408 protein-coding genes, 5 tRNA genes, 3 rRNA genes, 3 pseudogenes, 2 riboswitches and 1 other annotated feature (2 of these 422 running past the window's edge) are annotated in these 454,290 nt (G+C 70.9%); of the genes and pseudogenes, 224 read left to right on the top strand and 195 right to left on the bottom strand.

All coding sequences use genetic code 11. The annotated features are described in order from the left end of the window. Window positions 1-343 carry the end of an endonuclease/exonuclease/phosphatase family protein gene (locus OHB01_RS08025; protein WP_328855167.1) on the top strand. The gene continues 560 nt to the left of window position 1, outside the view, so 343 of the gene's 903 nt are visible here — the last part of the coding sequence; the start codon falls outside the window, past its left edge; the stop codon is at window positions 341-343. Here the strand turns inward: OHB01_RS08025 and OHB01_RS08020 are convergent. Continuing rightward, the gene (locus OHB01_RS08020; RefSeq protein WP_142649442.1) at window positions 249-779 is read right to left on the bottom strand and encodes a gamma carbonic anhydrase family protein; all 531 of its coding nucleotides are present in this window, start codon (window positions 777-779) and stop codon (window positions 249-251) included. The two genes, OHB01_RS08025 and OHB01_RS08020, sit on opposite strands and share 95 nt — an antisense overlap. Window positions 780-933: 154 nt before the next feature. Here OHB01_RS08020 and OHB01_RS08015 point away from each other — a divergent pair, with 154 nt between their 5' ends. After that, entirely contained in the window at window positions 934-2,115 is a 1,182-nt protein-coding gene (locus tag OHB01_RS08015; protein ID WP_328855166.1) for a hypothetical protein, read from the top strand. Window positions 2,116-2,216: 101 nt separating this feature from the next. Here the strand turns inward: OHB01_RS08015 and OHB01_RS08010 are convergent, their stop codons facing one another. Then, window positions 2,217-2,429: a hypothetical protein gene (locus OHB01_RS08010; protein ID WP_328855165.1), complete on the bottom strand. Its 213-nt coding sequence runs from the start codon at window positions 2,427-2,429 to the stop codon at window positions 2,217-2,219. Between the two features lie 124 nt (window positions 2,430-2,553). Continuing rightward, window positions 2,554-3,309 carry a GntR family transcriptional regulator gene (locus OHB01_RS08005; protein WP_142649441.1) on the bottom strand — a complete coding sequence of 252 codons (756 nt, stop codon included), beginning with the start codon at window positions 3,307-3,309 and terminating at the stop codon, window positions 2,554-2,556. Window positions 3,310-3,571: 262 nt separating this feature from the next. Here OHB01_RS08005 and kynU point away from each other — a divergent pair, with 262 nt between their 5' ends. Further along, window positions 3,572-4,810 (top strand): kynureninase, encoded by a 1,239-nt coding sequence (gene kynU / locus OHB01_RS08000; protein WP_142649440.1) that lies wholly within the window; start codon window positions 3,572-3,574, stop codon window positions 4,808-4,810. A 9-nt stretch (window positions 4,811-4,819) separates the two neighbouring features. Here the strand turns inward: kynU and OHB01_RS07995 are convergent, their stop codons facing one another. Next, a complete protein-coding gene (locus tag OHB01_RS07995) occupies window positions 4,820-5,239 on the bottom strand; it encodes a ClpX C4-type zinc finger protein (RefSeq protein ID WP_168066194.1) in 420 nt (139 codons plus the stop codon). 71 nt (window positions 5,240-5,310) lie between these two features. On the opposite strand from OHB01_RS07995, the gene OHB01_RS07990 reads away from it, so the two are divergent. Next, entirely contained in the window at window positions 5,311-5,745 is a 435-nt protein-coding gene (locus OHB01_RS07990) for a TIGR03668 family PPOX class F420-dependent oxidoreductase (RefSeq protein ID WP_328855164.1), read from the top strand. A 14-nt stretch (window positions 5,746-5,759) separates the two neighbouring features. On the opposite strand, the gene OHB01_RS07985 is transcribed toward OHB01_RS07990, so the two are convergent. Then, window positions 5,760-6,536, bottom strand: coding sequence for an isocitrate lyase/PEP mutase family protein (locus OHB01_RS07985; protein ID WP_142649437.1), 777 nt, complete (start codon window positions 6,534-6,536; stop codon window positions 5,760-5,762). A gap of 163 nt (window positions 6,537-6,699) precedes the next feature. On the opposite strand from OHB01_RS07985, the gene OHB01_RS07980 reads away from it, so the two are divergent. Then, window positions 6,700-7,347: a DsbA family protein gene (locus OHB01_RS07980; RefSeq protein WP_142649436.1), complete on the top strand. Its 648-nt coding sequence runs from the start codon at window positions 6,700-6,702 to the stop codon at window positions 7,345-7,347. 7 nt (window positions 7,348-7,354) lie between these two features. Here OHB01_RS07980 and OHB01_RS07975 read toward each other — a convergent pair whose 3' ends face one another. Next, window positions 7,355-8,293 carry a LysR family transcriptional regulator gene (locus OHB01_RS07975; protein WP_142649435.1) on the bottom strand — a complete coding sequence of 313 codons (939 nt, stop codon included), beginning with the start codon at window positions 8,291-8,293 and terminating at the stop codon, window positions 7,355-7,357. Between the two features lie 109 nt (window positions 8,294-8,402). On the opposite strand from OHB01_RS07975, the gene OHB01_RS07970 reads away from it, so the two are divergent. From OHB01_RS07970 to OHB01_RS07960, 3 genes are read left to right on the top strand one after another with little or no spacing between them, the layout of a single operon-like run. Then, a complete protein-coding gene (locus OHB01_RS07970; RefSeq protein ID WP_142649434.1) occupies window positions 8,403-10,421 on the top strand; it encodes an FAD/NAD(P)-binding protein in 2,019 nt (672 codons plus the stop codon). Continuing rightward, window positions 10,421-11,800 carry a 3-carboxy-cis,cis-muconate cycloisomerase gene (gene pcaB / locus OHB01_RS07965; protein WP_142649433.1) on the top strand — a complete coding sequence of 460 codons (1,380 nt, stop codon included), beginning with the start codon at window positions 10,421-10,423 and terminating at the stop codon, window positions 11,798-11,800. The genes OHB01_RS07970 and pcaB overlap by 1 nt, the downstream gene beginning before the upstream one ends. A 9-nt stretch (window positions 11,801-11,809) precedes the next feature. Further along, on the top strand, window positions 11,810-12,886 hold the full coding sequence (locus tag OHB01_RS07960) for a nitronate monooxygenase (RefSeq protein ID WP_261985735.1): 1,077 nt from the start codon (window positions 11,810-11,812) through the stop codon (window positions 12,884-12,886). A 9-nt stretch (window positions 12,887-12,895) separates the two neighbouring features. On the opposite strand, the gene OHB01_RS07955 is transcribed toward OHB01_RS07960, so the two are convergent. Continuing rightward, window positions 12,896-13,831, bottom strand: coding sequence for an NADP-dependent oxidoreductase (locus tag OHB01_RS07955; RefSeq protein WP_328855163.1), 936 nt, complete (start codon window positions 13,829-13,831; stop codon window positions 12,896-12,898). 81 nt (window positions 13,832-13,912) lie between these two features. Here OHB01_RS07955 and OHB01_RS07950 point away from each other — a divergent pair, with 81 nt between their 5' ends. Continuing rightward, a complete protein-coding gene (locus tag OHB01_RS07950) occupies window positions 13,913-14,482 on the top strand; it encodes a TetR/AcrR family transcriptional regulator (RefSeq protein ID WP_147943036.1) in 570 nt (189 codons plus the stop codon). Window positions 14,483-14,518: 36 nt separating this feature from the next. Here the strand turns inward: OHB01_RS07950 and OHB01_RS07945 are convergent, their stop codons facing one another. Beyond that, window positions 14,519-14,671 carry a hypothetical protein gene (locus tag OHB01_RS07945; RefSeq protein WP_187280607.1) on the bottom strand — a complete coding sequence of 51 codons (153 nt, stop codon included), beginning with the start codon at window positions 14,669-14,671 and terminating at the stop codon, window positions 14,519-14,521. 184 nt (window positions 14,672-14,855) lie between these two features. On the opposite strand from OHB01_RS07945, the gene OHB01_RS07940 reads away from it, so the two are divergent. Next, window positions 14,856-16,040 (top strand): ROK family protein, encoded by a 1,185-nt coding sequence (locus tag OHB01_RS07940; protein ID WP_142649430.1) that lies wholly within the window; start codon window positions 14,856-14,858, stop codon window positions 16,038-16,040. Between the two features lie 439 nt (window positions 16,041-16,479). Beyond that, window positions 16,480-19,527 carry a discoidin domain-containing protein gene (locus tag OHB01_RS07935; RefSeq protein WP_328855162.1) on the top strand — a complete coding sequence of 1,016 codons (3,048 nt, stop codon included), beginning with the start codon at window positions 16,480-16,482 and terminating at the stop codon, window positions 19,525-19,527. Window positions 19,528-19,620: 93 nt separating this feature from the next. On the opposite strand, the gene OHB01_RS07930 is transcribed toward OHB01_RS07935, so the two are convergent. After that, entirely contained in the window at window positions 19,621-20,901 is a 1,281-nt protein-coding gene (locus OHB01_RS07930) for an ATP-grasp domain-containing protein (protein WP_328855161.1), read from the bottom strand. 350 nt (window positions 20,902-21,251) lie between these two features. Here OHB01_RS07930 and OHB01_RS07925 point away from each other — a divergent pair, with 350 nt between their 5' ends. The 12 genes from OHB01_RS07925 to OHB01_RS07870 all read left to right on the top strand — a co-directional run bounded on the left by OHB01_RS07925 (window position 21,252) and on the right by OHB01_RS07870 (window position 37,735). Beyond that, complete coding sequence (locus tag OHB01_RS07925; RefSeq protein WP_142621117.1) at window positions 21,252-21,560, top strand: chorismate mutase family protein; 309 nt, start codon at window positions 21,252-21,254, stop codon at window positions 21,558-21,560. 55 nt (window positions 21,561-21,615) lie between these two features. Further along, a complete protein-coding gene (pabB, locus tag OHB01_RS07920; protein WP_142649428.1) occupies window positions 21,616-23,691 on the top strand; it encodes an aminodeoxychorismate synthase component I in 2,076 nt (691 codons plus the stop codon). 2 nt (window positions 23,692-23,693) lie between these two features. After that, window positions 23,694-24,785 (top strand): prephenate dehydrogenase/arogenate dehydrogenase family protein, encoded by a 1,092-nt coding sequence (locus tag OHB01_RS07915; protein ID WP_328855160.1) that lies wholly within the window; start codon window positions 23,694-23,696, stop codon window positions 24,783-24,785. A 5-nt stretch (window positions 24,786-24,790) separates the two neighbouring features. Beyond that, window positions 24,791-26,482, top strand: coding sequence for a class I adenylate-forming enzyme family protein (locus tag OHB01_RS07910; protein WP_142649426.1), 1,692 nt, complete (start codon window positions 24,791-24,793; stop codon window positions 26,480-26,482). A gap of 188 nt (window positions 26,483-26,670) precedes the next feature. Further along, window positions 26,671-27,753, top strand: coding sequence for a 3-deoxy-7-phosphoheptulonate synthase (gene aroF, locus OHB01_RS07905; protein ID WP_142649425.1), 1,083 nt, complete (start codon window positions 26,671-26,673; stop codon window positions 27,751-27,753). A 120-nt stretch (window positions 27,754-27,873) separates the two neighbouring features. Then, a complete protein-coding gene (locus OHB01_RS07900) occupies window positions 27,874-29,964 on the top strand; it encodes a molybdopterin oxidoreductase family protein (RefSeq protein ID WP_240971704.1) in 2,091 nt (696 codons plus the stop codon). Continuing rightward, complete coding sequence (locus tag OHB01_RS07895; protein ID WP_142649423.1) at window positions 29,961-31,439, top strand: FAD-dependent oxidoreductase; 1,479 nt, start codon at window positions 29,961-29,963, stop codon at window positions 31,437-31,439. The genes OHB01_RS07900 and OHB01_RS07895 overlap by 4 nt, the downstream gene beginning before the upstream one ends. Window positions 31,440-31,472: 33 nt before the next feature. Then, the gene (locus OHB01_RS07890; protein ID WP_147943041.1) at window positions 31,473-32,966 is read left to right on the top strand and encodes an MFS transporter; all 1,494 of its coding nucleotides are present in this window, start codon (window positions 31,473-31,475) and stop codon (window positions 32,964-32,966) included. Window positions 32,967-33,271: 305 nt separating this feature from the next. Then, window positions 33,272-34,492 carry an ATP-grasp domain-containing protein gene (locus tag OHB01_RS07885; protein WP_142649421.1) on the top strand — a complete coding sequence of 407 codons (1,221 nt, stop codon included), beginning with the start codon at window positions 33,272-33,274 and terminating at the stop codon, window positions 34,490-34,492. After that, entirely contained in the window at window positions 34,489-35,781 is a 1,293-nt protein-coding gene (locus OHB01_RS07880) for an MFS transporter (protein WP_328855159.1), read from the top strand. The genes OHB01_RS07885 and OHB01_RS07880 overlap by 4 nt, the downstream gene beginning before the upstream one ends. Before the next feature lie 13 nt (window positions 35,782-35,794). Continuing rightward, window positions 35,795-36,589: a cupin domain-containing protein gene (locus OHB01_RS07875; RefSeq protein WP_328708962.1), complete on the top strand. Its 795-nt coding sequence runs from the start codon at window positions 35,795-35,797 to the stop codon at window positions 36,587-36,589. 183 nt (window positions 36,590-36,772) lie between these two features. Further along, entirely contained in the window at window positions 36,773-37,735 is a 963-nt protein-coding gene (locus tag OHB01_RS07870; RefSeq protein WP_142649420.1) for an aldo/keto reductase, read from the top strand. A 123-nt stretch (window positions 37,736-37,858) separates the two neighbouring features. On the opposite strand, the gene OHB01_RS07865 is transcribed toward OHB01_RS07870, so the two are convergent. Genes OHB01_RS07865 through OHB01_RS07855 form a run of 3 tightly spaced genes read right to left on the bottom strand, consistent with a single transcriptional unit; the run spans window position 37,859 to window position 40,584 of the window. Next, window positions 37,859-38,551 (bottom strand): response regulator transcription factor, encoded by a 693-nt coding sequence (locus tag OHB01_RS07865; protein ID WP_328855158.1) that lies wholly within the window; start codon window positions 38,549-38,551, stop codon window positions 37,859-37,861. 14 nt (window positions 38,552-38,565) lie between these two features. Further along, window positions 38,566-39,654 (bottom strand): sensor histidine kinase, encoded by a 1,089-nt coding sequence (locus tag OHB01_RS07860; RefSeq protein WP_168066190.1) that lies wholly within the window; start codon window positions 39,652-39,654, stop codon window positions 38,566-38,568. 42 nt (window positions 39,655-39,696) lie between these two features. Next, on the bottom strand, window positions 39,697-40,584 hold the full coding sequence (locus OHB01_RS07855) for a UbiA family prenyltransferase (RefSeq protein ID WP_168066188.1): 888 nt from the start codon (window positions 40,582-40,584) through the stop codon (window positions 39,697-39,699). 357 nt (window positions 40,585-40,941) lie between these two features. Between OHB01_RS07855 and leuA the strand changes: the two genes are divergently transcribed. The 4 genes from leuA to OHB01_RS07835 all read left to right on the top strand — a co-directional run bounded on the left by leuA (window position 40,942) and on the right by OHB01_RS07835 (window position 47,756). Beyond that, window positions 40,942-42,675 carry a 2-isopropylmalate synthase gene (leuA, locus tag OHB01_RS07850; protein ID WP_187280609.1) on the top strand — a complete coding sequence of 578 codons (1,734 nt, stop codon included), beginning with the start codon at window positions 40,942-40,944 and terminating at the stop codon, window positions 42,673-42,675. 102 nt (window positions 42,676-42,777) lie between these two features. Continuing rightward, the gene (locus tag OHB01_RS07845) at window positions 42,778-45,576 is read left to right on the top strand and encodes a helix-turn-helix transcriptional regulator (protein ID WP_328708963.1); all 2,799 of its coding nucleotides are present in this window, start codon (window positions 42,778-42,780) and stop codon (window positions 45,574-45,576) included. 71 nt (window positions 45,577-45,647) lie between these two features. Further along, a complete protein-coding gene (locus OHB01_RS07840; protein WP_328855157.1) occupies window positions 45,648-46,970 on the top strand; it encodes an APC family permease in 1,323 nt (440 codons plus the stop codon). Window positions 46,971-47,078: 108 nt separating this feature from the next. Then, entirely contained in the window at window positions 47,079-47,756 is a 678-nt protein-coding gene (locus OHB01_RS07835) for a phosphatase PAP2 family protein (protein ID WP_142649413.1), read from the top strand. Here the strand turns inward: OHB01_RS07835 and OHB01_RS39860 are convergent. The 3 genes and pseudogenes from OHB01_RS39860 to OHB01_RS07825 all read right to left on the bottom strand — a co-directional run. Beyond that, window positions 47,686-48,480, bottom strand: a pseudogene (locus OHB01_RS39860) (tyrosine-type recombinase/integrase); the annotation flags it as partial. The gene OHB01_RS07835 and the pseudogene OHB01_RS39860 overlap by 71 nt on opposite strands. 117 nt (window positions 48,481-48,597) lie before the next feature. Continuing rightward, window positions 48,598-49,866 (bottom strand): annotated as a pseudogene (locus OHB01_RS39855) (RNA polymerase sigma factor); the annotation flags it as partial. Between the two features lie 103 nt (window positions 49,867-49,969). After that, on the bottom strand, window positions 49,970-50,344 hold the full coding sequence (locus OHB01_RS07825; RefSeq protein WP_142649412.1) for a YciI family protein: 375 nt from the start codon (window positions 50,342-50,344) through the stop codon (window positions 49,970-49,972). A 356-nt stretch (window positions 50,345-50,700) separates the two neighbouring features. On the opposite strand from OHB01_RS07825, the gene OHB01_RS07820 reads away from it, so the two are divergent. Together OHB01_RS07820 and OHB01_RS07815 are read left to right on the top strand one after the other, a co-directional pair. Next, window positions 50,701-51,516 carry a DUF998 domain-containing protein gene (locus tag OHB01_RS07820; RefSeq protein WP_142649411.1) on the top strand — a complete coding sequence of 272 codons (816 nt, stop codon included), beginning with the start codon at window positions 50,701-50,703 and terminating at the stop codon, window positions 51,514-51,516. A 426-nt stretch (window positions 51,517-51,942) separates the two neighbouring features. Next, window positions 51,943-52,674: a dienelactone hydrolase family protein gene (locus tag OHB01_RS07815; RefSeq protein ID WP_147943048.1), complete on the top strand. Its 732-nt coding sequence runs from the start codon at window positions 51,943-51,945 to the stop codon at window positions 52,672-52,674. A 109-nt stretch (window positions 52,675-52,783) separates the two neighbouring features. Here the strand turns inward: OHB01_RS07815 and OHB01_RS07810 are convergent, their stop codons facing one another. From OHB01_RS07810 to OHB01_RS07790, 5 genes are all read right to left on the bottom strand, one after another. Then, the gene (locus OHB01_RS07810; RefSeq protein ID WP_328855156.1) at window positions 52,784-54,133 is read right to left on the bottom strand and encodes a HAMP domain-containing sensor histidine kinase; all 1,350 of its coding nucleotides are present in this window, start codon (window positions 54,131-54,133) and stop codon (window positions 52,784-52,786) included. Continuing rightward, the gene (locus OHB01_RS07805; protein WP_142649408.1) at window positions 54,130-54,801 is read right to left on the bottom strand and encodes a response regulator transcription factor; all 672 of its coding nucleotides are present in this window, start codon (window positions 54,799-54,801) and stop codon (window positions 54,130-54,132) included. The genes OHB01_RS07810 and OHB01_RS07805 overlap by 4 nt, the downstream gene beginning before the upstream one ends. Window positions 54,802-54,852: 51 nt before the next feature. Beyond that, a complete protein-coding gene (locus OHB01_RS07800) occupies window positions 54,853-55,467 on the bottom strand; it encodes a hypothetical protein (protein ID WP_168066186.1) in 615 nt (204 codons plus the stop codon). 340 nt (window positions 55,468-55,807) lie between these two features. Beyond that, entirely contained in the window at window positions 55,808-56,389 is a 582-nt protein-coding gene (locus tag OHB01_RS07795; protein WP_328855155.1) for a sensor histidine kinase, read from the bottom strand. 380 nt (window positions 56,390-56,769) lie between these two features. Beyond that, a complete protein-coding gene (locus OHB01_RS07790; RefSeq protein ID WP_142649405.1) occupies window positions 56,770-57,219 on the bottom strand; it encodes a MarR family winged helix-turn-helix transcriptional regulator in 450 nt (149 codons plus the stop codon). Window positions 57,220-57,350: 131 nt separating this feature from the next. Between OHB01_RS07790 and OHB01_RS07785 the strand changes: the two genes are divergently transcribed. Both OHB01_RS07785 and OHB01_RS07780 read left to right on the top strand, forming a co-directional pair. Further along, on the top strand, window positions 57,351-57,530 hold the full coding sequence (locus OHB01_RS07785) for a hypothetical protein (RefSeq protein ID WP_142649404.1): 180 nt from the start codon (window positions 57,351-57,353) through the stop codon (window positions 57,528-57,530). 11 nt (window positions 57,531-57,541) lie between these two features. Then, window positions 57,542-58,189, top strand: a complete 648-nt coding sequence (locus tag OHB01_RS07780; protein ID WP_142649403.1) for a nitroreductase family protein — start codon at window positions 57,542-57,544, stop codon at window positions 58,187-58,189. A gap of 105 nt (window positions 58,190-58,294) precedes the next feature. On the opposite strand, the gene OHB01_RS07775 is transcribed toward OHB01_RS07780, so the two are convergent. From OHB01_RS07775 to OHB01_RS07765, 3 genes are all read right to left on the bottom strand, one after another. Next, a complete protein-coding gene (locus tag OHB01_RS07775; RefSeq protein ID WP_142649402.1) occupies window positions 58,295-58,585 on the bottom strand; it encodes a hypothetical protein in 291 nt (96 codons plus the stop codon). A gap of 195 nt (window positions 58,586-58,780) precedes the next feature. After that, complete coding sequence (locus tag OHB01_RS07770; protein WP_328855154.1) at window positions 58,781-60,307, bottom strand: peptidoglycan recognition family protein; 1,527 nt, start codon at window positions 60,305-60,307, stop codon at window positions 58,781-58,783. A gap of 5 nt (window positions 60,308-60,312) precedes the next feature. Beyond that, entirely contained in the window at window positions 60,313-61,212 is a 900-nt protein-coding gene (locus tag OHB01_RS07765) for a M23 family metallopeptidase (protein ID WP_328855153.1), read from the bottom strand. 100 nt (window positions 61,213-61,312) lie between these two features. On the opposite strand from OHB01_RS07765, the gene OHB01_RS07760 reads away from it, so the two are divergent. From OHB01_RS07760 to OHB01_RS07740, 5 genes are all read left to right on the top strand, one after another. Next, window positions 61,313-64,219 carry an AfsR/SARP family transcriptional regulator gene (locus tag OHB01_RS07760; protein ID WP_328855152.1) on the top strand — a complete coding sequence of 969 codons (2,907 nt, stop codon included), beginning with the start codon at window positions 61,313-61,315 and terminating at the stop codon, window positions 64,217-64,219. Between the two features lie 29 nt (window positions 64,220-64,248). Then, window positions 64,249-67,416 carry a formate dehydrogenase gene (gene fdh / locus OHB01_RS07755; protein WP_328708970.1) on the top strand — a complete coding sequence of 1,056 codons (3,168 nt, stop codon included), beginning with the start codon at window positions 64,249-64,251 and terminating at the stop codon, window positions 67,414-67,416. Continuing rightward, window positions 67,409-68,158: a 4Fe-4S dicluster domain-containing protein gene (locus OHB01_RS07750; RefSeq protein WP_328855151.1), complete on the top strand. Its 750-nt coding sequence runs from the start codon at window positions 67,409-67,411 to the stop codon at window positions 68,156-68,158. The genes fdh and OHB01_RS07750 overlap by 8 nt, the downstream gene beginning before the upstream one ends. Window positions 68,159-68,276: 118 nt before the next feature. Next, complete coding sequence (nrfD, locus tag OHB01_RS07745; RefSeq protein WP_328855150.1) at window positions 68,277-69,212, top strand: NrfD/PsrC family molybdoenzyme membrane anchor subunit; 936 nt, start codon at window positions 68,277-68,279, stop codon at window positions 69,210-69,212. Window positions 69,213-69,386: 174 nt separating this feature from the next. Next, entirely contained in the window at window positions 69,387-70,139 is a 753-nt protein-coding gene (locus OHB01_RS07740) for an alpha/beta hydrolase (RefSeq protein ID WP_142649396.1), read from the top strand. A 197-nt stretch (window positions 70,140-70,336) separates the two neighbouring features. On the opposite strand, the gene OHB01_RS07735 is transcribed toward OHB01_RS07740, so the two are convergent. Continuing rightward, window positions 70,337-70,933 (bottom strand): hypothetical protein, encoded by a 597-nt coding sequence (locus OHB01_RS07735; RefSeq protein ID WP_147943056.1) that lies wholly within the window; start codon window positions 70,931-70,933, stop codon window positions 70,337-70,339. 154 nt (window positions 70,934-71,087) lie between these two features. Here OHB01_RS07735 and OHB01_RS07730 point away from each other — a divergent pair, with 154 nt between their 5' ends. Then, entirely contained in the window at window positions 71,088-71,756 is a 669-nt protein-coding gene (locus OHB01_RS07730; RefSeq protein WP_328855149.1) for a response regulator transcription factor, read from the top strand. A gap of 1 nt (window position 71,757) precedes the next feature. Then, window positions 71,758-73,101, top strand: a complete 1,344-nt coding sequence (locus tag OHB01_RS07725; RefSeq protein WP_147943057.1) for a sensor histidine kinase — start codon at window positions 71,758-71,760, stop codon at window positions 73,099-73,101. Between the two features lie 22 nt (window positions 73,102-73,123). Here OHB01_RS07725 and OHB01_RS07720 read toward each other — a convergent pair whose 3' ends face one another. Further along, window positions 73,124-73,534 (bottom strand): hypothetical protein, encoded by a 411-nt coding sequence (locus OHB01_RS07720; protein ID WP_142649392.1) that lies wholly within the window; start codon window positions 73,532-73,534, stop codon window positions 73,124-73,126. 214 nt (window positions 73,535-73,748) lie between these two features. Between OHB01_RS07720 and OHB01_RS07715 the strand changes: the two genes are divergently transcribed. Together OHB01_RS07715 and OHB01_RS07710 are read left to right on the top strand one after the other, a co-directional pair. Next, window positions 73,749-75,008, top strand: a complete 1,260-nt coding sequence (locus OHB01_RS07715) for a sensor histidine kinase (RefSeq protein ID WP_142649391.1) — start codon at window positions 73,749-73,751, stop codon at window positions 75,006-75,008. After that, window positions 74,993-75,640: a response regulator transcription factor gene (locus OHB01_RS07710; RefSeq protein ID WP_142649390.1), complete on the top strand. Its 648-nt coding sequence runs from the start codon at window positions 74,993-74,995 to the stop codon at window positions 75,638-75,640. The genes OHB01_RS07715 and OHB01_RS07710 overlap by 16 nt, the downstream gene beginning before the upstream one ends. A gap of 9 nt (window positions 75,641-75,649) precedes the next feature. Here OHB01_RS07710 and OHB01_RS07705 read toward each other — a convergent pair whose 3' ends face one another. Continuing rightward, window positions 75,650-76,189 (bottom strand): DUF6886 family protein, encoded by a 540-nt coding sequence (locus tag OHB01_RS07705; RefSeq protein ID WP_142649389.1) that lies wholly within the window; start codon window positions 76,187-76,189, stop codon window positions 75,650-75,652. 47 nt (window positions 76,190-76,236) lie between these two features. Further along, complete coding sequence (gene selD / locus OHB01_RS07700; protein WP_328855148.1) at window positions 76,237-77,250, bottom strand: selenide, water dikinase SelD; 1,014 nt, start codon at window positions 77,248-77,250, stop codon at window positions 76,237-76,239. 92 nt (window positions 77,251-77,342) lie between these two features. Between selD and OHB01_RS07695 the strand changes: the two genes are divergently transcribed. Both OHB01_RS07695 and OHB01_RS07690 read left to right on the top strand, forming a co-directional pair. After that, window positions 77,343-77,436: transfer RNA gene (locus tag OHB01_RS07695), tRNA-Sec, on the top strand. Window positions 77,437-77,542: 106 nt separating this feature from the next. Beyond that, window positions 77,543-78,460, top strand: coding sequence for a hypothetical protein (locus OHB01_RS07690; RefSeq protein ID WP_328855147.1), 918 nt, complete (start codon window positions 77,543-77,545; stop codon window positions 78,458-78,460). 112 nt (window positions 78,461-78,572) lie between these two features. Here the strand turns inward: OHB01_RS07690 and OHB01_RS07685 are convergent, their stop codons facing one another. Further along, window positions 78,573-79,334, bottom strand: a complete 762-nt coding sequence (locus OHB01_RS07685) for an IclR family transcriptional regulator (RefSeq protein ID WP_142649387.1) — start codon at window positions 79,332-79,334, stop codon at window positions 78,573-78,575. Between the two features lie 490 nt (window positions 79,335-79,824). Here OHB01_RS07685 and selA point away from each other — a divergent pair, with 490 nt between their 5' ends. Both selA and selB read left to right on the top strand, forming a co-directional pair. Further along, complete coding sequence (gene selA / locus OHB01_RS07680) at window positions 79,825-81,114, top strand: L-seryl-tRNA(Sec) selenium transferase (RefSeq protein ID WP_142649386.1); 1,290 nt, start codon at window positions 79,825-79,827, stop codon at window positions 81,112-81,114. After that, window positions 81,114-82,940 (top strand): selenocysteine-specific translation elongation factor, encoded by a 1,827-nt coding sequence (gene selB / locus OHB01_RS07675; protein WP_147943059.1) that lies wholly within the window; start codon window positions 81,114-81,116, stop codon window positions 82,938-82,940. Before selA ends, selB begins: the two co-directional genes overlap by 1 nt. 217 nt (window positions 82,941-83,157) lie before the next feature. Here the strand turns inward: selB and OHB01_RS07670 are convergent, their stop codons facing one another. Continuing rightward, on the bottom strand, window positions 83,158-83,565 hold the full coding sequence (locus OHB01_RS07670; protein WP_142649384.1) for a PPOX class F420-dependent oxidoreductase: 408 nt from the start codon (window positions 83,563-83,565) through the stop codon (window positions 83,158-83,160). 70 nt (window positions 83,566-83,635) lie between these two features. Between OHB01_RS07670 and OHB01_RS07665 the strand changes: the two genes are divergently transcribed. Continuing rightward, window positions 83,636-84,253, top strand: a complete 618-nt coding sequence (locus OHB01_RS07665) for a TetR/AcrR family transcriptional regulator (RefSeq protein ID WP_147943060.1) — start codon at window positions 83,636-83,638, stop codon at window positions 84,251-84,253. Between the two features lie 114 nt (window positions 84,254-84,367). Here OHB01_RS07665 and OHB01_RS07660 read toward each other — a convergent pair whose 3' ends face one another. Further along, on the bottom strand, window positions 84,368-85,702 hold the full coding sequence (locus tag OHB01_RS07660) for a deoxyribodipyrimidine photo-lyase (RefSeq protein ID WP_328708974.1): 1,335 nt from the start codon (window positions 85,700-85,702) through the stop codon (window positions 84,368-84,370). Between the two features lie 679 nt (window positions 85,703-86,381). On the opposite strand from OHB01_RS07660, the gene OHB01_RS07655 reads away from it, so the two are divergent. The 3 genes from OHB01_RS07655 to OHB01_RS07645 are packed head-to-tail and all read left to right on the top strand — an operon-like array spanning window position 86,382 to window position 91,035. Beyond that, entirely contained in the window at window positions 86,382-89,261 is a 2,880-nt protein-coding gene (locus OHB01_RS07655; protein WP_328855146.1) for a hypothetical protein, read from the top strand. Between the two features lie 41 nt (window positions 89,262-89,302). Then, window positions 89,303-90,283, top strand: coding sequence for a MinD/ParA family ATP-binding protein (locus tag OHB01_RS07650; RefSeq protein ID WP_142649381.1), 981 nt, complete (start codon window positions 89,303-89,305; stop codon window positions 90,281-90,283). Then, window positions 90,283-91,035 carry a hypothetical protein gene (locus OHB01_RS07645; protein ID WP_142649380.1) on the top strand — a complete coding sequence of 251 codons (753 nt, stop codon included), beginning with the start codon at window positions 90,283-90,285 and terminating at the stop codon, window positions 91,033-91,035. The genes OHB01_RS07650 and OHB01_RS07645 overlap by 1 nt, the downstream gene beginning before the upstream one ends. A 532-nt stretch (window positions 91,036-91,567) precedes the next feature. Here OHB01_RS07645 and OHB01_RS07640 read toward each other — a convergent pair. Then, entirely contained in the window at window positions 91,568-91,735 is a 168-nt protein-coding gene (locus OHB01_RS07640) for a hypothetical protein (RefSeq protein ID WP_168066184.1), read from the bottom strand. Window positions 91,736-92,290: 555 nt separating this feature from the next. Continuing rightward, window positions 92,291-92,650 carry a hypothetical protein gene (locus OHB01_RS07635; RefSeq protein ID WP_328855145.1) on the bottom strand — a complete coding sequence of 120 codons (360 nt, stop codon included), beginning with the start codon at window positions 92,648-92,650 and terminating at the stop codon, window positions 92,291-92,293. 118 nt (window positions 92,651-92,768) lie between these two features. On the opposite strand from OHB01_RS07635, the gene OHB01_RS07630 reads away from it, so the two are divergent. Beyond that, entirely contained in the window at window positions 92,769-93,338 is a 570-nt protein-coding gene (locus OHB01_RS07630) for a hypothetical protein (RefSeq protein WP_142649379.1), read from the top strand. A 55-nt stretch (window positions 93,339-93,393) separates the two neighbouring features. After that, window positions 93,394-93,651 (top strand): CDGSH iron-sulfur domain-containing protein, encoded by a 258-nt coding sequence (locus OHB01_RS07625; RefSeq protein ID WP_328708978.1) that lies wholly within the window; start codon window positions 93,394-93,396, stop codon window positions 93,649-93,651. Here OHB01_RS07625 and OHB01_RS07620 read toward each other — a convergent pair. The 13 genes from OHB01_RS07620 to OHB01_RS07560 all read right to left on the bottom strand — a co-directional run bounded on the left by OHB01_RS07620 (window position 93,600) and on the right by OHB01_RS07560 (window position 102,983). Beyond that, on the bottom strand, window positions 93,600-94,712 hold the full coding sequence (locus OHB01_RS07620; RefSeq protein WP_328855144.1) for a glycosyltransferase family 2 protein: 1,113 nt from the start codon (window positions 94,710-94,712) through the stop codon (window positions 93,600-93,602). The two genes, OHB01_RS07625 and OHB01_RS07620, sit on opposite strands and share 52 nt — an antisense overlap. Then, window positions 94,709-95,716 carry an iron-containing redox enzyme family protein gene (locus OHB01_RS07615; protein WP_147943067.1) on the bottom strand — a complete coding sequence of 336 codons (1,008 nt, stop codon included), beginning with the start codon at window positions 95,714-95,716 and terminating at the stop codon, window positions 94,709-94,711. Before OHB01_RS07615 ends, OHB01_RS07620 begins: the two co-directional genes overlap by 4 nt. Continuing rightward, window positions 95,716-96,453: a class I SAM-dependent methyltransferase gene (locus OHB01_RS07610; protein ID WP_328855143.1), complete on the bottom strand. Its 738-nt coding sequence runs from the start codon at window positions 96,451-96,453 to the stop codon at window positions 95,716-95,718. Before OHB01_RS07610 ends, OHB01_RS07615 begins: the two co-directional genes overlap by 1 nt. 150 nt (window positions 96,454-96,603) lie before the next feature. Further along, window positions 96,604-97,113: a gas vesicle protein K gene (locus OHB01_RS07605; RefSeq protein ID WP_240971701.1), complete on the bottom strand. Its 510-nt coding sequence runs from the start codon at window positions 97,111-97,113 to the stop codon at window positions 96,604-96,606. Then, the gene (locus tag OHB01_RS07600) at window positions 97,100-97,420 is read right to left on the bottom strand and encodes a gas vesicle protein (protein WP_142649375.1); all 321 of its coding nucleotides are present in this window, start codon (window positions 97,418-97,420) and stop codon (window positions 97,100-97,102) included. The genes OHB01_RS07605 and OHB01_RS07600 overlap by 14 nt, the downstream gene beginning before the upstream one ends. Further along, entirely contained in the window at window positions 97,417-98,502 is a 1,086-nt protein-coding gene (locus OHB01_RS07595; RefSeq protein ID WP_328855142.1) for a GvpL/GvpF family gas vesicle protein, read from the bottom strand. The genes OHB01_RS07600 and OHB01_RS07595 overlap by 4 nt, the downstream gene beginning before the upstream one ends. Continuing rightward, window positions 98,495-98,995, bottom strand: coding sequence for a gas vesicle protein (locus OHB01_RS07590; protein ID WP_142649374.1), 501 nt, complete (start codon window positions 98,993-98,995; stop codon window positions 98,495-98,497). The genes OHB01_RS07595 and OHB01_RS07590 overlap by 8 nt, the downstream gene beginning before the upstream one ends. Then, the gene (gene gvpO / locus OHB01_RS07585) at window positions 98,992-99,432 is read right to left on the bottom strand and encodes a gas vesicle protein GvpO (protein WP_328855141.1); all 441 of its coding nucleotides are present in this window, start codon (window positions 99,430-99,432) and stop codon (window positions 98,992-98,994) included. Before gvpO ends, OHB01_RS07590 begins: the two co-directional genes overlap by 4 nt. A gap of 7 nt (window positions 99,433-99,439) precedes the next feature. Continuing rightward, a complete protein-coding gene (locus OHB01_RS07580; RefSeq protein ID WP_142649372.1) occupies window positions 99,440-99,673 on the bottom strand; it encodes a gas vesicle protein GvpG in 234 nt (77 codons plus the stop codon). A gap of 19 nt (window positions 99,674-99,692) precedes the next feature. Then, window positions 99,693-100,484, bottom strand: a complete 792-nt coding sequence (locus OHB01_RS07575) for a GvpL/GvpF family gas vesicle protein (RefSeq protein ID WP_142649371.1) — start codon at window positions 100,482-100,484, stop codon at window positions 99,693-99,695. 1 nt (window position 100,485) lies between these two features. After that, window positions 100,486-100,899, bottom strand: a complete 414-nt coding sequence (gene gvpJ, locus OHB01_RS07570; RefSeq protein ID WP_142649370.1) for a gas vesicle protein GvpJ — start codon at window positions 100,897-100,899, stop codon at window positions 100,486-100,488. A gap of 84 nt (window positions 100,900-100,983) precedes the next feature. Beyond that, window positions 100,984-102,405 carry an SRPBCC family protein gene (locus OHB01_RS07565; protein WP_328855140.1) on the bottom strand — a complete coding sequence of 474 codons (1,422 nt, stop codon included), beginning with the start codon at window positions 102,403-102,405 and terminating at the stop codon, window positions 100,984-100,986. Window positions 102,406-102,410: 5 nt separating this feature from the next. Further along, window positions 102,411-102,983, bottom strand: a complete 573-nt coding sequence (locus OHB01_RS07560) for a hypothetical protein (protein ID WP_142649368.1) — start codon at window positions 102,981-102,983, stop codon at window positions 102,411-102,413. A 332-nt stretch (window positions 102,984-103,315) separates the two neighbouring features. On the opposite strand from OHB01_RS07560, the gene OHB01_RS07555 reads away from it, so the two are divergent. The 6 genes from OHB01_RS07555 to amaP are packed head-to-tail and all read left to right on the top strand — an operon-like array spanning window position 103,316 to window position 105,966. Next, window positions 103,316-103,792, top strand: coding sequence for an Asp23/Gls24 family envelope stress response protein (locus tag OHB01_RS07555; RefSeq protein ID WP_142649367.1), 477 nt, complete (start codon window positions 103,316-103,318; stop codon window positions 103,790-103,792). Beyond that, on the top strand, window positions 103,789-104,232 hold the full coding sequence (locus OHB01_RS07550) for a hypothetical protein (RefSeq protein ID WP_312845760.1): 444 nt from the start codon (window positions 103,789-103,791) through the stop codon (window positions 104,230-104,232). Before OHB01_RS07555 ends, OHB01_RS07550 begins: the two co-directional genes overlap by 4 nt. 2 nt (window positions 104,233-104,234) lie before the next feature. Further along, on the top strand, window positions 104,235-104,420 hold the full coding sequence (locus OHB01_RS07545; RefSeq protein ID WP_142649366.1) for a hypothetical protein: 186 nt from the start codon (window positions 104,235-104,237) through the stop codon (window positions 104,418-104,420). Continuing rightward, window positions 104,417-104,731: an Asp23/Gls24 family envelope stress response protein gene (locus OHB01_RS07540; protein WP_142649365.1), complete on the top strand. Its 315-nt coding sequence runs from the start codon at window positions 104,417-104,419 to the stop codon at window positions 104,729-104,731. The genes OHB01_RS07545 and OHB01_RS07540 overlap by 4 nt, the downstream gene beginning before the upstream one ends. 22 nt (window positions 104,732-104,753) lie before the next feature. After that, window positions 104,754-105,362 (top strand): DUF6286 domain-containing protein, encoded by a 609-nt coding sequence (locus tag OHB01_RS07535; RefSeq protein WP_142649364.1) that lies wholly within the window; start codon window positions 104,754-104,756, stop codon window positions 105,360-105,362. 28 nt (window positions 105,363-105,390) lie between these two features. Beyond that, the gene (amaP, locus tag OHB01_RS07530) at window positions 105,391-105,966 is read left to right on the top strand and encodes an alkaline shock response membrane anchor protein AmaP (protein ID WP_147943070.1); all 576 of its coding nucleotides are present in this window, start codon (window positions 105,391-105,393) and stop codon (window positions 105,964-105,966) included. Window positions 105,967-106,085: 119 nt separating this feature from the next. Here amaP and OHB01_RS07525 read toward each other — a convergent pair whose 3' ends face one another. The 3 genes from OHB01_RS07525 to OHB01_RS07515 are packed head-to-tail and all read right to left on the bottom strand — an operon-like array spanning window position 106,086 to window position 107,427. Beyond that, window positions 106,086-106,583: a GNAT family N-acetyltransferase gene (locus OHB01_RS07525; protein WP_147943071.1), complete on the bottom strand. Its 498-nt coding sequence runs from the start codon at window positions 106,581-106,583 to the stop codon at window positions 106,086-106,088. Window positions 106,584-106,594: 11 nt separating this feature from the next. Next, the gene (locus OHB01_RS07520) at window positions 106,595-107,014 is read right to left on the bottom strand and encodes a DUF1778 domain-containing protein (protein ID WP_328855139.1); all 420 of its coding nucleotides are present in this window, start codon (window positions 107,012-107,014) and stop codon (window positions 106,595-106,597) included. Between the two features lie 53 nt (window positions 107,015-107,067). Continuing rightward, window positions 107,068-107,427: a DUF488 domain-containing protein gene (locus tag OHB01_RS07515; protein ID WP_260617372.1), complete on the bottom strand. Its 360-nt coding sequence runs from the start codon at window positions 107,425-107,427 to the stop codon at window positions 107,068-107,070. Between the two features lie 202 nt (window positions 107,428-107,629). Here OHB01_RS07515 and OHB01_RS07510 point away from each other — a divergent pair, with 202 nt between their 5' ends. Further along, window positions 107,630-108,754: a GH12 family glycosyl hydrolase domain-containing protein gene (locus OHB01_RS07510; protein WP_205830589.1), complete on the top strand. Its 1,125-nt coding sequence runs from the start codon at window positions 107,630-107,632 to the stop codon at window positions 108,752-108,754. A gap of 72 nt (window positions 108,755-108,826) precedes the next feature. Here OHB01_RS07510 and OHB01_RS07505 read toward each other — a convergent pair whose 3' ends face one another. Continuing rightward, window positions 108,827-113,086, bottom strand: coding sequence for a discoidin domain-containing protein (locus OHB01_RS07505; protein WP_328855832.1), 4,260 nt, complete (start codon window positions 113,084-113,086; stop codon window positions 108,827-108,829). A 480-nt stretch (window positions 113,087-113,566) separates the two neighbouring features. Here OHB01_RS07505 and OHB01_RS07500 point away from each other — a divergent pair, with 480 nt between their 5' ends. Further along, the gene (locus tag OHB01_RS07500) at window positions 113,567-114,529 is read left to right on the top strand and encodes an AMIN-like domain-containing (lipo)protein (RefSeq protein WP_142649358.1); all 963 of its coding nucleotides are present in this window, start codon (window positions 113,567-113,569) and stop codon (window positions 114,527-114,529) included. A gap of 57 nt (window positions 114,530-114,586) precedes the next feature. Here the strand turns inward: OHB01_RS07500 and OHB01_RS07495 are convergent, their stop codons facing one another. Both OHB01_RS07495 and OHB01_RS07490 read right to left on the bottom strand, forming a co-directional pair. After that, a complete protein-coding gene (locus OHB01_RS07495) occupies window positions 114,587-115,426 on the bottom strand; it encodes a YwqG family protein (RefSeq protein ID WP_168066178.1) in 840 nt (279 codons plus the stop codon). 126 nt (window positions 115,427-115,552) lie between these two features. Then, window positions 115,553-116,509, bottom strand: coding sequence for an XRE family transcriptional regulator (locus tag OHB01_RS07490; RefSeq protein WP_147943075.1), 957 nt, complete (start codon window positions 116,507-116,509; stop codon window positions 115,553-115,555). Between the two features lie 361 nt (window positions 116,510-116,870). On the opposite strand from OHB01_RS07490, the gene OHB01_RS07485 reads away from it, so the two are divergent. Further along, window positions 116,871-117,353 carry a hypothetical protein gene (locus tag OHB01_RS07485; protein WP_142649355.1) on the top strand — a complete coding sequence of 161 codons (483 nt, stop codon included), beginning with the start codon at window positions 116,871-116,873 and terminating at the stop codon, window positions 117,351-117,353. Between the two features lie 6 nt (window positions 117,354-117,359). Here the strand turns inward: OHB01_RS07485 and OHB01_RS07480 are convergent, their stop codons facing one another. The 4 genes from OHB01_RS07480 to OHB01_RS07465 all read right to left on the bottom strand — a co-directional run bounded on the left by OHB01_RS07480 (window position 117,360) and on the right by OHB01_RS07465 (window position 121,292). Continuing rightward, on the bottom strand, window positions 117,360-117,641 hold the full coding sequence (locus OHB01_RS07480) for a hypothetical protein (RefSeq protein ID WP_142649354.1): 282 nt from the start codon (window positions 117,639-117,641) through the stop codon (window positions 117,360-117,362). 233 nt (window positions 117,642-117,874) lie between these two features. After that, window positions 117,875-119,248 (bottom strand): IS1380 family transposase, encoded by a 1,374-nt coding sequence (locus OHB01_RS07475; protein WP_147945574.1) that lies wholly within the window; start codon window positions 119,246-119,248, stop codon window positions 117,875-117,877. A 97-nt stretch (window positions 119,249-119,345) separates the two neighbouring features. Further along, window positions 119,346-120,971, bottom strand: a complete 1,626-nt coding sequence (locus OHB01_RS07470) for a hypothetical protein (RefSeq protein WP_328855138.1) — start codon at window positions 120,969-120,971, stop codon at window positions 119,346-119,348. A gap of 12 nt (window positions 120,972-120,983) precedes the next feature. Continuing rightward, window positions 120,984-121,292, bottom strand: coding sequence for a hypothetical protein (locus tag OHB01_RS07465; protein WP_142652162.1), 309 nt, complete (start codon window positions 121,290-121,292; stop codon window positions 120,984-120,986). A gap of 362 nt (window positions 121,293-121,654) precedes the next feature. Here OHB01_RS07465 and OHB01_RS07460 point away from each other — a divergent pair, with 362 nt between their 5' ends. Together OHB01_RS07460 and OHB01_RS07455 are read left to right on the top strand one after the other, a co-directional pair. Next, complete coding sequence (locus tag OHB01_RS07460) at window positions 121,655-122,023, top strand: group I truncated hemoglobin (protein WP_147943078.1); 369 nt, start codon at window positions 121,655-121,657, stop codon at window positions 122,021-122,023. A gap of 73 nt (window positions 122,024-122,096) precedes the next feature. Next, window positions 122,097-123,446 (top strand): glycoside hydrolase family 36 protein, encoded by a 1,350-nt coding sequence (locus OHB01_RS07455; RefSeq protein ID WP_142652166.1) that lies wholly within the window; start codon window positions 122,097-122,099, stop codon window positions 123,444-123,446. 22 nt (window positions 123,447-123,468) lie between these two features. Here the strand turns inward: OHB01_RS07455 and OHB01_RS07450 are convergent, their stop codons facing one another. The 3 genes from OHB01_RS07450 to OHB01_RS07440 all read right to left on the bottom strand — a co-directional run bounded on the left by OHB01_RS07450 (window position 123,469) and on the right by OHB01_RS07440 (window position 126,260). Next, window positions 123,469-124,647: a helix-turn-helix domain-containing protein gene (locus tag OHB01_RS07450; protein WP_185949107.1), complete on the bottom strand. Its 1,179-nt coding sequence runs from the start codon at window positions 124,645-124,647 to the stop codon at window positions 123,469-123,471. After that, window positions 124,634-125,449 (bottom strand): hypothetical protein, encoded by an 816-nt coding sequence (locus OHB01_RS07445; protein ID WP_142652168.1) that lies wholly within the window; start codon window positions 125,447-125,449, stop codon window positions 124,634-124,636. The genes OHB01_RS07450 and OHB01_RS07445 overlap by 14 nt, the downstream gene beginning before the upstream one ends. A gap of 532 nt (window positions 125,450-125,981) precedes the next feature. After that, the gene (locus OHB01_RS07440) at window positions 125,982-126,260 is read right to left on the bottom strand and encodes a hypothetical protein (protein ID WP_328855137.1); all 279 of its coding nucleotides are present in this window, start codon (window positions 126,258-126,260) and stop codon (window positions 125,982-125,984) included. Between OHB01_RS07440 and OHB01_RS07435 the strand changes: the two genes are divergently transcribed. From OHB01_RS07435 to OHB01_RS07420, 4 genes are all read left to right on the top strand, one after another. Next, complete coding sequence (locus tag OHB01_RS07435) at window positions 126,246-126,896, top strand: hypothetical protein (RefSeq protein WP_147943082.1); 651 nt, start codon at window positions 126,246-126,248, stop codon at window positions 126,894-126,896. The genes OHB01_RS07440 and OHB01_RS07435 overlap by 15 nt on opposite strands. Beyond that, window positions 126,893-128,116: a S8 family peptidase gene (locus tag OHB01_RS07430; protein WP_142652170.1), complete on the top strand. Its 1,224-nt coding sequence runs from the start codon at window positions 126,893-126,895 to the stop codon at window positions 128,114-128,116. Before OHB01_RS07435 ends, OHB01_RS07430 begins: the two co-directional genes overlap by 4 nt. A gap of 22 nt (window positions 128,117-128,138) precedes the next feature. Then, window positions 128,139-129,071, top strand: a complete 933-nt coding sequence (locus OHB01_RS07425) for a DUF72 domain-containing protein (RefSeq protein ID WP_142652172.1) — start codon at window positions 128,139-128,141, stop codon at window positions 129,069-129,071. Between the two features lie 524 nt (window positions 129,072-129,595). Beyond that, entirely contained in the window at window positions 129,596-130,765 is a 1,170-nt protein-coding gene (locus OHB01_RS07420; protein WP_328855136.1) for an acyltransferase, read from the top strand. Window positions 130,766-131,403: 638 nt separating this feature from the next. Here the strand turns inward: OHB01_RS07420 and OHB01_RS07415 are convergent. From OHB01_RS07415 to tatA, 4 genes are all read right to left on the bottom strand, one after another. Next, on the bottom strand, window positions 131,404-132,300 hold the full coding sequence (locus OHB01_RS07415; RefSeq protein ID WP_328855135.1) for an aldo/keto reductase: 897 nt from the start codon (window positions 132,298-132,300) through the stop codon (window positions 131,404-131,406). Between the two features lie 16 nt (window positions 132,301-132,316). Continuing rightward, on the bottom strand, window positions 132,317-132,997 hold the full coding sequence (locus tag OHB01_RS07410; protein ID WP_328855134.1) for a TetR/AcrR family transcriptional regulator: 681 nt from the start codon (window positions 132,995-132,997) through the stop codon (window positions 132,317-132,319). Between the two features lie 161 nt (window positions 132,998-133,158). Then, window positions 133,159-133,731: a hypothetical protein gene (locus OHB01_RS07405; RefSeq protein ID WP_328855133.1), complete on the bottom strand. Its 573-nt coding sequence runs from the start codon at window positions 133,729-133,731 to the stop codon at window positions 133,159-133,161. A 138-nt stretch (window positions 133,732-133,869) separates the two neighbouring features. Continuing rightward, window positions 133,870-134,157: a Sec-independent protein translocase subunit TatA gene (tatA, locus tag OHB01_RS07400; protein ID WP_142652184.1), complete on the bottom strand. Its 288-nt coding sequence runs from the start codon at window positions 134,155-134,157 to the stop codon at window positions 133,870-133,872. A gap of 599 nt (window positions 134,158-134,756) precedes the next feature. Here tatA and OHB01_RS07395 point away from each other — a divergent pair. Next, the gene (locus OHB01_RS07395) at window positions 134,757-136,565 is read left to right on the top strand and encodes a cellulose binding domain-containing protein (protein ID WP_328708992.1); all 1,809 of its coding nucleotides are present in this window, start codon (window positions 134,757-134,759) and stop codon (window positions 136,563-136,565) included. Window positions 136,566-136,742: 177 nt separating this feature from the next. On the opposite strand, the gene OHB01_RS07390 is transcribed toward OHB01_RS07395, so the two are convergent. Then, on the bottom strand, window positions 136,743-136,922 hold the full coding sequence (locus OHB01_RS07390) for a hypothetical protein (RefSeq protein WP_142652188.1): 180 nt from the start codon (window positions 136,920-136,922) through the stop codon (window positions 136,743-136,745). A gap of 80 nt (window positions 136,923-137,002) precedes the next feature. Here OHB01_RS07390 and OHB01_RS07385 point away from each other — a divergent pair, with 80 nt between their 5' ends. Further along, window positions 137,003-137,470 (top strand): MarR family winged helix-turn-helix transcriptional regulator, encoded by a 468-nt coding sequence (locus OHB01_RS07385; protein ID WP_142652190.1) that lies wholly within the window; start codon window positions 137,003-137,005, stop codon window positions 137,468-137,470. A gap of 265 nt (window positions 137,471-137,735) precedes the next feature. Here the strand turns inward: OHB01_RS07385 and OHB01_RS07380 are convergent, their stop codons facing one another. Continuing rightward, window positions 137,736-138,278 carry an AAA family ATPase gene (locus OHB01_RS07380; RefSeq protein WP_142652192.1) on the bottom strand — a complete coding sequence of 181 codons (543 nt, stop codon included), beginning with the start codon at window positions 138,276-138,278 and terminating at the stop codon, window positions 137,736-137,738. A gap of 783 nt (window positions 138,279-139,061) precedes the next feature. Between OHB01_RS07380 and OHB01_RS07375 the strand changes: the two genes are divergently transcribed. Then, window positions 139,062-139,346, top strand: coding sequence for a hypothetical protein (locus tag OHB01_RS07375; RefSeq protein WP_328855132.1), 285 nt, complete (start codon window positions 139,062-139,064; stop codon window positions 139,344-139,346). Further along, on the top strand, window positions 139,325-142,180 hold the full coding sequence (locus tag OHB01_RS07370; RefSeq protein WP_328855131.1) for a DUF222 domain-containing protein: 2,856 nt from the start codon (window positions 139,325-139,327) through the stop codon (window positions 142,178-142,180). The genes OHB01_RS07375 and OHB01_RS07370 overlap by 22 nt, the downstream gene beginning before the upstream one ends. A 146-nt stretch (window positions 142,181-142,326) precedes the next feature. Here the strand turns inward: OHB01_RS07370 and OHB01_RS39850 are convergent, their stop codons facing one another. From OHB01_RS39850 to OHB01_RS39840, 3 genes are read right to left on the bottom strand one after another with little or no spacing between them, the layout of a single operon-like run. After that, window positions 142,327-142,596 carry a hypothetical protein gene (locus tag OHB01_RS39850; RefSeq protein WP_261986066.1) on the bottom strand — a complete coding sequence of 90 codons (270 nt, stop codon included), beginning with the start codon at window positions 142,594-142,596 and terminating at the stop codon, window positions 142,327-142,329. Further along, window positions 142,593-142,979, bottom strand: coding sequence for a polysaccharide deacetylase family protein (locus OHB01_RS39845; protein ID WP_260617543.1), 387 nt, complete (start codon window positions 142,977-142,979; stop codon window positions 142,593-142,595). The genes OHB01_RS39850 and OHB01_RS39845 overlap by 4 nt, the downstream gene beginning before the upstream one ends. Then, window positions 142,919-143,206, bottom strand: a complete 288-nt coding sequence (locus OHB01_RS39840) for a hypothetical protein (RefSeq protein ID WP_240972190.1) — start codon at window positions 143,204-143,206, stop codon at window positions 142,919-142,921. Before OHB01_RS39840 ends, OHB01_RS39845 begins: the two co-directional genes overlap by 61 nt. A gap of 286 nt (window positions 143,207-143,492) precedes the next feature. Between OHB01_RS39840 and OHB01_RS07360 the strand changes: the two genes are divergently transcribed. Continuing rightward, the gene (locus OHB01_RS07360; RefSeq protein ID WP_240972187.1) at window positions 143,493-145,358 is read left to right on the top strand and encodes an ABC transporter ATP-binding protein; all 1,866 of its coding nucleotides are present in this window, start codon (window positions 143,493-143,495) and stop codon (window positions 145,356-145,358) included. 30 nt (window positions 145,359-145,388) lie between these two features. Here the strand turns inward: OHB01_RS07360 and OHB01_RS07355 are convergent, their stop codons facing one another. Next, complete coding sequence (locus tag OHB01_RS07355) at window positions 145,389-146,405, bottom strand: LacI family DNA-binding transcriptional regulator (protein ID WP_221890030.1); 1,017 nt, start codon at window positions 146,403-146,405, stop codon at window positions 145,389-145,391. 260 nt (window positions 146,406-146,665) lie between these two features. On the opposite strand from OHB01_RS07355, the gene OHB01_RS07350 reads away from it, so the two are divergent. The 6 genes from OHB01_RS07350 to OHB01_RS07325 all read left to right on the top strand — a co-directional run bounded on the left by OHB01_RS07350 (window position 146,666) and on the right by OHB01_RS07325 (window position 156,925). Next, the gene (locus OHB01_RS07350; protein WP_328708996.1) at window positions 146,666-148,630 is read left to right on the top strand and encodes a glycoside hydrolase family 127 protein; all 1,965 of its coding nucleotides are present in this window, start codon (window positions 146,666-146,668) and stop codon (window positions 148,628-148,630) included. A 139-nt stretch (window positions 148,631-148,769) separates the two neighbouring features. Then, a complete protein-coding gene (locus OHB01_RS07345) occupies window positions 148,770-150,500 on the top strand; it encodes a CBM35 domain-containing protein (protein WP_328855130.1) in 1,731 nt (576 codons plus the stop codon). Window positions 150,501-150,559: 59 nt separating this feature from the next. After that, a complete protein-coding gene (locus OHB01_RS07340) occupies window positions 150,560-151,840 on the top strand; it encodes a sugar ABC transporter substrate-binding protein (RefSeq protein ID WP_328855129.1) in 1,281 nt (426 codons plus the stop codon). 63 nt (window positions 151,841-151,903) lie between these two features. Then, window positions 151,904-152,917 carry a sugar ABC transporter permease gene (locus OHB01_RS07335; RefSeq protein WP_328855128.1) on the top strand — a complete coding sequence of 338 codons (1,014 nt, stop codon included), beginning with the start codon at window positions 151,904-151,906 and terminating at the stop codon, window positions 152,915-152,917. After that, complete coding sequence (locus OHB01_RS07330; protein ID WP_328709000.1) at window positions 152,914-153,735, top strand: carbohydrate ABC transporter permease; 822 nt, start codon at window positions 152,914-152,916, stop codon at window positions 153,733-153,735. The genes OHB01_RS07335 and OHB01_RS07330 overlap by 4 nt, the downstream gene beginning before the upstream one ends. Before the next feature lie 133 nt (window positions 153,736-153,868). Next, window positions 153,869-156,925 (top strand): LamG-like jellyroll fold domain-containing protein, encoded by a 3,057-nt coding sequence (locus tag OHB01_RS07325; protein ID WP_147945017.1) that lies wholly within the window; start codon window positions 153,869-153,871, stop codon window positions 156,923-156,925. Window positions 156,926-157,000: 75 nt separating this feature from the next. Here OHB01_RS07325 and sigJ read toward each other — a convergent pair whose 3' ends face one another. The 7 genes from sigJ to OHB01_RS07290 form a co-directional block, all read right to left on the bottom strand. Further along, entirely contained in the window at window positions 157,001-157,888 is an 888-nt protein-coding gene (gene sigJ / locus OHB01_RS07320; protein ID WP_312845797.1) for an RNA polymerase sigma factor SigJ, read from the bottom strand. Window positions 157,889-157,909: 21 nt separating this feature from the next. Then, entirely contained in the window at window positions 157,910-158,785 is an 876-nt protein-coding gene (locus tag OHB01_RS07315) for an NAD(P)H-binding protein (protein ID WP_147945018.1), read from the bottom strand. Between the two features lie 10 nt (window positions 158,786-158,795). Then, a complete protein-coding gene (locus OHB01_RS07310) occupies window positions 158,796-159,680 on the bottom strand; it encodes an NmrA family NAD(P)-binding protein (protein ID WP_328855127.1) in 885 nt (294 codons plus the stop codon). Between the two features lie 117 nt (window positions 159,681-159,797). Further along, window positions 159,798-160,133, bottom strand: coding sequence for a deoxyxylulose-5-phosphate synthase (locus OHB01_RS07305; protein ID WP_142652507.1), 336 nt, complete (start codon window positions 160,131-160,133; stop codon window positions 159,798-159,800). A gap of 216 nt (window positions 160,134-160,349) precedes the next feature. Further along, a complete protein-coding gene (locus OHB01_RS07300; protein ID WP_142652506.1) occupies window positions 160,350-161,303 on the bottom strand; it encodes a hypothetical protein in 954 nt (317 codons plus the stop codon). A 240-nt stretch (window positions 161,304-161,543) separates the two neighbouring features. Continuing rightward, window positions 161,544-162,401 carry a glycoside hydrolase family 43 protein gene (locus OHB01_RS07295; RefSeq protein ID WP_328709006.1) on the bottom strand — a complete coding sequence of 286 codons (858 nt, stop codon included), beginning with the start codon at window positions 162,399-162,401 and terminating at the stop codon, window positions 161,544-161,546. A 104-nt stretch (window positions 162,402-162,505) separates the two neighbouring features. Continuing rightward, window positions 162,506-163,444, bottom strand: coding sequence for an oxidoreductase (locus OHB01_RS07290; protein ID WP_328855126.1), 939 nt, complete (start codon window positions 163,442-163,444; stop codon window positions 162,506-162,508). A gap of 55 nt (window positions 163,445-163,499) precedes the next feature. On the opposite strand from OHB01_RS07290, the gene OHB01_RS07285 reads away from it, so the two are divergent. Continuing rightward, window positions 163,500-163,925, top strand: a complete 426-nt coding sequence (locus tag OHB01_RS07285; protein ID WP_142652504.1) for a MerR family transcriptional regulator — start codon at window positions 163,500-163,502, stop codon at window positions 163,923-163,925. Here OHB01_RS07285 and OHB01_RS07280 read toward each other — a convergent pair. The 3 genes from OHB01_RS07280 to OHB01_RS07270 form a co-directional block, all read right to left on the bottom strand. After that, window positions 163,901-164,830 carry a HAMP domain-containing sensor histidine kinase gene (locus tag OHB01_RS07280; RefSeq protein ID WP_328855125.1) on the bottom strand — a complete coding sequence of 310 codons (930 nt, stop codon included), beginning with the start codon at window positions 164,828-164,830 and terminating at the stop codon, window positions 163,901-163,903. The two genes, OHB01_RS07285 and OHB01_RS07280, sit on opposite strands and share 25 nt — an antisense overlap. A 100-nt stretch (window positions 164,831-164,930) precedes the next feature. Continuing rightward, window positions 164,931-165,671: an AAA family ATPase gene (locus tag OHB01_RS07275; protein WP_328855124.1), complete on the bottom strand. Its 741-nt coding sequence runs from the start codon at window positions 165,669-165,671 to the stop codon at window positions 164,931-164,933. Between the two features lie 169 nt (window positions 165,672-165,840). Then, window positions 165,841-166,206 carry a winged helix-turn-helix transcriptional regulator gene (locus tag OHB01_RS07270; RefSeq protein WP_142652501.1) on the bottom strand — a complete coding sequence of 122 codons (366 nt, stop codon included), beginning with the start codon at window positions 166,204-166,206 and terminating at the stop codon, window positions 165,841-165,843. Between the two features lie 93 nt (window positions 166,207-166,299). Between OHB01_RS07270 and OHB01_RS07265 the strand changes: the two genes are divergently transcribed. After that, on the top strand, window positions 166,300-166,965 hold the full coding sequence (locus OHB01_RS07265; RefSeq protein ID WP_168066613.1) for an NADPH-dependent F420 reductase: 666 nt from the start codon (window positions 166,300-166,302) through the stop codon (window positions 166,963-166,965). A gap of 162 nt (window positions 166,966-167,127) precedes the next feature. Here the strand turns inward: OHB01_RS07265 and OHB01_RS07260 are convergent. Both OHB01_RS07260 and OHB01_RS07255 read right to left on the bottom strand, forming a co-directional pair. Continuing rightward, window positions 167,128-167,199: transfer RNA gene (locus OHB01_RS07260), tRNA-Lys, on the bottom strand. A gap of 129 nt (window positions 167,200-167,328) precedes the next feature. Then, complete coding sequence (locus OHB01_RS07255) at window positions 167,329-168,486, bottom strand: acyl-CoA dehydrogenase family protein (protein ID WP_328855123.1); 1,158 nt, start codon at window positions 168,484-168,486, stop codon at window positions 167,329-167,331. 85 nt (window positions 168,487-168,571) lie between these two features. Here OHB01_RS07255 and OHB01_RS07250 point away from each other — a divergent pair, with 85 nt between their 5' ends. Then, window positions 168,572-169,000 carry a PspC domain-containing protein gene (locus OHB01_RS07250; RefSeq protein WP_168066611.1) on the top strand — a complete coding sequence of 143 codons (429 nt, stop codon included), beginning with the start codon at window positions 168,572-168,574 and terminating at the stop codon, window positions 168,998-169,000. Between the two features lies 1 nt (window position 169,001). On the opposite strand, the gene OHB01_RS07245 is transcribed toward OHB01_RS07250, so the two are convergent. The 3 genes from OHB01_RS07245 to OHB01_RS07235 all read right to left on the bottom strand — a co-directional run bounded on the left by OHB01_RS07245 (window position 169,002) and on the right by OHB01_RS07235 (window position 171,672). Continuing rightward, window positions 169,002-170,294: an MFS transporter gene (locus tag OHB01_RS07245; RefSeq protein ID WP_142652498.1), complete on the bottom strand. Its 1,293-nt coding sequence runs from the start codon at window positions 170,292-170,294 to the stop codon at window positions 169,002-169,004. A 193-nt stretch (window positions 170,295-170,487) separates the two neighbouring features. Further along, window positions 170,488-170,829 (bottom strand): metallopeptidase family protein, encoded by a 342-nt coding sequence (locus OHB01_RS07240; protein WP_142652497.1) that lies wholly within the window; start codon window positions 170,827-170,829, stop codon window positions 170,488-170,490. A 12-nt stretch (window positions 170,830-170,841) separates the two neighbouring features. Then, a complete protein-coding gene (locus tag OHB01_RS07235) occupies window positions 170,842-171,672 on the bottom strand; it encodes an ABC transporter permease (RefSeq protein WP_261986000.1) in 831 nt (276 codons plus the stop codon). A gap of 179 nt (window positions 171,673-171,851) precedes the next feature. On the opposite strand from OHB01_RS07235, the gene OHB01_RS07230 reads away from it, so the two are divergent. Next, window positions 171,852-173,108: an IS110 family transposase gene (locus OHB01_RS07230; protein ID WP_328854055.1), complete on the top strand. Its 1,257-nt coding sequence runs from the start codon at window positions 171,852-171,854 to the stop codon at window positions 173,106-173,108. A gap of 8 nt (window positions 173,109-173,116) precedes the next feature. Here the strand turns inward: OHB01_RS07230 and OHB01_RS07225 are convergent, their stop codons facing one another. Further along, on the bottom strand, window positions 173,117-174,064 hold the full coding sequence (locus OHB01_RS07225; RefSeq protein ID WP_328855122.1) for an ATP-binding cassette domain-containing protein: 948 nt from the start codon (window positions 174,062-174,064) through the stop codon (window positions 173,117-173,119). A gap of 68 nt (window positions 174,065-174,132) precedes the next feature. Here OHB01_RS07225 and OHB01_RS07220 point away from each other — a divergent pair, with 68 nt between their 5' ends. The 8 genes from OHB01_RS07220 (at window position 174,133) to OHB01_RS07185 (ending at window position 177,943) form a co-directional block, all read left to right on the top strand. Next, window positions 174,133-174,756, top strand: coding sequence for a TetR/AcrR family transcriptional regulator C-terminal domain-containing protein (locus OHB01_RS07220; RefSeq protein WP_187280801.1), 624 nt, complete (start codon window positions 174,133-174,135; stop codon window positions 174,754-174,756). Window positions 174,757-174,813: 57 nt separating this feature from the next. Then, window positions 174,814-176,448 (top strand): metallophosphoesterase family protein, encoded by a 1,635-nt coding sequence (locus tag OHB01_RS07215; protein ID WP_142652386.1) that lies wholly within the window; start codon window positions 174,814-174,816, stop codon window positions 176,446-176,448. Further along, window positions 176,449-176,521 (top strand) — tRNA-Glu (locus tag OHB01_RS07210). A 109-nt stretch (window positions 176,522-176,630) separates the two neighbouring features. Next, a tRNA-Asp gene (locus OHB01_RS07205) sits at window positions 176,631-176,705 on the top strand. Between the two features lie 21 nt (window positions 176,706-176,726). Next, window positions 176,727-176,803 (top strand) — tRNA-Phe (locus OHB01_RS07200). Between the two features lie 99 nt (window positions 176,804-176,902). Beyond that, a complete protein-coding gene (locus tag OHB01_RS07195; protein ID WP_260617551.1) occupies window positions 176,903-177,034 on the top strand; it encodes a hypothetical protein in 132 nt (43 codons plus the stop codon). A gap of 315 nt (window positions 177,035-177,349) precedes the next feature. After that, on the top strand, window positions 177,350-177,535 hold the full coding sequence (locus tag OHB01_RS07190) for a hypothetical protein (RefSeq protein WP_142652388.1): 186 nt from the start codon (window positions 177,350-177,352) through the stop codon (window positions 177,533-177,535). Between the two features lie 105 nt (window positions 177,536-177,640). Beyond that, entirely contained in the window at window positions 177,641-177,943 is a 303-nt protein-coding gene (locus tag OHB01_RS07185) for a hypothetical protein (protein ID WP_147945025.1), read from the top strand. 131 nt (window positions 177,944-178,074) lie between these two features. Here OHB01_RS07185 and OHB01_RS07180 read toward each other — a convergent pair whose 3' ends face one another. The 3 genes from OHB01_RS07180 to OHB01_RS07170 form a co-directional block, all read right to left on the bottom strand. Next, complete coding sequence (locus OHB01_RS07180; RefSeq protein WP_328855121.1) at window positions 178,075-179,307, bottom strand: GUN4 domain-containing protein; 1,233 nt, start codon at window positions 179,305-179,307, stop codon at window positions 178,075-178,077. Beyond that, on the bottom strand, window positions 179,304-180,569 hold the full coding sequence (locus tag OHB01_RS07175; RefSeq protein WP_142652394.1) for a helix-turn-helix domain-containing protein: 1,266 nt from the start codon (window positions 180,567-180,569) through the stop codon (window positions 179,304-179,306). The genes OHB01_RS07180 and OHB01_RS07175 overlap by 4 nt, the downstream gene beginning before the upstream one ends. A 142-nt stretch (window positions 180,570-180,711) precedes the next feature. After that, window positions 180,712-180,876 carry a type II toxin-antitoxin system VapB family antitoxin gene (locus OHB01_RS07170; RefSeq protein WP_328855120.1) on the bottom strand — a complete coding sequence of 55 codons (165 nt, stop codon included), beginning with the start codon at window positions 180,874-180,876 and terminating at the stop codon, window positions 180,712-180,714. A 153-nt stretch (window positions 180,877-181,029) separates the two neighbouring features. On the opposite strand from OHB01_RS07170, the gene OHB01_RS07165 reads away from it, so the two are divergent. The 6 genes from OHB01_RS07165 (at window position 181,030) to OHB01_RS07140 (ending at window position 186,568) form a co-directional block, all read left to right on the top strand. Continuing rightward, entirely contained in the window at window positions 181,030-181,569 is a 540-nt protein-coding gene (locus OHB01_RS07165) for a winged helix-turn-helix domain-containing protein (RefSeq protein WP_147945462.1), read from the top strand. Then, window positions 181,479-182,114, top strand: a complete 636-nt coding sequence (locus OHB01_RS07160; RefSeq protein WP_147945461.1) for a transposase — start codon at window positions 181,479-181,481, stop codon at window positions 182,112-182,114. The genes OHB01_RS07165 and OHB01_RS07160 overlap by 91 nt, the downstream gene beginning before the upstream one ends. Before the next feature lie 160 nt (window positions 182,115-182,274). After that, the gene (locus OHB01_RS07155) at window positions 182,275-184,860 is read left to right on the top strand and encodes an ATP-binding protein (RefSeq protein WP_147945027.1); all 2,586 of its coding nucleotides are present in this window, start codon (window positions 182,275-182,277) and stop codon (window positions 184,858-184,860) included. Between the two features lie 73 nt (window positions 184,861-184,933). Beyond that, window positions 184,934-185,527 (top strand): carboxymuconolactone decarboxylase family protein, encoded by a 594-nt coding sequence (locus tag OHB01_RS07150; protein WP_147945028.1) that lies wholly within the window; start codon window positions 184,934-184,936, stop codon window positions 185,525-185,527. 117 nt (window positions 185,528-185,644) lie between these two features. Continuing rightward, window positions 185,645-185,896 carry a hypothetical protein gene (locus OHB01_RS07145; protein ID WP_328855119.1) on the top strand — a complete coding sequence of 84 codons (252 nt, stop codon included), beginning with the start codon at window positions 185,645-185,647 and terminating at the stop codon, window positions 185,894-185,896. 105 nt (window positions 185,897-186,001) lie between these two features. Continuing rightward, window positions 186,002-186,568, top strand: a complete 567-nt coding sequence (locus tag OHB01_RS07140; RefSeq protein WP_142652402.1) for an alpha/beta fold hydrolase — start codon at window positions 186,002-186,004, stop codon at window positions 186,566-186,568. A 147-nt stretch (window positions 186,569-186,715) separates the two neighbouring features. Here OHB01_RS07140 and OHB01_RS07135 read toward each other — a convergent pair whose 3' ends face one another. Continuing rightward, on the bottom strand, window positions 186,716-186,919 hold the full coding sequence (locus OHB01_RS07135) for a cold-shock protein (protein ID WP_142652404.1): 204 nt from the start codon (window positions 186,917-186,919) through the stop codon (window positions 186,716-186,718). A gap of 298 nt (window positions 186,920-187,217) precedes the next feature. Here OHB01_RS07135 and OHB01_RS07130 point away from each other — a divergent pair, with 298 nt between their 5' ends. Continuing rightward, window positions 187,218-188,000, top strand: a complete 783-nt coding sequence (locus OHB01_RS07130) for a hypothetical protein (protein ID WP_328855118.1) — start codon at window positions 187,218-187,220, stop codon at window positions 187,998-188,000. A gap of 48 nt (window positions 188,001-188,048) precedes the next feature. Here the strand turns inward: OHB01_RS07130 and OHB01_RS07125 are convergent, their stop codons facing one another. Next, window positions 188,049-189,155: an endonuclease/exonuclease/phosphatase family protein gene (locus OHB01_RS07125; protein WP_142652408.1), complete on the bottom strand. Its 1,107-nt coding sequence runs from the start codon at window positions 189,153-189,155 to the stop codon at window positions 188,049-188,051. A 488-nt stretch (window positions 189,156-189,643) separates the two neighbouring features. Here OHB01_RS07125 and OHB01_RS07120 point away from each other — a divergent pair, with 488 nt between their 5' ends. Further along, window positions 189,644-190,573 (top strand): SDR family oxidoreductase, encoded by a 930-nt coding sequence (locus OHB01_RS07120; RefSeq protein WP_328709012.1) that lies wholly within the window; start codon window positions 189,644-189,646, stop codon window positions 190,571-190,573. Window positions 190,574-190,611: 38 nt separating this feature from the next. Here the strand turns inward: OHB01_RS07120 and OHB01_RS07115 are convergent, their stop codons facing one another. Beyond that, on the bottom strand, window positions 190,612-191,520 hold the full coding sequence (locus OHB01_RS07115) for an RNA polymerase sigma-70 factor (RefSeq protein ID WP_147945031.1): 909 nt from the start codon (window positions 191,518-191,520) through the stop codon (window positions 190,612-190,614). Between the two features lie 553 nt (window positions 191,521-192,073). On the opposite strand from OHB01_RS07115, the gene OHB01_RS07110 reads away from it, so the two are divergent. Beyond that, window positions 192,074-194,200, top strand: a complete 2,127-nt coding sequence (locus OHB01_RS07110; protein ID WP_328855117.1) for a prolyl oligopeptidase family serine peptidase — start codon at window positions 192,074-192,076, stop codon at window positions 194,198-194,200. Between the two features lie 51 nt (window positions 194,201-194,251). Here OHB01_RS07110 and OHB01_RS07105 read toward each other — a convergent pair whose 3' ends face one another. The 3 genes from OHB01_RS07105 to OHB01_RS07095 form a co-directional block, all read right to left on the bottom strand. After that, the gene (locus tag OHB01_RS07105; RefSeq protein ID WP_142652414.1) at window positions 194,252-195,289 is read right to left on the bottom strand and encodes a WxL protein peptidoglycan domain-containing protein; all 1,038 of its coding nucleotides are present in this window, start codon (window positions 195,287-195,289) and stop codon (window positions 194,252-194,254) included. A gap of 146 nt (window positions 195,290-195,435) precedes the next feature. Continuing rightward, window positions 195,436-197,007 carry a metallophosphoesterase family protein gene (locus OHB01_RS07100; protein ID WP_328855116.1) on the bottom strand — a complete coding sequence of 524 codons (1,572 nt, stop codon included), beginning with the start codon at window positions 197,005-197,007 and terminating at the stop codon, window positions 195,436-195,438. A 116-nt stretch (window positions 197,008-197,123) separates the two neighbouring features. After that, a complete protein-coding gene (locus OHB01_RS07095) occupies window positions 197,124-198,356 on the bottom strand; it encodes a HupE/UreJ family protein (protein WP_142652418.1) in 1,233 nt (410 codons plus the stop codon). 175 nt (window positions 198,357-198,531) lie between these two features. On the opposite strand from OHB01_RS07095, the gene OHB01_RS07090 reads away from it, so the two are divergent. Continuing rightward, window positions 198,532-199,203 (top strand): hypothetical protein, encoded by a 672-nt coding sequence (locus OHB01_RS07090; RefSeq protein ID WP_185949111.1) that lies wholly within the window; start codon window positions 198,532-198,534, stop codon window positions 199,201-199,203. Window positions 199,204-199,712: 509 nt separating this feature from the next. Here OHB01_RS07090 and OHB01_RS07085 read toward each other — a convergent pair. The 4 genes from OHB01_RS07085 to OHB01_RS07070 all read right to left on the bottom strand — a co-directional run bounded on the left by OHB01_RS07085 (window position 199,713) and on the right by OHB01_RS07070 (window position 206,590). After that, the gene (locus OHB01_RS07085) at window positions 199,713-202,433 is read right to left on the bottom strand and encodes a DUF222 domain-containing protein (RefSeq protein WP_328855115.1); all 2,721 of its coding nucleotides are present in this window, start codon (window positions 202,431-202,433) and stop codon (window positions 199,713-199,715) included. Window positions 202,434-203,373: 940 nt separating this feature from the next. Beyond that, entirely contained in the window at window positions 203,374-204,000 is a 627-nt protein-coding gene (locus OHB01_RS07080) for a class I SAM-dependent methyltransferase (protein ID WP_142650594.1), read from the bottom strand. Window positions 204,001-204,328: 328 nt separating this feature from the next. Beyond that, the gene (locus OHB01_RS07075; RefSeq protein ID WP_328855114.1) at window positions 204,329-205,798 is read right to left on the bottom strand and encodes a tetratricopeptide repeat protein; all 1,470 of its coding nucleotides are present in this window, start codon (window positions 205,796-205,798) and stop codon (window positions 204,329-204,331) included. A 159-nt stretch (window positions 205,799-205,957) separates the two neighbouring features. Continuing rightward, window positions 205,958-206,590, bottom strand: coding sequence for an NAD(P)-dependent oxidoreductase (locus OHB01_RS07070; protein WP_147944139.1), 633 nt, complete (start codon window positions 206,588-206,590; stop codon window positions 205,958-205,960). Window positions 206,591-206,642: 52 nt separating this feature from the next. On the opposite strand from OHB01_RS07070, the gene OHB01_RS07065 reads away from it, so the two are divergent. Next, complete coding sequence (locus OHB01_RS07065) at window positions 206,643-207,134, top strand: MarR family winged helix-turn-helix transcriptional regulator (protein WP_142650597.1); 492 nt, start codon at window positions 206,643-206,645, stop codon at window positions 207,132-207,134. Here the strand turns inward: OHB01_RS07065 and OHB01_RS07060 are convergent. Beyond that, window positions 207,131-208,321: an MFS transporter gene (locus OHB01_RS07060; RefSeq protein ID WP_328855113.1), complete on the bottom strand. Its 1,191-nt coding sequence runs from the start codon at window positions 208,319-208,321 to the stop codon at window positions 207,131-207,133. The genes OHB01_RS07065 and OHB01_RS07060 overlap by 4 nt on opposite strands. Window positions 208,322-209,076: 755 nt before the next feature. Here OHB01_RS07060 and OHB01_RS07055 point away from each other — a divergent pair. From OHB01_RS07055 to OHB01_RS07035, 5 genes are all read left to right on the top strand, one after another. After that, window positions 209,077-209,769: a phosphoribosylanthranilate isomerase gene (locus OHB01_RS07055; RefSeq protein WP_142650599.1), complete on the top strand. Its 693-nt coding sequence runs from the start codon at window positions 209,077-209,079 to the stop codon at window positions 209,767-209,769. Further along, window positions 209,766-210,617 (top strand): uracil phosphoribosyltransferase, encoded by an 852-nt coding sequence (gene upp / locus OHB01_RS07050; RefSeq protein ID WP_328855112.1) that lies wholly within the window; start codon window positions 209,766-209,768, stop codon window positions 210,615-210,617. Before OHB01_RS07055 ends, upp begins: the two co-directional genes overlap by 4 nt. A gap of 349 nt (window positions 210,618-210,966) precedes the next feature. Then, window positions 210,967-215,040, top strand: a complete 4,074-nt coding sequence (locus OHB01_RS07045) for an amino acid adenylation domain-containing protein (protein WP_328855111.1) — start codon at window positions 210,967-210,969, stop codon at window positions 215,038-215,040. Window positions 215,041-215,049: 9 nt separating this feature from the next. After that, window positions 215,050-215,991: a pseudouridine-5'-phosphate glycosidase gene (locus OHB01_RS07040; protein ID WP_147944136.1), complete on the top strand. Its 942-nt coding sequence runs from the start codon at window positions 215,050-215,052 to the stop codon at window positions 215,989-215,991. Window positions 215,992-216,388: 397 nt separating this feature from the next. Beyond that, the gene (locus OHB01_RS07035) at window positions 216,389-218,437 is read left to right on the top strand and encodes an adenylyl cyclase (RefSeq protein ID WP_328855110.1); all 2,049 of its coding nucleotides are present in this window, start codon (window positions 216,389-216,391) and stop codon (window positions 218,435-218,437) included. A gap of 119 nt (window positions 218,438-218,556) precedes the next feature. Here OHB01_RS07035 and OHB01_RS07030 read toward each other — a convergent pair whose 3' ends face one another. Beyond that, a complete protein-coding gene (locus OHB01_RS07030; protein WP_142650602.1) occupies window positions 218,557-218,985 on the bottom strand; it encodes an SRPBCC family protein in 429 nt (142 codons plus the stop codon). A gap of 95 nt (window positions 218,986-219,080) precedes the next feature. Next, window positions 219,081-219,752, bottom strand: a complete 672-nt coding sequence (locus OHB01_RS07025; protein WP_142650603.1) for a class F sortase — start codon at window positions 219,750-219,752, stop codon at window positions 219,081-219,083. A gap of 276 nt (window positions 219,753-220,028) precedes the next feature. On the opposite strand from OHB01_RS07025, the gene OHB01_RS07020 reads away from it, so the two are divergent. Both OHB01_RS07020 and OHB01_RS07015 read left to right on the top strand, forming a co-directional pair. Next, window positions 220,029-221,123 (top strand): glycosyltransferase family 2 protein, encoded by a 1,095-nt coding sequence (locus tag OHB01_RS07020; RefSeq protein WP_328855109.1) that lies wholly within the window; start codon window positions 220,029-220,031, stop codon window positions 221,121-221,123. 2 nt (window positions 221,124-221,125) lie between these two features. Continuing rightward, a complete protein-coding gene (locus OHB01_RS07015; protein WP_168066353.1) occupies window positions 221,126-221,290 on the top strand; it encodes a hypothetical protein in 165 nt (54 codons plus the stop codon). A 53-nt stretch (window positions 221,291-221,343) separates the two neighbouring features. Here the strand turns inward: OHB01_RS07015 and OHB01_RS07010 are convergent, their stop codons facing one another. Beyond that, window positions 221,344-222,807: an MFS transporter gene (locus OHB01_RS07010; protein ID WP_328855108.1), complete on the bottom strand. Its 1,464-nt coding sequence runs from the start codon at window positions 222,805-222,807 to the stop codon at window positions 221,344-221,346. Between the two features lie 152 nt (window positions 222,808-222,959). Here OHB01_RS07010 and OHB01_RS07005 point away from each other — a divergent pair, with 152 nt between their 5' ends. Beyond that, entirely contained in the window at window positions 222,960-226,967 is a 4,008-nt protein-coding gene (locus OHB01_RS07005) for a hydantoinase B/oxoprolinase family protein (RefSeq protein WP_328855107.1), read from the top strand. 240 nt (window positions 226,968-227,207) lie between these two features. Here OHB01_RS07005 and OHB01_RS07000 read toward each other — a convergent pair whose 3' ends face one another. After that, entirely contained in the window at window positions 227,208-227,687 is a 480-nt protein-coding gene (locus OHB01_RS07000) for a hypothetical protein (RefSeq protein ID WP_142650606.1), read from the bottom strand. 64 nt (window positions 227,688-227,751) lie between these two features. Between OHB01_RS07000 and OHB01_RS06995 the strand changes: the two genes are divergently transcribed. The 4 genes from OHB01_RS06995 to OHB01_RS06980 all read left to right on the top strand — a co-directional run bounded on the left by OHB01_RS06995 (window position 227,752) and on the right by OHB01_RS06980 (window position 231,389). After that, window positions 227,752-228,807 carry a helix-turn-helix transcriptional regulator gene (locus OHB01_RS06995; protein ID WP_328855106.1) on the top strand — a complete coding sequence of 352 codons (1,056 nt, stop codon included), beginning with the start codon at window positions 227,752-227,754 and terminating at the stop codon, window positions 228,805-228,807. 202 nt (window positions 228,808-229,009) lie between these two features. Next, complete coding sequence (locus OHB01_RS06990) at window positions 229,010-229,585, top strand: hypothetical protein (protein ID WP_328855105.1); 576 nt, start codon at window positions 229,010-229,012, stop codon at window positions 229,583-229,585. Window positions 229,586-229,693: 108 nt separating this feature from the next. Next, complete coding sequence (locus tag OHB01_RS06985; protein WP_142652781.1) at window positions 229,694-230,476, top strand: transposase family protein; 783 nt, start codon at window positions 229,694-229,696, stop codon at window positions 230,474-230,476. Window positions 230,477-230,486: 10 nt separating this feature from the next. Continuing rightward, window positions 230,487-231,389: a hypothetical protein gene (locus OHB01_RS06980; RefSeq protein ID WP_328855104.1), complete on the top strand. Its 903-nt coding sequence runs from the start codon at window positions 230,487-230,489 to the stop codon at window positions 231,387-231,389. An 893-nt stretch (window positions 231,390-232,282) separates the two neighbouring features. Here the strand turns inward: OHB01_RS06980 and OHB01_RS06975 are convergent. The 4 genes from OHB01_RS06975 to OHB01_RS06960 form a co-directional block, all read right to left on the bottom strand. Next, window positions 232,283-233,128 (bottom strand): HD domain-containing protein, encoded by an 846-nt coding sequence (locus tag OHB01_RS06975; RefSeq protein ID WP_147944129.1) that lies wholly within the window; start codon window positions 233,126-233,128, stop codon window positions 232,283-232,285. A gap of 309 nt (window positions 233,129-233,437) precedes the next feature. Beyond that, window positions 233,438-234,838, bottom strand: a complete 1,401-nt coding sequence (gene lpdA / locus OHB01_RS06970) for a dihydrolipoyl dehydrogenase (RefSeq protein WP_328855103.1) — start codon at window positions 234,836-234,838, stop codon at window positions 233,438-233,440. A gap of 84 nt (window positions 234,839-234,922) precedes the next feature. Next, complete coding sequence (locus OHB01_RS06965; RefSeq protein WP_328709030.1) at window positions 234,923-235,270, bottom strand: hypothetical protein; 348 nt, start codon at window positions 235,268-235,270, stop codon at window positions 234,923-234,925. A 4-nt stretch (window positions 235,271-235,274) separates the two neighbouring features. Next, the gene (locus tag OHB01_RS06960; RefSeq protein WP_328855102.1) at window positions 235,275-236,204 is read right to left on the bottom strand and encodes a TIGR03620 family F420-dependent LLM class oxidoreductase; all 930 of its coding nucleotides are present in this window, start codon (window positions 236,202-236,204) and stop codon (window positions 235,275-235,277) included. 384 nt (window positions 236,205-236,588) lie between these two features. Here OHB01_RS06960 and OHB01_RS06955 point away from each other — a divergent pair, with 384 nt between their 5' ends. From OHB01_RS06955 to OHB01_RS06925, 7 genes are all read left to right on the top strand, one after another. Continuing rightward, window positions 236,589-237,158 carry a hypothetical protein gene (locus tag OHB01_RS06955; protein ID WP_142650611.1) on the top strand — a complete coding sequence of 190 codons (570 nt, stop codon included), beginning with the start codon at window positions 236,589-236,591 and terminating at the stop codon, window positions 237,156-237,158. A gap of 576 nt (window positions 237,159-237,734) precedes the next feature. Continuing rightward, on the top strand, window positions 237,735-238,463 hold the full coding sequence (locus OHB01_RS06950; protein WP_187280713.1) for a GAF and ANTAR domain-containing protein: 729 nt from the start codon (window positions 237,735-237,737) through the stop codon (window positions 238,461-238,463). Beyond that, window positions 238,435-238,800 carry an STAS domain-containing protein gene (locus OHB01_RS06945; RefSeq protein ID WP_142650613.1) on the top strand — a complete coding sequence of 122 codons (366 nt, stop codon included), beginning with the start codon at window positions 238,435-238,437 and terminating at the stop codon, window positions 238,798-238,800. The genes OHB01_RS06950 and OHB01_RS06945 overlap by 29 nt, the downstream gene beginning before the upstream one ends. Window positions 238,801-238,865: 65 nt before the next feature. Beyond that, entirely contained in the window at window positions 238,866-239,918 is a 1,053-nt protein-coding gene (locus OHB01_RS06940; RefSeq protein ID WP_328855101.1) for a quinone-dependent dihydroorotate dehydrogenase, read from the top strand. 30 nt (window positions 239,919-239,948) lie between these two features. Continuing rightward, window positions 239,949-240,146, top strand: a complete 198-nt coding sequence (locus OHB01_RS06935) for a heavy-metal-associated domain-containing protein (RefSeq protein WP_142561071.1) — start codon at window positions 239,949-239,951, stop codon at window positions 240,144-240,146. Between the two features lie 155 nt (window positions 240,147-240,301). Next, the gene (locus OHB01_RS06930) at window positions 240,302-240,772 is read left to right on the top strand and encodes a hypothetical protein (RefSeq protein WP_142650615.1); all 471 of its coding nucleotides are present in this window, start codon (window positions 240,302-240,304) and stop codon (window positions 240,770-240,772) included. A 244-nt stretch (window positions 240,773-241,016) separates the two neighbouring features. Next, window positions 241,017-242,099, top strand: coding sequence for a DUF4037 domain-containing protein (locus tag OHB01_RS06925; RefSeq protein ID WP_142650616.1), 1,083 nt, complete (start codon window positions 241,017-241,019; stop codon window positions 242,097-242,099). Window positions 242,100-242,199: 100 nt separating this feature from the next. Here the strand turns inward: OHB01_RS06925 and OHB01_RS06920 are convergent, their stop codons facing one another. The 4 genes from OHB01_RS06920 to OHB01_RS06905 form a co-directional block, all read right to left on the bottom strand. Beyond that, window positions 242,200-243,870, bottom strand: a complete 1,671-nt coding sequence (locus tag OHB01_RS06920) for a beta-N-acetylhexosaminidase (protein ID WP_142650617.1) — start codon at window positions 243,868-243,870, stop codon at window positions 242,200-242,202. Between the two features lie 163 nt (window positions 243,871-244,033). Next, the gene (locus OHB01_RS06915) at window positions 244,034-244,951 is read right to left on the bottom strand and encodes an N-acetylmuramoyl-L-alanine amidase (RefSeq protein ID WP_328855100.1); all 918 of its coding nucleotides are present in this window, start codon (window positions 244,949-244,951) and stop codon (window positions 244,034-244,036) included. A 66-nt stretch (window positions 244,952-245,017) separates the two neighbouring features. Further along, the gene (locus tag OHB01_RS06910) at window positions 245,018-245,284 is read right to left on the bottom strand and encodes a hypothetical protein (RefSeq protein WP_030508794.1); all 267 of its coding nucleotides are present in this window, start codon (window positions 245,282-245,284) and stop codon (window positions 245,018-245,020) included. A 115-nt stretch (window positions 245,285-245,399) separates the two neighbouring features. After that, window positions 245,400-246,503 carry a LacI family DNA-binding transcriptional regulator gene (locus OHB01_RS06905; protein WP_142650619.1) on the bottom strand — a complete coding sequence of 368 codons (1,104 nt, stop codon included), beginning with the start codon at window positions 246,501-246,503 and terminating at the stop codon, window positions 245,400-245,402. 219 nt (window positions 246,504-246,722) lie between these two features. Here OHB01_RS06905 and OHB01_RS06900 point away from each other — a divergent pair, with 219 nt between their 5' ends. Beyond that, the gene (locus tag OHB01_RS06900; RefSeq protein WP_260617446.1) at window positions 246,723-247,445 is read left to right on the top strand and encodes a TetR/AcrR family transcriptional regulator; all 723 of its coding nucleotides are present in this window, start codon (window positions 246,723-246,725) and stop codon (window positions 247,443-247,445) included. Between the two features lie 364 nt (window positions 247,446-247,809). Here OHB01_RS06900 and bldC read toward each other — a convergent pair whose 3' ends face one another. Then, window positions 247,810-248,013: a developmental transcriptional regulator BldC gene (gene bldC / locus OHB01_RS06895; protein WP_013133571.1), complete on the bottom strand. Its 204-nt coding sequence runs from the start codon at window positions 248,011-248,013 to the stop codon at window positions 247,810-247,812. Between the two features lie 420 nt (window positions 248,014-248,433). Beyond that, window positions 248,434-249,300, bottom strand: a complete 867-nt coding sequence (locus tag OHB01_RS06890) for a hypothetical protein (RefSeq protein ID WP_142650620.1) — start codon at window positions 249,298-249,300, stop codon at window positions 248,434-248,436. Window positions 249,301-249,434: 134 nt separating this feature from the next. Here OHB01_RS06890 and OHB01_RS06885 point away from each other — a divergent pair, with 134 nt between their 5' ends. Both OHB01_RS06885 and OHB01_RS06880 read left to right on the top strand, forming a co-directional pair. After that, on the top strand, window positions 249,435-250,553 hold the full coding sequence (locus OHB01_RS06885; RefSeq protein WP_260617447.1) for a Leu/Phe/Val dehydrogenase: 1,119 nt from the start codon (window positions 249,435-249,437) through the stop codon (window positions 250,551-250,553). 151 nt (window positions 250,554-250,704) lie between these two features. Beyond that, window positions 250,705-250,935 (top strand): DUF3073 domain-containing protein, encoded by a 231-nt coding sequence (locus OHB01_RS06880; RefSeq protein ID WP_079315184.1) that lies wholly within the window; start codon window positions 250,705-250,707, stop codon window positions 250,933-250,935. 662 nt (window positions 250,936-251,597) lie between these two features. Here OHB01_RS06880 and purM read toward each other — a convergent pair. Further along, window positions 251,598-252,626: a phosphoribosylformylglycinamidine cyclo-ligase gene (purM, locus tag OHB01_RS06875; RefSeq protein ID WP_142650622.1), complete on the bottom strand. Its 1,029-nt coding sequence runs from the start codon at window positions 252,624-252,626 to the stop codon at window positions 251,598-251,600. Further along, window positions 252,623-254,059: an amidophosphoribosyltransferase gene (purF, locus tag OHB01_RS06870; RefSeq protein ID WP_142650623.1), complete on the bottom strand. Its 1,437-nt coding sequence runs from the start codon at window positions 254,057-254,059 to the stop codon at window positions 252,623-252,625. Before purF ends, purM begins: the two co-directional genes overlap by 4 nt. Before the next feature lie 183 nt (window positions 254,060-254,242). Between purF and OHB01_RS06865 the strand changes: the two genes are divergently transcribed. Then, the gene (locus OHB01_RS06865; RefSeq protein WP_142650624.1) at window positions 254,243-254,845 is read left to right on the top strand and encodes a DUF4190 domain-containing protein; all 603 of its coding nucleotides are present in this window, start codon (window positions 254,243-254,245) and stop codon (window positions 254,843-254,845) included. Window positions 254,846-254,899: 54 nt separating this feature from the next. Here the strand turns inward: OHB01_RS06865 and OHB01_RS06860 are convergent, their stop codons facing one another. Then, window positions 254,900-255,340 (bottom strand): sterol carrier family protein, encoded by a 441-nt coding sequence (locus tag OHB01_RS06860; protein ID WP_328855099.1) that lies wholly within the window; start codon window positions 255,338-255,340, stop codon window positions 254,900-254,902. A 132-nt stretch (window positions 255,341-255,472) separates the two neighbouring features. On the opposite strand from OHB01_RS06860, the gene OHB01_RS06855 reads away from it, so the two are divergent. Then, entirely contained in the window at window positions 255,473-255,859 is a 387-nt protein-coding gene (locus OHB01_RS06855; protein ID WP_142650626.1) for a hypothetical protein, read from the top strand. Between the two features lie 41 nt (window positions 255,860-255,900). Here OHB01_RS06855 and OHB01_RS06850 read toward each other — a convergent pair whose 3' ends face one another. Beyond that, entirely contained in the window at window positions 255,901-257,325 is a 1,425-nt protein-coding gene (locus OHB01_RS06850; protein ID WP_142650627.1) for an MFS transporter, read from the bottom strand. Between the two features lie 109 nt (window positions 257,326-257,434). Here OHB01_RS06850 and OHB01_RS06845 point away from each other — a divergent pair, with 109 nt between their 5' ends. Continuing rightward, the gene (locus OHB01_RS06845) at window positions 257,435-258,130 is read left to right on the top strand and encodes a TetR family transcriptional regulator (RefSeq protein WP_142650628.1); all 696 of its coding nucleotides are present in this window, start codon (window positions 257,435-257,437) and stop codon (window positions 258,128-258,130) included. On the opposite strand, the gene OHB01_RS06840 is transcribed toward OHB01_RS06845, so the two are convergent. Next, a complete protein-coding gene (locus tag OHB01_RS06840) occupies window positions 258,037-259,488 on the bottom strand; it encodes an MFS transporter (RefSeq protein ID WP_328709037.1) in 1,452 nt (483 codons plus the stop codon). The two genes, OHB01_RS06845 and OHB01_RS06840, sit on opposite strands and share 94 nt — an antisense overlap. A gap of 378 nt (window positions 259,489-259,866) precedes the next feature. Here OHB01_RS06840 and OHB01_RS06835 point away from each other — a divergent pair, with 378 nt between their 5' ends. Beyond that, complete coding sequence (locus tag OHB01_RS06835) at window positions 259,867-260,700, top strand: hypothetical protein (protein ID WP_328855098.1); 834 nt, start codon at window positions 259,867-259,869, stop codon at window positions 260,698-260,700. Window positions 260,701-260,860: 160 nt separating this feature from the next. After that, a complete protein-coding gene (locus OHB01_RS06830; protein ID WP_142650630.1) occupies window positions 260,861-261,517 on the top strand; it encodes a class I SAM-dependent methyltransferase in 657 nt (218 codons plus the stop codon). 37 nt (window positions 261,518-261,554) lie between these two features. On the opposite strand, the gene OHB01_RS06825 is transcribed toward OHB01_RS06830, so the two are convergent. Next, window positions 261,555-261,734, bottom strand: coding sequence for a helix-turn-helix domain-containing protein (locus OHB01_RS06825; protein ID WP_328709039.1), 180 nt, complete (start codon window positions 261,732-261,734; stop codon window positions 261,555-261,557). 59 nt (window positions 261,735-261,793) lie between these two features. Continuing rightward, on the bottom strand, window positions 261,794-262,963 hold the full coding sequence (locus OHB01_RS06820) for a helix-turn-helix domain-containing protein (protein WP_328855097.1): 1,170 nt from the start codon (window positions 262,961-262,963) through the stop codon (window positions 261,794-261,796). A gap of 108 nt (window positions 262,964-263,071) precedes the next feature. Here OHB01_RS06820 and OHB01_RS06815 point away from each other — a divergent pair, with 108 nt between their 5' ends. After that, window positions 263,072-265,180, top strand: a complete 2,109-nt coding sequence (locus OHB01_RS06815; RefSeq protein WP_261985878.1) for a M6 family metalloprotease domain-containing protein — start codon at window positions 263,072-263,074, stop codon at window positions 265,178-265,180. 2 nt (window positions 265,181-265,182) lie between these two features. Here the strand turns inward: OHB01_RS06815 and OHB01_RS06810 are convergent, their stop codons facing one another. From OHB01_RS06810 to OHB01_RS06785, 6 genes are all read right to left on the bottom strand, one after another. Beyond that, window positions 265,183-265,416, bottom strand: coding sequence for a hypothetical protein (locus OHB01_RS06810; protein WP_147944118.1), 234 nt, complete (start codon window positions 265,414-265,416; stop codon window positions 265,183-265,185). Between the two features lie 174 nt (window positions 265,417-265,590). Beyond that, entirely contained in the window at window positions 265,591-267,843 is a 2,253-nt protein-coding gene (gene purL / locus OHB01_RS06805) for a phosphoribosylformylglycinamidine synthase subunit PurL (RefSeq protein WP_142650634.1), read from the bottom strand. Further along, window positions 267,844-268,527 (bottom strand): phosphoribosylformylglycinamidine synthase subunit PurQ, encoded by a 684-nt coding sequence (gene purQ, locus OHB01_RS06800; RefSeq protein WP_142650635.1) that lies wholly within the window; start codon window positions 268,525-268,527, stop codon window positions 267,844-267,846. It lies immediately after the preceding gene. Window positions 268,528-268,707: 180 nt separating this feature from the next. Then, a complete protein-coding gene (locus tag OHB01_RS06795; protein ID WP_142621993.1) occupies window positions 268,708-269,157 on the bottom strand; it encodes an ATP-binding protein in 450 nt (149 codons plus the stop codon). Between the two features lie 174 nt (window positions 269,158-269,331). Beyond that, complete coding sequence (gene purS / locus OHB01_RS06790; RefSeq protein WP_142561095.1) at window positions 269,332-269,577, bottom strand: phosphoribosylformylglycinamidine synthase subunit PurS; 246 nt, start codon at window positions 269,575-269,577, stop codon at window positions 269,332-269,334. Window positions 269,578-269,765: 188 nt separating this feature from the next. Continuing rightward, entirely contained in the window at window positions 269,766-271,340 is a 1,575-nt protein-coding gene (locus tag OHB01_RS06785; RefSeq protein WP_168066365.1) for a PucR family transcriptional regulator, read from the bottom strand. A 115-nt stretch (window positions 271,341-271,455) separates the two neighbouring features. Between OHB01_RS06785 and OHB01_RS06780 the strand changes: the two genes are divergently transcribed. The 6 genes from OHB01_RS06780 to OHB01_RS06755 all read left to right on the top strand — a co-directional run bounded on the left by OHB01_RS06780 (window position 271,456) and on the right by OHB01_RS06755 (window position 278,956). After that, the gene (locus OHB01_RS06780) at window positions 271,456-272,772 is read left to right on the top strand and encodes an MFS transporter (protein WP_142650637.1); all 1,317 of its coding nucleotides are present in this window, start codon (window positions 271,456-271,458) and stop codon (window positions 272,770-272,772) included. A 20-nt stretch (window positions 272,773-272,792) separates the two neighbouring features. Further along, window positions 272,793-274,406 (top strand): amidohydrolase, encoded by a 1,614-nt coding sequence (locus tag OHB01_RS06775; RefSeq protein WP_142650638.1) that lies wholly within the window; start codon window positions 272,793-272,795, stop codon window positions 274,404-274,406. Between the two features lie 206 nt (window positions 274,407-274,612). Continuing rightward, entirely contained in the window at window positions 274,613-275,704 is a 1,092-nt protein-coding gene (gene pdhA / locus OHB01_RS06770; protein ID WP_328710947.1) for a pyruvate dehydrogenase (acetyl-transferring) E1 component subunit alpha, read from the top strand. Further along, entirely contained in the window at window positions 275,701-276,675 is a 975-nt protein-coding gene (locus OHB01_RS06765) for an alpha-ketoacid dehydrogenase subunit beta (protein ID WP_142650640.1), read from the top strand. The genes pdhA and OHB01_RS06765 overlap by 4 nt, the downstream gene beginning before the upstream one ends. A gap of 17 nt (window positions 276,676-276,692) precedes the next feature. After that, window positions 276,693-278,123 (top strand): dihydrolipoamide acetyltransferase family protein, encoded by a 1,431-nt coding sequence (locus OHB01_RS06760; RefSeq protein ID WP_142650641.1) that lies wholly within the window; start codon window positions 276,693-276,695, stop codon window positions 278,121-278,123. 539 nt (window positions 278,124-278,662) lie between these two features. After that, window positions 278,663-278,956, top strand: a complete 294-nt coding sequence (locus tag OHB01_RS06755) for a Dabb family protein (RefSeq protein WP_142650642.1) — start codon at window positions 278,663-278,665, stop codon at window positions 278,954-278,956. Window positions 278,957-279,122: 166 nt separating this feature from the next. Here the strand turns inward: OHB01_RS06755 and OHB01_RS06750 are convergent, their stop codons facing one another. Then, the gene (locus tag OHB01_RS06750) at window positions 279,123-279,581 is read right to left on the bottom strand and encodes a MarR family winged helix-turn-helix transcriptional regulator (protein WP_142650643.1); all 459 of its coding nucleotides are present in this window, start codon (window positions 279,579-279,581) and stop codon (window positions 279,123-279,125) included. A 133-nt stretch (window positions 279,582-279,714) separates the two neighbouring features. On the opposite strand from OHB01_RS06750, the gene OHB01_RS06745 reads away from it, so the two are divergent. Both OHB01_RS06745 and OHB01_RS06740 read left to right on the top strand, forming a co-directional pair. Further along, entirely contained in the window at window positions 279,715-280,878 is a 1,164-nt protein-coding gene (locus OHB01_RS06745; protein WP_142650644.1) for an MFS transporter, read from the top strand. A gap of 311 nt (window positions 280,879-281,189) precedes the next feature. After that, window positions 281,190-282,701: a sodium:solute symporter family protein gene (locus tag OHB01_RS06740; protein ID WP_328855096.1), complete on the top strand. Its 1,512-nt coding sequence runs from the start codon at window positions 281,190-281,192 to the stop codon at window positions 282,699-282,701. A gap of 109 nt (window positions 282,702-282,810) precedes the next feature. On the opposite strand, the gene OHB01_RS06735 is transcribed toward OHB01_RS06740, so the two are convergent. Continuing rightward, window positions 282,811-284,634 carry an acyl-CoA dehydrogenase gene (locus OHB01_RS06735; protein ID WP_147944115.1) on the bottom strand — a complete coding sequence of 608 codons (1,824 nt, stop codon included), beginning with the start codon at window positions 284,632-284,634 and terminating at the stop codon, window positions 282,811-282,813. Window positions 284,635-284,782: 148 nt separating this feature from the next. Further along, window positions 284,783-284,854, top strand: a riboswitch (guanidine-III (ykkC-III) riboswitch). Between the two features lie 5 nt (window positions 284,855-284,859). Here OHB01_RS06735 and OHB01_RS06730 point away from each other — a divergent pair. Beyond that, complete coding sequence (locus tag OHB01_RS06730) at window positions 284,860-285,117, top strand: CBU_0592 family membrane protein (RefSeq protein WP_142650647.1); 258 nt, start codon at window positions 284,860-284,862, stop codon at window positions 285,115-285,117. A 41-nt stretch (window positions 285,118-285,158) separates the two neighbouring features. Further along, on the top strand, window positions 285,159-285,536 hold the full coding sequence (locus OHB01_RS06725; RefSeq protein WP_142650648.1) for a VOC family protein: 378 nt from the start codon (window positions 285,159-285,161) through the stop codon (window positions 285,534-285,536). A 3-nt stretch (window positions 285,537-285,539) separates the two neighbouring features. Here the strand turns inward: OHB01_RS06725 and OHB01_RS06720 are convergent, their stop codons facing one another. After that, window positions 285,540-285,989, bottom strand: coding sequence for a hypothetical protein (locus OHB01_RS06720; RefSeq protein WP_147944114.1), 450 nt, complete (start codon window positions 285,987-285,989; stop codon window positions 285,540-285,542). Between the two features lie 86 nt (window positions 285,990-286,075). Between OHB01_RS06720 and OHB01_RS06715 the strand changes: the two genes are divergently transcribed. Further along, window positions 286,076-286,525, top strand: coding sequence for a GNAT family N-acetyltransferase (locus OHB01_RS06715; RefSeq protein ID WP_142650650.1), 450 nt, complete (start codon window positions 286,076-286,078; stop codon window positions 286,523-286,525). Here the strand turns inward: OHB01_RS06715 and OHB01_RS06710 are convergent. Both OHB01_RS06710 and OHB01_RS06705 read right to left on the bottom strand, forming a co-directional pair. Continuing rightward, window positions 286,493-288,544 carry a molybdopterin-containing oxidoreductase family protein gene (locus OHB01_RS06710; protein WP_142650651.1) on the bottom strand — a complete coding sequence of 684 codons (2,052 nt, stop codon included), beginning with the start codon at window positions 288,542-288,544 and terminating at the stop codon, window positions 286,493-286,495. The two genes, OHB01_RS06715 and OHB01_RS06710, sit on opposite strands and share 33 nt — an antisense overlap. A gap of 35 nt (window positions 288,545-288,579) precedes the next feature. Continuing rightward, on the bottom strand, window positions 288,580-289,017 hold the full coding sequence (locus tag OHB01_RS06705; protein WP_142650652.1) for an RpiB/LacA/LacB family sugar-phosphate isomerase: 438 nt from the start codon (window positions 289,015-289,017) through the stop codon (window positions 288,580-288,582). A 49-nt stretch (window positions 289,018-289,066) separates the two neighbouring features. Between OHB01_RS06705 and OHB01_RS06700 the strand changes: the two genes are divergently transcribed. Next, complete coding sequence (locus OHB01_RS06700) at window positions 289,067-291,472, top strand: lysylphosphatidylglycerol synthase transmembrane domain-containing protein (protein WP_328709043.1); 2,406 nt, start codon at window positions 289,067-289,069, stop codon at window positions 291,470-291,472. A gap of 451 nt (window positions 291,473-291,923) precedes the next feature. Here the strand turns inward: OHB01_RS06700 and mgrA are convergent, their stop codons facing one another. Both mgrA and OHB01_RS06690 read right to left on the bottom strand, forming a co-directional pair. Next, the gene (gene mgrA, locus OHB01_RS06695; RefSeq protein ID WP_147944111.1) at window positions 291,924-292,949 is read right to left on the bottom strand and encodes an L-glyceraldehyde 3-phosphate reductase; all 1,026 of its coding nucleotides are present in this window, start codon (window positions 292,947-292,949) and stop codon (window positions 291,924-291,926) included. Then, entirely contained in the window at window positions 292,946-295,003 is a 2,058-nt protein-coding gene (locus tag OHB01_RS06690; RefSeq protein WP_328855095.1) for a S9 family peptidase, read from the bottom strand. Before OHB01_RS06690 ends, mgrA begins: the two co-directional genes overlap by 4 nt. A gap of 683 nt (window positions 295,004-295,686) precedes the next feature. Between OHB01_RS06690 and OHB01_RS06685 the strand changes: the two genes are divergently transcribed. The 5 genes from OHB01_RS06685 (at window position 295,687) to OHB01_RS06665 (ending at window position 303,087) form a co-directional block, all read left to right on the top strand. After that, window positions 295,687-297,207 (top strand): 16S ribosomal RNA (locus OHB01_RS06685). Between the two features lie 454 nt (window positions 297,208-297,661). After that, window positions 297,662-300,766 (top strand): 23S ribosomal RNA (locus OHB01_RS06680). 63 nt (window positions 300,767-300,829) lie between these two features. Further along, window positions 300,830-300,946, top strand: a 5S ribosomal RNA gene (gene rrf, locus OHB01_RS06675). The 16S, 23S and 5S rRNA genes sit together here, the layout of an rRNA operon. A gap of 726 nt (window positions 300,947-301,672) precedes the next feature. Next, a complete protein-coding gene (locus tag OHB01_RS06670; RefSeq protein ID WP_328855094.1) occupies window positions 301,673-302,032 on the top strand; it encodes a hypothetical protein in 360 nt (119 codons plus the stop codon). A 671-nt stretch (window positions 302,033-302,703) separates the two neighbouring features. Beyond that, the gene (locus OHB01_RS06665) at window positions 302,704-303,087 is read left to right on the top strand and encodes a cell division protein SepF (protein ID WP_142625402.1); all 384 of its coding nucleotides are present in this window, start codon (window positions 302,704-302,706) and stop codon (window positions 303,085-303,087) included. 398 nt (window positions 303,088-303,485) lie between these two features. Here the strand turns inward: OHB01_RS06665 and OHB01_RS06660 are convergent, their stop codons facing one another. From OHB01_RS06660 to OHB01_RS06645, 4 genes are all read right to left on the bottom strand, one after another. Next, window positions 303,486-304,799 carry a hypothetical protein gene (locus OHB01_RS06660; protein WP_142650968.1) on the bottom strand — a complete coding sequence of 438 codons (1,314 nt, stop codon included), beginning with the start codon at window positions 304,797-304,799 and terminating at the stop codon, window positions 303,486-303,488. Between the two features lie 406 nt (window positions 304,800-305,205). Next, complete coding sequence (gene argS / locus OHB01_RS06655; protein ID WP_328855093.1) at window positions 305,206-306,927, bottom strand: arginine--tRNA ligase; 1,722 nt, start codon at window positions 306,925-306,927, stop codon at window positions 305,206-305,208. 51 nt (window positions 306,928-306,978) lie between these two features. Further along, window positions 306,979-308,007, bottom strand: a complete 1,029-nt coding sequence (gene plsX / locus OHB01_RS06650) for a phosphate acyltransferase PlsX (protein ID WP_142650900.1) — start codon at window positions 308,005-308,007, stop codon at window positions 306,979-306,981. A 17-nt stretch (window positions 308,008-308,024) separates the two neighbouring features. After that, window positions 308,025-308,594: a DUF1707 SHOCT-like domain-containing protein gene (locus OHB01_RS06645; protein ID WP_147943095.1), complete on the bottom strand. Its 570-nt coding sequence runs from the start codon at window positions 308,592-308,594 to the stop codon at window positions 308,025-308,027. Window positions 308,595-308,982: 388 nt separating this feature from the next. On the opposite strand from OHB01_RS06645, the gene OHB01_RS06640 reads away from it, so the two are divergent. Further along, on the top strand, window positions 308,983-309,951 hold the full coding sequence (locus tag OHB01_RS06640; protein WP_142650902.1) for a hypothetical protein: 969 nt from the start codon (window positions 308,983-308,985) through the stop codon (window positions 309,949-309,951). 370 nt (window positions 309,952-310,321) lie between these two features. On the opposite strand, the gene OHB01_RS06635 is transcribed toward OHB01_RS06640, so the two are convergent. From OHB01_RS06635 to OHB01_RS06620, 4 genes are all read right to left on the bottom strand, one after another. Next, window positions 310,322-310,501 carry a hypothetical protein gene (locus tag OHB01_RS06635; protein ID WP_142650904.1) on the bottom strand — a complete coding sequence of 60 codons (180 nt, stop codon included), beginning with the start codon at window positions 310,499-310,501 and terminating at the stop codon, window positions 310,322-310,324. A gap of 61 nt (window positions 310,502-310,562) precedes the next feature. After that, the gene (locus OHB01_RS06630) at window positions 310,563-311,099 is read right to left on the bottom strand and encodes a YbhB/YbcL family Raf kinase inhibitor-like protein (protein ID WP_142650969.1); all 537 of its coding nucleotides are present in this window, start codon (window positions 311,097-311,099) and stop codon (window positions 310,563-310,565) included. Window positions 311,100-311,118: 19 nt separating this feature from the next. Next, entirely contained in the window at window positions 311,119-311,916 is a 798-nt protein-coding gene (locus OHB01_RS06625) for an ABC transporter ATP-binding protein (protein ID WP_168066413.1), read from the bottom strand. Between the two features lie 22 nt (window positions 311,917-311,938). Further along, window positions 311,939-312,844 (bottom strand): ABC transporter permease, encoded by a 906-nt coding sequence (locus tag OHB01_RS06620; RefSeq protein ID WP_142650906.1) that lies wholly within the window; start codon window positions 312,842-312,844, stop codon window positions 311,939-311,941. A gap of 399 nt (window positions 312,845-313,243) precedes the next feature. On the opposite strand from OHB01_RS06620, the gene OHB01_RS06615 reads away from it, so the two are divergent. The 5 genes from OHB01_RS06615 (at window position 313,244) to OHB01_RS06595 (ending at window position 318,968) form a co-directional block, all read left to right on the top strand. After that, entirely contained in the window at window positions 313,244-314,923 is a 1,680-nt protein-coding gene (locus tag OHB01_RS06615) for a peptide ABC transporter substrate-binding protein (RefSeq protein ID WP_205830929.1), read from the top strand. Window positions 314,924-315,056: 133 nt separating this feature from the next. After that, window positions 315,057-315,983 carry an ABC transporter permease gene (locus OHB01_RS06610; RefSeq protein ID WP_142650908.1) on the top strand — a complete coding sequence of 309 codons (927 nt, stop codon included), beginning with the start codon at window positions 315,057-315,059 and terminating at the stop codon, window positions 315,981-315,983. Continuing rightward, window positions 315,976-316,923, top strand: coding sequence for an ABC transporter permease (locus tag OHB01_RS06605; protein WP_142650909.1), 948 nt, complete (start codon window positions 315,976-315,978; stop codon window positions 316,921-316,923). Before OHB01_RS06610 ends, OHB01_RS06605 begins: the two co-directional genes overlap by 8 nt. Window positions 316,924-316,936: 13 nt before the next feature. Beyond that, window positions 316,937-317,968, top strand: coding sequence for an ABC transporter ATP-binding protein (locus OHB01_RS06600; protein ID WP_185949069.1), 1,032 nt, complete (start codon window positions 316,937-316,939; stop codon window positions 317,966-317,968). Then, the gene (locus OHB01_RS06595; RefSeq protein ID WP_142650910.1) at window positions 317,952-318,968 is read left to right on the top strand and encodes an ABC transporter ATP-binding protein; all 1,017 of its coding nucleotides are present in this window, start codon (window positions 317,952-317,954) and stop codon (window positions 318,966-318,968) included. The genes OHB01_RS06600 and OHB01_RS06595 overlap by 17 nt, the downstream gene beginning before the upstream one ends. A gap of 11 nt (window positions 318,969-318,979) precedes the next feature. On the opposite strand, the gene OHB01_RS06590 is transcribed toward OHB01_RS06595, so the two are convergent. Beyond that, window positions 318,980-319,786, bottom strand: a complete 807-nt coding sequence (locus OHB01_RS06590) for an SAM hydrolase/SAM-dependent halogenase family protein (RefSeq protein ID WP_260617475.1) — start codon at window positions 319,784-319,786, stop codon at window positions 318,980-318,982. A 106-nt stretch (window positions 319,787-319,892) separates the two neighbouring features. On the opposite strand from OHB01_RS06590, the gene OHB01_RS06585 reads away from it, so the two are divergent. The 3 genes from OHB01_RS06585 (at window position 319,893) to OHB01_RS06575 (ending at window position 321,800) form a co-directional block, all read left to right on the top strand. Continuing rightward, complete coding sequence (locus OHB01_RS06585) at window positions 319,893-320,174, top strand: DUF3263 domain-containing protein (protein ID WP_328855092.1); 282 nt, start codon at window positions 319,893-319,895, stop codon at window positions 320,172-320,174. Between the two features lie 86 nt (window positions 320,175-320,260). Further along, window positions 320,261-321,082 (top strand): trehalose-phosphatase, encoded by an 822-nt coding sequence (gene otsB / locus OHB01_RS06580; protein ID WP_328855091.1) that lies wholly within the window; start codon window positions 320,261-320,263, stop codon window positions 321,080-321,082. A gap of 10 nt (window positions 321,083-321,092) precedes the next feature. After that, the gene (locus OHB01_RS06575) at window positions 321,093-321,800 is read left to right on the top strand and encodes a hypothetical protein (protein WP_328855090.1); all 708 of its coding nucleotides are present in this window, start codon (window positions 321,093-321,095) and stop codon (window positions 321,798-321,800) included. Between the two features lie 214 nt (window positions 321,801-322,014). Here OHB01_RS06575 and OHB01_RS06570 read toward each other — a convergent pair whose 3' ends face one another. Further along, on the bottom strand, window positions 322,015-323,196 hold the full coding sequence (locus OHB01_RS06570) for an MFS transporter (RefSeq protein WP_147943099.1): 1,182 nt from the start codon (window positions 323,194-323,196) through the stop codon (window positions 322,015-322,017). A 121-nt stretch (window positions 323,197-323,317) separates the two neighbouring features. Next, a complete protein-coding gene (locus tag OHB01_RS06565; RefSeq protein ID WP_142650916.1) occupies window positions 323,318-324,742 on the bottom strand; it encodes an alpha,alpha-trehalose-phosphate synthase (UDP-forming) in 1,425 nt (474 codons plus the stop codon). Window positions 324,743-324,845: 103 nt separating this feature from the next. Here OHB01_RS06565 and OHB01_RS06560 point away from each other — a divergent pair, with 103 nt between their 5' ends. The 5 genes from OHB01_RS06560 to groL all read left to right on the top strand — a co-directional run bounded on the left by OHB01_RS06560 (window position 324,846) and on the right by groL (window position 329,890). Continuing rightward, a complete protein-coding gene (locus OHB01_RS06560) occupies window positions 324,846-325,397 on the top strand; it encodes an RNA polymerase sigma factor (RefSeq protein ID WP_142650917.1) in 552 nt (183 codons plus the stop codon). Between the two features lie 260 nt (window positions 325,398-325,657). Beyond that, window positions 325,658-325,797: riboswitch (SAM riboswitch) on the top strand. Between the two features lie 14 nt (window positions 325,798-325,811). Further along, window positions 325,812-327,086, top strand: coding sequence for a threonine synthase (thrC, locus tag OHB01_RS06555; protein WP_328855089.1), 1,275 nt, complete (start codon window positions 325,812-325,814; stop codon window positions 327,084-327,086). A gap of 45 nt (window positions 327,087-327,131) precedes the next feature. Continuing rightward, window positions 327,132-327,407 carry a MoaD/ThiS family protein gene (locus OHB01_RS06550; RefSeq protein ID WP_142650919.1) on the top strand — a complete coding sequence of 92 codons (276 nt, stop codon included), beginning with the start codon at window positions 327,132-327,134 and terminating at the stop codon, window positions 327,405-327,407. 256 nt (window positions 327,408-327,663) lie between these two features. Next, window positions 327,664-327,864, top strand: a complete 201-nt coding sequence (locus OHB01_RS06545; RefSeq protein ID WP_079319298.1) for a cold-shock protein — start codon at window positions 327,664-327,666, stop codon at window positions 327,862-327,864. Between the two features lie 403 nt (window positions 327,865-328,267). Then, window positions 328,268-329,890, top strand: coding sequence for a chaperonin GroEL (gene groL / locus OHB01_RS06540; RefSeq protein WP_079319299.1), 1,623 nt, complete (start codon window positions 328,268-328,270; stop codon window positions 329,888-329,890). A gap of 71 nt (window positions 329,891-329,961) precedes the next feature. Here groL and OHB01_RS06535 read toward each other — a convergent pair whose 3' ends face one another. Together OHB01_RS06535 and OHB01_RS06530 are read right to left on the bottom strand one after the other, a co-directional pair. Then, window positions 329,962-330,390, bottom strand: a complete 429-nt coding sequence (locus tag OHB01_RS06535) for a GNAT family N-acetyltransferase (protein WP_147943100.1) — start codon at window positions 330,388-330,390, stop codon at window positions 329,962-329,964. After that, a complete protein-coding gene (locus OHB01_RS06530) occupies window positions 330,387-332,372 on the bottom strand; it encodes a HelD family protein (protein WP_147943101.1) in 1,986 nt (661 codons plus the stop codon). Before OHB01_RS06530 ends, OHB01_RS06535 begins: the two co-directional genes overlap by 4 nt. A gap of 65 nt (window positions 332,373-332,437) precedes the next feature. On the opposite strand from OHB01_RS06530, the gene OHB01_RS06525 reads away from it, so the two are divergent. Then, a complete protein-coding gene (locus OHB01_RS06525) occupies window positions 332,438-332,818 on the top strand; it encodes a hypothetical protein (RefSeq protein WP_142650922.1) in 381 nt (126 codons plus the stop codon). Window positions 332,819-333,744: 926 nt separating this feature from the next. Here the strand turns inward: OHB01_RS06525 and OHB01_RS06520 are convergent. The 3 genes from OHB01_RS06520 to OHB01_RS06510 form a co-directional block, all read right to left on the bottom strand. Beyond that, window positions 333,745-335,400, bottom strand: a complete 1,656-nt coding sequence (locus OHB01_RS06520) for a DNA repair helicase XPB (protein ID WP_142650923.1) — start codon at window positions 335,398-335,400, stop codon at window positions 333,745-333,747. A 72-nt stretch (window positions 335,401-335,472) separates the two neighbouring features. Next, a complete protein-coding gene (locus OHB01_RS06515; RefSeq protein WP_328855088.1) occupies window positions 335,473-335,943 on the bottom strand; it encodes a hypothetical protein in 471 nt (156 codons plus the stop codon). Window positions 335,944-335,990: 47 nt separating this feature from the next. Further along, window positions 335,991-338,360 (bottom strand): helicase C-terminal domain-containing protein, encoded by a 2,370-nt coding sequence (locus OHB01_RS06510; RefSeq protein ID WP_328709048.1) that lies wholly within the window; start codon window positions 338,358-338,360, stop codon window positions 335,991-335,993. 196 nt (window positions 338,361-338,556) lie between these two features. Between OHB01_RS06510 and OHB01_RS06505 the strand changes: the two genes are divergently transcribed. Beyond that, window positions 338,557-338,955, top strand: a complete 399-nt coding sequence (locus OHB01_RS06505) for a cold-shock protein (protein WP_142650926.1) — start codon at window positions 338,557-338,559, stop codon at window positions 338,953-338,955. A 167-nt stretch (window positions 338,956-339,122) separates the two neighbouring features. Here the strand turns inward: OHB01_RS06505 and OHB01_RS06500 are convergent, their stop codons facing one another. Next, window positions 339,123-340,352: an MFS transporter gene (locus OHB01_RS06500; RefSeq protein ID WP_240971978.1), complete on the bottom strand. Its 1,230-nt coding sequence runs from the start codon at window positions 340,350-340,352 to the stop codon at window positions 339,123-339,125. Window positions 340,353-340,489: 137 nt separating this feature from the next. Between OHB01_RS06500 and OHB01_RS06495 the strand changes: the two genes are divergently transcribed. The 3 genes from OHB01_RS06495 to OHB01_RS06485 all read left to right on the top strand — a co-directional run bounded on the left by OHB01_RS06495 (window position 340,490) and on the right by OHB01_RS06485 (window position 344,869). After that, window positions 340,490-341,287: a DUF3027 domain-containing protein gene (locus tag OHB01_RS06495; RefSeq protein ID WP_142650928.1), complete on the top strand. Its 798-nt coding sequence runs from the start codon at window positions 340,490-340,492 to the stop codon at window positions 341,285-341,287. A 2-nt stretch (window positions 341,288-341,289) separates the two neighbouring features. Beyond that, window positions 341,290-344,235: a sacsin N-terminal ATP-binding-like domain-containing protein gene (locus OHB01_RS06490; protein WP_142650929.1), complete on the top strand. Its 2,946-nt coding sequence runs from the start codon at window positions 341,290-341,292 to the stop codon at window positions 344,233-344,235. 133 nt (window positions 344,236-344,368) lie between these two features. After that, window positions 344,369-344,869 (top strand): TetR/AcrR family transcriptional regulator C-terminal domain-containing protein, encoded by a 501-nt coding sequence (locus OHB01_RS06485; RefSeq protein WP_205830930.1) that lies wholly within the window; start codon window positions 344,369-344,371, stop codon window positions 344,867-344,869. A 12-nt stretch (window positions 344,870-344,881) separates the two neighbouring features. Here OHB01_RS06485 and OHB01_RS06480 read toward each other — a convergent pair whose 3' ends face one another. Next, on the bottom strand, window positions 344,882-345,139 hold the full coding sequence (locus OHB01_RS06480; RefSeq protein ID WP_147943107.1) for a DUF2530 domain-containing protein: 258 nt from the start codon (window positions 345,137-345,139) through the stop codon (window positions 344,882-344,884). A 136-nt stretch (window positions 345,140-345,275) separates the two neighbouring features. Here OHB01_RS06480 and OHB01_RS06475 point away from each other — a divergent pair, with 136 nt between their 5' ends. The 6 genes from OHB01_RS06475 to thpR all read left to right on the top strand — a co-directional run bounded on the left by OHB01_RS06475 (window position 345,276) and on the right by thpR (window position 350,278). After that, window positions 345,276-346,739, top strand: coding sequence for an NCS2 family permease (locus OHB01_RS06475; RefSeq protein WP_261985748.1), 1,464 nt, complete (start codon window positions 345,276-345,278; stop codon window positions 346,737-346,739). A gap of 104 nt (window positions 346,740-346,843) precedes the next feature. After that, window positions 346,844-347,326, top strand: coding sequence for a helix-turn-helix transcriptional regulator (locus tag OHB01_RS06470; protein ID WP_260617476.1), 483 nt, complete (start codon window positions 346,844-346,846; stop codon window positions 347,324-347,326). 9 nt (window positions 347,327-347,335) lie between these two features. Continuing rightward, on the top strand, window positions 347,336-347,761 hold the full coding sequence (locus OHB01_RS06465) for a VOC family protein (protein WP_142650933.1): 426 nt from the start codon (window positions 347,336-347,338) through the stop codon (window positions 347,759-347,761). A 282-nt stretch (window positions 347,762-348,043) separates the two neighbouring features. After that, window positions 348,044-348,487 carry a MarR family winged helix-turn-helix transcriptional regulator gene (locus tag OHB01_RS06460; protein WP_142650934.1) on the top strand — a complete coding sequence of 148 codons (444 nt, stop codon included), beginning with the start codon at window positions 348,044-348,046 and terminating at the stop codon, window positions 348,485-348,487. Between the two features lie 5 nt (window positions 348,488-348,492). After that, complete coding sequence (locus OHB01_RS06455; RefSeq protein ID WP_142650935.1) at window positions 348,493-349,746, top strand: MFS transporter; 1,254 nt, start codon at window positions 348,493-348,495, stop codon at window positions 349,744-349,746. Beyond that, the gene (gene thpR, locus OHB01_RS06450) at window positions 349,709-350,278 is read left to right on the top strand and encodes an RNA 2',3'-cyclic phosphodiesterase (RefSeq protein WP_142650936.1); all 570 of its coding nucleotides are present in this window, start codon (window positions 349,709-349,711) and stop codon (window positions 350,276-350,278) included. The genes OHB01_RS06455 and thpR overlap by 38 nt, the downstream gene beginning before the upstream one ends. 122 nt (window positions 350,279-350,400) lie before the next feature. Here thpR and OHB01_RS06445 read toward each other — a convergent pair whose 3' ends face one another. Together OHB01_RS06445 and OHB01_RS06440 are read right to left on the bottom strand one after the other, a co-directional pair. Continuing rightward, a complete protein-coding gene (locus OHB01_RS06445) occupies window positions 350,401-351,369 on the bottom strand; it encodes an aldo/keto reductase (protein WP_147943110.1) in 969 nt (322 codons plus the stop codon). A 50-nt stretch (window positions 351,370-351,419) separates the two neighbouring features. Then, a complete protein-coding gene (locus tag OHB01_RS06440; protein ID WP_147943111.1) occupies window positions 351,420-351,989 on the bottom strand; it encodes a PadR family transcriptional regulator in 570 nt (189 codons plus the stop codon). A 55-nt stretch (window positions 351,990-352,044) separates the two neighbouring features. Between OHB01_RS06440 and OHB01_RS06435 the strand changes: the two genes are divergently transcribed. From OHB01_RS06435 to OHB01_RS06420, 4 genes are all read left to right on the top strand, one after another. After that, window positions 352,045-353,217, top strand: a complete 1,173-nt coding sequence (locus OHB01_RS06435; RefSeq protein WP_328855087.1) for an FAD-dependent oxidoreductase — start codon at window positions 352,045-352,047, stop codon at window positions 353,215-353,217. Between the two features lie 37 nt (window positions 353,218-353,254). Further along, the gene (locus OHB01_RS06430) at window positions 353,255-353,836 is read left to right on the top strand and encodes a TetR/AcrR family transcriptional regulator (RefSeq protein ID WP_328709052.1); all 582 of its coding nucleotides are present in this window, start codon (window positions 353,255-353,257) and stop codon (window positions 353,834-353,836) included. Window positions 353,837-353,907: 71 nt separating this feature from the next. After that, complete coding sequence (locus OHB01_RS06425) at window positions 353,908-355,263, top strand: MFS transporter (protein WP_261985749.1); 1,356 nt, start codon at window positions 353,908-353,910, stop codon at window positions 355,261-355,263. A 72-nt stretch (window positions 355,264-355,335) separates the two neighbouring features. Continuing rightward, window positions 355,336-356,088: an SDR family NAD(P)-dependent oxidoreductase gene (locus tag OHB01_RS06420; RefSeq protein ID WP_142650941.1), complete on the top strand. Its 753-nt coding sequence runs from the start codon at window positions 355,336-355,338 to the stop codon at window positions 356,086-356,088. A gap of 23 nt (window positions 356,089-356,111) precedes the next feature. Here the strand turns inward: OHB01_RS06420 and OHB01_RS06415 are convergent, their stop codons facing one another. Continuing rightward, window positions 356,112-357,086, bottom strand: coding sequence for a YafY family protein (locus tag OHB01_RS06415; protein WP_328855086.1), 975 nt, complete (start codon window positions 357,084-357,086; stop codon window positions 356,112-356,114). Window positions 357,087-357,148: 62 nt separating this feature from the next. Here OHB01_RS06415 and OHB01_RS06410 point away from each other — a divergent pair, with 62 nt between their 5' ends. After that, window positions 357,149-358,294, top strand: a complete 1,146-nt coding sequence (locus OHB01_RS06410) for an epoxide hydrolase family protein (protein ID WP_328855085.1) — start codon at window positions 357,149-357,151, stop codon at window positions 358,292-358,294. Window positions 358,295-358,362: 68 nt separating this feature from the next. Beyond that, on the top strand, window positions 358,363-359,427 hold the full coding sequence (locus tag OHB01_RS06405) for a hypothetical protein (RefSeq protein ID WP_328855084.1): 1,065 nt from the start codon (window positions 358,363-358,365) through the stop codon (window positions 359,425-359,427). 68 nt (window positions 359,428-359,495) lie between these two features. Here OHB01_RS06405 and OHB01_RS06400 read toward each other — a convergent pair whose 3' ends face one another. After that, the gene (locus tag OHB01_RS06400) at window positions 359,496-361,043 is read right to left on the bottom strand and encodes a multicopper oxidase family protein (protein WP_328855083.1); all 1,548 of its coding nucleotides are present in this window, start codon (window positions 361,041-361,043) and stop codon (window positions 359,496-359,498) included. Continuing rightward, entirely contained in the window at window positions 361,040-361,447 is a 408-nt protein-coding gene (locus OHB01_RS06395) for a hypothetical protein (protein WP_328855082.1), read from the bottom strand. Before OHB01_RS06395 ends, OHB01_RS06400 begins: the two co-directional genes overlap by 4 nt. On the opposite strand from OHB01_RS06395, the gene OHB01_RS06390 reads away from it, so the two are divergent. From OHB01_RS06390 to OHB01_RS06380, 3 genes are all read left to right on the top strand, one after another. Further along, the gene (locus OHB01_RS06390; protein ID WP_168066405.1) at window positions 361,446-361,613 is read left to right on the top strand and encodes a hypothetical protein; all 168 of its coding nucleotides are present in this window, start codon (window positions 361,446-361,448) and stop codon (window positions 361,611-361,613) included. The genes OHB01_RS06395 and OHB01_RS06390 overlap by 2 nt on opposite strands. A gap of 82 nt (window positions 361,614-361,695) precedes the next feature. Continuing rightward, window positions 361,696-362,880 carry a sensor histidine kinase gene (locus OHB01_RS06385; RefSeq protein WP_328855081.1) on the top strand — a complete coding sequence of 395 codons (1,185 nt, stop codon included), beginning with the start codon at window positions 361,696-361,698 and terminating at the stop codon, window positions 362,878-362,880. Further along, on the top strand, window positions 362,877-363,539 hold the full coding sequence (locus OHB01_RS06380; protein ID WP_142650947.1) for a response regulator: 663 nt from the start codon (window positions 362,877-362,879) through the stop codon (window positions 363,537-363,539). Before OHB01_RS06385 ends, OHB01_RS06380 begins: the two co-directional genes overlap by 4 nt. Before the next feature lie 125 nt (window positions 363,540-363,664). Here OHB01_RS06380 and OHB01_RS06375 read toward each other — a convergent pair whose 3' ends face one another. After that, on the bottom strand, window positions 363,665-364,099 hold the full coding sequence (locus tag OHB01_RS06375) for a CBS domain-containing protein (protein ID WP_142650948.1): 435 nt from the start codon (window positions 364,097-364,099) through the stop codon (window positions 363,665-363,667). A 63-nt stretch (window positions 364,100-364,162) separates the two neighbouring features. Then, window positions 364,163-364,525: a hypothetical protein gene (locus OHB01_RS06370; protein ID WP_142650949.1), complete on the bottom strand. Its 363-nt coding sequence runs from the start codon at window positions 364,523-364,525 to the stop codon at window positions 364,163-364,165. A gap of 88 nt (window positions 364,526-364,613) precedes the next feature. On the opposite strand from OHB01_RS06370, the gene lhgO reads away from it, so the two are divergent. From lhgO to OHB01_RS06335, 7 genes are all read left to right on the top strand, one after another. After that, complete coding sequence (lhgO, locus tag OHB01_RS06365; protein WP_142650950.1) at window positions 364,614-365,798, top strand: L-2-hydroxyglutarate oxidase; 1,185 nt, start codon at window positions 364,614-364,616, stop codon at window positions 365,796-365,798. Between the two features lie 18 nt (window positions 365,799-365,816). After that, window positions 365,817-366,539 carry a response regulator transcription factor gene (locus OHB01_RS06360; protein ID WP_142650951.1) on the top strand — a complete coding sequence of 241 codons (723 nt, stop codon included), beginning with the start codon at window positions 365,817-365,819 and terminating at the stop codon, window positions 366,537-366,539. A gap of 3 nt (window positions 366,540-366,542) precedes the next feature. Further along, on the top strand, window positions 366,543-367,937 hold the full coding sequence (locus OHB01_RS06355; RefSeq protein WP_328709060.1) for a HAMP domain-containing sensor histidine kinase: 1,395 nt from the start codon (window positions 366,543-366,545) through the stop codon (window positions 367,935-367,937). A gap of 24 nt (window positions 367,938-367,961) precedes the next feature. Further along, window positions 367,962-368,129, top strand: a complete 168-nt coding sequence (locus OHB01_RS06350; RefSeq protein ID WP_168066407.1) for a hypothetical protein — start codon at window positions 367,962-367,964, stop codon at window positions 368,127-368,129. An 86-nt stretch (window positions 368,130-368,215) separates the two neighbouring features. Continuing rightward, window positions 368,216-368,608, top strand: a complete 393-nt coding sequence (locus OHB01_RS06345; protein ID WP_405394726.1) for a type II toxin-antitoxin system RelE/ParE family toxin — start codon at window positions 368,216-368,218, stop codon at window positions 368,606-368,608. Then, on the top strand, window positions 368,605-368,904 hold the full coding sequence (locus OHB01_RS06340) for a helix-turn-helix transcriptional regulator (protein ID WP_328855079.1): 300 nt from the start codon (window positions 368,605-368,607) through the stop codon (window positions 368,902-368,904). Before OHB01_RS06345 ends, OHB01_RS06340 begins: the two co-directional genes overlap by 4 nt. 178 nt (window positions 368,905-369,082) lie before the next feature. Beyond that, the gene (locus OHB01_RS06335) at window positions 369,083-369,241 is read left to right on the top strand and encodes a hypothetical protein (protein WP_187280613.1); all 159 of its coding nucleotides are present in this window, start codon (window positions 369,083-369,085) and stop codon (window positions 369,239-369,241) included. A gap of 148 nt (window positions 369,242-369,389) precedes the next feature. Here OHB01_RS06335 and OHB01_RS06330 read toward each other — a convergent pair whose 3' ends face one another. Further along, complete coding sequence (locus tag OHB01_RS06330; protein ID WP_328855078.1) at window positions 369,390-371,078, bottom strand: efflux RND transporter periplasmic adaptor subunit; 1,689 nt, start codon at window positions 371,076-371,078, stop codon at window positions 369,390-369,392. Window positions 371,079-371,223: 145 nt separating this feature from the next. Between OHB01_RS06330 and OHB01_RS06325 the strand changes: the two genes are divergently transcribed. From OHB01_RS06325 to OHB01_RS06285, 9 genes are read left to right on the top strand one after another with little or no spacing between them, the layout of a single operon-like run. Beyond that, window positions 371,224-372,396 carry an efflux RND transporter periplasmic adaptor subunit gene (locus tag OHB01_RS06325; protein WP_142650955.1) on the top strand — a complete coding sequence of 391 codons (1,173 nt, stop codon included), beginning with the start codon at window positions 371,224-371,226 and terminating at the stop codon, window positions 372,394-372,396. Next, window positions 372,393-373,163, top strand: a complete 771-nt coding sequence (locus tag OHB01_RS06320; RefSeq protein ID WP_142650956.1) for an ABC transporter ATP-binding protein — start codon at window positions 372,393-372,395, stop codon at window positions 373,161-373,163. The genes OHB01_RS06325 and OHB01_RS06320 overlap by 4 nt, the downstream gene beginning before the upstream one ends. Then, window positions 373,160-374,440: an ABC transporter permease gene (locus tag OHB01_RS06315; protein ID WP_142650957.1), complete on the top strand. Its 1,281-nt coding sequence runs from the start codon at window positions 373,160-373,162 to the stop codon at window positions 374,438-374,440. The genes OHB01_RS06320 and OHB01_RS06315 overlap by 4 nt, the downstream gene beginning before the upstream one ends. Window positions 374,441-374,468: 28 nt before the next feature. Then, window positions 374,469-375,092, top strand: a complete 624-nt coding sequence (locus OHB01_RS06310; RefSeq protein WP_142650958.1) for a DUF5666 domain-containing protein — start codon at window positions 374,469-374,471, stop codon at window positions 375,090-375,092. A 28-nt stretch (window positions 375,093-375,120) separates the two neighbouring features. Then, complete coding sequence (locus OHB01_RS06305; protein ID WP_396691088.1) at window positions 375,121-375,807, top strand: response regulator transcription factor; 687 nt, start codon at window positions 375,121-375,123, stop codon at window positions 375,805-375,807. Next, entirely contained in the window at window positions 375,791-377,392 is a 1,602-nt protein-coding gene (locus OHB01_RS06300; protein ID WP_328855077.1) for a HAMP domain-containing sensor histidine kinase, read from the top strand. The genes OHB01_RS06305 and OHB01_RS06300 overlap by 17 nt, the downstream gene beginning before the upstream one ends. A 6-nt stretch (window positions 377,393-377,398) precedes the next feature. After that, entirely contained in the window at window positions 377,399-377,974 is a 576-nt protein-coding gene (locus OHB01_RS06295) for a hypothetical protein (protein WP_328855076.1), read from the top strand. A gap of 48 nt (window positions 377,975-378,022) precedes the next feature. Next, window positions 378,023-379,750, top strand: a complete 1,728-nt coding sequence (locus OHB01_RS06290; RefSeq protein WP_142650962.1) for an ABC transporter — start codon at window positions 378,023-378,025, stop codon at window positions 379,748-379,750. Continuing rightward, complete coding sequence (locus OHB01_RS06285; protein ID WP_328855075.1) at window positions 379,747-381,495, top strand: YfjP family GTPase; 1,749 nt, start codon at window positions 379,747-379,749, stop codon at window positions 381,493-381,495. Before OHB01_RS06290 ends, OHB01_RS06285 begins: the two co-directional genes overlap by 4 nt. A 579-nt stretch (window positions 381,496-382,074) precedes the next feature. On the opposite strand, the gene OHB01_RS06280 is transcribed toward OHB01_RS06285, so the two are convergent. Further along, entirely contained in the window at window positions 382,075-382,464 is a 390-nt protein-coding gene (locus tag OHB01_RS06280; protein ID WP_328855074.1) for a hypothetical protein, read from the bottom strand. Window positions 382,465-382,801: 337 nt separating this feature from the next. Between OHB01_RS06280 and OHB01_RS06275 the strand changes: the two genes are divergently transcribed. After that, the gene (locus OHB01_RS06275; protein WP_328855073.1) at window positions 382,802-384,181 is read left to right on the top strand and encodes an FAD-dependent monooxygenase; all 1,380 of its coding nucleotides are present in this window, start codon (window positions 382,802-382,804) and stop codon (window positions 384,179-384,181) included. 352 nt (window positions 384,182-384,533) lie between these two features. On the opposite strand, the gene OHB01_RS06270 is transcribed toward OHB01_RS06275, so the two are convergent. The 6 genes from OHB01_RS06270 to OHB01_RS06245 all read right to left on the bottom strand — a co-directional run bounded on the left by OHB01_RS06270 (window position 384,534) and on the right by OHB01_RS06245 (window position 390,121). Beyond that, the gene (locus tag OHB01_RS06270) at window positions 384,534-385,628 is read right to left on the bottom strand and encodes an SPFH domain-containing protein (protein ID WP_205830933.1); all 1,095 of its coding nucleotides are present in this window, start codon (window positions 385,626-385,628) and stop codon (window positions 384,534-384,536) included. 2 nt (window positions 385,629-385,630) lie between these two features. Further along, window positions 385,631-386,062 carry an NfeD family protein gene (locus OHB01_RS06265; protein ID WP_142650967.1) on the bottom strand — a complete coding sequence of 144 codons (432 nt, stop codon included), beginning with the start codon at window positions 386,060-386,062 and terminating at the stop codon, window positions 385,631-385,633. Between the two features lie 112 nt (window positions 386,063-386,174). Further along, window positions 386,175-386,606, bottom strand: a complete 432-nt coding sequence (locus tag OHB01_RS06260) for a VOC family protein (protein ID WP_328855072.1) — start codon at window positions 386,604-386,606, stop codon at window positions 386,175-386,177. A gap of 46 nt (window positions 386,607-386,652) precedes the next feature. Then, the gene (locus OHB01_RS06255; protein WP_328855071.1) at window positions 386,653-387,828 is read right to left on the bottom strand and encodes a L,D-transpeptidase; all 1,176 of its coding nucleotides are present in this window, start codon (window positions 387,826-387,828) and stop codon (window positions 386,653-386,655) included. 38 nt (window positions 387,829-387,866) lie between these two features. Next, on the bottom strand, window positions 387,867-388,973 hold the full coding sequence (fahA, locus tag OHB01_RS06250) for a fumarylacetoacetase (RefSeq protein ID WP_260617514.1): 1,107 nt from the start codon (window positions 388,971-388,973) through the stop codon (window positions 387,867-387,869). Then, a complete protein-coding gene (locus OHB01_RS06245) occupies window positions 388,955-390,121 on the bottom strand; it encodes a homogentisate 1,2-dioxygenase (protein WP_147943155.1) in 1,167 nt (388 codons plus the stop codon). The genes fahA and OHB01_RS06245 overlap by 19 nt, the downstream gene beginning before the upstream one ends. Before the next feature lie 92 nt (window positions 390,122-390,213). On the opposite strand from OHB01_RS06245, the gene OHB01_RS06240 reads away from it, so the two are divergent. Then, entirely contained in the window at window positions 390,214-390,936 is a 723-nt protein-coding gene (locus tag OHB01_RS06240; RefSeq protein WP_142651562.1) for a uridine kinase, read from the top strand. Between the two features lie 112 nt (window positions 390,937-391,048). Here the strand turns inward: OHB01_RS06240 and OHB01_RS06235 are convergent, their stop codons facing one another. Further along, window positions 391,049-391,702, bottom strand: a complete 654-nt coding sequence (locus OHB01_RS06235; RefSeq protein WP_240972088.1) for a helix-turn-helix domain-containing protein — start codon at window positions 391,700-391,702, stop codon at window positions 391,049-391,051. A 100-nt stretch (window positions 391,703-391,802) separates the two neighbouring features. Here OHB01_RS06235 and OHB01_RS06230 point away from each other — a divergent pair, with 100 nt between their 5' ends. After that, window positions 391,803-392,927: an NAD(P)/FAD-dependent oxidoreductase gene (locus OHB01_RS06230; RefSeq protein ID WP_142651561.1), complete on the top strand. Its 1,125-nt coding sequence runs from the start codon at window positions 391,803-391,805 to the stop codon at window positions 392,925-392,927. Window positions 392,928-393,086: 159 nt separating this feature from the next. Here the strand turns inward: OHB01_RS06230 and OHB01_RS06225 are convergent, their stop codons facing one another. Then, window positions 393,087-394,244: a PucR family transcriptional regulator gene (locus tag OHB01_RS06225; protein WP_260617513.1), complete on the bottom strand. Its 1,158-nt coding sequence runs from the start codon at window positions 394,242-394,244 to the stop codon at window positions 393,087-393,089. Window positions 394,245-394,388: 144 nt separating this feature from the next. After that, window positions 394,389-394,709 (bottom strand): EF-hand domain-containing protein, encoded by a 321-nt coding sequence (locus OHB01_RS06220; RefSeq protein ID WP_312845788.1) that lies wholly within the window; start codon window positions 394,707-394,709, stop codon window positions 394,389-394,391. Between the two features lie 8 nt (window positions 394,710-394,717). Here OHB01_RS06220 and OHB01_RS06215 point away from each other — a divergent pair, with 8 nt between their 5' ends. Next, on the top strand, window positions 394,718-395,632 hold the full coding sequence (locus OHB01_RS06215; RefSeq protein WP_142651560.1) for an SDR family oxidoreductase: 915 nt from the start codon (window positions 394,718-394,720) through the stop codon (window positions 395,630-395,632). 454 nt (window positions 395,633-396,086) lie between these two features. Here OHB01_RS06215 and OHB01_RS06210 read toward each other — a convergent pair whose 3' ends face one another. After that, entirely contained in the window at window positions 396,087-397,256 is a 1,170-nt protein-coding gene (locus tag OHB01_RS06210; RefSeq protein WP_142651559.1) for a cellulose binding domain-containing protein, read from the bottom strand. 599 nt (window positions 397,257-397,855) lie between these two features. Between OHB01_RS06210 and OHB01_RS06205 the strand changes: the two genes are divergently transcribed. From OHB01_RS06205 to OHB01_RS06155, 11 genes are all read left to right on the top strand, one after another. Then, entirely contained in the window at window positions 397,856-399,226 is a 1,371-nt protein-coding gene (locus OHB01_RS06205; protein ID WP_142651558.1) for a cytochrome P450, read from the top strand. A 14-nt stretch (window positions 399,227-399,240) separates the two neighbouring features. Then, window positions 399,241-400,134: a terpene synthase family protein gene (locus OHB01_RS06200; RefSeq protein WP_142651557.1), complete on the top strand. Its 894-nt coding sequence runs from the start codon at window positions 399,241-399,243 to the stop codon at window positions 400,132-400,134. Beyond that, window positions 400,131-401,717, top strand: a complete 1,587-nt coding sequence (locus OHB01_RS06195) for a prenyltransferase/squalene oxidase repeat-containing protein (protein WP_260617512.1) — start codon at window positions 400,131-400,133, stop codon at window positions 401,715-401,717. The genes OHB01_RS06200 and OHB01_RS06195 overlap by 4 nt, the downstream gene beginning before the upstream one ends. A 242-nt stretch (window positions 401,718-401,959) precedes the next feature. Then, window positions 401,960-404,248 (top strand): sensor histidine kinase, encoded by a 2,289-nt coding sequence (locus OHB01_RS06190; protein WP_260617511.1) that lies wholly within the window; start codon window positions 401,960-401,962, stop codon window positions 404,246-404,248. After that, window positions 404,245-404,679 carry a roadblock/LC7 domain-containing protein gene (locus tag OHB01_RS06185; protein ID WP_142651555.1) on the top strand — a complete coding sequence of 145 codons (435 nt, stop codon included), beginning with the start codon at window positions 404,245-404,247 and terminating at the stop codon, window positions 404,677-404,679. The genes OHB01_RS06190 and OHB01_RS06185 overlap by 4 nt, the downstream gene beginning before the upstream one ends. Then, complete coding sequence (locus OHB01_RS06180; protein ID WP_142651554.1) at window positions 404,676-405,050, top strand: DUF742 domain-containing protein; 375 nt, start codon at window positions 404,676-404,678, stop codon at window positions 405,048-405,050. Before OHB01_RS06185 ends, OHB01_RS06180 begins: the two co-directional genes overlap by 4 nt. Next, window positions 405,031-405,630 carry a GTP-binding protein gene (locus OHB01_RS06175; RefSeq protein ID WP_142651553.1) on the top strand — a complete coding sequence of 200 codons (600 nt, stop codon included), beginning with the start codon at window positions 405,031-405,033 and terminating at the stop codon, window positions 405,628-405,630. Before OHB01_RS06180 ends, OHB01_RS06175 begins: the two co-directional genes overlap by 20 nt. A 361-nt stretch (window positions 405,631-405,991) precedes the next feature. Next, complete coding sequence (locus OHB01_RS06170; RefSeq protein ID WP_142651552.1) at window positions 405,992-407,281, top strand: extracellular solute-binding protein; 1,290 nt, start codon at window positions 405,992-405,994, stop codon at window positions 407,279-407,281. Between the two features lie 7 nt (window positions 407,282-407,288). Beyond that, complete coding sequence (locus OHB01_RS06165; protein WP_142651551.1) at window positions 407,289-408,215, top strand: carbohydrate ABC transporter permease; 927 nt, start codon at window positions 407,289-407,291, stop codon at window positions 408,213-408,215. Next, window positions 408,212-409,069 (top strand): carbohydrate ABC transporter permease, encoded by an 858-nt coding sequence (locus OHB01_RS06160; protein WP_142651550.1) that lies wholly within the window; start codon window positions 408,212-408,214, stop codon window positions 409,067-409,069. The genes OHB01_RS06165 and OHB01_RS06160 overlap by 4 nt, the downstream gene beginning before the upstream one ends. Before the next feature lie 98 nt (window positions 409,070-409,167). Further along, entirely contained in the window at window positions 409,168-410,268 is a 1,101-nt protein-coding gene (locus tag OHB01_RS06155; RefSeq protein WP_142651549.1) for a GNAT family N-acetyltransferase, read from the top strand. A 351-nt stretch (window positions 410,269-410,619) separates the two neighbouring features. On the opposite strand, the gene OHB01_RS06150 is transcribed toward OHB01_RS06155, so the two are convergent. The 9 genes from OHB01_RS06150 to OHB01_RS06110 all read right to left on the bottom strand — a co-directional run bounded on the left by OHB01_RS06150 (window position 410,620) and on the right by OHB01_RS06110 (window position 419,104). Beyond that, window positions 410,620-411,333: an SH3 domain-containing protein gene (locus OHB01_RS06150; RefSeq protein WP_142651548.1), complete on the bottom strand. Its 714-nt coding sequence runs from the start codon at window positions 411,331-411,333 to the stop codon at window positions 410,620-410,622. A 157-nt stretch (window positions 411,334-411,490) separates the two neighbouring features. Continuing rightward, the gene (locus tag OHB01_RS06145) at window positions 411,491-413,674 is read right to left on the bottom strand and encodes a multicopper oxidase family protein (protein ID WP_328855070.1); all 2,184 of its coding nucleotides are present in this window, start codon (window positions 413,672-413,674) and stop codon (window positions 411,491-411,493) included. Beyond that, a complete protein-coding gene (locus OHB01_RS06140; RefSeq protein WP_185949091.1) occupies window positions 413,671-414,126 on the bottom strand; it encodes a DUF6220 domain-containing protein in 456 nt (151 codons plus the stop codon). The genes OHB01_RS06145 and OHB01_RS06140 overlap by 4 nt, the downstream gene beginning before the upstream one ends. A 254-nt stretch (window positions 414,127-414,380) precedes the next feature. Beyond that, window positions 414,381-414,572 carry a hypothetical protein gene (locus OHB01_RS06135; protein ID WP_142651546.1) on the bottom strand — a complete coding sequence of 64 codons (192 nt, stop codon included), beginning with the start codon at window positions 414,570-414,572 and terminating at the stop codon, window positions 414,381-414,383. 154 nt (window positions 414,573-414,726) lie between these two features. After that, window positions 414,727-415,788, bottom strand: coding sequence for a glycosyltransferase family 9 protein (locus OHB01_RS06130; protein ID WP_142651545.1), 1,062 nt, complete (start codon window positions 415,786-415,788; stop codon window positions 414,727-414,729). A 528-nt stretch (window positions 415,789-416,316) separates the two neighbouring features. Further along, a complete protein-coding gene (locus tag OHB01_RS06125; protein WP_185949093.1) occupies window positions 416,317-417,309 on the bottom strand; it encodes a cation diffusion facilitator family transporter in 993 nt (330 codons plus the stop codon). After that, window positions 417,303-417,512, bottom strand: a complete 210-nt coding sequence (locus tag OHB01_RS06120) for a hypothetical protein (RefSeq protein WP_328855895.1) — start codon at window positions 417,510-417,512, stop codon at window positions 417,303-417,305. Before OHB01_RS06120 ends, OHB01_RS06125 begins: the two co-directional genes overlap by 7 nt. Further along, window positions 417,509-417,916, bottom strand: a complete 408-nt coding sequence (locus tag OHB01_RS06115; protein WP_260617510.1) for an ArsR/SmtB family transcription factor — start codon at window positions 417,914-417,916, stop codon at window positions 417,509-417,511. The genes OHB01_RS06120 and OHB01_RS06115 overlap by 4 nt, the downstream gene beginning before the upstream one ends. A gap of 231 nt (window positions 417,917-418,147) precedes the next feature. Continuing rightward, window positions 418,148-419,104 (bottom strand): sensor histidine kinase, encoded by a 957-nt coding sequence (locus tag OHB01_RS06110; RefSeq protein ID WP_168066509.1) that lies wholly within the window; start codon window positions 419,102-419,104, stop codon window positions 418,148-418,150. 824 nt (window positions 419,105-419,928) lie between these two features. On the opposite strand from OHB01_RS06110, the gene OHB01_RS06105 reads away from it, so the two are divergent. Beyond that, a complete protein-coding gene (locus OHB01_RS06105) occupies window positions 419,929-420,687 on the top strand; it encodes a lytic polysaccharide monooxygenase (protein ID WP_142651541.1) in 759 nt (252 codons plus the stop codon). 66 nt (window positions 420,688-420,753) lie between these two features. Here the strand turns inward: OHB01_RS06105 and OHB01_RS06100 are convergent, their stop codons facing one another. Further along, window positions 420,754-421,335: an Ohr family peroxiredoxin gene (locus OHB01_RS06100; protein ID WP_205831077.1), complete on the bottom strand. Its 582-nt coding sequence runs from the start codon at window positions 421,333-421,335 to the stop codon at window positions 420,754-420,756. Between the two features lie 180 nt (window positions 421,336-421,515). On the opposite strand from OHB01_RS06100, the gene OHB01_RS06095 reads away from it, so the two are divergent. Further along, the gene (locus tag OHB01_RS06095) at window positions 421,516-422,469 is read left to right on the top strand and encodes a Gfo/Idh/MocA family protein (RefSeq protein WP_168066507.1); all 954 of its coding nucleotides are present in this window, start codon (window positions 421,516-421,518) and stop codon (window positions 422,467-422,469) included. A 155-nt stretch (window positions 422,470-422,624) separates the two neighbouring features. On the opposite strand, the gene OHB01_RS06090 is transcribed toward OHB01_RS06095, so the two are convergent. Next, window positions 422,625-423,911, bottom strand: coding sequence for a hypothetical protein (locus tag OHB01_RS06090; RefSeq protein ID WP_328855069.1), 1,287 nt, complete (start codon window positions 423,909-423,911; stop codon window positions 422,625-422,627). 50 nt (window positions 423,912-423,961) lie between these two features. Here OHB01_RS06090 and OHB01_RS06085 point away from each other — a divergent pair, with 50 nt between their 5' ends. Further along, window positions 423,962-424,579 carry an HAD family hydrolase gene (locus tag OHB01_RS06085; RefSeq protein ID WP_260617509.1) on the top strand — a complete coding sequence of 206 codons (618 nt, stop codon included), beginning with the start codon at window positions 423,962-423,964 and terminating at the stop codon, window positions 424,577-424,579. Between the two features lie 221 nt (window positions 424,580-424,800). On the opposite strand, the gene OHB01_RS06080 is transcribed toward OHB01_RS06085, so the two are convergent. Both OHB01_RS06080 and OHB01_RS06075 read right to left on the bottom strand, forming a co-directional pair. Next, window positions 424,801-425,475 carry an HAD family hydrolase gene (locus tag OHB01_RS06080; protein ID WP_142651538.1) on the bottom strand — a complete coding sequence of 225 codons (675 nt, stop codon included), beginning with the start codon at window positions 425,473-425,475 and terminating at the stop codon, window positions 424,801-424,803. 223 nt (window positions 425,476-425,698) lie between these two features. Next, window positions 425,699-426,304 (bottom strand): TetR/AcrR family transcriptional regulator, encoded by a 606-nt coding sequence (locus OHB01_RS06075; protein WP_142651537.1) that lies wholly within the window; start codon window positions 426,302-426,304, stop codon window positions 425,699-425,701. Between the two features lie 75 nt (window positions 426,305-426,379). Here OHB01_RS06075 and OHB01_RS06070 point away from each other — a divergent pair, with 75 nt between their 5' ends. Next, window positions 426,380-427,180: a class I SAM-dependent methyltransferase gene (locus OHB01_RS06070; RefSeq protein WP_142651536.1), complete on the top strand. Its 801-nt coding sequence runs from the start codon at window positions 426,380-426,382 to the stop codon at window positions 427,178-427,180. Window positions 427,181-427,200: 20 nt separating this feature from the next. Here OHB01_RS06070 and OHB01_RS06065 read toward each other — a convergent pair whose 3' ends face one another. Continuing rightward, window positions 427,201-428,268 carry a spore photoproduct lyase family protein gene (locus tag OHB01_RS06065; protein WP_328855068.1) on the bottom strand — a complete coding sequence of 356 codons (1,068 nt, stop codon included), beginning with the start codon at window positions 428,266-428,268 and terminating at the stop codon, window positions 427,201-427,203. 38 nt (window positions 428,269-428,306) lie between these two features. Beyond that, complete coding sequence (locus OHB01_RS06060; protein ID WP_147943142.1) at window positions 428,307-428,708, bottom strand: hypothetical protein; 402 nt, start codon at window positions 428,706-428,708, stop codon at window positions 428,307-428,309. 42 nt (window positions 428,709-428,750) lie between these two features. Between OHB01_RS06060 and OHB01_RS06055 the strand changes: the two genes are divergently transcribed. The 7 genes from OHB01_RS06055 to OHB01_RS06025 all read left to right on the top strand — a co-directional run bounded on the left by OHB01_RS06055 (window position 428,751) and on the right by OHB01_RS06025 (window position 435,858). After that, a complete protein-coding gene (locus tag OHB01_RS06055; RefSeq protein ID WP_328855067.1) occupies window positions 428,751-429,239 on the top strand; it encodes a nucleoside deaminase in 489 nt (162 codons plus the stop codon). A 409-nt stretch (window positions 429,240-429,648) separates the two neighbouring features. Further along, on the top strand, window positions 429,649-430,107 hold the full coding sequence (locus OHB01_RS06050) for a histone-like nucleoid-structuring protein Lsr2 (protein ID WP_142651533.1): 459 nt from the start codon (window positions 429,649-429,651) through the stop codon (window positions 430,105-430,107). Between the two features lie 542 nt (window positions 430,108-430,649). After that, window positions 430,650-431,564: a TIGR03619 family F420-dependent LLM class oxidoreductase gene (locus tag OHB01_RS06045; RefSeq protein ID WP_142651532.1), complete on the top strand. Its 915-nt coding sequence runs from the start codon at window positions 430,650-430,652 to the stop codon at window positions 431,562-431,564. 268 nt (window positions 431,565-431,832) lie between these two features. Further along, on the top strand, window positions 431,833-433,821 hold the full coding sequence (locus tag OHB01_RS06040) for a hypothetical protein (protein ID WP_147943145.1): 1,989 nt from the start codon (window positions 431,833-431,835) through the stop codon (window positions 433,819-433,821). Next, on the top strand, window positions 433,821-434,774 hold the full coding sequence (locus OHB01_RS06035; protein ID WP_328855066.1) for an extracellular solute-binding protein: 954 nt from the start codon (window positions 433,821-433,823) through the stop codon (window positions 434,772-434,774). The genes OHB01_RS06040 and OHB01_RS06035 overlap by 1 nt, the downstream gene beginning before the upstream one ends. Then, entirely contained in the window at window positions 434,774-435,337 is a 564-nt protein-coding gene (locus OHB01_RS06030; RefSeq protein ID WP_328855065.1) for a hypothetical protein, read from the top strand. Before OHB01_RS06035 ends, OHB01_RS06030 begins: the two co-directional genes overlap by 1 nt. Window positions 435,338-435,540: 203 nt before the next feature. Continuing rightward, a complete protein-coding gene (locus OHB01_RS06025; protein ID WP_142651529.1) occupies window positions 435,541-435,858 on the top strand; it encodes a hypothetical protein in 318 nt (105 codons plus the stop codon). 232 nt (window positions 435,859-436,090) lie between these two features. On the opposite strand, the gene OHB01_RS06020 is transcribed toward OHB01_RS06025, so the two are convergent. Both OHB01_RS06020 and OHB01_RS06015 read right to left on the bottom strand, forming a co-directional pair. Continuing rightward, window positions 436,091-437,449, bottom strand: coding sequence for an MATE family efflux transporter (locus OHB01_RS06020; RefSeq protein WP_185949089.1), 1,359 nt, complete (start codon window positions 437,447-437,449; stop codon window positions 436,091-436,093). A gap of 172 nt (window positions 437,450-437,621) precedes the next feature. Continuing rightward, window positions 437,622-438,707 carry a hypothetical protein gene (locus OHB01_RS06015; protein WP_142651528.1) on the bottom strand — a complete coding sequence of 362 codons (1,086 nt, stop codon included), beginning with the start codon at window positions 438,705-438,707 and terminating at the stop codon, window positions 437,622-437,624. A gap of 438 nt (window positions 438,708-439,145) precedes the next feature. On the opposite strand from OHB01_RS06015, the gene OHB01_RS06010 reads away from it, so the two are divergent. Next, window positions 439,146-439,790 carry a response regulator transcription factor gene (locus tag OHB01_RS06010; protein ID WP_328855064.1) on the top strand — a complete coding sequence of 215 codons (645 nt, stop codon included), beginning with the start codon at window positions 439,146-439,148 and terminating at the stop codon, window positions 439,788-439,790. A gap of 147 nt (window positions 439,791-439,937) precedes the next feature. On the opposite strand, the gene OHB01_RS06005 is transcribed toward OHB01_RS06010, so the two are convergent. Then, on the bottom strand, window positions 439,938-440,726 hold the full coding sequence (locus OHB01_RS06005; protein ID WP_328855063.1) for an MBL fold metallo-hydrolase: 789 nt from the start codon (window positions 440,724-440,726) through the stop codon (window positions 439,938-439,940). A gap of 144 nt (window positions 440,727-440,870) precedes the next feature. On the opposite strand from OHB01_RS06005, the gene OHB01_RS06000 reads away from it, so the two are divergent. Beyond that, window positions 440,871-441,845, top strand: a complete 975-nt coding sequence (locus OHB01_RS06000; RefSeq protein ID WP_328855062.1) for a GlxA family transcriptional regulator — start codon at window positions 440,871-440,873, stop codon at window positions 441,843-441,845. A 371-nt stretch (window positions 441,846-442,216) separates the two neighbouring features. Here the strand turns inward: OHB01_RS06000 and OHB01_RS05995 are convergent, their stop codons facing one another. Beyond that, on the bottom strand, window positions 442,217-443,086 hold the full coding sequence (locus OHB01_RS05995; protein ID WP_142651524.1) for a class I SAM-dependent methyltransferase: 870 nt from the start codon (window positions 443,084-443,086) through the stop codon (window positions 442,217-442,219). A gap of 601 nt (window positions 443,087-443,687) precedes the next feature. Between OHB01_RS05995 and OHB01_RS05990 the strand changes: the two genes are divergently transcribed. Next, window positions 443,688-445,172 (top strand): non-reducing end alpha-L-arabinofuranosidase family hydrolase, encoded by a 1,485-nt coding sequence (locus tag OHB01_RS05990; protein ID WP_328709081.1) that lies wholly within the window; start codon window positions 443,688-443,690, stop codon window positions 445,170-445,172. A 193-nt stretch (window positions 445,173-445,365) separates the two neighbouring features. Here OHB01_RS05990 and lgt read toward each other — a convergent pair whose 3' ends face one another. From lgt to OHB01_RS05955, 7 genes and pseudogenes are all read right to left on the bottom strand, one after another. Next, a complete protein-coding gene (gene lgt / locus OHB01_RS05985; protein WP_147945522.1) occupies window positions 445,366-446,256 on the bottom strand; it encodes a prolipoprotein diacylglyceryl transferase in 891 nt (296 codons plus the stop codon). A 162-nt stretch (window positions 446,257-446,418) separates the two neighbouring features. After that, the gene (gene prfH, locus OHB01_RS05980; RefSeq protein WP_142652355.1) at window positions 446,419-447,117 is read right to left on the bottom strand and encodes a peptide chain release factor H; all 699 of its coding nucleotides are present in this window, start codon (window positions 447,115-447,117) and stop codon (window positions 446,419-446,421) included. After that, window positions 447,114-448,280, bottom strand: a complete 1,167-nt coding sequence (locus OHB01_RS05975; protein ID WP_147945521.1) for an RNA ligase RtcB family protein — start codon at window positions 448,278-448,280, stop codon at window positions 447,114-447,116. The genes prfH and OHB01_RS05975 overlap by 4 nt, the downstream gene beginning before the upstream one ends. Window positions 448,281-448,752: 472 nt before the next feature. Next, complete coding sequence (locus OHB01_RS05970; protein WP_147945520.1) at window positions 448,753-449,247, bottom strand: hypothetical protein; 495 nt, start codon at window positions 449,245-449,247, stop codon at window positions 448,753-448,755. Then, entirely contained in the window at window positions 449,244-449,774 is a 531-nt protein-coding gene (locus tag OHB01_RS05965; RefSeq protein WP_142652361.1) for a GNAT family N-acetyltransferase, read from the bottom strand. Before OHB01_RS05965 ends, OHB01_RS05970 begins: the two co-directional genes overlap by 4 nt. A 743-nt stretch (window positions 449,775-450,517) precedes the next feature. Next, a pseudogene (locus tag OHB01_RS05960) lies at window positions 450,518-451,645 on the bottom strand (S8 family serine peptidase); the annotation flags it as partial. A 39-nt stretch (window positions 451,646-451,684) separates the two neighbouring features. Then, on the bottom strand, window positions 451,685-452,545 hold the full coding sequence (locus OHB01_RS05955) for an IS3 family transposase (protein WP_328855061.1): 861 nt from the start codon (window positions 452,543-452,545) through the stop codon (window positions 451,685-451,687). A gap of 102 nt (window positions 452,546-452,647) precedes the next feature. On the opposite strand from OHB01_RS05955, the gene OHB01_RS05950 reads away from it, so the two are divergent. Beyond that, window positions 452,648-454,177 (top strand): IS1634 family transposase, encoded by a 1,530-nt coding sequence (locus OHB01_RS05950; protein ID WP_419197557.1) that lies wholly within the window; start codon window positions 452,648-452,650, stop codon window positions 454,175-454,177. A gap of 56 nt (window positions 454,178-454,233) precedes the next feature. Beyond that, window positions 454,234-454,290: a sequence feature (AL1L pseudoknot), on the bottom strand (it continues 57 nt past the right edge of the window).

Raw genomic sequence — 454,290 nt, 5'->3', positions numbered from 1 at the left:
GGACTTCAACCGCGAGCCCGGCCACAACCAGCTCACCGACGTGTACGGCATGGGCCTCGGCCAGGGCGGCTACACCGAGGTCGACGCCGAGCCGTGCGGGGTCGCGCGCCGGGGCGGCGAGCACACCACACGCGGCGGCCGGAAGATCGACTACATCTTCGCGAGCGAGGCCGACTACCGTCCGGGCGGCGCCGAGGTCGTCAGGACCGACCCGGAGCTGTCGGACCACCTGGCGCTGACCGGCACGCTCATCGGGACCGAACCGAGGCCGCGGCGTGACGGCGGGCCTTGGCGAGGTAGTTATCCGGCGTCCGAGCGAAGGAGGCGCGGTCGTCGTCGGTGAGCTCGCGGACGACCTTTCCCGGGACGCCCGCGACCAGCACGCCCGCCGGGATGCGGCGGCCGGGCGGCACGACGGCCCCCGCCGCGATCAGGGACCCGGCCCCGACGACCGCCCCGCCGAGCACGACCGCACCGATGCCCACCAGCGCGCCGGTCTCGACGTGCGCGCCGTGCACCATCGCCCGGTGACCGAGGCTCACCCGGTCTTCCAGGATCGCGGGCTCCCCGGGATCGGCGTGCAGGCAGCACAGGTCCTGGATGTTGACCTCGTCGCCGACCTCGATGCGTTCGTCGTCGCCGCGCAGCACCGAGCCGTACCAGACGTTCGCGCCGCGTCCGAGCCGCACCCTCCCGACGATCACCGCCCCCGGGGCCACCCACGCCTCGGGGTGGATGATCGGTGTGGCGTCGTCGTCCAGGTCGGCGATGTACGGCATGGGCTTATGATTCCACGGGCCCTCGGGCCGGGCCCGGCGTGTGTCCCGGTTTCGCTGACCGCTCGGGGCGTTCAGGTTGCGATGTGCGACGGATAGCAGGAAAGTCGTGTCCTGGCTGCGTTTACCGTCGTTATCTCCAACCCCAGGGTTTCTCATGACGAATCAGACCGACAACTTCCCCGACCTGATGAGTGACGACTCCTTCGAAGTCGTGATGCGCGGCTACAGCCGCAGGCAGGTCCACGACTACATGGTCCGGACCCGCAACCAGATCCGGGACCTGGAGGAACGGCTCGCCCGCACGATCGACCAGGCGGAGCAGACCCGCCTGGAGCTGGCCGACGCGCGGCGGAGGATGGCGGAGTCGCCGCAGAACCCCGACGAGCTGGGGGAGCGGCTGAGCCAGATACTCAAGCTGGCGCAGGAGGAGGCGGCGGCCAACAAGGAGGCGTCCGAGGCGGAGGCCAGGCGAGTACGCGAGAGCTCGATGGCCGAGGCCGAGCGGCTGGTGACGTCGGCCCGTGAGCAGGCCGACGCGATCAGGGCCGCCGCGCAGGAGGAGGCCGAGCGCCGTGTCGCCGACGCCAGCGCCACGTCGGAGCGGCTGCTGGCGCAGGCGGGCGCGGAGGCGGAGCAGACGCTGGGCTCGGCCCGCGCGGAGGCGGAGGAGACGCTGCGCACCGCCCGCGCGGAGGGGGAGCGCCAGCTCACCGCCGCCCGGATGGAGGCGGAGCGGCTGCTCGCCGAGGCGCGCGGGCAGGCCGAGGCCATGCTGGCGGCGGCGCAGCAGCGGGTGAACGCGCTGGACGAGCACACCGGCCGCCGGGTGGCCTACCTCACCGACACCCACGCGGAGGTCGTGCGCCGGCTCAACGAGATCGGCTCGGTGCTCGGCGACCTGATGCACCGCGAGAGCGCGGCGGGACCGCTGATCGACGAGGCCGCCGTGCTGCCGCCCCCGCCGCAGGTGCACGCCATCCCCGCGGGCGCGCCCGACCAGCGACACGACCAGCACCGGCCCGATCAGCCGCACGAGCAGCAGCCGCACGACCAGGCGCACGGGCAGCAGCCGCACGCGCCGGTCGATGACCCGCAGCAGGCCCTGGAGGCCGTGCCGTCCGGGCCCGAGGCACATGACGCCGCCGCCGGTGAGGGGCAGATGGACGGCGACGAGGACGACGCGGTCCTGATCGTGGACGACGGACGCCACGCCAACGGTCACGACGGGCACCACGAGAACGGGCACGGCATGCCGTCGTCGCCCGAGGACACCGACGTCAACCTCGGCCGGGTGCGCCGCGCCACGCCGAACGGCGAGTCGGTCGCCGGTCAGTAAGCGCGACGTGAGCCCGGCCCGGCTGCGGTGACGCGGGTGAGGACTGATAGCGGACTGGTAGCGGAAGCCCCCGCCCCCGATCGGGTCGGGGGCTTCCGCGCTCATGGATCGGCGGCGCGCGCCTCCTGTTCGCGCAGCAGCTCACGCAGCCCGTCGGGCTCGTCGGCGTCGATGGTCATCGCGCATCCCGCCGTCCGCTGCGCGGAGGTGAGCGGGTGGTGCCGGGTCGCCCACCACCGGCCCGCGTCGCTCCGCCAGATCGTCCACTCCGGAAACTCCCGGGCTATCTCGGCGAGGTGTCGGTCCAAGGACATCCGTACACCTTCCCTCGCCTCATGCCCGGGTGCTCTTAGTGCTCTTGACCTCTCCACCTCAAGGTGCGGGACATCTCTAGAGAAATCAATGATCGGTACAGACAGGTCAACGTTGCCTCTTGACCTAGGCGTCGAAGTCGTACTGGAGTACATACGACGCCGCGTCCAGGATCATCTCGTTGACCTCGACGGGCACGCCTCCCTCCGCGAAGGCGACCCGGGTGACGGCGATCACCGGCGTGCCGGCCGGGAGGTTCAGCGACTCGGCCTCCCCGGGCAGCGGCATCCGGGCCCGCACCTCCTCGCTGAAGTGGACGGGAGGCCGGCCGAGCTCGCCAAGCCGGGCGTACACCCCGCCCGGGCCCGTGTCGGGCAGGACGACGGCCGTGCCCTCCACGAGATCGGCGGGAAAGTGGGAGGCCGCGAGCTGCACCGGACGGCCGTCCACCGAGTAGCGGCGGCGGCGCACCCATACCTCGCCGGTGCCGAGCACGCGGGCGACCTGCTCGTTCGCCGGTTCGCGCAGGATCGTCACCTCGTCCACGACGTACGACCGGCCACGGGTGTCGGAGTCCCAGATGGCCAGGCCCTGGGCCCACTGCTCCCGGGAGAGCCGGCGCGACCCGTGGCGGCGGATAGGGCGGAACAGCCGCACGTAGACGCCCGATCCCCGCTTCGGCACGGCGAGCCCTTCGTTGATGAGCACGGCGAGCGCCTGCCGTGCCGTGGCCCGGGCGATGCCGTGCTCCTTCATGAGTGCGTTCTCGCCCGGTAGCCGGTCGCCGTCACCGAGCGCTCCGGACAGGATCTGATCGCGCAGCCGGTCGGCGATGCGGCGATAGATCGGGGACTCGTGATGCACCGACGGGGACTCCGTCACGTTTGATCACCCTCTGTCACCAACGGGGGTTTGGCGTCTCCAGAGAACTTGCCCCGTCTTGTCCACGATCGCACAGAGTCTTGGGTGCGTCTTGTGCTTACTTTTGGCTGATCGTGCCGGTGTGGCGATCTCTGGGGGTTATAGCCGTCCGCATCCATGGAACGGTCCCTTCCGCTATTGCCGGTGCCGGGAACGCTCCGTCATCATGACTACGACAAGATCGGATATTTCGGTACATAATGCGGTGACGAAGGAGTTGCCGATGGTACTCAGCCGGGCCGAATGCCAGGACCTCGACGCCAAGGACCCGCTCCGGGAGTTCCGGGACGAGTTCTCGCTGCCTCCCGGGGTCGTCTACCTGCTGGGCAACTCGCTCGGCGCGCTGCCGAGGCGTACACCGGAGCGGGTGGCGCACACGGTCGAGACCGAGTGGGGGGTGCATCTCGGGGCGAGCTGGAACACGGCCGGCTGGTGGGACATGCCGCAGAGCACCGGCGACCGCATCGCGCCCCTGATCGGAGCGCGTCCCGGCGACGTGCTGGCGGGCGACTCGACCTCGGTGAACATCTTCAAGGTGGTCACGGCCGCCCTTCCGCTGCGGCCCGGCCGCCACGTGATCGTCTCCGACCTCGACAACTTCCCCACGGACCGGTACGTCGTGGAGGGCGCCGCCCGGGCGCTCGGCGCGTACGAGATCCGGGACATCGGCGAGGGCGGCCCTTCGCTGGAGGACGCCCTCGGCGACGACGTGGCGCTCGTGCTGCTGTCGCACGTGGACTACCGGACCGGCGCGGCCAGGGACATGACGGCGGTGACGGAGCTGGTGCGGGCGGCCGGCGCGCTCATGGTCTGGGACCTGTGCCACAGCGCCGGGGCGCTGCCCGTGCGGGTGGGCGAGGCCGACTTCGCCGTCGGCTGCACCTACAAGTACCTCAACGGAGGGCCCGGCGCCCCCGCGTACCTCTACGTCGCGCCGCGTCACCAGGACGCCGTCCAGAACGTGCTGTCGGGGTGGCACGGGCACGCCGCGCCGTTCGACTTCGAACCGCACTATCGCCCCGCGCCCGGTGTGCGGCGTTTCGCCACCGGCAGCCCGCCGATTCTGTCGTACGCCGCGCTGAACGCGTCGCTCGACATCTGGGAGCGGGTGGACCTGGACGAGGTCAGAGCCAAGAGCGTGGCCCTGACCTCGCTGTTCATCGACCTGCTGGACGATCTCGTGGACCCGGGGCTCGGGCTCGCCCTGGCCTCCCCGCGCGACCCGGAGCGGCGGGGAAGCCAGGTCAGCTACCGTCACCCGCAGGGTTATCCCGTGGTGCGCGCGCTCGCGGACCGTGGGGTGGTGGGCGACTACCGCGAGCCGGACTTCGTCCGGTTCGGCTTCGCCCCGCTCTACCTGCGCTATGCCGACGTGCACGACGCGGCGACGACGCTGGCGGAGGTGCTCCGCGAGGAGCTGTGGCGGGACGAGCGCTACGCGCGGCGGCTCACCGTCACCTGACGGGGTGTGTCAGCGGCCGCGGCGGGCCAGCCCGGCGACGATGTTTCCGGCCAGTGCCACGCAGCGGTCGCAGATGCGCCCGCCCTCGCCGTGGACCATGTGGACGCGCGGACCCGGCGGCCTGCGGCAGAAGGAGCAGGCGGCGTCGCGCTTCATGCGGCGGTTGACCAGGTGCCGGTGGGCGAAGGCGGGCGTGAAACGCCTGCGCGAGCTTCGCCTGATGAACCCGAACCGCTCACCGATGGCGGTCCAGGACGCGCCGGCCTCGCGGGCCCGGCACACCGCGAGATCGAGCAGGGCGTCCACCTCGCCACCCGGTTCGCCGGACAGGTCCCGGCACAGGGTGATCGCGGCGGACAGGATTTCCAGAGGGTCTTCGGGGTCGGATGCGCGCGAGCGGGCCCGCTCGAGTAACTCAGATGCCTCCATGGCCGACACCATAGGCCGCCGCATAAAAACGATCAAGCGACGTACGTGTTCACCGTGCGTAGGCTGGCCAGGTGAGAGTGCCCGAGGAGCGGGCCAGGAAGCTGTTCGAGCAGGCCCGGGTGGCCCGCCTCGCGACCGTCGGGGCCGGGGGCGCGCCGCGGCTCGTCCCGGTCACGTTCGCCGTGCTGCCGGACGGCGAGAAGGGCACCGTGGTGACGGCGGTGGACCACAAGCCGAAGACCACCACCGACCTGCGACGGCTGCGCGACATCCGCGGCAATCCCCGCGTCTGCCTGCTGGCCGACCACTACGAGGACGACTGGGAACGGCTGTGGTGGGTGCGCGCCGACGGGCACGCCCGCGTCGTGGAGGGCGGCGACGAACGCGAGCGGGCCGTGGCGTGGCTGGTGCGCAAGTACGCCCAGTATCGCGATCGGCCCCCGGCCGGGCCCGCGATCCTCGTCCGGGTCGAGCGCTGGTCGGGCTGGTCGTACGGCGAGCCGTAGGCGGGCCGGCGTGGTCAGGCGGACGGGAAGGGGTCGTCTCCCCGGGCGATGGCGTCCAGCATGCGGGTAGTGAGCGCCTGGGCCGCCCGGTGGATGCCGGGGCCGAAGCTGATCCTGGCCACGCCGAGGGCGGCGAGGTCGCGGATGGACGGCACGCCCGGCCGCATGAGCACGTTGACCGGGCCGCCGATCTCCCGGGCGAGCGCGCCGATCACCTCGGGATCGCCCGCGAGGATCGGATAGACGCAGTCGGCGCCGGCCGCGAGGTAGCGGCGGCCCCGGTCGATCGCCGCCGCGAGCCTCTCGTCCGGGGTTGCGGAGCCGTGGATGAAGGTGTCCGCGCGGGCGTTGATCACCAGGCCGGTGCCGGCCTCGTCCGCCGCCGCCCGCACGGCGGCCAGGAAGTCCGCCTGCTCGGCGGCGTCGATCAACGCGCCGGTCGCCGGGTCGGAGTCCTCCAGGTTGCAGCCCGCGGCGCCCGCGGCGGCCAGCCGTTCGACGAGCTCGGCGGGCTTCAGGCCGTAGCCGCGCTCCACGTCGGCGGTGACGGGGACGGTCACGACCCGGCTGATGCGGGCCACGGCCGCGAACATCTCGTCGGCGGGAGCGTCGTGCCCGTCCTCGTAGCCCAGGACTGCGGCGACGGCGGCGCTACCGGTGGCGACGGCGGGGAACCCGGCCGCCTCGACGGCGCGTGCCGACGCGGCGTCCCAGGCGTTGGGCAGCACGACAGGGTCGCCGGGCACGTGCAGCGCCCGCAGGGCGGCCGCGTTCTTCTGCAACTCGGTCACGAAACCACCCTAGAGAGCAGGGTGGGCGGGAACGCCACCGGCTGCCCCGAAATAGGGGGAAGCCGGTCGTGCTTTAAGGGGTCGAGACCGGTGTCGTCGCCTTCCCGTCATTGGATACGCTCGCGAAACCGGCCCCCCCACCCCGTTCGTCAGGAGTGTTTTCATGAGCGACATCGACAGCGCCGCCGACCAGGCCGGAGCGGGCAGCCGTCCCCGAGTGGACTTCTACTTCGACCCCGTCTGCCCCTTCGCGTGGGTCACGTCGCGGTGGATTCTGGAGGTCGAGAAGCAGCGCGACATCGACCTGCGGTTCCGGGTGATGAGTCTTTCCGTGCTCAACGAGGGCAAGGAGGACCTGTCCGACTTCTACCGCGAGGCGGTGCCCCGGTGGCGCGGCCCGGTCCGCGTGTGCATCGCCGCCGCGCAGCAGCACGGCGAGGGCGTGCTGCGCGACCTCTACACCGCGATGGGCACCCGCATTCACAACCAGGACAACAAGGACTACGGAGTCGTCGCCAAGGAGGCGCTCGCCGAGGTCGGCCTGCCGGTCGAGCTGGCCGACGCCGCCGGCACCGACGAGTACGACGAGGCACTGCGCCGCATGCACCACGAGGGCATGGACCCGGTCGGCGACGAGGTGGGCACGCCCACGATCCACATCGACGGTGTGGCGTTCTTCGGCCCGGTCATGACCCGCATTCCGCGCGGTGAGGAGGCCGTCCGCATCTTCGACGGCGCCCTGGCCATGGCGAAGTTCCCGTACTTCTACGAGATGAAGCGCAGCCGCACCACCGACCCCGAGTTCGACTGAGCGCTCCTCACCTCGGCGGCTCCTCGTGGGGCCGCCGGGGTGTCGTCTTGCCGGTGTTCCTGAACAGCGAACGCATGGTCGCCAGCGCCGGAGACCTGTCGTCGGACCGCCAGGCCAGGCTGATCGTCCGGTGCAGGCCCGGCGGGGCGAGCCGCCGTACGCTGAGGGGGTTTTCCGCCAGGTCGGCCACGGTCCTCGGCACGAGGGCGAGGCCCATGCCCCCGCTGGCGAGGGCGCAGGACATGCCGTAGTTGCCCGTCTCGTACGCCACGACGGGCGGCGCCAGCCCCTCGCGGCGAAACAGCGCCTCGAGCGCCTCCCGGTTGGCCAGCCCGCGCGAGCCGCTGATCAGCGGTCGCCCGGCGAGCTCGGGCCACGGCAGCGGCTCGGCCGGATCGGTGAGCGCGTGCCCGGGGGCGGCCACCAGCACCAGCTCCTCCACCAGCAGTGCCTCGACGGTGACCCCCGAGGGGAGTGCGGGGTCGGGCTGATGCTCGTAGGTGTGGGTGAGCACGAGATCCGCCTCGCCGGTGGCCAGCGCGGGCAGCCCCGACGGCGGTTCGTACTCCTTCACATTCACCTCCACGGCGGGGTGAGCCCGCCGGAACGCCGCGAGCACCGGTGGTAACAGGTGGATGCCTGCGGTTGTGAAGGTGCCGATCGTGATGTGCCCGCCGGACAGGCCGGCGAGCGCGGACAGGCCGTGGCGGGCCCGTTCGAGCTCGTCGAGCACCCGCCGGGCGTGCTCCACCAGCAGCTCGCCCGCCGCCGTGAGGGTGGCGCCGCGGCGGTGCCGGATCACGAGTGCGGCTCCCGCCTCCCGCTCCAGCTTGGCGATCTGCTGCGACAGCGCGGGCGGCGTGTAACCGAGGCGGGCCGCCGCCCGGGTGATCGAACCGGCTTCGGCGACCGCCACCAGCGCCGCCAGCCGCGTCACGTCATGCATGAAGCAATGCTTAACACCGCCTCGCCAAATGTGACATACCTCACGAAGGCTTCGCTACCGCATCCTCGTCTCACGACCTGATCGGAACTGAGGGGAACCGGAGGAGCGGATGAACACGACGACACGATCGACCCGGCCGTTCGAGGTGTGCGTGATCGGAGCGGGGCCGCGCGGCATGTCGGTGATCGAGCGGCTGTGCGCCAACGCGCGCCGGCTGCCGCCGCGGGCACGCCTCCTGGTGCACGTCGTCGATCCGTACCCGCCGGGGGCAGGCCAGGTGTGGCGCACCGACCAGCCGGGGCAGCTACTGATGAACACCGTCGCCTCGCAGGTCACGCTCTTCACCGACCCCAGCGTCGACATACGGGGGCCGCTGGAGACCGGCCCGAGCCTGTACGAGTGGGCGCGCCACCTGGTGCTCTTCCCGGACGGCGTCGAGGAGCACGTGCTCGCCGAGGCGCGGCGGCTCGGGCCCGACACCTACCCCACCCGCGCCTTCTACGGCCGCTACCTGCGCTGGGTGTTCGAGCGGGTGGTCGCGCGGGCGCCCCGGCAGGTGGAGGTGCGGGTGCACGCCACCCGGGCGACCGCGCTCGACGACGTGCCCGGCACCGGCGCGCAGCGGGTGGTGCTGGAGGACGGCACCGTGCTCGGCTCGCTCGACGCGGTGGTCCTGGCGCAGGGGCACCTGCCGGTCGAGCCCACGGACGCCGAGCGGGAGGCCGCCGCGTACGCCGCCGCCCACGACCTGGTCCACGTGCCGCCCGCAAACCCCGCCGATGTCGACCTCGGCGACGTACGTCCCGGGGAGGCGGTGCTGCTGCGCGGCCTCGGGCTCAACTTCTTCGACCACATGGCGCTGCTGACGATCGGGCGCGGCGGCCGGTTCGAGCGGGGTGAGGAGGGCCGCCTCGTCTATCGGCCCTCCGGCCAGGAGCCCCGCCTGTACGCCGGATCGCGCCGCGGCATTCCGTATCAGTCGCGGGGCGAGAACGAGAAGGGCGTCGAGGGCAGGCACGAGCCGCTGCTGCTCACGCCGGGCAGGATCGCGTCGCTGGCCGCGCGCTCGGCCGCCCGCGGCGGGCTCGACTTCCGCGCCGACCTGTGGCCGCTGATCGCCAAGGAGGTCGAGACCGTCTACTACGCCACGCTGCTGGCGCGGCGGGAGTGCGAGTGCGTGGCCGATCGCTTCCGCGCCGCCTACCTCGCCTTCTCCTGGGGCGACCCCGGGGAGGCCAAGGTGCTCGACGCCTTCGGCATCGGCGAGGCGGTCCGGTGGGACTGGGAGCGCGTCGCCGAGCCCTACCGGGGCATCGGCTTCACCGGGCCCGACGACTGGCGCGAGTGGCTGACCGCCTATCTGCGCACCGACCTGACCCAGGCCCGCGCGGGCAACGTGAGCGGGCCGCTGAAGGCCGCCCTCGACGTGCTGCGCGACCTGCGCAACGAGGTCAGGCAGGTGGTCGACCACGGCGGGCTCACCGGGCGCTCCCACCGCGACGACCTCGACCGGTGGTACACGCCGCTCAACGCGTTCCTGTCCATCGGGCCGCCGGCCGAGCGGGTGGAGCAGATGATCGCGCTCATCGAGGCCGGTGTGCTCACCGTCATCGGTCCCGGCATGCGGGTGCACGCCCGCGACGGCGTCTTCGAGGCCGAGTCGGCCGCCGTGCCGGGCTCCGCCGTACGGGCCAGGGTGCTCGTCGAGGCGCGGCTGCCCGAGATCGACCTGCGGCGCACGGCCGACCCCCTGCTGCGTCACCTGCTGCGGACCGGCCAGTGCCGGGCGTACGTGATCGGCGGGCGGCGCGGCGACACCGGCTACGAGACGGGCGGCCTCGCGGTGACCCGCCGGCCCTACCGGCTGCTCGACGCGGACGGGCGGGCCCACCCGCGGCGGTTCGCGTACGGCGTGCCCACCGAGTCGGTCCACTGGGTGACGGCCGCGGGCGTGCGGCCGGGGGTGAACTCCGTGATCCTCGGCGACTCCGACGCCATCGCCCGCAGCGTGCTCGCGCTGACGCCCGCGCGTGCCCTGCCGGACCGCCGCCGCGTCGCACGCGTGGCCCCCGGACCCCGTACGGCTCTCGCCGCCTCCGCGTGCGCCGCGACCCGGGCGGGTGTGTGATGAACGAGCTGGATATGGGCCTGCTGGCCCCGGTGCGGGTGGGTTCGGCGGCGGAGCGGGCGACCGGCGACGGCGCGTGGCTGCGCGCGATGCTCGACGCGGAGGCCGCCCTGGTCCGCGCGCAGGCCCGGCTCGGGGTCGTCCCCATGGAGGCCGCGGAGACCATCGGCAAGGTGGCGGAGGCGGGCGGCCTCGACCTCGCGGCCCTGGCCCTGCGCGCCCGCGAGGCGGCCAACCCGGTCGTGGCGCTGGTCGAGGACCTGACGGCGGCCGTGGCGGTGGTGGATCCGGCCGCGGCCGAATATGTGCACCGCGGCTCGACAAGCCAGGACATCATGGACACGGCCGCCATGCTGGTGGCCGCGCGGACCCTCGATCTGATCACCGCCGACCTCGATCGTGCCGCGACCGCGCTCGCCGGGCTCGCGGCGCGGCACCGCGACACGCTCATGCCGGGCCGCACGCTGACCCAGCAGGCGGTGCCCACGACCTTCGGCCTGAAGGCGGCCGGGTGGCTGCACGCCGTACGCGAGGCCGCGGCCCGGCTGCGCCGGGTGCGCGCGGAGCTGCCCGCCGAGCTCGGCGGCGCGGCCGGCACGCTGGCGGGCTACGTGGAGTACGCGCGGATCGCGGGGGTGCCCGGCCCGGAGTCGTACCCGGACCGGCTGATCGCGGCGTTCGCGGCCGAGGTGGGGCTGGCCGAGCCGGTGGTCCCCTGGCATGTCCTGCGCATTCCGATCGCCGACCTCGCCGGGGCGCTGGCCCTCGCCGCCGGGGTGCTCGGGAAGATCGCGGTTGACGTGCAGTCGCTGTCGCGCACCGAGGTGGCCGAGGTCGTGGAGCCTGCCGCCCCCGGCCGGGGCGTGTCGTCGGCGATGCCCCACAAGCGCAACCCGGTCCTCGCCACCCTCGTGCGGTCGGCGGCGATCCAGGTGCCCGCGCTCGCCGCGAGCCTCCACCAGTGCCTGCTCGCCGAGGACGAACGGCCCGCCGGCGCCTGGCACGCCGAGTGGCAGCCGCTGCGCGAGTGCCTGCGCCTGGTCGGCGGGGCCGCCGCCGTGACGGCCGAGCTGGCCGAGGGACTGGTCGCGTTCCCCGAGCGCATGCGGGCCAACCTCGCGCTCACCGGCAGCCTGACCGTCACGGAACGGGCGGCGGCCGTGCTCGCGCCGGTGCTGGGGAAGGTCGCCGCCAAGCGGCTGCTCGGGGAGGCGTCCGCGGAGGCCGCCGCGTCCGGGCGTCCGGTGGCCGAGGTGCTGGAGGAGCTCCTGCCCGTGCCCGAAGGGCTCGACCTGGCCCGGTTGTTCGACCCCGCCGACTACACGGGGGCCGCCGGAGCGCTCGTCGACCGCGTTCTAGGCTGCTGTCCAGACGAGTGAGGAGGCACCGTGACCGGTCGCGCCCTTCCCTTCGGGCCGTCGAGCCCGATCATCCAGGCGCCCATGGCGGGCGGCCCGTCCACCCCGGCTCTGGTGGCGGCGGTGTCCGGGGCGGGCGGCCTCGGGTTCCTCGCCGCGGGTTACCGTACGGCGGAGGACGTGCGCCGGGACATCGCGGCGGTGCGCGAGCGGACGGACCGGCCGTTCGGGGTGAACGTCTTCGTCCCCGACTTCGCGGCGCGGCGGGAGCCGGGTGACGACGCGGCGGTGGCCCGCTATCGCGAGGAGCTCGCCCCCGAGGCCGAGCGGTACGGCGTGACGCTGCCGGAGGCCCCCGCCTGGGACGACGACGCGTGGGACGCCAAGATCGACGTGCTGGTGGACGAACGCGTGCCGGTGGCCTCCTTCACCTTCGGCTGCCCGCCGCCCGAGGTGACGGCCCGTCTCCACGACACCGGAGCCGTGATCATGGTCATGGTCAACACCCCGTGGGAGGCGGTCGCGGCGGCCGAGGCCGGCGCCGACGCGGTGGTGGTGCAGGGCCCGGGAGCGGGCGGGCACCAGGCGGCCTTCCTGACCCCGCCGCCGGACTGGCCGAACTCCTGGACGGCACCCGACGACCTGCCGGAACTCGTGCGGCTCGTGCGTGAGACGACCGATGTGCCGCTCGTCGCGGCCGGGGGGATCATGGACGGCGCGGACGTCGCCGCCGCCCTCGCCGCGGGCGCGGTCGCCGCGCAACTGGGCACGGCGTTCCTGCGCACCCCGGAGAGCGGGACGCATCCCGTGCACAGGGCCGCCCTCGCCGACCCCCGCTTCACCCGCACCGCGTTCACCCGGGCATTTTCCGGACGCACGGCACGCGGCCTGGCCAACCGGTTCATGGCCGAGCACGAGGCGTCGGCGCCCCCGTACTACCCCCAGGTGCACCACCTGACGAAGGGCCTGCGCCGGGCGGCGGCCGAGCACGGCGACCCCGAGGCGATGGCGCTGTGGTGCGGCCACGGTTACCGCCGCTGCCGCGACCTCCCCGCCGCCGCCCTCGTGGACACCCTCATGAAGGAACTCGCGACCGCCCGCGCCTGACGGCCGGAGTCACAGCGTGATCACGATCTTGCCGTGGACGTGGCGTCCGGCCTGCAGCGTCACGGCGTCGCGGATCCGCTCGATCGGGAAGGTCGCGGCGATGGGCACGGTGATCGCGCCGGCGAGGATCGCGTCGGTGATCCGCTCCAGGTCGGCAGGGGTGGCCTGCTCGCCCCCGGTCGCGCGTACGCCGCCGGGAGGGTTCGGGCCCGCGGCGATCGTGGAGATCCGCTCGGGTGACACGCCGAGCGCGAGCGCCGCCTCGGCCGTCTCGGTGCCGAACAGGTCCGTCGCGGCGGTCACACCACCGGGAGCCAGCGCCCGCACCCGGTCCGCGAGCCCCGGGCCGTAGGTCACGGGCTCCGCGCCCAGTGATCGCAGGAAGTCGAACGTGCCCTCCGCGGCGGTCCCGATCACCCTTGCGCCGGCGAGCCGCGCGAGCTGTACGGCGAACACGCCGACGCCGCCGGCCGCGCCGCCGACCAGGAGGGTGTCGCCGGATCGCAGGCCGATCGCGTCCAGAGCGGCGACGGCGGTCAGACCGGCCACCGGGAGCGTGGCCGCCACCTCGTCGCCGATGCCGTCCGGCGTGTGGAACAACGCGCCGGGCGCCGGAGCCTTCATCACCAGGAAGTCGGCGGCGGCCCTCGCCATCGCGCCTCCGTAGACACGGTCGCCCACGGCGAAACCGCCGGCCCCTTCGCAGGCCCCTTCGCCGGCCTCGTCGACGACGCCCGCGAAGTCGTAGCCGAAGCCGGACGGCAGGGTGAGACCGAACATCGTGGCCGCCTCGGGGGTCGAGGTGATGATCCAGTCCATCGGGTTCAGGCCGGCGGCCGTCACGCGGACGCGTACCTCGCCCGGACCGGCGTGCGGCTCCGGGACGTCGCGCAGCTCCAGCACCTCGGGACCTCCGAACGTCTCGTAAACGACGGCTCGGCTCATGGGGACCTCCGGACAGCACTGATGGGACTTGGTCCCATCACCATACATGAGTGATGGGACCAAGTCCCGTACACTTGCCTCATGGCCCGCTGGCAGCCCAACGCGTCGGAACGACTGATCCTCGCCGCCCTCGAACTCTTCGAGGAGCGGGGCTACGAGAACACGACCGTCATCGAGATCGCGGAGCGTGCCGGGCTGACGAAGAGCACCTTCTTCCGCCACTTCCCGGACAAGCGGGAAGTGCTCTTCGGCGGAGACACGATGAGCGGCCTGCTCGCCAAGGGCATCGCCGAGGCGCCCGCGACCGCCACGCCGTTGGAGGCGGTGGCGCACGCTCTCGACGTGGTCGGGAAGGAGGTCTTCACCCCCGACCGCCGCGAATTCGCCGCCCGCAGGCTGGCGGTGATCGCCGCCCACCCTGAACTGCAGGAACGCGAGGCGCTGAAGGGCCTCGGCCTCACCGCGTCGATGGCCGACGCGCTCACGCGGCGCGGAGTGCCGGGCCTGACCGCGTCCGTGGCCGCGCAACTGGGCGCGCTGGCCATGAAAATCGCCTACGAGCGCTGGAGCGCCACGACCGGCGGCGACGACTTCGGCGAGCTCGCCCGCCAGACGATCATCGAGCTCCGCGCCGCCGGCACCCTGTGCTGACCGCGTCTTCCTGCTGACGCCGCCCGGTGGCCGCCGTCAGGCGTCGGGCCGCGTGCTCCGCATCTCGTCGCGGAGGCGTTCTCGCGCTGCCGTGACGTCGGTCTCGAACGCCGAGTCCGAGGTCCCTGCGCTGCTCGCCAGAAACGCCTCGACCATGCGGCCGTCCGCGACGGGGTGGGAGCCGATCACCGGAGCGGAGTAGCCGCGGGGCGCATGCGGTGTCAGTTCACGGTCTGGAAGAAGGGTGGGGACGACACCGCGTCGTAATGGACGGGTAATCCGGAGATGGCACGGTGAAGAGGTCGGACAAGGGCGGAGGTGCTTGTTTTCGCCTCTGAACTAAGATGACCGTGTCGCGACGGGGAGGGTGGTCATGGCGAGGCCTCAGCGCAGGACGGTTCGGGATATCCGCAGGGGCAACCGGGCCGTGTTGCTGCGCACGCTCTACTTCTCCGGCCCGACCAGCAGAAACGACCTCACCGCCCGCACCGGGCTGAGCGCCGCCACGGTCAGCACGATGACCGCCGACCTGCTGGGCGAGAACATCGTCATCGAGGCGGGCCAGGTGGAGTCGGACGGCGGCCGGCCCCGCGTGCTGCTGCGGGTCAACCCCGAGTACGGCTTCGCGGTCGGCGTCGACGTGGCGGAGACGCACGTCCGGGTCGGGCTGTTCGACCTGGAGATGACCGAGCGGGCCAAGGTGGACTACATGCTGCGGCCGGCCCGCCACGATCCCGAGCTGATCGCCCGGCACATCCTCGCCGGGGTCGACGTCGTGCTGTCGGACGCCGGGGTGTCCCCGGAGCAGGTGCTCGGCATCGGCGTGGGGGTTCCCGGCATAGTCGAGCCGGGCGCCGACGGCGTCATCCACGCCAAGACCTTCGGCTGGGACGGCGTGCCGCTTGGAGCGCTCCTGCGCCGGGGGACCTCGCTCCCGCTGTACGTGGACAACGGCGCCAAGACGATGGGCCAGGCCGAGCTGTGGTTCGGCTCGGGCCGGGGCGCCTCGGAGGCGGTCATCGTGCTGCTCGGCGTGGGGGTGGGCGCGACCATCGTGGCCGACGGCACCACGTTCCGCGGGGTCAGCAGCAGCGCCGGGGAGTGGGGCCACACCAAGATCGTGGCGAACGGGCGGCCCTGCCGCTGCGGCGGCCGCGGCTGCCTGGAGGCGTACATCGGGATCGAGGCCATCCTCGACCGGGCGGGAGTCACCTCGCGGGGCGACTGGGAGGAGGACCTCGCGGGCGTACTGGCCTCGAATTCTTCGGTGGTCGAGGAGACCGTCACCTATCTGGGCGTGGGCCTGGCCAACCTGGTCAACCTGATCAACCCCGAGAAGATCGTGATAGGCGGCTGGGTGGGGGTCCAGCTCGGCGAGAGCCTGCTGCCCGACATTCGCCGCGCCACCGCCGCCAACTCGCTGGCCGAGCCGTACGCCGCGACGTCGATCGTGCTGGGCCGCCTCGGCCCCGACGCGGTCGCGCTCGGGGCCGCCACGCTCGTGCTGGAGGAGTTCCTGAACGCGCCGCAGGTCGCGCGGATCACCGCCGCCGGCTGACGACACGGCCCGGGCTTCACGGAAGGGCCCTGCACGCGGCCGGGCGCTGGCCGGGCTTCATGCGACCCCGCACGCGGCCGGGCGACGTAGGAAACCCCGCGCGTGGCGGGGGGATGAGGCACGCCTTACGGGACCTCCTTGTGCATGCCGGGACCGAGCCGCGCGCCGAAGTGCCCCGGAGGCGGGCGCCGCGCGAGGGGAAGGGGAGCGGCGGCCGCGGGTGATCCGGCAGTGTTAACGGGCGGGGAATCGGTCGGACTCGTGACGTTGGAGAGCGCTCTCCCGGAGACTAACATCCGCCGGGGCGCCGGAGTCAACCGATAATTCTGGTCGTGAACTAAGCCTTGACATAAGCGATCAGGGGGCGCACGCTCATGCCGCTGGACCTCTCTCATCCCCCGCACCCTCGCCCGAGGGGCTCCGCACCGAGGAGACGTACATGCCTCCATCCTCCCCGCCTCACCCCGCGCACGGACGGCCGCGCAGGCGGCGCGGGCGCTCCGGCCTGGTCGCGGCCGGGCTCGTGGCGCTGGCGACCTTCGCGGCCGTGACCGGCGTCGTCCCCGCCACCTACACCGCCGCGGCGGCGGCCTGCGGCACCACCAACGTCGCGCAGGGCAAGACCGCGTCGGCCTCCTCGACCGAGAACGCCGGGACGCCGGCGTCGGCGGCGTTCGACGGCGATGCCGGCACCCGGTGGTCGAGCGCGTTCAGTGATCCGCAGTGGATCCAGGTGGATCTCGGCAGTTCGCAGCAGATCTGCCGGGTCGTGCTCAACTGGGAGACCGCACGCGCCCAGACGTTCAAGATCCAGGTCTCGGCCGACGGGTCCACTTGGTCGGACGCGACCGCCACGGTCAACGGCGTCGCCGGGACGCAGTCGCTCGACGTGTCGGCGACCGGCCGCTACGTCCGGATGTACGGGCTCACCCGCGCCACGGCGTACGGCTACTCGCTCTGGGAGTTCGCCGTCAACACGGAGACGGGTGGCGGTGGGACCACCTGCGGCACCACCAACGTCGCGCAGGGTAAGACCGCGTCGGCCTCCTCGACCGAGAACGCCGCGTCCCCGGCGTCGGCGGCGTTCGACGGCGATGCCGGCACCCGGTGGTCGAGCGCGTTCAGTGATCCGCAGTGGATCCAGGTGGATCTCGGCAGTTCGCAGCAGATCTGCCGGGTCGTGCTCAACTGGGAGACCGCACGCGCCCAGACGTTCAAGATCCAGGTCTCGGCCGACGGGTCCACTTGGTCGGACGCGACCGCCACGGTCAACGGCGTCGCCGGGACGCAGTCGCTCGACGTGTCGGCGACCGGCCGCTACGTCCGGATGTACGGGCTCACCCGCGCCACGGCGTACGGCTACTCGCTCTGGGAGTTCGCCGTCAACACGGAGACGGGTGGCGGTGGGACCACCTGCGGCACCACCAACGTCGCGCAGGGTAAGACCGCGTCGGCCTCCTCGACCGAGAACGCCGCGTCCCCGGCGTCGGCGGCGTTCGACGGCGATGCCGGCACCCGGTGGTCGAGCGCGTTCAGTGATCCGCAGTGGATCCAGGTGGATCTCGGCAGTTCGCAGCAGATCTGCCGGGTCGTGCTCAACTGGGAGACCGCACGCGCCCAGACGTTCAAGATCCAGGTCTCGGCCGACGGGTCCACTTGGTCGGACGCGACCGCCACGGTCAACGGCGTCGCCGGGACGCAGTCGCTCGACGTGTCGGCGACCGGCCGCTACGTCCGGATGTACGGCCTGACCAGGGCCACGGCGTACGGCTACTCGCTCTGGGAGTTCGCCGTCAACACCACCGGCGGCGGTGACGACGGCGGTCCCGGCCTGCCGGGTGGCGGCGACCTCGGGCCGAACGTGAAGATCTTCGACCCGTCGATGTCGAGCGCGAGCATCCAGAACACGCTCGACACGATCTTCAGTCAGCAGGAGTCGAACCAGTTCGGCAGCGAGCGCTACGCGCTGCTGTTCAAGCCGGGCACCTACAGCGGCCTCAACGCCCAGATCGGCTTCTACACCTCGATCTCCGGCCTCGGCCAGTCGCCCGACGACGTGACGATCAACGGTGACATCACCGTCGACGCCGGATGGTTCAACGGCAACGCCACCCAGAACTTCTGGCGGTCGGCGGAGAACCTGGCCGTCGTGCCGGTCAACGGCACCGACCGCTGGGCCGTGGCCCAGGCCGCGCCGTTCCGGCGGATCCACGTGCGCGGCGGGCTGAACCTCGCCCCCAACGGGTACGGCTGGGCCAGCGGCGGCTACATCGCCGACAGCAAGATCGACGGCACGGTCGGCCCGTACTCCCAGCAGCAGTGGTTCACCCGCGACAGCACCATCGGCGGCTGGACCAACGCGGTGTGGAACATGGTGTTCTCCGGCGTCGTCGGCGCTCCGGCGCAGAGCTTCCCCAACCCGCCCTACACGACGCTGGCGACCAGCCCCGTCACCCGGGAGAAGCCGTACCTGTACGTGGACTCGGGCGGCGCCTACCGCGTGTTCGTCCCGTCGCCGCGGACGAACTCGAGCGGCGTGACCTGGGCGAACGGCCCGACCCCGGGCTCGTCGATCCCGCTGACGCAGTTCTACGTCGCCAAGCCGTCCGACAGCGCCGCCACCCTCAACCAGGCGCTGAGCCAGGGCCTCAACCTGCTGTTCACGCCTGGCGTCTATCACCTCAACCAGACGCTCAACGTGACCAGGGCGAACACGGTGGTGCTCGGGCTCGGCTACGCCACCCTGATCCCGGACAACGGGGTCGTCGCGATGAATGTCGCGGACGTCGACGGCGTGAAGATCGCCGGTCTGCTCTTCGACGCCGGCACGGTCAACTCGCCGGTGCTGCTGCGGATCGGCCCCGACGGCGCCTCGGGGAGCCACGCCGCCAACCCGATCTCGGTGCAGGACGTGTTCTTCCGGATCGGCGGCGCGGGACCCGGCTCGGCCACGACGAGCCTGGTCGTGAACAGCGACAACACGATCATCGACCACATCTGGGCGTGGCGGGCCGACCACGGCGCGGGCGTGGGCTGGAACACCAACCCGGCGGACACCGGCGTGATCGTCAACGGCGACAACGTCATCGCGTACGGCCTGTTCGTCGAGCACTACAAGAAGTACGAGGTGATCTGGAACGGCGAGGGCGGCAGGACGATCTTCTTCCAGAACGAGCTGCCCTACGACCCGCCGAACCAGGCGTCCTGGATGAACGGCTCGACCCGGGGCTACGCCGCCTACAAGGTGGCCGACAACGTGAACACGCACGAGGCCTGGGGCATGGGCAGCTACTGCAACTTCAGCACCGACCCCTCGATCGTCGCCGATCGCGGCTTCGAGGTGCCCGACAAGACGGGTGTGAAGTTCCATGACCTGCTCACGGTGTCGCTGGGCGGCGTCGGAACGATCGCCCACGTCATCAACAACACGGGCGGCGCGGCCCAGGGCACGGCCACCGTCCCGGTCAACGTGGTCAGCTACCCCTGACCCCTGGTGTAGGCGACCCTTGATGTAGGCGACCTGAAAAGCCGGGCGCGGCGGGAGGCGCATCGCCTCCCGCCGCGCTCCGCGCGTCCACGACTACATCCGGACGCCGGCGGTCTCCAGCAGGTGGATCCGTACGGCGTCCCGCACGCGTATCTCCAGCTCGTCCAGCTCGGCCGGGGTGGCGGCGTCGATGAGGAACGTCACCGCGCGGTCGTCGGAGCTGTGCAGCGGCCCGAGCTCGGCGCCGCGGTCCTTGAGCACGAGCACGGCGCGCAGCGTGGGCGGGTCGTCCGGGGCGCCCGGCTCGACCTCGGGCCACAGGCCGCCCTCGCCGACCCAGGCCGGTGAGACGCCCGGCCAGTCCACCGTGACGTCGCCGAGCCGCCCGGGCTCGTGCTCCAGGTAGACCTGGCGGGCGTACCGGCGCGGCGCGGGATAGGCCGCGGGCTCGCCGAGGGCGATGCGGATGATCTCCGGCTCCATCGGGGCGCCGGTCGCGAGCGAGTAGAGGATCGACAGGCCGTCGCCGGGAGTGCGCGCGGCCACCTCCATCAGATAGGGGCGGCCCTCGCCGTCCACCCGCCATTCGGCGTGCGCGATGCCGTCGGCGAAGGCCAGCCGTTCGAGCATGCGCCGGTTGGCGTCGAGGATGATCTGGTTCACGCCGTCCAGCTCGTTCGGCACCGAGTGGGACAGCTCGACGAAGGTGCGGGCGCCCGACTCGGTCGTCTCCTTGCGGGTCACCGAGGCGAACAGGACCCGGCCGTCCTGCACCAGGCTCTCCACGGAGAACTCCTGGCCGGTCACCTTCTCCTCCACCAGCACCGTCTCGTGCGGCAGATACGCGTCGAGCCGGGCGCGCAGCTCGGCGGCGTTGTGCACGGTCTCCACACCCGAGCTGGAGTGCCGGCTCGCGGGCTTGACCACGGCGGGGAACGACACGCCCTCGCCGGTGAACGCGGCGCGCCCGGCCGCGGGGACGACCACCGAGGCCGGGCTGAACTCCGGCAGATACCACCGCTGCAGATACTTGCTGCGGCAGGCGCGGGTGGCCCGCAGGCCGGGAGAGGGCAGCCCGAGAGCGTCGGCGACCAGGCCGGTCGGCTCGACCAGGGTCTCGCCGACCGCGTAGACGCCGGTGATGTCGTAGCGGTCCCGCCATGCCCGTACGCCGGAGATCACGCCGGCCGTGAACGAGTTGTCGGTGTTGACGTCGCCGTCGGTGAAGGCGATCTCCTCGATGACCGAGGCCGGGTGCGCGGGGTCGCGCATCTGGGCCAGGGCCTTCTCCCGCCAGGAGGCCGGCGTGACCACCAGGATCTTGAGCCCCCGGCGGGACAGTTCGCGCAGATAAAGAGGGGCCCGGCAGATCACCAGGAATGATCCGGTAAGTACGAATGCTCGAGGTTTCACTTTCGCCACCGCCGTTTCTCGCACGTGCTCACAGGCACTTCGCGAACGGACATTAGTTCCGCCATTTTCGGACGGTCAATGAAATTTCCCGATCATTCGGGATGACCGGTTTCCCGATAGGGGTGGACCGGGGTCGCCGGCCGCCTCACGCCCGCCCTGCCTCGGGGTTCCGAGAAGTCCGAGGTCGTCCTGGATTGTCCGGCCGCGCTGTGGGGCCGTTAGGGGTTGTGAGAAATGCGCGCCCGACCGAATCCTGAATTCGTTCCGATAGGGCCGGAACATCCGTGAACCCCCGATTGGAGGGCTGTTCAATGGCTGGCAACGGCGCCGGAGAAGACGGTCTGGAGACGCTGCGGGCCTCGCTCGACCGTATCGACGAGTCGCTGCTCGACACACTGCGCAGGCGTATCGAGTGCTGTGTGGAAATCGCGCATTTCAAGCGTGAGCACAACGTCCCGATGATGCAGCCCCACCGCATCGGCATCGTGCAGCGGCGGGCCGCCCGATACGCGCAGGACCACGGAATCGACCCCGACTTCCTGCGCCGCCTCTACGACCTCGTCATCGCGGAGACCTGCAGGGTCGAGGACCTGGTGATCGGCGATGTCGCCGCTCGGTGAGCGCGGCGCCGGCGACTCACCCGGCTATTTCGACACGGCTTGGAGGAACCCCGGCATGAGAACGATCCTGATCGACAATTACGACTCGTTCACCTACAACCTCTACCAGCTCCTGGGTGAGGTGAACGGACAGCCGCCGGTCGTGGTGCGCAACGACGCCGACTGGTCCCAGGTGCCGATCCACGAGTTCGACAGCGTCGTGATCTCCCCGGGTCCCGGCCGGCCCGAGCGGGCCCGCGACTTCGGTGTGAGCGCGCGGGCCATCCGTGAGAGCGGGCTGCCCGTGCTCGGCGTCTGCCTCGGCCACCAGGGCATCTGCCACCTGTTCGGCGGCACCGTCACCCACGCGCCGCAGCCGATGCACGGCCGCGTCTCGCAGGTGCGCCACACCGGGGCCGACATCTTCGCCGGCCTGCCCTCGCCGTTCTCGGTCGTGCGCTACCACTCGCTGGCCGCCACCGACCTGCCGGACGAGCTGGAGGCCGTGGCCTGGACCGACGACGGCGTGGTCATGGGGGTGCGGCACCGCACCGAGCCCATCTGGGGCGTCCAGTTCCACCCCGAGTCGATCAGCAGCGAGCACGGCCGCGAGCTGCTGGCCAACTTCCGCGACCTCGCGCTGGCCCACCGCCGGGCGAGGGAGGAGCGCGCCGCCGCCGCCCGCTCGCCGTACCGGGTGCACGTGCGCAGGCTGCCGCTGCTGCCGGACGCGGAGAGCGCCTACCGGGAGCTGTTCGCGGGCAAGGAGCACGGCTTCTGGCTCGACAGCAGCTCGGTGATCGAGGGGCTGTCGCGGTTCTCGTTCATGGGCGACGGCTCCGGCCCGCTCGCCGAGTACGTCACCTACCGGGTGCCGGAGCGGACGGTCACCGTCAGCCGGGCCGACGGGTCGCGGCAGCGCATCGAGCAGCCGTTCTTCGACTACCTGGACGAGCAGCTGCGTGAGCGCGCCGTGCCGGCGCCGGAGGGCCTGCCGTTCGACTTCAACCTCGGCTACGTCGGCTATCTGGGCTACGAGCTCAAGGCCGAGGCGGGCGGCCAGGCCGCGCACCAGGCCGAGGAGCCCGACGCGGCGCTGCTGTTCGCCGACCGGATGCTCGTGCTCGACGCCGTGGAGAAGGTCTCCTACCTGCTCGCGCTGACGACGAACGAGGAGGGGGACACCGACGGCGGCGCGCTCGCCTGGCTGGACGAGACCGCGGCGCGGCTGTTCTCCCTGCCGCGGCACGAGCCGCCCGAGCCGGTCGCGTTCGCGGGGATCGGCATGACCGACCCGGCGATCGCCGGCGTGGTGGAGATGCGGCACGACAAGCAGGGCTACCTCAGCCGGATCGGCGAGTGCCTGGAGGAGATCTACCACGGCGAGTCCTACGAGATCTGCCTCACCAACGCGGTCACCGTCCGCGCCGAGATCGACCCGCTGCGGACCTACAGCCACCTGCGGAAGATCAGCCCGGTGCCGTACGGCGCGCTGCTCGACTTCCCCGACGTCGCGGTGCTGAGCGCCTCGCCCGAGCGGTTCATGACGATCGGCCCCGACCGGGTCGCCGAGTCCAAGCCGATCAAGGGCACCCGGCCGCGCGGCGCGACGCCCGAGGAGGACGAGGCGCTCCGCCACGACCTGCTCAGCCGGGAGAAGGACCGCGCCGAGAACCTCATGATCGTCGACTTGATCCGCAACGACCTGAACACGGTCTGCGAGGTCGGGTCGGTGCACGTGCCCCGGCTCTTCCACGTCGAGACGTACGCGCCGGTGCACCAGCTCGTCTCCACGATCCGCGGCACGCTGCGGCCGGAGGAGTCGGTGGTGACCTGTGTGCGGGCCGCCTTCCCCGGCGGTTCGATGACCGGCGCCCCGAAGATCCGCACGATGGAGATCATCGACCGCCTGGAGGAGGGCCCGCGCGGCGCCTACTCCGGCGCGCTCGGCTGGTTCTCCCTCGGCGGGGCCACCGACCTCAGCATCATCATCCGCACCCTCGTCGCCACCCGCGACCGGGTCAGCTTCGGGGTCGGCGGCGCGATCGTGGCGCTGTCGGACCCCGAGGAGGAGTTCGAGGAGACGGTCGTCAAGTCCCGCGCCATGATCACCGCGGTGCTGGAGACCGCGGCCCAGACCGTGGGGGCCTGACGATGACCCGCGGGGACCACACGACGACGGATCACGGGGACCGCCGGACGGCGGACCACGGAGACACGGACCTGCTGCGGCGCTGCGTCGTCGTCGGCGGCGCGGGCGCCGTGGGCGGCCTGTTCGCCGGGCACCTGCTGCGGTCCGGCGCCGAGGTGCTCGTCGTCGACCCCGCGCCCGGCGCCGCCACCGGGGAAGGCGCCACCCGGTCCGCGCCGGCCGTGAACGTCGCCTCGCAGGAATCCACGGCAGGGGCTCCCCCGGCCGGTGAGGCGAGGGTCCTGCGGGGCGACATCACGGACATCGGGCCCGAGCTCGCCGAGGAGCTCGGGCGGGCCGACCTGGTCCTGCTCGCGGTGCCCGAGCAGGTGGCGCTGGCGGCGGTGAAGCAGGTGGCCGCCGCGATGCGGCCGGGCGCGCTGCTCGCCGACACGCTCTCGGTCAAGGGCCCGATCGCCGACGAGATCCTGGCCCACGCCGGGAACGTCGAGGCGGCCGGTCTCAACCCGATGTTCGCCCCGTCGCTCGGCTTCGCGGGGCGGCCGGTCGCCGCCGTCGTGGTCCACGACGGCCCGCGCACCCGGGCGCTGCTGCGGCTGGTCGAGAGCTGGGGCGGCCGTGCCGTACGGCTCGGCGCGCACGAGCACGACCGGCTGGCCGCGGCGACACAGGCGCTCACCCACGCGGCGGTGCTGTCGTTCGGGCTGGCGCTGGCCGGCCTCGGCGTCCGCGTCGCCGAACTGGCCGCCGTCGCCCCGCCGCCCCACGCCACGATGCTCGCGCTGCTGGCCCGGATCGCCTCGGGCACCCCGGAGGTCTACTGGGACGTCCAGTCGGCCAACCCGCAGGCCGCCGCCGCCCGCGCGGCGCTGGCCGACGGCGTACGCACCCTCGCCGGCCTCCTCGACGGCCGCGCGGACGGGGAGGCGGAGTTCGCGGCGGCCCTGGGCGGGCTGCGCGACCTCCTCGGCCCCGATCTCGGCTTCTACCGCGACACGTGCGCCGGGATGTTCGGCGCACTCCCCACCTACGAACCCCCTTATCAGCCCGGCCCCACCACGAGCACCTCATCTCCCGTCACTACCGAAAGGTGAGATCGATGACCATCTCCATCTCCCACGAGACCGTCCTCACGACGGAGCAGCGCGCCAGGCTCGCCGCGGACCCCGACCTCGGCGGCGGCAACCTGCTGACGAAGGCCATCGAGGCCAACCCCCACCCGGAGCTCCCGTTCATCCACCTGGGCAGGCCGCTGACCAACACCAAGGGCGAGCAGCAGACCGAGTGGAGCCTGCTGGAGCTGGACGAGCTGGCCCAGAGCTGGTCGGTGTGGTACCTGCGCCAGGGCGTGCGGCCCCGCGACCGCGTGGCCATCTACCTGGAGGACTCCTTCGCCTACTCCCTGCACTTCTACGCGCTGGCCCAGATCGGCGCGGTTGCGGTGCTGGTCAACAGCAAGGCCTCGCGCTACATCGCCACCGAGCTGTGCCGCCAGACCAACCCGGTCGGCATGTACACCGACCTCGCCCACCTGGAGATCCTCGGTGAGGAGTTCCACCTGCTGCCCGGCCTGCGGTGGACGCAGGTGGCCGAGGAGCTGCCCGCGCCCCCGGCGGCGAAGCTGCCGCAGGAGGCCCGCTTCCGCCACGTCGGCGAGGACCCGGTCTCGATCCTGCACTCCTCCGGCACCACCGGGCGGCCCAAGCCGGTCATCCAGACCCACCGCTCGTGCGTGGCCGGGCCGCGGTTCCGTCTCGTGGACCACCACGAGCAGCCGGGCGCCGTCATGATGACCGCGCTGCCGCAGTCGCACCTCGGCTGCATCGCCTACACGACGTACGCCGTGCTCGGCGGCACGCCGATCGTGCCCTGGTTCGACACCAGCGGCCCCGAGCTGGCCAAGGCCGTCGAGAAGTACCGCCCGACGACCGTCATGGCCTTCGGCCACGCGTACGCCGAGCTGGCCGCCGCGGACCTGCCGGCCGGATCGATCGACTCGGTCAACGTCTGGATCTCCATCGGCGACGCGGTCCACGAGAAGCACATCAAGGGCATCCTGGCCAAGCGCGACCCCTCGCTGCCGCCGGCCGCGTTCTTCGACCGTCTCGGCACCACCGAGCTGGGCTGGGGCGTGCTGCTGAAGGTCCGTACGCTCGCCGACGAGCGCAACGACCGCTGCGTGGGCAAGCCGGTCGGCGTCGCCGAGGTCGCGGTGCTGCGCAGGGACGGCACGATCGCCGACGTCAACGAGGTCGGCCTGCTCGGCGCGAAGGGCCCGGCGATCACCGCCGGATACTGGAGCGACTCCGACACGACCTACCGCAGCAAGCTGTCGGGCTACTGGCTGACCGGCGACATGGCCTACCGCGACGAGGCGGGCAACTACTTCCAGGTCGACCGGGCGGTGGACGCGATCGAGACCCCGACCGGCACCGGCTACTCGGTCTTCATGGAGGAGCTGCTGCTCAACGAGCTGCCCGAGGTCCTCGACTGCGCCGTGGTGGCGGGCATCCACCGCGGCCGTACGGTCCCGGTGGCGGTCGTGACGTCCAGCGCCGAGCGGCCGGACGCGCAGCGGCTGCTCAACGAGGCGAACGAGAAGCTGAAGGCCGCCGGTCACCCCGAGCTGACCATGCTGGAGGTCGCGCGCAGCGAGGAGGACTTCCCGGTCGGCGTCACCGGCAAGGTCCTCAAGCGCCGGCTGCGGGAGAAGTACAGCTCGCTGTCCACCTACATCCGTGAGAACAGCGGCAAGACGCTCGGCACGATCCTCAACGACGTCTTCGTCTGATCCCGCCCGCCGCCCCCGATTCCCGCCATCCCCGTGCGGATCAACGGCGATCCGCACCCGATCCGCGCCGCCGGGCCGGACATCCCCCCAGGACCGGCCCGGCGGCGCACACGCGGACACCATCCCGTCGCGACCCCGCACAGACCCGACAGCACGAAGACCCGACCACACGGATGTGGAGGACTCCCATGACCGACGCCGAGCTGTTGCTGGTGTTCGACTCGACGATCGATCCGTCCGGCATCGCCGGGTGGGCCCAGCACTTCGACTCCACCGGCACCACGACCACGACGTACCGGCTGGGCGGGGCGCACGTGATGGTGGCCCAGGGGCCCGGCGCCCTGCTGCCCCTCCCGGCCGACCTGCCCGGGCCCCGGCAGACGACGCGGGCGAGCGGCGGCTTCCGGCTCGGCCGGCGCGAGCTGTTCCCCTCGGGCACGGCCGTGACCATCGGCTCCGCGGTGATCGGGGACGGGGACGTCGCCGTCTTCGCCGGGCCCTGCGCCGTCGAGAACCCCGGGCAGATGATGTCCACGGCCGGGGCCGTCGCCCGGCACGGCGCGGTCGGCCTGCGCGGCGGCGCGTTCAAGCCGCGCACGACGCCCTACTCCTTCCAGGGCCTCAAGTGGGCGGGCCTCGACCTGCTGGTGCGGGCCAGGGAGGAGACCGGCCTGCCGATCCTCACCGAGGTGGTCGATCCCCGGCACGTCGAGCGGATGGCCGAGGTGGTCGACGGCTTCCAGATCGGCACCCGCAACATGCAGAACTTCGAGCTGCTGACCGAGGTGGGCCGCAGCGGCATGCCGGCCGTGCTCAAGCGCGGCTTCGGCTGCACGGTCGACGAGCTGCTCACCGCCGCCGAGTATCTCCTCGCCGAGGGCAACGACCAGGTCGTGCTGTGCGAGCGGGGGATCAGGACGTTCGAGGGGGCCACCCGCTTCACGCTCGACCTGTCGGCGGTCGCGCTGCTCAAGCGGCGCACCCACCTGCCGGTGATGGTCGACCCGAGCCACTCCCTCGGCATCCCCGACCTCATCGAGCCGCTCACGCTGGCCGCCGTCGCGGCGGGCGCGGACGCCCTGCTGATCGACGTGCACGTTCAGCCCGAGCAGGCGTTGTGCGACGGCAAGCAGGCGCTGCTCCCCGAGGACTTCGCCCGGCTGATGGGCCGCCTGGAGATGCTCGCGCTCGGCGTCGGCCGCCGGCTGTCCCCGGCCCCGGCCGCCGACTACTCCGAGATCCACGACGCCCTCACCTCCGACGTCGTCTAGCCGCGTACGAGTGCCGGTCGAGGAGGTGGAGCGATGCGCGCGGCGACGAGCACGCGCCTGGCGGACGCCGACGTCGGCGCCGTTGACACTCACTGTCCGTATTGTGCGTTGCAGTGCGGGATGACTCTCAGCCCGGCGGGCCGCGCCTCGGTGCGGGTGCGGCCCCGCGACCCGTCCGCGGGCGGACTGTGCCAGAAGGGCTGGACCTCCGCGGCCCTGCTCGGCTCGCCGGCCCGGCTCACCACGCCGCTCGTCCGGGACGGCGGCACCCTGCGCCCGGCGAGCTGGGACGAGGCGCTCGGCCTCGTCGCCCGCAGGATCAAGGAGATCTCCGCGGAGCGCGGACCCGACGCCGTCGCGGTCTTCGGCGGCGGCGGACTCACCAACGAGAAGGCCTACCTGCTCGGCAAGTTCGCCCGGGTGGCGCTCGGCACCTCGCAGGTCGACTACAACGGCAGGTTCTGCATGTCGTCGGCGGCGGCCGCGGCGCACCGCGCCTTCGGCCTCGACCGGGGGCTGCCGTTCCCCCTGACCGACCTGGAGGGCGCGGACGCGGTGCTGCTCGCCGGGGCCAACCCGGCCGAGACGATGCCGCCGTTCCTGTCCCACCTGCGCCGCGCCATGGACGCCGGGGGGCTGATCGTGGTCGATCCCCGGCGCACCCCGACGGCCGAGCGTGCGGCGCTGCACCTCGCGCCGGCCCCGGGCACCGACCTCGCGCTGGCGCTCGGCATCCTCCACGCCGCCGTGGCCGGCGGCCGGCTCGACCACGCGTACGTCGCCGAGCGGACGACCGGCTTCGAGGAGACCTGGCGGGTGGCCGCCGCCTGGTGGCCCGAGCGGGTCGAGCGGGTGACCGGCGTCGCCGCCGCCGACCAGCGCAGGGCCGCCGCGATGCTGTCCGAGGCCGCGAGCGCGTACGTGCTGACCGCCAGGGGGGTGGAGCAGCACGCCACGGGCGTGGACACGGCCGGGGCCTGGATCAACCTGGCGCTCGCGCTGGGCCTGCCCGGCCGCCGCGGCTCGGGCTGGGGCTGCCTGACCGGCCAGGGCAACGGCCAGGGCGGGCGCGAGCACGGGCAGAAGGCCGACCAGCTTCCCGGCTACCGGAAGATCGACGATCCGGCGGCCCGCGCGCACGTGGCACGGGTGTGGGGGATCGAGCCGTCCGCGCTGCCCGGCCCGGGGCGCTCGGCGTTCGAGCTGCTCGACGCGCTCGGCACCGGCGGCGGCCCGTCCGCGCTGCTGGTGTTCGGCAGCAACCCGGCCGTGTCGGCGCCGCACTCGGCCCGGGTGGCCGACCGGCTGGCCGCGCTCGACCTGCTCGTGGTCTCCGACATCGTGCTGTCGGAGACGGCCCGGATGGCCGACGTGGTCCTGCCCATCACGCAGTGGGCCGAGGAGGACGGCACGCTGACCAACCTCGAAGGACGCGTGCTGCTGCGCCGCCGCGCGCTGGCCCCGCCGCCCGGGGTGCGCACCGACCTGGAGGTCCTGCACGACCTGGCCGTACTGCTCGGGCAGCCGCCCGAGCGCTTCCCCGCCGACCCCGAGACGGTCTTCACCGAGCTGCGGGCGGCGTCGGAGGGCGGCCCCGCCGACTATTCGGGCGTGACCTGGGACCGGCTGCGCGCAGGGGAGCGGCTCCACTGGCCCGTCCCCCGGCGGCCCGAGCACGGGCAGCCGGAGCGCGACAAGCCGGGGCACGACAAGCCGGAGCACGACAAGCCGGGGCATCCGGGGACGCCGCGGCTGTTCCTGGACCGGTTCGCCCACCCCGACGGGCGGGCCAGGTTCGCCGCGGTGGACCACAAGGGGCCGGCCGAGCCGCCGGACGAGGAGTTCCCCCTGTACGCGATCACCGGGCGGGTGCTCCAGCACTACCAGTCGGGCGCGCAGACCCGGCGTGTGGAGGAGCTGCGCGCGGCCGTGCCCGAGGCGTACGTCGAGGTGCACCCGGACACCGCGCGGCGGGCCGGGCTGAGCGACGGCGCGGCGGCGGCGGTCGTCGGCAGGCGCGGGCGGGTCGTCGTCCCGGTGCGCTGCGTGCCGTCGATGCGGCCCGACGTGGTCTTCCTGCCGTTCCACTTCCCGGGCGCCCAGCGCGCCAACCTCGTGACGAATCCGGCGCTCGATCCCGTCAGCCGGATGCCCGAATTCAAGGTCTGCGCCGTACGGCTGACGCCGGCGGGCGAACGGGAGGCGCAGTGACTACCAGGGTCGTGATCGCCGGCTATGGCATGGCCGGCGCCCGGCTGGCGGAGGAGATCCGCCGCCGTGATCCGGCGGGAGAGCGCGTCGCCATCGTCGCGATCGGCGACGAGCCGCACCCGCCGTACAACCGGGTCCTGCTGTCGAACGTGCTGGCGGGCGCGATGTCCCCGGCGTCGGTGCGGCTGCAGGACGAGGGCTGGGCCGCCGCGCACGGCGTGGAGGTGCATCGGGGCCGCGAGGTCGTCTCGATCGACCGCGAGGGGCGCGGTGTCACGCTCGACGACGGCACACGGATCGGCTACGACGTGCTCGTGCTGGCGACCGGCGCGCGTGCGTGGGTGCCGCCGGTGGAGGGGCTGACCGGCGACGACGGCGGTCTCGCCCCCGGCGTGGCCACGTTCCGCACGCTGGACGACTGCGCCGCGATCACCGCCGGAACCCGCGGCGGCGTGCGGGTGGCCGTGCTCGGCGGCGGCCTGCTCGGCCTGGAGGCGGCGCGCGGCCTGGCCGAGCGCGGCAACGCGGTCACCGTCGTCCATCCGCGCCGCCACCTGATGGAGCGCCAGCTCGACGACGGCGCGGGCGAGGTGCTCGCCCAGGTCCTGCGCGGCCTCGGCGTGCGGGTGCTGGTGAACTCGCGCGCGGCCCGCTATCTGCCCGGCGACGGGCTGAAGCTGGACGACGGACGGCTGGTCGAGGCCGACCTCGTCGTCGTGGCGGCGGGGGTCCGCCCGCAGACCGCGCAGGCGTCGGCGGCCGGGCTCGCCGTCGACGGCGGCGTGCTGGTGGACGACGACCTGCGCACGAACGACCCGCTGATCCACGCCATCGGCGACTGCGCCCGGCATCCCGGCACGGTGCCCGGCCTGGTGCAGCCCGCCTGGGAGCAGGCCGCCGCGCTGGCCGCGCTGCTCACCGGCACGCGCTCGCCCTACCGCGGCACGAAGGTGGTGACCCGGCTCAAGGCGAGCGGGGTGGACCTGGCCTCGCTCGGCGACGTGCACGCCGGGCCGGACGACCCGCGCGCCGAGGTGCTGTGGCTCAGCGAGCCGGCCCGGGGCCGCTACGCCAAGCTCGTCGTCCGCGACGAGCGGGTCGCGGGGGCCATCGCGCTCGGCGTGCCCGACGCAGCCGCCACGATCACCCAGTTCTACGACCGCGGCCTGCCCGTGCCGCCCGACCGGCTCGCGCTGCTGCTCGGCCGGGCCATGCCGTACGGCGAGGGCGGGGCGCCCGGCGGCACGGACGCGGCGGCGCTGCCGGGGACGAGCGTCGTGTGCCGCTGCAACGCGGTCAGCAAGAACACGCTGGTCGCCGCGTGGCGGTCCGGAGCCCGCGACCTGACCGCCCTCGCCTCGGCCACCCGGGCGACCACCGGCTGCGGCACCTGCACCGACACGGTCTGCGGCATCGCCCGCTGGCTCGCCCGGGCCGACAAGGAGGACGCCGCGGGGGTGGCGCATGCCCAATGAGATCCCTACGACCACGCTGACAAGGAGACCCGCATGAGCGAAACGACGGCGGCCGCCCGGCGCGGCCGCGGCTGGATCGAACACTGGAACCCGGAGGACGAGGAGTTCTGGGAGACCACCGGCCGCCGGGTGGCCCGGCGCAACCTGATCTTCTCGGTGTTCACCGAGCACCTGGGCTTCGCTATCTGGGTGCTGTGGTCGGTGGTGGTGCTGAGCCTGCCCGCCGCCGGGCTGCCGATGAGCGTGTCGGAGTCGTTCTGGCTCGTCTCCGTGCCCAACCTGGTCGGCTCGGCGATCCGGATCCCGTACACGTTCGCGGTGCCGCGCCTCGGCGGCCGGTTGTGGACGGTGATATCGGCGGCGCTGCTGCTGGTGCCGTCGGCGCTGCTGGCGTTCGTCGTGCCGAGCGGGTGGCTGGCCGCGCAGGACCACGACACGACGTTCTGGGTCCTGCTCGCCTGCTCCGCCACGGCGGGCGTCGGCGGCGGCAACTTCTCCTCCTCGATGGCGAACATCTCGTTCTTCTATCCGGAGCGGCGCAAGGGCTTCGCGCTCGGCCTCAACGCGGCCGGCGGCAACCTCGGCGTCGCGGTCGTCCAGCTCCTGGTGCCGCTGGTGGTCGTCGCGGGCGTGCCCGTGGCGGCGTCGGGCACACAGGTCCACCTCGCGTACGCCGGGCTCATCTGGATGCCGTTCATCGTGGTCGCCGCGCTCGGCGCCTGGTTGTTCATGGACAGCCTGGCCGAGGCCAAGGCCGACCCCCGGTCGTACGCCGCGGCGCTGCGGCACGGGCAGACCTGGATCGTGTCGCTGCTCTACATCGGCACGTTCGGCTCGTTCATCGGGTTCTCCTTCGCGCTGCCGCTGGTGATCAGGACGACGTTCCCGGAGTTCCTGGCGCAGCATCCGTTCATCCGCGACTACCTCGCCGGGCTGGGCTTCGTCGGGGCGCTGGTCGGCTCCGTCGCCCGGCCCTTCGGGGGCAGGCTGTCCGACCGGTACGGCGGGGCCCGGGTCACGCTGGCCGTCTTCGCCGGGATGGTGGTGGCGACGGTCGCGGCGGCGGGCGGGGTCATCCGCCACGACTTCGGCCTGTTCTTCTGCTCCTACCTGGTGGTCTTCGCCTGCTCCGGGGTGGGCAACGGCTCGACGTACCGGATGATCCCGGTGATCTTCGGCGAGCTGGGGCGCAGGGAGGCGGCCAGGCGCGGCCTCGACCCGGCGGCGACCGCGCCGGACTACAAGCGCAAGGCGGCGGCCGTGATCGGCATCGCCGGGGCGATCGGCGCGTTCGGCGGGTTCCTGATCCAGCAGGTGTTCCGCGTGGCGAGCACCGACGCGGCGAGCGCGATGAAGGGCGTGACCGGCGCCGCGGCGGCTCGTGTCGCACAGGAGCACGCGGGCTGGTCGCTGCCCGCCCTGTGGATCTTCGTCGGTTCCTACGTGCTGCTCGCCGGGCTCACGTGGTGGACCTACCTGCGGCGCGGGCCGAGCCGCGCGCCGAGCTTCGCCTACGCCCGGGTGTGAATTTTCGTAGCACCCCGGCGTAACCAAAGTTGTAGGCCGTCTGCCCCTTACGTCATCCGGCCTGGTCATTAGGGTGCGCGGCCGTTGTGGCGGCCATGGGCGCGTGCCAGCGTGCTGGTCAGAGGGCACGCGAAACGGTTCACCAGGGATGTGGAGGGATTTCGATGGCACGTCGCATTCAAGTCGGCAAGCCGACCAGGAAGCCCCAGTCGAACGCCGCGCCCGACCTGCGCACCCCGTCGGGCCGCCGGCTGCCCTACTGACCGCTGATCACCCGCATCCAGGAGAAAGAAGGGAGGGACCCGGTGAGCGACCTCGTCATGGTCATGCCCTACCGGGCGTTCGTCATCAAGGCCCGTGAGGAGGGGCACCGGATCTGCGCGGTCTGGGATCCCACCCTGCAGACGCCGGACTACCTGGCCGGCATCGCCGACCTGGCCGACGCCTTCGTGCTGACGGACTTCTCCGACCCCGTCGCGTTCGACCGGACCGTACGGCAGGCGGTGCGCGACTTCGACCCCGATTTCGTCTACCACATCGGCGCCGAGGAGAGCATGCTCGCGACCTACCGCATCGCGGAGGACCTCGGCAAGGCGGTCAACCCCGCACGCTCGATCGAACTGCTCAACGACAAGCTCCAGCTCCGGCGGCTGCTCGCCGGGCACGGCCTGTCGCCGGTGCGCTTCGCCCACGCGGCGCGCTGGCAGGACGTGCCCGCCCTGCTCGACGGCTTCGAGCTGCCCGTGGTCGTCAAGCCGACGGAGCTGGCCGGCAGCCGGGGCGTCTACCTGCTGCGCGAGCCCGGCCAGGTCGCCGAGTGGGGCGCGCTGCTCGACTCGTACGGCTACGCCGGCCCGGTGCTGGTGGAGGAGTATCTGCGCGGCCCCGAATTCAGCGTGGAGTCGCTCAGCGACCACGGCCGCCACCAGGTGGTGGGCGTCACCCGCAAGGTGCTCGGCCCGCCGCCGCTGTTCGTGGAGGCCGGGCACGTGCACCCCGCGCCCGCCGGGCCGGACACCGAGGCGATGGCCGAGCTGACGATCGAGATGCTGCGGCTGACCGGATACCAGACCGGCCCGGCCCACACCGAGATCATCTGGACCGCGGCCGGTCCCCGGATCGTCGAGTCACAGGCGCGGCTCGGCGGCGACCAGATCCCGCGCCTGGTGCAGCTCGCCACCGGGCTCGACATCGAGCGGGCCGTGTTCCGGATCCTCGGCGGAAAGGCGCCGGGCACGGTGGAGCGCCGTGCGGTCGCCCACATCTCCTACTTCAGCCTGACCCCCGGCGAGGTCCGCGCCGTCTCCGGCGTGGAGGAGGCCAGGGCGCTCGACTACGTCGACATGCTGGAGTTCCCGTTCCGGCCGGGCGACCGGATCCCGGAGACGGTGGACTGGCGCACCCGCCACGGCTTCGTCGTCGTGACCGGGGAGACCGAGGAGCAGGCCGTCGCGCGGGCGCGGCACGTCCACTCGCTCGTCCGGGTCGAGGCGGGCGAGCCCGTCGGAGCGGGTGTGACGTCGTGAACCTGGCCGCACTCCACCCGGCAGTGCTTCATCCCAACCTGCGCATCCGCATCGCGGTCGGCTTCCTGCAGCGCCTGCTCGACTCGATGGTCATGTCGTTCATGGCCATCTATCTCGCCTTCGAGTACGGCGTGGCGGTCGCGGGCGTGCTGGTCGTGACCGTCATGGTGCTCGGCGTCGTGGGCACGCTGGCGGGCGGGCACATGTCCGACGCCCGCGGGCGGCGGCGCACGCTGCTGCTCGGCGAGACCGGCGTCTGCCTGACGTTCGCGCTCATGGCGGTCGCCGACTCGCCCTCCTGGCACAACCCGGCGATCGTCTACTGCGGCTACCTCGTCAACAAGTTCGCCGCGAGCTTCGCGATGCCGGCGAACGACGCGATGATCCTCGACGTCACGACCCCCGAGAGCCGCAAGCTCGTCTACACGATCAACTACTGGTCGATCAACCTCGCGCTGGCCGTCGGCGCGCTGCTCGGCGGCTTCCTCTACAACGGCCACTTCACGCTGCTGCTGGCCCTGGCGGCCACGGGCACGGTCGCGATCGCCGCGGCGACGTACTTCTTCATCGCGGAGACCAAGCCCGAGGACACCGAGCCGACCGGGCCGGGGGAGAGCGGGCCGCGCGGGTCGATCCTGCGGGACTTCGCCAACGGCTACCGGCTGGTGCTCCAGGACCGGGCCTTCGGCCGGCTGCTGATCGCCGCCACACTGTTCATGTCCATCGAGCTGCAACTGATCAACTACATCGGCGTACGGCTGGCCAGAGATCTGCCGGCGCAGGACCTGCTGTCGATCGGCTCGTGGTCGATCCGCGTGGACGGCGTGGAGATGCTCGGCATCCTCCGCGCGGAGAACACCGTGCTGGTCGTGGCGCTCGCGCTCGTCGCCCACGTCGTGCTGCGCCGGGTGCCCGACCGGGTCCGGCTGTACGCCGGAGCGGGGCTGTTCGCCGCCGGATACATGGTGCTGGCCGTCAGCGACACCGGCTGGGTGCTGCTCGTGGCCGCGCTGGTGCTCACCATCGGCGAACTGATGGACGTGCCGGTGCGGCAGGCGCTGCTCGCCGACATGGTGCCGGCCGCGTCCCGCACCCGCTACATGGCGGTCTACAACCTCAACATCCGGGTGGCCCTGGTGGTCGCGTCGCTGTGCATCACGATCGGCTCGGTCCTTCCCCCGTGGGGCATGGCCGCGATGTACGGCGTCTTCGGCCTGGTGATCATCTGGCAGTACCACGCGATCCTCACCCGCCCCGCCGCCCGTGCCGAACAGCTCGCGCGGGCGTGACCAGGGAGACGCCATGAATCTCACCGTCCGAGAGGCCGTGCAGGAGACCCGGCAGGACGCCCGGCAGGACACCCGGCAGGAGACCGGCGTGGTGCTGCGGGGCGCGGAGCTGGAGTATCGGCGGCACGGCGACTGCTGGGTGAGCCCGGTGGCCGGCCCGCACATCGGCGCGTGGCACTCCACGGTCGAGGCGGTCCGCATCCCCGCGGGCCGCCAGTGGTCGCCGCCCGGCGCGGCGGCGGCCGAGCAGGTCGCGGTCGTGCTGGCCGGCGCGGGCGTCGGCACCGTGGGCTACGAGATCAGCCGGATGCGCGCCGCCTCGGCGTTGTATTCGCCCGTGGGCAGCCCCTACTCCCTGTCGGCCGGCGACCGGGAGATGACCGTCTACGTCTGGAGCGCCGTGCCGTCCTCAGGCGGCACGGGCGCCGCGGGCCCGGCCCGGTTCCGCTCGCTCTGGAACGGCGAGACCTGGCTGACCCCGCCCGTGGCGAGCGTGCTGTTCCGGCCGGGAGCCGGTCGCGCGGGGCTCTGCCTGCGTTGCGGGATCATGCTGCCGGGCGAGACGCTCGGGGTGCGTCAGCACGAGGAGAGCGAGACCGTGTACTTCGTCTTCGAGGGTGAGGGGCAGTTCTACCTGCACGACCGGTGGGTGGAGCTGGGGCCGGGCGACGGCGTCTTCGCGCCGCCGGGCGTCCGGCACGGAGCCCGCAACCCCCACACGGGCCGCCTCGCCAGCCGCTTCGTCGTGTTCGGCGGCTCCGTGGCCGAATTGCCGTCATATCTGCATGATGGTGTGCCGGATTTGTGATGCGGTCGGTCGCAGTGATAGGGAAAACTGGGGGCGGAAAATCCGCCTCGCGCAATATGAGTGGTATCCGGTGCATCATCGACTTTCTCGAATCTCCATTATTTTCAACGGTGTCCACGTGAATGACCAAGCGATATCCAAACCAATCAATCTGTCACCGCGACCCGGCACGCGGGCGGCGTCATGCGACGCGTGAACCTCGGCGGGCAGGGCCTGGTCTCCACGAGCCTCGGGCTCGGCTGCACCGCGCTGACCGGCGCGTACGGCCCGGTCGACCACGATGAGGCGATGCGGGTCGTCATGCGCGCGCTCGACGGCGGCGTGTCGCTGATCGACCTGATCGACGCCGACGGCGAGGCCGAGCGCCTGGTGGGCAAGGCCGTCGCCCACCGGCGCGACGAGGCCCTGATCGCGGCGGCGCCCCATGGCCCCGGATACGGCCGCGCGGCCGGACGGACCGGCGCCGGCCGCTGGGAGGGGCGAGACCACGTGTCCCGCCCCGAGGACCTCGGCCGCGCCTGCGACGCGTCTCTGGCCCGCCTGGGGATGGAGCAGATCGACCTGTTCGTGGTGGACCCCGGCGCCACCGGCGCGCCGATCGAGGAGACGATGGGCGTGGCCGGCCGCCTCCAGGACGCGGGGAAGATCGCGCACATCGGCGTTCGCGGCGTCGACGGAAACCGGTTGCGGCGCGCGCACGCGGCGCGGCCCGTCGCCGCCGTCGCGGTGGAGTACTCCCTGTGGCAGCGCCGGGCGGAGCTGGAGGTGCTGCCGGTGGCGCGCGAGCTGGGGATGGGCGTCGTCGCCGGCCGGCCGCTCGGCCGGGGCTTCCTGACCGGCCGGATCACCTCGCCGGTGCAGCTCGGCCCCGGAGACGTACGCCGCCTCGACCCGCGTTTCTCCCAGGAGAACCTGGAGGCGGAGCTGCAGCGGCTGCGCGACGCCCAGGGGGTGGCGGCCGACATGGACATCGGCATCGGGCGGCTGGCCATCGCCTGGCTGCTGGCGCGCGGCGACGACATCGTTCCGGTGCCGAGCACGCGCGACCTGGTCCATCTGGAGATGAACCTCACCGCGACCGGCATCCTGCTGCCCGAGCCGGTCAAGGCCCGCCTCGCAGGGACGTATCCGCTGCGGGAGGAGTGAGCTCGCCCCTGTCAGCTCACCTCAGGGACAGGTCACCCCCTGCCGGGGCCGCGGCGGGGGCCGTGGCGCAGGGGCTCAGAGGCTCAGGGACTCAGGGGTTCAGAGGCTCAGGGGTTCAAAGACTCAGGGGAACGAGCGCTGTCCCCGTACGGGGGTGTTCGGACGGGGGCGGGGCGCGGGCTGGTCGCGGCGCGGCGAGATGAGCGAGGCGGCGAGCGCCTTGTTGACCGCGTCGATCCGGGAGACCGCGCCGAGCTTGGTGAAGATGTTGTGCAGGTGCCTCTTGATCGTCGCCTCGGTGAGCGTGAGCCGGGTGGCGATCTGGTAGTTGCTCAGCGCCTGGGCGGCGAGTTCGAGGATCTCCCGCTCCCTGTCGGTCAGCACCACCTTCGATCCGCCCCCCTGCACCTGGGCGAAGGAGTCGCGCGAGACGGCGAGCACGAGCCGGTCGGGCTCGTCCCTGACGCTCCTGACGGCCGAGATCAGCTCCTGGCGGTGCACGCTCTTGAGCAGGTAGCCGCGGATGCCCGCCGACAGCAGCCGGCTCAGCAGCTGCGGGCCGTCGTACATGCTGAGGATGATGATCTGCGACTCGGGCGAGATCGCGCGCATGCGGGTCACGGTCTGCGTGGCGTCGTCGCCGGGGATCTCGACGTCGAGGAGGACCACGTCGGGGTGCTCCCGCTCGACCAGGGCCACCGCTCCCTCGGAGTCGCCCGCTTCGCCGACGACCTCGAAGTCCTCCTGGGTCTCCAGGATCTCGCGTAGACCCTCCCTGAACAGCGCGTGGTCGTCGATGATGGCGATGCTGATCATTTTGTCCGATTCGCTCATGTGCCTAGCCCCGAGAAGGGCACGTACAGCTCGACGTGCGTGCCGTGGCCCGGCCTGCTGGTGATGGTGGTCGTCCCTCCGATGATCGCGGCCCGTTCCTGCATCGACATCAGGCCCACCCCGTCGGAGCGGCGGCCTCCTTCGTCGAAGCCCAGTCCGTTGTCCTCCACCGACGCCCGCAGCTCGTGAGGGGCGAAGGCGACCCGGATCAGCACCTTGGTGGGGTTGCCGTGGTTGAGCGCGTTCCTCGTCGCCTCACGCAGGATGAGGAAGGACTCGTCGCGCACCGTGGGGGAGGCCCATGTCTCGTCCCCGCTGACCCGCAGCCGGATGTCCACCTCGTCCATGTCCACGGTCTCGAGGTAGTACAGCAGGGCCTTCTCGAGGCTGTTGAGCGGCTCCTGCGGGTGCAGTTCGCTGGTGACCGCACGCAGGTTCTGCATGGTCTCCAGGATGGCCTGGTGGGCGGTCTCCACTTTGGCGGTCGCCGTCGCCGGCTTGGTCGCCCGGTGCAGATCGTACAGCTCCAGTTGCCGGTGGGCGACGCTGAGGCCGTGCCCGAGCCGGTCGTGCAGCTCCCTGGCGATCCGGCGGCGCTCCTCGACCTGGGCCTCGTGGACCTTGTCGAGCAGAAAGCTGGAGTAGCTGGCCGACGCCTCCCTGATCCGGGTCGTGATGCTGCGTTCCAGCCCGAGGACGACCAGCGTGAGCAGCCGCATCGACTCGGCGTCGCCGGGCATCCGCTCCATCAGGCAGGTCACGACCGCCTGGAACCATACCGACGCCGCGCGGAGCGACTCGTCCGGGTGGACCCCGCTCGCCGCCCTGGTCGCACCCACCTCCCACGCGATCATCTTGTGGGAGTCGCCCACCTTGATGGTGCCGGCCCGCAGCGTCTCCGCCACGTCGTCGAGGATCTGCTCCGCGTTCGCCATCGCCTGCCGCAGCGCGATCGGGTCGCGGCTGATCGGGCTGTCCAGGGCCGCGAGGTTCCGTGCGTACGCTTCCAGAATCTCGGAGCGATGCGCTTCAAGGAATGCCTCGAAGTCCGGGACCGCCGGTCCGAGTTCTCCGTCTCCCGCCAATGGACCCTCCGAGAGGAAGCGGACGAGTGCCTCCATCCTGGACTAAGCCGCACGCCCAGACAATAAGAATTGTGACACCAGTGGGAGAAGGACGGCCAAATGCACGGCGTATTGCGTTGTCATGAACGCCCGGTACGGCAGGCGGCGGCGCATCCGGGACCCCTGGGAAAGCGGAGTAAGCGTCACCACGACGAGCAGTGAGGCGCCGGTGAGCATCGCGACGGGCGCGAAGCCGAGTGGCACTCGCAACAGCAGCGCGACCGCGCAGAAAGCGAGCGCGACAGACGCGGCGACCGCCGACAGCAGCAGCCTGACCGGCCATTCTCCGCGGCTCACCGCGAACGTCACGCGCCCGGCGGAGCGGTCGCCCGCGATGTCGGGCAGGTCCTTCGCCGGCGAGCCGACCAGACCCATCCACAGCGAGGCCGCGACGGCGAACGCGGGCAGCGCGATCGCCTCCCGCCCGGAGGGGCCGGCCCCGCACGAGGTGTAGCCGGCGCAGTAGGAGAGCACACCGGCCACCCCGCCGATCACCGCCGTGGCGCTGGACCACTTCTTCAACTGGAAGGGCGGCGCCGAGTAGAGGTAGCCGAGCACGAGCACCGCCGTGACCAGCCAGATCATCGGCCCGCCGAGCAGCAGCGCGCCGAGCAGGGCGGCCGCGGCGGCGGCCCAGGCGATGACCCGGGCCTGGGCGGGGTCGAGGTCGCCGCGCGCGATCGGCCGGCGCGAGCCGTTGACACGGTCCTCCCGCACGTCCATCACGCCGTTGAACAGGTAGACGAAGAAGATCGCGAACTGCCACACCAGGGCCCCCGCCACGAGGCGGAACGGGTCGGCGGGGGCGAGCCCGGCGTCCAGGGCCGCGCCGGCGGCGAACCGCAGGAAGAAGATCGCCAGAACGGACGGGCGCGCCTCGGTCAGACACATTCCGAGGATTCGGAAAGGCGAAATCGAAATGGCCGGGAATGCTGCTCTGCTGATCGACATGTCCCGGAGTATGTGTCCGATTCAGGGGGTCGTTAAGAGGGCTGCCCGGGAGGTTGTACCGGGACTACAACTTTCGATACCCCTACCGATCGTACGGGTGATCCGGGGCGCACTCTAGTTGCTTCTCTCTTGCCCCTTGACCAGGGCGCTTGTAGCTTCGGCAGCGTACCGGTCAGCGAATCACCGGCAATTTGGACGGGCTTCCGGAAGGAAGTAGACGCGATTCGCGGACAGCTTTCGGATAAACGGTCGGTCGCGAATTCGGTGGCAAGTCGCCGGATGAGAAAGGAATTCCTCATGAGCAGCTCTCCTTCCCGTTACTCGGCCTTCACCCCCGTCCGCCTGGCGGACCGGCGCTGGCCGGACCGGACGATCGAGGCCGCCCCGCGATGGCTGTCCACCGACCTGCGCGACGGCAACCAGTCGCTCGTCAACCCGATGAGCCCGGAGCGCAAGCTCGCGATGTTCGACCTGCTCGTACGGATGGGTTACAAGGAGATCGAGGTCGGGTTCCCGGTCGCGAGCCAGGACGACCACGACTTCGTGCGCATGCTGATCGAGCAGGACCGGATCCCCGACGACGTGCGGATCTCGGTCCTGGTGCAGGCGCGCGACGAGCTGATCCGGCGGACCGTGGAGAGCCTGGCCGGCGCGCCCCGGGCCAACATCCACCTCTACAACGCGACGGCCCCGCTCTTCCGCCGGGTGGTCTTCGGCATGACGCGTGACGAGTGCCGCGACCTCGCCGTCGAGGGCACCCGCCTGATGATGAAGTACGCCGAGGCCACCCTGGGCGACTGCGACCTGGGGTTCCAGTATTCGCCGGAGCTGTTCAACGAGACCGAGCCCGAGTTCGCCCTCGAGGTCTGCGAGGCGGTCATGGACGTCTGGCAGCCGGAGGAGGGCCGGGAGATCATCCTCAACTTCCCGACGACGGTGGAGCGGTCGCTCCCGCACGTCTTCGCCGACCAGATCGAGTGGCTCGACCGCAACCTGTCGCGCCGCGAGCACGTCTGCCTGTCGATCCACCCGCACAACGACCGGGGCACCGGCGTGGCCGCCTCCGAGCTGGCCCTGCTGGCCGGCGCCCAGCGGATCGAGGGCTGCCTGTTCGGCAACGGCGAGCGGGCCGGCAACGTCTGCCTGGTCACGCTCGGCCTGAACATGTACACGCACGGGGTCGACCCCGGCATCGACTTCTCCGACATCACCGAGATCCGGCGCACGGTCGAATACTGCAACGAGATGCAGGTCAGCCCCCGCCACCCGTACGGCGGCGACCTCGTCTACACCGCCTTCTCCGGCTCCCACCAGGACGCCATCAAGAAGGGCTTCGACGCACTGGCCGTGGAGGCCGCCGAGGCCGGCGTCAGCGTCGACGACCTGCCGTGGCGCATGCCGTACCTGCCGATCGACCCCAAGGACGTCGGCCGCACGTACGAGGCCGTGGTGCGCATCAACAGCCAGTCGGGCAAGGGCGGCGTGGCCTACATCCTGAGCGCCTGGCACGGGCTGAACCTGCCCAAGAGCCTGCAGGCGGAGTTCGCCCGCGTCGTGCAGGCCCACGCGGACGGCACGGGCGGCGAGATCACCCCGGCCGTCGTGCGCGACCTGTTCGACCAGGAGTACCTGTCGCGGACCGAGATCACCGTGCCGCTCGGGCTCGGCGGACGGCCGCTGCAGACCACGCTCTACATCGACGGCGCGCGCTTCGACATCGCCGGGTCGCGGGCCGACGCGATCCGCACCCTGGGCGCCCGGCTGGCGGTCTGGAACGTGGACGTGCAGATGGTCCACCGCACCGGCGTGGAGGCCGCGGCCGGCAGCGCGGAGGACCGGGAGGTCGCGGTCTACGCCGAGTGCGTGATCGACGGACGGCAGGTCTGGGGTGTGGGCCTCGACCACGACGTGGTCGCCGCGTCCTTCGCGGCCGTCCGCTCGGCACTGGCCCGCGCGGGCGAATCGAACGCGGAAGGCGCGGCGGAGCGGGCCGGCGAGAGCGTTTCCGCTCGAATGACGCTGGTCGGCTGATCGGCCAAATCTAGACCAAATATAGAAGGTTAACAGCAAGTCACGGCAATTGTGAAACCCGGCCGTGCGGCCGGGAAACGAACGAAATTCGGGAGGCTCATTATGGCCCTGGTTGAGCGGGAAGAGGTGTTGGCCTCCCTTGAGGACATGCTGGCCGACGCCGTCACCGGCAGAGGGAAGATCGCGATCGTCGGCGGGCCCGTCGCGACGGGCAAGACCGCACTGCTCAACACGCTGGTCGAGGACGCGCTGGAGCACGGCGCCCTGCCGCTGACCGCGACCTGCTCGCAGTCGGAGTCGGGACTGGCGCTGGCCGTGCTGTCGCAGATCCTGCACAACGCGCCGCTCACCCCCGAGGAGGAGGAGCGCACCCGCAACCTGCTGCGCGAGGGCGCCCGCTGCGCCATGTCGGCCGACCCGCTCGCCGACTACGTCGACCAGGTGGACGCCCACATCGTGCACGCCCTGTGCATGGTGCTCCTCGAACTCGCCGAGCGGCACCCCCTCATGATCGTGGTGGACGACATCCAGCACGCCGACCGCGCCTCGCAGCTCTGCCTGGCCTACCTCGCCCGCCGGCTGCGCTTCGCCCACATCCTGGCGATCTTCAGCCAGTCGGAGGAGACGTGGAACGCCCCGTCGCTGTTCCAGACCGAGCTGCTGCGCCAGCCGCACTGCCGCCGCCTCCCGCTGTCGGCCCTGTCCCGCGAGGGTGTCGAGATCATGGCCGCCGACATCGTGGGCGACGACGTCGCCCGGCGGTTCGCCGCGGACTGGCACGCGGTCAGCGGCGGCAACCCGCTGCTCGTGGGCGCGCTCATTGAGGACCACCTCGCCGCGGCCGACGCCGGAGGAGCCCCGGCGCCGAGCGAGACGGACGCCGCGATCGACGAGATCGTCACGGGCGACGCCTATCGCCAGGCGGTGCAGTCGTGCCTGCGCCGAGGCCATCCGCTCGCGGCCCGCGTCGCCCGGGGCCTGGCCGTCGCCGGCGACCCCGGCCACCTCGACCGGCTGCTCGACCTCGACGCCGGCGTCGTCGTCCAGGCGCTCAACGCGCTGCACAACGCCGGACTGGTCGGCGCCGACCTCCACCTGCGCCACCCCCAGGCGCGCGCCGCCGTGCTCGCCGACCTCGACCGGCACGAGCGGACCGACCTGCACCGCAGGGCCGCCGAGCTGGCCTACGGCCAGGGCGCCCCGGCCGCCGTGATCGCCGAGCACCTGCTGGCCGCCCAGCACAACGGGGGGCCCTGGGCCGTACCGATCCTGGAGGAGGCGGCCCGGCAGGCGCTCAGCGAGGGACGCGTCGAGCCCGCCGTCGACTACCTGCGCCTGGCCGACGGGGCCTGCACCGACGACCAGCGCCGCGCCACCATCAAGACGACGCTGGTGCGGGCGGAGTGGCGGCTCAACCCCAGCGCCCCCGCCGCCCATCTCGATGAGCTCACCGACGCCATGCACCGCGGCCACCTGCGCGGCTCGGACGCGGTCGTGCTGGCCAAGGCGCTGCTGTGGCACGGCAGGTTCGACGACGCCCGCGACGTGCTCGACCACCTGGGCCGGATCGGCTCGATCATGGACGCGGAGACGGTGGCCGAGATCCGTGCCGCCCGGCCGTGGCTGCGCTGCTCCTACACACCGTTCCTGGCGCACCTCCCGAGGGTCACCGACATGAGCACGCAGGCGCCGCCGTCCGCGCCGGTCATCGGCCGGCTGGAGGCCGCCACCGCGCTCGCGTCGGTGCTCACCAAGGGCCCGCACCCGCAGACGCTCGCCGACGTGGAGCGCATCCTGCGCAGCTCCCGCCTCGACGACATGTCGATGGACGCCGTCGAGTGCGCCCTGCTCGCGCTGATCTATGGTGAGCGGCCCGACCTGGCCGCTCCCTGGTGCGACCTGTTCTTCGAGGAGGCCGCCAGCCGGCGCGCCCCCAGCAGGCAGGCCCGCCTCGCGGCGCTGCGTGCCGAGATCAGCCTGCGGCAGGGCGACCTCGAGGGCGCGGAGGGCCTCGCCCAGACGGCCGTACGGCTCATCCCGCCGACGAGCTGGGGGGTCGCGGTCGGCGCCCCGCTGTCGGTGCTGCTGACGGCCGTGACCGCGATGGGCCGGCTCGACGAGGCCGTGCAGCTCGTGAACCAGCCCGTGCCCGAGGCCATGCTGCAGACCCGATACGGCCTGCACTACCTGAACGCGCGGGGCCGCTACCACCTGGCGACGGGCGACCTCGGCATGGCGCTGCGCGACTTCCAGACGTGCGGCGAGCTGATGGGCTCCTGGAGCCTCGACTCGCCGGGGCTGGTCTCCTGGCGTACGGGCGCGGCCGAGGCACTGATCGGCATGGGCCGCGCGGAGCGGGCCCGGCCGCTGCTGGACGAGCACGTGGCGCGCTGCGCCCCCGGCCCGGTCCGCGCCCGCGGCACCGGCCTGCGGCTGACCGCCGCCGCGAGCGAGCCCCGGCAGCGTCCCCCGCTGCTGCGCCGCGCCGCCGACATGCTCCAGGCGAGCGGCGACCAGTACGAGCTGGCCCGCGCCCTGGCCGACCTCGCCGACGCCTACCAGGCGGTGGGGGAGCTGCGCCGAGCCCGTACGGTCGCCAGGCAGGCGCAGCGGATCGCCGAGGAGTGCGAGGCCATCCCGCTGGTCAACGCGCTCACCCAGGGCAGCCCCGGGCAGCCGGCCGAGCCGCCCCGCACGGAGAGCGGCCCGTCCACGCTCAGCGAGGCCGAGCGCCGGGTGGCCGCGCTCGCCGCGGTCGGATACACCAACCGCGAGATCGCCGACAAGCTCTACATCACGGTCAGCACGGTCGAGCAGCACCTGACCCGGATCTACCGCAAGCTCAACGTCACCCGCCGCTCCGACCTGCCCGCCAGCCTCGAGTTCAGCACCTCCGCCTGAGACCGCTCCACGCCCTCGGCCGGCCGGGAGACCCCCGGCCGGCCACTTCCCTGACTGGAAGGTGAACGCGCATGACTCAGACGAGCGTCACACCTGTCACCCCTGCCGCCACATCGGCCGCAACACCGGCGGGCCGTCTCACTGCGGCCCAGGGCACCGCGATGTACGTCGGCGCGGTGCTCGGCACGGGCGTCATCGCCCTGCCCGCGCTCGCCGCCCAGGCGGCCGGACCGGCGTCGCTGCTGGCCTGGCTCGGCCTGGTCGTGCTGTCGGCCCCGCTGGCCGCGGCGTTCGCCGCGCTCGGCGCGCGCCACCCGGACTCCGGCGGCGTCTCCACCTACGCCCGCCTCGCCTTCGGCGACCGGGCCGCGGTCGTCGTCGGCTGGTGCTTCTACTTCGCGATCCCGCCGAGCGCCGCCGCCGCGGCCCTGTTCGGCGGCGAGTACGTCGCCGCGGCGGTGGGCGGCGGAACCGGCACCGCGACGCTGACCGCGGCGGGCCTGATGGCGGTCGTGACCGTGTCGAACGCCTCCGGCCTGCGGGTGACCGGCCGGGTCCAGCTCGGGCTGGCCGGGCTGCTCGTCGCGTTGCTCGTCGTCGCCGTGGCCCTGTCGCTCCCGCACGCCGACCTGGCCAACCTGCGGCCGTTCGCCCCGAACGGCTGGACGGCCATCGCCCCGGCGGCGGCCCTGCTCGTGTGGAGCTTCGCCGGCTGGGAGGCGATCACGCACCTCGCGGCCGACTTCCGCAGGCCGTCAAGGGACCTGCCCAGGGCCGCCGCGGCGGCCGTCGTGCTCGTCGGCGTCCTGTACCTGTCGGTGGCCTTCGCCACGGTCGCGGTCCTCGGCCCGGCCGCCGGAGGTGCGCGGGCGCCCCTCGGCGACCTGCTGGCCCTCGGCCTCGGCGGCAACGCCCGGCTGCTGGCCGCCGCCGCCGCGCTGCTGCTGACGCTCGGCGCGATGAACGCGTACTGGGCCGGTGCGGCCAAGCTCGGCGCCGCCCTCGGGCGCGACGGCGCCCTGCCCGGCTGGCTGTCCCGCGGCAGCGTCGCGGGGGAGGTGCCCCGGCGCAGCCTCACGGTCGTCGCCGTGCTGTCCTTCCTGGCGCTCGCCGTCGTGTACGCGGCGGGGACGGGCATCCGGCCGCTGGTGCTGATGACCAACGGGTCGTTCGTGGTGGTCTACGCGATCGGCGTGGCGGCCGCGATCCGGCTGCTGCCGCGCGGCCGGGCCAGGGCCGCCGCCCTGCTCGCGCTCGTGGCGGTCGCCCTGCTGGTCGCCGCGTCGGGCGTCTACCTCGTCTGGCCGCTGCTGGTCGGCGGCGCCGCCCTGGCGTACGCGCGGTTCGTCCGCAGGGAGGAGGCCGTACCCGGGGGTGAGCAGCCCGACCATTGACGAAAGTGGAGGGTCACCGGCGACCTTCCGAGAGTGCCCGCCGTGCCGTCCGGTCTCTAGGGTCTAGGGGCCGGACGGCACGGCGGGCAGCGGCACGAAAGGGAACCGGTGGGGAACCAGATCGAGGACGTTCCGGACATCAGCGCGGAGTGGTACCGGGAGATCACGGCGTTCGCCCTGCACACCCCCGGGTGGGTGCGCGACGCGGCGGCGGTCGCGACGGACGCCGTCCCCGTGATCCTCTTCGCGCTCCTCGTCTTCGGCTGGTGGCGGGCGCGGCGCGGGGACGACCGCACGATGGCGCTCGCCCTGCTCGCACCGGTCGCGGTGGTGACGGCCTACCTCGCGAGCGAGGGCGTCAAGAGCGTGCTGCGGCTGCACCGCCCCTGCTGGGACCTCACCGACGTGGTCACGGTGGCGACCTGCCCGCCGTACGGCGACTGGTCGCTGCCGAGCAACCACGCGACGTTCGCCGCGGCGGCGGCCGTCGGGCCGGCCGTCCTGTGGCGCGGCGTTGTGGCGGTGGTGGCGCCGGTGCTCGCGCTGTTGGAGGCGTTCTCCCGGGTCTTCGTCGGCGTGCACTATCCCCACGACGTGGCGGCGGGGCTGCTGCTCGGCGCGCTGGTCGCGCCGGTGGTCCTGCCGGCCCTGCGGAGCCCGGCGACCGCGCTGATCTCCGCGATGCGGCGGCGCCCGGCGCTGGCGGTGCTGGTGGCTACGGGCCGCCCGCCACCCGGACGAACCCGTGCAGGGTGCGGGCGCTGGCGTGGCCGGACAGGGACATGAGCATCGGCGCCGACCAGCCGTCCTCGCCGAGGTGGGCCAGGCGCGAGTGGCGCAGGCGGTGGAGGGTGTAGCCGCCGCCCTCCGGGTCGAGCTCCGCGGTGGCCCGTTTGAACAGATACTCCGCCCGCTCGTACGACAGGCGGCCCCGGCCCGTGTGGGGGCACAGGTCGGCCGCCGCCGGCATGCGGCCCGGCCCCGGCCTGCGGTCGGCGAGGAACAGCGGGCCACGGCGGCGGTCGCCGACGAGGAGGGGAAGGAGCGCGGCCGTGCCGGACTGCCAGCGCAGCCAGTGACCCCTGGCCTTCACCTCGCCGCGCATGCCGGGCAGGTCGAGGTGCTCCACGTTGAGCGAGAGCGCCCATTCCGCCGGGGCCGCGCTCTCGTACAGCAGCAGCCAGAGTGTGCGCTCGCGCAGCGGGAGGTCCTGCCGCTCCCACAGGCTTTCCAGGCGCGACCGGTCGATGGGGCGGGTGCGGCCACGAGGTTCGGGCCGCCGGTCGAGCGGGGCGGCGAGGTCCGCGGCGGCCCAGCCGCGCTCGGCCGCCCACGCGGCGAACGACCGCAGCGCCGCGCGGTGCCGGTTCCAGGTCGCGCCCGCCGCCGTGCCCCACGCCGCGGCGAAGACCTCGGTGATCCGGTCGGACGTCACGTCGCGCAGCGGGACGTCTTCGCCGAGGTGCCGGCACAGCCGCGTCAGAGTCTGGTTGTAGGACCGGACGGTGTCGGCGCTCAGACCTGGCCGGGTGAGGAAGAGCGTCATCGCCCCGCCGAGGGTGACGTCCCCGCCCGCCGTCTGCCGCCCTGCGGCCCTTGCGGACAGTGAATTCGCGGGTTCGGCGTTCTCGGCGCACGTCGCGGCGCGGCGCAGCAGCACCGCCCGTTCGGCGGTGTTGCGGGTGAGGGACGCGGCGCGTTCGAACTCCGCACGGGCTTCGTCGTGCCGGCCGAGCCGGGCCAGCAGGTCCCCGCGTACGGCGGGCAGCAGGTGATAGCCCTTGAGCGCCGGTTCTCCGGTCAGCGTGTCCACCAGCGTGAGACCGGCGCGCGGACCATGGGCCATGGCCAGCGCGACCGCGCGGTTGAGCTGGACCACCGGCGTGGGCAGCACCCTGACGAGGGCCTCGTAGAGCGCCGCGATCTGCGGCCAGTCGGTCTCCTCCGGGGTGGCGGCCCGCGCGTGGCAGGCCGCGATGGCCGCCTGCAGCACGTACGGGCCGAGGGGGCCGCCCGCCTGCCGCGCCCGCAGCAGCGCCGCGAAGCCACGCCGGATGAGCAGCGGGTCCCAGCGCCCCCGGTTCTGCTCGTGCAGCACGACAGGCTCCCCCGACGGGCCGGTGCGCGCGGCGGAGCGCGACTGCTGCAGTTCCATCAGCGCGACCAGGCCGTGCACTTCGGCCTCGTCCGGGGCCAGATCGGCCAGGAGGCGGCCCAGGCGCAGCGCCTCCAGGCACAGGGACGGGCGCATCAGGTCGTCGCCCGCCGTCGCCGAATATCCCTCGTTGAACACGAGATAGATCACTTCGAGCACCGACGACAGCCGGGCCGCCCGCTCGGGCCCCGATGGCACCTCGAAGGGGACGTGCGCGTCGGCGAGCGCCCGCTTGGCCCGCACGATCCGCTGCGCGACGGCGCTCTCGGAGACGAGGAAGGCCCGCGCGATCTCGTCGGTCCGCAGGCCGCCGATCAGCCGCAGCGTGAGCGCGACCCGGGCCTCGGTGGACAGCACCGGGTGACAGGAGACGAACATCAGCCGGAGGACGTCGTCGCCGATCTCCCCGTCGAGAGCGTCCACCACCTCGTCCACGTCGCGTTCACCCTCGTCGGGGCGGGTGGTCAGATCGTGGGCGAGCAACTCCTGCCCGCGGTCGCGCCGCTCCTCCCGGCGCAGGTGGTCGACGGCCCGGCGCTTGGCGACGGCCATGAGCCAGGCGCCCGGGTTGTCCGGGACGCCCGCCTCGGGCCACTGCTCCAGCGCCGTGAGAACGGCGTCCTGCGCCAGCTCCTCCGCCAGGCCGACGTCGCCGATCATCCGTACGAGACCGGCGACGATCCTCGCGGACTCCATCTTCCAGACGGCGTCCACGACGCGATGGGCGTCCAGGGAGGTCACCCGACCGATGACAGCATCGGCCCGTCCGCCGCGCAACCCGGCGCGTACGCCGCCGGAGGCCGGACGCCTGCCTGGTCACGGCCTCGCCGGCGCTCTCCGGGTGTCAGCGGGGGCCGTCCTCGGGGGCGTCTCCGGGGGCGTCTCCGGGGGCGTCTTCGGGGCCGAACACCTGCTGGATCAAGCCCTCGCCGTCACCGACGATCTTCCAGAAGCGGCGGGCCAGCTCCACGGCCTCCTCACGGGAGCGCGCCTCGACCAGGGCGAAGCTGACGATCGCCTCCTTCGCCTCCGTGAAGGGGCCGTCCGTCACGGTGATCTCGCCCCCGGAGGAGACCATCCGCACCCCGCCCGGCTCCAGCCCACCCGTGGCGAGCAGCACGCCGGCCCGGGTCATCTCCTCGATGAAGGCGCCCATCTCGGCCATCATCGCCGCGTCCGGGGTGCGGGAGCCGCCCTTGGTGGTCATCAGAAACCGCATCGTCGTTCTCCTTCTTTCTCTGGTCCTGTGGCCGGCCGGGCCGTTCGCCGGTCCCTGCCGTCACCTCCACGTCGTACGGGCCGGGCCGGAATCGACAGGCTCCGATCCTGGCACGCCGTGACCTGGGCCGACGCCTCGATGTGACAGGGAATGCGCATGTGACAGGGAATGCGCATTCGCGACCGTTATCGCAGGTGGGCGGGGTTGAAGGGCGGCCGGGCGGCGGGAGCGGGCGCGGATGGTCGAATCGCGCCGCCGCCGTTCGACGCGTGAGCGAGGCCGGACACCACCCCGGCCAGGACACCGAAGGCCGGACGAGCCAACCCCCGGCCGGGACACCGAAGAAGGGAACGGCCATGACCGCCACGCAGGACACCGCCCAGCCCACGACCCAGCTCACCTCTCAGCTCACCTCTCGGCCGACGTCTCGGCTCATCGGGCGGCAGGCCGCACGGCGCTCCGCATCGGGCACCCCGGGCTCGTCGGGCGCGGCGGGGGCGACGGGTGCCACGAGCCTGGCGGGCTCCACGGGATCGACGCGTGCGCTGCTCACCTGCGCCGCGCTCACCACGCCCGTCTTCGGGATCGTCTCGCTGACGCAGGCGTTCACCCGCGAGGGGTTCGACCTGCTCCGTCACCCGCTGAGCATGCTCAGCACCGGCGACCTCGGGTGGCTGCAGATCGCCAACTTCTGGATCACCGCCGTCCTGACGGTCGCCGGGGCGATCGGACTGCGCCGGGTCATGCGCGGCACGCCCGGAGGGACGTGGGCGCCCAGGCTGCTGCTCGTCGAGGGCGCCGGGCTCGCGGCGGCCGGGGTCTTCAGCATGGACCCGGGCGACGGCTTCCCCGCGGGCACCCCGCTGGGTGCCCCGGCCGGGATGAGCTGGCACGCGATGCTGCACATGGCGGCCGGCTCGGTGGCCTTCACCTCGCTCATCGCGGCCTGCTTCGTGCTCGGCCGGCACTTCACCCGCGCCGGGCGGGCCCGGCATGCGGTGGCCTCCCGGCTCGCCGGCCTGGCTCTCCTGCTGGGCAACGGGTGGGCCATGTCCGGCGGGCGGGCCGGTTCCCTCACCCTGTGCGTCGGCGTGCTCGTCGCGATGGCCTGGGTCTCGGTGGTCGCCGCCGTCAAGCGCGCGGACCTCACGGGTGACGCCGCACGACGCTGACCACTCCGAGGCGGACCGGCGCAGACCAGTTCCGCGCTGACCGGCCCGGTGGCTGACCAGTTCCGCGCTGACCAGTTCCGCGCTGACCAGTTCCGCGCTGACCAGTTCCGCGCTGACCGGCCCGGTGCTGACCGGCCCGACGCTGACACGCCCCGTGCTGACCAGTCCGGCGCTGAGAGTCCGGCACTGACCCCGGCCACGCGCTGACCCTGGCCACGCGTCGGCCCCGCCGACGCGGAGACCGCGCAGAGCCCCCGGTGATAAACCACTGGGAGCTCTGCGCGTTCTGGTGATACGTTCTGCGTCGCCGTGCATTGCCGCGACCCGAGGAGGTGAGACCGATCAACGCTGTGTCAGGTCGGGGCTCCCTCCGTCGCATGGTCTAGGGAGCGCCCGCAGAAGGCATCCCGAAAGGCGTGTAACGCGTTGCGTTTCATTTCTCGGACGTCGTCGGACGGCGTCACCGAACAGCAGTTCTTCCTCGGCGAGATCCCCGGTGTGCTGTGGACACCGGAAGGCGCCGCCGGGGCTCGTCCCCTGATCCTGATGGGCCACGGCGGCGGGCAGCACAAGAAGGCCCCCGGCGTCGTGGAGCGCGCCCGCCGCTTCGTCGCCGAGGGCGGCTTCGCGGTGGTCGCGGTCGACGCGCCCAACCATGGCGACCGGCCGAAAACAGAGGAGTTCGCCCGGGTCGCGGCCGGATTGCGGGCCGGCATGGCCGCGGGTGAGGACGTCGCCCCGCATCTCGCCACCATGCACACGTTCCTGGCCGGTCACGCCGTGCCGGAATGGCAGGCGGTCGTGACCGTGGCGCAGAAGCTCGACGTCGTCGGCACCGGCCCTGTGGGCTACTTCGGCATGTCGATGGGCTGCGGGCTCGGCGTGCCCTTCGTCGCAGCGGAGCCCCGGGTCCGCGCGGCGGTGCTGGGCCTGCTGGGCGTGGACGGGCTGGCCGAGGACGCCGCCCGGGTCACCGTTCCGGTCCGGTTCCTGCTCCAGTGGGACGACGACAGGGTGCCGCGAGACCGGGCCCTGGCGCTGTTCGACGCTCTGGGGCCGGCCGACAAGACGCTGCACGCCAATCCCGGCGGCCATGGGGAGATCCCCGAGTTCGAGACCGGCAGCTCGCTGCGGTTCTTCGCGCGGCACCTCGGTTAGCGCCTGTACGGCGTTCGGACCTTCAGGCAGGCCCGAGGCTGCGGGTGCCCACGATCTCCGCCGACTGCAAGGAGCCCCGGGCACTCCCTGGGCATCCCCCCGGGGGTGCCTAGGGCTCCGCCTGCTCGGCACACGTCGGCAGGGTCAGCCGCAGTAACGCGCCCCTTTCACACGGCACGGCTTCGGCCGTACCGCCGTGAGCCTCGGCGACCTGCCGGACGATGGCCAGGCCCAGCCCGGAGCCAGGGTGCGCGCGGGCCGCGGGTGATCGGTAGAAGCGGTCGAAGACGAATTCGAGATCGCTGTCGGGAATCCCCGGGCCGGTGTCCGCGACCTCGAGGGTGCCCGCCTTGACGCTGATCTTGATCCGGCCGTCGGGCGGGCTCCACTTCACGGCGTTGTCGACGAGGTTCGCGACGGCGCGTTCCAGGGCGTCGGGGTCTCCGTGGACGAGAGTGGGCGCGCAGGTCAGCTCGAATCCGATCCGCGGGGCCCGGTGCGCCGCCCGGGCCGCGACGCGTTCGGCGACGAGGTCGAGGCGGACGTCTTCCGTGTGGAACGGCGCCTGGCCGTAGCGGGCCAGGTCGATCAGGTCGTTGACCAACGTCTTGAGTTCGCCGGCCTGGCCGAGCGCTTCGGCGGCGAGGAGCGGGGCCTGCGCGTCGGCCAGGTTCTCCGACAGCAGTTCGAGGTTCACCGTCAGGCTCGTCAGCGGTGTGCGCAGTTCGTGCGAGGCGTCGGCCACCAGGCGGCGCTGGGCACCGACCGATTCGTCCAGGGCGGCGGTCATCGCCGCGAACGCCGAGCCGAGCCGGCCGATCTCATCCCGGCCGTCGGCGGGGATCGGGATGGACAGGTCGCCGGTCGTGCGGATCAGCTCGACGGTCTCGGTGAGCTGGTGCACCGGGCGCAGGACGCGACGTGCCGCCAAACGTGAGGCCAGTGCCGCCAGGAGTCCGGCGGCCACCGTCGAGCCGGCGAGCAGCCAGGCGAGTTCGCGTAGCGTGGGCGCGGGATCGGATTCCGGGATGGCCGTGCGTACGAGCGTTCCTGGTGTGTCCGGCAGCCGGGCCGTGTAGACCCGGTAGACGACTCCGTCGTAGGCCGCGTCACGGAAGTAGGCGCCGGAGGTGCCGTCCGCGACGGCGACGTCGCGGGCGGTGAGGTCGACGAACTCCGTCGACGGCCCGATCCGGACCGGGTCCGGCACGATCTGCAGCTGGGTGCTTCCGATCGCCAGCGGAGCAGTCGGGAAGCCCGGCTCTCCGTTGGCGTCCCTGAACTTGGCCTTGATGGCCGCGGCCACGCTCGGTGCCCGGTCGGCGGCCGCGACGAGCGCGCTGTCGATCTGGCCGCGAAGGTTGGCGTTCACGGCCGGATAGAGGACCACCGACACGAGCACCAGGGCGCCCGCGACCACGGAACCGCCGGCGATGGCCAGCCGGGTGCGCAGGTTCATGGTTCCTCGCGCAGGACATACCCCAGGCCGCGCACCGTCTGGATCAATCTGCTGCCGCCGTCCGCTTCGAGCTTGCTTCGCAGGTAGCTGATGTACACCCACAGCGCGTTCGACTCGGGGCCGAAGTCGTAGCCCCAGACGGACTCGAAGATCTGGGTCCGGCTCAGCACCCGGCCGGGGTTGCGCAGGAACAGCTCCAGCAGGGACAACTCCGTCTTGGTCAGATCCAGGCGCCGGCCGGCGCGCTCGGCCCTGCAGCCGCTGACGTCCAGGTCGACGTCGGCGAAGCGCAGCACTTCGGCCCTGGCGCCGCTGCGCCGGAGCAGGGCTCTCAGCCGGGCCCGCAGCTCCTCCAAGGCGAAGGGCTTGGTCAGGTAGTCGTCGGCCCCCGCGTCGAGCCCGGCGACCCGGTCGACGACCAGGTCGCGGGCTGTGAGCATCAGGATCGGCGTGTCGTGCCCGCCCGTGCGCAGCGCCCGGCACACCTCCAGCCCGTTCGGTTCGGGCATGAGGACGTCGAGCACCACCGCGTCCGGGCGGAACACGCCGTGCTCGGCGAGGGCGGACGCCCCATCGGCGGCGGATGACACGTCATAGCCGTCCCGGCGCAACGCATGCTCCAGGGACCGCCGCACAGCCGGGTCGTCGTCCACCACGAGTATCCGCATGGTCGCCCATCCTCACCCTCGATGCCGCAGTTGTGTGAGACGCGGTGGCTGTCAGCCCTGGCTCAGTGACCGCTTCAGGTCGCGTAACGCGGCTTCGAGCCGGTCGGAGCCCACCCCGAGCGAGGCGGCGATGTCACCGAAATCCCTGGACGTCGGGCGGACTCTGTCCGACGCCACCAGAGCGGCCAGAGCGGCCTTGGCCTTGGCTTGACCGACACCGAGCGCCGCGGCCAAAGACGCCGCCGCGGCGTCGGTGGTGAACGGCGAGTCCTGCGAACCATCTTGGGCCTTTGGGCCCGCGCTGTCAGGCTTGCCCTGATTGTCGCCACCGGATGCGGGCTTGGCGACGATCGGTCCCAGAGCATCCCGAACCTGCGAGACCGGCAGTTCCAGGCCGGCCGCGACCGCCGCGACGAAGGCATCCGGCGTGAGGTCGGCCGAGCCGGCCGGCGTCGTCTTGGCCGCGACCAGCGCGGCGTCGAGCCGCTCGGTCGTCACCCCGACCTTCGCCGCGATCGCGGCCAGATCGGCGTCCGCATCCGCCCCGGCCCTCGCGCCTGGCTTGATCGTCGCGTCGTCGGATTTCACCGCGCCGGGTGTCGGGGCCGGACCGGCCGCCGCGGCCGTACCGCTCGCGGCCAGCGTGGTGAGCGTGATCGCGGCCACGACCAGTCGTGTGCGTTTCACCATCGTGATGCCTTTCGTCCACGAAGCGCGCCGGACGATTACCGGCGTCCTGGCGACAACGCAAACATCGCGGCCTCTGGCGTGGTTTCAGCCACCTTTAGAGGTTCCTTAGAAGGGCCGCGTTGTCCCAAGCGAGCGATCGATCGGTCATGTCGCCGACGATAACGCCGCACGGCGAACAGCCACCGGTCTGAACGAGACGGCCACGCGACGCGCGTACGCCGGCGACAGCTGATCGCTGTCCCTGCGGGGTGGGTGGTGGGGGAGCTGGTCGGGAGGGGCTGGACGAGCCCATTGGGAGGGGGCGGCCGGGCCGGGGTCATTCGCGGGGGAGTTCCGCGCTCACGATGGTCGGGCCGCCGGGCGGACTGTCCACCTGGAACCGGCCGTCCAGCGCGGCGACCCTGCGGGCCAGCCCGGACAGGCCGCCACCGCCGGGGTCGGCGCCGCCCCGCCCGTCGTCGCGCACCCGCACGACGATCGTGTCGCCGTCCTCCACGATCTCCACCCGCACCTGCCCCGCCGCCGCATGCTTGGCGGCGTTCGTCATGGCCTCCCGCACGACGAAGTAGACCGCCGTCTCCACCTCGCCGGGCGGGCGGGCGGCGAGGCCGTACGCGACCGTGACGGGTATCCCGGCCCGCTCGGCGACGGCGGACAGGGACTCGCGCAGCCCGAGCGTGTCGAGCTCGGCCGGGTAGACCCGCCAGGCGACCTCGCGCAGCTCGCGCAGGGCCTCCTGCGCCTCCTCGTGGGCCTGATGAAGCAGGTCGTCGAGGAGCTGGGGACTCCGCCCGCGCCGGGCCCGCCCGATCAGCACGGCGAGGGCGACCAGCCGCTGCTGCACGCCGTCGTGCAGGTCGCGTTCGATCCTGCGCCGCTCCTGGCCGACCGCGCTCACGATGCCGGCGCGGGTCCTGGCCGGCTCGTCGATGCTCCATCGCCCACCCGGCGATTCCTCCGATTTCGGTGCTGTTCATGCGGATTGACGCTAGAAGCCGGGTGGTGCGGTCACCATGAGGGGCGCCGCCGGGCTTCCTACGGTGCGCCTCACATCAGGGGTGCCGAAAACCGCAGCTCCGGACGGTCATCCACAGGCTGTGGATATCGGCGTGCCGCTCGGCCGCCGGTCCTCCAGGGAGGCGGCCGGAATGCGCCGGAAGATGATGAGCATCACCTCGCCATGCAGTACGGCGTCGGCCGCTCCACCCTCCGCCGCATCGTTCACGGGCCGGGGAACGATCGGAGACGACCAACGCATCGTTCGCGCCTGCCCCGAGATCAGAGCTGCATGAGCTTGCAGACCAGGGCAGTGAGCTGGGCGCGTTCGCCGGTGGTGAGAGGGGCGAATGCTTCTTCCAGGTAGGAGGAGACGGTGCTCTCGGCCTCGGCGAGGCGTTCGCGGCCCTTGTCGGTGATGGTGACGGCGTAAGAGCGGCGATCGTCGGGGTTGCGTTCGCGGCGGACGAATCCGGACTGCTCCAGGTCGTCGCACACGTTCACCATGACACTGCGGTCGATCCGCAGTTCCTCGCTGAGCGCCTGCTGGGAGCAAGGGCCGACGGCGTCGAGCATCTTCAGCACCAGGTGCTGGCCGACGCCGAGGCCGTGCCGGGTGGCGTGGGCGTCGGCGGCGCGGGCCAGGTACGCCGAGGCGCGGCACATCGCGATGTCCGGGCGTTCGGCCGCCAGCGTCGGGAAGTACGCCGGCCGGGCGGGCTTGGAAGGCATGGGTCTCCTGCATTGTCGACCCGTCCGAGGCTACCAGGGCCATCTGTCAGGCGATTGTTTGACAGCAGATTGTTTGTGAGAATACGGTTTCGTCTTGCTGTAGATCATCTGCTCAAAGACGGAGGGCTCTGGTGATGCGTTCCGACCGCCGGGCGGCGGCGGCCCTGATCCTGCTGTGCGCAGCGGCGTTCCTTACCGCCGGATCCTTCTCGCTGCTCGGCGTGCTCATCGCCTGCCTCGGCCTGCGAGCCGGCGTCGAACCCGCGGCCGGCGAACCGGCGACCACCGCACCGACCTCCACACGCGCATGAGGAGCATGACGATGACCCTCAACCTGACCCCCGACGAACTGCTGTCCACCACCCGGGCCGTCCGCAAGCGGCTCGACTTCGACCGGCCCGTCCCGCGCGAGCTCATCGAGGAATGCATCGACCTGGCCACCCAAGCACCCACCGGACGCAACCGGCAACGCTGGCACTTCATCGTGGTCACCGAGCCGTGCCTGCGCCGCAAGGTGGGCGACATCTTCCGCCGCGCGCTCGCCGTCGCGGAGGGCCAACCACTGAACGAACACGACCTCCGCCGCATGAACCACGCTCCGCGCTCCACCCAGGGCGTGTTCGAGGGGCTACGGCACCTGACCGACAACATCCACCGCGTCCCGGCGTTCGTCATCCCCGCCATCGAAGGACGCACCGATCACGCCTCGGCGGCCGTCCAATCCGGCACATGGGGATCCATCCTGCCCGCGACCTGGAGCTTCATGCTCGCCGCCCGCGCCCGCGGCCTCGGCACCACATGGACCACCGCCCAGGGACCCCTCGAACGCGAGCTCGCCGCCACCCTGGGCGTCCCCTACGACGAGGTCATGCTCGCCGCGTTCATCCCGCTCGCCTACACGATCGGCACCGACTTCAAACCCGCGCGCCGCATCCCACGTGACCAGGTCCTGCACTGGGAAGGATGGTGAACGCCCGGCCACCAGGCCGACCATCTGACCCGAGCCGCAAAGGCCGCGGACCCACTGCCGGTTCGCGAACGTCCGTGTCCCGCCGCGTCGGGGCCGGAGCCAGGTTCAGAGGTCGTCCTTCGGCGTCTGGGACAGCACCCGGTCGGCGGTCGCCGTGACCACCGCCGCGGCGGCCGAGATGTCCCTGACCTGCTCCGCGGGGAGGCCCCGCAGCACCTTTTCCAGCGTTTCCAGGTCGGCCTGGTAGGCCGCCGCCATCGCGGCCTGGGCCTTGGCGGTGCGCCCCGCCTGCTCCACCGCCTTGCCGAGTGCCCGGCCGGCGCGTTCGACGGCCCTGGCCGCCTCGATCGCCGCCTTCTCAAGATTTCTCGCCCACTCGGGCGGCTGGTCGTTCATCGACGTCCTCTGCGTGAGGGTGGTTCCGCGGGCACGGATCGCCCGCGGAGCGGGCTGCATCAGGGCCTTAATGCCCTCCCTGCGGCCTCTACACCCCACAGCCCATGCTTTCGCAGATCTCCGCACCAGCACCGGAGGGCCCCCGCGCAGTGCGGCGCGCGGAGGCCCCGGATCACGAACCGATGCCGGAAAAGGTCAGCCGCAGTGCTCGAAGGGGCTGTCGTAGGTGTTCGAGCCCGCCTTGCCACCCCATTTAACGCACTTGTCCGCCGCTGCCGCCCGTACCGGCCCGGCGTAGTAGCCGAAGTTGCCCGAGTCGGTCACCCGGCTCTTGCCCTGGACCTCCAGGTACGCGGTGGTCGCGGTGGGCGTGCCCAGCGAGGTCTTCTTCAACGTGACGACGCAGTTGTAGCCGTTGCCGGAGTTGTAGAGCAGATAGACGGTGCCCGCCGTGCCGAGGCCGGCCGAGTCGATCACCGAGTAACCGTCGCCGCACACCTGCTCCGGCGTGTACGGGTTCCCGGTGCCGCCGCCGCCCGTGACGTACTGCATGTACGTGGTCCAGTTCCAGTTGGGCCCGGGATCGGTGTGGTCGGTGCCGGGGACCTGGGAGTGCCCCACGATGTGCGACCGGTCGGTGGGGATGCCGTACCGCGCGGCGATGGAGCGCACGAGGGCGGCCGAGGAGCGGTACATCGCGTCGGTGAACCACGACGCGTTGTCGACGTATCCCTCGTGCTCGATGCCGACGGAGTGGTGGTTGTAGTCGGAGTTGCCCGCGTGCCAGGCCCGGTCCTTCTCCCGCACCATCTGGGTGATCGCGCCGTCGGACGACCGTACGACGTAGTGCGCGGACACCTGTGCGGCGGGGTTCTGGAACCAGGAGATCGTCCCGGCGTACGAGCCCTGGGTGACGTGGATGACGATGCGGTCGATGGAGTCGCTCGCCGGCCGGTCGGACACGGCGTAGTTGGCGCTGCTGGCGGCCACCCACGTCGCGCCGGGGTAGTCGACGGCCGCCGCGGCGAGCGTGCGGTTGTTCTCCGGCAGGCCGAGGTCGCGGGCGTTCGCGAGGGCTCCCCGGTCGGGATGCGCCGGACGGGCGGCCACCGTGATCGTCTCGCCCGCCGGCGTCCGCGCGGTGAACCCGGCCGACAGCAGGTCGTAGACGGCGTCGGCGTACAGCCGGGCGACCTCGGGCGTGCTCGCCCCGCCGTAGCGCGCGACGGCGGTGTACCAGCGGTCGGAGTCGGCGCGGGCGGCGGCGTCCAGGCCCAGGGCGTCGGCCCTGGCCCGCAGGACGGCCGCCGCGCCCGCCACGTTGGCCGTGTCATCGGCCTTGAGCGAGGCGACCGGCGCTCCGGTGAGCTTTGCCGCCTCCTCCAGGGTGTGCAGCGTGGGGTTGCTGACCAGGTGCGCCACGCCGTAGCCGCCGCTCGCGCTCGGCCTGCCGCCGTGGCCGTCGAGGTGGGTCTCGGCGTAGGCGAGCGCGACGAGCAGGTCGCGGGGGACGCCGTGGGCCGCCGCCGCCTGCGTGAAGGCGGTGGCGAGCGGGCCCTCGGCGGCCGAGGCAGGCCCGGCCGAGGCAGGCCCGGCTGAGGCGGGTCCGGCTGAGGCAGGCCCGGCCGGGACGAGCCCGGCCAGGCACAGCAGGAGCGTCACGACGCCCGCGGCGGTCAGGGCCGCACATCGGGGCGCGCGGACGATCGGGGATGCGGTCATGGGGATCAGCCGCAGTGCTCGAAGGGGCTGTCGTAGGTGTTCGAGCCCGCCTTGCCGCCCCACTTGACGCAGGTGCCGGCGGCCGAGGCGCGCACCGGTCCGGCGTAGTAGCCGAAGTTGCCCGAGTCGGTCACCCGGCTCTTGCCCTTGACCTCCAGGTAGGCGGTGGTCGCGGTGGGCGTGCCCAGCGAGGTCTTCTTCAACGTGACGACGCAGTTGTAGCCGTTGCCGGAGTTGTAGAGCAGATAGACGGTGCCCGCCGAGCCGAGGCCGGCCGAGTCGATCACCGAGTAGCCGCTGCCGCAGACCTCCTGCGGGGTGTATGGGTTGGTCGATCCGCCGCCGCAGTTCTGCGAGGTCACGGTCTGCGCGGGGTAGCCGAAGGTGACCCCGTTGAACACCGCCTTCTGGATGTTGGCGGGGTAGGTCGTGTCGCTCGTGCGCACCTCGTAGTGCAGGTGCGGGGAGATGTTGTTGCCCGGCTTGCTGGTGTTGCCGACCTCGCCGATCTTCTGACCCTGGTTCACGTGGGCCCCCTCGCCCACCGAGCGCACGCTCAGGTGGGCGTAGTAGGTGAACCAGCCGCCACCGTGGTCGATCTTGATGAGGTTGCCGAAGCCGTTCGTCGAGCCCTGGTGGGCCGAGATGACGACGGTGCCGGCCGCCGCGGCCACGACCGTGTCGCCGTAGTCGGCGTCGGCCGTGCTGCCCCGGTTGAAGTCGATCTCGTACGACTGGTGGGCGCTGCTCGCGCTGGAGTTGCCCGTCCAGGTCTGGCCACAGGGGAACGGCATCTGGAAGTTCGGGCGCGCACCCGCTGCGGAGGCCGCCGGGGCGGTGGCGGTGCCGAACGCGAGGCCCAGGACCAGCGCGAAACCCGCCGTGACAAGCGATTTGAGTCTCATGACCAAAAGAGTCGGAATCTGCCGCACAAAAAACATCAAGAGTTGGGTACAAAGACTGCGCGAGTCATGGCGAACCGGTCCTTCGAGGAGCAACACGGTCATGACAGTCGATCGGCCTATGTTCAGCGTGCTCGGTCCCCTGGAGGTCCGCCTGCCGGGCACGACGCCACGGCTCGGCGGGCCGAAGCCCCGCATGCTCCTGGCCACCCTTCTCCTCCACGCCAACCACACCGTCGGCGGCGACGAGCTCGCCGAGGTGCTGTGGCCGGACCACCGGCCGCGCTCGGCCGCGGCCAACCTCCGCACGTACGCGAGCGCGCTGCGCGCGGAGCTCGGGCCCGCCCCGGCTCGCATCCGGGCCATCGGGTCGGGGTACGCGATCGAGCTGCCGCCACATGAGCTCGACCTGCTGCTGTTCGAGGAGCGGGTGACCGCCGCGCGGGAGCGCCGGGCGCGGGGCCGGCCGGACGAGGCGGCCGGCCTGCTGGCACGGGCGCTGGCGCTGTGGCAGGGCGTCCCGCTGTCCGATCTGCCCGGCAGCCCGCTGTGGGACCGCAGGCTCGGACGGCTCGCGCAGGCACGGCTGCGCGCCGCGGAAGACCTGGTCGAGCTGCTGATGGCGGCCGGAGAGTACGGCGAGGCGGCCGGGGAGCTGCGCGCCCTGCTCGCCGACCATCCTTTCCGCGAGGACCTGTGGGGCAGGCTCATGCTGGCCCTGCACTGGTCGGGACGGCAGGGTGAGGCGCTGCGCGCCTTCGGCACGATCCGCGAACACCTCGTGAGCGAGCTCGGCGTCGGGCCGGGGCCCGAGCTGCGCCGGGCGCACGCTGCAGTGCTCGCCGGGGAGCCGCCCCCACGACCACCCGCCAAGCACGGCCTCATCGTCAAGCCCATCAAGCCCGCCACCCGTTCCGGCGGCGGCGCTCACCCCGTCGTGCCGCGTCAGCTGCCGCCGGACCTGGTGGACTTCACCGGGCGGGCCGCCGAGGTCGCGGCGCTGACCCGGGCGCTCGCCCCGGGCGGGGTCGCCGTCGTCACCGGGCCGCCGGGCGTCGGCAAGACCGCGCTCGCGGTGCGCTGCGCCCACGCCGTCCGCGAGGCGTACCCGCACGGCCAGCTCTTCCTGTCGCTCGGCGGCACCGACCCGCGGGACGGCGCGGCGGGATCACCGGCGGAGCCGGGAGAGCTGCTGGCCGAGGCACTGCGTGCGCTGGACGCGGCGGAGCCGCTGCCGCCCACCGTTCACGAGCGCGCCGCGCTCTACCGCACGCTGCTCGCCGTACGGCCGATGCTGGTCGTGCTCGACGACGCGGCGGGCGCCGCGCAGGTGGGGCCGCTGCTGCCGGGCGGCGGCAGCGCCGTCGTCGTCACCGGCAGACGCCGCATCACCGAACTGCCCGGCGCCGCCCGTATCGACCTGGACGTCCTGCCCCAGGCGGAGGCGCTGGAGCTGCTGACGGCGATCGTCGGCGCGGAGCGGCTGGAGCGGGAGCCGGAGGAGGCCGCCGCCATCGTGCGGGCCTGTGGCCGGCTGCCGCTCGCGATCCGGGTGGCCGGGGCGCGGCTGGCCGCCCGTCCCGGCTGGTCCCCGGCCGTGCTGCGGCGGCGGCTCGACGACGAGACGGTCAGGCTGGCCGAGCTGCGCGCCGGCGATCTGGTGGTGCGGGAGTCCTTCGACCGCAGCTATCGCCTGCTGCCCGACGACGCCGCGCGCACGTTCCGGGCGCTCGGACTGCTCGGCACCCGGCCGCTGCCCGGCTGGGTGGTCGACGCGGTGCTCGACCGGCACCGCAGCGACGCCGTGACCGACGTGCTGGTCGACGCGAACCTGCTGCGCCCGGTGGGCACCGATCCCCTCGGCCAGCCCCGATATCGGCTGCCCGACCTGCTGCGCGTCGACGCCAGGGACAAGGCGGGCGAGCTGGACATGCCGGCGCTGGCGCGCGTGGTCGCGGGCTGGACGGCCGCCGCGGAACACGCCACGGCCCGCCTGCCCACCACGGTCTTCCGCCTGACCTCGCCCGCCGCCCGGCGCTGGCGGCTGCCCGACGACGCCCTGCGCCGGGTCGGCGCCCATCCGGTCTCCTGGTTCGGCGCCGAGCACGAGACCCTGGTCGAGGCCGTACGGCTGGCCGCGGAGGCGGGGCTGACCGGCGCCGCCTGGGGCCTGGCGGCGGCGCTCGTGCCGTACTTCGACCTGCGCTGTCACCTCGGCGCGTGGGAGGAGACCCACCGCGTCGCCCTGGAGGCCGCCCGCGCCGCAGGAGACCGGGCGGGGGAGGCCGCCATGCTGCGCGGGCTCGGCCAGGTGGCCCTCTATCGGGACAGGTACGCCCAGGCGGCCGGCATGTTCCGCCGCTCCCGGCTGCTCTTCCGCATGCTCGGGGACGTCAGGGGCGAGGCCGTGTCGGTCTGCGGGCTGGGCGCGGTCGGCCAGTTCAGGGGCGACCACGTCGCCGCGGCCCGGCACTTCCGCCGGGCCCTCGCGATGTTCGTGTCGCTCGACGACCGCTCCGGTGAGGCGTACGCGCGGCAGGCGCTCGGGCGCGGCTGCCTGAGCGCGGGCGACCTGAACGGCGCCGCCGACTGGCTCGGCGGCGCGCTGCGCATGGCGCGCGAGCTCGGGGACGCCCACCGGGAGGGCTGCGTGTCGCTCCAGATCGGCCGCCTGCACGACCTCGCGGGCGAGACCGGGCGGGCGATGCGCGCCCAGGGCCGGGCGCTGACGATCTTCGAGGGCTATGGCGACCGGCACTGCGCGGCGTACGCGATGCAGGGCCTGGGCGGGCTCCAGGCGGCCAGGGGCGACTGGCGGAACGGCTCGGCCCGGCTGGAAAGCTCGCTGGCGATCTTCCGGCAGCTCGGCGACCGGAGCGGGGAGGCGGCCACGCGGCGGCTGCTCGGCGAGCTGCACCGTTCGTCCGGGCGGCGCGCGCTCGCCCGCGGCTACCTCCACGCGGTCACGTCCCGGCGGGTGGTGGGCGACGCGGCGATATCTCGTGATTAGACCGGCATGAGCGGGGCATCAGAGGCGTCGTGGGTGGTGGATGGCTCTCCCGCTGGCCGGTGATCCGGCAGCTCAAGGGAGAGGACGGCAGAGGGCGGGCGGCGCGCTCGGCGCGTACGGACGCCCTGCGGCCCCGCGTCGAGGACGCCGAGACGGTCGCGCGGTCCGTCTGCCCCTACTGCGCGGTGGGCTGCGGCCAGCTCGTCTACGTCAAGGACGGCAGGGTCACCCAGATCGAGGGCGACCCCGCCTCGCCGATCTCGCGGGGGCGGCTGTGCCCGAAGGGATCGGCCAGCAAGCAGCTCGTCACCCACCCCGGCCGTCAGACGACGGTGCTCTACCGCAGGCCGTACGGCACCGAGTGGGAGCCGCTCGACCTCGAAACCGCGATGGACATGATCGCCGATCGGGTCGTGCGGACCCGGCGCGAGACCTGGCAGCAGACGCACGAGGGGCGGGAGGTCAGGAGGACTCTGGGCATCGCCAGCCTGGGCGGGGCGACGCTCGACAACGAAGAGAACTACCTGATGAAGAAGCTCTACACCGCCCTCGGCGCGATCCAGGTCGAGAACCAGGCGCGCATATGACACTCCTCCACCGTCCCCGGTCTGGGGACCAGCTTCGGGCGTGGCGGCGCGACCCAGCCTCAGCAGGACCTGGCCAACGCCGACTGCATCGTCATCCAGGGCTCCAACATGGCCGAGTGCCATCCGGTGGGCTACCAGTGGGTGATGGAGGCGCGGGCGCGCGGCGCGAAGGTCTTCCACATCGACCCGCGCTTCAGCCGTACGAGTGCGACCGTGGACAGGTATCTGCCGATCCGGGCCGGTACTGACATCGTCCTGCTCGGCGCGCTGATCAACTATGTGCTGTCGAACGGGCTCGACTTCCGCGAGTACGTCCTCGCGTACACGAACGCCGCGACGCTGGTGAACCGGGACTTCCGCGACACCGAGGACCTCGACGGCCTGTTCTCCGGCTTCGACGAGGAGACCGGCAGGTATGACCCGTCGAGCTGGGCGTACGAGGGCGACGTGCCCGAGCAGGAGGAGCCGGTCGAGGGCGACGAGCGCCACGCGGAGGCGGCGGGGTCCGACTCGTACGGCGCGCGCGGCGCGGGCGCGAGCGCGACGCCGCCCCAGGACCCGACGCTGACCGACCCGCGGTGCGTCTACCAGATCGTCAAGCGGCACTACTCCCGCTACACGCCGGAGATGGTCGAGGAGCTGTGCGGCATCCCGCCCGAGCTGTTCCACGAGCTGGCCGAGGCGATCACGGCCAACTCGGGCCGCGAGCGGACCACGGCGTGGGTCTACTCGGTGGGCTGGACGCAGCACTCGGTCGGGGTGCAGTACATCAGGGCCGCCGCGATCCTGCAGCTCCTGCTGGGCAACATGGGCCGGCCGGGCGGCGGCATCATGGCGCTGCGCGGCCACGCGAGCATCCAGGGCTCCACCGACATCCCGACCCTGTTCAACCTGCTGCCGGGCTACATCGCGATGCCGCACGCCCACCGGCACGAGGGCCTCGACCACTACCTGGAACGCGAGGGCGCCGACACCGGCTGGTGGGGCAACCGGCGGGCGTACGTCGTCAGCCTGCTCAAGGCGTGGTGGGGCGACGCGGCGACGGAGGCCAACGACTACTGCTTCGACTACCTGCCGCGCCTCACCGGCGACCACGGCCACTACGCGACCGTGATGGGCCAGATCGACGGCACGGTCAAGGGCTACTTCGTCGTGGGCGAGAACCCGGCGGTCGGCTCGGCCAACGGCAGAGCGCAGCGGCTGGGCCTGGCCAACCTCGAATGGCTGGTGGTCCGCGACCTCGTGCTGGTCGAGACCGCGACGTTCTGGAAGGACGCGCCCGAGATCGAGACGGGCGAGCTGCGCACCGAGGAGATCGGCACCGAGGTCTTCTTCATGCCCGCCGCGAGCCATGTGGAGAAGGAGGGCACGTTCACCAACACCCAGCGGCTGCTGCAGTGGCGCGAGAAGGCCCTCGACCCGCCCGGCGACTGCCGCAGCGACCTGTGGTTCTACTACCACCTCGGCAAGCGGATCAGGCAGCGGCTCGGCGACGACGACATCGACCGGCCGGTCAAGGAGCTGACCTGGGACTACCCGGAGGTCGGCGCGCAGCGCGACCCCGACGCCGCGGCCGTGCTGCGCGAGATCAACGGCCGGGCCGCCGACGGCCGCCTGCTGGCGTCGCTGCGTGAGCTGAAGCCCGACGGCTCGACGAGCTGCGGCTGCTGGATCTACTGCGGGGTGTACGCCGACGGGGTCAACATGGCGGCCCGGCGCACCCCCCACACCGAGCAGGGCCCGGTCGCGCTCGAATGGGGCTGGGCCTGGCCGGCCAACCGGCGCGTCCTCTACAACCGCGCCTCGGCCGACCCCCAGGGCCGCCCGTGGAGCGAACGCAAGAAGTACGTCTACTGGGACGGCGCCAAGTGGACCGGGCCGGACGTGCCCGACTTCGAGGAGGACAAGGCGCCCGACTACGTGCCGCCCGAGGGGGCCAAGGCCGAGCACGCGCTGGCCGGCACCGACCCGTTCATCATGCAGTCGGACGGCAGGGGCTGGCTGTACGTCCCGTCCGGCCTGTCCGACGGGCCGCTGCCCGCCCACTACGAGCCGCACGAGTCGCCCGTGCGCAACGCGCTCTACGGTCAGCAGGCCAACCCGGCCCGCCGCACCATCGACCACCCGGAGAACCCGTACAACCCGGCGCTGTCGCCCCGGTTCCCGTACGTCTACACGACGAGCAGGCTCACCGAGCACCACACGACGGGCGCCATGAGCAGGCCCCTGCCGTACCTGGCGGAGCTCCAGCCGGAGGCGTTCTGCGAGATGTCGCGGGAGATGGCCGAGGAGCTCGGCCTGGACAACGGCGACTGGGCGACGATCGTCACCGCGCGCACCGCGATCGAGCTGCGCGTGCTCGTCACCGGCCGCGTACGGCCCCTGCGGCTCAACGGGAAGGTCGTCCACCAGATCGTCATGCCGTACCACTGGGGATACAGCAGCGGCGGGGTGATCACCGGGGACGTCGTCAACGACCTGCCGTCGATCGTGCTCGACCCGAACGTCTACATCCAGGAGAGCAAGGCCGGCACCTGCGACGTCCTGCCCGGACGCCGCCCGCGCGGCCCGGCGCTGCTCGACCTGATCGAGAGGTATCGCCATGGCTGAGCGGGTGGGGTTCTTCACCGACACGTCCATCTGCATCGGATGCAAGGCCTGCGAGGTGGCCTGCAAGGAGTGGAACGACGTGCCCGACGACGGGTTCGTGTTCCGGGCCACCTCCTACGACAACACCGGCGCGCTCGGCGCGAGCACCTGGCGGCATGTCGCGTTCATCGAGCAGGACGGCCGGTGGCTGATGTCGTCCGACGTGTGCAAGCACTGCACCCACGCCGCCTGCCTCGACGTCTGCCCCACCGGCGCGTTGTTCCGCACCGAGTTCGACACCGTCGTCGTCCAGCCCGACGTCTGCAACGGCTGCGGCTACTGCGTGCCCGCCTGCCCGTACGGCGTGATCGACCGCAGGCAGGACGACGGCCGGGCCTGGAAGTGCACGCTCTGCTACGACCGCCTGCGCGGCGGCATGGAGCCCGCCTGCGCCAAGGCGTGCCCGACGAAGTCCATCCAGTTCGGGCCGCTCGACGAGCTGCGGCAGCGGGCCGAGGAACGGGTCGAACGGCTGCACGCCGAGGGTACGACCGAGGCCCGGCTGTACGGCGCGGACCCGGACAACGGCGTGGGCGGCACGGGTGCCTTCTTCCTCTTGTTGGACGAGCCCGAGACGTACGGCCTGCCGCCCGATCCCGTGGTGACCACCCGCGACCTGCCCGCGATGTGGCGCTGGGCCGGCGGCGCCGCGCTCGCCGTGGCCGCCGGAGTGGCCGTCTCGTTCGTACGGAGAAAGCCGTGACACCGCCTGCGGAGCAGGACAAGACGCTTCATGCGGAGCAGGACAAGACGCTTCGTGTGGAGCAGGCCGTGACACGCGGCGCGGAGCAGGACGTGATCGTTTCTGTGGGGAGGACCTGATGCCGAGGCGGCGCGACGAGATGGTGCCGGACGCCGAGTTCCGGTCCTACTACGGCCAGCCGGTCATCAAGCAGCCCCTCTGGCACGAGCCCCACATGCCGGCGTACCTCTATCTGGGCGGGCTGTCCGGCGCGGCGGGCGTGATGGCGGCGGCCGCCCGCCTCACCGGGCGGGATCGGCTGGGGCTGGCCGCCCGCATGGCCGCCTTCGCCGGGGCGGGCGCCGGAACCGTCTTCCTCGTGGCCGAGCTGGGCAGGCCGATGCGCTTCCTCAACATGCTGCGGGTGTTCAAGCTCACCTCGCCGATGAGCGTCGGCTCGTGGACGCTGGCCGCCCACAGCGGGCTGGCCGGAGTCGCGGCGGGCTCCGCGGTGACCGGCCTGCTGCCCTTCGCGGGCGACGCCGCGTCGGTCGCGAGCGGCCTGAGCGGCGTGGCGATGGCCACCTACACGGCCGTCCTGCTGGCCGACACCGCCGTCCCCGCCTGGCACGAGGGCATGCGCGAGCTGCCGTTCCTGTTCGCCGGGAGCGCGCTCGCCTCGGCGGGCGCGGCCGTCATGCTGACCACGCCCCGGGCGCTGGCGGGGCCCGCCCGCACCGCCGCGGCGGCGGGCGCCATGGCCGAGATCGTCGCCGGCGGGCTGCTGGAGCACCGCCTCGGCCTGGTCGGCGAGCCGTACCGGACGGGCAGGGCGGGCAGGCTCATGCGGGCCTCCCGCGTGCTCACCCTCGGCGGCGGCCTGCTCGCCACGGTCGCCGGGCGGAGCCGGGCCCTCACCGCGCTGTCCGCAGTGGCGATCACGGCCGGAGCGCTGTGCACCCGGTTCGGGGTGCTGGCGGCGGGCCGGGCCTCGGCCAGGGACCCCAAGTACACCGTCGTGCCGCAGCGTGACCGCCTCGACGCGGGCCGCCCCGCCTCTGTCCCCGGCCGCTGAAAATGGTTGGAGAGACGATCGGCGAGCCTGGTAGCGTGCCGGTGACCGTGACCGGCCGAGGAGGTGAGACCCATGAACGCAGGAACGACGTGGGTGCTCCCCCTTCCCGTCACGGCCGGGCGATCGACGTAGGTGTCGCCGGGAGCGCCAAGACTCTCCCGAAAGGCAACACCTGTGCACTCTCTGCGGTTCACCGCCGAGTCGTCCTCGGACGGCGTGATCGAACGTGATTTCACCGTGGGCGACGTCCCCGGAGTCCTCTGGTCGCCGGCTCCCGGCACCGGCCGCGCGCCCCTGGTCCTGATGGGCCACGGCGGCGGCAACCACAAGAAGCATCCGGCGATGGCCGGCCGCGCCCGCCTCCTCGTGACCGTCTGCGGCTTCCACGTCGCCGTCATCGACGCGCCCGGGCACGGCGACCGGCCGCGTACGGCGCACGACGAGCAGGAGATCGCCGAGCTGTTCCGGGCCAGGGCGGCGGGCGAGCCGGAAGGACCGATCGTCGTCCGCTACAACGCCCATTTGGCGGAGCTCGCCGTGCCCGAATGGCGGGCGGCACTGGACGCGCTCCAGGAGCTTCCGGAGATCGGCTCCGACGGGCCGGTCGGCTACTTCGGCATCAACATGGGCACCGCGATCGGCGTACCGCTGGTGGCGGTCGAACCCAGGATCACGGCCGCGGTCTTCGGCCAGCACTGGCCCGACGTCCTGATCGAGAAGGCGAAGCAGATCACCGTACCGATCGAGTTCGACATGCAGTGGGACGACGAGCACATCCCGCGCGAGGCCGCTCTCGCCCTGTTCGACGCCTTCGCCTCGAAGGAGAAGACGCTGCACGGCAACGCGGGCAGGCACAAGGAACTGCCCAGGTTCGAGGCCGACAGCGCGGTCCGCTTCTTCGCCCGGCACCTTCGCCGACCGGCCTGACGTACGGTCGCGGCGTCCGGGAATCCGGGCGCCGCGACCCCGGGCACCGCCCTGTCACGGCTCAGGCGGGAGCGGCTGCTGGACCCTCCATCACGCCGCGGGCGGCCAGGCCGATGAGGTGCCGGAAACGTCCCGTCGGCGAGGTGGGCCGGCGGGACGTTCGGATGGGATGGTCACCGCCTGCGGCGAGTCGTGTGTCAGTTCGGCGTGATGATCACCGGGGTGTCGTCCCCGGCGCGCACGTCGTCCATGCCCTTACCGGGCTTCTTGGGCAGGGGGCACGTGGCGTGCACCGGCTTGCCGTCGACGTAGGTCTTCTCGTCGCTCGTGCCGAACCCGCCGCCCTCGCCCTTCTTGTGCACGATGCAGATGACGCCCTTGCCGGGCAGCGGGAGCTTCTGGCAGCGAGCGCTCTGCTTGTTCTTCGGGATCTCCTTGCCGTCCACGAAGACCCTGCCGATCCTGGTCTTGACCCTTCTGATCGTGTCCCCTCTGAACGTGCCGCCCTTCTTGTGCACCATGCAGACGACGCCCTTGCCGGGCAGCGGGAGCTTCTCGCAGAGGGTCTTCAGCTCACTCTTCGAGACCTCCTTGCCGTTCACGAAGACCCTGCCGTCCTTGTCGACTTTGACGGTGGTCTTGCCCTTCTCCGCGGCCGTCGGCCCACCCTTCACGGCGCAGACGACCCCCGGCTTCGGGGCACCGGTGGAGGTCGCGGACGCGGCCGTGCTGCCGCCGATGCCGAGGCCCACCGTCATGATGACCCCCGCGAGGATCATGCTCCTCTTCCTCATTCTCTGGTCACTCCCTGGATCGGCCTGCCCGTGGGGCCGGCCGTGATCGGTTGACGGAACGCTCAGGAGTTTGGGCTCCCCTACCTGAAGCGACCCTGAAGAGGCAAAGACGATCTTCATGTTTCTCTTAGGTGCGCACCTTCACCCTGTTGAGGTGCGCCTACTTCTGGTGGAAGACGAACGCAGGCTGACCGAGCTGCTCAAAGACGGCCTGACCAAAGAGGGCTTCGCGGTCGATCTCGCTCACGACGGGCGCGAGGGCCTGTGGATGGCGACCGAGCATTCGTACGACGTGATCGTGCTGGATGTGATGCTGCCGCTGCTGCACGGCTACGGAGTCTGCGCGAAGCTGCGGGAGGCCGGAAACTGGACGCCGATCCTCATGCTGACCGCGAAGGACGGGGAGTACGACGAGGCGGAGGCGCTGGACATCGGCGCGGACGATTATCTGACCAAGCCGTTTTCGTACGTCGTATTGCTGGCGCGGCTGAGAGCACTGGCCCGGCGCAAGGTGCGGGAGCGGCCGACGACGCTGACCGTCGGGGACCTCCGGGTCGATCCGGCGGGGCTGAAGTGCAGTCGCGGGGACGTGCAGATCGCGTTGACGCCCAAGGAGTTCGCGATCCTGCACTGCCTGGCGCGGCACGCGGGCGAGGTCATGACCAAGGCCGAGCTGCTCGCCCAGGCATGGGACTTCGCGTACGACGGCGATTCGAACGTCGTCGAGGTCTACATCAGCGCGCTGCGCCGCAAGATCGACAAACCGTTCGGACGGACGACGCTGAAGACCGTGCGGGGCGTGGGCTACCGGCTGGAGGGCTGACATGGGAGTGCGTCTGAGCACGACGCTGACGGCCACCGCGGCGGTGGCGGCGGCGCTCTGCCTGGCCTCGATCGCGCTTTTCACCGCGCTGGACTCGAGCCTGACGGCCTCCACCAAGGAGCTGGCGGCGAACGACGCCAAGAAACAGATGCAAATACTGAAGGCGGAGTCGGGGCCGGGTGGCGTGGTGGACGAAAAGGGAACGGTGCCACCGTTCGAAAAGGGAACGGCGCCACCGCTCGGAAAAGGAGTGGTGCCGCCGGGAGAGAAGGGACCGATGCCGGGCTCGGCCGCCACCGGCGAAGACGACGGCCCGCCCGACGAGGCCGTGCTCGTGGTCAGACGGACGTTCGAGACCGAGGAAGGCCCGGTCACCGTCACCGGAAGAGCCTCCAGGGCACCCGCCCTGGCGGCGATGACCACGCTCAGGAACCTGCTGATCTGGGGGGTGCCGGCGCTCCTCGCGGTGGTCGCGCTGTTCACCTGGATGGCGGTCGGCCGAGTGCTCCGCCCGGTCTCGGCGATCAGGTCGAAGGTCGCCGACATCACCGCGAACGGCCTGCACGAACGCGTGCCGGAGCCGGACACCCGGGACGAGATCGCGGCACTGGCCCGCACCGTCAACGCGACCCTCGACCGGCTGCAGACCTCCGTCGACGCGCAGCGGCAGTTCGTCGCCGACGCCGCACACGAACTGCGCAGCCCACTGGCGATCCTGCGAACCCGGCTGGAGCTGGCCCGGCCCGCCGAAAAGGCGCTGGCGACCGCGGCACTGGACGATGTCGCACGCCTCCAGTCCCTTGCCGCCGACCTCCTCCTGCTGGCCCGGCTCGACGCGGGCGAACCCCTGTCGCGGGCCGAGGAACTCGACCTGGCCCAGGTGGTCGCCGAGGAGGCCGTCCGCAAACGCCCTCGTCCGGACGTCCACGTGCACCTTGACCTCACCCCTGACCTGCTCCTCGACGGCTCCGCCGATCAACTCCGCCGTCTTGTGGCGAACCTCGTCGACAACGCGGTCCGCCACGCCTCCACGTCGGTCCACGTCACCCTCACGTCGTCGGGCGACCACGCGGTCCTCGACGTCGTGGACGACGGCCCCGGCATCCCTCCGGAACACCACACCACCGTCTTCGACCGATTCACCCGCCTGGACCACGCCCGCACCCGGGACACGGGAGGCTCAGGGCTGGGGCTGCCGATCGCCAGGGATATCGCGCGGGCTCACGGGGGGACCCTCCAGGTGGTTCCGCACAGCCCGGGCGCGAGGCTACGTGCGGTCTTCCCGTTGTCCGGACGGCCTGTCGCGTACCCGCCGGGTGACCCCGCCGTGCGGGCCCGCGTGTAGGAGGCACGGACGGCCGGGCCGGTCAGCGGGTCTTGGGGAAGGCGGCGCGGGGGCCGGAGCCGTTGAGGATGAACGCGACCGCGACCAGGGGCAGGACGCTCACGGCCTGCAGCACGGCGTACCACATCGGGCAGATGCCGGGGATCAGGTCGACGCCGATGATCGCGATCGGCATCGTGACGGTGATGACGCGCATACGCTCGAAGCTGCGCCGCGAGCCCTGCGAAGCACGCGCGATCATCCGGTGGAGCATCGGGGCGATGGCGAGCAAGATGGCGGCCCTGGCCCACATGAACGGGGTGCCCGGGTGATCGGCGATCGACATCACGACGACCGTCGCGAGTGTGACGGCGCAGATCACGCCGGAGAGCGTGACGCACTTCCTCGCCAGGTCGAAGGCCTTGTGGGCGTGGGTGTTGTCGATGGTGGTCATGTCTTTTTCCTCCTTGTTGTCGTGATCTCGACGCTAGGGAGGGCATGGGCGGCGCGGTATGCGTCTGGACGTACGGAGGGGTGGGGCCAGACCCACTCCCGGGCCGAGCCGATGGTGACCAGGCTCAGCGCGGTGCACAGTGGAGACACCACGCCGGATCGGCGCATTTCGGGACACATCGGGGACCGGGGTCATGGAGCACGAAGGAACAAGGATGCGACAGCCGCTGTCGTGGGCGGCGAGCGCCGCCGTGGGATTCGTGCGATCGTGCGTCGTGCTGGTCGTGAGCATGCTGGTCCCGGCCGTGTGGGCCGCCGCCGCAGGGCTGTGGATGTGGTGGTGGGGCGGCAACCCGTGGCCGGCGATAGCGCCGGTCCTGTGGGCGTCCGTCGGCACGCTCGCCCTGGCGCGCCCGGTCTGCCGGATGACCCGTTCCCTCGTGGCGAAGTGGACGGGCACCGTCATTCCGCCCGGATATCGGCAGGCCGGGCCGGTGGTGCGCATGTCGACCGGATATTGGTGGAACGGATTCTCCTACGAGCGCACCAGCCGGGACGCGCGCCGGGACCAGCGGATGCGGCTCTGGCGGAGCGATCCCGCCACCTGGCGTGACCTGCGCTTCGCACTGATCGCCCCGTTCACCATGGGGCTGGTCGCGGCCGTCCCACCGGCCGGAGTCGTGGTGGCGGTCGTCGGGTTCGCTCACCCGGCGCCCTCCATGCGCCTCATCGGGGTGCTCGGCGTGGTCGTGGCGGCCTGCGCCGCGCCGTACGCCTGGCGGCCGGTCCGCCCGGTGGCCGTCCGGTTCCTGCGGCCGTCGCCGGCGATGGCGCTGGCCGACCGGGTGGACGAGCTGACGGCCCAGCGCGCGGACACGACGGTCGCGCAGGCCGCCGAGATCCGGCGCATCGAGCGCGACCTGCACGATGGAGCGCAGGCGCGCATGGTCGCGCTCGGGATGTCCCTGGCGACCGTGGAGAAGCTGATGGAGACCGACCCCGACCGGGCCAAGGCGCTGCTGCGGGAGGCGCGAGCGGGGGCCACCGCGTCCCTGGCCGAGCTCCGCGACCTGGTCAGGGGCATCAGCCCGCCGCTGCTGACCGAGCGCGGGCTGGTCGATGCCGTACGCGCTCTCGCCCTGGACAGCCCTCTCGAAACCACCGTCAGCGTCGATCTCGGCCTGCGCCTGGACCCGCCGATCGAGTCCGCCCTCTATTTCGGCGTCGCCGAACTGCTCACCAACGCGGCCAAGCACGCCCGCGCGACCCACGCCGGGATCTCCATCGCCCGCACCGACGAGGGCATCGTCGTCGACGTGGCGGACGACGGCAGGGGCGGTGCCGGGGCGCGGGCGGGGGGCGGGCTCGACGGGCTCCGCCGCCGCCTCGCGACCTTCGACGGCACCCTGGAGATCACCAGCCCGGCGGGCGGTCCGACCCACGTCAGAATGGTCGTGCCATGCGAATCGTTGTAGCCGAAGACCTCTACCTCCTGCGCGACGGGATGGTCCGCCTCCTGGAGGCGTACGGACACCAGGTGGTGGCGACGGCGACCACCGGGCCCGAGACGCTCGACATGCTGCTGACCCAGCGGCCGGACGTCGCGGTCGTCGACGTCCGCATGCCGCCGACCCAGTCGGACGAGGGCCTGCGGGCGGCTCTCGAAGCCCGTCGCCAGGTGCCGGGGCTGCCGATCCTGATCCTTTCCCAGCACGTCGAACAGCTCTACGCCCGTGAACTCCTCGCCGACGGCACGGGCGGCATCGGCTATTTCCTCAAGGAGAGCGTGTTCGACGCCGATCAGTTCGTGGACGCCCTGGAGCGGGTGGCAGGCGGCGGGACCGCCATGGACCCGGCCGTCATCGCCAAGCTGCTGTCCAGCGGGACGTCCAACCGGCGGCTCGAACGGCTCACCGAACGCGAACACGACGTGCTCGGCCTCATGGCGGAGGGGCTGTCGAACCAGGCCATCGGCCAGCGGCTCTTCCTCAGCGAGAGCGCCATCAGCAAGCACACGACGTCGATCTTCGGCAAGCTCGGCATCACCGACGACGGCAACAACAACCGCCGCGTGCTCGCCGTCCTCACCTACCTGAACAACGCCTGACGCGCTCGGCTAAGCCGGGTGGGGGCGGGCGTTGCGGAGGCGGATGCCGCTCCAGCCCAGGGAACTGGTGGTCACCGCGTCCCAGAACGGCCAGAGGTTGTCCAGCACCCTGAGCTGGATGCCGGCCTCCTCGTGCAGCCGCAGCAGGTCGCCGACGGGTTCGGGCGGCCCGAGGGGTGTGACGGGCTCGGTGGCGACCACCGCGCTCGGCACCGGCTCCCCGAACGGGACGAACTTCTCCGCCGGGAAGCGGTAGGCGTACAGGCGGACGCTCAGGAACGCCTCCAGCCAGCCGTACTCGATGGCGTGGACCCGCTCGCCGCAGCCCGGCCCGATGATCCGGTCGCGGTCGTCGCCGGTGGTCGCCGGGGTCGTCCAGGCCATGGCCCGCGGACACTGGCGGGGGAACCAGTAGTCGGGGCAGCGCTCGGCCGTCACCGCCCAGACGTACGCCTCCGGCTGCCGTGCGGTGGCGGCCACGTGCGGGACGAATCGGGTGATCTCGGGGTCCTCGGAAAAATGCAGCACCTCGCCGGGCTCAGGTCGCATGTCACCGGGTCTACCACTTCACCGCCGTTCCGGGCGGGCCAGGGATGTCAGGCGAGCCGGATCGCGGCGTCCCCGGCCGGGACGAGTACGCCGACGACCGGCGCGCCGGGGATCTCGCCGGCGACCAGCAGGCCGCCCGAGGTCTGGGCGTCGGCCAGCAGGAGCAGGTCCTCCTCCCCGAAGCGGCCAGGATCGAGATGGGCGCGGACCCACTCCAGATTGCGGCGGGTGCCGCCGCTGACGTAGCCGTCGTGCACCGCCTGCCGTGCACCCTCCAGGTAGGGCACGGCCGCCACGTCGACCACCGCCGTGACGCCGCTCGCCCTGGCCAGCTTGTAGAGATGGCCGAGCAGACCGAATCCGGTCACGTCGGTCGCGCACCTCGCCCCCGCCTCCAGCGCCGCCCGCGAGGCGTCCCGGTTGAGCGTCGTCATGACCTCGACCGCCTGCGGGAACACCTCTCCGGTCGCCTTGTGCCGCGTGTTGAGCACGCCCACGCCGAGCGGTTTGGTGAGGGAGATCGGCGTCCCCGCCCGTCCCGCGTCGATGCGCAGCAGCCGGTCGGGGTCGGCCAGGCCGGTGACCGCCATGCCGTACTTGGGCTCGGGGTCGTCAATGCTGTGCCCGCCCGCGACGTGGCAGCCCGCCGCCCGCGCCACGTCCAGGCCCCCGCGCAGCACCTCCCTGGCGAGGTCCATGGCCAGCCTCTCCCTGGGCCAGCCCAGCAGGTTCACCGCCACGACCGGCTCGCCGCCCACCGCGTACACGTCGGACAGCGCGTTGGTCGCCGCGATGCGCCCCCAGTCGTACGGGTCGTCCACGACGGGCGTGAAGAAGTCGGCGGTGGCGACGACCGCCCGGCCGCCCTCGATCCTGACCACGGCCGCGTCGTCGCCGTCGTCCAGCCCGATGACCAGTTCGTTCGCGTACGCCGAGGGGTCGGGGGCCACGAGCCCGGCCACGATGCTCTCCAGCTCACCCGGGGGAATCTTGCAGGCGCAGCCGCCTCCGTGTGCCTGCTGGGTCAGCCGGATCCCGGCCCGGTCCGCCGTCTCGGTCATGTCGCACCCGTCCTCGCGTCGTCCGTCCGTCACGCCGCCTGCCGCGGGGCGTCGCCCAGGGTCCCTACCCCGTACCGGTTAGGTTTCTTCCTGGAGGTGTGTGGGCGCCTGGTGGCCCCCGCGGTCTTCAAAACCGACGAGGCCGAGGTCCTCGGCCTGGCGGGTTCGATTCCCGTCCACCTCCGCTCACCGTTCGCCTTCCTCTGCCAAGCCTGTGGCCTGGCCTCGGCCCTGCGGCAGCCGAGCCAAGGCGGCGACTACTCATAGTAATTTGTTGATGACATTCCGTGTCATGCCGTCCCCCCTGCATGACACGCTCAACCTGCTGTTCCGGCACAGGCCGCAGTTCGCCGTCGAGATGCTGCGCGACCACCTCGGCGTCGATGTGCCTGACGGGCTCCCGGTCCAGGTCGCGAGCAACGACCTGAACGACCGCCCGTCCATCGATCTGCGCCCTGACGTCGTGATCACGGTCGGCCCCCGGCACTCTCCCCTTCACGCGATCGTCGTGGAGATCCAGCAGAAGGAGGAGCCGGACAAGTTGCACGCGCTGCCTCGATATGCCGCCGCACTGTGGCTGCAGTTGGCCTGCCCGATCACCGTCCTGATGATCTGCCCGAAGGCCCGTACGGCCAAGTGGGCGTCCGCCCCGATCCGTACCAGCCTGCCCGGCTACACGCTGGCCTGTCAGGTGATCGGCCCGGATCAGATCCCGGCTGTCACCGATCCCGCGGAAGCGGCGGCCCACCCGGAACTGGCCGCGTTGTCGGTGATGGCTCACGGCGAACATCCGCCGGTGATAGAGGCGTTCGTGGCCGCGCTGCGACACCTACCCGATGAACACGCTCCGCAATACTATGAATACGCATACCGACTCGCTACGAAGGCCGCCAGATACGTCATGGAGAGAGTCATGGAAACCACCACTTGGCCGGTCTACAGTCCCTTCGCTCGTCAGCACTACGGGAAGGGTCTCGAAGTCGGCCGTGCGGAAGGCCGTGAAGAGGGCCGCGAGGAAGGCCGGAGAAGGGGCCGGGCAGAGGGTGAGGCGAGGGCGGTGCTGACCGTTCTGGAGGCGCGTGGCATTGCCGTCTCGGATTCCGACCGCGCGTTCATCAGTGCCTGTACGGATGTGGGCCTGCTTGACGAATGGGTGCGGCGTGCCGCCACGGCGACCTCGGCTGCCGACCTGTTCGCCGAGGAGTCCTAGCCGCTACGACCAGCCGCCCCGGCGGGCCGTGACGCGAGTCCACACGAGGCGGCGCACGTACGGCCTCGATGTGGTGCCGGCGGGACGACCTGGGGCAGCGGGCCGTGGACCGTCAGGTGCGGCCGAGGTTGCGGGTGATCTCCCGCGACGCGCGCAGTACGAGTTCGGTGAGCCCGGCCGGCACCGCCGGTCGCACCGCCAGCGCGCTGATGGACGCGACGATCTCGCCTTCCGGGCGCCGGACCGGTGCGGCCACGCAGCAGACCCCGGGCATCACCTCATGGTGATCTACGGCGACCGAACCCGACCGGCGGAGGGCCGCCTGGGCCCGCCGCCATTCGGTGAGCGTGAACCCCGGCGGCGCGGCGTCGCCGTCCGGTCTCTGCGTCAGCAACACCCGGCCCGCGGCGGTCGCCTCGGCAAGCTCGGAGCCCGGCAGGATCGGCGGCACCTCCTTGATCTCTCCCCGCGCCACCGTGATCACCTTGACCCGGTCTCCTTCCAGCGCGGTGAGGAACACGACGGTCGTGGTCAGCGCCGACAGCAGGCGTACGGGTTCGCGGGCGGCGGCCCGCAGCCGCGGGTCGGGCTGCCAGGCGTCGCCCAGGAGGGCGAGCCGCCGCCCCACGAAGTAGCGCTGCCCGTGCTGGTGCACCGCGCCGAGGTCGGCGAGCTGCCGCAGCAGGCGATAGGTGGTCGCCTTCGGCATGCCGGCGTCGCGGGCGAGCTCGGACAGACCGGCTCCCTCCTCGGCCGCCGCCAGCACGTCGAGCAGGTGGAACGCCCCTTCGAGCACGCCGCGCCCGTTCGCCGTACCGGCTCGAATCGCCGGCTTCCGGTGCGGTCCGGCAGCGGCGTGGTCCCGCACGTCCATGGGGCTTCCCTCCCGAGGCGGTCACAAGGAACTCGCGGACGAGCACTCCGCCGTTACCGCCATGGCAGGGAGAAGGGTGTCACCTGCCCGAGGGACGGGGGAGCAGAGCAGGGCCGGAGCGCCAGTCGCCTAGGTAGCTCCCGAGGGTGCGCCCGGCGGCCTGTCGCGGTGTGAGTTCCGCCGGTTCTCGGGCACGGGCATCGCTGCGCCCGGGCTCAGCTCGCACCGCTCGAAGACGGCGGTCGCGCGGCCGAAGACGAGCGACGTCCCCCTCGATGTGGCACGCGCGGTAGTGCTGCCGGGCGAAGGTGTCGAGGCTGCGGGAGTCGGCATACAGCGTGTCCTGGTGGCCGAGGAGACGCTGATGAAGAACCGTCGTGCCCGGCCCGGCTTATGGGCTGTGCCTCGGCGGCGCCAAGCCGCTGGTGAAGAACCGGCGTGCCCGGCCTGGCTCATCGGGCGGCCGGGCACCGCCGCTGTAGTTTGAAGTGTGGATCCACGGAGGCGGGTGCCGCGCACCGACGCCGTGCTGGCCGATCCGCGGCTGGTCGCCGCCGTCGAGCGGCTCGGCCGTACGGCGGTCAAGGACGCGGTCGTGCACGCGCAGCAGCGGGTGCGGCAGGGCGAGATCGAACCGGAGGACGTCGCCGACGTCGCGCTGGCGGCGCTGCCGCGCCACGCCACGAGCCTGCGGCCCGTCGTCAACATGACCGGCGTGCTGCTCCACACGAACCTGGGCCGCGCGCCGCTGTCGCCGGCCGCCGTCGAGGCGGTGACGGTGGCGGCTGGGGCGACCGACGTGGAGTTCGACCTGGAGTCGGGAGCGCGTGCCCGCCGGGGACGCGGCGCGATCGAGGCGCTCGCCCGGGCCGTGCCCGACGCCGAGGGCGTCCACGTGGTCAACAACAACGCCGCCGCCCTCGTGCTGGCCGCCACCGCGCTCGCCGCCGGACGGGAGATCGTGATCAGCAGGGGCGAGCTGGTCGAGATCGGCGACGGATTCCGCATCCCCGACCTGCTCGTGTCCACCGGCGCGCGGCTACGCGAAGTGGGCACGACCAACCGCACCGCCCTGGCCGACTATCGGGACGCGATCGGGCCGCAGACGGGGTTCGTGCTCAAGGTCCACCCGTCGAACTTCCGGGTCGAGGGCTTCACCGGCTCGGTCGAGGTGGCCGAGCTGACCGGGCTGGGCGTGCCGGTGGTCGTCGACATCGGTTCGGGGCTGCTCGACCGTGATCCGCTCCTGCCGGAGGAGCCCGACGCCGCGAGCGTGCTGCGGGTCGGCGCCGACCTCGTCACCGCGAGCGGCGACAAGCTGCTCGGCGGTCCGCAGGCCGGTTTGCTGCTCGGCCGCAGCGACCTGGTCGAACGGCTCAGGCGGCACCCGCTCGCCCGTGCGCTGCGCGTGGACAAGCTGACGCTGGCCGCCCTGGAGGCGACGCTGCGGGGCCCGGAGCCGCCCGTACGGCAGGCTCTCCACGCCGATCCGATCATCCTCGGGGAGCGGGCCGAGGCGCTGGCCAAGGCGCTGTGCCAGGCGGGTGTGGACGCGGCGGCCGTGACCACGGAGGCGACCGTGGGCGGGGGCGGAGCCCCCGGAGTGCGCCTGCCGAGCACGGCGGTGAGCCTGCCGGAACGGCTGGCTGGACCGCTGCGGCGCGGCGAGCCGCCGGTCGTCGGCCGGGTCGAGGGGGGACGCCTGCTGCTCGACCTGCGCGCCGTGCCGCCGGACCTGGACGGCGAGGTCCTCGCGGCCGTCCTCAGGGCGGCCTCCTGATGGCCCCGGGAACGCATGTCGTGGCCACGGCCGGGCACGTCGACCACGGCAAGTCGACGCTGGTGCGGGCGCTGACCGGGATGGAGCCCGACCGGCTGGCGGAGGAGCGGCGCCGTGGGCTCACGATCGAGCTGGGCTACGCCTGGACGACGCTGCCCTCGGGGGAACGGGTGGCGTTCGTCGACGTCCCCGGGCACGAACGCTTCCTCGGCACGATGCTCGCCGGTGTCGGCCCGGTGCCCGCCGTGATGTTCGTCGTCGCCGCCGACGAGGGGTGGATGCCCCAGTCGCAGGAGCATCTGGTCGCGCTGCGCACCCTCGGCGTACGGCATGGCCTGCTCGCCGTCACCCGCGCGGACCTCGCCGACCCCGCGCCCGCCCTGGAGGACGCGCGCGCCCGGCTGGCGGAGGCCGGGCTGGGCGAGGTGGAGGCATTGGCGGTGAGCGGGCGCACCGGTGAGGGCCTCGACGGGCTGCGGGCGGCCCTCGACCGGCTGGTGGCGGCGCTGCCCGCGCCCGATCCGCAGGCCCCCGTACGGCTGTGGATCGACCGGGCGTTCAGCGTGCGCGGCAGCGGCACCGTCGTGACCGGCACGCTGCCCGCCGGCCGCGTCGCGACGGGCGACGAACTGGAGCTGGACGGCGAGCCGGTGCGGGTACGCGCCCTGGAGTCGCTCAAGGAGCACGTCGAGTCGGTCACCGGGGTCGCGCGGGTGGCGCTCAACCTGCGCGGGCGGATCGCGCCGCAACGCGGCCACGCCCTCGTCACGCCCGGCGCCTGGACGGCGACGAGCCTGGCCGACGTACGCGTGACGATGGCGGAAGGCGCACGCGGGCCGCTTCCCGCGCGGCTCACCGCCCACATCGGCTCGGCGGCGGTGCCGTGCGAGGTGCGCCCGCTCGGCGCGGAGGCCGAAAGTGCCGAAAGTGCCGAAAGTGTGGCGGCCCGGCTACGCCTGGCCCGGCCGCTTCCCCTGCACGTGGGCGACGCGCTGCTGCTGCGCGACCCGGGCCGGGGACAGGGCGAGCTGCGGGTGCTCGCGCGGGCGACCGTGCTCGACGTACGCCCTCCGGAGCTGCGCCGCCGGGGCGCGGCCAGGGAACGGGCGAAGGCGCTGGCGGACGCGTCGGCGGACGCCGCGTCGCTCCTGCGTACGCACCTGCTGCTGCGCGACGGCGAGCTGCTCGCGATGGGCTGCCCGCCCACGGGACGGCCGGTGGCCGCCGGCTGGCACGCCGACCCCGATCACTGGGCGGAGCTGTCGGCTCGTCTCCCCGAGGTCGTACGGCGGTACGCCGCCGATCATCCTCTGGAGCCGGGGATGCCGGTGGAGGCCGCCCGCCACGAGCTGGGCCTGCCCGACCGGCGGCTCGTGACGGCGCTCGTACGCCCGCCGCTGACGGTGGCCGACGGGCGGATCACCACGGCGGGCCGCGTCGTGACCGGGACGGCCGGGCTGCCCGCCCCCGTGGCCCGGGCGGTGCGGGCCCTGCTGGACGACCTGGCCACGGCTCCGTTCCAGGCGCCGGACGCCGGGCGGCTGGCGGAGCTGGGACTCGGACCACGCGAGCTCGCCGCCGCCGTACGCGCCGGGGCGCTGCTGCGCGTGGCCGAGGGCATCGTGCTCGCGCCGGGCGCGGACGCGGGCGCGGCGGCGCTGCTGGCCCGGCTGCCGCAGCCGTTCACGGTCAGCCAGGCCAGGAGCGTGCTCGGCACCAGCCGCAGGGTCGCGGTGCCGCTGCTGGAACACCTCGACCGCAAGGGCCTCACTGAACGGGTGGACGAGGTCCACCGCCGCTGCCGTGCCACCGGCCGATCCGAGTAAAAGGCCGCTCACGCCCCCGCGCCGCTCACGCCCCCGCGCCGCTCACGCCCCCGCGCCGCTCACGCCCCCGCGCCGCTCACGCCCCCGCGCCGCTCACGCCTAAGCGCCGTTCACCGCCTCCGCGCGGTTCAGGCATCAGCGTCGTTCACGCCTCCCCGGACCACTCACGGCCTCCGGGCCGTGCACGCCTCCCGGACGCGCACCGCCTGCGCGCCGTTCACGCTTCCGGGAAGTCGCGCTTGCCGGCGGCGGGGTTGCCGGGGTCGATGCCGAAGCTGATGATCCGCCGTGGACGGACGCGGATGATCGGGCCGGGCAGCGGGGCGTTCGAGTCGGCGGCCTCGGTGAGCGCCTCGCCGCGCCCGCGTATCTCCAGGCAGCGCACCTGCCAGGGATCGACGGACGGGATGTCGTCCACGACGAACGCCACCTTGCCGTTGGCCAGCACGTTGCGGAACTTGCGACTGGCCGCCATGTTGTGCCCGGCGATGTCGATCGTCTGGAGCTCGGGGTTGTAGCGGAATCCGACAGGGCTCACCTGGAGCGTCCCGTTCGGCTGGAGCGTGGCCAGGCGCCCGATCCGCTGACTGGAGAGGTATTCGATTTCGCGCTCTGTGAAGATCATGCGCCCCATCCTCTTCAAGTGATTGATTGATTTTTGTCACTCAACCACATGATTGGCTAGGGTGCGACGCATGGCTTCATCAGGGCGGCGCGCACCACAAGAGCGTGGGAAGGCGGCGGAACGGACCCGCGAGCGGATCCTGGCGGCGGCGGTCGAGGAGTTCGGTGCGAAGGGGTACGCCGGAGCCCGGACGGCCGCCATCGCGGCGCGAGCGGGCGTCAACCAGCAGCTCATCTCGTACTACTTCGGCGGAAAACAGGGGCTCGTCGAGGAACTGCGGCGCAGGTGGGCACGCTCGCAGGAGAACGTGACGCCGCCCGGCGCGACGTACGCCGAGAGCGTGGCGGCCCACCTCGACGCGACACTGGACAACCCGGACTGGTCCCGGCTGGTGATCTGGCAGGCGCTGGGCGACGGCTCGTCCCCCGAGAGCGACGACGAATGGGCGACGGCGCAGCGAGACCGGCTGCACCAGGCCGTGGAGCGGACCCGCCGCCGTCAGGAGGAGGGCGAGATCACCGGCGAGCTGGACGCCGAGTTCGTCCTGCTGGTCGCCTACGCGCTGGCCTTCGCGCCTATTGCGCTGCCCCGGATGGTCGAGGGGATCGTCGGCGCCGATCCGCTGTCGAAGGACTATCGCGAATGGGTCGTCGGCCAGCTCGACAGGATGACGAGGAGACAGCCATGACGTGCTCCGCCCATGGCCGTACGGAAGCGCCGGGGACGGGCATGATCATGGTCCGGGCGGGGTCGACTCCCGACGCCGAACTCTGACCGGACGGCGGGACGGGCTCGGCGGCCGTCACGCACTGAGCTCGCCGCCGAGAGGAGTGGAGGGGTAGCCCGGCACCCCGCCGCGCACCTTCCACGGCTCGTGCACCAGGTGGCCGGGCAGCGCGGCGAGTTCGGGGACGTAACGCCGCACGTACTCCCCGTCGGGGTCGAATCTCTTCGCCTGGCGCAGGGGGTTGAGCGTGCGGTAGGGCCGGGTGTCGTTGCCCGTGCCCGCGACCCACTGCCAGTTGCCGGAGTTGTTCGGCATGTCGCCGTCGAGCAGCCACTCGGCGAAGTGCTCCAGCCCGGCCCGCCAGTCGATCCCGAGCCGCTTGGTCAGGTAGGAGCCGGTGACGAGGCGCACCCGGTTGTGCATCCAGCCCTCGGCGCGTAGCTGGCGCATGCCCGCGTCCACGATCGGAACCCCGGTCGCGCCCTCTCGCCAGGCGGCCTCCGCCTCCTCGTCGCGCCGCCAGTCCACGTCCCTCGGCCGGTAGTCGCGCCGGCCCATGTCGGGGAACGCGTCGACGACCTGGTAGTGGAAGTCGCGCCAGCACAGTTGCCTGACGTACTCCTCGCTGCGGGGCCGTTCGCAGGCGCGGGCCACGACCTCGGACGGCGACAGGCAGCCGAAGTGAAGGTAGGCGCTCAGCATCGAGGTGCGCCCCGCCATCAGGTCGCGCGTCTCGGCGTAGGAGGCCAGGCCGTCGTTCACCCACCGTTCCAGCCGCCGCCGCGCCTCGTCCTCCCCGCCCCGCACGATCCCGTACGGCGTGGGGGACGCCCCGGGCAGGACGCCGGGATCGACACCACGTGGCAGGGACAGGCGGTGGGGCGCGCCGAGGACCGGCCGTCTCGCGGTGGCCGACCAGGCCCGCCAGTAGGGGGAGAAGACGCGGTAGTGGCTCCCGCCGCCGGGTCGCAGCGCGCCGGGGGGCACCACGGTCACGCCGGGGAAGAGACGGAACTCCAGCCGGTGGGCCTGGCACTCCTCCGCCAATCGCCGTTCGCGTCGCCGCGCTAGCGGGCTGACGTCCTCGCTCGCCCAGATCGCCGCCGCGCCCGTCTCCCCGGCGGTCCGTACGGCATGGGCGACCGGGTCGCCGTGCCGTACGACGAGGTCTCCGCCGAGCGCGCGCAGGGACGACCGCAGGTCGTGGAGGGACGCGAGGAGGAAGTCGCGGCGGTGCCGGGCCCCGATGGCGGGGTCGAAAACGAACAGCGGAACGACGTGCCGGGCCGCGGCGCACGCTTCGGACAGCGCCGGATGATCGTGAACTCGCAGGTCCCGGTTGAACAGGACGACGACGGCCTCCACGCACGTCTCTTCGTGGTCCCCGGCACCGGTGGTTGCGGGCGTCACGTCAACGAAGGCAGACGCCGCCTGAGTGTCAGTCCGATTCGACACGTGCCGGACGGCCTCCGGCGCGGGAAATCGCGGAGATCGCCGGAGAGTGTTGAAGATCGTGGAAGGTCGTCGAAGATCGTTGGAGATCACGTTTTCGCGACCTCGCGGCGGCCGTTCGAGGGTGATCCGAGGTGGGCGGAGGCTGCTTCACGCAGAGACCGCGCGTGCGCATGCTGTAATGCTGAAAAAGCATGGAACGCTGGTTATTCCCCAGAAATATGAAGGCTATTCATATCGGATGTGGCGATCGGATGACGGGTGAAAGGCCGGCACCGAAACCCGCCCGCCGCCGAATGTCGCTCGTGCCGGAAAGCGGAATGAAGGGGCAGGTCATCCGGGCTGTCGGGGTGGCGGAAGCAATCATGGTCCGCAAGTTCTCCAGACAAGTCGGGAGACGATACGGAGCCGCTACCAGATCCCTTTCGGATGACCATATCGGTGTTATTTGCGGCTTATCCTCAACTCAGGATTTCTCTGGTTCTTTTCCTTCCCAACACATCGCGGTCAGTCTAAGATCTCGTTCTATGTATCGGTATGCATCAAGATTTCCTGTTAGGCAAGTGCCATGCCTAAGTCGCAGGGATGCTCTGGCCGAACATGACGCCGTCGTCGTCCTCACCCCGATCCGGTGCGCATGAGCCCGCCAGTCGGGGATGTGACGCTCGACCCCGGCCAGGGGATGACGTGGGTGGACGAACACGGCGCCCACCTCGTCGACTATGCCTCCGGCCATCTCGCGTCCGGCCCCATGCTCGCGGCGGTGACCGCCGCTCTGGAGTCGTGCGCGGCCCGCGAACGGCCCGGGAACGTTTCAGACCGGGCCTGGCTGCTGTCCGCGCTGCGCCGTGAGGTCGCCACCGGCCCGGGGCGGGGATTCGTGCCCGGGCCCGGGTCCGGCGGACCCGACCACCTCGCGGTGCGGCGCGCGTGGCGCCTGGCCGACCCGCTGGGCGCGGAGACGCTGCTCCTCCTCTACCGTCACGAACTCCCGCTTCGGGATCTCGTGTACGTGCTCGCGCTGCCGCTGAAGGAGGCAGGCAGGCTGATCGCACGCACCCAGGACGTGGTGGAGATCCTCGTGAGCGGGCTGGACGGCCTCGCCCGGGGCCGTCCGATCTGCCCGGACCTCGCTCCGCTGGCCGCCGCCGTCTTCCCGGACGAGCACGGCGAGGCGGCCGACTTCGGCACCGCCCGTACGGCGCTGCTCCGGCACATCGTGACGTGCGTGGTGTGCAAACGGCCCATCAACATCCGATACACCGTTCCGCAGATCCTGTCCCGCCCTCCGGTCGCCGACCTCACGCCCGAGACCAGGCAGCGACTTCTGGACGCCCTGAGCAGGGCCAGCCACAGAGCCAGGCCCGCCCCGCCGCCCGTCCCGGCGCCCCCTTCGGCGTCCGCTCTGCCGACCGCGCCGGTGTTCACTCCGCCGTCCCTTCCGCCGTTCCCGCCACCATCGGCCCCGGCGTCTCCTCCGCCGTCCCATCCGGCGGGCCCTTCGGTGTCCCATCCAGCGTTCGCGCCGCAGTCCTCTTCGCCGTCCGTTCCGGCGTCCGCCCGGGCGTCTTCGTCGCCATCCGTTTCGGAGCGTCCTTCGGCGTCCCATCCGGCGTTCGCACCGCAATCCTCGGCACCGCCGTCCTCTGCGCCGTCTGCTCCAGCGTCCCCTCCGCCTTCTGCTCCGGCGGAGCGGACGGGGCAGCGGCCCCCATCGTCGTTCGGCATGCCGCTGTCCGCTCCCGTGGGCACCGCGCCCGCGCCCGCGCCTGCGCCTGCGGCGGCGTCCACACCCGCTCCCGCCGCGCCTGCGTCGGCATCCCCCATATCGCCGCCGCCCGCGTCGGCGGTCTCCGCGTCGCCGCCAGGCACGCCGGCGGCTCCTGCGGTCCCAGGGGCGACGCCGCCGGGCCCGCCGTCGGTGCCGCCCGGCTCCGGTCTGTCGCCGGTGGGGTCCCGGGAAGAGTCCCGCCCCCCGTCCCGGAAGGACGGGGAGGACCGGGACGACACGAGGCCCGGCCTCCTGCCCTCGCTGCCGGAAGCGCCGCGTCCTGCCGACACTGCCGCGACCGCCGGGGTCGAACTGCCGACCACGCTGGCTCCCGGGGCCATGCCGCAGGCTGCGGCGACTGCCGGGGCCGCGCTGCCGCTCACGCCGGCTCCTGGGGGCGTACTGCCGACTGCGGGGGCTACCAAGGCGGAACCGTCGGCCGCGGGGACTCCAGGGGCCGAGCGGCCGGAGCGCCCGGTGCGGCCCATCTCCCAGGAGGACACCCAGCCGAGCCTGCCGTGGCCGTCAGGAACGTTGAGGTCACGCGCCACGCAACGGCCCAACCCGTTCCCCGGGGTGGCGAGCAGGGCGCACCCGGCCTCCGGAGAGAGCGCCGCGCTGCAGCCGGGGCAGGACACGCCTCTCTACAACGCCCTGCTCTCGCAGATCAGGGCCAGGGAGGCGCTGGCGCATGCCGCCGAGGTGGTCCCTGCCCCCGCTGCCGGCACCGTCCCTGCAATGGCCTCTGTCCACGACACCACCGGTACGGCCGGGGAGGCAGGCTCCGCCCACAGGCCGCCCGCCGGTGCGCAGATCAGGATCGTCGCGGTCCTGGCCCGGGTCGGCTCACTGCTTCGGGCGACCGCCTTACGCATCGTCATCGTCGTCGTCGCGGGGGCGGCGGGGACCGTGACGGGGATCAACCTCTTCGCTCCCGCTCCCCAGTCCCATAAGGGGGCGCTGGAGGCGAACGTCGCGCAGACGTCCGCCGATCCGGCGGGAACGGGGGCGGGCAACCCCGCGGCGAACCCCGCAGCGGACGGCACGGCGAACGGCGCGGCTAACGGCGCGGCTAACGGCGCGGCGGGTGGTACGGCGGACGGTGCGGCGGGTGCCGAGGGCACCACCAGCATGGGCGCGCCCCGGGTCACGGTGACCGCGACGGCCGCGGGGGACACCACGGCCGGGGGCGCCGCGCAGCCCGGCGGACAGGACACGACGGACGGGGACGCCGCACAGAGCGGGGATCAGAGCGACGGAAAGAGCGGGGAAAAGAGTACGGCGAACGGGGGTGCCACAGGCGGGGGCACAGCACAGAGCGGGGGACAAAGCGGGGGACAGAGCGGCGAACAGAGCACGGCGGCAGGGGGCGCCACAGGCGGGGGCGCCGCGCAACCCGGCGGACAGGGCGCCGCTCCGGACACTCCCACACGTCCGGGCGTCTTCCTGATGGGCGCCTGGGGTGTGCAGGCGCCGTCCGTCGTCGCACTCGACGCGTTCGGGAGAGGAACCCTCACTCTCTCGACGACCTCCGGAAAACCCGTGAAATGGCGGATAACGGCTCCTGGCCTGGTGGTCGAGCCGTCCAGTGGAACGCTCAAGCCCGGGCACACCGACGTGCTCACCGTGCGCGCGTTGCGCGTCCGCTACTGGTGCGGGGTCCCCTCGCCCGTGACGGCGCCGCTCGAACTGCACGGCCCGAAGGGCAAGAAAGGCACCGCCACCGTGCGATGGAGCACCTGCTGACCGCCTCTGTTTCCTCCCGTCCTCGGTGAAAGGACCCGCCCATGACCGAGATCCACACTTCGGTGCCCACTCCTGCCGAGCAGTTCCCGGAGAGCGTGCCTCTCACGGCCGAACATCTGCTGACCAACCGCCGCATCGAGCCCACCAGCGGATGGCGGCGGCTCGTCTACCAGCTCTCCGGCGGCCGGATCATCCCCTCGGAGTCGGCGGCGGAGCTGGAACGGCGCACGCTGATCGCCCAGGCCCAGACGCCCGTCGCCAGCGGTCACCACAGGATCGCGGTCATGAGCCTCAAGGGCGGGGTGGGGAAGACCACGACGACGGCGGCGCTGGGCAACACGCTGGCCTCGTTGCGCGGCGACCGGGTGATCGCCATCGACGCCAACCCCGACAGGGGGACGCTCGGCATCAAGGTCAAGTCGGAGACCGCGGCCACGATAAGGACCCTGCTGGCCGAGGCGCCGCACATCGTGCGGTACGCCGACGCCCGCGCGTTCACGTCGCAGTCGTCCGCCCGGCTGGAGGTGCTCGCCTCCGACACCGACCCGGCCGTCAGCGAGGCGTTCAACGCCGAGGACTACCGTACGGTCGCCAACCTGATCGAGCGCTACTACTCGATCTGCATCACCGACTGCGGCACCGGGCTCCTGCACGGCGCCATGGGCGCCACGCTGGAGCTCGCCGACCAGATCGTGCTGGTCACCATGGTCGCGGTGGACGGCGCGAGCTCGGCCGCCGCCACCCTCGACTGGCTCACCGCCCACGGCCACGGCCACCTCGTGAGGAACGCCATCGTCGTGCTGAACGCGGTCGAGCCGAAGTCGCACGTTGACGTCGACCTGCTCGAACGCCACTTCGCCGGACGCTGCCGCACGGTGGTGCGGGTGCCGTTCGACCCGCACCTCAAGGAGGGCGCGGAGGTCGATCTGGCCCGGCTGCGGCCCACCACTCGCGGCGCGTACCTGCGCCTCGCCGCCGCCGCCGGGCAGGCGTTCTCGCAGCGGACGGACCGGAGCAAGTAGTGGGACCGGTCATTCCCGATCCGGCGCTCGACTGGGACCTGGGACCGCCGCGACGGTGGGATCCCCGGCACCTGGTCGTCGCCATCGCGGGTGTCGTCACCGTCATCGCCGTCGCGGTGATCGTCCTGCAGACCCGGCACGCCGACGCGCCGCCCAAGCCCGCGCACGTCGTCGCGCCGACCGTCGCGCTGGCGGTGCCCACCGGTCACGAGGGCGACGGGGGCTATCCCGTCGGCTTCCCGCACACCGAGATCGGGGCGGCGTCCGCTGCGGCCGCCGCCCTGGAGGCCGCCTGGACGCTCGACCTCGGCCAGGCGGAACAGGCGGCCGCGCTGTACGCCCCGCCGGACCAGCGTGAGGCGGCACGCGAGGGTGCTCGCGACGCCGTACGCGGCTGGCGGGAGACCCTCGGCCTTCCCCCCGAAGGCGAACTGCCCGCCGGGGCGGCCCTGCGGACGCAGACGATCGGCGTCCAGTGGAAGGTCCGCTCCGAGGACCAGGTGCAGGTCTCCGTCCTGGTGCAGGTGACGGCGACCACGGGCGCCGGTGCCACCGGCCCCGTCTACTCCAGCCCCTACGCCATGAGCCTGCTGATGGCGTGGAAACCCGATATGCGCGGTGCCGACAAGGGCGACTGGGTGAACATCCCCGACCCGACGCCTCCGTCCGTGCCCGCAGCCGCTCTCCCAGGGACACCCGAGTTCGCCGCGGCGGGCTGGAAGTCCCTCATCGGTCCCCGGCCCACTCCCTAGATCGAGGAAGAGCCTCAATGACCCCCCGAATGTCCTCCCGGCGCGCCACCCTGGTCTCCGGCCTGCTCCTCGCAGCGGTGTCCGCGACCGGTGGCGCCGTCGTCGCGCAGCCCTGGGCGGCCGTGGCCGACCCCGGCCGCGATGCCCCCCCGCCGATAGACGGTGCCGCCCCCCTGGCCGCGCCGACGTCCGACGAGCCCGGCCGCGCTTCGTCGTTCTCGTCGGATTCGTCCTCTTCGCTCGACTCGTCGTCATCGGATCCGGTGTCGGATTCGGCGCCCGGCTCCTCGTCGGGCGGCTCCGGTGGTGCGCGTGCCGGCGTGCATGACGACGTCGCGACCGCCTCGGACGACGCCTCGTCCGGCACACGTACGGAGGTCAGGGCCGGCCCCGGTTCCTCCGCAGGCACGTCCGGCGACTCGTCCGATGCGGCCCGCGGCTTCTCCGACGCCTCCCGCCGCTCCTCGGGCGGTTCCGATGACGTGCCGGGCGCGGAGCAGGACTCGTCCGGCGCGCGTGATTCGTTCAGCGGTCAGGGTGGTTCGTCCCGCGCTCCGGGTGGTTCGTCCGGCCGTTCGAGTGATGCGTCCGGCTCTGCCCGCGACGACTCCGCCCGGACCACCGCGAAGGCACCCGGCCACACCGCGAACGCACCCGACAGCACCACGATCGCGCCGCGCCGCACCGGCGACGAGCCCACCGGCACCTCCACCCGCGACCGGACGGCCCACCAATCGCGTGATCAGGACCGCCGAGTCCCGAGCCGTGCCTCCGGTGACCGTACGGCTCGCGACACCCGTGCCGACAACCGGCAGGGCTCCGGCCGGACCAGCACCGACTGGCCTTCCGGGACCTCACGGCAGGCCGGCACCGACCGTCCTTCCGGCACCTCACGGAACATCGGTGGCAGCCACGCCGGGAACTCCGCCCCGCGGCCTCCGGCCACTCCGTCGCCGTACAGGCCGGGTGGCGCGGCTCCGACGGCGAGTGGCGGTGCCACCGCGGCTCCGGGACAGCCCGGACAGACGGGCCAGCCGGGCCAGCCGGGCCAGAACGGCCAGAGCGGCCAGCCGGGCCAGAACGGCCAGGGAGCGCCTGCACCGACCGCGAGCGGCGGCCCCACCGCGTCGGCGGCGCAGGGTGCCGCGGGGCCGGGTGCTGTGGGGCAGGGTGCTGTGGGGCCGGGTGCTGTGGGGCAGGGTGCTGCGGCGAAGAGCGCGGGTGCGCAGGGTGCTGCGGGGCAGGGTGCCGCGGCTCAGGGCGCCGGTCCCGCCACGCCCGCACCTGCCACGCCCGCACCCGCCGCGAGCGGTGCGAACGCGCCCAAGGCGGGCGACGAGCACGCCGCGCCCACGACCCCGCCCACGACCCCGCCCACGACCCCGCCCACGGCCCCGCCTACGACCCCGCCTACGACCCCGCCCGCGACGCCGCAGGCCAGCCCGCAGGCGCCCGTCCAGGTGAGCGTCTCGCCCAACCCGGGCACGACGGCGAGCACGCAACCGGGCACGCAACCGAGCGCCTCGCCCACAGGCGAACCGACTGCGAAGCCCACGAGCACGCCCACGAACGAACCGACCAGCAAACCGTCCGAGAAGCCGACGGGCAACGCCACATCCAGTCCAAAACCCACGGACACGCAGGCACCGGGCGGCACATCGACGGCCAAGCCGACCCAGCAGCCCCCGACCCAGCAACCTCCGACCCAGCAGCCCCCGGCACCCAGGCCGAGCGTGACCGTCACCTCTACCGGGCTTCCCGCCGCCTCGCCACCCGCCGTCCCACAGGCGGGCGGTGCGGCGACGCCGACGGGGGCGGCCCTTCCGGCCGTGACGCCCACGTCCGCTCCCACGGCCGTGCCGACGTCGCCGGGCAGCCCGGTGTGGGAGATCCCCGCGCCGCTCACCGGCCGGTCGTCGGTGGTGCCCCCAGCCGGTGGACAGCCGCCGACCGCACCGATCGCGATCCCGGGATATCTGCCGCTGCCGCCGCTGGTCGCCCATACGCACGAGCGGTGCGGGGACGACGGCACGGCCGGCTGCTGGAGCCTGGCGCCCTGGCGGAGCCGTACGTCCGGCCACTCCGCGCCGCTCTCGGGTGGCGGGCAGGCGAGCGGCACGGCGACGCCGCGATGGGCCTTCGCCCCGCCGAGCGTGAAGCCGGGCGGGCCCAGCCCGTCGGGCGTCCCGGGCGCGTTCGGCGTGCAGTACGCCGGGTTCGCGCTCGCGGCGGACGGAACGGACGTGGGCCGGGCCGGATGCTGGGCCTTCAGCCCCTCCGCCCACTGCGCGAGATGGGACTGACCATGCGCCGCTGACCAGGTGTTATGCCGTCACCGTTCCGGGCAGGTTGCTCCGCATGGAGCACATGGCGGAGGACCCGGACACGGTGATGGCGGTCCCGGTGACGGCGGTTACGGTGACACCGTGCGAGGACGGCCCGCTGCTGGTGCGCGGGCCGTTCACGTTGATGACACAGGACGGACGGCGTATCGATCCGGGCAGGGCCACGGTGGCGCTGTGCCGCTGCGGCCGGTCCGCGACCAAGCCGTTCTGCGACGGCTCTCACAAGGCGGCCGGGTTCCGCGCGACGAGCGAGCCCGACCCGCCCGCCTGACGACGCACCGGCCGCCGGCCGGCAAGACCCCATCCGGAGGGCGCGGGCTCCTGGAGCGCCCGGCGGCGGAGCCGGCGCGTCGAGTGCGCGGCGACCCGCAGCCGCCGCCCCGCGTATGGCACGCCACCGAGCGCGAACCTCGCGGCGAGGGCCGCCCAGCTGCAGACGGCGCGTTCGAGCACCCAGACCGGCGCGAACAGGCTCGCCGTGGCGGGGAAGACCCGGCGGCCTCCGGCGCGGCGGCGTCCGATCTCCGCCAGGCCGGCCGCCGCGACCGTTCCCGCCGCGACCGTTCCCGCCGCGACCGGCACCATCCGACACCGCCACAGAGCCGCGCCCAGGCAGGGGAGGACGGCGAGGAAGACCGCCATCCGCGCGGGCTGCGCCAGGTCGTCGTACGCCTGCCGGATCCGCTGTGACCAGAACCTGCGGGCGTCGGGCGGCAGGCGCCGCACGTAGAGGTCGAGCGGCCGGGCCTCCCGGCCGCCGTGGGCCCGGACCGTACGGATGAGCTCCAGGTTCTCGAACAGCACGTCGCCGTCGTAGCCGCCCATCTTCTCGAACGTCGAACGGCGTACGCCGAAGGTGCCCGGATAGTCCGCCCCGAGGGCGCGGTTGAGCAGGGTGCGGGCGGTGTCCCAGCGGGCGTGCCAGGGGAGCGGGTGGAAATGGTTCTGCGGACGGACGAGGTCGGCGTCGTCGAGCAGGGCGTCCACCCGGGCGAGCGCGTCCACGTCGTAGCGCACGTCGTCGTCGGCGATGACGACGTGCTCGGCGCGGGCGCGGCGCATGCCGGTGAGGACGCCCGCGACCTTGCCGTTCGCGATCGTCAGGTCATCGTCGGGCCGCACATGCTCGGCGAGGCCGCGCCACAGGTGCGCGTGCCGTTCGAACAGCGGCGACGGTGAACCGTCGATCACTACGATCCGGGCATATCTGGACAGGAAACGCAGGTAACCGGTCAGCTCCGCCAGCCCGGCGTCGTCCTGCCAGCGCAGCGGCAGCACGTAGTCGATCTCGGCGCGGCCTGGTCGACGGGGGCGGCGGCCGGGCGTGGTCATCGCACCGCCGCCTCGGCGTCCGCCTCCCGCAGGGAGGTGCGTCCCTCGTGCCAGCGGTCCAGCAGGTGCTCCGCGAAGAGCCGGTCGAGAGCCAGCGCGCAGGCGGCGCCGTACATGATGTCGCCGGTCAGGCCGGGGTGTTCCGCCGCGAACGCGCCGCACAGGTCGTGCGCGGCGATCTGCTCGTGTACGGCGTCGGCCTGCACGTGCTCGTCGTAGTAGCGGCGCGCGCCGGCGTCGCCGCCCAGCCGCCGCAGGCCCTGGCTGTAGCGGCGGTTGGGAAGCGACGAGGTCATCTCGAACGCCGCGAGATGCCCGAGGAGCGCGCCCCGAGAGTGGCGGTGCAGCCCGAACAGCGACATGACGTTGCTGATCGCGAGCGTCACCCCGGGGACGTGGTCCAGATAGGCGCCATAGGAGTCGTCGAGGCCCAGCCCGCGCATGGTCGCGCGGAACAGCTCGGCGTGCATGCGCTCCGGCCTGCCCCCGCCGTACTCGTCGGACTGGATCTCCACCAGCGCGGCCTTCGGCCGTCCGAGCAGGCGCGGAATGCCCCACGTGTGGGGATCGGCCTCCTTGAGCTGGTAGATCGACCGGTGGACCACGAACTCGCGGAACTGCGCGGTGTCGCCTCTCGTGCGCAGGTACGCCGACAGGGACGGGCCGTTGTCGGCCGCCACCAGCGCGGCCAGTGCTCGGGGCACCTGCCGGGGCGGCGGAGCGGGCGGGCGGGGCACGCGCCGGGCCAGCCACCCCTCGAACCATGCCTCCAGGCGCTCCCGCAGGGCGAGCACCGACGGGTTCCACTCCCAGCGGTCGTCCACGCCGTCGAAGCCCTGGTAGTGCAGCTCGTAACAGACGAACAGCGCGAGATGGGCGTCCTCCTCGCCGAAGCACCGGTCGTCGTACGGGCCGGTGGGCGGCGTTCGGAAGACGTGTGGCGGGCGGGCCAGCTCCGCGAAGAGCCGGTCGGTGAGCGGCCCTCTGGGCACGGGTAACTGCATCAGCTCTCCAGTAGACGGTAGACGGACACGTGGGCACGGCTGTCGTCGGTGAACGGAGCGCCGGACCAGTCGGCCCAGCGGTGCTCCCGCCGCATCCCGGCGAGCCGGGCCATGAGGTCCAGCTCGCACGGCCAGGCATAGCGGTGGTTGGCCGGCAGCAACCGCAGGCCGTCCGGGGTCATCCGCAGTCTCGTGGTGTGCATGAACTGCTCGGCCGGGCTCAGCCGGGCGGCCTCCACGACGACCTCGTCATCGCTGAGTGACAGCAGCCGCAGCGACGTCCGGTCATGGAAGGCCGTGGGGTCCGGCACCCACGCCTCGATCACGAAGCGCCCGCCGGGCCGCAGATGGGCCGCCGCGTTGTGGAAGCACCGCACCTGGGCGTCCTGGGAGGGCAGCGCGAAGACGGTGTTGAAGGCCAGCAGCACGAGCGCGAACCGCCCCTCGGCCCGCACCTCCGAGAAGTCGCCGATGGTCACAGGGATGCGGTCGCCGCCGGGCTTGCCGCGGAGGACCGCCACCATGTCGGGCGACGCGTCGATGCCCGACACGGCCAGGCCGCGGGCGGCGAGGGGAAGCGCCAGCCTGCCGGTGCCGATCCCGAACTCCAGGACGGGCCCTCCCTCGGCCAGCCGGACGACGCGCTCGACCGCCGGACCCGTGGGCAGGTGCTTCACCATCTCGTCGTAGACGTCGGCGATCGCCCGCCCGTACGCGGACGCGTCGAATCCCCCCATACGTTCCCCCAATGCCCCAGTACCGAATGCCCCGGTACCGCGGGGTCTGCGACCGGTTTGTCACGCCCCCCAGTCGCGGGCGGCCATGACATCTCCCCCCCGGCCGGTCTGCTCCGACTACCCCCGTCACCTGGTCGTACACACCCGGGTTCACGGCGAGTCGGTGGGCAGCAGCGTGCCGAGGGGGCCCAGGTCGAGGTTGAGGTCGGACGGCGAGATGTCGAACCGCTCGCACAGCTCGTTCATGGCCTCCTCCAGGCGCATGAGCGTCAGGCCGAGCGTCTCGACCTGCTCGTCGGACAGGTCACCCTGGTCCATCCGCCGGATGGCCTGCCGCTCCACGAGCTGGCGTACGAGCTCGACCAGCGTGAGCACGAGACGGCTCAGGTCGCGCCGCACCGCGTCCGGGTCGGTGTTCAGCCGCCACGGGCCGCCCCGCCCAGGCTCCGCGCCCCGCTCCCAGTGGCCCGGTTCCCGTTGATCCGGCTTGTCGGGCTCGGACTTGTCGGGCTCGGACTTGTCGGGCTCAGGCTGATCCCGCTCCCACCGGGCCGGCTCCCACTGGTCCGCACCGCCGGTATTGGTCTCGGTCTCGACGCCCAGCCGCCACGGCCCCGCCGCCGTGTTCCACGGGGAGCCCCTGGCCTCACCACCGGTCATCCTCACTCACCTCTCTGCCGCCGCGATCGCCCGTCGCCCGCCCGCCCCTCGCGCCGTACGGCTCACCGAGCGGGTCGAACGGCTCGCTGCCGCGTACGGAGCCGAGCAACGCCCGCAGGGAGATGCGGACGAGGTCGATGTCGGCGATCGACAGCACGATGTCGCCGGCGATCACCACGCCGCCGGCGAGCAGCCGGTCGAGCAGATCGACCAGCGCCACGCGCTCGGGCGGCAGGCGGCCCTCGGCCGCGAGGGCGGTGCCCCGCGACCGTTCCGGCAGGTACGACGGGGTCCCTTCGGGCGTCATCGCACGCCTCCGGCCCGGCCGGCCCCGAGGTCGATCGAGGTGAAGGAATAGGGCGCCCACGGGCCGGTCAGCTCGATATCGAGGACCCGGTCGCGATAGCTGTCGAGCACCGCGGCGAACTCCTCCTCGCGGGCCGGATCCACCAGGTAGGCGCCGTTGAGCACCATCGACTCGCTCCGCCCGGACAACTGGGGGTCCTGCGGGCGGTGGCGGCGGCTCGCCACGGCGATCCGTCCCAGCTCGGCGTGCAGGAGCTCCGCTCGCTCGGCCGCCGCGCGCCACAGGTCCTCCCTGCCGCGCAGGCTCTCCTTCTTCCGGCGCAGATAGGCCATGCCGGGGCTGTCGCCACCGGGCGCGGCGGCGGTCGCGGGCGCCGGGGAACGGGGCACCGGGGAAGGGGGCGGCGCGTCCCGGCGCAGGTAGGCCTTGACGCCCCACTCCCGCCGTCCCGCGACATGCGACAGGATCTCCATGAAGTCGTCGTGCCGCAGGTCGAGAAGGTCGCGGACCTGATCTTCGCCGGTGTAGACGGTCACGAGGCGCACCGGGGCGGTCGGCCCGGCCGCAGCCAGGGCCTCGACGACCCGGTGGTGGGCCCGGGCGACTCCCTCCACCCAGTCGAGGTCCTCCAGCGAGCGGCGCAGCGGTTCCTCGCCGAACCGGTCGAGAGGCACATCGCTGACGTGGGCCACGAGCCCGCCGCGAGGCACGGGCCGCACCACGCCCCCCATGACCCCGCGCAGGCCGGCCGGGCGCTCGCGGCTTTCCGCGTGCGCCTCACCGCCCGCGCCGCCCGTGTGCGCCGCGCTGTCCGCGCGCTCTGCGCTCTCCCCACCGCCCGCGCTGCCCGCGTGCGCCGCGCCGCCCGCCCTGTCCACGCCCTCTGCGCGCTCCGCGCTTTCGGTGTGCATCCCGTTTTCCGCGCGCCCGCCGTTCTCCGCGCTGTGCCAGGGCATCCCGCTGTCCCCGGGCGTCCCGATCTCCCCGGGCTTCCCGGCGAGCGTCACCGCGTACAGGTAGACCCCCTGCCCGGGCCCGCCGGGAGGGGCGTGCTCGCTCGTGGCGGGGTGGCCGTCACGCATCGCCGGGCTCCGTTCCGCGGGGGCGGCCGAACCGCCGGTCGCGGGCCTCGGCCTGGCGCTCGCGCGCTTCGGGCCGGCGGTCGCCCCGCCGCTCAGCAGTGCGATCTCCCGTTCGCTCCTGCGCGGGCTCGCCCGGTTCGAGTTCCGTACGCTCCTCCCAGGCGAGCAGGCGCTCCTCGACCGCGCTCAGGCGCTCGCGCAGCCGGCGGTTCTCATCGACCAGCTCCTGGTCCCTGCCGCTGAGCCACGGGTCGCGCTCCCACCAGTCGATGCCGATCTCCCGCGCGGTGTCGACCGAGGCGATGACGAGCCGCAGCTTGATGGTCAGCAGCTCGATCTCCAGCAGGTTCACCTTGATGTCGCCGGCGATCACGATGCCGCGGTCGAGCACGCGTTCCAGGATGTCGCCGAGGTTGGTCGACTCCCGCCCCATGACGGGCGGCGGCCCGTACGACGACTCGCGCAGGACGGGACGCGAGCGGGGATCGGTCATGGCCCACCCCCATAGGCGCCCGTGCCGCGCCGATAGGTCCGGGTGCGCCGGTAGGACATCAGGTCGCCCTCGTCGTCCAGCCGGCACTCGTAGAGCGACAGCATGTCGCCGGTCGACGGGATCCTGCGGTCTTCGACGACCTCGACGTCCACCAGCCAGCCGTCCTCGACGGGTTCGACCGACGTGACCCCCTCGGTCTCCTTGGACGTCAGATCCGCGATGTAGCGCTGGCCGAGCCGTCCGGCGGACACCGCGTTCAGCGTGGCCCGGCGCCGGCGCGGCTCGTCCCTGTCATCGTCCCTGTCATCGAACTCGTCCTCGTTGTCGTCCTCGACCTCGTCGTACGGCCCGTCCTCCTCGACGGGCACGCCGGACGAGGCCCGCCGCCGAAAGGAGGCGGGATCCTCGTCATAACGGGCTCTTCGCCGGGGAGGCATCAGGCGGTCACCTCCTTGGCGGGCCGCTCATGAGCTTGAGGATCTCCTCCACGGCCTGGGCCTCCTCCTCTTCGGAGATCTGACCCGAGCGTCTGGCCTCCTCGATGGCCTCCAGCCGCCGCCGGACCGCGGCCGGATCCCGCAGCTCGTGCTCGACCTGCTGCTGGATCAGCTCGCCCAGCTTGATGACGCCGTGGACCGGGGCGAGCGGCCAGGTGAACAGCAAACCGATCAGTCCCACGGCGGCCTCCTCTCGTGAGTCAGGTGGTGACGAAGTCGTACGGCGCCATCGGCCCGAGCACCCGGACCTCGACCCGGTCGCCCCACTCGGAGCGCAGCTCTCCGACGACGCGTTCGAAGTCGGCCTGGCGGTCGTTCTCCACGAGGAACGCGACGTGCGCGGCGTCCCGTTCGTGGCTGGGGTCGCGGACCACCGCGCCTGCGGTGAAGGGCTCGAAGCGGTCGACGACCGCCTGGGTGTCGGCCTCGCGCTTCGCGGCGATGAGCTGGGTGATCAGCTCGCCGAGCCGGATCCGTTCGTTGCGCGTCACCTCTTCGGGCAACTGCCTGATCCGTTCGCGTAGCTGCCTGGCCTCGGCGTTCTCCGTCAGCACCTCGACCAGCACCGGCTGCTCGGCGTACCTCGCCTTGAGGACGAACTGGGCCCGGCCCTCGATCTGCTTCAGGGCGGCCGCGAACGAGTCGTGATGTGGGGCCAGCAGCTCCTCCACGACCGCTTCCGGCGTGGTCATCACGGCGCCGAACCGCAGGGGGAGCACGGGGACCTCCGCCGCGGCCTCGTCGAGCAGCTGCTCGTGGGCCACCAGGTCCTGGGCGCGGCCGAGGGGACGGTCTACATCGACGTCGCTGACCAGAGCGGCGATCTCACCATGCCTGACGATCGTGACCGGGCGGGGAGGATCACCCACCCCGACGGCGTCCTCGCTGATCTCGACGTCCTCGGGGAGGATGCCGTAGACGTAGCACGCGGTGTTGCGCGGGGGAGCCTCGGCCTGGTCGCCCGCCCCGGACTGCCTGGTGGAGCCCGTCATCTCAGTCCTCCTCCCGTCGGCGCCGGCGGGCACGCGGCGCGGGTTCGTCCACGTAGCTCTCCCTCATGTCCTGCAGCTTCTCTCCGGCCGCCTCCAGCACGCCCTGGACCATGCCCTTGGTCTTGCCGCGGGCGACGCTCTGCGGCGCGCTCGACAGGAGGTCGGGCAGCCCTTGCTTCTGGGACGCCAGGTCGAGGCGGTTCACCGCCTCGGCGAAGCGGAGATAGGTGTCGACGCTCGCGACGACGACGCGTACGTCGATGGTCAGGATCTCGATGCCGACCAGTGAGACCCGCACGTAGGCGTCGATCACGAGGCCCTTGTCCAGGATCGTGTCGATGACGTCCGCCAGGCCCGATCCCGATGATCGGCCCGGCAATCCGCCGCCACCAGCCGGTGGAACGGCTACCGTCATGCGCTTCCCCTCCTCGGTTCTCTGTCGTGTTTCCGATCACTCGCTCCGCCCGGCGTACGAGCGGCCGTCAGGCGTGGTCGCCTCCTATTCCGGGGAACGGCGGCGCCGGATCAGGGGACGGCGGCGCGCCGGCTGCTCCTCGGCCTCGCCCGTCTCTTCGGTCTCGTCCGCGCGGGCCTGCTCGCCCCCGCGGGCCTGCTCGCGCCTCGGGGGCCGTTCGGCGGCACCTCGCTCGGCCTCCGGCCCGCGCCGCCTGGCCGATGGCCTCGCGCCGGGCTCCTCGGGCCCGTCCGCGGGCCCACGGGTGGGTCCTTCGCGTCCGCCCGCCCGGGCGCCCGCGTACGCCGGCCTGCGCGCCCGCTCCGGCTCCTCCTCTTCCTCCTCCTCGTACGGCTCCTCTTCGAACTCTTCGGACTCCTCGGCCTCCTCGCCTTCACCGGCTTCCTCGGGCTGCTCGGCCTCGGGCTCCTCGCCTTCCCTGCCTTCCTCGCGTTCGCGCTCCTCGCGCAGCGCCGTCTCGTGGTCCTTGACGACCTGACTGTCGCGGATCTCGCCCCGCCAGCCCTCGATCTCGTCGGGACGCAGCAGGGCGTTGGTCATGACGTGCCGTCTGAAGTGCTTGAACTCGAGCCGGACGCGGCGGCCCTGGGCCCGCCACAGGTTGCCCACGTGCTCGAAGAAACCCTGCGGGTGATATTCGATGACGAGCAGCACCCGGGTCAGCTCGGGAGCGATCTCGTGGAAGGTCACCGAGCCGTCCGGGAAGCCCTTCGGGCCCTGCGACCGCCAGATGATCCTGCTGTCGGGGACCTGCTCGACGATGGTCGACTCCCACGTGCGGTGGGACCAGAAGACCTGCGCCTTCCACCCGAGCTTCTCCTCGGACTTCTGCTCGACGGTCTCGACCTTCTTCATGAAGCTCGGGAACTCCTCGAACTGCGTCCACTGGTTGTAGACCAGGCGGAGCGGCGCGCCGATGTCGAGCGCCTCGACGATGTTGGTGACCTTGAGCTTCTTGCCCTTGCGGCCCTTGCCTCCGCCGCCCCCGCCGAACAGCCCCTTGATCTTCTCCTTGCCGTACGCCATGAGGGCCGCGCGCACGGGGTGGCCGCCTCCGCCGTCTTCGGTGAGAGCGCTGGCGACGGTGCCGAGCAGGCCGCCTCCGCCCGTCGCGCCGAGCCGGTCGGCCGCCGTTTTGAGCAGGCCCCGGGCGCCTTGTCCGTGGGTGAGGCCGCCGAGCAGCCCGCCGAGCGCCTGCCGCCCGCCGCTCTCCTTGCCGGTGAGCGCGCTGAACAGCCCGGAGCCGCCGTGCTCCACATAGTCGGTGAGACGGCCGGCCAGACCATCGATCTTCTCGGCGACCCGCGACAACGCGCGCTCGGCCACTGCGGTGGCGAGGTTCTGGAACTCCTCGCCGAGCCGTTGCGTGGGCAGCGCTCCCGTGTCCGGCGCATGTGGGGCTCGCGATCGTTGCGTCTGGCTGCGTTCTCGGGTCTGTCCGGCCATCGGTCTCACCTCCTCCGCACCACGGGACGGGTGGGACGGACCCGGGGCCGGCGCCGCTCCTCGGGTTCGGGCTCCGCTGCCTCCTCCTCGTACGGCTCCTCGTCGTACTCCTCTTCCTCCTCATAGGCCTCTTCGGGCTCGGGCTCGGGCTTGCGCTGGGGCGGGCGGCGGCGGGGCGCCCGGCGGCGGGCCTCCTCCGGACGCTCCCTCTCCTCTTCTTCTTCCTCTTCCTCCAGCACCGCGGCCCGGCCCCGGCCCTTGGGCTGCCGGAGGGCCTCGGCGCGTTCGTGCAGCCTGTCGCTCAGGTTGTCGATCTGGCGGCTGGTGGCGCGCATGGCCGCCGCCTTGCCGATGTCCAGCAGGTCGCCGCGTACGCGCTCGGTGATCTTGCCGAGGTCGGGGGCGGCGCCGCCGAGGATCTTGGGGACCTGTTCGAGGAGGGCTCCCGCGGCCCCCTCTCCCTTGAGACGGGCGGCGAGGATGGCCAGCGCGAGCACCATCGCCAGGCGCAGCTTGTGGTGCCGGCCGAGGTAGTAGCCCGCGATCACAGCCAGGGCCACCTTCAGTCCGTCTTTCATGATCGCGCCTCCTACTGGCCGCCCGATGCGCCGTTCCGGCCGTCCGCCCGTCACGCCGTACGGCGCTGCGATCCGACTGAACGGTATGAATGCCCTAGACAGGCACACAAAAACTCGATCCGGTACATACCGGGCAGTTTTCGGCGGACTTGATCTCTGGCTTAGTGCTGTCCGTTACGGTCGTCGCCGGATTCGCCGGTCTTGGTGTGTTAGAGGGATTCCGGTGACCCAAACTCGCCCCACCTCGGACGATTACTGTGCGCAAACCGGGTATTACGGGCGTGTATCGGCGGTAAGCGGTATCTACTGCGCGCGTGAAGCGGGTGAGTCACATGACCGAGACCAGAACGTCGACCGCGACCGTCGAGCCGGCACCCGGGCGGTCCCTCGGGACCATGGGCGGCTCCAGTCTGGTGACGGAGCGGGGCCGCACCACGATCTCCGACGAGGTGGTCGCCAAGATCGCCGGCCTCGCGGCCCGTGAGATCGACGGCGTCCACGACTTCGGCACCGGCACGGCCCGCGCGTTCGGCGCGATCAGGGGCGCGCTCGGCGGCGAGGATGGTGTCACCCGAGGAATGTCGGTGGAGGTCGGCGAGCGGCAGGCCGCCGTGGACATCCACCTCATCGTCGAGTACGGCGTCGCGATCCCCGACCTCGCACAGGCGGTGCGGAGCCACGTGATCCGCGCCGTGGAACGCATGTGCGGGCTGGAGGTCACCGAGGTCAACATCGCGGTCGACGACGTCCACCTGCCGCGGCAGCAGGAGCCGCAGACGCCCGGCGACGGGGAGCCACGGGTCCAATGAACGCCGTGCCGGAGAACGCGGGAGCGGAGCCCGGGCGGGTCACGACGCCCGAGCGGGCCGGGCCCGGCGCTCCGCAGGGCCCGCCCCGGCAGCGGGACGCAGGAGCGGAAACGCCGGAACGCCCGGCCCCGGAACGAGAGGCCCCGGAACGAGAGGTCTCAGCGCGCCGGATCGCGGACCGCGTGCTGTCGTGTCCCGACGTGGCCGGCCTGTCCCGGGGGCCGTTCGGCGTGGTCGCGACGTACCTGCCGGGAGGTCTCGTCCCGGGCGTCGCCGTACGCGACGACGCGATCGAGGTCGACATCGTCGCCCGGTACGGCAGGCCGCTGCCGGAGGTCGCCGACCTGGTGCGTGACGCCATCGGCGACCTGGCGGGCGGCCGGAGGGTGGACGTGACGATCGCCGACGTGGTCACAGACGACGGCGGAAAGAAGGGATGATCATGCAAGGCTATCCGGTCTGGGGCCTCGTGGGGCTGCTGTTCGGCACGGTGCTCGGGGTGGTCGGGGCCTTCGGCGGCCTCGCCGCGTTCATCATCGTGCTGGTCCTCGGCGTCGTCGGGTTCGTCGTCGGCCTGGTGCTCGAAGGCGGCGTACACCTGCCGCAGATGCACCCGAGACGGCAATGAGCGTGCCCACGGAGCACGGGACGACGACGATCTCCGACCGTGCCTTCACGCGGATCGCCGAGAAACTGGCGAGCGAGGACGAGCACGTCGCCGGCCCGCCCCACGTGACGGCGTCGGTGTGCGGGGCGGTCGCGGCGGTGCACTGCGACCTGGCCCTGCGATATCCGGCGCCGGTGCCGCGGCTGGCCGCGAAGATCCGCGAGCACGTACGGCGGCGGCTGCGCGAGCTGACCGGCGTCGCCGTGGAGAACGTGGACATCGAGGTCGTGGAGCTCGTGCCCGAGCAGAGGCGGGGACACAGGCTCGCGTGAAGGGCCGAGCGGGAGGATGGCGATGACCGAAGGCCGACAGGCGCCTGAGAAGGTGCCGCGCTTCGTCCCGATGCGGGGGTTCGGGGCCGGGGGAGCCGGCGGGGCCTTCCGGCCCAGTCGCGGGCTGCCTGCCGCGGTCGCCGCGCTGGCGCTGCTGGCGATCGGGGGTCTCACCACAGTCCATGTGGTCTCCGCGCTGCTGGGGCGGCCCGTCAGGCTCGTGCCGTACGAACAGTGGGCCCGCTGGGCGAGCACGACGGCCTGGAACGACGGCCGCACCCTCGCGGTGGCATCCGCGCTCGCCCTGATCGGCCTGGTGCTGATCCTGATCGCGGTGGTCCCCGGCCGGGGGCGGATGATCGCGCTGCGCACCGGAGACCCCGACCTGGTGGTCGGCCTGCCGCGCCGCGCGCTGGCGCGGGCGCTCGGTGCCAGGGCCGGAAAGGTGGACGGCGTGCGCGCGGCCGGCACCAGGATGCGCGGCTGGCACGCGGACGTGTCGGTCAGGACCGACCTGCGCGACACGAAGGCGCTCGCGGAGCGCGTGCGCGCGGCCGTCGAGGACGAGCTCGCCCGGCTCGCCCCAGCCCATCACATATCCCTGAACGTGCGCGTCCGCGGCCCGTCGTAGGCGAAGTCGTAGGCGAAGGAGACAGGACGTGAAGACGAGATCGGGCAAGGGCAACCGGACCGGCCTGGCGGTGTTCGGCCTGGTCCTGCTGGCGGTGGGCGGCCTCGCGATCGCGCGGGCGCTGGGCGCTTTCGGCGACGCCGCGGCGCGGGAGCCGGTGGTGGACGCCGGGGCCAGGAGCTTCGCGGCGACCACGCCGTGGTTCTGGCCCGTCGTGGCCGCCGTCGCATTCGTGATCGGGCTCATCGGGCTGGCCTGGCTGCTGGCGCTGCTGCGGGTCGACCGGCCGCGGCGGCTGCGCCTGGAGTCGGGCACGACCGGCGTCACCGAGGTCGACGCGCATCCCGCGAGCGAGGCCCTGGCCGAGCAGGTCAGCACTTATCCGGAGGTCCGCCGGGCGCACGCCGTGCTGCGCGGCCCGTCCGACGACCCGCACCTCGACATCGGCGTCTCCGCCGAGGAACCGGCCGACCTCGGGGCACTGGTCACCCGGTTGCACGACGAGGCCGTCCCCGACCTGCGCACCACGCTCGGCCTGCGCCGTCTCCCGGCCATGGTCCGGCTCAACCTGACCGGCGGCCGCCGGACCCGCGCGGTCCACTGAAGCGCGGTCCACTGATCGAGACCGAGCCCTGTTCGTACGCCCGCCGGAGCCGGAGCCGGATGGCTCTGCTGCGCGTGGCCCAGACGGCGCCTCGCTGCGTCAGCCGCTCCCAGGCCGATCTACAGATCGGTCAGGTCGCGCTCGATGTCGCTCAGCTTTCGGAATAACTTCGTCTCGCCCGGAAACCGTCTGAATCCGTACTTCTCGTAGAAGTGCGCAGCCTCGTCGTCGACAGCGTCGACGACGACCAGACGGAACGCCACCTCCTTGGAGGCCCGGACCATCCGGTCAAGGGCGTCGACAAGCAGCCTGCTGCCGAGTCCCTGCCCTTGCAGTCGCCGGTCGAGCGCCAGTCGTGCCAGGATCACCGCAGGCACCTGCTCGGGGCTGTCGCGCCCGATTTTGGGTGGCACCTGCGCCCTTTCGATCGCGTGCCCGGCGATGGAGTAATAGGCCAGAACGTTCGTGTCGTGTTCGCGAGTCCAGGCGAACGTTCGAGCGGTCTTCATCGCCTGCGCGTGCGAGGCGAACTGCTTCAGCCAGGCGCTGAGCTCATCCTTTCCGCAATCGAAGTCTTCCAGGCTGTGTTCCTGGCCGAGAGGCTGCGTGATGTACACGACTTACTTACCTACCGATCCATGATGTCGCGGTTCTTCCGTGCCGCCTCGGTCAACGCACGATTCCGCGCCGGTGGAGCATCGAGCGACGCGAGGATCTCGTCGTAGAAATCCGGTGGAACCACGGTGAGTCGCTCCCGGCGTAGGACCTCCTCCGCCGCGGATCGAGCGGCTTGAAGAACGAAAGCGGTGGTCGTCTCCCGCGAGATGAACGCGGCCTGCTCGATGAGGTCTTTGTCATCTGGGGTGATACGTACTTCCAACCGACTCTTCGCCGGAATCACCCGCTTGCGTCTGGCGCTGGCAATCTTCTGTGCTTTCTTCTCGCTGGTGGGTGAAACTTCGCCTGCGGTGCTGCTGCGTGGTGGCTTCTCATTGTGGTGGCTCTCCCTGTTGCGCAGACTTCGACGCGTGGCGTCGACGCCGACCATGTCCGGTCTCCCGTAGTGCGGCCTTCCCCTGCCGACTACGAGCCGTTCCCGATTCAGCGGCGGGGCTCGGACAGGACCTCGGCGAGGACGGCGGCCTGGCTGTGCTCGACGTCCCTGGTCGCGGTGAGCAGGGTCAGCGGGCCGTTCTCCATGAGCCGGCGCAGCCGGTCGAGGGCGGCCTGGCGCTCGGGAGCGTCCAGCTCGGCGAGGTAGCGGCTGCGGAACTCGCCGAACCTCTCGGGGACGTGGCCGTACCAGGTGCGCAGGGTGCCGGACGGCGCCACGTCCTTGATCCATTCGTCCAGATGAGCGGCCTCCTTGGTGAGGCCGCGCGGCCACACCCGGTCGACCAGCACCCGGGTGCCGTCCCCGGGCGCGGGATCCTCGTACACGCGGCGGACCGTGACGGACACCGCTCCCACCTCCTCCTGCGACTCCTGCCGCCATACTCCCCGGAGAGGGGCGGCGCACGCCGGTGTTCCGCGGGCCGGACAGTTCATGTGACTGAAAGTTTCACTTTCCGTAAGGGCGTTGTCGCTGGTCGGGATTTCGTCCAGATTGTCGACCAAATCGGCCCATGTCGCCCGCCTCGGCCCGGTGCCTATGGTCCGGGGCATGAAGATGCGAATGATCACGGCGGGCCTCGCCTTGCTCGGCTCCGTCGCCGCGTCGCTCGTCGTCGGTCAGGCGGCGCACGCGGACACCACGATCTGCGAGAAGTATGGTGCGACCACCATCCAGGGCGGCAAGTACGTCGTCATCAACAACGTCTGGGGCAGCGACGCCCAGCAGTGCATCAACGTGACGAACAACGGCTTCACGGTGACGCAGGCGGGGCACAACAAGGCGCAGAACGGCGCGCCGGCGGCCTACCCCGCGGTGTACGCGGGCTGCCACTACGCCAACTGCTCCAGCGGCAGCGGCCTGCCCCTGTCGGTGAGCAACAGCCAGTTCAACTCGGTGCAGACCAGCGTCAGCATGAGCTACCCGGGCTCCGGGGTCTACGACGCCGCGTACGACATCTGGTTCGACCCGACGCCGCGTACGGACGGTCAGAACACCGGCGCCGAGCTGATGGTCTGGCTGAACCACACCGGCTCGGTCCAGCCCGTCGGCTCCAGGGTCGGGACGGTCAACATCGCGGGCGGCACCTGGGACGTCTGGTTCGGCAACACCGGCTGGAACGTCGTCTCCTACGTCCGCACCTCCCCGACCAACTCCATCAGCTTCGCCGTGCGGGACTTCTACAACGACATGGTGAACAGGGGATACGCCCAGCGGTCGTGGTATCTGACCAGCGTCCAGGCCGGATTCGAGCCCTGGGTGGGCGGCGCCGGCCTCGCGGTGAACAACTTCTCCTACAGCATCGGCGGCGTGGTCCAGAGCCCCTCGCCCAGCCCGACGCAGGGCGGCAACAACGGCGGCGGCGGTGCCTGCCGGGTCAGCTACAGCAAGAACGAGTGGCAGGGCGGCTTCACCGCCGAAGTGACCGTCACCAACACCTCCTCCAGCGCGGTGAACGGCTGGAACCTCGGCTTCTCCTTCCCGAACAACCAGCAGATCACCGGCTACTGGAACGCCGACATCTCCCAGAGCGGGTCGTCGGTGACCGCGAGGAACCTGTCGTACAACGGGTCGATCCCGCCGGGCGGGACCACCTCGTTCGGCTTCCAGGGCACCTGGAACGGCTCGAACGGCAACCCGACGAACTTCACGTTGAACGGCACCCGCTGCTCGTGACGCGTCGTCGAAAAGCACGTCCCTGAAAAGCAGGCGCCGCCGGAGAGAAGCCTCTCCGGCGGCGCCGTCACGTCAGGGGTTGACGTTGATCGTGAAGGTGGAGGTCGTGTTCTTGATGTCCTGGTAGTTGTCGCTGAGCCTGAGGTTGTCGAAGGTCACCGACCCGACCGCCGGGCCCTGGTCGGGCTCGGGCAGCTCGTTCGCCCACAGGCCGAAGCCCGACTTGGCGTCGAACTCGTCACCGCTCCTGTGCGCTCCGGAGATCGAGATGTTGGTGAAGACGGTGTCCTTGATCGGGTTGACCGGCCGGCCGCCGACGTACTGGGTCTGGAACATGATCCCCGAGTAGGTCGGGTCCACGATGTCCACGTTGCTGACCCGGATGCCCTGGAACACCTTCGAGGCGGAGAACAGCCAGATCGCCGGGAAGGTCTGCTGGCCCCAGAAGTGGCCGCCCGCACGGACGATCGAGATGTTGTCGAACACCGTGGGCGGGCTCGCGCCGAAGCCGTTCATCGGATAGCCGAAGTCGAGCGAGCTGATCGTGATGCCGGAGTAGGTCAGCGTGTCCGCGATGTAGATGTTCCTGAACGTGTTCGCGTACCCGCCGTACACCGCGACGGCGGCCGCACGCCACGGCAGGATCGCGGTCAGGTTCTCGTAGACGTTGTTCTTCTCGTCGGCGCCTCCCGCGTCGATGGCCGAGAACAGCGCGAAGCTGTCGTCGCCGGTCGACCTCGCCTCGTTGTTCGAGACCAGGTTGTCGGTGCTGCCGTTGGTCATGTTGACGCCGTCGGCGAACGTGTCCCGGATCCGCGAGTTCCTGATCGTGATGTTGTCGGTGTTCGCGCCCCAGTACATGCAGACCTGGTGCTCGACCCAGATGTTGTCGATCGTCATGTTGGCGACGTTCGACCAGTCGAACACCTTGCCCGGCCCGTCGATGCGGCTGGTGTAGTTGCCGAAGTAGGCGAACCCGGAGAACGTCGAGCCGTTGGCCGACGCCTCCGCCCGGAAGCCGACGTCGGTGTTCTCCTGCGTGGACGGCGCGTAGAACCGGGTGAACCACGGCCCGGCGCCGACCACCTTGATCGGCTTGCCGTACACCTGGAACTTGCCCGACGTCTGGTAGTCACCGGCCGGCAGGTAGACGCCCACGAGCGTGCCCGTGGTGTCCATCCGCACCCTGTCGAGCGCGTTCTGCACGTCCTGGTGGGTGAACCCGGCCGGCACGGCGTACGTCGCGGGATCGGGGTTGGGGATCGCCGAGACCTGCTCCAGGTTCACGAAGTCGATCGCGTACGAGGAGGTGTTGGCGGCGTCCTTCTGCAGCCGGATCTTGCTGCCCTTCGGGACCGTCGTCCCGAGCAGGATGTTGGCCTCGTCGTAGATGTGCCGGGGGCCGCCCGCGCCCGGCGAGTTGCCCGGGCTCGCCTCGGGACCGTACAGCCAGGCGTACTTCGAGGTCAGGTTGATCGCCTTGAGGAAGCTGCCGTTGACGTAGACGTTCAGCGTGGCGTCGGTGCCGCCGCCGCCCGCCGCGTCGGGGATCGAGAAGCGGGTGACCAGGGTGTTCGTGTCGGCCCTCGTCGTCCACTCCACGTAGCTGCCGGTGGTGGTGAGCCGCACGGCCTTGCGCCCGGACGCCTCGCCGGCCAGGTCGCCGATGGTCCGGTTCGGGCCGACGACCGTCGCCCCGCCGCCGGTCACGCCGTCCTCGGCCTCGTACATGTCGTACGGCATGTTCGCGCCGCGGCCGACGAAGAACGGCAGGCTGGAGGTGTTGTTGGCCTGCTTGACCGGCAGCTCGTTGGCGTCGGCGGCGAGCACGGTCTTCACCGTGTACTTGCCGTTGGCGGCGGTCCACGTGCCCAGAGTCACCGGGCTCGTCGTGGCACCGGCCGCGATCGCGCCGCTGTAGGAGCCGGTCAGCGTCTTGACCACGGTGCCCGAGTCGTTGGCGATCGTGAGCGTGATGCCGTGGGCGCCGCCCGCCGAGGCGACCGTGCCCTGGTTCTTGATCGCCACGGTGAACGTCACCGTGCTGCCGCCCGCCGGATTGCCCGGCGTCCAGCTCACCGGCGAGGCCACCAGGTCGGAGCTGTCCACCGGCTTCACGACCAGCGGGGCGGAGGCGGAGAAGGAGTTGTTGGTCTCGTTCTGCTCGATCACCGCGTTCGACTCGTCGACCTTGGCGCTCAGCGGGTAGCTGCCCGCGTCACGCTGGCCGATGTTCGCCGTCACGGTGGCCGAGGCGCCGGCCGCGAGCGCGCCGACCGAGGCGGTGCCCACCTTGGCGCCGCCCAGGTAGAAGTTCACGTTCGTGGCGCCGGAGCCGAGGGTGCCCGCGTTGCGCACCGTCGCCGACAGCGTGACGGCGTCGGTCTCGACCGGGGACGCGGGGGAGGCGGACAGGGAGGTGATGGTCAGGTCGGGGTTGGGCGCCGGGGTGCCGATCACCTGGAACTCGGCCATCTGCCCGGCCGGGGCCCCGGAGTTGGCGGTGAACCTGAGCTGCACGTCGGCGACCGTGCCGGAGACCGGGATCGTGACCGTGTTGCCCGTGGCCGGGTTGAAGGTGTAGGTCGCGGCGCCGGTCAGGTTGGTGAATCCCGACGCGCTCTGCTCGCGGCCCAGCACCTGGATGGTCTGCGTACGGGTGGACCAGGCGGCGTCGGGGTTGAGCTTCAGCACGACCGAGCTCACGACCGCGTTGGCCCCGAGCTGCACGGTCAGCGTCTGCGGGTAGGAGCCGCCCGCGCCCTCCCAGTAGGTCGTCAGGTCGTTGTCGTTCGCGTTCGCCGCGACGTACGTGAACGTGTAGGAGGAGGCGGTGATCGGCTTGCCGACGGCCATGTTGGAGCCGCCGCCGCCCGAGCCGTTGCGGGTGACGGTGTTGCTGTCGATCGACTCGTTGCCCGCGGCGTCCTTGGCCCGCACGTAGTAGGTCACCGTGGCGGTGGTGGGCTGGGTGTCGGTGTAGGTCGTGACATTTCCGGCGACGCTGCCGCGCAGCACGTTGTTCGCGTAAATGTCGTAGCCGGTGACGCCGACGTTGTCGGTGGAGGCGGTCCAGGTGAGCTTGACCTGCCCCGGGGTGGTCTCGGTGAAGGCGAGGTCGCCGGGAGCGGTGGGCGCCTGGGTGTCGCCGGTCGCGCCCGTGCGGGTGACGGTGTTGCTGTCGGCCGACTCGTTGCCCGCGGCGTCCCTGGCGCGCACGTAGTAGGACACGGTGACGTCGGCCGGCTGGGTGTCGGTGTAGGTCGTGACGTTTCCGGCGACGCTGGTGCGCAGCACGCCGTTGGCGTAAATGTCGTAGCCGGTGACGCCGACGTTGTCGGTCGAGGCCGACCAGGTGAGCCGGATCTGGCCGGTCGCCGGCTCGGTGTAGGCGAGGTTCGAGGGCGCGGTCGGGGCCTGGGTGTCACCGGTGGGCGCCGGGCCGTACACCTCGAACTCCGAGATCTGAGCGGCCGGCCAGGCGGTGTTGGCGGTGACGTTGATCCGGACGTAGCGGACGCTGGCCGTGGAGAAGGTGATGGCGACCGTGTTGCCGCTCGCGGGATCGAAGGCGCGGCCCGCGGAGGCGGAGAGGGTGGAGAAGTTCGTCCCGTCGGTGCCGCCCTGCACGGCGAGCGTCTGGGTGCGGGCCTCCCACGTGGACGGGAGCCTCAGCACCACCCGGTTGACCGCGGCCGAGGCGCCGAGGTCCACCTGCAGCCATTGAGGGAAGGCGTTGTTTGCGCTCTCCCAGTAGGTGGCCTGGTTGCCGTCGTTGGCGTTGCCCGCGCCGTACACGTCGGCGTGCGCGCTCTCCTTCATGGTCTTGCCGAGGGCGAGGTTGCCGGAGGCGGTGGCCGCGCCGTACACCTCGATCTCGGAGAGCTGCGCCGCGGGCCAGCCGGTGTTGGCGGTGACGTTGATCCGGACATACCGGGTCGAGGTCGCGGTGAAGCCGATCGTCACCGCGTTGCCGCTCGCCGGGCTGAACGCGCGGCCCGCGGAGGCGGAGAGGGTGGAGAAGTTCGTGCCGTCGGTGCTGCCCTGCACCGACAGCGTCTGGGTGCGGGCCTCCCACGACGCGGGCAGCTTGAGCACGACCTGGTCGACGCTCGTCGCGCTGCCGAGGTCGACCTGCGCCCATTGGGGGAAGGCGTTGTTGGAGCTTTCCCAGTAGGTGCCCTGGTCGCCGTCGTTGACGTTGCCCGGGACGTACGGGCTGTTGCTGCTGCTCGCGGTCACGGTGCGACCGGCGGCGAGGTTGGGGCCGCCGGCGGCGGAGGCGGGGGAGAGGGGCGCGGCCACGGCGAGCAGGCAGGCCGCTGCCACCACAGCGATCAAGCGCAATAACGGGACATGCGTTTTCGACATTTGCGTTCCTCTGTCCGGGCAGGAACCGACCGGCGGGCTGTCCGATCCGCGCGGTCGTGGGGGGATTTGGAAGTCGGGGCTCGCTATGGTCGCGGCGGCGACCGGTTGCCCACTGCCGTGGCCGACATCACCTCGTGTCCTTTCGCGCGAAAGGTGACGGTGGCGGGGCGCACGGACGCAGTGCTTCCTGCCGGAACTTGCGGAGGACCGCAAAGTCTCGATTCAGAGTTGCAAATTTCTTACATTTGGTTGCCCAGATGTTACATAGACCCCACGATGCAGTCAATGGGTCGGAAAAGCCGGACGGAAGGTGACAGGTCTGTGCCGTCCCCGAGCAGGGCCTACCTGGGGATACTTCAAGTGGACGCCGGTCCGTAGCCGGTCCTGGCGCCCTCCCGCGGGTCCCCCAACTCGCGAAAGGAACCCGGCAGAGGAGCCCTCATGTTTCTGCCCCCCAAGCGCTCGCTCGCGGTGTTGGCCGTGCCGCTGGTGAGCCTGTCGGCGGCCCCCGCCGCCGCGACAGCCGTACCGCAGACCGCTGCCGTTCAAGAGGCCGTGCACGCGGCCGTTCCCGCGGCCGTTCCCGCGGCCGCTTATGCGGCCCCGCGCCTGGCGACCCTGGTCGACGTGCGCGCCGCGCACCAGCCAGGGCTCGACCGGGTCGTCTTCGAGTTCCGCGGACCGCTCCCGGCACGGCGGAGCGCACGCTACGTGCCGCGGCTGATCGCCGACGGCTCGGGCCGTACGGTCCCGGTGGCCGGCGACGCGATCCTGGAGCTGCACTTCGGCGGCGCGACCGGCCACGACACCCATGGACACTCCACCTACGGGCCCTCGCGTGAGACCTTCGCGCTGCCCGCCGTGATCCAGGTCGTCAACGCGGGCGACTTCGAGGCGGAGCTCACGTTCGGCATCGGCCTGTCGCGGAAGTCGTCCTACCGCGTCTACACCCTCACGCGGCCGAACCGCGTGGTCGTGGACATCAAGACGCCCTACCGGACGGTGCCGGTGCGCACCTACTTCCTCGACTCCCGGGCGTACGCGGCGGGGCGGCGGCCGTACACGGCGGCGGTGTCGCGGCCGGTGGTGCCGCCGTCCACCGCGCGCGGCGCCCTCCAACGGCTGTTCGCCGGGCCGACGCAGGCGGAGTACGCCAAGGGGCTGCGGTTCGTCGCCTCGGGAGCCACCGGCGTCCGTTCGGTCGTCATCCGCGACCGGGTCGCCCACGTGCGGCTCACCGGCTCGCTCCGCGGCGGCGGGTCGACGTTCACCGTGGCCGACGAGATCACGCCCACGCTCAAGCGGCTTCCCGGCATCCGCTGGGTGAAGATCTACGACGCCGACGGCCGCACCGAACGCCCGAGGGGGCACTCCGACTCCATCCCGGAGAGCCTCGAACCATGACACCACGAGGGCCGGGCCACCCCCGGCCCTCCTCTCGTGAAGAAGCCCGACGCGGGGTCAGTGCCCTGCGACGTGGAGGTGGACCTTGGAGAAGTCGCAGGCGGCCAGATGGTCCTTGCGGATGCCCCAGATCAGCCACGCGCCGTCGCCCCACCGCATCCCGGTCCTGCTGTCCTCGGCCAGTTGCAGCAGCGTGACCCACTGGCGCGCCTCCTCCTGGAAGGCCGGATCGCCGTAGGAGCCGGTGCCGGCGGCGTGTGCCGCGACGACCTCGATCGGGCCTTGAAGCGCGTCGGAGTATCCGCCCACCTGGTGCGGCGGCCCGTCCCTTCCTCCGTCCTCGAACAGCTGGAGCTGATATTCGAAGAGCTCACAGGTGTCCTCGTCCAGCACGTGTTCCCACACCTTCTCCTCGGCCTCCTGAAGACTGCCGAAGACGTCTACGAGGACGGGGTGATCACGTGAGGGCCAGGTCGGCTCGGTGGCCCCGGTGAGCGGCAGCTCGGGGTACACCTCGACGCGGTCGTCGGGCGCGGGCCGCTCGGCGACGGTCGTTCCGTCCGGCACGTAGATCACCTGGTGCTCGTCCGCGTCGGTCGTGGCGAAGAACAGCAGCGTGCCGGCATCGGGCAGGGCGATGTCCACCTCGTAACGTGCCAGCGCCCCGCAGTCGAGCTCGGCGAGGAACGACAGCGGCCGGTCGCCGTCGGAGACGGACGGCCATGCCATGTCGTCCGGCAACCTCGGGAGCCCTCCGAGCCGCCCGACCATGGTCTCCCCGTCCTCGGCGGCGGAGAGCCGGATGGCGGGCCGTAACAGTCCGATCAGCCGCTCCGCGCTCCCTGGCGGCAACTCCTCACGCGCGAGCTCCGCGAAGTCGATCATCCAGTCCTTCACGCCGCCCATGATGCTTCCCGCGTACGACAAAACCCGCCGCCCCGAGCGACCGGTCACTGCCGCGTGCCGCGACCGGTCCTTCGGAACCGTTCTTCGGCGGCCACGTCCGCTCGGCATCGTGCGGTGTCATCGCCCTTCCGCCCTCAACGCCTCCTCGATGCGCCTCCCGCTCCGCGAGTGGATGGGGAGCAGGCCGGCGGACAGTTCACGTAGGTCCTTGACGGCGTGACGGTTGACGGCCAGGGCGTCGGGCACCGCGTCGAGCGCGACTCGCTCGGCGGCCTCCACGTCACCCGCGAGGGCATGGGCGCGGGCCAGGCAGGTCCCGAACCACGCACGGTCACGCCGGTAGGCCTCGGGCAGGGTCGCCAGCCCGCGGTCGAGGAACCGCACCGCGCGCGTGCCGTCGCCTAGAGCCAGCTCGGCCATTCCCCGTTGCATGTCGAACCAGCCGTCGTCGTAGAAGTACATCCAGGGCGGCTCGTTCTCCGGGTGTTCGCCCGCCGCCCGGATCAGTTCCTCGGCCTCTCCGAGCAGCCGCCGCGCGGGACCCGCCTCGCCCATCTCGGCATGACCTCGGGCCGCCATCTGGGCCGCCATGCCCTGCACGCCGAGGGTCGTGCGCCCGTCGTCCCAGCGCGCGGCCTCCGCCAGCCGTACGCACCGGAGTTGGTCGCCGATGCTCCACGCGAGGTGGGCGCGCATGCTGAGCGTGGTGGCGGCCAGAGCCGCGTCCCCCGCCTCCAACGCCCAGCCGTGCGAGCGGTCATACCAGGCGAGCGCGGCGGCATGGTCGCCGGAGTCCTGGCACATCCAGGCGATGAACTGGGCGTACTGCCCGAGCATCGAGACCACGCGGTCGGCGAGCGGCCCCGGAGCCCCCTGCGCGAGCACGGTGATCGCGTCGAGCTGGGCGCGTACGACCGGTAGCAGCGGGCCGCTCCCCAAGGTGTCCTCGACGCGGCGATGCTCGCTCAGGCAGCGTTCGAGCCACTCGATCGTGGGGGCGTCCACGCGCTGCGGACGTTCGATGGCCTTCGTGATGCGCTCGTACAGGTCCGGGTCGGTCCTGACCTGTGACACACCACAGAGCCGTCGTCCCTGCTCCAGGGTGCGATGGGTTAAGGATCATGCGCAGCGATGCCGGGCGCCTGTGGGCGTCCCGGGAGCGTCCCTTGCCCGCAGTTCAGCGTCTCTCGGCAGGACAGCGCTGCGCGAGGAAAACCGGCCGAATCCGCCGAAAGCGCATGAGTCGGTCGGAAACTGCTGTGACGGCAGGCACGCTACGGGCCGGCCCGATGTCCGAGGCGCACGCCTCGGTGCCGTCCCAAACCTCATGAAGTCCGGGGCGGACGGAGTAACCGGATTATTTGACGGGGTGACGGAAGGCGAGGCGTTGAGTCAATATTGATCCGTCTGTATACCGACGGGTGGAGGTAGGGGCGTGCGCGTTGCGCGGGTGGCGGTGACGTTCTTGCTGGTCGGCGGATTCGTTTCGAGCTGCGGCAACGGTCCGACACTCCAGGCCGCAACCGCCGAGCTACAGAAAGACCTGCACCGCCTAGAGGCCGACGGACTTTTGAAGAATCCTCTCAGCAAGCTCCGAATCGTGGATCGTCCGGACAGGGACCTGCCCTGCGACAAGGATAAGTTCAAGCGGGTGTTACACGCGACGGCGGATTACGAACACATCCCTGAAGACCCCGTGGACAACCACCTCGATCACGCGGAGCGGGTGATGGAGAACACGCTGTCCCAGGAGCTTCACTACAAAATCACCTACGACTTGGCCCAATTGGATTGGCAGGACGCCCGCTTGATAGAGGGCAGGAAGGATGCTTTTGGTTTGACGGTCAAGGTGATAGTGGTGCCGGAAGCGCCAACGTGGCGGCTGGTTGCGGAGACTGATTGCCTCCCCCGCTCATAGGCTCTATCACTTCCAGATACGGTTGAGCTCCTTGGCCTGCTCACTGCTTACGTTGTCCGCCGCATCCTCGGCCTTCCTGTCAAGGGCGTCGTTGCTGTCCATCCACTTTTCGTAAGGGGTCAGCTTCGCCCGCAGGACACTCTCCCAGCTGTTCCCCGTTCGGGCCCCCTCCTGCTTGGCCTCGGCCACTAATTCATCGAAGGTCTTGAGGTGTCCTGTCCTCGCGCTGATGAGCTCAGCGGGTGGTTTGCTCGCGGGGAAGCCGGCGTTATGGAGGAGGTTTGCCATGTCGTATTTCTGGCGCACAGTGAAGTCCGCTCGGGCCCCGGTGAGCGCTTGCACACGGGTTTCGAAGCTAGCCTCGATCTTTCACGTTCATCAGGTCGCTGGCTGAGCGGTTCGGCTGGAGTGTGAAATCGCGGTCGTGGTCAGCCTGGTGGCCCGGCTGTCGCGCCGGGTGGACGGGGTTCCACGGGCCCGCGGGGTGTCCTTCCTGGTCGTCGGGGCGGTTTGGTGCCGGATCAGGTCGGTGCCGGGAGTGCTTGGAGCCGGGTGATGGCGGTGACCAGTTGGCCGGCCCAGGGCCAGGACGCGGCGATGCGCAGGCGTAGGCGGCGTCCGCCGCGGACCAGGCGGGCGGCGACGGCGAACAGGCGAAGCCGCAGCCGTTTGGGCTCATAACGGCGGGCCGGCCCATCCAGGGCGAGCATCTGCATCCAAGCCAGGAGTTCGCAGGCCAGGGCGACGACCTCACACCAGATCTGATTCTGGTCGAAGTCGTGCAGCGGCAGGTTGCGCAGCCCGGTGTCCTTGGCGGCGCGGATGCGGTCTTCGCAGCGGGCGCGGCGGCGGTGGCGTAGCTCCAGGTCGGCGAGCTGACCGCGGCGGGTGTCGGTGACAAAACAGGTGAAGCGGTGCCCGTCGATGTCGGTGAAGCGCAACTGCGCGCCCGGGTGCGGGCGCTCTTTGCGCACAATCAGGCGCATGCCCTTCGGCCAGCCGTCCAGCTTCACCAGGCCGGTCAGCTCGGCCACCCACGCACCCGGCCGTACCTGCCCGCCTGAGTCGTAGGCGGGCGTCCACGCCTGCGCGGGCAGAGCCAGAATCGCGGCCTGGATTTCTTCGGTGAGGGCGAACCCGATGGAGTACGACAGCCGCCGCCCGGGCCGGGACAGCCAGGTGAGGAACTCGCGGGTGCCGCCGCCGGAATCGGCGCGGATCAGTACCTGACGGCGGCGGTGCTTGGGAAGCTGGGCCAGCGCCAGCCGGGTGGCGGTGATGTGGTCGGCGGCGGTGTTGGATCCGGCGTTGCCGGGCCGCAGCATGATCGCCAAGGGTTCCCCGCCCCCGGTCGCTCCGTGGTCGGCGAAGACCGTCATCGGGTGGAACCCGAAGGTCTTCTTCCAGGTCGGCGCGGCCTGTTGCTTGTCAGAGTGGGCGATGACGATGGTCGCGTCGATGTCGAGGGGAATCAGCTGGCCGTCGGTGCCGGGGGCGTGGGGGCCGGCCAGGGCCCAGGCCCGCTGCCGGGCGGTGGCACGGGCGGCGCGGATCGCCTTAAGCGCGCGGACGGGGTCGGCGGCCAGGCGGTCGATCACCCGGGACACGGTCGGGTCGGAGGCGATCGGGCCGAACAGCTCGGGCTGAGCGCGGAGCATCGCGATGTCGGCCAGGCAGTCCCCGCCTAACGCCAGCGTGAGGGCCAGATCGGCGATGACTTTGCCCGGGTCGTGTACCGCCCGGGACGGACGCCACCGTTCCAGCTGCGCCGATAGTTCCCTGCCCAGGCCGGTGACCCGCAACGTCTCCAGCAACAGCAGCCCACCGGCCTGCGAGACGAGTCCCGAGCCGTCGGCGGACACCACGATCTTGCGCTGCAACGCGATAGTCTTCACTTGGAAAGTGCCTTCTGAACTGGTGCGGACAGGACTCTCGACAAGCCCAATCCTCCCAGCTCAAAGGCACTTTTCTCATGTAAACGATCAAGCCCGCTCAAATTCGTCGCGAAAGCCCGAGGCTAGCGGCCCAGCCATCCAGCCATCTGCTCACAACATAGGTCTTGGCCAAGGTCCAAGCGGTCTCCGCAAACGGAACGGGAATCTTATCGATGCCCAGGGCCATCGTGTTCTTGACAACGTCCCGGATCAGGCTGTCCGTAGCGTCCTTCTCGCCGCGAACCTCTAGCGCGGCCTTGAACTCGAGTCCGCCAAGGTCGCCGAACATGGCCGCCGCATCTTGGAAATGCCGGCCTTTGTCCTTGGCATCCAGGCGCGCCGTGTTCGTCAAGACGTCGTAGCGGAAGAGGGCGGCGGTCTTGTCGAAGTCGTCGGTGAGTCGTTCTTCGCCGGCGAATGTCTGGAGGAAACGGTAGGTGTCGCCGGGGCTCAGGTAGAAGGCGGGCGTGACGCCAGGAATCGGGACCCACTTGTCGGGCAGTGTCATGCCCGAGGTGCGGTAGACGGCTTTGTCGAATCGGGCGCCGGAGGCGAGTTCGTGGATGTACGACTTGGCGATTGAGGCCATGGAGTCTCTGGCGGTGTCCGGCAGGTCCTTGCCGAAGGAACCGGTCGCGAGCATGGCGTCCAGAGCGAACGCGGCGGCCTCCGCCGAGTGCTTGCCCGGCTTCTCTGTCGTGGCCTCGCTGCCCGTCTCCATGACCCGGCCGAACGCGTCGGCGACCTCGGCACCTGTCGCATAAGAATTGGCGTAGTCAAGGAACCGCTTCATCTTCTCGACCTGGGTGAGCTTGACCTCGTCGCCGCCCATCTGGGCGAAGGCGGCGCGGGCGGCCTTGCCGTCCCCGGCCAGGACCTCCAGCGCGAGTGCGACCGTGTCGGAGGAGTAGCCGTACGTCTGGGACAGGTTCGGGCTGCCGCCACGCCACTCCTGCCGCGGGTTCTTCAGGAAGTCGTCCAGTGCGAGGGTGCGGGCGGCTGCCACACGGACGTCCGTGGGGGCTTTCGCCCCGGCCAGCAGCGCCAGCCGGTTCCACGCCACACCGCGGTCCGCCGGTTTGCTCACCAGCTCGGCCTTCACCTTCTCCATCGCCGGGATGCCGGGGGCACGCAGCGCGGCGCCCAGGGCGGCGCCGAAGGCGGCGAGGTCCTGTTTGGCAGTCGGGCTGCCGGTGTTCATGAGCAGGTTGGGCAGCGTGTCGCGCACTTTCGCCGGCAGCGTGGCGAAGAACGCCGCGGCGGCGGCGGGATCCTTGGCCAGCGCCGCGATTTCCTTGATGTGCTCGTGGGCGAGTTCGCCCTTGGTCTCTACATCAGTGGCGGCATTGGTGATTATGCCGGTGCCGTACATGAGCCCCAGGTCGCGGCCGGTCGCGAAACTGTCCAGCGCATCGGGCAGCAGGGCGAAGGTGTGGTCGCCGGTGCCGTTCAGCGCCGTGATCAACGTGGCTCGCTCCGAGAGCGTGGGGGCCTGCTTCCTGCCCCAGTCGGCGATGGCGGCGATCTGCGCGAGTGGCGTGGTGCTCACGCCGTTCGCACGGAAGAGCCCCTCGAAGTCGGTGGCGAAGGAGGTGAGCCGGTCGGCCGCCTGGCGCAGGTCGGCCGCCATGGCGTTCATCGCCGCCGGGTCGATGCCGCAGAAGTCGCCGCCTAAGGTCGTCATGGCTACCGGGAGTCAGGGGCGTCCGGTCAGCTGGCGCCGGATGAGCTCGGCCTGGGAACGGGTGACCATCGCCGGATGCCGGTGCAGTTCCTCCTCGATCGCGTTGGTCATCTGCCGTACGAGCTGCGCCAGGCGGTGATGTCGGTCGGCGACCTCGGTCGTCCATTTCGCGGCGGTGGGTCCTGTCCAGACCTTGCCCGACTGCATCGACGCGTAGACGCGCTGGTAGGCCTGCCCGACCTCCTGAGATCGGTTGTGTACCTGTTTGAGGAGTTCCACCAATTGTGCGTGGCGAGGGTTGGGCACCATCTCTTCCGCCACGTCAGCCCCCTGTTGCCGCCCGCTGCTCGCCCCTGAACCGCATTTGATGTCAAAGGTAGACATCGCCCTCAAGCGTCGGCAACCCCGAAATAGCCGTGTATATCGAGAGTGAATTCGCTGACGCTTTCCCGTCGTGAAGGCGAAAAACATCCTCCCGAGTGGACCGTATCTCTGCCCCGCCGCACGTCGCCAGTGGGGACGACCGACTGCTTGGAGCAGCAACCCGCGCCCTGACTGTGATCTTTTCTGGCGTGTCGACCGCGTGAGCGCCCGGCCACGTACGTATTCCCGTCCGGTCATCGTGCCGTAACGAAGCGTGGCGATCGTCGTGGGTGACGAGGTCAACGCGGGAGGAGAGCGCTATGGCGTCCATCTTCGATCGGATCGGCGGTTCGGACGCGGTCGCGGCCGTGGTCGAGGAGTTCTACACGCGGGTCGTCGCCGACCCGATGCTGCAGGGCTACTTCGCGGACGTCGACATGGCCAAGCTCAAGGCGCACCAGCGCAGCTTCGTCGCCGCCGCGCTCGGCGGCCCGCAGGAATACCGGGGCAAGTCCATGGACGAGGCACACGCCGGGCTCGCCATCACGGCCGAGGAGTTCGACCAGGTGGTCGTCCACCTGGCCGGAGCGCTGGAGTCGTGCGGTGTGGACGCCGAGACGATCGGCTCGATCGCCGGGGCCCTCGCACCGCTGAAGGAGCAGGTCGTGCAGAGCGCCGTCGCGGCCTGAACAGGCCCGAAGGCCGTCCGCCGGGTGAGACGGCCCTTGACGCTTAACCGGTTCATGGGTGAACTGGGCCGTGATGGAACCGCGATTCGAGGACGTCGCCGCCCTGGACGTGGACCCGGCAAGTGCCCGGATCTACGCGGAGGGCTGGCAGTCGTGGAGCGTCACCGGTGCCCTTCCCCTGGCCGAGACCCCCTATCGGGTGACCCTCCCCAACTCGCTGGTCATCGACTGCCACTACGGCTCGGCCCCGGACGAGGGCGTGTTCCGGGGCGAGGGGCTGCTGGCCGTCGATCCCGGGGACGGCGGCTCCGTCCACGTCTTCGGCGCCGCGAGTGCCGAGACGGCCGCCTCCCGTGTGCCGGTCATCGAGGCACGGCCGTACGGCGGCCGGGTCGTGATCGCGTCGGATGCCCCCGTGGAGCACACGGAGCATCAGGGCGGGCTGGAGGCGGCGCTGGCCCACTGGGGCACCGGCTTCGCCGAGCAGGCCGGCGTACGCCTGCGTCCGTCGCCCACGGTCTGGTGCTCCTGGTACCAGTACTTCTCCCAGGTCACCCAGGAGGACGTCGCCGAGAACCTCACGGCCATGGACGAGCTGGCGCTTCCCGTCGACGTCGTGCAGATCGACGACGGATATCAGGCCGCGCCGGGCGACTGGCTCACGTCCTCCGGCCGCTTCGACGACCTGCCCGGGCTGATCCGGCGCATCCGCGAGCACGGGCGGCGGGCCGGGATCTGGATCGCCCCCATGATCGTGGCGTGCAAGAGCACCCTCTTCGCCGCGCACCCGGAGTGGCTCGTGACCGATCCCGCCGGCGGCGACCCGGTGTTCGCCGGTGACGTCCTCGGGGACTCCTGCGTCGCGCTCGACCTCACCCACCCCGGCGCGGCCGAATACCTGGCGGACGTGCTGCGCACCATGCGCGGCTGGGGCGTCGACTACTTCAAAATCGACTTCGTGTACGCGGGGGCGCTGGAGGGCCGCCGTCACGAGGACGTGACCGGCGTGGCGGCCTACCGCCACGGCCTGCGGCTCATCCGCGAGGCCATCGGTCCCGAGGCGTACCTGCTGGGGTGCGGCGCGCCGATCCTCCCCTCGGTCGGCATGGTGGACGCGATGCGGGTGGGCCCGGACATCGCGGCGTACTGGCAGAACCCGAGCGCACACCCCTCCGAGCCCAGCCAGGCCAACGCCACCAGGAACACCGTCGCCCGGGCGTGGCAGCACGGCAGGTTCTGGATCAACGACCCCGACTGCCTCATGCTCCGGCCCGAGGTCGAACGGCGGGAGGACTGGGCGCGCACCGTCGAGCGGTACGGCGGCCTGCGGGCCTCCAGCGACCGGCTGCGCGGCCTGGACGAGTGGGGGCTGGAGACCACCCGCCGCCTGCTCACCCCCGCCGAACCCACCCCGCTCGTCTGAGCCGAGCCGCGGACGCGTCGTGTCAGGGGACGAGTCTGAGCTGGGGGCGATTGGCGGGCATGCCGATCAGTTCGCGTACGCGTGCCACGGGCCAGGCGAGCTCCCGGGCCAGCGCGGGCACGGTCAGCCTGGTCTCGGCCGCCGCCATCTCGAACGCCCTGCTGAGCAGGACCGGCTGCTCGCCGGGGTAGCCCGACACCGGCTCGGTGGCGAAGCCCGGCTGGTCGCGCAGCGCCGCGAGCCGCTGGTAGGCGCGTCCGGCCGCGGAGTCGGACAGCAGGCCGACCTCCCGGCACCGATACAGCAGAGAGTCGACCGACACGCCCCAGACGCGGCGCAGCTCCGCCAGCCGCCGCAGGTCGGCGCGGGCGGGCAGGCTGGGCAGGATGCTGTCGCGCGGCGTGAGGAACTCCGCGGCGAAGGAGTCGGCCTCGCGCTCCTGCTGGCTGTCCCCGGCCGCCGCGTCCCCGTGCAGCACCAGGTGCCCCAGCTCGTGCGCGGCGGTGAAGCGGTGCCGATAGACGTCGTCGAAGCGGTTGGGCGTCAGGACGACGATGGGCCGGGGCAGGCTGGAGGTGGAGAAGGCGTCCACCGTGACCGCGTCCTCGTCGGCCTGGGGAAAGACGACGACGATCCCCCGTGACTCCATGTGCCGCACCAGGTGGCTGATCGGCCCGGTGCCGAGCCCCCAGTGGGCCCGCAGCGCGCGGGCCGCGCCCATGGGATCGCGAGGCAGGGCGCTGCCCGAATGCACCTCGCCCCCGGCGAAGCCCGGCAGGTCGACGTAGGGGAGCCGCACCCGTTTCTCCAGCGCGTACGTCAGCTCCCAGACCTGTTCGACGAAGGCCACGGCCTTCGCACGCTGGTAGGCCCGGGTGGAACGCAGGCTGCGGAAGTGCGCCATCGAGCCGTCCAGCTTGCCGTGCGGGCGGCCCGGCAGGAAGAAGGCCGCGGGCACGGCGAGCACCTCGGCGAGGAGCGGGACCAGATCGGGACGCGGCCGGGTGACCCCTGCCTCATACTGGCCGACCGCGGCGGGGGACACCCCGATGCGCTCGGCCACCTCCTTCTTCGTCAGCGCCGCCAGGCGTCGCGCCTGGGTGAGGCGGGTGCCGTCGAAGGCGTCCGCCACGGCCTGCGGGCTGGGCGCAGCGGGGGGAGCGGTGTCCTCGACCAGGCGCAGCCGGTCATCGTCCTTCATCGGCGGCGGCGTCCGGTGCGTACGGCGCCTCGCTCATCGGAGGCACGGCGGTCGCGCGCTCGCGGAGCGGGCGCGGGTTCAGGGCCGGAGCCGGCATCGCGCCCCGGGCGAACGCGGACGCCTCGCCGACGGAGGCCGCCACCCCGGGCAGCTCGGCCGCGGGCGCCTGGCCGGGGAGCGGAATCGGCTCGCAGTAGTGCCAGCGCAGGTTGCCGGTGCGGTCGAGCAGCTCGGCCTCGCCCCACCACACATCGAGCAGACCGGCCCTGGCGTTGCAGGCGTACGCGATGAGCACGAGGCGGGTGCCCTCGGGCAGCCGGGTGAGCGCGCGGGCTGCCGGAGTCACGGGCTCCGGCAGGGCGGCCTCGACGCCGCCGAGCGTGAGCTGCTCGGCCCAGGGCCGCGGGCCGAACCGGGTGAACAGCGCCTGCACCAGCCCGGACGGCCTGCCGTCGCCGATCCTGGCGTTGACCACGCTGACCGAACGGTCCTTGGCGTAGCGGAAGGGGAACAGCAGGTTGCCGCCGAGCACGACGAGCTCGTGCTGGGAGCCCGGCGGCTTGACGGTGACGACGCCGGGCATGTCCGCGAACGCGTCGGCCAGGGCCTCGAACTTGCGGGACATGAGCGTGAAGCCGAACGGGTGGAGGAGCTCGGTCCGCGCCGTCTTCTGGGCGTCCTGGGCGTTCTCCAGCGCGATCGCCAGCGCCTCGGTCACCCCCTGGCGGATCTGCTCGGCGCGCGGGCCGAACGTCTCCACAGCCCAGGTCGACAGCATCGCCACCTCCGGTGTGCTCCGCACGTGCTGCTTTTTTCAGTGACCGCCATACGCCGGGGACACTTTATTTTCCAACATCATAGTCCCGCGAACGCTTCATGAGTCACCCAGGTCACAGCTCTTCTGGCCGAGAAAGCACCCCGGGCGCGGCCGGAGAGATGGCTATAGTGCCAAATGTCGTGATCGGGGAGGGGAGCGTGGCCGGCGAATGCGCCCGCCGTGCTCCCCTGCCGTACGGCGGGCCGCCGGGAGCGTGTCCGCGTACGGCACGCACAACGGGAGAGCAATGGCACACCCCCCACCTTCCGGTCCATATCCGGGCCGGTCTCCCGTCGATCCCTACGGCGCCGGGCCGTATGGTCCGGGGCAGCAAGGCCCGGGGCAGCATGGTCTGGGGCCGTATGGTCCGGGGCAGCAAGGCCCGGGGCAGCAAGGCCCGGGGCAGCCGCCCGCAGGGCCGCACCAGCCTTGGCCGGGCTATCCGCCGCAGAACCCGCCGCTGCAGAACCAACCGCCCTTCAACCAGCCGCAGCCGAACCAACCGCCGCCCGGTCAATCACCGCAAGGGTGGCCACCGGGCGCGTACCCCCAGCCCGCCGGGCAGCCGTGGCCGCAGCAATCCCCCCAGCAGCCGGCCCAGCAGCCGGCCCAGCCGGGTCAATGGCCCGCACCCGGTGGTCCGTACGAGCAGGGCGGGCCGTACGAGCCGGAAGACGACGGCAGGCCGCGGCGGCGAGCCGGGCGGGTCTTCGGCGGGGTCGTGGCCGGGGGTTTCGGCCTGATGCTCCTGCTCGGCGGGGGCGCCGTCGTGGCGCAGGCCGTGTCGAACAGCCACCAGGAGATCCGCAACAAGGAATACGCGCACAACCTGTGGCGCAACGAGCCCGCCGAGACGCTGTTCCCCGCGGCGCTCGGCCGGCAGGATCCGAAGAAGAAAGAGAACGACCCGAAGATCGAGCGCGGCTGGACCAGGGTCGCGATCTCCCCGGACACCTCCTGCGCGAAGGCGCTGTCCGGGGCCGTGGCGAAGGAGGCCGCCCAGCGCGGCTGCGTCGCGGCCCTGCGCGCCACGTACGTGGACGACACGGGCGGCACCGCCGCGACCATCGCCATCGTCATGTTCGGCGACCCGAAGGTCGCCCTCGATCTGGGCGATCTCGTGCACGACAAGGCGGACGCCGACCGGCCCGACCATGCCGTGCACGCCCTCGCCGCCCCGGGGATCACCTGGAACGACGCCGTACGGGCGGGCAGTGGGGGCTACAACGTGCTGGACATCTACACGCCGTGCGCGGTGGTCGCCTCTGCGGGACCGGTGGACGGCAGGAAGGCGGGCCGGCTCCCGCAGCCCTGGGGCAGGCAGAGCTACGACCAGCGCATGGACCGTGAGCCGTGGAGCGCGACGGCCGAAGGGCTGGCCAAGTCCCTCGCCTGGCGGCTGGCGGACCTGACCAACAGGGGGGGAGCATGACCGGGCGCGGGCTCCGCGCCGCCCTGCCCGCCGTTCTGCCCGCCGTCGTCGCGGCGGTCGTGGCGGCGGTCGTGGCGGTGGCGGGTACGGCGGTTCCGGCGCGGGCGGACGCGCCGAGGGACTGGGAGGTCGCGGCCCTGCGGCTCCCCGAGGCGCAGCGTACGGCCCAGGGGGACGGCGTTCTGGTCGCCGTGCTCGACACCGGTGTGGTGGCCAGGCATCCCGCGCTGGGCGGCCGGGTGACGACCGGCCCCGACCTCATCGGGGGCGGCGCCCGGCCGGGCCAGTCCTACTGGGGCGAGCACGGCACCGCGATGGCGTCCGACGTGCTCAAGGTGGCGCCGAAGGCCCGCATCCTGTCCGTACGAGTCCTGTGGGACTGGGAGGACCCCGCGCGGAAGCGGGCGCTGAAGATGACGAGGGACGCACAGAGCGAGAAGGCCGCGCATGCCCTGGCCAACGGCATCAGATATGCCGTCGGCAAGGGGGCGAAGGTCATCTCGATGTCGCTCGGCACCGACGAGTGGGACATCTTCAACGGTTACGAGGAGGACACGGCCGCCGCGGTGGACTACGCGGTGAGCAAGGGCGTCACGATCCTGGCCAGCTCCGGCAACGGCGGCTCGACCAACCCGCTGGAGAAGGACGCCAACAACAAGGTGTCCTACCCGGCCGCCTATCCCGGGGTCATCGGGGTGGGGGCGCTGGGGCCCGACGGCCGCCGGACGGACTTCTCCCAGGTGCACACCTACACCACGGTCGCGGCCCCGGGCATCGACATCTACAGCGCCAGGAACACCGGCGGCTATCAGTCGGTCGACGGCACCTCCCCGGCCTGCGCCCTCACCGCCGGAGTGGTCGCGCTGGCGCTGTCGCGCAATCCGAAGCTCACACCGGGGCAGATCCGTTCCATCCTCACCAGGACCGCCCGGCATCCGGCGGGCGGGTACGACACGTTCGTGGGCTTCGGCCAAGTCGACGCGGCCGCCGTGGTCGCGGCGGCCGGCTCTCCGGGGAAGTCCGCGATCAAGGCCGTGCCGTACAAGGGGAAGAAATACTTCGGGAACGGCCCCACCGACGCGCCCATGACCCACCCGCCCATCGACAGCGAGTATCTGGTCATCGGCGGAGGCGCGGGAGCGGCCGGGCTGCTGCTGCTGTTCGTCGCCTTCGTCCTCTTCCGCCGCCCCAAGGCCCGAACCCTGCCGCCCGGGACCTGAGCACCGCTCCTTATGGTGAGGTATGGGGGAGATCCTGGTCGGCACGGCGTCCTGGACCGACAAGACGCTGCTGGAGTCGGGCTGGTATCCGCCCGACGTCACGACGCCGGAGGAGCGCCTGCGCTACTACGCGCGCATGTTCCCGCTGGTGGAGGTCGACTCCACCTATTACGCGCCGCCCGCCGAGGCCACCGTACGGCTGTGGGCCGAGCGCACGCCCCCGGAGTTCGTCTTCGACGTCAAGGCGTTCTCGCTGCTCACGCGGCATCCGACCCGGCCGGCCGCGCTGCCGAAGGACCTGCGTCCGAGCGAAGGCGGCAAGAACCTGTACGCCCGCGACCTCGACCCGAAGGTGGTGGACCAGGTCTGGGAGCGGTTCGTCAGCGCTCTGCTGCCGCTGCGCGAGGCGGGCAAGCTCGGGGCGGTGCTCTTCCAGTTTCCCCGGTGGTTCCCGATCGGCCGGGCCAACAAGCACTACATCCTGGAGTGCAAACGGCGCTGCGAGCCGCTGCGCATCTCGGTCGAGTTCCGCAACCACACGTGGATGAGCGAGGACAACCAGGCCGAGACCCTCGACTTCCTCCGTTCGTACGCCATCCCGTACGTGTGCGTGGACATGCCGCAGGGTTATCCGGACTCGATCCCGCCGGTCGTCGCGGCCACGTCCGACCTGGGGGTCGTGCGGTTCCACGGGCACAGCGACAAGTGGACCAGTCATGACGTCCACGAGCGCTTCGGCTACCGCTACTCCCTCGACGAGCTCGAACAGTGGGCGCTGCGGCTGCGCGAGCTCGGCGGCCAGACGTCCACGACCCACGTGCTGATGAACAACTGCTACCGCGACTACGCGCAGACCAACGCCCGCCAGCTCGCCGCCGTGCTCGCGCGTTTGCCAGACTGCGACGTACGCCCCCGGCCGGACGGCGACCGGACACTCGAGGAAGGGACCCGATGACGGACCTGCCCAAGATCAGCGCGCCGGCCACGCGAGCGCTCGCGAACGCCGGCTACACCGATCACCCGGCCGGCTCTGGAGAAGCTCGCGCGGGCGACCGAGGCCGAGCTCCTCGCGCTGCACGGCATGGGACCGAAGGCGATGTCCGTGCTCCGCCGGGCCCTGGAGGAGCACGGTCTGTCCTTCCGCGATCGGCCGACCGCGTAGTAGGAGTCCACCGCCGCCTGGTCGTGTTCCCCACTTCACCGTCGGGGCGCTCACTCCCGCCGGGGTCGTGCCGAAGGCGCGCGATGAACGCTTCCCTGGTCGCGCCTGGTCGCTTCGCTCTCGCGCGTTCCTCAGTCCAGATCGCTCGGCTCGTTCGTTGTGTAATTGGGGCCGGCGCGGTCGTCGGCGGTGGCGGGGTCGGTCAGGCCGGGACCGGTGAGCACCATGCGGGGCCCAACCCCGGTGACGTGCGCCTGACGGAGTTCGTGCGCCAGGTGGTGTGCTGCCGACGGCGTATTTCGCCTAAAGTCACCTGAATGGCAGCAAACCCCTCTCGGCTGGCGTGGCTGGACGCCTTACGCGGGATCGCCGCTCCGGCCGTGGCGCTGCACCACTCGGCCTGGACCTTCATCCCGGCCGTGTGGGCGGAGGTGGACCGCCGGGTCGACGTCGGCACCTGGGGCGTCTTCGTGTTCTTCCTGGTCAGCGGCTACATCATCCCTGCCTCGCTGGAACGGCGGGGCGACCTGCGGGCCTTCTGGACCGGGCGGGCGTTCCGGCTCGTCCCGCTGCTGCTCGCCGCCCTCGCCCTCGCGCTGCTCCTCGCGTACGCCGGGCTGTTCGAGTCCTCGCCCGGTTTCGACAGCCGGCCGCCGCCGCTCGTCGCGCTGGCGAACCTCACGATGCTGCAGGAGCTTCTCGGCGTCCCCTCGGTGATCAACGTGATGTGGACGCTCTCCTACGAGATGGCGTTCTACCTGATGACGGCCGGGCTGTTCGCCGTACGGCAGGCGCACAGGTCGGCGCCGATCGCCATGGTCCTGGCGGTGGCGGCCGTGCCGCTCGGCCTGCTCATGCCCCGCGCCACGATCAACGGCGGCGCGGACCTGGTCGCCGCGCTCATGGGCGTCGCGGTGATCCTGGTCATCGTCGTGACCGTGACCGCGAACGGCCGCCTCAGGACGGCGGCCGCGGTGATCGGCGGCCTGCTCGGCCTGGCGCTGGTGATCCTCGGCAGCCGGATCGGGGCAGGGCAGGGCCTGGTCATCGCGGCGACGATGTTCGCCGGGACCGCCGTGTGGCGCGCCGAGCAGGGCGCGCTCCGGCCGCTCTGGGCCGTCGCCGCCCTGCTGATGGTCATCGTGAGCGGCGTCCTGGTGGCGCGTGAGCCCGCCTGGGCCGCGGCGGTGCTGCTGGCGGCGGCCGTCTTCGTGCTCGCGTTCCGGTTGCGGCACCGGCCGTTCCCCCGGTGGCTCGCCCACCTCGGCGTGATCAGCTTTTCTCTCTATCTGCTGCACCCGCTCCTGCTGCGCGTCGTCCCGAACCTCCCGGTGTTCTTCCTCGTCCTGCTGGTGCTCGGCCAGGTGGCGTACCGGTTCGTGGAGGCCCCGGGCCAGGGCCTCGGCCGCCGCCTGAACAGGAAGATCCGCGCCGCCGGGCCCGAAGCCGTGAGGGGCGAGCACGCGCACTCGCCGGGTGGTGCGTGACTCGCGCTCAGCCGGGTGGTGCGTGACTCGCACTCAGCCGGGTGGTGCGTGACTCGCGCTCAGAGGAAGGCGGCGACCAGGGCGACGATCAGCGCGAGCAGCTTCGGGCGTTGGGCGCGGTCCCTGACGTGCTTGTCGCCGAACCGGCCCGATCGAACGCCCAGGAGAAGCACCCCGAGAGGAATCCCTCCGGCACACTGCCGCGGTCAGCGCGCCCCAGGCGACACCGGTCCAGCCATCGCTGATCGCACCCATCACCAGCGGTAGTCCTATGACGATGTGCGCGGGCGCGAACACCTCGGTCAGTCCGCGGGCGAGACGGTTCTCTCCCTGTCGAGTCTCTCCCTGACGACTCTCTCCCGGGCGACCTGCCTGTACGCCGCCGCGACCTGCCGAAGCCACTGCGTCTCCCTTCCGATGTCACCGGACGGAACCGCGCACATTGCCGATGATCTAGGGGAAGCTTGGTCGGGCATCTTCTCACCCCTGTCCACCTTGTACGCGAAGCGGGGTGAGGCACCGTACGCGAGGCGGGGTGAGGCACTGTACGCGAGGTGGCGTGAGCACCGTACGCGAAGCGGCCTGAGGCGCCGCGCCGTACGCGAGGCGGCGGAGGAGCGGAAACGCGAGTCCTTCGGTCAGGTGGCGTCGGCGAGCGCGTCCAGGCGGGCCATCTCCTCGTCCATGAGACGCAGCGCGGCGGCGGCGACGTTCTCGGCCAGGTGATCGGGGTTGCCGGTGCCCGGGATGGCCAGCACGTGCGGCCCCTGCTGGAGCGTCCAGGCCAGCCGCACCTGCGCGGGGGTCGCGCCGTGCGCGCGGGCGACGGCCAGCACCTCCTCCAGGTCCGTGCCGCTCGTCCCCTTCTCCCGGCCGTCGCCCGCGATCGCGAAGAACGGCACGAAGGCGACGCCCTGCTCGCCGCAGGTGCGCAGTTGCCCTCGGCTGCGGGTGAAGCCGATGCCGTACCGGTTCTGCACGCTCACCACCGGTGCGATTGCCTGGGCCTGCGCGAGGTGCTCGGGCCGGACGTTGGAGATCCCCAGGTGCCGGATGAGACCGGCCTCGCGCAGCTCCGCGAGTGCCCCGAAGTGTTCGGCGATCGAGTCGAGCCCCGCCTGGCGCAAATAGACCAGGTCGAGGTGGTCACGGCCGAGCTGGCGCAGGTTCTCCTCGACCTGGCCGCGCAGCTGGTCGGGCCGGGCGAGCGGCAGCCACTCGCCGGACGGGTCCCGCCCCGGGCCCACCTTCGTGGCGATGACCAGGTCGTCCGGGTACGGCGCGAGCGCCCGGTTGATCAGCTCGTTGGCCGAGCGCAGCCGCGAGAAGTAGAACGCCGCCGTGTCGATGTGGTTCACACCGAGCTCGACGGCGCGCCGCAGCACCGCGATCGACCGTTCGCGGTCGCTCGGCGTGCCGAGGTCGAAGGCGGCGCTGCCCGTCAGGCGCATCGCCCCGAACCCCATCCGGTTGACCGTGAGGTCGCCGAGCCGCCAGGTCCCCGCGTCCGACGCGCTGATCGTGGTTGTGTTCATCGTTCAAGGATGCCCGTTAAAGGCCCATGCCGTCGGCGAGGGCGTCCATGACCGCGTCGAGGAGGGCGACGCCGCCGTGCCCCACGCCGGCGAACTGCCCCTGGACCTCCAGGCTCACCACGCCCTGGAGCTGGGCCCAGGCCATCACGGTGCCGGTGAGTGCGGTCGCCGCGTCCCCCTCGGGGGCGAACGCGCGCACCCACTCGGCGACCGCCGGGGTCCCCTGCATCCATTTCCCCATCTGCTCCCGCAGCGGTTCCGCCCCCGGCCGGCAGCGCCCCTCGGCGAACACCGGCAGGAAGGGCCCGAGCACGTTCCGGGCCCGCAGCACGCTTTCCGGGGGTGCCTCGTGGCCGGGCGAGGGCGTCCCCGCCAGCAACTGGAACAGGCGTGGATTGGCCACGGCCCATTCGCGGAAGGCCCGGGCCAGCGCGTGCAGCCGCTCCCGGGGCGCGCCCTGCCCGACAGCGGCCCGTACGGCCGCGGCGACGTCGTCGAAGCCCATCAGGATCAGCTCGGTGAGCAGCTCGTCGCGGCTGCGGAAGTACTTGTACAGCGCCGGTCCCGTCACGCCGAGCTTTTTCGCCACCGCGTTCAGGCTCAGCGCCGCCGTCCCGCCCTCGCCGATCTGCACGAGAGCGATCTGCTTGATCTCCGAACGGACCTGCTCCCGGTAGCGCTGCCGCGGCGTTGACATCCCCTCATTATGGTGAGTACCTCTCATCAGCGCCTCCCGGCTCATCACCGGATGTCCCGTACGCGAAAAATGTCCCGTACGTGAAAAAGGGCCGGACTCCCGGGGAAGAGGAAGTCCGGCCCAACGCGGATCCGTGCCGGCTGACCCGGCCGTTCCAGCGGTCAGGGGGTGTAGATCTCCTGCACCTTGACGATCACGCCGCGATAGACGGTGATGAGCGCCGGACGATGCGCGTGCTTCATCCGGGAGATCAGCTCGCTCCGGGAGCACCTCTTCGACCCCAGGCCGCCGTGCTTCACCGTCACCGTGGTGCCCTTGCACCCGGTGGCGCTGTAGAACACCACGTTCTTGGCCACACGAGAGGCGTAGGCCGTCACATCACCCTCGGGCGGGCCCTCGAACCGCCCCTCCGTGTGGCCGGTCTTGTCCTTCACCCACCTGATCGGCTCGTACTCCGCCACCCCGGACCGGTAATACGTGACCCAGCCCCGCAGGACGCCGTCGTGCCGGGGCGAGATGTGCTTCGTGAAGTCATGGTGCGGGTCGGTCTGGAACGACGTGCCGTACGGCTTGGGCGCGGCGAACTTCGGCGCGGCGGACTTGGGCGCGGCGGACTTGGGCGCGGCGGACTTGGGCACGGCGGCGGCGTCGGCCGGGAGCGCCGCGGCGCAGGTCAACGCGGCCGCCGCCGCGGCGGCGGGGAGGACAAAGCGGAGCGAGAGGGCGTGCTGCATGTCCTGTTGGAGTCCGGATCCGGCGGAAAGGTTCGTCCGATCGGCCGGATTTCCGTACACGCCCATGCGCAGGCCTCGCGACGGCCGTTCATCGGTCGCCCGTCGGCCGTCTGGCGGGTGTGGAGTGCGGGCGACGCCTCAGCGGGCCTCGGGCTCGTCCGGCCGCGCGGCTTCCGCGGCGGCCCTGAGCCGGGCGTTCTCCTCTTCGAGCGCGCGCAGCCGCGCTTCGGCGTCCGGGACGGCGGGTGCCGTACGGGCCTGGGTGACGGCGGTGTCGGCCTCGTCGCCGAGCCTGCTGGTCTCGTTCTTGAAGATCCGCAGCGACTGCCCGAGGGCCTTGGCGGTGTCCGGCAGCTTCTTCGCACCGAAGAGCAGCACGAGCACCACCAACACGATCATCCAGTGAACAGGGCTCAGCGAACCCATGGCTCTCCTCTGGTCGTCGTTTTGCCTGCTCACAGGCTATGCCATCGGACGAGAGGCCGGCCGCGCGGGCTGCCGGCGAGACGGCGGCCGGTCGAAGGGCGGGGTGTCGGCGTCGTCAGGCCGTCCGGACGTCGTCCGGTCGTCCGGCGGCCCACCACCTGCGGGCCGGACTGCCGGCCGACGCACAGGGGGAGCGGGGCGGAGAGCGAGGGCGTCCCGCGCCTCGGCGCCGCATGCGGCGATTCCCGGCGTCGGCAGTTGCTTTCCGGGCCCGGAGTGATGAAACTTTCGTGTCTATTTCGGAAAAGTCCTCCCGAGAGTAACGGTAATCATGCCGCGAACGGCACCGTTCTTATCCGCCACGAAGTGGCTGTCGCCCCATCCGATTTGGGCCTTGCAGCGCTGCAACATTTCGGTGTTTCTTCGAAAAAATTCAGCTCACGCTCGTGTCAGCGGTCCTTGCCGGGCCGGTGACAGGTCCGGGATCCTCAGAAGGAAGGACGCACTGTCGTGAAACGCCTCAAGGTCTCGGCAGCAGCAGTGGCACAGGCTGCCGCAGTCCCCATCGATGCCGGCCGGCCCTCCCGCGGGGGCTGCCGATGATCGGCGACATCTTTTCGAGCGGCGTGCGCCGCGGCCTGTTTTCCGGCGGCGTGGGTCGCGGCCTGTTTTCCGGCGGCACGGGCGTGCGTCGCGGGCTCGTCGTGGCCGCCGTCGCCGCGCTTTCGCTGGGTCTCGCGGTGGTCGAGATCCCCGGTGGCGACGCCGGTGCAGGCGCGCTCGCGCCCTGGTCGGCGCAGGCGGCCAATGCCGCCGCCGGCGTCGAGGACGAGGGTGCCGACTGCCCGGTGCCCGACCTGGGACAGCCGGTGTCCAACTCCAGGCTTCCCGATCCCTTCAAGAAGATCAACGGGCAGCGCATCACGTCCAAGTCGGACTGGCGATGCCGCCGCGAGGAGATCAAGAAGCAGGCCGAGCGCTACATCTACGGTGAGAAGCCCGGCAAGCCGGCCGGCGTCACGGGCACGGTTTCGCGGACCAGCATCACCGTGAACGTGTCCGCCAACGGCAGGAGCTCCAGCTTCTCCGCGTCGGTGGACGCGCCGAGCGGCAACGGGCCGTTCCCGGCCGTCATCGTGTACGGCGGCTTCGGCGCGGACACCGCCACCATCAAGGCGAGCGGTGCCGCGGTGATCAGCTACGACCCGTTCTCGGTCGGCAGGGAAGGCACTCCGCGCAACAACAAGCAGGGCGCCTTCTACAGCATCTACGGCTCCTCCAGCAGCACCGGCCTGCTCGCCGCCTGGGCGTGGGGCGTCAGCCGCATCATCGACGTCATCGAGCAGTCGGGCGGGAGCATCCTCAAGGCGGACGCGACCGGCGTCACCGGCTGCTCGCGCTACGGCAAGGGCGCCTTCGTGGCCGGCGTGTTCGACCAGCGCATCGCCCTGACGATGCCGATCGAGTCGGGCAGCGCCGGTGTTCCCATCCTGCGCGGCATCGCCCAGGAGAGCGGTGCGCAGCCGCTGAGCAGCGCCTACTCCGAGCAGCCGTGGCTGGGTGACGCGTTCGGCTCCTTCACCGGCAACCCGAACGGGCTCCCGGTCGACACGCACGAGATGGTGGGCATGATCGCTCCGCGTGGTCTGTTCATCATGGAGAACCCGCACGTCGACTGGCTGGGCGCCCAGTCGGGCAGCGTGGCCGCGCTGGCCGGAGCCGAGATCTACAAGGCGCTCGGCGCGGGTGACAACATCAGCTACTGGTCGGACGTCCAGGACGGCACGCACTGCGCCAGCCGGTCCGAGTGGCGCACCCCGCTGCAGCAGAACATCCAGAAGTTCCTGCTGAAGACGGGCAACGCCCCCGGCGTGTTCCGGATCTCCTCCAGGAAGTCCGGCAACCTCTCGCAGTGGAAGGACTGGACGACCCCGACCCTGTCGGATTCCAACCCGTCCCCGAGTCCGTCCCCGAGCCCGTCCCCGAGTCCGTCCCCGTCCCCGTCTCCGAGTCCCAGCCCGACCCGCTCGCCCAGCCCCAGCCCGTCCCCCAGCGGGAACACCAGCCCGAGCCCGTCTCCCAGCCCGAGCCCCTCGCCGTCCGGCGGAGTGAGCGGCGCGTGCTCGGCGACGATCCAGGTGGTCAACTCCTGGTCCGGCGGCTGGCAGGGCGAGGTCACGGTGCGCGCGGGGAACTCCCCGATCAACGGCTGGACCGTGAACTGGACCTGGCCCGGCGGGCAGACCATCACCCAGATCTGGGGAGGCGTACGCTCGGGCTCCGGCTCGACCGTGGCGGTGCGCAACGAGTCGTGGAACGGCTCGGTCGCGGCCAACGGGAGTACGACCTTCGGCTTCCTCGGCAGCGGGACCGCGGCGACCCCGACGGCCACCTGCACCAGCCCGTGATCCACGGGTGATCCGACGTACGGCAGGACACTCGGCCGGACGCTGACGATCAGGGCCCGCTGCGACCACGCCGCGGGCCCTCCTGTGTGTACGGGCCGGGGCTCGGTCTCCGCCAGTGTCATCAGCGCCCGAAGATCACTACCCGAGGATCAGTGTCCGAGGATCAGTGTCCGAGGATCAGTGTCCGAGGAGCATGACGACGCCGACGATGACGAAATGGATGAGCACCGCGAGCACCAGGACGCTGGCGAATATCCACTTGGCGGGGCCGTGCTCGAAGTGCTTGCTGTCCTTCATGGGCGGCCGCTTGGCGACGCGGTCGGCGATGCGCTCTTCCAGACTCTTCCTACGGGCCATGACACTTCCTGTGTTCTCGGCGCTGCTTAGTGCACTAACAGTTAGTGTACTAATCGCCTAGCATGGCCATGGAGGTGCACATGAGTGACATTGGCGACATCGTCGACCCGTTGGCCCTGGAGAACCAGGTCTGCTTCGCCCTGGCGGTCGCCTCGCGGTCGGTCATCGGTCTCTATCGGCCCCTGCTCGAACCGATGGGCCTGACCCACCCGCAATATCTGGTGATGCTGGCCCTCTGGCAGCACGCGCCGTTGTCGGTGAAGGACCTCAGCCGGATGCTGGCCCTGGAGCCGGCCACGCTGTCGCCGCTGCTCAAGCGCCTTGAGGCGGCAGGCTACGTCGAGCGCCGCCGTGCCAGTGACGACGAGCGTTCCCTGGCGATCGTGCTGACCGACGAGGGACGCGCGCTGCGCCGGCAGGCCGAGAAGGTCCCGGTGGCGATCGTCGAGCGGCTGGGGATGGAGCTGACCGAGCTGCAGAGCCTGCACCAGGCGCTGACCCGGGTGATCGCCGCGGCCAACGGCGCCCACCTCGCCGAACTGCCCTGATCACCCACTGACCGCCCGCCGATCGGGCCGCTGATCACCGCTGATCGGCCCACCGCACCATCAGCAGGTCGCACAGCTCCGTCCCCTGGCGCGAGCGCTCGCCCTGCCGTACGTGGGCGTCCTCGGCGTCGCTGCGGCCGAGTCGGCCTGGAATGCCGGTTCCATGGCTCCGCCGACATCCTCCGCGCGACCGGCGGCTCATTCCCGAGTCGGCCCCCGGAACGTCGGCTCCATGGCTCCGCCGACATCCTGTGCGACCGGCGGCTCATTCCTGCGGGATGACCCGCTCTCCTTCGCCCACGGGCTCCTCGAAGCCCGCCACGTATGACCGGAGAAGCTCGTCGGACACCGTGACACTGTTCGGGCCACTCAGGGCGTTGCGCGCCGCGAGCCGCCGGCGCAGGGTCTCCGGGCGAGCCTTCAGGTAGAGGAGCTCCCACCGATACCCGTGACTCTCGATCAGTGCCTTGTACCGGTCGCGCGTCGCGCGCCTCCAGAAGCTGTAGTCGAGGACCACGCTCCGGCCTGCCCGCATCAGGCGCACAAGCTCCTGCCACAAGTCATCCTCGGCACGGGCCTGATGGTCCGCGTACTCCTCCGGGTCGAGCTCGCCGCCGTCGCGCCCGAGCCGTGCCCAGACGGCCTCGTCGATGGACAGCCGGACGTAGCCGCGTCGCTCCAGCTCCTGCGCGTACGTCGTCTTGCCCGAACCGGCGATGCCGCACATCATCACGACGCGTCGCTCCGTCTCGTCCTCAACCCGAGGAACGGGACGCCCTGCGCTGAGGTGGCCAGGAATGCCGGTCATGCCCCGAGTCTCGTCGTTTCTCGGGTTTTCGGCGCTTGCCGGGTAGTGCCTCCGCGCCCTCTGGGCGACGCCTTGTCTGCCCCTGGCAGGGTTTGTCGAGCCACAGTTCCTGCCATGGCGTGACCGGCAACGGCTCCTGGCAGGGCTTGCGCGGCGGCGAACTATCCCGTGACCTGGGCGATTCCCTCAATCTGTGATCCCAAGAGATTCTTAGTTGATCTTGCACAAGCTCCGGAGGGAGGAGAGAATTAATACAAATTTTCGAATCGCTTGATGGAGGTGTGATGGATCTGTTCGACATCGATCCTGAGCGCCTTCGTCATTCGAATGGCCCCGACGACGGCTGGTGGGACCGTCTGATCGCCAATTCGCCGCTGTGGTCCTCTGATGGCTCATCCGCCCAGGAGCCCTTCCCGATCATCAACTTCGAGCCCCGACAGCGCGCCGACGCACCCGTTGCCGCAAGCACGGACGCCCCGGGCGCGGACGTTCCAGGCATCGATACCGGCAGCGCAACCAACGACGGCGCGGATGCCACGAGTGGGGCTGCCACCGGTACGAATGCCGACGGCATGAGCGGTGCTGGCACGGACGGCGCTGACGCGAACGCCGCGTGTTGGACCGCCGACAGCGCGGGATGTGACGCTGGTGCCGCCCGTGGGGCTTGTGCTGGTGCGGCTGCCGCTGGCGCGTATGGCGCTGGCTCTGGTGCCGCGTGCGGAGCTGCCGACAGTGCGGCATTCGCCGGTGCGAATGTCGGTGGCACGAACGGCACTAGCGCAGATGCCGAGCGTGGAGCTGCCGACGGTGCAGATACCAGTGGCCCGGACGCTGCTGGCGCTGCTGGCGCTGGCTTTGGTGCCGCGCGTGGTGCTGCCGATGGCGCGGACGCTGCTGGCACAAACGGCACTGGCGCGAACGGCACTGGCGCGAATGACCCTGGCGCGGCCGGCTCGGGTGCGGGTGCTTCCGAGGGTGTGGGCGGTCATGGTCGGGGCCAGCGCCGTGTGCGGTCGTCGTGGGTGGTGGTGGGGTCGGTTCGTGAGGTGGCCCAAGAGCTGGCGCTGACGCCGCTTCCCGATGACGTGGATGTGTGCCTGGCCGAGGCGGAGGAGTTGCTGTTCGCCCGCGACCGGATCACCAGCGCCCTGGCCGACCGCGTCGGCCGGGTCCACCGAGCAGGTCAGGCCAAGCAGCACGGCCATGCCTCCACCCGCTGCTGGCTACGCACCGCCGCCGGGATGACCGTGGGCGGAGCTGGTCGCCTGCTCACCCTCGGCGCGGAACTGCCCCGCCTCCCCGTCGTGCGGGAGAAGTTCGCCACAGGGGAGCTGGCGGCCGGGGTGGTGGAAGCCATCTGCGCCGCCGTCGTCGGGCTATCGGATGAGCAGGCCGGCCTGGCGGAGCCGATCCTGGTGGACCTGGCCGGCAAAGCGGGGGCGGCGGAGGTCGCCAAGGCCGGCCGCCATCTGCGGGCGGTGCTGGACCCCGATGGGGAAGAGCGGGATGAGCGGGCCGATTACGGGAGGCGGTTCCTGCGGGTCCGCCCGGGCAAGGGCGGCGGCGTGGAAGGGGAGTTCTACCTGCCGCGTGAGGCCGGCGCCCGGTTGATGGCGTTGTTGCAGGCGTACGCCAAGCTGAGGGCACAGGGGGATGACCGCCCGCTGACGGTGCGCCAGGCGGACGCCTTGATCGCCCTGCTGGAGCAGAAGATCGCCGCCGAGCTCCTCGTCGTGGTCAGCGCCGAATCCCTCCCCACCGACCCCGAAACCACCGACCCCACCGCCGACAACCCATACCCCGCCGACCCGGCCACCGAAGACCCCGCTGCCCCGGCCACCGAAGAGACCGACCCGGCCACCCAAGACACCGCCGACCCTGCCGCCGACGACGAGGTCAGCGACCACTTCGCAGACCTCGGCGACAGCGCCCCCAGCGACTACGTCCCCGACCCTGCCGGAAGCACTGACGAGCCGAGCCAAGCCGACGACACCACCGACCATGTCGAAGACGCGCGGGATGCCGGGGGCTTCGAGGAAGGCCGGGACGACACGGGCGACTCTGCTCCTGGCGAGGCCGGGGCAGATGCCGGTGCGGAGAGCGCCGACGACCCCGCCGACCACGCCGGAGACGCGCGGGATGCCGGGGGCTTCGAGGAAGGCCGGGACGACACGGGCGACTCTGCTCCTGGCGAGGCCGGGGCAGATGCCGGTGCGGAGAGCGCCGACGACCCCGCCGACCATGTCGAAGACGCGCGGGATGCCGGGGGCTTCGAGGAAGGCCGGGACGACACGGGCGACTCTGCTCCTGGCGAGGCCGGGGCAGATGCCGGTGCGGAGAGCGCCGACGACCCCGCCGACCACGTCGAAAACGCGCGGGATGCCGGGGGCTTCGAGGAAGGCCGGGACGACACGGGCGACCGTGCTCCTGGCGAGGCCGGGACAGATGCCGGTGCGGAGAGCGCCGACGACACCAACGCCTACGCCCCCGACGCCACCGGAAGCGCCGACGACCCCAGCCAGGCCGACGACGCCGTCTCCGACGTGATGGGCGATCCGGGTGCTGCGGGCGGCACCGACGGCCCCGAGACCCCGGACGAGCTCGACACTGCTGAGGCTGTCCCCGCCACCGACCCTGCCGCTGGCTCCGGCGACGTCGCGACCGGACTTCGCGATGAAGAGCCTCGTGGCTGGGGAGCCGGTGAGTGCGGGGCCGGTGAGCGGCGGCCTGGGGAGTGCGAGCCGCGCAGCACCGCGAACACCGCCGCTGCCGAGGGCGACCACACCGCGAACGCCGACTCCGCCGAGGACGACGACACCGCGAGCACCCGCTCTGCCGAGTGCGACACGACCGCGCCTGCAGAGGGCGATGGCTGCGTTCGCGGCGCGGCCCGGTCCGGAGCAACCCACGCCCGGCGGGGTGCGTCAGCATGGCCTGCTCACGGTGGCGGGCATTGGCACACAGCCCCTTCGCACGCTGCCCCTTCGGACACAGCCCCTTCGGACGCAGTGCCTTCGGGTGCGACGGCTTCGGATGCGCCGCCATCGCAGGCAGCGCCCTCGGAGGCAGCGCCTTCGGAGGCAGCGCCTTCGGAGGTGGCGCCTTCGAGTTCGGCGTGGACGGATCCTCCTCCCGAGGATGTCTCCGCTCATCACACCCACGCTGGGCCTCGGACTGCGGGGGACTGCCGGCATGGCCACAGCACGTGCCGGTGCGGCAGCCAGGGCGCGTGGCGGTGCAGTGGCGAGGCGCGGTGCTCGTGCGCGACGCAGGCAGCGGGAACTCCGGGAACAGCAGCGGGAGCCGGGCGAGCGACGCCGGGGACGGCGCTAGAGGCGTCACAAGGAGCGGCACGGGGAGCGGCGCAAGGTGGGTCCCCGGGATCTCCGGGTGCGTCGGCGGGCGCGATGCCTGGGGCGTTCTTGGGGTCGGCGTTGGGAGCGTCGGCAGGCACGTTGCTGGGGGCGTCGTTGGGGATGGCACCGGGGACAGCGCCGGGGGTGTTGCTGGCGACCGGGCAGGTGCTGCCCGTCTCCAGCGTGCACCGGCTCGCCCGCACCTCGACTCTGGTGCGGATCGTCATGAACGCCGACGGGCAGGTGCTCGACATGGGCCGCAAGGTCCGCCTGGCGACTCCTGCCCAGCGGCGGGCCATCTTCGCCCGGTATGCCACGTGCTGGGTCGACGGCTGCCCGCTCCCGGCGACCATGTGCCAGATCGACCACGCCGACAACTGGAGCACCGGCGGCCTCACGGACCTGAAACTCCTCGGTCCGGCCTGCCAGTTCCACAACCGCGACCGCTACCAGCACCCCGACCGCTACACCCGCCGCCAAGTAGGCGAAGACCGCTGGGCCTTCACCTACCACCGCCTCGGACGAGCCCGACGACTACACGAGTAAGGCCGAAGGCGCGGGGGTGGGCGATGCGCAGGGCAGGCCCGGGCGGCGCGCGGACAGGCCCAGCGGCTGCGGGCGTGAGGCGAGAGCAGGCAGCGGACGACGCACAGTGCAGGGCCGCGCGGCTGCGGGGCTCGGCGGCGTACGGGTCATGATCGGGGGTGGCGGGCCGTGAAGTCGTCCGCGATGGCGTCGAACGTGGACCACCGGACGCCCTGGTGCTTGCCGATGTGCTCGATGAGGCGCTCCAGCATGAGCAGGACCTGCGGGCGGCCCGAGACGTCCGGGTGGATCGTCATGGTGAAGACGGCGTAGTCCGACTCGCGGTGGACCCATTCGAACTGGTCGAGCCACATCTCCTCGACGTGCCGCGGGTTGACGAAGCCGTGGCTGTTCGGGCTGGTCTTGACGAACATCATGTGGGCGGCAGGTCGTCGAGATACCAGTTGCCGGGGATCTCGACGAGATCGGTCTCCTCCCCGCGTACGAGCGGCTTCATCCACTCGCGGGCGTCCCCGTCATAGTCGATCTTCGACCAGGTGTCGCCGACGCGTACGTAGTAGGGCTCGAAGTCGCGGTGCATCAGCGAGTGGTCGCACTTGATGCCGCGGTCGAGCAGCAGCTCGTTGGTGACCGGGGAGAACTCCCACCACGGCGCGACGTACCGGGTGGGGCGCCGGCCGGTGCGCGTCTCGATGAGGTCGATGCAGTGGTCGAGCACGGCCGACTCCTGCTCGCGGCTCATCGCGATCGGGTTCTCGTGGCTGTAGCCGTGTACGCCGATCTCGTGTCCGGCCGCCACGACCTGCTCGAACTGCTCGGAAAGGTCTCGACGGAGTGGCCGGGCCAGAACCAGGTCGCCGGCAGGCCGTACTTCGCCGGCAGGGCGTTGAGCCGCGGCACGCCCACCTCGCCCGCGAACAGGCCACGCGAGATGTCGCACGGGGAGTCCGCACCGCCGTAGGAGCCGAGCCGGCCGCCGACCGCGTCGACGTCGATCCCGAACGCCACGAAGATCTCCTTGGCCATCGGCGCGTCCTCTCTTCCTGGTGCCGTCGGGACGGACACGGGCGGCGTGGGCCTGCCGTGTGACGTGGGACGATGCCGCCCGGCCCTATCGCTTCCGTTCCCCGTACGTGCGCAGGAACGACGCCCGCCAGGACGCGGAAACAGCGCTCGCATACACGCGGGAACGACGCCCGCATACACGGGGGAACGACGCCCGCATACACGCGGGAACGACGCCCGCTCGGGCGCGCGGACGACGCCCGGGGCGCAGAAAATCGTTCGCTCTCCCGTCACACGCTGAGAGACCATGACCACGGCGGGTTCGGCGTTCGGGGGAGGGCTCATGACGGCGCTGGGGTCGATCGAGGACGGAGATAGCGGCCCATCTACGCGCAAATCGGCGGTTCTGCTGGTGCTGCACTACTACTTCGGCGAGCTGCGGCGCCAATGGCGGGTCGCGGCGCCCGCACTGACGTTGCCGGCTATCGGGAACATCTGCCTGTTCTACCTGGCGCCGCTGGCGGTGGCCGGGCTCGTGGGGCATCTGGCCGGCGGCGGGGACGGCACCGTCGGCGCGCTGCTGCCGTATGTGCTGGGCTTCGGCGCGATGCTGCTGGCGGGCGAGGCACTGTGGCGGGTCGGGCTGCACTTCCTCAACCGCACCGACGCCCGGGGCATCGAGCGGCTCGGCGTGGTGGGCATGGACGAGCTGCTGGCCAAGGACGCCGCGTTCTTCCACGACAACTTCGCCGGCTCGCTGACCAAGCGGGTCATCGGGTTCTCCTCCAGGTACGAGGAGTTCGTCGACACGCTCACCTTCTCGGTCGTCGCCAAGCTGGTGCCCCTGGTTTTCGCCTCGGTGGTGCTGTGGCGATATCACCCGCTGCTGGTCATCGTTCTGGTGGGCCTCGTCATCGTCACCGGGTTCCTCGTCGTCCCGCTCATCCGCCGTCGTCAGGCGCTGGTCGAGAAGCGCGAGGCCGCCAAGGTGCGGGTGTCGGGGCACGTCGCCGACGTGCTGGCCAACATGGACACGGTCCGCGCGTTCGCCGCGGAGGAGCGTGAAGCCGCCGAATATCGGACGAGGATCGCCGAGCAGCGCAAGCTGTCCCTGCGGTCCTGGGACTACGGCAACCTCCGGGTGGACACCGTCGTCGCCCCGCTGTCGGTGCTCACCAGCACCGTGGGCCTGCTCCTCGCCGTGGCGCTGCGCGGCGGCCTCGGCGTGGAGGCCATCGTGGTGACGTTCACCTACTACACGAACACGATCGGCATCATGTTCGAGTTCAACCAGATCTACCGGCGTGTCGAGAGCGTGCTCACCGAGGCGGCACAGTTCACCGAGCTGCTTCTCGTGCCGCCGACCGTGGTGGATCCGGCCGATCCGCAGCCGCTGCGCCCCGCCGACGCGAGCGTCCGCTTCGAGCGGGTGAGGTTCGCGTACGGCGGCGGCGCGCACCTGTTCGACGGCCTGGACCTCGACATCCCCAGCGGCGCCAGGATCGGGCTGGTGGGCCAGTCGGGCGGCGGCAAGAGCACGCTGACGCGGCTGTTGCTGCGGCTCATGGACATCGACGGAGGCAGGATCCTGATCGGCGGCCAGGACATCACCCGGCTGCGTCAGGCCGATCTGCGCAGCCTGATCGCGTACGTGCCGCAGGAGCCCGCCATGTTCCACCGGTCCGTGCGCGACAACATCGCGTTCGCCCGGCCGGGCGCCACCGAGGCCGAGATCCTCCAGGCCGCCGAGGCGGCACACGTCACGGAGTTCGTCGAGTCGCTGCCGGACGGGTTCGACACCCTGGTCGGCGAGCGCGGCGTCAAGCTCTCCGGCGGCCAGCGGCAACGCATCGCGCTCGCCCGCGCCATCCTGCGCGACGCCCCGATCCTGCTGCTCGACGAGGCGACCAGTGCGCTCGACTCCGAGAGCGAGATCCTCGTGCAGGAAGCCCTGTGGCGGTTGATGGAGGACCGTACGGCGCTCGTGGTCGCGCACCGCCTGAGCACCGTCGTCCGCATGGACCGGCTCGTCGTGCTCAACCGGGGACGGATCGTGGAGCAGGGCAGCCACCATGAGCTGCTCCAGGCCGACGGCCCCTACGCCCGGCTCTGGCACCACCAGTCCGGAGGCTTCCTCGTCGAGCAGGACGCCCCGGACGCGCTCCACCGCTGACCTCGTCGTACGGCGGAGCGGCCGGACGGGTCACGGGAGCGGCATGGTGGTGGACTCCCGCACCACGAGCCGGCAGGGGTGGGCGTGCCGGCCGGGGGAGGGGGAGCCGTTGATGGCGGCCAGGAGCATCTCCGCCGCCGACCGGCCGAGCCCTTCGAGGTCGAGATCGATGCTGGTCAGCGGTGGCTGGCAGGCTTCGGTCATGACGTCCCAGTTGTCGAAGCCGATGAGGGCGACGTCCTGGGGCACCCGGCGTCCTGCGGCCCGCAGCGCGTCGCAGACGCCCCGGGCGATCTGGTCGCTGCCGCAGAAGACGGCGTCGAACTCGGACCGGCCGGCGAGGAGGATGCCGACGGCCTGACGGCCCCACACCTCGCTCCATCCGCCGAACAGTGGCGGCGCGACCAGGGACAGCCCGTCCTCGGCCAGGCGCTCGGCGGCGGCCGCCGCGCGCACCCGGGCGGAGTTGTGGTGCTCGGGCCCGGTGACGTGGGCGATCCGGGTGCGCCCGACGGCCAGGAGGTGCTCGACCGCCTTACGGGCGCCGCCCGCCTCGTCGGGGACCACCGAGCAGTCGCCGGGGTCGGCGGAGCTGATGAAGGCGTAGACCACGGGCACGGGCAGGTTGGCGCCGATGGGCGCCCGCGCCTCGGTGCGCCGGCCGGTGACGATCATGCCGTCGACCCGTCGGCTGAGGAGGGTCTTGACGTAGTACTGCTCACGGATGGGATCGTCGCGCCCGTCGCAGAGGAAGACCGACATCTCCCCGGCGCCCAGCGCGTCCTCCGCGCCCATCAGCACGGGGATGCTGAACCGCCCGATCGTGTCGGTGGTGATCATGCCGACCGTGTAGGTGCGGCCCGAGTGCAGGCTGCGGGCGCCCGCGTTGGCCTCGAAGTTGAGCTGCCGGGCCGCCTCCCGGACGCGCATGCGGGTCTCCTCCCGCAGCGATCCGCGTCCGTTGAGCGCCTTGGAGGCCGTGCCCACCGACACCCCGGCCAGCGCCGCGACGTCGGCGATCGTGGCATGACGCTCCAGCTTTCCCACGTTTCCTCCACTTTCCCTGAGGGTTGCCTGATCCCCACTCTATAGGCCGTACGTGCGACGACGAAGCCCCTGTAACACCGCGGAAACAGGCTATTGACGGTCTGGAAGCCGGTTGGATACCGTGACGGCAATCCTTTTCCTAGTTTCCTATCGCGCAAGCGACTCGCCGCACGGCTTCTCGCTTCGCCAGGCAGCAGGGTGGCTCGCCTCGGCCGGCCGTCCGTGTCTGCACGACCACATGGCTCCACGAAAGATCAGGCATGACTGAGCAGAAGTTCTCAGAGACCTCCCCGGTGACCTCCCCGGCCGGCCTCCGTGATCCTGCGGGGCCGGTGTCCCCGGGGCCCGGGGCGGTCGCCGCGCTGTGGCCGCTGGGCCCGGACCAGGCCCGTCTCGATCCGGGAGGTCTGCTGGGGCAGTGGCAGCGGCGCAACGCCGAGGACACGCTGCCGCACTGCGTGGACAACCTGCACCGCGCCGGGAACATCGGCAACCTCCGCGCCGCCGCGGGCGAGCAGGACACGGCGTTCGCCGGCATGTGGTTCGCCGACTCAGACGTCCACAAGACGCTGGAGGCCGCGGCCTGGGAGCTGGGCACCTCACCTGGCGACGAGGCGCTGCGGTCGTTCGTGGAGGACACGGTCGCGTTGCTCGCCCGCGCCCAGCAGGCGGACGGCTACCTCAACTCCTACTTCACCGTCGTCGCGCCGGACGAGCGGTGGCGCAAGCCCGACTGGAGCCACGAGCTCTACTGCGCCGGCCATCTCTTCCAGGCGGCGGTGGCCGCGGCCCGCACCGGCGTGAGCCCCGAGCTGGTGACCGTGGCCCGGCGGTTCGCCGACCTGCTGGTCGAGCGGTTCGGCCCGGACGGCGTAGAGGAGGTCTGCGGGCATCCGGAGGTCGAGACGGCGCTCGCCGAGCTCTATCGGCTGACCGGTCACCGGCCCTATCTCGACCTCGCGCGCCGGTTCCTCGACCTGCGCGGACGCGGGCTGCTCGGGCACGGGCGGTTCGGGCCCGCCTACTACCAGGACCACGTGCCCGTACGGGAGGCCCGCGAGGTCACCGGCCACGCCGTACGCCAGCTCTACCTGCTGGCCGGGATGGTCGACGTGGGCGTGGAGACGGGCGACCACATGCTGCTGGACGCGGCCGAGCGGCTGTGGGAGGACGCCGTCCACCGGCGCGCCTACGTCACCGGCGCGCACGGCTCGCGCCATCGCGATGAGGCGTACGGCGACCCGTACGAGCTGCCGGCCGACCGGGCCTACGCCGAGACCTGCGCGGCGATCGCGAGCGTCCACCTGAACTGGCGGCTGCTGCTGGCCACCGGCCGGGCCCGCTACGCCGACGAGATGGAGCGGGCGCTCTACAACGCGGTCGCCCCCGCCGTGTCGTCCGACGGCAGGCACTTCTTCTACTCCAACCCCCTCCAACTGCGCACGGGACACACGAGCTCGGGCGAGGAGGCGGCGGCGCGCCGGCTGCCCTGGTATTCGTGCGCCTGCTGCCCGCCCAACATCGCCCGGCTGATGGCCTCACTGCACGGCTATCTGGCCACCGCCCACGACGACGGCCTGCAGATCCACCTGTACGCCTCGGGCAGCGTGGACGCCGTGGTCGCGGGCGCCGCCGTCAGCGTGGACGTACGCACCGAATATCCCTGGGAGGGCCGGATCGAGCTGACCGTGAGCGGCGAGACCGCCGTCCCCTGGACGCTCTCGCTGCGCGTGCCGGCCTGGTGCGACGCGTACACGGTCAGGATCGACGGCGGCCCGGTGATGGCCCCCGCGCGGGACGGCTACATCCGGCTCACCCGGGTCTGGGCACCCGGCACGACGGTCGTCCTCGACCTCGACATGCCCGTACGGCATGTGACCGCGCATCCGCGCGTGGACGCGGTGCGGGGCTGCGTCGCCCTGGCACGAGGCCCGCTCGTGTACTGCCTGGAGCAGGCCGACCTGCCGCCGGGCACGGTCCTCGAAGACGTGCGGCTGGACCCCGCCGCGCCGATCACGGCGGTTCACCGGCAGGACCTGCCGGACATCCCGGTCGTGATCAACCTCGGCGGGCAGGTCGCCCACGCGGGCGACTCGCTGTACGTCACCGGGCGGAGGCGCGAGCGGCCGGGCACGCCGCTCACGCTCACGGCGGTGCCGTACTTCCTGTGGGGCAACCGGAGCGAGGGCCCGATGCGGGTCTGGATCCCGGTCGCCACGTCGTGACCTCGCGGGCCGCACGCCATGCGGCCCGCGGCGACACGGGAACCGCCCGCGGCGCGCGCCGCCGGAATCGGGGCGGGCGGTCCCCGGCTTCACCTCCTCTCCACCCCCCACCTGAGCCCCAGAAAGAGCGAGGTAGGTAATGCGCAGACCCCGACGCACGACCCCGCTGCCCGCGCTGGCCGCATCGCTGTCCGTGTCACTGACGGCGTCACTTATCGGGGCGCTCGTCCCGCCGGCGCCCGCCGAGGCGGCGGGCGCCACCCTGACGGTGAACGTGGCCCAGCCCTTCCGGCCCGTCACCCACGTCGCGTCCGGCGGCCTGTACGGCCTGGCGGAAAGCAGCAGGCCGGCCGACTCCGCGCTGCTGCCGCTGAAGGTCGACTCGCTGACGCAGCCCGCGCCGGGCGTGGGGCAGAAGCCCAACGGCCAGCCGCCCGGCGGCGACTCGCTGCTCGTGGCCCCGCAGGCCACCCGCGTCGGGGCGGGGGAGTTCATCCGGATGCCGGACATCTACCCCGACTTCCCCTATCGGTGGGTGAGCTGGAACGACTGGCTGGCCAAGGTGAACACGATGGTCGGGGCCCGCCGCAACGCGACCACGGTGACCAACGTCATCGGCTGGGAGCTGTGGAACGAGCCCGACTGGACCTGGAACACCTCCGCGGCCGGGTCGTTCAACGACGGCTGGACGCGCACCTACCGGGCGGTGCGGGCGCTCGACACCACGACGCCGATCGTCGGCCCGAGCACCTCCTACTACAACCGCTCCTGGTTGTCGTCGTTCCTGAGCAGCGCCAAGGCCGCGGGCACACTTCCCGACGTCATCTGCTGGCACGAGCTGGGCGACCCCACCGCCATCGCCGCGCACATCGCCGACTACCGCGCACTGGAGAGCTCGCTCGGCATCAGCCCCCGCCGCATCGCGATCAACGAGTACGCCGCGACGAGCGAGGTGGACGTGCCCGGCAGGGTCGCCAGCTACGTCGCCAAGTTCGAGCGTGCCGGCGTCGAGATGGCACACCGGGCGTTCTGGTACGAATACGGCACCATGAACGGGCTCGTCGTCAACAACAGCCAGCCCACCGGCACATGGTGGCTGTACAAGTGGTACGGCGACATGGCCGGCCGCATGGTCGCCACCACTCCGGCAACCCAGACCGGGCTGGACGGCTTCGCCTCCTACGACTCCACCCGCAAGATCGTCAACGTGGTCTTCGGCAACGAGTCGGGCACCAACACGGTACGCGTCACCGGCATCGGCCCGCTGGGCTCCTCGGTGCGGGTGACCCTGCAGTCGACCCCCGCGAGCGGCCGGTTCACCGCCGTGACCGCGCCCACGACCATCTCGACCAGCGCCTACACCGTGAGCAACGGGGAGATCAGCGTCTCGGTGCCGAACATGTCGGCGACCAGCGCCTACAACCTGGTGGTCCAGCCGGTCAGCGGCGTGCCGTCCTACCAGCAGCGTTACGAGGCGGAGAACGCCTCGGTCTTCCGCGCCCAGCGGCTGACGAGCTCCAGCGCGTCCGAGGGCGGCTACGTCGGGCGCATCGACAACAACAACGGTGACCACACCACGGACAGCTACGTCGACTTCGTGGTGAACGTGCCCACGGCCCGGGCGTACACGATGACCATCGGCTACGCCAACGGCACCGGGGCGACCGCGACACAGGGGCTGGCGTACAACGGCGGCGCCTGGACGACGGTCAGCTATCCGCCCACGGCCGGCTGGGGCCAGTTCGGCGCGACGGTGAGCACCACGGTGAACCTGCGGGCGGGCTACAACGTGATCCGCCTGGCCAAGGGGTCCCCCTACTTCAACGGCGGGACCGGATACGCCGAGCTGGACTACATCCAGCTCACCTGAGCCCCACCCGAGCTTTCGATGACAGCGGCCGGAAGCCGGCCGTCGAAAGGAAGAACGATATGAAGAGCCTCGACAAGGGCCGGCGCGCCGCCGGTCTGGGCCTGGTGGTCCTCGCCGTCGCGGGCGGTCTGACCGCGTGCGGGTCGTCCGGGGACGACGGCGCCGGCGCCTCATCGGCGGGTGCGAGCCAGGCCGCCGGTGGCGGGACCTACACGATCTGGGACCCCTACCCGCAGTTCGACGACTCCTCCGACTGGGTGAAGCTGCTCACGCAGTGCGGGACTCAGGCCGGGGTGACCATCAAGCGGACCGGCTACGACACCACCGACCTGACGAACAAGGCGTTGCTGGCGGCCCAGCAGGGCAACTCGCCGGACGTGCTGATCGTGGACAACCCGGTGGTCTCGACGCTGGCCGAGGCCGGCGTGCTGACCTCGACCGACGAGACGAAGATCGACACCTCGGCCGCCTCGCCGAACCTGCTCGCCGCCGGGCAGCTCGAAGGCAAGACGTACGGCATCCCGATCGGGGCCAACACCCTCGCCCTCTACTACAACAAGGACGTGCTCAAGAAGGCCGGGGTGGACGCCGCCGCGGTGAAGGACTGGGCGTCGCTGACGGCGGCGCTGGAGAAGGTGAAGGCGGCGGGCAAGAAGGGCATCACGTTCGCGGGCATCGGCACCGAGGAGGGCAGCTTCCAGTTCCTGCCCTGGTTCTGGGGCGCGGGCGCGAACCTCACGAAACTGGACTCGCCCGAGGGCGTCTCCGCGCTGTCGCTGTGGGCCGACTGGGTGAAGAAGGGCTACGCCCCCACCTCGGTCATCAACAACACGCAGACCACGAGCTGGCAGGAGTTCGCGACCGGTGACTTCGCCTTCGGGGAGAACGGCACCTGGCAGCTCGCCAACGCCAAGAAGACCGGCTTCGACTACGGCATCATCCCCATCCCCGCCAAGGACGGCGGCACCGCGCCCGCTCCGACCGGTGGTGAGTTCGTGAGCATCCCGGTGCAGTCGGACACCGCGCGTTATGCCACCTCGCAGAAGCTCGTGAGCTGTCTGACCAGCACGGACAACTCGCTGACCACCACGACCACGCTGTCGTACATCGCGCCGACGGAAGCGGTGCAGGCCAAGCAGGTCGAGCAGAACGCCGAGCTGAAGGTGTGGGTGGAGGCGGTCAAGGCGGCCAAGGGCCGCACCAGTGACAACCTCGGCACGAAGTATCCGAAGATCTCCGAGCCGATGTGGAAGGCGATGCAGGCCGCGATGAGCGGGTCGCAGTCGCCGCAGGAGGCGCTGACCGCGGCCCAGGCCACGGCGGCGAGCGCCGTCCAGTAGCGTCGCGCGGGCCCGGGGCGTAGGGCTCCGGGCCCGCCTCTGGTCGTCCGGACGAAGGAAAGCATGAAACACGCAACACAGACGCCGGCCCCGCCGACCGGGGACGGCCGGCGGGAGCGGGCCCCGGCGCCGGGGGCAGGCAGCACGCGCCGCAGACCCCGCCGGGGCGGTCCGGGGCAGTGGGCAAGAGGGCAGCGGGCAAGAGGGCAGTGGGCGGCATGGGCGTTCCTCGTGCCGGTGGTGGTCTACCTGCTCGCGTTCTACGTCTATCCGCTGTATCGCAACGTCGATCTGAGCCTGCGTAACTACACGGTGCGTTCGTTCGTGCAGGGGGACGCGCCGTTCACGGGGTTCGCCAACTACGCGAAGGTGTTCGCCGATGCCACCTTCGGCCCGGCGTTGTGGCACACGGTGGTGTTCACCGTGGTGTCGCTGGCCTTCCAGTTCACCATCGGGCTTGCGCTGGCGGTGTTCTTCAGCCGCAACTTCCGGCTGTCGGCCACGCTGCGGGCGTTGTTCCTGGTGCCGTGGCTGCTGCCGCTGATCGTGTCGTCCTCGACCTGGTCGTGGATGCTCAACAGCGAGTCGGGCGTGGTCAACGCGGCCCTGAGCTGGGTCGGCGTCGGCCCGGTCAACTGGCTGACCTCGCCGGACTGGTCGCTGTGGTCGGTGACCATCGCCAACATCTGGATCGGCATCCCGTTCAACCTGGTGGTGCTCTACAGCGGGCTGCAGGCGATCCCCTCCCACATCCACGAGGCGGCGGCCCTGGACGGGGCGACCGGCTGGCAGCGGTTCTGGCGGGTGACGTTCCCGCTGCTGCGGCCGGTCTCGGCGATCACGCTGCTGCTCGGGCTGGTCTACACGCTCAAGGTGTTCGACATCATCTGGATCATGACGAAGGGCGGCCCGAGCGACGCGTCCACGACGCTGGCCACCTGGTCCTACCGGCTCGGCTTCGGCAACCTGCTGCCGTCCTTCGGACCCGGCGCGGCGGTCGGCAACCTGCTGATCGTGATCGCGCTGGTCTTCGGCCTCGTCTACATCCGTACGCAGCGAAGGCAGGGGGCGGCATGACGGCGACCCGGCGCACCTGGTGGCGGACCGGCCTGGGCGTGGTGTTCACCGTGCTCATGCTGTTCCCGGTCTACTGGATGATCAACGTCTCGTTCACCCGCGACCAGGACATGCGCAAGTCGCCGCCCTACTGGTTCCCGGTGCACGGCACGCTGGACGGCTACCGCGCGGTGCTGGAGCAGCAGGGGCCCTACCTCGCCACCAGCCTCGTCGTCGGGCTGGGCACCGTGGCCCTGACCCTGGTGATCGCGGCGCCCGCGGCATACTCGCTGGCCAAGCTGCGCCCGCGCGGCGGCGGCGTGCTGAGCTTCGTGCTGCTCATCGCTCAGATGATCCCCGGCGTGATCATGGCGATGGGGTTCTACGCGATCTTCCTGAGCACCGGGGTGTTGAACACCGTGCCGGGGCTGATCGTGGCCGACTCCACCCTCGCGGTGCCGTTCGCCGTGCTGATCTTCACGGCGTTCATGTCCGGCATTCCCGAGGAGCTGATGCAGGCGGCCCGGGTGGACGGCGCGGGCGCGCTGCGCACGTTCTGGTCGGTCGTGCTGCCGGTCTCCCGCAACTCGGTCATCACGGTGTCGCTGTTCGCGTTCCTGTGGGCCTGGTCGGACTTCGTCTTCGCCTCCACCCTCGACCAGGGCGGCGGCCACCAGCCGATCACGCTCGGCATCTATCACTACATCGGCAACAACAACCAGGAGTGGAACGCCATCATGGCGACCGCGGTCGTCGCGTCGATCCCGGCCACCGTGCTCCTCGTCATCGCCCAGCGTTACGTCGCCGCCGGGGTCACCGCCGGCGCCGTCAAGGACTGAGGAAGCGTCCCGCACCCGCACGAACGACGTCGTCCACGGCTCGGCCGAAATGTTAGCGCTAACACCGTCTTGGTGAGACGACGTGCGAAAGGTGAACGCCCCCGCGTTCACGCAACACAAAGGAGTAGCACCCATGTCCCGAACGGCATTTCCCCCGGGGAGTCCGTTAGCCCGTGGCCGCGGCCGGTTCCTGAGCCGCGCGGCAGCCGTGGTGGCCGCGCTGGCGAGCGCGGCCACCGGAGCCGCCCTCTCCGCGACGCCCGCATCCGCGGATCCCACGCCGGCCGCCGCGCCTGCACCCGCGGCCACGCTCGTGGTGAAGGCAGACCAGCCGTTCCGCCCGGTCACGCACGTCGCGACGGGCTCCCTGTACGGCCTCGCCGACGACGCGACGCCCTCCGACGACCTGGTCAAGGCCATCAAGCCGAACACGTTCGTGCAGATGGCCGTGGGCGGCAAGCAGCAGGCCAAGGGCGACGTGCTGGTGGTCGCCGACAAGGCGGCCAGAGCGGGCGCGAAGGTCGTCAACCGCCTGTCGGACTACTACGCGGGCTGGCCGTACAGGTTCAGCTGGGACACCTGGCCCGGCGTCGTGGAGCAGCAGGTCAAGGCCGTCCAGGCGTCCGGAGTGACGAACATGGCGGCGTGGGAGCTGTGGAACGAGTCGGACAACACCTGGCTCGCGTCCAACGGCACCTACGAGGACTTCTGGACGAAGACCTTCCGCCAGGTGCGCTCGCTCGACCCGGACACGCCGATCCAGGGCCCGAGCTTCTCCGACAACATCAACGACATGGAGAACTTCCTCCGGAACGCGGTCGAGACCGACACGGTGCCCGACATCATCTCCTGGCATGAGCTGATCAACTCGGGCAAGATCGTGACCGACCTCGCCAAGGTCAACGCCATCATGAAGGACCTGGGCATCAGCCCCCGCCCGATCTCGATCGAGGAGTACGCCGCGCCCTCCGAGGTCGGCATCCCCGGCGCGCTCGTGGGCTACATCGCCAAGTTCGAGCGATACGGCATCCACGACGCCGAGCTCGCGTTCTGGAACGGCTATGGCGCGCTCGGCGACCTGCTGACCGGCACCGGCGGGAAGCCGAACGGCGCCTACTGGCTCTACAAGTGGTACGCCGACATGAGCGGCGACATGGTCACCACCACCCCGCCCAACGCCACGACCGGCCTCGACGGCGCCGCCGCCGTGCCCGCCGACAAGAAGCAGGTCAGCGTGGTCTTCGGCGGCGGCAGCGGCGCCACCGCCGTCAAGGTCGACGGGCTGGACAAGCTCGACCTCGGCGACACCCCGGGCGACACCGTCCACGCCAAGCTCGAATACACCCCGTCGTACGGGCGCACCAACCCCGTCGCCGGCCCGATCACCATCTCCGACACCGTCTACAAGGTCACCGACGGCTCCATCACGGTGCCGGTGGCGATGAGCTCCGCCGACGCCTATCACCTCGTGATCAGCGGCGACGGTGAGGCGACCGACCTCGAGAGCACCTATCGGATCACCAACCTCAACAGCGGGCTCGCGCTCGACACCCACGACGCGGGCACGTCGGCCGGGACCCTGGTGAACCAGGCCGCCGTCGCGGGCGGCGCCACGCAGCGCTGGAAGCTGGTCTCCGCCGGCTCCGGCCTCCACAAGGTGGTCAACGCGGCCGGCGGCCTCGTGCTCGGGGTGAAGGACGCCTCGTCCGGCAACGGCGCGTCCGCCGTAGTGGAGACCGACACCGGTGCCAACACGCAGCTCTGGCAGGTCGTGCCCGACGGGAAGGGCCACAACCAGCTCGTGAACTACGACACGGGCCTGGTGCTCGCCGTCGACGGCATGAGCAAGGACCCGGGCGCGCAGGTCGTGCAGTGGAGCGACACCACCGTCACCTCCTCCGGCATCGGCGGCACCCGGGTGACCGGCAAGCTCGGCAAGGCCGTCGCGCTGTCCGGCGCCAACCAGTACGTCAACGTGCCGCGCGGCGCGGTGAGCGGCGTCACGGGCGACTTCACGGTCTCGACGTGGGTGAACCCCACGAAGAACTCCACGTGGTCGCGCGTGTTCGACTTCGGCACCGGCGCGTCGAACTACATGTTCCTGACGCTCACCAACGGCTCCGGGCTCCGGTTCGCCATCACGACCAGCGGCGCCGGCGGGGAGCAGCTCATCAGCTCCACCACGACCCTGCCGCTCAACACCTGGTCGCTGGTGACGGTGACCGTGTCCGGCACCACCGGCACCCTCTACGTCAACGACAAGGCCGTAGCCACCAACGCCAATATCACCCTGCACCCGTCCAGCCTCGGCAACACCACCCAGAACTGGATCGGCCGTTCACAGTACGGGGGAGACCCCTACCTGGCCGCCGCGGTGGACGACTTCAACGTCTACAGCCGCGCGCTGACCGCGTCCGAGGTGTCCGCCCTGGCGACCGGGCAGGCCGGCACGGGCGACGTCCTGCGCTACACGTTCGACGAGAGCACGGGAACGGCCGTCGCCGACTCGTCGGGCAACGGGCGCAACGCGACCCTCGTCGCCAGCCCGGCCCCCGCGACCGGTGACGCCGCCGTCCCCGACCACTTCTGGACGCTCACGCCCTACCCGGCGATCACGGGTGTCTCGGTGGCCGACGGCGCGACCGTCTCCGGCACGGCGACCTTCACCGTCGACCTCGGCGGCGCCGCGTCCGATATCTCGTACACCTACATCGAGCTCAACCGTGACGGTGTCTGGCTGACCGACAACACCAAGGCGCCCGGCAGCCACAACGACGGGCTCCACCCCAACCTCGTCGTCGACACCACCGCCTATCCGAACGGCACCTATCAGCTCAAGATCGACGCGGTCGGCACGAACGGGCTGACCACCGAGCAGACCGTCTCCCTCGTCATCGGCAACCCGCCGGCCTGGGCCGCCACCACGACGTACGACACCGGTGACCAGGTGTCGTACAAGGGCTCGGTCTGGCGCGCCTCGTGGTGGACGAAGAACCAGGCCCCCGGCGACCCGTACGGCCCGTGGCAGGAGATCGTGTCCACGTCGGACGGCACCGCCGTCTGGACCCCGTCGCGGATCTTCGTCGCCGGTGACCGGGCGGAATACCAGGGCGTCGTCTATCAGGCGAAGTGGTGGACCCGCAACCAGAAGCCGGGCGACCCGAACGGTCCCTGGTCGAGCATCGGATAAACCGGTGACGGGCCGGGCGTCCTCCGGGCGCCCGGCCCGTTCTGCCGTGTCAGTCTGCCGTGTCAGTCTGCCGTGTCACGGGGTGTCGCCGGAGGCGGTGCCGAGCTTGTCGGGGTTGCTGACCACGTAGATGGCGCGCACCTGCTCCCCGTCCGCGTCGAGGTCGAGCACCATCACCGCGAGGGGCGCGTCCTCCTCGAAGATGACCACGGAGGGGTCGCCGTTGACCTGGCGATAGCGGACGTCCACGCCGCCGCGCGCGTTGGCCACGACCACGCGGGCGACCTTGTCGCGGCCGCGGATCGGACGCGGCCCGCCCGCCGTCGACTTGCCCCCGCCGTCGGGCCACAGGACGACGTCGGGCGCGAGCATCTCCATCAGCGCGGCCAGGTCGCCGCCGAACGCCGCCTCGATGAAGCGCTCGGTCACCTCCCGGTGCGTACGCCGGTCGACCCGGGCGCGGGGACGCCGCGCCTGCACGTGTTCGCGGGCCCGATGGGCGAGCTGCCGGATCGCGGCCGGGCTGCGGTCGAGCATGTCGGCGATCTCGGTGTGCTGGTAGGCGAACACCTCGTGCAGGACGAACACGGCGCGCTCCAGCGGCGTGAGCGTCTCCAGGATCACCAGCAGCGCGATCGACACCGACTCGGCGCGTACGGCGGGCTCGGCGGCGTCGGGACCCGTGACCAGCGGTTCCGGCAGCCACGGGCCCAGGTAGGTCTCCCTGCGCCTGCGCAACGCGCTCTGATGGGCGAGGGCCTGGTTGACCGCGACCCGCACCAGGTAGGCGCGGGGGTTGCCGATGGCGGCCACGTCGCACGCCGCCCACGCGAGCCACGTCTCCTGGAGCACGTCGTCGGTGTCGCCGACCGTGCCGAGCATGTTGTAGACGATGGAGAACAGCAGCTCGCGGTGGTCGGCGAACACCTCGGCCGCGTCGGCCGGGGGACTTTCACGCATCATGGGCTCCTTGGCGTCGCGGGCTCAGCCGTTGCGGAAGGCGGCGACGTGGTCGGTCACCCACTCGGCGTACGTCCGTGCGGGACGGCCGAGGACCTTCTCGACATCGGCCGTCGCGGGATGCTGCTCGTGGCCGGCGTAGTGGTCATACCGGGCCATCAGGGTGCGTACGAACGGCTCGGGCAGCCCGTTGGCGATCAGGTGCGCCGCGACGGCCCGCGACGGGACCTCCTCGAAGCGCAGCGGCCTGCCGAGCGCGGCGGCGATGGCGGCCACCGTCTCCTCGTGCGACAGTGACTCGGGCCCGGTGAGCTCCAGCCGGCGGCCCGCCAGTTCGTCGGAGAGCAGTTCGTCGGTGAGCAGCGCGCGGGCCGCGACCTCGGCCAGATCGCGCTCGTCGAGCAGGGACTCCCGGAACCCCGCGTGCACGTAGCGCACGACGTCTCCGGCGCGGATCTGCGCGCCCCACGCCTGCAGGGTGTTGCCGGCGAAGCTGCTCGCGCGCAGGCTGGTCCAGGCCAGGCCGCTGGCGACGGCCGCCTCCTCGGCCTCCTTGTTGCGGTCGCCCCGCCATCGCGACGGCTGCAGGTCGAACGGGTCGTCGATGTTCATCGCCGACAGGGCCACCACCCTGCGTACGCCCCGTTCGGCAGCCAGGGCGAGGAGCCGCTCGGCGGAGTCGCCGAAGGTGCGCGGGTGCAGGAAGACCGCCTCGACGCCGGCGAAGTGGCCGGCCATCGTGCCGGGCCGGGCCGGATCGCCCTGGACGACCTCCACGCCGTACGGCAGGGCCGCGTCGCGCGGGGAGCGGCTCACGGTGCGCACGCGGGCGCCTTGTGCGACGAGCTGCTGAATGACGAGACGTCCGACGGCGCCGGTCGCTCCGGTGATGAGGATCATGGTCGCCGCCTCAGCGCGCGTCGGCGGGCACGAAGTGAGGGGCGTGCTCGGCGGCCCATTGGGCGAACGTACGCGGTGGCCGGCCGACGACCTGCTCCACGTCACCGGTGAGTCTGGTGGCGAACGGGTTCGGCGTGCCGTAGATCCGCAGCAGGCTTTCCACCATGTCCACCTCGTCGGCTCCCTCGATCTCCGCGAACGCGCGGAAGAGCGCCAGCGGCGGACGCCGGTCGGGCGTGCTCCACTCGCGGCGCACCTCGTCGGGAGTGAGCTCCTCGAACCGCAGGTCGCGGCCGGTCGCCTCGGCGAGGATCGCGACCATCCGCCGCGCGGTCAGCACCTCGGGGCCGGTGAGGTGATAGGACCTGCCGCCGTGACCGCCCTGCGTCAGCACGGCCGCCGCGATGGCGCCGATGTCGTGTTCGTCGACCGGCGGGCTCTGCCGATCGCCGTACGGCTCACGCACCCGGCCGGTGGTCCGCAGTGACTCGCCCCAGTCATTGACGAAGTTGGCCATGAACTGCGTCGGCTGCAAGAACGTCCACTCCAGGCCGCTCGCCCTCACGGCAGGCTCCAGCGTGCCCTCCTGCCAGCCGCCCAGGACGGTGGCCCTGCCGACCCCGGCCCGTTCGGCGAGCGCGACGATGTCGCGTCCGTTCGCGAGAGGCCGACAGCCGACGCCGAAGTTGATCAGGTGGACGGCCGTGACGCCGTCGAAGGCCGCCTCCAGGCCGGCGACGTCGGTGAGATCACCCGCCACGACCTCCACGCCGTACGGCAGGGCGGCGCGGGCGGGGTCCCGGGTCAGCGCCCGCACCTTGCCGCCGCGCTCCAACAGATGGTGGACGACCTGCCGGCCGACGGTGCCCGTGGCTCCGGTGACGAGAACGGTCATGCCGAGTGCTCCTTGTCGACGTGGGTGACGCCGTTTCCACCCCGCTGCACGCGTGCGGGAACGGCCACGCCTCCTAGGAGGATCGGCGGGGAGCGAAGTGTGACATGGCAGGCGAATCTACGGCAGTTCGCGAAGCACCAGAGCCTTGGAGAAGGGCTCTCCGGTCCTCCGGGCGTACGTCATCCGTGCGCGCACCTCGCTGAGCGAGCGCGGCCGATAACCGGGGCCTCCGCAGCAGCTCTTGTGGAAGCGGACACCTGCGTGCAGCAGCACCGAGAGCGTCCGCCAGGCCGCCGTGTCCCTGCGGCGCGGCGCCGCGAAGGCGGAGCCGACATGGACGAGCGGCTGAGCGCATCGCGGGCAGAGCCGCTCGTCAAGGCCCACGCCCGGAAACGGCTGCTTGTACGAGGCGCGGCACGGCAAGCAGACGAAGGAGGTCTTCCCATGGGCCATGACGGCCAGAGTAGATCGATCACCCGGCCAAGGGCGAGCGGATCATGGCTCCAGGTGGACTGCCCCGACACCCCTTTCGGCGGGGACCGTCGGTGGCGATCAGGCAGACACATCAGGACTGATCGCCGGTGGACGGCCCCCGCTTGCGACGAGGCAGCCCGTCTGACGGGGTTCGTCCCAGGGAGATCAACCACCCGGCCGAAGGTCGGTGACGCCCTAGCCCTGCCGTGTGTTGCCGGTTTTCGGCTTCTTCGTGGGTGGAGGAGAGGCGGTTTCCCCGTCGTCGCTCTCGTCGTCGCTCATGGCGTCGCTCTCGTCGTCCGAACTGTCCGGACTGTCCGAGCCGCCGGAGCCGTCGGAGTCATCCGGGTCGTCCGAGTCGTCGTCCGCCCGCTTGCGTTTGACGCCCCGTTTCGTCCTGGTGCTCGTGGAGTCGCTCTGCTCCGCGTCGCTCTCGTCCGAGCTCTCGACGCTGGAGTTCGTGTCGTCCTCCTCCTCTTCCTCTTCCTCGGCCGTGGCCAGCGGATCGAGGCGCCACCACACCATGCCGAGCTCGAACACGTCGTCGCGCTCCTGGGCGAGCTTCGGGCTCCCCGCCCTGCTCACCAGGTCGTCGGCCATCTCATCGGGCTCGATCCGCCAGGGCTTGTACTTGCTGGAGAAATAGACGCGGTGGTAGTCGTTCAGGAACTCCGCGAGATTGCGCGCGCCGACTGGGCTGAAGAGCTTCCCCGTGGCTGCTCCCGCGTCCTTCGTGAAGAAGAACCCGATCGCCAGCCGTTGCGCGTAACGATATTCGCCGGCCAATTCGTCCAGCTTTTCGAGGTCCTGCTTGAAATCTCCGCGGAAGTGCGCCAGCCGTCCTTGCGACTGCGTTTTGATCTCGACGACGACCCGCCTTGCCGGGTCGGGGGCCACCTGGCCGTTGAGGACGAAGTCGCACTGTTTGCTTGTGTCGGTATAGACGTGGCGCTCCCGGCCCAGATCCGCGGCGAGGAACCGGCCCTGGATGAATCGAGTGATCTCGATTCTGATCCAGTCCTCCCAGCCCTCGCCGGGATTGGCCCACGCGGCGGCGATCGCGGCCTGGTTGGCCTCGGTCCATTCGACGACAAGTTCGATGAATTCGTCCGCGGTGAGAATCTTCCGGCCCGTGGTCGGAGTGGTCACGCTTGCGATCCCTTCTCCAGGAATTCCCGCCGTTCGGCGGCTGGAACGAGAATCACCCGCCGAACGCGTGAAGACAAGTGCCGGAAAACCGGAGGACTGGCACAATAGGCGGTATTTATCTGGAGAATCCCGTAAAACTGGGCATTGTAGCTTCGCGAAAACCCCCAAACCGGAACAGGGTAGTTACCTTACGTATCGGGAATCGGGGGTCCAAAAGATCGGCCCACGCGGGGTGGCCCGTTAGCCTGCCGTTCCCGTGCACTCGTACCAGTCGAAGGCGACGGGTCGTCGAGCGACCCGGCGCCGGCGCGCAGGGGCAGCCAGCTCGGCCGGGCGTCCAGGGAGTAGTCGTGCGGGGGCCGGTGCCGGACCGAGAGCCATTGCGGCCCGGAGGAAGGTCTCGCGGCCCAGGACGTGGAAGCCCGGCGTGACCCCGCGCGGACGGACGCCGAGCAGCAGCATGTGCCATGACCCGTCAGGCGCCTGCACGAGATCACCATGGCCGGTGTTCTGGATCGTCGAGCCGGTGCTGCGGTGGCTGAGCACCGGGTTGGCCGGGCAGCCCTCGAACGGCCCGGTCGCCTTCGGCGCCCGGGCCACCGAGACCGCGTGACCACGCGCGGTGCCGCCCTCGGCGATCAGCAGATACCAGGTCCCGTCGATCCGGTAGAGGTGCGGCGCTTCCGGCGCGGCGAGGCCGGTGCCGGACCACAACGGACGGGGCGCGTCGAGGATCTCGCCCCGCAGCGGGTCGATGGGCACCTGCATGATGGTGCCGGCCTCGGCGCCGAAGGTGGCGTACGTGCACCAGCAGGTGCCGTCTTCATCCCAGGCGAGGTCCGGATCGACGCTGGGCAGGCCGTCGACCACGATCGGATCCGACCAGGGCCCGGCCGGATCCTCGGCCGACACGATGAAGTGGCCCCGGTCGGAGACGTTGGTCGTGATCAGCATGTACAGGCCGTCGTGGTGGCGCAGGGTGGGCGCGTAGATCCCGCCGGATGACGGCGCGGTGCGCAGACGCAGCTGGGACGGCCGGTCGAGCACGTTGCCGATCTGGTTCCACGTGGTCAGGTCGCGGCTGTGGAAGATCGGCACGCCCGGGTACTACTCGAAGCTGGAGCAGGCCAGGAAGTAGTCGTCGCCGACCTGGCAGACGCTCGGGTATGACGGTGGCCTCGCTGCTCGGGGCTGCCGCGGGCTCAGGGGATGACGGGGATGATGTCGAGGCCCGTCAGGTCGGCCGAGAGCGCCCAGAGACGGGCCGCCTCGCCGTCGTCTTTCGGGCCGCCGTCGGTGACGCGGCAGTCCGCGCAGTAGTCGCCGCCGCGCCCGTCGAGCTCGCGCGACGTCGCGGCCCACACCAGGGTCGCCGCGCCCTGTTCGGGTGTCCGGAACAGGCCGGGCACCGGATGGCCGTCGGCGTCGATCCATCCGGCGGAGACCATCTCGTCGGTCGTGAGATGCCGCTGCAGCGGAGTGAGGATCCAGCCGGGGTTGACCGAGAAGGCACGCACCCCGTACGGCGCCCCCAGCCGATCGAGGTGGCGGGCGAACAGGATGTTCGCGAGCTTGGACTGCGCGTACGCGGCCCACTTGTCGTAGCCGCGGGTGAAGTGAATGTCGTCCCACCGGATGCGCCAGTCCGTGCCGTACCCGGAGGAGACCGAGACGACGCGGGCCGCGCCGGCGGCGGTGAGGGCGGGCCACAGCAACTGCGTGAGCGCGTAGTGGCCGAGATGGTTGGTCGCGAACTGCGCCTCCCAGCCGGGCCCCACCCGGGTCTCGGGGCAGGCCATGATCCCGGCGTTGGCGATCAGGATGTCGAGGCCGGTCTCCCGGCGCAGGAACCGCTCGGCGAACGCTCGTACGGAATCCAGATCGGCGAGGTCGAGCCGGTCGATCTCGACCCCTCGGACACCGGCGAGCGACTGCCGCGCCGTCTCGGGCCGGCGCGCCGGGACGACGACTCGCGCGCCCGCGTCGGCGAGCGCACGGGTGGCCGCGAGACCCAGGCCGGAATAGCCGCCGGTGACAACGGCCGTCCTGCCGGTGAGATCGCCCCTGTCGAGGACCTCACCGGCGGTGATGCCCGTGCCGTACGCGCGTGACGTTGTGCCACTGGTCGTTTCGCTGCTCATGCCGCAGACGCTAGGTGCTAGACCGAGGTCTAGGTCAACGGGTTACCTTGAGCCGATGAAGGCTGAAGTTCTGCATATCGGCGAGGTGGCCAGGCGCACCGGGTTGAGCGTGCACACGCTGCGGCTGTACGAGCGTGCGGGGCTGCTCGCGAGCGAGGTACGGCGCGACGAGGCAGGCCGGCGGGTGTACAGCGCCTGGGACGTCGAATGGCTGGGCAACTGCGTGAAGTTCCGGGCCTCCGGCATGCCGCTGGCCACGATCAGCCGGCTGGCCCGGCTCGTCCGCGAGGGCAGCGGCAACGAAGCGGAGCGGCTCGAGGTGCTGCGCGAGCACCGGCGCCACGTCATCGCGCAACTCGCCCGGCTGCGGGACTGTCTCGACCTCATCGACGGCAAGGTGGACGCCTACGAACGGCACCTCGCCGCCAACGGCGCCGGAGATCCCTGGCAGCATGCTCAGGGAACGGCGATGGGCATCTGAAGCACGAAGCAGGCGCCGCCGAGCGGGGAGGATTCGACCCAGACGGCTCCGTGGTGGGCCTTCGCGATGTCCCGGGTGATGGACAGGCCGAGGCCGATGCCGGGACCGCCCCGCTGGCAGGTGGTCCTGAGCTGGTACATCCGGTCGAAGATGCGTTCCCTGTCCTGCTCCGGCACGCCGGGGCCGTCGTCCGACACCGCCAGGCGCGCGTTGCCGTCGCTGCGGCCGACGTGCACCTGCACCTGGTTGACCGCGTGGTGCTGAGCGTTGTCCAGCAGATTGGTGATGATCTGGCAGATCCGCGTACGCATGGCCGTGATCACGACATGGGGAGCGCAGATGATCTCGATCGTGATGGGGTCGTTCCGGTCCGCGACCTCCTGCCTGACCAGCTCGCACAGGTCGATACGTTCCCAGTCGGCCTGGGCGGCGCGGGAACGGGCGACCAGGAGAAGCGCGGTGGCCAGCGCCTCCAGCCGATCCACTCCGCGGAGCACGGCCTCAAGCACCTGTGGGTAGTCGGCTTCGCCGGGATGGGCGGTCGCCTCCTCCACCGTGACGCGTATCCCGGCCAGCGGGGACCGGATCTCGTGGGCGATGTTGGAGGCGAACTGCCGCTCATGGTCGAGCATGTCCAGGCTCACGTTGATGTTGTCGATGAGCTGCTTCAGCTCCCGCGGGTCACGTCGCTGGGCGATCTGGGCGTGTTCGTCGCTGATGTTGATCTCGGCGAGGTTGCCGGAGATGGCATAGAGACGCCGCAGCAGCCGGCGGACGAGCAGTCGCCGGGCGAGCATCCGGCCCACCACCACGGCGGTCAGCATCGCGGTGAGGTCCCACCAGCGACTGGCCTCTCTCCGCGGGCCTGCCCGCTCCAGCCGTACGTGCAGGGTCGACCTGCCCATCGCTTGCTCCCCCGGAAGCATCCCTATGCTTCATACCCCCTACCAGCCATGTACCTCGACCAAACCGCCATGAAGTGGGGCAATATGCGGTTCGTCCCCGCTACGGCGGTGCCGTACGGCGGCCGAGCACATGCCGCAGGTAAGCCTCGGGCGACTCCAAGAAGCGCCGCCAATGGTCCACGAGCTGGAGTTCCTTCCAAGTGACACGGTGGATCCCCTCGTCGTCCAACTCAAGGATCTGCGCGCCCGGGAGACTCGCCAGGACCGGCGAATGCGTGGCACAGATGATCTGCCCGCCCTCACGGGCGACGCGGTCCATCAACGCGACCAGACGCAGGCAGGAGGTGAACGACAGCGCCGCCTCCGGCTCGTCCATCAGGTAGAGGCCCGGCCCGGCGACCATGCGGTCGAGCACGGTGAAGAACCCCTCGCCGTGCGACTGCTCGGTCAGGTCCTCCTCCCAGAAGCCGTGCAGGCCCGACACGTTCTGCCCGAGGTTGAACAACGTCTCGGCGCGGAAGAAGAACGCCCGCCGCTTCGTACGGGGGCCACGGACCAGGCGCAGCCCCGAGGTGGTGAACTCGGCGTGCAGCACCCGGCCGAGCGGCGTCGCCTCCCCGGTGGAGGCATACCGGGTGCCGGCCTTGCCTCCTTCGGCGTTGATGCCGCACACGTCGGCGACGGCCTCGACAAGCGTGGACTTCCCCGAGCCGTTCTCCCCGACGAGGAACGTCACGGGGGCGGTGATGTCGAGCCCCGCGGCGAGGTGCCGTACGGCGGGAATGATGAACGGCCACCCCTGCGGATGAGGCGGCGGCACGGTCAGACGGGTGATCAGCACGCGGTCAGCTCCGCGAGGCCCGCGCCACGAGCATGGGCGAGCGCTGCCCGGGGCTGGTCATGACGGGTGTGACCTCCGACGAGGTGGGTTTCGGCCGGCAATTGCTCTCAGGGTCGCACAGCCCCTCGTCCGCATCCCAGGACCCGCAGCCGATGACCTGCGTTGTCGGTCATGACGTTGCCGACGGGCCGACGAGCTCGTCTTGGTTGTCGGCGGCCCACTGCGCGAGTTGCGCCAAGGGTCCGTTCGCGAACGATTCGCCCAGCATGGAGAGCTGGTAGACCACGCCTGCACGCCCTGACGCCTGGTCGGTGCTGCTGACTTTCACGACGAGTCCGCGTGCTTGCAGACGTTGCAGCGCCTGAGTCAGCACCTTGTCGCTGACTCCCGCGATGCGCATCAGCAGTTCCTTGCGTCGTGTCGGCCCCAGGCGCAGGGCCGAGAGCACGACGGGATCCCAAGCGTGGTTGATGAGTTCGGCCGCCGCGCGCACCTGGCAGTCGGAGACGAACGTCTGGCAGGACCCGTCGATCACGGAATCCAGTGTCGCATCGGTCGCCTACCAAACGGTAGGAGCCTCGTTCGTAGCGTCGCAGAGGAAGACCCCTTCGAGACAGAGGAGATTGCTGTGAACGTGGGAATCCTGGGCACCGGAAACCTCGCCGTGACGCTTGGCCGAGCCTGGGCCGCGGCAGGTCACTCACTGTCGGTGGCGGGGCGTAACCCGCTGCACGCCGGCGGTGCCGTCCAGCAGATCGGCCCTGCGGCGGAGGCCGTCGATCCCGCGGACCTCGCGACTCGGGTCGACGTGCTCGTGATCGCGGTTGCTTGGGAAGGGCTGGAGGCGGCGTTGTCTCTCGTCGGCGGCCCCCAGGGGGCGCTGGCCGGCAAGACCGTGATCGACTGCACCAACCCGGTCGACTACACGACCGGCGCACTGAAGCCGGTGTCCGGCTCGGCAGCAGCACTCGTGGCTCACACGGCTCCCGGCGCCCACGTGGTCAAGGCGCTCCACCTGTTCGCAGGAGCCTCGTGGCCGTACGTGGGCCCGCAGGAGCTGGCGCCGGTTGTGGCGATCTGCGGCGACGAGCCGGGTGCGCTCGATCGCGCTGCGGCACTGATCCAGGATCTTGGCGGACAGACTGCGGTGGTCGGTGGGCTCAGCGGCGCCCGGCAACTGGAGGAGGCCGCCGGGTTCGTTATGAGGGTCGTCGCGGCGGGTTACAACCCGAGGCTCGCCGTCCCCGATGTGGACCCGGCACTTCTTCGAGCAGCGGAGACGACGACCGGCTGAACCGGCAGACGACCGGAGGGGGTCACTACACCAATGACGCCATAGCGCGGGTTGGCCGGTGCTGGGACGAGTGAACCGGCGATTGCACAACTGCAACCGGAAATGCAACCGGGCAGGCTTCCGAACGATCAAGACTCGGGAGTCTGCCCAGTTCGATGAGGGTGGGGCGCCAGGGACTCGAACCCTGAACCGACGGATTAAAAGTCCGCAGCTCTGCCATTGAGCTAGCACCCCTTGGTCATGCCCCGCGGACCCCGGCCCGTGTCGCGCTGTGATCCGTGGAACACTCCCCACGTTGCAGGGTACAGAGAGTACCGCGTCTTCGGCGACCGTGATTGTCCCCGATCGCGGTGAACGGGGGCGTCAGCGGAAGGCGTCGAGGCCCGTGAGCGCCTTGCCCAAAGTCAGCAGGTGCACCTCCTGGGTGCCCTCGTACGTGAGCACGGACTCCAGGTTGGTCATGTGCCTGATGACCGGATACTCCAGCGTGACGCCGTTGGCCCCGAGCACCGTACGCGCCTCGCGGGCGATGTCGAGAGCGGCCCGCACGTTGGCCAGTTTGCCGAAGCTGACCTGGGTGGGCTTCAGCTTCCCGGCGTCCTTGAGCCGGCCGAGGTGGAGGGCGGTGAGCCCGGCCTGGCCGAGCGCGACGGCCATCCAGGCCAGCTTCTCCTGCGTGAGCTGGAAGGCGCCGATCGGCTTGCCGAACTGCACGCGCGTGGTGGCGTAGTCGACGGCCGCCTCCAGGCAGGCCCGGCCCGCTCCGACGACGCCCCACAGGATGCCGTACCGCGCCTCGGTGAGGCACGACAGCGGGCCCTTCAGTCCCGTGACGCCCGGCAGCACGGCGGAGGCGGGCAGCCGTACGTCATCGAAGTAGAGAGAGGCGGTGACCGAGGCCCGCAGCGACAGCTTGCGGTGGATCTCGGCGGACGAGAAGCCGGGAGTCGCGGTGGGGACGACGAAGCCGCGGATGCCCTCATCGGTCCGCGCCCACACGACGGCGACGTCGGCGATCGAGCCGTTGGTGATCCACATCTTGGCGCCGTTGAGGATCCAGTCGCCGGACGGGTCCTGCTTGGCGGTGGTGCGCATGCCGGCGGGGTCCGACCCGTGGTCGGGCTCGGTCAGGCCGAAGCAGCCGATGGCCTCCCCTGAGGCCAGCCGGGGCAGCCACTCCTCCTTCTGCTCCTCCGAGCCGTACTTCCAGATGGGGAACATCGCCAGCGACCCCTGCACGGACACGAACGACCGCAGCCCCGAGTCGCCCGCCTCCAGCTCCCGGCAGGCCACGCCGTACGAGACGGCGTCGAGCCCGGCGCAGCCGTATCCCTCCAGGTGCATGCCGAGCAGACCGAGCGAGCCCAGGGCCGGGGCGAGTTCGCGGGCCGGGAACGTGCCCTGCTCGAACCATTCGCCGACGTAGGGGAGGACCTTGTCGGAGACCAGTTCCCTTACGGAGTCCCTGATCATGCGGTGCTCGGGGTCGAGCTGGTCGTCGAGTTCGAGAAGGTCGTCCATGGCGTCAGGGTATCCGGGCCCCCTCGGGGTAGGGCCAGGGGGAATCCCGATGTGCGTCAACCCCTCTGAAAGGCACTGTGGAGGTATGAACGAGATGAACTCCAACGGTTCGGTCAAGCAGCTCCACCGCACTCGGAACGGCAGGATCATCGCCGGCGTGTGCTCGGGCGTCTCCGAGTACACCGGCATCGACGCCAACATCCTGCGCCTCGGGCTCGCCGTCGCGAGCTTCTTCGGCGGCCTCGGCGTCGGCATCTACGCCGTCGCCTGGCTCCTCCTCCCCGAGGAGGGCAAGAACTCCTCCATCGTCCAGGACCTCATCGACAAGAACAAGGACGGCCGGGTCTGGCAGGACGCCAAGGCCAAGTGGGACAACGTCCAGCAGGGCTGGAACCAGGGCCGCCCCAGCAGCACCCCGTACCCCCCGCAGGCCCCCCAGGCCCCGAGCTACGAGCAGCACCCGTACGGCCGGCCCTCCACCGGCGACTCCCAGAACCAGGGTCCGCAGGCCTGACTCAGGTAGCGGCAGCCCGGACCTTGGCGATGATCTCCCTGCGCGACTCGGTCCAGAGCATGGCGAGCACGGCCGCGGTGCACAGCCCGGCCACACCCGCCAGCGTCACGACGGCCTCTGGACCGAGTCGCTGGGCGGCGGCGCCTCCGACGAGGATGCCGACGCCCTGGGCGGCCAGCAGCCCCGACTGCACCAGCCCGAACGCCGCCGCCCGCCCCGCGGCGGGCACGCACTGGACGAAGGCCGCGTTGGCCGCGAGCTGATAGGCCCCGCCGACGCCGGACAGCACCCACAGGGCGAGCACGCCCTCCAGCGGTGGCCGGACCGCGCACAGCACGAGCGGCGCGCAGGTCAGCATGGCGAGCCATCCCATGGCCCGCAGCCGCCCCGACGGCGTGACGAACCGCCCGAAGAAGAACGCGCCGATGACCGTGCCGGTCGGCATCGCCGCCATCAGCAGACCCGTGATCACCGGAACGGGCAGTCTCCCGTCGGCGAGCGCCGCGGCGTACGGCACCGCGAGGCCCTCGGGGATCACGTAGAACCCGCACAACCAGGCGAACAGGACGAGCGTGCGCAGCCGCCGTTCGCCGAACACCAGGCGCGCGCCGGACCTCGTCATCCGCCACATGGACGGCCGCTCGTCGTCCTCGCGCAGCGGCGCCGGGCGATGTCGCACCCCCGCGACGATCACCAGGGCCGACCCGAGGAACGTCGCGCAGTCGAGCGCCAGCGCCCGATAGGGCCCGAGCACCGCGATCGCCGCGCCCCCGGCCGCGAACCCCAGCATCTGTACGGCCTGGTTGGTCACGTTCTGCAGGGCCGAGCCCACGACGTACCGGTCGCCTTCCAGCACCTCGGGCAGCAGCGCCGCGCGTGCGGCCGAGAACGGCGCGCCGAGCAGCACGACGAAGAAGACCAGCGCGCACAGCACCGGAAAGGGTGTGGCGGGCAGGGCCATCACGGCGAGCATCAGGGCGCGCAGCACGTCGCACCAGAGCATGACCCGCCTGCGCGGGTATCGGTCGGCGAGCCCGGACAGGAGGGGCCCGCCGACGATGGGTGGCAGGTAGGTCAGCGCGTAGACGGCGGCCGTGGCCAGCGGTGAAGCGGTCCGGCTGTAGACGAGCACCGCGAGCGCCACCTGGGCGAGCTGGTCGCCGAGGAGCGACATGCCCTGTCCGAGCCACAGGGCCCGGAACTCGGGGATCGCGGCGACCTCCCGATAGGTGGTTCGCACCTCGGGGGGACGGCGGTGCCGGCCGGACAGCCTGCCGGGCTTGGTGGCCGCCATCTCACTCCGCAGAGGTCGCTCCGCCGGCCGTGTCCGCAGGTGTCCGCCGCGGCGACTGGATCTTACAGCCCGTGGTCAACATGTCACTTACAGTGCCTGCCGGAGGCGACTTTTGCAACCCGCTGACGGTCCCATTTCGCGCGCCGCGAACGGCGAGCACCGCCCTGACGAGCGGAAACGCCGACGAACGCCGTCACCAGCCGAGCTCGTGCAGCCGTTCGTCGTCGATGCCGAAGTGGTGGGCGATCTCGTGGACGACGGTGATCCGGACCTCCGCGACCACGTCGTCCTCGGTCTCGCAGATCTCCAGCGTCGGATTCCGGTAGATCTCGATGCGGTCCGGGAGAACCCCCGAATACCAGTCGCCCCGCTCGGTCAGCGGGATGCCGGTGTAGAGCCCGAGCAGGCCGGGCTCGGGCGGGTCGTCCACCACCACGACCACGACGTTGTCCATGACCTTGGCCAGGTCCGAGGGGATCGTGTCGAGCGCCTCGGCCACGAGCTCCTCGAACCTCTTCAGCGGGACGTCGATCACGGTCTCATCGTGTCATCGCGGGGCGGCCGTGCGATAGCGCCGTACGGCGAGCGGCGCGAACACCGCGATGATCAGCAGAGACCAGCACAGCGACGCCGTCACCGGATGCTGCAGAGGCCAGGAGGCGGCGGCCGAGCCGGGATTGCCGAACAGCATCCGCGCGGCCGAGACGACGGCGCTCATCGGGTTCCAGTCCGCGATCGCCCGCAGCCACCCGGGCAGCCCCTCCAGCGGCACGAACGCGTTGGCCAGGAAGGTCATCGGGAACAGCCAGCCGAACGTCGCGGCGTCCGCCTGCGCGCCGCTCTTCACCAGCAGCCCGATGTACGTGCCCAGCCAGACCATCGCGTACCCGAACAGGGCGAGCAGGGCGAAACCGGCGAGCGTCCCCAGCGGGGTGCCGTGCGGACGCCATCCCGCGATCAGCAGGCCGCACACGCTCATGGTGGCGAGCGACAGCCAGTCCTTGGACATGTCCGCGAGGCTCCGCCCGGCCAGTACGGCCATGCGCGCGATGGGCTGGGCGCGGAAGCGGTCGATGATGCCGTGCGCCATGTCCTCGGCGACCGACGTGGCGGCGGCGACCGCGGACAACGCCATGACCTGCATGAAGATCCCGGGCATCAGATAGTCGCGGTAGTCGCCACCGCCGGGCAGGCTGATCGCGCTGCCGAAGACGTACCCGAACAGGATGGTCATGATGACCGGGGCGACCAGCTCGGCGGCGATCTGGCCCGGCTGGGCGCGTAGCTGGGAGAAGCTGCGCCCCGCGATGACGAACGTGTCGCTCAGGGCCCAGCGCAGCCGTCGCCCACTCGTCGCGGGAGGTTCCACGGTGATCACGCCGCCCTACCTTCTTGAGTGCGAGCGCGCTCCGGTTGGTGTAGAAGATCGGGGTGTGCGAACGAGGCAGGGATGGCTCTCACGCTGGCTGCCCTCGATGGCAAGGGAGGCTCGGCCCCCTGCCTCGTCGCTTCTCCTTGACCGCTGATTAGGCACTGCGATTGATCGCTATGTAGGGCATGGACGGCGAGGAGAGGCTGCATGGCAGTGACGGGAGAGGAAGGAGTGGCATGGCCGTCGCTGTAGGTATCGACGTTTCCAAGGAGTTCCACTGGGCCGAGATCAAGGTCGCTGAGACCGGGAAGGTGCTGCTCAGCCGCCGCTTCGACAACGCCCCCGGTGCCATTGGCGAGCTGATCGAGCACATCACCGTCGCGCAGGCCGAGCACGGCCCGGCCACTGTCGGGATCGACGTGCTGGGTGGTATCGCCGGCCTGCTGGAGGCGATGCTGCTGCACGCGGGCCTTGCCGTGGTCCATGTGCCGGGGATGGCGGTCAACCGGGCACGGCGCGCCACCGTGGGCGGGGAGCGCAAGAGCGACCCCAAGGACGCCCGCGTGATCGCCGATCAGGTGCGCATGCGCGATGACCTGCGACCAGTGCAGCCGGGCCGGGAACTGGACGCCGAACTGCGGCTGCTGGTCGGCCGGCGTGCGGAGCTGGTCACCGACGCCACCCGGCGGGCCGCCCGCCTGCGGGATCTGCTCACCTCGATCCACCCCGGCCTGGAGCGAGTGGTCGATGTCACCGGCAAGCTCGGTCTCCACCTGCTGACCCGCTTTGTCACTCCGGCCGAGATCCGCGACGCCGGGCTGGAGGACGTACTGGCCCATCTGCGCCAGGTGCGGCATGTGAAGGCGTCGATGGTCCGAGCGCTGGCCGAGGCGGCGATCGACGCCGCGGCAGCCCAGCACATCGCCGTCCCCGGGCAGACGGTGGCTGCGGACATCATCCGCGACCTGGCGGCCGAAGCGCTGGCCGGACGTGAACGGCTGGCCCAGCTCGATGCGCGCATCCAGGAGGTGCTGGCGCGCCACCCTGATGCGGCCCTCATCCTCAGCCTGCCGGGGATGGGGGCGACCCTGACTGCGGAGTTCCTCGCCGAAACCGGCGGCATTGCCCGATTCGCCAGCCCCGACCAGCTCGCCTCGGCCGCGGGCCTGGCCCCGGTGCTCAAGCAGTCGGGCAAGGTCCGCTACTTGCAGCGCGCCACGGCAGGCAACAAGGCCCTCAAGCGGGTCTTCTACCAGTCGGCCTTCATCGCTATCAGCTGCGACCCGGCCAGCCGGGCCTTCTACGACCGCAAACGCGCCGCAGGCAAACGGCATCACCAGGCCCTCATCGCCCTGGCCCGCCGCCGTGTCAACGTCCTGCACGCGATTCTGCGGCACAGGAGGCCGTACGACCCTAGCCATGTCCGGGCTGCGGTGGCTTGACAAAAGCATTAGGCAGCCTCCTTCTGCCCGGCCGGCGCGTCCGTGAGCGCCAGGAACACCTCGTCCAGCGTCGGGCGGCGCAGCCCCAGGTCCTCCACGCCGACACCGGCGGCGTCGAGGGCCGCGGCGACCCTGACCAGGGAGGCGGCGCCGTCCGAGACGGGCACGGAGAGCCGCCGTCCGGGGGCGTCGATCTCGGGCTCGCCGGGCAGCGCGCCGCGTACGGCCTCGACGCCGGGAGCCAGGTCCGCGGCCTCGCGGAAGGCCACGCTCACCCGGTCGCCGCCCACCTTCGCCTTGAGTTCGGACGGCGACCCGGCCGCGACCACCCGCCCGGCGTCCATGACGGCGATCCGGTCGGCCAGGTGGTCGGCCTCGTCGAGGTACTGCGTGGTGAGCAGCAGGGTCGTCCCCTCGGCGACGAGCCGGCGCAGCACGTCCCACAGCGCGAGGCGGCTGCGCGGGTCGAGGCCGGTGGTCGGCTCGTCCATGAACAGCACCGGCGGGCTGACGATCAGGCCGGCGGCCAGGTCGAGCCTGCGGCGCATGCCGCCCGAATAGGTCCGCACCGGACGGTTCGCCGCCTCGGCCAGGCCGAACCGCTCCAGCAGCTCCTCGGCCCTCTGCCGGGCCGTACGGCGGGGCAGGTGATAGAGCCGGCCGAACAGCTCCAGGTTGCGGCGGCCGGTCAGCAGCTCGTCGAGCGCGGCGTGCTGGCCCACCAGGCCGATGCGGTAGCGGAGCCGTTTGGAGTCCGCGACCACGTCGCAGCCGGCCACCCGGGCCGAGCCGCCGTCCGGGCGCATGAGCGTGGTGAGGATGCGGACCATCGTCGTCTTTCCGGCGCCGTTGGGCCCGAGCAGGCCGCACACCGAGCCGCGCGGCACGTCGAGGTCGACGCCCCGCAGCGCCTCGCTGGTGCCGAACCGCTTGCGTACTCCTTCCGCATGGATCACGGCATCTCCTTAACGTAGTTAAATTTAACAACGTTAAGGATGCATTGAACGCCGTTAAGCTGTCAACCGTGGCACTCGAACGCGACACGATCGTCAGGACCGCCATCCGGCTGCTCGACGAGGTGGGGCTGGAGAAGCTGACCCTGCGCAGGCTCGCGACCGAGCTGGGCGTGCAGGCCCCCGCCCTCTATTGGCACTTCAAGAACAAACAGGAGCTCCTGGACGCGATGGCCGAGGCGATCTCCGTACAGGAGCCGTTGCGGCCGCTCGCCGAGGGGGAGTCGTGGGAGGAATGGCTGGCGGAGTGGTGCAGGGGCCAGCGCCGCGTGTTCAAGTCGCACCGCGACACCGCGCGCCTCACCGCCGGCACCCACCCCGGCACGGCCACGCTGCGGACCGTCGAGACCATCCTGGAGTCGCTGCAACGCGTGGGATTCACCCGTACGGACGCGATGTGGGGTCTCGGCACGCTCGCGAGCTTCCTCGGCGGATTCGTCCTGGAGGAGCAGGCCGACCAGGAACGGGGCATGCTGAATCCGGCCCTGTTCGCGGAGGCATTGGAGGGCCTCGCGCCGTACCCGAACGTGCGCGCCGTCATGGCCGAGACCAAGGGCCCGCAGACGGACGCGTCCTTCGAGCACGGCATGGCGCTGATCCTGTCCGGAATGCGGGCCCGCCTGGAGGCCCGGTAACCGGAACGCCGAGTCCTGGCAACCAAAGCAGTCGCAACTTCGGGTAGTCAGGAAGGGATGGAGAACTCGCGGTTGAGGGCGTACGCCCGCAGGACCTTCGGCAGCCGGCCCGCCCGGGTGTCCGCTCGTGTGCTCGCGGTCCTGCTGGTGGCGGTGGTCGGCGGATGGCTCGGGATGACGTTCGGCGCCAAGGTGGACACACCGGTCGGGCCTGCCGACGTCGGGATGTCCCTGGCTCCGTCGTGGAGCGGGGAGACCGTCATCGACGTACGGCCTCTCGGGACGCTCAGCTTCAACAGCCACGACGCCCCGCTGCGGCTCGACCTGACGATCGAGGCGGTCCACCCGGAGGTCGCGGAGGAGATCCTCAAGAACCCCCGGTGGGCCGACCGGCTGCCGACGACCATCGAGGCCGACGTCATCGCCGGGCTGCGCAGCCTCGTCGTGCGCGCGGCGCTGTTCGCCGTCGTCTTCGGGTTCATCACCGGCCTGGTCGTCTTCCGGCGGCTGTCGCGGGCGGCCTGGACCGCGGCGGGCTCGCTGGTGATGGTCGCCGTCCTCGGCGGCGTCTCCGCGCTGACCTTCAACCCCCGCTCGATCGCCGAGCCCCGGTATACCGGGCTGCTCACGGGCGTGCCGTCCCTGGTCGGCAGCGCCGAGTCGATCGTGACCAAGTTCTCCGAATATCGCGGCCAGCTCGCCAAGCTGGTGACCAACGTGTCCCAGCTGTACGAGGCGGGGTCGACCCTGCCCATCTTCGATCCCGACCCGGGCACCATCCGCGTGCTGCACGTCTCCGACCTGCACATCAACCCGCTGGGCTGGAACGTGATCAAGTCGCTGAAGGACCAGTTCAAGGTCGACTTCATCGTGGACACCGGCGACATCAGCGACCACGGGACGAAGGCCGAGAACGAGTTCGTGAAGGAGATCGGGACGCTCGGCGTGCCGTACGTCTATGTGCGCGGCAATCACGACTCCCTGACGACCCAGCGGGCGGTCGCCAAGCAGAAGAACGCGATCGTGCTGGACGGCGCCGCGGCCACCGTCAAGGGGCTGACCGTCTACGGCATCGGCGACCCGAGGTTCACCCCCGACAAGTCCGTGCAGGCGGAGGGCGACGAGAGCAAGACCCTTCTCGACCTCGGCCGGGCCAACGCGGCCAAGCTGGCGCCGCGCGAGTGGCCCCGGCCCGCCTCCACCTCGGCCCCCGACAAGATCGCCGCCGACATCGCGGCCGTCCATGACCCGACCGTGGGCCGCGGCCTGTCCGGGTATGTCCCGCTCGTGCTGAGCGGGCACGTCCACGCGCGGTCCACCGAGCTGCTGCCCTCGGGCACCCGGTTGATGATCCAGGGATCCACCGGAGGCGCCGGCCTGCGCGGCCTTGAACACGACGAGCCGACCCCGCTGACCGCCTCGGTGCTCTACTTCAACAAGAGCAGCCACCGCCTGGAGGCCTGGGACGACATCACGGTCGGCGGCCTGGGCGAGCAGTGGATCCAGTGTGAGCGTCATATCGAGCCGGACCCTGGTCGTACAATTTTTCCCGAGTCACCGCAGGCACCGCCGTCGCCGACGGCAACCGGCAGCGGCTCACCGTCGCCGGTCGCTTTGGCATCAGGGGCAAACGTCCCCTATGCTTCAGGGGTCTCCGACGGAAGGCGTCACGGAACAGGGCGGAAGCCTTGAGCCCCCATCGTCTAGCGGCCTAGGACACCGCCCTTTCAAGGCGGCGGCACGGGTTCGAATCCCGTTGGGGGCACGTGGAGCGCGTCGGGCGCGCCGGATGACGGAAGGTCGAAGACCTCCCGGAAGCTGGTAAGCTAGGCGAGCCGAACAACACGGGGAAGCGAAAGTCCCCCGGACATAAAGGTCCTGTAGAGCAGTTTGGAGTGCTCGCCACCCTGTCAAGGTGGAGGTCGCGGGTTCAAGTCCCGTCAGGACCGCGTACGGCGGCAGCCGCCGGAGGTCAGGTAGCTCAGTTGGTACGAGCGTCCGCCTGAAAAGCGGAAGGTCGGCAGTTCGACCCTGCCCCTGACCACCATCTTTGAACAGCCAAAACGCCCCGAGCCCATCACGGCCGGGGCGTTCTTGTTGAGCGTTGACGACAAGACTGACGACAATGTGGCTCTCGTCCTTGGCGTTGACAGTTGCTGGCCGGGCCGACCCCGACCTCCTGCGCGAACGCGTCCTCCTCGCCGTCCTGTTCGGCCTCGTGGGATGGGCCCATCTCCAGGAACGCCGCGACGCCCTCGCCATGGCAAGCGTCTCCTGAGTCAGATTCCAGACGCCATTACTCGAGCTCGTAACGTTTTCGTGACCGGTGGAGACGATCACGTCGACGACGGAAGCCTTTCAGTCGGATCTTCAATCGTCTGTGAGTCATGGCGGTCCTCGCCGTACTGAGTCGCGCCCCTGGGCTCCTGGTAAGACAAGAAGTACCGCGCTCTGCCTGGTGAGAAGGTGTTTCACGGTTTCATGGCAAGTGGAGGCCGTGCGCCTCTGGATCGGACACCCTGATCGTCGCGACTATTGCTGATGTACCGTGATCCCAGAGGATCGCTCTCGATCCGGAAAAGAAGGTTCCACCATGGATGCCGTAATGATCCTCTCCGCAATTATCAGCGGAATCTTCGGGCTGTGGAAGGCCATCGAGTACGCGAATGCATCACGCAGGCGGTCCCGTGCCATCACGCGGAGCGCGGCCATTCTGGGTGCGGCGGCCGTCGCAAGCGCCGCGATCGCCAGCAAGAACAAGAAGAACAGCACAAACTGACAGGAGGCGAAGTCGCCGGCCTGATTCAGGTGCCGATGCCTCCCATGCCAGGCGCCGTACGCCGGTGGAGAGCCTGAGCTTCGAATTCGACGACTGAAGGAAACCATGCCTGACTGGCAGCGCATATTGCAGACGGCAGGTGAACTTTTTCAAGCCGGTAGCTACATGGTCACCGTGGACCGCTGGTTGAAGATGGACGACAATTCGGCCATCGACGCGATTGACGCGTTCGTCAGCACCTCCTCGGTAGCCGACGTCGACAACATGGATGCCGTTCTTTTTCACGTGGCGGTCGGCAGCACCGCTTCGTCCGACAAGGCGCGCCTAATCCGCTTCTACACGATCTTCAAAGTAGCCGAGCTGGTGAGGTTCGAACAGTTCCGTGGTTTCCCTGCTTATGAGGAATAGCAGTCAGCGTAGGAACGGGGGTGCCGGCGCGCGTCGGGCTCGATGACTCACGCGCGCCAGCGGAGCGGGCTTTTGTGCTTCATCGGCCGATGCCGGAGACTGGCCTCGTCCGGCATACTGGCCAGGTGGCTTCATCCGCCCAGCCGGTCAAGCAAGCGGGGCCGATTGATTGCCCACACAACGGAGATCAATTGGGTGTAGTTCGCGAACATCCTGCGAGCGGGCGCCTCCGTTAGTATTTTCCGCAGCCGACGACCCTGCAATTTCGCGGCATCCGCATAGACCTCGAACATGGCGAGCGACGCCATCTCGCTGTACTCCTGCCAGCCGAAGGATTCGTCCACAGGTCTGGCGTGCACCTGCTCGGCCCACGTCGGGTCACGCAGATAACGCGCCAAATCGATCGGCAGCCGGCCCATCGAGCCGTATCCGTCGCGGATCTGACGCAATTTCCACGGAGGTCGAATGCCGCCGATTGGGCCGAGGATCGGGAGATGTCCGCGGGGTGCCCCGAGTGAGAACTGCGCTTCGGCATAGAAGATCCAGCGATTCGTCCGCCAGCCGACTGCGGAGCCGTAGGCGATCAGGTCGCCGGCGGCCTGCCGGAGTGCGTCACGCTGCGGAGTAAAGCCGAATCGTCCATCGCTGCGATGTCTCCAGAGCAGGTCGATCGAGCGGACGTCGTCGCGGGCGAGTCCGTCGACCTGGTCCGGCTCGATCAAGTGCGCACGTGAGGTGTTCGGATCACCGCCCGCGGCGGCCCAGAGCAGGCTTGCGGTCTCCCTGTCGGCCTCCTCCCAGCGCCTGGACGCCAACAGGTCGTCGAGGACCTGAAAATTCAACCTTCGTGAGGTACCCGACGGCAACTGAACAGGCCCGGATTGCGGCTGAACACGGGTGATCTCATAAATCTCGCGTAGCTCGTCGACAAGGTGGGCGCAGTCTCGATGACCGAATTTGGTGCGATAAGGGATCGTCTGGCGTTTACTCAGTTCCTTCAGATCGTCGGGCAACTGCTCGGCGGTGGGTAACGGTGTGTTATTGAGCAGAATCGGGATCACGCGGATCCCGGCGGCGAGCGACAGCGCCACCTCGGTGCGCACCCAGTCACCGGGCACGTCGATGCGTCGCCCGCCGGAATCGGTCACGCCCGCCCAACGCGGGCCGATGATCACGAGCAGCACGCAAGCCCGGTTGAGCGCGTCATAAAGGACCTTGTCGAAGGCCATTCCTGGGGGAATCGACCGTCCGGAACGAAATACGTTGTCGTCTCCGAACTGTCTGCGGAGCTCCCCGTCAATGTGGTCGGCGAGCACGTCGCCGTCGCCGTTGCGGAAACTGATGAAGATCAGATCTCGGCTCACCGGGGCTCCAGCAGGGATGGCAGTTCCGACCAGAGTTCCGCTACGGCCGAGTGCGCCCGGCGGCGTCGGATAAGGGAGACGAAGGACTTCAGGTCGGTCCTGACGGTCGCGGAGTCGACGATACGGATCTCGTGGAGCACGCCGGCCACCACTGCGCAGGCCTGCGTGGTGGCGCCGCTGTCGGCCAGTGCGAGCGCCTGCCGAACCGCGAACCTGACCCGGGAGCGGCGGGAGGGCCCGGCCGCCGTCGCGGGGCTCGACCGGTCGAAGAGCTCCGCGGCCTCTTCGGGACGGCCAAGGTCGTGCAGGCACCAGCCACGGATCAGGTGATTCATGAGATCGACGGAAACCGACGTGCCGAGCGGCCGGCTGGTGTCCACCACACCTTCGCGGCCGGCCCGCTCCCACAGGATGTCCGCATGATCGAGCGCCGCCGCGCAGCGGTTGTTCTCACCTGCCAGCGCGTAGCCTTGAGCCTCCCGCAGGGCCGCGAGCCAGCGTACGCGCGGGGAGAGGTCGTGCGCGGCGCGCACACGCGCGGCCAGCCTGACGGTCGCGCCCGGCTGCCCCTCGTAGAGGGTCACGAGCGCGCGTCGAACATCGGCGTACTCGGCCAGCTCGTGGTCCTCGCCTTCCACGGCGAGTTCCACCGCACGATCGGTCCACCAGAGGGCCGCGTTGTCATCGCCCACTTCCTGAGCCATCCACCCGGTGAACTCGGCTGTCCGCGCGGCCAGCCTGAGCAGGGCCGCGCGGGACCGTCCGCGAGTCAGCGGCAGCGCGGCACGCAGCGTATGAACCTGAGCGATCGCCACTGGCAGGACAGCCGCTGGGGAAGTGGTCTGCCCGAGTCGCATGGTCGCGTCCAGTAGCGCGGATTGTGCTTCCACGTCACCCGGGGCCTCCAGATAGCCGGGCACGGCCTTTAACCGCAGGCGGATCGAGTCGTCGGGCATGTTCGTCCCGAACCCACCGTCGCCGTCCGCGGTGAACCGGATCGCCCATTCCGGTCCGAAAGGCGGCGTAGCCGCGTCGTTCGAGCGGGACGACACAGGCATCGCGGCGAGGGCGATGAGTCCACCCTCGGCCTTCAACGCGGCATCGCAACGGCGCGCGAGCCCAGGCGTCGGCTGCTGGCGACCGGATTCAATCTTGGAGAGGTGGCTCTTGCTGTATCCGGTCCGTGTGGCGAGTTCCGTCAAGGACAACCCGCTGAGGATCCTGCGACGACGTAGCTCATCACCGAACGACGAAACGGTCATAAGCCCTTTCCTGGAATTCGTTACGCAAAGCGCCAGCAATTGTAAACTGTCACGAAAAACTGCCGTCCTCAAATGCTATAGCTCTCTCTCGCTTCGTGCCATGACAAGGTGATGTCGGAGCGGCGAACTCCGCATTTGATGATCAAGCCGCCATCTCGCGCGTACGAGCCATGGCGGCTGCACGTCTGCGTCGGTCGACGAATTCTCGTAGAGCGGCGTTGACCGTGTCTTTCTTGGAAGAAGTGCCGAGCAGCTTCGCGGCCTCGGCCAGAGCCTCGTCATCGAGGTCGAACGGGGTCTTGGTCACGGACACCGCCTCGCTCGTATATGAATCCAGATCGCCGACCGGCGAGAGTTTCCAGCGGCACGATCTCTGCTTGCCTGGGCGTACGGGCTACGGAACTTAAATGGGTCTTGTCGGTGAGCTGACGAGGGCTGATCTGGTCTGTATGACCAGGGTGTGCGGTATGCCCAAGGCGGCGGCTTCACCCCCCAGGAGCAGCGGCGCCGCGAGGAGGTACGGCTGAGCGCAGCCGTGATGTTCGAGCAGGGGGTCACGAACGCGGCGGTAGCCCGGACGTTGCGGGTCACTCAGCGGTCGGTGGAGCGGTGGCGGCGCGCCTGGCGCGAGGGTGGCACGGCGGCGCTGGCCTCAGCAGGCCCGCACGCGCTGCCCCGGCTCAGCCCGGCGCAGTTCGCCCGGCTGGAGGCCGAGCTGGAACGCGGTCCGCTGGCGCACGGGTTCGCCGACCAGCGCTGGACGCTGATGCGGATCAAGACGCTGATCGGCAGGATGTTCCACCTCGGCTACACCGTTCAGGGGGTGTGGTACCTGCTGCGGCGTAACGGCTGGTCGTGCCAGCGCCCCGCCCGCCGGGCGATCGAGCGGGACGAGGCCGCGATCGAGGTGTGGAAGAAGGAGGTCTGGCCGCAGGTGGAAGATCCGCGGCGGCCGACGGCGCCTGGATCTGCTTCGAAGACGAAGCCGGTCAAGGGCTGAGGCCGCCTCGCGCACGAACGTGGGGCCGGCGCGGGCACACGCCGGTGGTACACGTCCGCGGGCGCGGAAGCGGACGGGTGAACATCGCCGCCCTGGTCTGCTACAAACCCGGCGAACGCTCCCGGCTGATCTACCGCCTGCACGTCTACCGCGGCCGCAAAGGCGAGCCCAAGACCTTCGGCTGGATGGACTACCGCGACCTGATCCTTCATGCCCACGCCCAGCTCGGCGCCCCGATCGTGCTGGTCTGGGACAACCTCAACCTGCACCTAGTGCCCGGGATGAAGACCTTCGCCGCCGAGCACGCCGACTGGCTCACCATCGTCCAGCTCCCCGCCTACGCCCCCGACCTCAACCCCACCGAGGGCATCTGGTCCCTGCTCAAACGCGGCGCCCTGGCCAACCTCGCCGCCGCCGACCTGCCCCAGCTCGTCCGCGTCATCAAGCGCGCCCTGAAGAAGATCCAGTACCGGGCCCACCTCATCGACGGATGCCTCCCACCGACCGGCCTGACCATGAGAACGGGAGGCGACATCACGAATTAAAGGTCAGTAGCCTGATGTGAGCGACGGCGAGCTGGGTGACTGTTATACGTGAGAAGGGGAAGGCCGGCAGTTCGACCCTGCCCCTGACCAGCACCATTGAACAGCCCAAACGTCCCGAGCGGTCACGCTCCGCGGCGTTTTTGACTTTACTATCGTTCGCATGGAGCTGTGGGAGCGTTCCGGGGCGCTGGATCTCCTCGGCGACCTTCTGCGTGAGAGCGCCCGCGGCGGTCGCGTGGCGGTGGTGGCCGGCGAGGCCGGGATCGGCAAGTCCGTGCTCGTGACCGAGTTCGTCCGGCGATGCGGGCCGGCGGCATGGGCGCTCTGGGGAGGCTGCGACCGGTTGATCACTCCACGGGCCCTTGGTCCCCTGCACGACATCGGCCGCCAGACCAGAGGTGTCCTGGCCAAGCGGCTGAACGCCGGCGCCGCGCAGGAGGAGCTCTTCACGGCGTTTCTGGACGAGATCTCCGGTCCGCCGCAGCGCGCGCGCCCGGTCGTTGTCGTGGAGGACGCCCACTGGGCTGACGAGGCCACACTCGACTGGCTGATCTGGTCGGGCCGACGGATCGGTCGAATCCCGGTCCTGCTCGTGGTGACCTACCGTGACGATGAGGTGGGTGTCGAGCACCCGCTGCGGGGCGCCCTTGCGACCCTGCCCGGCGCGATCACGCGACGCGTGTCACTGTCGCCGCTGTCACGGGAGTGCGTGGCGAATCAGGCATACCGGACCGGGCGGGATCCGGAGCTGGTCTATCGGTTGTCCGGCGGCAACCCGTTGCTGGTGACCGAACTGTTGAAGGCGGAGGGGCGGGCGGTGCCGGCCACCGTGCAGGACTTTGTCCTGGACCGGCTGCGGCTGTTGCCGCGGCCCGCCCGGGAGCTGGCCCATCTGGTGTCGGTGATCCCGACTCGCGCCGACGCCGCTGTCGTGGCGGGAGTGCCGGACCTGGTCGACATATGCGTCGACGCCGGGGTGCTCGTGCCGTCCGGTGTCGGTGTGTCGTACCGTCACGAGTTGCTGCGGAGTGCGGTGGAGGACGCGCTGCCGCCCGCGCGCCGCGCCGCGCTGCACCGGCGGGTGCTGGGCGTGCTGGCCGGGGTCCCCGAGGTCGACCCGGGCCGCTTGGTTCACCACGCTACCCAAGCGGGGGACGAGGCCGCGGTCCTGCGGTACGGGCAGGTGGCGGGGGCCGGCGCTGCCCGGCAGGGCGCCCATCGAGAGGCGACGGCGCACTATCGGTCAGCGGCCCTGTACGCAGATCGGCTACCGGCCCAGCAGCAGGCCGAGCTGCTGGAGGCCTACGCGTTCCAGGCGTACCTGGCCGGGCTGGCCGAGGAGGGATTGCGGGCCAGGTGGGCGGCGCTGGCCGCACGGGATAACCTGCGGCAACCCGAGCAGGTCGGTGAGAACCTGCGCTGGATCTCTCGGTTGGCCTGGTGGGCGGGGAACGCGGGGCAGGCCTGGGAGGCGGCCGCGCGGGCGATCACAGTTCTCGAGACCGAGTTGCCGGGCCGGCAACTGGCCATGGCCTACAGCAACCGGTCCCAGTTGCACATGCTTGCGGGCGAGCGGGAGGCGGCGGTCTCGTGGGGAGAGCGGGCGCGAACCCTGGCCGTTCGGCTGGGGGATGTAGAGACCTCCGTCCATGCTGAGATCAACGTGAGCACCGCCCGGCTCACGGGCGGTGACGAAACCGCGGTCGCGGCGCTGGGGGAGGTGCACGAGCGCGCCTCAGCCCTCGGGCTGGCCGATCACGCCGCCCGGGCACTCGTCAACCTGGCGACCTCGCTGGTGCAACTGGCCGAGTACGAAGCCGCCGCACCGGCGGTCGAACATGCGCTGGCGTACGCCACCCAACAGGACCTCGACGGCTACGTCCAGTACCTGCTCGGGGTGCGAGCGGGGGTGCGGCTGGTGCGGTGTGACTGGGCAGGCGCTCTGGCCGATGCGGACGCGGCACTGGATCGGCAGGTCCGAGCCGGGGTCGCCGTGGTTCCCGCGCTGCTGGCGCGGGGCCGGATTCAGGCGGCCCGTGGCGAACGCGAGGCGCGGGTCACGCTCGACGAGGCCGCCCGCCAGGCCGAACGCACCGGTGAGGTGCAGCGGGTCTGCCCGGTGGCGGCGGCCCGCTCGGAGTACTTCCTGCTGTACGGCGATGCCAAGCGTGCCGCCGAGGAGGCCCGACACGGCCTGGACCTGGCCGTCAGGGCGAACCATTCGGTGTACATCGGGGAGCTGGCCTATCGGTTGTGGCGGGCCGGAGATACCGGGCTGCCCGGTGCGGGGGCCCGGCCGTACCAGATGATGATCGACGAAGACTGGGCCGGCGCGGCTGCGGAGTGGGCGCGGCGCGGGGCCGCGTATATGCGTGTCGAGGCACTGGCGGGCGGTGATCAGGGCGCTGCGGCCGAAGCCTTGCGGGTCCTGGACGAGCTGGGGGCCACGCGGGTGGCGGTGCGGTTGCGGGCGGAGCTGAGAAGGCGCGGTTTCACTCACGTGCCGCGTGGCCCTCGCCGGACGACGGCCGCCAACCCCGGCGGCCTTACGCTGCGCCAGGCGGAGGTGCTCGCGCTGCTGGCCGAAGGGCTGTCGAATGCCGAGATAGCCGGGCGCCTGTCGTTGTCGGTCAAGACCGTCGACCACCACGTTTCCGCGGTGCTGGACAAGCTCGGTGTGGCCAACCGGGGTCAGGCGGTTGCTGCGGCGCACCGGCTGAACCTAGTCCGGAAGCCCGCAAAATAGGGAATTCTCCCCAATCGCGGATCGTCGCGAGGACCTACCGTTCTGCGCTGAGATGCCGTCCCAAGGGGGAGACATGAGTTATCTCAGCACGCCTGGCGAATCACCCCTTTACGAAGCTGAGCGGCCCGCCCTGGGATACGTGCCCAACTATCTGAGGGTGCTGGCGCTGCGGCCTGAGGTCTATCACGCATGGCTGCGGCTCGGGGAGGCGGTCAGGGCCGGTATGGATCCGCGTCGGTACGAACTGGTCACCCTGACGGCCGCCCGCCGCCTCGGTTCCACGTACTGCGGTCTCGCGCACGCGGCCGCGCTGCTTGAGCGGTTCTACGATGACGTGGCCCTGCGGGCGATCATGGCTGACCATCACGATGCGGGGCTGCCGCCGGTGGATGTAGCGGCCATGGACTTCGCGGACCGCGTCGCCGCCGATCCCGCCGGCGTGACTGAGGGGGACATCGCGGTCCTGCGCGGGCACGGCCTGGCCGATGCCGACATCTTCCAGATCGTCCTCGCCGTCTGTCTGCGCCGGTTCTTCAGCGGCCTCCTGTCCGCGGTCGGCGCCGTCCCCGATCCGGTCTTCCGCGAGCTGCCCCCAGGTGTCCGTGCGGCCGTCGGGGCAACCGATGAGGCCTTTTCACGCCAGCGGGGCGACGCAGGTGGCTCGTAGCTCAATCCGCTCTGGATGTCCCGATGACCTCCACCAACCGTCCCCAGCGCCGAGCGGGCAGGTTCGTCGACGGTGTGGTGGACCGCTACCCGCTCCCTGACTCACTGGCACCGATACATGCTCTCGACGAAGGACAAGAAGAAGATCATGGCCGGAAAAGCTGTCATCAGCCTGACAACCGGACTGGAGGACCCTGAGCGGGTCACTGTGGCGTTCCTGGTCGCGCTCGGCGCGGCCGAGCAGGGCCGTCCCACGCTCATGTTCCTTACCAAGGAAGCAACCCGGCTGGCCATGGACGGCGTCGCCACCGCAGTCGCATGTGACGGCTGTCCCACCTGTCGATGTTGTCCCGGCCACAGGCCGTGGTGAGCGTCATCGTCGCCGCCGCCACGTCCGCCCGCTGAACCGGCACGCGGCCCCGCACGACTTCATGATGCTCCTCGAGGCCGCCCTGACCTACGGAAAGGCGAACCCATGACCACCACAGAACAGCCCGTCGTCGTCCTCGTCCACGGTGCCTTCGCCGAGTCGGCGAGCTGGAACCGCGTTATCCAGCGTCTGCACGGCCGCGGGCTGACCACTGTCGCGGCGGGCAACCCGCTGCGCAGCGTGGAGGGAGACGCCGCCTACGTGCGCGACGTGATCGCCGGCATCGGACGGCCGGTCGTCCTGGTCGGCCATTCCTATGGCGGCATGGTGATCAGCCAGGTGGCGTCCGGCAACGACGCCGACGAGGCCGCCCTGATGGCGGCGACCCAGCGGCCGGTAACCGAACGGGCGCTGACCGACAGGCTGACGGTGAGCGAGCCGGGCTGGCGTGCCAAGCCGTCCTGGTTCGTCCACGGTGATCGCGATCTCAACATCCCGGCCGGGGCGCTGAGGTTCATGGCCGAACGCGCCGGCTCGCGCGGAACCCATGAGATCGAGGGTGCCTCCCACGCCGTCGGGGCGTCCCAGCCCGAAGCCGTGACCGCAGCCGTCTTCGACGCCGTCGGCCACGTACAGGGAGACTCGGACCCGTGGGCGATCATGGCGAAATGACAGCGGCGCTGGCCCGAACGTCCAGAGCCGAAAAGATCGTGAGTCCGCATGACGAAGCCCCGGGCTCCGTGAGGAGCCCGGGGCCGGATGCCGTCAGAGCACGGGCCACGCCTCGGCGTGCCCGGCGGTGGCGGTGTGAAGCGTCGCTCAGATGGGCCGGACCTGCTCGGCCTGCGGGCCCTTGGCGCCCTGGCCAGCGGTGTACTCGACCCGCTGGTTCTCGTCCAGCGAGCGGTAGCCGCCGGCGTCGATGGCCGAGTAGTGGACGAAGACGTCCGCGGAGCCGTCGTCGGGGGCGATGAAGCCGAAGCCCTTTTCGGCGTTGAACCACTTCACGGTTCCCTGAGCCATGCTGCTTTCTCCTTGATTAGACGATCTCGAGAGCCACGGGTGTGGTCCTCGGGCTGCTGCGACCGACCGCCTTGGGAAAGCCTCGGCTCCGTACGGTAACGCTCGCTGTCAGTAACTCAGCAAGCGCTTCAACGCATACTGGGACTTCGACACAACCTGTACTCCGACACTACACGCCGCGACGTGGTTCCCGCGCCATTCTCTCGAGAAACCCCGTACGCGGGCATGTCGGGGAGCGGTCCGGAACGGGGACACCGCGAGGATGAACCAAGGTGAGGGCCCTTACGTGGTGTGAAGCATGAGACTGAGAATGATTCTGCTGCTGGCGGTGATGGCGCTGACCGCGGCCTGTGGAGGAGTGGAACCGGACACGTCGGCGGCCGCCGTGGCCGACGACGGGCCGGCGCAGCCGGTCGCCGTGTTGGGCGCGGAAGGCGGGTTCGTCACCGCGACCATGAACGTGCTGCGTCCGCCGAGGGTGGTGTTGTACGGCGACGGGCTGGTGATCGTTGACGCGAGCAAGCAGATGACGCTCACGGATGCCGAGGCGGGCGAGGTGGTCACGCGGCTGGAGAAGGACCTGGCCGGGCAGCCGCCGACCGCGACGCCGAAGCCGGGTGCGCCGTCGGTGACGGACCTGCCGGACACCGTCCTCGGCGTACGGGGGAAGGACGGGAAGATGCTGGAGGTCCGGGTTCCGGCTCTGCAGCAGCTCGCGGACTTCTACCCCAAAGAGCTGATGGACGCGAAGAAGACGATGGAGGACCTGGCGACCCGGGCCGCCGAGGAGGGCGCCGACTACGCCGGCACCCGCGTCCGGGTGGTCGCCGAAGGGGCCGAGTCGGCGGAGGGCAAGCCGTCGCCGTGGCCCCAGGGCGTTCCGGAGCCTTCGGGCACGATCGACCCGGTCTGGCAGAAGGACGTCGAGGGCGCGGCGGCGAGCGCGATCACCAAGGCGGTTCCCGCCGGGCAGGAGTACGGCCGGTCGCTCTTCACGACCGGCTCGGGGAAGATCTTCGTGCTGTCGTGGCGCTACCTGCTGCCCCACGAGCAGTCCCCGGCCCTCCCGGCAGAAGGCTGAAAGCCACGGATCCCCGCGACGATCGTCGCGGGGATCCGGGTCGCCGTTCTAGCGGGAACGCGGGTGCGGCAACTGGAGCGTCGCGACGACGCCCGCGTGGTCGGACGGCCACAGCCCCGACGGCGTACGGTCCCTCTGCTCCTCACCGACACGGTGGATGTCCTTCACGCGGAAGTCCCCGCGGAACAGGACCAGGTCGATGCGGAAGGTCAGGGAGGAGACCGGGTTGCGCAGGTCGGGCGCCTGACAGCAGGTGGGGCCGGAATCGGTGGGGTGCTTCACGCGCCAGGCGTCGGTGAACCCCGAATCGAGCAGGAACTGGTACGTCGGGAACGTCGGGTTCTGCGGGTCGTTGGCCGTGGTGTTGAAGTCACCGGCGAGCACCACCGGAAGCTTCGTGTTCGTCGCGGCCGCGATCAGCTCCTGCGCCTGCGTGCGCTGCGTGATGAACGGCGGTGTCGGTTCAAGGTGCGTCGTGACGAACCGGAAGATGCGGCCGCCGATGGTGGCGTCGACCGACGCCCAGCCGCTACGGCTGGCGAAGGGGCCGAGGGGCGTCGGGAACACCCGGTCGACCACGTACGGCTGCACCTGGATGTTCGACACCTTGACCGGCCTGCCCGGGTCGACCCTGGCGATGATCAGGTCGCGCACGCTGATGCGTACGTCGAAACCGAGGGTGGTCGGGGCCTCGGCGTCCTGCTCGGGCATGATCGCCATGGCCTCGTAGTGCAGCCCGAGCCGGTCGAGCGCGGCGAGGAGCGACTTGAGCTGGTCCGAGCTGACATTCGTCGCGGGCGGACTCCCGGTGCGTATGATGTCGGCCTCTTGCAGGGCGACGAGGTCGGGCTTGTCCCGGGCGATCTCCCGGGCCACCGCGGCGGCGCGCTCAGCCGGTTGGGACGCCAGGATCTGCCGGTACGCCAGTGTCACCGCCGCTTTGAACTGGTCCAGTGTCTGTGCTTGGGCAAGAGGCAGCAGGTCGGCACCCACATACATGTTCTGCGTCATGACGCGGATGTCCGATTTGCTGCCGCCGTCCGCGAGCGCGTTCGCGCCGGTCGGAAACGCCGTGACGCCGACGAGCATGATCGTCAGTAGTGCGCGAGCGAGCGCATAGGGCGGGCGCGACCTGGTGAGCCGGATGTGCTTCATATGGCCTCTCTCATCGGCACTGGGCCTGCTGCGCCGGTGACGACCACCGGATCTTCCTGGGCATGGGAATGCGCGCGTGCGCGATCATGGAATCTCCCCGGGCCGCTCATGCGGTCTCCCGGCGGGCCCGCGGTGTGAATCTAGTCAGTGAACTTTTCGGCGCTGTACGGCGACGCGCCCGGGTCGCCTGCCCGGCCGTTAGTTTGGGCCGTTCATGGACTCCGCTTGTGTTCCTCGTCGGCCGGACACGATCAGTAGCGAAGCGGTCACCTGGTGCATACGGTCACCAACGGTGACGTCCCGGCAACATGGACGGCGTACTGGGCGGGGGACAACCCGGACACTCCCGGCACCTACGTCTTCGGCGCGCCGGCGGAGTAGCCGGCACCGGCCCCACCCTCTGCCGCCGGCTCGCGGCGTGTCACAGATGACGTTTCTGTCCTGTCTTGTCGGCGGACCGGAACTCTCTGTTGACCAGGAGGTGCGTAGTGGATGCCGCGAGAGTGCCCGACTTGGCGGGCAAGGTGGCCGTGGTGACGGGCGGCAGCGACGGGCTTGGTCTCGGCTTGGCCATGAAACTGGCCCAAGCCGGGGCCGAGGTCGTGCTGCCGGTCCGAAATCCCGACAAGGGCGCCGCCGCCGTCAAGAAGATCAATGAGGCGGTGCCGGAGGCCACCGTCTCCACGCGTGAGCTCGACCTGGCCTCGCTGGAATCGATCGCGGCACTCGCCGCCACCCTTCGGCGCGAGGCCCGCCCGATCGACATTCTGATCAACAACGCCGGGGTGATGGCCCCCGCCGCCCGGCAGACGACCGTCGACGGCCTGGAGTTGCAGTTCGGCACCAACCACATCGGCCACATGGCGCTGGTGGCACGGCTCCTGCCGCTGCTGCGCCTGCGCGGGGCCCGGGTAACCACGATGTCCAGCAGCGCCGCCCGCTCCGCCGCCGTCGACTGGGCCGACCTGCAGAGCGAACGGAAATACTCGCCGGTCCGCTCGTACGGGCAGTCGAAGCTGGCCAATCTCCTCTTCGGGCTCGAACTCGACCGGCGGAGCAAGGCCGGCGGATGGGGCATCGTCAGCAACGTCGCGCACCCCGGCACGACCCTGACCAATCTCTACGCGTCCGGCCCCAACCTGGGCCGCACCCGCCCCGCGCCCTACGAGAGGCTCATGAAGCTGCTCCTCCGGCTGGGCCTGTTCGTGCAGACGGTCGACGCCGGGCTGCGACCGGCCCTGTACGCGGCCACGAGCCCGCAGGCGCGGGGCGGCCGGTTCTACGGCCCCGACGGCTTCGGCCAGTTCACCGGCGGGCCGACGGAGCTGCCCCTCTACAAATCGGTCCAGGTCGAGCGCGACGCGGCCCGGCTGTGGACCGTCTCCGAGCAACTGGCCCACGTCGAGTTCCCCACCTGAGCGCGGGCCGGCGTACGCGCCCGCGACGAGACGGGCGGTCAGCTCGCGGCGGACAACGGGGCGATCTTGGCGGGGTTCATCAGCCACAGCACCTGGTCGATGCCCTCCTCGGAGGCGTTCACGGTGAGGACCGTGAACAGCTCGCCGTCGTGGCGCAGCAGAGCCGCCGGCTGCCCGTTGACGTCGGCCCATTCCACTTCGACCCCGGCCCAGAACCGGCTCGCGAACGCCCTGATGAACTTCGCGACCCGGAACGCGCCGACCACCGGGAAGCGCGCGGCCCGTACGGCGCCGCCGCCGTCGGAGTAGCTGATCACGTCCGCGGCGAGGAGCTCTTCCAGCTTGGCGAGGTCGCCGACGCGGGCGGCGGCGACGAAGGCGGTGAGCAGTCTGCGCTGTTCGTCCCGGGTCACCGGGTTCCGGCGCTCGGAGACGATGCGTTTGCGCGCCCTGCTGACGAGCTGCCGCACCGCGGCCTCGCTCGCCTCGATGATCTCGGCGATCCGCCGGTAGGGATAGTCGAACGCCTCTCGCAACACGTACGCCGCGCGTTCGGTGGGCGAGAGCTTCTCCAGCAGGAGCAGGACCGCGAAGCTCAGGGCTTCGCCCCGCTCGGCGCCGAGGTGGGGATCGTTGCCGGTGTCGACGGGTTCGGGGAGCCACGGGCCGACGTACGTCTCGCGGCGAACGCGAGCCGACTGGAGGGCGTTGATGGCCAGGCGCGTGGTCACGGTCGCCAGGAACGCCCCCGGATCGGCCACGGTGTCGCGGTCGTACGCCTGCCAGCGCAGCCAGACGTCCTGTAACAGATCTTCGGCCTCGGTGGCGCTGCTCAGGATGCGGTAGGCGATGCCGAACAGGCGTGGCCGCAGGCCCTCGAAGGTGGCCGCCGCCTCGTCGAGGTCTTCGGTCCCGCCGCGACGGCTCTCCGTGCGGATATCCCTCATGGTGCTGGCCCCGTTCCGCCGGCGGATGGACCTTTCCAGCCTTTCACCCGCCGTCCGGGCGCTCTGACCGGGGACCACGGTTCGCGACGGGCCGTGCCGGCCAAGCCACACCCGGGTGTCGCCGTGCCCGGGATCTATCTTGGACGGCTCCGATCTCCACGGGCATTCCCGTGCGGCTTTCGTTTCTTTCGGGGAATTTAACGGCGAAATGATTGACGGCTCTTCGATTCCCGGTGGTGGGAGGCCGGGATTCGGCGCTCGCGTTTATCGATCCCGGGCACGGGGACGGTTGCCCTCGTAATCGCCTATATCGGGCGAGTCGACGGATCCAGGAGGTCGACATGACTGGATACCTGCCGTATCGCGATGGCGCTCCCGCTGCCCGGATCGGCGGCGTACGCGGCTGGCAGGCGGACATTCTCCGCGGCGAGTCGTAACCGAGTGAATCGAGGTGCTGCGGCGTGAACGGGCCGCAGTGCCTCGACCTGTCACGGCACCCATTGAAGGCGGCACCCACGTTGAAGGCGGCATCCATTGAAGGCGGGGGGATTTCATGGCGCGATTTCTCTACCCTTCCGCTCGGCGCAGCGACCTCGTGGAGAATCTGTTCGGAATCCCGGTGCCCGATCCTTATCGGTGGCTGGAAAACGGCGACGACGCCCGCGTACGCGACTGGGCGGCGGCCCAGGACCGCCTGTTCCTGGCGTGCCGTGAGCAATGGCGTGACAGGGATTCGTGGGCGTCCCTGATGGACCAGGTGTCCTCCTTCGGGGTGTCGGAGCCCCCGATCGTGCGGGGCTCGCTCATGTTCCTCGCCGAGCAGCTCCGCGGGGACGAGCAGCGGCGCCTGCTCGTCGTGGACGGCAAGGGCGGCAGGCGGGTGCTGGTCGATCCGGTGGACGTCGATCCGTCCGGCCACACCGGGCTGTACGCGTGGTGGCCGTCCCGCGAGGGCGAACGCGTCGCCGTCCAGATGGAGGTCGCCGAGCGGCCCGGCAGCGACATCATCGTGCTGGACGTACGGTCCGGCGAGGTGGTGGACGGGCCGTTGCCGCGCGCCCGCAACACCTCGCTCGCCTGGCTGCCGGGAGGGGACGCCTTCTACTACGTCAGCCGGGTGCCCGACGAGGAGCTCGCCCCCGGCGACCTGCGGCTGCACCGGCGGGTGCGGTTGCACCGGATCGGTACGCCCTGGCAGGACGACGCGGTGGTGTTCGGCGGCGAGGACGCCCCCGACCACTATTACGGGCTCACGGTCAGCACGGACGGACGTCATCTGGCCGTCACGGCGACGGCCGGGCCCGCCGCGCAGAACGACGTGTATGTGGCGGAGCTCGCCGATCTCGCGGCCCCACGTCTCGTCAAGGTCGTGGACGGCCAGGCCATCGGTGCCCGCGTCCTTCCCCGCTTCCTCCCGGGCGGCGCCCTGCTGCTCGTCACCGACTACGAGGCTCCGTGCGGCCGCGTCTGCGTGGCGGACCGGCCCGACCACGGCCCGGACGCCTGGCGCACGCTGATAGCCGAGGACCCCGAGGCTCCCCTCGACGAGTGCGTCGTGCTGGACGGCCCGGCGCTCGCGCGGCCCCTCCTGCTGGTGGCGCGCGCCCGCCACGGCATCTCCGCCCTGACGCTGCACGACCTGGCCGACGGCAGGCAGCTCGCCCGGCTGCCCGTGCCGGGCGCGGGCGTGGTGTCGTCCCTGCGCACGAGCGTCCCCCACGGCCATCGGGCGTGGTTCACCTACTGCGACGCGACCACGCCGCCCGTCGTCTATCGCCACGACGCCGTACGCGGGGTGACGGAGCCGGAGACGGGCGCCGCCACGGCGGGGCGTACGCCCGGGATCCGCAGCCGCGACGTGCGCTGCCGCGCCGCGGACGGCACCGAGATCACGCTGTTCCTGTTCACACCGGAGGAGGAGCACCAGGGGCCGCGGCCCACCCTCCTGTACGGCTACGGCAGCTTCGGCATGCCGATGCGCCCGTGGTTCTTCCCCCTGGCGGCCGCGTGGGTCGGCGCGGGCGGCACGTACGCGGTCGCGTGCGTACGCGGAGGCGGCGAGGAGGGCCGGCGCTGGCACGACGCCGGGCGCGGGCCGCACAAGCACCGCGCGATAAGCGACTTCAACGACGCCGCGGCCTGGCTCGTCGAGACCGGCATGACCACCCCCGGCCAACTGGCGATATACGGGCAGTCGGCCGGTGGTCTCCTGGTCACCGCCGCCGCCGTACGGCGACCGGACCTGTACGCCGCGGTCGTCGCGGAAGGCCCGCTCTGCGACATGGTGCGCTACGAACGATGGGGCCTGGGCTGCACGTGGACCGACGAGTTCGGCAGCGCCGCGCGGCCCGAGCAGCTCGAATGGCTTCTGGCGTACTCGCCGTACCACCACGTCAGGCCCGGAGTCCGCTATCCGGCCTTCCTCTTCACCGGCGCGGTGACCGATCTGCAGACGGGGGAGGCCCATGTCACCAAGATGTGCGCGGCCCTCCAGCACGCCACCGGCGGCGACCGGCCGATCCTCATGCGCCGGGAACCCGACACCGCCCACGCCGCCGCGCCCGCGAGCAAGGAACGCGCCCTGAGCGCGGACATCCTGGCCTTCGCCGCCGAACACACCGGCCTGTCACCGGAGAGGACGGCCACACCTCTGCGCGAGGCCGCCGCGGAACCGCTCTGAGACGCCTCGCCGGCTGTTCCTGCGTGAGCGGTCTATTGCTGTGTGAGCGGTCTATTCCTGCGTGAGCGGTGTGGCGGAGTGCGCCGGCCCGTGGGGGAGTGCGGTCCTCCGGCGGCGCCGTACGGCCAGGGCCGCGACGACGAGCCCGCAGACGACCAGGAGAGCGAGCAGCGGCGCCCACGGCAGCGTCCACACGCCCGCGGTGCCGTCCACGGCGGCGAGCGGGGCGATCGATCCCGCCGCGTCGGTGAGCAGGGGGACGAGGGTGACCGTTCCGGTCAGCCGCAGCGCGGGAGTCACCCCCTTCACCGGCACGGAGACCTTCCAGGTGTCGCCCGGGAGCAACTGGGGCGAGTCGTCGATGTGTCCCGCGCGGGCCTCCCAGTGCCCGAACGGTCCGGCCACGGACACCGTCTGACGAGCGGCGAGGATGCTGTTGCCGGTGTTGCGGATCGTGTAGGTGACGGTGGCGTCGCCCGTGTCGAGCGGATTGGACGTGCCGGAATAGCGCACCTGCAGGTTCTCCACCGACAGGCTCGGGTGCAGCTCTCCGCCCACGCGCAGGCGGATCCGGATGCCGAGACGCTGCCCGGCCGCCGCTCCGGCGTCGGCCGGTGAGGTGACGATGCCGCCCATGTATTCGCCGGGCGCGGCGTCGCCGGGGAGCGCGACCGTGAACGGCACCTCGGCGGTCTTACCGGGAGGAATGGTGACGTCGGGGCGGTCCGTGCGGATCCACGCGCCCACGCCGGTCTGCTTCGCGTCCTTGCCGCGCAGGTCGAGCCGGCCCTGCCCGGTGGTGAACGCGTCCGCGGCGTACACGTCGAGGTGGAGCGGCGTCGTGCCGTTGTTGGCGACGACGATCCCGTCGTCGAGCCGCCCGCCCGGGTCGAGCGTGTAGCTGTAGTCGGGCCGGTCGGATCCGAAGTCGTTGGACGCCGTCGCGACGGTCCAGGAGACCTCGCCGTCCGCCGCCGCGGCGGGGCCCGTCCCCGCTGCGAACAGGCCGGACGCGGCGAGCAGCGCCACGACGACGGCCCGGGCGATGGAGCGTGCTGCGGTTGTCGTACGGGGTCGTGACGGCTGCATCAGATCGATCCTCGGATGGGTTGGGGAAGCGGCGGAGAGGGCGATGGGTCGTGGGGTGGGCACCTGCTCGGTGCCCACCCCACCCGGGAGCGGGGCCGTCTTCGCTCATCGCGTCGGGCCCCCGCGTCGCCCCCGGTCGTCGTCTACTACTGGAGCCAGTCGGCCCCGGGGCCGGGCTTGCCGGGCTCGGGCTTGCCGGGCTCGGGCTTGCCGGGTCCGGGCTTGCCGGGCTCGGGCTTGCCGTTCGTGTGGATCACGACCTTGTCGACGAGGGAGCCGACCCCGGGAGCGGCGCTCGCGCCGTTGTCCGGGCCGCACCACTCCACGTTGCCGAGCTCCACCGCGGCGTTGGGGGCGGCGCAGGTGCCGCTGCGGAGGTTCTCGACGACGAGCTTGTCGCCGCGCACCTGGACCCGCACGTACGTGCGGACGTGCTCCTGGTTCTCGACCGAGTTGGCCCAGTGGTTCTTGGGGTTCAGCGGGTCGGGACCGTAGTTCGGGTCCTTGGTCGTGTTCGGAGCGGTGAGGTCGTAGTACTTCGACCCCGACGCCGAGTTCGCCGTCACGTAGATGACGCCGCCCGGGCCCTTGAACACCTCGGTGTCGCCGGGGCGCTCGTCCGGGTTCGCCTTCTGGCCGTTCTTGATCACGTAGCTGCGGGAGTAGCTGTGGTCGTGACCCTGCAGGACCAGGTCGACGCCGAGGTTCGAGAAGGCCGTCGGGAAGTCCTTACGGCGCTGCTGGTTGTCACCGTCGTTGGCGTGGTCGGCCGGCGAGTAGATCGAGTGGTGGTAGATCAGCACGATGTGCTTGGCGTCGCGGCCGTGCTTGTTGACCACGTCGGTGACGTAGTTGATGTGCGCGGCGTCGGACCCGTTGGCGTACGCGTTGCTGTTCAGGTCGATGAACAGGATGTTCTTGTACGTGAACCAGTAGTCGCCGCCCGAGCGGGTGGCCGCGTCGCCGTTGTAGTACGGCGCGGAACGGTCGGTGTTCGGCGTCCAGAAGTGCTGCTCGTACGCCTTGCCGCCGACGTCGTGGTTGCCGATGGTGGCGACCCACGGATACTGGCGCAGCTTGTCGGGGGCGAGGAACGCGTTCCACTGCGTCTCGTTGTTGGCGCTCTCGATCTGGTCGCCGCCCGAGACCAGCAGCTCGGCCTTCGGGTTGGCGGAGAGGGCGACGTTCAGGGTGTCGGCCCAGCCGGCGCCGTCCTTCGCCGTGTTGCCCGACGAGCCGATCTGCGGGTCGCCGAAGAACAGGAAGTCGAAGTCGTTGCCGTTGAAGTTCTGGGTCGTGAAGGAGTACGTCGGGGACCAGGCGCCCGGGGTGCCGACGCGGTAGGAGTACTCCGTGTTCTGCTTCAGGCCGTCGATCGTGGCGTGCCCGTTGTAGCCGCCGTTGACGGTGTTCGCCGTCACGGTGGCCGGGAAGGTGACGGAGTTCTTGGGGAACTCGCCGCGCACGAGGTTCTTGGTCGGCGCGACCTGGACCACCTGGGCGGTGCCCTCCGAGGCGTACCACGACACGACCCGCTGCGCCTGGTCGGCGCCCACGCCGAGGACGATGCCGCTGACCGTCGTGGTGGGGTCGGCGTGGGCCGCGGTCACGAGGCCGCCGCCGAGCACGGCGGTGGCGCTCAGGGCCGCCGCGGCGGCGGTGACGGCCGCCCGGCGGAGGACGAGCCCGGGGTTGTTGGTCCCCTTGTCGAGCTTCATGCTTTTCCATCCGTGTGGGGGAATTCGAGCGATTTGCACGATTGCGAGATTGGGTGTCGCGCTGGTGAACGCGGGGCGGGCGAACCGTTGCGCCTGATCGAAGATGTGATGCGATCTCAGGTTCCGAGAACGCGTTGCACGAACCAGACCAGGCCCATCGCGGACACGCCCGCCGCGATCGCCCCGGTCGTCCACAGTCCGGCGATCGGCCGGCGGCGACGCAGTACGGCGAGCAGCGGGAAGACCGCCACAATGATCGTCAGCTGGACGACCTCGATGCCCACGTTGAAGACGAGCAGCGACCACAGGAGCGTCCACGACCAGGCCTGCTGGATGCCCAGCGCCGAGGCGAACCCCAGGCCGTGCACGAGGCCGAAGCAGAAGACCACCGCGAGCCGGGTCCAGCCCGCGCGGTCGAGGTTGAAGTGGCCGTGACCTGCCGTCTCCAGGTCGGTGGCGTGCGACCGGCGCCGCCAGAGGCGCCACAGGTGCCAGCCCGCGACGACCGCGATCGAGAGGGCGATGACGGGCTCGACGAACGACGCGGGCACCTCCACCAGGCCGAGGGCGGCGAAGACGAAGGTCACCGAGTGGGCCAGCGTGAAGGTGGTCGCCGCGAGCACGATCTCGCGCAGGCGGCGTGACCCCGCGATGAGCGCCAGCAGGAACAGGATGTGGTCGAGCCCGCCGAGCAGGTGCTCGGCGCCGAGCCGGAAGAACTGCCAGAACCGCTCGAACCAGGACTGCTGCGTGGAGAACGACCGGTGCTGGGCGTCGAGGGCCGTGCTTCCGGACGTCAGGTCGAGGTCGTAGGTGACGATCGTCTTGCTGTCGCGCACGTACCCCTCGGAGCCGGCGAACAGCGCGCTGCGCACCTCGTGCGCGTCGGCGGACTCCGGGCACCGGTAGTCGAGGACCAGCCGGGCGTACGGGACGCCTTCGCGCCGCCCGATCGTGAAGCCGCCGTCCTTGACGGGAGTGCACGCCGTGCCCCCGGCGGTGACGCCGAAGCGCTGGGTGACGTACGCGACGACCGAGCGCGAGTGGGCCTCGAGCGCGGCGGCCTGCTGTGCCGCGTCGTCGGCGTCGAACGCCGCGGTGCCCTCCTTGAAGAGCGGGTCGTCCTTCTCGTAGTCGGCGGCGGAGACGACGAGCAGGTCATACTCCAGGTCGAGTTCGGTGCGCACGTGCCCGGCCTGGGGCGAGACGAGGTTGACGTACACCGTCGAGGTGAACCCGTGAGCGAGGGCGGGCACGCTGCCCAGCAGCGTGGAGAGGGCGCTGAACAGGACGCCCACGGCTGCGGCGGCGAGGACAGCACAGACACGACGCCGAGCGGCGGGGGACATATAGCTCCTTTTCGGCTTTGGTGTACGAAATCTGCTCGATGGAAATGAACGGGCGGTATCTCGTGAAAGAACCGTCGAGGAACCACGCCTGGCGGAGACGTCCCGGGCACCGGAAGGCCGCGAATCATGCGGTAGGAAGTAGGCGCACTTCCCGGCGCTCCGAAGGACGATCCCCATGCGCTCTCGGCTTCTGCCTGCCTGCACACTGGCCGCGGCAGTCGCGACCGCCGTGCTGGCCGGCGGATGCGGCTCCGGCGACGACTGGTCCCGGCCGCACGCGAAGCCCACCCCTGTCGGCACCCCCGGCCCGGGCTTCTTCCCGTCCGCGTCCCCCGCCCCGGAGGCCACGATCACGCCCCGGCCCGGCTCCTGGAACGGGGTGCATCCGCCGGAGGGCTACCGCGTGGTGCTGCTCACCGCGGGGGAGGACCGCCAGACCACGACGCTGGCGAACGCGGTGAAGGCGTGGGCCGACGAGGAAGGCGTCAGCCTCAGAACCCTCACGGCCACCCGGCCGGACCGGTACATCGCGACCATCACCGAGGCGATCGGCATGAAGCCCGACCTCATCGTGAGCGCCGGCGACGCCCTCATCGACCCCCTGGCCCTGGTCACCGCCAACCACCTCGGCCAGCAGTTCCTTGTGGTCGGCGCGGAACTGGCCGAGCCCACGGAGAACGTCACCGCCGCCGACTGGGCCGGTGCGTCTTTCCGGGGCGAGGGGCTCGGCATGTCCTCCACGTACGACGCCGCGAGCTTCACCCCCGAGCGCGCCGCGCGCGCGATCCGGGCGGGTGCCGCGGCCGTGCTCAACGGCATGACCGGCATCGTGATCTGGCTCGACTGATCCCTTCGGCTCGCTGACGAATGTGCCGATGGCCGGCACCTTGTAGAGCACTTTCCGTTTCACAAGGGCCGTGATCGCTTACGTACAGTCGTTCGGGCCAGGCCCGCATCAAGGCCGGCGCCATGCGGGCCAGCGCCGCGTAGTTCACCGCAGCGCGCAGTTCAGCGCAGCGCGCAGTTCGGCATAGCGCAGTTCGGCGTAGCGCAGTCCACGACCGGGCGTCCACCACGGCGCGGTCCAGCACGGCGTAGTCCACCACGGCGGAGTCCACCGGGCGTCTAGCACGGCGCAGCCCACCACAGCGCAGCCCACCCTCCCGTAGCTCGCCACCGCGCGGCCAGGCCAGCACCGCGCGGGCCAGTGACATTTGGGCCAGTGCCGCTTGGGCCAGTGCCGCGTGCGGCGCCGGACGTGGGCTCAGCGGCGCGGCGGCGGGTGGGGTGCCTGAACGGGATGCGGGGAACGGTTTCTCCCTTGAACGGTGCCAGGGCCGAAGCGCCCTCAAGTCGTCAAAAGGGCGGTGTCTCGAGGTCGCGCAGGATGAGACTTGCTCCCGATTCGTCCTGTGATGTGCCGTTGTCCTGTGCTTCCCTGCCGCGGCTGCCCGCGTCGGCTGTCTGCTTTGTTGTCTGCCTGGTCGCTGGTCGTGTCGGGCCTTCTGCCGTTGGGGATGGGGGAGGGCATGGTGGGGCCATGGTCGTGTCTGGTGCTCCGGGGAGGCGTTCGGGTGGGGCGTCGGGCCAGGTGCGGGGCTGGGGGTCGGGGACGGGCTGGATGATCTTCGGGAGTGGGCTGCGGTAGGGGTGTCCGAGTGGGCTGGTCCAGATGATCAGGTGGGGGCCTGCGGTGGTGACGCGCCAGCCGCCGAGGTGCTTGGCGCGGTGGTCGTGGCGGCAGGCCAGGTGGAGGTTGGCGGCGGTGGTGGCGCCGTTGTCGGCCCAGGCCTGGATGTGGTCTTGGTCGGTGCGGGTGGCGGGCATGCGGCAGCCCGGCCAGGAGCAGACCCGGCCCCGGATCTGGACGTATCGGCGTAAGGCCGCATCGGCATGACGCCGATCAGCCCCGTTCGAAGTGTTCGCCACCCCAGCGGTGCCGGCCGCACCAGCCGCGCCCGCCGCGCCCGCCGCGTTGACCGCGTCAGCCGTGTTCGCCGCGCCCGCGTTAGCCGTGCCAGCCGCGCTTGTGGTGCTGACTGCGCCTGCCGTGTCGGCCGTGCCCGTGGCGTTGGCCCTGTCGGCCGTGCTGGCCGCACCAGCCGTGTTCGCCGCGTTGACCGCGTCAGCCGTGTTGGTCACGCCCGTCGTGTTGGCCATGTTGGCCGTGTTGGCCGCTCCCGTCGTGTTGGCCGCGTCTGCGGCGTTCGTGGGGTTGGCCGCGTCCGCCGAGTGCGCGTTGGCCGTGCCAGCCGCGCCCGTGGTGCTGACCGCGCCTGCCGTGTTGGCCGTGTTGGCCGTGTCGGCCGAGTCTGCCGGGTCGGTCTGTTCGCCCAGCATGGCCGGGTCACCCGATCCCGCTGGGGCGTGCGCTGCCGCCGGGTCACAGGATCGGCCCGGGTGGCGCGCTGCTGCCGGGTGGGGTGATCCGGCTGGGTGAGGTGATCCGGTTGCGGGGGTGGTGCCGAGCTGGGCGTGGGCTTGACGGGTGAGGTCGGCGATGAGGGGTGCCCAGGCGCCGGTGGTGGCCGGTGCGGCGGCCAGCCGGTGGAGCTGGGTGAGGGTGATCTGCAGTTCGACGATGCCGCCGCGTCGCATGTCGCGGGGTGGCCGTTGTGCAGGCGGGCAGGGGCGCTGCCGGGTGATGCCGGCCAGGAGCAGGTGCCCGTCGTCGGTGCAGATGGCATAGCGCCATTGCCCATGCAGCATGCCGGTGACGATGCGGCGTGCCTGGGCGGCGTGGACCATGCCCCAGCCGGGCAGGTGAGCCGGGTGCTCATCGTGCCCGAGCAACGTGGTCAGCTCCACCCGTATCTCCGGCACCGACCACGATGTCGCGCCGGGCCCTCCACCAAGGCGGCCCTGCGACCGCTGAGGCTCCCGGCACCCGCGCCCACCCTCCGGCTCCGGCTCCGGTGCGGCGCTCTGGCCGTGCCCACGCTCAGACTCCGGCGCGCCCCTCCGCCCGTGCGCGTTCCCGTCCTCCAGCTCGGGCGAGGTGACCCGGTCACGCTCGCGCTCGTGCTCCGACTCGGGTCCGGTGCTCAGCCTCCGCTCGTCCTCCGACTCTGGTTCGGGTGCGGCGCTGTTGTCGTGCCCGCGCTCGTGCTCGTGCTTCGGCTCGGCTGTGGGGGTACCGGCGGGGCTGGCGGTAGTGCCTGCGGGGGCGTCAGGGATGCCGGTGTGGGTGTTCGCGGGGCTGTCAGGGGAGTCGGCCGAGCCGGTGGAGCTGGGGGTGTCGTCAGAGGTGTCGCCGGGGGTGGGATCGCCGGGTTCCACGAGAGGGTGGGCCAGGACATGGGTGATGATCTGCTCGTCGGTCAGGCCTTCGAAGGTGCCGTCCAGGCTGCCCAAGAACAAGTCCGCGCGGATGTGATCGATCGGGCGGCGGTCCCCGGCGCGTTTGCAGGCGCGGGCCAGCTCATCGATCCGCTCACACCCGGCCACCGCCCGCTCCACCGGCAGGTCCAGCCCGGACACGGTCGCGGTGCCGTCATCATTGCGCGTGCCGGCCACCCGCCGCCTGCGGACCGCCTCGGTATAACGCTTTTCCGCCCAATCCGGATCGATCGCGAGCACCATGCGCTGAACGTGCTCGACCAGCTCGCCCACCGTCCACCCCGCCGCCCGAGGCACCAGACGCTCGCAAACCCAGCCGGCCTGGGCGTCGGTCAACCCGCTCGTCCAGCGGATGAAAGCCACCGCCCGCGGCTCATCCAACACCCCCTCCAGCATCGCCTCACCGAGCACCGGCAGGCGGCGATGCAGATTCCACGCCAGCTCGAACGCCGAATCCGCGCGGCGGCGCGACCACACCAGCGCCGCCCGCGCCTCATCCGGGGCGAACTCCTCCGGTGTTTGCAGGCGGACCACGCTGTCGCCGGACCACGCCTCACGCAGCCCGACCTCCAGCAGCACCCGCAAAAACCACGCCCGGTCATGACAGGACTGCCGGTAGGCCGCCTTGAGCACCTCCACAGTGTCGAACCCCGACACCCGCTCCACAGCGATACCCGCCAGCACCCCCGCAAGCTCGGCCCCCGGCGGGACCACCGCCAGCCCATCAGGAATCGCCACCGGCACCCCGCCACCGCCGGTACCTTCGCCCCCGGCCTCGCCCCCACCCTGGCCAGCGGAGGACACCCCGCCCACCACACGCGAAGGGTAGGCCGGGCCCACCGGGTCCGCCGGGCGCGACGGGCAGGCTGAAGGTGCCGGATCCACCGGACGTGTCGGGTCTGCCGGGCGTGCTGCACGTGTCGAGGGCACCGGCGGTGCCGGGCGCTGCCCGGCGGCAGCGGACGGCGAGTGCGGCGCGGACACGGCGGTGAACCCCCAGGAGCACAGACGAAGGCAAACAACGGTTTCCCGACCGCCCGGACCGGGACTTCCTTCAACAGACTCGGCTCAACACACGGCGTATGGCCAACGGCCCGCCAGCTAGGCTCACCTGCAACGGCTGCCTCAAGCCTACCTCGAACACACCATCGAATCAAACCCTGACCTGGGCAAATATGGAGCCTCAGCCCAGCGAGGCAGTCCTCGATGCAACGTCCCGTCCAGAGACGGCTCGCAAAGCCTTCCGGGCTGTCGCCAGGGGCGTACGGTCCAGGTGCGCGGTCCGGAGGTGCAGGCCGGAAGGGTCAAGGGTCGCCGGCAACGCAGGCTCCGTGAAGGCTCACGAGGTCGCGCCCGGCACGAGGGGTGGGGCAGGGCGGCGTGGGCCAGCAGGGCGGGGCCGGGGAGCCTGGCACTGCGACGGCCGGAAGCGTTGTGCCCAAGACCGGGCCCCCGAATATACCGAGCTTGCGACTACTTTGCGTGAGGAGAGCGAGCGGGCCTCGTCAGGAACCGGAGGCGCCTGCCGGCGCGGGCTTCGCACGGATCGAAGGTTCATGCCGGCGCGGGCTCGGTGAGGACCGGAGGTTCCCTCCGACGCAATGACCGACACGGCCAAGGTCGCGGACCACCCCTCGCGACCGTCCTCGCGCGGGACCGCGGTCTCGCGGCGTTCGGGTCAGGGGCGGACGGCAAGCACCCGGAAGCTGATGCCGCGGGTCGCCCGCGTCACCAACTCGATCCTGAAACCGGCCTGCTGGAGGTAGGGCCGCGGATCGCGGGTGAGGTAGTCGGCCTGGAACCGTACCGACAGCGGCTCCAGCAGCCGCATCCCGGCCCGTATCACAGGGCTGCTCGACGGCCCGTGCTCGGCCAGCACGAACCGCCCGCCCGGCTTGAGCACGCGATAGGCCTCGCGGGCGGCGGCCAGCGGATCGGGGATGGTGCACATCGTGAACGTGGACACGACCGTGTCGGCCACCCCGTCGGGCAGGTCCAGGCGCTGTACGTCGCCCTGCCGCAGCTCCACCCGCTCGCCGAGGCCGGCCTGCGCCACGCGTCGCCGTGCCAGCTCCAGCATGCGCTCGGACAGCTCGATCCCGACGACCGTGGTGTCGGCGTCGTACAGCGGGAGGTTGAGCCCGGTGCCCACCGCGATCTCCACGACATGACCGCGCGCCTGCCTGACGGCCCACTCCCGGCTGCCCGGCAACAGGCGGCGCTCCCAAGTCAGCATCTGGCTGTCGTACCGATCCGCCAGCCGGTCGAACACCCGGCGTACGTCGGCATCCGTGAGCGCCCGCATCGACCGACCCTTCCGGAACGGGAGACTCCGCACATGGTGCCACGCCATCGGACGGCGGGCCACAGGCGCGGCCCCGAGCGCGTGGAGCCGTGCGTGCCGGGCCCGGGCGTGGCCCCGGGCGTGTGGGCGCGGGTCTGGCTCTGAGCGTGCGGGCCAGAGCGTTGCGGGGGCCGCGTGTGGAGCATTGCGTGCGGCCCCGTGCAGGTCCCGTGTGGCCTCACGCGCCGATTCCCATACTCGGCCCCATATGCGGCCCCCATGCGCGCGGTCCATACACGGCCACGCGTGTGCAGCCCCGGGGTTACGGGTCTGGGGTGCGCGGCCGGGGCTACCTCCGAGAGGTCAACCGGCCGCGGAACTCGGCGTTCGCGCTCTCGATCAGCCGGTTCATGTGCTCGATCTCGGCCGGGTCCGGTTTCCGGCGGAGCCGCACCTGGATCGCGAACTCGCCGTCCTCCACGGTCACGTCGAGGTCCTCAAGGAGGTCTGCCGGCAGCCTGGTGATGACGAACTCGCGGAACGCCTCGGCGATCGTGCCCTGGACGTCTCCGCAGCCGCAGGCGCGGCCCTGGACGATGGCGCCGAGGTGGCTGTGCCCCGTGATCGCGTCGGGGTGCGCGACGTCGAGCGTCGCCAGCCCGGCCTCCACCACCTGCCGTGCCTCGGCCAGTCGTTCCTCGTGCTGCAGGAACAGGCCGAGCGCGATCCGCGAGCGGCCGAGCATCTCGTGGTCGTGCCCGCGGTCGGCCTCGGCCACGGCGTCGCGCAGACGCCGCTCCGCCTCGTCCGTACGGCCCGAGGCCGACAGGGCCAGCCCCCAGTTGCGCAGGACCTGGGCACGCAGCTCATGACGGCCGATGCGGTCCGCACGCGCCCACGCGTTCTCGAACGTCCGCAGCGCGGCGGCGGTGTCGCCGGCGTCCTCGTGCGCCATGGCGAGGCCGAGCGTCGCCATGAGCGCGTCCTCGGCCCGGCCCTGCCGGTCGTAGGAGGCGAGCACCTTCTCGATCGCCCACACCCGCCCCGCTTCGTCGCCGATGTCGTGGCCGGTGTTCGCCAGCTGCGACAGGGCGTTGAGCGTCGCCTGGTGATCGGGGCCGAGCCGCTCCTCCAGGGCGGCGACCAGGCTGGTGAGCACCGCCTTGCCGGTCGACGGGTCCTGGCCGGCCCGGTTCATCACGGTGAGCGCGATCTGCTCGACGATGCCGTCCGGCAAGTGCTCCAGATCCGCGAAGGCGGGTTCGCCGCCGCCGGAGACCACGATGATCTCCGCCCGCAACGCGAGCGCGGTGGCGACCCGTTCGTGGCCGCTCCGCCAGAACGTGCCGACCGCCTCTTCCACGATCTGACGGGCCTGGCCGACGTCACCACGTCGGAGCAGCACGTCGGCCAGGGGCTCCAGGGCATAGGCGTAACCAGGGTGCTCACGGCCGTAGAAGTCGCGCCGCTCCTGGACATTGCGCCGCAACTCGTCTTCGGCCTGGTCGAGCCGCCCGGCCATCGTCAGTACGGTGCCGAGGTTGAGCCGATAGGTGAGGTGGTCCTTGTACGCCTCTCGGTCACCTGCAGGCGGATAAGAGCAGGCGCTGCGATAGCAGTCCACCGCCCGGTCGACCTGACCGGAGCTGAACAGGAGGTTGCCGAGATCGCACTGGGCCGACGCCCATTGCGGGCTCCCGTGGCCGTACCCGCGCTCGGCCTTCCCCAGCTCCCTCACCAGGAGCTGTTCCGCGTCGATGAGACGGCCCTCTTCCAGAAGACCGTACGCGATGTCGAGTGGGGACGGCGATCTTGACATGCGGGGAGTATAGAGACCGGATCCGACAGAAAGAGAACGGCCGGAAAGCGCGGGCTGACCGGCCGTTCGCGAGAGCGTCTTCGAGGCCTCGGGGCGAGTGTGCGACGGTGAGACGGGGTCTCGTGGTCGGTGCGCGGCGGTGTGACCAGGGCCGCGAGGTCAGTACGCGACGGTGAAACGGGTCCGGTGGTGGCGTGGGTGTTCGGCCTCGTCCAGGAGCGCCACCGCGAGGTCCTCCATCGAGATGCGGGACTCGCCGTCGGCGTCGACCACCAGCTCGTCGGCGCCCAGCCGATAGTGGCCGGTCCTCTCACCGGGGAGGAGCAGGTCGGCCGGGCTCAGGTAGGCCCAGTCGGCGGTGGTGTCGGCCCGGCAGGCCGCGAGCTGGTCGACGCACGCCGACGCGATCGGCAGCAGGAAGGACGGATAGCCCTCCCGGTCCATGAGGCGACCGCCGCCCTCGATGGTCAGGCTGCCCGCGCCTCCGACGAGCAGCAGGCGCGCGCCGGTCTTGGCGCACGCCGAGAGCAGGGTGGTGGCGACCGTGACGAGCTGGTGCTCCTCGCCGGGGGCCGGGCAGGTCGCGGTGATCACCAGGTCCTGTCCGGTGGTCAGCGCGATGGCGTCGTGCAGGTCGGTCGCGTCGCCGACCCGGGTACGCGCCTCTCCGGGCAGCCCGGCGAGCCGCACCGGGTTGCGGGCCGCCGCGGTCACCTCGTGTCCGCGGGACACGGCCTCGGCGACGACGCGCCTGCCCACGTTCCCGGTCGCCCCGAAGACTGTGATGCGCATGCCGCTACTTCCTCTCGATCTCGCGGGTGCCGCGGGCGGTACCCTGTGCGGTGTGCCGGATCATGTGGACCACGTCCTGCAGCAGTGGGCCGATGCCCGCCCTGACCTGGACGTTTCCCCGATGGCGGTCTTCGGCCGGCTGTCGCGGCTGACGCAGCTCGTCAACACCGAGCTGCGCCGTACGTTCGCCGGACACGACCTGGACCCCTCGTCGTTCGACGTCCTGGCCACCCTGCGCCGCGGCGGCCGGCAGACCCCGGCGGAGCTGATGCGCTCGGCCATGGTCACCTCGGGGGCGGTCACCCAGCGTCTCGACCGGCTGGAGGCGCGGGGCCTGGTGAGGCGTACGCCCAGTGACGTGGACGGCCGCGGTGTCCACGTGGACCTGACCGACGCCGGCCGCGAACTGATCGACCGGGCGCTGCCCGACCACGTGGACACCGAACGCCGCCTGCTCGCCGGGCTCACCTCCGCCCAGCGGGAGAACCTGGCCGAGATCCTCAGGCAACTGCTGATGTCGCTGGGCGACGAGAGAGCCTCCTAGACCCGCTTGGTGCCGGACACCACCAGCGAGGTCAGGACCACGAGCGCCGCCGCGACCCACAGCACGCCGGTCACGGCGACCACCCCGACGATGAGGCTGGCGAACAGCGCTCCCAGCGCGATCGCCAGGTTGAACATGCAGGTGTTGAGCCCGGTGGCGGCCTCGACGCCCTGCGGCGCGGCCTTGATGATCCAGGTCTGCACGCTGACCGGCAGGCCGCCGAACGCGAAGCCCCACGCGATCAGCAGGATCGACCCGGTGACCGCGTTGCCGCCGATGAGGGGGAACGCCGCCAGGATGACCGCGAGCGCGACGCTGACCACGACGATCGTGCCGCGGACGTTGCGGCCCGCCCACGCGCCGGCGATGAGGTTCCCGGCCATCCCGGCCACGCCGTACGCCAGCAGCAGCGGGCCGATGAACGCGGCGCCGACGCCGGAGACGTCCTGGAGGATCGGGCTGACGAACGTGAAGGCGCCGTAGTGGCCGGACACCAGCAGGAAGGTGGCGACGACGCCGACCCGGACGGCGGGCACGCGCAGCTGCTCGGCCAGGGTGCGCAGCCGTACGGGCTCGGTCGCGGGCATCCGCGGCAGCAGCACGCCCAGCGCGATGACCAGCAGCAGAGCGACGGCGGCGACCGCGCCGAACGCGACGCGCCAGCCGGTGAGCTCGCCGACGAGCGTGCCGGCGGGGACGCCGATGACGTTGGCGGCCATGGCGCCGAAGAAGATCAGTGAGGTGGCCCTGGCGACGTGCGCCTCGGGGACCAGCCGCACGCCGAGGCCCGCGGCGAGCGCCCAGAACCCGCCGATGCTGACGCCCACGAACAGCCGGGCCACCATCAGCACGGCGTACGTGGGAGTCACGGCGGACACGACGTTGGCCACCAGCGCCAGCAGGATCAGGCCGAGCAGGACCACCCGCCGGTCGAGCCCGCGGATCGCCACGGGGAGCAGCGGCGCGGTGACGGCGGCGACCAGGCCCGACACGGTCACCATCAGGCCGACTTCGCCGTCGGAGACGTTCAGGCCGCCGCCGATGGCCGTGAGCAGGCCCATCGGCAGGTTCTCGACCGTCACCACCAGGAAGGTCCCCAGCGCGACGGCGATCACCGCGAGCCAGTTCTTGATGGGGACGCGATCCGGTTTGCCGGTCCCGGCGGAGACGGACTCGATGACTGTCATCTGGTTCCTCCTGTGCGCGTGGGCCCGGTCCGGGCAGGCGAAAGCGAACGTCGTGCGTCGGTTGCGTCGAGCGGTGGTGCCGATCGGCCCCGGCGACCGTGGACCAGTCGTGGATCAGTGGCAGGCAAATCGCTTAGCACTAAGAGACTTTACCTTAGCGCTAAGCGATTGGCCAGACGTGCGGCCTGCCGGGTCTGAGACGTGCAGGCCGCCGGGTGGTGCCCGAGTGGCATCCGGGCGGCGACCCGAGCGGTGTGGACGGGCGCGAGATCCGGCGATGGCGGTGCCCGAAGGTGGGGGAACCGTGCCGGCGAATCGTCCGGGAAATCGGTTGCTCGTGGTGCATTCTCACCACCGCCGTTTCTCGCGTGCGCCCGTCGGGGCATTCCGAAACGGAGGCTAGTTCCGCGTTTCCTGCCGGGTCAACGAGAGTCGTACGCGACTCGGGACGCGTCGTTTCTTTGTAGGGGTGGTAAGGGGTTGCGGCCCGTCTCTGTCGTGCTCTGCATGATGGACACCCGAAAAGTCCAGAGGTGTCCCGGATCGTCCTGACGTGCTGTGGGGCCGCTAGGGGTTGTGGGGAAAGCCCGCCGCGGCGAATTCTGAATGAGCCTCGCAGGCCGGAGTTATTCGCGCCGTAGCGAATTCCATCTCGTAGGGCCGCACTGTCGCGGGCTGCTCAATGCCATTGTTCGTGGCCGTTTGCAATTCGTTTCCGACCGAGGCCGCTCAGGCCGGTTCGAAAGGCGGGCAACATGCAGGGACTGATTCAGGTGGCGGGTGTCATCGACCAGGCCGAGGCGGACCTGATCCGCGAGGAGGGCGCGGACTGGCTCGGCTTCGCGTTGCGGCTGCCGGCGAAGAACGAGGACCTGACCGAGGAGGAGGCCGCGGCGATCGTCAAGGAGATCCAGCCCGAGCACCGGGGCGTCGTGATCACCTACCTGACCGACGCCGAGGAGATCAAGACCTTCTGCGCGGAGCTCGGCGTCACCGCGATCCAGTTGCACGGCGACGTCACGGGCGAGGAACTGCGGAAGCTGCGGCGCATCGCCCCCGAGCTGTTCGTGCTCAAGAGCCTCGTGGTCAAGAACGACAACCTCGACGAGCTGGCGGGGATCGTGGACGAGGCGGCCGAGTGGGTCGACATGTTCATCACCGACACCTTCAACCCGGCGACCGGTGCCAAGGGCGCCACCGGCCTGCTGCACGACTGGTCGATCAGCGCGGAGCTGGTCCGGATCTCGCCGAAGCCGCTGATGCTCGCCGGCGGGCTCAACCCGGACAACGTCGCCGCCGCGATCACCGAGGTCCGTCCGGCCGCGGTCGACGCGCACACCGGCCTTGAGGACCCGGTGACCCGCCGCAAGGACCGGCTCAAGGTGCGCAAGTTCGTCCAGGAGGCCCGCCGGGCGTTCGCCGCCCTGGAGGCGGGTGAGAAGGCATGACCATCACGGCGACGCAGGCGCCCGGCCCGGTGAGCAGCACCGTGGACGACACCTCGAACGGTGCGGTGGGCAGCACCGGGAACGGCGCGGTGAGCGGCACCGGGGGCAGCACCGCGAACGGCGCGGTGAGCGGCACCGCGAACGGCGCGGTGAGCGGCACCGTGGGCAGCACCGCGAATGGCCCCCTCACCGGCACCGTGCACGAGAACGTGCACCTGCTGCCGCAGACCAGGCAGCTGCGGGCGCTGCACACCGTCATCCGTGACCGGCACGCCGCCCTGGACCGTTTCGTCACCACCTCGGGCCGGATCATCCGCCAGCTCATCGAGACGGCCCTCGACCTCCTGCCGTACGAGCCGCTGGACGTGCAGACCCCGGTGGGGCGCACGTACCACGGCCTGCGGCCGGCCCGGCCGATCTGCGGGGTGCCCGTCGTGCGGGCCGGGGAGAGCATGGAGCACGAGCTGCGCGTGATGTCGCCGGGCGTGCGGATCGGCAAGATTCTGATCCAGCGCGACAAGGTGACGAAGCTGCCGCGGCTGTACTACTCCGCGCTGCCCGCGGACATCGACCGGCACAGCGTGCTGCTGCTGGACCCGATGCTCGCCACCGGCGGGACGGCGCTGGCCGCCGTCCAGGTGCTGCTCGACCACGGGGTCGCGGAAGACGACATCGTCTTCGTCGCCCTGCTGGCGGCGCCGGAGGGCATCGCCGCCGTCCACGCGCGCCACCCGAACCTGCGGATCGTGACCTCGGCCATCGAGGAACGGCTGAACGAGAACGCCTACATGATCCCCGGCATCGGCGACTTCGGCGACCGCTACTTCGGCACGGACGTCCCACGCTGACCTCCGCCCCTCCCGTCGGGGAGGGGCGCACGTCCCGCCGGCCCGGCGGCAGACCCGACCGGCCTGCGGCGCACCCCAGCAGCCCAGGCCGGTCACCCCCGCCGTGCAAGCCAAGTCGGCGCACCCCAGGCCGGCGCACTCCCAGGCCGGTCGCCCAGCCGCACAACCCTGGTCGGCGCACCCCAGACCGGTCACTCAGCCGCACAACCCAGGGTGGCGCACTCCCAGGCCGGTCACCCAGCGACACAGCCCAGACCGGTCACCCCGTGGGGCAGCGCGGGAGACGGGTGACGGCGCGGAGGGCCGCGGTCTCTCAGTAATCCTTGTCCGCCCATCGCAGGGGGAGGAAATGATCACCACTCCAGCCGTTGAAGCGAGACGGGAACCACCGGAGGACGCCTGTCTTCCGGATCTGCTCGACGCTCAGGCCCGGTTGCGTCCGGGCGCCGTCGCGGTCGTCTGCGGAGAGCGGCGGCTGACCTTCCGCGAGCTCGCGGAGGGCGGCGCGGCTCTCGGCGGGCACCTGCGGGAGCTCGGTGTGGAGCTCGACGAATGCGTGGGGCTGTTCGTCGAGCCGTCGATCGACCTGATGGTCGGCGTCTGGGGAATCCTGCGGGCCGGCGGCGCCTATCTGCCGCTGTCCCCCGAATATCCCGAAGAGCGCCTCCGCTACATGATCGAGGACGCCGGCGTGCGGGTCGTCGTCACACAGGACGAGCTCGTGGACCGGCTGTCCGAGCTCGCGCCCCCGGGGACGCGGATCGTCACCCTGAAGGACGCGGAGACATCGGGACACGCCCGTCACCCGGGCCTGCGCCCGGGCAACCTGGCGTACGTCATCTACACCTCCGGCAGCACCGGCAAGCCGAAGGGCGTGATGATCGAGCACCGCAGCATCGTCAGCCAGATGCGGTGGCTGCGCGCCGCGTACGGGATCGACCAGACCAAGGTCATCGTGCAGAAGACGCCGATGAGCTTCGACGCGGCACAGTGGGAGATCCTCGCGCCGGTCTGCGGCTCCCTGGTCGTCGTGGGCCCGCCCGGGGTCTACCGGGACGCCGAGCGGCTGATCGACGTGATCAGGAGGCACGACGTCACCACGTTGCAGTGCGTCCCGACGCTGCTGACGGCGCTGCTCGACACCGAGGAGCTGCAGAGCTGCACCTCGCTCACGCAGGTCTTCACCGGAGGCGAGGTGCTGTCGAAGGGGCTGGCGACGACCTTCCTCGACACCATGCCCGGGTGTGCCCTGGTCAACCTGTACGGCCCCACCGAGTGCACGATCAACTCGTCGTCGTATGTCGTCGACCCGGCGGCCGTCGGCGAGGGCCCGAACGCGATCTCGATCGGCGCGCCGGTCGATCACACCGACTATCACATCCTCGATCCGGCCGGGGCGCCGGTGGCCGTCGGCGAGATCGGCGAGCTGTTCATCGGAGGCGTCCAGGTCGCCCGCGGCTACCTGCACCGGCCCGAGCTGACCGCCGAGCGGTTCGTGGACAACCCGCTCGGCGAGGGCAAGGTGTTCAGGACCGGCGACCTCGCGTACTGGAACGCCGACGGCACCGTCCAGTTCGTCGGCCGCGCGGACAACCAGGTCAAGCTGCGCGGATTCCGGGTCGAGCTGGACGAGATCAAGCTCGCCATCGAGACCCACGACTGGGTCAAGCACGCCGCGGTCATCGTCAAGAACGATCCGCGCACCGGCTTCCAGAACCTGATCGCCTGCGTCGAGCTGAACCCCAAGGAAGCGGCGCTGATGGACCAGGGCAACCACGGCGCCCACCACCAGTCCAAGGAGAGCCGGCTCCAGGTCAAGGCGCAGCTGTCCAATCCCGGGCTCAGGGACGCCGCGGAGCTCGACGGCAGGCCGGTGATCGACCTGCCGGGCAAGCAGGCGACCGCGCGGCAACGCGCGCTGGCGTTCGCGCGCAAGACCTACCGGTTCTACGAGGGCGGCGAAGTCGGCCGGGGCGACATCCTGAAGCTGCTGGCCAGGAGGCCCGAGGGCGCGCGGTCCCGCGGCCTCGACACCGTCGGCCTCGACACCCTGGGCGAGATCCTGCGTTACTTCGGCCAGCACCACAGCGAGGAACGCCTGCTGCCGAAGTACGCGTACGCCTCGCCGGGCGCGCTGTACGCGACCCAGCTCTACCTGGAGATCGACGGGATCGGCGACCTCCGGCCCGGCTTCTATTACCACCACCCGGTGGACCACCGGCTCGTGCTGATCGCGCCTGCCGCCGGGGGAGCGCGACCGCGCGTGAAGCTGCACTTCGTCGGCAAGAAGCGGGCGATCGAGCCGGTCTACAAGAACAACATCCGCGAGGTGCTGGAGATCGAGACCGGCCACATGGTCGGCCTGTTCGAGGAGGTGCTGCCGGAGTACGGCCTGGACATCAGGCCCCTGGAGTACGCCCCGGCCACGATCGACCACCTCGACTGCGCCGCCGAGGACTACTACCTCGGCACGTTCGAGCTGGTGCCGTACGGCGGGCCGCGCCGGGACGAGGTCGACCTCTACGTCCAGGCGCATCCCGGGAAGATCGCCGACCTGCGGGCGGGTCAGTACGCCTACGAGAACGGGCGGCTGCGGCTCATCTCCGACGAGCTCATCCTGAAGAAGCAGGTCATCGCGATCAACCAGGCGGTGTACGACCGGTCGAGCCTCGGCATCTCGGTGATCAGCAGGAACAGCGAGGAGTGGCTGCACTACATCGACCTGGGGCGCACGCTGCAACGGCTGTCGATGAACGACGTGAACCTCGGGTTCATGTCGTCCGGATACAGCTCCAAGTCGGGCTTCGACCTGCCGTCCGCGCGCCGGATCGACGACATCCTCCGCTCCAACGGCCGGCCCACCGGCCCGTCGTACTTCTTCATCGGCGGCCGGGTGAGCGACGAGCAGCGGCTGAGCGAGGGGATGAAGGAGGACTCGGTCCACATGAAGGGACCGGCGGAGATGATCAGGGACGACCTGATCAACTTCCTGCCGGACTACATGATCCCCAACAAGGTCGTCGTGCTCGACCGGCTGCCGTTCACGGCCAACGGGAAGATCGACGTCAGGGCGCTGGCCGAGTCCGCGGCGACGGACGTGGACAACGCCGACCGGCCGTACGTCGCGCCGCGGACCATCACCGAGCGCCGCATCGCCGAGCTGTGGAAGAAGGCGATGAAGCGGGAGACCGTCTCGGTGGAGGACGACTTCTTCGCCTCGGGCGGCAACTCGCTCATCGCCGTCGGGCTGATCAACAAGATCAACCGGGAGTTCTGCGGCTCGCTGCCCCTCCAGGTGCTGTTCGAGTGCCCCACGATCGAAAAGCTCGCCCGGCGGCTCGACGGCACCGGCGCGGAGGCGTGCTCCCGGCTCGTGCCGCTGCAGCGGGAGGGCTCCGAGCGGCCCATCTACTGCTGGCCCGGCCTCGGCGGCTACACGATGAACCTGCGCACGCTGGCCGCCAGGATGGGCACCGCCCAGCCCTTCTACGGGATCCAGGCGTACGGGATCAACCCCGAGGAGGTGCCGTACGCGACCATCGGCGAGATGGCGGCCGAGGACGTCAAGGCCATCCGCCGGCTCCAGCCGTCCGGGCCTTACACGCTGTGGGGCTACTCGTTCGGCGCGCGGGTCGCGTTCGAGGCCGCCTACCAGCTCGAACAGGCCGGCGAGCGGGTGGAGCACCTGTTCCTGATCGCGCCCGGCTCGCCGAAGGTCCACACGGCGGGCACGGCCGAGCACGAGCGCGAGGCCGGCTTCGGCAACAAGGCGTACGTCACGATCCTGTTCTCGGTCTTCGCCGGCACGATCACCGGGCCGCTGCTGGAACGCTGCCTGGCCGAGGCCGTGGACGAGGAGAGCTTCGCCGCCTTCATCCACCGCAACTTCCCCGACCTCGACATCGACCTCGTACGCCGGATCATGCGGGTGGTGGGCGAGACCTTCGAGTTCAGCTACACCTTCCGCGAGCTGGCCCGGCGGCGGATCGACGCGCCGATCACCATCTTCAAGGCCAGGGGCGACGACTACTCGTTCCTGGAGAACAGCAACGGCTACTCGGCGGCGCCTCCGGTCGTCGTCGACCTGGAAGCCGACCACTACGGCCTGCTCAAGGAACCGGACATCGACGAGCTGGTCGAAGCCATCAGGGATCGTCTCGGGACGCACAGTAAGGAGATCGTCATGCCGCACGTCAGCATCAAGCACTTCCCCGTCCCCCTCACCGAGCAGCAGCACTCCGACCTGGTCGCCGCGGTGACCAAGGCGATGACGAGCGCCTTCGGCTGCGAGGAGGGCTCGGTGTCGATCATTCTGGAGCCGGTCGCGAAGGAGCTGTGGGACGAGAAGGTCTACATCCCCGAGATCCTCAACCAGAAGCACAAGCTGAACAAGCTGCCGAACTACGGCCCGGCCGCGAACTGAGAGGCGACGATGACCCGCGAGCATGGGCGCGTCCCGCTGGTGTTCAGCGAGGAGGTCGCGGACGCACTCGCAGAAAGACGCCCGGTGGTGGCGCTGGAGTCGAACGTCATCACCCACGGCCTGGCCTACCCGGACAACGCCGCGACCGCACGCAAGGTCGAGGACGCCGTCCGCGCGGGCGGCTCGGTCCCGGCCACGATCTGCGTCGAAGGCGGGCGGATCAAGGTCGGCATGACCGACGAGGACGTCGAGCGGTTCGCCTCGACGCCCGGCATCCCCAAGGTCAGCAGCCGGGACCTGCCGGTGATCCTGGCCCAGGGCGGGCTCGGCGCGCTGACCGTGGCCAGCTCGGTGGTGGCGGCCGAGCTGGCCGGCATCCCGTTCTTCTCGTCGGCCGGCATCGGCGGCGTGCACCGGGGTGCGGAGAAGACGATGGACATCTCCTCCGACCTCATCCAGTTCACCCGGTCGAAGGTGGCCGTCGTCTGCGCCGGGGCCAAGAGCATCCTCGACCTCAACCTGACGATGGAGTTCCTGGAGACCCACTGCGTGCCGGTGGTGTCGTACCGGTCGGACGACTTCCCCGCGTTCTACTGCGTCTCCAGCGGCATCCGCAGTCCGCAGCGGCTGGACGACGAACGGGTGATCGCACGGGCGGTGGAGAACCACTGGGCGCTGGGCAACCACAGCTCGTTCCTGATCACGACGCCGGTGCGGGAGGAGGACGCGATCGACGCCTCCGAGGTGGACGCCGCCATCGCCGGCGCGATGGCCGCCGCCGAGCGGGACGGCGTACGCGGCAACGCGATCACGAAATATCTGATGCGTGCCGTGGACGCGGCCACCGAGGGCCGGTCGTCGCGGGCGAACATGGCCGTGCTCGTCAGCACGGCCGAGGTCGGCGGCCGTCTGGCCGCGGCGCACGCGCGGTATCTCGCGGAGATCGCCTGATCCGGGGAAAGCCCGATCAGGGACCGTCTGATCGGGGACCGCCTGATCAGAGATCGCCCGACCAGAGACCGCTTCATCCGAGATCGCCTGGTCCGAGCGCGGAACCGCCCCGGAGCCCGTCCGCTCCGGGGCGGTTCCGCATGCCGAAGGACAAATCCCGCGGAAAATCAAGGGATAGCGTCGGGACCGTTCCGCGCGGTACAAACGTGCCACACATTTTTCGGGCCTTGAATCAAGAAGGTCTCGTGAGAGAGCGCTCTCTCGGCTGCGGCACGCAGCGGAAAGGACGAACCGTATGACGACCCAGACTCATGACTCTGGGACTCCCGGCGCCGATAGTCCCACAAGGCGGCGTTCCGGCCGCCGCCTCATCGGCCGGGCGTTCACGTTCGGTCTCGTGCTGACGACCGCCGTCGTGACGGCGGGAGCGACGGCCGCCGCCGCCGCACCGGACCACGGCCCCGCCGCACCGGACCACGGCCCCGGCGCCCCCGCCGTCCCGGGTGGTCCCGGTGGTCCCGGTGGTCCCGGCGGCCCCGGGGGCCCCGGGGGCCCCGGGGGCCCGGGTGGCCCCGGCGATCACGGAGGAGTGCCCGACCTCGGGCCCGGCGTCACCGTCTTCGACCCGAGCATGCCGGTCGACCAGATCCAGGCGACCCTCGACGCGGCGCACGCGGCGCAGGTCGACAACGAGATGGGCACCGAGCGGCACGCCTACCTCTTCAAGCCCGGCACGTACGGCACCGCCGAGCATCCGCTGCAGATCAAGGTCGGCTACTACACCGAGATCGCCGGTCTCGGCGCCTCGCCCACCGACGTCGTCATCAACGGCAAGGTCGAGGTCTACAACCGCTGCCTGGAGAACAACGGCACCGGCAACTGCCTCGCGCTCGTCAACTTCTGGCGCACGCTGTCGAACCTGTCGATCGACATCAACGCCGCGGGTCAGGACGGCTGCCGCCAGTCGGCGAACTTCTGGGCCGTCTCCCAGGCGGTCTCCATGCGCCGCCTCAACGTCACCGGCGGCACCCTGTCGCTGATGGACTACTGCACCGCCGGCCCGCAGTACGCCAGCGGCGGCTTCATCGCCGACTCCCGCCTGCCGTCCGTCACCAACGGTTCCCAGCAGCAGTGGCTGACCCGCAACACCGAGGTCGCCGGGTGGTCCAACGCGGTGTGGAACCAGGTCTTCTCGGGCGTCGTCGGCGCGCCGGACGAGTCGGGCTTCCCCGACCCGCCCTACACCACGCTGGAGAACACCCCCGTCAGCCGTGAGAAGCCCTACCTGTTCACCGACGCGCAGGGCAGGCTCAACGTCCGCGTGCCCGCCGCCAGGAAGAACACGCGCGGCATCTCGTGGGCGGACGGCATGACGCCGGGCCGTACGGTGCCGCTGTCGGACTTCTACGTCGCGAAGCCGTCCGACTCGGTGCAGGCGATCAACAGCCAGCTCGCGCGCGGCAAGAACCTGCTGCTCACGCCCGGCGTGTACGACATCGCGAAGAGCATCGAGGTCAAGCGCCCCGACACCGTGGTCCTCGGCCTCGGGCACGCCACCCTCACCGCCTCGCACGGCGCGACCGCGCTCGACATCGCCGACGTTCCCGGCGTGATCGTCGCGGGCGTCACCGTCGACGCGGGTCTGCAGAAGTCCCCCGTCTTGCTGCGGGTGGGCAAGGAGCACGGCGGGCCGGCTGGCGCTGGGCCTGGTGGTGGGCCTGGTGGCGGTGGACCCGCTGGTGGGCCTGCTGGTGGGCCCGCTGGTGGACCCACGGGTGGTGGGCCCGCGGGTGGTGGGCCCGGTGGCGGCCACGGGAGCTCGCCGGACAACCCGACGACCCTGTCCGACGTGTACTTCCGGGTCGGCGGCCCGCACGTCGGCAAGACCGAGACCGCTCTCGAGGTCAACAGCGACAACGTGCTCATCGACCACACCTGGGTGTGGCGCGGCGACCACGGCGTCGAGGGCTTCACCGACACGCAGCGCTGGAACACCAACATCGGCCGCTACGGCGTCGTCGTCAACGGCGACCACGTGACGGCGACCGGCCTGTTCGTCGAGCACTTCCAGCGCTACAACACCGTCTGGAACGGCGAGGACGGCACGACGATCCTCTACCAGAACGAGCTGCCGTACGACCCGCCGACGCAGGCCGACTGGATGAACGGATCCGTGGAGGGCTACGCCGGCTACAAGGTCGGCGACCGCGTGAAGAGGCACAACCTCTACGGCGCGGGCGTCTACGTCTTCAACCAGAACAACCCGGAGATCCACACCGAGAACGGCTTCGAGGTGCCGCAGACCCCGGGCGTGAAGCTGCACCACATCATGACGGTCAACCTCAGCGCCGGGACGATCGACCACGTCGTCAACGGCGTCGGCGACGCGGCCGACACGACCAAGGTCGGCGCGCCGGTGTTCGTCACGGACTACCCGGCCCCGTAGTCACCCGCGTGGGCCGGAGCCCGGGGTCACGTCCCCGGACCCCGGCCCACCGCTCACTCGCTCACCAGGACCCGCGGTGATGAGTCCTTCAGCTTCTCGCGGGCCTGGACGCGCTTGCCTCACACGCCCGCGCCGGACTCGCAGCGTCGTTTGAGGCTCTCCGCCTCCGTGCGTACGAACCTTCGGGTGCGGCCGCCGGCCAGCAGGCTCACCAGCGGCGACAGCGGTCCTGACTGGTCGATCCCGAGCCGGACCGACACCCCGTTCTCGCGGGGCGTGAGCACGTGCGTCCCGACCGTGGTCACGCCCCCGCCGGTCGCCTGCCAGGTGAAGGAGGCGCCGTCGGTGAACTCGGTCACCTGCCAGACCATCGGGGGAAGCCCCGGCTGTTTGATCCGGAACCGGCCGCCGATGCCGAGCGGGCCGTCGCCGAGGGGCTCGATCGCGGTCATGGTGGGGGTGAACTCGGGCCATCGGGTGACGTCCGTCATGACCCGCCAGACCCGCTCCGCTGCGGCGTCGATGTCGACGCCGGTCTCGAACCGCATGCCCGCCACTTCCTCTCATCCCGATGCCGATCGGCCCGGCGGCTCTGCGAAGGCCGCGGACACCCTCATGATGCTGCAGGGGTCCCTGCGGCTGATCAACGGGGGAGGGCGGCGCCGCCCAGGTCCCGGCCGGCGACGAGGTGGGCGTAGACGATGACGTTGTCGCGGTAGTGGCCGCCGGCCGTGTCGAACGCGCCGCCACAGGTGATGAGGCGCAGGCCGGGGAACTTCACCATTCCGTAGACCCTGCGGGTGGGGAAGCGGTCCTTCGGCACGCTCTCCAGGGAATCCACCTCGAAGATCGCCTGGGTGCGGTCCTTCCTGGAGATCCTCACCGTGTCGCCCGGCCGCAGGTCTCCGAGCCGGAAGAAGACGCCAGGTCCCTTCTTCGAGTCGACGTGACCGGCGATGACCGCGGGGCCGGGTGACCCGGGCGAGGGGCCGAGGCGGTACCACCCCGCCTCGTCGACCCTGTCGAGAGGCGGGACCTCCAGCGTCCCGTCCGGATTCTTGCCCAGCGTCATCAGCGTGGTCCGTACCCCGATCTTCGGAATCTCCAGCATGACCGGGGGCGACGACGCGAGGGCGTGCGCGGTGGCCTTCGGATGCGCCCGAGGGGTGGAGACGCTGACGGGAGGGCTGGGCGGCGTCGCCTGACGGTCGCCGGAACGCCCGGCGGCCACCGTGACGGCCACCGGGACTGCCACCGTGACGGCGACTGCGACTGCGGACAGGCCCAGGAGGACGGCGACAGCAGCCCTGCCCATTTCATCACCGTTTCCATACTGAGACCTTCCGGGACATCATATGTCGCTTTCATGACAAGCAGGCACTCCCGTCACGCGTGTAACCTTCTGGAAGTTGTTGCCTAAATATGGCTGTTTGCGGTGATCTGGACGGTTTGAGTGGTTCAGTCGGAAAATTTGACCGGGCCGCCGGAGATCGGGCGCGGCCACGTCCCCGATGCCGGGCATTCCGGACCCGCGGCCACGCCGGTTCGTCCGAGCATCCTCGCCGCGGCCCGTGGGGGCCGGCGCCGGGCCGTGAAGGGCGCCGACGGCAAGCGGGACCTTCCTGAGGTCGACCCCTCGCGCATGCACGTCACCGTGCTGGTCCCGGCGCACGACGAAGAGGACCAGATCGCCGAAACGATCACGTCCCTGCACGGCCAGCGGCGCAGGCCCAACCGCGTCATCGTGATCGCGGACAACTGCACCGACAGGACCGCGGACATCGCACGCGCGCACGGCGCCGAGGTGATCGAGACGGTCGGCAACCGCCACAAGAAGGCGGGCGCGCTCAACCAGGTGCTCAAGGCTCTGCTGCCCGAGATGGGGTCTCGGCATGCCGTACTGGTCATGGACGCGGACTCGGCGCTCGACCCCGGTTTCATCGAGCACGCCGTCCTCCGCCTGGCCACCGGCGAACTGGCCGCGGTGGGGGGCACCTTCACCGGCAAGCCGGGCGGCGGCCTGGTGGGCATGTTCCAGCGCAACGAGTACGCGCGCTACGCCCGCGACGTGCGACGGTTGCGGGGAAAGGCGCTGGTGCTCACCGGGACGGCGACGCTGTTTCGCGCGCTCGCGCTCAAGGAGGTCGTCAGGGCCCGCCGCAGTGGTCGTCTCCCCGGTCGCGACCAGGTGTACGACGTGCGCGTGCTGACCGAGGACAACGAGCTCACCCTGGCGCTGCTGCACCTGGACTTCCGCATCCTGTGCCCTGCGGAGTGCACGCTCTCGACCGAGGTCATGGAGACCTGGAGGGACCTGTTCAAGCAGCGGCTGCGGTGGAAGCGAGGGGCGCTGGAGAACCTCACCGACTACGGCTGGACGCGGATCACGTTGCCCTACTGGGGGCGCCAGCTCCTGTCGTTGATCGGAATCATCGTGATCTTCGCGTACCTGGGCGCCACGGCCTGGTCGATCGCGGTCACGGGCGCACTCGCCTTACATCCGCTCTGGGTGGCGGTCACGGGCGTCTTCATGGTCGAGCGGGTCGTGACCGTGCGGAGCAGGGGCGGCGTACAGATGGCTCTCGCCGCCCTGCTCGTCGTCGAAATGATCTTCGATGTCTTCTTGCAGATCGCACAGGCGAAAGCCTTCTGGGACGCCGCATGGCGTCGGGAAAGGAAATGGTGATTATGTACAACAACCCACCCATCGGGGGCGTTGCGGCGGGCTTCGGCGGCGCGGCGCTGACCGCCCCGTTCATGGGCTGGAACGCGCTCTGGATCGCCCTGGGCCTGTTCACGCTGGCCTCCGCCGCGGTGGCGGTCAAGCGGGTCATCCCGAAGCGGGAGGCCTGATCGCGGGAGGGAAGCCCTCTCGCCGTCGGGGCGAGAGGGACTTCCGGGCCGGATCAGGGCCGGACGCGCTCGCGCCGCTCGTCGTCACCCTCCTTCGCGGCCGCCCGGCCCCGGCGCAGGACGGCGATCGCCGCCGCGACGGCGGGCACCAGGATGGCCGCCGCCGCGACATTGACCGCCTGGAAGCCGCCCGCGGCGAGGATCGGCCCGGCCAGCGCGGCCGCGGCGGCGCCCGCGTAGTTCATCCCGGCGTCCGTGGCGCCCTGCAACGGCACCCGTACGTCGTCCGCGGCGGTGCCGGCGAGCAGCGCGGACGCGGAGATCAACGAGACAGACCAGCCCAGCCCGAGCACGATCAGCGCGAGCGCGGTGAGCGTGCTGCCCTCCCCGGCGGAGGCGGCCACGAAGCCGAGCGTGACGGCGGCCACGAGCAGCAGCATCCCGCCGCACGCCGTGCGTACCGCGCCGATCCGGTCGGCCAGCCAGCCGAAGACCGGGCTCAGGGCGTACATGCCGAGCACGTGCAGGCTGATCACCACGCCCACGAGCTGCAGTGACATGCCGTGGTGCTGCATGTGCAGCGGCGTCATCACCATGACCATGACCATCATCGCGTGCGCCACCGCGATGAGCACGACCGCGAACCGCGCCGCCGGGTCGGCCGCAGCCCAGCGCAGCGCCGCCACCGCGCCCACCGCCCGGGCACTCGTGACCGCCTCACCGGAGGCCGGGCCAGAGGACGGCGCGGCCGGGGCGGCCTGCCCGGAGGCCGGTGCCGGGGCGGTGGAGGAGGGTGCCGCAGGACTCGATGCCGATGTGGCTTGCCCGGAGGCTGATGTGGCAGGTGCGGACGGCGCGGCCGGGGTGGCCTGCCCGGAGCCCGGTGAGGCTTGCCCGGAGCCCGGTGCTGACGGGGTGGAGGACGGCGCGGTGGGTCGGCGGAGGAACACGGTCACCACCGCGCCCGCGAGGGCGAAGGACACGATCGAGAACACGTACGGCCCGGCCAGGCCGGGCAGCCCGAGCCACCGGCCGAACCGGTCGGCCACCTCGCTGAGGTTGGGGCCGGCCACGGACCCGATCGTGGTCGCCCAGATGACGATCGACATCGTCCTGGCCCGGTTGCCGGGCGCCGCGCCGTCCGCCGCGGCGTACCGGGACTGCAGGTTGACCGCCTGCCCGACGCCGAACAGCGCCAGCCCGGCCAGCAGCACGGCGAGCTGCGCGACGACGGCGGCGGTGACGATCAGCGCGCCGCCGAGCACGGCGATGGCATACCCCAGGGTGAGCGAACGGCGCCGTCCGCGCCGGGCCGCGACGCCGGCCAGCGGCACCGCGGCGACCGCCGCGCCGAGCACGCTCGCGGCCTGGCCGAGCCCCGCGACGGACGTGCCGCCGAGCCGTTCAAGGAGCAGCCCGCCGACCGCGATGCCGGAGGCGACCGCGACGCCGCCGAGGAGGTTGCCGGTGACGAGGGCGCCGATGCCCCTGCTGCGTTCCCCACTTGGCACGGACACCACCGCCGAGATCACCTTCCCCTGAAGCCGGTCCGGGTGATCCGGAAAACGGCACTCGATCATATGTCCGGCATGTGGAGATCCGTCGCCCTATTTATGTCTGGGCATGCGCCCTCGATGCACGGGGATGTACGCGTGCGGAGGGGGATCCGATGTCCGGAGATCGGTGGCGGTTCTGGGTGGACCGCGGCGGGACGTTCACCGACGTCGTCGCCCGGCGCCCGGACGGACGGCTGGTGACGCGCAAGCTCCTGTCGGAGAACCCGGCGCGCTACTCCGACGCGGCGGTGGCGGGCATCCGCGCCCTGCTGGACGTCCCCGAGGGGGAGCCGATCCCGGTCGAGTGGATCGAGTCGGTGCGGATGGGCACCACGGTCGCCACCAACGCCCTGCTGGAACGCCGCGGCGAGCGTACGGCGCTGGTCATCACCAAGGGGTTCGGCGACGCGCTGCGCATCGGCTACCAGAACCGCCCGCACATCTTCGAGCGGCGGATCGTGCTGCCGGAGATGCTGTACGAGCACGTGGCCGATGTGGACGAGCGGATCACCGCCGACGGCACGGTGCTCCGCCCGCCCGACCTCGACGCGCTCGCGCCGGAGCTGCGTCGGCTGCGCGAGGAGGGCGTCCAGGCGGTCGCGGTGGTCTGCCTGCACAGCCACCTCCACCCGGCGCACGAACGCGCGATCGGGAGCCTGGCCAGGCGAACGGGCTTCGCCCAGGTGTCCTGCTCCAGCGAGGTCAGCCCGCTGATGAAGCTGGTGCCGCGCGGCGACACCGCCGTAATCGACGCCTATCTGTCTCCCGTCCTGCGCCGATATGTCGAGTCGGTGGCCCGCCAACTGCCCGGCGTACGGCTGATGTTCATGCAGTCGAACGGCGGGCTGGCCGAGGCCGGGCACTTCCGCGGCAAGGACGCCATCCTGTCCGGCCCGGCCGGGGGCGTCGTGGGCATGGCGGGCATGTCCCGGCTTGCCGGGTTCGACAAGGTCATCGGCTTCGACATGGGCGGCACCTCGACCGACGTGTCCCACTACGCGGGCGCGTACGAGCGGGTCGTCCAGACCCAGGTGGCCGGCGTACGGCTGTCCGCGCCGATGATCGCCATTCACACGGTGGCGGCGGGCGGCGGGTCGGTCCTGCGGTTCGACGGCGGGCGCTACCGGGTCGGCCCCGACTCGGCGGGGGCCGACCCCGGCCCGGCCTGCTACCGCAACGGCGGCCCGCTGTGCCTCACCGACGCCAACGTGATGCTCGGCCGCATCCAGCCCGGCCACTTCCCCGAGGTCTTCGGCCCGGACGGCGACCTGCCGCTGGACGTGGACGAGGTGCGGCGGCGGTTCGCGGAGACGGCCGCCGACATCCGCGACCGCACCGGAGACGAGCGCGATCCCGAGCAGGTCGCGGAGGGCTATCTGCGGGTCGCGGTCGCGAACATCGCCAACGCCATCAAGCAGATCTCCGTGCGGAAGGGCCGTGACGTCACCGAATATGCCCTCACGACGTTCGGCGGCGCCGGAGGGCAGCACGCCTGCGCGGTCGCCGACGCGCTCGGCATCCGCACCGTGCTGGTGCCGCCGATGGCGGGCGTGCTGTCCGCCCTGGGCATCGGGCTGGCCGACACGACCGTGCTGCGGGAGCAGTCGGTCGAGGCCCGGCTCGACCCCGCCACGACGCGGCGCCTGACCGGGCTCGCCGGCACCCTGGAGGCGGCGGCCCGCCGCGAGCTGTCAGATGAGGGGGTGCCGGACGAGCGCATCCGGGTGAGCCGGCGGGTGCGGCTGCGCTACGACGGCACCGACACGCCGCTGCAGGTGGACCTGGCCGAGACGGACGCGATGGTGGCCGCGTTCGAGGCCGCCCACCTGCGGACCTACTCCTTCCTCATGGACCGGCCGCTGGTGGCGGAGGCGGTCTCCGTCGAGGCGGTGGGCCTGGCCGAGCGGCCCGATCTTTCGGTCCTCGCCGAGAGATCGGACGCCGGGGCGCCCGAGGCGGTCCGGATGTACACCGGCGGCGCGTGGCGCGAGGTGCCGCTCTACCGGAGGGAACGGCTGCGCCCCGGCGACGCGGTCACCGGCCCGGCCATCGTGGCCGAGGCCGACGCGACCACCGTCGTCGACGACGGCTGGCGGGCAGGCGTGACGCCGTACGGGCACCTGCTTGTGGAACGGGAGCGGGCCCGCCCCCGGGCCGCGGGCGTGGGCACCGCGGCCGACCCCGTGATGCTGGAGGTGTTCAACAACCTCTTCATGTCCGTCGCCGAGCAGATGGGCGCGCGGCTGGAGGCCACCGCGCAGTCGGTGAACATCCGGGAGCGGCTCGACTTCTCCTGCGCGCTGTTCGACGCGGGCGGCGATCTCGTCGCCAACGCGCCGCACATCCCGGTGCACCTCGGGTCGATGGGCGCGAGCGTCAAGGAGGTGATCCGCCGCCGGGGCGACGGGATCCGGCCCGGCGACGTGTACGCGATCAACGACCCCTACCACGGCGGCACCCACCTGCCGGACATCACGGTCGTCACCCCCGTCTTCGACGACGCGGGCCGGGAGATCCTGTTCTTCGTGGCCTCCCGCGGCCACCACGCGGAGATCGGCGGGCTGACGCCCGGCTCGATGCCCGCCATGAGCAGGACCCTCCACGAGGAGGGCGTGCTGTTCGACTGCCGCCTGCTGGCCGACCGTGGCGGCCTGCGCGAGCAGGAGACGAGGCGGCTGCTCACCGAGGGGCCGCACCCGTCCAGGGACCCCGCGACCAACCTGGCCGACCTGCGCGCGCAGATCGCCGCGAACGCCAAGGGTGTCGAGGAGGTCGGCGCGATGATCGGCCACTTCGGCCTCGACGTCGTGCGGGCCTACATGCGGCACGTGCAGGACAACGCCGAGAGCTCGGTCCGCGCGGTCATCGACGCCCTCAGCGAGGGGAGCTACCGCTATGAGACGGACTCCGGAGCCGTGATCGCGGTGCGCGTCTCGGTGGACCACGCCCGCCGCACCGCGACGATCGACTTCACCGGCACCTCGCCCCAGCTCGACACCAACCTCAACGCGCCGTCCGCCGTGGTCACCGCCGCCGTGCTGTACGTCTTCCGCACCCTGGTGGCCGACGAGATCCCGCTCAACGACGGCTGCCTGCGGCCCCTGCGGATCGTCGTGCCCGAGGGGTCGATGCTGGCCCCCACGTACCCGGCGGCCGTGGTCGCGGGCAACGTCGAGACCTCGCAAGCGATCACCGGCGCGATCTACGCCGCGCTGGGCGTCCAGGCCGAGGGGTCGGGGACGATGAACAACGTCAGCTTCGGCGACGAACGGCGTCAGTATTACGAGACCGTCGCCTCGGGGTCCGGGGCGGGAGACGGGTTCGACGGGGCGTCGGTGGTGCAGACCCACATGACGAACTCCCGGCTGACCGACCCCGAGGTGCTGGAATGGCGGTTCCCGGTGCTGCTGGAGGAGTTCGCCGTACGGCACGGCAGCGGCGGCGCGGGACGGTGGCGCGGCGGCGACGGGGCCGTGCGCCGCATCCGGTTCCGCGAGCCGATGACGGTCAGCGTGCTGTCCAGCCACCGTCGTGTGCCGCCGTACGGCATGGCCGGCGGCGCGCCCGGCGCGCTGGGCGTCAACCGGGTGCGGCGCGCGGACGGAGACGTGGTCCACCTGGCGGGATGCGACTCGATCCGGGTCGAGCCGGGTGACGTGCTGGAGATCGAGACCCCCGGCGGCGGCGGATACGGCCCCCCGGACGGCGGCCCCTCGGACGGTGACCCCCGGACGGTGACCCCTCGGACGGCGGCCCGTCCTGACCGGGCCCTGTGCTCGACCGCGCCTCCTCAACGGGCCCCTGAACGGCCCTTGAACGGCTCCTCAGCGGGCCCTGCACGGAAACTCTCGACGGAGCTCTCGACGGGCGGCCCGGTAGGGGACTCGGTGGGCGGCCCGGCGGGTGGGCTCGGCCGGCGGACTCGGTGGGGGACTCGGCGGGCTCCGCCCTCCTCGGCCTTCGCGGCGAGGAGGGCGGGCTTCCAGCGGTTTCGCCGTTACCACACCGGGCGGCTTTGTTTTTTGGCGATGAGCCGCGGGGTTTTCGCACCTGACACGGCAGGCGCTTGCTCAGGAGTCTCTCACCCCGCCCTCAAGACCGGGTGCAAGACGACTCCCTGATCGCGCCAAGAAAGCGCCGGTCACAGCCTCGATCACAGGGCCGGTCACAGGGCCGGTCACAGCGCCGAGCAGACTGTGCCGTTCGGGCGGAAGACCGCGGGGAGCGCCAGGGCTCTTCGCCTCGATCACTCCCGGGGTCGAAAGGGGGACCGGTTCGTGGAGCAGGCCCCGACGATCACCCGAGGTGATCTCCCGGTCAAGCGCCCGGGGCGTCGCCCCTGATCGGCACGCGTGGTCGTTTCATCGGTGGTCTCCCGTCGTGCCCTCGGGCAGCGTGTCGGCGAGGTACGCGGCGAGGTCGGGCCGGTCGGGGGCGAGCACGTGCCGCACCCACGCGTCGCGTTCGTGCAGGATCGGTGGCAGCTCCCAGACGCAGCCGATGAGCGGGCGTTCCAGCCGGACGAAGTGGGTGGGGTCCCGGTCGGGGCAGCCCAGCACGGGCTGACCGGCCACCGCGATGCCGCAGTGCAGGGCGTTGTCCCAGGCCCAGGTGTAGGTGTTGATGTAGGCCCCGTCGTCCCCGCCCCTGTGGAGGACGACGAAGGCGGCCGGGGGCGTGCCGTCCGGCTCCGGCAGCAGCTCGGGCAGGACGGCGTAGGCCGCCTTCTCGACCTCGGGGGCGATGCCGTCCGGGTCGGCGGTGACGTGGTAGCGCTTGACGTGATAGCCGCTCACCTCGATCGGGGGCGGCACGAAGAGCAGTTTCTCCGTGAAGGCCATGCCGGGAACGGTAGGTCCGCTTCACTGACACCCTTCGTCAGTGGAGTCGTGCGATGGTGAGGGCGTGCGTGCGTCCCGGCTGCTGTCGATCCTCCTGCTGTTGCAGTCGCGTGGCCGGATGACGGCCCGGCAGCTCGCCGACGAGCTGGAGGTCAGCGTCCGCACGATCTACCGCGACGTCGAGTCGCTGCACGCCGCAGGCATCCCCCTGTACGGCGAGGCCGGGCACGAGGGCGGCTACCGGCTGATGGACGGCTTCCGCACCCGGCTCACCGGCTTGACCGAGCGGGAGGCCGCGGCGCTGTTCCTGGCCGGGCTGCCGGGACCGGCCGCCGACCTCGGTCTCGGCGCGCTGCTGGCCGCCGCGGAGCTGAAGATCGAGGCCGCGCTTCCCGCCGGGCTGCGGGAGGAGGCGCGGCGGGTGCGGGAGCACTTCCTCCTCGACGCGCCCGGCTGGTACTACGACGGCGACCGGTCGCCGTACCTGCCGGAGGTCGCCGAGGCCGTCTGGAACACCCGGGTCGTCCACGTCCGCTACCGCCGCTGGGCGGAGCCCTGCGAGGTCGAGCGGAGGCTGGAGCCGTACGGGCTGGTCCTGAAGGCGGGGAAGTGGTACCTCGTGGCGCGGTGCGACGGTGCGCTGCGCACCTACCGGGTCGGCCAGATCCTCGCCCTCACCGTGACCGACGAGACGTTCGAGCGCCCGGACGGCTTCGACCTGGAGCGGCACTGGCGTGAGCATCTGGCCGGCTTCCGGTCACGGCTGCTGCGCGGGCAGGCGGTGATCCGGCTGTCGCCGCAGGGGCGGGAGCGGCTCGGGGAGGTCATGAGCTCGGTCGTCGCCGGGGCGGTGGACGAGACGGCGGGCCCGCCGGACGAGCGGGGCTGGGTCACCGCCACGGTGCCCGTCGAGTCGGTGACGCACGCGCGCACGGAGTTCCTGAAACTCGGGGCCGAGGTGGAGGTCCTGGAGCCGGCCGAGCTGCGGCGCGAGATGGCGGTGACCGCGCACGCGCTCGCGGCCCTCTACCCGCCGACCCCGCCGCCTGCGGAGCCGCCGCCTGCAGAGCCGCCGCCTGCAGAGCCGCCGCCGACGGAGCCGTCTTCGCGTCTGTCGTAGCGGGCGTCAATGAAAAATCGGCTCGCAATTCCGGCGAATCCGATAAAAGGTGATACCAACTTGATGGGCACCCTGACGGCGTGCGGTCCGAGTTCTATCCTTGACGGCGTCACTGACAAGATTCTCGCGGATTGCGGGAGAAGAAGTGCCCAAGACCACGCGTACGCCGCGAAGGGAGAAAGCGCGAAGCGAGGGCGCGCGAGTGGACGGGCTTCGTGATCCGGATGTCGAGACCTTCGTCGGCGCGATGGGGACGCGCATCCGCGCGGACGCCGAGACGGTCGGAGTCGGCCTCCGGACCCTGGAGATCCAGGTAAGACTGCACCTGCCCCGGTTGAGCAGGCCGGCCATCGCCGGCTGGTCTCCGGACAAGGTGTACGAGGAGATACGGCTGCAGGCAGTCGTCAGGGCGGCGCAGGTGCGCCAGTCGGCGGAGGACGCCGCCCACCAGGCCCATGCCTCCGTCCTCCTCAACGTGCACAAGGCACACCGCGACCTGAGCCTGTCGTTCGGCGACGGCTACCGCACCCGCGTGCGCTTCGCCGAGGTCGGGCCGAGCGCCGGCCACCTGGTCCAGTCGAGACTGCACTACCTCCACAGCGAGAGGGCCGACACCGCCGCGCAGTTCGGGCTCTTCCTGCCGGGCGCGACGATGCCGATCACGTACGCCGCCTTCTCGCGGTGCGACCGCCAGTATGTCCTCGACGCGCTCACCGGGCACGGGCTGGACGTGAATCCGGAACGCGTAATGAACGTTTTTCATCCGCCGGGCGGCTAAGCCGGTCACAGCATGATCGCGATGCTCGGGTTTTCCTCATGATGTGGCGAAGCTCCTGGTAGACGGGTTGATCACCACAACCATCACCGTCATCGCCAGGAGCTTCGGGTGCTGTTCTATCGTGCTGCCGTCGATTTGTCGCGTTCAACGCTGAACTACGTGGCCGGACTGATCCGCAGGCGGCGCAAGGCCATCGGATCGACGTGGCGGCGGCTCAACCCCGGGCAGCAGGCGCTCCTGGTGCTGGTCTATCTGCGCAAGGGCGAGACATTCGCCGAGGTCGGAGCGGGTTTCGGAGTGTCGGCGGCCACCGCGTGGCGGTATGTGGAGGAAACCGTCGCCCTGCTGTCGGCTCGATCACCGAAACTGGCGACGGCGCTGCGGAAGGCCACGAAGGACGGCCTGCACTACCTGGTCTTGGACGGCACGCTCATCCGCACCGACCGAGTGAAGGCCGACCGGCCCTACTACTCGGGCAAGCATCGCGTGCATGGGATGAACGTGCAGGTCATCGCGGGACCGGACGGGACCATCGTGTGGACCTCCGGTGCGCTGCCAGGCAAGACCCACGACCTGACCGCCGCCCGGATCTGGGGCATCCTGCGCGCGCTCGACCAAGCCGGGATCATCACCCTGGCCGACAAGGCCTATCAGGGCGCCGGGGCCGAGGTGCTGATCACGCCGTACAAGGGCAGGAACAAGCCCGAGTCTCAAAAGCAGGCCAACCGGTCACACGCCAAGCTCCGCGGGCCTGGTGAGCGCGCGAACGCCCAGCTCAAGAGTTGGCGCATCCTGCGCAAGCTGCGATGTAGCCCGAGCAAGACCGGCCACCTGGTCAAAGCCATCGCGGTCCTTCAGAACCATCGGGTAGCACACGCCTCCCGAGGATGAAATTGGCTCAATGGTCCTGACAAGAATGCACGGGCTGGCGGGAATTCCGGCGAACCTCATGAGCCTGACCATCGCCCGCGCGGTCCGGGAGATCAGGGCGAAAAACGCCGGAGATTATGTCATCACGGCATACAATCCGATGCTCGGTTTCTGCGGCACCTCATTCGTCGCGTCGGGATTCCGGCCGGTCGCCCTGTCGCCCGTGGCGTACTGCTACGACGGCAAAGGCCTTTTCCAGACCCGCCGGATGTCCGGGGAGTCGGTGCCGCAGCTCCTGGACACCCCGGACAACGTGCTCATGGCCCTCGGGGTCACCCCGGCCGCGAAGCGGAACGTCGCCGGGATCGAGGGCCTGATCAGGGTGTCGAGCCGCACCCACTCGGGCGGCGACCATGTGCGGCCTCTCAAGGCGGACCTCGCCTCGCCGGAGTGGCGGGACCGCCTGCTCGGCTACCGCCGGATGCTGGAACCCTGCTGGTCGGAGCGCACGGTCCATCCGCGCTATCAGGAGTCGCCGGTCGCGGCGGGCGATCCCAGGGGCCAGTGCGGGGTCACCTCCGTCTGGCTCGCCCGCACGCTCCGCACCGACCTGCTGCTCGAACCCGTCTACTGCTACGGGCGGCTGCGCGTCGGCCGCGACGACGTCGAGGACGTGAGCCATCACTGCTGGGTCGAGATCGGCCCGGCCCACGATCCCCGGCGGTTCGTCATCGACCTGACCGCCGACCAGTCGGACGGCGTACGCGAGCAGGTCACCCTGGGCGAGCACCGGGCGCTGGCCGATCGGGGGCTGCGGTACGAGAGCGCGGCGCGCCTGCGCCTCGACGAGCTGCCGAGAGACCGGGTGTGGCCGCGCTTCCTCGCGCTCGCCGACCGCCTGCGCGACCTGGACGAGCTCCGGAGGCGGCCATGACCCGGCACATGACCGCGTCCATGGCCGGGCGCGCAAACGAAGCCCGGCCCTCGGTGCTGCTGCTGTCGTCCGACAGCAGGCGGCGCTACGCGGAGGACGTGCTGCGGGCGCTGGCCCTGCCCAGAGGGGCGATCATCCAGTTCCGCTACGAGACCGACTACGTGGCGGGCGCCCTGCAACAGGCGATCGCGAGCGGCTCCGCCGTCGGCCGGCGGTGCCTCGTGGCGTTCCTGGCCGACCGGGAGTCGCCCGAGACCGAGCCGTTCGTCGTGCCCGTACGCTTCGCGACGGTGGTGGCGACCGCGTGCGTGGCCGACATGGCCGTCTTCCGGCTCCGGGTGGACGACTACGCGAACCTGGAGGACTTCCCGCTCACCGAGGCGGACATCAGGGCCAGGGGCGGCTGGTTCGTGGACCGGCTCGCGGAGGCCAACGGCGGGCGCTGGTATCCCGCCACCACCCGCTTCCCCGACCTCCACCTGCACGAACGGCCCGGCGACGACCCGGAGGCGTGGCTCGGGGTGGCCCGGCGGCTGGCCCGGCATCCCACGTACAGGACCTGCTACTTCGTACGCACCGAGGAGCCGCTGCTGGGCAGGGGCAGGACGGGCGTGCTCGACGCCGAGGGGCGGCTGCACCTGAGCGACGGCGACTCCGTGCGGATGCGGGTCAGCTTCTACTCCGACGGCTACACGCCGGCCCCGAAGCGGCTGGTCTGCGCGACCGACGGCACCTTCCTGAAGATCGCGTCCGACGACTCGTACGACGTGGCGTCGCGGTACGACACGGTGGAGTTCTGGCTGCGGCCCGAGCTGCTGCGCTTCGACGCGCTCGCGCGGGTCGGGATCACACTGGCCGCCGACACCAGGGCGGGCCCGGAGCCGGGAGGCGGCTCACTGACGACGAGCGCCGGATTTCCTGTGATCGTGCGCCGCTCGCGGTCGCGTCTCCTCACGCGGGCGTCGGCCGCCGCGGCCGGGGCCGTTCTCGTCGCCCTGCCCGCCGTGCTCGGGCCGGGCGCCGACCTGTCGCTGAGGGTGCTGTGCGCGGTCTGCGGCGCGGCCCTGCTCGCCGTCGCGAACATCGTCATCTCCCACGCCAGGTGACACCCCGCCGGAGAACAGGTGCGGGCGCCGCGCGAACTCCCGGCACAGCTCGTCGAACAACGGCAGCAGTGCCGGGCAGCTCATGCGGATCTTCCGCCTGGCCGTGATCTCCGTGCGCTTGTACGCCGCCCAGGTGGGCCGCAGCGGGTGATGATCGGCCAGCAGCACGTTGACGTGGGGGAGCAGCTTGTCGAGGGCGTGGACGAACCTGCTTTCCGGGTCGTGCTGCGCCTTGTAGCCGTACAGGTCCTCCACCAGCCAGGGGAACGTCCCGCCGAAGTCACGGGCGATGATCTCCCGCGCCTCCTCCTCGCGCACGGCCTTCTTCTCGCGTTCCGCCGGGCCGGCGTAGACGGAGACGTCGCCCGCGTGGACCTCGGGCAGGTCATGGACCAGCGCATATCTGGCGACCCGGCCGGGGTCGAGGGCGGGGTCGATCAGCGGGGCGAGGCAGACCGCGGCCAGGCCCAGGGTGAAGGAGTGCTCCGCGTCGTTCTCCCGGCGGGTGACGTCCTGCGGCACCACCGAGGTCCGTTCGATCGCGCACGGCGGGAATGCCAGTTCGCGCATGAGGGTCATCAGCGTGTTCGCGCCGACCGGGGAGCCGGTGTTTTTCGCGTTGTCCCTCGCCATCGGGCCGCCCTCGCATTGTTCGCCCGCACGCGGCCACGGCGTTTCGCGTACGGCCTGATCTCCCAGCGTAGCCGACCATTAATCGGCGCCGTGGGAAGTGTTTCCCAAGGAATGGCGGCGGGAGCCGAATATGTGTTCGGTAATCGGCATTTCCGCATTTCAGGCCGCACAGTCCTGGAGCGTTGTCGAGGTGGCCGCCATGGGCCCGGGCCGGTGCGCAGGCGGCGGATCTCGTCCAGGACGCCCATCCGCCGCAGCACGTCCATGCGCACCGCCCCACGGAAGCCGACCGTGCGGCCCATGACCTGCTCACATGTTGATCATGTGTCCGGCCAGGCCGTGGATCGCCTCCTTCACCGCCTCGCCCAGGGTCGGATGGGCGTGGACGTTGCGCGCCACCTCGTGCACGGTGAGGTCCCACTGCTGGGCCAGGGTCAGCTCGGGCAGCAGCTCGGTCACCTCGGGCCCGATGAGGTGGGCGCCGAGGATCTCGCCGTACTTCGCGTCGCTGAGGACCTTGACGAACCCGCTCGGGTCGCCCAGGCCGTGCGCCTTGGCGTTGGCCGTGAACGGGAACTTGACCACCTTCACGTCGAAGCCCTGCTCGCGCGCCTGGGCCTCGGTGTAGCCGAAGCTCGCGATCTGCGGCTGGCAGTAGGTCGCCCTGGGGATCATCACGTAGTCGAGCTCCATCGTCTCGGCCCCCGCGATGGTCTCGGCGGCGATGATGCCCATCGACTCGGCGGCGTGCGCCAGCATGAGCTTCGCGGTGACGTCGCCGATGGCGAAGATGTTCGGCACGTTCGTACGGCAGCGGCCGTCCACGGCGATCGCGCCCCGCTCGGTCAGCCGTACGCCGGTGTTCTCCAGGCCGTATCCCTCGACACGCGGCTGGAAGCCGATGGCCTGCAGCACCTTGTCGGCCTCCAGCACGGACGTCTCGCCGTTCTTCGAGACCGTGACCCGCACCTTGTCGCCGCTGTCGTCGATCGACTCGACCCGGGTGGAGGTCAGCACGTCGATGCCGAGCCGCCGGTAGCGCCGCGCCAGCTCGCCCGACACCTCCTGGTCCTCCAGGGGCACCATCCGGTCGAGGAACTCGACGATCGTGACCTTCACGCCGTAGTTGTGCAGCACGTACGCGAACTCGACGCCGATCGCGCCGGCGCCCGCGATGATCACGCTCTCCGGCAGCGTCTCGCTGAGGATCTGCTCCTCGTACGTCACCACGCGCTCGGACAGGGACGTCCCCGGCAGCAGGCGGGTCGTCGCTCCGGCCGCGATGATGCAGTGGCCGAACGTCACCGTGCGCACCGAGCCGTCCGCGCCGCGCACCTCCATGGAGTTCGGCCCGGTGAAGCTGCCCCGGCCGTCATACTCCGTGATGCCGTTCTTCTTCATCAGATAGTGGACGCCCTTGACACGCCCGTCCGCGACCTGGCGGCTGCGGCGGAAGGCCGCGCCGTAGTCGAGCGTGATCGGGCCGTCCGTCTGGATGCCGAACGTCTTGGTCTCGTTCGTGAGGATGTGTGCGAGTTCGGCATTACGCAGCAACGCCTTGGAGGGGATGCATCCGACGTTGAGGCAGACACCACCCCAGTAGCGCTCCTCGACGACCGCTGTGGTGAGCCCGAGCTGGGCCGAACGGACCGCGGCGGTGTAGCCGCCGGGCCCTGCGCCGAGGACGACGACATCGTAGTGATCGGTCATGCACCGGACCCTACGCCGCCGCTCCCCTCTGCCGCGGAAGGGGGTGTCCACCAGGCGCCGGGCCACCCGCGCGGCCCGCTCGGGCTACTTCGCGTGCCCGCCGGGGTCCGGGCCGTCCGCGTCCGCGGAACGACCCGGGTGACCCGGCCCGGTGGACGGAAGGGGCGGAAGAGCGGGCAGCGGGGGCGGAGTGCGCAGCGGAGGCGGAGTGGGCAGGGGCGGGGGGAACGCGGAGGCCCGGGCGCCGGCCAGGCCGAGCACCTGGCGCATCCATGCCTCCAGGCTCGTCGGGTCCGGCGGGATCAGCGGGTCCTGCCCGTCCTGCCCGTTCTGGCCGTTCTGCCTGTCGTGACCGCCCTGCCTGTTCTGGCCGCCCTGGCCGTTCTGCTCGCCCTGCTCGCCGCGCCCCCGCCCGGGAGCCGCCGTGGTCACGCCGTCATCCCAGGAGAGCCGGGGCCAGCAGCCGCAGGTGCTCTGTCTGCGTGCCGACCGAATCGGCCAGTGGCTGTACGCACACGTGGTCGGCCCCCGCGTCGTGGTGGGCGCGCACCCGCTCGGCGATCGTCTCCGGTTCGCCCCAGACCACGATCGCGTCGATGAGCCGGTCGCTGCCCCCGCCCGCGAAGTCGTCGTCGGAGAAGCCCAGCTCGCGCAGGTTGTTGATGTAGTTGGGCAGGGAGAGATAGAAGGCGGCGTATTCGCGGGCGATCTCCCGGGCGCGCCCGGCGTCGGTCTCGACCACCACTGCCTGCTCCGGGGCGAGGACCGGGTCCGGCCCGAGGATCTCGCGGGCCTTCGCGGTGTGCTCGGGCGGCACGAAGTACGTGTGCGCCCCCTGGGCGCGCTGCGCCGCCAGTTCGAGCATCCGGCGGCGCAGCGCCGCCAGCACCCGGGGCGGCCTCTCCGCCAGCGGCAACACGCCGAACGACGCCTGGTCCATCCCGTCGAGGTAGTCCTGCATGAGCCGCAGTGGCGCGGAGTATTCGTGGCCGCGAGGGGCGACCAGCGGCTTGTGGCTCACACCGAGGCCGAGCACGAACCGGTACCCCCATGCCTCGGCCAAGGTCGCGGCGCCGTTGGCCGCGGCCACCGCGTCCCGGCCGTAGATGTTCGCGATGCCCGTCGCCACGTGCAGCCGCTCGGTGGACGACAGCAGAAGCGCCGAGTTCGTGTACGCCTCCCGCCCGTCCGGGGCCTCGCCCACCCAGAGCGCCGGATATCCGAGCCGCTCGATCTCCGCCGCGGCCGCTCTGGCCTCGTCCGCGGTCGCCGTTCTCGACAGTGAGAACAGCCACACTCCCGTACGGCCGAGGCGGCGCCTCAGCTCCGACGGTTCCACGGTGGGCGGTTGCGTACGCTCGGCCATCCGGACGCTCCTTGTCTGTCACACGAGATCGGGCGAAGGGGGGCGGTTCGCCGGAGACGCCGCCCCCGCCGGGCCGGACGGCCGCGCCGGCGGGCGTCGCAGCCTCAGCATGTCATCGCACGCGCCGGTGGCCTCGGCACCCCCCTGTGATCGGTTCACGTGTCGGGGCGCACCGCCCTGCCCGTACGGCTTACTGCGATTTCCCCCGGATCCAGATGGTCATCCCCATCGGTGGCGGAATCGCCCTGAGGGTGGTGAGAGCCCCGTGAGCGGGAACCCACGAAACGGCAAAGGCCTGTCCTGGATCTTCGCGTCCGGGCGGCGGGGCCGCCGTCGCCGCGTGTGTCCTTGGAGCCGACTCGCTCACTCTCCAGGAGGCCGAACATGAGGAAACTGCTGTATGCCGGCGCGGTCGCGATCAGCCTGCTGGCCGCCGGATGCGGCGGTGCCGGCGACGACGCCAGCCGCGTCGCCAACGACCAGCTCAACGAGTCGCAGACGCCCGAGCCCTCCGAGAACCAGCCGGAGACGACGCCGTCCGCCACCGATTACCCGGCGTCGCCGACCTCTCCCGTCCAGGCGTCCCCCACGGGGCCCGCGCGCATCGACACGGCGTCCACCTCGCTCGGCACCGTGCTGGTCGGCATCGAGGGCCGCACGGTGTACCTGTTCACGAAGGACAAGGGCGGCACCTCGGCCTGCACCCAGGCGTGCGCCGCCGCGTGGCCGCCCGTGCTCACCGTCGGCGCGCCCCAGGCCGGCACGGGTGTGCACCCGAACCTGCTCGGGACCCTCCACCGCGAGGACGGCACCACGCAGGTGACCTACAACAAGCACCCGCTCTACTACTACTCGAAGGACCAGAAGGCCGGCGACGTGCTCGGCAACGACGTGAAGGACTTCGGCGGCGAGTGGCACGCCGTCACCCCCGAGGGCAAGAAGGTCAAGGGCTAGTCCCCTGGCATGGCCATGCTGTGCGGCAGCCGGGCGAGCAGGGCCGACATCCGCTCACGCTCGTCCGGCGACGGCAGCGATCCCGGCCTCGTACGCCGCCCGGACGAGACGCCGGAGCAGGACGCCGGAACCAAGACAGGGCCCGGCCCGCGTAGGTCCCACTGGTCCGCCACCACGCCGTCTTCCCGGCGTTCTCCGATCCGCCTTCCCCTGCGGGAGGGCGGATTTCTCATGCCTCTCGCAGTCCCGGCGGTTGCCGGTCCTTCCGGCGACCTCCGGGATCACCTGGCTACCACCGCTCGGAGCCCACTAGGCTGAGGAACACTCCGCCCTGTGTCCGCGGCCGCTTCTCCGTACGAAAGTGGGCTCGCGATGGCATCGGACGCGTCGTCCGTTCTAGAGAACGTCCTCACCGGCACTCCGCCAGGCCCATCGAAGATCCCGCATGGGGGATCACATCAGATCTGGCGGAGATCAGGACTGACCGAGCCCTCTCCGGGCAGTCGTGATGGCCGAATCGGCGCCTCTTCCCCCAGGCCACGGCCGTGCGAGGTGAGGTTCACGAGAGGACACGGAATGACTCATATCGATCCTGAGGCTCTTCTCACCAGCCTGCGACGTCTGCAGAAGGACAGGGCGGCGACCGGGATCGTGCACCACCTTGAGCGCATCGTCCAAGTGGTCGACCGGCTCTTCGGATACTCCGGCGCGGGCCTGATGTTCGCCGAGGAGGACCGCACGCTTCGCTACCTCTTCGCCACCGACGAGCGCGGCCGCAGCCTGGAGCGCGCCCAGGCGGTGACGGGCCAGGGCCCGTGCGTGGCGGCGTACGCGGGCGACACCGCGGTGACGACGGCCGACGTGCGGTCGGACCGGCGCTGGCCCGCCCTGCGTGACCTGCTGCACCCCGAGGTGCGCGGGGTGGCGGGAGTGCCGATCCGGCTCGGCGGCGTGCCCGTGGGCACCCTCAACGTCTACCAGGACGCGCCGCACGAGTGGCAGGAGAGCGACACCCAGTCCCTCCACGCGTACGCGCACGTGATCGAGCAGGTCCTCGTGGCGTCGATGGAGGCGGACGAGAAGGCGGCGCTGGCCGGCCAGCTCCAGTACGCCCTGGACTACCGCGTCGTGATCGAGCGGGCCATCGGCTATCTCATGGGCAAACACGACCTGACGGCCTCGCAGGCGTTCACCGGACTGCGCAAGCAGGCCAGGGACAGCAGACGGAAGGTGTCCGAGCTCGCGGCGGAGCTGCTGGGCGAGCAGGGCCAGAGGAATGTTGCGAATCCAGACCACGCCGTCTGAGGCCGGCGTCCGCGTCGCCGTGCACGGCGACCTCGACCTGTCCGGGGTGCCGGAGCTGCGTGCCCGCCTCCGGCAGGCGCTGGCGACCTACGGGCCCGGGCACGTCGAGATCGACCTGGCCGGGGTCGGCTTCCTCGACTGCGCGGGCGCGCGGAGCCTCCTGTGGGCCGACGCGCACGTGCGGGAGCGGGGCGGCCGGGTGACCTTCGTCCGCCCGGCCCCGCCGGTGTCGCGGCTGCTGCGGCTGCTGGGCTTCGACTCCGCGCTGACCCTCCGTACGGCGTCGCACGTGCCGCTGCCCCAGCCCACGGCCGAGGCCCGTCCCCGGCCCGACTGACATGGCGTACGGCACCGGACCCTGCGGGCCGAAGTGCGAGGCGACCGGGCGATAGTCTTTCCGTGATGTATCGACTCGTGTTCACGCAGGTCCTGAGCCGCCTCGACGCGGAGGCCGTCCACCACCTCACGATCAGGCTGCTCCGCCTGCTCGGGATGTTCCCGCCCCTCGTGCGGCTGCTGCACCGTTTGCTCGCGCCGAAGGCGGAGTCGCTGCGCGTCCAGGCGTTCGGCGTCCACTTCGCCTCGCCGTTCGGGCTCGCCGCCGGGTTCGACAAGGACGCCGGGTGCGTCGAGCCGCTGTCGGCGCTCGGATTCGGGTACGTCGAGGTGGGCACGATCACCGCGCACGCCCAGCCGGGCAACCCCCGGCCGCGGCTGTTCCGCCTGATCGAGAGCCGGGCGATCATCAACCGGATGGGATTCAACAACGCCGGGGCGGCGGCCGCCGCCAAGCGGCTGCGCCGCGTGCGCCACATCCCGGCCGTGGTCGGCGTCAACATCGGCAAGACCAAGGTCGTGCCCGAGTCCGAGGCCGTGCGCGACTACGTGGACAGCGCCCGCAGGCTCGCGCCGCTCGCCGACTATCTCGTGGTCAACGTCAGCTCGCCCAACACCCCGGGCCTGCGCGACCTGCAGGCCGTCGACCGCCTGCGCCCGCTGCTGTCGGCGGTGAAGGAGGCGGCCGGGCGCACCCCGCTGCTCGTGAAGATCGCGCCCGACCTGGCGGACGAGGACGTGGACGCCGTGGCCGAGCTCGCCACCGAGCTGGAGCTGGCGGGCGTCATCGCGACCAACACCACGATCAGCCGCGAGGGCGTCGCGAGCATCGAGACCGGCGGCCTGTCCGGACGGCCGCTCAAGGCCCGCTCACTGGAAGTGCTGCGCCGCCTGCGCCAGAAGGCCGGAGACCGGCTCACGCTCGTCTCGGTCGGCGGCGTGGAGGACGTCGACGACGTCTGGGAGCGGCTGCTGGCCGGTGCCACCCTCGTGCAGGGATACACCGGCCTCATCTACGAAGGTCCCCTGTGGCCGTCGCGGATCAACCGTCAGCTCGCCCGCCGGCTGCGGCGGCACGGCTACGGCTCGGTCCGCGAGATCGTCGGCCGCACCGCATAAGTCCCCATTCCCCTGGAAACGGAGAGCGCCATGAGCGTCAAGACCTACACCGTGCAGGGCATGACCTGCGGCCACTGCGTGAGCTCGGTCAAGGAGGAGGTCGGCGAGATCCCCGGCGTCACCGGCGTCGAGGTCGACCTCGACAGCGGCCGGCTCGACGTTTCCGGCGACGTCGCCGACGACGCGGTGCGCAAGGCCGTCGAGGAAGCCGGCTACACCCTCGTCTGAGCCACGCCCGCGCTCGGACGGTCGCTCACGCGGTGCGTTCGCCGAGGTCGTCGCCCGGGGTAGGGCGAATCACGATCATGCGCTCCGAAAGTACGAGATCATGCATGAGCGGAGTCTCGCAGCCCGCCCCGACAAAGCTAAGCGAGCGACCCCTCATGAGCGCCATCTACGACCAGGCCGACGGCGAGCGGATCGCCGTGGCCGACAGCGGTGATTCCGTGAGCATCATCAACCGCTCCGGAAGGATCGTCGTCGGTAAGAAGGACGTACGCAGGCTCGCCGAGCGGATCCTCGCCGCGGCGGGCCGGGTGGCCGTCGTCCTTTTCCCGCCGGCCCTGCGCAAGGACACGCTGTCGGTCGCCGGCCCGTCCGGGCGGTGGAAGGTCCGCGTCTCGCCGAAGAACGGCGCCCGCGTCCTCGTCGAGGTCGATCCGCAGGGCATCGGGCCGGCCGAGGCCTACGAGCTCGCCGCCGCCGTCGCGGTGGCCGGGCGCCACATCGGCGACGCGGAACAGGCGGACCAGCGCCTCACCGCGAGGATCCGCGAGGTGATCGACACCTATCAGGGCCTCGACCCGGAGAAGATCGCGGCCGCCATCGTCGCCGAAGTCCTCGACGGAGCATGACCCCCCGCCCTCCGCGTCCCCCGAGCGCCTGTCCCTCCGCCCTCCGCATCCCCGCGCGCCCGACCACAACGCGCCCGCCGCGGCCCCGCATGCCCCGCCTCCGCGCCGTGCCCGCCGCGCCCCCACACGCCTGATCGTGCCGTTGCCAGCCCCGTCTTCACCGGCTCCTGCGTCCCGCGCGGACGCCCGGTGACGTGGGAAAGCCGGTTGCTCCGCCCGACGGTGCCTGTGGAGGATGCCGGTCATGCGAGACGGGAACGTGCGCGGGCTGGAGCTGTCGCGGCGGTTTTACCTGGAGGCGGTGGCACCGCTGCTGGCGCGGCACTTCGGCGGCCTCACGCACTCGGCGGCACTCCTCGGTCCGGGCTCGGAAGTGCTCGGATACGACACCGTGCGATCCACCGACCACGACTGGGGCCCACGGCTGCAGCTCTTCCTGAGCCCCGAGGACGCCGCCGCCCACGGTGAGGCCGTACACGCCATGCTCGCCGGGAGCCTGCCGCCGCGGTTCCTCGGCTATCCCACACACTTCCGCTCGGTCGGCCGGACCCGGCACATGGAGACGACGGACGGCCCGATCCGGCACGGAGTGGTGGTGGCCGACCTCGCGGCATGGCTCACCGGGCATCTCGGGTTCGACCCGATCGCGGGCGTCGGCCTGTCCGACTGGCTGGCGACGCCCACCCAGACGCTCGCGGAGATCACGGCGGGGGAGGTCTTCCACGACGGCCTGGGGCTGCTCCAACCGGTCCGGCGGCGCCTCGCCTGGTATCCCGGCGACGTCTGGCGCTACGTCCTTGCCTGCCAGTGGCGGCGGATCTGCCAGGAGGAGGCGTTCGTGGGCCGCGCCGGTGAGGCCGGTGACGAACTGGGCTCGGCCGTCACCTGCGCCCGTCTGGTGCGCGACCTCATCCGGCTCGCCCTGCTCATGCACCGCCGCTACCCGCCGTACGGCAAGTGGCTGGGCAGCGCCTTCGCCGCCCTGCCGTGCGGCCCGGATCTGGCACCCGTGCTCATGGCGGCCGTGTCGGCCACCGGCTGGCGGGAGCGTGAGCGCCACCTGGCCGGCGCCTACGAGGCTCTCGCGGCCCTGCACAACGACCTCGGCCTCACCACGCCCGTCGATCCGCGCACGCGGCGCTACCACGGCCGCCCCTACCGGGTGCTGCACGCCGAGCGCTTCACCGAGGCGCTGCTGGGGACCATCGCCGATCCCGAGGTGCGGCGGCTGCCTCTCACGGGTGCCGTGGACCAGTACATCGACAGCACCGACATGCTGGGCGACCGCTCCCGCGTACGCCGCATCGCCGGCCCGGCACGGCCCTAGAGCCCGAGCCGGGGGCTCAGTGGACCGGGCCAGGACGTGTAGAGACCAGGCCGGGACCCTCAGAGACCACGGCCGGGACCGTGAACCCCGGGCGGGGGTCTCAGAGACTGGGCCGGGTGGAGTCGGCGGACAGGCTGAGCTCGTGCAGGTGGCGCATCACGTCCTGGACGTCGACGGCGCCGGGGCGGTGACGTCGCCATCCGGTGCCGCCCCGCTGCCAGGGCCGGGGGCCGGACAGCGGGCGATACTCCACGCCGAACGCGTCGAGCCGGGCCAGATGGGCCTCCAGGCGGGGGAAGAAGTCCTCGGGCGCGGCAGGGCCGCCGGTCCACGCGACTTCGGCCGCCGCGCAGCCCCGGGGCCAGGCGCGGTAGTCGAGCGTACGGCCGTCGGGGATGCGCTCGCTCCAGAGCTGGAACTGCGCGCCGATCACCCGGGCGCGCTCCTCCTCCGGCCACTCGGACGGCGCGGGCGCGAAGGCCACTACGTCGGCCACGGTGATCGCGTCTCCCAGCCCGGCCGGCTCCTCGGGCGAGGCCGCCTCGGCGTAGTCGAAGTACATCGGGAAGACCGGCGTCGCCACCACGTCGTGACCGGCCGCCGCGGCCCGGCGGGCGACGTGCTCGCCGCGCCAGGGCATCACGACCGTGTCGGGCCGCAGCCTGCCGCTGACGAACGCCTCGTCCCACACCACCGCGCGGCTGCCCTGCTCGGCCAGCGCGTCGGCGAGCCGCCGCAGGAACCACGCGTGGAGGTCACCGGTGGTCTCCAGGCCCAGCGACGCCTGGTAGGCCGAGATCTCGGCCGACGCCGCCCAGTCGTCGAGCACGCACTCGTCGCCGCCGATGTGGAAGTAGGGCACGTCGCCCAGGGCGTCGGTGATCTCGGCGAAAACGGTGGTCAGGAAGTCGACGGTCGCCGGAAGCGGGGACAGGATCGCGGGCGAGATGCCCCACCGGTCCAGCACCTCGTAGCGCTCCTGCGGCCGGGACGCCAGCGCGGGATAGGCGGCCAGCACGGCGGAGGCGTGCCCCGGCACGTCGATCTCCGGAACGACCATCACCTCCCGCGCCCGGGCGTACGCCGCGATCTCCGCGAGGTCGGAGAGGGTGTAGTGACCGCCGTGGGGGACGCCGTCGAAGGCGGGCGCCTCCCCCTTGTGGCTCGTGATCGTCTGTGGACGGTGCGAGCCCACCTCGTGCAGCAGCGGGAACGCCCTGCTCTCCACCCGCCAGCCCTGGTCGTCGGCCAGGTGGAGATGCAGCCGGTTGAGCTTGTGCAGCGCCATCAGGTCGATCATCCGCAGCACCTCCCGCTTGGGCAGGAAGTTGCGGGCCACGTCGAGGTGCGCGCCGCGCCAGGAGAACCGCGGGGCGTCCTCCACCCGCCCGCAGGGGACCGTCCAGGACGTCCCGGGGGCGACGGCCGACCGGAACGCCTCGGCCGGCAGGAGCTGCCGCAGCGTCTGCGCGGCGTAGAAGGCACCCGCCCGATCACCCGCCGCGATGCGCACCCCGTCGCCCGCGATCGTCAGCTCGTACGCCTCGGGACCGAGCCGGGGGTCCTCCTCCACCCGCACGGCCGCCGTCGCGGCGTCGCCGGGCCGGAGGTCGAGCACCCGGAGGTCGAGCACCCGGAGGTCGAGCACGGGGAGCGCGAGCCGTACGGCGTCGGTGAGCGGGGCCGGGCCCGAGACGGAGGAGCCGGGCGCGATCTCGGCCGACCCGGGGCCCGTCTCGGCACGCCTCGGCAGGGGGAGGAGATGCTTCATTCCGCAGATGATGCCAAACCCCGCCGACAGTCCCGCCACCCGGTCCACAGCCCGCCGGAGCCCGCCTGCAAGCCCGTCCCAGAGCGCGTCCAGAACCCGCTCAGAACCCGCTCAGAACCCGCTGAGAACCCGCTCAGAACCCGCTCGGAGCCGCCGGGACGCGTCAGCGGGTCGAGGTGAGGTAGTTCTCCAGGCCCTTCGCCAGCGCCCGCGCCATCTTCGCGCGGAACGCGGGGTTCTTGAACTTGGCGGCGTCCGTGGCGTTGCGCATGTTGCCGCACTCGATGAAGATCTTCGGCACCGTCGACAGGTTGAGCCCGCCGAGGTCGCTGCGATAGTTCAGCGCCTGCTTGCCGATGTAGTTCGAGTACGGCAGGCCGGTGCCGCTGTGGAAGGCGTTCCGCACGTCCACGCCGAGCCTTGCCGAGTCCTTCACGACCGGATCGACCGGGCCGCCGATCTTCTTCGGCATGATGACGTGGAACCCGCGGAGGTTCGCCCCCGCGCCGTCGCCGTGGATGGAGATCGCCGCGTCCGCCTTGGCCTTGTTGCCGATGGCGGCCCGCTGGTTGATGCAGGGACCCCACGGGGTGCTGCTCGTACGGGTGAGCTTGACCGTGGCCCCCTGGGCCCGCAGCAGCTTGGCCAGCCTGGTGGACACGTCCAGGGTGAAGGCCGCCTCGGTGTAGCCGTCGTTCGTCGAGGTGCCGGTCGTGTCGCAGGCCTTCTTCTGGTTGGCGATGTCGACCAGCTGGTTGATCTCCCTGGTGTGGCGGAAGTTGCCGCCGTTGTGGCCCGGGTCGATCACCACGACCTTGCCGGCCAGGGGCCGTGCCTCCACCTCGGAGGCGGCCGCCGTACGCGTGGCCGGGGCGGCCGTCCCGGCGGAGGCCGTGTCCGTCGCCTGGTCCTCGGCCGAGGCCGGCCGGCCGAGCTGGGACGAGGCGGTGGAGGCTGAGGTCCCCGTGCCGGAGACCTCAGCGCCGGAGACCTCAGCGCCGGAGACCTCAGCGCCGCCGCAGGCGACGGCTCCGACCCCGCACAGGGCCAGGGCTGCGGCGGCGAGTGGTCGTCTGATCACGGTCGAATCCCCTTCCCGGAGGTGTGGTCACCCCAACCTAACCGGGACGGAGTCGTGATCAGACCGTTATGCCGGAAACCTGGCCGCCCACGCCGGCTCGGGGACCTCCTGCCGATGCAGGAGAGCGGCCAGCTCACGGGCGTCCTCGGCGTCGAGGCCCAGCACCACGCGCGGCCGTCCCCAGGGGTGGTCGATCGAGTGGGCGACATAGCTCGCCACCGACTCGGCGACGTCCTCGCTGCCGAGCCCCCGGCTCTCCCTCCAGTGCGCCCAGGCCCGCTCCAGTTCGCCGGCGGCCCGTTGGGCGCAGGAGACCAACTCAGGATCACGCATGAATCCCCCCGATTATCCGGTCGCCGGCCTGCGGGCAGCCCTTCCGCGACCCGCCGGGGGCCGGCGCCACGGCTGAAGTCAACACCGGCCGCGAGGGGACACGTCGGTGATTGACCTAGCTTTGGCCACCGCTTGGAGCGGGCCCGGTGCTGCGCCGTACGACGAGCTGCGGGCTCACCTGCCGCAGCCGGGCGGTTTTGCCGGGCTCGGTTATGCGGTCGCTCAGCAGCGCCGCGGCCGAGCGGCCCATGGCCCGCCGGGGCTGGTCGACGCTGGTCAGCGAGATGTGGGTGACCGCCGCGAGGTGGGTGTTGTCGTATCCGACGACGGACACGTCCTCGGGCACCCGTAACCCCAGCTCGCTCGCCGCGGTCAGCACGCCCATGGCCACGATGTCGTTCGCCGCGAAGATCGCCGTCGGCCGGGGGTCGCGCTTGAGCAGCGCCAGCGCCGCGCGCCGGCCGCCCTCCTCGCTGAAGTCGCCGTGCTCGACCATGATGTACGGCGCCAGCGCGTGGCGGCGCATGGCGACGAGGTAGCCCTCGCAGCGGCAGCGGGCGGCCGACGACGGGGCGCCCTCGATGTGGGCGATGCGCTGGTGGCCCAGCTCCACGAGGTGGTCCACGGCGAAGCGGGCGCCGAGCTGGTCGTCGTCGACGACGATGTCCACGCCCTCGAGTTCGACGTCGCGCTCGCCGACCACCACGGTGGGCGTGTAGGCCGACGCCTCGGCCAGCGTGTCGCTGGACGGCGCGACTCCGAGCAGGACCAGGCCGTCCACCCGCAGTTCGAGGAACGCCTCGACGGCCTCGTCCTCGAACGCCGGGTCCCAGCGGCCGCTGCCGATCAGCAGCCGCAGCCCGTCGCCGTGCAGGCTCTCCTGCAGGCCGTCGAGGAACTCCGCGTAGAAGGGGTTGTGCAGGTCGGCCACGAGCGCGCCCACCAGGTGGGTGCGCCCCTCGACCAGGCTGCGGGCGACCGCGTTCGGGCGGTAGCCGAGCTCCCGGGCGGCCTGGAGGACCGCCTCTCTGCGGTGCTCGCTCACGTGCGGGGAGCCCCGCAGCACGAGAGACACCAGCGACTTGGAGACTCCTGCCCGCTCGGCCACGTTGCGGATCGTCGGGCGGGGCCGAGGGCTGAACCCATCGGACAGTCCGCCGGTGGGGATCGTGACCCCGACGTCTTTCCGGGCAGTGGTCTGCATGGACGGTCCTGACATGGTTCTCCCCACGATGCGTGGACGTGCACCTGACACACCAAACGATCGAGTTGCCCTGAGGGTACGGGTTGATCGCGGTTAGACAGGAACCTTCCTCTAGATCGGGCGTTGGGAAGGTTAGCGTTACCACGCGTGGGCGCGCAGAGCCGGGAGGGGGCCGAAGGCGCCCCGGAATTCGGCCACGCCTCTCTCAGGTGGGGATTCGCTAGGGTGCGAGGTGTGAGTGCCACACGCCAAGCGGAAGACGGGGCACGGCCGGCGCGACGCAGGCTCAGTGTGGACCGGCGGCGTGAGGAGCTCATCGCCGCCGCGCTGGAGCTCTTCAGCAGACACGACGCCGAGGACGTCTCGATCGACGACGTGGCGGCCTCCGCGGGCGCGTCGAGGGCGCTCGTCTATCACTACTTCGGCGGCAAGCAGGAGCTCTACGTGGCGGCCCTGCGGAGCGCGGCGGCCGAACTGCAGGCACGGTTGCAGGCGCAGGGCGAGGGCGGGCCGCTGGAACAGCTCGGTGCGGGCCTGACGCGTTACTTCGACTTCGTCGAGGAGCACGCGGCCGGCTTCGCCGCGTTGCTCAGGGGAGGCCCGGCGAACCGCACCGGGGAGATCGGCGAGATCGTCGACGGGGTACGGCAGCGCATGCTGCGCATGATCGTCCATCAGATGGGGGTCGACGCGCCCGGTCCGGTGTTGCGCGTCACGCTGAGATCGTGGGTCGCCTCGGTGGAGACGGCCGGCCTCGACTGGCTGGAGCACCGCGACATGGCGCGGGCCGAGCTGGAGCGCCTCCTGGTCGACCAGATGGTCGCGCTCCTGCGGGCGGCGAGCGGGCGGGATCCGGGGGTGCGGGTGCTTCTGGAGACCCTGCTGCCCACGTACGCGGCTTCCGAGCACGCGTCACCTGAAAGCGTGGCGTTCGGCGACCGAGCACCCGGCATCTGAGAGCTCGGCGTCCGAGAACGCGTCATGCGAAAACGTGCCATGCGAAAACGTGCCACGCGCGAACGTGCCATGTGACAACGCGTCACCTGCGAACGCGCCGTCCAAGGACCTGGCTCCTGAGAGCCGGGCACCTGGGAGCCCGGCTTCCGCGAACCGTGAGGCCGTTCCCTGAACCCTCACCGCGTTCAACGGGGGGAACCGCCGGGGGTGAACGGAGATCGTACGCGCGGGGAGGCGCCGGGCGGGCGGCGCCGACCCCAGATCCCCTCCCATGACCGGTGGGCGGTCATGGGAGTGTGGTGGACGCGCTCACATCCCCGACGCGAGCGCGCCGTCGTTCCCCCCGTGGCGTGACGGCCACGTCCTACTCGGACCGCTGCTGCGGAATCCCCGCGAGCAGTGCCCGGACCTCGGTCTCCCGGTAACGCCGGTGACCGCCGAGGGTGCGGATGGACGTCAACTTGCCCGCCTTCGCCCACCGGGTGACGGTCTTGGGGTCGACACGGAACATCGTGGCGACCTCCGCCGGGGTGAGCAGTGGCTCGGCCTCGGGTGTACGAGCTGACATTTGTGCGGCCTCTCCTCCGTGTGGACCGCCGGCAGCGATCCTGCGACTTGTCTGGCGCAAGTGCCCCTTCCGTCAAGCCCTGCCCGGTCGCGTCGGCCGGAGCGGCGTTGTCCGCCTCGACGCCGCTGCGCTCGGGGAAATCCTGTCGGTCGCGGCACTGTCACGGATGTCCGTCAATGATCCAAAAACGTGCGGTTTCTAGGACCATTTACGGCATCACCCGATGTGACCATACAGCCACGTAGTGCGATTGGCGAGCCCTCTGGGCACAACGTCTCGACCACGGGTTGATGTCACGCTCGGTGATTCTAGCGACACGTTTCGTGGTATCGCAGTGAAAACGGCAAACTACTCAGTTCGTAGATGTGAGATCGACGCAGCCATGACCTGAATTGGCAGGTCAGGGGATGTTCATGACCGTCAGTTTGCCGACTCCAGGGCGCGAATCGACCTCCAGCGGAGAATCACGCGCTGATACATCGCGAAGGCAAGTTCCTCCTGACCGTTGTCCAAACCCGCGAGGGCGGTCGCCACCTCGGCGACGGACTGGTCGCCCTGGAGAGTGCGGTCGTCCATCAGGTGGACGAGGCCGCCGTAGTCGAGCTCCACCAGCGAGTGGGGGTGGAACTCCTCCAGCCAGCGGCCCACCTCCTCGACCTCGGTGAGGGCCGCCACCTGCCCGACGTGCCTGCGGATCACCACCAGTGCCCGGGCCACCCGGCGCCGGGCCTGCGCCATCGAGGTGACGTACAGCATGTTCCTGGGCGGCGCGGCGGTGGTCTGCGCGCCGGCCTCGGCCGGCTGCTCCGAGCCCAGCACGAGCCAGCGCTCGGCCGAGTCGAACGGCACGAACCACGCGATCGGCACATGCCAGGTGCTCGTACGGATGTGGGTGCGCAGGGACTGCTCTCCCCGCTTGAACCGGTCGAAGTCGTCGGCGGTCTGCTCCGCGATGGCCTGCGGCACGAACCGGGAGGCCAGCTTGACCGGGACGCTCCCGCGGAACGACGCGAACGCCAGCCACGACCGCAGCCTGCTCTGCCATGGGCAGACGTACAGCGTCTCCTCCACCCGGCGCAGGTAGGCGTTGGGGCTTTCCCGCTCCGGCGCCGGCAGCGGCGGGACCGACAGCAGCCGGCGGACCGCCTCGCCGTGTTCGACCTCGAGCGCGCCCGCCCGGCGCGGCCGGTCGCGCGAGTCCGCGTACCGGGCCCACCGAGCCTGATCTTGCGGGGTGAAAGCGGTCAGCGGCTCGTACACACGGAGATAGGCGGCGTAGGGGAGCACACCAGAATCGTGCCACGTCGCGGGACACCTGTGCAGCACCGTCCCGGGTTTTCATGATCGTTTTATGGGGTCGTCCGATAAGCTGGAGGCCGATCGCCGCAACGAGGCGGCGTACACGATCAGGAGTCACCACCGTGACCGACGTTTTCGGGCTGTCCCACAAGGATTCCAGCTCCGGCGGCGACACGAACCCCGCCCAGCCGGTGCGACACGAACAGGTCGTCTTCTGCTCCGACGAGCGTAGCGGCCTGTACGCCATCATCGCGATCTACAGCACCGCCCTCGGACCGGGGCTCGGCGGCACCCGGTTCTATCCCTACCCGAGCGAGCAGGCCGCGCTCGCCGACGTGCTCAACCTCTCCCGGGCCATGGCGTACAAGAACGCGCTGGCCGGTCTGGACCTCGGCGGCGCCAAGGCCGTCATCATCGGCGACCCCTCGGCCGACAAGAGCGAGGCTCTCCTGCGGGCCTACGGCAGGTTCGTCCAGTCGCTCGGCGGGCGCTACTACACCGCCTGCGACGTGGGCACCTACAGCGAGGACATGGACGTGGTGGCGCGCGAGTGCTCCTACGTCACCGGCCGCACGCAGGAGCACGGCGGCGCCGGAGACTCCTCCATCCTCACCGCCTTCGGCGTGTTCCAGGGGATGCGGGCCGCCGCCGACCACGTGTACGGCGCCTCCTCCCTGCGCGGCAGGCGGGTCGGGATCGAGGGGGTCGGCAAGGTCGGCCACCGCCTGGTCGAGCACCTGCTCCAGGACGGCGCCGAGGTCGTGATCTGCGACGTGAACGAGCGGGCCGTCGAACAGGTGCGGCAGCGCCACCCCGAGGTCGAGGTCGTGCCCGACGCCGCCACCCTCGTGGCGTCCGACATCGACGTGTACGCGCCCTGCGCCCTCGGCGGCGCGCTGGACGACGAGACCGTCCCCCGGCTCAAGGCGAAGATCGTCTGTGGCGGGGCCAACAACCAGCTCGCCCACCCCGGCGTCGAGAAGCAGCTCGCCGAGCGGGGCATCCTGTACGCCCCGGACTACGTCGTGAACTCCGGCGGGGTCATCCAGGTGGCCGACGAGATCGAGGGCTTCGACATGGACCGCGCCCGCGCCCGGGCGGCGAAGATCTTCGACACGACCTTGAAGATCTTCCACTCGGCCGAGGAAGAAGGCGTCCCTCCCGCCGTCGCAGCGGATAGGCTGGCAGAGCGGAGAATGTCAGAAATCGGTCGGCTAAGGGGTATTTGGCTCCGGCGCTGACCGCCGCCGCTCGTACGACGTACCGAGCGGCGCACAAACCAGGTACGGTAATAGGCGAACGAGAGACTGACGCCTGAAGTCAGGTGGCGTCGGTGCGCGGTGCGTTAGTGACGAGGGGTCGGGCACGGCCCCGCATGAGGGGGTCGAGCCAATGGGGCGCGGCCGAGCCAAGGCCAAGCAGGTCAAGGTCGCCCGTCAGCTGAAGTACAACAGCGGCGGGACGGATCTTGAGCGCCTGCGCGCGGAGCTCGGAGTCGTGGACGCCGACGATTCCGGCCACAGTGACGAGCATGACCCTTACGACGAGTTGGCTGATCGCTACGCCGATTACGCGGCCGTCGACGACGACGACGGCGATGACGACCGCCGTGGGCGGCGTTGACCCGGTTCTGATCGCCAGGTGAGTGACCCGGCGGGGGACGTTCCCGCCGGGTTCTCTCAATGTCCGCGAGTCGCTCTCCCGTCCGCCCCTCGCCTCGGGGGTGCGGGGACGGGCGCGGAGGGAGCGCCGGTCGGCCGCACCATTGTGGATGGCCGTAATCAGGGACCGTTGCGGACGGCCGCATAAGTGGCCGGACCCGGTCACCGCCGGTCGGTGTGTCATGGGCGTGTTCCCTCATCGCCGGCTCGGCCGGATCGCGGGCTGCGGTCTCCTGGAAACCGCTTGGTCCCCGTGGTGGCGGGCCGTTGTGGCCGCCGCCACATCGTGCTGCCCGGACACGCGTGCTGCCCGGACACGCCCGGCGGCGGACCCTGTTCGATCGGCTCCGCTGCGGCGGCTGTGGCGGCGTCGTCCCGGAAGTGACGGATCTCACGTCGATGACGGACGCCCGCCGGCCGTAGGCGCGGGCCGGGCGGACCGCCGCGACGCGGGCCGCCCGTTCGACGGCGCTCCCAACGGCGCTCCCAGGGGGTCGGCCGCGGCTGTCACGCCGGCGAGCCGTCACACTACGACACCTTCCGGTGCCCGTTCGGCCGGCCGCGGCCGTCCCGTCACCGCGCCGGCGAGAACGCCCTACCGGCCGGCGTTCGTCCGGCCCGGCCTTACTGGCGGAAACGGGCCCGTCCCTCGCCCTCGACGACCTCGCCCAGCACCCAGGCGGGCAGGCCGCGACCGTTGAGCAGCGCGAGCGCCTTGTCGGCCTCCGCCGCCGGGACGATCGCGCACATGCCCACGCCGAGGTTGAACGTCTTGTCCATCTCCTCCTGGGGCACGCCGCCGTGTCCGCCCAGCACCTCGAAGATCGCGGGCGGGGTCCAGGAGCCCCGGTCGAGCAGGGCGTCCACCGTGCCGGGCAGTGACCTGGCCAGGTTGGCGGCCAGCCCGCCGCCGGTGATGTGCGCCAGCGCGTGCACCTCGGTCTCCCGGATGAGCGCCAGGCAGTCGAGCGAATAGATGCGGGTGGGCTCCAGCAGCTCCTCGCCGAGCGTACGGCCCAGCTCGGGCAGCTCCTGCTCCAGGCGCAGCCCGGCGGTCTTGATCACATGCCTGACCAGCGAGTAGCCGTTGGAGTGGACCCCGCTGGAGGCCAGCCCGAGCACCACGTCGCCCGGCACGACCCGGTCGGGGCCGAGCATCTCGTCGGCCTCGACTACCCCGGTGCCCGCGCCCGCGAGGTCGTACTCGTCGGGGCCCATCGCGCCGGGGTGCTCGGCGGTCTCCCCGCCGACCAGCGCGCAGCCCGCGAGCCGGCACCCCTCGGCCACGCCGCCGACGATGTCGGCGATCCGCTCGGGCACGACCTTGCCGCACGCGATGTAGTCGGTCATGAACAGCGGCTCGGCCCCGCAGACGACGAGGTCGTCCACGACCATGCCGACGAGGTCGATGCCGATCGTGTCGTGCTTGCCGAGCTGCTGGGCCAGCATGACCTTGGTGCCCACACCGTCGGTGGACGTGGCCAGCAGCGGCCTGCGGTAGCGCAGGAACGCCGAGGCGTCGAAGAGCCCGGCGAAGCCGCTGGCGTCGTCGACGACCTCCGGGCGCCGGGAGCGCGCCACCCGCGACTTCATCAGCTCGACCGCGCGGTCACCGGCCTCGATGTCGACGCCGGCGTCGGCGTAGCTGGTCATCGCTGAGCCTCCAGCACGAACTTGCCCACCCTGTCGTCCTCGATCGGAATGGGGTACTCGCCGGTGAAACACGCGCGGCAGAGCCGTTCGGCCGGCAGCGTGGTCGCCCGGGTGAGCCCCTCCAGGGAGATGTACCCGAGGGAGTCGGCGCCGAGCGAGGACCGGATCTCCTCGACCGACAGCGACCCGGCGATCAGTTCCGCCCGGGTGGCGAAGTCGATGCCGTAGAAGCACGGCCAGGCGACCGGGGGCGAGGAGATCCGCACGTGGACCTCGGTGGCCCCGGCCTCGCGCAGCATCTTCACGATGGCCCGCTGGGTGTTGCCGCGGACGATGGAGTCGTCCACGACCACCAGGCGCTTGCCCTCGATGACCTCGCGCAGCGGGTTGAGCTTCAGGCGGATGCCGAGCTGGCGGATGGTCTGCGACGGCTGGATGAACGTCCGGCCGACGTAGGAGTTCTTCACCAGGCCCTGGCCGTACGGGATGCCGCTCTCCTCGGCGTAGCCGATGGCGGCGGGCGTGCCGGACTCGGGCGTCGGGATCACGAGGTCGGCTTCCACCGGGTGCTCGCGGGCCAGCACACGGCCGACCTCGACCCGGGTGGACTGCACGCCGCGCCCGGCGATCGTGGTGTCGGGGCGGGCGAGGTAGACGTACTCGAACAGGCAGCCCTTGGGCTCGGCGGGCGCGAAGCGCTGCGTGCGGACCCCGCGCTCGTCGATGGTCAGCAGCTCGCCGGGCTCGATCTCGCGGATGAACGACGCGCCGACGATGTCGAGCGCGGCGGTCTCGGACGCGACCACCCAGCCGCGCTCCAGCCGGCCCAGCACGAGCGGGCGGATGCCCTGCGGGTCGCGGGCGGCGAACAGCGTCGTCTCGTTCATCCAGACGAGCGAGTAGGCGCCCTTGACCTCCGGAAGCAGCTCGGCCGCCACGTCCTCGACCGGGCGCGAGGAGTCCTGCGCCAGGAGGGCGGTGAGCACCTCGGTGTCGGTCGTCGCCCGGATGGAGCCGGGTGCGAGCCCTTCCGCGAGGTGGGCGGTGTTGATCAGATTGCCGTTGTGGACGAGCGCCAGCCCCTTGCCGTCACTGGAGTTCAGCGTCGGCTGCGCGTTCTCCCAGACACTCGATCCGGTGGTGGAGTAACGGCAGTGGCCGATCGCCAGATGCCCCCGCAGGGTGCCGAGGATCGACTCGTCGAAGACCTGGGCCACCAGGCCCATGTCCTTGTAGACGAGAATGCGGTTGCCCTCGCTTACCGCGATGCCCGCGGACTCCTGTCCGCGGTGCTGTAAGGCGTAGAGCCCGTAGTAGGTGAGTTTGGAGACGTCCTCCCCGGGCGCCCATACACCGAAGACGCCACAGGCGTCCTTCGGAGCGCGGTCCTGGGGGTCGAGGTCATGGCCCAGCCGGCCGTCGCCCTTCAACACGTACTTGAGTCTATTTGGGCGTTGGCGCTGCTCAAACCCGGGCATGCCCTTCAGCCGCCGCAAGCATCACCCGCCCTTTGCCGTGTCACCCCTGCTCACACGCGGATTTCGGGGCAGCCTGGGCTTCCGGGCAGGCCCTGAGAATCGGATTTCGGGCCCGGAACCGGCAGGGGAGGGATGATCGTGGCGACACCCGACGACCCCGGGGGGCCGCGGGAGCCGTACGGCCCGGGGGCTCCGGAGGAGCGGGAGCCGTCGGCCGGGATGCCGGAAGAGCCCGCCGGCCCGCCGTACGGGGGACCGCCCTATGGCCGGCCTCCCTACGAAGGGCCGTCTTACGGGCAGCCGCCGTACGGTCAGCCTCCGTATGGTGAACCTCCGTATGGGCAGCCGCCGTACGGGGGGCCGCTGCCGCCGCCTCCGGGGCCCGGCGGACGCCCCGGCGGCCCGTGGGGGCCGCAACCGGGCGGCGGGCTCGGGACGGCCGCGCTGGTGCTCGGGATCTGCTCGATCGTCCTGTTGCTGGTCTGCGGGATCGGCACGCTCGTGGCGATCGTCGGGATCGTCATCGGCATCGTGGCGATCGCCAAAGACTCCAACCGGGGCAGGGCGATCGGAGGGCTGGTGCTGAGCACGCTGACCCTGCTGCTCGCCCTGATCATCAGTGTGGCGCTCTACAACTGGTTCACGACCAAGCACGTCGGCGAGTGCTTCGACCGCCGGCTCTATCCCACCCAGGAGGACGCGCAGCGCTGCGTGCAGGACCGGCTCTCCGGGATCCAGTGACCCGTGTTCCCAGAGAGCCCGGTCACCAGAGAGCCCGGTCACCAGAGAGCCCGGTCACCAGAGCGGGAGCAGCGCGGACAGGTCGGCCCGTGCGCCGCTGGCCGCGATCTTCCCCGCGGCGGTGGCGTCGGCCCACGACAGCCGGCCCGTGGCCAGTTCGAGCCAGGTGCGGGGGTCGGTCTCGATGACGTTGGGCGGGGTGCCCCGGGTGTGCCGGGGCCCCTCCACGCACTGCACCGCCGCGTGCGGGGGCACCCGCACCTCCACCGACCGTCCCGGCGCCCGCGCGGCCAGCTCTTCGAGCAGGTGCCGTACGGCGGCGCGGGCGGCGGCCCGCAGCGGCGTGAGCCCGGCCTCGTAGGCGTCGAGCACGGCCAGCACGCACGCGTTGCCGGCCATGCTCTCGGGGCCGTCGAACGGCGGCCTGCCCAGATCGGCGAGCTGGGCGTCGAGCGCTTCCCTGATCTTCCCTGGGTCGATTCTGCGTGCCGGCACCGGCCCATTGTCCCGGATCCCGCCCGATGTCGCGCGAAATGGTCGCCCGTCTCCGTACATGAGAGGGGTGTACGCACCAGATCCGGCCCGAGCCTGATCGGCGGAAAGGTCCTCACCACGCCTTCCTACGCCGTGACCAAGGACTCCCACGGCGTCGTGCTGGTCACGATCCGCGACTTCCGTGACGTCGCGGGGCTGCGGAAGCAGCTACGCGACCTCGGGGTCCCCGCCGTCGTCGACTACGTGCCCGCGGGCAAGCGGTGCCGGGGGCCGCGCGGCAGCAATGTGGAGAACATCCCCCGGGGCCTCTACACCACGCCGATGAACATCCCGGGGGAGAAGGAGGGCTGGCAGATGCGGATCGACACCCGGCTGTTCGAGCCCGGCCAGACGATCGTCTGGACCGTCACCGCAATGCCCGATGGGGGAAGCAGCACCAGCACGATCCTCATGAACGACCCGGTGACGCCGTGCGTGCTCGTGCCCGGCGAAACCCGCGATAACGTGATCAAGGAGTAGGACATCCCCGTACGGCTCGGCGCGGAGCCGTACGGGGGGACTCATGCGACGGGCTCGGCGACGGCGGGTTCGCTGGGCTCGGCGGAGGCGGAGGCGGCCCGGGTGCGGCGCAGGGAGTAGACGCTGACCGGGACGCCGACCAGCACGATCGCGGCCGCGATCACCAGCGTGAACCGGTAGGCCTCAAGGAAGGCGTGCAGTGGAGCGCCGCCGACCGCGCTCTGCCTGGCGCTCAGGATCGCGCCCAGGATCGTGATGCCGAGCAGGCCGAAGACCTCGCGGGAGACGTTGAGCACGCCCGAGGCCACGCCCGCCCGCGCGGGGGGCATCGCGTTCAGCACGACGTTGGTCAGCGGGACGAGCAGGCCGGCGCCCGCGCCGTACAGGAGGAACCAGGGGAGCAGGTCGAGGTAGTGGGAGCCCTCGCCCGCGCTCGACAGCCCGCCGATGGCCACCGCCATCAGGCCGAGGCCGGCGGCGACCGTGCCCGCGCTGCCGAAGCGCTCGGCGATCCGCGGTGAGACGCTCGCGATCACCGCCATGAGCAGCGCCATGGGCACGAAGCCCGCGCCCGCCTCCGTCGGGGAGAACCCGAGGGCGCTCTGGAGATAGAGCGCGGTGAAGAAGTAGATGCCGAAGACGCCGAACGACCACAGGCCCATCGACAGCAGGCCGCCGCTGAAGACCCGCTCACGGAACAACGTGAGGTCGATCATCGGCTGCGCCGTACGGGACTCGACGACCAGGAACGCGACGGCGGCCACCGCGAAGGCCGCGAACGCGCCGAGGATCGGCGCCGAGGTCCACCCACGCGACTCGCCCTCGATGAGCGCGTAGGTGAGGGCGAACAGCGCCACGGCGGAGGTGGCCAGGCCCGGCAGGTCGAGAGAGGAGCGCCCGGCCGCGGCCCGCTCGACCCTGATCGAACGCAGGCCGATCACGGCCGCGATCACGCCGATCGGCAGGTTGATCAGGAAGATCCAGCCCCAGTCGGCGTTCTCGCTGAGGAACCCGCCGGTGAGCGGGCCGATCGCGAGGGCCAGGGCGCCGACCGCGCTCCAGATGCCGACGGCCGTCGCCCGCTCGCGCGCGTCGGGGAAGATCCGCGGCAGCAGGGCCAGCGTCGACGGGGTCAGCAGTGCCGCGCCGAGCCCCTGCACCGCGCGCGCCGCGATCAGCGTCTCCTGGCTCCCGGCGAGGCCCGCCGCCACCGACGCGAGCGTGAAGACCGCCAGGCCGCCGAAGAACGCCGTACGGGGGCCGAAGACATCCGCCAGACGTCCCCCGGCGAGCAGCAGGCCGGCGAACACCAGGATGTACGCGCTCACGATCCACTCAAGGCCGGAGATCGTCAGCGCCAGGTCGCGCTGGATCGTCGGCAGAGCCACGTTGACCACGTTGTTGTCCAGGTAGGTCATGAACGTCGCGAGCGACACCGCGACCAGCGCCCACCATCGTCCGGACATGCGTCCTCCTCATGTACGAGGTACATGTACGGCGTACATGTACGGTGCATAGGAGACCTTGTACGGCGTATAGTTGTCAAGTGCCGATGAGGTAGGGAGGCTGCGGGCCATGGCGCACGCGGAGCGGCTGAGCCGCCTGAGTCTGATCGAGAAGGCCCTTGAGCTGGCCGACGCCGAGAGCCTGGAGTCGGTCACGGTGCGGCGGCTCGCCCAGGAGCTCGGGGTGACGCCGATGGCGCTCTACTGGCACGTCAAGAACAAGGACCAGTTGTTCGTCTGCCTCGCCGACCATCTGCTCGCCCAGGTCACTCCCGAGTTCGACCCGGCCGCGCCGTGGAACGAACGGCTGCGGGTGATGGTGGAGGCGCTGATCCGGGTGATGCGGCAGCACCGCTACATGCCGGGGCTGTTCGCGATGGTCGAGAAGCAGGATGTGTCGAACTTCAACCGCGCGACCGACACCGCGCTCGACCTGCTCTCCCAGGCGGGCTTCACGCTGAGCGAGGGCTACGCCATCTCCACCTACCTGCTGCACGGCGCCATGGCTCTGGTCGACAACGAGCCCGGCTGCCCCGGAGCGGCCAGCGCGATGGAGGCGGCCGAGCTGCGCAGGCAGAAGCGGCTGACCCTGGAACGGCTCCCCGCCGACGAGTTCCCCCGGATCGTCGAATACGCCAGGGAGATGGAGGCCGAGCCCGACCTCGACGCCTACTACGCCTTCGGCCTCGACCTCCTGATGTCCGGAGTCGAGGCGATGGCCGCGAAGAGGACGCCCAGCAGCGCGACGCAGAACAACACGAGATAGGTCGTGCGGAACCCCGTCATGAGCTGCCGCAGCGCGACCGGGGACACCTGCGACAGGGTCCCCGCGTAGACCTGGTCGCGCAGCGCCGGCGCGACGGACGCGGTCAGCACGCTCAGCGTCGTCGCCACGCTGAGCACGACGCCGACGTTCATGACCATCATGCGGAAGCCGTTCACCACCCCGCGGCTCTCCTCCGGCAGTGCGCTCATGACCTGCGTCGTGTTGCCGGTCAGGAAGGCGCCGCTGCCGCATCCGCACACGAAGAGCCCGATCCCGATCACCCAGTAGGGCGTGGCCGGGCCGGCCGAGACCGTGAGCACGAGCAGCCCCGAGGCCGTGAGCACGCACCCGCCCACCGACAGCGCATACGGGCTCACCCGGCGGCCCAGCGCGCCCGCGAGGGGAGAGGCGAGGGTCATGCCGACGGGCACCGGCAGCACGCCCAATCCGGCGGCCAGTGCGTCGGAGCCGCGCGCGGCCTGGAAGTAGAGGCCCGCGAGCAGGATCAGCGACGAGCGCGCGAGCGCGTTGGCGAACGACGCCAGATTGGCGAACAGCAGCATGCGCCCGCCGAAGAGCGTGAGGTTCAGCACCGGGTTGCGCGCCCTGCGCTCCACGGCGAACAGCGCGGGGACGAGCGCGGCGGCGGCCACGCCGGGCAGCGGCTCGCCCTGGCTGATGGCGATCAGCACGGCCGACAACGCGGCGAACACGACCAGGTTCCCCAGCGCGTCCACGGACTGCCGGGGGCCGGCCGGGACCTTCCGCAGCACCGTCGCGCCCCACACGAGCGCGACCACGCCCGCCGGGACGTTGATCCAGAAGATCCATCGCCAGCCGAGCGTGTCGGCGATCAGGCCGCCGAGGGTCGGCCCGGCGAGCTGGGCCACCGAGAGCGTGGCCATGTAGACGCCCATCCCCTGGCTGAGCCGATCGGGCGGGAAGGCGGCGGTGACGATCACCGTGCCGTTGGCGAGGATCATGGCCGCGCCGAGCCCCTGAAGCGCCCGCAGGGCGATGAGCACACCGACGTCCGGCGCGATCCCGGCCAGCAGCGACGCCCCCGTGAACAGGGCGAACCCGACGAGGTAGACCTCTCGCCTGCCGAGCAGGTCGGCGACGCGGCCGAAGAACACCAGCGTCGCGGTGCTGATCAGCAGGTGCGCGAGCAGGATCCAGCTCGACGCCAGCGGCCCGGCGTCGAAGTGCCGTACGACCGAGGGGAGCGCGACGTTCAGCGTGCTGGAGCTGAGCCCGATGAGGACGAGGCCGAGGCCGGTGACGGAGCAGACCCTCCAGGCGTACCGGAGGGCCTTCGCATGCTCGGGGGAGCCGGGTTCCAGGGGGGTGTCGGCCATGCCGTCGATTGTGGCGTGCGCCGTACGTCTGGATCTTCCTGGGGTGATCACCGCGGCCCCGAGGCGGTTTGGAACGTTCTTGACCGCCCGGGCTTACGGATAGCGGAGATGCGCATACGTGATGTTTCGCAGGACAACCTCCATATCCCTCGGCGCGTGATTAACGTACGCAACTTCTGTATTCCGCGCACCTTCGTGCGCCTCAGAAAGGGAAGTCCCGTGGCTATCAAGTTGCCGGGCGGACGCACCATCGGCCTGATGACGGCTGGTGCTCTGGCTGGATCGGTCCTGGTTCTGGGTGGCGCTGCCACCGCTTCGTCGGCGAGCGACGCGCCGCTGTACGCGTGTGTGAACAAGAGCACGCGGTATATGCGGCTGGTGAACGCCACGACGAAATGTAAGCCGACCGAGACGAAGGTGTCGTGGAACAGGACCGGTCCACAGGGTCCGGTGGGGATCGGCGGCACCGGTCCGCAGGGCCCCAAGGGCGACACCGGTGCTCAGGGCCCCCGCGGCTTCCGCGGTCCCCAGGGTCTGCGCGGCCCGGCCGGTCCGCAGGGTCCCAAGGGCGACACCGGCGCCCCGGGCAAGGACGGCGCCCCCGGCAAGGACGGCAAGGACGGCAAGGACGGCGAGCGCGGTCCCGTCGGTCCGCAGGGCGAGCGTGGTCCGGCCGGTCCGCAGGGCCCCAAGGGCGAGAAGGGCGACCGCGGTCCCGCCGGTCCCGCCGGTCCCGCCGGTCCGCAGGGGCCCAAGGGTGACAAGGGCGACCGCGGTCTCCAGGGGGAGCGCGGTCCCGCGGGCCCGGCGGGTCCCAAGGGTGACACCGGTCCGCAGGGGCCGAAGGGCGAGAAGGGCCTCAAGGGCGACGCCGGCGAGGACGGCAAGAGCGCCTGCGACATCTGGAAGGGCCACGCCTGCACCTCCAAGGACGAGGCCGACTTCCTCAAGTGGCTCAAGAGCCAGGGTGGCAGCGGCGGCGCGCCCACCCTGAGCACCCGGACGTCGAGCCAGAACATCTCCGGAAACAGCGGCACCGCCTCCTGCGCGAACGACGAGAGGGTCACCGGAGGCGGCTTCAAGGTCAGCTCCAGCAGGACCGTCACGGGCAGCTACATGAGCGGCAACGGCTGGACCGTCGAGCTGACCGGCAACGGCGGTGGGAGCGGCAGCAACGGCATCGTCTACGCCGTCTGCGCGAAGATCTCGTAAGTGCGCCGAAGCGCGCCGGTGGAGTCCGTGGGGGCTTCGCCGGACGCGCCGCACCTGCTTGCCGTACGCGACGAGGCGTTGGCGTACGGCACTGCGAAGGCCCTTCCGGAGGGGTTACCGGAAGGGCCTTCGTCGGTTTTGGGCACTAGGGTGCTCGGTCATGACCGAGCCCTCCTATCTGCGGGTCGCCCGGGCGGCCTACGACACCGTCGCCGCCGACTACGCCGATCGCCTTCGCCACCGGCTGGACGACGAACCGTTCGAGCGCGCGATGCTCGCCGCGTACGCCGAGATCGTGCGGGCGTCGGGCGTTCCGGGGCCGGTGGCCGACGTCGGCTGCGGGCCGGGCCGGATCACGGCGCACCTGCACGCGCTCGGCCTGGAGGACGTCTTCGGTGTCGACCTGTCGCCGGGCATGATCGAGGTGGCCCGGCGCGACCATCCGGGCTTGCGGTTCCAGGAGGGGACACTGGCGGCCCTCGACATCGCCGACGAGACTCTCGGCGGCGTCGTCGCGTGGTATTCGATCATCCACACCCCGCCGGAGGGACAGCCCGCGGCGCTGGCCGAGTTTCACCGGGTGCTGGCCCCGGGCGGGCATCTGCTGCTCGCCTTCCAGGCCGGCGACGAGCCCTTCCACGCGACGGAGGTCTACGGTCACCAGGTCGCGCTCGACTTCCACCGCCTGTCGCCGGACCGCGCGGCGACCATGCTGGCCGAGGCGGGGCTGCCGGTGGTCGCACAGTTGGAGAGCGCACGCCGCGAGTTCGAGCGAACCCCCCAGGCATACCTCATCGCCCGCAAACCGCCCCGGTGACGAGACCAAAGAGCCCGCCAACCGAGGCCGGGAAGTCTCAGGCGACCTTCACCGAGTGATCTCCGAAGTCGGCCACCACGTCGAGCCTTCCGCCCAGAGCCACTACATAGGAACGAAGCGTGTCAAGCCCCCCAATCTGACCATGCTCGATCTGGGAGACTCGTGCCTGGCTCACGCCCATCCGTTCCGCCATTGCATAGATCGAGAAACCAAGCATGCACCTCGGCGTGCAGGGTAATCTCCCAGGTCATGCAGGCAATATAAGACATCCTTATATCACTGGCTGGTGATTTCGGTTTCCAGGGGGAGGGGGGACGGGCGGTAGCGGCCGGAGAGGCGGGCGAGCTTGAGGCTGAGATGCAGGCTCAGCCGCTCCTCGCCGTCCCGGAGGTCGGTCTCCGCGAGCTCCTCGACGCGGCGGAGGCGGTAGTAGAGCGACGTACGGTGCAGGCGGAGCCGGCGGGAGACGGCCTGGGCGTTGCCGGCGAGGTCGAGGTAGATCTCCAGGGTCTCCAGCAGCGGCCGGTGCTGGGCCTCGCCCAGCATCTTGGCCACCCCCGGATGGAGGTTGCCGTGCGGCACTCCGGACAGCATGCGATAGACGCCGAGGCGGTCCCACTCCGCGGAGCGGCCGAACTCCGGCACGTTCGCGACGACCTCGACGGCGTGCAGCGCCTCCTCGTACGAGCCGGCCGCGAGGGAGAGCGAGGGCCGCGGCGAGCCGACCCCGACCAGGACCGGCGTGCCGAGGGCCGCGTGCATCTCCTCGGGAAAGGCGGTGGTGCCCGCGGTGAGCAGCACGGCGTGGTCGAAGCGCACCAGATGCAGGGGATGGTGCCTGGCCAGGCGCCGCCGCAGGACCAGCAGCCCGCGCTCCAGAGTCAGCCGCAGGGTCTCGTCGGTCCCGCCGCATGCGGGCCGGGCGACCGCCACGGTCACGGGCGCGTTGTGTGGGAACGCGCCCGCCTCGATCAGAGGCCTGTCGGCGTCGGGCTCGCGGAGCAGCAGGCCGGTGACGGCCTCTAGTTCGCGACGCGAGGCGAGCTCGGTGACCAGGCTCTCGTGGAACAGGGTGAGGGCGAGGGCGGGCGCGGCCTCCGCCGCGATCGCGATCTCCTCCTCGGTCATGGCCGGGGCCGCGTCGATGAACCAGAGGAAGCCGAGCGGCAGGCCGTCGTGCCGTACGGGGACGCAGACCCGGGGCAGCAGCCCCAGCTCCGGGGCGCCGGGCGTGCGCAGCGGCCTGGTCGCCTCGTGGATGCCCGCGGCGCGGAGGAAGGCGCGCACGTCGGGGGTGGTGTGGCGGCGGAGGATCGAATGGCGGCGGACGTCGTCCATCGGCCCGTCCTGCTCGCTGTACGCGACGACGCGCTGGCGGCCGTCCTCGAGCAGCAGGGGTCTTTCGAGGCGAAGCGCGAGGTCGTCCACGATTCGCTGCAGATCCACCACTCGGCCTCCACCTGGGCGCTTCGACATTTGTAGGAGAAGGCCCTGCTGGTCTTCCTTACAAGTGACCGATGATCTCCGTCAATAGTCTCTATAGCGTCATAATTCGTGAAACTCTCAAAAACACTGTTCCCGGGCATAGTGGCGGCCATCGCGCTCGTCCCGCTCGCGCTGGCGGCGGCTCCCGCCTCCGCGGCCCCCGGCGGAGACCCCGATCACCCCTGGCGGCGTGACCACTGGCCCCAGGTCCAGCCCTGGCAGCGCGACCAGCCGGACGAGATGCAGGCCCTGCGTGGCCGCGCGTCGCGCGTGGTCGCGCCGATCGACCCGCAGAACTGGAAGAACCCCGACCACATGACGTGGGCGGACTACAAGAAGATCCCGGGCACCGACTGGGCGAACCCCGCCGTGAAGGGCTCGACGCGCACCTTCAAGGGCGCGCTCGTGCTGCTCGACTACCCCAACCAGCCGTTCGTGGTCACCCAGCCGCAGAACTCGACCGTGTTCGGCAACCCCAGCTCCCAGGCCCACGACATCCCCCGTGACCAGGTCGCCAAGTTCTACCAGGACTTCCTCAACACCCCCAACGAGCTCAACAGGGGCCACACCCTGCACGAGTACTGGATGGAGGACTCGGGCGGCCGGTATGGCGTCGACCTCACGGCGTTCGGCCCCTACACCATGCCGGGCAAGTCGTACGAGTACGCGATGGAATACCAGCGCGACGCGTGCCCGGCGGGGGACAACTGCAACAGGAACCTGCGTACGGACGGCAAGGCCGCCTGGGTCGCCGACGTCGGCCAGGACGTGGCGAGCCGGTTCGACTTCGTCTTCTACCTGAGCGCCGGTCAGGACGAGTCGTCGACCTGGCAGGAGTTCGGCATGATGAAGTTCCCCACCAAGGAGGACGTCACCGACGACTTCGGCCCGCCCGACCCGAACCTGCCCAACTGGTCTCGGACCCGCTACGTGGACTGGACGTCCTGGGCCGCCGGCTCGACGTTCTGGCCCAACGCGAACATCGGCGTCGACTCCGTCCAGGCCGAAAGCTCCGGCCAGGGGGTGTTCGCCCACGAGTTCAGCCACATCCTGGGCGTCCTGGACAACTACAACAACCCGTACGGCAACCCGCCGGTCCGGTCCTACACCGGCATCTGGGAGATGCTCAGCCGCGGCAGCTTCAACGGCCCCGGCGGCCCGCACAGCCGCTGGCTGATCCCGCCGACGGCGGGCGCATCGATGGGCGCCCAGCACATGCTGCGCAACAAGATCAAGCTGAACATGGTGGACGAGCAGAACGTCCTGCGCCTGTCGCGTGAGGCGCTGCGCGACTCCGGCATGGTCGTCGCCAAGGTGACCGCGCGCGAGGTCCAGCCGGGCAAGAAGGACCTGACGGGCGTCAACATCTCCTTCGACACCGGCGACAAGTCAACCGGGTCGTGCACCCAGCAGACCGACCCGCTCTGCGACGGCGGCGGCTACGACAACTACACCGTCGAGGTCGTCGACCGGATGGGCAGCGACTCCTTCACCCCCGACTCCGGCGTGCTCCTGGCCAAGACCAAGAACCAGGACCGGGCGCCGTTCGAGTGGGTGATCGACGCCAACCCGCAGGACATCGACATGACCGACTACGTGCTGCCCGACGGCACCGAGGTCCCGATCACGATCGGCGACTATCGGCAGCTCGCCGACGCCCTCTTCCACGCCGGCACCGACTCGGGCAGCCAGTACGAGTACGTCGACGAGGCCAACCGCCTGCACTTCTACATCACCGACGTGCAGCGCGACGCCAAGGGAATCCTGTCGTACACGGTGGCGATCAAGTCCCTCGACGGCGCGGGCCCGCAGAAGCGGGGCGTGAAGCTGCTGCCGGGCGCCGGCGTCCCCGGCGCCGAGAAGGGCGTGTCGATGTGCAGCTTCCCGCTGTTCAACACCGGCAAGGCCGCCTCCGCTCAGGGTCAGCACCCCGAGGACGTCAGCGCCTACCTGAACAGCGACGTCTACCGGCTGAAGGCCGAGGTCGAAGGGAACGGCTGGACCACGATCACGCCCAACGCCCTCGCGGCCGTCGACTTCGGCGGCAAGGAGACCGTCACCGTCTTCGCCCAGCAGTCCGCGGGCGGCAGCCGTCACGCCACGGTGAAGCTCACGGCCACCTCCGAGAGCGACCCGTCCAAGACGATGACCGCCACCTGCCACGTCAACGGTCACTAGGGTTAGCGCCCGCCCTCCCGGCCACCCCTCCCGCCGTGTCGGCGACGCCCTGCGCCGGCGCCGTGACCACCGGGCCGGGGTGCGCCGGAGGGTTCGGCCAGGCTGAAGGCGACCGCGTCCGTGCGCTCGTCGATCGCTCCGGGCAGGTCCGCGGGCGGCACCGTACGTACGTCGAGATCGTGCGCGAGCCAGGGGAACAGGTTCGACGTCTGCTCGATGTCGGGGGACGACGACACGCGAACCCGGCGGCAGCGAGGCCGCGACCGGGGCCAGCACCTGCGACGCGGAGGCGCCCGGAGATCCGCCGTACTCCCGTCGGCACGGCTCGGCACGCGTCGGCGACGACCGTGACAGGCGAAGGCCCTTCCGGACGACTATCCGTCCGGAAGGGCCCTTTCACTCGATCGAGATCAGCCGAAGACGCGCGGGAGCGCGGACGCGTGCACCCCGCGAAGCTCCTCGACCGGGACCTCGAGGACGCCCTCGACCGTGAGCGCGGAACCGCCGGTGACGCCGAGTCCGGAGCAGGGAACCTCGTAGCGGGCGCACAGGTCGGCGAAGGCGTCGAACGCCTCGGGCCGCACGCACACCAGCGCCCGCGCGGCCGACTCGCTGAACAGCTCGACGAAGGCGTCCTCGCCTGGCAGGGTCACCGTGCAGCCGACGCCCTGGGCCAGGCACGACTCCGCCAGGGCGACGGCGAGACCGCCGTCGGACAGGTCGTGCGAGCCTTCGAGCAGCCCGCGCGCCGCCGCCTCGGTCAGCACCGCGGCCAGGCCGCGCTCGGCCTCCAGGTCCGCCTGCGGCGGGAGGCCGCCCAGGTGCCCGTGGGCGACGTGCGCCCACTCGGAGCCGCCGAACTCCTCGCGGGTCTCGCCCAGCAGGAGCACCCGCAGGTCCGGAGCGGTGAAGCCCTGCCTGACCCGCTGGGCCACGTCGTCGATCACGCCGAGCACGCCGACCACCGGCGTCGGGTTGATCGCGGTGGAGCCCGTCTGGTTGTAGAACGACACGTTGCCGCCGGTCACCGGCACGCCCAGGGTCCGGCAGGCGTCCGCGAGCCCGCGTACGGCCTCGGAGAACTGCCACATGACCTCGGGGTCCTCCGGCGAGCCGAAGTTGAGGCAGTTGGTGACGGCGAGCGGCTTCGCGCCGGTCACCGCCACGTTGCGGTACGCCTCGGCCAGCGCGAGCTGGGCCCCCGTGTACGGATCGAGCTTGGCGTAGCGGCCGTTGCCGTCGGTCGCGAGCGCGATGCCCCGCGTGGTCTCCTGGGCGCCCGGCATGACCTCGGAGATGCGCAGCATCCCGGCGTCGGCGGGCTGGGCCAGGACCGTGTTGCCCCGGACATACCGGTCGTACTGGGAGGTAACCCACTCCTTCGACCCGAGGTTGGGCGAGCCGAGCAGGGTGAGCAGGGTCTCCCGCAGGTCCTCGGGCCTCGGCAGGCGCTCCGGGCCGTCGGCGTTGAGCGCCGCCTGCCCGGCGGGCTCGTGGAACGGGCGCTCGTAGACCGGGCCCTCGTCGGCGGCCGTGCCCGGCGGGATGTCGACGATGACCTCGCCGTCCCACGTCATGACGAGCCTGCCGGTGTCGGTGACCTCGCCGATCACGGTCGCCGGCACGTCCCACTTGTCGCAGATCGCCATGAAGGCCGGGATGTCGTCGGGCGTGACGACCGCCATCATGCGCTCCTGCGACTCGCTCATGAGGATCTCCTCGGGCCGCAGCGTGGGGTCGCGCAGCGGGACGAGGTTGAGGTTCACCTCCATGCCGCCGGTGCCCTTGGCGGCCAGCTCTGTCGTGGCGCAGGACACCCCGGCCGCGCCGAGGTCCTGGATGCCGACGACCACGTCCGCCTGGTAGAGCTCAAGGCAGCACTCGATCAGCAGCTTCTCCATGAACGGGTCGCCGACCTGCACGGCGGGCCGCTTGGCCTGCGACTCGTCCTCGAAGGTGGCCGACGCCAGCACCGACGCGCCGCCGATGCCGTCCGCGCCGGTCCTGGCGCCGAACAGCACGACCTTGTTGCCGGGGCCCGGCGCGGTGGCCAGCTTGATCTGGTCCTTGCGCAGCAGGCCGACGCACAGGGCGTTGACCAGCGGGTTGCCGATGTAGCAGGGGTCGAAGACGACCTCGCCGCCGATGTTGGGCAGGCCGAGGCAGTTGCCGTAGTGGCTGATGCCCTCGACCACGCCCGGCAGCACGCGGCGCGTGTCGGGCTGGTCGGCCCCGCCGAAGCGCAGCGAGTCCATGACCGCGATCGGCCGGGCGCCCATCGACATGATGTCGCGCACGATGCCGCCGACGCCGGTCGCGGCGCCCTGGTGCGGCTCGACGTACGACGGGTGGTTGTGCGACTCGATCTTGAAGGTGGCGGCCCAGCCGTCGCCGATGTCGACCACGCCGGCGTTCTCGCCCATGCCGACGAGCAGGGCCTCCGACTTGGGCGCCTTGGTGCCGAACTGCCGCAGGTGCACCTTGGACGACTTGTAGGAGCAGTGCTCGCTCCACATGACCGAGTAGATCGCCAGCTCGGAGCTGGTCGGACGGCGGCCGAGGATGTCGCGTACGCGCTGGTACTCGTCCTCCTTCATGCCCAGCTCGGCGTACGGCTGGCGCTCGTCCGGCGTCTCCAGCGCACGGCTCACACTGTCGAGCATTTACGCGTTCACCAGTCTCTTCAGGATCGAAGTGAAGAAGCCGCGGCCGTCGACGCTCGGCGCGCCGGTCAGCTCCTCGACCGCGTGCTCGGGGTGGGGCATGAGGCCGACGATGTTCCCGGCCTCATTGGTGATCCCGGCGATGTCGTTGAGCGAACCGTTCGGGTTGCCGCCCGCGTAGCGGAAGACCACCCGGCCCTCGCTCTCCAGCGCCGCCAGCGTCTCCGCGTCGGCCACATAACGGCCCTCGCCGTGCTTGATCGGCAGCACGATCTCCTGGCCTTCGGCGAAGTCCGCCGTCCATGCCGTACGCGTGTTCTCCACGCGGATGAGCTGGTCGCGGCAGATGTAGTGGAGACCCTCGTTGCGGGTCAGCGCGCCCGGCAGCAGGTGCGCCTCGCAGAGGATCTGGAAGCCGTTGCAGGTGCCGAGCACGGGCAGCCCGGCCTGGGCGGCCGGGATCAGCTCGGTCATGAGAGGGGAGAACCGGGAGATCGCCCCGCAGCGAAGATAGTCGCCGTAGGAGAACCCTCCGGGCAGGAAGACGGCGTCGACTCCCTTGAGGTCGTGATCGGCGTGCCACAGGGGCACCGCCTCCGCTCCGGCCAGCCGTACGGCTCGCGCGGCGTCCTGGTCGTCGAGTGTTCCGGGGAAGGTGACGACGCCCACCCGGGCAGCGCTCATGACAGTTTTCCCTCCAAGGGTTCCCGCCAGGGCGGACGCCACCGTCATCGGGCCGGACGGCGGTCTGTGGCGGTACACCTCAGGGTATCGGAGCCGCCAAATCGGCTCCGCGCGCGGAGTCCTGCTTCCGATCACACGTCACGCCGGGCCCGGGCCCGGCGTGGTGCGGAGCCGTGATTCTCAGACCCCGGCGAAGTGGCAGTCGAGGGTGAGGTGGTGGGCGATGGCGTCCTCGTCCCAGTCGAGTTCCTTGCACAGGCGCACGATCGTGCCGCGCCCGGGCGTGATGTCGAACGAGAGATCGTCCACGACGGCACGCATGATCAGGATGCCCCGGCCGTTCTCGGTCTCCGCCGGCGGATATTGGCGGGGGATCATGTGCAGCCCCTCGCCCTCGTCCGCGACGCGCAACTCGCAGCGGCCGTTGCCGATGGTGGCCATGACCTCGTAGCGGTTGGCGGGACCACCGTGCCGCACCGCGTTGGCGCACGCCTCGGACGTGGCCAGGAGTATGTCGGAAACGCACTCCTCGGTCACCCCGAGAGACCGCAGCGCGTCTCCTACCACCCGGCGAACCATCGGGATGCCGATCGCATCCCGTGGCATCGCCAGAGAGAACTCAATGTCCACCGGACCCCTCCCCGGTGTCGAAGGTCACCAAGAGAGGCTTCCCCGATGAATCAGGGCTAACCGCAAAATCACGTCCCCGTTATTCAGCGCGCACCGGATAGGTGGCTTCGAGACGGACCGATGCCTGATTAGGGGTGGACACGCCGCCGGAATAGCGATGTGAAATGTGTCACTTCACCCTTCGACGCGGATGGTGAAGTCCTCGATCACCGTGTTGGCGAGCAGGGTTTCGGCCATCTTGCGGACGTCCGAAAGCGCGGCCTCGTCGGCCGGGCCGTCCAGCTCCAGCTCGAACCGCTTGCCCTGACGCACTCCGGAGACCCCGGAGAAGCCGAGTCGCGGCAGCGCCCGCGCGATCGCCTGGCCCTGCGGGTCGAGGATCTCCGGCTTGAGCATGACGTCGACGATGACGCGCGCCACGATGTTCCTCCAATTCGAGTGAGGCCCGCCGATTCGGGGAAATCCGCCCGTTCGGGGGTCCGTTTGGGGTCAAGCCTAGTGCCGCGCCGCCGGCTCGCCCCCGACGGGCCGGGACGCCCCGCCTCGCGGCGGACCGGGGCGGGCGTGGTGCCGCGCCGGCTCGGCTCCGGCGGGTTGAAGGGGCCGGCTCAGCTCCTGCGGCCCGGCGGGACGAATTCGTCCAGAGACAGGGCGAGCCACAACTCCAGGCGGTCGCGCGCCTTGCCGAGGTCGCGCCCGCAGACGCGCTCGGCCGTCCGCAGGCGGGCCCGCATGGTGTTGCGGTGCACGCCGAGGCGTCGTGCCGCGACCTCGACGTTGGCGCCACAGTCGAGGAAGGTTCTGACGGAGGAGGCCAGAGCGCCGCCGTGCCGCCGGTCGTGCTCCCGCAGCGGCTTGAGCACCACGTCGGCGAAGCGGGCCGCTCCTTCGGGGTCCAGGGCGTCGCGCAGCAGCGCCCACGGCTCGAGGTCGTCGACGTGCGTGTATCCCGGGCCGCCGGCGAGAGCCGTCGCGTGCCGTACGGCGGAGGCGATCTCGCTGATGTCCCGTGCGCCGCACGCGCCCGCGCAGATGTCCAGGCCGGTGAGCGCGCTCAGCCGTTCGACCAGGGCGGGGCCGAGCCGAGGCTCGGTCTGTGGCACCACCAGGAGCAGCCCGCCGGCGCGCGGGCAGACGAACACCGTCTCCTCGGCGGCCGGGTCCCCCATGACGTCGCTCAGCGCGTCCAGCGCGGGATCGGCCAGCGGCGGCGCCTCGCCCCGGGCCACGGCCACGATCACCTCGTACGGCGGGGGTGGCATGGGGCAGATCTCGGCGAGCCGGCCGGTCGTGAATAGCGGTGCCGCCCCGCCGCCCGCGGCGCGATCATCGGCGGCGCCGGCCATGCCGTCGAGGACGGCGCTCAGCACGGCGGCGCGCTGGGCGTGCGCCCGGGCACGGGCCTGGTGCAGCCCCACCAGCTCGATCGCCAGCAGGCTCGCCGCCTGGTTGGCCAGGATCCTGGTGTGCCACTCGGTCGACGCGCCGTGGAGGGCGAGCCAGCCGCGGGGCGGCCCGGTGAAGCCGAGGCTCTGCACCTGGAGCACCCGGTCGCCCCGGTCGATCATCATCGAGCCGCGGGGGCCGGTGAGCTGACCGACCGCCTCCGCCGCCTCCGCATGCCACGGCCGGACTCCCTCGGGATGGGACACGCGGGGCCGCCCCCGGGGATCGAGCAGGAGCGTCTCGCAGCCGGTGTGTTCGGCGAGCGCGCGGAGGATGCCGAGCGAGCCGTGCCGCAGCGCGGCCCGGGCCATCGCCTCCTGCGCCGCCGCGGCCCGCCGCTCGCCGCGGACCCGTTCGTCGGCGTGCCAGCGGGCCACGGCCTCCGCCACCGCGATGAACGGCGTCCTGCCGGTGATCTCCAGCAGGGGCAGCCCGAGCCGGTCCGCCGCCTCGACGATCTCGCGGGGAATCTCGGCCAGGTGCTCGTCCAGCGCGAAGGCAAGGGCGGCGCAGCCCGCCCGGCTCAGCCGCTCGACGTACTCGCCGCGTTCCCGCGCGGACGCGGGCAGCCCGAGCCCGACCGTCATGACCAGCTCGCCGCCGCGCAGCCAGGGCACGGGATCGGCCAGCTCGGTCGCATGGGCCCACCTGACGTGGTTGCCCTGTCCGCTGTGGCCCGCGATCAGGCGGATCTCCAGCATCGGCATGGTCAGCACGTCGGCGACGGTGAGCGGCATGACGTCTCCTGTGCACTTCGCCCGAGAAAGCCCCGACGATAGTGCAAATCGCCCACATTGCTCCTGTTTGGCCTGATCGTACGGTCTGTCCAACCCCCAACCCACGGAGGACCTCATGGACCGACGAACCCCCCGCCGGGCCGCGTACGCGGCCTTCATCGGAACCACGATCGAGTGGTACGACTTCTACGTCTACGCGACGGCCGCGGCCCTCGTCTTCGGGGACGTCTTCTTCCCGGCGTCCACCGATCCGCTGGTCGGCGTCATGGCGGCGTTCGCGACGTACGCCGTCGGGTTCTTCGCACGTCCCTTGGGCGGCGTGGTGTTCGGTCACTTCGGCGACCGGCTGGGCCGCAAGTCGGCCCTGGTCGTCACGCTGCTGATGATGGGCGTGGCGACCTTCGCCGTCGGGCTGCTGCCCACCTACGCCTCCGCCGGAGCGGCGGCGCCCGCGCTGCTGGTGCTGCTGCGGTTCGTCCAGGGCCTCGCCGTGGGAGGTGAATGGGGCGGGGCCGCGCTGATGGCGGTCGAGCACGCCCCGGAGGGGAAGAAGACCTTCTACGGCTCGTTCGCCCAGCTCGGCAACTCCGCGGGCGCCCTGCTCGCGACCGGGGCGTTCAGCGTGATGACCTCGTTCGGCGACGCGGCCCTGCGCGGCTGGGCCTGGCGGGTGCCGTTCCTCGTCTCGGCGGTCCTGGTGCTCGTCGGCATGTTCATCCGGCTGCGGGTCGAGGAGTCGCCGGTATTCGAACAGGTCAAGCAGCGGCGCGCGAGCGCCCCCGCGGCCGCCGCGGAGCTGCCGATCAGGGCCGTGCTGCGCTCGTCGTGGCGGCCCGTGCTGTTCGGCATCGGGGCGCTCCCGGTGGCCATCGGCGGCTACTACATCGCGACGACCTTCCTGCTCGCGTACGCGACCGGCGCGGACGTCGGAGTCGAGGAGCAGGTGGTGCTCAACGGGCTCAGCTTCGCCGCGTTCGTCGAACTCGTCGCCACGCTCGCCATCTCGTGGCTCGGAGACCGGGTCGGCGGGCGGCGGGTCGTCATCGCCGGGCTGGTCGCCGTGGCCCTGCTCGCGGTCCCGCAGTTCACCGTCATGGGGACCCGCGACACGGTCCTCATCTTCCTGATGCTCGGCCTCATGCGGCTGGCCATGTCCGCGACATACGGGCCGATGGCCACGCTGCTCGCCGAGATGTTCTCCCCGGACGTGCGCTACACGGGCATGTCGCTGGCCTACCAGGTGGCCGGGGCGATCTTCGGCGGGCTTTCGCCTCTGGCGGCGACCGCCCTGGTGAAGGCCGGCGGCGGCGGGCCCGCGCCCGCCATCGGGCTGCTGATCGGGATGTGCGTGCTCAGCGTGGTCTGCCTGGCCGCCGCACCGCGGCACCGCGACGCCCCGGCCGTCTCCGGCACGCCCGCCGTCTCTCAGTGATCCATCGGTTGGAGGAGTTCTTGTCTGCGATCGTCATCACCAACGCCAGGGTCCGCACTATGGACCCCGGTATCCCCCGATGTGAGGCGCTCGCCGTGCGCGACGGCCGCGTCCTCGCCGTCGGCCGGCACGCCGAGGTGACGGGGGCGGCGGGACCCGGTGCGGAGGTGATCGACGCCGGGGGCCGCACGGTGCTGCCGGGGTTCATCGACCCGCACAACCACTTGTTGTCCACGGCCGAGTCCCTGGCGTCCGCCGACGCGCGTTACCCGGACGTGGCGAGCGCCGCCGACCTCGTGGCGGTGATCGCCGAGCAGGCGCGGCGTACGCCACCGGGCCAGTGGATCAGGGCGTTCGGCATGGACGACGCCAAGTTCCCCGGCGGCCGGCCGTCGCGGTGGGACCTGGACGAGGCGACGACCGAGCACCCGGTGATCGTCTACCACGTCTCCGGTCACCATGCCGTGGTCAACTCCGCCGCGCTGGCATGGCGCGGGATCACCGCGGATGTGCCCGACCCGGCCGGCGGCGCCTTCCTGCGCGACGAGGGCGGTCGGCTCACCGGGATGGTGCTGGACTCCGCGATGGAGCTGCTGCTGCCGACCGCGGTGGACATCGGCTGCCACGGCCCCAACTTCCACACCGATCTCCCGGCGGAGCAGCTGCTGTCGTGGCTCGCCGCCGCCGGTGAGGCGTACCTGTCGGCGGGGCTCACGACGGTGTGCGACCCCCAGGTGTCCCGCCGGGAGCTGACGATCTACCGAGCCGCGCACGCCGCCGGCACCCTGCCGGTGCGCACGGTCTGCATGCCGCTGTCGCACATGCTGGACGACCTGACCACCCTCGGCCTGGCGGGTCCCTTCGGCGACGACATGCTGCGCCTGGGCGCGATGAAGTTCTACTGCGACGGCACGCTGCTCGGCGGCACCGCCCTGTTCAGCGAACCGTACGGCGAGGGCGGCCAGTTCACCGGCTCCACCTATCACCGGCCCGAGCGGCTCACCGACCTCGTCCGCCGGGCGGCCGCCGCGGGCTGGCAGGTCGGCGTGCACACCCAGGGCGATCTCGCGATGGCCTACACGCTCGACGCGATCAAGGCCGCGGTGGCCGTGTCGGGAGACGACGCACGGCCGCGCATCGAGCACTGCGGCCACCCCACGCCCGGGCAGGTGCGGGAATTCGCCGCGCTCGGCGTCATCCCGGTCAACCAGCCGAACTTCCTGCACGACAGCGGGAGGGACTTCGTACGGCGGCTGGGGGAGCGCCGCGCCCATCGGCTCCAGCCGATGCGCGAGGAGATCGACGGCGGGCTCCGCCCGGTGCTGTCGAGCGACTCGTTCGTCTCCTCGCTGCGGCCGATGGAGACCGTGGCCAACGCCGTACGGCGGCGCACCCGCGAGGGCGACCCCATCGGCGCCGACCAGGCCGTCACGCTGGACGAGGCGCTGCGCGCCCACACCGCCGACGCGGCGTACGCGCTGCGGATGGAAGACCGCATCGGTTCCCTGACGCCGGGAAAGCTGGCCGACGTCGTCGTCTTGGACCACGATCTCGACCGCGTCGGCGTGGCTGACCTCGCGGGCGTGAACGCGTGGCTGACCCTGCTGGGAGGACGCGTGGTTCACCGCTCGTAGGAAGAGATCCCGGGGTGTGGCGTCTCACCATCCGGGAATCGGAGAAGTGTGGACGGGCGGGCGGGGACTTGCGCTTAGGGGTGTGAGTTCTGCCACGATGTCCACATATGCGCCCGGTCGTCCACCCCAACGGCCGTACGCCCGACGACCCGGCCGTCGCGGGGGTGACCCCACCCGCGGGGGCCCGACACGCACAGGAGTGGCACGTGACAGCCGACGCCCCTCGTGGTGCAGACGCACCTCCGGAGCTCGTCCAACTGCTCACCCCCGAAGGGGAGCGGGTCGAGCATCCCGACTACGACATCGACCTGACCGCGGAGGAGGTCCGCTCCCTCTACCGTGACCTGGTCCTCGTCCGCCGCATCGACCTGGAGGCCGTCGCGCTCCAGCGGCAGGGCGAGCTCGGCATCTGGGCCTCCCTGCTCGGCCAGGAGGCGGCCCAGATCGGCTCGGGCCGGGCGCTCACCGACGCCGACATGGCCTTCCCCACCTATCGCGAGCACGGCGTGGCCTGGTGCCGCGACGTCGACCCGGTCAAGCTGCTCGGCCTCTTCCGCGGCGTGAGCAACGGCGGGTGGGACCCGGCGGAGCACAACTTCCACCTCTACACGATCGTCATCGGCTCCCAGGCCCTGCACGCGGTCGGCTACGCCATGGGCATCCAGCGCGACGGCGCCGAGGCGGCCACGATCGTCTACTTCGGCGACGGCGCGACCTCCCAGGGCGACGTGAACGAGTCGTTCATCTGGGCCTCGGTGTTCAACGCCCCCGTCGTGTTCTTCTGCCAGAACAACCAGTGGGCCATCTCCGAGCCGCTGGAGAAGCAGACGAAGATCCCGCTCTACAAGAGGGCGTCCGGCTTCGGCTTCCCCGGCATCCGGGTCGACGGCAACGACGTGTTCGCCTGCCTCGCCGTGACCCGCCGGGCGCTCCAGAACGCCCGCGAGGGGCAGGGACCGACGATGATCGAGGCGTTCACCTACCGGATGGGCGCGCACACGACCTCCGACGACCCCACCCGCTACCGCCTCGCCGACGAACTTGAGGCGTGGAAGCTGAAGGACCCCATCGAGCGGGTCAAGGCGTACCTCTTCAAGAACCGGCTCGCCGACCAGGAGTTCTTCGAGAAGATCGACGCCGAGGCCGACGCGCTCGGCAAAGACGTGCGAAGCCGGTGCCTCGCGCTGCCCGACCCACCCCCCAGGGCTATCTTTGATCACGTGTACGCCGGTGCCCACTCACTCCTCGACGAGGAACGCGAGCAGTATCTGACCTACCTGGCGGGGTTCGAACGATGACCACACTGACTCTCGCCAAGGCGTTGAACGAGGGCCTCCGCCGCTCGATGGAGGACGACCCCAAGGTGCTCGTGATGGGAGAGGACGTCGGCAAGCTCGGCGGTGTCTTCCGCGTCACCGACGGCCTGCAGAAGGACTTCGGCGAAGACCGCGTGATCGACACGCCGCTCGCCGAGTCGGGCATCATCGGGACGGCGATCGGCCTGGCCCTGCGCGGCTACCGTCCGGTCTGCGAGATCCAGTTCGACGGGTTCGTGTTCCCGGCCGCCGACCAGATCATCACGCAGCTCGCCAAGATGCCGCTGCGGTCGCTCGGCACGCTCAAGCTGCCGGTCGTCGTACGCATCCCCTGCGGTGGCGGCATCGGGGCCGTCGAGCACCACTCGGAGTCGCCCGAGGCGTACTTCACCCACACCGCGGGCCTGCGGGTGGTCGCGTGCTCCAACCCGGTGGACGCGTACACGATGATCCAGGACGCCGTCCGCTGCGACGACCCGATCATCTTCTTCGAGCCCAAGCGTCGTTATTGGGACAAGGCCGACGTCGACCTCGCCGCTCCCGGCCTGCCGCTCGACCGCGCCCGCACCGTACGGCAGGGCAGCGACGTCACGCTGATCGCGTACGGGCCGATGGTGAAGACCTGCCTGGAGGCCGCCGCGGCGGCGGAGGAGGACGGGCGGAGCATCGAGGTCATCGACCTGCGCTCGCTCAACCCCCTCGACGTGGACGTCCTGACCGAGTCGGTCACGCGGACCGGACGGTGCGTGGTCGCCCACGAGGCCCCCGTCTTCACCGGCTACGGGGCCGAGCTGGCGGCGCGCATCACCGAGCGCTGCTTCTACAGCCTGGAGGCGCCGGTGCTGCGGGTCGGCGGGTTCTCCACGCCCTACCCGCCGTCGCGGCTGGAGGACCACTACCTGCCCGACCTGGACCGCGTGCTCGACGCCGTCGACCGCACGTTCGCCTACTGAGGGGGGAGGCACTTCTCATGCTCCGTGAGTTCAGGCTCCCCGACGTGGGTGAGGGGCTGACCGAGGCCGAGATCGTCAAGTGGCACGTCGCCCCGGGCGACTCGGTGAAGATCAACCAGACGATCGTCGAGATCGAGACGGCCAAGGCCGTCGTCGAGCTGCCGTGCCCGTACGAGGGCACCGTCTCCGGCCTGATGGTCGGCGAGGGCCAGACCGTGGACGTCGGCACCCCGATCATCTCGATCGAGGACGGCGAGGCCGGCGACGCCTCCGCCGCCGGTCGGGAGGCACTGGCGGACGACATGGTGCCGGGCGTGCGGAACGCCGCTCCGGAGGCCGCCCCGGCCAAGGAGGAGCGCCAGCCGGTGCTGGTCGGGTACGGCGTCAAGACGAGCGCCACCCGCCGCCGCCCCCGCAAGCAGGCCGCGCCCGCTGTATCCGTTCCGCCGGCGGCCGTGTCCGTTCCGCCGTCCGCCGTGTCCGCCCCGCCGGTCGCCCCCGTCGCCGCCGCTCCCGTCGCTCCGGCCATCGCGGCGGCAGGCGCCGTTGGAGCACAGGGCAACGGATCCGCGACGTCCGCGCGGGCGCGCGTCCTGGCCAAGCCGCCGGTACGCAAGCTCGCCAAGGACCTCGGCGTCGACCTGGCGACCCTCACGGGCACCGGCCCCCAGGGGTCGATCACCCGCGCCGACGTGGAGGCCGCCGTGGCGGCGCCCGCCCCCGCCGCGACCGCCGTACGGCGCGAGGCGGGAGTCCGGGAGGAGCGCATCCCGGTCAGGGGGGTCAGGAAGGCGACCGCGCAGGCCATGGTGGCCAGCGCGTTCTCGGCCCCGCACGTGACCGAGTGGCTGCAGGTCGACGTGACCGAGACGATGGAGGCGGTCCGGCGGCTGCGTACGCTGCCCGAGTTCGCCGAGGTCAAGGTCTCGCCACTGCTCCTGGTGGCGAAGGCTCTGATCACCGCGGTGAAGCGGCACCCCATGGTCAACGCCACGTGGACCGGCGAGGAGATCGTGGTCAAGCACTACGTGAACCTCGGCATCGCCGCCGCCACCGATCGCGGGCTGATCGTGCCGAACGTCAAGGACGCCGACGCGATGTCGCTGCCCGAGCTCGCCCGGGCGCTGGGCGAGCTCACCGAGCGGGCGCGGGCCGGCAAGTGCCGGCCCGCCGAGCTGAGCGGCGGCACGATCACGATCACCAACGTCGGTGTCTTCGGCGTCGACGCCGGCACGCCGATCCTCAACCCGGGAGAGGTGGCGATCCTCGCCATCGGCCAGATCAGGGACATGCCCTGGGTGGTCGACGGGCAGCTCGCGGTCCGCAAGGTCACCACGCTGGCGCTGTCGTTCGACCACCGCGTGGTCGACGGCGAGCTCGGTTCGTACGTGCTGCGCGACGTCGGCGCCATGCTGGAGGACCCCCTCCGCATGCTCGCCTGGAGCTGAGCGGAGACCACTCAAGTCGGATGCAGGATCCGGACCAGTGAGGCGCACGCTCGGATTCCTGCTGTTCGGGTGTGATCCTCATACCGCGTGACCGGCAGGACACCACCGCGAACCGTGTCCTCCCGGAGATCGAGCGCCGGATCGTCCCCGTGGCCTGGCAGGACGGTGGTGGGCTGGCCGCCGGGTCACGGGTGACCACGGCCTCGGAGGGCGAGCGCGTCGCCCCGGATCCGGACGGCGCGCGGGCGCCGGTGGAGGAGAGCGCCGGGCCCTTGCGGTCGGGCCGGGCTGGTCGTCGCCGCGTCCCGGGGTCCGGACGGGACCCAGGGAGCTGCCGTCGGGCGGTGTCGAGCGCTTCGGTGATCTTGCGGGTCATGTCGGCCATGGTGGGGCCGGGCTCGCCCTTCTGCGCCCGGGCGGCGCGCCCGGCCGGCCCCCGACACCCACCGCGTCCGCGCCCGCGTCACCGATGATGAGAGGATGAGCGCCGTGAAGAGCGCGGCCGCCCGGCCGCGTGCGTCTCATTCCAGGGGGAGTGCATGTTCCGCCACGTCGTGCTGCTGAAGTGGACCGAGGACGCCACCGAGGAACAGCGGGCCGAGGTGGCCAGGCGGCTGAGCACGCTGCCGGACGCCATCCCCGAGCTGCGCTCCTACCAGATCGGCCACGACGCGGGCGTCAACCAGGGCAACTTCTCCTTCGGCGTGGTCGCCGACTTCGACTCCGTCGAGGACTACATCGTCTATCGCGACCACCCGGTCCACCTGGCGGTGATCAAGGAGTGCATCGCGCCGATCCTCGCCGACCGCGCGGCCGTGCAGTACGAGCTCTAGGGGCGCGAGGGCGTGCAGTACGTGTAGGGCCGCGAGGGCGTGCAGTACGCCCTTAAGCGCCGCGCGGGCGCGTTTCCGGCCCGCCCTCGGTGGGCGCGGCCGGGGTCAGGCCCGCGCGTCCAGTGACTCGGGCGTCTGCACCCGGCGGTCGTCAGACCGCGTCGTGTCACGCCCGCGCGTGCAGTGATTCGACCGCTTCGACCAGAGGGGCGAGCTGGGGGTCCCGGGCCGCCTGGTCGAGTGCCTCCCGCAGGGCGGCGTCGTTCGTGGGACGGGCCTCGGCGAGCAGCGCCAGGCCCGCGGGGCTGACGTCGGTGTAGATCCCGCGGCGGTCGGTGGGGCACAGATAGCGGGTGAGCAGTCCCCGCTCTTCGAGCCGGGTCACCAGGCGCGTCGTCGCGCTCTGGCTGAGCACCACGGCGTCGGCGACCTGCTTCATCTGCAGGTGGCCGCCGGGGCCGTCGTGCTGCCGGCTGAGCGTCTCAAGCAGGGAGTATTCCCGCACGCTCAGGCCGTGCTTGGTCTGCAGGGCGCGCTCGATGTGCGCCTCGATCTTCTCGTGCAACAGGGAGAGGGCGCGCCAGCCCTGCGCGAGCGCGGTGAGGGCGGGATCCGTGGCCGTCATCGGCTCTCCCTCCGTTCCAGGTGACGCAGTCGAGGATACTCCACTCCCGAAATAGCCCGCGCTTGCAACTATCCCGCGCCTGCAACTATTGTTTGCGCCTGTTACTCGCTCATGCAATCGTTGGGGGACGCTCATGCCTCTCGCGCTCCTGGCCCTCGCCATCGGGGCCTTCGGGATCGGGACCACCGAGTTCGTGATCACGGGGTTGCTTCCGCAGGTGGCGTCCGAGCTCGCGGTCTCGATCCCGACCGCGGGCCTGCTCGTCACGGGGTACGCCCTGGGTGTCGTCGTCGGCGCTCCGCTGATGACCGTGCTGGGCACCGCGATGTCCCGCAAGCGCATGCTGATGCTGCTCATGGCGCTGTTCATCGCCGGAAACCTGCTCTCGGCCCTTGCGCCGAACTTCGGGGTGATGCTGGCAGGCCGCGTGATCGCCTCGCTCGCGCACGGCGCGTTCTTCGGCATCGGCTCCGTCGTCGCGGCCGAACTGGTCGCCCCGCACCGGAAGGCCGGCGCGATCGCCCTGATGTTCACCGGGCTGACCGTGGCCAACGTCGTCGGCGTACCCCTGGGCACCCTGGTCGGCCAGGTCGCCGGCTGGCGGACCACCTTCGCGATCGTCGCGGGGCTCGGTGTCGTCGGCTTGCTCGGTGTCGCCGCGCTCGTGCCCGAGGTGCCGCGCCCCGAGGGCGTACGCCTGCGCCATGAGGTGGCGGCGCTCCGCGACGTCCAGGTGCTGCTCGCGATGGGCATGACCGTGCTCGGGTTCGGCGGCGTCTTCGCGGCCATCACCTACATCGCGCCGATGATGATCCGGGTCACGGGCTACCCCGAAGGGGCGGTGACCTGGCTGCTGGTCCTGTTCGGCCTCGGCATGGTCGCCGGCAACCTCGTCGGGGGACGGTTCGCCGACCGTGCGCTGATGCCGATGCTGTACGTCTCGCTGGGCGGCCTCGCGATCGTCCTCGCCGCCTTCACGCTGACCGCGCACAGCAAGATCCTCGCCGCGGTGACCGTCGCCCTCGTCGGGGCGCTCGGCTTCGCCACCGTGCCGCCGCTGCAGAAGCGCGTGCTCGATCTGGCCCACGGCGCGCCGACGCTGGCCTCGGCGGTCAACATCGGCGCCTTCAACCTCGGCAACGCCCTGAGCGCCTGGCTCGGCGGCCTCGTCATCGCGGCGGGCCTGGGCTACACCGCGCCCAACTGGGTGGGCGCCCTCCTCACCGCCTCCGCGCTCGTGCTCGCCGTCCTCTCGGCCGCCCTCGAACGCCGCTCCGCCGTGGTCGCGGCCGTCTGACCTGCTGGACGATCACCGATGCCAGGCGGTGACGGGTCCGTTCTGTGCCGCTTGCTGGAATCTCATTTCGCCGCACACTTTCACCCGCCACCCTGTGCGAGATCAAGGCCGTTCCTGATAACGATTCAGATACGCGAAGTTCGTTCAGAAACGTGAACGGTCTGTGACCTGTGTCACGATGTCTGTCCCTTCTCCCGTACGCCCGTGACCTGCGAAACCGCCATTGACGCGGGGCGGGAGGCGGGCGCATCGTAACGAGGCCAGGCGGTTGTCGGTCCGGGTGCCGCTGTTCACCCGGAGGTACGACGCGCGTGAACCCATTGGACTGGTACGTTCTGGGCGCCTATTTCGTCGTCATGGTGGCGATCGGCGTCTACTCGCACCGGCGTATCGGCAACATCAGTGACTTCTTCACCGCCGGGGGCAAGATGCCCTGGTGGCTGGCCGGCATCTCGCACCACATGTCCGGCTACAGCGCCGTCATGTTCACCGGGTATGCCGGAATCGCCTACCTCTACGGCGCCACCTCGTACGTCACCTGGGCCTTCCCGATCGCGATCGGCATCGCGATCGGCTCGGTGCTGTTCGCCCCGAGACTGAACCGGATCCGGTCGAAGCTCAGGGTCAGCTCGCCGCTGGAGTTCCTCGCCAAGCGCTACAACGTGCCGACCCAGCAGGCGCTCGCCTGGTCGGGCGGCCTGCTGAAGATCGTGGACGTCGGCGCGAAGTGGGCCGCGATCGCCACGCTGCTGTCGACGTTCACCGGCCTGTCGCTCAACCAGGGCATCCTGATCACCGGCGTCGTCACCGCGATCTACTGCACGGTCGGCGGCCTGTGGGCCGACGCGCTCACCGACTTCGGGCAGTTCGTCATCCAGCTCCTCGCCGGCGTCGTCATGCTGGTCGCCGTCCTCGCCAAGCTCGGCGGCATCGGCGCCATCGGCGGGATGTGGGATCGCCTGCCGGAGGGGCACGCCCAGCCGCTCAACGGGCCCTTCACCGTGACGTTCCTGCTCGCGTTCCTGTTCATCAAGACGTTCGAATACAACGGCGGCATGTGGAACCAGGCCCAGCGCTACATGGCCGCGCCGAGCGCGGCGGAGGCGGCGCGCGGCGCCCGGCTGTCGGCCGTGCTGTGGGCGATCTGGCCGCTGCTGCTGTTCTTCCCGATGTGGGCCGCGCCGCTGCTGGTCCAGGCGACCAAGCCCGACGCGAGCGACTCGTACGCGCTGCTGACCACCCAGCTCATCCCGCACGGCCTGCTCGGCCTGGTGATCGCGGGCTTCTTCTCGCACACGATGGCGATGGCCTCCTCCGACGCCAACGCGATCGCGTCGGTCTTCACCCGCGACGTGATCCCGGTGCTGTCCCACGCGGCGCGGGCCTGGAACACCAGGGCCGCACTGGTCGCGGCCCGGGTCACCACGGTGGCCTTCATCGCGCTGTCGATGGCGGTGGCCACTCAGGTGAACAGCCCGGTGCTGAAGGACATCATCACGGTCGTCATCAAGTGGGTGGCCGGGCTCATAGGCCCGATCTCGATCCCGCTGCTGCTCGGCATGCTGCCGTTGTTCCGCAGGTCGGGCCCGGCGGCGGCGCTGGTCTCGTGGGCGGCCGGCCTGTTCGTCTTCTGGCTCACGAACTATGGCATGAGCGGCGTCTCGACCGCCGTGGCGACGGCCGCGCCGGTGGCCACCTCGCTGGTGCTCTTCACGATCATCGGCTTCATCCGCCCGGAGAGCACCCCCGAGCGCGAGGAGTTGCTCCAGACCGTCAACACCGACGAGGACAGCGCGGCCCGGCCGCTCCCCACTTCGGCCTGAAGGCACCCGTGCCTCCATCGGCCGCCGCACCGCTTCCCGCGTTCACCTGACCGGCCCGGGAAGAGGTGCGGCCGCCTCGCCGGCACATGGGCGGCGGCCGCACCGACGGTCAGAAGGACTCTTCCGGCAGTTCCATGAGGTCCTGGCCGGTGGCGGCGAGCACGCGGCGCTCGGCGGCCAGCCGGGGGAGCACGGTCTGCGCGAAGAACGAGGCCGCCGCGACCTTGCCCGTGTAGAACGCCTTGTCCTCCTCCGAGGCGGACAGGGCGTTCAGCGCGACCTCGGCCTGACGCAGCAGCAGCCAGCCCAGCACCAGGTCGCCCAGCGACATGAGGAACCGGGTGGTGTTGAGGCCGACCTTGTAGACCTCCTGCGGCGTCTCCAGGGAGGCGATGGCCCACCCGGCCATCGTGTCGGCCATCGCCTTCACCTCGTCGGCCGCCTCGTCGAGCAGGCCGCGCTCGACCTTCAGCCGTCCGTTGCCCGCCTGCGAGGCGGCGAACGCCTTGATCTCGCCGAGCAGCGATCCCAGCGCCGCGCCCTGGTTCCTGAGGACCTTGCGGAAGAACAGGTCCTGGCCCTGGATCGCGGTCGTGCCCTCGTACAGCGAGTCGATCTTCGAGTCGCGGATGTACTGCTCGATCGGATAGTCCTGCAGGAAGCCCGAGCCGCCGAGCGTCTGCAGCGAGCGGGCAAGCAGCTCGTACGACCGCTCGGAGCCGACGCCCTTGACCAGCGGGAGCAGCAGGTCGTTGAGCGCCTCGGCGGCCTCGTCGCGGCGGCCCTCGAACTCCGCGATCTGGATCTGGTCCTGGATCGTCGCCGTGTAGATGACCAGCGCCCGCATGGCCTCGGCGTACGACTTCTGCAGCATGAGCTCGCGGCGTACGTCGGGGTGGTGGGTGATCGTGACGCGCGGGGCGGTCTTGTCGCCCGCGCGGGTGAGGTCGGCGCCCTGCACGCGGTTCTTGGCGAAGTCGAGCGCGTTGAGATAGCCGGTGGACAGCGTGGCGATGGCCTTGGCGCCCACCATCATCCGGGCGTTCTCGATCACCATGAACATCTGCCGGATGCCGTCGTGCACGTCGCCGACCAGGTAGCCGATGGCCGGGTGCTTCTCGCCGAGCGTGAGCTCGCAGGTCGTGGAGACCTTCAGGCCCATCTTCTTCTCGACGTTGGTGACGTAGACGCCGTTGCGCTCGCCCAGCTCGCCGGTCTCCAGGTCCACCAGATATTTCGGCACGAGGAACATCGACAGGCCCTTGGTGCCGGGCTTGGCACCCTCGGGCCGGGCCAGCACGAGGTGGAAGATGTTCTCGGTCATGTCGTGCTCGGCACTGGTGATGAAGCGCTTGACGCCCTCGATGTGCCAGGTGCCGTCGGGTTGCTGGATCGCCTTCGTACGGCCCGCGCCCACGTCGGAGCCGGCGTCGGGCTCGGTGAGCACCATGGTCGCGCCCCAGTGCCGCTCGACGGCCAGCTCGGCGAACCGCTTCTGCTCGGGGGTGCCGAGCTCGAAGAGCAGGCGGGCGAAGGCCGGGCCGCAGGCGAACATCCACACGGCGGGGTTGGCGCCGAGCACCATCTCGGCCATGGCCCACACCAGGCTGCGCGGGGCGGGCGTGCCGCCGAGCTCCGGCTGGAGCTCCAGCCGCCACCACTCGGCGTCGACCCAGGCCTGGTAGGAGCGCTTGAAGCTCTCCGGCATGGTCACGCTGTGGGTGACGGGGTCGAAGACGGGCGGGTGGCGGTCGGCGTCCTCGAACGAGGCGGCCAGGGGGCCGGTGGCCAGCCGGTTGACCTCGTCCAGCACGGTTCGCGCGGTGTCCTCGTCGACCTCGGCGAACGGGCCGGTGCCGAGGATCTCCCTGCGCCCGAACACCTCGAAGAGGTTGAACTCCAGGTCGCGGACGTTGCTCTTGTAGTGACCCATCTGTGTGCGCTCCTAGAACCGAACCCCGGGGGTAACGTACTGGTCGGTAACTCTAAACGAATGCTACCCGCGAGTAACCGGCGATATCCATGGTCTGCGCCACACATCGCACGGTTTGGTGACGCACAACAGGTATGGTCCCGTTGTGAGAAGGCCGCGATCCGCGGTCGTCCCGGACGAGGTGCCCGCCGTACCCGGCCCAGCGAAGACGGTGGGCGGAAGGACATGGACCAAGTTCTGCAGATCGCCGGCGCCGTTCTCATCCTCGGCGCGTTCCTGCTCTCCCAGATGAACGTCCTCGACAACCGTTCGAAGATCTACCTGGTGCTCAATCTCGTCGGCTCCGCGGTGCTCGCGTGGCTCGCGTACGCGGGCGACGACTGGGGATTCCTGCTGCTGGAGGGCGTCTGGGCCCTGGTGTCGGCGGTGAGCCTCGTCCGGGAGCTGAGGCCCCGGCGGACGGCCCGGCGCGCGTCCACGTAACCTTCTTGACACCTTTGCTGGTGTCGCGCTTGGCTGGGCGCATGATTGAGATCCACACGACGACGATCGACTGCGCCCGGCCGTACGAGCTGGCCCAGTGGTGGAGCGAGGCCCTGGGCTGGCCGCTCGTCGACTCCGAGCCGGAGGACGACGAGGTCATGCTCGACCGTCCGGGCGGCCCTCCGCACCTGCTTTTCATCCGGGTGCCCGACGGCAAGACCGTCAAGAACCGCCTGCACCTCGACCTGAGACCCACAGGGGACGGCACCCGCGACCAGGAGGTGGAGCGGCTGCTCGCGCTCGGGGCCAAGCCGTACGAGGACCATCGGACGCCGGACGGCGCCGGATGGGTCACCCTGCTCGACCCCGAGGGCAACGAGTTCTGCGTCTGCCGCAGCGCGGCGGAACGGCGGGCCTGACGCTCAGGCGCCCTTGGCCCGGCCGCGCATCGAGAACGTGAGGACGGCGGTGATCAGCAGCACGAGCGCGCCGCCCCACAGCGCGTCGAAGGCCGCGCCGAAGATGCCCTCGCGGTCGATCACCAGCTGCACCGGATACATGAGGGCCGCCGCGCCGAGGCCCGGGTAGAGCGAGAAGCGCCAGGGGTGGCGCAGCGCCCACAGGCGGGCCTGCCGGGTCACCCGGTCGCCGACGTCGGGCTTGGAGATCGCCCCGATCGCCGCGACGAGGGCGAACACCGTGATCCCCGCGCACAGGGCCCACGTCAGGTCGGCCGGGCCGGGCAGGATGACGCCCAGGATGAAGCTCGTGGCCGCGACCGCCCCACCGGACGTCGCCGCGGCTCGCCAGGGCGCGCCGCGCAGGGCCGCGCCGGCCAAGGACATCTCGTCCATGCGGGTCAGTTCGTTCATGACTACAGCGTGCCTTTTCGGGCGTTTCCGCGGCATCGGGGAAGTCCCTGAGCCGCCCCTGACACCCCCCGGTTAGGCTCCCCGGCATGGATCTGCACTTCCGTACGGCCCGGCGTGAGGACGTCCCCGTCATCGTGGCCATGATCAACGAGGACGCGATCACCGCTGCCCGCCCGTCTTCCGGGGAGCCGGACTACTACGCCGCCTTCGAGGCGGTGGACACCGACCCGCGCAACGAGCTGATCGTCGTGGAGTCGGACGGCGAGGTGATCGGAACCATGCAGCTCACCTACATTCCCGGGCTGTCGCGGCGGGGTGGCGAACGCGCGCTGGTCGAGGCGGTCAGGGTCGCCGTGCCCCACCGCAACCGGGGAATCGGCCGGGAGATGATGCGGTGGGCGATCGAGCGGGCCCGGGAGCGCGGCTGCGCGCTGGTGCAGCTCACCTCCGACAAGGCCCGCACCGAGGCCCACCGCTTCTACGGCTCGCTCGGCTTCACCGCCTCACACGAGGGGTTCAAACTCCTCCTCGTCTGAGAGCGGCGCGACGTCGACGAAGTTGTCGTGATAGATGGGGCCCCGGCCCATGTCGGCGTCCCGCTCCTCCACCAGCGCGTTGGGGTTGGCCCCGCCCGCCAGCTTCGGCCAGTGGCCCTTCGGCGCCGCCACCACGCCCTGCGCCACCCGGTCGCTGACCTCCACGTACGCCCGGAACTCGCCGTTGCCGTTGAAGACCCGGGCGGCCTGCCCGTCCACGAGGCCCCGCGACGCGGCGTCGGCCGGGTTGACCATCACCCGCGGGCCCTTCGAGCGCTTGCGCAGCTCCGGGTTGTTGGCGAACTGCGTGTTCAGGAACGTGTGCGCGGCCGGGGTGATCATGACGAGCGGGTGCGGCCGGTCGGCGGGAGCCGTACTGGCGGTGAACGAGGGCACGTAGCCCGCCACCCGAGGCAGCCCGGCGGCCTCGGCCTTCGCGGAGGCGAACTCCAGCCGCCCGCTCGGCGTCGGGAAACCCTCGGTGAACGGCACGAACGGCTCGGCCACCCGCAGCCGCGCCCACCCTTGCTTGCGGCACTCCTCCACGGAGATCCCCACCTGGGCGAGCGTCTGCTCGGCCAGTTCGAGGTCGCTGTCGTAGAGGGACGGCTCGGTCAGGCCCATCAGCCGGGCGAGCCGCCGGAAGGTCTCGGTCGTGGACAGGCACTCGCCCGGCGGCTCGACGGCGGGCTCGTTCCACACCATGTACATGTGCCCGTAGCCGTGGTGCACGTCGAGGTGCTCGATCTGCATGGTCGCGGGCAGCACGTAGTCGGCGTAGTCGACGGTGTCGGTCGGGAACTGCTCCATCACCACCGTGAACAGGTCCTCCCTCTCCAGCGCCGCCCTGATCCGGTTCTGGTCGGAGGTCGACCCCATCGGGTTGGCCGCGTAGACCCACAGGCACTTCACCGACTCGTCCAGCCCGTCGGCCAGCCGGGTCATCGTGAGCGTACGCACGGGGTGGGGGAGCAGGTCGTCGCGCGGGTCGGGGCCCTTGGGGGCGTGTCCCGAGGTGGAGTAGGCCACGCCGCCGCCCGGATAGCGCCAGTCGCCGGTGACGCCGGGAATGCAGGCGATCATCCGCATCGCGGCCCCGCCGCCTCCGTGCCGCTGGACGCCCATCGTGGCCCGGATGCCGGTCGGCCGGGTGTGCGCGAGCCGTACGCCGAGGGCGCGGATCCGCTCCTCGGGCAGGCCGGTGATCTCCGCCACCAGCGCCGGGGGATGCCTGCGGATCTCGGCCTCGAACTCGTCCCAGCCGGTCGTGTGCTCCTCGATGTACGCGCGGTCCTCCGCGCCCTCCTCCAGCACGACGTGCAGCAGGCCGAGGGCGAGCGCGGCGTCGGTGCCCGGCCGGATCGGCAGGTGCTCGTCCGCCTGGTCGGCGGTACGCGTGCGGATGGGGTCGATCGCCACGACGTACGCTCCGGCGGCGCGGGCGTCCTGGACGAACTTCCACATGTGGTGGCCGCTGGTCAGCGTGTTGGTGCCCCACAGCAGGATGAGCCGCGACAGGGCGAACGTCTCCGGGTCCATGCCGCCGGGAGTGCCGTTGACGTAGCGCAGCCCGTCGTTGCCGGCCCGCGCGCAGATGTTGAGGTCGTGCCGCGACGCGCCCAGGGCGTTCCAGAACCGCCGCCCGGCCTGGCCCGACTCGCCCTGGACATAGCCGAGCGTCCCGGTGCCCTGGTAGGGCCAGATCGCCTCGCCGCCATGCTCCTCGACGATCGACGCCAGCTTGGCCGCGATCTCCGACAGCGCCTGGTCCAGGCTGATCCGCTCGAACCGCCCGGATCCCTTCGGCCCCACCCTCTTCAACGGGTGGAGGACGCGGTCGGCCGACCGCACCTGCTCCAGATAGCGGTTGACCTTCACGCACAACGCCCCGCGCGTGTAGGGGTGGTCGCGGTTGCCGCGCAACCCGACGGCCTCGCCGTCGCGCACGGTGACGACCCAGGAACAGGTGTCGGGGCAGTCGAGCGGACAGGCGCCGAGGACGGGTAGCGACGTGCTCATGGCATCGACGTTAGCGTGCGGCCCACAATCGGTCTCTACCGGATTTCCCCCACGTGGGCGATGTTCGCCGCGTCCTCCGGATCGGTGCTCGGCGACCCGGAGAACCAGGCGTCCAGGATCTCCGTCAGCACCTGCCGGGAGGTGAGGCGGAGGCTGAGCGCGAGCACGTTGGCGTCGTTCCACGTGCGGGCGCCCGCGGCAGTGGCGGCGTCGGTGCACAGCGCCGCACGCACGCCCGCTACCTTGTTTGCCGCTATGGACGCGCCGGTGCCGGTCCAGCAACAGACCACGGCCTGGTCCGCGCGCCCCTCCGCGACGTCCCGCGCCGCGGCGGAGCAGCACCATGCCCAATCGGCCCGGTCGCCGGGGGCCAGTGCTCCATAGAGTGTGACTGAATGGCCGCGCCGTTCCACCTCGGCCGCAAGCTCCGACGCGATTCCGTCGAGGCTGTCCGAGGCCAGGGATATACGCATGCCGTCAATTGTGGACACCGAGTGCGAAGATCGCACAGAATCGCTGGTGGTGAGAGGCATCAAGGAGCAGGACATAACGCTGGACACTCCTGGCCAAGGAGCTGTCCTCGTCGTCGAGCCTCTGCTGCCGCAGCGGATCCGCCGGCCTTCCGACGCACTCCGGTTTCTCCTCACGCTGCTGGCCCTCGCCGCCGTCATCCTCATGGCGCTGGCGCTGCAACGCACGCTCAACGGCCTTGAGACCGACGTACAGGCGGGCACCACCCGCGCCCCCGACGTGCTGTCGGCCGCCGCCGGGCTGCTCGGCGGCGTCTCCGTGCTGATCGTGCCGGTCGCGTTCGCCGTCGAGCGGGTCTTCCACCGCGACGGCATGCGCGTCACCCAGGGACTGATCGCCGCGATCCTCGCCCTGCTGGTCTCCTACGTGCTCGGCGAGTCGCTGGTCCACTCCGGCCCGGCCGATCTCAAGCAGCTCCTCACCGGTGGCAGGGACGTCGAGCCGCTCAACACCGTGCTCACCCCCGCCATCGCGTACGCCACGGCGGTGCGGATGGGACGGCGCCCGAACTGGCGGGCGCTGATGTGGGTCGCGCTGGCCCTCGACGTGTTCGCGCTCTTCACCGCCACAAAGGTCACCGCCCTCGGCGTGATCATGACGTACGTCGTCGGCCTCGCCGTCGGGTTCGGCACGCTCTACGGCATCGGCAGCGCGAACACCAGGCCGCCCGGCAGCGCCGTGCTGGCCGCGCTGCGCAAGCTCGGCTTCATGCCGGTCAGCGCCAGGCGGGTGGAGGACGACAGCTCCGGCAGCCGCCGCTACCTGGTCGGCCTCGTCGACGACCGGCGGATCGACGTGACCGTGCTCGACCGCGACCGGCAGGTGGCGGGCGTCGTCTACCGGCTGTGGCGGCGTTTCCTGCTCAACAACGAGACCCGGCGCAGGGCCATCCGCTCGCTGCGCGCCGAGCTGGAGCGCGAGGCGCTCATGGCGTACGCCGCGCAGGCCGCCGGGGTGCGGCTGCCGCGCCTGCTCGGCACGAGCGAGGTCGGCACCGAGGCGGCGCTGCTCGCCTACGAGCACGTGGACACCCGTCCGGTGAGCGACCTGCGCGACGAGGACTTCGACGACGAGCTGCTGGAGCGGATGTGGGAGCAGGTCCGGCTGCTGCACGCCCATCGCTTGGCCCACCGCCACCTCACCGGCGAGAGCATCCACGTCGACGCCGAGCGCAACGTCTACCTCGTGGACGCGCGCAGCGGCGAGATCGCGGCCGGCGACCTGCTACTGCGGCTCGACATCGCCCAGCTCCTCGCCTACCTCGGCACCCGCGTGGGAGCCGAGCGCTCCGTCAGGTCGGCGGCGAAGGTGCTGGGGGAGAACACGCTGGCCGGGGCGATGCCACTGCTCCAGCGGGTCGCGCTGAGCCGGGACACCCGTACGGCCGCCCGCCGCGACCGGAGGCTCCTGCCCGCCATCCGGGAGCAGATCACCGCGCTGAAGCCGCAGGTCGAGGTCGAGGAGGTGCGGCTCGAACGGTTCCGCCCCCAGACCCTTGTGACGATCATCCTCAGCGTGATCGCGGCATACCTGCTGCTTCCCCAGCTCAGCAAGGTCAACCTGGTCTCCGTCGTGACCACCGCCAACTGGGCGTGGAGCGGGGCGGCGCTGGCCGCGGCCGCGCTGAGCTACGTCGCGGCGGCGATCCTGCTGCGCGGGTTCGTCCCCGAGCCGCTGCCGCTCGGCCGCACCATCCTGGCCCAGCTCGCCGGGTCGTTCGTGAAGCTGGTCGCGCCCGCCGCGGTCGGCGGCGTGGCGATCAACACCCGCTACCTGCAGAAACGCGGCCTGCCGCCCGGCGCCGCCGTCGCGAGCGTCGGCGCGTCGCAGCTCGTCGGCCTGGCCATGCACATCATGATGCTGCTGCTGTTCGGCTACCTCACGGGCACGCAGGCCGCGCCGTCCCTCACCCCGTCGCGCGGACTGCTGATGGTGCTGCTCGGCGTGGCCGTGCTGTTCCTGATCATCCTCGCCGTACGGCCGCTGCGGCGGCTGGTCACCTCGCGGGTGCGCGCCATGTTCTCGGGGGTGATCCCCCGGCTGCTCGATGTGGTGCAGTCGCCCAAGAAGGTCTTCGAGGCGGTGGGCGGGACCATGCTGCTCACCCTCAGCTTCGTGATCTGCCTGGAGGCGTGCGTACAGGCCTTCGGCGGCTCGGCCAGCTTCACGGCCGTCGCCGTGGTGTTCCTGGCGGGCAACGCCATCGGCTCGGCCGCGCCCACCCCCGGTGGCCTGGGGGCGGTGGAGGCGTCGCTGTCGCTCGGCCTCACGGTCGCGGGCCTGCCCTACACGGTCGCCACCTCGGCCGTGCTGCTGTTCCGGCTGATGACGTTCTGGCTCCCCGTCCTCCCCGGCTGGGCCTCCTTCGCCTACCTGCAGCGTCAGAACGCACTCTGAACCGTCCTGCCGCCCGGCATCCCATGCCGGGCGGATGGCGAGCCGGCGAGCCGTGGCTCACCAAGCGCTCACAATCCGCGGCTCGCGAACCGGGGCTCATCACGAACCCGGCCACAAACGGGGGGCTCGCAGGCCGGGGTTCACGAACCGGGGGTCGCGAACCGGGTCGCAAGCGGGGGATCACAAGTGGGGTCTCGCAGGCGGAGGTCGCGAACCCGGTCCACAAGCGGGGTCTCGCAGGCGGAGGTCGCGAACCGGGTCGCAAGCGGGGGCTCACAAGCGGGGGCTCGCGAACCCGGTCCACAAGCGGGGTCTCGCAGGCGGAGGTCGCGAACCGGGTCGCAAGCCGGGGCTCACAAGCGGAGGCGCGCGCCGGCGGCGCGCGTGTGGCGCTTCTACTCCTTCGCCAACGCGCAGCCTCTGCCGCGCCCTCCGGCTTGTGGACGGAGGCTCATTCCGCGCTGGAAGCGGCCCAGAGATTGATCCCGCAATCGACCGCGTCCTTGTCGATCGCGTCCAGCTCGTCCTGTGTGAAGTCGAGCCGGTTGATCGCGTCGAGGCTGTCGTCGAGTTGCTCGACGCTGGACGCGCCGATCAGCACCGACGTCACCCGCGGGTCGCGGAGCGCCCAGGCCAGGGCCATCTGCGCCAGCGACTGCCCGCGCTGCCCGGCGATCTCGTTGAGCCGCCGGACATGGCGCAGACTCTCCTCCGTCAGCAGGGACGGATCGAGCGACTTGCCCTGGGCCGCCCGCGAGTCCTTCGGGATGCCGTTCAGGTAGCGGCCGGTCAGCATGCCCTGCGCCAGCGGGGAGAACGCGATGCAGCCGACGCCCTCGTCCTCCAGCACGTCGAGCAGCCCGCGCTCGATCCACCGGTTGAGCATGGAGTAGGACGGCTGGTGGATGAGCAGCGGCGTGCCCATGTCTCGGAGGATCGCCGCGGCCTGCCGGGTGCGCTCCGGGGAGTAGGACGAGATGCCCGCGTAGAGCGCCCTGCCCGAGCGGACCGCGTGGGCCAGCGCCCCCATGGTCTCCTCCAGCGGCGTCTCCGGATCGAAGCGGTGGCTGTAGAAGATGTCGACGTAGTCGAGGCCCATCCGCTTCAGCGACTGGTCAAGGCTCGCGAGCAGATACTTGCGCGACCCCCAGTTGCCGTACGGGCCGGGCCACATGTCGTAGCCCGCCTTGGTGGAGATCACCAGCTCGTCGCGGTATCGGGCGAAGTCCTGCTGGTAGAGGTGCCCGAAGTTGATCTCCGCGGAGCCGTACGGCGGGCCATAGTTGTTGGCGAGGTCGAAGTGGGTGACCCCGCGGTCGAAGGCCCGGCGGAGGATGGCCCGCTGGGTCTCGATCGGCTTGTCGTCGCCGAAGTTGTGCCACAACCCGAGCGACACCGCGGGCAGCCTCAGCCCGCTCCGCCCGGTCCGGTTGTACGGCATGGGTCCATAGCGGCCCTCGGCAGCCACATAGCTCACTCGGTCACTCCAACTCGGTCGAGGATCCAGGAGAGCGCGAACGCCTCCTCACGCCAGGCGTCATAACGGCCGCTGCGGCCGCCGTGGCCGGCGCCCATCTCGGTCTTCAACAGGAACGGGCCGCCCTGCGCGGTGGCGCGGAGCCGGGCGATCCACTTCGCCGGCTCGTGATAGAGCACCCGTGTGTCGTTGAGGCTGGTGGTCGCCAGGATCGGCGGGTAGGTCCGGCCGTCGACGTTCTCGTAGGGCGAATAGGTCTTCATGTAGGCGTAGACCTCGGGGTCATGCAGCGGATCGCCCCACTCGTCCCACTCGGTCACCGTGAGCGGCAGCGACGGGTCGAGGATCGTGTTCAGCGCGTCCACGAACGGGACCTCCGCGACGATCCCCGCGAACTCCTCGGGCGCCAGGTTGGCGACCGCGCCCACGAGCAGGCCACCGGCCGAGCCGCCTCTTGCGATGATCTTGTCGGACCATCCCTCGGCCTTCAGGTGCCGCGCGCACGCGACGAAGTCCGTGAAGGTGTTCTTCTTCCTGGTGAGCTTGCCGTCCTCGTACCACCGGCGGCCCATCTCGCCGCCGCCGCGCACGTGGGCGATCGCGAACACGAACCCGCGGTCGAGCAGCGAGAGCCGGGCCACCGAGAAGTAGGGATCGATGGACGACTCGTAGCTGCCGTAGCCGTAGAGCAGGGTGGGGGCGGGCCGGCTCGTGTCCTTCCGGACCACGATCGAGATCGGCACCCTGGTGCCGTCCGGAGCGGTGGCCCACTCGCGGAACTGCTCGTAGTCGGAGGGGTCGTAGCCGCCGAGCACCACCCGCTGCTTCAGCAGGATCAGCTCGCGCGAGCGCAGGTCGTAGTCGTACACCGACGGCGGGGTGACCATGGACGTGTAGCTGAGGCGCAGCCGGCTCGTCTCGAACTCCGCGTTGCCGGTCGGCGCGACGTCGTACAGCGGCTCAGGGAAGGAGATCTCGTACGGCTCGCCGCCGTCGCCTGGCAGGATCCGGACCCCGGTGAGGCCGTCACGGCGGAAGTGGACGCTGACGAAGTCCTTGAACGCGTCGACGTCGAGCAGCCGCGTGTCGTCCCTGTGCTCGATCAGCGGAGTCCAGCTCCCCGGGTCGTCGAGGGGAGCGGTGGCGAGCTCGAAGTTCACGGCGCCGCCGTCGTTGTGCAGCACGAGGAAGCGGTCGCCCGCGTGCTCAAGCGCGTACTCCACGCCGGTCTGCCGGGGCCGGACCACCGCGAACTCGCCTTCCGGGGTGGCCGCGTCGAGCACCCGGACCTCGCTGGTGATCTTGCTGCCGGAGGCCAGCACCAGGTAGCGCTGGCTGCGGGTCAGGCCGATGCTCACCCAGAAGCGCTCGTCGTCCTCCTGGTAGACGACGACGTCGTCCGTCGAGCCGAGTCTGTGCCGGTGGATCCGGTACGGACGCCATGCCTCGTCAACGGTGGTGTAGAAGAACGTGGAGCCGTCGGCCGACCAGGCGCCGCCGTAGAAGACACCCGGAATCTCGTCCGGGAGCACGTCGCCCGTCTCCAGGTCCTTGAACCGGAGAGTGAAGCGCTCGTCTCCGGAGAAGTCGGTCGAGTAGGCGAGCTTCGTGCCGTCGGGGCTGACCGCGCTCGTGCCCATGGAGAAGAAGGGGCTGTCGCCCGCGAGCTCGTTGCCGTCCAGGATCACCTGTTCGCCGGGGAGCGATGTGCCCGGCTCCAGCTTGGGCGGGCTGTCCCCGTCGGCGGCCACCCGGCACTGGATGCCGTACTGCTTGCCCTCTTCGGTCCGGGAGTAGTACCGCCAGGCGCCCTTGCGGGTGGGGACCGACAGGTCGGTCTCCAGCGTCCTGCCCTTGATCTCCTTGAAGATGGTCTCCTGGAGGTCCTGCAGGTGGCCGGTCATCTCCTGGGCGTAGGCGTTCTCCGCCTCCAGGTACGCGATGGTGTCGGGGTCGTCCTTCTTGAGCAGCCACGCATACTCGTCGACCACGGTGTCACCGTGATGCGTGCGCTCGAGGGGGACCTTCTTCGCTACAGGCGGCTTGTCGCTCACCCGCCAAAGTCTATGTTCGGCGTGGTCCCGCCACGCCTTCTCGCTGCGGGCCTGTGGATAACCCGCGCTGGGGGAACACAGCGGCCGGCGCGTCGCGGTCCCGCCGGGAGTCGGAGGGCCGGAATACATCGGGGGTCCCAGGCGGTCGCTTCGAGTTGGGTCATGGCGGTGCCGGATCCTGGTAATCTTGTGGTGTCGGCGCGGTTCGGCGCACTCCTCTTCGATCACTTCGGTGGTTGTCTTGCGTGTGCGCGGGTTGTCGCCGGCGCTCTCCTCTGCTTTTTTGATCTTTCGGATCTGGTGGTTTTGCGCCGGGCTGGGAGTTCGGGTAAGTTAGAGGGGTTGCCCCGGAAACGGGGGGTCGGAATTCCTGTCGGTCGGCGGGTTTCGGGTCAAATGAAGTCCCGGTGGGGCGGATTTGACACGAAAGAGCCGGTCGGGAAGAATTAAGACCAGCAAGACAAAAGAAAAACAAACGGTGAAACGCCCCGGAGCGTGGGACCTTTCAGGGTTTCGGGTGATGGTGGTCGCGTCCGTTTCTTGAGAACTCAACAGTGTGCTAAAAGCCAGTGCATGAATCATGCATGACCCCGTCTACCGGTGGTTTTCATCGGTGGCGGATTCCTTTGACGGCACCTTTCCTTAGCCGGGGGTGCCGGCCAGAGTGATCTCTTTTCAAGCATTGTTTGGAGAGTTTGATCCTGGCTCAGGACGAACGCTGGCGGCGTGCTTAACACATGCAAGTCGAGCGGAAAGGCCCTTCGGGGTACTCGAGCGGCGAACGGGTGAGTAACACGTGAGTAACCTGCCCCTGACTCTGGGATAAGCCTGGGAAACCGGGTCTAATACCGGATACGACACTCCTCCGCATGGTGTGGGTGTGGAAAGTTTTTTCGGTTGGGGATGGGCTCGCGGCCTATCAGCTTGTTGGTGGGGTGATGGCCTACCAAGGCGACGACGGGTAGCCGGCCTGAGAGGGCGACCGGCCACACTGGGACTGAGACACGGCCCAGACTCCTACGGGAGGCAGCAGTGGGGAATATTGCGCAATGGGCGGAAGCCTGACGCAGCGACGCCGCGTGGGGGATGACGGCCTTCGGGTTGTAAACCTCTTTCAGCAGGGACGAAGTTGACGTGTACCTGTAGAAGAAGCGCCGGCTAACTACGTGCCAGCAGCCGCGGTAATACGTAGGGCGCGAGCGTTGTCCGGAATTATTGGGCGTAAAGAGCTCGTAGGTGGCTTGTTGCGTCTGCCGTGAAAGCCCGTGGCTTAACTACGGGTCTGCGGTGGATACGGGCAGGCTAGAGGCTGGTAGGGGCAAGCGGAATTCCTGGTGTAGCGGTGAAATGCGCAGATATCAGGAGGAACACCGGTGGCGAAGGCGGCTTGCTGGGCCAGTTCTGACGCTGAGGAGCGAAAGCGTGGGGAGCGAACAGGATTAGATACCCTGGTAGTCCACGCTGTAAACGTTGGGCGCTAGGTGTGGGGGTCTTCCACGATTCCTGTGCCGTAGCTAACGCATTAAGCGCCCCGCCTGGGGAGTACGGCCGCAAGGCTAAAACTCAAAGGAATTGACGGGGGCCCGCACAAGCGGCGGAGCATGTTGCTTAATTCGACGCAACGCGAAGAACCTTACCAAGGTTTGACATACACCGGAAAGCTCTGGAGACAGAGCCCTCCTTTGGACTGGTGTACAGGTGGTGCATGGCTGTCGTCAGCTCGTGTCGTGAGATGTTGGGTTAAGTCCCGCAACGAGCGCAACCCTTGTTCCATGTTGCCAGCACGCCCTTTGGGGTGGTGGGGACTCATGGGAGACTGCCGGGGTCAACTCGGAGGAAGGTGGGGATGACGTCAAGTCATCATGCCCCTTATGTCTTGGGCTGCAAACATGCTACAATGGTCGGTACAGAGGGTTGCGATACCGTGAGGTGGAGCGAATCCCTAAAAGCCGGTCTCAGTTCGGATTGGGGTCTGCAACTCGACCCCATGAAGTCGGAGTCGCTAGTAATCGCAGATCAGCAACGCTGCGGTGAATACGTTCCCGGGCCTTGTACACACCGCCCGTCACGTCACGAAAGTCGGCAACACCCGAAGCCCGTGGCCCAACCACTTGTGGGGGGAGCGGTCGAAGGTGGGGCTGGCGATTGGGACGAAGTCGTAACAAGGTAGCCGTACCGGAAGGTGCGGCTGGATCACCTCCTTTCTAAGGAGCACTCGGCCGGCCTGGTTGGTGCTGCCACACGCTGGTGTGGTGGTCTCGGGTCTGGTCCATCGTCACGGTCATCAGCGAGTGTCTGGTGCGTGGCGTGCTCATTAGTGGAGCACTGGTTATTCAGCCGGTCGTGGTTGCCGGGTCTGCTAGTACCGCCGTGAGTGATCACGGAGTGGGAGCGTGGGCTTTGGGGGTTGTGACTGGTTGGGCACACTGTTGGGTCCTGAGGAAACGGGCCCGTTCGCTTGGCCGCTGCTGGTTGTGGTGGTCGTGGTGGGGTTGGTTTTCTTCAGGGCTGGTCTCCTGCCATACCGGCCGGGGTCCTTGCTTGTGGGTTCGCCTGTTGTGGGTGGGCTTGCGGTGGGGGTTCGGGTGTTTGGTGGTGGGGTGGGCTGGTTGTCTGGTTGTTGTTTGTGAATTGCATAGTGGACGCGAGCATCTTTGTGGCCAAGTTAGTTAGGGCACACGGTGGATGCCTTGGCATCAGGAGCCGATGAAGGACGTGGGAGGCTGCGTTAAGCCTCGGGGAGTCGCCAACCAGACGTTGATCCGGGGATGTCCGAATGGGGAAACCTAGCACCAGTCATGTGGTGTTGCCGCCGTCTGAATGTATAGGGCGGTTGGTGGTAACGCGGGGAAGTGAAACATCTCAGTACCCGTAGGAGAAGAAAACAATAGTGATTCCGTGAGTAGTGGTGAGCGAAAGCGGAGGAGGCTAAACCGTGCGCGTGTGATAGCCGGCGGGCGTTGCGTGTGCGGGGTTGTGGGACCTTCCGGAGGAGACCGCCGTCTCTTCAGGCAGTGAGAAATCGGTGGGGTAGTCGAACGCTCTGGGAAGGGCGGCCGTAGACCGTGATAGCCGGGTAGGCGAAATCTTGCCGACTGCTGGGGGTGTTCCCGAGTAGCACGGGGCTCGAGGAATCCTGTGTGAATCTGCCAGGACCACCTGGTAAGCCTAAATACTTCCTGGTGACCGATAGTGGACGAGTACCGTGAGGGAAAGGTGAAAAGCGCCCCGGTGAGGGGTTGTGAAATAGTACCTGAAACCGTGTGCCTACAAGCCGTAGGAGCGTAAACAAGCTTGCTTGTTTGTGATGTGACTGCGTGCCTTTTGAAGAATGAGCCTGCGAGTTATGGTGTGTGGCGAGGTTAACCCGTGTGGGGGAGCCGTAGCGAAAGCGAGTCTGAATAGGGCGTTTGAGTCGCATGCTGTAGACCCGAAGCGGGGTGATCTACGCATGGGCAGGTTGAAGCGTGGGTAAGACTGCGTGGAGGACCGAACCCACCAGGGTTGAAAACCTGGGGGATGACCTGTGTGTAGGGGTGAAAGGCCAATCAAACTCCGTGATAGCTGGTTCTCCCCGAAATGCATTTAGGTGCAGCGTTGCGTGTGCTTGCCGGAGGTAGGGCTCTGGATGGCTGATGGGCCCGACAAGGTTACTGACGTCAGCCAAACTTCGAATGCCGGTAAGTTGAGCGTGGCAGTGAGACTGCGGGGGATAAGCTCCGTGGTCGAGAGGGAAACAGCCCAGATCACCGACTAAGGCCCCTAAGCGTGTGCTAAGTGGGAAAGGATGTGGAGTCGCAGTGACAACCAGGAGGTTGGCTTAGAAGCAGCCATCCTTGAAAGAGTGCGTAATAGCTCACTGGTCAAGTGATTCTGCGCCGACAATGTAGCGGGGCTCAAGTACACCGCCGAAGTCGTGGCACCGCTGGCACTTGTGCTGGTGGTGGGTAGGGGAGCGTCGTGCGAGCCGGTGAAGCTGCCGAGTGATCGTGTGGTGGAGGTCGTGCGAGTGAGAATGCAGGCATGAGTAGCGAGTCAGAAGTGAGAATCTTCTGCGCCGGATGACCAAGGGTTCCTGGGGCAGGTTCGTCCGCCCAGGGTAAGTCGGGACCTAAGGCGAGGCCGACAGGCGTAGTCGATGGATAACGGGTTGATATTCCCGTACCCGCTGTGATGCGCCCATATCGAATCCAGTGATACTAAGGGTCCTTAGCCCGGTTGGCTCTTCGGAGTCGGCGTCAGGGTGAACGCCTGGCCTGATCTGGTAGTAGGTAAGCGATGGGGTGACGCAGGAAGGTAGCCCAGCCCGGGCGGTGGTTGTCCCGGGGTAAGCATGTAGGGCGAGAGATAGGCAAATCCGTCTCTCATTAGCCTGAGGTGTGATGCCGAGCCGATTGTGGCGAAGTGGGTGATCCTATGCTGCCGAGAAAAGCCTCTAGTGAGTGTCGCGGCGGCCCGTACCCTAAACCGACTCAGGTGGTCAGGTAGAGAATACCAAGGCGGTCGGGTGAACTGTGGTTAAGGAACTCGGCAAATTGCCCCCGTAACTTCGGGAGAAGGGGGACCTCTGCTGGTGTAGGACTTTGCGTTCGAAGCTGGTGGGGGTCGCAGTGGCCAGGGGGAAGCGACTGTTTACTAAAAACACAGGTCCGTGCGAAGTCGTAAGACGATGTATACGGACTGACGCCTGCCCGGTGCCGGAACGTTAAGGGGACCGCTTAGCGCCTTTCGGGGTGCGAAGGTGAGAACTTAAGCGCCGGTAAACGGCGGTGGTAACTATAACCATCCTAAGGTAGCGAAATTCCTTGTCGGGTAAGTTCCGACCTGCACGAATGGCGTAACGACTTCCCCGCTGTCTCAACCACAGGCCCGGTGAAATTGCAGTACGAGTAAAGATGCTCGTTTCGCGCAGCAGGACGGAAAGACCCCGGGACCTTCACTACAGCTTGACATTGGCGTTTGGAGCGTCTTGTGTAGGATAGGTGGGAGACTGGGAAGCGGTGACGCTAGTCATCGTGGAGTCATTGGTGAAATACCACTCTGGTCGTTTTGGACGTCTAACCCGCGCCCGTGGATCCGGGTGGGGGACAGTGTCTGGTGGGTAGTTTAACTGGGGCGGTTGCCTCCTAAAGGGTAACGGAGGCGCCCAAAGGTTCCCTCAGCCTGGTTGGCAATCAGGTGTCGAGTGTAAGTGCACAAGGGAGCTTGACTGTGAGACTGACGGGTCGAGCAGGAGCGAAAGCTGGGACTAGTGATCCGGCATCGGCGTGTGGAAGCGGTGTCGCTCAACGGCTAAAAGGTACCCCGGGGATAACAGGCTGATCTTCCCCAAGAGTCCATATCGACGGGATGGTTTGGCACCTCGATGTCGGCTCGTCGCATCCTGGGGCTGGAGTAGGTCCCAAGGGTTGGGCTGTTCGCCCATTAAAGCGGTACGCGAGCTGGGTTTAGAACGTCGCGAGACAGTTCGGTCCCTATCCGCTGCGCGCGCAGGAGACTTGCGAGGGGCTGTCCCTAGTACGAGAGGACCGGGACGGACGAACCTCTGGTGTGCCAGTTGTTCCGCCAGGAGCACGGCTGGTTGGCTACGTTCGGTAGGGATAACCGCTGAAAGCATCTAAGCGGGAAGCTCGCCTCAAGATGAGGTCTCCCACCACCGTGTGTGGGTAAGGCCCCCTAGAGATGATGGGGTTGATAGGCCGGAAGTGGAAGCGCAGTAATGTGTGGAGCTGACCGGTACTAATAGGCCGAGGACTTGACCATAGATGTTCGCGTTCACTATGTGATCTCAGAGACAGCAGCCGGTGGTTGTGTGTTTCGTGGGGTTACGGCGGTCATAGCGGCAGGGAAACACCCGGTTACATTCCGAACCCGGAAGTTAAGCCTGTCAGCGCCGATGGTACTGCACCGGGGACGGTGTGGGAGAGTAGGACGCCGCCGGACAATCTTTGATATGTGGTTGGGCCATCCCTTGTGGGGTGGCCTTTCCGCATTTCCGGGCACCTTTCTTTTTCGCGGGTTTGTTTCCGGGGTTTGTTCCTGGGGTGTGTTCCCCGGCGGGTTGCTGGGTGTTGGTTCCCGCTGCTTGTTCCTGCGTGTGTGGGGGCGGGTGTGTGGTGTGTGGTGGCCCCGGCCGGGGTGTGGCCGGGGCTTTCGCATGTCCAGGGTGTGTTGGCCGGCCGGGGCGCGAGCGGGGATGTGGGAGGAGCGGAGCGGGCGGGAGTGAGGACCGCAGCGAACGCCCAGCGGAGCGGGCTTCGCGAGGACCGGAGCTTCCGGCCGGCGCAGTGACGTCCCAACCGCACCTTCTAGGCCCCAACCCACCCATTCAGCACGCCAACCCGACCGTCCAAGGCCTCGATCCAAGCGGCTCGAACGCCGATCTCGACACGCTTGACCCCGGCCCAACTGGCCTCGACGTGGCTGGCGCCGACCCAATGCCTCGGTCCACTCGACCACAAGGCCCGCCTCATCGCGAAAGCCTTCCGCGCTTCACACGCCACGTCCCAGTCTCGATCAAGATCCGGGTCCGCGCCGCCGGAGAGCCCGAAATTCAGGGGTGGGGGCCATCGACCGGCCCAGTGCTCGCGCGAGAGAATCGGCAGGTGCTTCTGGAGAGACCACGGCTGTGGGTACGCCGCTGCCGGGCTGAGACCGCGACTGCGGTCGATGCGGACCGCCTGCGATCGGGGCGACTTCAGCGAGCGCACGGGCTTCAGCGAGCGCACGGGCTTCAGCGAGCGCACGGGCTTCAGCGACCGCACCGGCTTCAGCGACCGCACCGGCTTCAGCGACCGCACCGGCTTCGGCGAGCGCGGCGGCTCCAGGCACAGGGGCGCGAAGGCACTCATGCGCTCCGGCCGCCGCAGCGAGCGCAGCTCCACAAGCTCCGAGCTTCCCAAGAACCCCGAGCATTTCAGCGCCCGCTGTGGCCGCACTGGGCCGTACGGCGTCCTGGGTTGTCCACCGCTGGAGAGCCGGCCTCGTTCACCAGTCCGCGGTGCGGCCGGTGTCTCTCAGCGGCCGTGAGCTCGGAGGGACGGCCTGGCTCCTGGGTTTCCACCGGCCTCGGCCGCTTCTCCAGTGCATCTGCCCTCCCTACGCGGAGGGTGAGTAGGACGCGGGTCCGTACGGCTGCAAAAACCGATGGCCGGTCGAAATTGTGCTCGATATCGTTTCCGCGGAAGGTGCTGAGAAGAAAGAGTTCTCGCTGGCTGTTCCCGAAATTGCGGCCGGTGTGGTTCGCGGCCCGCCGCCTGGAGAACGATGATCAACTCGGCGCGCTACCGTCGAAAATGTTTTCGATATGCGAATTCGGAGGGTCTCGGTGCGTAATTCGATCTTCATCGCTGCCGCCGCGAATCGCGGCTCCCGTCGGTTGCGTACCTGCTCCGACCAGCAAGATCGTATTTCGGGAACCCGACATCGGCGGCATCCGTTGTGATCTACTGAAGGTGTGCCGTCGTTAGAGGTGACTGTGAAAAATGTTTGCGAAGGGTTCCATGGGGTAGACGGGTTCGCGAGTTACCCTGGAAGGGCTGACAAATTGACGATGAAGACACGCTTACCCGGCCTCCACATTCTCCAGCCAACAACACTTAAACGGCCGGGCGTGTCGGCGGGGGTTCGCTGAATCGTCGGATACGGTCCCGTGTGTCGGGACGAGCCCGGAAAAGGACAAGCCGGAAAAGGACGAACCGATGGGGGCTGTGCGCAAGGTGGCGAGCTACCTTGGCCTGGGTGGGGCAGAGCAGTACGACGACGAGACCTACGCCGAGGACGAGTACGAGGACGACTGGATGCCGGCGGCCGAGCGTGCCGCCAAGCGTTGGCAGCCCAACGCCGATCCGGCCCGTATCGTTATGGTCCGCCCGAGGAAGTATGACGACGCCCTGACGATCGGCCGGCACTTCCGCGAGGGCCACACGGTGGTCATGGACGTGGCGGGCATGTCGACGGCGGAGGCCACACGAATGGTGGACTTCGCCGCGGGCTTGGCCTACGGCTGCGAGGGACGTATCGAGCGGATCGCGGACAAGGTCTTTCTGATCACTCCGGCGACGGTGGAGGTTTCCACGGCCTGAGCCGGTCGGCTCGACTTCTGGTCGTGTGCCCGCCGCCCACTCGGTCGGCGGGCGCAGTGGCGCCTGGCCCGGTTTCATGCGCATGAGCAGGCCCGGCGCCAGCCGTTCCCCCGCGTTCTTGTGCCTTGTGGCAACGTGCGGACCGTCTCGCGCGCTCACAGCGCCGGGTAAGGCGTCCGCGGCCAACACCACACGTAGGGCTCACACGCGCGGGCTACACCCCCCACGCCCAGACCGTCAACGCAGTGAGTCCACATCGGCAGGCTCCGCACCGTGCACCCGGCCGACAGCGCCCACGCGGCCGACAGCGGGCAGGCTCCGCACCATGCTTACGGCCCATCCGCTCGGCGCACTCGCGCTCCGTAGCCGGCTTGGCCGTAGGGGTCGGCGCGGCGTCCCTATGCGGCCCGGGGGCCGCGGCGCAGGAGCGTGGACACCTCGGTCAGGTCCCGCTCGGCCACGGAGACGCGCTCCTCGGATTCTCTGGCGTACTCGTGCAGAGCCCAGACGGCCTTGTCGGCGAGGTCGGCGAGCTTGCCCGCCCGGGTCTGGACGAACCGTACATCGGAGTGTTCCCGGACGCGGTGCCGCCACAGCAGATGCCCGCCTACGGCGGCGATCAGCAGGCCGACGAGGGCGAGCGGCAGGGCGACCACGAACCCGCTGACGATGACGACGACGGCGAGGACCAGGAGGACATATCCGGGCCATGGCCGGGTGCGCTTCGGCACGCACTCGGTGACGAGCCGCTGCTCGGCGGCCGCCATCGACTCCTGGTCGGGTCCTTCGGGTCTGAGCCTGATCGGATAGCCGAGGATCGGCACGTCCAGGGTGTCGGGTGGCGGCTCGCGCACCACCTCGACGAGGGACTCCGCCGCCGCCTTGATCGCCGGCGCCGCCACGTGCAGGGCGAGCGCGGCGATGTGGGGATCGGCGTCGGGAGCGAGGTCCTGGAGCAGATGCCCGGTGAGCGAGCTCAGCGGCCCCTCCTGGCCGCCCTGCCCCGCCAGGGCGCGGAGCACGGCCAGCGGCTCGTCCTCGGCCCATACGGTGCCGCGTACGACCCTGGTGACCTCGCCGGCCTGCCGGATGGAGGTGATCTCGGTGCAGCGTTCGCGCAGACGGCGCAGGGTGGCCGACGCCTGCAAGGACCGCTCGATCTCGGCGACCTTCGCCAGCTCGGGGAACGGTTCCAGAGAGGCGGGTACGGACGTTTCCGGCAGGCCGGGCACGAGGGCCTTCAGCCACCGGTCGTCGGTGGCCGGCACGTCCACCGCGTCGAGCTTGCGGAGCACGAAGATCTTGCCGACCGGCCCGTACGCCCCGCGAGCGGCGGCGAGCCACAGCGCCCGCTGGCCGGGTGCCACCGGACGGTCTTCGGACAGGTCGCCGAAGGCGGTGCCGAGCCAGGAGGCGTGGATGCGGTCGCCGTGACCGCAGACGGCGAGGGCCAGGCACAGGAACAGAGAGGTGCGCCGCTCGTCCAGCTCGTTGGCCAGGGCCAGCGGCTCCAGGGCGTCCTTGCCGGACAGGATGAGGACGAGGGCCTCGACGGCGGGCCCGAGCCAGTAGCCCGGCACGTCGTTGATCCCCGGCGGCAGGTCGGGCGCCGTGCCGTCGGCCGCCAGGCTGACGATCAGCGCCTCGGCGTAGCGGTGCAGTTCCGTGGCCTCGGCCAGGTTTCCTGGGTCCGGACTCGTGGTCAGGTCCATGCTCACGCGAAACGCTCCCCGAGGAGTCGGCTGGCACTCCCTTGACCGCGCCAGACTAGAGGCTTGGTGCGACAGTCACGGACGAGGCGCGCCGTGGACGGGCCTGACCGGCGGGAACGGAAAGGACGGACCGCCCTGAATCGGACGGCCTGTGATCGCGTAAGGGCGCCGTTCCCGGCCTCACGCGGGCGATCTCCTGCCTTGGAGGCGCCATCTCCGGTCTCGCGCAGGCGATGTCGTGCCCCGGGGAGGCTGCCCTTGGTCGCGCAGAAGCGATCTCCCGCCTCGAAGGCACCATCTCGTGCCCCGGGGACGTGATCTCCGGGCTCGACACCGGCGCCTCCCGCACTGGAGGTGCCGGTGTCGCCTTCTCCCGTGTCCGCCGAAGCGGAATCAGGCACCCCGCTCACATCCGTTCGGGGACTTCGATGCCGAGCAGGTCGAGCCCGCGCAGCAGCACCCGCAGGGTGAGCGCCGACAGAGCCAGCCGCGACTGCCGTACGGACTCGTCCTCGGCCTTGAGGACCGGGCAGCTCTCGTAGAACGAGGTGAACGCCTGGGCCACGTCGAACAGGTAGTTGCACAGCCGGTGCGGCTCGGACAGCTGGGCGACGGCGGCGACGACCGAGCCGAAGCCGAGCAGCTGCAGCGCGAGCGTCCGCTCGGCCGGGTGGCCCAGCGTGATCGGACCGGTGACCGACTCCGGATCGATCCCGCCGTTGCGGAAGATCGACCGGATGCGGGCGGTGGCGTACTGGAGATAAGGCCCGGTGTTGCCGGTGAGGGCGAGCATGCGGTCGAAGTCGAAGACGTACTCGCTGTCGTGGCTGACCGACAGGTCGGCGTACTTGACCGCGCCCATGCCGACCTGGCGCGCGATCTGCCTGCGGGCCTCCGGGTCGTAGCCGCGGTCGGCGATGACGGCCTCGGCCCGTACGACGGCCTCGTCGAGCAGCTCGGTGAGTTTGATCGACTCGCCGCTGCGGGTCTTGAACATCTTGCCGTCGCTGCCGAGCACGCTGCCGATCTGGACGTGCTCCGCCCTGACGTCGTCGTGCAGCCAGCCGGCCATGCGCGCCGCGGCGAAGACCATCTGGAAGTGGAGCGACTGGGTGGCGCCCACGACGTACAGGATGCGGTCGGCCTTCAGGTCGCGCACCCGGTAGCGGATCGCGGCGAGGTCGGTCGTGGCGTAGCCGTACCCGCCGTCGCTCTTGCGGACGATGAGCGGCAGCGGCTGGTCGTCACGGCCCTTGAAGCCGGGCGGGAACACGCACAGCGCGCCCTCGCTGATCTCGGCGACGCCGGTGCGCTCCAGCTCCTCGCAGACGTCGGGGAGCATGGGGTTGTACATGCTCTCGCCCGCGATGTCGTCGTCGGTGAGCGTGACGCCCAGCGTCTGGTAGACCTTGCGGAAGTAGCGGTTGCTGTATTCGATGAACTCGCGCCACAGGCGCAGGGTCTCCGGGTCGCCGCCCTGCAGCAGCGGCACCCTGCGGCGGGACCGCTGCTGGAACTCGGGGTCGTTGTCGAACTTGTGCCGCGCCGCCTGGTAGAAGGCGTTGCCGTCGCCGGCGGCCAGCATGCCGAGCGCCTTGTCCTCGCCGATGTCGAGGAGGTGCTCGATGAGCATGCCGAACTGCGTGCCCCAGTCGCCGAGGTGGTTCTGCCGGATCACCCGGTTGCCCAGGTGCTCGTGGGTGCGGGCGAGGGTGTCGCCGACGATCGTCGTGCGCAGGTGGCCGACGTGCATCTCCTTGGCGGCGTTCGGCGCGGAGTAGTCGACGACCACGGTCTGCGGGGCCGGCTGCGGCACGCCGATGCGCTCGTCGAGCAGCCGCTGCTCGGCCTGCCCGGCGATCCAGCCGTCGCGCAGCGTCAGGTTGAGGAACCCCGGCCCGCTGACCTCCACGCTGACGTCGGTCGTGTCGAGGTGGTCGGCGATGGCCTGAGCGACCTCCCGCGGGGCACGTCGGAGCCGCTTGGCCAGGCTGAGCGCGACGTTCGCCTGATAGTCGGCGAACTGGGAGGGCCTGATCAGCGGATCTTCGGTGGCGTGCTCCGGACCGAAGGCGGAACCCAGCGCCTGCTGGACCCGCTCGGTGAGCACGAGCTGCGGGTCGGTCATGAAGCCAAGCTTATCGGCGTACGCCTTCTGCCCGCCTTTCCATATCGGGGGTCACCAGCGGCGGTGCGACTTGTTGGTGGAGGCGACCCGCTCGCCGATCCTGGCGATGATGCCCTGGGCCGACAGGCGGGCCGCGAGCTCGCAGGCGGCGGCCACACCACGTGCCCGCGACGAGCCGTGGGCGATCACCACGGTGCCGCTGAGGCCGAGCAGCACGGCCCCGCCATGTGCCTCGGGGTCGAGCCGGCCGGCCAGCTCCCGCAGCCGGGCGCGCTGCAGCATCCCGCCGAGCCTGGCCACCCGGCTCTCCGCGATCGTCTCCCTGACCTGTTCGAACGCGTACCGCACGGTGCCCTCGACGGTCTTGAGCGCCACGTTGCCGGTGAACCCGTCGGTGACGATCACGTCGACCTTCCGGGTGAGCAGGTCGTGCCCTTCGATGTTGCCGGTGAAGTCGATCCCGGGCGCGGCGGCGAGCAGTTCGTGGGCCCGCTTGGCGAGTTTGTTGCCCTTCTCGGGTTCGGCGCCGATCGTGAGCAGGCCGACGCGGGGGCGCCGCATGCCGAGCGCCGTCTCGGCGTACGCCACACCGAGGTGGGCGAACTGCACCAGCATCTCCGGCTTGGCGTCGGCCGTGGCACCCGCGTCGAGCAGCACGGTCGGCTGGGGCAGGGTCGGCAGGCCGACCGCGATCGCGGGGCGTACGACTCCCTGCTGGGCCCGCAGCCGCAGCCGGCCGGTGGCGACGACGCCCGCCGTCGAGCCCGCGGACACGACCGCGCAGGCGTCGCCGCGCCGTACGAGATGGCAGGCGATGGCGATGCTGGAACGGGGGCGTCGCAGGCTCGCCAGAGCCCCCTCGTCCATCGCCAGCGCCTCCTCGGCCCGCACGATGGGGATCTCGGTGACCGCGTCGTGCCGGGCCAGCTCCTGGTAGAGCAGGCGGGGATGGCCGACGAGCACGACGGGCACGTCCCGCTCCCGGACGGCCTGTACGGCTCCCGCGACGATCTCCCCGGGCGCGTTGTCACCGCCCATGGCGTCGAGGGCCACGGGCAGCGCACGTCCGGCGGGCTGCATGGCCGCATCGTAGGGCGTCAGCGACGGGTCCCGCGGTAGACCACGATCTTGCCGAAGCGCGCGTTGCCGGTGACGCGGATCAGCGGGCCGTCGCCGTCGGCGCTCCCGCCGGTCACCGAGCGCTTGGAGAAGATCGCGCTGCCCTCGTCGACGACCCTGGCGTCGGCCGGCACGGTGACGATGAGCTTGCCGCAGAGGGAGTTCAGCTCCAGCGTCACCTCACGGCCGGGCAGGACCGCGTCGCTGAGATCCACGATCAGCGCGCCGAACACCGAGCTCAGCTCGGTGTGCCGCCCGGCGACCCAGCGCCCACGACGTATGATCTTGCTGAACACGGCGGAGACCTGCTGCCGTTCCGTGGAGAGCACGGTCGGCGGGTGGGCCGTGTCGGGCAGGTCCTTGATCAGAGGTGCGAGGTCGCCGATGGTCACGGCGCTGTAGGCGGCGTCGAGCCTGTCGGCGTGTTCGACGCTCGTCAGGCGGCCGGTGGCCAGCGCCTCGCCGAGGACGGCCGCCACTCGGTCGCGGTCGGCGTCCGAGGCGCGCTGTGCGGGGTCGTCTCCCGCGTACGGGGTGAGGGAGGTCACCTCACCAGCGTAACCCCTATCGAGATATGTCGCGATAGGGCGGATTCGTGGACGGCCTCCGACCGGCCGGGCCGCGACGTCCGCCGGCGCGTCGCTAAAAGTGAGCGGAAAGATCTGCCCCGGGGCCTGGGCGCGGTGTTTACCGTCGCTTTCTCCGGAGGCGGGATTGGGGTGACCGTCAAGTGCTCGTCCGGTGCTCGATATACCGACTTTCCGGACGGGGTGCCGGCCCTACATCCCCTGGTCAGCAGGGCTTTCCCCTGTGATCGGCAGTGATAGAAATGCCGACGTCTTTGTCGGCGTGCTCGCCGACGCACGGGGGTTCTTGGGTTCGTCATTCCCACTCTCGTGAAAAGGAATATGAACCGGGGGCAAGTCAATGAAACGAGTGGTTAGGACAGCCGTCGTCGCCGTCACGATCGGCATCGCCGGCATGCTGGCCGCGCCCGCACAGGCTGACGTGTGCGCCAAGAAGTGCACGGAGAAGCGGGTCACGACGGTGGCGAGGCTTCTGGCCGATCTGCAGGGCACGGTCGTCGGCGGGGCCACGGGCGGCGTCGTCGCGCAGGCCGACGCGGCAGCCGACGTGGCCGCCGACGTGGCCGCCGGGGTGGCGGTGGACCTGACCGCTGACATCAGGGCCAACCTCGTCGCGGTCGCGAAGCTCGCCGGCACCGTCACCGCCAACCTGTCCGCCGAGGCGAACGCGCACATCTGCGCGGCCGCCGCCATCGCGGCCGACATCGTGGCCGACGCCGCCGTCACCGTCGACGCCAACGTCATCGCCCGGCTGGAGGCCCACCTCTCCGCCGCCCTGGTCGCGGTCGCGGACGTCAACGCGGCTCTCGCCGCCAAGGCGACCGTCGCCGCGGGCCTCGTCGCCCAGGTCGGCAAGCCGGTCGTCGCCGCTTCCGGCCAGGCCGCCACGGCGGTGGACGCCTCGGCGGCGGCCGTCGCGAACGTGGGCGCCGTGGTCAACGCCGGGCTCAACGTCACCGCGCGGCTCAACGCGCTGCTCAGCCTCAAGGGCGCCGTGGCGGCGACCGCCGGCAGCGCGGGCGGCCTGCTGGCGCTGGTGCCGTGCGAGACGCCGGCGGACAGCGCCATGAGCAGCACCCAGACGGCGGCGACCGACGCCGCCACCCAGGCCGACGCCAACACCCGCGCGGTCACCAAGACCATCAGGAACACCGCGGACGCTCCGGCGCAGGGTGCCGCCGCGACGGCGGGGGCCGCGGCCGACATCGCCGCCTCCGCCTCGGCCACGGCCGACGCCGCGGCGTCGAGCACGGTCTCGTCCGCCCCTGACACGGTGGCCGACGTCGCGCCGACCGGGAGCCGCGGGTACGGCCGGTGAGCCTCGCCTGAGGCCGCCGTCACCGTCGAGGCGGCTCGCCGGTGACCCTGCTGCACGGCCATCGGACACGTACGGCAGGGCTGTCAGAAAGACGTCGAACGACGAGAACGGCCGGCACCCCCGAGGGGCGCCGGCCGTCCGGTGTCATACCAAGGCGTTATGCCGGACCGTTGTGCCGGACCGTTGTGCCGGGCCGTAACGCCTGGTCGTTGTGCCAAGGTGTCCACGCCAGGCCGACCTGCCCGATCGAGCCCTGCCGGATCGAGCCCTGCCGGATCGAGCCCTGCCGGGGTGCCCGCCGTGGAGCGGACACGGGCGCTCACCCGCGGCCGCCCGGCGGCGAACACCATGCGGCAGGGCAGGCCGGGCCTCAGTTGGGCGAGGCCGGCGAGTCGAAACGTGCGCGCAGGTGGGTGCGCCTGGCGATCTGGGCCTGCAGACGGGCCATCTGCCAGTGCAGCTCGATGAGCTGCTCCGCGATCAGCCCGACGGGAAGCTCCGAGGGATCTTCAGCGGCCAGATTGTCGATCGCCGTCGCGAGGTCGCTCATCCGCCCCTCCCCTATGTCGAATCTCCGTTCGAATCATAGTGGAACGAGCGGCCCTTCCGCGTCAGGTTTCGTACACAGGTGCGATATAACCCCGGGCGAGCGTGTTGGCGGTGATGTTGAAGCCGACCACGGCCGGTGGCGTGTCGGTGTCGAGGCCCAGGGACTCCACGCCCAGGGCGTGCACGGCGAACACGTAGCGGTGCGGGTGGCCGGGCGGTGGCGCCGCCCCGCCGTACTCCTTGGTGCTGAAGTCGTTGCGCGCGTGCTTGGCGCCCTCCGGCAGGCCCTTGAAGTCGGGGCCGTTGCCCGCGCCGGTCGGCAGCTCGGTGACGGTGGCCGGGATGTCGTACAGCACCCAGTGCCAGAAACCGCTGCCCGTCGGCGCGTCGGGGTCGAAGCAGGTGACGGCGTAGCTCTTGGTGCCCTCCGGGGCGCCCGACCAGCGCAGGTGCGGGGAGAGGTTCTGCCCGTTCATGCCCCAGTCGTTGAACACGTGGGCCTCGGGGAGCCGCTCGCCGTCGCGTATGTCGTCGCTCTCGACGGTCAGCGCGGGCACCTCGGGCAGATGGTCGTACGGGATCGGTGGCGGCGTCGGCACGGTCACCCCTCCGTTTCTGTCAGGCCTTGTTGTACGCCTCCAGGACCTCCTGGGGGTCGCCTTCCATTCTGATCTTTCCCTTGTGCAACCAGATCACCCGGTTGCACGTCTCCTCGATCACGTCGAGGTTGTGGGCGACCAGGAAGACCGTGCCGGCCGCGTCGCGCATCTGCTTGATGCGCTGCTGGCTCTTCTTCTTGAACTCGCGGTCACCCGTCGCGAGCGCCTCGTCGATGAGAAGCACGTCGTGCGTCTTGGCCGAGGAGATGGCGAAGCGCAGCCGGGCTCCCATGCCGGACGAGTACGTCGACATGGGGAACTGGACGAAGTCTCCGATGCCGGAGAAGTCGACGATCTCGTCGTACTTCTCGCGCACCTCGCTCGGCGTCATGCCCATCGCGTAGCAGCCGAGGATGATGTTGCGCTCGCCCGTCAGCTCCTTCATGAGGGCCGCGTTGACGCCGAGGAGGGACGGCTGGCCGTTGGTGTAGACGGCGCCCTTGTGCGGGGGCAGGAGGCCGGCGATCGCGCGCAGCAGGGTCGACTTGCCCGAGCCGTTGCGGCCGATGATGCCGATGGCGTCGCCGTGGTGGGCGACGAAGCTCACGCCCTTGACGGCGTGGACCTCCTTCATCTGCGGCCGGCCCTGCCGCCGCAGGATGCGCATGAGCGCGCTGGCCGCGTTGCCCTTCTCGGCGTCGCTGGCCGAGCCGTACACCTTGTAGACGATGTGGAGGTCGTCGACGATGACGGTCGGGGTCCCGGCCTTGGGGTTCTGCGTCTCGTGGTTCTGCGTCTCAGAAGTTTGGGGCGCCACCTGCGACAGCTCCTCGGTCAGCTCAGCCACGGCCGTACCTCTCCTCGGCCCGCCAGAAGTACCAGAAGCCGACGATCAGCGCGAACACTGCCCAGAATATGCAAGTCACCCACGCCCAGCGCTCGGGGAACCGCTGGTAGATCAGCAGATCGCGCATGAACTCGATGTACGCGGCGGCCGGGTTGAACTCCAGCGCCCACCGGAGGAAGTCCGGCAGGTCCTTGGTGCGATCGTCGATCGCGTAGAAGACGCCGGAGGCGTACAGCCAGGTGCGCGTGATGAACGGCAGGAGCTGGTTCATGTCCCGCATGAACGCGCCGAGGCGGGCCATGAACATGCCGGTGCCGATGTTGAAGACGAGCTGCATGAGCAGCACCACGGGGATCAGCAGCCAGAGCAGGCTCACCGGCTCTCCGGTGACGAGCACCAGGAGGAGGAGCACGGCCATGGAGTAGCCGAGCTGCTGGAGCTCCTGGATGACGTACGCCAGGGGGAGGGCGGCCCGGGGAAAGTGCAGCGCCCGGATCAGGGAGAGGTTCGACGAGATGGACTTGGCCCCGCTGATCACCGTGCGCTGGGTGAAGGTGAAGACCATGACGCCGGTGATGAGGAAGGCCGGGTAGTTCTCGATCTTCTTGCTCTGCCCGAGGATGACGCCGAACATCAGCCAGTACACCGCGGCGTTGAGCAGCGGGGTCAGCACCTGCCAGAGCTGGCCGAGCATCGACTCGGAATACTTGGAGACGTTGCGCGAGGTGGCGTACGTGAGGATGAAGTGCCGCCGGTCCCACAGTTGGCGCAGGTAGGCGGGCATGCTGGGGCGTGCGATGGCGCGTCGTAGTCCGTGACGCTCGGCAAGCGCGGCCAGCGACTCCGGGGCTCGGCCGCCACCCTGGGCCTCCGCGAGCGCGGATTCCGGCTGGCTCATGGCATGGACTCTATTGGATGGAGGTCGGTGGGACGGCTGTCGCACCGAACGTGGCTGCGACTGGTCAAAGGTAGCCCAGGACATCTTGATCCGGGGACCGGGGCACGGGGTGTCGCCCCTGTTCCGGATCAAAGGACTGGCGTTCTGTTGGTATATGTACCCTAAAGGGGAGTTTGATGCCGTGCTGGGCATTTAAGGTTGGGCTCGCAGGATTGTGTGTGACGCCCGACTGACGCACGTGTGACCGAACTGCAACGTGCTGGAGACTCCTCTGGTGCGTCCGGTAAGGGATGCTCCGGACGACTGGCAGGACGTCAGCTGGTTTGACGATGCCCGGCAAACCGGGTGCCAACCAGCGCGAACGCCCATCCTTAGAGGGAGGACCAATCCACTATGCGCGTGACTAAGGGCGCGAAGATCGCCACCGGCACCGCGCTGCTTGCGCTCGGCGTCGCCGCGTGCGGCGGGGGCGGCGGGTCCAGTAGCGGCGGCGGGGACAACCCCCGGGCCGCGACCGGGACCGTCTACATCCGCGGTTGTGAGCCGCAGACCGGCTTCGTCCCCGGAAACATCAACGAGACCTGCGGTGGCACGATCAACGACTTCGTGTACAGCCGTCTCGTCAAGTACAACTCGGACACGGCCGCTCCCGAGCTCGACCAGGCGGAGTCGATCGAGACCACCGACAACAAGGTGTGGACGATCAAGCTCAAGCCCGGCCTGAAGTGGACCGACGGCACGCCGGTCACCGCGAAGAACTACGTCGACGCGTGGAACTACACCGCGTACTCGCCGAACGCTCAGCTCGGCAGCTTCTGGTTCGGTGACATCGAGGGCTTCGACAAGGTCAACACCGCCGACCCGGACGGCCCCGACGGCCCGAAGGAGGCCCCCAAGCCGGAGACCGACAAGCTGAAGGGCCTCGAGGTCATCGACGACCTCACCTTCAAGGTCACGCTGACCGCGCCCGTCGCCGTGTTCCGCACCAAGCTGGGGTACTCGTCGTTCTCGGCGCTGCCCGACGCCTTCTTCAAGGACCCGAAGGGCTTCGCGCAGAAGCCGGTCACCAACGGTCCGTTCAAGTTCGTCCAGTGGGACCACAACTCGCAGATCATCGTCGAGGCGAACCCCGACTACCCCGGGCCGGAGAAGCCCAAGGTCAAGAAGATCGTCTACAAGATGTACAAGGACGACAACGCGGCCTACGCGGACCTGGTCTCCAACAACCTCGACTTCACCGAGCTGATCCCGCCGTCGGCGCTCGCCGGCGACAAGTGGAAGACCGACCTCGGCGACCGCGCGATCGACGGCCAGCAGGGCGTCATCCAGACGATCACCTTCCCGCTGTACGACAAGGAGTTCGGCGGCAACGCGGACTTCCGCAAGGCCGTGTCGTACGCGATCGACCGGAAGACGATCACCGACAAGATCTTCAACAAGGGCCGTGTGCCGATCAACGGCTGGGTCTCGCCGATCGTCGAGGGCTTCAAGGACGGCGCCTGCGGCGACCTGTGCACCTACGACCCCGCCAAGGCGAAGGAGTACCTCGCCAAGGCCAAGGCCGAGGGTTACACCCCGCCGGCCGAGTTCCCGATCTGGTCCAACGCCGACGGCACTCACAAGGAGTGGATCGAGGCCACGGTCAACAGCATCAACCAGGCCTTCGGCGCCGACTCCGGCGTGAAGTTCGTGCACAAGGACATGCCCACCTTCGCCGAGCTGCGTGACACCATCACCCAGCACAAGATCAAGGGCGCGTTCCGCACCGGCTGGCAGATGGACTACCCCCACATCGAGAACTTCCTGAACCCGCTGTACAAGACCGGCGCTTCGTCCAATGACGGTCTCTACAGCAACAAGGCTCTCGACGCGAAGCTCCACGAGGCCGACACCGCCACCGATCCGGCCCAGGCCAACGCCCTCTACCAGGAGGCCGAGGCTATGCTGCAGCAGGACATGCCCGCTATTCCGCTGTGGTCGTACGGTCTGCAGGCCGGCACCTCCAAGTGGGTGACCGGCGTGAAGGTCACTCCCTTCGGCGTGCTCGACCCGCTGTCGATCGCGATCAAGGAAGCGTAGGACAGCTCGTAGGTGAACCCCCCGAGGCCGGTTCCCCACCCGGGGCCGGCCTCGTGGGCTGTCCATTCGCGACTTCCCGTGTTGACCCACGGGGAGCGCATGTACGACCTTTAGCGTCAGATCGGAGGTGCGCATGGGCCGATACGCGATCCGGCGCCTGCTGCAACTCGTGCCTGTCGTGCTGGGCACGACCTTCATCATCAACTACATGGTCTGGCAGCTCCCGGGCGACCCGTTCGCCGGGAGATGCGGCCAGCGGCCCTGTCCGGACAGCTATGTCACGGCCATGCGCGAGCAGTTCGGGCTGGACCAGCCCATTCTGGTGCAGTACTGGAACTTCCTGAAGAACCTGTTCACCGGCAACCTCGGCACCGACTTCAACGGCGTTTCCGTCGCGACCCAGCTCGGCGACGCCTGGCCGATCACCATCAGGCTCGCGCTGATGGCGGTGCTCTTCGAGGCGATCATCGGAATCGGCGCCGGCGTGCTGTCGGGGCTCAAGCGCGGCGGCTTCGTCGACAACGTGGTGACGGTCGCCACGCTGATCCTGCTGTCGCTGCCGATCTTCGTCACCGGTTATCTGCTGCAGTGGATCCTCGGCGTGCAGTTCGGCGTGATCGAGCCGACCGTGTCGGACGCGGCGACGGTCCCCGAGCTGGTCGTCCCGGCGCTCGTGCTGGCCAGCCTCAACATGGCCTTCACCGCGCGGCTCACCCGTACGAGCATCGTGGAGAACCTGCGCGCCGACTACGTGCGGACGGCCGTGGCCAAGGGACTGAGCAACCGGCGGGTGGTCGGGATCCACCTGCTGCGCAACTCGCTCATCCCGGTGCTGACGTTCCTCGGCACCGAGATCGGCTCGCTGATGTCCGGCGCGATCATCACCGAGGGCATCTTCAACATCCACGGCATCGGCGGCCTGTTGTGGCGGGCCATCAACGGTCAGGACTACACGATCGTGGTCCCCGTGGCCACGCTGCTCGTGCTCGTGTACCTGGTGTCCAACCTGCTCGTCGACCTCCTCTACGGCGTGCTCGACCCGAGGATCCGCTATGAGTGACCCGACCGTGACGCAAGACCTCATCAAGGGTGCGGACGAGCCGGCCGCGAGTCCGGTCGCGGTCCGGGGCGACAGGCGCAGCCTGTGGCGCGACACGTGGGACATCCTCAAGCGACGCAAGATCTTCTGGGTCTCGCTCGTGATGCTGATCCTGTTCCTCCTGATGGCGGCGTTCCCGACGCTGTTCACGCACAAGGACCCGGAGTACGCCACGCTCGCCAAGAGCATGGAGGGGCCGAGCGCGGACGCCTGGTTCGGCTACGACCTGCAGGGGCGGGACGTGTGGGCCAGGACGATCTACGGCGCCCGCACCTCGATCATCGTGGGTGTGCTGGCCACGCTGGCCACCATCCTGCTGGGCGGCCTGACGGGCGTGCTCGCGGCCTACTTCGGACGCTGGATCGACGCGATCGTCTCCCGTGTCGGCGAGATGTTCCTCGGCCTGCCGTACGTGCTGGGCGCGATCATCATCCTCGGCACCGTGGCGCCTGCCCAGTCGAACCCGGGCAAGGCGATGATCATGGCGGTCGTCATCATCGTGCTCGCCCTGCTGGGCTGGCCGATCCTGATGCGCATCGCCCGCTCCGCCGTCATCCAGGCCAAGCACCAGGACTACGTGCAGGCCGCGAGAGCGCTCGGGGCCGGGCCGCTGCGGATCATCTTCCGGCATCTGCTGCCCAACTCGCTGGCGCCGATCCTCGTGTACGCCACGATCACGATCGGCAGCTACATCGGCGCCGAGGCCACGCTGTCGCTGCTCGGCATCGGCCTGCGTCCGCCGGTCATCTCCTGGGGTATCGCGATCGCCGACCACGCGTCGTACATGCGGACCGGGGCGCACGCGCTGCTCTTCCCCGCGGCGTTCCTGTCCCTGTGCGTGCTGACCTTCGTCATGCTCGGCGAAGCCGTACGCGACGCCCTCGACCCGAAGCTTCGATGAGGAGGCACAGCGAGTGACGGAAGTGCTTTCCGAGCAGGTGGGCAGAGGCTCACACAGCGGCGCCCTGCTGGAGGTGGACAACCTCCACGTGGAGTTCCGCACCCGGGCGGGCGTGGCCAAGGCCGTCAACGGCGTGACGTACAGCGTGGACGCCGGTGAGACGCTCGCCGTGCTGGGCGAGTCGGGTTCGGGCAAGAGCGTCACCGCCCAGACCATCATGGGCATCCTCGACATGCCCCCGGGCAAGATCACCGGTGGCGAGATCCGGTTCCGGGGCGTCGACCTGCTCAAGCTCCCGGACGACCAGCGCAGGAAGATCCGCGGAGAGGGCATCTCCATGGTCTTCCAGGACGCGCTGTCCGCGCTGAACCCGGTCTTCCCGGTCGGCTGGCAGATCGCCGAGATGTTCCGCATGCACCGCGGCACGTCGCGGGCGGACGCCAAGAAGAAGGCCATCGAGCTGATGGACCGGGTCAGGATCCCGGCCGCCAGGGACCGGGTCAACGACTTCCCGCACCAGTTCTCCGGCGGCATGCGGCAGCGCATCATGATCGCCATGGCGATCGCGCTCGACCCGGAGATCCTGATCGCCGACGAGCCGACCACCGCGCTCGACGTGACGGTCCAGGCACAGATCATGGGTCTGCTCGCGGAGCTGCAGCGCGACAGCAACATGGGCCTGATCCTGATCACCCACGACCTCGGCGTCGTCGCCGACGTCGCGGACAAGATCGCGGTCATGTACGGCGGGCGCATCGTGGAGAACGCCCCGGTTCACGACCTGTACAAGAACCCGGCCCACCCCTACTCGAAGGGGCTGCTGGAGTCCATCCCCAGGGTGGACCACAAGGGCCAGGAGCTCTACGCGATCAAGGGCCTGCCGCCCAACCTGCTGGAGATGCCGACGGGCTGCGCCTTCCACCCGCGCTGTCCGTACCGGCGGGACAACTGCGTGACCGACGTTCCCCAGCTGTACACGATCAGTGGCACCCGCGGCAGCGCCTGCCACTACTGGAGGGAGGTCATCGATGAAGGCGAACGCTGAGTCGATCCTCGAAGTCCGCGACCTCGTCAAGCACTTCCCGCTCACCCAGGGCATCGTCGTCAAGCGGCAGATCGGCGCGATCAAGGCCGTCGACGGGGTCTCCTTCGACCTGCACCGGGGCGAGACGCTCGGGATCGTCGGCGAGTCGGGCTGTGGCAAGTCCACCCTGGCCAAGCTGCTGATGGCGCTGGAGCGGCCCACCTCGGGCTCCGTACGCATCCATGGCAGGGACATCGCCTCGGCCAGGGGCGCCGAGCTCAAGCGGATGCGCCGCAACATCCAGATGGTCATGCAGGACCCCTACACCTCGCTGAACCCGCGGATGACCGTCGGCGACATCGTGGGGGAGCCGTTCGAGATCCACACGGACGTCGTGCCGAAGGGCGGCCGCCGGCGCCGGGTGCAGGAACTGCTCGAAGTGGTGGGCCTCAACCCCGACCACATCAACCGCTACCCGCACCAGTTCTCCGGCGGCCAGCGTCAGCGCATCGGCATCGCCCGCGGCCTGGCGCTCCAGCCTGAGATCATCATCTGCGACGAGCCGGTCTCCGCGCTCGACGTGTCGATCCAGGCCCAGGTCATGAACCTGCTGGAGCGGCTGCAGAACGAGTTCGACCTCGCGTACATCTTCATCGCGCACGACCTGTCGGTGGTCCGCCACATCTCCGACCGGGTCGCGGTGATGTACCTCGGCAAGATCGTCGAGCTGGGCAGCGACGCCCAGATCTACGAAGGCCCGACCCACCCGTACACCCAGGCGCTGCTGTCGGCCGTGCCCGTGCCCGACCCCGAGGGCCGGGAGACCCGCCAGCGGATCATCCTGCAGGGCGACCCGCCCTCGCCGGCCAACCCGCCGTCGGGCTGCCACTTCCGCACGCGCTGCTGGAAGGCGCAGGACATCTGCGCCGAGCAGACGCCCGCACTGGAGCCGCGCCCGGGCAGCGACCACCCCAGCGCCTGCCACTTCGCGGAGGTCCGCGACGTGGTGAACGCCCAGTAGAACCGGCCGGGTCAGCGCCCGGGCGACAGCCGTACGTGCGCGCCCGGGGGCAGACCCAGGCGGTCGGAGGCGTCCCCGGCGTTGATCGCCATCGCGACCAGCCCGGCGGAGTCGGTGAACGCCACCAGGTCGCCGGGCGGCACGGCGGTGAACGTCTCCCGGTACGGCACGGCGACCTGGCGGCGCCCCAGCCACACGGCGACGGTGTCGCCGAGCCGTACGCCGATCTCGGCCATGTCGGTGGCGGTGATCGACAACTGGACGTTGCCGTGCCTGTCCACCGACAGCACCTCGCCCTCGGCCGCGCCGTCCCGCAACCGGCAGGTCGGCGCGGGCAGGGTCACCAGGCGGTCCACCGGCATCGGCGGCCCCACGTCGGCGACCGAGCGTCCGGTGCACAGGTGGGCGGCCACCGGGGCGAACAGGTCCCGTCCCGGGAAGGTCGGAGAGACGTTCTCCAGGCACAGGTCCTTGTTCGTGATCTCGTAGGCGGCGTCGGCGCCCCCCGCGGCGCGGACGGCCCATGACAGGATGCCGTTGTCGGGGCCGAGGAACACCCGTCCCCCCGCCTCCACGGCGACCGGTCGCCGGTTGCCGCCCACCGCGGGATCGACCACCGCCAGGTGGACGCCCGCCGGCAGGTAGGGCAGGGTCTGCGCGAGGATGGCCGCGCCGCGGCGTACGTCCCCGGAGGGGACGAGATGGCCCACGTCGATGATCCGAGCCTGCGGGGCGATGCCCGCGATCACGCCGTGGCACGCGGCGACGTACCCGTCCTCCAGCCCGTAGTCGGTCAGAAGCGTGATTACAGAGCTCACACCACGTGACATTACGTCTGTCCCGCCCGGCCTGAACACCCCGGGTTCGTCTCGCGGGCTTGGCATTACCATGGGACGGGCCCGCGAGCCGATCGAGGAGGAGCCGATGGACACCGAACCGGCCGGCGGCGACGGGCCGGACCTCTCGGACCGCGACCGCGAGATGCTCGCGTTCGAGCGCCAGTGGTGGCGTTACGCGGGCGCCAAGGAACAGGCGATCAGGGAGGCGTTCGGCATCTCCGCGACCCGGTACTACCAGTTACTCGGGGAGATCATCGACCGGCCCGAAGCGCTGGAGCACGACCCCATGCTCGTCAAGCGGCTGCGCCGGATGAGAGCCGGGAGGCGGCGCGACCGCTCGGCCCGCCGCTTCGGGTTCAACTCCTAGCTTTCCCTCCCCTTCACGCATGAGCCCCGCATCCGGGGCATGAGGCCGTCGAGGCGTACGCACGGAACCCCCTTCGGAGTGAGGCCATGACCCTGCCCGAGCACGCAGGACTCGACGCGATCATCGCCGATCCGGCCGGAGCCGTGATCGGGCTCGACTACGACGGCACGCTCGCCCCGATCGTGCCCGACCCCGCCGCCGCCCGCGTGCATCCCGGCGTGCCCGGCGTGCTGGCCGCCCTCGCCCCGCTGGTGCGCGCCGTCGTGATCGTCACGGGCCGCCCGCCGCGTACGGCTCTCGCACTCGGAGAGGTAGCCGGCGTGCCGTCCCTCGCCGACGTGCCCGGCCTGGTGATCCTCGGCCATTACGGGCTGGAACGCTGGGAGGACGGCCGTCTGACGGCCCCGCCGCCGCCTCCCGGGCTCGGCCTCGTCCGCGCCCGGCTGCCCGAGCTCGTGAAGGGCCTCGACGGCGCATGGATCGAGGACAAGGACCGCGCCGTCGCCGTGCACACCCGGCGGTGCGCCGACCCCGCAGGGGCGCTTGAGGCGCTGCGCGGGCCGGTCGCGGCGCTGGCCGAGGAGGCCGGGCTGGCGGTCGAGCCGGGCCGCATGGTGCTGGAGCTGCGGCCGGCCGGAATGGACAAGGGCAAGGCCCTGTCGGCCTTCCTCGCCGAGCGGGAGGCCCGCTCGGTCATGTTCGTCGGCGACGACCTGGGGGACCTCGCGGCCTTCGACGCGGTCGAGTCGGCCGGCATCCCCGGCGTACGGGTCTGCAGCGGCTCGGCGGAGGTGACCGCCCTGGCGGAGCGCGCCGACCTGGTGGTGGACGGCCCCGACGGCGTCGTGGCCCTGCTCGGCGACCTCGTGGCACGCCTCGGCAAGTCGTCTGCAAGCGGCGGGGCCTAGCGTGCCGGGCATGAGGACAAAGATCCCGGCCGTGGCGGCCGGTCTGACCGTGCTCGCTACATCTCTCGCCGCGTCACTGGCGGCGTCCCTGGCGGCTCCGTCGGCGTCTGCGGCGTCTGCGGCGGCGTCCATGACGGCTCCGGCGGCGTCCATGACGGCTCCGGTGGCGTCTATGGCGGCTCCGGTGGCGGCGTTCGCGAGCGGCAGTGCGGCGACGAAGGCTCTGCATCTGCGCAAGGGGCTGACGCTGAGGATCCCGTCGTCCTGGAAGGTCGACGCCGTCCGCAAGGACTGGCTGCGCGTCATCACCGGCTCGTGCCCCACCAAGGGCACGGACATGTACGGCTTCCGCGACTCGGGCTGCCACAGCTTCTGGATCATGGGGCCGAAGGCCATCGCCATAGGCCACGAGCTGTTCCAGAAGTACACGCCGGACGGCCCGTTCTATCCGGCCACCGACGTCGGGCCCTGCCCGGTGAAGAAGAACCTCGTCATCCGCAGGACCACGCTCGCCGAGAAGGGGCTGCGGCAGATCGGGCCGGGACACAAGGCGTACTACCGCGACTGGGCGGGCACCTGCGGCACCATGACCTCGGGCAAGGTGAGGGCCCGCTACAACCAGCGCGAATGGTATCTGCCGATGTCGAAGATCCTGGTGATCGACCAGTGGCGGACCCCGGGCCTGAGCACGATTCTCAAGAACGCGACCTGGCACTGACGACCGGCTCCGGCCTGCGCCTGGGGCACGTCGGTCGCTGTGCGGGGGGCTTTGGTTCTTGGTGGTGCCTGGTGGACGTGTCGCCGGATCTTGGGCAAGTCGGTCACTGCGCCGCAAGGAAGCTCCGGTCCTCGCGAAACCCGCTTCGCTGGGCCTTCGCTGCGGTCCTCGCTCCCTTCCGCTCCGCTCCCTCCACGCGCGTCGATGGACGGCGCTAGGAACGCGTCCGGGAGGCGGCCGCTCCTCCGGCGGCCACCGCGATCAGGGCGGGCGCGAGCAGGAACGCCGTGTGCGTCCCGAAGCCGTCGCCCAGCGCGCCGAGCACGAACGGCCCGCTGCCCGAGCCCACGCCCGCCCAGATCGAGGCCGCGCCGGACGCCTGGTCCGGCCGGCCTCCCGACACCTCGATCATGCGGGTGAGGCCCATGGGGAACTGGACCGAGATGCCGAGCCCGCTGAGCGCGAGCCCGGCGTAGCAGACCGGCGCCGAGGTCCCGGCCCAGAACAGCGCCCAGCCCGCCAGGGTCACCCCGAGCGAGCCGAGCAGCACCGAACCCGGCGCGAAGCGCAGGGCCAGCCGGGCGCCGCCGAACCGGCCTGCCGCCATGCCGGCCAGCATCGCGCTCAGCCCGGTCGCCGCCAGGCCGGGCGACAACCCGGTCCGCTGGGAGAGCAGCTCGGCGGCCCACAGGTTGAAGGCGAACTCGATGGCCACGCAGCACAGCAGGACCACCCCGGCGATGTGGAAGCGCCAGCCGTACGGCGCCCTGCCATCTGATGCCTCCGGCATTGTGCCGCTGCCCGGCCCCTCTGGCACCGCCGCGGACGGTGATGGCACCCAGATCCGGCCCATGAGCAGGGCCAGCAGGAGGGTGGAGGCCACCGGCACGAACAGCGCGGGCCGCCAGCCGGCCGGTGATTCGGCCACCACGCTGAAGGCGTAGGTGGTGGCGATTCCGGCGATCACGCCGACCGCGTTGGCCTCGCTGATGACGGCCGCCCCAGCCTGGCCGTGGTGGTCGCTGAGCACCGCCATCATCACGTAGAGCGCCGTCGAACCGCAGCAGCCGGCGAGCGTGAAACCGGCCAGGGTGAACGGGAGGGCGTGTCCGAACACGACGAGGAGCACCCCGGCGTTCATCCCGGTCAGGCCGGCCCAGGTGACGACGCGCCGTCCGAATCGCCTGGTCAGCGCCGGCAGGGCCAGCCCGCCGGCGATGCCGCCCAGCGCCATCCCGGTGCCGTGCAGCCCGGCGACGGCCTGGGAGACGCCGAGCTCGGCGCGCAGGAGGGGGAGGGCGGCGGACAGGCCGTAGAGGTAGGTGGCGAAGGTGGCGAGCTGGAGATAGATCAACCAGGTGGGGCTGTCCCTGATGACCTTTATGTTGCGGTCCAAAGTCAGGCAAGGCTAGCGCAGCCGATCATCCGGGACGAGGGCCGGACGCTGTGGCGTACAGCACCCGCACCGGATCAGCGCAAGGCGACGGCACGTCAGCGCCGGGCGGGGTCGGCCGGGATCAGGGCAGTGCGGCGAGCTGGTCGTCGAACCAGCGCTGGGGCGGCAGGGCGGTGGCGGCCTCGCGCAGCCGCAGGCCGCGCCTGAGCCGTTCCTGCTCGGGCAGCGTCAGCGCGTCGTGCAGCGCCGCAGCGGTGCCGGACACGTCGTAGGGGTTGACGAGCAGGGAGTCGGCCCCCAGCTCGGCCGCCGCGCCCGCCTCGCGGGACAGCACGAGCGCGCACCGGGGCGACAGGATCGGACCCTCCTTGGCCACCAGGTTCATGCCGTCCCTGATCGGGTTGACGAGCAGCACGTCGGCCAGCCGGTAGGCGGCCAGCGAGCGCGGATAGTCGTCGTTCACGTTGAGGATCAGCGGGTCCCAGTCCTCGGTCGCGTACTCGTCCTCGATCTCCTTGGCGCAGCGCTGCACGGCCGCTGTGTATTCGCGATATTCCGGCAGGTCGTGGCGGGAGGGGTAGGCGAACGCTAGGTGGACGACCCGGCCGTGCCATTCGGGGTGGGTGGCCAGGAACTCCTGGTAGGCGCGCAGGCCGCGCACGATGTTCTTGGACAGCTCGGTGCGGTCGATGCGCACGATCAGCTTGCGGTCGCCCACGAGGTCTCTGATCACGGACATGTGCGACTCGACGTCCTGCTCGGCGGCCCGGGCCAGCAGCGCCTCGCCGTTCACGCCGAGCGGGTGCACGCCGATCCTGGTGGTCCGCCCCTCGTACGTGACCGTCCGGGCGGCGTGGTCGACGTCGGCGCCGAGCAGGGCTTCGCAGCAGTCCATGAAGGCGCGGGCCCAGCGCGCGGTGAGGAATCCGGCGTGGTCGGCGCCGAGGATGCCGGTCAGCACCTCCGCCACGACGTCCTCGGGCAGCAGTGCGAAGTATTCCGGCGGCGCCCAGGGCGTGTGCGAGAAGTGGGCGATGCGCAGGTCGGGCCGCTCGACCCGGAGCATCGCCGGGGTCAGCGTCAGGTGGTAGTCCTGCACCATGACGCGCGCCCGGTGGGCCGCCTCCTCGGCCAGGGCCAGGGCGAACGCGCCGTTGTACGTGCGGTACGACTCCCACTCGCGGCGGAACCGCGTGCCGAACTCGGGGGAGAAGGGCGTGTTGTAAAGCAGGTGGTTGACGAACCACAGGGTCGAGTTGGCCACGGCGTTGTAGGCCCGGTGGAAGACGGCGGGCGGAATGTCCAGCATGCGGATCGGGCCCGTGTCGAAGGCCCGGTCGAGCCGCCCGCCGTGCGTCCGGCGCACCGCCCCCCGGTCGCCGTCCGACAGCGCCGCGCAGACCCACAGGACGTCGGTGTCCTTGACCACCTCGGACAGGCCGGAGACGAGCCCGCCGCCGCCCCTGCGCATGGTCAGGCCGCCGTCTTCAGACAGCGTGAAGGACACCGGGCCCCGGTTGGACGCGATCAGAACGGTGCTGCTCATCTTCGGGTTCCCTCGATCAGAGCGGGCGCGCATGCCGGAAGATTAATAAAAGCCGACCTCCGTCAATAGGATGTCAACCGATCGCGGGAGGGCTGGATACGGCATGGCACTGGACGACACCACCGAGGACCTGGCCCGATCTGCTGCCCGGGGGGACCATCGCGCGCTCGGCGAACTGCTGCGGCGCATCGAGCCCGACGTGCTGCGGCACTGCGAGAGGCTTCTACCGTATCGGCAGGACGCCGAGGAGGCGGCGCAGGACACGCTGCTCGCCGTGGCGCGCAACATCGCGAGGTTCGAGGGGCGGGCAAGGTTCAGCACCTGGCTGCACATCGTGACCGTCAACTGCGCCAGGACCACCTATCGCTCGCTCAAGCGGCGTTCGTCCGAACAGGTGGAGGAGCTGCCCGAGCAGCGGCCCGATCCCCGGCGGGTGAGCGTCATCGCCGGCTCGCGGCTCGACCTGCTCGACGCGATGGAGGCGCTGGAGGCCGAGCGGCCCGACCTCGCCCAGGCGCTCGTGCTGCGCGACATCTGCCAGCTCGACTACGCGGAGGTCGCCGACCAGCTCAAAATCCCCCTCGGGACGGTCAAGTCCCGCATCCACCAAGCGCGCAAGTACGTGCAGAGCGCCCTCGGCGAGGCGTACGGCTGATACAAAACGTCTCGCCATATGAGACGTCAGAACGGACACCGGGGACGCCGGGGTACAGTGCTAGTGCCGCGACTGACAAGATTTGCCCGCACGGGGCGATGGCCAGACTGGTGCATCGCAAGGCGGAGGAGGAGCTCGTAGCCGGAGGCCACGGGCGACGACGACAACGCCGCGAGGTGCCGCTCTGGGTGACGCGACGGGGCAAAGATTGGCAGGAGGGGCACTTAAGGACCTTCTCTGGAAGGTCCTACAACTGAACATGCTCATCCAGAGGGGTGGAGGGACCGGCCCTGCGAAGCCCCGGCAACCTCCCCGGTGTCGAACTCGTGCCCACGAGGCCCGGCCGGGACAGGTGCCAATTCCGGCTCGTGGCCAAGGTGGTCGCGAGCGAAGATGAGGGAAAGGCCTCGCTTCATGGCGCACACCAGCACTGCCGCTAGCACTCCCGCGAACACCGTCGAGTTCGGCCCCGCCACCGGACTTTCGTGTCGTGAATGTGGCGCTCTTTACGAACTCGGCCCGATTTTCGCCTGTACGGAGTGTTTCGGCCCCCTTGAGGTGGCGTACGATTTCGGCGAGATCCGTCGGGAGGACATCGAGTCCGGCCCGGCGAACATCTGGCGTTACCGCTCCCTGCTCCCCGTTCCCGCCGGCGTGACGGCCAAGCCCAACCTCCAGCCAGGCTGGACCAAGCTCGTGAAGGCCGACAGGCTGGCGGCCGAGCTGGGCCTGCGGTCGCTGCACGTCAAGGACGACTCCGGCAACCCGACCCACTCCTTCAAGGACCGGGTCGTCGCGATCGCGCTGGAGGCCGCGCGCAACTTCGGCTTCCACACCCTGTCGTGCTCCTCCACCGGCAACCTCGCCGGCGCGGTGGGCGCGGCGGCCGCCCGGGCCGGGCTGGACTCCTGCGTGTTCATCCCCGCCGACCTGGAGCCGGCCAAGGTGACCATGGCCGCGGTGTACGGCGGCCGCCTCGTCGCCATCGACGGCACCTACGACGAGGTCAACCGCTTCTGCTCCGAGCTCATCGGCGACGAGCTGGGTGAGAAGTGGGGCTTCGTCAACGTCAATCTCCGGCCCTACTATGCCGAGGGCTCCAAGACGCTGGCGTACGAGATCGCCGAGCAGCTCGGCTGGCGGCTGCCCGACCAGATCGTCATCCCGGTGGCCTCCGGCTCGCAGCTCACGAAGATCGACAAGGGCTTCCGTGAGCTGATCAAGCTGGGGCTGGTCGAGGAGCGGCCCTACCGGATCTTCGGTGCGCAGGCCGAGGGCTGCTCGCCGGTCTCCCGGGCGTTCAAGGCCCGGCAGGACGTGGTGCAGCCGGTGCGGCCCGACACCATCGCCAAGTCCCTGGCAATCGGCAACCCGGCGGACGGGCCGTACGTGCTCGACATCGCGCGCCGGACGGGCGGCGCGGTGGAGGACGTGACCGACGAGGAGATCGTCGACGCGATCCGCCTGCTGGCCAGGACCGAGGGCGTCTTCGCCGAGACCGCGGGCGGCGTCACGGTCGGCGTGCTGCGCAAGCTGGTCCGCGAGGGCCGCCTCGACCCGGACGCCGAGACCGTGGTGCTGAACACCGGCGACGGGCTCAAGACGCTCGACGCGGTGGCCGAGCACGCCCGTCCCACCGCCGTCATCCGTCCCTCTCTCGACGCGTTCCGTGCGGCATTCGCCAACTGAAAGCGTTTCAAAAGGCCCATCGGCAGTAACGAAAGCGAGCGAACAATGAGCGTTTCCGTGCGGATTCCGACGATTCTCCGGACGTACACCAACGGGGCCGCGGAGGTGAGCGGCGAGGGAGGAACGCTTCGCGAGGTCCTGCAGAAGCTCGACGCGGACTACCCGGGCATCGGCGGGCGCATCCTGGACGAGACCGGTAAGATCCGGCGTTTTGTCAACGTCTACGTCGGAGAAGAGGACGTCCGATTCGCCGAGGGTCTGGACACCGCCACGCCGGACGGAGTGCAGATTTCGGTCATCCCCGCCGTCGCCGGAGGCTGAGCCGCCGCACCGGGGCCGAGCACCTGACATGCGCTTCTGTGGGTGGAGAAGTCATACGGTGCCATGGCAAATGGTGCAGCTCTCAACTATTAAACAGTAAAGTGAATATTCTTCGGTCCCGCTTTGAGCGAACGCCAAGTAGTAGTTTGCGGATTGACTCTGTTGTCCTACGGCTTGACACGGGTATGGTCGATGTCGATCGACAAAACCGGGGGCTTCTTGGGTGTGGTCCCCAGCCCAGCAAGAGGAGTCGGAAGTGGCGCAGGGCACCGTCAAATGGTTTAACGCGGACAAGGGCTACGGCTTCATCGCGGTAGACGGTGGTAAGGACGTGTTCGTCCATTACTCGGCAATCCTGATGGACGGCTACAAGGCCCTCGAGCAGGGTCAGCGGGTTGAGTTCGACATCACGCAGGGTCAGAAGGGCCCGCAGGCGGAAGCCGTACGCGCCGTCTGATCCCGTCATCGACCTACGGAAGGCCCGGTGCGCGACCCCGCGCACCGGGCCTTCCGCCTGCTGTACGCCTTCTTTGCCTTACTCGGCCCCGCGGTTCAGGCCGGTGAGTGTGGTGCTCCGGAGGGAGCCTGGCCCCTTGGTCTCGGCCGGCTCGGCTGGTGAGTCTCGGCAGGTGGCGCGGCGCACCGAAGGGATGCTCCGGACATACCGTACAAGCTGGTCAGCATGGCTTCCGCTTGCACTCTCAGGGGTAGAGTGCTAAATACTTGTTTGGCACTCTGAGGTCGAGAGTGACAACAATCGGGATCGGGGCGATGGGGCCCGCGCAGGGATAGCGGGTCCATGCCGTCGCGGGCGTCGGCTCGGTCCGTGAAGACACCCTGCTACTGGGAGGTCTAGCCTAATGGCAGCCAAGATGATCGCGTTTGACGAGGACGCCCGGCGCGGTCTCGAGCGCGGTATGAACCAGCTCGCCGACGCCGTGAAGGTGACCCTCGGCCCGAAGGGCCGCAACGTCGTGCTGGAGAAGAAGTGGGGCGCCCCCACGATCACCAACGACGGTGTCTCCATCGCCAAGGAGATCGAGCTCGAGGACCCGTGGGAGAAGATCGGCGCCGAGCTCGTCAAGGAAGTCGCCAAGAAGACCGACGACGTCGCCGGTGACGGCACCACGACGGCTACCGTGCTCGCCCAGGCGCTGGTCCGTGAGGGTCTGCGCAACGTCGCCGCGGGTGCGAACCCGATGGCGCTGAAGAAGGGCATCGAGGCCGCCGTCGAGCGCGTCAGCGAGGAGCTGTCGAAGCTCGCCAAGGACGTGGAGACCAAGGAGCAGATCGCCTCCACCGCCTCCATCTCCGCCGCCGACACCGAGATCGGCGCCCTCATCGCCGAGGCGATGGACAAGGTGGGCAAGGAAGGCGTCATCACCGTCGAGGAGAGCAACACCTTCGGCCTGGAGCTGGAGCTCACCGAGGGCATGCGCTTCGACAAGGGCTACGTGTCCGGCTACTTCGTGACCGACCCCGAGCGCATGGAGGCGGTCTTCGAGGACCCGTACATCCTGATCGTCAACTCCAAGGTCTCGGCCAACAAGGACCTGCTGCCGCTGCTCGACAAGGTCGTGCAGTCCGGCAAGCCGCTGGTCATCATCGCCGAGGACGTCGAGGGCGAGGCCCTGGCCACCCTGGTCGTCAACAAGATCCGCGGCCTGTTCAAGTCCGTCGCCGTCAAGGCTCCGGGCTTCGGCGACCGCCGCAAGGCCATGCTGGGCGACATCGCCATCCTCACCGGTGGCCAGGTCATCTCCGAGGAGGTCGGTCTCAAGCTCGAGAACGCCACCCTCGACCTGCTCGGCCGCGCCCGCAAGGTCGTCGTCACCAAGGACGAGACCACGATCGTCGACGGCGCCGGTGACGCCGAGCAGATCGCCGGCCGGGTCAACGAGATCCGCGCCGAGATCGAGCGCACCGACTCCGACTACGACCGCGAGAAGCTCCAGGAGCGCCTCGCCAAGCTGGCCGGCGGCGTCGCCGTCATCAAGGCCGGCGCGGCCACCGAGGTCGAGCTCAAGGAGCGCAAGCACCGCATCGAGGACGCCGTCCGCAACGCGAAGGCCGCGGTCGAGGAGGGCATCGTCCCCGGTGGTGGCGTGGCTCTGCTGCAGGCCGGCGCCAACGCGTTCGACAAGCTCGAGGTCAACGGCGACGAGGCCACCGGTGCCGCGATCGTCCGCAAGGCCCTTGAGGAGCCGCTGAAGCAGATCGCCGTCAACGCCGGCCTCGAGGGCGGCGTCGTGGTGGAGAAGGTCCGCAACCTCCCGGCTGGTGAGGGCCTCAACGCCGCGACCGGCGAGTACGTCAACATGTTCGAGTCCGGCATCATCGACCCGGCCAAGGTCACCCGCTCGGCGCTGCAGAACGCGGCGTCCATCGCGGCGCTGTTCCTGACCACCGAGGCCGTCATCGCCGAGAAGCCCGAGAAGGAGAAGGCCCCCGCCATGCCCGGCGGCGGCGACATGGACTTCTGATCCATCTGCCTGCTTCGTCTCAACGGAAGGGCGGTTCCCCTCGGGGGAACCGCCCTTTCCCGTTGAACGCGTCAGGTGAGGCGTCTGACCCAGCGGGCGCAGTCGGTCTGCATCGTGTATCCCGCCGCAGTCCAGGCGTGATGCGCCAGGGCGTTGTCGTGCAGGACCATCGCGTCGGCGCGGAACGCGCCGAACTTCCTGAACCGCTCCTCGGCGGCCCGGATCAGCAGCGATCCGATGCCCATGCGCCGGTGGGCGGGGTCCACGGCGAGCCGGTAGAGGTGGGCGCGCCAGCCGTCCCATCCGGCGATGAGCGTGCCGACCATGCGGCCGTCGATCTCGGCGACGAGCAGCGCCTCGGGATCGCGCTCGATCAGGGCCACCACCTTGCCCGCGTCGTCGTGCCTGTCGGTGTTCTCCGCGGCCTCAAGCCAGAACCGCAGTACGGCCGGGACGTCGTCGAGCGCTCCATAGCGGACGCGTACGTCGGGAGAGGTCATCGCAGCTCCTCCGGAAGATCGCGGTCGTGCAGGACGGTCAGCGACGTTACCGCCCGGGTGAGGACCACGTAGAGGCGGGCGAGGCCACGCTCCTCCGCCTCCACGATCGCGGCCGGCTCGACGACGATCACGTGGTCGTACTCCAGACCCTTGGCGAGCGTCGCCGGGACCAGCAGCACCCGGTCGTCGCCCGTCGAGTCGGGGCCGAGCACCGTGTGCGGCACCGCCGCGGCCTCCAGAGCCGCCGAGAGCGCGGGAAGGGCCGAGTCCGGGGCGATGACGCCGATGGAGCCCTCCTGCGCGAGAGCCTGCCGTACGGCCCCGGGGAGGGCGGCGGTGACGTCGGCCTCGCGGCGTACGGACAGGGAGCCTGCGCCGGGACGCAGCGAGCGCGGCGGGGCGAGATCCGGCGCCACGGAGGGCAGCAGCCGCGCGGCGAAGTCGAGGACCTCGCGAGGCACACGGAAGCCGAGCGTGAGCTCGGTGACCTCGCCGGACGGCTGGCCGAGGTGGTCGAGCACGGTCTTCCACGAACGCGCCGACCAGGGCGTGGTGCCCTGGGCGAGATCGCCGAGCACGGTGGCCGAGCCGGTGCGGCAGCGGCGTCCGAGCGCCCGCAACTGCATCGCCGACAGGTCCTGCGCCTCGTCCACCACGAGGTGTCCCCGCGACGGCGTCCGTTCGATGAGGTCGGCCAGCTCGTCCAGCAGCGCCGCGTCGGCGGCCGTCCACTTGGCCGAGCGGTGCGACTTGTACGGCTTGCGCCACAGGATCAGGGCCTGCTCCTCCGGCGAGAGGTCCGACTTCGCCGCCTTGGCGAGGAACTCCGCGTCCGACAGCAGCCGGAACAGCACCTGCTCGGGGGTGAGCTTCGGCCAGACGGCGTCGAGCACGGCCTTGACCGGCTTCGACCGGGCCACGGCGTCCTGGACCCGGTCGTCGGGCGACTCGCCGCGCCGTTCCATCTGGACGAGCACGGCGTGGGCGAGCCGCTGGGCCAGGGTGGCGCGGCCCGGGCCGTACCGGGTCGTGCCGCGCAGCGAGGCGACGATCTCGCGGACCTCGTGATCGGGCACCCGATAGCGGTTGATGCCCTTGGTGAACAGCACCCCGTCGACCGGCTTGGTCACGTGCAGCCACAGCGCCCGCCTGACGACCTCGGCCATGCGGGCGTCGCCCTTCACGGCCGCCACCGCGGGGTCCTCGGGATGGGCATGGTCGCCCAGGACCCCGGCCACCGTCGTCTGGTCGACCTTCACCTCGCCGAGCGCGGGCAGCACCGAGGAGATGTAGGACAGGAAGGCCCGGTTGGGCCCGACGATCGTCACGCCCGAGCGCGCCAGCTTCTCCCGGTGGGTGAAGAGCAGGTAGGCCGCGCGGTGCAGGCCCACGGCCGTCTTGCCCGTGCCCGGCGCCCCCTGCACGCAGACGGTCACGCCGAGGTCGGCGCGGACGATCTCGTCCTGGTCGGGCTGGATGGTCGCCACGATGTCGCGCATCGGGCCGGTGCGGGGCCGCTCGATCTCCTCGGTCAGCAGCCTGCTCTGCCCGAGCGCCCGGCCGTCGAGCGGCTCGTCCTCGTACGCGGTGAGGTCGCCGCCCTGGTAGCCGAACCGGCGGCGCAGCGCCACCCCCATCGGGTCGGCGGGGCTGGCCTGGTAGAAGGCGCGCGAGACCGGGGCGCGCCAGTCGATCACGAGGGGCCGGCTGCTCTCGTCGTGGACGTGCCTGCGGCCGACGTAGACCGTGCTCGGCAGGTCGTCGCCGGCCGCACGGTCCAACCGGCCGAAGAACAGCGGCGCGTCGGGGTGGTCGGCCAGTGCGGCCACCCGCTGGTCGAGCAGGCCCTGCAGAACCTGCTGCGACACCCAGTCGCCGGCGGCGTCCGCCGACAGCGACTGCGCGTGCTCGCGCATCGCTCGCAGCGCGGCTCGGGAGGCCGCGAGATGGGCGCGCTCGGCTTCGAGCACATCTCCGGGCATGCGAAAACTCCTCTGGGCATGACGAGGTCGGGACTTGTGGAAGCGGGAAACTCAAGAGCTTAGCGATGGACACCGCGATGCCGAAACGGTATTTCTCTCGCGTGTCGCTCTTTCCCGGGACGGGTATCTGTACCCGGGTGACGCGCACCGTGGTTCCTCCGGCGATCCCGGCCGCGGCGAGCCTGCTGCTCGCCGCGCTGTGGGGGTTCGCGGTTTTCGGCGACTGGAGCACGCAGGCCTTCTGCACGACGAGCGTGGGACCGTCGCCGGGCTGTGCGGACCGGATCGCCTCGGTGGTCACGGTGTCCGTGATGGTCGGAGTGGTTGCGGTGTGCGCCACCGGGTTCGCCTGGTTCGCCCGGCGCGAGTCCCTGTACGGCGTCGCCGTGGCGGCCTGGATCGTCGCGCTGGTGGTGTTGTTCGTCGGCGGCCTGACTGTCCAGTGACCGCGCCCCCTTGACCGGCGCGAGAAGCTTTCCGGAGGAGGCGTTGGAGCGCTCCATCGTCGGCCCCCGGGAGAACGACATGCAGTAGTGGGGTGATTTGTCCTGATATGCCGCGTGGGTGAGCCGGGCTCGCCGTTCTGCGTGAGCCGGGCGTATAGACGGGCGGGATGAGGGGCAGCGAGAAACCAGGATCAAGACGAAAAATGCGCATATTGTGTGATTCGCCTTGTCTGCTGGGTATTGCCGCCATCACGACTGCATCATGTGAGGGCAAAGCGCGAGGAGGTGATGTGGTGACCAGCCCCAAGGGCATCTCCTGGACCTAGTGAGCACACGCCACCGGGCTCGGGGAGCGGAGCGGGCTTGGCGAGGACCGGGACCGGGCTCGCCGGTTCGCCGGTCATGCGTTGGACCTGGTCGCGCAGCGCCCGCCCCGCGGCGGTGGTTGCCCCCTCGTCGCCGATCAGCCCGCGCGCGGCGCATCGAGTCGCGCGCGGTGAACAAGGTCGCAGCCGGTGAACAAGGCCGGGCGCGGCGGCCTGCTTCGCGCCACGCCGGCCGGTGCCCGCGAAGCTCTGCCCCGGCCCCGCGAAGCTCTGCCCCGGGCCGCGAAGCCTTGGGCTGGGACCCCGAAAGCCCTACGCCAGGCCGCGAAGCTCTGCCCCGGGCCGAGAAGCTTTGCGCCGGGCCGCGAAAGGTGCAGGAACCCGGAGCGCTGTGTCGGTCCGGGATCCGTGCATCGGGGTCTGCGCGAAGCCGTACGTCGCGAACTCGAAGCTCTGTGCCGGGGCCGCGGTCAGCGCCCAGCCCGGAGCGCTGTGTCGGCCCGGGATCCGTGCATCGGGGTCTGCGCGAAGCCGTACGTCGCGAACCCGAAGCTCTGTGCCGGGGCCGCGGTCAGCGCCGGGTCCTCTTGGCCTGCGTCGTCAGCGTGCGGGGTCTTCTTCGCCCACGTCGTCGGCGTCGATGATGTGGTACGCGTAGCCCTGCTCGGCCAGGAACCGCTGCCGGTGCGCGGCGAACTCCTGGTCGACCGTGTCGCGGCTGACCACCGAGTAGAACCGTGCGCCGCCGCCGTCGGCCTTGGGGCGCAGCACCCGGCCGAGCCGCTGCGCCTCCTCCTGGCGTGAGCCGAACGTGCCGGAGACCTGGATCGCCACGGACGCCTCGGGCAGGTCGATGGAGAAGTTGGCGACCTTCGAGACCACCAGCACCCGGATCTCCTTGTCGCGGAACGCCTGGAACAGGCGCTCGCGCTCCTTGACCTTGGTCTCGCCCTTGATGACCGGCGCGTTCAGGTGCTCGCCCAGCTCGTCGAGCTGGTCGATGTACTGCCCGATGACCAGCACCTGCTCGTCGGCGTGCCGCCGCACCAGCGCCTCGGTCACCCGCGTCTTGGCGGGTGTGGTCGAGCAGAACCGGTAGCGCTCGTCGTTCTCGGCCATCGCGTAGGCCAGCCGCTCGTCGTCGCTGAGCGTCACCCGCACCTCGACGCACTCGGCGGGGGCGATGTAGCCCTGGTTCTCCATCTCCTTCCAGGGCGCGTCGTAGCGCTTGGGCCCGATGAGCGAGAAGACGTCGCCCTCCCGGCCGTCCTCGCGTACGAGCGTGGCGGTGAGGCCGATGCGCCGGCGGGCCTGGAGGTCGGCGGTCATCCGGAAGATCGGCGCGGGCAGCAGGTGGACCTCGTCGTAGACGACGAGCCCCCAGTCGCGGGCGTCGAACAGCTCAAGGTGCCGGTAGGTGCCCTGCCGCCGGGTCGTCATGACCTGGTAGGTGGCGATCGTGACCGGCCGGATCTCCTTCTTGGTGCCGGTGTATTCGCCGATCTCGTCCTCGGTCAGCGAGGTGCGCCTGAGCAGCTCCTGCTTCCACTGGTGGGCGGAGACCGTGTTGGTGACGAGGATCAGCGTGGTCGCGCGGGCGTGCGCCATGGCCGCCGCGCCGACGATCGTCTTGCCCGCGCCACACGGCAGCACCACGACCCCGGAGCCGCCGTGCCAGAACGCGTCGGCCGCCTCCTTCTGGTAGGGCCGCAGCGACCAGCCGTCCTCGCGCAGGTCGATGGGGTGGTGCTCGCCGTCGACGTATCCGGCCAGGTCCTCGGCCGGCCAGCCGAGCTTGAGCAGCGTCTGCTTGATGTTGCCGCGCTCGGAGGGGTGCACGGCCACGATGTCGGCTCCGAAGCGCTCCCCGACCAGTGGCTGGATCTTCTTGGAGCGCAGCACCTCCTCCAGCACGGCCCGGTCGGTGCTGGTGAGCACCAGGCCGTGGATGGGGTGCTTCTCCAGCCGCAGCCTGCCGTACCGCGCCATGGTCTCGGCGACGTCCACGAGCAGCGCGTGCGGCACCGGATAGCGGCTGAAGCCGATCAGCGCGTCGATCACCTGCTCGGCGTCGTGCCCGGCGGCCCGGGCGTTCCACAGCGCGAGCGGGGTGACCCGGTAGGTGTGGACGTGCTCGGGCGCGCGCTCGAGTTCGGCGAACGGGGCGATGGCCTTCCGGCACTCGTCCGCCCTCGGGTGGTCGACCTCCAGCAGCAGCGTCTTGTCCGACTGGACGATCAGCGGCCCGTCACTCAATGCCTGCTCCCCCTCGTACGGCTAACGCCTATCAAACACGAGGCCGGGCCGAATCAGTCCCGGTCGCGGGAATCAGTCGTCGAGGTAGCCGTTGATCCCGGCCCAGATGAGCGCGCCGATCCCGATCGCGAACAGGGCGGCGTTGATGCCGATGGAGATCCACGTCCACTTGAGCAGCTTGCGGGACTGGTCCGGCTCGGTGTCCACCTTGCCGAGCGCGACCCCGGACAGGATCGCCCCGGCGATGCCGCCGAGAGTGAAGTAGCAGCTCAGCGCCAGCACGATGCTGACGACGAGGGCCACGATCGCGTGCGTGCGCGGGCCCTGCTGCCGCGGCGGGTAGTAGCCGTAGCCGTACGGCTGCTGCCCGTACTGCCCGTACTGCTGGTTGGGGTCGGGTCCGGGCGGCGGGCCGTACGGGCCGTACTGCTGTTGTCCGTAGGGGGGCTGTCCGTAGGGGGTGGAGCCGGACTGCGGTCCATAGGGGTTGGACGGCGTCCGCCAATCCTGGGGCCCCTGCCCCGGCTGCTCCGGAGTCGTCATCCTGAGATCCTTTACTACGGGGGACCTCAAGATTTACCACGGATGTGTCATCGGCCGATCTCGGCGATGCCGGTGATGCGGTGCAGGGCGAAGCGGTGGACGGTCGCCCGGGTCTCGTCGTACGCGGTGAGGTAGCCGCCCTCCATCCGGGCCGGTTCGAGGATGCGGCTGGTGGCGTGTCCCTGCGAGTCGAGGTAGCCGATCCACACCCGCGTCCCCTGCCGGATGGCGTCCTGGAGCGCGCTGATCGTGGCGGTCGCGGGGGAGCGGGGCACCTGGCCCTCGGGCGCCTCCACGGGCCGCCGCCGCGAGTCCCCCGCCCGCATCGCCCGTACGGCCGCGGCGACCACCTCGGGGTCGGGGGCGGTGTTCGCGGTCACCCGGGCGGCGGGCTGCCCCTCGGTCCGCCGGGCGTCGGCCCGCGCGACGACGACGTCGCCCTCCAGCGACTCGGCCACCGGCGCGTATCCCATCGCCCGCAGCGAGTCGACCAGCGCGGCCCTGGACGTCTTGGACGCCAGCACGGTCGGCGCGAGCCGCCGCAGCCGCAGCAGGTGGGCCCGCTTGTCGGCGAGCACCTCGTCGAGCAGGGCAGGGTCGTCGCACCGGATGTACGCCGACGCCGTGCCGACCCGGATCCGACCGTGGCGGCGGGCCACATCGGTGACCAGGTAGCGCAGCGGCTGCGGCACCGGGGTGGCCGAGTGGCGTTCCAGCACGGTGAGCAGGTCGTCGGCCGAGTGCCCCGCGTCGAGCGCCCGGCGCACCGACTGCTCGGAGAAGCGGTAGACCGTCGCGCCGCCCTTGCTCTCCACATCGGCCATGAGCGCGAGCCTGCGGCCGAGGTCGGTGGTCAGCGGGCCGGGCGCCACGGCGGTGAGGTCGGCCTGCAGCAGCACGTGGTCGACCGCCTCGGGCAGCAGCGGGCCGAGCAGGCCGGCCGTCGTGCCGTCGCCCCGGGCCACGGCGCGGCCGTGTGAGGACGGCACGCCGAGCCCGGTCACGCCGATGTGCTCGGCCTCGCGCAGGGCGAAGCGTACGAGCCGGTCGCGCAGCGCGGGGCGACGGCGGGGCTGCTCCCAGGCGAGCCGGGCCAGCACCGACTCGGGCGTCGGTGCGAGGCCGGGCGGCGCCGCCTCCAGCACGGCGAGCGTGCGCGCCCGCGTCTGGGCCGCCCCCGGCCTGCGGAGATCGGGGTGGAGGGCGTTCATGGGACGGTCGCGGTCGTCCCGTTCGCCGATCAGCCCGGGGGCGCGCTCCATCGCGGCCCACGCGTCGGCGAGCACGGCCCAGCGGTCCTCGGTGGCCTTGATCCGCCAGCCGTCGTAGCCGCCCGTCGGCAGCCATTCCCCCTCGCCCGCCGCGACCAGCCCGGCCGCGTGCGCGACCTCGACCACCAGCCCGGCCGCCCACTCCGGCAGGTCGAGAAGCTGGGCCGTACGCCTGAGGTCGCGGATGGCGAGGCCGCCCGTGCGCAGCACGCCCGGCGGGTCGACGCTCCACACCTCGCACAGCTCCTCGACCATGCGCACGAACGTGAACGCCTGCCCGGCGGCCGTGCGGTCGGCCAGGTCCTGGTCGCGTACGGACCCCTCCAGGGCGGGCGGGCCGGGGGACAGGTCGCGGTGCACCCTGCCGTCGCGCAGCACGAGGGCGACCTCGCGGGGGAGCGCGACGGTCTCCTCGCCGGTCGCGCCGAGCAGGCCGCGGGCCAGCAGTTGCTCGATGGGCGACTGGGCGTTCGCGGCGTCCACTTCGCGGCGGGCGTTGGGCAGCCGTCCGCTCGCCGGGCCCCAGACGAGCTCGTTCAGGGCCGTCTGCGCCTGCGGGGAGACCTCGCCGACGAGCCGCGCGACCGTCGCGGGATCGGCCAGCAGCGCCGCGAGCCGTTCCCTGGCCGGCCGTTCGCCGTCCGCCCGCCCGTCCTCGTACGCCGGGTCGATGTCCCGCAGAAGCACGTCGAGCCGTTCGGGCGGGTGGTGGCGGAACACCTCGGCGGCCGGCGGTCCCAGGGAGGCCGGGGGTTCGAGCGCCTCGGCCACGCCCGGCGCGGGCAGCAGCGCGTCGGCGGCGCCGTAGACCAGGGCGCGCGTGGTCAGCACGCCGAGCGCGGCGTCGAGGGCGGACCCGAGGGTCTCGTCGTCGTGATCGGCGGGAACGGCGCGGCGGAGCAGGGAAAGCAACGTCTCGCGATCGGCGGGACCGGGCCGCAGGGCCAGCGTCTCCAGGACGGCGAGCGTGAACCGGTCGAGCCGGTCCAGCGCCCGGCCGATGGCCGAGGGGCTGGAGGCGCGGGCGGCCAGGCCGTCGATGTGCGCGGGGACGGGCGTCACGAGTTCGGGCCGCGCCGCCACGAGCGCCCGCAGCAGCTCGTCGGAACGGCCGCGAAGCCACTCGGCGAAGTCCGTGCCCGTCATTCTCTCCATGGTAGGGCTCGGCCTTCGTCCGGCCGCCGGAGCGCCCGTGTGGCAGGGGTTTGCGCACTCGCCGGGAAGATCGACAAGAATCTCGTCACGGGACGCTTCATTGGCCTTCGAGTGGGTCCATGGGGCCGGTCTCTGGGCATAACCTACCTACAGTCACCTTCACGACAGTCTGAACGAGGTCACCCCTGTGCCGAGTGGCAAGGTCAAGTGGTACGACGCCGACAAGGGTTTCGGCTTCCTCACCCGCGACGACGGCGGTGAGGTCTTCGTGCATTCCTCCGCCCTGCCCAAGGGGGTCGAGGCGCTCAAGCCCGGACAGAAGGTCGAGTTCGGTGTCGCCGAGAGCCGCCGCGGTCAGCAGGCGCTCTCGGTGCGGGTGATCGACCAGCCCCCGACGCTGGCCAAGACCGCCAAGGCCAAGGCGAAGCGGAAGAAGCCCGACGAGATGGTCGTGATCGTCGAGGATCTGATCAAGCTTCTCGACGACATCTCGAACTCCTACCAGCGGGGCAAGCACCCGGACGCGGCGCACGCCAAGAAGATCGCCACAGTCCTGCGCGCCGTCGCCGACGACCTCGACGCCTGACCGGTCCCCTCACCGGCCGCGTCCGTTCCCGCCGCCCGGCCAACCCCTGGGCGGACGCGGGCCGTGGCGGGGTGCGGGGCCGCGTAGGCGGGCGTGGTGGCGCGAGTGGCCGATTCAAGGCGGCTGGTTCAAGGCGCTGGTCCACGCGGCCGGTTCAGGTGGCCGGTTCAGGTGGCCGTGGCGGTGCGGGCGGCGAGCCTGCGGCGGCGGAGGATGACGAGGCGGCCGAACGCGAGCGCGAGGGCGGCGGACATCACGCCGAGCCCGGCGGGACCGGCCACGAACAGCGACATCACCAGGCCCAGCAGGCCGCCGAGGACCCAGGCGATCTGGAGCAGCGTCTCGGCGACGCCGAACGCCGAGGAGCGCACCTCCTCGCCGATCTCGCGCTGCACGATGGCGTCGAACGCGAGCTTGCCGAGGCCCTGGGCGAACGCGCCCACGAGGGCCACGGCGGCGGCGGTCCACACGTCGAAGAAGAAGGCCGCGGCGACGGTGGCGACCGTGGCCAGCGCGAGCGTGGCCATGACGGTCAGGTGCGGAGATCGGGATCGCGACCAGGAGCCGGCGGCGGCCCCGGCCAGGCCGCCCGCGCCCGCGGCGGCGGCCAGCAGCGCCAGCGCGGCCTTTGGATCCACGCCGCGCAGGTGGCCGTCCTGGACGAGGAACAGCAGGAAGAACACGAGGAAGCCCGACTGCACCCGGATCGCGGCGTTGGCCCCCATGGCCTCGCCCACCACCGGGCCCAGGCTGAGCACGGTGCGCCAGCGGGGGCGCGGCCCGGCCTCCTCCAGGTCGGGCGCGTCCACGTGCCGCGGCAGCCGTACGGCGAACGCCCCGGACAGCAGGAACAGCGGCACGGCGACGCGCAGCACCCAGTCGGCCCCGGCCACGGCGGACAGGCCGGCGGCGACACCGGCGCCGGCGCCGGCCGACACCAGCGCGAACAGCGCGACCCTGGCGTTGGCCGTCACCAACGGGATGTCGGCGGGCAGCACGCTCGGCATGACCGCCGCCCGTGACACGTTGTAGGCCTTCGAGAGGACGAGCACGGCGAGCGCCGAAGGAAACAGCGTGACCGTGTCGGAGGCGTGGACGGCGCCTGCCATCCCCCAGCACAGCAGGCCGCGCGCGAGCAGGGTGCCGGCCATGATGTAGCGGCGGCCCGATCGGAGCCGGTCGAGCACCGGCCCGACGAAGGGCGCCACCACCGCGAACGGCAGCATGGTGATCAGCAGATATGCCGCGACCTGGCCGCGGGCCTGGCCGACCGGCAGCCCGAACAGCAGCGCCCCGGCGAGGGCCACGGTGACCAGAGCGTCCCCGGCGGAATGGGCGGCGGTCACCTCGATGAGGTGGCCGAGACCGGTGCGCCCGGCTCCCTGGGCATGCGTCAACCGGCGCGTCGCACGCGCCGGTGCCCTCACAACACGCGTAACTTTCGCCCAAATCTTCACCATAGGCACCGAGGGTCCTTCCATGTTTTGCCCATCGAGCCGGTGCGGTCCGCTCGCGGCGTGGGTGAAAATGGAGTGTGAGTCGTACCCGAATCCGTAGCACTCCAGTCGACCAGGCCTGTGCGGCGGCGGTCGACCTCGCCCGCCGGGCCGCCGAAGACATCGCGCGCCCCGGGGAGGTGGGAGAGCACCTGGGCTTCGACAACGAGGGCGACCGGGTCGTCACCCATTACTTCGAGTGCCTCGACCGCGCCTACCACGGCTGGCGCTGGGCGATCACCGTCACCCGCGCCTCCCGCGCCCGTGTGGTGACCGTGAGCGAGACCGTGCTGCTGCCCGGCTCGGGCGCGCTGCTCGCTCCCCGCTGGGTGCCGTGGAACGAGCGCCTGCGCCCGGGTGACCTGGGCGTGGGCGACCTGTTGCCCGCCGAGGCCGACGACGACCGGCTCGTGCCCGGGTTCGCCTCCGCCGACGAGGACATCGACAAGCAGATGCTCTTCGAGCTCGGGCTTGGACGCGCCCGCGTCCTGTCCGTGCTCGGCCGTGACCTCGCCGCGCGACGCTGGCGCGCCGGTGAGGCCGGACCGCACACCCCGATCGCGCACGCCGCCCCGGCGCAATGCTCCACCTGCGGCTTCTACTGGCCGCTCGCCGGAGCGCTGGGCCTCGGCTTCGGCGTCTGCGCCAACGAGTACGCGCCGGACGACGGCCGCGTGGTGTCCGCCGACCACGGCTGCGGGGCGCACTCCGAGGCGACCACCGTGCCCTCGATGGTCATGGATCCGGCGCCGCCGATCCTGGACGACATGGGATATGACCTCATCGAGTCGGGCTCCGTGGACGAGGCCGGCTCCGAACCCCTGGGCCACGCCTGATCATGTTCGATACCGCGCGCCTGCGTGACACCGTTCTCGCGGCCTGGACGGCCTCGCCTGCCCGCTTCCGCGAGGACGCCAACGCCGAGGAGGACTTCGCCCTCGGCGGCTACCGCGACCGGCTGGTCGTGGAGCTCGCCCAGAACGCCGCCGACGCCGCGCTGCGGGCCGGCGTGCCGGGCCGCCTGCGGCTGACGCTCGCCGACGGCGTGCTGCTGGCCGCCAACGTCGGCGCGCCGCTCGACCAGACCGGCGTCGAGGGCCTGTGCACCCTGCGCGTCTCGGGCAAGAAGGACGAGGTGGGCGCGGCCGGCCGCTTCGGCGTCGGCTTCGCGGCCGTGGTGTCGGTCACCGACGCGCCCTCGATCGCCTCCCGGCTGCCCTCGGGCGAGGCCCACGGGGTGCGCTGGTCCCGCGAGGAGACCGCCGCGCTGGTCGCCGCCCGGCCGCAGCTCGCGGCCGAGCTGGAGGGCCGAGAGGGGCACGTCCCGCTGCTGCGGCTGCCGTTCTCCGACGACTCCCTTGAGGTCCCCGAGGGCTTCGACACGCTCGTACGGCTCCCGCTGCGCGACGAGGCCGCCGAGCAGGCCGTACGGCGGATGCTCGAAGAGGCGGGGCCCGCGCTGCCGCTGTCGATGCCGGCGCTGGAGGCCGTCGAGATCGAGGTGGACGGGCAGGTCCGCACGATCTCGGCCGAGGGCTGGCACGTGGTCACCGAGTCGGGCACGTTCACCCCGGATCAGGTGGCCGAGCTGTTCGCCGACCGGCCGACCGAGGAGCGGGCCCGGCCCTACTGGGAGGTCCGCTGGGCCGTCCCCGGTGGCCGCCGCGGCGACGTCCCCAGGGTCGTGCACGCGCCGACGCCGAGCGACGAGCCGCTCGACCTGCCCGCGCTGCTGATCGCGTCGTTCCCGATGACCACCGACCGGCGGCACGTCGCCCCCGGGCCGCTCACCGACTTCCTGGTCGCCAGGGCCGCCGAGGCGTACGTACGGCTGCTGGGGGAGCTTCCGGCGACCCCGGACCTGCTCGGCCTCGTGCCCGGCCTGATGGGCAAGGGCGCGCTCGACGCGGCGATCAGGCGGGAGATCGTCAGGGCGCTGCCGGACACGCCGCTGCTGCCGACGATCTCCGAGGGCGTCGTGCCGGGCAGCCAGGCGCGGGCGGTCGAGGGGCAGGCCGAGTTCCTGGAGAAGATCGCCGGCATCGTGCCCGGGCTGCTGCCATCGGGCTGGTCCTCCCGGCACCCGGCCCTGACCACGCTCGGCGTGCGCCGGGTCGAGCTGGCCGACGTCGTCGACATGCTGTCGGGCGAGGCAGTGGAGGACAAGGACCCGGCGTGGTGGCGGTCGCTCTACGACGTGCTGCCCGCCGACGACCCGGAGGCGATCGGCGCGATCGCCGTGCCGCTGGCCGACGGCCGCCTGGTGCGCGGCCCGCGCGGCACGCTCGTGCTGTCACAGGAATCGGGAACTTTCGACCCTGCTCTGCTCGCGCCGCTGGGGCTGCGGATCGTCCACCCGGACGCCGCGCACCCGCTGCTGCTGCGGCTGGGCGCGGCCGAGGCGACCCCGCGTACGGTCCTGGAGGACCCGCTCACCCACGCGGCCGTGGCCGAGTCGCTGCACAGCGCCGACCCCGAGCCGGTGGCCCAGGCCGTGCTGGCCCTGGTCGACGCGGCGGGCCTGACCGCGGGGGAGGCCCCCTGGCTGGCAGAGCTGGCGCTGCGCGGCGCCGACGGCGAGCTCTACGCGGCGGGCGAGCTGCTGCTGGCCGAGGGCTCGCTGGCCGGTCTGATCGACCCCGAGGTGCCGTTCGGCGTCGCCGCCCCCGACCTGGTGGAGAAGTTCGGCCCGCACGTGCTGGCGGCGGCCGGGGTGCTCGACGGCTTCGCCGTGGTCAACGACTCCGACGTGCTGCTCGACCCTGCCGAGTGCGACCACGATCTCGACCTCGAAGACGAGTGGCTGGAGGCCGTGCTCGACCTGCTGCCCGATCTCGACGTGCCGCCGGTGGTCCGGGAGTTCACCGCCGTACGCGACCTGGAATACGTCGCCGACTGGCAGAACGCCCTCGCGTTGCTGTCGCGGCCCCCGCTGCGCGCCGCCCTGCGGCCCATGCGGGTGCTCGCCGCGGGGGAGACCGTCGAGGTGCCGTCCTACACGGCCTGGTGGCTGTCGCGGCACGAGGTGCTCGCCGGGCGCAGGCCGACGGAGCTGCGGCTCCCGACGGGCGACCCGCTGCTGTTCGGCCTGTACGGCGAGGCGCCCGCGGGGATCGACGACGACGCGCTGAAGATGATCGGCGTCCGGTCCACGCTCGCCGACCTGCTCGACTCGCACGGCGGCCCGGAAGAGCTGCTCGACCTGCTGGCCGACTCGTCCCTTGAGGTCGACCGGGCCCAGCTGCGGTCGCTGTGGATCGCGCTGGCGGCCGTCGATCCCGACCGGGTGAGCCCGCCCGAGGCCGTACGGGCCGTGCTGAAGGGCACGGTCACGGTCGCGGACGTCGAGGACGGCCCGGTCGTGGTGGAGGCGCCCGACCTGCTCGCCCTGGTGGAGGACCGGCCGCTCGTGCTCGCGCCGTTCGACCTCGCCGAGGCGCTGTCGGAGGTGCTCGACCTGCCGCTCGCCGGTGAGGTGGTCACCGGAGCGGTCACCTCGGCCGGGACCGAGAAGCCCGTGCCGCCCGAGGTGCGCTCGTTGCTGCCCGGCGCCCCCGCGACGTACGTCGAGCACGACGAGCTGCTCGTGGACGGTAGGCCGGTGCCGTGGCGGTTCTTCGAGGGCGCGGTGCACGCGACCGGCGTGGACGGCCTGGCCAGGGGTCTCGCCTGGGCGGCCGGTCAGTGGGGCGACCGCCTCGCCGTGGCGGCGCTGCTGCGCGACCCCGCCCGGGTGCCCCTGCTGCTCGCCGAGGCCGACCTCGACCCCACGGCCTCGCTGTAGCCCACTGCCCGTCGGGAGCGCCGTGGGGTCTCAGCGCAGGGCAGGCAGGTCGTAGTCGGGCAGGTCGATGCTCGACGCCTTGGCGAACTGCGCCGCGATCAGGTTCCGCATCGGCCGGCGCGTCATGGCGCGCATGGAGGCGGTCTTCGGGCGGATGCGGTTTCCCGAGGAGCCGCCCCGGCACTGGCGGAGCAGGATCGAGCTGGCCGCCCGGATGCTGTGGGCGACGTTCCGGCGGCACCCGTGGCTCGCACCGGCCATGTCCGTGACACGACCGCAGCTCATCCCCAGCGCGCTGCCGTTCATGAAATGGGTGCTCGGCGCTCTCGACGGTCACGGCCTCGACGCCGTGACGATGCTCACCGCCTACATCACCGTGTTCAACCACATCCGGGGCACCGCGATCAACCTGGAGTTCGAGGCGGAGGCCGAGGCGCTGACCGGGCTCGACGCCGACGCCTGGATGGACGCCCGCAAGTCGGCGTTCGACGCGATCACGGCGGGGGGCGGGCTGCCGCTGTTCGAGCGCCTCCAGGCGGCCGGAGGATACGACTTCGACATGGACGCCCTGTTCGAGTTCGGCCTGCAGCGGCTTCTCGACGGCATCGCGACGCTCCTCGCCGGAGCGCGCTGAGAGGGGCCGCGGTCAGCGGCGGGGTTCCGGGTCGCCGGTTTCGGCGGCGGGGACGGGCTCGCGCAGGCGGGCGTCGCGGCGGCGGATGTAGAGGACCCCGAACACGCCGAGGCCGATCCCGGCGACGCAGACCCAGACCGGCCGCGGATCGGCCGGCCTGACCACGAGCAGCACGACGACCAGGGCGATCGCCCACAGGGCCGTCCCGACCAGGATCGTGAGGGTGTCCCTCGTCCTGAGAGGCTTGGGGTCCGGCCGGCGCTCGCTCACGCCAGCCAGCTTAGAAGGTCATGGCAGCATGCCGGTATCTTCATGACAAACCCGTCACGAAAAGACAACGCTGCCCCCCTGGCTCTTTCCGTGGATGGTAAGGGCCTGCGACTCTGCGCGCGTGAATGCGAACCCCATGAACACGTCTGGCTTTCTCGATCGGTACTTCTCCATCTCAGCGCGTGGTTCGTCCGTCGGACAGGAGGTCCGCGGCGGCTTCGCCACCTTCTTCACGATGGCCTACATCGTGGTGCTCAACCCGCTCATCATCGGCACCGTCGCCGACAAGACGGGCCAGTTCCTCGGTGACGGGCGGAACCCCAACATCGCGCTGGTCGCCGCGGCCACGGCGTTCGTCGCGGGCATCCTCACGATCATCATGGGCGTCTTCGGCCGGGTGCCGTTCGCCCTGGCCACCGGCCTTGGACTGAACGCCTTCCTCGCCTTCGGCATCGCCAGCCAGATGTCGTGGGAGGACGCGATGGGCCTGGTCGTGCTTGAGGGCATCGTCATCGCGATCCTCGTGGTGACGGGCTTCCGGGTGGCGGTGTTCCACGCGATCCCCGCCCAGCTCAAGACGGCGATCAGCGTCGGCATCGGCCTGTTCATCGCGCTGATCGGGTTCGTCGACGCCGGGTTCGTACGGCGCATGCCCGACGCGAGCAACACCACGGTCCCGGTCAAGCTCGGCGCGCTGGGCAACGGCTCGCTGACCGGGTGGCCCACGCTCGTCTTCGTCGTCGGCCTGCTCGTGACTGCCTTCCTCGTCGCACGCAGGGTCAAGGGCGCCATCCTGCTCGGCATCGTCGGCACGACCGTGCTCGCCATGATCGTCGAGGCGATCGGCAAGATCGGGCCGCAGACCCCGGACGGGAGCAACCCCAACGGGTGGTCGCTGAACGTGCCCGCGTGGCCGAAGAACTTCATCGAGCTGCCCGACCTGTCGCTGCTCGGCCAGTTCAGCCTGTTCGGGAGCTTCGCCAAGATCGGCGGCCTGGCGGCCGTGATGTTCGTCTTCACCCTCATGCTCGCCGACTTCTTCGACACGATGGGCACGATCGTCGGCGTGGGCCGCCAGGCCAACCTGGTGCAGGAGGACGGGACCGTCGAGCGCACCAAGGAGATCCTGCTCGTCGACTCCCTCGCGGCCGCGGCCGGCGGCGCGGCCAGCGTGTCGTCCAACACCACCTACATCGAGTCGGCGGCCGGCGTCGGCGAGGGCGCGCGCACCGGTCTGGCGAGCATCGTCACCGGCGTGCTGTTCCTCCTGGCCATGTTCTTCGCCCCGCTGACGGAGATCGTGCCGTTCGAGGCGGCGACCCCGGCTCTCGTGGTCGTCGGCTTCCTGATGATGACCCAGGTCAAGGAGATCGACTTCAGCGACTTCGAGACCGCGATCCCCGCGTTCCTGACCATCGTGCTCATGCCGTTCACGTACTCGATCACCGCCGGGATCGGTGCGGGCTTCGTGAGCTACATCGTCATCAAGGTGCTCCGCGGCAAGGCGCGCGAGCTCCACCCGCTGATGTGGGTCGTGGGCGCGCTGTTCGTCGTGTATTTCGCGCTGGAGCCCATCAAGAGCCTGCTCGGCCTGGGCTGATCCGCGCGGTACGGAGGCCGCCGTGGCGACGCCGCGGCGGCCTTCGCCTGTCCCAGGGCCCTGGCGTGCGGGAATCTGTCGGTGGGGCCGAATAGGGTCGTGACGTGGCCGTGAGGGGACAGCGGGTGGTGCCGGCGGAGTTGCTGCCGCGACTGCGCCTGGCCAGAGACCGCATGGACCGCGACTACCGGAGCGAGCTCGATCTCGACGGGCTCGCCGCCGTCGCCGGGGTCTCCAAGTTCTACTTCGTCCGCTGCTTCGAGGCGGCGTACGGCGAGACGCCGATGCGCTACCTCACCAGGCGGCGGCTGGAGCGCGCCCAGGACCTGCTGCGTTTCGCCAACCTGACCGTGACCGAGGTCTGCATGTCCGTCGGGTTCAGCAGCCTGGGCTCGTTCTCGGCCAAGTTCCGCCGGATGGTGGGGGAGAGCCCGAGCGAATACCGCGACCGGTGGGCGGCGCGCGGCGGCCCCCGCGTCCCCGGGTGTTACCTGTTCATGAACGGCGTGCTCGACCTGCGTGGTGCGCCCAAGCGCGACGACGATTGTGCAATTTCGGAGAAGCCCAGGTCAGAGGGGTCGCAGTAGCGTCGCCACATGATTCGGAACGTCTCCTTGATCACGCTTTACTGCCGCGACCAGGACGAGGCCCGCGACTTCTACGTGGACGTCCTCGGCTTCGTCTCCAACACCGACATCCAGATGGACGGGTTCCGCTGGGTCACCATCAACCACCCGGACCACCCGGAGCTGGAAATCACGCTGATGAAGCCGGGGCCGCCGCTCGACGACGAGGGCGCCGACTTCTACCGCAGGCAGCTCGACAAGGGGCAGGCCGGCGGCCTGGGGCTGCGCGTGGACGACTGCCGCAAGACCTGTCAGGAGCTCGCGGCCAAGGGCGTGACGATCCTCCAGGAGCCCTCCGACCGGCCGTACGGGGTGGAGGCGGTCATCCGCGACAACCAGGGCAACTGGCTCGTCCTGGTCGAGCCCAGGGAGTTCACGCCGGAGGACTTCGCCTGACGCGAGGCGCATACGAGGCCCGGTCCCCATGCGGGGGCCGGGCCTCGGTCGTTCACGGGCAGATGACCACCGCCCCACGGTGCGCACGGCTCCCGATCGTGCGCGGCTCGTGATCGGGTGCGCGGCTCCGGATCGTGGTGCGAGGCGACGGAGGTCGCCGACCCGGACCGCGCCGGTACGGTGTGTCGCGATCGGCGTGCAGCGTCACAAAATTTGCCTGGATAGTCGGACGAGTTGGAGGAATACGGATATGCGTCATATAGTTAGCAAAGGTAATGAGTCATGCTAACGAACGCCCAGAACTTGCGCAGCGACGCCGCTCTCGCGTCGGCCCTGCGCGTGTCCCTCGCCCGGCTGACGCGACGGATGCGCAAGCAGGCCGCGCACCACTCACTGACGCCTACACAGCTCGCGACGCTCGTCGCCGTCGAGCGCCACACCTCAATGACCCCCGGCGAGCTCGCGGAGCACGAGAAGGTGCAGCCGCCCTCGGTGACCCGCGTGATCGCGAAGCTGGAGGCCAGGGGTCTGCTGGAGCGCAAACCTCATCCGACCGATCGCCGGCAGGTGACGGTCAGCGTGACGCCGCAGGGAGCGGCGCTGCTGAAGGAGGAACGCCGCACCAAGGAAGCCTGGCTGGCGCAGCGGCTCAAGGACCTGACTCCGGAGGAGAGGGCGACGCTGCGAGCGGCGGCGCCGATCCTGGAGAAGCTGTCCACGATGTAGGCGGCATGTTCCGCTCCCTGCGGACCTACAACTACCGCCTGTTCGCCTCCGGCGGCGTGATCTCCAACGTCGGCACCTGGATGCAGCGAACCGCCCAGGACTGGCTGGTCCTCGACCTCGCGCACGGCCGCGGCTCGGCGCTCGGCGTCACCGTGGCGCTGCAGTTCCTGCCGACGATGCTGTTCGGCATGTTCGGCGGGGTGATCGCGGACCGCTACCCCAAGCGCCGGATCCTCATCGTGGCCCAGACGCTCATGGGCCTGCTGGCGCTCACCATGGGCGTGCTGGTCATCACGGGCACCGCCCAGGTCTGGCACGTGTACGCCATGGCGTTCACGCTCGGCCTGGTGTCCTGTGTCGAGGTGCCCACACGGCAGTCGTTCGTGGTCGAGATGGTGGGCCGGCGCGACCTGCCGAACGCCATCGCGCTGAACAGCTCGACCTTCAACCTCGCCCGGGTCGTCGGCCCGGCGGTGGCAGGTCTGCTGATCTCCTGGATGGGCACCGGCCCGATCTTCGTGCTGAACGCCGTGTCGTTCGCCGCGGTCATCTCGGGGCTCGCGCTCATGCGGACGTCCGAGCTGCGCTCGCCGGAGCCCGTGCCGCGCGGCAAGGGCCAGTTGCGCGAGGGCCTGCGCTACGTCGGCGGCCGGCCCGACCTGCTGCTGCCGCTGCTGCTCGTGGCGTTCATGGCGATCTTCGCCCAGAGCTTCTCGACCAGCATCGCGCTGATGGCCAAGCAGGCGTTCGGCGCGGGCGCGTCCTCGTTCGGCGTGGCGTCCAGCGCGTTCGCCGTCGGGGCGTTCGGCGGGGCGCTGCTGGCCGCGCGCCGGGTCAAGCCGAGCCGCAGGTTCCTGATCGCCGGGGCGCTGTGCTTCGGGCTGTTCCAGGTCGTCGCCGGGCTCGCCCCCGTGTACGCGGCGTTCCTGCTGATGCTCGTCCCCGCGGGCATGGCGATGATCACGGTCAACACGACCGCGAACACGATGGTGCAGCTCGGCGCCTCCCCCGAGATGCGCGGCCGGGTCATGGGCATCTACGTGCTGGTCTTCACCGGGGGAGCGCCGATCGGGGCGCCGCTGGTGGGCTGGCTCTCCGAACTGGCCGGTCCCCGGGCCTCGGTCGTGGCCGCCGGCCTGCTGAGCATGTGCGGCGTCTGCCTGGCCGTACTGGTGACCCGGATGGTCGCGGCTCGCGTGGCGCGCAGGGAAGAATCGGCACGTGAGCAGATTGTTCGTGGCGCTGCTGCCGCCGCCTGAGGCGCTGGCGGAGCTCTCCACGGCGGTCGAGACCGTACGTGCCGAGTGGTCGGAGCTGCGCTGGGTCGATCCCGCGCTGTGGCACGTGACCATGGCCTTCTTGGGCGAGGTGCCCGACGAGGTGCTGCCCGAGCTGAGCGCGCGGCTGGCCCGCGCGGCCGCCCGCTATTCCCCCGAGACGGTGTCGTTCGGCGGCGCAGGGGCCTTCCCCTCGGCCTCCCGGGGACGCATCTTCTGGGTCGGCCTGGAGGCCGGGCCGGCGCTGACCAGGCTCGCCGGGTCGGTCGCGGCCGGCGCCCGGCGGGCCGGGGCGGCGGAGACGGACCGCAAGCGGTTCCATCCCCACCTCACCCTGGCCCGTTCCCGGACCCGGTCACGCCACGGCGACGACCTGCGCCCCCTGGTCGGCGCCCTGGGCGCCTTCGGCGGGCGGCGCTGGGAGGTGTCGTCGGTGCACCTCGTACGCAGCCACACCGGCGCGACTGTGCGGTATGAGCAGGTCGAGGCGTACCCATTGGCCGTCCGCGACTAGGCTCCATGGCGTGGATCGTCCTCGTCGCTGGTTGCTGCCCACGGTGCTCGCGCTGCTCGTGTTCATCGTGATCGTCGGCGCGCTGCTCAACAGCGCCTGATCTGCGATCACCGGTGCCTGGGCTACCAGGCGTACTCCTCCGGGGCGGTCTTGAAGCCGGGGAAGATCTCGTCGAGCCGGGCGAGCGCCTTGTCGTCCAGCTTGATCTCCAGCGCCCGGACCGTGCCGTCGAGCTGCTCGACCGTGCGGGGGCCGATGATCGGCGCGGTGACCGCCCGCTGGTGCAGCAGCCACGCCAGCCCGACGTTGGCCGGGTCCTCGCCGAGCTCGTCGCAGAACGCCTCGTACTGCTCGATCTTGCCGCGGTGCTTGTCGAGCTGGGCCGCGATCTGGTCGGATGCCGAGCGGCCCTTGTCGATCTTGCGCAGGATGCCGCCGAGCAGGCCGCCCGCCAGCGGGCTCCACGGGATCAGGCCGAGGCCGTAGTCCTCGCAGGCCGGGATGACCTCGAGCTCGGGCGCGCGGACGAGCAGGTTGTAGTGGGACTGCTCGCTGACCAGGCCGAGGGTGTTGCGGCGGCGGGCCGCCTCCTGGGCCTTGGCGATGTGCCAGCCGGCGAAGTTCGACGAGCCGACGTACAGGATCTTGCCCTGCTGCTTGAGGATGTCCATGGCCTCCCAGAACTCCTCGAACGGGGTGTCCCGGTCGATGTGGTGGGCCTGGTAGACATCGATGTAGTCGGTCTGCATCCGGCGCAGCGAGGCCTCCGCCGCCCGACGGATGTTCAGCGCGGACAGCTTCTCCTCGTTCGGCCAGTCGCCCATCGAGCCGTAGAGCTTGGTGGCGATGACCGTACGCTCACGACGGCCGCCGCCCTTGGCGAACCAGCGGCCGATGATGTTCTCGGTGATCCCCTCGCCCTTCTTCCAGCCATAGACGTTGGCCGTGTCGAAGAAGTTGATCCCGAGCTCGTGGGCGCGATCCATGATCGCGAAGGAGTCCTCCTCCGTGGTCAGCGGACCGAAGTTCATCGTCCCCAGGCAGAGCTTGCTGACCAGCAGGCCGGTGCGGCCAAGGTGTCCGTATTCCATGGCCTCCACCCTAGGTGCCTGGAGTGGACTCCAGGCCAGCCCGGCACGCCCTAGATCTTGAAGTCCCAGGTGAGGCGGCCCTCGCTCAGGTCGGCGGCGAGGCCGCGTACGAACTCCAGCTCCGTGGCGATCTGGGCCCGCTGAAACTCGGTCTCCACGAGGAAGAGGCGGGGCACGGAGGGCAGGTTGTCGGTCATCTCGGTGTCGAGCGCGGACAGCCGGGCCTCCAGCGCGGTGATGCGTTGCCGCAGCGCCGCCAGCGCCTCCTCCGGCGTCAGCACGGGCAGGAAGGCGAGCGCGGCGGGAAACTCGGGGAACTCCCTGGCCGGGGTGGACAGCATGGTCCGCATCCACTGCTTGAGCGTCTCGCGGCCCGTCTCGGTGGCCTCGTAGACCGTGCGCTCCGGCCGGTTCTCCTCGCGGGTGGTCTCGCGGATCGCCAGCAGCCCGTCGCGGAGCAGGCGCTCGATCGTCTGGTAGACGCTGTTGCGCTGCGCGACGTTGACCACGTCGTCCTGGTGCCGTTCCTTGATCAGCTGCTGCATCCGATAGGCGTGCATCGGCGACTCGCAGACCAGGGCGAGCACGGCCGTGGCCAGAGGGGAGCGCCGCGTCGACATGCGCCCCATCATAGGGGCCTTGTCGCCGAATAGTCATAATATGTATAGTCATCTCATGACCAAGAGAGCACTGATCATCGGCGGCGGGATCGCGGGTCCCGTCACGGCCATGGCGCTGCAACGCGCCGGAATCGACAGCGAGGTCTTCGAGGCCTATGACCGGGGAGCCGAGGGCGTCGGCGCCTTCCTCACGCTCGCGGTGAACGGCCTGGAGGCCCTGCGCCTGCTCGATCTCCGCGACCTCGTCAGCGACCTCGGCATGGACACGCCGGTCATGGAGATCCGCAACGCGCGCGGCAGGCTGCTGGCGACCACGAGCCAGCCGAGCCGCACGCTCCGGCGCGCCGACCTCTACCAGGCGCTGCGCGACGAAGCCGTACGGCGGGGCGTGCGGATCCACTACGGCAAGCGGCTCGCCGACGCCTCGGCCACCCCGGACGGCGTGCGGGCGGTCTTCGCGGACGGCACCGGGGCGGAGGGCGACCTGCTGGTGGGGGCCGACGGGCTGCGCTCGCGCACCCGCACCCTGATCGACCCCAACGCGCCCCGCGCGCGTTATGTCGGGCTGCTGAACACCGGTGGTTATGCGAAGGGGGTGCGGGTGCCGGGCAGGCCGGGAGTCTGCAACTTCATCTTCGGCAGGCGGTGCTTCTTCGGATACTTGATCCATCCGGAGGGGGACGTGTGGTGGTTCGCCAACCCGCCGAGCCGCAGGGAGATGACCCCCGAGGAGCTCGCGGCGATCACGCCCGAGCGGTGGCGGGCACGGCTCATGGACCTGTTCGAGGGCGACACCGGGCCGATGCGGGAGATCATCGCGGCGACCCCGCACATCCTGCCCGGCTGGAGCACCTATGACTTCCCGAGGGTGCCGAAGTGGTCCGGCGAGCGCATGATCCTCGTCGGGGACGCCGCCCACGCCACCTCGCCGTCCTCCGGGCAGGGCGCGTCGATGGCCATCGAGGACGCCGTGGTGCTCGGCAAGTGCCTGCGCGACGTGCCGGACCTCGCGGGGGCGTTCGCCGCCTTCGAACGGCTGCGGCGCGACCGGGTCGAGCGTGTCGTGGCGCAGGGCAAGCGCAACGGGAACGGCAAGGCGCCGGGCGCCGGCGGGGCCTTCGTCCGCGACCTGATCCTTCCCGTGGTCATGCGGCAGGTGGAGAAGCGCAACGCGCTGGCCTGGATGCACGACTACCGGATCACCTGGGACGATCCGGTCGCGGCTTAATTGACCGATCGTTCTCAATTGGTCTAAGGTCGGGGACATGGCGAGGACCAAGGAGTTCGACCCCGACGTCGTGCTGGAGCGGGCGCTGGATCTGTTCTGGCGGCGCGGCTACGAGGCCACCTCGATGGCCGACCTGGTCGAGCACCTCGGCATCGGCCGGGCCAGCCTCTACGCCACCTTCGGCGGCAAGCACGACCTGTACATGAAGGCGCTGGAGCGCTACGCGCAGACGTGCGACCCCAACCCCATCGAGCTGCTGTCGCAGCCCGGCCCCGCTCTGCCGGCCGTACGGACGCTGGTCGAGCGTTACACCGAGGACTCGATCCGCGACCGCGAACGGCGCGGCTGCATGATCGTGAACGCGGCGACCGAGCTCCTCCCACGCGACGAGCCGGTCGCCCGGCTTGTCGAGGCCAACTGGACGGGCCTGGAGACGGCGCTGACCTCGGCTCTCATCCGTGCACGCGCCCAGGGGGAGATCTCCGCCGAGTCCGACCCCCGGGCGCTGGCGCGCTTCATGCTCGTCTTCCTGCAAGGGCTGCGGGTGATGGGCAAGGGGCACGGCGACCCCGCCCGCCTCCGCGACGCCGCAGCGCAGGCACTCGCGATGCTCCGCTGATCTCTCCCGGGAAGCCGTCTCCCGAAGCCGTCTCGCAAAGGAAGGGGAGGGCGTTTTTCATGCCCTCATTCTTGACCGATCGATCCAGAAACAGGGTGGCGTTCGCCGTGCTCGGCGGGGCGCAGGTCACGCTCGTCGCGGCGATCACACTTCTGACCGTGCCGCTGCCGGCCATCCAGCGGGAGTTCGGCCTCGGCCAGGGGGATCTGGCACTGCTGACCTCGGCGTACGGGCTGACCTTCGGCGGGCTGCTGCTCCTCGGGGGCAGGCTCGCCGACAGGTGGGGCGCCCGGGAGATGTTCCTCGCCGGGATGGCCCTGCTCGCGCTGGCCTCGGCGGCGGGCGGGCTGGCCCCGGGCAACGCGGTCCTGCTCGCCGCGCGCTTCGCGCAGGGAGCGGGCGCCGCGATGGCCGCCCCTGCGGCCGTCTCGCTGGTCACGCGGCTGCGCCCGGAGGGCAGGGAGCGCGAGCGCGCCCTGGCGGTGTGGGGCACCCTGTCGGTCACCGGGGCCGTCGCGGGCAGCCTGCTGTCCGGCCTCGTCGCCGCCGTGGCCTCGTGGCGCTGGTCGTTCCTCCTGCCCGCCGCCGTCGGCGTCGCGGCCGTGGCCGCCGGGATCGCCCTGCTGCCGCCCGTGCCGCGTACGGCGGCCCGCCTCGACGTGCCCGGCGCGCTGCTCGCCACGGCCGGGCTGATCGCGTTCGCGTACGGCCTGCTGGAGGGGGAGACGGCCGTCGTCGTCGCCGGCCTGGTGCTGACGGCGGGCTTCGTCGCACTCCAGGCGCGGACGCCCCGGCCGCTGCTGCCGCTCCGGCTGGTGGCGCATCCCCGCAGGGGCGCCGCCCTGCTCGTCGTCTTCCTCACGGCAGCCGCCAGCGCGACGACCACGTTCCTGCTCAGTCTCTACATGCAGCAGGTGCGCGGGCTGTCGCCGATCGCGACGAGCCTGGCCTTCCTGCCCTTCCTCCTGGTCGTGGTCATGGGCCCGGTGAGCGGCCGCCTGCTGCGCCGCCTCGGCGTACGGCATGTGCTGGTCGCCGGGCTGCTGCTCGCGGCGGTGTCGATGCTGCTGCTCGGCCGTGTCGCGTCCGGGGGGACCGTGCTCGCCGGGCTGCTGGTCTTCCCGGTCGCGTCGGGGCTGGCCTTCTCCGGCGCCACCGTGGCGGCCCTCGACGGCGTTCGGGCGGAGGACGCCGGGGCGGCCGGGGGACTGGTCAACACCGCCATGGAGGCGGGCCCGACGGTGGGCCTCGCCGCGCTCGTGGCACTCGCCGCCGCCCGCGCGGGAGCCGTACCCGCGGGCGGTGCCCGGGCCATGACGGAGGGCTACGGGTTCGCCCTCACCGCCATGGCACCGGCCTTCCTACTCGCGGCGGCGACGGTCGCCGTCGCGTTCGCCTGGACGAATCCGCAGCGGACGAATCCCTAGTGGACGAGTTCGTAGTGGACAAGTTCGCGGCGGACGAATTCCGGCAAATTCGCATGGACAAAGGAGCGACAGATGAGGTTCGCGGACAAGGTCGTGCTGGTCACCGGGGCGGGTTCCGGCGCCGGCCGGGCGATCGCCCAGGGGTTCGCCCGGGAGGGCGCCGTCGTCGTGGCGGCGGCCCGGGGAGGTGACGCGCTGGAGCAGACCGTCAAGCTCATCGAGGCCGAGGGCGGCCGTGCCGTCGCGCGTACGGTGGACGTGACCGACTCGGCCGGCATGGCCGGGCTCGTCCAGGGAATCGTGGCGCACTTCGGCCGCCTGGACATCGCGGTCAACAACGCGGGGACGTTCGTCGCGGGCCCGGTGGCCGACCTGGCGGAGGACGACTGGGCACGGGTCATGGAGGTCAACGCGACCGGAATGTTCCTCGCGATGAAGCACGAGATCGCCGCGATGCGCGCGCAGGGCGCCGGTGTGATCGTCAACATCGGCTCGCGCGTCGGCGCGCACATGCGGGTGCCGGGGCTGGGCGCCTACGGCGCGTCGAAGGCCGTCGTCAGCGTCCTGACCCGTACGGCCGCGCTGGAGTGCATCAGGGACGGCATCCGGATCAACGCGATCAGCCCGGGGCCGCTGGACACGCCGATGTCGATGCGGCCGGGCGAGACCGAGGCGGATCGGGCGAACCGGCTGCAGAGGGAGCTGCCGATCGGCCGGGTCGGCACCATGGACGAGATCACCGGCACCGCGCTCTGGCTCGCCTCCGAGGACGCCGGATTCGCTGTCGGGCTCGACCTGGTGCTCGACGGCGGCGCCACGGCCTGACCTCGCAGCCTCAGCCCGGCCTCTCAGCCTGGCCTCCCTGTCGCTGCGGCGGTCGCGCGGGCGTAGCGGGCGGTGAGGGCGCGCAGGTGCTCCACCAGCTCGGGCGGGCCGGTCACCTCGAAGTCGAGGTCGAGCAGGCCGAGGTGGACGGCGAGCGAGCCCACGGTGTCGGCCCCCGTCACGAGCACGCAGGTGCGGCCGTCGACGTCCTCCACGACGCCGACGGCCGGGTTGATCCGCGCGGCGACCACCTCGGCGGGGGCGTGGACGAGCACCCGGGCGTGGTGCCGCCAGGCCGCCGCCGACACGCCGCGGGCGACGTACGCCGCCGCGCCGCCCTCCGGCGGGTCGCGGGGCGGGAAGCGCGGGCCGGTGGGCGTGCGCGGCGCGATCCGGTCCACCCGGAACGTGCGCCAGTCGTCGCGGTCGAGGTCCCAGGCCACGAGGTACCACCGGCGGCCCCAGGACACCAGCCGATGGGGCTCGGCCTGCCGGACGCCGGTGGAGCCGTCGTGGCCCCGGTAGTCGAACCGCAGCCGCTCGCGGTCGCGGCAGGCCGCGGCGAGCGTGCTCAGCACGGCGGGGTCCACGGCGGGACCCGGGCGGTCGGGCGGCACCGGCTCGGTGTACGTCTGCAAAGCGCTCACGCGGCGGCGCAGGCGGGCCGGCAGCACCTGTTCGAGCTTGGCGGCGGCGCGGTCGGCCGCCTCCTCGACGCCCGTCACACCGGCGGCGGCCCGCAGCCCGATCGCCACGGCCACCGCCTCCTCGTCGTCCAGGAGCAGGGGTGGCATCGCCGCCCCGGCGACCAGCCGATAGCCGCCGTCCGTGCCGCGGCTGGACTCCACCGGATAGCCGAGCTCGCGCAGCCGGTCGACGTCGCGGCGCACCGTCCGCTCGCTCACGCCGAGCCGGTCGGCCAGGATCGCGCCGGGCCAGTCACGTCTGGCCTGGAGCAACGACAGCAGGCGCAGCAGCCGCGCCGAGGTTTCCAGCATGTTCTCAGTCTGGCGGCACTTCCGGACGGAACCTGTCCGGAAGGGTCCGTAATGTCGGCCTCATGAGCGAGAACACGCAGATCACGCCGCCCATCAGGCCCTTCCGCATCGACGTCCCGCGGGCCGACCTCGACGACCTGAAGGACCGGCTCGGCCGGACCCGCTGGCCCGACGAGATCCCGGAAACCGGCTGGGAGTACGGCGTGCCGGTCGCGTACGTGAAGCGGCTGGCCGAGTATTGGCGGGACGGGTACGACTGGCGCGCCCACGAGGCCGAGATCAACCGATATCCGCAGTTCGTCACCGAGATCGACGGGCAGGACATTCACTTCCTGCACGTGCGGTCGCCGCACGAGGACGCCCTCCCGCTGATCCTCACCCACGGCTGGCCGGGCTCGATCGTGGAGTATCTCAAGGTCATCGAACCGCTGACGAACCCCGAGGACCCGGCGCAGGCGTTCCACCTGGTGATCCCGTCGCTGCCCGGCTTCGGCTTCTCGGGCCCGACGAGGGAGCGGGGCTGGAACCGGTTCCGTACGGCCCGGGCGTGGGCGGAGCTCATGCGCAGGCTCGGCTACGACCGGTATGGCGCGGTGGGCAACGACGGCGGCTCGTTCGTCTCGCCCGAGGTGGGGCGGGTGGACCCCGAGCACGTCGTCGGTGTCCATGTCACGCAGATCTTCTCCTTCCCCTCCGGCGACCCCGCCGAGATGGCGAACCTCACCGACGAGGAGCGGAAGGGCCTGGAGGTGCTGCAGTGGTTCTACGAGAACAAGATGTCGTTCAACATGGTCCACTCGCAGCAGCCGCAGACCCTGTCGTACGGGATCTTCGACTCGCCGGCCGGGCTGCTGGGCTGGAACGCCCAGTTGTTCGGTGAGGACGTCGACGACGACTTCATCCTGACCAACACGATGCTCTATTGGGTGACCGGCACCGCCACCTCGGCCACGCGGTTCTATTACGAGGACGCGCACGCCGAGCATCCCAAGGAGCCGACAACGGTCCCGCTCGGCCTGGCGATGTTCGAGGGCGACTTCGTGTCGATGCGCACCTTCGCCGAGCGCGATCACCGGAACATCGTTCACTGGCGGTCCTACGACGCGGGTGGTCACTACGCCGCCCACCTGCGGCCGGACGTGCTCTCCGCCGACCTGCGCGACTTCTACGCGGCCCTGCGGACCGGCCGCCCGCATACCCGTTCCTGACCGATCCCGGGACGACCAGGGGCATGTCGCCCGCCGCACGCGCGGCGGGCATCGGGAATGATGGCCGCATGGGGAGCACGACGGGTCGAACGCGGACGAGCAGGATTCCGCGGGCGGCCCTGGCTCTCTTCGTGGTCGCGGGCCCGCTGCTTCCCGCGCCGGCGACGGCCGCGGCCGTGCCGACGGCCGCGCGGGCGGACGACCGGGAGCGCATGCTGTTCCGGATCAGGGACGAGCGGATCAGTGAGTCGAGCGGCCTGGCGGTCTCGCCCACCCACAAGGGCATCGTCTACACGCACAACGACAGCGGCCACGGACCCCAGATCTACGCGATCGGCCCGGACGGCCGCACCCGGGCGACGTTCACGATCGGCAACGCCGAGGCCAGGGACTGGGAGGCCATCGCGGCCTCCACCGACCGCGCGACCGGGCGCGGTGTGCTGTGGATCGCCGACATCGGGGACAACCTGGACGGCGCCTGGCCGGACGTGTCCGTTTACAAGGTCGCCGAACCCCGGACGATGAAGGACGCGACACTGCGGGCGACGCGGTATCGCTTCCGCTACGCCGACGGCCCCCGCAACGCCGAGGGGGTGATGGTCGATCCCCGCACGGGCCGGCTGTACGTCGTCAGCAAGGAGTTCTCCGGGGGCGTCTACGCCGCTCCCGCGAAGCTGCGCACCGACAGGGTGAACGTGCTGCGCCGGGTGGGGTCCGCGCCCCTCATGGCCACCGACGCGGCGTACGCGCCCGACGGGTCGAGCTTCGTCATCCGCACGTACTTCTCGGCGTCCGTCTATCGCTCGCCCGGCAAGCTGATCGCGCACGTCACGATGCCGCCGCTGCGCCAGGCCGAGTCGATCGCGTACACGGCGGACGGCACGGCCCTGCTGACCGGGAGCGAGGGGGAGAACAGCCCGGTCTATCGGGTGCCGCTGCCCGCCGCCGCCCGGCCTGCTCCGTCGCCGACCCGGGCCCGTACCTCCTCCGCCCGGCCGAGGGCGGTCAAGGCGACGAGCGGGGCGGCCGCCGGGGACGGGGGCCTCGGCGTGCCGATGTCGGTGTTATGGGTGGCGGTCGCTCTCGGGGCGATCGGGATCATCGGGTTCGTCGCCTACCGCACGGGCCGCTGAGGGCCGTTGAGGGCCTCTGAGAGCCTTCGCTCGGGCCGGGGACGTCCTACGCGGACCGCTGGGGGCCTTCAAACGACCTCGAAATCGACCATCATCGCCATGTCCTCGTGTTCGAGGTTGTGGCAGTGCAGCATGTAGCGGCCCCGGTAGCCCTCGAAACGGACCAGGACGTCGACGACCTCGTAGGGGCGCACGTCCACCGTGTCCTTCCATCCGGCGTCGGTCGCCTCCGGTGGCCCGCCGTTCCGGGAGAGCACCCGGAACCGGGCCAGGTGGACGTGCACGGGGTGGTGGAAGTCGCTGGTGAACCTCCAGACCTCGCTGGTGTTCAGGCGCGGGGTGGCCAGCGGCCGCCCCGGCCGGAAGCTGCGTCCGTTGATCGTCCAGGATCCGCCGCCCCCCTGACCCGTACGGCGGAAGTCGAAGACGCGGGTGGCGACCGCCGTGTCGACCGGCGTGTCGACCGGCTCGGCGGTCCGGGACAGCCGTTTCGGGATCGCGCTGTCGTCGGCGGCCCTGCGCCGAACGCGGAACCGCATGACGTCGCGTGCGGCGCCCGTGCCCAAGGTGTTGACCATGGTCACCTCGGCGCCGGCGGGGTGGCCGGAGAAGTCCACGACGACGTCGAAGCGTTCTCCCGGGGAGATGGTGATCGCGTCGTGCGTCACGGGAGCGGCCAGCAATCCCTGGTCGCTGCCGACCTGGACGAACCGGCCGCCGGGGGTCAGCCGCAGCCGGAAGCGGCGTGCGTTCGAGGCGTTGAGCAGCCGCAGGCGATATCGCGCCGCGTCGACCTCCAGAAAGGGCCAGGGTGCGCCGTTGACCAGGATGACGTCGCCCTCCACTCCCTCCATGAACGCGTCGTCCACACCCGGGCGCAGCAGCAGGGTCGGATCGAGGGACGGATAGCGGAACGAGCCGTCCTCCTCGAAGGCCCTGTCGCAGATCATCAGCGGGATGTCCCGCTCACCCTTCGGCAACGGCAGCGCGTCGTCCTCGTCGTCGCGGACGATGACGAAACCGGCCAGGCCGCGCCACACCTGCGGCGCGGTGAAGTCCATCCGATGGTCGTGATACCAGAGCGTGGCGGCACGCTGCTCCAGCGGATAGACGTAGTCTCTGGCCGCCTCGTGGAAGGTCCACTGCCGCAGGTCGTGGTGGGAGTGCTCGCCCTGGGGCGGGCGGAACCCCCGGCCCCGCGCGATCACCACGTCTGTGGGATAGCCGTCGGACTCCGGCGGGGTGACTCCTCCGTGCAGATGGGTCGAGGTGGGCACGGACAGCTCGTTGCGGACCCGGATGACGGCAGGGCTGCCGGCTCTCAGGTCGAAGGTCGGCCCCGGGAACATGCCGTCGTAGCCCCAGATCTCGGTCGTGGTGCCGGGGATGATCTCCACTTCGGCCGCGCGCTGGACGACCTCGTAACGGCCGGGCCGTACGGGAACGGCGGTCGCGGGGATCGGCAGCGGCACGGCGAACCGGGCGGGCAGCGGCAACGCGCTCGTCAGGCTCTCACCGGCCACCTCGCGGCCCAACTCGTGGGTCAGGGCGCCGCAGCCGGCGACCGTGAGGCCGGCCCCGCCGAGCAGCCCGAGGAAACCACGACGGGAGATCATCGCGTCACCCGCCAGACCAGGGCCGTCAGCACGGTCGTGGCGCCGAAGACGGCCATGCCGAGCGGGAAGTGCACCGCCAGGACGCGCTCCTGCCCGGCCACGACCTGGAGGGTTTCCGCGGCCACGAGCCCGGCCGCGGCCAGGGCGGGCCATGCCGGTCCGCGGGCCGGCCGCCACAGCAGGATCGAGGCCACCAGCTGGAGATAGAGCGTGACGTGGGTGAACCCGCCGTTGGTGCGATGCCAGGCGAGCATGTCCACGTCACCCGTGACGAACAGCCCGGCGAAGACGGCCTGCGCGAGCACGCCGAACAGGTGCAGCACGGCGACCGACCGCAGCGGCCAGCCGATCCAGCCGGGTCCACGGCCGAGGTTCGCCCGCGGCGGAACAGGTGAGACGCTCATGCCCGGCATGCTGCTGCGGATCGCGCGGAAGATCGTCCGGCTGTGGTCGGGGCTCCGCCGTACATCCCGGGGTGTAGGACACGGCCACGCGGAGCACGCGTACGACCGGGGATGCAGGCGCGGGGTCGACCACAGGCGGGTGGGCGCGGCCCGCGTCGTGGCCTAGCGTGACAGACGTGCGACCGTGGAAGACCGCGCGACCGTGGCAGCCCGTGCGACCGTGGAAAACCGTGCGACCGTGGAAAACCGTGCGGCCTTGGAAAACCGTGCGGCTCTGGCAGACCGTGCCACCGTGGAAGGCCGTGCGGCCGTGGAAGGTCGATGCGCTGATCACCGCGGCCATGCTCACGCTCGGCGTCGCGGGCACGTACGGCAGGCTGTCGAGCTCGGGTCTCACGGAGCGGCCGCTTGACCCGCTCGGCCTCATGCTGATCGTGGTGGCGTCTCTGGTGCTCGTCCGGCGGCGCGGCGCTCCTGTGACGGTCGGCGTGGTCACGGTCGGGTGCGCCGTCGCCTACTACGGTGCGCGTTACCCGGGCATCTTCGCCGCCGGGCCCGCCCTGATCGCGATCTACACGGCGGCCACTCTGGGCCGGCGCCGCCTGGCGATCGGTCTGGGCATCGCGCTGGCAGCCGGCATCGCCGTCCCGGTCGCGCTGGCCGACGCCGATCCGGAGCCCGGCGGCCTCAGCCTGCTCAGCGGCTGGCTGGTGGCGATGGTGGTGCTCGGCGAGGTGACCAAGAACCGGCGCGCCTACCTCAGAGAGGTCGAACAACGGGCGATCCAGGCCGAACTCACCAGAGAGGAGGCCGCTCTGCGCAGGGCCGGGGAGGAGCGCCTGTGGATCGCCCAGGAGCTCCACGACACGCTCACGCACACCATCTCCGTCATCAACGTGCAGACCTCGGTCGCGTTGCAGACGCTGGAGCGGGATCCGGCCCTGACCCGCCGGGCGCTGCTCGCCGTGAAGGAGTCGGGCAAGGAGGCGATGCACGAGCTGCGCGCCACGCTGGGCGTCCTGCGCCAGGCCGACCCCGACGGCCCCGAGGTGGGGCTGGCCAGGCTGCCCCGGCTGGTGGACCGGGCCGAAGCGGCGGGGCTGCCGGTCACGACGCTGACCATCGGCACGCGCAGGGAGGTGCCCCCGGAGGTCGACCGGGCCGCCTACCGCATCGTGCAGGAGGCGTTCACCAACGTGCTGCGGCACGCCGGGGCCGCCTCCGTCACCGTGACGATCGAATACGCGGCTGACATGATCGAACTGAGCGTCGAGGACGACGGACAGACCACGACGGGGACGACGGACAACGGGATGGGGTTGATCGGAATGCGCGAGCGCGCGGTCGCCCTCGGCGGCTCGCTCACCGCCGGGCCGCGACCCGGGGGAGGCTTCGCCGTACGGGCCGAGCTGCCGACGGCGGCCGCCCCGTGATCCGGGTGCTGCTGGCCGACGACCAGCCGTTGATCCGCGCCGGGTTCCGGGCGCTGCTGGAGATGGCCGAGGACGTCACGGTCGTCGCGGAGGCGGGCAACGGCGGCGAGGCCGTCGAGCTGTGCCGCGCCCTGCGGCCCGACGTGGCGTTGCTCGACGTGCGGATGCCGCTGCTCGACGGCATCCAAGCCACGAGGAGGATCGGGGCCGACCCGGAGCTCGACTCGGTGCGCGTGGTCATCCTCACCAACTACGCCCTCGACGAGTACGTCTTCGCCGCCCTGCGCGCCGGGGCCAGCGGATTCCTGGTCAAGGACATCGAACCGGCCGACCTGCTGCAGTCGGTGCGGGTGGCGGCCAACGGCGAGGCGCTGCTGTCCCCCTCGGTCACCAGGCGGCTGATCGAGGAGTATGTCTCCACGCCGCCCAGGCCCGTGCCGGGGCCCGGCCTCGACCGGCTGACCGACCGGGAGCGCGAGGTCCTGTCGCTGGTCGCGACGGGGATGTCCAACGAGGAGATCGCCGGCCACCTCACGATCAGCCACGCCACCGTCAAGACCCACGTCAGCAGGGTGATGGCCAAGCTGGGCGCTCGTGATCGCGCCCAACTGGTGGTGCACGCCTACGAGTCCGGGCTGGTCACCCCGGGACGCCGCTAGCGGTGCGCGCTTGCCCTGAAGCGGGGACGCGGCGGGGCGTCGCTCGTGGTGCGGGGGCGGGCGGGGCAGGCGAAGGGCCGGTGCGGCCGTTCCCGGCGGCACCGGCCCGGAGATCGCCGCGACGGTCAGCTCCGCGCGTAGATGCGGTGCACGAACTCCGCGAGCTTGCTGTCGGGCAGTTCCTTGGCCAGATCGGCCTCGGTGATCATCCCGACGATGCGGTGGTTCTCGATCACCGGCATGCGCTTGATCTGGTGCTCCTCCATCTTCATCAGGGCGTCTTCGACGCTGGCGTTGGCGTCGACCCAGACGAGGCCGCGGGCGAGCTCGCCCGCCGTGGTCTGGTCGAGGTCCTTGCCCTCGGCGCAGCACTTGATCACGATGTCGCGGTCGGTGATGATGCCCTTGAGCCGGTCGTCGTCGCCGCAGATGGGAAGGGCGCCGACGTTCATGTCCCGCATCATCTCCGCGGCCCTGCGAAGGCTCTCGTGCTCGCCGATGCATTCCGCGCCCTCGTGCATAACCTGACCTGCGGTCTTGGTCGCTCCCTCTGTGGTCATGGCTAACCCCCGATTCCTTCTTTTAGGGTGACATGCCCCATATGTCCGAACTTAAGAGCGCAGTCACAGGCGAGGGAGGAAGTGCTCGCCGCGCAGGGCCCGTTCCACGAGCGCGACCGACTCGGCCAGCCGTACGAGCCGGGGGCCTTCCTGGCGGTAGGCGTCCAGGACGGCCTCGATCGCGTGCGGGGGCAGGTGCTCCTTCAGCTCCACCGCCGCGCCCCGGTATCCCTCCCGGGCCGCCTGGATCGAGGCCGCGACCTGCTGGCGGGCCATCCGGGCGAGCGCCAGCGGGTGGCGGCGCAGCACGCCGTACGCGCGATAGTCGGGCGGCACCGCGTCGAGCAGCCACGACACGGCCGAGACCTCCCAATCGGGGCTGCCAGGAGGGCGCACCTCCGGTGGCCAGCCGGGTGGCACGTACACTCCGCCATCATACCGAACACAGGTTCGATCACCGTGGAGCGGCTCCGGCTGCGAGAATGTCCGACATGCTGTCGACAACCACGCGGCCATGAGGATCGGGATCGTCGGCGCCGGGATCCTCGGTCTGGCCGTGGCCCGGCAGATGGCGCGGGCGGGCGCCGAGGTGACCGTCCTGGAGAAGGAGCCCCGGATCGCCGCCCACCAGACCGGGCACAACAGCGGGGTCGTGCACGCCGGGATCTACTACCAGCCCGGCTCGCTCAAGGCGACGCTGTGCCGGGAGGGCATGGCGATGCTGCGCGAATACTGCGCCGAGCACGGCCTGCCGTACGACGAGGTGGGCAAGCTCGTCGTGGCCTCCACCCGGGCCGAGCTGCCCGGTCTGCGCCGCATCGCCGAGCGGGCCAGGGAGAACGGCGTGCCCGGCATCGCCGAGCTCGACGCGATCGGCCTGCGTGAGGTCGAGCCGCACGCGGTCGGGGTCGCCGCCGTCCACTCGCCGCACACCGCGATCACCGACTTCTCCGCGGTCGCGCGCCGCCTCGCCGCCGACCTGGCCGAGGCGGGCGGGTCCGTACGGCTCTCGCGTCCCGTGCTCGCGATCAGGCAGACCACCGACGAGGTGGCGGTGGCGGCCGGGCCGGAGAGGCTCACCTTCGACCGGCTGATCTCCTGCGCGGGCCTCGGCACCGACCGTGTGGCGGACCTGGCGCGGGCGGGCGGTGACGTGCGGATCGTCCCGTTCCGCGGTGAGTACTACAGGCTCGCCGGGCCGGCACGCGGCCTGGTGAAAGGGCTCATCTATCCCGTGCCCGATCCCCGCTACCCGTTCCTCGGCGTCCACCTGACCCGCAGGATCGACGGGGAGGTCCTGGTCGGGCCCAACGCCGTGCCCGCGCTCGCCCTGGAGGGCTACTCCTGGGGGACGGCGTCGCTGCGCGACCTGCGGCGGATCGTCGCCTGGCCGGGCGCCCGGCGCATGGCGGCCGAGCACTGGCGCACCGGCCTGCGCGAGGTCTACGGCTCGCTGGCCAAGCGGGCCTTCGTGGCAGCCGCCCGGCGGTACGTGCCCGAGCTGGCCCCGGCCGACCTCGTACGCACCCAGGGCGGTGTGCGCGCCCAGGCCGTGGCACGCGACGGCAGGCTGCTCGACGACTTCGTCATCGACGTCCACGGGCGTATCGTGCTGGTGCGAAACGCGCCCTCACCTGCGGCGACGAGCAGCCTGGCGATCGCCCGGCACATCGCTTTAACGGTTCCCTTAACTTCCTAGGTCTAGAGTGCTGCCGACATGGTCGTTGAATCTCCCGAAGCCCGGCTGCTGATCGTCGAGGACGAGCCGAACATCCTCGAACTGCTCGCGGCCAGCCTCCGGTATGCCGGATTCGAGGTCCACACCGCGTCCAACGGCGGAGAGGCGGTGGCCGCGGCTCAGCGGCACCGGCCGGACCTGATCGTGCTCGACGTCATGCTGCCCGACATGGACGGGTTCGACATCGTACGCAGGCTGCGCAGTGGCGGAACCCTCACCCCTGTCGTCTTCCTCACCGCGCGCGACGCCACCGAGGACAAGATCCGGGGCCTGACGCTCGGCGGCGACGACTACGTGACCAAGCCGTTCAGCCTGGAGGAGGTCATCGCCAGGATCCGGGCCGTGCTGCGCCGCACCGCCGGAGACCCGATGATCACCCCGCCGCGGCTGACCTTCGCCGACATCGAGCTGGACGAGGAGTCCCACGAGGTCTGGCGCGGCGGCCGGGCCGTACCCCTGTCGCCGACGGAGTTCAAGCTGCTGCGTTACTTCATGTGCAACGCCGGCCGGGTGCTGTCCAAGGCGCAGATCCTCGACCACGTGTGGGACTACGACTTCCGCGGCGACGCCGGGATCGTCGAGTCGTACGTGTCGGTGTTGCGCCGCAAGCTCGACAACGCCCACTCCCGGCGCCACCCCCGGCTCATCCACACGCTGCGCGGCGTCGGCTACGTCATGCGGACACCACCCAGCGGCGCCTGAGCCGTGTCGGGGCGCACGCCGCTGCGGATCCGGCTCAGCGCGGCCATGCTCGCGCTGGTCGCGGTCGCCCTCGCGGTCATCGGCGTGGGCAGCGTCTCGGTGCTCCGCGACTACCTGATCACCCGCACCGACTGGAAGGTCGCCATCCTGGCCCACGAGGCGGAAAGACGGCTCGCCCAGGGCCCGGCGGCGTTCACCCGGATCAGGGTGCCGCCCGAGGGCCGAGTGGAGATCCGCGACGGCGCCGGCAAGACGCTGCTCGCGCAGGCCGGCGTCAGCGCGGAGACACTGCCGGGGCCCGGCGCCGTGACCTCCCGGGAGCCCGTGACGGTGACGGCGGTGTCGGGTGACGGCCAGTGGCGGGCCCGGGTGGTGCCCGTGAAGGGCGTCGGCACGGTCGTCGTCGCGGTGGACATGGCCTCGGTCACGCAGATCACCACCCGGCTCGCGCTCATCGAGGCGCTGGTCGGCGGTGCCCTGATGGTCCTGCTCGCCGTCGTCGGCGTCGTGATCGTACAGCGCAGCCTGCGGCCCCTGGCGGAGATCGAGGCGACCGCGGAGGCCATCGCCCGGGGAAACCTCGGCAGCCGGGTGCCCGACCGCGACCCGCGCACCGAGGTCGGGCGGCTCGCCCGCTCGCTGAACGGCATGCTCGCCCAGATCGAGGCGGCGTTCCAGGCCCGGGCGGCCTCCGAGGCCGCGGCCAGGGAGTCGGAGGCGCGCATGCGCCGCTTCGTGGCCGACGCCTCGCACGAACTGCGTACGCCGCTCACCTCGATCAGGGGCTTCGCCGAGTTCCACCGGCAGGTGCCGGACGCCGACACCACCCAGCTGATGTCGCGCATCGAGAGCGAGGCCGCCCGCATGGGCCTGCTGGTGGACGACCTCCTGCTGCTCGCCCGGCTCGACCAGCAGCGCCCCCTGCGTACGCAGCCCGTGGACCTGCTGGCCCTGGCGGGCGACGCGGTGCACGACGCCAGGACCCTCTGCCCCGACCGCGACGTGTCGCTGGTCGTCGAGGGGGACGCGGCGCTGATCGTCTCGGGGGACGAGGTGCGGCTGAGGCAGGTCGTAGGCAACCTGATGAACAACGCCACGACCCACACGCCCGAGGGAACGCCGATCACCGTGCGCGTCGGCAGCTCGGACGGCGCGGCGTTCATCGAGGTGGCCGACAAAGGGCCCGGTCTCACGCCCGAGCAGGCGGCGCGGGTCTTCGAGCGCTTCTACCGCGCCGACCCCTCCCGCACACGGCCGGCGGGCGGCAGCGGCCTCGGGCTCGCGATCGTGGAGTCACTCGTCAAGGCCCACGGAGGCGAGGTCGGCGTGGAGTCGGCCCCGGGCGCCGGCGCCGCCTTCCGCGTCACCCTCCCCCTCGCCTCCGAGGCCAACGCCTGATCGTGTGATTCCGCTGACCCCCGCGTGCTCTGGCGTGCAGGTTGGGGGGCGGAGGTCATCCGTACGGCCCTGCGTCGTGGCTGGGACCCCGCCCGGCCGGGCCGCGCCTTCCACCTCGACGTCACCGAGGACGACCTGACGGCCATGCTGGGCGTCCCGCCCGCCTACGAAGTCCCCTTCGCCCGCGACTAACCGCTTTCGCTGTTCGCTGTCTGAGACGCTGCCCGGGCGGAGTTAGGCGGGACACCAGGGGGCCGTCGCGGTAAGTGACGATATTGATGCGGATCGTGTTTCAAGCCCATAGCATTGATGCTATGGATTGGGGTACAGTCGAGCTAGAACCAGAGGCTCGGCGGTGGCTTGAAGGTCTGTCGGCCGCATCGTTCGCGAAGGTGGCGTTCTATGTCGATCTGCTCGCGGCGGAGGGGGCTCTGCTCGGGGAGCCTTACAGCAAGCAACTCGACGGCAAGTTACGCGAGCTGCGGTTCTATCTCAACGACATCGCGGTGCGAATCACCTACTGGATCGCACCCGGGCGCCGAATCGTGCTCTTGACGGTTTTCTATAAATTCAGGCCACGCGACGAGCGTGAGATAGATCGGGCGCGTCGGGCGCTGCGTCGCTGTATCGACGCGGCGCACACGGTGGATGAGGAAGAAGAAGCGGTATGAGCGAGCAGGAGAGCTGGCGGGAGCTCCGGAATCGCCGTATGGCCGAGCCCGGAGCGGTCGAAGCCTACGAGGCCGCGCGTCTCGCTTATGAACTGGGGAAGACGATCCGGGCGATGCGAGAGACGCGAGGCTGGAGCCAGAGTGATCTGGCTCGTGCCGCCGGCATGACCCAGTCGGCGGTGGCGCGGTTCGAGGCCGGAGGAACGGTTCCTACCCTGCCTGTCATCGAGCGTCTGGCGAGCGCTCTGGACGCGGATGTCGAGGTTCGCCTGACGCCCCGGGCTCCCGCGGCGTGACGCCCGCTGCCGAACAAGCGCTTCCCCGCGCCGTACCTCCCGTACGCGGCCATTCGGCGGTGGTGATCACGGACGTGTCAACCTCGCCCGATGGGAGATTCCTGAAGAGCCGTTACGAGTTCCCCAATCGGGAGCTACAGCCGTCGTTGTGGCTGTGGCAGGGTGACCGGCGGGGATTGTGAGCGTGGAGCGGCGGATCGAGCGGGACCTGCTGGAGGAGGCCCTGCAGGCCAACGAGAACGAGAGCGGTCCCATCTCGCGGCATCTGCGGGACCAGGCTGAGGAGTTGTTCCGAAGCGTGAAGTTCGCTCCGGAGTTGCTGAAGGAATGTGGATGACACGCGTGCGGGGACGGTCGTCCACGCCTCAGCGGGATGCGGCAAGGCGGTCCGGCCTTGTAGGCGTGCAGACCTTTTACGCGTGCAGACGCCGTCCAGGCGATACGGCTGCCACAAGCAGGCCGCCGCACGCCTGGACGGCTGACGCTCAGTGGCCGTCGGACGGGCTGGTCGCCGCCGGGAAGCCCTCGTCGGGGAAGGCGGTGGCGGCGCCGGGCAGGACGACCTGGTCTCCTTCGGAGAGGCCGCCCGTGATCTGCACGTAGCTGTCGCCGCGCACGCCGACCTTGACCGTACGGCGCGTCTGGGTGCCGCCGTTCGCCACCGTGACCACGGCGGTGCCGTCGCCCTGGGTGCGTACGGCCTGGGAGGGGACGTAGAGCGCGTCGGCCGCCTCGCCGGTCGTCACCCGTACGGTGGCGCTCTGGCCCAGGAGCAGCCGGGCGGGGCGTTTGTTCAGGACGATCGTCACGCCGTAACGGACCAGGCGGTTGGTGGTGGTCGCGGTCGGGTCGATGTGGGAGACCGTTCCCGGGTATTCCTGCCCCGGCTGCGTGGGCAGTGTCACGGTGGCCGCCTGACCGACCTTGAGGAAGCGGACGTCCGACTCGGTGAACATCGCCTGCACCTGCAGGTCGTCGAGGTCGCCGAGGGTGATGAACGTGCCCGAGGTGTAGCGGGAGCCGGTGGTCCCCGCGATGGACAGGATCGTGCCGTCCGCCGGAGCCGTGATCTTCACGCCGTCGAGCGCCTCCTTGGCGTCGGCCAGCTCGGTCGTCGCCTGGCTGACCTGCGCCTCTGCCTGTGCCTCGGTGAGCCGGGCGCCGCCGCCCTGGCCGCCCCGACCCGCCTGGCCTCCCTGGCCGCCGCCGAAGCCGCCGCGCCCCTGCGCACCGCCGCCGAAGCCCGCACGCCCCTGGGCGCCGCCGCCCTGGCCCTGCGGGTTCTGCCCCTGCTGGTTCTGTCCCTGACCGCCCTGCCCGGGTGCGCAGGAGGAGGAACCACCCGAGGGGTTCGGCGTGGCGGACGGATGCGCCGGTGGCGTGGGCGGGATCGAGACGCTCGTCCCGGGGTCCGGCGTGCTCGTGCCGCCCGTGGGGGCCGGATGGTGCGTCCAGGACGGTCTCGGATGCGGGTGCGGGTGTGCCGTGACCGTCGGGGTGGGCCGGGGCGTGGAGCCGCCGTGATCACCACCCTGGTAGGCCACGAGCTCGATGCTCGCCGCGCTCGCGCCCATGTTCGCCGAGGCCGCGGCCGGCCGATACGAAGGCCGGGCGGTCGCGGACGGCTGTGGCGAGGGCTGCGCGGGGCGCGTGGGCTCCTGCCCGGATGGCCGGGCGGAAGGGGTCGGGCAGGGGACAGGGCCGCCGCCGCCGGTCGTCCCGGCACCGGAGCCCGTAAAGCCCGAGCCGCCTCCGGAACCCGAGCCGCCCGCGCTCGGGACCGAGGCTCCGCTCGCGGTGGCGGTGCCGTTCTGCACGTTGTCGAGGGTCTCCTTGGCGGCGGCGAGCGCGGCCTTCGCGGCCTCGTAGTTCTCCTTGGCGATGGTGTCGTCGATCCGGGCGAGGACCTTGCCGCGGCGGACCTTCTGGCCGACCTTGACGTAGACCTTCTCGACCGTGCCCTCCGCTCCGAACGCGAGATCGCGCACGCCGTTGTCGACGGTGTTGCCGGCGGCCGAGACGTACGACGCGACCGTGCCCCGCTTGACCGAGGCGAGCGCTATCCGGTCGGCCACGGAGGTGTCGCCGCCGGTGGCGGAGATCACGGCGACGCTCGCGATGACGATCCCCGCCAGCGCGAGCCCTCCGACCCTGATGGGAGTGCTCGATCTCATGGCGGACATCCTGCTGACGTCACGTGACCGGTGGCTTGGCCGTACCTGAGAGTTGTCTGTAAATGCGCGTCCCGACCTGGACTGTCAGCAAACCCTCAGCATCGGCCTAGGTTGCCCGAAGCGGGGTTTGCCATGGTTCGACGTCGTGAAGCTGTCGACGAAGCGCAGGACATTGATTGTCAACGGTGTCCTGGTGGTACTGCTGCTCGGCGGGATCGCGGCGGCCTGGGCGTCCGTGGGAGGCGACTCCTCCGGAGACGGCCCCGCGCCGCTCACGACCCGGGTGACCCGCGGGACCGTGCTCGCCTCGGTATCGGCCTCCGGTTCCGTCGAGAGCGCCAGGACGCGCGCCCTCGATTTCGGTACGAACGGCACCGTCGAGTCCGTCCTGGTCCAGAGCGGCGACAAGGTCAAGAAGGGTCAGGTGCTCGCGCGCATCGACGACACGGCCGCCCAGGAGAGCCTGGAGGCGGCCAAGGCGAGCTTGGACGCCGCCGAGGAGGCCGACACCTCGACCGCCTCGGGCTACTCGCAGTACATCAACGCGAGGAACGCCTACCGGTCGGCCAAGCGGGCTGTGGCGGGCACGGTGATCAAGGCGCCCTTCGCCGGGGTCGTCACGGCGGTCAACGGGGCCGTGGGCGGCTCCTCGGGCGCGTCCGGCGGCGGATCCGGTGGGTCCGGCGGGTCCTCCCAGGGCGGCCTGGGGCAGTCGCAGGGCGGCGCGTCGGCATCGGGCGGGTCCGGCGGCTTCATCGACATCGCCGACCCCGCCCGCCTGCAGATCGTCGGTGACTTCACCGAGGCCGACGTCAGCAGGATCAAGGTCGGCCAGGCGGCGACCGTGTCCTTCGACGCGCTCCCCGGGGTCACCGCCGCAGGCAAGGTGACGGTGGTCGACCCGCAGCCGCAGACGAACAACAACGTCGTCCAGTACGCCGTGACGATCTCGCTGACCGACGTGCCGTCCACCGTACGGCTCGGTCAGACGGCCACGGTGCAGGTGACCGTGGGCAAGGCCGACGACGTGCTCACGGTGGCCTCCTCGGCGGTCACGACGGCGGGCGGCCAGACCACGGTGACCGTCCTGGAGAACGGCAGGCAGGTCGTGAAGCGGGTGGAGGTCGGCCTGAAGGGCGACACGACCACCGAGATCAAGTCGGGACTCCAGGAGGGCGACCAGGTGGTGCGGCCACAGGCGTCGACGACCGGCGGAGGCGGCGGCATCCAGCTTCCCGGCGGCGGGGGGTTCGGCCGCGGCTTCGGCGGCGGTGGTGGCGGTGGCTTCGGCGGCGGCCGCGGCGGAGGCAACCGATGAGGGCCGGCCCTCCGCGGGTGCCCGGCCCTCCGGCGCTCGATCCTCCCGTGCTCGACCTGCGCCACGTCACCAAGGTGTACGGCGAGGGCGAGACCGCGGTGCACGCGCTGCGCGGCGTGTCGCTCAGGGTGGAGCGCGGCGACTACGTCGCGATCATGGGCGCCTCCGGCTCCGGCAAGTCCACGCTGATGAACATCATCGGCTGCCTCGACATCCCGTCCGGCGGGACCTACCGCCTCGACGGCACCGACGTCGGCGGGCTCGACGAACGGCGGCTCGCGATCGTCCGCAACCGCAAGCTCGGCTTCGTCTTCCAGTCGTTCAACCTCATCCCCCGGATGAGCGCGCTCGCCAACGTCGAGCTTCCCCTGGCGTACGGCGGGGTCAAGGCCGCAGAGCGGCGCCGCAGGGCGCTGGCCGCGCTGGACCGGGTCGGGCTCGCCGAGCGCGTCCACCACCAGCCCAACGAGCTGTCCGGAGGCCAGCAGCAGCGGGTGGCGGTGGCCCGCGCGCTCGTCACCGCGCCGACCCTGCTGCTGGCCGACGAGCCCACGGGCGCTCTCGACAGCAAGTCCAGCGAGGACGTCATGAACATCTTCGACCGCCTCAGCGCGAACGGCCGGACCCTGGTCGTCATCACGCACGAGGAGGAGGTCGCCGCCCACGCCAAACGGGTCGTCCGCCTCATGGACGGCCAGATCGTGGAGGACGCGCGCACCACGCCGGTCGGCGGGCTGCCCCCGCGGCTCGCGGAGGTGGCCTCGTGAACGGCGCGGAGGTCCTGCGGTTCGCCCTGCGCGGCCTGGCCGCCAACAAGATGCGCAGCGCGCTCACCATGCTCGGCATCCTGATCGGCGTCGCCGCGGTGATTCTGCTGGTCGCGATCGGCGAGGGGTCCTCGCGGCAGATCCAGGCGAACATCCAGCAGCTCGGGGCCAACTCGCTGACCATCACGCCCTCCACCTCGGGAGGCGGGGGCGGTGGAGGCGGGTTCGCCCGGGCCTTCGGCGGCGGAGACGGCGGCGGGGCCGGGCGGCAGAACAACGGCCCCCGCACCCAGGCCAAGAACCTGACCGTCGAGGACGCGCGGGCGCTGGCCGACCCGGCGAACGCCCCCTCGGTCAAGAGCGTCTCGCCCGTCGTGACGGCCCAGTCCCAGACCGCGACGTACGAGGGGGCGAGCCACGCGATCGGCCAGCTCGTGGGCACCTACCCGAGCTATTTCGAGGCGTCCAACAAGCCGGTGGCCAAGGGGACGTACTTCTTCAACGACGACGTGCTCGCCGCGCGCAAGGTCGTGGTGATCGGGCAGACGGTGGCCGACGACCTGTTCGGCACGGTCGATCCCCTCGGCAAGCAGATCACCGTGTCGGGCGTGCCGTTCACCGTCGTGGGAGTGCTCAAGGAGGCCGGCTCGTCCGGCTTCCAGGACGCCGACGACGTGGCCATCGCCCCGCTGCCCGCCGTACAGCAGAGCCTGACCGGCTTCGGGCCGCTGGGACAGATCCTCGTCCAGGCCAAGAGCGCCGAGACGGTGGACGCCGCGCAGGCCGAGGTCACCGAGGTGCTCAACCAGCGGCACGGCATCACCGGCACGGCGAGCGCCGACTATCGCATCCTCAACCAGGAGACCCTGCAGGAAACGGTCGGCGCGGCGATCGGGACGTTCACGGTCCTGCTCGGCGCGGTGGCCGCCATCAGCCTGCTCGTCGGCGGCATCGGCATCACCAACATCATGCTCGTCACGGTCACCGAGCGGACCAGGGAGATCGGCATCCGCAAGGCGATCGGCGCGCCCAAGGGCGCGATCCTCGGCCAGTTCCTCGCCGAGGCGACGATGCTCAGCCTCGTCGGCGGCCTGCTGGGCGTGCTGATCGCCGTGGTCGGTGCCCAGTTCACCATCGCGGGCGTGCAACCGGTGATCGTCCCCACGTCGATCGCGCTGGCGCTCGGCGTCTCGGTCGCGATCGGCCTGTTCTTCGGCAGTTATCCCGCCAACCGTGCCGCCGGGCTGCGGCCGATCGAAGCGCTCCGCTTCGAGTGATGGCCGGACCCATGGAAGGGAGATGGATGTGAGCAGGCACGACACCGAGGAGCTTCTGGAGGCCTCTCCGTACGACGACGACCTCCAGGAGGTCCTGGCCGCGCGTCCCGCTCGGGCGGGCGGGTCGAAGCTGACGCTCGCCCTGGCCGGAGGCGTCCTGCTCGTGGCCGGGCTGCTCCTCGGCATCCAGGTGCAGAAGCTCATGGGCGGCTCCACGTCGGGCCGGTTCCCGTCCCGCGAGGCCGGCGCCGGCGCGTTCGCGGACGCTCAGGCCCCCGGAGGCGGCGGAGCGAACGGCGGGTTCGCCCGGGGCGCGGGCGGAGGCGGTGGCTTCGCGGGCGGTGGCGCCGGGCGTGCGGGCGGCGGCGCAGGGGCCGGAGGCGCCGGGGCGGGAGCGGGGCCGGGCGGCGCGACCTTCGGCACCGTCAAGCTGGTCGACGGCGACAAGATCTACGTCCAGACCGTGAACGGCGGCGTGGTCACGGTGACGACCTCGCGCGACACCAAGGTGCGGGTCACCCGGTCGGGGAAGGTCTCCGACCTCAAGCCCGGCAGCTTCGTCACCGTCGCGGGGACCCCCGACGCGCAGGGCCAGGTGGCGGCGACGTCCGTCACCGAGGGCGCGGCCCTGGGCCGGAGGGCGGGATCGTGATCGCGGCCCTGGACCGGAGGGCGGGATCGTGATCAGGGAAGGCCGCCTGCTGGTCGTCGACGACGAGCCCGACATCAGGGAGCTGCTGTCGGCGAGCCTGCGGTACGCCGGATTCGAGGTGATCACCGCGTCGTCCGGCCGCGACGCGGTGCAGATCGCCGGCAAGATGCGCCCCGACCTGATCGTGCTCGACGTCATGCTGCCCGATCTGGACGGCTTCGCCGTCACCGACCGGCTCCACGCCTCCGGGCGGCGGATCCCCGTGCTGTTCCTCACCGCCAGGGACGCGAACGAGGACAAGATCATCGGGCTCGGCTCGGGCGACGACTACGTCACCAAGCCGTTCAGCCTGGAGGAGCTGCTCGCGCGCATCCGGGCCGTGCTGCGGCGCACCCGCGGCGACACGACTCCCGCCCGGCTGCGCGTCGGCGATCTGGAGCTCGACGAGGAGTCCCGCGAGGTCTGGCGGGACGGCGCCCCCGTACGGCTGTCGCCCACCGAGTTCAAGCTCCTGCACTACTTCATGGTCAACCAGGGCCGGGTGGTGTCGAAGGCGCAGATCCTCGACCACGTCTGGCACTACGACTTCGGCGGCGACCGCAACGTGGTCGAGTCGTACGTCTCCTATCTCCGCCGCAAGATCGACACGGTCGAGCCCAAACTGATCCACACGCTCCGCGGCGTGGGCTATGTCCTCCGTGCGCCGCGTCAGTGACCTGATCCACGCCCGCGGCGCCGGTAAAAGGGCCGCCGCGAAGGCCGATGTGGAGGGCGATGCGGAGGCGGACGAGTCCGGCCGCACCCGCCGGTGGCCCCGGCCGCCGCGCCCGCTCGGCGCGCTGCGCCTGCTGAGCATCCGCGAGCTGCGGCGGCGGGTCGCGAGGACCCCGCTGTGGCTGCGGCTCGTGGCGGGGACGCTGCTGCTCGTGGCGCTCGCGATCGCGCTCACCGGCGGCTTCGCCGTACAGCTCCTGCGGGGCTACCTGGTGGACCGGGTCGACGTGCAGCTCACGGCCTTCGGGCGGCGGCCGGCGGAACCACCGGTTCCGCCGCAGGTCATGGGCAACGCGTTCCGGCCACCGCGGCAGTTCGGCTCGTTCTACGTAGTCCTGCTCGACCGGAACGGCACCGTCATCCGCACCGTTCAGGAGCCGCCGAACGCCGATTCGCTGCCCGCGCTGCCCACCCCCCGGCAGGACCGCAGGCAGTGGCTCTTCACGGTCGAGGGCTCCTCGGGAGGGTTGTGGCGGGCGATCGCCGTACGCGAGGACGACGGCGCCCGCTTCCGCGTCGCGGCCATCAGCCTGGACGATATCGACGGCACGGTCTCCCGGCTCGCGGTGATCGTCCTGGGGGTCGGTCTCGCCGTGCTCGTCGCGCTCGGGGTCGCCTGCTACTGGCTCGTACGGCGCAGCCTGCGCCCGCTGGGGGAGATCGAACGGACGGCGGAGGCCATCGCGGCGGGCGATCTGTCGCGGCGCGTCCCGCTCCGGCACCGGCGCACCGAGATGGGCCGTCTCGGCCGGTCGATCAACGGCATGCTCACCCAGATCGAGACGGCCTTCCGGGAGCGGGAGGCGTCGCAGGAGCGCATGCGCCGGTTCATGGCCGACGCCTCCCACGAGCTGCGCACCCCGCTCACCTCGATTCGTGGCTTCGCCGAGCTCTATCGGCAGCAGAACTCGCAGGACCCCGTCGTGCTGCTGCGCCGCATCGAGGACCAGGCCGTACGGATGGGCCTGCTGGTGGACGACCTGCTGCTGCTCGCCCGCCTCGACCAGCAGCGTCCCCTCGAACGCCGCCCGGTCGACGTGCTCAGCCTCGCGGCTGGGGCGGTGCTCGACGCGCAGACGCTCGCGCCGGACCGGGAGATCGACCTGCTGCGGCTGGACGACTCGGACGAACCGGTGCGGGTGCTCGGCGACGAGGCGCGGCTGCGCCAGGTCGTCGGCAACCTCGTCAGCAACGCGCTGCGGCACACCCCCAAGGGCACCTCGTTCCGCGTCGGCGTGGGGATCGTGTCCGGGTCGCAGGCCCTGATCGAGGTGGCCGACGACGGGCCCGGCCTGGCCCCCGGCGACGCCGAGCGGGTCTTCGAGAGGTTCTACCGCGCCGATCCCTCGCGCAGCCGGTCGGACGCCGGCGGCACGGGGCTCGGGCTGTCCATCGCCGCCGCACTCGTCCAGGCCCACGGCGGCACCATCACGGCCGACAGCAAGCCCGGCCGCGGCGCGGTGTTCCGCGTCCGCCTCCCCGCGTGCCCTCCTCACGGAGAGGCTCCCGACGAAAGGCTAGGGTGATCTCCCTTGCGCTACCTGTCCATCGCCGTCGCCGCGGCGGCCCTGGCCGTCACGGTGACCGGCTGCGGCGGCGGTGACGACACCGCAGCCACCACGCCCACCACGCCCACCACGGCCACCACGCAGGCCGCCGCCGGTGGTTCGGGCGCCGACTCCCGGACCGCGTTCACCGACTGCCTGCGCGAGAACGGCGTCACGCTGCCCACCGGACGGCCGAGCGGCAGACCCGGCGCCTGGCCCAGTGACAGGCCCAGCGGCAGGCCCACCGCCTGGCCGAGCGGGCGACCGAGCGGGCGGCCCGGCGGCGGTTTCGGCGGCTTCCGGTCGATGGACCCCGCCATGAGCAAGGCGTTCGAGGCGTGCCGTTCGCTCATGCCCGCCGGCGGTGGCGGGTTCGGCGGCCGGCGCGGCGCCGATCCGCAGGCCCTCCAGGCGTTCCGCACCTGCATGAAGGACAACGGCGCCGAGCTGCCCGCCAACGGAGGCGTACGCGGCCTGGCCACGGCCGACCCCAAGGTGGCCAAGGCGTACGACAAGTGCAAGGTGCTGCTCCCCACTCCGGCGGCCACGCCCGCTTCCTGACGACCGGAGCGGTTGATTCGGCGGCCTTCCACAGGGAAGGTCGGGGGTATGGCGGGGAACGACAGGCTGCGCGCCGCCCTGGAGAGCCTGCGGCGTCACCTCGATCAGGACCTGTTTCCCCTGGAAATCGGGGACGCCGCGGCCGACAGGCGCGTCCTGGCGGAGTTGCGCGGGCAGCTCGACGACTACCTGCTGCCCCGCCTGTCGGCCATCGACGCGCCGCTGCTCGCCGTGGTCGGAGGCTCCACGGGGGCGGGCAAGTCCACCCTGGTCAACTCGCTGGCCGGGGCGCTCGTGACCGAGCCTGGGGTGCTGCGGCCCACCACGCTCGCGCCGACCCTGGTGTGCAACCCCGCCGACGTCGCCTGGTTCACCGCCGCCACCGTCCTGCCCGGGCTGGCCCGGGTGACGGGCGGGGTGGCCGACGGCGGACGCGGCGAGCCGGGCACCCTGCGGATCGCCCCCGTCGACGCCCTGCCTCCCGGGCTGGCGCTGCTCGACGCCCCCGACATCGACTCGGTCGTGACGGCCAACCGCGAGCTGGCCGCGCAACTGCTCGCCGCGGCCGATTTGTGGCTGTTCGTCACGACCGCCGCGCGGTACGCCGACGAGGTGCCGTGGAGCTTCCTGCGCGTGGCCCGGGAGCGGAGCACGGCGCTCGCGGTGATCCTCCAGCGGGTCCCGGCCGAGGCCCGCGAGCCCGTCGTCGCCGACCTGACCCGGCTCCTGAACGAGAACGGCCTGGGCGGCACACCACTGTTCGCCGTGCCCGAGCTTGAGCTGCCGTCGGAGCGCGCCCGGCTGCCCGCCGACGTCGTGCAGCCGATCGCGACCTGGCTCGCCGGCCTGACCGTGGACGCCAAGGCACGGGCCGAGGTCGTACGGCGGACCCTGACCGGCGCCCTGGACAGCCTCGGCACCCGGGTGCCCGACCTGGCCGACCGGGTGGAGCGCCAGCGGGCGGGGATCGCCGAGCTGCGCGACATCGCCGTCAAGGCGTACGACGTGGCGATGTCGGCGTTCGACGAGGGGATGCGCGACGGCAGGCTGCTGCGCGGCGAGGTGCTGGCCCGCTGGCAGGACTTCGTCGGCACCGGCGACCTCATGCGGGCCCTGGAGTCCCGCGTCGGCTGGCTGCGCGACCGCCTCGTCGCCGTCTTCCGTGGCCGCCCGGCGCCCGACAAGGAGCTGCGGATCGCGCTGGAGAGCGGGGTGGAGTCGCTGATCCGCGCCACCGCCGATGCTGCCGCCGAACGGGCCGTGGAGGCGTGGCTGGCCCTTCCCGCCGGGCGCGACCTGCTGGAGAAGTCGGGAGTCGCCGTCTCGGGGCGGCTCGGCCGCGCGTCCCCCGACCTGCCCGCCCGGGCCGGCGCGGCCGTACGCGCCTGGCAGGGGCACGTGCTCGACCTCGTCCGCTCCGAAGGCGCCGACCGGCGCACGCTCGCCCGGGCGGCGTCGTTCGGCGTGAACAGCCTCGGCGTGCTGATCATGCTTGCGGTGTTCTCCACGACCGGGGGGATCACCGGCATCGAGCTGGGCATCGCCGGTGGCACCGGCGTGCTCAGCCAGAAGCTGCTCGAAGCCGTCTTCGGCGACCAGGCCGTACGCACCCTGACCCAGCGGGCCCGCGAGGACCTGCGGCAGCGTGTGCGCGCCCTGCTCGACGAGGACCGCGCCCGCTTCGTTTCCCTGGTGGAGGGGCTTGGCCCGGCTCCGGAGACGGCCGCCCGGCTGCGTGAGGCCGCCAAGGCCGTACAGGAGAGGGGCCTCCTGTGAAGCTCCCGCTGCGGAAGGCGGAGGTGTCGCTGGACGACCGGCTGGAGGCGCTCGCGGAGGCCGCCGACCTGGCCGAGGGCCGGCTCGGCCAGGAGGCCGTGGACCACGCGCGCGCCGTGGTCGCCCGGGCCGGCGTACGGCGCGGCCTGTCGGTCGAGCACACCGCTGTCGCCCTCGCCGGGGCGACGGGCAGCGGCAAATCGTCGCTCTTCAACGCCCTGTCGGGGACCGAGCTCGCCGCGGTGGGGGTGACCCGGCCGACGACCGCCAAGGCGCAGGCGGCCCTGTGGGGCGCCGCCGGCTCGGGACCGCTGCTCGACTGGCTCGACGTCCCGCTGCGTCACACGGTCGACGGCGACGCGTCGGGGCTGATCCTGCTCGACCTGCCCGACCACGACTCCATCGAGCTGTCCCACCGCAGGGAGGTCGACCGCCTGGTCGCCGCGGTCGACCTGCTGGTCTGGGTCCTCGACCCGCAGAAGTACGCCGACGCGGCCGTGCACGAGCGCTACCTGCGCCCGCTCGCCCGGCACCGGGACGTCATGGTCGTCGTGCTCAACCAGGTCGACCGGCTGCCGGAGCGGTCGGTCAAGCGCTGTCTCGACGACCTGCGCGGCCTGCTCGCGGCCGACGGGCTCGAAGGGGTGCCGGTGCTCGGCGTCTCCGCCCGCACCGGCGAGGGCGTCCCCGAGCTGCGGGCGCTGCTCGACCGGCAGGTCTCCCGCCGCCGCGCCTGGTCGTCCCGGCTCGCCGCCGACGTGGCCTCGGCCGCCGCCGCCCTCTGGGCCGAAACCCGGCCCCCGGACGCCGCGCCTCCGGCCGTCCTGCCCTCGGAAGCCCCGCTGGCCGCGCGGGAGGCGGCATCGGGGGTGGTCACCGGGCCGCCGTCTCCGGCCATGTCGCCGTCTCCCGCCGCGTCGCCGTCTCCCGCCGCGTCGCATGCGGCGGCCGGGGCGGCGCCCGCGCCGGGACGGGTCGCGGTGCCCGACGTCGCCCTGAGCAGGGCTCTCACGCGGGCGCTGGCACAGGCGGCGGGGGTGCCCGCCGTGGTCGAGGCGGTCGCGAAGTCGCATCGGCACCGCTCGATCGCCGCGACGGGCTGGCCGGTGACGCGCTGGCTGCGAAAGCTGCGGCCCGACCCGCTGCGCCGTCTCCACCTGGCCAAGGGCGCCCGTTCCTCGCTGCCCGCGGCCACCGCCGTCGAGGTCTCCGCCGTGGACACCGCCCTGCGCGACGTCGGGGCCGCCGCCGCGGCCACGGTGCCCGAGCCGTGGGCGACAGCCGTACGGCACGCGGCCCGGTCGCGGTCGCAGGAGCTGACGGACGCCCTGGACCGCACGGTCGCGGCGGCGACCTCGGGCCGTGTCTCCAGAGCCCCTCGGTGGTGGCGCGTGGCGGGGACGGCGCAGTGGCTGACCGTCGCCGCGATGGCCGTGGGCGCGATCTGGCTGCTCGTGCGCTTCGCGCTGGACTATCTCATGCTGCCCGGGCTGCCCACCCCCACGCTCGGCCGCGCGCCGTGGCCGACCGTGCTCCTGCTGGGCGGCGCGCTGGCGGGCCTGCTGATCGCGGGGCTGTGCCGGGTGTTCGCCTGGGCCGGAGGGCGGCGCAGGGCCCGCAGAGCCGCCAAGGCGTTGCGCGCCGGCATCGAACAGGTCGCCGGGGAGCTGATCGTCGCTCCGACGCGCGACGAACTGTCGCGTTACGCCCGTTTCGCCGACCGCATCACCCTCGCCGCTTCCTGACGCGTCTGAACGCGCGCGCCGCCGCGGAAGCGGCCCGGCGCCTGTCCGCCGACGTCCACGACAGAGGTCGTGCCGTCGCACCAGCGAGAGGTCGCCCCCTTCAGCGAGCGGGGGAGTCACCCTTGTCCGGCGTGGCTTCGCTCATCGCGTGCAGGGCAAGGGTGGAGTGCGCGTAGGCGCCGCCGGCGCGCATCTCCGCGGCCACCCAGATCGCCTCCATGATCTCCTCAGGACTGGCCCCCTTGTGACGGGGTCAGGCACCGGTGCGCGCACCTCGTCTCGGTGAGGCGGCGGGGAACCGCTCGCCCTTCCCCGGAGATGTCCACGCACCCGGTCAAAGCCTTCCCCTCACGCGTCCGGCAGCAGTAGTCCCCCTGATCGGGTACCCGTCGACTCACTCCTCACGTACGGCGACGACAGTCGTCACGGGAATTTGGAGCGCTCGCCGCCGTGTGCCGCGGGACGACGCGCTTGACAGCGGAAAGGCAGTATCCGGATACTGTGTGTGTCGCATCCCCTGGGATGCGGAAGTGACGCCGGGAACCCCCCGATGGAATCGGGAGCCCGGCGTTCGCGTTTTCAACGGTGGTTTTCTCCTGCTTCCAGGAAAGTGACCCGCTTCTCGAACAGGGGCCACCACAGGTTCTCCCCGCCCAGCCACCCTGTCACGATGCCGGCGAGGACATCGGCGGCCCACAACGCGGCATCCGAGCTGGCTCGCTCCCACCTGACCGTCATCCCCGCCGCGACCTGGCCGTGTCTGCGTAGCACGGTCAAGATCGCGCGGTCATGCGCGTCTTGCGTCCTGCGCGACTCGAAGACCACCGTACCGACATTGTGTGCCGACAGTTCGGGCAGCAATCGAAGCAGGCAGTGCCGCCGGGCGCGTTCCGGACGGCTGCCCATGTCGTGCAGGCTGACCGCCACCACCGAGGCGAAATCAATGGACGCCACTGCCTGCGCGATCACTGACTTGCGAGGCGTCCGCTCCGTCCTCCAATGCACCGTCGGGGCTTTCCCGTACCGCAGCGTCCATCGACGATCTGACGTGCTCAAGCCCGCTGGAGGGAATGACAACCGCAGCCAAGGCATAGACGCAGTCGTCGTCCGCGCGCACCCGGCAGCTCTCATCAACGAAGGCCCACAACACGAGCCGACCTTACGCCACAATGGGTATTCGCATCACTACTCTTTGCTGCCGTCGGAGTCCGAGAAGTCGTCCAGGCAGATCAAGATCGGACCGGGATAGCGGGGCGCGGCAGGCGCGTGACAGGGATTTGGCAGAGCGGCCTGTCACGGTCGGGGCATGCATGAGAACACGGACGTACTGATCGTCGGGGCCGGGCCCACCGGGCTCACCCTCGCCGTGGACCTGGCCCGCCGTGGTGTCGCCTTCCGCATCGTGGACGAGTCGCCCGAGCCCGCCACCGGCTCCAAGGGGAAGGGCCTGCAACCGCGTACGCAGGAGGTCTTCGACGACCTCGGGGTGATCGGCCCGATCCTCGCCGCGGCGACGCCTTACCCGCCGTTGGCGGTCAGGGTGGGCGCCGTGCCGATCTGGCGGGCCCGCATGCACAGGTCCGCCGCGGCCACGGACGCCGTGCCGTACCCGACGGTGCTGATGCACCCGCAGTGGCGCACCGAGGCGGTGCTGCGCGAGCGCCTGGCCGAGCTGGGCGGGCAGGTGGAGCAGGGCAGCGCGATGACCGGATTCGAGCAGGACGCGGACGGCGTGACCGCCAGGCTCGCCACGGGAGAGTGCGTGCGGGCGCGTTACCTGGTCGCGGCGGACGGCGGCAGGAGCCCGGTGCGCAAGGCCCTCGGCATCGGCTTCGCCGGCGAGACCCGCGAGGAGCAGCGGATGGCCCTCGGCGACGTACGGGTCGAGGGGCTCGACCGGGACCACATCCACGTCTGGGTGCGGCCGGGCCGGGGGATGGTGGCGCTCTATCCGATGGCCGGCACCGACACCTTCCAGATGATCGCCTCACTGAAGCCGGGGAGCACGCCGGAGGAGTCGCTGTCCGCGTATCAGCGGATCCTCGCCGAGAGGTCGATGCTGCGCAGGGTGCGCCTGACCGAGCTGCTGTGGTCCTCCCTCTATCGGGTGAACATCCGCCTCGCCGACCGGTATCGGTCCGGCCGGGTCTTCCTCGCAGGGGACGCCGTCCACGTGCACCCGCCGGCGGGCGGGCAGGGGCTCAACACCGGTGTCCAGGACGCCTACAACCTGGGCTGGAAGCTCGCCAGGGTGCTCGCGGGAGGCCCGGAGGCGCTGCTGGACACCTACGAGGAGGAGCGCAGGCCCGTCGCCGCCCGGGTGCTCGGCCTCAGCGTGGATCTCGCCGACAAGAAGTCCTACAAACGCGGAGAGGACACCTACCAGCTCTCGCTGAGCTACCGGGGCGGCTCGCTCGCCCTGCGCGGCGGCGACCGGGTGCCGGACGGCCCGCTGACGCTGGCGGACGGCACGCGGGCCCGCATGTTCGACCTGCTGCGGGGCCCGCATTTCACCCTGCTGTCCCCCGACCCCGCTCCGCACGTCCCCGGCGGCCCCGAGGTGCGCGCGTACGCGCCGGCCGAGCCGTACGGCGGCGAGCGGCACACCCTCGTACGGCCGGACGGATACGTGGGGATCTCCACGTCCTCGGCCGAGGAGCTCGCCGCCTACCTGGCCATGGTGTGACCCCGCCGGACCGATCCCGGTCGGTGCCCGACGTTGACCGGGGTGGAGGGAGCGGAGCGGAAGGGAGCGAGGACCGCAGCGAAGACCCGGCGAAGCGCGTTTCGCGAGGACCGGAGCTTCCTTGCGGCGCAGTGACCGACTTGCCCAAGACCCGTGGGCAGTCCGCCAGGCATCACCGCGGACCGAAGTCTCCGCCGGCACAGCGACCGACTTGCGCAAGATCCGGCGACACGTCCGCCGGGCATCACCGCGAGGTCTCCTTCGGTGCAGTGACCGACGTGCCCAGCGGACACCCCACGAGCCGGGGCGGCCCCCCGCCCGAGGGCTGGGGAGCCGTGTGGCCGACCGGGCGTTATGCCTGCTCGTCCGGGCGTACGGCGTGGGCCGGGTCGGGGGAGGGGATGCCGTTCGTGCCGAGGGCGGGGCGGCCGGCCTCGATCTGGCGCGGCCCCAGCTCGCTGTCCTCGGCCGCGGCCTTGGCCTCGGCGGCGGCGCGTTCGGCCTCGGCGACCGCCTCGCTGCCCGCCGTCCTCCGCTCGTGCTCCCGGCCGTCGGTCACGGTGGCCCGGCTCGCGGGCAACGACTCGGTGAACGCCTTCGACAACGTGTTGAGCGCCGAGGTGACCTCGCTCGGGATCACCCACATCGTGTTGCCCTGGCCCTGGGCGAGCTGGGGCAGCACCTGGAGGTACTGGTAGGCGAGCAGCTTGGGGTCGGGGTCGTTGCGGTGGACGGCCTGGAACACCTCGTCGATCGCCTGCGACTGGCCCTGGGCCTTGAGGATCTGGGAGGTGCGCTCACCCTCGGCACGCAGGATCGCGCTCTGCTTCTCACCTTCGGCGGTGAGGATCTGCGACTGCCGCTGGCCCTCGGCGGTGAGGATCGCCGCGCGCTTGTCCCGCTCGGCCCGCATCTGCTTCTCCATGGCGTCCTTGATGGTCTTCGGCGGGTCGATCGCCTTGATCTCGACCCGGTTGACCCGGATGCCCCACTTGCCGGTGGCCTCGTCCAGCACGCCGCGGAGCTGGCTGTTGATCATGTCGCGGGAGGTGAGCGTCTTCTCCAGGTCCATGCCGCCGACCACGTTGCGCAGCGTCGTCACGGTGAGCTGCTCGACGCCCTGGATGAAGTTGGCGATCTCGTACTCCGCCGCCCGCGGGTCGGTGACCTGGAAATACAGCACCGTGTCGATGTCCACGACGAGGTTGTCCTCGGTGATCACCGGCTGCGGCTTGAACGACACCACCTGCTCGCGCAGGTCCAGCAGCGGGCGGACCCGGTCGATGTAGGGGATGACGAAGTTCAGGCCGGGGCCCAGCGTGCGGTAGTACCTGCCCAGGCGCTCGACGTTGCCGGCTCTGGCCTGGGGCACGATCCGGACCGCTCGCAGCACCGTCAGGATCGCGACGAACGCGATGACGATTCCGGCGATCAGTGCAGCGTCCATGCTCACTCCCGGGGATATACGAGGGCCGTGGCGCCCTCGATTTCTATGACGTCGACCGTGGCCCCCGGCGGGATCACGAGCGTCTCGTCGTAGGCACGGGCCGACCACTCCTCGCTGCCGATCTGTACCCGGCCGTCCCTGCCGGTGACCTCCCTGGTCACGTACGCGGACTTGCCGACGAGCGCGGACACGCCGAAGCGTTTCGGTGGCGGCTGCTTGATGTGCCGGAGCGCGATCGGGCGCACTCCGGCGAGGCCGGCGGCGGAGGCGATGACGAACACGACGAGTTGGAGCGCGGGCGGCAGCCCGACGGCCGCGACGGCGGTCGTGAGCAGCGCCGCGACGGACAGCAGCCCCAATGACGCGGTCAGCGTGAAGATCTCCGCCACGCCCAGCGCCGCCGCCAGGATGAGCCAAATGATCCAGGGGTCCATTGCCGCCTCCATAGCGATGAACGAACACCGCTCGGGTGGGGTTCCTCCTCAAACCTAACGCGTTAGGTCGCGTTGTCCCAGAGGCCGGGCCTCACGCGGCGGACCCGGGGTCTCACGCGGGGAAAGCGGTGACGCGAAACTCGTTGCCCTCGGGATCGGCCATCAGGATGTGGTCGTCGAACGCCTCCAGGATCGTGCCGCCGGCGCGCACGAGCCGGGCGGCCTCCGTCCTGATCCGCTCCCACCGGTCGGCGGGCGTGCCGTCCCCCGGCACGCGGACGTCGATGTGGAGCCGGTTCTGCGCCGTCTTCCGCTCGGGGACCCGGAGGACGGAGAACCGGGGGCCGTTGCCCTCGGGGTCGCGGAGGAAGACGCCGTCGTCTTCGGCACCCCCGGCCGGCAGGTCGAACCGCGCGAGGGACTCCTCACCGGCCGCGTGCTCGGTCGCCGGGATGTCGTCGACGTAGCCGAGCGCCGTCTTCCAGAACTCGGCGACGAGCCGCGCGTTCTCGCAGTAAAGGGTCAAGTCGATTGCTACTGCCATGCCTCGACGGTAATGCAGGGCGCTGACTCGATTGCGACGCCCTATGTCAAGAGGCGTCAGGAGAGGTGGCCTCGTGCCGGAGGGCGCTGCCGGCCAGCCACCGGGGCCAGGAGAGCTGCCAGTAGCCCCAGCCGTTGTTCCACTCCAGCTCGCGCGTGGTGCCGGTGACGATGACGGGGTCGCCGCGCAGCGCGTGCTCGTAGAACCACCTGGCCTGGTCGGGGCGGGCGTTCACGCAGCCGTGGCTGACGTTCACCCGGCCCTGGGCCCACACGTTGTCGAGCGCGTGGACGTACTCGCCGCTGTTGGAGATCCGTACGGCGTAGTCGATGAGCATGTCGTAGTAACCGGGGTCGCCCTTGTGGCGACCGGGGGAGACCATGCGGACGGGGTTGCCCTTGTCCATCGTCAGGTGGATCCCGCTCGTGGTCGTGTATTCCCTGGTGGTCGCCATGCCCGCGCTGATCGGCATGCGCTGGACCGGCTTGCCGTCCTGCCGCACCACCATCTGGTGCGTGCGGGTGTCGACCGTGCTGATCATGGCCCGCCCCACGGTGAAGGCCACGCTCCGGTCGGCGGAGCCGTACGTGGCGGGGGCGGCGCGGACCCCGGCGAGATGGGCGGTGACGCGCACCTCGGCGCCGGTCGGCCACCATGTGCGCGGCCGGTAGGCGACCTGGGTGGGGCTCGTCCAGTGCCAGGCGCCCTCGGCAGGCCCCTGCACTTCCAGCGCCCGCTCGACCGCCGCGCGGTCCTCGACCGGCCGGGTGAACGTCAGGATGACCGGCATGCCGATCCCGACGGTCTCCCCGTCGGACGGGACGACGGAGGCGACGGCGACCTGGTGGCGCGGGGTGAGCGTGCGGAACCGGCCGGCGATCTGGGCGGTGACGCTCTGGGGCCCGGTCGCGACGGCGTTGACGACATACTGCGTGCCCGGGCGCAGCGTCCACGACGACCGCCACACGGTGCGGCCCGGATCGAACGCGCCGGGCACCTGATCTCGCCCCGCGAACGCCAGCACGCTGGTCAGCCTGCCGCCCTCCGCCCTGACGACCAGCGCCGCGTCCGGCGACACCGCCACCGCGCCGTCGGCGGGGCTGATCGTGATGCGCGGCGCGGGCGGCACGCGTACGGCACAGCCCGCGGCGAGCGCGGGACAGGCCACGAGCAGCACCGCGAGCAGGACGCGGGCGGCGGGAGGCAGGGTGCGTGGCTTCACGGGCACCCAAGATAGCGATGGGTGACGACAGAAATACGCTAAGTCGCCGGAAGGACCTTCCCCGAGACCTCGCCGAGGCTGATCCCGCCCGGGGTCCAGGCGGTGATCGTGACGACGTCGCCGTCCTCCAGGAAGGTCCGGGTCGCGCCGGGCAGTTTGACCGGGTCGGCGCCGTTCCAGGTCAGCTCGATGAGCGAGCCGGGTTGCCCGACCGACGAGACCGTTCCGCTCGCGAACAGGTCGCCGGTGCGCAGGCTCGCGCCGTTCACCGTCATGTGGGCGAGCATCTGGTCGGGCGTCCAGTACATGTCGCGGAACGACGGCGTCGCGATCGTCTCGCCGTTGAGCTCCACGCGCAGGGTGAGGTCGAGCCCCCAGGGCTCCTGCCTGCGCAGATAGGCGGGCGGCTCGGGCTCCTGCGACCGGCCCTCGACCCTGGCCTCCTCCAGGGCGTCGAGCGGCGTGATCCACGCGGACATCGAGGTGGCGAACGACTTGCCCAGGAACGGCCCGAGCGGCACGTACTCCCATGCCTGGATGTCGCGGGCGCTCCAGTCGTTGACGAGCGCCACCCCGAAGACGTGGTCCTCGAACGCGCCGGCGCGCTCGCCGAGCCGCGTCGGCACCCCCACGACGAAGCCGACCTCCGCCTCGATGTCGAGCTTCCGCGACGGGCCGAACGACGGCCGCTGCCCGCACGGCCGCCTGATCGGCGTCCCGGAGACGACGACGGTGCCCGCCCGCCCGTGGTAGCCGACGGGCAGGTGCCGCCAGTTGGGCTTCAGCGGCTCGTCGTCCGGGCGGAAGATCCGCCCGAGGTTCGAGGCGTGCTCAAGCGAGGCGTAGAAGTCGACGTAGTCGGCCACCTCGATCGGCAGGTGCAGGGTCACCTCCGACAGCGGGATCAGGTGGTCGCCCGTTGCCGCCGCGTCGCGTGCCCGCGCCCGCGTCTCCCGCCAGGCCGCGCGGCCCAGGGCCAGCAGCGGGTTGAGGCTGGGCGCCGCGTAGACGTCCCCGCCGAGGGCCGCCGCCAGGTCGAGGACGTGGTCCCCGACCCGGACGCCGACCCTGCGGGGCTCCCCGGGCCGGGAGAACACCCCGTACGGCAGGTTGTCGAGCCCGAAGCTCACCGCGCCCACGTCCACGCGTAGTCGGTGTCCTCGCACGCGAGGGCGGCCTGGCCGAGGTCGAGCGGACGGAAGGTGTCGATCATGACGGCCATCTCGGTCGTCTCGGTGTGCCCCTGCCGTACGGCCTCGACGGCGGCCTCCACCGCGCCCGGCTGCGGGCCGTGCGTGAAGCCGGCCGGGTGCAGCGAGATCGAGCCGACGTCGATGCCGGATCCCTTCCTGGCCGTGTAGTCGCCGCCCACGTAGAACATGAACTCGTCGGAGTCCACGTTGTGGTGGTTGTACGGGATCGGCACGGCCTCGGGGTGGAAGTCCAGCGGCCGGGGGCAGAACGAGCAGACGACGAACCCCGGGCCCTCGAACGTCTGGTGCACCGGCGGCGGCGCGTGGGTGCGCTTCACGATCGGTTCGAAGTCCTGGATGTTGAACGCGTACGGATAGAGGCAGCCGTCCCAGCCCACCACGTCGAAGGGGTGATGGGCGTAGGTCAGCCTGGTCAGCCCGCCCCGCGTCCTGACCAGCACCGGGATCTCCTCGCCGTCCACGAGCAGCGGCTCGTCCGGCGCGCGCAGGTCGCGCTCGCAGTAGGGCGCGTGCTCCAGGAACTGGCCGAACTGGGACAGGTAGCGCTTCGGCGGCCTGATGTGCCCGGACGCCTCCACCACCAGCGCGGTCACCCGGCCCTCGGGCACCCAGCGGTGGATCGTCCCGGTCGGGATCACCACATAGTCGCCCTCGGCCACGTCGAGCGCGCCGTACGCCGACTCGAACCGGGCCCGGCCGCTCGCGATGTAGACGCACTCGTCGCCCATCGAGTCGCGGTACAGCTCGCTGGGCGCGTCCGTCGCGGCGTACGAGATGCGGACGTCGGAGTTGCCCGCGAGCAGCATGCGCCCGGAGACCAGGTCGCCGTCGGGCGTCAGGTCCCGGGTGCGGAAATGGCGCGGGGACAGCGGCAGGTTGGGCGTGAGCCCCGGCGCTCCCGCGTCCACGGCCTCGGCCTTGACGATGGCCGTCGGCGCATAGCGGTGATAGAGCAGCGAGGAGTCGGAGGAGAAGCCCTCCTCTCCCATGAGCTCCTCCTTGTACAGCCCGCCGTCGGGTGCGCGGAACTGCACGTGGCGCTTGCGCGGCACCTCCCCGACCATGCGGTAGTACGGCATGACACCTCCCATGCTCGTCCGTTTATCGGACGCGAGTGTCCTATATATGTACGACGATTCGCCATGCCGCCGGGAATGTCAAGCTGTGGGGCATGAGCGCAACCGCGGAGATCCACCTGTCCGTCTCGACCTGGCGGCAGCCGACGCCGGCGCCCGTGTCCCCCGCGCGTACGGCGTTGGTCCGGCGGGTGGCGGAACGCGTGCTGGCTCTCGGCGACGGGCGCCTGCGCGTCGGTGTGGACGGGCTCACGGCGGCCGGGAAGACGAGCTTCGGCCACGAGCTCGCCGAGCACCTCGCCGGAGCGGGACGCCAGGTGCTGCGGGCGAGCCTCGACGACTTCAAACGGCCGTGGCGCGACCGGCACCTGTACGACCGGGAGTCGGGCGAGGGGTACTACCGCAACGCCTACGACTACGACGCCGCGATCGCCCTGCTGCTCGAACCGGCGGGGCCGGACGGCTCGGGGGACGTGGCGCTGTGCTCCATCGACCCGCTCACGCAGGTGGACCACTCGTCGGTGCGTACGGCCGCCGCGCCCGGCGCGATCACGATCGTCGACGGGGTGTTCGCGTTCCGCCCGGAGATCGACGCGTACTGGGACCTGCGCGTCTGGATCGAGGTGTCTCCGGAGACCTCGGTGCGCCGTGGGGCCGAACGCGACCAGGACTGGGCCGGGTCGGAGGCGGAGGCGCTGCACCTGCACCGCTATCTGCCCGCCGAGCGCCTCTACATCGCCGAGGCCGATCCGCTGGCGCGCGCCGACGTGGCCGTGGACAACACGCTGTTCGGCGAACCGCGGCTGCTGAAGTGGTGACCGCCGCGCGAGGGCTCGGACGGGGCGGGCGTGAGTGGTGAACGTCAGCCCGGGGCGTGAGGCGTGAGGGTCGGCGCGGGGGCACGGACGGGGCGGTCGTGAGGCGTGAGGGTCAGCGCGAGGGCTCGGACAGGGCGGACGTGAGGCGATAGGCGGCCTCAAGGACCAGCGGGCCCACCTTGTCCGCGTCGAGGTCGGCGAAGCTGACCAGGCCCACGGACGCCTCCAGCCACGGCAGACCAGGGATCGGCGCGGCGATGCCCTGCGCTCCCTCCTGGAGATGTCCGCTGCTCGTGTGCAGCGGCGGCTCCGTACGGCCCTCGCGCAGCGCGAGCAGCGCCAGCCCGGCCGCGCCGCGCGTCAGCGGATGGCGGGAGCCCTCCCGATAGGCGACGTGGAAGTCGGTCCACGACGGCTCGACCACCGCGATCGCCAGGCCCTCGTCACCCTCGGCCACGGTCAGGTGGGCGGTCGCCCCGGCCTGCTCCGCGAGCGCGCGCAGCGCGGGCAGCGCCGTCGCCCGCAGCAGGGGGTGTACGGCCTGGGCCAGCACGAGCACCCCGAAACCCAGATGCACGCGGCCCTGCGCGTCCCGCCGGGCGAAACCCTCGGCCTGCAGGGTCGTCAGGAGCCGGTAGACGATCGGCCGGCTCAGGCCGAGCTCCTGGGCGAGCTCGGTCGGCGTGCGGCCCCGGTCCGCGTCGGCGAGCAGCCGCAACAGCCGTAAACCTCGTTCGAGTGTCTGCGCCGATTCGGCCGCCATCATGTCTCCGATTATCGCCGCACAGGTGCCTCTGTAGACGGAGCCCGCATTCGACGTAGCCTACGTCGGATGCACGTGTCGGTCCGCGATCAAGGAGCGGTGGATGAAGTCGGCGATCGTCGTGGGGGCGGGGATCTGGGGGGCGTCGTTGGCGCTGCGGCTGGCCGACGAGGGCTGGCGCGTGACGCTTGTCGAGCAGTACGCGCCGGGTCACGTTCGTCAGGCCAGCGCCGGGGAGACCCGCCTGCTGCGCTGCGCGCACGGCTCCGACGACTGGTATCCCCGACTGGCCTGGCAGGCCCGCGACGCCTGGCGCGGGCTGGAGCAGCGGACCGGCGAGGAGCTGTTCGTCGAGTCGGGGCTGATGTGGTTCGCCCGTGACCCGGACGGCTGGGAGACGCGCAGCGCCCACGTTCTGGAGCGGCTCGACATCCCCTACGAGCTGCTCGACCCCGCCGAGGCGGCGCGGCGGTTCCCCGGCCTGCGGGGTGACGACCTCGCCTTCGTGCTGTGGGAGCCGAACGCCGGCGTGCTGCGGGCCCGGCGGGCGACGCAGGTCACCGCGCGCCTGGCCGCCGCCTCCGGCGTACGGCAGGTGCGGGCCCGGGCCGTGCCGTACGGACGAGGGGCCGGGGTCGTGGCGGACGGCGAGGTGCTGACGGCGGACCGCGTGGTGTGGGCGTGCGGCGCGTGGCTGCCGCGGCTGTTTCCGCTCGAGGTGGGGCACATCGAGGTGACGCGGCAGGACACCTACCATTTCGGGGTGCCCAGGGACTGGACCACGCCGCCGCTGCCCGCGTTCTGCGACTACGACCTGTCGGCGTACGGGCACGGCGACCTGGACGGCATGGGAATGAAGATCACCGGCGACGCCGAGGGCGAGCCGTACGACCCGGAGAGCGGCGGCAGGCGGGTGCTGCGGCACACCGAGGAACAGGCCCGCGCCTACCTGGCCAGGCGGTTCCCCTCGCTGGTGGGCGCGCCGGTGGTGTTCAGCCAGGTATGCCAGTATTCGCTGACCAGGGACGCCGAATGGATCATCGCCGAGATCGACGACGGCGTCTGGCTGCTCGGCGGCGACTCCGGGCACGGGTTCAAGCACGCCCCGGTCCTGGCCGGATATGTCGCGGAGATCCTCGACGGCACGCGGGAGCCGGAGGCGCGGTTCGGCCTGCACGAGCGGCAGGCCACCCGGGGCCTGCGCACGAGCGGCGGCACCCTGTCCTGAACGCCGGGTCGTGGGCGCCGTCGTGAACGCCGGGTCGTGAAGGCCGGGTCCCGAATGCTGGGGCCTAAACGCCGGGTCGTGGGCGCCGTCGTGAACGCCGAGTCCTGAATGCCGGGTTGTGAACGCCGAGTCCTGAACGCCGGGGTCTGAAGCCGGGTCCTATGCGCCGGGCGGGTTATGGCGGGCCTGGCGGGCGCGCAGGACGATCTCCAGCTCGAACCGGACGTCGGGGTCGGCGAGCGCGTCGCCGTACAACTGCTCGATCTGGCGCAGGCGATAGCGCACGGTCTGCGGGTGGACGTGGAGCGCGGCGGCGACCTCGGCGACGCCCCGGCCGTGGCGCAGCCAGGCGAGCAGGGTCTCGGCCAGGCGGTCCTGCTGCGTCTGGCGCAGGTGGGCGAGGGGCGCGAGGCGCACCTCCGTGAGGGCGGCAACGAGGTCCTCGTCCTTGAAGACGACCAGCGTGGCCATGTGGTCGGCGCAGCGCAGCAGTCCTCGGCTGGGCAGGATGCCGCGGGTGCCGAGGTCGAGGGCCTCCCTGGCCCAGCCGAGCGAGTTCGCGGCGGCGGCGAGCGGCACGGCGGGGCCGATCGCCGCCCGCCAGCCGCGCAGCGCCTTCTCCAGCGCCTGCACCTGCCCGGGGCCGCCAGGGTCCGGCACCACGAGACACGGGACGTTGCGGTCGAGCCCGGTCAGCACGTCGGGCGGCAGCACCGGCAGGGGAGAACCGCCGTCGCGCTCCTCCAGGGCCACTCCGGCGACCGTGCGGGGGAGCCGCCAGCCGACCGCCCTCGCCAGGTCGGCGACGGCCTCCGGCGAGGCCGCCGGACGGGTGAGCACCAGGTCGAGCAGCCGCCGGCGGCGGCGCTCCATCTCGCCCGCCGCGTGCGCCCGCGCCTCGGCGAAGCCCGCCGCGGCCGCGTCGGCGAGCTGGTCGAGGTAGACGAAGATGGCCTCGCCCAGGTCGTACAGCGTGCGCGGATCGAGGCCGAGCCGCTCGGACTCCTCGGTGAGCCGCCGCCATGCGACCCGCGCGCCCAGCCGCATGGCGGTCTGGAAGGGTTCGAGGTCGCGTCCTTCGGCGGCCTCGCCCCTGCCGATCGTCCGGAAGATCTCGGGGTCCCACGGCGCACGCGGGTTCTCGATGCGTTCGAGGAACCCCTGCAGCGCCTGGTTGACGGCCAGCCGCAGGACCTTGATGTAGACCTCGTCCTCCGGGCGGGCGTATTCGGGCACCCGTCGCTGGATCTCCGCGATCACCTGGTCCGCGACCTCGCCGACGTGGGGACGCAGCAGCCTCGCGACGCCCGCCGGCACCGCGCCCCAGAACTCGTCGTGGCCTTTCAGCGCCCGCTCAACGCCCGCTCGAACGTCGGCTCGAACGCCCGCTCGAACGCCGGCTCAACGCAGCTCACTGCTCTTCACCGCTGCTCGACGCCGCTTGCTGCTCTTCACCGCTGCTCAGCGCTGGTGGCTGCTCAGCCAGGCGCCGAACTCTTCCAGGTTGATCAGGCCGTCGCGGTCGGCGTCGACCCGGTCGATCGCGCCCTGCGCCCCCTGCGGCGTCAGCGGCCGGCCGAGCACCTCCATCAGGCGTACGAGCTCCTCGGCGGAGATCCGCCCGTCCCCGTCGGCGTCGATAAGTTGAAAAGTCGCCGCATATTCGCTCATGCCGTCCTCCTCCGGGATCGCGATCAGCACCCTAGCTGAAAGCACGCTGCTGCCCCCAGGGATCGCGGTCAAGCCGCGGGACGCGATTTTGTCGGTGGCGGGTGCCAGCATGTCGTCTCATGACGAGCAGCCTGGAGGGGAAGGTCGCACTGGTGGCCGGGGCGACCCGGGGCGCGGGACGCGGCATCGCGGTCGAGCTGGGCGCGGCGGGTGCGACGGTCTACGTGACCGGCCGCAGCACGCGCGAGCGGCGCTCGGAGATGAACCGGCCGGAGACGATCGAGGAGACGGCGGAGCTGGTGACCGCCGCCGGCGGGCGGGGGATCGCCGTGCCGGTCGACCACCTCGACCGCGAGCAGGTGCGGGCCCTCGTGGCGCGGATCGACGCCGAGCAGGGCGGGCTCGACGTGCTGGTCAACGACATCTGGGGCGGCGAGCTGCTGTTCAGCTGGAGCGACCGGCTCTGGGAGCACTCGCTCGACGACGGCCTGCGCATTCTGCGGCTGGCGATCGACACGCACATCATCACCAGCCATTACGCGCTGCCGCTGCTGATCCGCAGGCCGGGTGGTCTGGTGGTCGAGGTCACCGACGGCACGGCGGAATACAACGCCGCCAACTATCGCGTCTCGTTCTTCTACGACCTCGCGAAGACGTCCGTCAACCGCATGGCGTTCGCCCAGGCCAAGGAGCTGGCGCCGTACGGCGCGACCGCGGTGTCGCTCACGCCGGGCTGGCTGCGCTCGGAGCTCATGCTGGAACACTTCGGCGTGACCGAGGCCAACTGGCGGGACGCGCTGGCCAAGGTGCCGCACTTCGCCATCTCCGAGACCCCGGCCTTCGTGGGACGCGCGGTCGCGGCGCTGGCCGCCGACCCGGAGGTGAGCCGCTGGAACGGGCAGTCGCTGTCCAGCGGTCAACTGGCCCAGGTGTACGGCTTCACCGACGTGGACGGCAGCCGCCCCGACTGCTGGCGCTACATGGTGGAGGTCCAGGACCCCGGCCGCCCCGCCGACGTCACCGGCTACCGATGACGGAGCCGGTGCGGGCTCCGGGGCCCGGGGTGGCTGTCGCTGTGGCGCCGGTTTCCGGACGGGCTCGTCCTCGCGGTCCGGCCCGGCGGCTCCACGCGCTTTCCGGGCGGCGCGGTGTTTCCGGGCGGCGCGGTGTTTCCGGGCGGCGCGGTGTTTCCGGGCGGCGCGGCACCGGCCGGAGCCTCCGGTCCACGCGAGGTCCTGCTCGGCCGGCCGGGTGAAAATGCGTGTCCCCCGGGCACGCGAAAGTGGGGCACCGGAGAACATCGGATGTATGTGCCTGCCGGCCCGGGCTGCCGCGCCGGAAGACGGCCTGCCGGGCGGTCGGCACGCCGAGGATGGTCCGGCGGGCGGTTTGCCGCCGCTGGGGATGGCCTGTCGGGCGGGCCACTCGCGCCGGGGGCGGAATGCCGGGCCGGGCCGCCGGCTTGAGGGCGGCCCGGGGTGATCGGGGTCAGGCGGTCGTGCAGGCGGGCGTGGGGGCCGAGTTCGCGGAGTTCCAGGAGGCGATGAAGCCGAAGGTGGTGCTCGCGCCTGCGCCGAGCGAGCCGTTCCAGCTCTCGTTCTTCACGGTCACGCTCGCCCCGCTCTGGGTGGCCTTGCCGCCCCACGCCTGGGTGATCTGCTGCCCGTCGGCGTAGGTCCAGGTCACGGTCCAGGCGCTGACGGAAGAGGCGCCGGTGTTGTTGACCGTGACCTCACCCTGGAAACCGCCGCCCCACTGGTTGACGATCTTGTAGGTCGCGCCGCAGCCCGAGGAGCCGGACGACGGCGACGGGGACGGCGAGGGTGACGGGGACGGGGACGGCGACCGGGTCGGTGAGGGTGACGGGGACGGCGACCGGGTCGGTGAGGGTGACGGGGACGGCGACCGGGTCGGTGAGGGTGACGGGGACGGCGACCGGGTCGGCGAGGGGCTGGGTGACGGCGTGGCCCCGCTGAGCAGTGCCGCCAGCGCCGGATACCACGTGTCCGCCATCTTCTGGTTGCCGCTGTCGTTGGGGTGCACGCCGTCATAGGTGTCCGTGCTCGTGCTGAAGCCGGTCCACTGGTCGACGACCACGATCGGGGAGGCCGCCGTGGTCTTCGAAGCGGCCCAGCCCGGGATCGCGTTGTTCAGGGCGACGGTCCGCTGCGCGCACTCGGGGCAGGTGCTCGGGTTCATCGGGATGATCTCGGCGACCAGGATCTTCATGTTCGGGTTGCTCGCCCGCATCTGGTCCACGAGCTTGCTGTAGGCCGCGAGGATCGTGTCGGTGGACCTGTTGCTCCACACGTCGTTCGTGCCGAAGTGCATCATCACGATGTCGGGACGGGTCGCCGAGAGCCAGCCCGGGAGCTGGTTCTGGTCGGCGACGTTCGTGACGAGGGCACCGCCGTGGCCCTCGTTGTCACCGTCGTACGGCACGCCGCATCCCTGGGCGGGCAGCGTCCCGACCATGTCGATGTTGGTGAAACCGCCGTTCTGCAGCTTGTTCCACAACAGGGCCCGCCAGCAGCCGGGCGACCCGGTGATCGAGTCGCCCAGGGGCATGATCCGCACCGGCGCCGCCTCGGCGGGCCGGGCGACGAGCAACCCGAGCACCACGAGCAGGGCCGCCACCACCGCATTTCTCTTCGACATCGCGTCTCTCCCTCGTCCTGTCCGGCGCGATGGTAGAAAGCGCTCGGTCGCCCGCCCTAGAGGCGAGATGCGGCAAAAGCCCTGACCAGCGGCTATGTATGTACGGTTCATCCGATGACTTGCCCGCAGACGGTCGTGTCCCGGCGGCCGGCCGGGTCCCATCGGGCACGTGAGACACAGCCGCCCCGGCTTCACCGCCTGCGGCGATGCCGGGTTCCACCTCGCCGTACGACCGAATATGCTGCACGTCGGTCTACTTTTCGCACGTCACCGAGAGGATTCGGTCCCCATGTACAAGGAGTTCCTCGGCGAGGTCGTGGTGTGGCTGATTCCCATCGTCATCCTCGTGGGCATCGCGCTGCTGGTGACCAGCCACGCCTGACGACACGTCCTGAAGAAGGGCCGGGCCATAAGGCCCGGTCCTTCCCTCATTTAGGCCCCGGAAAACCTCTCACACGTCACTTTGGGGCAAAGTGCGCCATCGCCGCATCTCCCGCCCCATAGGACAAAAGTGTCACTCCCCTGCAATCTTGATCAAATGGAGTGGATCATGTGATACTTCGCGGGCGGTGTGATCGTCAGGTGGGGAGCAAGTCGGAATGCCGATCGATGTTGACGTGAACGCGGTCCGACAACCGAGAACTCTTCCGCTCCGGCAGGTGCTTCCCGCGATCCTCCGTGATCCGGTGAGCGCTGTCCTCCAGATCGGCCGGGAGTCCGGCGGCGACGTCGTCAGGGTGAACCTCGGACCCTTCCGGCCTTACCTGATCACGCATCCAGATCACCTGCAGCACGTCCTGCGCGGCAACTCCGCCAACTATCGGCGTGACGGCGTCCTCTGGAAGCCGTTGCACCGGCTGTTCGGGGAGAGCGTCATGGCCGACGGCCCCGCTTGGGAGGAGAGCCGCAGGGTTCTGCAGCCCGTGTTCACGGCGAAGAACGTCGAGGCGCTCGCCGCCCGCATGGCGGAGGCGGCCGGCGAAGGGATCGACGAGCTCGCCGCACCGGCCCGGTCGGGCCTGCCGATCGACGTCCCGTCGGCGATGGCGCGGATCGTCAACAGGGTCGTGATGCGGATCTTCTTCGGCGACAAGATCAGCATGGCGGACGCCCAGCGGCTCGCCCCGGCGTTCGACGCGGTCGGCACGTCCGTCATATTCCGCTACCTGCTGCCGTTCGTCCCCTATCGCGTCCCGCTACCCGGAGACCGCGCCTTCGGGAACGCCGTGCGGACGATCGACGACGTCGTGATCCCGCTCGTGGACCGGCACAAGGACAAGCCGGGGGACGGCGACGACATCGTCTCCGTCCTGTGCCGGGCCGCAGGCTCGGCGGGCGGCGGGCCGGACGCCGCCCGGTGGGTGCGCGACAACCTGGTCGCCATGCTGGCCACCGCCACCGAGACCACGGCGGGTGCGCTCACCTGGCTGTGGCCCCTGCTGCAGGCGCATCCCGAGGTGGCCGCGAGCTTGCGGCAGGAGATCGGCCACGTGGTCGGCGACGGTCCCGTACGGCCCGCCCATCTGGCGGCCCTGCCGTACACGAAGCAGGTCGTGCAGGAACTGCTGCGGTTGTTCCCTGTGGGCTGGCTGTTCCCACGGATGGTCGTCGAGCCGGAGGTCCTCGGCGGAGTGCTGCTCAAGAAGGGCGAGACGATCGTCATCAGCCCCTTCATCACCCACCGCATGGAGGCGTTCTGGGAGCGGCCGGAGGAGTTCGATCCCGGCCGCTTCTCCGGGCGCCGGTCATCGGGCCGGCACAGGTACGCGTACTTCCCGTTCGGCGGAGGCCCTCATCAGTGTCTCGGTATGCACGTCTTCATGCTGGAGGCCCAACTGATCATCGCCGGCATCCTCAGCCGCTTCGACCTGCTCTCCTGCACCCCGGAGGTGGCCACGCCCCAGATGGGAGCCTCGCTGCGGCCACGCCAGCGGGTCGAGATCACCCTGCGCCCCCTTCCTCGCACCTGATCGGGACCTCACACATGAAGAAGCTGACAGGAGACGAGCTCCGGGCGGCACGGGAGTGCGGTGCCGCCGCGGCCGTGTCCGCCGAGCTCACGCGGGATCTGCGCGAGTGCCGGGACGCCCACCCCGGTCTCTTCCCCGCGCGGCCGTTCGACTCGGCGCTGTTCAGCGCGGTCGCGCAGGCGAACGCGTTCGGCGCGCCGTGGGCGAGCGCCGACCGGCTGCGCATCGCGAGCCGTACGGCGCTGTGGATCTTCGCGCTCGACTGGCTGCTCGACTACAAGGCGACGTCACGGGACGAGGTGGACCTTCTCGTCCGCGGCTGCCTGGCGGTGGCGGACGGCTCCCCGCCGCCGCAGGACTTCCCCCTGGGCCGCTTCCTCGCCGAGATCCGGGACGAGCTCGCGGCGGGGCCCGCGTTCGCCGGCCGTGAGGCCGTCTGGCGGGAGGAACTGCGGCGGATGCTGTCGGCCATGGCCCGGGAGTGGGAGTGGAAGACGGCCGCCCGCGAGGGGACGCCGCTGCCGACCCTGGACGAGTATCTCGACAACGCGGACAACTTCGGCTCGTCCTTCGTCAACGTGTCCCACTGGATCCGGGGCGCGGATCCGGCCGCGCTGGGCCGGCTCGACGAGCTCAGGGCCGCGAGCGGCCAGGTGCAGCGCGTTCTCCGCCTGCTCAACGACCTCGCCACGTACGAGCGGGACCTCGCCTGGGGCGATCTCAACGCGCGGATGCTCTGCTCGGGCCGGGAGGAGATCGCCGAACTCGTCGGCGTCCTGGTCGACGGGTGCGGCGAGCTCCTGGAGCCGCTGCGCGACGTCTGCCCGGACGAGGTGGTCTATCTGGAAAGGCAGATCGGGTACAGCATGGGCTTCTACGGGATCACCGACTACTGGGGTGGGCTGTGAGCGTCGGCGGCCTGACCTATCCCAAGGCGATCGACGTGGCGGCCGCGGCCGCCGAGCTGGTAACCGATCTCATGGTCCGGCCATGGGGCACGGTCTCCCCTTCGGTGTACGAGACCGGGCGGCTGGTGAGCCTGGCGCCGTGGCTGGTGGGCCATGCGGAGCGGGTGCGGTTCCTGGTGGACTGCCAGCGGCCCGACGGATCCTGGGGCGGGCCGGAGGGATACTCCCTCGTCCCGACGCTGAGCGCGACCGAAGCGCTCCTGTGCGCGCTGACGCGGGGAGAGCCCGATGACGAGAAGCTCGCGACGGCCGCCGGCCGAGGGCTGGACTATCTGCTCGGCTGGCCGCCGCAGGGCACCGCGCCGATGTTCCCCGACATGCCGGCGATCGAGCTGATCGTGCCCGCGCTGGTCGAGCTGGTCAACGCGCACCTCGACACGCTGGCCGAACGGGACGTGCCGCGGCTCGCCGGGCGTCCGAGGCTGCGGCTGCCCGCGGGCATGAACGACCGCGTGCTCGCCGCGGTCAGGTCAAGGGTCGGCTCCGGCGCGGAACTGCCACAGAAGCTCATGCACGCGCTGGAGGTGGCCGGTGCCGCCGCCCATGGGGCCCCGGGCGTCCAGCCGACCTCGATCGGCACCGTCGGCGCATCTCCGGCCGCCACCGCCGCCTGGCTCGGCGGCCGTGCGCTGCCGGATCACGGCACCGCGGCCCGGCGGCACCTGGAGGCGGTCGCCCGGCGGTACGGCGGGCCGGTCCCCGTGGGCCTGCCGATCACGGTCTTCGAGCGCGGCTGGGTGCTGAGCTGGCTCGCCCGTGCGGGGATCCCCTTCGACGTGCCGCCGGAGATGCTGGCGGACCTGCGGGCCGCGATCCAGCCGGTCGGCACGCCCGCCGGAGCCGGTCTGCCGCCGGACGCTGACACCACGTCGGTCGCGCTGTACGCCCTCGCGCTCCTCGGCATGCCGTTCGAGCCGGGCAGCCTGTGGGCCTTCCGCACCGACACCCATTTCTGCACCTGGCAGGGGGAGGAGGGGGCGTCGGTCAGTGTGAACGCTCACGTGCTCGACGCCCTCGGAGAGTACGCGAAGGTACGGCCGGAGGCCGCCGGGCGCTACCGGCCCGACATGGACGCGATCGGGGCCTGGCTCTGCGAGCGCCAGCAGCCGGAGGGGTGGTGGGACGACCGATGGCACGCCTCGCCCTACTACGCGACCGTGTCCTGCGCGCTGGCGCTGGACGCCTTCGGCGGCGCCGGCTGCGCGCCCTCTGTACGGCGGGCCGTGCGATGGGTGCTGGAGACCCAGCGGGCCGACGGATCCTGGGGTCGCTGGGGCGGCACCAGGGAAGAGACGGCCTACGCGATGCAACTGCTGCTGCTCACGGGGGAGGATGAGCTCGTCGCGGAGGCGGCCGCCAGGGGATACGACTACCTGCTCCGGGCGGGCGAGGCCGACGACCCGCCGTTGTGGCACGATAAGGATCTCTACCTGCCGGCGGCGGTGGTCAGAGCCGCGATCCTCGCGGCCCTGCACCTCGCACAGTCCAGTGGACTTGTTGTGGACAGGCACCGTCAAGTATGATCATCGGGTCGCTTGATCACGCTATATAGGCATACATTCGTACATTTGCCCCAAATGGCGTACATAATGCGGCCTTGAGCGATTTTCTGTCCATTGCTAAGGTGGCGGGGCGTGGCGCGGCTGTAAATGTTGGGCGATGTCCGCCGCCCTAGCGATGAGCTTCTGGTTAATCGCCGGGAAACGCGCTATGACGGCTTTTCATATGTCGCTTGGTGGGTGTTATGCGCTTCCGCAACTCGCGCGTGCGGACCAAAGTCACGGCCCTGCTCGTGTCGCTTGCGGCACTGTGGATCTTCGCCGCCTGGGTGACCGTGCGGGACGGTCTCAACCTCGCGTGGGTGGCGGTCTACAACAGCAACGTCGCTCAGCCGAGCGAGTCGCTGCTGGTGGAGCTGCAGAAGGAGCGGCGCCTGACGGTATCCCGCCTGGTGAGCCCGGTGCTGGTCTCGTCCGCCGACCTCTCCGCCCAGCGCTCCCGTACGGACGCCGCGGCCGGTGAGTTCCGCAGGCTGGCGAGCAGCGACACCCTCCGGTTCGCGGCGACCGACGAGCTGCGGAAAAGGATCGACCGCACGTTCCGGCAGCTCGACCAGCTCCGTTCGGTGCGGCACGCGGTGGACGCGCGCCAGGTGGACCGCGGCAAGGCCATCAGCGCCTACAACGGCCCCATCGACTCTCTTTTCCAGACCTACTATTCGCTCGCCACGCTGGACGACGACCAGCTCGCGAAAGACACGCGGACACTTATCAGCCTGAACTGGGCACGAGAACTTATATCGCGCGAAGATGCACTTTTGACCGGCGTCATCGCGGCGGGCAGGTTCGGCCAGGCGGAGGTCGCCCAGTTCACCCAGCTCGTCGGCGCCGAGCGCAACGTGATGGACCTGGCGAAGTCCGACCTGGAGGAGCCGCTTCCCGACGTCTACCAGCGTCTGCAGAAGAGCGCCGCGCTCAGCCAGCTCCACAGCCTGGAGGATCTGGTCGCGCAGCAGGGCCGGCCCGGTCTGCGCGCGCCCGTCGGCGGGGAGCAGTGGCAGTCCGCGTCCTCGGCCGCCCTGAACCAGTTGCACGACGTCGTCAGCGGCGCGGGCGAGACGATGGTCGATCGGGCGACGCCCGTCGCCGTCGGCGTCATCACCCGGCTGGTGCTGGCCGGTGTGCTCGGCCTCGTGGCGGTCATCGCGTCGATCATCCTGTCCATCACCACGGCCCGCGCCCTGGTGCGCCAGCTCGAGAAGCTGCGCGAGGCCGCGCTCGAACTGGCCAACGAACGGCTGCCCGGAGTGGTCGCCCGCCTCGCCCAGGGCGAGAAGGTCGACGTCAAGGCCGAGGCGCCGCCGCTCGAATTCGGGCCCGACGTCATCGGCCAGGTGGGCGCGGCGTTCAACACGGTGCAGGAGACGGCCATCCGCACCGCCGTCGAGGAGGCCCAGCTCCGGCAGAGCATCCGCGACATCCTGCTCAGCCTCGCCCGTCGTACGCAGTCGCTGGTGCACCGCCAGCTCACCCTGCTCGACGTGATGGAGCGGCGCGAGTCGGACCCGGCCGAGCTGAAGGACCTGTTCCGCATCGACCACCTCGCCACCCGCATGCGGCGCAACGCGGAGAACCTCATCGTCCTGTCCGGGGCGTCTCCCGCCCGCGCCTGGCGGCGCTCGGTGCCTATGGTCGACGTCGTACGCGGCGCGCTGGCCGAGGTCGAGGACTACACCCGCGTCACCGTGATGCCGATGGGAGAGACCGCGCTCCTCGGACGCGCGGTCGGCGACGTCATCCACCTGCTCGCCGAGCTGATCGAGAACGCCGTGTCGTTCTCCCCGCCGTACACGATGGTGCAGGTGGGCGGCCAGGTGGTGGCCAGCGGCTACGCGATCGAGATCGAGGACCGCGGCCTCGGGATGAGCGCCGAGGACCTCGAAGCGACCAACCAGCGGATCGCCGACCCGCCCGAGTTCAACCTCTCGAGCACCGCCCGGCTCGGCCTGTATGTCGTCAGCCGCCTGGCCGAGCGGCACGGGATCAAGGTCTCGCTCAAGGCGTCGCCTTACGGCGGCACGACCGCGGTCGTGCTGCTGCCGCGGGACCTCGTCATCGAGGGCGGGGAGGACCTGCCCGAGGAGGAGACCGAGTCCGGCCTCCCGCGCCGCGGGACCGGCTCCCGGAAGATCGCGCTTGTCGGCGCGCCCGAGGCGGTCTCCGCACCAGTTCAGGAGGTGGTTCCCGTGCCGAGGGCTCCCGAGCCGCCCAGGCCTCTGCAGAGCGTCCCACCACCGCCCGGCGACGCCGATCCGGATCCCGACAGGCCCGCGCCCTCGGCCGGGTTCACCCCATCGGGCCTGCCCTTCCGGGTGCCGCAGGCCAACCTCGCCCCCGCGCTCGCCGAGGAGTCGAGGAACGGCGACGAGGCGGACGACGAGGAAGATCGCTCGCCGGAGGACATCCGTAAGATCATGGGCTCGTTCCAGTCGGGAACGAGGCGCGGCAGATCCGAGGCCGCGAAGCTGCTGGGTGACGAGGAGGACAACCTGTGACGCAGAAGACCGGGGCCTCCGCGGACCTCGCGTGGCTGCTGGACGATCTTGTAGCACGGGTCCGCGAGGTCGAGCACGGCATCGTGCTGTCCACCGACGGGCTGCTGCTGGCCGGCTCGCAGGGGCTTCGCACGGAGGACGCCGAGCACCTGTCGGCCGTCGCCTCCGGGCTGCAGAGCCTGGCGCGCGGCGTCGGCGAGCGCTTCCAGGGCGGATCCGTACGGCAGACCATCGTCGAGATGAAGTCGGCCTACCTGCTCGTGACCGTGGCGGGCCAGGGCGCCTGCCTGGCCGTGCTCTGCTCGGGTGACGCCGACGTCGGCCTGGTCGCGTACGAGATGGCGATGCTCGTCGCGCGCGTCGGGCAGTACCTCACCTCGCCCGCGCGGACGACGATCGACCGGACGACGGGGAGAGAGGTCCGCCTGTGAACTCCGAGTGGAGCCCGGACGAGGACCGTTTACTCGACGCGCCGACCATCCGGCCGTACGTGATCGCGCGGGGCCGTACGGAGGCGCAGGACCGCTTCGACCTCATCTCGCTCGCGGTGACGGTCCGTCCCACCACGGGGACCGAGATCGGGCTGGACCCCGAGCACCAGGCGATCGTGCGGCTGTGCCGCAGGCCGCTGTCGGTCGCGGAGATCGCGGCCCATCTCGACCTGCCGGCCGGGATCGTCCGGGTCCTCCTCGGCGACCTGTTCGACCGGGGCTACGTGGCCGTGCAGCAACCCCAACCGGAGATGGACGTGCTCGACGAGCGGATGTACAAGGCGGTGCTCGATGGCCTTCGCGCGCTCTGATTCCGGGACGACCCCGCCGAAGATGCCCACGGCGATCAAACTGCTGATCGCCGGCGGCTTCGGGGTGGGCAAGACCACGATGGTCGGCGCGGTGTCGGAGATCCGGCCGCTGCGCACGGAGGAGACGCTGACCGACCGCAGCGTCGGAGTGGACGACCTGTCCGGGGTCGAGGCGAAGGCGACCACGACGGTCGCCATGGACTTCGGCCGCATCAGCATCGGGCAGGACTTCGTCCTCTATCTCTTCGGCACCCCCGGCCAGGAGCGGTTCTGGTTCGTCTGGGACGAGCTCGCCCGGGGGGCGCTCGGCGCGGTCGTGCTGGCCGACACCCGCAGGCTCGCCGACTGCTTCCCCTCAGTGGACTACTTCGAGCGCCGCGGCACGCCGTTCGTCGTCGCGGTCAACTGTTTCGAGGGCGCTCCGGTCTTCGAGCTGGACGAGGTCAAGCTCGCGCTCAACCTCAGCCAGGACGTGCCGATCATGCTGTGCGACGCGCGCAAGCGGGAATCGGGCAAGGAAGTCCTGATCGAGCTCGTCAAGCACGCGTACGGCAAGCGGCCGACCGCCGCCGCCCGCTGACGCTTTCGCCGGCTCCTCACCCGGGGACGTCCGGGTTCTTCGGCATGCGCGGCGTTCGACCCCTTGCATGCGATTTACGTTTCGTGGCATGGTGACGTTTCCCTACCACGGTTCTCACGCGTCCCGCGTACGAGCAGGACGGTCGACGGGTTCCGGCTGTCCGTAAATGCCGCCTGGTTGATCCCTATTCATCCCTTTTGAGCTGCGTCGATCGGCCGTACTTTCGTTCGCTCCCGACCGTGCGTAACAGGTGCACAACAGCCGTTGATATGTACCTAACCCCGCTGTAACGTCTGCCCCATCGCAGAAACTATCGGGCGACTGCCGAAAGTTTCGGTCGGAATCCAGAAGGGAAACCACCGTGAAGTTGAGTCGGCGAGGTGCGGCGCTCCTGGCGGCGTCGGCACTGGTCCTCGGGGGATGTGGTAGTTCGGGGGATGACGCCGCCGGAGAGGGCAAGAGCTCGGCCGGCGGCAAGGTGACCGTCGAGTTTTGGAACATCTGGACCACGGATCCCCTGAAGAGCTACGGCGCTCAGGCGATCAAGGACTTCCAGGCCTCGCACCCGAACATCACCATCAAGAGCGTTCCCTACGAGAACGAGGCGTTCAAGGCGAAGCTGACGACGCTCACGCAGTCGGGCAAGGCGCCGGACATCTTCCAGACCTGGGGTGGCGGCGTGCTCGCCCAGCAGGTCGACGCGGGCCTGGTGAGGGACCTGAGCACCGAGGCAGGTGACTGGCTCGGCACCTTCACGGACGCCGCGCTGTCGGCCTACCAGGTCGAGGGCAAGACCTACGCCATCCCCGACGACATCGGCATGGTGGGCTTCTGGTACAACAAGGCGCTCTTCAAGAAGGCCGGGATCGCCGAGCCTCCGGCGACCTGGTCGCAGCTCCTCGAGGACGTCAAGAAGCTGAAGTCGGCCGGGATCACCCCGATCGCGCTCGCCGGCAAGGACAAGTGGCCGGGTCACTACTACTGGGCCTACCTCGCCATGCGGATCGGCGGCCTCGACGCCCTCAAGCAGGCCGGTGACAGCAAGGACTTCACGGGTCCGGCGTTCGTGCAGGCGGGGCAGAAGCTCAAGGAACTGGCCGACCTCCAGCCGTTCCAGAAGGGCTACCTCGGCGCGACGTACGGCGACCCGGGCGGTCAGGCCGCGACCATGGGCGACGGCAAGGCCGCGATGGAGCTGATGGGCCAGTGGGCGCCCGCGGTCCAGAACGACGCCGGCAAGGGCCTGGGCGACGACCTCGGCTTCTTCCCCTTCCCGGCGGTCGAGGGCGGCCAGGGCGCGGTCACCGACGCGTTCGGCGGCGGCGGCGGCTTCGCGATCGGTGCCGACGCTCCGGCGGAGGCGGTCGAGTTCCTGAAGTTCCTCACCGAGAGCACCGAGCACCGCAAGGCCGTCGCGACCGGCGGCTTGCTCCCGGTGCTGAAGGGCGAGGAGGACGCGGTCACCGACCCGAACCTCAGCGTGGTCGCCAAGAACCTCGCCACCGCCACCGGCTTCCAGCTCTACCTCGACCAGGCGTTCCCGCCGGCCGTCGGCCAGGAGGTCAACGACTCCGTGGCCGAGCTGATCGCCGGCACCAAGACGCCGGAGCAGGTGGCGCAGGCCATCACGGAAACGGCGAAGTCGGAGTAACTGTCGCGTGAAGACGACGAGACCCCGGAGCCTCAGGCTCCGGGGGTTCACCACTGTCCTTCTGTTCCTGCTTCCCGCGCTTGTGCTCTTCTTCGGGCTCGTCGTGGCCCCGATCCTGCTCGCCTTCTACGCGAGCGTGTTCAAGTGGAACGGCATGCGCGGGCTGCCGACGGACTTCATCGGCCTGGCGAACTTCACCAAGCTGCTGGCCGACGAGGTCTTCCTCGGGGACCTGTGGCGCGGGCTCCTGCTGATCATCCTGTCGCTGGTGATCCAGCTTCCCCTCTCGCTGGGCACCGCCATGCTGCTCAACCAGAGGATCCGCGGCCGGGCGTTCTTCCGCCTGCTGTTCTTCGCCCCGTACGTGCTGTCCGAGGCGATCACCGCGGTCCTCTTCATGATGATCCTGTCGCCCACCGAGGGCCTGGCCAACTACATCCTCGGCTGGTTCGGCATCGACCCCCTCGACTGGTTCGCCGACCCGTCGTCGGTCATGATGTCGGTGTTCATCGTCATGACCTGGAAGTACTTCGGCTTCCACATGATCTTGTACATCGCCGGCCGTCAGGGCATCCCGAGGGAGCTCACCGAGGCCGCGCAGATCGACGGCGCGACGGGGTGGAAGGTCTTCCGCTACGTCACGCTGCCGCTGCTCGGGCCCACGATCCGCATCAGTGTGTTCCTGTCGGTCATCGGTGCGATCCAGCTCTTCGACCTGGTCTGGATCATCACCGGCGGAGGCCCCTCGCACTCCTCCGAGACCATGGCCGTCACGATGTTCCAGTTCGGCTTCAAACGCTTCCAGGTCGGCTACGCGAGCGCGATCAGCGTGGTGATGTTCCTCATCAGCCTCGTGTTCGCGGTGTTCTACCAGAGATACGTCATGCGCCGCGACCTCGAAGGAGCGAGCACCGTGCTGAGGGACCAGCGATGAGCGCCAACCGTCACAAGCAGTCGCCGACGTCGGGCGGTCTGCTGCGCAGCCTGTCCCTGCACACCATCGTCGTGATCACGGCGCTGTTCGTCGGCATCCCGCTGGTGTACGGCGTGCTCGGCGGGTTCAAGACCACCGCCCAGTTGTCGAGCAACCCGATCGGTCTGCCCAGCCCCTGGGTGCCGGAAAACTACACCAGCGTGCTCGCCTCGTCGTCGTTCTGGCAGATGCTCTGGAACAGCACCTACATCGCCGTGCTGACCACGCTCGTGGTCGTCGCGGTGTCCGCGCTGGCGGCCTTCGTGTTCGCGCGCTTCGCCTTCCGGGGGCGTGAGGCGCTGTTCACGATGTTCGCCGCCGGGCTGATGTTCCCGTTCGCGGTGGCGATCCTGCCGCTGTTCGTGCTGCTGCGGATGTTCGGGCTGCTCGACAACCCGCTCGGCGTGATCCTCCCGCAGGCCGCCTTCGGCATGCCGATGACGATCATCATCCTGCGCGGCTTCTTCCGGGCCATCCCGGGAGAGATCGAGGAGGCGGCGATCCTCGACGGGTGCTCCCCGTTCGGGTTCTTCTGGCGGATCCTGCTGCCGATGGCCCGGCCCGCGATCGCCACGGTCTCCGTGCTCGCGGTCGTGAACAGCTGGAACCAGTTCATGCTGCCGCTCGTGGTGTTCAGCGACGACAGCCTGTTCACCATCCCGCTGGGCGTCCAGCAGTTCCAGGGGCAGTACGCCACGGACGTCGCACGGGTCATGGCCTACATCGTGGTCGCGATGCTGCCCGCCCTCGGCTTCTACGCCGTGGCCGAGCGTCAGCTCGTCAGCGGCCTGACCGCGGGGGCCATCAAGGGCTGACCCGAGCGGACAGCCGTACGGGGTGGGCGGACGTCGCGATCCCCCTGCACGCGCCCTATGGTGATCGGGACATAGGGCGAAACCGCAGGGGGAGACCGATGGCGGAACCGATCGTCCGCCCCGCCGCCGGAGCCGACATGGCCGGCGTACGTGCCGTCGCCGGCCACTTCGGCCTCCTGGATCTGTGGCCGGAGCGGCCGGACTTCGTGGACGCGGAACGCGAGTTCGGCGAGGTGCTCGTCGGCGAGGTGGACGGCACGATCGCGGGGTTCGGCGGCACGCTGCGCCGGGGGACGGTCACGCACCTCGGAGACCTTTTCGTCCTGCCCGGCCACCAGTCGTCGAGGCTGGGCCGCACGATCCTGTCCCGCCTGCTGCCCGCCGGCACGCCCAAGGTCACCTTCGCGTCGGCCGACAGGAGGGCGCTCGCCCTCTACATCAGGCACGGGATGCGCCCGCGCTGCCCACTCTTCTACCTGACGCGCAGGCCGCCCGGCGACCAGGAGACGCCAGAGGATGCAGACTTTCCGGCGTCTGGGGTAGCTGACATGCGGGCGGCGGATGGCGGGGTGGCGCCGGGGGGTGCGGACTTTAGGGTGCCCGGGGCGGCGGATGTCGGGGTGGTGCCGGGGAATGCGGACCCTCAGATGCCCGGGGTAGCGAATGCGCGGACGGCGCCGGGAGATGCGGACGTCCACGCGGCGGCGGTCTTGGACGCCCATGTCTCCGGCGGCGACCGCACCTCGACCCTCACCTGGTACGCCGGGCTGCCCGGGGTGACCCTGCACGTCAGCGACTCGGGTTACGCGTTCGCCAGGACGGCCGGAGACCAGGTCGTCATCGGACCGGCCGGGGGCGCGACCCCGCAGGACTGCGCCGACATCGTGCTGGAGGCGGCGAACGCCCACCACCGCACCGCACCGATCCACGGGCCGGTTCATGGGCCGGACCACAAGCCGGTCCACGAGCCGGTGCATGCGCCGGGCTGTCTACCCGGCCCCGCGCCGGTCCACGGGCCGGTCCACGGGCCGGGCCGCATGCCGGGCCGCATGCCGATCCACGTGGCGGTGCCGGGCGCGCATCCGCTGCTCGCCCTGCTGCTGGAGGACGGCTGGCGCATCGGCGACATGGACACGCTGATGACCAGCGAGGACGTCATGCGGCTCGACTGCTACATCCCGCATCCCGATCTCGGCTGAAAGGCCGCGGCCCCCGTCCCCGGCCAGGGGGATACCGGGGAAGGGGGCAGCGCGGCTTCGCCGCGTCCGGCAAGTGCCGGCCGGCGCGTCCGGGGCTTGCTGGTCAGCGTGTTCCGGGCTTTCCGGACTGCGTATTCCGAGTCGGTCGGCTTGGCCGTGACATCCCGGGCCTGCCGGGGCGCGCGTCCGGGGCTTGCTGGTCAGCGTGTTCCGGGCTTTCCGGTCTGCGCATTTTGAGTCGGTCGGCTTGGCCGTGACATCCCGGGCCTGCCGGGCGGCGCGTCCCGGGCGTGCCGAGCGGCACGTCTCGGGCCTGCTGATTTGCGCATCCGGGGTCTCACGGCCCTGTCGTCACAGCTTGCGGAGGTAGCGGGCGGAGGCCCAGCCGGGGATGCCGTCGCCGGTGTCCACGGCCACCCAGCCGTGGGTGGCGTCACAGGCCCCGGGGATGTTCCCGTCGGCCCGCCGCAGTTTGCCGACACGGGCATGGTGGATGCCGGCACCCTCGCGGACGTTGAGGAAGCTTCCCTTGCGCACGTGCCGGAGGCGGTAGACGCACGAGAGCGATGGCCGCCCGCTCAGATCGAGCCGGTGGAGGTAGCGGGCGGCGGCGTAACCCGAGGTCCCGTCGGCGGTCTTCACCGCGATCCAGCCGCTGGTGGCGGTGCAGGCGCCGGAGAATCCTCCGTCGCCGGGCCGCAGCTTGGCGAGGGGGGTGTGGCGGATGCCGGCGCCGTCGCGGACGTTGAGGAAGCCTCCCTTGCGTACGCCCCTGAGCCGGTAGGTGCACACGAGACCGGGCCCCTGCTGGGCCAGGTGCACGACCTGCCCGTACGGCCCCGACGCGGTGGGATCACCGGGGCCGGGAGGCCGGACCGCCGCGGCCCCCGAGCCGGGATGCCCCCGGACGCCCGACGCCGGGTCGGTCGCGATCCTTGGTGTGAGGTGCCCCCCGGTGTCGGAACCGGCCGGTCCCGCGAGGGCCGGCGCGGGCCGGCCCGCGACGAGCCACCCCGTGGCGGCCAACGTCACCAGCGCGGGAACGATGCTCTTCGCCACTGTCACGATCTCTCCCTTCGGTCGGCATCGTCCACGCCCGGCCGGGGGGACCCGGGCCTGTTCTGCTCACCCGAAGTTCTGATCTGATTACCGTGCGTTTACACCTCGGTGGAATTCCCGTTGTGATTTTTTACTCGACGCCTTGGGAAAAAGGGTGATTCAGTCACCCGCCGTGCGCGCCGTGGAAGGGCGAGGTCACCCCCTGGTAGGCCAGGTGCAGCATCATGCCCAGGTCGGCGTGGCTCAGGTTGTGGCAGTGGTTCATCCACAGTCCCGGGTTGTCGGCGCGGAAGGCCACCTCCCATACCTCGCCGGGCCGTACGTCGAAGGTGTCGAGCCACAGGGGACTGCCGGTGACGGAGTGGCCGTTCCGCGAGAGCACGAGCACCCGATGGCCGTGGAGATGCCAGGGGTGGGTGTCCCGGCCGCGGTTGACCACGGTGAGCCGCACCAGGTCGCCATCCCTGACCACTTCCGTGGGGATGTTGGGGAAGGCGAGGCCGTTCACCGTGTGCGCGTACGCCGGCTTCCCGTTCGTCAGCGCGAGCCCCCGGTCGAGGACGAGCGTGAAGTCGCGGTCGAACCGGCTGCGGGACGTGTACGGCGTGGGCGCGGGGGTGCCATATCGGGTGAGGTCCAGCTCCGGCCAGTCCGCCGTCTGACTGTCGGCGGCGGGAACGGCTCCGGCGCCCGCCGCCGCGCTCAGCGCGGTCGTGGGGCTGTCGCCCTGTGTTGTTGTGGGGCTGTCGCCCTGTGTTGTTGTGGGGCTGTCGCCCTGTGCCGCCGTCGTGCTCGGGCTCTCCGTCGCGGCGCTCGCGTCCTGCGCTGTTGTGGGGCTGGTGCCTTCCGGGACGAGCCGTACGGAGTCGGCGCGGTCGTCGATCTTCAGGACGACGGGGTCCGGCGGCATCGTGAACGCGAGGTCATACCGGCCGCCCGCCGCGAGTCGCAGGCCGACCTTGGCGAGCGTGCCCGGCCCGTTCAGGTCCGTACCGTCCACCGCCACCAGCCGGTAGGGCGTGCCCGCCAGCGTGAACCGATGCGGCGTGTTGTCGGTGTTGATCAGGCGCAGCCGTACGGGCGTGCCGGGCGCGGCCTGCTTGACCAGGGACTGGTCGCGATCGCCCGTCACCAGCACGCCCCCGAGCGTGTGCACGGGCAGCGTGAGGTCCAGTCCTGTGGGCGCGGCTCCCTTCGGCGTGACGACGAGCGTGCCGTAGAGCCCCATGCGGACGCCGATGTCGGAGACCTCATGGGTGTGATACCAGTACGTCCCCACCTGCTCGGCGACGAAGCGGTAGACGAACTCCCCGCCGGGCGGCACGGCGTCCTGGGTGAGGCCGGGCACGCCGTCCTCGCCCGAGGGCACGTCATAGCCGTGCCAGTGGAGCGTCACGCCGGACGTGATGTCCGCGTTGCGCAGCCGCACCTCGATGAGGTCGCCCTGCTCGGCGGTGAGCGACGGCCCGGGGACCTGGCCGTTGAAGGTCCACGCCGACACCTTCCGTCCCGGAGACAGCGTGACGGTCGCCATGCGGGCCGTCAGGTCGAAGTGGCGTACGGCACCGCCCGGTGGAGGCGTGGCCGGGCCGCGCAGGTCGGTCACCGGACGAGGCGTCCCACCCGTGGCGGATCCTGCCGAGGCGGAGTGGCCGTGGGAGACGGGCTGCGCCCCCAGGTCCGTGGCCCCCATGTCCATGGCACCCAGGTCCGTGGCCCCCATGTCCATCGCACCCATGGCGGCGCCGCCTTCCGGGGCGGAGCCCTCCGCCGTGGCCGGCGCGGAAGGAAGGAACACGAGAGCGGCGCCGAGCACGGCGGCCACGACGGTTGCCGCCGTCGCGGACCGCAGCCCGGGCACGCGCGCGCTCATCGCTCTCCAGGTCCCCAGGACGGCCCCCGCGACTACGGCCAGGAGAAGGAGAGCGGTGCCCGGATCCGCCGGATATCCGATCAGGAAGGTCTGCACGATCCCGGCCGCCGCGGCGTACCCCGCGCCGAGCAGCGGCACCACGACCACGGGCGCTTTGACGGCGTCGCGCGACGCCGTGTCCGCCCGCCGGGCCGCCCGAAGCAGGCGCGGCCCGGCGAGCGCGGTGGCCACGAGACTCGCCGCGACGAGAAGTGGCAGCGCGAGGGTGATCTTCTCCTGCACGAACCACCAGCCGGCCCCGGCCAGGGCGAGGACGGACCAGACCCGGGCCAGGGACGCGACAAGAGCGACCGCGAACAGGGCCGTGGCCGTCCTCGGACGACGGGCCGCGGCGGTCACGCCCGCGCCCACCCACGTCGCCGCGGTCAGCACCGAGACGAGCAGGTCGAGCGCCATGAGCAGGTCGGTCGTCATGATGCGCGAGCCGGACGGCCCTCCGCGGCGGCTTCCGACGAGGCGGGCCCGGCCGACATGAGCCGCCGTGCGTTACGGAACACCATGCCGCAGACGCCGAGGATGGCCATGCCGTTGATGGCGTGCAGACCGAGGATCGCCAGGGAGACCGGCGTCGTGTTGCCGGTGCTGTCGTCGAACAGGCCGCCCAGCGCGATGATCAGCGACTGCACGATGACGAGGCCGACGGGCAGGATGGTCAGCCCGATCTGGCGTCCCGGCGCCTTGGCGGCCGCCGCGGCGGCGGTGGCCACCAGTGACAGGATCGGGATGACCATCATGCCGTTCATGCTGTGCAGGCTGAACGAGGAGTCGTCCTGCGGCTTGTCGAACGCGCCGACGGCCGCGAGGTACATCTGGAGGACGGCGGCGGCGAGTAGCAGCCCCGCTAATGCCGTGTATACCTTTCGCATGTTTTTGCTCCCTTCGGTCGCGGGGGAATTCCGGAGTCACGGGGATCGTGTCCCACGCGGCCGGCGGTGTCGTCCCTCGTCGAGAGACACGTCGGCTACCGCCGGGGGAGTACGGGGACCCGGGCACCGTCCGTCCCCCGGGCGGTGTCTCGATCGTGCCGCCGGCGGGCCTCGGCGTCGTCGCACGCCGGGAGGCTCCCGGTGCTACCGCCGTCGCATCAGGGGCGTACGCCGCTACGACCGGGGGAGTACGGTCACCGCGGCCGGCCGGCGATGATGGCCGGGGTGATGGCGTCGGCGTGACAGTTCAGGGTCGTACGGCGCGGCCGATTCAGGGTTATGCGGTGCGGCCGGTCGTACACGCAGACATTGACGTCCACCGGCGTGATCCGGCCGTCCGACGACAGCCGGATCGGCTTCCTCGCGGCGCGGGTCGTCTTCGCCACCGGGGAGCCTCCGGTGTCCCGCTGGTTGTCGGGGCAGCCCCGCTGGTCGTCACGGCGTCCCGCTGACCCGAGGCGTCCTGCTGAATTGCCGGGGCGGTCCCGCTGATTCGAGGCGTCCTGCCGGTCGCGGAGGCGTCCGCTGGTCGTCTGGTCGTCAGGGTGTCCGGCTCTGGTGGCGGAGCAGGTCCTCCGCCTGCTCGACCACGTCGTCGACCGGGACGTCGGCCACCCACGACTCGTCGTGCGGGCACCGCGGCGGCCGCGCATCGTGGCCGTTCACGCCGCAGACCGGGCACCGCTCCGTCCAGGAGACCAGCGGCCGGTGGAGAGCCCGGCCGAAGGGCCCGGAGTTGATGAGATCGCCGCACCAGAAGATGCCGACTGTGGGCGTGCCGACCGCCGCGGCGAGGTGGCGGGGGCCGGTGTCGTTGGAGATGACCAGGTCGCAGCGCTCGTACAGGGCGGCGAGGCCGCCGATGCCGAGCGTGCCGACCGCCGTGACGGCGGGCCGCCGCATCGCCGCCGTGACCTCCTCGACCACCTCCCGCTCGCTCTCGACGCCCGTGATCACGACCGGGCGGCCGAGCCGGTCGGCCGCCTCCGCGAAGGCCCGCGCCGGCCAGCGCCGCCGGGGGTCGCTCGCCCCCGGATGCAGCGCCACCAGGCCGGGAGGCGGCTCGCCGTACACGCGGGCGAGCTCGGCGTGGTCGGCGTCGGTCACCGCGATGCTCGGCTCGTACGCCTCGGCCGTCCCGCCGACCAGCGCGGCCACCTCCAGGTAGCGCAGCGTCTCGTGCTGGTAGTGGACGTACGGCACCCACCGGTCGAGCCGTACGGCGTCCGGCGTGCACAGACCGGCCGTGACGCGGGCGCCGATCGCCTTGACGAAGGGGTTGGAGTGGCGCCCGCCGTCGTGGATCTGTACGGCCAGGTCGAACCGGTGCTCGCGCAGTTCCTTGAACAGCGTCTCCGGAGCCGGGTAGCCGCCGTCCGTCGTCGACACCCCGGAGATCGGGGGCAGGGCGATGACGTCGTCGACCGGCCCCGGCCTGCCGTCCAGGAACCGGGCGTGCCAGGGGGTGCCGAGGAGGGTCAGCCGGGCCCCCGGGTAGGCCCGGCGGAGCGACTCCAGGGCGGGCATCGCGAGCACCAGGTCGCCCAGGGCGTTGGCCCGCAGCACCGCGACGCGGCGTACGCCCTCGATCAGCGCGCCCATGCCGTCTCTGACACGGTCTGCGCCGCGAGGGCGGCCGACGTGACGGCCGGCGCGCCCGGGAGGCCCCTGGTGGGCACGAGAACGTCCGGGTCGGACGGGGCGAACATGCGCGCCTGATACCCCTGAGGTCGGTTGGCAAACGGAGCCCGTCAGCCGAAGCCCGCGCGCAGCCCCCCGATGAGGGCCGTCCGGGAATCGGCCGCACCGTCCGCGCTCCCGTTCCCCGTGCCTCCGCCTGCCGTCCGGATTCCGCCATGTCCCTCGCCCCAGTTGGCTAGAGCACCACACCCGCCGAGGACGGAAGGGGCGACGGTCAGGAGAGGCATCCAGCGCTGGGAGACCTGATGTGGCGGCGGTGCGGCCCTGGGAGAGGCCGGGGGTCCGTCAGGAGAGGCGTCCGGCGTTCGGGAACCCCGATATATCGGCGGGGCGGTGGGCAGCCTTGAGGGGCCGGGGTCAGGAGAGGCGTCCGGCGTTCGGGAACCCTGATATATCGGCGGGGCGGTGGGCAGCCTTGAGGGGCCGGGGTCAGGAGAGGCGTCTCGCGCTGGGGAACCTGATGTAGCGGCGGGCGGCGCAGCTCTGCGAAGGACGGCCCTCCCCGGCCGCCGTCTGCCCGTTGACGTGCGCGGGGCCGTGCGCGTCCGCACAGTGGGGCTCGGCCGCCCCGGCCGCCGTCTCGCCGATCGCGAGAAGCTCGGGCGGGGCGTGGTCGACCTGCAGCGTGGTGTGTGCGATGCCGTACTCGTCGTGGACCATCCGCTGCGCGGCCTGCCGTACGGCGTGGCAGTCGGCGCCGGGCGCGACCAGGATGTGCGCCGACATGGCGGGGTAGCCGCTGGTGACCTCCCAGATGTGCAGGTCGTGCACCTCCACCACGTGTTCCAGTGCGGCGGCCTTGCGGCCGATCTCCGCGGGGTTCATCCCGGCGGGGGCGGCCTCCATGAAGACCCGGCCGGACTCGCGCACCAAATCCCACCCGGCCTTCAGCATCAGGGCGGCCACGACCAGGGCGGCCAGGGCGTCGGCCCGGCCCCAGCCGGTCAGCCAGATCACCGCGCCGGCGATGGTCGTGGCGATGAAGGCGAACAGGTCGTTGAGGATGTGCTGGAAGGCGCCCTCGACGTTCAGGCTGCCGCGGTTGGCTCTGCTCAGCAGCCAGGTCGCGGCCAGGTTCACGACGATTCCGGCGATGCCGGTCGCGACGACGTACGCGCCGTGGACCTCGGGCGGCTCGATCAGCCTGCATACGGCCTCATAGACGAAGTAGACGCTGAGCAGCAGCAGCGTGATGCCGTTGATCTGGGCACTGATGATCTCGGCGCGTTTCAGGCCGTAGGTGAAGCCGCCCTGCGGCGGGCGGGCGGCGATCCGCATCGCGATGATCGCGAAGGCGATGGCGATGGCGTCGGTGAGCATGTGCCCGGCGTCGGAGACCAGGGCCAGGGAGTGCGCGATGACGCCGATGACGACCTCGACCGCCATGAAACCGAGGATGAGCGCCAGCGCGCCGGTCAGCAGCCGCCGGTCGGCCTCGGCGCTGACCGCGTGCCCGTGACCGTGTCCATGACCATGACCGCGACCGCGAGCGCCACCGCGAGCGCCACCGCGCGCATGGTCTCGACCGCGGCCGCGGCCGTGCGCGTCGTCATGGTCGCGCGCGTGCCCGTGCTCGCGGTCGTCGCCCGTCCCGGTGTGGTGCCCGTGCTCCCTACCGGCTTCACCCATCGTCGCGGTCCTTCTCCTCATGTCCGATGTGCGTGATCGCCAGGTCGAACAGCAGCCGCACGTGCGAGTCCGCGAGGCGGTAATAGGCCATCCTTCCCGCGCGCCGCACCTTCACCACGTTGTGGACTCGGAGCAGGCGCAGGGCGTGCGACGCTGCGGACATGCTGTGGCCGGTCGCCGCGGCGAGATCGCAGACGCACATCTCGCCGCCCTCGAGTAGCGCCGCGATCAGCCGCAGTCGCCCGGGATCTGCGAGGAGGCCGAAGACCTGTGCCAGGTCCTCCACCGTCCCATGGGACGGCATGGCCCTCCTGACCGTCTCCACCCGGTGGGCGTCCACCACCGGGAGCGCGCAGGAGTCGGCCGTCGCGAGATCCACAACACTTGAACGATCGTTCACTCGTTTGAGTGTAGGTCGCGGACGCGTCATGTCAACGCGTTCCCGGTCGTTCTCTGCCGAACCCGCCACGGAGCTTCGGAGCTCTGCGGTTCGGGGCTTCGGGGGCTCCGGGGTTCCGCGGTGCGGGAATACGGGGGTATGGGGTGCGGGGGTCGGAAGTCGGCGGTTCGGGGATTCCGGGTGCTGGGGCTCCGGGGTTCGGCGGGTGCGGGGATACGGGGGTTCGGGGGTTCAGGGGGCGAGCGGCAGCCGCAGCACGAAGCGCGCCCCCTCGGCGCTGTCTTCGATGGTCAGCCGGCCGCCGTGGTTCTGGGCGACCTGGCGGGCGATGGCCAGCCCCAGCCCGGCTCCTCCCGCGTCCCTGCTGCGGGCCGCGTCGAGCCGCGTGAACCGCTGGAAGACCTTCTCCCGCTGCTCGCTGGGGATCCCGGGGCCATCGTCGGCCACTTCGAGCACGGCCGTTCCGTTCAGTGATGCATCCGGCGATCTGTCCGGTGATCCCCCGGGTTCGCGCGGTTCTCGTGGTTCGCGCCACACGGTGACCGTGACCGTGCTGGCGGCGTGCCGCTGCGCGTTGCCGATGAGGTTGCTGATGAGGCTGCCGAGCGAGTGGGGGTCTCCCAGCACGACGACGTCCGGGTCGAGCAGGGGGACCAGCCGCTTCGTGATGGGCAGCATCTGTAGCTCGCCTTCGGCGAGCTTGCCGAGATCCACCCGCTGCCGCCGGACGGGCAGCGCGTCGCTTTCCAACTGCGAGAGCGCCAGCAGGTCGGTCGCGATCCGCTGCAGCCGGTCGAGGCTCGGCAGCAGCGCCATGGCCAGGGTGGTCACGTCGGTCTCCTGCGGTGCCTGAAGCGCGTCCTCGATCTGCGTACGCATGGCGGTCATCGGGGTGCGTAGCTCATGGGAGGCGTCGGAGCTGAAACGGCGCTGCCGTTCCAGTGCCTCCTCCAGTTGCCCGAGCGTACGGTTCATGCCGGGTGCAAGGCAGTCGGCCTCGTCGGGCACCGGGGCCGGCCGCTGCGAGCCCTCCTCCTCACCCTCGTCCGGCTCGGTCCGGGGCGCCGGTGACGGCGAGATCATTCGGCCGGTCAGGCGGAGGCCGAGATACGCGACCGTCCCGGCCAGCAGGAGCACCCCGCAGATCAGCGCCAGGAGCACCACCGGGTCCCCGTACGCCGGGAGCACCGGCACAAGTTGGAGCGCACACAGCGTCCGGCAGAGCGTCTGACGCGGTGGACGAGACGGTGGCAGGCACGGTGGCTGACACGGCGTCCGGCACAGCGCCCGCCCCTTGTGCGGCGTCCTGCACAGCGCCCAGCCCTTGTGCAGGGCCCGACACAGCGCCTGGCGCTCGTGCGTAGCCCGGCCGTCGTGCGGGGCCGGGCCGTCGTGCGGGGCTCGGCTCTTGTACGGGGGTGGGCACAGCGCCTGGCGCTTGTGCGGGGCTCGGCTCTTGTACGGGGGTGGGCACAGCGCCTGGCGCTTGTGCGTAGCCCGGCCTTTGTGCGGGGGCGGGCCGTCGTGCGGGGCTCGGCTCTTGTGTGGGGGTGGACACGGCGTGTGGTCGTTGTGCGGGGGCGGGCCGGTGGCCAGTGGGTGATCCGCGAACAGCCACATCGACGTCGCCGCCGGACACGGCGGCATGGCGGCGACACCGTTGACCGGTGCCGGCAGGGCCGTGCTCGAACGTCGCGGCATGGCGCACATCCCCCTGAACATGGCGCACATCCCCCTGAACATGGCGCACATCCCCCTGAACATGGCGCACATCCCCCTGAACATGGCGCACATCCCCCTGAACATGGCGCACATCCCCCTGAACATGGCGCACATCCCCCTGAACTCAGTGCACCACGAGGGCATGCGGGAAGCCGCTCGGGGCCCTGCCAAGTCGCCTCGTCATGCTGGGCCGGCCCGCCTCCGCTTCCTGACTCCCGTTGTCATTGGGCCTTCACTGTTAGGAAACTTTCTTTTATATTTGCGCCACCCCCCAGCAGTGAGGAGCACACATGCGAAGGACGCTGACCTTCCTCGCGACGGCGACGATCGGTATCGGCGCCACGGTGTTCATCGCCTCACCGGCCCAGGCGCACGGATACATCTCGTCGCCCGCGAGCCGCCAGGCGATGTGCGCCCAGGGCCGCGTGCCCAATTGCGGCGACATCATCTACGAGCCCCAGAGCGTGGAAGGACCGAAGGGGCTGCGCAGTTGCAGCGGCGGCAACGCCCGCTTCGCCCAGCTCGACGACGAGAGCAAGCCCTGGCCGGCCACCAGTGTCGGCAACACCGTCACCTTCACGTGGTCGCTGACCGCCCGCCACTCGACCAGCACGTGGGAGTACTACATCGGAGGCACCCGGATCGCCGTCTTCGACGACCACGGGGCGCAGCCCCCGGCCACCGTCAGCCACTCCGTGAACCTGGGCGGACGGACGGGCCGGCAGAAGGTGCTGGCGATCTGGAACGTCGCCGACACCGCCAACGCGTTCTACGCCTGTGTCGACCTCCAGGTCGGCGGGGGCGGGACGCCCAGCCCGACGCCCACTCCGAGCCCGACTCCGACGCGCACTCCGACCCCGTCTCCCACGCCGACGCGCACGCCCACGCCCACGCCGACCGTTCCCAAGGGCGCCTGGGCCGCCGGTACGGCGTACAAGGTGGGTGACCAGGTCACCTACGGCGGTGCGACGTACCGGTGCATCCAGGCCCACACGGCGCTCGCGGGCTGGGAGCCGCCGAACGTCCCCGCCCTGTGGCAGAGGATCTGAGACAGAGGGCGGCGCGTTCCGCTCTCCGCACCCGTCCCGGCCGCGGCCGGGACGGGTAGCGGGTGGTCAAGCGAGGTGGACGTGCACCTCGGCGCCCTGCGTGAAGGCCCGCGAATACGGGCACTCGTCATGGGCCTGCTCCACCAGCCTGCGGGCCGTCTCGGGCTCGACCCCCGGCAGGCGTACGGCCAGGTCGGTGGCGATCGTGTAGTCGTCGGCGGTGCCGCGCTTGCGCAACGTGACGGCGGTGTCCACGGTGGCGCCGGAGGTGTTGACGCCCTGCCTCCCGGCGACCAGCGTGAGCGAGTTGTGGAAACAGGAGGCGTACGCCGCGGCGAGCAGTTGCTCGGGATTGGTCGCCCCGCCGGGGCCGCCCAGCTCGCCCGGCGCCTTGACGTGGACGTCGAGCATGCCGTCGTCCGACGTCACCGTGCCGTGCGCGGACGAGGCCCGGGCCGTGTAGAGGTCGTCATACGATCCGCCGCGCCGTTCGAAGTGCTCGGGCCGTTCTGGCCGCTGGGGTCGCTCGGCGGGTCGGCCCTCGGGCATCCGGCCGGTGAGCTCCGCCTCGACTCCGGGCCCCGAGTAGTCGGGTCCGGGCGCCCGATCAGTTGGCAGATGGGCGAATCGCCGTGTTTCCTCGCTCATTTTCGTGCGTCCCTCATCCGCTCGCCGGCGTCCCGGTCGGCGGGTCACGTACCCGGCAGGCTTCCCGATATCGGACTTTGGAGGCAAAAGTTCCCATCAATACCGCTGTGCTACGGTCCCGGCAGGCATTCCCCGGTGAATGGCGAAATGTCGGCAACGGCGGCAAGGAGTGGGTGCGGTATGAGTGGGGCTGTCCGGTGGGGCGTCCTCGGGACGGCGGGCATCGCCGCGCGGGCGTTCCTGCCCGCGTTGCGTGAGGCCGGCGGGGGCACGGCCGCTGTGGTGGCGGGCCGTGATCTGTCCAGGGCCGAGGAGTTCGCCGCGCGGAACGGCGTGACCCGGGCCGTACGCGGCTACGAGGCCGTCATCGAGGACCCGTCGATCGACGCGGTGTACATCCCGCTGCCGAACGCCCTGCACGCGCAGTGGACCATCGCCGCCCTGGAAGCGGGCAAGGCGGTCCTGTGCGAGAAGCCGCTGTGCCTCACGGCCGAAGAGGCCGGGAACGTCATCGAGGTGGCGCGCCGTTCGGCCCGGCCGCTCTGGGAGGCGTTCGTCTTCCCGTTCCACCCGCAGACGGCCCGGCTGCGCGGCCTGCTCGCCGACGGCGCGATCGGCGAACTGCGGGAGATCTGGTCGTCGTTCACCTTCACGATGGAGGGCACCGAGGACATCCGGCTCGACCCCGCCCTCGGCGGCGGTGCGCTCTATGACGTGGGCTGCTATCCCGTACGGCTCGCGCACCTGCTGTTCGGCGGCGACGCCGTGGCCGGGCACGCCGTCTCGGTCAAGGGCGAGGCGGGGGTGGACATCGAGACCGCCGGGGTCCTGGAGTTCGACTCCGGCCGGCTGATGATGAGCTGCAGCTTCGCCCTGCCGTTCACGACGTACACCCGCCTGGTCGGCACCGGCGGAGAGATCCGGGTGACCAACCCGTTCCACCCCGGGCCGCACGACGGGCTCGAAGTGTGGCGTGACGGGCGTCTGGTCGCCCGGCACGAGCCGGGCGAGGGCACCGCGTTCTCCTGGGGCATCCGCCACATCCACGAGGTGCTGCGCGGAGAGGCCGAGCCCCGGCACACGGCGGCCGACGACTCCCTCGGCACCGCCCGGTCCCTCGACATGCTGCGCTGACGGAGCCTGCCCTCCGGCCGCCTACGGGGGCCTCCGGGGCCTCGTGGTCGAGACGGTCGAGGCGGCCGGGGTGGTCGTGTGGTCGTCAAGGATGGCCAGGTCGGAGCGTCCGGGTCCATGGGTGCTCAGGCCGGGGCTGCCCGGGTCGGCCGAGGTCACGGTGCGGTGAGCGCCGCGCAGAGCTCGCGCGGGAAGCGCGGCTCCGCGGTGAGCACGTCGCCGCACCCGGGCTTGGTCGTGCCCGCGATCACCCGCCGGCCGGTGGGCGTCGCGCGGTAGAAGTACCGGGTCGCCCGGGACGCGCCCGCACACTCGCCCGGCCTCTCGCACACCGGCCCGCCGCTGATCGAGATGTCCATGACGAGCCACTTCCCGTCGCATCCCCGCTCATGGTGATAGCTGTGCTCCGGCGCGTCCGCGTCCCTGGCCGCCCGGTAGTAGGAGTCGGAGGTGCAGCCCGTCGGCGCCGGGTGACAGCCCGGCTCGCCGCAGCGGCGCAGCAGGCCCGGCCGGTCGAGGGTGTAGAGCTGGTCGAGGTTGACGACCACGTCGCGCTCGCCGAGCGGCTTGGGCAGCGGCACCTCCACCGGCACCGTACGCTCGCCGGGGCAGCCGTTCCCGGCCATCAGGAGCCGGGACTCGAAGCGGATGTCGACGCGGACCAGCTTCGGCTCGAAGCCGTCCAGCCTGCCGGTCGGCCCCCGCAGGCAGCCGTCGGGACCGTCGGGCACCCGGGCGTCGAGCGTCAGCACCCTGCCGTCGCGCGAGACGCGTACCTCGGTGACCGTGGACACGGCGTAGGTGACCCAGCGGGTGGTGTCCTCGTGCGTGACGATCGAGGGGGTGGCCTCCCCGGTCGCGCCAGCGCGGCGCAGCGCCCGTACGCCGAGCTCGTTCACCAGCGTGGCGTCCCCGCCCGTGCTCTCCAGGACGGAGACGATCTGGTCGCCGGCCCGGCCGACCAGGTAGACGCCCGTCGTCTCCGTGCCGTCATTGAGGCGGTCGTGCTGCACCAGCATCGTGCCGGGCACGCCGATGTCCCTGGCGACGAGGGAGTAATGATCCTCCTCGTCCTGGCAGCGTCCGAGCCGTTCGCCCAGCTCGTCGAGGTACGTCTGCGCGCCGCCGGGGCGGTAGGCGGCCACGTAGTCGTAGATCTGGAAGCGGCGGTCGCCGCCCCCGGGAGCCATGCTCGCGGTGATCGCCCGCGTGTCCAGGCGGTCGTCGTCGCTGCGGAGCGGTTCGTCCGGGCAGGGCGCGGGCACGAGCGGCGGGTGCGCGCCGGACACCTCGGAGGGCCACGCGCCGTACAGGTCCGCCGCGCCCAGCATGCCCTCGCCGCCCGCGCCGGCGTGGACGAGGCCGCAGGCCGACAGCGCCGTGCACAGGACTCCGCACAGCACCGCGCACAGGACGAGGAGGGGCAGCCGTCTGACCGTCACCCATCGATCATGTCATTCGGGGTTCGGCCCACGCGTGGTATGGATGGGCGGTGACGAACCCCCGGCCGTACGACGCGGTGCTGTGTGACTTCGACGGTGTCATCCGCTTCCACGACCAGTCGGAGCTGACCGAGCTGGAACGGGCCATGGGCCTGGCCGAAGGCACCACCGCGAAGGTCGTCTTCGCGCCCGAGGTGGACCGGCCCGCGCTGCTGGGACAGATCACCGTCGAGCAGTGGACGGAGGCGGCCGAGGCCGCCCTTGCCCTCCAGGTGCCGCGGGAACAGGCCCGCGCGCTGGTCACGGCGTTCATCAAGGCGCCCGCCCGGGCGGACGAGGACGTGCTCGACCTGCTGCGCCGGGCCCAGGCGCACGTGCCGGTCGTGCTGGTCACCAACGCGACGCTGGACCTGGAGGACGATCTCGCCTGGCTGGGCCTGAGCCACTTCGCCGACGAGGTGGTCAGCAGCGCCCGGGTCGGCGTGGTCAAGCCCGACCCCCGCATCTACGAGATCGCCGCCGAGCGTGCGGGTGTGCCGCTCGGGCGATGCCTGTTCGTGGACGACCGTGCGGAGAACGTCGAAGCGGCCAGGGCGCTCGGCATGACGGCCGTCCTGTTCACCGGCCTGCCCGACCTGGAGACGGCCCTCGCACCGCTGCTGGGCTGACCCAGAGCCGGATTCCGGCAGCCGGGCCGTTGTCCGGCCGCAGGAAGCGGCGCGCGCCTGCTGCTGGGCCGGCCCTCGGCCGGGCGAGGCCGGGCGATCCCGGGAGCCGGGCTCTTATCCGGTTACACGCGTGCGTCGCTGCTGGGCTGACCTTTGGCCGGGTGAGGCCGGGCGATCCCGAGAGCCGGGGCCGCGTCCGGTCACAGAGGGCCGAGCTTCTGCTATCGGCGTTCTGCTATCGGGTGTTCCACGCCGGACAGCAGGATGCCGATCGCCTCGGTCACGTCGGTGACGGTGTGGTCCGGTGCGGGCTCCTGGCCCGCCCAGGTGCCCCGGTCGATCCAGATCGTGGCGAACCCGATGGCCCGCCCCCCCGCCACGTCCATCACCGGGTGGTCACCGATCACCCATCCGCCCGCGCCGAGGCTCGCGCCCGCACGGGTCGCGGCGATCTCGAACAGCCCCCGCTCGGGCTTGCGGACGCCTTCCGCCCCGGAGACGGCCCACGCGTCGACCACCTCGTCGAGGCCGGTGCTCCGGATCTTGCCGAGCTGGTTGTCCGCGCGCCCGTTGGTCACGATGGCCACCCGCCAGCCCGCCGTACGCAGGCGGGTCAGGCCGTCGCGCACCTGCTGCGGGCAGCGGGCGAGGCGCGGCATCCGGCGCCGGTACGCGGCGTAAAGGTCCTCGACCTGGCCGTCGATCCCGAAATCCTCCTTCACCTGCGCGAAGAGCGCTTCGCGTGGCAGGTAGCCGTGCCCGTTGAGGGCGACGAGCCGCTCGACCGCCTCGGCGTCCAGGCCGTGGTCGTCCGCGAACTCCTCGGCCCACCGGCGGAATGCCTCGTCGTGGTCGACCAGTGTGTTGTCCAGATCGAAGAGCGCCAGCCTCGTCACGTCTGATCACGCTACCCGCCCGAGGCGGCGTACGTGGAGACGGCCGTACGGGGGGCTGACCACGAGCGATCGGGAGGACGTTGCCGCCGCGGAAGTGTTCGACGCTGTCCGCGTGGAGGCGTTGCCGCTGCTCCGGCCGGGTGGGCCGCGTTGCTCGGCGGCGTCAGGGCCGGGGAGTTCGAGCCCGGTTCGCGGTGACCTTGTCGGAGAAGGGGGTGGCTTCCTACGCCCGAGACCCGGTCCGTACGACGCCGGCGACGACCGTGGTGACCATCTTGTGTACCGCGTCGGCCTGCGGCGGGCCGCCGTCCCGGTCGGCGAACAGCAGGTGTGAGGCGCCGAGCAGCGTGGGGGCGAGCGTGTCGACGTCGGCGTCCGCCGCGATGCGGCCGAGGTCGCGCTCGGCGGCGAGGTAGGAGGCCAGCATGGCCGCGGCCTCCGTCAGGAGCGGGAGGCCGGGGCCCGGCCTGGCCTGACGCAGCCGGGCGCGCAGGGCGTCGCGGGAGATGATCAGGCCGACGACCGCCATGGCGACCGACCCGAACAGGTCGGTCAGCACGGTCGTGAGGTTGCCGATCACGGTGCCTGTCCCGGCGGCGCGGCGAAGGGCGTCGGCCTCGGCGTCGAGCCTGGCGATGCGGTCGAGCACGAGCTCGGCGAGGAAGGCGTCGAAGTCGGCGAAGTGCCGGTGCAGGACGCCCTTGGCGCAGCCAGCCTCGGTGGTGACCGCTCTGCTGGTCAGCCCGCTCACCCCGTCGCGGAGCAGGACGCGCTCCGCGGCCTCGAACAACTGCTCCCGCGCGTCGCGGAGGGCAACCCCTGTCGGCACCGTTCCATCCCTCCTGTCCGTGCGTCGAGATTATCCGAATTGACGAGTGGGCACTTGCCCACTCATAGTGGGCGCATGCCCACTTCAGCTTCCGAGAACGAATCACACAAGGCCAGAGACATGGCGGAGTCGTTCGGCGTGGACGCCGAGCGCTACGACCGGACCCGGCCGCCCTATCCCGACACGATGATCGAACGGATCGTCGCCGAGAGCCCCGGACCCGACGTGCTCGACGTCGGCTGCGGCACCGGCATCGCGGCCCGGCAGTTCCAGGCGGCGGGCTGCACGGTGCTCGGCGTCGAACCCGACGCGCGGATGGCCGACTTCGCCCGCCGCAGGGGGCTCGACGTCGAGGTGGCGACCTTCGAGGCATGGGAGCCCGCCGCCCGTACGTTCGACGCGGTCGTCGCCGCGACGGCCTGGCACTGGATCGATCCGGTCGCCGGTGCGGCCAAGGCGGCCGAGGTGCTGCGTCCCGGCGGCCGGCTGGCGCTGTTCTGGCACGTGTTCGAGCCCCCGGCGGTCGTGGCGGAGGCGAACGCCGAGGTCTTCAGGCGGGTGATGTCCGGCTTCCCGTCGCAGGACCGGCCGGTGAAGTCGGCCCTCGACGGCTACCGGCCGCTGTTCACCAAGGCCGCCGACGGGATCGGGGACGCGGGCGCGTTCGGCGACGTCGAGGAGTGGCGCTACGACTGGCAGCGCTACTACACGCGTGACGAGTGGCTGGACCAGATGCCGACGTCCGGCGCCCTCACGCGGCTTCCGCCCGACGCGCTGCCCGAGGTGCTCGCCGGTGTCGGGGCCGCGATCGACGCGATGGGAGGCGGCTTCACGATGTCGTACGTCACGGTGGTGCTGACCGCGACGCGACGGTGACCCCCGGATGACGGCCGCGCTCAGAAGGCGTAGCGGACCCGGCAGTACGGGATCTTCTCGGCGATCAGGCCGGTGAGCGCGGTGACGTAGCGGCCCTTGTGGCCGGTCTTGTAGCGGACGTTCCAGCCGCCCGTCTGCGAGCGCTTCGGCTGCTGGAGGTCGGGACGCCACAGCACCTCCTCGGCCTTGGGATGCCAGCCGAGGTTGACCTCGTGCAGCCGGTCGTTGTGCGTGAGGAAGATGACCTCGGCGGCGAGCTGGGCACGGGCGGCCGGGCTCAGCGCGTCGTCGAGCTGCCCGAGCAGCTCGGCCCAGTCCTCCAGCCAGCCGTCGCGGACGACCACCGGGCTGAAGTTGACGTGCACCTCATATCCCGCCTCGACGAAGTCGCCGACCGCCGCGATGCGGTCGGCGACCGGCGAGGTGCGGATGTCCAGCAGCCTGGCGTCGGCGGCGGGCATCAAGCTGAACCTGACACGCGTACGGCCTCGCGGATCCCAGCCGAGCAGATCGCGGTTGACGTATTTGGTGGCGAAGCTCGCCTTGGCGTTCGGCAGCTCGCGGAAGAGATCGACGAGATCGCGCACGTTGTCGGAGACGGTCGCGTCCACCGAGCAGTCGGAGTTCTCGCCGATGTCGTAGACCCAGGCGTGCGGGTCCACCTGGTCGGGCTCGGGCTTGACCCCCTGCCGCCGGGCGTGCCGCGCGAGATAGCCCGTGATCTGCTCGATGTTGGCGAACACCGTGATCGGGTTGCTGTAGCCCTTGCGGCGCGGCACATAGCAGTACGCGCAGGCCATCGCGCAGCCGTTGGCCGTCGAGGGCGCGATGAAGTCGCTCGACCGGCCGTTCGGCCGCGCGGTGAGCGACTTCTTGACCCCCAGGACCAGCGCCTCGGTCTTGATCCTGACCCAGCGTGCCACGTTCGCCTCGTCCCCGTACAGCTCGGGGATGCGGTGGTGGGCCTCGATCTCGATCCGCTCGGCCTCGGGGAACCGCTCCAGGATCTCCTTGCCGCGCGGCAGCTCGGCCGCGGCGGGCTCGACGTAGATGCGGCGGATGTCCAGCAGTCTCCGGCCTTCGTTCACCTGGATATAACACCCTGTCGAACGCATGACTTCCCAGGTCAGATGGCATGCAGGTGCTGGTCGGCCGGGCACGCGTACGCCGTTCTCGACGCCAGCGTCCAGGTCCGTACGGCGGCCCCGCAGCGGCGGCAGCGCTCCCGTTTGTAGACCCACCGCCCGTCCGGCGCGCCGGGGTCGCTGACCACCTGCCCCGCGTCCCGGCCGAGCGCGAGATGGCGCACCGCGGTGTCCCACAGCCGCCCGGCGGCCTCGGCGCCGATGTCGCGGGCGCCGGGATCGAGGCCGGTGAGGAAGAGCAGCGCCTCGACGCCCTCCACGACCCTGCCGTCGTACGGCCGTGCGTCGAACCCGCCCTGCGGGCTCGTGGCCCTGACCACGCGCCCGGCGAGCGCCTCGTGCTGCTCGTCCGCGTAGCGGTGGACCAGATGCCCCTCCGGCATGCCTTTCGCCTATCCGCTCCGCCCGGAGCTACCGTTTCGATCATGACGTACGAGCCGACTTCTGAGGAACTGCGGCACCTGCGCCGCTGTGTCGAGCTGGCGAAGGAGGCGCTGGAGGCCGGCGACGAGCCGTTCGGCTCGGTCCTGGTCTCCGGGGACGTGAAGGCGCTGGCCGAAGACCGCAACCGGGTGGCGGGCGGCGACCACACGCGGCACCCCGAGTTCGAGCTGGCACGCTGGGCCGCCGCGAACATGACGCCGGAGGAACGCGCGAAGGCCACCGTCTACACCTCCGGCGAGCACTGCCCGATGTGCGCGGCGGCGCACGCGTGGGTGGGGCTGGGGCGGATCGCCTACGTGGCGTCGTCGGCGCAGCTCGCCCGATGGCTGGCCGAGTGGGACGTGCCGCCCCCGCCGGTGCGGACGCTCCCGGTCAACGAGGTCGCGCCCGGCGTGCGGGTCGCCGGGCCCGTGCCCGCGCTGGTGGACGAGGTCCGCGCACTGCACCGCCGCCTGCATACCGGCTCCTGAGCGCTGTCGCCTGAACGCCGTCTCCTCGGCCGGTTATCCACAGCCTTGGCCTTTCCTCGTGCGGTTCGCGCAGCTACGGATACCCTCCGCCGCGTGGCCGAGGGCGACCCGGTGCCCGGGGGCCGCACGGGCGGGCGGAGGCGCAGACGCTGAGGCGTCGGCATGTGCTTGGATCAGGTCATGGATCTTGACCGGGCGCACGCCTTCGCCGAGACCTGGGTGGCCGAGTGGAACGCCCATGACCTCGACCGCATGGCTGCCCTTGGCAGTGCTCGCGACGTCGCGTATGGCATCGCCGCTGTGGCGCTCGTGCTGGGGCCGAGGCGGCCGGAAACGCGGGCCGGTGACGCGAGCACCAGTAGGATGCCACGGTCCAGATAGACGGAGATCCACCCTGGAAGGGCTGCACGTGGCGCAGAAGGTAATACTGGTTGACGACCTCGACCACTCCGAGGGCGACGATGTGGCGAGACGGGAGTTCCCGCTGCTGAACCGGACCTTCGCCATCGACCTGTCCGACGCGAACCACCAGCGGCTGAGCGAGGCTCTCGCGTTCATCGAGGAAGTGCTGGAGAACGCCCGTGAGGTGAAGCAGGCGTCGCGGTCCAAGAAGGCCGCCGACACCTCCCCGCGGCTGCGCGGCTACACCCTGACGGACGTACGCGAATGGGCCCGCGAGCAGGGGCTCGACGTGCCCGCGCGGGGGAAGATGGCCGACGAGGTCATCGAGCAGTTCATCGCGGCGCACCCTGATGCCTCCACCGAGGATGCTGCCGAGGACGCCGCCGCCGAGGCGGCCGTGGCGGAAGCCGCGGAGAAGGTCGCGGAGCAGGCCGCCCCGCGCGCGGAGGCGACCGCCGGCGTCTGAGCCGCACACGCCGCGCACACGAAGCGTTCGCCGGAGCATCCGGAGCGTTCGCCGGAGCGTCTGGAGCGCGGACCGGCGTGGCCATGGGTCTTCCAGGCCGCCGCCGGCGTGCTCGCCGGATGCCCCGGCGAACGCTCACGACGTTTTATTGCGATATTTCAAGATCGAGCCTCGCTCCGGCCCGGTCGGCTTTCGCGACAGGCCGCCGGGCCGGGCGTACGCCCGCCGCCCCGACCGCTGCGACAGTCGACGACTGACACGCGCGGCGGCCCACAGAGCGGCCTGCGGAGCGGCGCACAGAGCAGCCCACGGAGCGGTACGCGGAGCGGCGCACAGAGCGGCCCACGGAGCGGTACGCGGAGCGGCGGGCAGGAACCTGCACCCCGCCGGTTTCGGCAACGGGCCACAGGTAACCCCCAGTCGTGGGGCGCTCGTGGGCACAAGCCGGTCTTGCCCGGTTTTCCGCAGGCGGGCTTTCCCGGCGTCTCCGCCGACGCCCGACGAGGGCGAACCTCAACCGGCGCGATGCGAAGGATGCGCTCATGCGACTCGGATACGCGGTCCCCCAGTACGGCGCGTTCGCCGATCCGGATTTCATCCGGCAGACGAGCACGGCACTCGAAGTGATGGGCTACGACAGCCTGTGGGCGGGCGACCGCATCCTGCTTCCGCTGGCGCCCAGCGACCCGTACCCGGGAGGAGGGACGATCCCCGAGGCGTTCGGGACGTTCTTCGACCCGCTCACCGCACTGACCCTGGCCGCGGTCGGCACGCGCGAGATCCGGCTGGGGACCAGCACGCTCAACGCGCTGTGGCAGCCGCCCGTCCTGCTCGCCCGTACGCTGACCTCGCTCGACCTGCTCAGCCACGGACGGCTGGATGTCGGCATCGGTCTCGGCTGGCTTCGTGACGAGTACGCCGCGGCCGGGGTGCCCTGGCGGGGGAGGGGAGCCCGGCTGGAGGAGACGCTCGACGTGCTGGAGGCCGTCTGGACCGGTGAGGTGGTCGAGCACAAGGGCGCGCTGTGGACGGTGCCGCCGTCGCGGATCGACCTCAAGCCCTGCCAGCGGCCGCGTCCGCCGGTCCTGCTCGCCGGTTTCACGCCTCCGGCGCTGGACCGGGTCGGCCGCCGGGCCGACGGCTGGCTGGGCACGGCCATGCCCATGCCGTACCTGACCGCCTTGTGGGACATCGCGCTGCGGGCCGCGTCCGGCGCGGGCCGCGACCTGTCCGCGCTGCGCATGGTGGTGCGGGTCAACCCGCAGATCACCGACTCCCCGGCGCCCGCCGACGAGGTGCCGCGTGTGGGCACCGTACGGCAGGTCGCCGACTATCTGCTCACCCTGGCCGAGGCCGGGGCCCATGAGGCGTTCGTCGACGTGCAGACGACGACCTCTTCGCGGCAGCGGTTCCTCGACGTCGCGCAGGAGCTCGTCACCCTCCTGCGCGCGGGCTGAAGACCTCGATCCGCACAACGCTGAGCAGCGATGCGGTGGCTGTTTGTAAGGAAGGGGTTACATTTCCTGACAGCGCCGCGCACAATAGGGGTCGATCTTTCGTGATCCGGCCCGGGCCGGATCGTCCAGCCCGTCGAACAGGCTCGTCCTCATGTCCGCCCCCGTGCCCCCATCAGGAGAAACTCCGGATCGATCCTCTGGAGAAAGTCCGGATATAGACGAAGAAAAGCGGAACAAGCAGGATCGGCACTCCAACAGTCGATCCGGATTGGTCACCACGGCGCTGACCGCGGCGGTCACCTCCGTGGCGACGCTGGTGGCGACGGCGGCGGCGGCGCCCTTCTCCAACAGCCTGCAGAGGTTCATCGAGCAGGCGCCGGTGTCTCCGCTCATCACCGTTCCCGCGTCCGTCGGGGCGATCGTGATCATCTGCTGCTATCCGCTGTGGCGGGGCAGGGTCAGGACACCGGGCCGGTGGGCGGCGGCCGTCGCCGCGGTGGCCCTGTGGCCCTTCCACCGGATCCAGTGGCCCCAGGGGCTGCGTAGCTGGGCGGGCCGGCTGCTGGTGCCCCTCGCGGTCGGCTACATCGCCGCGTGCCTGGGCGCGTTCACCGGTCTGGTGGGGCTGGTGGTCGTCAAGGTGGTGACGCCGTCCGGCGCGTGCGAGCCTCCGCGAGAGCTGCGCGTCATCACCGCTCCGGAGAACGTGACGGCGCTGCGGGAAAGGGCCGAGGCGTACACGAAGGAGCAGCGGACGGACGGGTGCGCACCGGTCCGGATCGCGGTCGGCGCCGCGCCCACGATCGAGGAAATGCGGTACGGCTTTCGCAATGAATGGCTACGAGACGATTCGCTGCAGAATGACGAACCCTATCGCCGGATGCTCGGCCTGACTCCGGACGCGTGGATTCCCACCAGTTCCGCGGAGTTCGACCTCGTCGTCCAGGACGTGTCGGTCGAGGAAACGACGAAAAACGGCGGTGTACCAGGGAAAACGAGCAGCCTGCGTTCTCTCCTGCACAAGAGGGACGAGCAGGTGGGGACGGACCACATGGCGATCGCCGTTTTCGGCGCCGCGAAGAACGACCTTCTCACCGGCGAGCTGGAGAGCGCCGGTTATCCGCTCGCCGAGATCGTGCAGCGGGCCCGGAGCAAGGGCATGTCGCTCGTCTATCCGCAGCCCGCGTTCTCCACCTCGGGCGCGATCGTGGCCACGACGCTGAGCCGGGCCGGACCCGAGCCCGGCGGCACCGGACTGCGCGCGACGTTCGACAACAGCGCCAACGCCCTGCTGTGCCATCTGAAGGCCGGCCAGGAGGAGGCCGGCGACTGGGCGAAGCTGGTGGCGCTGGTCCCGTCGCACACCGCCGACGAATACAACCGGGGCGGCGACATGGGCATCGAGGGATGCGCGCACAACCCGCTCGCGGGCCGGGCGGCGCTGACGGCGGTCTCCTCAGTGGACCTGCCCACGCTCGACTATCCGTTCGTGGAGATCAACTGGTCGGACGACCCGGCCCGGCGGGCGGCGCTGGACGCCTTCGTCACGTGGCTCGCGCACAACAAGCTGTTCGAGCCCTCGGGAGAGGGACCGCAGCCGTCGTACCCGGCCCGGATATCCGCGGACGCCGCCCGGCCGGGTCACCGGGTGGATCTCCAGATCATGATCGACGGATCGGGATCGATGGCCCGCTCTCCCACGGCGTCCGCCTCCGCCCTGCACGACGCCCTGGCGGAGGTCAGGCAGATCCTGACGGACACCGACCAGGTCTCGGCGGGCAAGTTCTTCGCCGACGACAAGGGGACCTCGAAGGCGCCCATGGCGGGGGAGGGCGACGGCGGCGGCGGGGAGGGCCCGGGGGGCTACGGCGAGGTCCTCCGGTGGATCGCGGACGACAGGCAGTCGGGCTTCGACGAGCCCATCTCCGCGCTGATCGGCGGGCTGAGCCGTCCGGCGAACTCGCTCGCCGTCATCACCGACGGCGGCCCGTTCAACGACGAGCCCGGCCCGGGGAACGCGGCACGGTCCATCAGGCGCGCACTGGAGAAGGCCGCGGACGTGTCGAACCTCTACATCCTCACGTTCGGCGGGAGGTGCCCGGACGGGCTGGAGACCCCTCGCTCCATGCGGCCGTCCAACGACACCTCCGGGCCGTCCGAACCAGTCGTGAAACACGTCGTGTGCGACGACACGGCCGGTACGGACGTCGCGGGAGCGCTCGGACGGATGATCTTCCAGTTCAGGGAGTGGTCGTGATGGCGGCGGGTCCCGCCGGGTCGTTCTGGAGCCGCTGGTACGAACGCTTCACGAGGTTCCATCTCAGGCTCGCCGCGGCCTGCTTCCTGGCGGGCGCGGTGTTCGTGATCGTGGTGAGCCAGCACTCCGGGGCGCCGTCCGCGCAGGGCGCCTGCCCCGGGCGCCCCGACGACCTGATCATCGGGACGGGGGCGGAGATCGGTGCCGGCGGCGTACGCCACGACGTGATCAAGGCGTGGAACGACGAGCAGCGCAAGCTCAAGACGAAGCCGCTGAAGGCGACGCTGGTCGAGATCTCCGAGTCGTCCGACGAGCAGCGTTCCGAGCTGGCCGCGGCGGCGCAGTCGAAGCGCTGCGCCTATGACGTGCTCCTCCTGGATGTCGCCTACATCACCGAGTTCGCCAGGAACGGCTATCTCGAGAAGTTCGAGCTGGATCCCGGCAAGCTGGGCGCCCTCCCGGAGCGCTACTTCCTGCGCGAGTCGCTGGAGACCGGCCGGGTCGACGGAGAGCAGTTCGCGGTGCCGTTCGCCGCCGACGCTCCGCTGCTCTACCGGCGCACCGACGTGCCGGCGCCGCCGCAGGACACGAAGAGGTTCCTCGAACTGGCCAAGGCGCACGGCTATGCGGCGCAGTTCGACGATTATGAGGGCGGCACCGTCAACCTGCTCGAAGCGATCTTCTCGGCCCGGAGCGGGAAGGCGTCGCGGGACGACGTCGTCTTCGACGACAAGGGAAACGTCGTCCTCGACCAGGACGGCAACGGCGAGAAGGTGATGGACGCGCTCCGCGCCTGGCGCGAGGCGCTGTTCACGGTCGGCGACGGTGCGCGGACGCCGAGCAACGAGAGCGTCTTACGGGAGGAGAGCAGCCTGCAGGCGTTCCGTACGGGCCTCGTGGGCTACATGCGCAACTGGCCGTTCGCCTCAACCGGCTGGCCACCGACCCGCTGATGCGCGACGACGACGGGTCGCTGAAGTTCCAGGTGCTCTCGTTCCCGGGCACCGGCGTGCTGGGCGGCGTCGACCTCGCCATCGCCAAGGACTCGCCGCACAAGGAGGAGGCCAGGGAGCTCATCTACTACCTGATCTCCGAGGAGGTCCAGGAGAGGCTGTTCGCCTGCGCCGGCTATCCGCCGGTGGTCACGGCGCTGTACGAGCGATACGAGAGCTCGGGGACCGCGCGGACCTGCGGGCAGCTCACGGCCGACGGCGGTGACGGCGCGGCCCGCCAGGCCGAGCGGGACACCGAGATCACGGGTGGTCAACTCGCGAGGTTCGCCGGTGAGGTCCGCCAGGCGGTGGAGCACGCGAGGCCGCGTCCCATGTCCGCCTACTACGCGACGTTCAGCCAGGTGTTCCGATCCTGCCTGCTCCCGGTGGCGACGACCACGTCGGGCGCGGCGCCCGACTTCCGCTACTTCTCCGACGCGCTCAGGGACGCGCTGAACGGCAGGCTGCGATCGGACGACGCCTGCCATCCTCCGGCGGAGGCTGCTCACAAAATCGGACATTAAGGGACAAATGCGGCATGAGCGCGCCATGAAGGCCCTGAATGGGACAATAGGCATTAAATACCGTAGATCGCCGTTTGTCGCCCGTTCTGTCCGGAAACAATGACGCCGTGGGGCAATGACCGCTTAACGGTCATTAAGCGCTATTCCTATTAATTCAGGAATGGCGCACATATTAGGCAGTTGATCCTTTAGAGGGGGACTGAATGCCCAAGCTCAAGAAGGTCATCGCCGGACTCGCCCTTTCCACCGCGCTCGGTGGTGGTGCCCTCGCCGTGGGCGCCACGGCCGCGAGCGCCTCGACCACCCCGACCGGCTGGGGCTGGAGCAACCCGTCCAACGAATTCGACGCCGGGTTCAACAACACCTTCGAAAACTCCGCTTTCCACACGGCGCCCTTCCTGACCGACTCCTTCGGAAGCGGCTGCTCCCGGGGCTGCTCCAGCGCGGACCTCGACGACATCCTCTGGGACGTCTGCGTCGCGGGCCACTGTGGCGGCGCCTTCCCCGCATCGTTCGGCTGAGTCGGCGAGAAGACGGTCTGACGGCCTGCGGAACGACCTGCCCCTCCACGACGGCGCGTACGCGGTGTGCGTGGAGGGGCGCGTAGGCCGTCCCCGGGCCGCGGCCCGTATCCGCCGAAACCGCGTCCGTCGAGCCAGTGTTGCCGAGACTGTGTCTGCCGAGCCTGTGCCCACCGGGACTGTGTCTGCCGAGCCTGCGTCCCCCGAGACCGCGTCCGCCGGGGCGGGTGGATCACCGTACGGCGCCGAGCACCGCCCAGCGGCCGGAGCGCAGCCTGGCCAGCACGGTGATCATTCGAATCAGCAGGAAGGCCGACAACCCCGACCAGATCCCCACGAGTCCCCAGCCGAATCGCAGCGAGGCCCACACCACCGGCAGGAACCCCAGCACCGCCCCGCTCGCCGTCGCCGTGCGGAGATATGCCGCGTCCCCGGCGCCGAGCAGCACCCCGTCCAACGTGAACACGACACCGCCGACCGGCTGCAGCGCGACGAAGAACCACCAGGCGCCGGGCATCTCGGCCAGCACCGTCGGGTCGCCGGTGAACACGCGGGGGAGGAGACCGGCCAGCGCCGCGAACACCACGCCGAGCAGGGTGCCGAAGACCAGCCCGCAGCCGGTCACCTGCCAGGCCAGGCGGCGCGCCCGTTCCGCGTCGTTCGCGCCGAGCGCGGCCCCGACCAGCGCCTGCGCGGCGATGGCCAGCGCGTCGAGGACGAAGGCCAGGAACATCCACAGTTGGAACACCACCTGGTGCGCACCGGCCGCCGCGGCGGAGGTGTGCGCGGCGACCGCCGTCGCCGACACCCAGCACGCCTGGAATGCCAGGCCGAGCAGCACCAGGTCGCGTGCCAGACCGAGCTGGGCCCGCATCGCGGCCGGCGCCGGAGCGAGCGGCACGCCCTCGGTCCGCAGCGCCCGCACGAACAGGATCGCGGAGACAGCCTGCCCGGCCACGTTGGCGACCGCCGAGCCGTCGATGCCCCAGCCGAGCCCATAGACCAGCGCCGGGCACAGCGCCGTGGAGATCGCGTTGCCCACGAGCACGTAGCGCAGCGGGCGCCGCATGTCCTGCACGCCGCGCATCCAGCCGTTCCCGGCCATCGTGATCAGGATCAGCGGGGCACCGAGCAGGGCGATCCTGAGCCAGCTCGCCGCGGCGTCGGCGACCCGGCCGTCACCCGTGAGGAGATGGGCGACCGGCGTGGCGAGCAGTTGTCCCGCCACGGTGATCACCAGCCCGGCGACCGCCGCGAGCCAGGTCGCCTGCACCCCCTCGGCCACGGCGTCGGCCCGGCGGCCCGCGCCGTGCAGCCGGGCGGCGCGGGCGGTCGTGCCGAAGGACAGGAACGTCATCTGCGAGGAGATCTGCGCCAGCACGATGCCGCCGACCGACAGTGCCGCGAGCGGCACCGCGCCGAGATGGCCCACCATCGCCGTGTTGACGAGCAGATAGAGCGGCTCGGCGGCCAGGACTCCGAGCGCGGGCGCGGCGAGCGCGAGTATCCGGCGCAGCGGGGCCGCGCCCGCGTGCTCGTCCATGCGTTCCTCCGGGAAGACCGACCGGCCGTACGCCGTGGCGAGCGGCATCGGCTCGCCACGACTTCGGATGGAACGCAATCCTCTTGCTATTGCGAATTATTTGCAATAAGCCGTCGGCGCTCGCCTCGTGCGGCGGTTCCCTGACGCGCGGTTCGAGCAGTGAGAGGCCGGCCCTCGCCGGGAGGCTGGGGCCGGCCGCACTGTCAGGAGTCGGAAGTGGTCAGGAGTTGGGAGCCGGGGCCGGCGTGTCCGTGAGCGTGGGCTCGGTGGAGGGCGTCGCGCTCTCCGTGGGGACCGCGCTTTCGGTGGGAGCCGGGGTCTCCGTGGGGGTTTCCGTGGGCGTCGTGGCCGGCGGCTCTGTGGGGACGAACGTCGGCGTCGGGCACGGCTTGGGCGCGCGCCAGGTGGGCTTCCCCGAGTGCCACTTCAGCGAGTACGGGGAACTCTTGCCGAGATACCACAGCCGCTTGCTCGGCCGCGAGAGGTCGAAGACGTAGGCGGCCGCCGCCGTCTCCCCCTGAGGGGCGGCGGGTGTCGTCTCCTCGGTTTGCGGGGGAGTGGAGCTCGCCTCGCCGGGGGGAGCCGTCGTGGTCTCGGCCGGAGGGGCGGGGGTGCTTTCCGCAGGCGTCGGCGTGCTCTCGGAGGACGGCGGCGTGCCTTCCTCTGGGGGCGTCGGCGAGGCCTCGGGAGGCGTCGGTGTGTCCTGAGGAGCCGAGGGTGTGGTCTCCGGTGCCGTCGGTGTCGCCTCGGGTGGTGTCGCCTCGGGTGGTGTGGCTTCGGGCGCCGACGGCGGGGCGGACGGCACCGGCGTCGGGACCGGTGGGGTGGGCGTCGGCGTGCCGGGCTGGACGGTCGCGATCACCGAGATCCAGGCGTCCTGACGGATCTCGCCACCCCTGCGGGCGGTGAGCACCCGAGTGGAGTCGCCGATCGCGTACGACCGCTCGAAGCCGTCCTGGCTCCTGACAGTGATCGAGTCGTCCGTCACGGCGACGGCCTGCCCGGTCTGGGTGAACACCGTGACGGTGCCGCACCCGTCCTTGGTCGGCACGACGACCTCGCCGTGCAGCGCGCCGAGGAACGGGCCCACCATGGGCACCTCGGGAGTGGGCGCCGTCGTAGGGGCGTCCGTGGAAGCGTCGGCAGGGGGCTCGGCCTGGTCGGCCGGCGGCGTGATCGTCACCGTGGCCGTCACGACGGGATCGGCGGTCTCGCCGGGCGGGCTGACGGGAGCGGAGGAGGCGGCCGCGGCCGTCGCTCCGATGCCGCCGGACGCCGTCAGTACGAGCGTGGTCGCGAGGATCATGGGTGGGGAGATACGCCGGCGTTGCCCGCCTGGTGTGGACATCGGTCCCTTTTTCAGGCGGTGGGGGTTGGTCGGCATCACCGTTCCTCCGTATCGTTTCGATCCGATGGTCTCCGCCGAACGGTGCGGCGGTCGTGCCGGAGCGGGGTGCCCCGGCACCCACGCGAAGCGACCGGCGATTTCGTTGCCAAACCGTGCCTCTTTCGTGGGATTGGGGAGACCTTCCCCCTATATGGGGAATCCATGCGGGCGAATCCGGGGCCACACGATGGCCCGGTCGCTTTCAGCAGGTCACAGGGGACGAATCGATTTGAGATTCGGACATCATCTGCCGCTGCCACGCGTACAGGCACGCCGGGGAGGCAGCGTGGGCATCGTGCGAGTGAAGGACGGCGATGTCGCCAGGAGAGGACCGGCCGTGATCGAGGCGGGGTCGCGGTGCGCGTGATGCTGGCCGAAGACTCGGCGCTGCTGCGCGAGGGCCTGGTGCGGCTGCTCAAGGAGGAGGGCCACGGCGTCCTGGCCGCGGTGGGCGACGCCGACGCGCTCCTTGAGGCGGTGGACGGCGTGAGCCCCGACGCGGTGGTGATCGACGTGCGGATGCCGCCCACCCACACCGACGAGGGCCTGCGCGCCGCGCTGGAGATCCGGCTGCGCCGCCCCGAGGTCAAGGTGCTGGTGCTGTCGCAGCACGTCGAGAAGAAGTACGCCACCGAGCTGATGAGCGGCAGCATCGACGGGGTCGGCTACCTGCTCAAGGACCGGGTGGCCCAGGTCGGCGACTTACTGGACGCGCTGGAGCGGGTGGGCGAGGGCGGGACGGCGTTCGACCCGGAGGTGGTGCGCCGGCCGCTCGCGCGCACCAGCCGTGCCGACCCGCTGGCCCGGCTCACCGCCCGCGAGCGCCAGGTGCTCGAACTCATGGCCCAGGGCCTGACCAACGCCTCGATCGCCCAGTCGATGCACGTGTCGCAGAGCGCGGTGGAAAAGCACGTCAACGCCCTGTTCGACAAGCTCGCGCTGTCGCACACGACCGGCTACAGCCGCCGGGTGCCGGCCGTCCTGCGCTGCCTCGGCTCCTGAAGCGTCCTCGAACCGTCCCTGAGCCGTCCCGAACCGTCCCGAACCGTCCCGAACCGTCCCGAACCGTCCCGGGCCGTGCCAACCGTCCCTGAGCCGTCCCGAACCGTCCCTGAGCCGTCCCGAGCCGTCGCGGTCCGCCGCTGCCGTTCAGGTGGTCGTGAGCGCGGCGCGCTCGCCCGGGTGCAGGAGGGTGAGCCGGTCGGTGAGCCCGGCCTGCGCGAACGCCTTCGTGAGCGCGTCGGCCCCTTCGGTGAAGTGGCCCCAGCTGTCGAAGTGCAGCGGGACGACGTGCGACGCGCCGAGGATCCGGGCGGCTTCGGCCGCCTGCGCGCTGGTGAGGGTCAGGTAGGCGTCGCCGACGAGAGGGGTCCTCGCCGCTCCGGCGAACAGGACGGCGACGTCGACGGCGAACCGCTCGGCGATCCGGGCGACGAGGTCGAGGGAGGCGTTGTCGCCGCTGACGTACACGGTCGGTGCCTCTGGGCCGGACAGCACGAATCCGGCGACCTCCCCGACGAGGGGTTCGCTGCCTTCGGGGCCGTGCAGAGCGGGCACCCGGGTGACGCGCAGCGCCGAGCCGTCCGGCCGGGGCAGGTCCACGTGCTCCCAGACGGGCACGGCGCGGGTGGCGCCGCCCAGCCGGCCCGCCGCGCTCGCGGTGGTGAGCACGAGCGGCACCTGGCCGAGGTAGGCGCGACCACCGATGTCGAGGTTGTCCACGTGCTGGTCGTGGGAGAGCAGCACGGCGTCGACGGGGCCGATCTCCGCGGGCGTCAGCGCGGTGGGCGCGGTCTTGACCAGCACCCGTCCCGGGCCCGCCACGTATTCGCGGGGAGCGTCGAAGGTCGGGTCGGTGAGCAGGCACAGCCCGCCGATCTCCAGGATCGCGGTCGGCCCGCCGAGGGCGTGGACGCTGATCTGCGATGCGTTGGTCATGACAGTCCTCGTGTGCGGAGTGTTGGTGCCGGCGGCCGTTCCGGTGCGGACCGCCTCCGCACGATCGTCGGCCGTACGGCCCTCGAAGAGGGAGTGGCGTGAAAGCCGTCCTGCGATAGGTTCAAGCCAGCCGAAGGGGGACCGATGAGCCGACGTGACCCGCTGACCGTCGCGGTGGTGATGTTCGACCGGGCGCCGCTGTTCGAGACCAGCGTCCCGATCAGCGTGTTCGGCGGGGACCGCAGCGACACGGGCGTCCCCCGTTTCGACCTGCGTGCGGTCGGCGGCGACCCCGGCCCGCTCACCACCACCGGCGGGATCCGGCTGGACGCGCCGTACGGGCTGGACGCGCTGGCCGACGCCGCCGTCGTCGTCGTGCCGAGCTGGCGCAGCCCGGCCCAGCGCCCTCCGGAACCGGTGCTCGACGCCCTGCGCGCCGCGCACGCCGACGGAGCGACCGTCGTCGGGCTGTGTCTCGGCGCGTTCGTGCTGGCCGCCGCCGGGCTGCTGGACGGCCGCCGCGCGGCCACCCACTGGCTCTTCGCGCCCGCCCTCGCCGCCGCCTACCCCGACGTACGGGTGGACGCCTCGGTGCTGTTCGTGGACGACGGCGACCTGATCACCTCGGCCGGAACCGCCGCCGGCATCGACGCCTGCCTGCATCTGGTGCGGTGCAGGTTCGGCGCCCAGGTCGCCAACACCATCGCCCGCCGCATGGTCGTGCCTCCGCAACGCAGCGGTGGCCAGGCGCAGTACATCGAGCACCCCTTGCCCGACCCGGGCACCGACGACCCGCTCGGCGAGATCCTCAGCCACGCCATCCGCCACATCGACGACCCCGGCCTGGACGTGGACGCCCTTGCCAGGCACGCCCTGATGAGCCGCCGGAGCTTCGACCGCCGATTCCGCCGGCTCACCGGCACCTCCCCGCTCCAATGGCTGCTGGCCCAGCGGATCATGCAGGCCCAGCGGCTGCTGGAGACCACCGACCTCAGTGTGGACGCCATCGCCCGCAGGGTCGGCTTCAGCAACGGCGTCGCACTCCGCCCGCACTTCCGGCGCATCCTCGGGGTGGCCCCGCAGACCTACCGCGACACCTTCCATGCCCGCACCGCCTGACGAGGAGACGTACGACCCGTGCTCGCAGGCGGACGACGAGAGGGCGGCCTCGTGAACGCCGCCGACGCCTCCGCCCGGGCGGCGACGCCGCGTTTCGAGGTCGGCCATGGCTATGCGCTCTATCAGGGACCGTCGTGGGACAGCGGCTTTCACCGTCATGCGGCGTTCCAGATCGTCGTCGCCCTCGAAGGAGAGACCGCCCTGGTGGACGCGGCCGGGGTCCGGCACCGCGCCGTGGCGCTCGTGGTGCCGCCCATGGTGCGGCATCGGATGTCGGTGACGACGGATCTGCGGGTCTTCTTCGTGGAACCGCAGTGCGCCTTCGCCGACCGGCTGCGTGAGCGCTGCGGGCCCGGGATCAACGCGGCTCCTCACCTGCGCGAGCTCGCCGAGGACGACGTCCGCCTCGCGGGTGCGCGACCGTCCGGCGAGCTCGACCCCCGGCTGCTCGCCGCGATGGACGCGCTGACCGCCGGGCCGATCTCGATGCGGGATCTGGCCGCGCGGGTGGGCATATCCCCGCAACGGCTGCGCGGCCTGGCCCGCGACCAGCTGGGGGATGCCGCTGACGCGCTGGCGGGTCTGGGGCCGGCTTCGCCGTACGGTGGAGGAGCTGCGGGCGGGACGGACGCCGGCAGAGGCGGCGGCCGTGAGCGGCTTCGCCGACCAGCTTCGGTCATCAGCGCGGGCAGCAGGCCCTCGGCGTTCGGGCGGGTGTCCTCGACGCCGTCGGCGAACTGCACCAGCCGGAAGCCCAGCCGCATCAGCCGCGTGCGCTGTAGCCCGTAGTCGGCGATGACGAGCCTGCCGCCCGGCCGCAGCACCGCGTGCATCGAGGAGAGGACGGCCCGCTTCGTCGCCACCGGGCATTGGTGCAACACCAGGGTGGACACCACCGTGTCCGCCGCGCCGGGGCCCACGATCTCGGGCAGCGCGTCGCCCATGCCGGTCTCCCACCGCACCGTCGCGCCGGCGGCCTCGGCCTTGCGCCGGGCGATCGCCAGCACCTCCCGGTCCGGGTCCACCGCCACGACCCGGGCACGTGGCTCGATGCGGTGCAGCAGCAGCGCCGTGGACCCGGTGCCGCACCCCACGTCGACGATGACCTCGTACGGACGCGGAGCGGCATGCATGACGGTCAGCGCCCGCCACAGCCGTTCCCTGGTCAGCATGACGACGGGATCGTAGAAACGCGTGGGCGCGAAGCGTCCCAGCGCGGGGGTGAACGCCTGTCGGGTCATGTCCGGCAGGCTCGCACCACGAGACCGCCCCGGTCTTGAACGAATCGCTCGCCCTCGGCCGGGCGACCGCCGCCATCGCCGCTCCCCAGATGTCGTGAATGTTTCATCGCGCGCACTCTGCCGACGGTGCGGGCGCGGGCGATGTCGCCAGGTGGACGCGTTACGGAAGCTCTCTGCGGACCCGGGCTATCGGTCGCCCTCTTGACGCGACCCGGTGAATGCGGGTTTGCTCCGCGATTGCCACCGGAATCGACACCTGCGGGAGCGACCTCCCGTACGGCAAGAAATGTGAGCGCTAACACGCCCCGGCTCGGGAAGGAGGGATCTCCATCATCGGAGACGGTCCGCCGCCGCGCGCCACCCCGGAGCGTCCCGGGCGTGGCCGGCGCCGACAAGGAGCGCATTCTTAACGGGCTCACGCCCGGGTCATACGTGCACCACTACTCCACGCCATCGAGGGAGAGGAGCCGAACCAGTCGCTGAATGTTAGCGCTAACGGCGCGCGAGGGCACCGCGGTGCAGCCGATGGGCCGCCCGGCCGTGCCCGGCTCCGCTTTCCCGGCGTGGCCCGCCACGCCTTCATCCCAAGGAGAACGAAACAATGGATTCACCCCCCATCCGAGTGACGAGCGGCCGGCGTCGTTCGCCGGCCCGCACGCGCCTCGTGGCGGTCCTGGCCACAGTGCTGACGACCGTGCTGGCGTCCGTCGTGACGTGGTCGGCGCCTGCGTCGGCGGCGGCGGCGCCGCTGGTGAGCGCGGCGTCCGGGCGGTGCCTGGACGTGTCGGGCAACACCGACGCGCTCGGCACCGCTCTGCAGATCTGGGACTGCAACGGGCAGGCGAACCAGGCATTCGAGTTCACCTCCTCCGGTGAGCTGCGGACGTTCAACGGCACCCGGTGCGTGGACGCCTACAACATGGGCACCACCAACGGCACCAAGGTCGTGATCTGGTCCTGCAACGGCCAGACCAACCAGAAGTGGCGCCAGAACTCCGACGGCTCCATCGTGGGCGTCCAGTCGGGGCTGTGCCTCGACGTCGTCGGCGCCGGCACCTCCAACGGCAGTCAGATCCAGCTCTACAGCTGCTGGGGCGGCGCCAACCAGAAGTGGACCGTCCACGGCGGCGGCTCGACGCCCTCCCCGACGGCCTCCCCGACGCCCCCGCCCGGCGGCACCTGTGATCTCCCGTCGACGTACCGCTGGAGCTCGACCGGTGCGCTGGCGACGCCGAGGTCCGGGTGGGTCTCGCTGAAGGACTTCACCAACGTCGTCTACAACGGCAAGCACCTCGTCTACGCGACGACGCACGACAACGGATCGAGCTGGGGCTCGATGAACTTCGGCCTGTTCACGAACTGGTCCGACATGGCCTCGGCCACACAGACCAAGATGAACTTCTCGGCCGTCGCGCCGACGCTGTTCTACTTCGCTCCCAAGAACATCTGGGTGCTCGCGTACCAGTGGGGCGGCACCGCGTTCTCCTACCGGACCTCGACCGACCCCAGCAACCCGAACGGCTGGTCGGCGCAGCAGACGCTGTCGACGGCGAGCATCTCCGGCTCCGGCACCGGCCCGATCGACCAGACGCTCATCGGTGACGACCAGAACATGTACCTGTTCTTCGCCGGGGACAACGGCAAGATCTACCGGTCGAGCATGCCCATCGGGAACTTCCCGGGCAACTTCGGCTCCAACTACACCACCATCATGAGCGACTCGACGAACAACCTCTTCGAGGGTGTCGAGGTCTACAAGCTCCAGGGCCAGAACAAGTACCTGATGCTGGTGGAGTCGATCGGCTCGCAGGGCCGCTACTTCCGCTCCTACACCGCCACCAGCCTGGGCGGCAACTGGACCCCGCAGGCCACCAGCGAGAGCAACCCCTTCGCCGGCAAGGCCAACAGCGGCGCCACCTGGACCAACGACATCAGCCACGGCGACCTGGTCCGCACCAACCCCGACCAGACCAAGACCGTCGACCCCTGCAACCTGCAGCTGCTCTACCAGGGCCGCAGCCCCAGCTCCGGCGGCGACTACGGCCTGCTGCCCTACCGGCCCGGCCTGCTGACCCTGCAGCGCTGACGCCCTGACACCGAACCCGCCCGGCCTCCCGGCGTACGCGCAAACCCACCGGGTGAGCGCCATCGGCGACCGGGACCGGGCGGAACCCGGTCGGCGGGCTCGGCACACGGCCGAGCCCGCCGGTCTCATACGGCGAGCCCACGCACCGTCCCCGCACGTCCGGGCGTGCTGCGCGGCGTGTGCCCGAAGGGCCTTACGGCAGGTCAGGCGACCTCGACCGGTCGCCGTTCTCCTCGTCCGAGGGCTTGTGCGCGGCCGGCACCACGACCTGTTCGGCGTCCTTGCCGCGTGTCACCCAGAGATAGACCAGTGCGCCGGCGAAGAGCACGAGCGAGGTCCACTGGTTGATCCGCAGTTCCAGGAACGTCGCCGCGTGGTCGACGCCGCCCACCGGGTCGATGCGCAGCCCCTCGATCCAGAACCGCCCGAACGTGTAGCCGGCGACATAGACGGCGAACAGGCGGCCGTGGTGCAGCGTGAACCGCCTGCCGGCCAGGATCAGCGCGAAACCGAGCGCCGCGTCCCACAGCGACTCGTACAGGAACGTCGGGTGGTAGAGCACGCCCGGCGCGCCGCCGTGCGCCTGGTCGATCTCCAGGCCCCACGGCAACGTGGTCGGACCGCCGTACAGCTCCTGGTTGAACCAGTTGCCCCAGCGGGCGATCGCCTGCCCGAACGCGAGGGCGGGCGCGACCGTGTCGGCCACGGCGCTCAGGGACAACCCCCGGCGGCGGCAGGCCAGCCACACGCCCACGGCTCCCAGGGCGACCGCGCCCCAGATGCTGAGCCCGCCCTCCCAGATGAACAGCGCCTGGTAGGGCTCCTTGACCGCGCGCGGGCCGAAGTAGGTCTGCCAGTCGGTGATGACGTGGTAGAGGCGGGCACCGACCAGGCCGAAGATCACTCCGGGCACCGCGATGTCGCCGATCGCCCCCTTCTCGCCGCCGCGATCGCGCCAGCGGCGGTCGCTCAGCCAGACGGCGAAGCCGATGGCGACGATGAAGCACAACGCGTAGGCCCTGATCGGGATGAACCCGAGATACCAGACCCCTTGGGCAGGGCTGGGAATCGAGGCAAGCGGCATGCCGGTGAGGCTAGCCAACCCGAGGCCGCCCGGCCGTCTTCGTGACCCGATCGCAAGGGTGCCTTTGTACGTCCTGCCGCCCGCGCGAACTGTCGTACGCGCCTGCTTTGATGCTCGAGCGGCTTTCCGCTGAGCTGAAGGTTCACCTCGACGCGGGCCTGATCAGATCGGTGCCTTCGGAGGTAGACGCGGTCCGGCGGAACGCCGTCGTCGGCGGGTCTGCTTCTGCGGGGCCAGGTCCTGATTCGACGTCTCCGGGCGTTCGACCCGGGTGGGGTTGCCGCGTACGAGTTCGTCGTGAACGCGCCAGCGGGCGGTGACGGCGGCGCGCCCGGCCGCCTCGTCACCGCGCTCGACGGCCTGTCGCAGCAGCCGTACGGCGATGCGGCGGTTGAGGCTGAACTGCCGCTCGGTGTCGACCACGACGACGAGCCCGGTGGGCCGGTGAGTGGCCCGTACGGCGGTGCTGGCCTTGTTGCGATGCTGACCGCCGGGGCCGCCGGTGCGGCAGGCGACGACGTCCACGTCACTTTCGTGGAAGGCGGTGCGTGGGGTGTCGACCCGGCACGGCTGGGCGATGACGTACCAGTTCTTCCGGCCGGTGCCGGCCCGATATGGGCTGGGGGCCTGCCAGCACAGCGTTCCGGTCCAGGAGGCGGCGAACGCCTCGGCGCCGTCTCCCGCGATCTCGATGAGGACCGACCGATAGGTGCCGGCCCGGTCACCGGGGACGGCCTGGACCCGATGGGTCTCCAGATTCCGCCGGGTGGCGTCGGCCTCCAGGCGTCGCAGCAACCGGGCCAGCGCCCAGGCGCACTCCTGCGGGCCACGCCCGGCCGACAGCAGCAGGTGCACGCTCACGACCGGCCTCCTCGCTTGCGGCGCTGTTCCCGCTGGGCGCTCCGGGGTTCGGGTGTTTTGTAGGTGACCAGCGGGATCGTGGTGGCCACGGGCGTGGCGAGGTCGTGGCCGACGAGGTCGGCGATGACCTGCTCGATGCGCTTGTAGGCCGTCGGCGCCTCTTCGAAGAGGAGCTGGCGGTCGCCGCACACCACCAGCGATCCCACCGGCGTACGGCGCAGTTCCTCGACCGTGTGCTTGGCCCGGCCCCGGCGCAGGGCGTCCGTACGGGACATCTTGCGGCCCGCGCCGTGTGCCACGGACCAGTTGGCGTGCGGCCCGGCGTGGGCGGCCACGAGATAGGAAGGGGTGCCTCGCGTGCCGGCGATGAGCACGTCGCGGCCGTCGCCCGGTGCCGCACCCTTGCGGTGCAGGTAGATCCCGTCGCGGATCTCGACCAGGTTGTGGCACTGGTCGACGATCGGCTCGGTGGGTTCGAACCCCAGCGCATGGGCGACTCGGGCGGCCAGCAGCCGCCGGTTGAGCGACCCCCACCGTACGGCGGCGTCATGCATCGCCAGGTAGGCGCCGGGATCAGGGGCGGGGCCCGCGCCGTGAAGCTCGGTGTGCGCCCGCAGGATCTGCTCACCCAGGCCGCGGGAGCCACTGTGGACGATGAGGACCAGGTCACCGGCGGAGAGCCCGAGCCGGCTCGCGTGGCCGGGTTCGGAGACGGTCCCGATGCGCGCCAGCTCAACGAAGTGGTTGCCCCGGCCGACCGTCCCGAGGCCCTCAAGGTGACCGGCGGGAATGTCGCCCTTCACCACGGCCCAGGCCGGGTCGTCGGCATCCCGATCAGGGTCCAGCGCGCGGTCGAGGTCGGGAAACCGGGAGGCGAGCTTCTCGGGTACGGCGCGCTTGAGCGAAACGGGGAACACGGCGATGCCACAACCGATGTCGGAGCCCACCAGGAACGGATACAAGACGGTCGAGGCCATGGCGGCGCCGATGGGAGCGCCCTTGCCGGGATGCAGGTCCGGCATGGCGGCGACGTGCTTCATGCCGTCGAGGCCGGCCACCTGGTCACACTGCGCCAGGGCATCGGATTCGATCCAGCTGGTGGGGGAGGCGAACACGGTGACGGTGGCCGACCCTACGGCCGGCCTGGAGTGGTGGTGAGACAAAGACGCTCTCTTCGCTGAAACAGGGCATGGACAGGCGGCATCACGGCGCGAGCCGGCGCCGTGTCATCGTTGAAGTCGCGGGGAACGCTGTCCGTCAGAGCCTCATGCGCACCAGATTCTCCGAGCCCCGCCATGCCAGACAACTGATTTTCAGCCGTCCGGCCCGCGCATGGCCGCGCGCGGGACGCCCGCAGGGCCTCCTCGGCAGGATTCGCATCAGAGGGGCCCACTTTGAGGTGACCAGCCCTGCGTGCTCCAGCTCGCGAACGCCTGGCGAACGGCGTTGCGGGATGCTTCGTCCAGTCGGCAAAGTTCCGCTTCGTCGGGCAGCGGTGCCGACGAGCGCCTCGGCCGTCTGGTCGCTCATCACTCCTGCGCGGTCGACGAGGCGACCGAACGCGACCAGTGCGGCTCCCCGACCAACGAATCCGCCCTGGAGCGGCGAGAGCCGGCTTGCTGACAGCCCGAATCGTCACGCCTCGTCGAACGCTTTACGGATCTTGGCTGCGCCGTACGCTCCACGAGGGTTGCAGATCGGGCAGGCGCAGGGCGGCCTGCCGTGTGCGTTGGGCATGTAGCGCCACCCGGTCACCTGGTTCACGCCCCTGATGCGGTGGATCTCGCCGGCCTGGATCGGCCGCGGGACCAGGAGTTCGTATCCGCGGGCGTCCTGTTGTCCGGCGATCAGAGCGGCGGCTGCGGCGCTGGCGAGTTCGACCGGCCGGGTGTTGTAGTGGCCCACCAGCACCGGCTCGTCATCCGGAATGCGGAAGTGGACGGCGACGAGAGTGCGCTGACCGCCACGCCGCAGCTCACGGCCCCATTGATAGGTGTTCTGGTAGGAGGGCAGCACCGGCAGGCAGTAGACGCCTGTCGCATCGGTCCGCCCCACGCTGACGGCGCGGATGCCCGCGCGCCGGATCGAGCGGATGTTCTTGGCCGGGGTGAGGTGCACGAGCAAGGTCATGGCTTGTAGGAGCCCAGGTCGGCATTCGCCGTCGTGTCGGTCCAGGCGATTTCGAAGTATCTGACGCGTTCGTCTTGTCCGGTCGGCCGCATGCCGACTGCCATCATGACGTGCTGGGACGCGACGTTGCCGTGGTCGGCGTCGCCTTTCACGCAGGTGATGCCGCGTGCCCGCGCGAACAGCAGTATTTCCCGAAGGGCTTCGGAAGCGTACCCCTGGCCTCGTGCCGACGGGATGAGGCCGTAGCCGATCGTGACGCTGCCGTTCTCGTCCGCAGGTCCGTGGAAGCCCACACCGCCGATCGCCTGACCGTCCTCGCGTCTACGGATTTCGTAGTTGCCGAACGGCTGGGGATCACCGGTGACCGCACAGGTGTCCAGAAAGCGCTTGGCGGCGTACATGTCCCCCTCGGTGGGGTATCCGGGCGCCCATCGGTCACTGCTGTCCGACTCAACCGCCAGCACCCGCTCAGCTTCGCCAACGGTCATCGGATGAAGCTCGAGCCGCGCTGTCACAAGGTCGTTCATAGGAGGGAGGAGTATCACGCGCGGCGACAAGACCGCACACGCCTTATCCGGAAGGCAGTGAGCCATTGCCTGTAACGGTTCGTCGCGGTCTGTAGTGCCGATGCCGGCCGGGTCACACCGCGGTGATCCAGGACTGCTCTCGGCGGCCTACGGCTGCACTCCGGCGGAAGCCATAGTGGGAGAGAAGTCCCAGGTCAGGCAGCAAATGACAAGGCCAACTAGGTGCCCCCGGCAGGATTCGAACCTGCGGCACCCGCTTTAGGAGAGCGGCGCTCTCCTCAGGGTCTCGATGCCTCTCACCTCGGTCTATGGCGTCAATGGCTGCCAGCCCCTCCTTGATCATTTCGCGTATATGCCGCGCCCGTTTACCTGTGCTCGCGGGGGACGTCGTGCTTGCGCTGGTGTCAGGCGCTGGTCGATCAGAAGGTGCCGAGATCAGGGACGCCGCCCGCCGGCTACGTCGGCGGTGAGAGTATCGCCGATCATCACCAGTTTCACACTCGTTTGCGCGAGATCAGCCGCTCCAACCGCGCGACCCGCTCACACAGCACGGCATTCTCCTCCAAGATCACCTTCCGCTCGACAAGAGCGCGCGCAAGAGCGCTCAGCTCTTCACGCGACATCTCCTCCAGGCCAGGCACCCGGCCATCCCAGCATGCCGAAGATCAACAATCAAAGTAACGGAACGTCACGCCAGCAAGCTCTCGGCATAGAGCGCGTATCTTGTGATCTCCTGCTGGCCGCTACGTTGAGATTTGGATAGGTATGCCAGCCTGGATCGTGATCGGTGTATAGATATCGATGGGGACCGTACTGGCAAGAGAGACGAGCAGCGAGTAGCGCACGGGCATCTCGGCGCGGTCCTTGCGCTTGTTGTCCTTCCACCACCCGCCGACCGGAACAACCGCGATGGCACCGCACGCAGCGAGCTCGGCTGCGCTTCCCGTCCAGATGTCGGCGTGAAGCGAGCCTTTGTGCCGTCCTAGAGGGCCGATCAGCCAGTTCCGCTTGTCGGGCGCGGCCGGTGCCCGGTTTTCCTCCTCTAGTTGCGCTTCGCTGCTCACCCTTGCCCTAAACTCGTCCAGGGTCTCCTGCGGGCGTTTCACATCAAAGCGGAGCTGGTACGACGGGTAGCGGTAACGAACGTCCCATCCCAAACTGGACGGATTAGGCTCCACGAAGTAAGAGAGAGTAATCCGCATCCGGACGTCGGCTTCTCCAAGTTGCAGGAGCTGCTCGCGCGGCCAGGGAAGCACATGGATCCGGGCCGATCGCATGCTGACATTGCTCTTCTTGCGCTCGAAGGGCTGGAACTCATCCTGGATGAGCATGGTGACATCGCTTCGGGCGCTCGCGAGGACCCGTTCTTTGGTCGGCACACCCCACCCGTAGCGGCGCAGCATGGCGACACGCTGCTCCTTCTTGAATCTATTAGGCAGGATGCGTTCACGCATCGGTTCCGTCCACTCGGCCGAGTGGACGAGCAGCCCCCGGATGCTCTCCGGCCACCAGTCCGGATAACGGGCCATGGCGAGGGCGGCGAGGCGGCTAGCTTGCGCCGTTGCGGCACTCGTGGCGTTTGCGACCGTGAAACCGCCCAAGCGATCTGTAGTGAGCAGATTGACCGAGTCATCATCCCCGCGAAAAGTCTTGGCGGGGTCCTGGAGGAGGTTGCCCCCTTCGAGGACAATGTCCGGCTTGAGCGGCCACGCGGAACCGAACAGAATTGAGGTCCGGCTATGCGGGGAAAGCTCCCCCCGCGGAGCGACAGGCTCCCAGTCGCTGAAGCTACCGTCCGCGGGAACATCAACAAGTTCGGTATAAGCACCCACGGTAAGAGCGTTCCATGCCTGGGCCGGGTCTTCGATCCGTTCGCTGTCTGAACCGCGCCGAGTTTCGTGGAGGCCGGGTTAGCTGGCTGGGGTGAGGATAGCCGGGGCGGTTTGGGTTCGGTAGTGGGTCTCGAATTCGGCTGGTGGGAGGTCGTTGCAGGCGCTGTGGAGGCGCCGGTTGTTGTACCAGTCGACCCATTCCATGGTGGCGATCTCGACGTCGTCCAGGCCGTTCCACGGGCCGCGCCGGTGGATCAGCTCGGTCTTGTACAGCCCGATGGTGCTTTCGGCCAGGGCGTTGTCATAGCTGTCCCCTCGAGATCCGACCGAGCAGACCGCCCCGGCACCCGACAGGCGCTCGGTGTAGCGAATCGACAGATACTGGCAGCCGCGGTCGGAGTGGTGCACCAGGCCCTCCAGCCGCCGTCCGTCTCCGCGGCGCCAGATGGCCATCTCCAGGGCGTCCAGCGCCAGGTCGGTGCGCAGATGATCGGCCAGACGCCAGCCGACGATCATCCGCGAGAACGCGTCGATCACCAGCGCCGCGTACACGAACCCCGACGCGGTGGGGATGTAGGTCAGGTCGGCGACCCACAGCCGGTTCGGGGCGGGGGCGGTGAAGTCGCGTTTGACCAGGTCTTCGGTCCGCTCGGTGAGGGCTTCGGAGATCGTTGTCGTGGGCCGCTTGTGATCCCCGCGCACCGCCCCGGCAAGCCCCAGGCGCTTCATCAGCCGGGCCACGGTGCACCGCGCCACGCGGGTGCCGCGCCGGTTGAGCTCTTTCCACATCTTGCGCACGCCATACACCTCGAAGTTCTCGTTCCACACCGTGGTGATCTCGGCCATGAGCTGGGCGTCCCGCACCGCCCTCGCGGAGGGCGGGCGGGACTTGGCCGCGTAGTACGTCGACGTCGCCACCTGCAACCTGACTTGGCTCACGTTTCAAGATTGTCGCTGAGCGCGAGGCGTTGACCTCGTGGTTCCCCGTCGGGAACGGCGAAAAGTGCGCACTAAATCGATCATGTCTCTACCCTGGTGGCCGTGTCTCCGTACGTGCGGACGGTGAAGACGGCCTCAGGCGCCCGGGCGGTGCAGATCGTCTACTCCTCCCGCCGCGGATCGCGGGAGATCGAGCACATCGGGTCGGCGCACGACGACGCCGAGTTGGAGACGCTCAGGGCGGTGGCGCGTCAGCGGCTGGCCGCCGGCCAGCAGGAACTGGACCTGGGGCTGGACGATGGGCCGATGGCGGGCGGGCCGCTGGAGATCGTCAGCTCGCGGATGGAACACCTGTGGGACGCGCTGTCCCGCGCCTACGACACGCTGGGGTTTGCTGCCGCGGCCGGGGGCGATGAGGTGTTCCGGCAGCTGGTGCTCGCGCGGGTGATCGAACCGACGAGCAAGCACGACAGCCTGCGCGTGCTCGGCGAGGCCGGGATCGATGCGGTGTCGTATGCCACGGTGAAGCGCCGCCTGCCGGACTACGCCGCACCGCAGTGGCGCCAGGCCCTGGCCGGTGCATGCGCGGCCCACACCCGCCTCGGGCCGGCCAGCCTGGTCCTCTACGACGTGTCAACCTTGTACTTCGAGACCGACGCCGGGGATGGGTTCCGCGAGCCGGGCTTTTCCAAGGAACGCCGCCTGGACCCGCAGATCACGATCGGGCTGCTCACCGACTCCTCCGGGTTCCCGCTCATGGTGACCGCCTTCGAGGGCAACAAGGCCGAGACCCACACCATGCTCCCGGTGATCGAAGGGTTCATGGCGGCCCACCACCTGCCGGACGTCACGATCGTGGCCGACGCCGGGATGATCTCCGAGGCGAACAAGCAGGCCATCGAAGCCGCTGGGCTGTCGTTCATCCTCGGCATGAAGATCCCCGAGGTGCCGTATGTGGTCAAGCAGTGGCGGCGCGAGCACCCCGGCACCCCGATCCCCGACGGGCACATCTTCATCCAGCCCTGGCCGTCGGGATCGAGCCGGCCCCGCCGCGACCAGATGATCTACTACCAGTACCGGGCAGAGCGGGCCCGGCGCACCCTGCGCGGCATCGACGAGCAGGTCGCCAAGGCCCAGCGCGCCGTCGACGGGCAGGCGCCGGTCAAGCGCAACCGGTTCATCAGGCTGTCCGGCGCTACCAAGAGCGTCAACACCGAGCTGGTGGACAAGGCCAAGGCCCTGGCCGGGCTCAAGGGCTACATCACCAATCTCGCCGCCTGCCCGGACGGGACGCCCATCACCGCCGAGTTCGTCATCAGCTCCTACCATCGGCTGTTCGAGATCGAAAAGTCCTTCCGGATGAGCAAGCACGACCTCAAAGCACGGCCGATCTACCACCACAAACGCGAGTCCATCGACGCGCACCTGACGATCGTGTTCGCCGCCCTGGCGGTCGGCCGGTGGATCGAGGCACGGACCGGATGGTCGATCAAGAAGTTCGTCCGCACCGCCCGCCGCTATCGCACCGTCCGAATCCAAGCCGGCAACCACGTCCTGACCGCCGCCGACCCTCTGCCCACCGACCTACGCAACGCCCTCAAGCGGATCCGCAGCCCCGAAGGTGCGCACTAAATTGAGCCAACTCAGGTCGCGGAGGGCGGGCGGGACTTGGCCGCGTAGTACGTCGACGTCGCCACCTGCAACACTTGGCAGATCGGCTCGACGCCGAAAGCGCCGCGGTGAGC

Source organism: Microbispora hainanensis (assembly GCF_036186745.1).
In the GTDB taxonomy this organism is placed as follows: Bacteria; Actinomycetota; Actinomycetes; order Streptosporangiales; family Streptosporangiaceae; genus Microbispora.
This window is presented reverse-complemented; position numbering and strand designations above follow the sequence as displayed.

Bases quoted from the DNA above. Each gene is read 5' to 3' on its own strand.
- OHB01_RS07150 (WP_147945028.1), top strand. From the start codon at position 184,934: ATGAGTTATCTCAGCACGCCTGGCGAATCACCCCTTTACGAAGCTGAG.
- OHB01_RS07420 (WP_328855136.1), top strand. From the start codon at position 129,596: ATGGCAGCAAACCCCTCTCGGCTGGCGTGGCTGGACGCCTTACGCGGG.
- OHB01_RS06725 (WP_142650648.1), top strand. From the start codon at position 285,159: ATGATTGAGATCCACACGACGACGATCGACTGCGCCCGGCCGTACGAG.
- OHB01_RS06830 (WP_142650630.1), top strand. From the start codon at position 260,861: ATGACCGAGCCCTCCTATCTGCGGGTCGCCCGGGCGGCCTACGACACC.
- OHB01_RS07770 (WP_328855154.1), bottom strand. From the start codon at position 60,307: ATGACCGCATCCCCGATCGTCCGCGCGCCCCGATGTGCGGCCCTGACC.
- OHB01_RS07105 (WP_142652414.1), bottom strand. From the start codon at position 195,289: ATGCAGCCGTCACGACCCCGTACGACAACCGCAGCACGCTCCATCGCC.
- OHB01_RS06070 (WP_142651536.1), top strand. From the start codon at position 426,380: ATGCCCACTTCAGCTTCCGAGAACGAATCACACAAGGCCAGAGACATG.
- OHB01_RS07940 (WP_142649430.1), top strand. From the start codon at position 14,856: ATGGCGAGGCCTCAGCGCAGGACGGTTCGGGATATCCGCAGGGGCAAC.
- selD (WP_328855148.1), bottom strand. From the start codon at position 77,250: ATGACCGAGACGGCGGACCGGGCCGGGATCCGGCTGACCCAGCAGGCA.
- selB (WP_147943059.1), top strand. From the start codon at position 81,114: ATGGCCCCGGGAACGCATGTCGTGGCCACGGCCGGGCACGTCGACCAC.
- OHB01_RS07615 (WP_147943067.1), bottom strand. From the start codon at position 95,716: ATGCAGTTACCCGTGCCCAGAGGGCCGCTCACCGACCGGCTCTTCGCG.
- OHB01_RS06880 (WP_079315184.1), top strand. From the start codon at position 250,705: ATGGGGCGCGGCCGAGCCAAGGCCAAGCAGGTCAAGGTCGCCCGTCAG.
- OHB01_RS07245 (WP_142652498.1), bottom strand. From the start codon at position 170,294: ATGGCGGCCACCAAGCCCGGCAGGCTGTCCGGCCGGCACCGCCGTCCC.
- OHB01_RS06735 (WP_147944115.1), bottom strand. From the start codon at position 284,634: ATGGGTCACTACAAGAGCAACGTCCGCGACCTGGAGTTCAACCTCTTC.
- sigJ (WP_312845797.1), bottom strand. From the start codon at position 157,888: ATGATGCGTGAAAGTCCCCCGGCCGACGCGGCCGAGGTGTTCGCCGAC.
- OHB01_RS06260 (WP_328855072.1), bottom strand. From the start codon at position 386,606: ATGGCAGTAGCAATCGACTTGACCCTTTACTGCGAGAACGCGCGGCTC.
- nrfD (WP_328855150.1), top strand. From the start codon at position 68,277: ATGCCGAGGCGGCGCGACGAGATGGTGCCGGACGCCGAGTTCCGGTCC.
- OHB01_RS08020 (WP_142649442.1), bottom strand. From the start codon at position 779: ATGCCGTACATCGCCGACCTGGACGACGACGCCACACCGATCATCCAC.
- OHB01_RS06430 (WP_328709052.1), top strand. From the start codon at position 353,255: ATGGCGAGGACCAAGGAGTTCGACCCCGACGTCGTGCTGGAGCGGGCG.
- OHB01_RS06100 (WP_205831077.1), bottom strand. From the start codon at position 421,335: ATGAGCGAGGAAACACGGCGATTCGCCCATCTGCCAACTGATCGGGCG.
- OHB01_RS07915 (WP_328855160.1), top strand. From the start codon at position 23,694: ATGACCCGCGGGGACCACACGACGACGGATCACGGGGACCGCCGGACG.
- OHB01_RS07775 (WP_142649402.1), bottom strand. From the start codon at position 58,585: ATGAACGACCAGCCGCCCGAGTGGGCGAGAAATCTTGAGAAGGCGGCG.
- OHB01_RS07450 (WP_185949107.1), bottom strand. From the start codon at position 124,647: ATGAAGGACGATGACCGGCTGCGCCTGGTCGAGGACACCGCTCCCCCC.
- OHB01_RS07045 (WP_328855111.1), top strand. From the start codon at position 210,967: ATGATCACCACTCCAGCCGTTGAAGCGAGACGGGAACCACCGGAGGAC.
- OHB01_RS07410 (WP_328855134.1), bottom strand. From the start codon at position 132,997: ATGTCAACGCCGCGGCAGCGCTACCGGGAGCAGGTCCGTTCGGAGATC.
- OHB01_RS07820 (WP_142649411.1), top strand. From the start codon at position 50,701: ATGACCGCCACGCAGGACACCGCCCAGCCCACGACCCAGCTCACCTCT.
- OHB01_RS07910 (WP_142649426.1), top strand. From the start codon at position 24,791: ATGACCATCTCCATCTCCCACGAGACCGTCCTCACGACGGAGCAGCGC.
- OHB01_RS07805 (WP_142649408.1), bottom strand. From the start codon at position 54,801: ATGCGGATACTCGTGGTGGACGACGACCCGGCTGTGCGGCGGTCCCTG.
- OHB01_RS07330 (WP_328709000.1), top strand. From the start codon at position 152,914: ATGACGGCGACCCGGCGCACCTGGTGGCGGACCGGCCTGGGCGTGGTG.
- OHB01_RS07460 (WP_147943078.1), top strand. From the start codon at position 121,655: ATGGCGTCCATCTTCGATCGGATCGGCGGTTCGGACGCGGTCGCGGCC.
- OHB01_RS06620 (WP_142650906.1), bottom strand. From the start codon at position 312,844: ATGAGCCAGCCGGAATCCGCGCTCGCGGAGGCCCAGGGTGGCGGCCGA.
- OHB01_RS07925 (WP_142621117.1), top strand. From the start codon at position 21,252: ATGGCTGGCAACGGCGCCGGAGAAGACGGTCTGGAGACGCTGCGGGCC.
- OHB01_RS06755 (WP_142650642.1), top strand. From the start codon at position 278,663: ATGTTCCGCCACGTCGTGCTGCTGAAGTGGACCGAGGACGCCACCGAG.
- OHB01_RS06005 (WP_328855063.1), bottom strand. From the start codon at position 440,726: ATGACCAACGCATCGCAGATCAGCGTCCACGCCCTCGGCGGGCCGACC.
- OHB01_RS07340 (WP_328855129.1), top strand. From the start codon at position 150,560: ATGAAGAGCCTCGACAAGGGCCGGCGCGCCGCCGGTCTGGGCCTGGTG.
- OHB01_RS07425 (WP_142652172.1), top strand. From the start codon at position 128,139: ATGGGGGAGATCCTGGTCGGCACGGCGTCCTGGACCGACAAGACGCTG.
- OHB01_RS07690 (WP_328855147.1), top strand. From the start codon at position 77,543: ATGCCGTCCCCCCTGCATGACACGCTCAACCTGCTGTTCCGGCACAGG.
- OHB01_RS07685 (WP_142649387.1), bottom strand. From the start codon at position 79,334: ATGGACGTGCGGGACCACGCCGCTGCCGGACCGCACCGGAAGCCGGCG.
- OHB01_RS06375 (WP_142650948.1), bottom strand. From the start codon at position 364,099: ATGACCACAGAGGGAGCGACCAAGACCGCAGGTCAGGTTATGCACGAG.
- OHB01_RS07725 (WP_147943057.1), top strand. From the start codon at position 71,758: ATGGGAGTGCGTCTGAGCACGACGCTGACGGCCACCGCGGCGGTGGCG.
- OHB01_RS06015 (WP_142651528.1), bottom strand. From the start codon at position 438,707: ATGATCCTCGCGACCACGCTCGTACTGACGGCGTCCGGCGGCATCGGA.
- OHB01_RS07790 (WP_142649405.1), bottom strand. From the start codon at position 57,219: ATGCCTTCCAAGCCCGCCCGGCCGGCGTACTTCCCGACGCTGGCGGCC.
- OHB01_RS07315 (WP_147945018.1), bottom strand. From the start codon at position 158,785: ATGATCCTCATCACCGGAGCGACCGGCGCCGTCGGACGTCTCGTCATT.
- OHB01_RS07255 (WP_328855123.1), bottom strand. From the start codon at position 168,486: ATGGACGACCTTCTCGAACTCGACGACCAGCTCGACCCCGAGCACCGC.
- OHB01_RS07765 (WP_328855153.1), bottom strand. From the start codon at position 61,212: ATGAGACTCAAATCGCTTGTCACGGCGGGTTTCGCGCTGGTCCTGGGC.
- OHB01_RS06635 (WP_142650904.1), bottom strand. From the start codon at position 310,501: ATGAGCGACCTCGCGACGGCGATCGACAATCTGGCCGCTGAAGATCCC.
- OHB01_RS06920 (WP_142650617.1), bottom strand. From the start codon at position 243,870: ATGAAGCATCTCCTCCCCCTGCCGAGGCGTGCCGAGACGGGCCCCGGG.
- OHB01_RS07470 (WP_328855138.1), bottom strand. From the start codon at position 120,971: ATGACGACCTTAGGCGGCGACTTCTGCGGCATCGACCCGGCGGCGATG.
- OHB01_RS07565 (WP_328855140.1), bottom strand. From the start codon at position 102,405: ATGGCCGGACAGACCCGAGAACGCAGCCAGACGCAACGATCGCGAGCC.
- OHB01_RS05990 (WP_328709081.1), top strand. From the start codon at position 443,688: ATGGATTCACCCCCCATCCGAGTGACGAGCGGCCGGCGTCGTTCGCCG.
- OHB01_RS06025 (WP_142651529.1), top strand. From the start codon at position 435,541: ATGCCCAAGCTCAAGAAGGTCATCGCCGGACTCGCCCTTTCCACCGCG.
- OHB01_RS06360 (WP_142650951.1), top strand. From the start codon at position 365,817: ATGGTCGTTGAATCTCCCGAAGCCCGGCTGCTGATCGTCGAGGACGAG.
- OHB01_RS07405 (WP_328855133.1), bottom strand. From the start codon at position 133,731: ATGCAGCACGCCCTCTCGCTCCGCTTTGTCCTCCCCGCCGCCGCGGCG.
- OHB01_RS07070 (WP_147944139.1), bottom strand. From the start codon at position 206,590: ATGCGCATCACAGTCTTCGGGGCGACCGGGAACGTGGGCAGGCGCGTC.
- OHB01_RS07025 (WP_142650603.1), bottom strand. From the start codon at position 219,752: ATGGGCAGGGCTGCTGTCGCCGTCCTCCTGGGCCTGTCCGCAGTCGCA.
- OHB01_RS06020 (WP_185949089.1), bottom strand. From the start codon at position 437,449: ATGCCGCTCGCCACGGCGTACGGCCGGTCGGTCTTCCCGGAGGAACGC.
- OHB01_RS07950 (WP_147943036.1), top strand. From the start codon at position 13,913: ATGGCCCGCTGGCAGCCCAACGCGTCGGAACGACTGATCCTCGCCGCC.
- OHB01_RS06585 (WP_328855092.1), top strand. From the start codon at position 319,893: ATGGACACCGAACCGGCCGGCGGCGACGGGCCGGACCTCTCGGACCGC.
- OHB01_RS06475 (WP_261985748.1), top strand. From the start codon at position 345,276: ATGAACACGTCTGGCTTTCTCGATCGGTACTTCTCCATCTCAGCGCGT.
- OHB01_RS06670 (WP_328855094.1), top strand. From the start codon at position 301,673: ATGCGGACCGCCTGCGATCGGGGCGACTTCAGCGAGCGCACGGGCTTC.
- OHB01_RS06905 (WP_142650619.1), bottom strand. From the start codon at position 246,503: ATGTCAGGACCGTCCATGCAGACCACTGCCCGGAAAGACGTCGGGGTC.
- OHB01_RS06850 (WP_142650627.1), bottom strand. From the start codon at position 257,325: ATGTCCGGACGATGGTGGGCGCTGGTCGCGGTGTCGCTCGCGACGTTC.
- OHB01_RS06330 (WP_328855078.1), bottom strand. From the start codon at position 371,078: ATGAGATCGAGCACTCCCATCAGGGTCGGAGGGCTCGCGCTGGCGGGG.
- OHB01_RS07375 (WP_328855132.1), top strand. From the start codon at position 139,062: ATGCCGAGCGTGGAGCTGCCGACGGTGCAGATACCAGTGGCCCGGACG.
- OHB01_RS07715 (WP_142649391.1), top strand. From the start codon at position 73,749: ATGCGACAGCCGCTGTCGTGGGCGGCGAGCGCCGCCGTGGGATTCGTG.
- OHB01_RS07390 (WP_142652188.1), bottom strand. From the start codon at position 136,922: ATGGCCCGTAGGAAGAGTCTGGAAGAGCGCATCGCCGACCGCGTCGCC.
- OHB01_RS06455 (WP_142650935.1), top strand. From the start codon at position 348,493: ATGTTCCGCTCCCTGCGGACCTACAACTACCGCCTGTTCGCCTCCGGC.
- OHB01_RS06435 (WP_328855087.1), top strand. From the start codon at position 352,045: ATGACCAAGAGAGCACTGATCATCGGCGGCGGGATCGCGGGTCCCGTC.
- OHB01_RS06845 (WP_142650628.1), top strand. From the start codon at position 257,435: ATGGCGCACGCGGAGCGGCTGAGCCGCCTGAGTCTGATCGAGAAGGCC.
- pcaB (WP_142649433.1), top strand. From the start codon at position 10,421: ATGAACGAGCTGGATATGGGCCTGCTGGCCCCGGTGCGGGTGGGTTCG.
- OHB01_RS06235 (WP_240972088.1), bottom strand. From the start codon at position 391,702: ATGATGGCGGCCGAATCGGCGCAGACACTCGAACGAGGTTTACGGCTG.
- OHB01_RS06660 (WP_142650968.1), bottom strand. From the start codon at position 304,799: ATGGACCTGACCACGAGTCCGGACCCAGGAAACCTGGCCGAGGCCACG.
- OHB01_RS06715 (WP_142650650.1), top strand. From the start codon at position 286,076: ATGGATCTGCACTTCCGTACGGCCCGGCGTGAGGACGTCCCCGTCATC.
- OHB01_RS05970 (WP_147945520.1), bottom strand. From the start codon at position 449,247: ATGACCTTGCTCGTGCACCTCACCCCGGCCAAGAACATCCGCTCGATC.
- OHB01_RS06395 (WP_328855082.1), bottom strand. From the start codon at position 361,447: ATGAGCGTCTCACCTGTTCCGCCGCGGGCGAACCTCGGCCGTGGACCC.
- kynU (WP_142649440.1), top strand. From the start codon at position 3,572: ATGGTACTCAGCCGGGCCGAATGCCAGGACCTCGACGCCAAGGACCCG.
- OHB01_RS06245 (WP_147943155.1), bottom strand. From the start codon at position 390,121: ATGCCGTACTACCGCATGGTCGGGGAGGTGCCGCGCAAGCGCCACGTG.
- OHB01_RS07500 (WP_142649358.1), top strand. From the start codon at position 113,567: ATGTTTCTGCCCCCCAAGCGCTCGCTCGCGGTGTTGGCCGTGCCGCTG.
- OHB01_RS06410 (WP_328855085.1), top strand. From the start codon at position 357,149: ATGAGCGAGAACACGCAGATCACGCCGCCCATCAGGCCCTTCCGCATC.
- OHB01_RS07780 (WP_142649403.1), top strand. From the start codon at position 57,542: ATGACCCTCAACCTGACCCCCGACGAACTGCTGTCCACCACCCGGGCC.
- OHB01_RS07350 (WP_328708996.1), top strand. From the start codon at position 146,666: ATGACTGAGCAGAAGTTCTCAGAGACCTCCCCGGTGACCTCCCCGGCC.
- OHB01_RS07865 (WP_328855158.1), bottom strand. From the start codon at position 38,551: ATGATCAGCATCGCCATCATCGACGACCACGCGCTGTTCAGGGAGGGT.
- lhgO (WP_142650950.1), top strand. From the start codon at position 364,614: ATGAGGATCGGGATCGTCGGCGCCGGGATCCTCGGTCTGGCCGTGGCC.
- OHB01_RS06320 (WP_142650956.1), top strand. From the start codon at position 372,393: ATGAGGGCCGGCCCTCCGCGGGTGCCCGGCCCTCCGGCGCTCGATCCT.
- OHB01_RS06605 (WP_142650909.1), top strand. From the start codon at position 315,976: ATGAGTGACCCGACCGTGACGCAAGACCTCATCAAGGGTGCGGACGAG.
- OHB01_RS07055 (WP_142650599.1), top strand. From the start codon at position 209,077: ATGCAGGGACTGATTCAGGTGGCGGGTGTCATCGACCAGGCCGAGGCG.
- OHB01_RS05995 (WP_142651524.1), bottom strand. From the start codon at position 443,086: ATGACCCGACAGGCGTTCACCCCCGCGCTGGGACGCTTCGCGCCCACG.
- OHB01_RS07480 (WP_142649354.1), bottom strand. From the start codon at position 117,641: ATGGCAAACCTCCTCCATAACGCCGGCTTCCCCGCGAGCAAACCACCC.
- OHB01_RS06595 (WP_142650910.1), top strand. From the start codon at position 317,952: ATGAAGGCGAACGCTGAGTCGATCCTCGAAGTCCGCGACCTCGTCAAG.
- otsB (WP_328855091.1), top strand. From the start codon at position 320,261: ATGACCCTGCCCGAGCACGCAGGACTCGACGCGATCATCGCCGATCCG.
- OHB01_RS06175 (WP_142651553.1), top strand. From the start codon at position 405,031: ATGGCCTTCGCGCGCTCTGATTCCGGGACGACCCCGCCGAAGATGCCC.
- OHB01_RS07595 (WP_328855142.1), bottom strand. From the start codon at position 98,502: ATGCGTGACGGCCACCCCGCCACGAGCGAGCACGCCCCTCCCGGCGGG.
- bldC (WP_013133571.1), bottom strand. From the start codon at position 248,013: ATGTCAGCTCGTACACCCGAGGCCGAGCCACTGCTCACCCCGGCGGAG.
- purM (WP_142650622.1), bottom strand. From the start codon at position 252,626: ATGACCAGCTACGCCGACGCCGGCGTCGACATCGAGGCCGGTGACCGC.
- OHB01_RS07995 (WP_168066194.1), bottom strand. From the start codon at position 5,239: ATGGAGGCATCTGAGTTACTCGAGCGGGCCCGCTCGCGCGCATCCGAC.
- OHB01_RS07310 (WP_328855127.1), bottom strand. From the start codon at position 159,680: ATGACCGTTCTCGTCACCGGAGCCACGGGCACCGTCGGCCGGCAGGTC.
- OHB01_RS06730 (WP_142650647.1), top strand. From the start codon at position 284,860: ATGGACCAAGTTCTGCAGATCGCCGGCGCCGTTCTCATCCTCGGCGCG.
- OHB01_RS06340 (WP_328855079.1), top strand. From the start codon at position 368,605: ATGAGCGAGCAGGAGAGCTGGCGGGAGCTCCGGAATCGCCGTATGGCC.
- OHB01_RS08010 (WP_328855165.1), bottom strand. From the start codon at position 2,429: ATGTCCTTGGACCGACACCTCGCCGAGATAGCCCGGGAGTTTCCGGAG.
- OHB01_RS07030 (WP_142650602.1), bottom strand. From the start codon at position 218,985: ATGCGGTTCGAGACCGGCGTCGACATCGACGCCGCAGCGGAGCGGGTC.
- OHB01_RS07230 (WP_328854055.1), top strand. From the start codon at position 171,852: ATGGACGGCGAGGAGAGGCTGCATGGCAGTGACGGGAGAGGAAGGAGT.
- OHB01_RS07720 (WP_142649392.1), bottom strand. From the start codon at position 73,534: ATGACCACCATCGACAACACCCACGCCCACAAGGCCTTCGACCTGGCG.
- OHB01_RS07145 (WP_328855119.1), top strand. From the start codon at position 185,645: ATGCTCTCGACGAAGGACAAGAAGAAGATCATGGCCGGAAAAGCTGTC.
- OHB01_RS07550 (WP_312845760.1), top strand. From the start codon at position 103,789: ATGAACGCCGTGCCGGAGAACGCGGGAGCGGAGCCCGGGCGGGTCACG.
- OHB01_RS06785 (WP_168066365.1), bottom strand. From the start codon at position 271,340: ATGCCGCTCACCGTCGCCGACGTGCTGACCATGCCGATGCTGGAGATC.
- OHB01_RS07090 (WP_185949111.1), top strand. From the start codon at position 198,532: ATGCGCTCTCGGCTTCTGCCTGCCTGCACACTGGCCGCGGCAGTCGCG.
- OHB01_RS07060 (WP_328855113.1), bottom strand. From the start codon at position 208,321: ATGACAGTCATCGAGTCCGTCTCCGCCGGGACCGGCAAACCGGATCGC.
- lpdA (WP_328855103.1), bottom strand. From the start codon at position 234,838: ATGACCGATCACTACGATGTCGTCGTCCTCGGCGCAGGGCCCGGCGGC.
- OHB01_RS06550 (WP_142650919.1), top strand. From the start codon at position 327,132: ATGAGCGTTTCCGTGCGGATTCCGACGATTCTCCGGACGTACACCAAC.
- OHB01_RS07040 (WP_147944136.1), top strand. From the start codon at position 215,050: ATGACCCGCGAGCATGGGCGCGTCCCGCTGGTGTTCAGCGAGGAGGTC.
- OHB01_RS07655 (WP_328855146.1), top strand. From the start codon at position 86,382: ATGAGCCCGCCAGTCGGGGATGTGACGCTCGACCCCGGCCAGGGGATG.
- OHB01_RS07890 (WP_147943041.1), top strand. From the start codon at position 31,473: ATGAGCGAAACGACGGCGGCCGCCCGGCGCGGCCGCGGCTGGATCGAA.
- OHB01_RS07185 (WP_147945025.1), top strand. From the start codon at position 177,641: ATGCCTGACTGGCAGCGCATATTGCAGACGGCAGGTGAACTTTTTCAA.
- OHB01_RS07415 (WP_328855135.1), bottom strand. From the start codon at position 132,300: ATGAACACAACCACGATCAGCGCGTCGGACGCGGGGACCTGGCGGCTC.
- OHB01_RS06510 (WP_328709048.1), bottom strand. From the start codon at position 338,360: ATGACGGGCACGGACTTCGCCGAGTGGCTTCGCGGCCGTTCCGACGAG.
- OHB01_RS06665 (WP_142625402.1), top strand. From the start codon at position 302,704: ATGGGGGCTGTGCGCAAGGTGGCGAGCTACCTTGGCCTGGGTGGGGCA.
- aroF (WP_142649425.1), top strand. From the start codon at position 26,671: ATGACCGACGCCGAGCTGTTGCTGGTGTTCGACTCGACGATCGATCCG.
- OHB01_RS07155 (WP_147945027.1), top strand. From the start codon at position 182,275: ATGGAGCTGTGGGAGCGTTCCGGGGCGCTGGATCTCCTCGGCGACCTT.
- lgt (WP_147945522.1), bottom strand. From the start codon at position 446,256: ATGCCGCTTGCCTCGATTCCCAGCCCTGCCCAAGGGGTCTGGTATCTC.
- OHB01_RS06950 (WP_187280713.1), top strand. From the start codon at position 237,735: ATGACTCATATCGATCCTGAGGCTCTTCTCACCAGCCTGCGACGTCTG.
- OHB01_RS06710 (WP_142650651.1), bottom strand. From the start codon at position 288,544: ATGAGCACGTCGCTACCCGTCCTCGGCGCCTGTCCGCTCGACTGCCCC.
- OHB01_RS06720 (WP_147944114.1), bottom strand. From the start codon at position 285,989: ATGAACGAACTGACCCGCATGGACGAGATGTCCTTGGCCGGCGCGGCC.
- OHB01_RS07975 (WP_142649435.1), bottom strand. From the start codon at position 8,293: ATGCATGACGTGACGCGGCTGGCGGCGCTGGTGGCGGTCGCCGAAGCC.
- OHB01_RS06045 (WP_142651532.1), top strand. From the start codon at position 430,650: ATGCGACTCGGATACGCGGTCCCCCAGTACGGCGCGTTCGCCGATCCG.
- OHB01_RS06530 (WP_147943101.1), bottom strand. From the start codon at position 332,372: ATGCCCGGAGATGTGCTCGAAGCCGAGCGCGCCCATCTCGCGGCCTCC.
- OHB01_RS06405 (WP_328855084.1), top strand. From the start codon at position 358,363: ATGGGGAGCACGACGGGTCGAACGCGGACGAGCAGGATTCCGCGGGCG.
- OHB01_RS06220 (WP_312845788.1), bottom strand. From the start codon at position 394,709: ATGCTGGCACCCGCCACCGACAAAATCGCGTCCCGCGGCTTGACCGCG.
- OHB01_RS06705 (WP_142650652.1), bottom strand. From the start codon at position 289,017: ATGCGTATATCCCTGGCCTCGGACAGCCTCGACGGAATCGCGTCGGAG.
- OHB01_RS07845 (WP_328708963.1), top strand. From the start codon at position 42,778: ATGGCCCTGGTTGAGCGGGAAGAGGTGTTGGCCTCCCTTGAGGACATG.
- OHB01_RS08015 (WP_328855166.1), top strand. From the start codon at position 934: ATGACGAATCAGACCGACAACTTCCCCGACCTGATGAGTGACGACTCC.
- OHB01_RS07735 (WP_147943056.1), bottom strand. From the start codon at position 70,933: ATGAGGAAGAGGAGCATGATCCTCGCGGGGGTCATCATGACGGTGGGC.
- OHB01_RS06960 (WP_328855102.1), bottom strand. From the start codon at position 236,204: ATGGCCGAGCGTACGCAACCGCCCACCGTGGAACCGTCGGAGCTGAGG.
- OHB01_RS07510 (WP_205830589.1), top strand. From the start codon at position 107,630: ATGAAGATGCGAATGATCACGGCGGGCCTCGCCTTGCTCGGCTCCGTC.
- OHB01_RS06420 (WP_142650941.1), top strand. From the start codon at position 355,336: ATGAGGTTCGCGGACAAGGTCGTGCTGGTCACCGGGGCGGGTTCCGGC.
- OHB01_RS07135 (WP_142652404.1), bottom strand. From the start codon at position 186,919: ATGGCTCAGGGAACCGTGAAGTGGTTCAACGCCGAAAAGGGCTTCGGC.
- OHB01_RS06265 (WP_142650967.1), bottom strand. From the start codon at position 386,062: ATGGACCCCTGGATCATTTGGCTCATCCTGGCGGCGGCGCTGGGCGTG.
- pabB (WP_142649428.1), top strand. From the start codon at position 21,616: ATGAGAACGATCCTGATCGACAATTACGACTCGTTCACCTACAACCTC.
- OHB01_RS07610 (WP_328855143.1), bottom strand. From the start codon at position 96,453: ATGGGGGGATTCGACGCGTCCGCGTACGGGCGGGCGATCGCCGACGTC.
- OHB01_RS06525 (WP_142650922.1), top strand. From the start codon at position 332,438: ATGGACACCGCGATGCCGAAACGGTATTTCTCTCGCGTGTCGCTCTTT.
- OHB01_RS07840 (WP_328855157.1), top strand. From the start codon at position 45,648: ATGACTCAGACGAGCGTCACACCTGTCACCCCTGCCGCCACATCGGCC.
- OHB01_RS07115 (WP_147945031.1), bottom strand. From the start codon at position 191,520: ATGAGGGATATCCGCACGGAGAGCCGTCGCGGCGGGACCGAAGACCTC.
- OHB01_RS07545 (WP_142649366.1), top strand. From the start codon at position 104,235: ATGCAAGGCTATCCGGTCTGGGGCCTCGTGGGGCTGCTGTTCGGCACG.
- purL (WP_142650634.1), bottom strand. From the start codon at position 267,843: ATGCTCGACAGTGTGAGCCGTGCGCTGGAGACGCCGGACGAGCGCCAG.
- gvpO (WP_328855141.1), bottom strand. From the start codon at position 99,432: ATGCCTCCCCGGCGAAGAGCCCGTTATGACGAGGATCCCGCCTCCTTT.
- OHB01_RS07005 (WP_328855107.1), top strand. From the start codon at position 222,960: ATGTCCGGAGATCGGTGGCGGTTCTGGGTGGACCGCGGCGGGACGTTC.
- OHB01_RS07110 (WP_328855117.1), top strand. From the start codon at position 192,074: ATGGCGCGATTTCTCTACCCTTCCGCTCGGCGCAGCGACCTCGTGGAG.
- OHB01_RS06095 (WP_168066507.1), top strand. From the start codon at position 421,516: ATGAGTGGGGCTGTCCGGTGGGGCGTCCTCGGGACGGCGGGCATCGCC.
- OHB01_RS06215 (WP_142651560.1), top strand. From the start codon at position 394,718: ATGACGAGCAGCCTGGAGGGGAAGGTCGCACTGGTGGCCGGGGCGACC.
- OHB01_RS07900 (WP_240971704.1), top strand. From the start codon at position 27,874: ATGACTCTCAGCCCGGCGGGCCGCGCCTCGGTGCGGGTGCGGCCCCGC.
- OHB01_RS06160 (WP_142651550.1), top strand. From the start codon at position 408,212: ATGAGCGCCAACCGTCACAAGCAGTCGCCGACGTCGGGCGGTCTGCTG.
- OHB01_RS07560 (WP_142649368.1), bottom strand. From the start codon at position 102,983: ATGAAAGACGGACTGAAGGTGGCCCTGGCTGTGATCGCGGGCTACTAC.
- OHB01_RS07590 (WP_142649374.1), bottom strand. From the start codon at position 98,995: ATGACCGATCCCCGCTCGCGTCCCGTCCTGCGCGAGTCGTCGTACGGG.
- OHB01_RS06205 (WP_142651558.1), top strand. From the start codon at position 397,856: ATGCCGATCGATGTTGACGTGAACGCGGTCCGACAACCGAGAACTCTT.
- OHB01_RS07190 (WP_142652388.1), top strand. From the start codon at position 177,350: ATGGATGCCGTAATGATCCTCTCCGCAATTATCAGCGGAATCTTCGGG.
- OHB01_RS06925 (WP_142650616.1), top strand. From the start codon at position 241,017: ATGCGAGACGGGAACGTGCGCGGGCTGGAGCTGTCGCGGCGGTTTTAC.
- OHB01_RS07705 (WP_142649389.1), bottom strand. From the start codon at position 76,189: ATGCGACCTGAGCCCGGCGAGGTGCTGCATTTTTCCGAGGACCCCGAG.
- OHB01_RS06390 (WP_168066405.1), top strand. From the start codon at position 361,446: ATGCCCGGCATGCTGCTGCGGATCGCGCGGAAGATCGTCCGGCTGTGG.
- OHB01_RS07380 (WP_142652192.1), bottom strand. From the start codon at position 138,278: ATGACCGGCATTCCTGGCCACCTCAGCGCAGGGCGTCCCGTTCCTCGG.
- OHB01_RS07430 (WP_142652170.1), top strand. From the start codon at position 126,893: ATGACCGGGCGCGGGCTCCGCGCCGCCCTGCCCGCCGTTCTGCCCGCC.
- tatA (WP_142652184.1), bottom strand. From the start codon at position 134,157: ATGGGTTCGCTGAGCCCTGTTCACTGGATGATCGTGTTGGTGGTGCTC.
- OHB01_RS06105 (WP_142651541.1), top strand. From the start codon at position 419,929: ATGCGAAGGACGCTGACCTTCCTCGCGACGGCGACGATCGGTATCGGC.
- OHB01_RS07280 (WP_328855125.1), bottom strand. From the start codon at position 164,830: ATGGGCAGGTCGACCCTGCACGTACGGCTGGAGCGGGCAGGCCCGCGG.
- OHB01_RS06145 (WP_328855070.1), bottom strand. From the start codon at position 413,674: ATGACGACCGACCTGCTCATGGCGCTCGACCTGCTCGTCTCGGTGCTG.
- plsX (WP_142650900.1), bottom strand. From the start codon at position 308,007: ATGCAGCCCGCCGGACGTGCGCTGCCCGTGGCCCTCGACGCCATGGGC.
- OHB01_RS39840 (WP_240972190.1), bottom strand. From the start codon at position 143,206: ATGGCCAAGGAGATCTTCGTGGCGTTCGGGATCGACGTCGACGCGGTC.
- OHB01_RS07935 (WP_328855162.1), top strand. From the start codon at position 16,480: ATGCCTCCATCCTCCCCGCCTCACCCCGCGCACGGACGGCCGCGCAGG.
- OHB01_RS07855 (WP_168066188.1), bottom strand. From the start codon at position 40,584: ATGTGTCTGACCGAGGCGCGCCCGTCCGTTCTGGCGATCTTCTTCCTG.
- OHB01_RS06975 (WP_147944129.1), bottom strand. From the start codon at position 233,128: ATGGCGAGGGACAACGCGAAAAACACCGGCTCCCCGGTCGGCGCGAAC.
- OHB01_RS07175 (WP_142652394.1), bottom strand. From the start codon at position 180,569: ATGACCGTTTCGTCGTTCGGTGATGAGCTACGTCGTCGCAGGATCCTC.
- OHB01_RS06270 (WP_205830933.1), bottom strand. From the start codon at position 385,628: ATGGACGCTGCACTGATCGCCGGAATCGTCATCGCGTTCGTCGCGATC.
- OHB01_RS07095 (WP_142652418.1), bottom strand. From the start codon at position 198,356: ATGTCCCCCGCCGCTCGGCGTCGTGTCTGTGCTGTCCTCGCCGCCGCA.
- OHB01_RS07385 (WP_142652190.1), top strand. From the start codon at position 137,003: ATGAGTGACATTGGCGACATCGTCGACCCGTTGGCCCTGGAGAACCAG.
- OHB01_RS07980 (WP_142649436.1), top strand. From the start codon at position 6,700: ATGAGCGACATCGACAGCGCCGCCGACCAGGCCGGAGCGGGCAGCCGT.
- OHB01_RS06935 (WP_142561071.1), top strand. From the start codon at position 239,949: ATGAGCGTCAAGACCTACACCGTGCAGGGCATGACCTGCGGCCACTGC.
- groL (WP_079319299.1), top strand. From the start codon at position 328,268: ATGGCAGCCAAGATGATCGCGTTTGACGAGGACGCCCGGCGCGGTCTC.
- OHB01_RS06290 (WP_142650962.1), top strand. From the start codon at position 378,023: ATGGCGGGGAACGACAGGCTGCGCGCCGCCCTGGAGAGCCTGCGGCGT.
- OHB01_RS06515 (WP_328855088.1), bottom strand. From the start codon at position 335,943: ATGACGACTCCGGAGCAGCCGGGGCAGGGGCCCCAGGATTGGCGGACG.
- OHB01_RS07670 (WP_142649384.1), bottom strand. From the start codon at position 83,565: ATGATCTTCACAGAGCGCGAAATCGAATACCTCTCCAGTCAGCGGATC.
- OHB01_RS07665 (WP_147943060.1), top strand. From the start codon at position 83,636: ATGGCTTCATCAGGGCGGCGCGCACCACAAGAGCGTGGGAAGGCGGCG.
- OHB01_RS06030 (WP_328855065.1), top strand. From the start codon at position 434,774: ATGCGCGACGACGACGGGTCGCTGAAGTTCCAGGTGCTCTCGTTCCCG.
- OHB01_RS07520 (WP_328855139.1), bottom strand. From the start codon at position 107,014: ATGGTCGGCGTCGACGCCACGCGTCGAAGTCTGCGCAACAGGGAGAGC.
- OHB01_RS06130 (WP_142651545.1), bottom strand. From the start codon at position 415,788: ATGGGCGCGCTGATCGAGGGCGTACGCCGCGTCGCGGTGCTGCGGGCC.
- OHB01_RS07455 (WP_142652166.1), top strand. From the start codon at position 122,097: ATGGAACCGCGATTCGAGGACGTCGCCGCCCTGGACGTGGACCCGGCA.
- OHB01_RS06200 (WP_142651557.1), top strand. From the start codon at position 399,241: ATGAAGAAGCTGACAGGAGACGAGCTCCGGGCGGCACGGGAGTGCGGT.
- OHB01_RS06035 (WP_328855066.1), top strand. From the start codon at position 433,821: ATGGCGGCGGGTCCCGCCGGGTCGTTCTGGAGCCGCTGGTACGAACGC.
- gvpJ (WP_142649370.1), bottom strand. From the start codon at position 100,899: ATGACGGTAGCCGTTCCACCGGCTGGTGGCGGCGGATTGCCGGGCCGA.
- OHB01_RS06955 (WP_142650611.1), top strand. From the start codon at position 236,589: ATGAGGAAACTGCTGTATGCCGGCGCGGTCGCGATCAGCCTGCTGGCC.
- OHB01_RS06910 (WP_030508794.1), bottom strand. From the start codon at position 245,284: ATGCGTGATCCTGAGTTGGTCTCCTGCGCCCAACGGGCCGCCGGCGAA.
- OHB01_RS07080 (WP_142650594.1), bottom strand. From the start codon at position 204,000: ATGCGGGCGCTCACGGATGCCGACGTACGCCGGGTGTTCGACCGGCTG.
- OHB01_RS06490 (WP_142650929.1), top strand. From the start codon at position 341,290: ATGTTCGATACCGCGCGCCTGCGTGACACCGTTCTCGCGGCCTGGACG.
- OHB01_RS07305 (WP_142652507.1), bottom strand. From the start codon at position 160,133: ATGGCCCATGGGAAGACCTCCTTCGTCTGCTTGCCGTGCCGCGCCTCG.
- OHB01_RS07015 (WP_168066353.1), top strand. From the start codon at position 221,126: ATGTACAACAACCCACCCATCGGGGGCGTTGCGGCGGGCTTCGGCGGC.
- argS (WP_328855093.1), bottom strand. From the start codon at position 306,927: ATGACCGACCCGCAGCTCGTGCTCACCGAGCGGGTCCAGCAGGCGCTG.
- OHB01_RS06535 (WP_147943100.1), bottom strand. From the start codon at position 330,390: ATGACCTCTCCCGACGTACGCGTCCGCTATGGAGCGCTCGACGACGTC.
- OHB01_RS06940 (WP_328855101.1), top strand. From the start codon at position 238,866: ATGTATCGACTCGTGTTCACGCAGGTCCTGAGCCGCCTCGACGCGGAG.
- OHB01_RS07285 (WP_142652504.1), top strand. From the start codon at position 163,500: ATGAAGGCTGAAGTTCTGCATATCGGCGAGGTGGCCAGGCGCACCGGG.
- OHB01_RS07955 (WP_328855163.1), bottom strand. From the start codon at position 13,831: ATGAGCCGAGCCGTCGTTTACGAGACGTTCGGAGGTCCCGAGGTGCTG.
- upp (WP_328855112.1), top strand. From the start codon at position 209,766: ATGACCATCACGGCGACGCAGGCGCCCGGCCCGGTGAGCAGCACCGTG.
- OHB01_RS07100 (WP_328855116.1), bottom strand. From the start codon at position 197,007: ATGAAGCTCGACAAGGGGACCAACAACCCCGGGCTCGTCCTCCGCCGG.
- OHB01_RS07540 (WP_142649365.1), top strand. From the start codon at position 104,417: ATGAGCGTGCCCACGGAGCACGGGACGACGACGATCTCCGACCGTGCC.
- OHB01_RS06055 (WP_328855067.1), top strand. From the start codon at position 428,751: ATGACGTACGAGCCGACTTCTGAGGAACTGCGGCACCTGCGCCGCTGT.
- OHB01_RS07360 (WP_240972187.1), top strand. From the start codon at position 143,493: ATGACCACGGCGGGTTCGGCGTTCGGGGGAGGGCTCATGACGGCGCTG.
- OHB01_RS07625 (WP_328708978.1), top strand. From the start codon at position 93,394: ATGGAGCACATGGCGGAGGACCCGGACACGGTGATGGCGGTCCCGGTG.
- OHB01_RS07970 (WP_142649434.1), top strand. From the start codon at position 8,403: ATGAACACGACGACACGATCGACCCGGCCGTTCGAGGTGTGCGTGATC.
- OHB01_RS07600 (WP_142649375.1), bottom strand. From the start codon at position 97,420: ATGACGCCCGAAGGGACCCCGTCGTACCTGCCGGAACGGTCGCGGGGC.
- OHB01_RS39850 (WP_261986066.1), bottom strand. From the start codon at position 142,596: ATGATGTTCGTCAAGACCAGCCCGAACAGCCACGGCTTCGTCAACCCG.
- OHB01_RS07075 (WP_328855114.1), bottom strand. From the start codon at position 205,798: ATGTCAAGATCGCCGTCCCCACTCGACATCGCGTACGGTCTTCTGGAA.
- OHB01_RS07875 (WP_328708962.1), top strand. From the start codon at position 35,795: ATGAATCTCACCGTCCGAGAGGCCGTGCAGGAGACCCGGCAGGACGCC.
- OHB01_RS07125 (WP_142652408.1), bottom strand. From the start codon at position 189,155: ATGAAGCACATCCGGCTCACCAGGTCGCGCCCGCCCTATGCGCTCGCT.
- OHB01_RS07750 (WP_328855151.1), top strand. From the start codon at position 67,409: ATGGCTGAGCGGGTGGGGTTCTTCACCGACACGTCCATCTGCATCGGA.
- OHB01_RS07345 (WP_328855130.1), top strand. From the start codon at position 148,770: ATGCGCAGACCCCGACGCACGACCCCGCTGCCCGCGCTGGCCGCATCG.
- OHB01_RS06745 (WP_142650644.1), top strand. From the start codon at position 279,715: ATGCCTCTCGCGCTCCTGGCCCTCGCCATCGGGGCCTTCGGGATCGGG.
- OHB01_RS06780 (WP_142650637.1), top strand. From the start codon at position 271,456: ATGGACCGACGAACCCCCCGCCGGGCCGCGTACGCGGCCTTCATCGGA.
- OHB01_RS07870 (WP_142649420.1), top strand. From the start codon at position 36,773: ATGCGACGCGTGAACCTCGGCGGGCAGGGCCTGGTCTCCACGAGCCTC.
- OHB01_RS07555 (WP_142649367.1), top strand. From the start codon at position 103,316: ATGACCGAGACCAGAACGTCGACCGCGACCGTCGAGCCGGCACCCGGG.
- OHB01_RS07535 (WP_142649364.1), top strand. From the start codon at position 104,754: ATGACCGAAGGCCGACAGGCGCCTGAGAAGGTGCCGCGCTTCGTCCCG.
- OHB01_RS07290 (WP_328855126.1), bottom strand. From the start codon at position 163,444: ATGAGCAGCGAAACGACCAGTGGCACAACGTCACGCGCGTACGGCACG.
- OHB01_RS06760 (WP_142650641.1), top strand. From the start codon at position 276,693: ATGCTCCGTGAGTTCAGGCTCCCCGACGTGGGTGAGGGGCTGACCGAG.
- OHB01_RS07215 (WP_142652386.1), top strand. From the start codon at position 174,814: ATGGAGAACTCGCGGTTGAGGGCGTACGCCCGCAGGACCTTCGGCAGC.
- OHB01_RS07760 (WP_328855152.1), top strand. From the start codon at position 61,313: ATGACAGTCGATCGGCCTATGTTCAGCGTGCTCGGTCCCCTGGAGGTC.
- OHB01_RS07250 (WP_168066611.1), top strand. From the start codon at position 168,572: ATGAACGAGATGAACTCCAACGGTTCGGTCAAGCAGCTCCACCGCACT.
- OHB01_RS06155 (WP_142651549.1), top strand. From the start codon at position 409,168: ATGGCGGAACCGATCGTCCGCCCCGCCGCCGGAGCCGACATGGCCGGC.
- OHB01_RS06275 (WP_328855073.1), top strand. From the start codon at position 382,802: ATGCATGAGAACACGGACGTACTGATCGTCGGGGCCGGGCCCACCGGG.
- OHB01_RS07140 (WP_142652402.1), top strand. From the start codon at position 186,002: ATGACCACCACAGAACAGCCCGTCGTCGTCCTCGTCCACGGTGCCTTC.
- OHB01_RS07325 (WP_147945017.1), top strand. From the start codon at position 153,869: ATGTCCCGAACGGCATTTCCCCCGGGGAGTCCGTTAGCCCGTGGCCGC.
- OHB01_RS06440 (WP_147943111.1), bottom strand. From the start codon at position 351,989: ATGTCGACGCGGCGCTCCCCTCTGGCCACGGCCGTGCTCGCCCTGGTC.
- OHB01_RS05965 (WP_142652361.1), bottom strand. From the start codon at position 449,774: ATGAACGACCTTGTGACAGCGCGGCTCGAGCTTCATCCGATGACCGTT.
- OHB01_RS07620 (WP_328855144.1), bottom strand. From the start codon at position 94,712: ATGACCACGCCCGGCCGCCGCCCCCGTCGACCAGGCCGCGCCGAGATC.
- OHB01_RS06345 (WP_405394726.1), top strand. From the start codon at position 368,216: ATGCGGATCGTGTTTCAAGCCCATAGCATTGATGCTATGGATTGGGGT.
- OHB01_RS07810 (WP_328855156.1), bottom strand. From the start codon at position 54,133: ATGAACCTGCGCACCCGGCTGGCCATCGCCGGCGGTTCCGTGGTCGCG.
- OHB01_RS06825 (WP_328709039.1), bottom strand. From the start codon at position 261,734: ATGCTTGGTTTCTCGATCTATGCAATGGCGGAACGGATGGGCGTGAGC.
- OHB01_RS07650 (WP_142649381.1), top strand. From the start codon at position 89,303: ATGACCGAGATCCACACTTCGGTGCCCACTCCTGCCGAGCAGTTCCCG.
- OHB01_RS06560 (WP_142650917.1), top strand. From the start codon at position 324,846: ATGGCACTGGACGACACCACCGAGGACCTGGCCCGATCTGCTGCCCGG.
- OHB01_RS07335 (WP_328855128.1), top strand. From the start codon at position 151,904: ATGAAACACGCAACACAGACGCCGGCCCCGCCGACCGGGGACGGCCGG.
- OHB01_RS06460 (WP_142650934.1), top strand. From the start codon at position 348,044: ATGCTAACGAACGCCCAGAACTTGCGCAGCGACGCCGCTCTCGCGTCG.
- OHB01_RS07130 (WP_328855118.1), top strand. From the start codon at position 187,218: ATGAGACTGAGAATGATTCTGCTGCTGGCGGTGATGGCGCTGACCGCG.
- OHB01_RS06140 (WP_185949091.1), bottom strand. From the start codon at position 414,126: ATGCGAAAGGTATACACGGCATTAGCGGGGCTGCTACTCGCCGCCGCC.
- OHB01_RS07575 (WP_142649371.1), bottom strand. From the start codon at position 100,484: ATGACGGGCTCCACCAGGCAGTCCGGGGCGGGCGACCAGGCCGAGGCT.
- OHB01_RS06415 (WP_328855086.1), bottom strand. From the start codon at position 357,086: ATGCTGGAAACCTCGGCGCGGCTGCTGCGCCTGCTGTCGTTGCTCCAG.
- OHB01_RS06610 (WP_142650908.1), top strand. From the start codon at position 315,057: ATGGGCCGATACGCGATCCGGCGCCTGCTGCAACTCGTGCCTGTCGTG.
- OHB01_RS06765 (WP_142650640.1), top strand. From the start codon at position 275,701: ATGACCACACTGACTCTCGCCAAGGCGTTGAACGAGGGCCTCCGCCGC.
- OHB01_RS06465 (WP_142650933.1), top strand. From the start codon at position 347,336: ATGATTCGGAACGTCTCCTTGATCACGCTTTACTGCCGCGACCAGGAC.
- OHB01_RS06750 (WP_142650643.1), bottom strand. From the start codon at position 279,581: ATGACGGCCACGGATCCCGCCCTCACCGCGCTCGCGCAGGGCTGGCGC.
- OHB01_RS06485 (WP_205830930.1), top strand. From the start codon at position 344,369: ATGGAGGCGGTCTTCGGGCGGATGCGGTTTCCCGAGGAGCCGCCCCGG.
- OHB01_RS07825 (WP_142649412.1), bottom strand. From the start codon at position 50,344: ATGCGGTTTCTGATGACCACCAAGGGCGGCTCCCGCACCCCGGACGCG.
- OHB01_RS06210 (WP_142651559.1), bottom strand. From the start codon at position 397,256: ATGTCGAAGAGAAATGCGGTGGTGGCGGCCCTGCTCGTGGTGCTCGGG.
- OHB01_RS06840 (WP_328709037.1), bottom strand. From the start codon at position 259,488: ATGGCCGACACCCCCCTGGAACCCGGCTCCCCCGAGCATGCGAAGGCC.
- OHB01_RS07710 (WP_142649390.1), top strand. From the start codon at position 74,993: ATGCGAATCGTTGTAGCCGAAGACCTCTACCTCCTGCGCGACGGGATG.
- thrC (WP_328855089.1), top strand. From the start codon at position 325,812: ATGGCGCACACCAGCACTGCCGCTAGCACTCCCGCGAACACCGTCGAG.
- OHB01_RS06230 (WP_142651561.1), top strand. From the start codon at position 391,803: ATGAAGTCGGCGATCGTCGTGGGGGCGGGGATCTGGGGGGCGTCGTTG.
- OHB01_RS06400 (WP_328855083.1), bottom strand. From the start codon at position 361,043: ATGATCTCCCGTCGTGGTTTCCTCGGGCTGCTCGGCGGGGCCGGCCTC.
- OHB01_RS07395 (WP_328708992.1), top strand. From the start codon at position 134,757: ATGATCGGCGACATCTTTTCGAGCGGCGTGCGCCGCGGCCTGTTTTCC.
- OHB01_RS06060 (WP_147943142.1), bottom strand. From the start codon at position 428,708: ATGCCGGAGGGGCATCTGGTCCACCGCTACGCGGACGAGCAGCACGAG.
- leuA (WP_187280609.1), top strand. From the start codon at position 40,942: ATGAGCAGCTCTCCTTCCCGTTACTCGGCCTTCACCCCCGTCCGCCTG.
- OHB01_RS07000 (WP_142650606.1), bottom strand. From the start codon at position 227,687: ATGGCCTTCACGGAGAAACTGCTCTTCGTGCCGCCCCCGATCGAGGTG.
- OHB01_RS06565 (WP_142650916.1), bottom strand. From the start codon at position 324,742: ATGAGCAGCACCGTTCTGATCGCGTCCAACCGGGGCCCGGTGTCCTTC.
- OHB01_RS06930 (WP_142650615.1), top strand. From the start codon at position 240,302: ATGAGCGCCATCTACGACCAGGCCGACGGCGAGCGGATCGCCGTGGCC.
- OHB01_RS06575 (WP_328855090.1), top strand. From the start codon at position 321,093: ATGAGGACAAAGATCCCGGCCGTGGCGGCCGGTCTGACCGTGCTCGCT.
- OHB01_RS06445 (WP_147943110.1), bottom strand. From the start codon at position 351,369: ATGGAATACGGACACCTTGGCCGCACCGGCCTGCTGGTCAGCAAGCTC.
- OHB01_RS06980 (WP_328855104.1), top strand. From the start codon at position 230,487: ATGGTCCTGACAAGAATGCACGGGCTGGCGGGAATTCCGGCGAACCTC.
- OHB01_RS06240 (WP_142651562.1), top strand. From the start codon at position 390,214: ATGAGCGCAACCGCGGAGATCCACCTGTCCGTCTCGACCTGGCGGCAG.
- OHB01_RS07605 (WP_240971701.1), bottom strand. From the start codon at position 97,113: ATGACCGGTGGTGAGGCCAGGGGCTCCCCGTGGAACACGGCGGCGGGG.
- OHB01_RS06945 (WP_142650613.1), top strand. From the start codon at position 238,435: ATGTTGCGAATCCAGACCACGCCGTCTGAGGCCGGCGTCCGCGTCGCC.
- purQ (WP_142650635.1), bottom strand. From the start codon at position 268,527: ATGAGCGCTGCCCGGGTGGGCGTCGTCACCTTCCCCGGAACACTCGAC.
- OHB01_RS06000 (WP_328855062.1), top strand. From the start codon at position 440,871: ATGAGCCGACGTGACCCGCTGACCGTCGCGGTGGTGATGTTCGACCGG.